This window comes from Paenibacillus sp. BC26, assembly GCF_900116125.1.
In the GTDB taxonomy this organism is placed as follows: Bacteria; Bacillota; Bacilli; order Paenibacillales; family Paenibacillaceae; genus Paenibacillus_Z; species Paenibacillus_Z lignilyticus.
Genome location: NZ_FPAD01000004.1, coordinates 230686 through 579876, shown reverse-complemented (window position 1 = coordinate 579876; position 349191 = coordinate 230686). Strand labels below are relative to the sequence as shown.

The window sequence follows — 349191 nt, the reverse complement described above, 5'->3', positions numbered from 1 at the left end:
ACCAATTTTACTGCGGAGCCGTGGTGTAGTGGCCCAACATGCCTGCCTGTCACGCAGGAGACCGCGGGTTCGAATCCCGTCGGCTCCGCCATTTTCATCAAAGTTCGGCTCGGTAGCTCAGTCGGTAGAGCAGAGGACTGAAAATCCTCGTGTCGGCGGTTCGATTCCGTTCCGAGCCACCATTTTTAAACTGCAAGTTCATATGCCGGTGTAGCTCAGTTGGTAGAGCAACTGACTTGTAATCAGTAGGTCGTGGGTTCGACTCCTATCGCCGGCACCATTATGGAGGATTAGTGAAGTGGCTAAACACGGCAGACTGTAAATCTGCTCTCCTTGAGTTCGGTGGTTCGAATCCATCATCCTCCACCATATTTTTTTCATGGCGATCGTGGCGAAGTGGTTAACGCACCGGTTTGTGGATCCGGCATTCGTGGGTTCAATTCCCATCGGTCGCCCCATTTTTAACGAAACCAAATGCTTCATGTTGGGGATTAGCCAAGCGGTAAGGCAACGGACTTTGACTCCGTCATCCCTAGGTTCGAATCCTAGATCCCCAGCCATTTTTGAGCCATTAGCTCAGTTGGTAGAGCACCTGACTTTTAATCAGGGTGTCGTAGGTTCGAGTCCTACATGGCTCACTTTATCTTGTTACGCGGTCATGGCGGAATTGGCAGACGCGCTAGATTCAGGTTCTAGTGTCAGCAATGACGTGGAGGTTCGAGTCCTCTTGACCGCACCATCATCTGCGGAAGTGGCTCAGCGGTAGAGCATCGCCTTGCCAAGGCGAGGGTCGCGGGTTCGATTCCCGTCTTCCGCTCCATCATGGCGCCATAGCCAAGTGGTAAGGCAGAGCTCTGCAAAAGCTTCACCCCCAGTTCGAATCTGGGTGGCGCCTTGTATGTTTGTTTTATGAATCACGGGATGTAGCTCAGCTTGGTAGAGCACCTGGTTTGGGACCAGGGGGTCGCATGTTCAAATCGTGTCATCCCGACCATATTTTCTGCGGGTGTAGTTCAATGGTAGAACTTTAGCCTTCCAAGCTAATAGCGTGGGTTCGATTCCCATCACCCGCTTACTTTTATAGAGAAAAACCTTTTGTCCCCTCGGGGATAAAAGGTTTTTTGTGTTTCGGGAAAACGGCCAAGTCGGCGCGATCGGGACCCATGACGTATTAATTGCGCAGGACGGCCTGTATCTGAGGTTCTGGCAAGTGCGCGTCCGCGCCGAGCGATGGCAGGTAAGCGCAGCGGCGAGTGCTGTCTTACAATAGATAGAAAAAAAGACACCTTAGAGGTGTCTTTTTTTCTAATCACTTGGCATTCACATCAGGCTGATGAATCCCAATGATGTTGCCTTCGGTATCGATATAATACCCCTGCCACGCCATGCCGGGCAGTGCGTATTTCGGTAATGCGATGGTGCCGCCGTGCTCTAGAATTTTGACTTCCGTCGCATCGTAGTCGCCGACTCCCATCGTGCAGGCAAATCCATTCACGGGCTGTCCCGGTTGAGGGGCAGCGCCATGGCGCTGCATTAAAGCGCCGTTGATTCCCATGGCATCAGCATCACCCGTCACGGCTCCAAAGTAGGGCATACCGGCAAAGCTGCTGTAGTCCTCAAATGTCCAACCGAATACTTCTCCATAAAACTTCTTAGCGCGTTCCATGTCGTCGACATGGATCTCGAAATGAATGACTCTTCCCATGATAACCTCCAATGATCTGGCTTCATTACTTGATTCTTGTAATAGGGTTTCCTTTCCTACTTGATCCATAACAAATGACAAAATAAAAAATAAAACCCGATCCATGAAGATCGGGTTCCAGGCGTAGTTAGCTGCTATAGCTGCCATGTTTCTTCTTGTAATGTCCATGGCCATAATTGGAATGATGCGGCGGGTAATGGCTGCCTTTCTTATAATCGCTGCTGCTGTGATGCTGGTGGCCGTAATGACCGTGTGAGCCGTAATGCTTGCGGCCAAGCAGGGAGCTGAAGAGGCGATTCAAAAGATGTCTCAACATACGTGTGGGACCTCCTATATAGAACTAATGTGGAAGCGCTTTAGACTTGTAAAATAATACGCAGTCCGGGTGCATCAGGTTTCGTTATAAATCGCCCAATTGCGAATCGATTAGAAACCGAGTGCCTCACGCGGCCGTAAGTGAAAGCAGGGAGGGATGCGGATGTTAGGTGCATGGTGGCGGGAACGGTGGCTCGATTGGCTGGATTATCCGCTCCGGGAGGGTTCGGTTTGGGCGGGCAGGTACCGAATTGAGCAGCTCCTGGGTACGGGCAGCTACGGTCAAGCCTATCGCTGTACGGATCTCAGAAGCGGAGCCGTTGTGCTGATGAAGCGAGGCAAGCCGAGCAAACGAAGCTTGGCCCGCGAGATGCTGGAGCGAGAGAGCGGGATTCTTCGAGGACTCCACCATCCGCAAATTCCGCGGTGGCTGGATTATGCCGCGCATGGCAGAGAAATGGGGCTCGTCATGGAGCTGGTTGAGGGATATAGCTTAGAGCACGCTGTAATGGGAAGCGAGAAGATATATAGTCAGCAGGAAGCTTTGCTCGTTATTCGGCAATTGCTGCATCCGGTACGGCACATGCATGATGCCGGGTATGTTCATCGGGATGTGCGGATCCCGAATGTTCTGGTTAGCGGCGATAAGCTGGTTATCATCGACGTTGGCTTAGCTTGCCGAATAGGCGATGAGACTGCTTATGAAAAGGATGAGTTGGGCGGCGGATTTGCGGACAGCTGGGGAGCCGTGAAGCAGCGGATGCGTGTGCCGGAACCGGCTAGCGACCTGTATGGTCTCGGCCATCTGTTCTTATTTCTCATGTATGCAGGTTACATGCCGCATGAAGGACAGGAGGAGCGAGGCTGGGAGGAAGAACTGAAGCTTGATCCCGCGGTACAAGACTTTGTACAAGGATTGCTGGAGAACAAATGGCAGTCGGCGGAAGCGTGCGAACAGGAACTAGAGCAGACATTGAAGTCGTTGGAAGGCTGAGCCAGCAGCGATTAAATACATGAACGAAATTGCTTAATCCTACCATTCCCTTCAATTGAGGGCCGGGTTAGGGTACAATCTATATATATTGGTTGAATTGTAAAGGGGTTTAGGTATGGATTTGCAAAAAGAAATGCTGCAGTTGAACGTGAATAATGCCATTAAAGGTTCGGTAAAGACCAGCTTGAAGGATATCCTCGGACAGTTGACCAAGGATAGGTTGAATTTCATTGCTGCCAATTGCGCGCTGTCGGGGCGCTCCAAGCTGAAGAAACAGGAGCTCGTAGAGGCGCTATGCGATAGAATTACAAGTGTGTCGAAACTATATTCGGCTTTCCTTACAGCTGAGCCGCAAGAATGGGATCTTGTGAACCGGCTTCTCAAAGTACCGTACATTCAGGATAATGCGGTCTATGCCGACGCTTACTTGTTTTTGATGGATAAAGGGTTGATATTCAGCTTCCTCGAAGGGGACAAGTTGTTCTTTGTTATGCCGGAAGAAGTCAAAGCCGCATACAACATGCTGGACAAGAACGCCTTCCAAAAACAACGCAAAGCAAATCAACTGGTGCTGCGATACATGGAAGCGGCGGCTAACTTGTATGGAATCATCCCAATGACTAAGCTCATTGCGATTATTAATGACCAGAACGGTATTAACATAACGGAGGAGAAGCTCTTGGATATTCGTTTATCTGTCTCCGATAAGGTGTTGACTTGGGATATTCAGCGTGGATTTCTATTTAGCGACAGCCTGGATGGAGAAGACTTAGACGATTACGAAGCGTTCTTGGAGAACGTGAAGGACAAGCCGTACTACATTCCTGCTAAGGAAGAACTGCTGCTATATGCGGATATTGATTATTTCGAGAAGACGCCTCAGCTGGAGGCGTTGAAGACCTACATCATGCAGGATTTAGGCAAAGTCGAGAAGCTGGCGGAGGCGCTCGTGGATGACATCCAGCTCGCATGTGCAATGGAAGAGCCGCTTAGCGTCATTATGGAAGAGTTCGATCAGCGCAAAATTCGCTTGAACAAGAAGCAGCTAAAGGAAGTTGCGCCGTTAATTATTAACGTGCATAACCATACGAGAATGTGGTCCAATCGCGGATTTACGCCAGATGAGTTAAGTCCGAAACGGGCACAGGATTCGAATGTGGTCCAGTTCCCGGCGGCATCCGCGAAAATCGGAAGAAACGAACCGTGCCCATGCGGCAGCGGGAAAAAACATAAAAAGTGCTGCCTGTAGGTTATGGAGATTCAACTCGAACGGCGAACGATTGACGTTCATGTCGCCTATGGGGCTGGTAAGAAGCTCGCGATTCAAATCGAGCCTTCGGGTTTCATTACGGTGAAGGCGCCTAATGGGACCAGCGACGAGATGATCATACATGCAGTGAAACAGCATGGGCAAGCGATTACGGCACAGCTCGATCGGATTGAGAAGTCTCGTGAAGCGCTGTCGTTGAAGGAGTATCAAGAACAGGGCAAGTTCCTCCATCTGGGCAAATACTGTTCGTTGAGCGACTTAATCGATGCAACGGCGCAGCATGAAGAAGAGCTTCGGCAGCGGTTGAAAAAGTTTTATTTTGCGAGCTGCAAGAAGGTTGTATCGGAACGTATTTCCGCCTATCAAAAACAGCTGAAAGTGGCGCCAAAGTCAATCGAGATTGTAGAGTCCAGCACCAAATGGGGAAGCTGCAGCTCGAAGAAACAGCTTACGTTTAACTATCGTCTTGCTATGGCTCCGATCGAAGTCATCGACTATGTCATTATTCATGAGTTATGCCACCTTTCGCATATGAATCATGATCGGTCGTTCTGGCGACTGGTCGGGAGTGTCATGCCGGACTACAAAGAGAAGGAAGCGTATCTGGCGCGGTATGGACAGGCTATGACGCTTTAATAAAAACCACATCCGAATACGGATGTGGTTTTTGCTTTATTTATGTACAAAAACGAGTATATTTCCACCGTCATTCCACTAAGTTTTAGTAGGACACTTTTGGCTGAGGGGATGATTAGGCGATGGCACGAATCATTTCAGTGATCAACTATAAAGGCGGGGTAGGCAAGACAACAGTCACATCTAATCTTGCAGCAGAATTGGCTAATAACGGTTTTAAAATATTGCTGGTTGATCTTGATCCGCAAACTAACTTAACATTCTCCTTTTTGAAAGTAGATGACTGGGAGCGGAATTACCAAGGAGAAACAATAAAAAAGTGGTTTGACGCCTTTATTGATAATGATCAAGAGTTTAATTTAGAGGATTTGCTCATTAAACCAGAACGCGTAAATAGAAGACTACAGGAGCTGGGAGCTAGCGGGAGCATAGATTTGATTTCCTCTCACATTGGATTAATAAACGTTGATCTTGAGCTAGGCGCAAAGTTATGGGGAGGTACTGAAAGGGCGAGTCGCCGAAACTTTCTAAAAGTACACTCCCGATTAAAAGATGGTCTTCGGCAAATAGAGACAAAGGATTACGACTACGTGCTAATCGATTGTCCCCCTAATTTCAATGTTGTAACCAAAACGGCTATCATCGCTAGTGACTTCTTGCTTGTACCTGCGAAACCGGACTTTTTATCGACAATCGGGATTGAACAACTTAATAAAAACGTAACCGAGTTAGTAGCTGAATATAATTCCAAAACAAAATATGAAGAAGTCCGGCAAGAGTTCAGTGTTGTTTCCCCTGTATTCGAAGGTGTAATCTTCACAATGGTCGGTGTTAGGGAAGGCCAGCCAATCAGAGCGCAGCAGCAATTTATTTCTCAGGTTCAAAGATCAAAGATCCCTGTGTTAGAAACGACGATCAGGGATAATAAAACATTTTATGCGGATGCTCCCGACTCTGGTATTCCGGTGGTACTTGAAGATATACACAATGGAACTTTTGAGCATGTGCGACAAGAACTGAGAGCGCTTGCTCGAGAAGTGATCGCCAGAGTTAAATCGTAAGGTGGAAGGGGAGTAAGCGGTGAAATCTTTTAAACATAATATGGCTAAAATCTATAGGTTATTTGCTCAGACATTGTCTGAAATGAGCGATGAAGAGTTCCATGATCTGCTGGAGGGAAAGGGAAAATTAAAGTTTGTGCCCGGAAATAAGGCGGTAAAAGAAAAGGTAGAAAAGGTTTCGAGCGCAGAAGTTGGTTACATTGTAGAGAAGCTCCTTATAGCGGATACAAGAGAAATGGCTAGAGAATATCTTGTGGAACAACATTTATCAAAGAACGATTTAATTAAACTAACGGTAGTATTGGATATTTTCGTTAATAAGAGTGATGGGAAAGACAAAATTATGGAGAAGATCGTTGAGTCAACGGTCGGTGCCAGAATACGATCCAAAGCGATTAAGGATACACAGATCAGAACGGGTCCTGCACGTAAAAACAATAATATAAAGGTTTGATTCCCTCTAAAAGTAAAACCCACATCCTTATAGATGTGGGTTTTATTTTGTCCAGGGTATTACAGATTCCAAATGCGATACAGAATAACCGCCGCTTCGGCGCGGGTGAGCGACGCGTGCGGTGCGAGGTTGCCGTTCTTGCCGTTAACAATGCCGGCTTTTACCAGAGCAGCGGCGCTGTCTTGCGCATAGCCGGAAATCGTAGCGGCGTCGGCATAAGCATCCAGAGAGCCGCCAATTCCGACGGGCTTGCCGGCAGCGGCCAGTGCACGTGCGGTCAGCACCATCATATCTTGGCGGGAGATCGTGCTGTCCGGCAGGAAGGTGTTATTTTCAAAACCGGTTGCGATTCCCAGTTCCTTAGCGATCACCAGCTCGCTGTAATAATAAGCGGATGGCTCGATATCGCCGAACATGGTGCCTTCTTTGCCCGTGCCATGCAATTCAAGCGCTCTTACGAGAAGAGCAATAAAGTCTGCTCGCTTGATGGAAGCTGCCGGAGAGAAGCTGTTCGCAGCTGTTCCTTTGATAATGCCGTGCGACGCCATAGCATCTACGGCTTGTTTGGCCCAAGGCACTTGCGCCAGGTCACCGAAGGTCTTGAATACGGAGCCTACCGCATAGGTGCTGAAGTGAGTCGTTTGGAAAACAACCGTTTGGCTTGCCGCATCATAGCGAGCATTCGGAACCTGTGTCGCGATACCTTTGCCGTCGATGTACCAAATGACGATATGATCCGGATTGCTAAGCTCTTCCGCTGTTGGCTTGTAAGGGATCGCAACCGACACAGGCGCAGCAGGATTGCTCCATGCAAGGACATTGCTGCCTGCTGCTAAGTTCAGATCGATAACCGGACGGTTGCCGATCAACTCGCGGGTAGCGGCATCCAAGCTGTCTGGTGAAACGTGGCTCAAACGAATCGATACTTGCTCTGCTTTGTCTGTCAAGTTGGACAGCATGTTGCTTGGAATTTGGATCGTTCCGTTCTCGGTCTTCACCGAAAGGACGAAGGCATCTTGACCTTTCAGACTTTGCGCAGGCAGCTGCACTTCATATGACGACGCGTTCGCTTGCTTCGGCAGCTCGATGACGACTTGTTTCTCGCCGTTAGCTGCCGGAGCGGCCAGTTCCAGCGCTTTCTTCAAGTTGTCGACGGAAATCGTGCCGATGGCTCGCCCGTTGTCTGTCTTCATTTCCGGCTCGATCGAAACGATGCCGTTCTTATTCTGAACGCTGTCCGTCGGAGCACCAACGTTGCTTCCGCCAATCGGATTGGTCGTACCAGTGGTAAGCGTAAGCACGCCATATACGGACGTGTCCATATAGCCGTTTCCGGTTGTATCGTTCCAGGCGGTAACGCTTTGGCGGGCGCCGTCTTTCGCGTCATTAATCTGTACGTCGAAACCGAGCTTCTTGCCGTCAACCGGCGTAACCGATGTCAACGGGATTTTCACTTCTACCGTGTAGTTGGTGCCGGAAACCTTCGTTGCGGATTCGAAACCTGCTGCAAGGCTTGTCGGGTTGAACGAGGTCTCATTGTCAAAGTTTACTCTGTACTGACCGTCATCATCTTGATAGAACGATGTCTTTGCATTGTTTTGGTCCAAGAAGATTTCGACGGAATCCTGCTCATAGTTGTTCACGCTTGCTTTGTCGAGCTGCGCGTCGCTAACCTGTACCAATACATACAGGTTCTGCTCATCCCAGAGCGCTTTGGCAACTCCGCTCGCTCCTTGCCAAGCCGTCTGGTACCGGTTGATCGGGATTTCCGGGGTCTGGCCCCAAATCGCGTCAACAGTGCCGTCGACTAGCGGCGCAGCAAATTTGGCCGTAGCTTGGTTGGCTTCCGCCAGCTCAGGCTGGTGTTCCTCCATGAATGCAGCCGGATCGCTTACGCCGTAATAAGCCGGTTTGGCCTGCAGGTTCTTATCGAACAACAGCGGGTTGGAAGCGGCTCTCCAGCTCGTATTGTCATCCATGCCCCAGAAGGTAACGCGTTCGATCGCAGCAGCATGGGCTTGGAAGATGTCGAACAGCTGCGCGTAGAGATAGCCTTGCGCATTGGCCAGCGGCTCGGAAAGCTGATAGTTGCTTCCGGCCTGAATATCGAGCTCGGTAACGCTGATTTCTACGCCTAATGAAATGAACTTCTCCAAGGACAGTTCGACATTGTCCGGGTTCGTGTTCACGCTATAGTGCGCCTGCATCCCGACGCCATCGATCAGCAGCTTGCCGGGGTGCGTCAGCGCATAGCGATCATTGATTTCTTTGACCATGTTGTAGATGGCCAGCGCTTTATTCTGATTATCTTCGTTGTAATCATTGTAATAGAGCTTGATGTCCCAAGCCGGATGCGCGTCCAGTACTTCTCTTGCTGCCAAGAACGCCTGCTCTACATAGTCCGTTCCGATCGCGTTATTCCATGGCGTTTGGCGCAATGACGCCTTCCAGTCTGCCGGATTGGAGGGGTTATCGTTCATCGCCTCATTAACGACATCCCATGAAATGACCTTGCTGCCGAAATGCTCCATGACCGTTTGGATATGGGTCTTCAAATTCGTGAGCGCTTCTTCGCGGCCCAGTGGAATCGTGTTGTTATCGCCATCCTTGGTCGTATTCAGCCACGCAGGCGATTGCTGATGCCATACGAGCACATGCCCGTGCATCTGCATCCCTTCAGCCAGCACTTTATCGACAAGCGCATCGGCCGCGGTAAAGGTGAAATTGCCCTTCGTAGGCTGAAGCGCATCGGGCTTCATTGCGTTGCCGGCTGTAACGACGTTGAAATGCTGCTTCAGCAGCTCAAGTCTAACGCCATCCAGATCCTCCGCCGAGATCGCGTTGCCGATTAGGAAATCGTCTTGGTAAGTGTCCTTAATCGGAGGCAGATCCTTCTGGATGGAAATCGGACCTGACCCTGTGCTTTCAAAGCTGATATCGTCGATATAGAAAGAAGCTGTTTTGTTAGCAGAGCTCTCTACATAGATAGTCAAGAACTCGCTGCTTACATTGTTGTAACGGTAGGTGCCTTCATACTTCACCCAGCCGTCGCTTGCGCTGATTGTTTTGCCTGCAAGCTGAACATAGTTGGCACTGCTTCCTTGGCCAACCTGCGTAGAGAGCTGAAGCTGCGAGCTTGCGGGAGAGATCAGCTTCACCCAGGCCGTAATTTTATATTCGGAGCCCTTATCTACATACTTCTCCACGCGCAAGGTCGGGCCATGCCACGAATCTGTTCGCCCTTCCACTTTCAAAGCGTAGGAACCTTCTTCGGAATGATTGGCCTCATTGGTGACGGTCAGCGTTTCCGTACCTGCGCGGCCTCCAAAGCCGCCTGCAGCTTGATCCTCAAAAGTAACGGTGTTGAAATCCAAAGCCGGAGGCCGCGGTTCTTCTACCTCAGGCTCTTCCGGAGCTGCTTTCTGGGTGATGAGGATATCGCCGACGTAGAACGGCACGCTTTTGCCGGATTCGTTCGATTGAACACGCAGACTTACATCCTTGCTCGTATCCACCGTAAACTCTTTCGTCAATGTGAAAGCGGCACCGGCGACTAAGTTAGCGCCAGCCAAGAAGCCGTAGCTGTTAACCGTCTGCAAATAGGCTTGCGAGCCGTCAGGCACAGCCGTATCCGGGTCCGCATAACCCTGCACGGTTACGGTGTAGGTTTTACCATTCTCCAGCCCAATTTCGCTGAATTTAAAATCTACCGCGTCCCAAGTATTCGCTCTGTTGCTTACGGACAGAGCTGCACCGTCGGCGTTGCCATCGAAGACTTTACCGGTAACAGGCGTCAAGCTCGCGCCTCCGGATTGCGTAGCAGCGCCTATACCGCTTGCAAAAGCTTCGTGGTATACCGTTTCGACGTCTGTCGCAGGTTTCTCCGCAGTGACGAGCACGTCACCGACGTAGAACGGCACGGCTTTGCCGGTTTCGTTCGATTGAACACGCAAGCTTGTATCTTTGCTCGTATCTACCGTAAACTCTTTCGTCAGCGTGAATGCGGCACCGGCGGCTAAGTTAGCGCCAGCCAAGAAGCCATAGCTGTTAACCGTCTGCAAATAGGCTTGCGCGCCATCAGGCACAGCCGTACCTGAGTCCACATAACCTTGCACGGTTACGGTGTAGGTTTTGCCGTTTTCCAGGCCGATGTCGCTGAATTTAAAATCTGCCGCATCCCAGGTGTTTGCTCTGTTGCTAACGGATAAAGCTGTTCCGTCGGCGTTACCGTCAAACACTTTGACTGTAACCTGCGTCAAGCTCGCACCGCCGGATTGCACAGCAGCACCTTTGCCGGCGGCAAAGTCTTCGTGATAAACAACGGTCGTCTCTGCCACCGCGGCTTGCACAGCCGGAGCCGAGAGACAGGAAGGAATAAGCAGCGCTGCGGCCAGCAAGAGCGAGAGTACTTGTTTGATTGTTCCGGTCATTTATTGCATCCCCCTGCGAAATCAATTTGGCGAATATAAATGAAGCGCTTACAATGGGAAGTGGATGGAGCCTCCTTTCCGTGCTTAAGCTTGATTATAGCCTGTGTTAAAAACATGGTTTACCAGAAGAAGTAAACAATCTATTGTACTAATTAAATATTAGAGCCGATTTGATGTAGTATAGAAGATAATGTAAGACTTCGAAGGAGGAGCATGGGATGGGAATCTTATCGAGGTTCAGAGACGTGATGAAAGCCAATATGCATGGTTTGTTGAGCCCTGCGAACGACCCGGAGAAGACGGTAAAGGCGTATATGCAAAGCTTACATAGCGATCTGGGTCAAGTGAAGGCGGAGACGGCGGCGGTACTGCTCGAGGAGAGCAGGGCTAAGCGGGATTTGGACGCATGCAATGCCGAGATTAAGAAGCTGCAGCGGTATGCGGAGAAGTCCGCGGAGTCCGATGAGGAGGCGAACGCGCTCAAATTTCTGGCGCTCAAATCGAAGCAGACCGAGAAATATGCGGAGCTGGAGGCTATGTACACCCAAGCTTCAGCGAAGGCGACGATGATGAAGCATATGCAGGATAAGCTTGTGTCCGACCTGGCACAGCTGGAGGCGCGGCATGCGGAGCTGAAAGGGAAGATGGCCGATGCCGACATTGCGCAGCGGCGAGCCGGCAGCGAAGCGGGCGCTGCCTTCAGCGAAATGGAACAGAAAGCCAATCAGGCGATGAACGAAGCGATGGCTCTTGCCGAGGTTAGAGCCGGCGCGCAGGAAGAGGATCTGGATGTATTGATCGCCCAGCTCGAGAAGAATGCAACAGCGGGTACGACTGCAGCGACTGTAAAGGCATCACCTGAAGATGAGCTCGCGGCAATTAAGGATAGATTAAAGTCGAGGTGAGCGAAATGACGGCGGTTATCGAGTATAAGTGTCCCAATTGCGGCAGCGGTATGGTGTTCGATGCAGGCACAGGTACGCTGTCTTGCCCCAGCTGCGGACGGCAGGATCAAGTTGACCAAATCCAGGATCCGCTGAAGAAGCAGGCGTTACCGTTAGAGGATGTGAAGGAGTATCACTGCAACAGCTGCGGAGCGGTCATCGTCACCGATCAGGAGACAAGCGCAACGACATGCAGCTTTTGCGGATCTGCCGTGGTGCTGAGCGATCGGTTGTCGGGGGATTTTGCCCCGGTGATGGTCATTCCCTTTACGATCTCGAAGGAAGCGGCAATGAAGGCGTTCAAGAAGTGGTGCAGGAACGGCCTGCTTACGCCAAAAGGGTTCATGACATCGGATCGAATCGCAGGGATGACAGGGATGTACGTCCCCTTCTGGCTCTACGACTTGAACAACGGGATCGAGGTTCACGGCCAGGGAACGAGGGTTAGAATCTATACACAAGGCGATTATAGGTATACAGAGACGCAGCATTTTAATATCTATCGTAAGATTCAGCTGAACTATGCGAGGCTGCCCATTGATGCATCGGAGAAAATGAACGATGAGCTGATGGATAAGCTGGAGCCGTTTCCTTACGATCAGTTGAAAGCTTTCAAGACACCGTATCTGGCCGGCTACAGGGCAGAGAAATACAGCTATAATGAGGAGCAGTTATTCCCGCGGGCTAAGGAGAAAACGAGCTCGTACATCGATGCTTATATTTCTTCAACGGTACAAGGGTATTCGAGCGTGATGTACACCGATAAGCAGATCGACACGACAGTGAAACAGGCGGATTATGTGCTGCTTCCCGTATGGATGATCAGGTACAGCCATAATCGGACGGAGTATACGTTCGCGATGAACGGCCAGACCGGGAAGGTCGTGGGCAAACCTCCGATCAGCAAGGCGAAAGTAACGGCTTGGTTCGCAGGCGTTTCTGCCCTTTCATTCGTGGGGTTAAAGATCGTTTCCTGGATGATGGGAGGCGGGTTCCTATGAGAAAACAGCCGAAGGCACTGCTAGTGCTGGTCATGTTTGCGATTGGCTTGATAGCCCTAGTGATGATGCTCGTCTTGCCCAAAGCAGCGGCGGCGGCAACGGAGACTAAGAAACTCATTTATGATCAGGCGCATTTGCTCAGCGAGCAAGAACAAGTTGAACTGAACGCGCTGGCGAACAAATACGGGGCTGACAGAGAAACGGACATCATCATCCTGACATCCGATAATACGGAGAACCGGGATGTGCAGCTGATGACGGAGGATTTCTACGACAATCAAGCGCCCGGGTATGATAAGCCTCACGGCAATGCTGTTATTTTGACCATGGATATGAACAATCGCCAGGTTTATTTGGCGGGTTTCGGCCAAACGGAAATCGAGCTCGACAGCGGCAGGCTGGATAAGATCCGAAACGCGATTTCGCCGGATCTAACGCAAGGCGATTACGTGCAGGCATTCACAAGCTATATCAAGATTTCGCACAGGTATATGAGCTTTAAGCCCGGCGTAAATCCCGATAATATCTTGTTCACCATCTGGTTTCAGCTGGGAGCTGCCCTAGTCATTGGAGGGATTGTCGTCAGCGTGATGGTGTATCGTTCAGGCGGCCGCATTACTGTGACTCGGGCTACTTATGAGGATGCAAGCACCTCCGGCGTATTGGAACATGCGGATCAGTTCATTCGGACGACGGTGACCAAAAGCAGAATTCCGAAGAACAAAGGCCGCGGTTCAGGCGGCGGTGGCGGGGGGACCAGCAGCGGCGGTCATTCCCATAGCGGAAGCAGAGGGTCTTTCTAGCGGCGAAGAAATCATATGGATTATAGAAGGGATGGGAAGCGAATGGGTCTTTTCGGGAATCAGTTCTCAAACGTTGTGGAGTGGGAAGAGTTCAGGGATGATATGATTTTCTGGAAGTGGAACAACCGGGAGATTAAGAAGGGGAGCAAGCTCATTATTCGCGCCGGCCAAGATGCTGTTTTTCTGAATAACGGCAAGGTCGAGGGGATATTCAAGGATGAAGGCTCCTTCCAGATCGATTCGGACATCATTCCCTTCTTATCTACGCTGAAAGGGTTCAAGTTCGGTTTCAACAGCGGCATGAGGGTAGAGGTTCTCTTCGTGAATACGAAGGAATTTACCGTGAGATGGGGCACCCAGAATCCGGTATTGATCCCGACTCCGCAGCTTCCTGGGGGGATGCCGATTCGCGCCAACGGGACGTTTATTTTCAAAGTGAGTGACTACATGGCGCTGATCGATAAGATTGCCGGGGTCAGACAAGATTACTTGGTCGAGGATGTCAAAATCCGAATTACTGCCGTACTGGATCAGCTGTTGATGAAGTGGATCAGTCGAGAGGGCAAGGAAATGTTTAATCTGCAGGCGAATGCATCGGACATTGCGAACGGGATCCGCGAAGATCTGGATATGCAGCTGATGGACATCGGAATCGCGATTACGGGCTTCCAAGTCATGAGCTTCAATTATCCGCAAGAGATTCAAGATATGATTACGAAGACGGCCTCCCATGAGATGATCGGCAATTTGCAGAAGTATCAGCAGGTGAGCATGACCGATGGCATTTCATCGGGTAAAGTGCAGGGCGGCGGCGCTGCCGCGGACATGGCCGGCATGATGATGGGCATGAATATGGCGGGCGAAATGCTGAAAAATATGAACCAAAACCAAAATCAGCAGGCTGGGACGGATAAGAGCGCGGACACTGCAGCGGTTCCCTCGTCCGCGGGAAGCAGCAAAAAGCCGAACTTCTGTCCGAATTGCGGGACTAAGAATGAAGGGGCCAACTTCTGCCCGAATTGCGGCCAGAAGCTGGGCTAGGATAAATCGGTAAAATTTAGATCATTTGTCCTATAACAAACAGGGATTTGATGGAAGGTGTCGAAAATGGATAGGTAATCCTACCCTACTCTACTGTGATTTGTTTTCGAGGATGGTTACACTCGGATTGGAAAGCGGAGATCGACAATGAAGTATGCCGGTAGAATCGTGATTACGACGGTTGTTGTGGCGATGATCGCGATGGCTCGCATTTATGGGAACGTGTATTACAATTTCCCGCTCTTCCAAATACCCTATTTTGGCGTGCCTGCGGTATTGATTTGTTGGTGGTTGGGCAGTCAATATGACAAAGTCCGATTTTACGCGGAGAAGGATGTACTGACCGAACTCTACAACAGGAGATTCGTCCTTCAGCAATTTCCACGCCTGCTTGCACGAATGGACAAAAGAAACGAAAGCTTGCGCGTGTATCTCATCGACGTCGATAATTTTAAACATATTAATGATACGTACGGACACGAAATGGGAGACCAAGTGCTCAAAGCGATTGCAACGATCTTATCCTCGCATACTACGAATAAAGAGATTATCGCTCGTTGGGCGGGGGATGAGTTCCTTATCATCTCTCCCTCTTCAGACGAAGACAGAAGAGGCGGGGATGCCTTGATGGTCCAAATTACGGACACGCTGAAGATCTTATCTAAAGCGTACAATATGGATGTTTCGGTTTCTATCGGCACTTCCGTGTATCCGAATGATGCCAAAGACTTGGACGATCTACTGAATGAAGCTGACCGCGAAATGTATGACATGAAGTCACGGCAAAAAGCCATGCTCGCTTTGTATCAAACCGTGTAGCCATACTATGGTAATGTGGAGCAAAGTCATGAAAAGGGGCGATGGAGATGGCAGCTGCTCAAAGTATCTTAGAGTGGACCTTGGTATCGGAGTGTCCGATTCCGCAGGATGTCAATGCACTGCTTGTGACGGGAGAAGTGGCGGTTACAGCATACAAAACCTTTCGCGATACAGCGATTTTCACCAACAAAAGGTTGATTGTCAGAGATGTGCAGGGTCTCACAGGCAAGAAGATCGAGATCTACTCGCTCCCTTATTCCTCGATTAATATGTGGTCCACGGAGAACGCCGGCGGGTTCCTCGACATCAATGCAGAGGTGGAGCTGTGGACACGGGCAGGCCATATCAAAGTGAAGCTGCAAAAGGGCGTAGATATTCGTAAGTTTGATATGTTAATCGCGAACGCGCTGTTGAAAGATTAAGCGTATCGCGTTTGGCTGTGACAGGAGGGAGTGCCGGATCGGGTGCTCTCTTTGTTATGTTTACTCACGCTGCCTGCGATTACTGAAATCGTAGCGATGCGAAAAAAGGGATTGGTTGGGGTTGCCCGAAATAAGTTCATAGATCCATACATCGATGCCATATATTCTACTTATAGCCATAAACCAAGACCTGGGGGGTAATGGAATGGGGATGATGATTATTGCTGTGCTGATGGGGGCGTGTGCTGCGGGGTTGATTTTGTTCCGTAGAAACACGATTCCCGTCGATCTTCATGATCCCCCATTGCAGCAGCGGAAGCTGTCCGTCATTATCCCGGCCAGGAATGAAGAGGGCAATTTGCCGCATCTGCTGCGTTCGCTTCGAGCCCAGACTTTAGAGGAAATCGAAATCATCGTCGTGGACGATCATTCCGAGGATCAGACGAAAGCGATTGCCGAGAGTTACGGAGTCAAAGTCATTGCGAGCCCCGAGCTGCCCTTGGGATGGACAGGTAAGAACTGGGCCGTGTGGAACGGTTACTTGCAGAGCACCGGCGAGTTGATCGCATTCCTGGATGCCGATGTCCGGCTCGCACCGGATGCGCTTCAAGCGCTCATTGCGGCGCGAGAGCAGGTTGGCGGGACCATCTCGGTCGTACCGTATCACCAGGCAGAGAAGCTCTATGAGAAATTAGCGCTGATTCCGAACCTCTTGGGCTTGTTTGCTTTTACATCGCCTATGGAACGGACGAATGGGACAAAAGGGTTATACGGGTCCTGTATCCTCACGACCAGAACGCATTATGACAAGGTGCAAGGACATGAGGCAGTTAAGGGTGAGCTGCTGGATGACTTGAATCTGGGCGCTAAGTTTATGGAAGCGGGCATTCCCGTCGCGAACTACATCGGATACGATAAGGTATCTTTCCGCATGTATCCCGGCGGCATACGCAGCGAGATCGAAGGCTTCAGCAAAGGGGCTGTGCTCAGTACAAGCAAGCTCAGTTTGCGTACTACGCTGCTCGTGGCGGTGTGGTTGATTGGATTGATTATGGTGGAGGCGACCCCGTTCTTCCTTGGAACCTCTTGGGGAATCCCGCTTGCGTTGGGGTACGTTCTTTATACCGTGCAAATTTATTATTTTGTCCGCTATACAGGCCGATTCGGCAAGTGGCTGCCGGCCGTTCATTTCTTGAGCACGGTATTTTTTCTGATGATCATGCTGTATTCCGTTTATCAGGTTGTTTTCTTTGGACGAGTGGCTTGGAAAGGTCGAAGCATTGATGTCGGAGCTCGGAGAAAATGATGATCATTCTATGGACGGTCCTATCTTACCTATCCGGATCGCTGATGTTCTCTTACTGGCTCGGCTTGATGGCAAAGCATAATTTAAAAGAGCATGGCGATGGCAACCCCGGAGCGCTGAATCTGTGGAGAGCGGCTGGTTATACGTACGGTTTGACGGGAATCTTACTTGATTTTCTGAAAGGGTACATCCCGCTATTCTGGCTTGTACAGACTAACGCGGTGACAGGCGCGGGGATCATTCTTCCGGCTGCCGCGGCGATTCTCGGCCATATCTTCTCGCCTTTCTTGCGCTTGCGGGGAGGCAAGGCGATTGCCGTCTCATTCGGCGTCTGGAGCGGGCTGACGGGCTTCGCGGCGTCGCTCGCTTATGCCATTATTCTGGCAGTGCTGCTATTGTCCGGCCGATTGCTAAGCAGAGGAAAGACGTCCACCTCGGAAGCGGATGCCTTTCAGGTCGTGCTTGGCATGCTGTTGCTGGTAATCTTCCTGTTCTTTGCGAGGTATTCCGGCGCAGTCCTTCTGCTGGGCATGATCAATTTTCTCTTGTTGGTGTATTCCCATCGAAGAGAGCTGCGCGTTGTCGTTCTCAAACGATAGGACTGATTGCCCGGCTGCGCATCGCCTTTCATTTCCTGTTTCTGGTTTAGGAATAAGTTCGATTTCGTGGTATAATGAAATATTGGATGAAACAGAAACGTGAGGTTACCTTATATGCAGGGGTTTAACGACTGGAATTTAAAAGTGAAGGAAACGTTCAATGCAACGAGCAACGAAGTTGTATTAACGGTTACGGAAGCCGGCAGTTTGCTGGGCCTCTCCAAGGATCATATGAAGGTTTACGTAGAGAAACATAAACTAACCAAGGTTCCGATCATGCGAAGCGTTCATCGCTACTTGCTCCTCAAGAGCGAAATCGATGAAATCGTCGCGCAGAAATAAGATTGAACCGGTCACTATATAGGCTCCATGAAAAGGTTTCTTTCGCTAATTAAGCGATAGTGTGGTATAGTTTGATTCACGTATTGGATATGAGACTTAATGTCACATACTGAAAAGGTGCGATGTTGCCTGCTTCGGTATGTGACTTTTTTTATGAAGGCTAACGAAGGGGATGACTTGCTCATGTATTTTTCACGGAAAAGACCCATTGAGGATTTGCCGAATGAACTGACAGCCATTTGGTCATGTACGAAGGAAGGCTGCAATGGTTGGATGAGGAACAGCTACTCGTTTGAGGATGTTCCGACATGCGCGCAATGTAAGTCTCCGATGATTAACAGTATGAAAGATCTCCCCATTCTACATAACTCCAGCTCCGAGCTGAAGACAGCATTGAAGAATGTAACGCCAAAGCCGTAATAATTGAAGCCGACCGCTGCTGGTCGGCTTTTTTCGTTGTGGATGGAAGAGGGATACTTATCCACCAATTTACATTATTAATGCAATCCGATACATAGTAAAATACAGATTACAAATAGAGCCTATGATGGTGTGGTGACAACAATGAACGGTACATTACTAGCGAAAATCCAAGAGTATATGAAGATGAAAAACTGGAATTATTCGGATATGGCTTCACAGGCCGACATACATATCAGCGAGGTTAGCCGGATCTTCAGCCAGAAGAAGGCACTTACGCCTACGCAATTGGATAAAATCACGGCAGCCATCGGATTGCCGCCGGGGAGCATGTACGCCCTTTATTTCGAAGAGTACTTTAGTGACAGCGAGCCCGTACATAAAAGCAGAAGCAGTCAGTTTCTCTACAATTGCATGCTGAACGGTCGGAATTTGGAAGCGAATCTCATGATTGGTTCAATATTGGAGGAGAATTCCAAATACTTGCGGAGCAAGCAAATGCTCAATATCTTCTCGGTGGCGGAGCGGTTGTTTCATGAAGGCAACGAGTCGGAGGCGCTCTTTCTCTACGAAGCGATTATAGAAAATTTTCCGGATCGATTCTCGAGCGAATTTGCGATTTGTTATTTCCGCCGATTCTTTATCCTTATTACGACGGAACGGGCGCAGCATGCGTTATCGACGCTTCTGGAATACATCCATTATTTGCCGGTAGATGTTCGAAGAGACGCGTTTCTATGGATTACCGTCTTCTATTACAGGCGCGAGGACTGGAAAGAAGTCAAATATTACGCGGAGAAACTAGAGAGCATCGCTTCTTACGGCAACCATCTGGGTTACGCGCTGATGTACAAAGGGTTCTCCTTAACGAGGCTCGGCGGAACACTGGATGAAGTGCTGGAGCAGATTGATCGCTACTCGGAAGTGAACAAGCAATTCAACGAATTTGCGGTCGGGAACCGGCATGCCGCCTATTTGGACTTTGGGATCTTGGATTATGCGGAAGAATATCTGGCATGGCTGATCGAGCGCGATGATCTCTATGTAGGTTTGCCGAGATTGCTCAGGACCTATGTTGAGTTAGACCGGTTGGAAGATGCCAAGGCTCTCGTCCAAAGGTACCGGCATATTATTGATGCGATATCCAAAGAGCGCGACACTTGGGTGAAGCAGAAGACGGTATTGGATTTTCAGTTTGCGTATTCGGCCTACCTAAGCAGGATCGGCTCCTACCATGAAGGAATCGATGTTCTGCTTGAGATCACGACAGAGGCGCTTACCCTCAAGAATACGCGTTTATTTAAGAAATGCATGTATTCGTACTGGGAGCTGCGGGACCGAACCACCACCGAACAGGACGAGAAATACCGCCAAATGCTATTATCGGATACGAACTAGCCCGAACTTAAATCCACAACCTCTGGGGATGTGGATTTTCTTTTGCCCACTTTCCATTTCCCTATATACAAAATTACGTATATATATTATGTTTTATATATACATTATGATTTTCATATACATATCAAGGAGAGGATGTTCCAATCATGAATCCGATTCGTCCAGCCGCAGTACCTTTAGTTACGGTAGATCCTTATTTCAGCGTATGGTCAACAGCTGACCGTTTAACCGATGATTTCACCCGCCATTGGACGGGGCAACGACATGCGATGACAGGGCTTATTCGAGTTGACGGGGTACCCTACCGCTTCGCAGGCCGCGTAGAGCCGAGAGCAGAGCGTTATTATACGGAGCCGCCGGCACTTACGCAAACCGGCCTTAAGGTGACGCCGCTCAGCACGATCTATACCTTCGAGGCAGCCGGCATCGAATTGACGGTTCGCTTCACGACGCCGTTGCTGCTGACGGATTTGGATGTGCTGTCGAGACCGGCATCCTATGCGGCGTTCGAGGTGAAATCCCTTGATGGACGCGGGCATGATGTGAGCGTGTATTTTGACGTTACGGGCGAATGGTGCGTGGATCAGACTTCGCAAGCCGTCGTTCCGGAGCTTGCCGATAACGATGAATTGCTTGTGATGAAGATCAGTCATGAGAAGCAAGACTATATGAATCGTTCCGGTGACGATCATCGCATCGATTGGGGTCACTTCTATTTAACCGCTCGGAAGTCGGAGCGCACGCATGCTTATCTGCATTCGGCGAATTTGCGCAAGCTCTTCGTGCGCAACGAGAAATTAACGAATGAACCGGCTGCTTCACCCCAAGTGGTTGCGGAAGGAAATCCGGTCATGGCACTTGTTTATGATCTGGGTGAGGTCGGCGCGTCGCCGGTATCCGAACTGGCCGTATTGGCTTATGACGACGTGTACGCCGTTACTTATTTCGGGGATCAGCTGCAGGCGTACTGGAAGAGAAACGGCCTAAGCACCGAAGCTATGATTGCGGCCGCCTTTGCTGAATACGACGAGTTAATCGAGCGCTGCGCCGCATTCGATCAGGAAATTGTGGCCGACGGAGTCAAGTCGGGCGGAGCGAAATACGCGGATCTTCTGGCGCTTTCTTACCGTCAGGCGATTGCGGCGCACAAGCTGGTAACCGATACGGACGGAGAGCTGCTGTTCCTGTCCAAGGAGTGCTACAGCAACGGCTGCATGGCAACCGTAGACGTGAGCTACCCTTCCGTTCCGTTGTTCCTGCTCTACAGCCCGGCACTGGTTGAGGCGATGATTCGTCCAATCATGAAATACACCCGAAGCGATGCGTGGCCGTTCGAATTCGCGCCGCATGATATCGGACAGTATCCGATCGGCAACGGCCAGGTGTACAGCGAGAACGCCAGAGAAGGACAAATGCCTGTCGAGGAATGCGGCAACATGCTGGTCATGGCTGCAGCGGTTTGTTTGGCCGGCGGTAACCAAGATTATATATTCAGCCAAATGGACGTTTTCACGGAATGGGCAGAGTACTTGCTGGAGCATGGTTTAGATCCGGAGAATCAGCTGTGCACGGATGATTTTGCCGGCCATCTGGCGCGTAATGCGAACCTATCGGTAAAAGCGATCATGGGCGTCGCGAGCTTCTCGATTCTGAAGAAGCTGCAGAACAAAGCCGATGAGGCAGCCCGCTACCGCAATGCAGCCAAGGAAATGGCGGATCAATGGGGAGCGCTCGCGGATGACGGCGATCACACGAAGCTTGCTTTCGGGCAAGAGGGCAGCTGGAGCTTGAAATACAATTTGATCTGGGATCAATTGTTCGGCACGGAGCTGTTTGATAAAGCGATGATTCAGAAAGAAGTTGCTTGGTATTCGAAACAAAGCAACAAGTACGGTACGCCGCTGGACAGCCGGGCAACTTATACGAAATCGGATTGGCTTGTATGGTCAGCGGCATTGGCTGAGGAACAAGCAACTTTCACGGCGTTGGTCGAACCGATCTGGCAAATGCTGAACGACACGGCGGACCGCGTGATGTTCTCCGACTGGACGGACACGTTGACGGCAAGAGCACTTAACTTCCAGCATCGCAGCGTAGTGGGCGGCATCTTCATGCGGGTGCTGAAGGACAAAGGAATCCTGAAGGCTTAATTCGCGGATATAAGGGAATATTGGTTGAGGGAGCCCGGGTGGCTCCCTCTCTCTATTTATTAAACGACAATCAGCCAACATAGGGGTGAAACCATAACGATGAGCAAAACCATACTTATAACAGGCGCTTCGGCAGGCATTGGGCTGGCAACCGCGCTTAAGTTTGCGCAAAACGGTTGGATCGTATATGCAGGCACGAGGCAGCTGGAGCGCGATCAAGAGCAGTATGCACGGTATGACAATCTCCATTTTCGGGAAATGGAGGTTACGGATCCGGATGCGATTCGTACCGTGATCGACGAAATCAAACGGGAGCAGAAGCAGCTCGATGTGTTGTTCTGCAATGCGGGCATCGGCTATTTGCGCGCGCTGGGGCAAGCGCCAATGCAGGAAATCGAGCATATCTTTGATACGAATGTGTTCGGTGTCATGCATACGATCCAAGCGGCGCTGCCCATGATGCAGAAGGCCGGCCACGGGCATATTATTGCGACGTCGAGCGTGGGCGGCTTGGTTGGTCAACCGATGAATGAAATCTATTGCGCGAGCAAGTTTGCGATAGAAGGCTTGTTCGAGAGCTTAGCCACCTATTACAAGCCTTTCTTCAATATTGATGTGACGCTGCTTGAGCCGGGCGCGATCGCCACGAATTTCACCCAATCGGTTCTGGGGCATGTGGCAAGTACAGGCGGCATTCTGGAGGATGAGTATAAGCCGATCATCGATCAATATACGAAATCGTTCTTAAGCCGAAACGCGGAGCCCCAGACCGCCGATGCCGTTGCGGAAGTGATGTGGGAGCTGGTAGCGATGGAAGAGAAGCCGCTGCGTATCCGCACCTCCGAGCGTGCCGAGCAGTTTGCCCACCATAAGACGCAGAACGATCCTACCGGACTGGACGGCGTGCGCGGCGTACGTAAGCTGCAGCTGGGGATTGAAGCTTGAGGCGTGAAGCCTACCAGTGACAGTGAAACGACCTTGCGAGGTCGTTTTTTGTTGTTTTGTGGGATAATTTGGGGAGTTTTGGCGGGATAATTGTGTTAGACTAGAATGTAAGCAATTACATAGGTCTGCAGGAGGAGTATACGTATCATGTTCTTAAGCATTAGAAGCCGGCTGGCAGTGAAGTTATCTGTTCTTATTTTGGCTACTCTCGTCATCCTGTCTACCGCCTTAATTTACTTGCAAGTCCAGAATACGAGGAAAGCAAGCGAAGAAGCGATTGGCAGCTTTGGCATGCACACGGCTGAGGCTTATGCGGGTCAATTCGATGTCAAGCAGTATGAAACCTATGCGCAAGATGCTAAGGAGAATGATCTCTATTGGCAAATTCGGGATAACATGAATGATTACCGCCAGCGGATCGGCGCTTTGTACGTATATACGATTCAAATTAACGACAAAGGAGAGCCGATCATTCTGGTCGATGGCCAGCCCAGAAATGACGACGATGCCTCTCCTATCGGCGAAGTGACGGATATGCCGAAGGACGCGATAGCGTTGGTATTAGAGGGCAAAGCGGCCAAATCCGGCGTTATTCGCAATCCCGATTATGGTACTTATATTTCTGCCTACGCGCCGCTTCGCAATGAATCAGGCACGGTAATCGGAGCCATTGGGATTGATACGGATATCTCGGTATCGACGACCATCTATAAGGAAGTATTGAAATCCAGTACGCCGTTATTTGTCATCATGGGCATTGTGCTTCTGCTTGTGTTTATATTCATAACGGTGTTCCTGTCCCGTGCATTGCGGCCGTTAAGAATTGTCGTAAGAGGGGCGGAAGCGATGGCCGGAGGAGATTTCGCCGCTGCGAAAGGTCATCTCGGCACGACGCGAGTGAACGCGACGGATGAAATCGGACAAGCGTTCGCGGCGATGAACAAAATGAGCGACAGACTTGGCGTGACCCTCGAAAATGTAGTGCGGGATATGCAGGTGACGACGCAGGATCTCATTCATTCCACGGATCAGTTTGGCTCAGAGGCGGGTCAACTGGTCGACTTGAACGAGCAGCTGGAGCTGTCCATTACGCTATTGGCGGATGGCGCGCAGCATCAGCGAATCGGAGCAGAGGAAAGCGCCAAGTCGATGGAGGAAATTACGTACGCGATTCAGCGCGTATCCGAGGCTTCCTCCCAAGTGTCGAGCGCCTCTGTAGAAGCGCTGGATTCCGCGGAGCAAGGCCGCAAATCCATCCACCAATTAAGAGCGCAAGTGGTTTCCATCTCCGATGTAGCCAGACAGACGAACGAATCCGTCTTAGCGCTGAATGCGTTTATGCATGAAATGGAACCGGTACTGGCTTCCATCTCAAGCATTGCGGATCAAACGAAGCTATTGGCGCTGAATGCCTCCATCGAGGCGGCAAGAGCCGGCGAGCATGGCTCCGGTTTTGCCATTGTAGCCGGTGAAGTGCGTAAGCTGGCAGAAGCATCCTTACTGTCCGCGAATCATATTACTTCGCTTCTAGGGCAAATTGCTCAGGAGTCGGCTCATATCGGCAAGCAAATGATGGAGGGCAGCGAAGAGATGAGCCGGAGCACGGAGCTCTCCGGTTATGTGGAAATGATGTTTGATCAGACGGTCGATCGGTTCCATCTGGTGAACAGTCAGATTCAGGAGATTTCCGCGGCGGCACAAGAGGTACTGGCCGGTTCGGAAGAGGTTGCGGCATCGGTAGAGCAAATCTCGCAGATCTCGAACACAGCGGCGGACAATACCGCGTTGATTCAGCGAATGTCTGCCGACCAACTGGCAGCGACCAAGCGAATTGCCGTTACGACGGAGCAGCTGAAGCTGCGAAGCTCCGGCCTTGAAGAAGCGATTGAGAAGTTTAAGCTATAAGAGAAACCGGCCTCTGCTGTAGCTGCAGAGGCCGGTTTTATTTTAGCTGACACTCATTAGAGATAGAGACCCGCCGTATACAGATCGGTGATGTTGACCGCAATCTCTTCGACCGAGCATTGGTGCTCGTCCCGAACGATTTCCCAGAGGTACATTTCATTCGTATAGAACCAGCCGCGTGCGATGAGCAGGTGGTTAAGATCGGTGCGTGCCAGTCCATGTGACTGGGAATAGGCGATATCGCTGGATATCCGCCCAATAAACTTCTCGCGGATGCCCTTCCACTTGTCGGAGATGACGGATGAGATGCCGATTGCTTGCTCGAAAACTTGCATCATATGACGCTCTGCCTCGGCCATTTTGAGAAAAGCCAGTGTTTGTTTGCGTATCGTGTGAACCGCTTCATCTCTCGTGGCCGGAACGAAGGAAATGGCGGCAATCTCATAAAATTGCTCCATAACATTCTCCATTAACACGCTTAACAAATCTTCTTTTCCCTGAAAATGAACATAAGCTGTTCCATATCCGATTTTGGCGGCAACAATCATCTGCGAAATGGTCGCTTTCTGGAAGCCTTCCTCCAGAAACACCTGCTTGGCGGCAACTAACAGCTTCTGCCTTGTCAGTGCGGAGCGCAAATGTCGTTTATCTGTCGTTCTCTCTGTGGCCATCGTTCTCCCCCTCCGTCCATACCCTTCTAGAATATAAGAAACGGCTGGAAATTGGAAGGTTCGTTCAGACGTCAACGCAGCGCGGCTGCTGACGATTTTGAACATATTGACACTATGTCATATTGATTGGTATGATCACCTCATCAAACGATTATTCTGTGATAAACGAGGGAGCAGCTATGGGAACAAATTCGTTTCAACCCACACTAGATTACGCTAAACAATTAGATGCGCTAGATAACCTTTCCCGGTTTCGCGAAGAGTTCTATGTGAAGCCTGATTCGATTTATATGGATGGAAATTCTTTGGGGCTTTTGTCGAAGCGGGCAGAGCGTACGCTGCTGGAATCGCTCGCCGACTGGAGAGAGCACGGGATTGACGGCTGGATGCAAGGCACTCATCCTTGGTTCACCTTATCGGAGAAGCTGGGCGAGATGAGCGCGGGACTCGTCGGCGCATCTCCGGAGGAAGTGATCGTGACCGGTTCGACGACGGTAAACCTGCATCAGCTGGTCGCTACGTTCTATGAGCCTCAAGGGGAACGCAATAAGATATTGGCGGATGAATTAACGTTCCCTTCCGATATTTATGCGCTTCAAAGTCAGCTTCGTATTCGCGGTTATGACCCGGATACGCATCTGATTCGAGTGAAAAGCCGCGATGGCCGCTTCTTGGAAGAGGAGGATATTATCGCGGCTATGACCGATGATATTGCGCTAATCGTACTGCCGACGGTTCTCTATCGCAGCGGACAGATTCTGGATATGAAGCTTTTGACAGAGGAAGCTCATAAGCGCGGCATTCTCATCGGTTTTGACGGCTGCCATTCGGTCGGAGCCATTCCTCATTCGTTCAGCGAGTGGGATGTTGATTTTGCTTACTGGTGCAATTATAAGCATCTTGGCGGGGGACCGGGCAGCGTCGGGGGACTCTACGTTAATCGGAAGCATTTCGGGAAGAACCCCGGCTTGGCGGGCTGGTTCGGCTCGAGAAAAGACAAACAATTCGATATGGAGCATACGTTGACGCCTGCGGAATCGGCAGGGGCTTATCAGATCGGAACGCCTCATGTGCTAAGCTTAGCGCCGCTGCTTGGCGCGCTGGAGATCTTCGCGGAAGCGGGCATTGCGAATATTCGGCAGAAGTCGCTTCATATTAATCAATATTTAATCGACCTAATCGAACATGAGCTGGGCGAATTCGGATTCTATATCGGCAGTCCGCGCGACGATGTTCGGCGTGGCGGTCATGTCAGCTTGGAGCATCCGGAGGCAGCACGAGTCTGCAAGTCATTGAAGCATAACGGCATCATTCCGGATTTCCGGGCACCTAATATTATTCGGCTTGCACCGGTTGCGCTGTATAACTCCTATTCCGAAGTATGGGAAGTCGTGCAGAAGCTGAAGAAAATCATGGTCGATAAGGAATATGAGCAGTTTAAGAATGAACGCGAAGTCGTTGCCTAACGAACATAGAGAGGGGCTATGCACCATGAACAACCATGAAGAGCAGCACGGCAGCGGGAAGCTGGAGAAGGATATTCAAACGGATTTCTCCAAATCGATGTCCTACGGGGACTATCTTCATCTTGATAAAATTTTGGAAAGTCAGCATAGATGCTCGGACCACCATGATGAAATGCTGTTTATTATCATTCATCAGGCGAGCGAGCTGTGGATGAAGCTCATCTTGCATGAAGTACAGGCGGCTACGCTGTCCATCCGCAATAACGATCTGGAGCCGTCCTTCAAAATGCTGGCGCGCGTGTCCAGAATCCAGCAGCAATTAATTCAGTCCTGGAGCGTGCTCTCGACGCTGACACCGGCAGAATATATGGGTTTCCGTGATGCGCTGGGTTCATCCTCCGGCTTCCAATCGCATCAGAATCGGTTGATCGAATTCGCTATGGGGAATAAGAATGTGCACACCTTGTCCGTGTTCAAGCATCAAACTGAGCTGTACGCGCAGATGCTGCAGGCGCTGAACGAACCCGGCCTCTACGATGCGGCGATTGGGGCGCTCGCAGCGCGCGGCTTGCCGATTGATCAAGAGGCGCTGGATCGGGATTGGTCGCAAAGCTATCAGCCGAATGCCAGTGTGGAAGAGGCTTGGCTGACCGTGTACCGCGATGTCGATCAATATTGGGATCTCTATGAGCTGGCAGAGAAGCTCGTGGATATCGGCAGCCAGCAGCAGTTCTGGCGATTTAACCATATGACGACCGTGGAACGGATTATCGGCAACAAGATGGGAACCGGCGGTTCGTCGGGCGTGAATTATTTGAAGCGGGCGCTGGATCAGCAGTTCTTCCCTGAGCTGTGGAGCATGCGCACCAAGCTGTAACCTTAAGCTAAGCGTCGAGGACGGAAAGCAGCAGGAAGGGGATGAACTAGATATGAGCAACTGGATAGATATTTCGCAGCCGCTGGATGAGAAGGTTGCCACTTGGCCCGGGGATACCCCCTTCTCCTACAAGGTGAGCTGGAGTAAAGAAGAGAGCGGCTCCGTCAATGTGGGGCAGATCGTGATGAGCATTCATACGGGGACGCATATCGATGCGCCGTTTCATTTTGACAACGAGGGTAAGCGGGTCAGCGATCTTGACCTTGATCTGTATATGGGTCGGGCGCGAGTTATTCATCTGCCTAATCCTGAATCGATTGGCGTGCAGGAGCTGACCGGCGTCCAACTGGATGGGGTAACGAGGCTGTTGATCCGAACGGATGCATGGAAGGACAGGCATGTGTTTCCGCAATCCATTCCGCCTATTGAACCGGAGCTCGCTGCTTATCTAGCAGGATACGGCGTCCGGCTGATCGGTCTGGATTTGCCATCCGTCGATCCGCTGGACAGCAAAGAATTACCTGCTCATCATAAGCTCGCCGGGCATGGCATTCACATTCTGGAAGGGCTTGTCCTAGACCATGTGGAACCGGGGGATTATGAACTAATCGCTCTGCCACTGCCATTGACCGAGGCGGATGGGAGTCCGGTTCGTGCGGTGCTTAGGCGATAATCGTTAATGTTGTTAAGGAACCAGAAACCGCATCCCGTTGGGGGTGCGGTTTCTTTATTAGCCGACGGATCTACTAGAGCAGGGTGTGCTTCTCTACGAGCAGCGGAGACATTTGCTTCCACACTTTGCGCATTAACTGCCGATCGGCCGCGGGTTGACCGGGCTCTGGCTGCTTTAGGGTCTGAGGGATCGGGAGCACCCGATAGCTCATGCCGCTTGGCGTTGCTATTTTGGTCGCCCATGTTGGGACGTAGGTAACTTCTTTCACGCGCACCTTGCCGCCATCGTCTTTGACAACGGTTAGTTGGGCTATGGCGCCGCATTTGGTGGCTGCGTTCTTATAGAGGCGCGTGGAGGCGAAGTTGCCAAGCGAGTAGATGGCGAATTTATCGTCTTTGGTATGAAAAGCGGGCTGAAGAACATGCGGGTGGTGGCCGAGTATGATATGCGCGCCGTTTGCGAGCAGCAGGTTCACGAGTTCACGCGATTGCTTGAGCGGCACATGGCGGCATTCTTTGCCGATATGCAGGCAGATGATGACGGCATCGACCTGCTCCGCGAGTCTGCGGGTATGTGCGGCGACTTTGCTGTAGGAGGCGGGAGTAACGGTGTTTACCCGCCATGCTTCGCCGGCAGGCAGGGCAATGTTGTTGGTACCTTTGGAATAGTTGGCGATGCCGACTTTCAGGCCTTTCACTTCGACGATGATATGGTTGTCGGCTCCGGGGTCGGAAGCGTAGGTGCCGGTATGCGCCAGGCCGTTGTCGTTAAGTACTTGAATGGTTCGGAGCAACCCCTTCTTGCCGCGGTCCATGCAGTGGTTGTTGGCCGTCGTTAAGACGTCGAACCCTGCGGACTTAAGGGCTGGAGCGAGCTCATCCGGACAGTTGAACATGGAGAAACCCGTGGCCGCATTCGCTCGCGTATAGGCAGTCTCCCTGCCGGCGAGCGGCGTTTCCAGATTGCCGATGACCAGGTCCGCTTGCTTGAGGTAAGGGGCAACCTTTTGGAATAGGGGCTCGAAAGCATATCGATCCCCCTGCTGTTTGGCAGACCGCAGAATCGGCCCAATCATCAAAATATCCCCGACAGCAGCGAGCTTAAATTCCATAGGAGGCCTCGCATCCTTTCCGCGCTTACAGCATAGGTGGTTCTCATTGTCATGGTATGTAGGTATTCGCTGTAACGAACCACACCGATCTTATTTGGGCGAAATGAGGCGGTTTGAAAATCTAACGAATCGTACAAGCCTTATTTGGTGGGAAACTGCCGTTTTCCACTCCAATTCGCTTAAAAAAGGCCTCCACGATTCGTTAGAAAAAATAAGCAGCTGTTTTCGCGTAAATAAGACCGGTAGGATTCGCTAGCGCGCCGCGGTGGTGGAAGTGTTGCTCTGGGAGCAACACAGTTCCGCGAGAAGTGCGGCGGTAAACGAGCGTTAGGAGCAGCTGCTGTACACGGTTAAAGGTTGGAATGCCAAGCCAAAAACCCACAACCGCCATTACGGCTGTGGGTTCGTCTAATAGAAACTAAAGCTTAACCGGCGCTTCGAGCCTCGCCGATTCCAATGCAGCAAGCGCGACTCTGGCGGATTTCAAGCCGTCTTCACCTGTGATCGGCACGGCAGAGCCGCTGCGAATCGAGCTGATGAAGGCGTCCACGAGACCTGCGTCCATATCGTCTCCCCAGTATAACCATTGCGCTTTCGATTCCTTATTGCTGTACAGGTCGTTCTTCTGCGCAAAGGAATCGATGCTGACGACGCCTTTCGTACCGATGATCTCCATCGTGACGTCGCCCCATGTCGGGAACGAGCGGGAGCGGGACCAGCTTGGGTCCAGCGATGCAATGACGCCATTGCCGAAGCGGACATGCACCATGCCGGCATCTTCGACTTCAAGCTCCGGATGGAACAAGGTAGCCGCCTCCGCATACACATCGACGACGTCGGATTGCACGAACCAGTTCATTAAGTCCATGACATGCACCGTATGGTCGAGCACGGCGCCGCCTCCGGAAGCAGATGGCACAACAAACCAATCGCCCGGCATAGAGCCGCGGTTCGTTCCTTTAATGGCCACAATCTCCCCGATATCGCCGCGGTCAATCGATTTCTTCGCTTCCACGACAGCGGGGATGTAGCGGCAAGGGAAGGCCGTCATAAGCTGAACGCCGTTCACGGCGCAAGCTTGAATCATAAGCTCCATCTCCTCCACGGAGATGCCGAGCGGTTTCTCGCACATAACATGTTTCTTAGCGGTTGCAGCGGCAAGCGTCAGATCAGCATGCTTCGCGTTCTCCGAGCAAATAATGACGGCATCGATGCCGGCAGCGAGCAGCTCCTGCAAGGATTCATAATGGCGGAAGCCATATTGTGCCGCGATTGCGTTCGCGCGGTCTTGATTATCGTCCCAGAAACCGGCGATGGTCACGTCGGAGCGACGGAGCAGCTCACCTGTATAGCTGTGGGCATGACCATGGGCGAAACTAAGCAAGCCAACCGAGATGGATCTGGTCGTCGTCATATTAGCGTGCCTCCCCGGTAGTCGATTGTAGGCGGATTAATTGTCCGGTAGCAGCGGATTCCAAGGCAGCCCGTGCAACCTCGACCGCTTTCTTCGCATCTTCAGCCGTCACGATCGGTTCAGCTCCACTGCGGATGCAGTCGATAAAGTGAGCCAGCTCGATAAAATACGGATCGCGATAGGACGGGCTTTGCGGCACCTGTACCGATTTCTCGGCTGCTGCTGCTTCCGTGCGGCGGACTTGCAGCGACTTGGAAGCGCTGCTGTCGTATTGGAGAACACCCGAAGTGCCGGCGAAATCCACGGCTGTCGTGAAAGCGCCCGGATATCCCCAATGAGCTTCTAGATGGACGATAGCGGAATGATTGTGGAACCGCAGTGTAACAAGCGCATAATCAAGGGAAGGCTCTGTCCGGTTAAGAGCATAAACCGATTTCACATCTCCGAAGAGGGAGCGCATGTAGTCGATATCGTGAATCATGAGATCCATGATTACGCCGCCGCTTGCTTCTTTATCCGCATACCAAGGCGAGTGTTCGCCCGGATGGGAGCCGACCCGTTTGGCGTGAGCGACGCCGACGGTGCCGATGGCTCCGGACCCAATACGCTTGCTCAGATCCACGTATTCAGGGAAGAAACGAACGACATGACCAACAAACAAGCGAACGCCTTTCGCACGGCAAGCTGCAATCATCTCATCCGCATCCTCGGCTGTAGGCGCGATCGGTTTCTCACAGATGACATGTTTGCCTAATGCAGCAACCTTCAGCACGTATTCCTTGTGGAAAGGAGTAGGCAAAGCAACCGAGACGACGTCCGCATCGACCGCGTCCATCATTTCCTCGAACGAGGTATAGTAAGCTGTTTCAAGAGAAGAAGCGACGCGTTCTGCGCGTTCTCCATCCATATCGCACACAGCGGCGAGCGTGACACCGGGCATCCGGCTGAATGCGGCGGCGTGTACGTATCCCATTGTGCCGCAACCCAATACTACGACTTTCATGAACATGCGCTCCTTTTCAAAATAATGGTAGTCCGAATTGGTTCACTGTCATTTTAGACGAAGTTCAGCCCATTGGATAGGGGGAATGGAACAGGAATAACCGGTGCGAGTGCTCCGAGCAGCTCGGGGGACCTACTCCGATCGCTTAAGTGAACGAATTTCCGGTATTCGAGTGAAATATTGCAATTTGTGCAACATTTAGAAGTGAAACGGCCTGTTTATTTGGAATTGTTGCAGATTATGCAACATTTGGGGCGTAAACGCTAGTTGAGGTGTCTGATCTCATATAAATGTTGCATTTCCTGCAACAATTGAAGGTTTTAGTGAGCATGGGGAAGGGAATGTTGCATATTGTGCAACATTCCTGTCTTGACTCTGACTTGGCGAGGATGGGCAACATAAGCAACATCCGAGTATGACTCAGCCGCCTCAAGAAGCATATTCCACGTGTTCTTGGGACGGTCTACTCGGTGCAACCGGCAAGGCCTTGGCGTAGCGTTCCATGAAAGCAACTCATGCGCCAAAGTTTATGGTCGGTGATTAATACAAAGTGAGGCTTCCTCGCAATCTACTATGAATTCTAGTGAATTTTTCCATGCTCCATGCTATCATTAGTTCATAAGAACCATGACTAGCGAGGTTATGAGATATGGCTGTAGAACTAAACGTGGCACATTGCCCCAACTGTGGAAGAGTGTTTCAGAAGAATCTGCGTAATCTATGTGCAGCATGTACAGCCGAGGAAGATGGACAAATTACTTCGATTGAGCAAGTGTTAAGGCGCAACCGTCAGCTTACCAATGAGCAATTAGCAGAACAGGCTTCTGTTCCTGTGCAGCAAATTCGCTCGTATATCCGAAAGGGAAAGCTTAAATTATTCGATTATCCGAAGTTATCTGATGCGTGTGATCTTTGTGCAGAGCCTACTCGCCAAGGGAAGCTCTGCGCGAAATGTGTCTCGAAACTAAAAGATGACATAATGCAGGATCGGGAGAAAGCCGTTCAGAAGAGAGAGCATGTTTTCTTATCGAAACATAGAAGATGATTGGTTTGCGGCGACCTTCGGTGGCCGCAGCATTCATCTCGGAGATTGGTTTGCGGCGACCTTCGGTGGCCGCAGCATTCATCTAACAGCTATAGCCCGCCCCATTCACGTAATGGGGCGGGCTGTTCTATCTCAACAGGTCCAGATAATTAGGCGGGAAGTTAGTTCGATCTGGCCCTTTCAGGTGTACGAGGCGGATGAGCTTTATGCTGGGCTCGGCGGAAACTTCGTACGTCATCAGATCTTCGCCGACAGAAATATGCGGCCCGACAGTCGGGTAGACATGAAGGGTGATGTGAAACCTGAACCCGCGAAATCCATTTACACGTTCAATATGCGTGACATCAACCATATAGGGATAGAGATCAGGCCCTGCAACGAGCTCCTTGGCATAAACCTCGGCAAGCTTAGCCGTCATATCAGGCAGAAGGAGCAGTACTAGCATGTCCTGCAGCTGCAGTTCTTTGGAATCTTGTATGGGTTTACTCGGAGCGTTAGTGGCAGCTTGAGAGTACGGTGTCTGCCCGAGCATCAACCCCACGAGTACCAATATGCTTAGTATGACTTTTTTTCTCATATCCGCTATTATCCCCAGCTAATCGTGCAACACTCGCATCGCTCACAAAAAAACCGACCTTAAGATAAGGTCGGTCTGATTTCCCTAGAAGGCCGCTCTCTGAAGTCTAACGGTTGCCAGTGCGCCTAAACTCCCCATTTTCGGCGTCCCGCAATTGTAACGGTTGCCAGAGGGGGTATTTCACGAATAAGGTAGGATTTTCGACTGTAATCGGACAATTAAGCTCACTGACAACCGTTAGCCGGAATACGAAGCAATAAAAGACCAAATAAGCGCTGTGACAACCGTTAGAGCACAAGCACAACACAGCGCTTCCGTCCCGGCAGAGGGAATGTATCTATCCGTTTACCGGTTGAGCGGAAAACTTAAGTTATGCCATCATCATTACGATATTTTCCGTTTCAAGCGATATTGTTTCCAGTGGAAGTACATGAAGCAGCCGAGGCAAAATCCGCTAAGCGCAAGCACAACGGCTACGGTGAGCATGCCAAGCGCAACATAAGCTACAGTCAGGAACCCGAGCGCATAGGCAACGAGTGCGACAACGAGGAATAGAATCGCCAGCAAATTGTTGAAGCGGAGCAGCTCGCGGCTCTCCGTCCGAGCGCTGACCGGGAATAACGGGGCGAACAGACGAACAAACGGATTATAGTTCACTCCATACGTGCGGCTAATCAGTTGGACGACCAGGGGAAGAGCCAATATCCACAGCTGCCCTGTACTAACACTAAGAATAACGCTAAGCAAAATGCCAAGCTGGTTGCCGCGAACACGGTGCAAAGGTACATCGTCTACGCACTCGTACGTAGGGAGAAGCGGTTGGTTACTCATCTCAAGGCCCTCCTTGTAAGTCGGATCACTATCCTCATTATACATCAAAACCTAGTTATCGGGTAGGATTAAATGGCTATTTTCCAAGTGATTTTTCTAAGACAGACCGTTATAATAAAAACTATGTCAATTCTATTAGGAGGCCGTAACGACCTAATGAATGTGAAATCTTTAGCTATTTGTTTGTATGTCATGGTGCTCTACTGGCTCTCGCTGCATGTTTCGTTCCTGGATACGTTGTTTTTTCCGACGATCGGCTCATTTAGCTTCCTGTTTCTCACACGCACGTATTCGATGTCGGAGCTCGGCAAGATTACCTTCGGGTCCGTAGTGTCGGCAATTATAGGTACGATTCTGTTCTACCTCTATCCAAGCTCACTCACTCTGTTTGTGAATGCCGTTATCATCATTTGGCTGATCCGCAAGTTCAATTGGAACGCACCGCCGATTGCTGCCATAGCGTTGATCCCATTCTTCTCGCATACCTCGCATTTATGGGCGATTCCGATATCGGTATGCGCTGCACTGGTTGGATTAATGGCTGCTCTTGTCTTGGCGGAGGTTCTGGAGCGTAAGTTCGGTCACCAATTATCAGTCATGTTCCGAAACAAACCGGCAGCGGTCGAATCCAGAGACATTGCCAGTTGATATGAATAGTTCGCGTAAGAAAGCCGGCCGCACCAGGTCGGCTCTTGTTTGTCGTAAAATTGACTCTCCCGTTAAGCGATAGGTACAATGAAGGTAGCGAACACGGACAGACAGGGTAAAGGAGTTTGATCATGGATTCATCCATCGGTTTAGTGCTGGAAGGCGGGGGCATGCGGGGCATCTATACGGCCGGCGTGCTCGACTATTTTACAGAACAGAACATGTACTTTCCCTATACGATCGGCGTCTCGGCCGGAGCCTGCATGGCGGCAAGTTACTTATCGAGACAGCTGGGCCGCAATCGCGAGGTCAATGTAGGTTGGGTCACGGATCCGCGCTATATCTCTTGGAAAAATTATTTCAGCAAAGGCGAGCTGTTCGGGATGGATTTTATTTTCGATGAGCTCCCGAACGTGATTGTTCCCTTCGATTATCAAGCTTTCGAAGCGAGTAAGGAGCAGTTCGTTATTGGTACGACCGATTGCGATACCGGGGAGACGATTTTCTATCACCGCGATGAACCCGGCTTCGATTTGCTGAAGATCATTCGCGCATCGAGCTCGCTTCCGTTTATCGCACCGATTGTGGAATATAACGGCCGCAACCTGCTGGATGGCGGGATCTCGGATCCGATTCCCCTTCGTAAAGCAGAGAGCGATGGCTTCAAGCGCAACGTAATCGTATTGACCCGAGATACGGGTTACCGCAAATCACACAACCGTTTCGGCTGGCTCGTACGACGGGCCTATAGGAAATACCCCGAGTTTGTTAAAGTCATGCTTCGCCGGCATGAAATCTACAATGATACGTTAGCTTATATTGACGAGCAGGAGCGTAAAGGCAATCTCTTCGTCATTCGGCCGCAGCAGAAGCTGACGGTAGGTCGGATGGAGCGCGATCCGGCTAAGCTGGACGCTCTGTATAAGGAAGGCTATGAAGACGCCAAACGGTTAATGCCGGTTATGAAAGCATGGATGCAGGCATAAGCTGAACGGTGCCGAAGCGGATATACATTGAAGGACCTCCAACTCGATACGGGATTGGAGGTCTTTTGGCATAGACAGGGTCAGGTGGAGGTGGGATAATAACGATTGGTATAGAGAGATGAGATGGAATAAGTGATAGGAGATAGACCCTTGATTAAAAATGATGCTGTACCTTCCTGGAAGAAGCTGAGCCTCTTTGCCCTGTCATGGCCGATTCTGGTGGATTCGGTTCTGCGTATGATGCTCGGGACTGCCGATGTCTTCATGCTCAGCCGGATCTCCGATAAAGTGGCGGGAGCTGTCGGATTTGCCAATGAAATTATTATGTTCTGTATTATGATGTTCGGATTCGTCGCGATTGGAACGAGCGTCGCGGTTACGCAGTACTTGGGGGCGGGGCAGAAAGCAACGGCCAGCCGTATCTCCGCGTTAGCCATCATGATGAATTTGATCTTCGGCGTTATTGTCAGCGTCATCGTTGTCTGCTTCAGCGAACCGGGCATGCGTCTGCTGCATCTTGACCCCTCGCAAATTGCGATAGCGAGTACCTATCTGAAGCTGATTGGCGGTTTTATATGGATTGAGGCGATGTCGTACGCGGTTTCGTCCATTATTCGTTCAAACGGCAATACACGGGACGTAATGTATGTGACGCTCGGCGTGAATTTGATTCATGTCGCGGGTAACTACCTGCTGATCTTCGGGAACCTTGGATTCCCGGAATGGGGCGTGACCGGCGCGGCTGTATCCACGATCGGCAGCCGAATTCTCGGCCTTATCGTATTGTTTATCCTCTTGTATCGCAAAACGCCGAGCCCCATCAGGCTCCGAGATTATATCTCCTTCGATAAGCTGTACATGAAGAAAATACTCGGAATCGGATTGCCGTCTGCCGGAGAGCATCTGGCCTGGCAGTCGCAGATGATGATGATTATGGGCTTTATCAATATCATTGGCCAACAGGCGCTCAGCGCCCATGTGTATGTCTACAATATCAGCGCCTACTTCATGGCGTTGTCGATGGCGATTGGCATGGGGACGGAAATTATCGTCGGGCATATGGTCGGGGCCGGCGAGAAGAAAGCCGCCTACTTCCGGCTGCTGCGAAGCTTGCGGATCAGCATTCTGCTGACAGCCGTAATCGTCGGCATCGCGGCGCTGTTCCGCTATCAGCTGGTCGGTCTGTTCACGGATGATCCGAAGGTCATCGCGGTCGGGGCGAGTATCCTCCTGCTCTCGATTATTTTGGAACCGGGCCGGGTGTTCAACATTGTCGTAATCAACTCGCTGCGCGCGGCTGGGGATGCGAAGTTCCCGGTCCTCATGGGAGTCTGCTCCATGTGGGGGATTTGCGTTCCGTTGTCCTACTACCTCGGCATTCATTTGGAGATGGGATTAATCGGCGTATGGATTTCATTCGCGGTGGACGAATGGGTGCGCGGATTGCTGATGCTGGCCAGATGGAAGAGCGGGGTTTGGACGAAGAAGGCAATTGTGAGCCGGGAGCATGTGCCCGCGCATTCGCTTGAAGCGTAATGAAATGAAATCCACAACCGGATGATGCGGTTGTGGATTTTTTGGTTTTCGGTGCTGACAAACGGCATGCACTGTCCTATGATGGGGGAGAATGAGTCGGATGTAGAGGAGAGGTGCAGGATGACGAAAACCATTTCGAGCGGTGTCACGCTGAATAATGGCGTTGTTATGCCATGGCTTGGACTCGGTGTATGGCAGGGCAGACCGGAAGATGGCGCGCATGTGGAGCATGCGGTGCGCACGGCGATTGAAGCGGGCTATCGAAGCATCGATACGGCAGCGGCATACCGTAATGAGCAAGGTGTCGGCCGAGCGGTCCGGGCGAGCGGGGTGTCAAGAGAAGAGATATTCGTCACGACCAAGGTGGATAACGCCAATCAAGGCTACGACGCTACGCTGAAGGCGTTCGATAAGTCGCTGGGCGAGCTCGGTATGGAGTACATCGACCTCTACCTGATCCACTGGCCGGTGAGTGCCCATTATATGGAAACATGGCGTGCGATGGAGAAGCTTTATGCCGAAGGCAAAGTAAAAGCAATCGGCGTCAGCAATTTTCAGATCAGGCATCTGGATACGCTGCTTGCAGCGTGCAGTGTGGTGCCAGCGGTCAACCAAGTGGAATATCATCCGCGCCTGACGCAGAAGGAACTGCAGGGCTACTGCAATGGCAAAGGGATTCAGCTCGTTGCTTGGAGCCCGCTAATGCTGGGCCGAGTGCTGGAAGAGCCGCTAGTACAGGAGCTGGCCGGGAAGTATGGGCGTACCGGTGCGCAGATCGTATTGCGCTGGGATTTACAGAACGGCGTGGTGACGATTCCGAAATCGGCAAAGGCGGAGCGGATCTACGAGAATGCCGATATCTTCGGCTTCGAATTGTCGGTGAACGACATGGAGCGACTGGATGCGCTGAACCGCAATGAACGCTCCGGCATGGACCCGGATAAGTTCGAGGAGCTGTGGGGGCTAAGAAAATAATGAAAAAGGAGCCGGGAAGTCCGAATGATCGGACCTCTCAGCTCCTATTGTTATGTCTTATGGCAAAATATTGCCTGCCGCGCGGTAGATGGCGTACCATTCTTCGCGTGTCAGGTGGACTTCGCTTGCTTTGATGCAATCGAGAATCCGTTCGATGTTCATCGTGCCTGTTACCGGCTGCATTTGTGCCGGATGGCGAAGCAGCCATGCAATTGCGATCGTAGTGTTGCTCACTTCATACTTAGCTGCGACTTCATCGATGACTTTGTTCAGCTCAGGGAACTTCTCGCTGCCGAGGAATACGCCTTCGAAGAAACCGTATTGGAATGGCGACCATGGCTGAATCGTAATGTCGTTCAGGCGGCAATAATCCAGAATGCTGCCGTCGCGGTTGATGGACGAATCGACCGTCATGTTAACGTTCACGCCGTTTGAGATCATGTTGGCATTCGTAATGCTCAGCTGCAGCTGGTTCGCAACAAGCGGCTGCTTCACTGCTTTTTTGAGCAGCTGAATTTGCATGGGATTCTGGTTGGATACGCCGAAATGGCGAACCTTGCCTGAGCGCTCCAGTTTATCGAATGCTTCTGCTACTTCATGCGGTTCAACCAGTGCATCCGGACGGTGCAGCAGCAGAATGTCGAGGTAATCGGTTCTAAGACGTTTCAAGATGGCATCTACAGAGTTAAGGATATGCTCTTTCGAGAAGTCGAATGTGCCGCTGCGAATGCCGCATTTGGATTGCAGGATGATTTTCTCCCGCACATCGTCACTCATATGTATGGCGTCCGCGAAGATTTCCTCGCACTTACCGCCTCCGTAAATATCGGCATGGTCAAAGAAGTTCGCCCCGTGTTCAAGCGAGGTTTGGACGAATCGTTCCGCCTCGGCTTTCTCTAGCCCATTAATGCGCATACACCCTACAGCAAGAACCGGCACCTCAAGGGAGCTGCTTCCGAGCTTCATCGTTCTCATTCGTTTCATCCTCCTAATTTGCGAATAGGTATAGTCCTACAGAAGATTGTGACATACAAGCATGCGAGATTCAAGCTCACCGGAATCGTCCGCAATGTCGATCGTGCAAAGTATACAAATTAATATTATATTAATTGTCGAATTTAGAAGGTTTTTTCCATATTATCTCGAAATGACAAGGAGGATATTTAAAAAATTAAAGCGGAGGCAACGCATGTCAAACCTGTTCAGTCAATTCGGAAGAAAAACCACGCTCTTACTGTTTGTCCTCGCCTTACTAAATCCCTTGTTTATTTGGGGGGATAGGCAAGGCATCGCTCATGCGGATGCCGCTAATCAAGGCGCAGAGCCGGCAGCTTCTCTTACTTTAAATGCCCCACTTACGGATTGGGAATACGATGAGAATGCCAACCTGATCTACGCCATCGCCAAGACGTCGAATAAACTCTACTTCATAGATGCGCAAACGCTTCAGATTAAGAAGGAACTCCTGGTAGGTTCCATGCCCAGTGATATTGTACGTTATAATAATGAGCTCTATGTCGCGCTCTCCGGCGCTACGGGCATCCAGGTTGTCGATCTCGTGACGCAGACGCTTGGCAGTCTTGTTGCAACGACCAAACAACCCGATCAGATAGCGGTTACCTCCGACAACCTATTCTACACGGATGTAAACGGAGGCTGGGATAATCCTTATATGCAAAATCGTACTAGCGGCACGATCACGAAGCTCGTCGGTAATTCGGTCATAGACGGGATCCTTGCCGTTAATGAGCAATCGCATATCTTATTTGTAGGAGATACCGGCTCAAGCGGATCTAAATTGTACGCAATCGACTATCTAACGAATCAGGTTGTGAGTGATGACACGTACGACGGCAATTATGGATTCGGTTTTCCTTATGAGAAAATCCTGTTCGACGGTTCCGATGTTTTCTATGGGGGCTCGAGATTGGATGGGGACAATCTTGCTATCATTCACGGCGCCTATCCTCGGTTTGGAAATTATTCCTATCTGGATTCTCAATTAACCGATGTAAAAGGGAACTATGTCATTACGCAGCAAGGGATCTATGATAAGGATCATTACCTTTGTCTCGTAAAATTTCCGTATGAAGCGGCTAAGGCGCTGATGGGGATGAACGGGCGTGTATTCTTGTTGGAAGGCTCTTCCTATGACGGCAAAACGATCAAAGCTTATGACTACAATTTAGAAGATGCTTCATTGCCGACTTTAGGCTTCGAACCCGGCGTTTGGGGCTCGCTCCAAAGCAACTATAAGATCGACAGCTGGGCAACGGATGAAAGCACACCGTATCTGTATGCGGTATCTTCCGAAACCAATGAACTCGCGGTTATTAACAAAGATGATTTCTCCTTAGTTGATAAGCGGTATATAGGTTCAAAGCCGGTACATATTGCTTTGAGAGACGGGAAGCTGTACATTGCGCTGCGGGGTGAAACCTACATTGGTGTACTGGACACCGAGGAGATCGATGCGGAGGTGCAGCGCATCCTTATACCTTCGAACCCGAATCAAGTCATGCCGGTTGGAACGAATAATATCTATTATTGGGGAACCGAAACCTTTACCACGTTTCATGTGACCGATGGCGTAACGGACCAACGCGTTCTCGAATCAGATTCTCCGAGTCTCGGCGAGGCCATGTATGTAGCTTCGGACAATTCGATCTATGCAGGCGGTGATTTCGATGTCTATAAGCTGGATGCAACTACGCGCAGCACGATTTCCAAACAGCGTGTCTCGGATTATTATTGTTCGGGCGCAATGATCGTGGATGGAGATAATATGTATTTCTGCGGTAAACGGATGAACAAAGACGACGTGAAGACTGTCTTAGGCACTTATCCTGAGCAGGTACTCCGTGCCTATGATGAACTTGTTTTCACCGCGAAAAATATTTATGACAGGGACACGTACGTTAAAAAGCTCGCTCTGCCATTTACTTTAACGAATGCTTACGTGGCGGAAGATGGAGCTTTGTACCTTTCTACCGCGAACCAATTGTACAAGTTTGCCGGTGTTGACGGGATCGAGGCGTATATCACGGCTTCCTTTACACCAAAGAATGTTACTTTTATCGATTTAGGTGACACGCCGGGGCAAATTTACGGCAAGCTTATGTTTCAACCTGCAGATGATGCAAGCTATGTTCAAGGGTATGAAGCCTATTTCTTGGACAGTGCCGGGAACAAGCTGACTCCGATCCATGCATACCCTGAACAAGTTTTTGATGATGGCTACATGTCGTACTCCGTCAGTACTACGGACGTTCCCGCACAAGCCAAATATATCGGGGTTTATGCTCGTTTGAGCTACGATTGGGTATCAACCACTCCGCCTGCAAAAACATTGCTTTGGGATGTGCCGGAATACTTTGTGCATACATTTACATTTGATGATCGCGACGCCGATCCTGCTAAAATTCGCGGAACTGTAAGCTTTACACCGGGTAAAGAGTATGCGGGTACGGTTTACAGGCTGTATTTCTTCGGCGAGGACGGAATCATAGGAGAACCGTTAACGCAATGGGCCGGAGGGAAGCAAACCTATTCGTCCGCGCTTCCCGAAACGGAGCTCCCTGCTGATGCTCTCGGATTAGCGCTTCTGGAAGAAAGCGAAGGCTACGAAGCGCCTGTGTATCAGTATCTGATTTTCGATGATTTCATTACGCCGGATATCAAGGTTAGCGACATTGTATTGACGAAATACCGTGTGCAATCGGATACCGTGCTGGTCAAGCAAGTAGCAGCCGGCGATGTCATTAACGTGTATCGGGAGGACGGAGCATTAATCGGAACCGGTAAAGTGCCGGCCGGCCAATCAACGATTTTGATTAGCTTAGGCAATATGGGCTCGCCCGGTCAGCATTTGATCGTAACCAGAACTATGGCGAATAAATTCGAAAGCAACGGGACGCTCGTTACTATTCCGGCAATCGTCGAAGACGGTGGTGGTGGCGGAGGCGGAGGCGGCGGTGGCATCATCATTCCACCGTTCTTTCCGAACCCGGGTTCCACGGATGACGGACTGGAAGCCAAGAACGATAAAGGTGTCGCAGTCGTCGATGTATCATCTGATCATATCGCCGATCAACTAAAGGACGACGCATTCAAGAACACAAATACGGTGGTTCTGAAAACGGCCAGCACGGAAGCTGAGGTTGCTTTTCAAATACCGGTAGATGGTGTTCAACAAATTTTGAGTCAGTCGGGCACTGCGCTTATCGATATTCAAACGCCTAAAGGGTCGTGGGTGATTGACGCCAAGACACTTCAAGAGGCAATCGGCAAGGACAAGAGCGGTCAGTCGCTTATCGTGACGATTAAGCAATCCAATGTGGCGGATACAACGGCTATGAAGGGGGCTCTTCCCGGAGGTGCTGAGCTATTGGGTACTCCGATGAGCTTTGAGGCCGTGGTTGTCGGAAGCGACGGGAAAAAGACGATTCTGGAAAGCTTCAGCCGCTATGTAAATCACAAGATTACGCTCAAAGCGGATAAGGTGAATGTGAACGAGCTTGCAGGACTAATGTTTGATCCGGAATCGGGCAAGTTTGTTCCTGTACCGGTTAAGTTCGAGTACAAGGATGGTGTTCTAACGGCATCCCTATACCGTAAGGGAAACTCCGTATATGCCATCGCAAATAAAAAAGTTTCCTTTAAGGATGTACCGTCGACCTCTCCTTACGGAAACAGTATTAAAGGATTAGCAAGCAAAACAGTAATTAACGGCTATCCGGACGGCACGTTTAAGCCGGACAACCAAGTCACTAGAGCAGAATTCGCGGTAATGCTCACCAAGTCGCTGGGCATTTCGGCCGCTAAATCGGCCCAGACGTCGAAATTCAAAGATGTGCCGGTTAATAGCTGGTATGCAGCATATGTGGAAGCGGCTGTAGGCTCGGGTATTATTGCGGGATTCGAGGATGGCAGCTTCAAACCAAATCAAACGATCACCCATCAAGAGATGGTTGCGATGCTCGTCAAGGCGATGCGCTCCGTTGGCTACTCCGAGACGAGCACGGAAGATAATCATGCTGCCGTTCCGGCAGATGTGCCTGCTTGGGCGTCGGACTACTTCGCGGAAGCCCAGCAGGCGAAATTAATTAACCGTACGAATGATTTGTTTCATTACACCACGGATGCGGCTTCGACAAGGAAAGATTGCGCGCTTCTGCTTAATCGATTGTTGAACGAAATTTTGTTCCCTTAAATAAATGAGAAAGCTCCGTCCGATTCCGGGCGGAGCTTTTGTTTCAGATCGGGCGAACGACTCACCGCTTATTCCATGCGCGCTTTATACTCGGCCGGCGTGTAATCGGTATGTTTCTTGAAGGATTTGCAGAAATGTGCCGCGTCGAAAAAACCGGTATCCATCGCGATATCGGTAATTTGCAGATGGGTGGTGCGTAACAGCCGTTTGGCTTGCTCAATGCGAATTTTCATCAAATACCGTCCAAGCGGAATGCCCGTCGCCCCTTTGAAAATATGATTCAGGTACCGTTCGTTCAGCGAATAGGTTGCGGCGATATCAGCCAATGAAATATCGGAGCCATAATTCTCGTTAAGCTCCTTAATGATTTCTCCAATCATCTGCTCATGCTTATTATGCTTGGGCTTCGTGCCATGATAAATATGAACGGCCCGGTAAATTTTCACCAGGATATGAATGAACAGATGTTTCAGCAGATGCGGGAATCGCTTGCCGGAGCGCAGCTCCGTAATAAGCGCGACAAAATCGTCCTCTAGTCCGGGTACCGCAAGCGGATGGGAATCACGGGCGATTGTCTTGTAAATCTGGCGCAGCCGTGTGTTTAACGCGTCGTCCTTAAACCAGAACGATAAGAAGAACACTCTGAAGCTGCCGTCATCACAGCTGCTCTTGCGAATCGTATCCGGCAGAAAAAGCAGATCGCCTTGCTTCACTTCGACCTTCGCTTGATCCTGACGAATCAAATTACTGCCTTGTATATAGTAGTTCAGCTCGAAGCTGTGGCCGACGCCATCCCAACCATGGCTCCGCCACAAGCCGTAGGAATGCAGGTCGAGGGAGGACCACTCCGAGTCGATAAGGGCAATGAGTTCTTCGAGTCCGGTAAGGAGATTATCGTTTGCTGCCAAAATTATCACCAACTTTTTTCTGACTTTTTTACAATTTCGATTCCATTATACAATACGCCTTGGATTCTGCAACGTATAATCAGGACATAAATCGAGTACAAGGAGTGATTCATATGTTGTTGAAATTGACTGAGCAAGAGAAGTTGACTGGTGTACCGGAGCAAGAAACAATCGAGGTAGCAATTGAGCAAATTCGCAAAAACGGATATATCGGATTTGAAAGCGTTTTGTCCAAGGAGCAAGTACAAGAGATTAAGGATGCATTCCTTCCGATCTTCAACGAATACATCGACAGATTCGGTTACAATACAGGTACGAACCGCGCACAGATGCATCTACCTTTTTTACAACCATTTGTAAATGATTACATGGTAGCAAACGCATTCGCGATGCCTGTTATCAACGCTGTTCTTGGCGAAGGCGTTCGTTGTACGTATCTGGCTTCGGATACAGCTTGCCCAGGTTCCGATTATCAAAACGTACACTCCGACGTGCCGCCGCTGTTCCCAACACTGGGTGTAGCGCTGCCGGCATACAGCTTGGTGATGAATATCCCGCTCGTGGATGTTCATGAAGAGAATGGACCGCTTGAAGTATGGCCGGGCGGAACTCACCTGGACCCTGAGAGCACAAAGCATACGTCCATCGACGGCGAAATGCTGCGCGCAGCCAAATCCATGTACTCGGAGAAAGTCTACATGCCTGCGGGTTCGGTTGTTATCCGCGACATTCGCATGTGGCACCGCGGTACGCCAAACCGTACGCAAGTGAACCGCACAAACATCGCATTGATCTATAACAACGACTGGTACGGTGCAGGCGGATCGATTCACGTTCCACAAGAAGCTTACGATCAAGCATCTCCGGCTGTGAAAAGCCTGTTCAGACACGAAAGAGTAGGCGCTTCTGTCAAAATGCCTTGGCAGTGGTAATCGCGACTTTGTAACCTATAGATGACAAAAAGAGACACCGAGAAATTCGGTGTCTCTTTGTTGATTAAGCGAGCAACTTTAAAATGACGACGGCTGGCTGTCATCCCAGAAGTTTTCGAGATACTGCTTCAATTCGGAGAAACCTTCCCTCCTGAGACCGTAGAATCGTTGCGTACCGGCGCGCCTTACAACAACAAGGCCAGCGCCTTCCAGTACTTTAAGATGCTGCGAAATAGCCGATGCCGAAACGGAAAAATGCGATGCGATGGCACTCGAGGGTAGTTCCTTGTCGCGGATGAAATATAAAATATCTCTGCGTCTAGGCTCCGCCAAGGCTTGAATGGTTGTATCAATCATGCCACTAATTTAGCACACGATTAATTAAGTGTACACTTAATTAATGAGGACTGTTGGAAAGGTGAAGTGTAGTAAGGTAGCTCCTAGCTGTATTGATCAGGTCATGAATTTAGCAGGCACTTAATAAAGTGTGTACTTAAATAATGAGGTTCGTTGGAAAGGTGTAGTGAGATAGCTCCTAGTTGTATCGATCAGGCCATTAATTTAGCAGGCACTTAATTAAGTGTGCACTTAAATAATGAGGCTGGTTGGAAAGGTAGTTGGGGCAGTTAGAGCAGTTAGAGCAGTGAGGTGGTTAGGATAGTTCATATGTGCCATCGGTTGTCATCCCAGAAGCGCTCGATACACTGCGGTGCCAAGGTTTCGCTCAGTTGAAGATGCTTGTATCAAATCAATGTTGTATCAATCGAGACATTAATTAAGCGTTCGCTTAATTAAGTTTCCGCTTAAATAAATGCTTGATTAATTAAGTGAACGCTTAATTAAGTAAACGCTACATATAACAAAGGGTTTATAGGAAGGTAGTTGGATGACAAGCGTCTCGTTGTGCGAGAAGCTATCCGTTAATTGGTTTCCACGGGTTAGAGCGGCGAATGATCGTCAGCGTGCCCCAAAGCATTAGGAGTGCCGTAACGGGATGGATGGCGGCGATTACGCGTGTATCCAAGTTGACGGAAATGTATTGGAAGATGATGCACGCATATAATAAGGCCGATAATACAGCGCTTCTCCAGCCCATGCGGCCTATGAGGGCGAATACGATCATCGCAATCGGAACAAACTCGAAGTAGTGGATGAAGGATTTGTGCATGGACCAATCGCCATTATCGAAGACAGCGAGACCGGCCAGAAACACTTGCGTGAATAACGAAATCCCGAACAGCCAGGCTAGTACATAATAAATGATTTTGGATAAACGGATCATGTCTGTTTCACCTCCTTTAATGGTTTGCGATAAGATCGCCGTTCGCCGCCGGGTTTCCATATCGATAAAATGTACATGACGATGAGCGAAACGGTTTGCACCGCAATGCCGATCCAAAGCAGCGAATGATTGACGGTAAAACCCGATGTTTGCCATGCGCCAAGTCCGGCTTGCGCTGTCGGTTCGATCCCCTTCAAAGTCCATTCATACAAACCGACGATGCCGACGCCGATGTACAGCAAGGTAAGCACTTCCTTGGCAATGATCCAGTTGTAGCGGAACAGCTTCCACGAAGTCATCACGGACAGCATGATGCCGGTGACGGTCACCCCAATGGTGGAGGCGCGAACGCTGCTTGAAGCAAGCAAGTGCATGATGGAGTAGCAAGCGTGCAGCACGGTACTATCGCTTGTTACGGAAGCAGTCAGCGCCAGAATGATAAAAACGGCCTGAACGCCAAGCATGATGGCAGCGAAAATAATATGCAGCAGCAGAAGTATTCTGCGTCCCTGCAAGGTTAGCTTTTTCAACGTAACGCAGCCCCTCTATTGGTTATAGGTTGAATCTGTAGCCGACACCCCAAACGGTCTCGACATACCGCGGCTTGGATGGATCGCGTTCGAGCTTCTCCCGCAGCTTGCTGATATGAACGGTGACTGTGGCATGATCGCCAAGCGCGTCCAGCCCCCAAATTCGCTCGAACAGTTCCTCTTTGCGGAAGACCCGATTCGGATTCGTGACGAGGAAGAGCAGCAGATCATACTCTTTGGCCGTGAAAAGCACTTCCTCATCGTTGACGTACACGCGGCGGGATTGCCGGTCGATGCGGATGTTATGCAGCTGCAGCTCATCCTTGCGCCACTCGCCGCTGCCCACAAGCCGGTCGTACCGTGCCAAATGCGCTTTCACCCGAGCTACCAGCTCGCCTAGCCCGAATGGCTTTAAGATATAATCGTCGGCTCCGAACCCGAATCCGCGGATTTTGTCCACTTCCTCTTTCTTCGCGGAGACGATCAGGATGGGGATATTGCTTGCTTCCCGAACGCGTCGGCACACCTCATAGCCATCCATGCGTGGCAGCATCAGGTCCAGCAGGATGAGATCATAGCCATCCCCTCGCAGCGCCATTTCCAGTCCAAGGTCGCCGCGGTCCGCGATGTCTGCGGTGAAGCCGCTTGCTTCCAGATAGTCCTTCTGCACCTCGGCGATGACAGGGTCATCCTCGATAATCAAGATTCGTTTTCGAGTTTGATTCATAGCGGCTCCTCGCTTTCTTCGGATGATAACTTTACTCGCTGTACGGCAGGGAGATGAAGAGTGATTGCCGTCCCTTCGCCCTCTTGGCTGTCGGCTTCAACCGTACCGCCATGCTCCTCGATAATTTGCTTCACAATCGCGAGTCCAAGCCCGCTGCTGCCCGCATCCGGACGGCGTGACGACTCTGCCCGATAGAACTGGTCGAACACATGGGGCAGCGCATCGGCCGGAATGCCGGACCCGTTATCCGAGATGATGATAGCTGCGGTGGCGTTGGACCCGGTGTTACCGGCTAGCCTCGCCGAGTTCGTGAAACTCGCCGCTCCGGTCGCCCCCGTCTGCTCGTCGCTGCTGAGCTCAATCGTCAGTACCCGCGGCGTTTTGTCCATATGTTTAATGCTGTTATTGACGACGTTAAAGATCGCCCGATGCAGCTTTTCGCGGTCTGCTCGAACGAGCAGCGGGTCGCCGCCTGCACCTGTTGCTGCCGCGTTGTTGCGGAACCGGATCTCGGCTCCGCTAAGCCGAGGGTCCAGCTTCAGCTCCTCGACGGTAAGGCTGAGGTACTCTGCGATGTCCAGCGTCTCGAACCGGAACGGCAGCTTCCCGATATCCAGCGTCGAGTAAAGCAGCAGCTCTTCGATCATCCGGTTCATATCGGTCGTTTTGCCGCCGATCATAGCGATGTATTTGTTCCGTTTCTCCTCCGTATCGGCAACCCCGCCGCGCAGGCAGTCGACGCAGCCTTGAATGGCTGTAATGGGCGTCTTCAGATCATGGGAAATGTTCGCAAGCAGCTCCTTGCGGCTCTGTTCCAGCTGCAGCTGCGCGTTAATCGAACTTTTCAACCGAATGCGCATCTCCTCGAAAGCCGATCCAAGCTGTCCGATTTCATCCTTGCGCTGCAAATTAACGGCATGGTCCAGCCGGCCTTCGCGGATCTGCCCCGCGGCATCACGCAGGGCATGCAGCGGCTTAATAATGCTGCGGGAGACGAAGAACGTGAGAACGCCGTTCGTGAGCACGAGTGCAAGAAGCAATGCCAGCAGCACGGTTGGGATAAATCGCTTGAAGAAGCTCGCGACCGGTTCCATATCGGATACGATAACGATTGAAGCGGATTTACCGTCAGGGCGCGAATAGTCAATTTGATCAAGGCTATTGCCGCTCGGCGGTCCCGTGTGATCATAGCGACGATGCACGTTGTCATCGTCGTTGTCGCCCCGCAATTGGGCGATAACTTCCTCGGCTGGGACCCCGGGAGATGCATAGGCCGGAGCTTCGGCCTTATCGACAAGGATGATCATGCCGGCGTCTACTTTGGCCAGCTCCGACTCCGTCGAAGCGAGGAAAGCAGGATCGCTGAGCAGCTTCGGATCATGCTGAGCCACGAACCGCAAACCGGAAGCGATCTCGCTGCGTCCGCTGAACAAGTCGCGGATATCGGCAAACGGCACATGACGACTAGGAAGGTCTGCTTGACCGGTTTGGGAAGTCATATCCTGCTTGAAGATATTCGCCGCTAAGGTAACCGTAATGCCAAGCAGCAGAACCGGAATAACTATCATCGCAATATAGGAGAAAAGCAGTTTCGTTCGGATGGACATGGCGTGGCAGCCTCCTTCCATTTCATTGTAGTATCTACCCGTAAATATTCCATAAACCAGTTCTAAAAAAAGTATAAACAATGCCCGGCAGCGAGCTGCGGGATTGCTTGGTGCCGGAGTCCGAGTAAAGGTAGCACAGATTCTGCTATACTGGAACGAGCAAATACAGAAACAGGTGAATCGCATGTTGGTCATTACACAGAATGAAGTCAAAGAACTGCTGACGATGCAGGATTGCATCGGCATTATGGAGGAAGTGCTGGCGGATCTGGCAACCGGACAAGCGGTACAATCCTTGCGGAGCGTTGTTCCCGTGCGCGGGGGCAATTTGATGGGGCTGATGCCTGCTTACTTGAAGCGGGAGGAGAAGGTCGGCGCAAAAATCATTACCGTATTCCCCGACAATCATGCCAAGCGATTGCCCTCGCATCAAGGGTTCGTATCGCTGTTCAATGCGGGTACGGGAGGGCTCGAAGCCATCGTGGACGGCAGGCAGATTACGGCCATCCGTACAGCGGCGGTCAGCGCGGTCGCGACGAAGCTGCTTGCGCGCGAAGCTGCGGCAACGCTCGCGGTGATCGGGACAGGGGAGCAGGCGCGCAGCCATATCGAAGCGATGCTGCTTGTACGGCCGATCCGGCGCATTACGATTTGGGGACCGAATCCGGCGCATGCGGCGCAGCTTAAGCTGGAAACCGAGCAGCGCTACGGAGAAGCCGGCATCATCGTTGAAGCGACGCCAACTGCGGAGCAGGCTGTGGCAGAGGCCGATATCATTTGTACCGTTACAGCGTCAACGACTCCTGTTGTCCAAGGCGAATGGATCCGAGCAGGCGCGCATGTCAACGCAGTAGGGGCATGCCGAGCGAAGGACAGGGAGTTGGATTCCGAGCTCGTGCGGCGTGCGGAGCTTTATGTCGATCGCAGGGAATCAGCCGTTAACGAAGCGGGCGATTATCTCATTCCGCTCGCGGAAGGCGTGATTACGGAAGCGCATATTCGAGGCGAGCTTGGCGAGCTGCTGACAGGCAGCAGGCAGGGGCGAGGCTCGGAACAAGCGATTACGCTGTTCAAAGCGCTTGGACTCGCGAGCGAGGATTTGGCGGCAGCCGGGTTTATTTTGAAAGAAGCCATTCGTTTACATAAAGGCACGCAAATTGACTTTTAGGAGAGGGAATTCAGCATGAATCAGCAACCAGAGGGACTATACCCTTTCCCGTTATCGGCGGAAGAAGAAGAACGGGCGAAGCAGCTTCACGAGCAGATCATCATCATTGACCTGCTGTTCCAGGGGCCGCTGTCGCCAAAGGCGATACCGGCGCAAGTTGCCGAACATCTGCAGGAACAATGCGAGCCCTATAAGGACCAACCGATGGAATACAGCATGATGCCGGCTAAACTCATTAAAGGCATGATCGCCCGCGGGGAGCTTGCGGAGTTCAAAGAGGAATGGTACCGTTCCGGCATTACGGCAGGCAACAGAGAGCTCGATCTGTCGAGCCCGGAGAGCGTCGTCGCGAGCATGGGCGAAGTGCAGCGCCAGTTCGATGCCGTGGAATGGCTCGATAAAGCGCTGACGGCCGGAGATATCCGCGAAGCAAAGCGCAGCGGCCGGAAAGCCGGCATCGTGACGGCGCAGGAGAACGATGGCCTGGGCAAAAACCTGGATTTGCTGGACACGCTTCATCATTTCGGCCTCCGAATTCTTCAACTGACGTACAACAATCAGAACTATGTGGCTTCGGGCTGTATGGAACAGGCGGACGGAGGCGTGAGCAAATTCGGCGCCCGTTTCATCGGCCGGATGAACGAGCTTGGCATTATCGTCGACACAAGCCACTGCGGCAAACAAACGACGCTTGATGCGTGCGGCATTTCCGTTCACCCGGTGATTGCTTCGCATACCGGAGCCGAAGCGATCTATGGCCATGCGCGCTGCAAAAGCGATGAGGAAATAAAGGCGATTGCCGCAACGGGCGGCGTTATCGGCGTGTTCGCCATGCCTTGGTTCGTACACGGCGATCCGAAGGATACGACGATGGAGCATGTGCTGGATCATATCGACTACATCGTGCGGCTCGTTGGCGTCGATCATGTCGGCATCGGAACCGACTGGCCGATGAGCGATGTGGAATGGGCGCTTGTCCATTTCAAAGAGCATGTGGCGCCGATGCTTGGTTTTGCCAAAGGAGACGGACCTTCCACGGAGACGGTGAAGGGGCTGGAGAAGTACAGCTATTTTATCAACTTTACGCGGGGGTTGATTGCAAGGGGTTATCGGAACGAAGAGATCGCGAAGATTATGGGCGGCAATTGGCTGCGTGTGTTTGAGCAGGTATGGGGATAGGGGGCAGCGAGATGAATATCAGCAAAATACTTCAAGAAGTAACGTTTAAGCTCTATTGTGCAGGTGTCTATGAGGGACGGATTCGATTTGCGGCGGACAAGGTCATGCACGCCAAGGTAGATGCCCGGCGGCGGACGCAAATGCAGGAAAATGTATTATCCGAGCAGGCACCCTACATGCTGCCCTTGCAGCGTATCCGGCAGTTCCTTGATCAGTACGAGGAAGCGGCTTGGAGCGGGGAAGAGGTTAAGCTCGCAAACGGAGATGTGTATCGCAAACATATACGCTATACCTCTAACGTGGAGGAACGTGAAGTAACTTCGCAAGTTTGGGCGCGGAGGCTGGACACGGCACTGGACGTGGTGACGGTGGATGGAGTCGTCATCGGCTTCGTGGCACCGAACCGGTACGGGATGGAAATCCTCGTTGCCGAAGGATATGAAGCGCTGACTCCGCTCGTTGTCTACGACTCGCCGATGTTATCGCAGGCACGGTATGGCATTCAGGAGCTGGGAACAGATTTAATCCCGATGCGGGACGGCGTTCGTCTTGCGACCGATGTGTATCTGCCTGAGGGCATCGAGCCCGGGACGAAACTGCCGACCATTCTGATCCGTACCTGCTATGACCGCCATATGAAGAAGGACCAGCTGAAACGCTGGGCGAACAAAGGCTATGCCGTCGTCAATCAGGATGTCCGCGGTCGGGCAGACTCCGAAGGGGAGCTCGTACCATTCTACTATGAGCGGGATGACAGCTCGGATACGATCGATTGGATTATTGCGCAGCCTTGGTCGGACGGTAACGTGGGGATGTGGGGAGCGTCGTACCTCGGTTATGTCGTGACGGCTGCTGCAACGAGCGGTCATCCGAACCTGAAGGCGGTCGTTAACGAGGTTAACGTAGGTTCGCCGTTCGTGGATACGGTGCGTAAGGGCGGCACCGTTTGCTCATGGCCGCTGCTCTGCTGGACGTTAGCGCAATCGGTGGGGACGCGGACGGATTTCAATATCTTCGCGGGCATCACGGTGAATCCGGAGAAGGCTGTCGATGCCAGGCCGATCCGCGACATTCCGCAGCAGATGATCGGACGAGCGTCCGGGCCTTGGGACTTGTGGAGCGAGCATCCGGAGTACGATGATTTCTGGCGGAACTGCACGTTCTCCGAGCGAGGCGATCAGGTCAAGGCGCCGATGTTCGTCATCTCCGGTTGGTACGATGGCGATAGTGCAGGCGTCTCGGAAACGTGGCGCATGCTGACAGAGCATGATGTGCCTAACCGCAAGCTGTGGCTAGGGCCATGGGAGCATGGACCTAACCGAGCACGGGATCTTATGGGCGTTAGTTTCAGCAACGATGCCGTCGTGTACGATTATGATGTGAACGTGCTTCGCTGGTTCGATCGGTTCCTTAAAGGCGTGAACAACGGCATCGATCAGGAGCCGAGAGCCGCTTATTATGTGGTCGGAACCAATGAATGGCGGACCTCCGAGGATTGGACGCCTGTTGAAGCGGAAGTGCGAAGCTTCTACCTGGGCAGCGGCGGCCGAGCGAATTCGAGTCTCGGTGACGGTGTACTGGGAGCCGCGCCTGCATCTGCGGCTCAGTCGGAGCCTGACTCGTATCTATACAATCCGGATGAACCTGTTGCGGACAGCGGGGAACGCGAGCCGGAGAACATGCGCAAGCATGAGCTGCGCAGCGATATCCTCGTTTACACCGGCGAAGCTTTGACGGAGGAGCTGACCGTTGCCGGCGAGTTATCCTGTGAGCTGTATGCGGCGAGCACCGGCGTCGATACGGACTGGGTGGTGACGCTGAGCGACGTGGACGAGAAGGGGAACTCCATCCGGCTGTCCAACTATATCGTGAGAGCCAAGTATCGCCATGGCTTCGATGAACCGGAGCTGCTTACGCCGGGCAAGGTGGAGAAGTATTCCATCTTCCTGCAAAATATCGCGCATACGTTCCAAGCGGGCCATCGCATTCGATTTACAATTACGTCTTCGAGCAAGCTCGTTGCATTCCCGAACACGAATACCGGCCTGAATCCCTACGACGATCCGCAGCCGATAATCGTGAAGCAGACGATTTACCATTCGGCTGAATATCCGAGCCGAGTGCTGCTGCCGGTGTTATAAAACCTACCCAGGGACCGAATTTGCCAGATGGCAGATTCGGTCCTTTTTTATGCCGAAACCGACAGTTGTTACAGGCTTGTGACCACGCATGGACCTGAAATGACAGTTTAGGCCATTTTTCCTAACTTTTTTTAAATAAATATCGGTTTTTGAAGGCGTTTTCACAATTTTGTGTAGAAATTTGTAAGGCTTCCATAGTATTTTTATACTAATAGATTAATTACGCATACCATCGGGTGTTCTAGAAACTAGGGGAATGGGGATCGATGTATGTTAAAAGAACAAATGAGATATTCTCGGCTCGCGAATTTAACGAAATTGATTAATACGAAGCTCGAGCTGCGTGAAGTGTTGGAGCATGTAACAACGGCGATTTCCGAGGAGATTGTACGCTGTAATTCGGTAGGCATCTACTTGCCTCAGGAGGACGGCACATTCCGGGGTTATGTCGGCAAGCCGAGCGTTATTAACGGCTGGACCATCGATATGCATGTCATCGATACCGAGATGGACCTGCTCGCCAAAGAAGTCATTGAAACGAAAAAAACGATCTATATCCCCGATACTTCCAAGGACACGCGTCCTGACCCGCGAGCGGTGCAAGGGTTTCAAATAAAGTCGCTGCTGGTACTCCCCATTTCGTTCGAGCAAGAATTGTTCGGTCTTGTATTTTTATTCGACTATGGGATTCCGATGAACTTGACCCATTCCGAAATTCAAACGGTTGAAGCTTATGTGAATATGGCGGCTGTTGCGATTCAGAACGCCAAGAACTTGACGCATAAAGAAAATCTTATTTCCGAGAAGCAGCTGCTCCTTGATGTGACACGCGATTTAGCCATGTGCTCGACGATGCAGGAGAGCCTGGACAGCTGTTTCTTCTACTTAGGCAAGGTGCTCGATAATTACAATATCGGCGTCCATCTCTTGGATCCGATTACGGAGAGCCATATTCGCCCGGCGAAGCTGAGCAAGAACAGCGACTGGACCGAAGAAGACTGGATCGAAGCCCATAGCAAAATCCGCATCGACGAGAGTAATGACCCCGTAATCCAAGAGGTCATCCGGACGAAGAAGGCTGTACTGATCCCGGATGTCTTCGCGGATGACCGGCCTAACCATGAAGTCTGCCGTAATTTCGGCATGAAGGGGATGCTGGTGCTGCCGATCGTCTCGATGGGCGAGGTGCTCGGCGTTATTCCGGTCGTCAATTTGGAGGAAGGCAGCTTTATCTTCTCGGAAGCGACGATTCAGCTGGGCCAGTCGATCGTCGATGCGACGGCTTCGACGTTATCGAACCTGCTCTACATGGAGAAGCAAGAAATCATTATCAAAGAGAGAACCTCCGAAGTGACGGTGAAGAACAAGGAGCTTGAACGCGTCGTTACGGAGCTGCGGCAGCTCAGCCGGGAGAAGGAGTTGATCCTCAACTCGGCCGGCGAGGGCATCTTCGGTTTGGATCTGGAGCGCAAGATTACATTCTGTAATCCGGCCGGCATTGCCATGTTAGGCTACGATTCGAGCCAAGAGCTAATCGGACAGGATTGCTGCATCATCGTGACCGGCCAGGATCCGCCGACCGGGATCGACGGCAATTGGAACCGGCATTATCAGGATGAGAAGTTTTGCAGAAAAGACAGCTCTGTCTTTCCGGTTGAATATGTGATCTCCTCCATTAGGGAAGGCGACGAAATCGTCGGGGAAGTGGTTACCTTCAAGGATATTACGCAGCGGAAACAGATGGAGGAAGAGATCAAATACCGTGCGTATTTCGACAGCTTGACCGATCTGCCTAACCGGCTTCTGCTGAAGGACAGGCTGAATCAAGGACTGACGCAGGCTCAAATCAACAATGAGAAACTGGCTGTGCTGTATCTGGATCTGGATCGCTTCAAGTTTATTAACGATTCCATGGGACACAGCTACGGCGACCTCTTGTTGCGCGATGTGGCGAAGCGGCTCAGCGACTGCGTGCCGAAGGGGGCGACAGTCTCGAGACAGGGCGGCGACGAGTTTACCATTTTCTTACCCAATATTAAGAACGAGAACGAAGTGCTGAAGGTTGTTCAGCTGGTGGTCGATTCCTTCACGGATCCGTTCCAACTGCTCGACAATGAGATCTACATGAAGGCGAGCATCGGCATCAGTCTCTACCCGGATAATGGCGATACGAGCGAAACCTTAATCAAGAACGCCGATACGGCGATGTACAAATCGAAAGAGATTTCGGGCAACAGCTACCATTTCTTCAGCGAGGGCATGGACACCCGAACGTTCGAACGCGTGAAGCTGGAGAACGATCTCTATAAAGCGCTGGATCAGAATGAGCTTGAAATCTATTACCAGCCGCAAATTAACTATAAAACGAAGCGGATCGTCGGTGTGGAAGCGCTGCTGAGATGGAATCATCCGAAGAGAGGCCTTATTGCGCCCGACCAGTTCATTCCGATTGCGGAAGAAACGGCATTGATCGTACCGATTGGCGAATGGGTGCTTAGAGAGGCATGCAGGCAGTTAAAGGAATGGCAGAACCAGGGGTATCCGCTGTTCCGGATGTCGGTCAATTTGTCGGTTCGTCAGTTCGAACAGAACAATCTGTTCTCGATGATCAATAACGTACTCAGGGAAGTAGGCTTGTCTCCCGAGCACTTGGAGCTGGAGCTCACCGAGAACTTGATTATCAAGAATCGGGAATTGACGCTGAAAACGATGAAGGAGCTCAAAGGCCTTGGCATCAAGATTGCCATCGACGACTTCGGAACGGGGTATTCGTCGCTCGGCTACTTGAAGAGCCTGCCGATCGATACGCTTAAGATCGACAAATCGTTCATGCAGGATATCACCAATGACGATGACAATGCGGCGATTACGAACATCATCATTACGCTGGCACAGAACTTGAACTTAAGCGTTATTGCCGAAGGCGTCGAAACCGAGCAGCATGCCCAATTCTTATTTGCCCGTGACTGTTACTTAATGCAAGGTTACTACTTCAGTCGCCCTATGAAGGCGCAAGATATTGCAGAACAATTTCTTCGTATCTAAAGCTATAGGGGGCTGGAAGCATGAGAGCAGCAGGGGCGGTACTGGCATTTTTAAAGGAAAATGGGGTAAAACATCTATTCGGGATTCCGGCAGGCTCCGTTAACGCGTTCTTCGATGAGTTATATGACATGCCGGAAATCGAACCCATCGTGACAAAGCATGAAGGGGCAGCCTCGTATATGGCCGCGGCCTATGCCAAATACACCGGTCAGTTGAGCGTAGCCATCGGCTGCAGCGGACCGGGCGCAACGAATTTGGTGACGGGCGCGGCTAACGCGATGCGCGAGCATCTGCCCGTTCTGTTTATAACCGGGGCTGTACCCGTCAACACGATGGGGCTGAATGCTTCGCAGGAGCTCGATGTCGCTCCGGTATTTCGTCCCGTGACCAAGTATAGCGTCTTGGTCACGGAAGCGAAGGATCTGCTTCGCGAAGTCGCCAGAGCCTGCCAAATCGCCATCTCCGGCGTGCCTGGCCCTGTTCATATTGCGATTCCAATAGACGTTCAACACGCGGATATCGGCAACCCCATCCTTCCGCCCCTGCTCCCGCGCAAACCGATGATTCCGCTGCTTACTACGATAGAGAGGGCGGCAAAAGCCCTCTGGAAGAGGCAGAAAGGCTGCATCTTTGTCGGACAAGGCGTACGGGGCTCGGTAGACTCCTTGATTGAGCTGGCGGAGCTGCTGGCATGGCCGATCGTTACAACTCCGCAGGCCAAAGGCTATATTCCGGAAAACCACCCTTTGTATGTCGGGGTGTTTGGATTCGCAGGTCATGAAGCGGCATCGGCCTTAATTGCCGAGGATGACGGCGGAGCGTTGTTAATCGTGGGCTCCAGCTTAGGCGAGACCGCTACGAACAACTATAATGCCAATCTGACTAAAGGCCGCTACACGGTACAGTTGGATTTTGACGAGACTGTTTTCAATCGAAAATACAGTATTGATCTGCCGGTTCTTGGCGACATCCATTTGAGTTTGCTGATGTTGATCGAAGAGCTTAGAGCGCTTGGGGCTTCGAGCCAGAGGGGGAAAGTTGACGTAGCAAGCATGCGGCATCGGCCGCTGCAAGATGCAGCCGAAGACTTTAACACCCGTAATGTGCTGCTGAACATTCAAGAATGCCTCCCATCGGATATGCGCTACACGGTGGATATCGGGGAGTTCATGTCCTATGTCATTCATTACATGAAGGTGCTGGATTGGGATTCGTACAATATCAATGTCCATTTTGGGGCAATGGGAACGGGGATAGCATCGGCGATCGGCTCCAAATTGGCGGAACCGGATCGTCCGGTGGCATGCATTACGGGAGACGGCTGTTTCTTCATGCACGGCATGGAAATTCTGACAGCCAAAGAACTGGGCTTGCCGATCTTGTTTATCGTGATTAACAATGCCCGGCTGGGTATGGTGTATCACGGACATTCGCTGCAATTTAAGCGGACCCACCCTTCCTTCGAGCAAGAAGCCGTCAGTATCGCGGGAATGGCTGCCGCGATGGGGATACCGAGCTACCGCATTAACGGGATGGATGATATCCGTTCTGAGCTTATTGAGCCGTTAACGTCATTAAAGGGGCCGGCGATTCTGGAGGTGGCCCTGAAGGACAACAGCACTCCCCCGATGGGGGATCGCGTTAAGTTTCTCTCGTCCTTCGGCAAATAGCCGGGCTGTCGTTAGAGGCGAGCGGAGACGGTTCGGATGGCTGACATCACCGCCTTCATCGTTTGACCTTTAAAGGCATCCGGAACAGGTTCGCCGCGGGGACTTGTGTACGAGCATATTCCGGATTCCGCATCGCAAGTGAAACCCTGGTCGGTCAAGGCTTCCAGCAGCTCCTGCGGCAGTTGAGCGGTGCCGGTATGCTCCGCGTAATAGGTGGTGGGATAGATGCTCACGCCTACGTCATCGGTTCCGGTGTGGACGACGAACAAGTCCCATTCATGCCGGAGCATCCATTGCCCTTTGGAATAGAGGGAGATTCGAGCCTGCTCCAGTGCAGATAAGGCATCCAGATTAATCGCAAAATTTTCATTGATCACTCTGCGTACTTCCGGGCCTGTCACAGAACCGGCGGCCTGCTGAAGAAAAGCATCCAGGACTTCTCGCGGCAAAGGCGATACCTGCAGGGTTTCGAGATCGAAGTTGAATATGCCCTGGATGATTGCGATGAGTTCAGAGCTGCTGATTCCCTCCTTGCAAGCGTCAAGAAGCTTGTCCATTTGTGCGGTTTTGGTCATCTGATTGCCGAACCTCCGTTACCGTTGGAATAGTTCTTTCTAACTATGTATTCGGCAATTCAAGGGTAGAAATAAAGGCCGCCTCGAACGCGACCAATGATAAGTAAAGCTAAGCCGATAATTCGGCTTAGCTTTTTTTGTTGTTGACGGCTGAAATGAAAGATGTTAAATTTATTTTACACAATTAAATTGCATACAATTAAACGGCGAGGGAGAGAATAAACATGGAAACATTATATACGGCAATCGCAACAGTAGAGGGTGGACGCAATGGCAGAATCACATCATCCGACGGTGTGCTTAATCTGGATCTGCGCATGCCCAAGTCACTTGGCGGCAACGGTGAAGAAGGTACCAATCCGGAGCAGCTGTTCGCAGCGGGCTACTCGGCATGCTTTGACAGTGCATTGAACTTGGTGGCGCGTTCGCAGAAGGTGCAGCATGCCGGCACAGACGTCACTGCTCACGTCGGCATCGGCAAAGATGCGGAAGGCGGATTCGAGCTGGCTGTTCAGCTTCACGTCAACATCGACGGCGTAGATCAGCACACGGCGGAAGAGCTGGTCAAAGCGGCCAAAGGCGTATGTCCGTACTCCAAAGCAACGCGCGGAAATATCGAAACGAAGCTTGTTGTAAATGGACAGCATGTAGGCTGACGCTTCGATTGTACTTGTGCCATTCCCAAAAAAATGCTATAAAAAAGAGAGTGTTTAGCACTCCGAAAGCTAGAGTGCTAATGACATGACTGCGACATTTTTTGGGAGGGTATCGACTAATGATCAAGCAAGAGTTTAAGGCAGAGTCCAAGCGACTGCTCGAAATGATGATTAATTCCATCTACACGCAGCGAGAAATCTTCTTGCGGGAGCTGATCTCGAATGCGAGTGATGCCATCGATAAGATTTATTACAAGGCACTAACGGATGATAACCTGGTATTTAATCAGGCTGATTATTACGTGAAAGTGACTGCCGATAAAGAAGCGCGTACATTGACGATCACCGATACCGGCATCGGGATGACGCAAGAAGAGCTGGAGAACAATCTTGGCGTTATCGCGAAGAGCGGCTCGCTCGCATTCAAGAAAGACAATGAAAGCAAGGACGGCCACAACATTATCGGCCAATTCGGCGTTGGCTTCTATGCGGCGTTCATGGTTGCGGACCGTGTGACGGTAACAAGCCGGGCACTCGGCAGCGACGATGCGTTCAAGTGGGAATCCGAAGGCGCGGACGGCTACACGATCGTGCCAAGCGAGAAGGCGACTGTCGGCACAGAAATCGTGTTGCACATCAAGCCGAACACAGAAGACGACAATTACGATGAGTTCCTTGAGGAATACCGTCTCCGCTCCGTCATCAAGAAGTACTCGGACTTCATTCGTTATCCGATTAAGATGGATGTGAAGGGTCAGCGTCCGAAAGCGGGCAGCGAAGGCGAAGAAGAGGCTGAGCTGGAATCGTATGTGGAAGAGCAAACCGTGAACAGCATGGTGCCGATCTGGCGCAAGAACAAGAGCGAACTCACTGCAGCGGATTACGAGCAGTTCTACAATGAGAAGCGTTACGGCTTCGATAAGCCGCTGAAGCATCTCCATATTAGCGCGGACGGCGCGGTCGTGTACCAAGCGATTCTGTACATTCCGGAGAGCACGCCATTCGATTATTACACGAAGGAATACGAGAAAGGGCTTGAGCTCTATTCCAACGGCGTTCTGATCATGAACAAATGCGCGGATTTGCTTCCGGACTACTTCAGCTTCGTCAAAGGGATGGTCGATTCCGAGGATCTGTCGTTGAACATTTCCCGCGAGATGCTGCAGCATGACCGTCAGCTGACGCTGATCGCGAAGAACATCAAGAACAAGATCAAGAGCCAGCTGCAAAGCCTGCAGAAGGACGAGCGCGACAAATACGAAACGTTCTACAAAGCATTCGGACGCCAGCTGAAATTCGGCGTTTACAGCGACTACGGCATGAACAAGGACACGCTGCAGGATCTGCTGCTGTTCTACTCCTCCAAGGAGAAGAAGCTGGTTTCGCTGGATGAATACGTATCGAGAATGCCTGAAGACCAGAAGTTCATCTATTACGCGGCAGGTGATTCCATCGAGCGTATCGAGAAGCTTCCGGCGATCGAGCTTGTTTCGGACAAAGGCTATGAAATTCTCTACTTCACCGACGATATCGATGAGTTCGCGATCAAGACGATCATGAGCTACAAAGAAAATCAGTTCAAGTCCGTCTCGAGCGGCGATCTAGGTATCGAGTCGGATGCAGATAAGGATGGGCAGGATGCGGAAGAGAGCGGCAGCAAAGAGCTGTTCGAGCAAATGCAAACGATCCTTAGCGGCAAAGTAATCAAGGTTAAAGCGTCGAAGCGCTTGAAGAGCCATCCGGTGTGCCTCTCCAGCGAAGGCGAAGTCTCCATTGAGATGGAGAAAATCTTGAAGGCGATGCCGAACAACCAAGACGTGCAAGCGGAGAAGGTGCTTGAGATCAACGTCAATCATCCGGTATTCCAATCGCTGAAGGAAGCGGCTGACAAGGATGCGGAGAAGCTGAACCTGTATACGCAGCTGCTTTACAACCAAGCGCTGCTGATTGAAGGTTTGCCGATCCAAGATCCGGTTGCTTTTACAAACGCGATTTGCAAAGTCATGGTATAGAAAATGAAGAGAGACCTCATTGCGAGGTCTCTTTTTTCATGTTAGTTAGTTCGCAGCAGCTTGTTCGATTCTCACCGCGTTGGCGGGTGCATCCCATGTGACATGGGCGCCAAGCGTCTCCGATAGGAGACGAAGCGGGACGAACACGCTGTCGTTTACGAAGACCGGTTTCTCGGACGCAGGCACGATGCTGCCGTTAAGCGTTGTTTTCCCGGTGACGGAATTCAGCACAATCGTAGACGTGGCATTCTTCGCAATGACGGATCGAGTCGGAATATCCCAACGAACCTCCACCCCCATTTGCTGAAAAACACCTCGAATCGGCACATAGGCTGAGTTATGAAGCAGCAGGGGCGGCATGGTCAACTCGGTTTCGTTGTCGTTGAGGTAGACGGCAATCGGCTTTCGCACGGATTGAGGCGTCGTGATCTCCGTATCCAATACGCCAAGCCCGGTCTGCCCATATTGGTTAGCTCCCCACGACATGACATGGCCATCTTGCAAGCGCACGAGATGATTGCGACCGGAAGAGGCAATCGATACGGCGTCCTTGATGCCTGGCACTTGAACGGCATGAGGAATGCCGTGGTGATCCACTGTCCAAGTCCACACGGTTCCGTCTGATTTAACGGCAGCGTCCATACTGATGGATACGATATCGGTCAGCCCCGGTACTTGGAAGGGCGTCAACATCGGTCGTTCCGGCTGATACCAGGCTTGATTGGTCCACATCCATACCGTACCGTCAGCGCGCAGCGCGGTTCCATAGAATTGATCAATATCGATGGCTTTATATTCGCCGCTCCCCTTGACCAAGGAAGGCTTGCGAAGGACATCCGATTTTCCCCCGCCGCCGTAAGCTTCCAGTCCCCATACCCAAATTTCGCCACCGTTACCCAGCGCTGCGGACGTGTACATTCCGGCCGCGATCGAGACGATGGATGGCAGATTTTCGATCTTTACGGGCTTTAAGGCATTTTGACGGGAATCGTTGCCGAGTTGTCCCTTCTCATTCCCGCCGAAGCCCCACACGGTTCCGTCGTTACGCAGCGCAAGACTGTGGTTGTCGCCTGCAGAAACCATGATTATATCGGACAACCCGTTCACTGCGATGGGTGATGTGGTAATTGCGGTCGTTTGTTTGCCATTTCCGAGCTGCCCGTGTTCATTGCCCCCGACCGACCAGACAGAGCCGTCATCCTTCAGAAACAGCGCATGCCGATAGCCGCCGGAAACCTTGTTCACATGGTCCAAATGTAATTGCATAGGCGTATAAGCGGGGGTAGTAGCCCCATTACCGATCGAAGCGGTGCCGCCTCCCCATGCCCAGACGCTGCCGTCTGTCCGAACCGCATAGGAACTATGCTCGCCCGAGTCCATTTGCGTGATAGCCGTGAGAAGCTTGTCTTCCGCGTTTCCCTCAGCAGCTGCTGCCATAGTAGGGATTGATAGTGATATACCAAGCAATGCCCCTATGATTGCTCGTCTGGGCGATCGCCGGTTGCTCTTCATTGTCATTGAAGCACACTCCTCCTGAAATTCGTTAACCCTTTGACGCAGCTAACGGACCGGAAGTTTCAGGCGGCTTGCCTATAAGCATAAAAAAGCGATCTTCCCCCGGGTCATTTAACCGAGAAAAGATCGCTGTTATTCTTGCGCCGACCAGCTGGCCTTAGCTATTGAAGCGTATTTGTGGTACCGTATGGGAACTGACTTGAGTAGCCGTTGAATTGTTGATAGGCTTCGTCGAGCTTCGTCTGCTCTTCGGCTTCCAGCTTGTAATGGCCCTTGCGGAACATCAGCTCGAAGATCTCATGCTGGCACTGATGCGTCTCCGTCAGCACCGTCATGATATCTTGATGGAGCGCGACATGACTGGCTTCATTGGCTGCGATGCTGAAGCTGTCGCCTAAATATTTCTCCGTCGCCAAGATGTCGTTGATGCGGTCGCGGTCGGTTAATTCCGGGCCTTTGACCTGCGGTTCGTAGGGCGGTTTCGGATTTTGGATCGTATTTTGATTATTCGGGCTCACGATCGGAATGCCTCCTTTCTAATGTTGGGGAACGTTCTTCATTCCCTCTGTATTGTTGTTCTGCAGGTGCTTGAGCAGCAGGTTATAGTGGCGTTCGTGCATCTTGCCCGCTTTATCAATCGCTTGGCCGATTTCGGGATCCGAACATTCTCGGGCAAAATGACTGCATTTCTTCATGGCCAGTAGTAGCCAGGACAATTGGTCTTTCAAATAAGACGCATCTTTGGTCGTAATGACTTTGGGCGGCGCCGGCATGATACCGGGCTGCTGCTGGGTGGATTCCGTTTGCTGCACGTGAAATGACCTCCTTTACGTATTCCCGTTTAGCTTGCGCAATTCCGTCAAAATAACTCCGAATCGCAGCGATTCACTTTTATTGCCATGGTAACATGTAACGATTTTAAGCTTCTCTTAAGATTCGGCTTCTATAGTGTTGGGATGTGATGCGAAACGTGGAGCTGCGGCGCGGAAGCCGTGACTTAACATACAGAAGCCGTGACTTAACATACAGAACATACAACAAAAGGGGTGCAGTACAAATGGATAACAACTTAGAAACGAATACGCCGAAGAGACAAACATCCTATCGAGTGAACCGAACTAAGAAACGTTGGCAGAGGACGGTTAAACAGCTGTCTGTCTTGCTCCTAGTGGCCGTGTTAGGCGGCAGCGGTTGGTTCTACCTGACGCCTTCGGGCTCGGACGTGCGCTATATGCTGGCGGATACGCTCATTACGAGCCAGCATCGTTATTTGGCGAAATATTTGATCGGACAAGCTGAGCTCGATAACCGTGTTGCGGCTTATAACGAGCAGTTTGATGCGATGGCGCAGGTCAAAGACAATCACAATGTCAATTTGGCCTCACATCCTGAGGGGACCGTGAAGATTGAGCCGATTTCGCGCAAAGGCTTCAAAGGGTATTTGATGTATGTGCATGATCCGAAAATGATCCGTGTCGTCACGACCAGCATTGTCGGTTCAGGTGAGCGCGTGGAGAGCATGGTGAAGCGGACAGGTGCGATTGCCGGCGTGAACGGCGGTGCGTTTGATGATCCGAACTGGAACGGGAATGGGTTTAAGCCGGCCGGTATCGTCATGTCCGGAGGAAAAGTACTGTATAAAGGCAACGGCATGAACGCGAAAGTAAATGTCGTCGGTATCGACCGCAACGGTCTCATGGTGGCGGGCCGTTATTCGCCTAAGCAGCTTTTGTCCATGGGCGTATCGGATGCGGTTACGTTCCAGCCGAAATTTATCGTGAACGGCAAAGGCCTCATTAAGAGCGAGGCAGACGGTTGGGGAATCGCCCCGCGTACTTGTATGGCACAGTTGAAGGATGGCACGATCGTATTCGTCGTGATCGACGGCCGTCAGCCGGGCTATTCGGTCGGCGCAACGTTGTATGATGTGCAGAAAATTTTGCTTGAGAAGGGTGCCGTAACGGCAGCGAATTTGGATGGCGGTTCATCCACGGTTATGGTGAAGGATGACGAGGTTGTCAATAAACCTTCAAGTAAATATGGCGCGCGTTATTTGCCAACGGCTTTTCTTGTGTTTGATCATCCTGAGGATGTAAAGGTGCCGAATATTTGGGCGGGCATCGATATGAATAACTTCGACTCTTCGAAGAAACGTACGCAGCAGCAGGTCTCATAAGTAACTTTCCGTAGAAGCCTCTTGTCCACTTTGGTGTGGACATGGAGGCTTTTTCTTATGGGGAGGAGGCGCTGTTTGGAGGATAAATCCCAGTTTGCGCGCACATAGTATAAGGTGTTGAATGGATGAACAGGAGGAACGAATGTGGTTGTAGTATGGCGCTGCTGGGCGGTTCTGCTGTGCATTTGCATGTTATGCGGGTTTCAGCTGCCGAAGAAAGACCGTTACTTTTATGAAAGCCGGGGGGACATTATATGGGAGGTGCCGCTCAATGAGAAGAAGATTGCGCTGACCTTCGATGATGGTCCTTATCCGGAAATGACGAATGACATTCTGGATCTGCTCAAGCTGTACAATGCCAAAGCGACTTTCTTCGTACTGGGTTACCGTGTCAAACAATTTCCGGAGCTGATTAAGCGGGAAATCGCGGAAGGGCATGAAGTTGCCAATCATACATATAGCCATGCTTTTCTGACGAAGGGTACCGCGCTCGCGACGATTCAGAACGAGATTAAGCAAACCGAGGATTCGCTGATCGAGCTAACCGGGAAGAAGCCGCATTTGTTCCGTCCGCCAGGCGGCTTCTATAGTGATCAGACCATCCAAGTCGCACGCAAGCTCGGCTACACGACAGTGCTCTGGTCCTGGCACCAGGATACCGCCGATTGGCGCAGTCCGGGCGTGAATTATATTGTGCGCAAGGTGCTGAAGAATGCACGGAACGGCGACATTGTTCTGCTCCATGACTATATCCCGGGCTCCATCCACACGGTGAAGGCGCTGCGTATTATTCTGCCTGAGCTTGCGCGGCGAGGGTTCACGTTTGTCACGGTATCGGAGCTGATTGAAGAGAAAACAAATGCGTATCCGTGACATGTAGGTGGACGGTCGGCGTGGTCATCACACAACGCATGTTAGCCGTAGCGGTAAACGGATGAGTGCACAAAACATAAACGTAAACTCATGCGGCCTACTGCCGCATATCATCGTAACAGCAATTCAAACGCATGAGCGGCCTAAGACAAACGTACCTTTGAGGTGGGTGAGCGGTTTTGGAAACCAAGACGGTAAGGGAAACGCGATGCTTCAAAGTATCGCGGGTGTTCCCGACGGATGTAAACAATCACGACACGTTGTTTGGCGGGAAGCTGATGTCATATATTGACGACATCGCTTCGATCTCCGTCTCGAAACTGTGCCGAGCTGCGGCGGTGACAGCCTCGACGGATTCCGTCGATTTCTTGCAGCCGATTCGCCCGACGGACTCGGTATCGCTGGAATCGTTTATCACGTGGACGGGAACGAGCTCGATGGAGGTCTTCGTGAAAGTCATCCGCGAAGACCTTCGCAGCGGCGATCGCAAAATCGCAGCGACCGCTTTCCTCACCTTCGTAGCGCTCGACGAAAACAACCGTCCAACAGGCGTTCCGCAGATCGTGCCGGAGACGGAAGAGGAGAAGAAGCTGCACGAAACCGCCGAGCGCCGCGCCGAAATGCGCAAACACCGCAGAGAAGAAAGCAAGAAGTTTGCAGATTACTTGCTGACAAAATATCCGTGGGAGTAGCGCATGAGGAGGACACTTCGGATGGTGTGACACATCGCTGAAGGGTCGCTCCCACAGCCACACTTCGGCAAAACGCGGCGAAGTGATACAAAAGAGTAGCTCTGAGAGCCACACATCCGCCGAAACGCGGCGTAGTGTCACCAAGAGTAGCTCCCAGAGCCACACATCCACCGGAATGCGGCGAAGTATCACCAAGAGTAGCTCTCAGGGCAACACATTCGCCGAAACGCGGCGAAGTGTCACGAAGAGTAGCCCCGAGGGCAACACATTCGCCGAAACGCGGCGAAGTGTCACGAAGAGTAGCCCCGAGAGCAACACATTCGCCGAAACGCGGCGAAGTGTCACGAAGAGTAGCCCCTAGAGCAACATCTGCCGAAACCAGGCGGGCATGGTGGTGGACTTTAAACTAATGAAGCTCTCTGAGGGATCTACATATTTGATAATAGCTGAAATTCCGCGAATGTAGCTCTCTGGGTGATCTACATTCGCGGATATTGCCGGTTTTCAACTAATGTAGATCCCTGGGTACCCTTCATGCGCGCATATCGCTCAATTCCGACGCAAGTAGATCCCTAGTTACCGTTCTTTCGCTTCTTTCGCACTAACCGCGTAACTCCCACGAAAGTGGCCCTCTAGCTCCCCTTCATTCACTCTTCTTACTCGACATACGTTGGAAGGCTGCTGCTTCGAGCAAGCAACAGCGTGCGAATTACCGCCTAATACCTCAAACTCATTGCGGAAATGAGTGAAACGTTTCGCAATTCCGCCTCATTATTCCATTTTTAATGCCGATTTTCCTTGCGAAATCAGCCCGCGAACAAGCAATCTTAATTTTGGTCACTATCATATAAGAAATGATCCGTATAATTTGTGAAAGCGCTTCATGTATAGTGGGGATATAGAAATGAAGGAGGCAGACGGATGACGGAGACACACGCGATCTTCGCAGGAAAGCTCGTTCATAAGCGAAGCGTTGAAGAAGCTTCCGGTCTTTTGAAACGTTTCTACTTAGTGGAGAAACAAGTGATGCGAACACTGGGCGGCGCACTGATCAAAGTGGCCAACTGGGAGTTAAATAAAGATTTACCTTATCATTTCTGGCAGGATTCGCTGCGTGCGGACGCACTGCGTACCCGCATTATGGAGCTCCGTTACCCGCGCAGGGACGTGGAAGCGAACCATGATCCGAAGCTCGTCCAATTCCTGTCGATGCTCATCCGCGCTCAAGATGATGCGGAGCTGCTCGCCGGCATCTACGATGTGGTGAAGCAGGAGCTGATGGAGCAGTACCGGCTCTACGTGGAGCAGGCCGATCCTGTCAACGATGCGCCGACGCTGGAGTTTATGGCACGCTTTCCCGAGCAGATTCAGCAGCAGCTCGATTACGTGCATGACGTAAGAGATAACATCATGCCGCAAAGTGACGCATCGGAATGGCGGAATGTGATTCGTTCTTATCTGACAGGAATCGGTGGCATTGTTGGAAACGCTGTCACGCCGGAACAGGAAGCGGCGGCAGCCGAAGCCGAGCAGTGGATCCTCCGCGAAAGAGCGGAATACGTCATGCCGCGCAAGGCAGCACGGGATCCGCGCTTTATTCCGGCACCAAGCTCGGTACCGCCTAAGAGCGCGGAATCGCCGATTGAAATTCAAGTGCTGACGGCGATCTACCACATCACGGAGATCTGGGCAGCGGAAGCGCCGGGCTTGGCGATCTGGAAGTGGGATGACATGCCGTGGGAGTTCTACCTTGACCTTGCTCGCTGGGCATACGATGAGACAAGACACGTCAAGATGGGCGAACAGCGACTGAAGGATTGGGGCTTTGAAATCGGCATCGACGTGCCGGTCTACGAAGAAACCTACGCATCGCAAGCACGGAATGGCGGCGATGAGCTTGACCTGATGGCACTGCTGCATCGTTTTGAAATCGACGGTCCGGCCAATCGCGAGAAAGCGAAGCAGCAATTCGAGAGCTTCGGCGATCTCCAAACTTCAACTCATATCGATTACGACTGGGCAGATGAAGCCATTCACCTGAAATACGGTCACAAATGGCTGCTGTACAAATTCGATAACGACTACGAGAAGATGCAGGAAGTGATGGAGGTCACGCTGGCCCGTTACTATCAATACGTGGAGGATGTCCACAAAGTATGGGATTACGAACCGTTCCAATCCCGTATCGCAACGAAAATGATCGAGATCGAGAGGGAGTACAATGAGCAGCAATCGCGTAACCATTCAAGCAACGGGTGAAGCGTTTGAAGTAGGGAATCGAGAATTCATCTTAGATGCTGCGATTCGCCAACAAGCGAAAATCCCTTATTCCTGCCGAAACGGTACATGCCGCACATGCATCAGTACCGTAATCGAAGGGAATGTGCAGCAGCATGATATCGAGGATTGCCTGATCTCGCCAAGCGAGCTTGCCGCGAATCAACGATTGGTTTGTCTGTCTACCGCAACAGGTGAGGTTGTCATCGAACCGCTACGCAAATTGCCTAGGAGGTGAGGGCCGGGTTCGAACGTTCATGAGTCGGAGTTAATCAGCAATTGGCAATAGGGGAGTTTGGAATTAGCGAGTTTGCACCATTACATCAAGCAAACAGGGGGATTTTTAGAATGAAAAAGAACTACTGGGTTAAGCTGGCATCTCTTTCACTGTGTCTTTCGTTATCGCTATCGCTCGCAGCTTGCGGCAACAACAATAATGAAGGTTCGTCAGATTCAAATGAAACCGCTGACATCTCCAAATTGTTAGATCCGAACTCGGAGCCGAAAGATCCGGGCAAATATTCACCGGCTATCGAAGTCACAACGGTTCATACGAACAACGGCATTCTGCAAAACATGCCGAAAGACATTACCATTGAAAACAACATCTACACCAAGACTTGGGAAGAGAAGCTTGGCATCAAGCTGAAATATAACTGGACGTCACCAGGCGAGCAAGCCGAAGAGAAGATGAACCTGATGATCGCAAGCGGCGACTTGCCCGACTTCTTCTACGTAACGCCGTCCCAATTTGAAAAGCTTGCTTCGACAGGCCAATTGGAAGATATCACGAAAGTCGTTCAAGACTATGCTTCCAAATACACGAAACAGTATTTGACGGGCGACTACTTGGGATTGCTTGAAGGCGTAACGAAGAATGGCAAAATCTACGGTTTGCCTAACGGTATGACTTACCATGACCAAGGCAACATGCTTTGGATCCGCGAAGACAACTTGAAGAAAGCCGGTCTTGAAGCGCCTAAGACAGTTGCTGATCTGGACAAAATTCTTGAAGCGTTCAAGAAGAACGACTACGACGGCACAGGCGGCGAGAAATACCCGATTCCGCTGGCAGACGCAAGCATGGATTCCGTTAACTGGGGTATCGGCGGCGCATTCTTCAACATGTTCCATTCGTATCCGGACATTTGGGTGAAGAACAGCAAAGGCGAGCTCGAGCACGGGATGTTCGGTTCGGAAACACGCGAAAATACGCGTGCTGCGCTTCTGAAGCTGCAAGAGTACTACAAGAAAGGCTATATCCACCCAGACTTCGCATCGCTTGACAGCGCGAAATACAATGAGCAAATCGTTAACGCGCAATCGTTCGTCGCTTTCGGCGGACTGTGGGATGCTTGGTGGCCGCTTAACCTGGAACTTGAGAAAAACCCGAATGCGAAATGGGAGCCGGTAGGCATTCCGTCCGTAGACGACAAACCGGGTAAATCTTCGGTTACGGCAGCGACTGTACTTGGTGTCAATGTAGCGAAGAAAGGCGTTAAACACCCTGAGGCGCTTGTAACAATGGCGAACCTGTTCCATGATTTGAACAACAATCCGGAAACGATGCAGTTCGGCAAATACAACACGGATCCAACAACGAATGCAGGTATCTTCCAACTGTACTCGATGCCAATCTACAACCCATCGTTCAACTATCAAGCATTCCTTGACATTAGCGATGCGTTCAAAACAGGCTCGACTGATAAGCTGTCCGAAGCATACAAACTGTTCTATGATCAATCCAAATCGTATGCAGATAAGAATGATGCTGCCGGATTCCCGTCCTACCTGTCCTACACGGATAAAGGCTCCCTGGCTGTCGTAGATCAGTACATCAAGGAAAAAAGATTCGCGATGAACGAGTACACAGCTATGCCGACGCAAGAAATGCTCGATAATGCGCCAATCATCAAAAAAGCATGGGATGTTATGTTCCTGAACGTAGTGAAGGGTGCAGACATCAGCGAGTATGACGAGTTCTTGAAGCAGTACGATTCCATGTATGCTTCCGCTGTAAATCCGGTTGTGAACAAATGGTTTGAAGCGAAGAACAAAGAAAGCGTTCAAGAGTGGTTTGAGAAGAAATAAGGAATTGGAGTAGGCATGCAGAGTTCGGGTGGCAAGTACATCCGACTCTGCATCTATTCTTAGCCTTAAATTTAGTCATCGTAAGGGGCGAGCTTATGAACGCTTTCAAAATTCCGAAGAAGCAGCTGGCGCTGTATCTCATGCTGATTCTCCCGGTCATAGTCGTATTTATTTATTCCTATCTCCCGATGTTCGGGGTTGTTATGGCCTTCCAGAAATATGAGCCAACGCAAGGGTTCTTCGGCTCCAAGTGGGTCGGCTTGGATCATTTCAGGCGTCTGATGCAAATTCCCGATGTAAAGCAAGTTGTTGCGAACACGCTCTTTATCGCAACGATGAAAATCATCGTTGAAACGTTTGCGGCTATTGCGGTTGCCATTCTTCTAAATGAAATTGTATCTAAAGTGTTCAAACGTACCGTGCAAACCATTGTTTATTTTCCTTACTTCCTTTCGTGGGTTATCCTCGGCGGTATTTTCCGGGATATGCTCTCTCGTGATGGTTTAATTAATGTGATGCTTGGCAAAATGGGCTTTGACCCGATTATTTTCCTGGAAAAAGCTTCATGGTTTCCTTACATTCTTGTAGCTACTGAGACATGGCAAATAACCGGCTTCGGTACGATTGTATATCTAGCAGCGATTACGACAATCGATCCGACGCTTTACGAAGCGTCTGTTATGGACGGCGCCAGCCGCTGGAGACAAACGCTGAATATTACACTACCGGGCATGAAATCGACGATTGTTCTTATGGGTACTCTAAGCCTTGGCTACATTCTCAATGCCGGTTTTGAACAGGTACTTATGCTTTACTCCTCGGCTGTCTACTCGACAGGCGATGTTATCGATACATGGGTCTATCGGATGGGGATTCAGCAGGCTCAATATTCGTTAGGTGCTGCGATCGGCTTGTTCCGTTCCGTGGTCAGCCTAATACTGATTGTTGCATCGTACTATCTGGCCCGCAAAATATCGGATCATCGCATTTTCTAGAGTCTGGAGGGGAATCTAAATGGTAGATCGTTCGTTAGGCAGACGTATATTTTTGAACTTGAACGGCTTGTTGTTCATTCTGTTTTCACTTGCCTGTCTCATTCCAATGCTTCACGTCCTTGCGATTTCATTCAGCAAGAGCAGCGCGGTAACGGCCGGCGAGGTTACGTTTTGGCCGGTACAGTTCTCATTGAAGTCGTATGAATATATTTTGAGCAACTCCGAATTCTGGACGGCGATGTTCGTCTCCGTTAAACGCGTGTTCCTCGGCGTGGCAATCAGCATGTTCCTTACGGTGCTGGCGGCTTATCCGCTTTCCAAGAGCCAAGCGAACTTTAAGCATCAGTCGTTCTTTGCCTGGTATTTTGTCGTGACGATGCTGTTCTCGGGCGGTCTTATTCCGACCTTTATGATCGTAAAGAACACTCATCTGTACGGCACGATCTGGTCGCTCGTTATTCCCGGTGCGATCTCGGTATTCAACGTGCTGCTCCTCTCCAACTTCTTCCGCAATATTCCGAAAGATATCGAAGAGTCGGCGTACATGGACGGCGCGGGACACTTCCGTATTCTCGGCACGCTGTATCTCGCGCTATCGATGCCGATTATTGCAACGCTGATCGTCTTCTCGGCGGTTGGACACTGGAATGCGTGGTTTGACGGATTGATTTATTTGAAAAGCCAGAAGGATTATCCGCTGCAGTCTTACTTGCAGACGATTCTCGTGGAATCGAACAGCAGGCTGCTTACGAAAGCCCAAGCGCAGCTCATGAACAAAGTATCGAACCGTACGATCCAGGCGTCGCAAGTGTTTATCGCTTCGCTGCCGATACTGCTCGTCTATCCGTTCATGCAGAAATATTTCGTATCCGGCATGATGGTCGGCGCGGTAAAAGAATAGGTTTAGCAACGAAAGAAGCCGACCCCCTTGGGGTCGGCTTCTTTTTGATTGCTCGGTATTAGTGGTTATCCCTCTTCGTCGGGAGCTGAGCATCGCCGAATTGGCGGGGCGTCATGTTCGTATGCTTCTTAAATACTTTAAAGAAATGCCGCTGGCTCTCGAAGCCGGTCTGCATCGCGACCTCGCTAAGCGGCAGGGAAGGGCGCGAGATAAGCAGCTCCTTGGCTTTGATGACTCTAAGCTGCTGAATATAGGCGAGCACATTCATGCCGGTTTCTTTCTTGAACAGATGGCTCACGTAGTTAGGGTGCAGGCCGACATGCTCGGCAACGGAGGTGAGAGAGAGATCCCTCACGTAATTCGCCTCAATAAAGTCGAGAATTTGCCTGCTGGCTTCCGGCTTCTCCACATAGTCGTGGTCGGCGCCTTCTGTGAAGGTCTCCTGCTCCTGCTCTTGCTCTTGCTCTTCGGCCTCATGTTTCATTTGTTCAGCGAGTGCGGCTTGACCGAGCCGGGTGAGCAGCTCTTCGAGCTGGTCATCATCGATAGGCTTGAGCAGATAGTCGATGACCTGCAGCCGCAGCGCATCCCGCGCATAAGAGAAATCATCATAGCCGGACAGAATGATGAATCGGCTGCACAATCCTTCGCTCTTAGCGGTTTGGATGAGCTCCAGCCCGTTTATCTCCGGCATGTTGATATCGGTCATGACCAGATCAGCCCCATGCTGCCGCAGCGTCTCCAGTGCTTCCGCGGCGCTCGAGGCGCCCGTGATGTCCGTGAAGGGCGTATGGAATTGTTTGATTTTGCGCAGCAACCCCCGCAGGATCGGCGCTTCATCTTCAACGATGAGGAGCTTCAACGGCATTTCCCTCCTTCGGCATGGATAATGTAATCGTAGTGCCTTCCCCGGGCTCGCTTGCGATCGTAAGCCCATAGGCGGGTCCGAAATGGCTGATCATTCGCTCGTGAACATTCATCACGCCGATGCCGCCCTGCTCCTGCTCAGGCTCCGGCATACTCACGATGCCATCAAGCTTCTGACGAAGCATCTCAAGCCGTTCCGGCGTAATACCGGCCCCATCATCTTGGATGCGTACCAAGGCTAATGGTCCTTCGCTATATAAGCGGATGCGCAGCGTCCCTGTGCCGCGCTTCTTGGATATGCCGTGCACGATGGCGTTCTCCACCAGCGGTTGAATGATAAATCGCGGACAGGCGATGCGTAGCAGGCTTTCATCTTCCACTTCGATTTCGTATTGAAGCCGCTCTTCCATCCGCACCTTATAAATTTGCAGATAGCTGCGAATGTGCGAGAGCTCGTCCCGCAGCACGACGTACTGGCTCTTGGACAAGCTGTAACGGATCGACTGCCCGAGTGCATAGATCATTTTGGCTACGTCGGGGCTGTCGCTTTCCTCGGCCGCCATTCGGATGGCCTCCAGCCCGTTGTAGATAAAATGAGGGTTGATCTGGGCTTGCAGCGCCAGATAGGCCGCTTCCTTCTGCCGCAGCTGCGAAATATCCACCTTGCTCATCAGCTCGTCGTTGCGATCGATCATTTTATTGTAGGAAGAGACGAGGAAGGCGATCTCGTCGCTGTCCTGCTCTTCTTTATATTTGGCCAGCAGGTTGCCCCGCATATGCTTGCCGAGCTTCACGATACGCTGTACGACAGTGGAGACGGTAAAGAAATAGGCGCAAGAGAGGATGAGCAGCAAGGCGCTAATCATCAGCAAGTAGAATTGTACGGAATTTTGCGTTTTCTGGAAAAGCTCGCTTGTCGGCGTCACGGTCAAGATCGTGGAAGACAGCCGCGGCACATAGAAGCTGTTCATCATCAGGAGCCCCAGCTCCGAATCCATGTACTGCAGGGATTTGGACTTCTGCACGGCCGAGTAGATCCGTATCTTGTCTGGACTGGAGAGCGGCAGCTTGGCCGACAATGCCACGATTTCGGTATGGGTGATGCCCTTTCTCGGATTGCTGTCTTCGGCCATGTAGTAGTGCAGCGGCGTGCCTTTGACGTCCGAGGAGTGGAACATGCTGGAGAGGAACGTGTATTTCAGCCTGATTTCCATAAGTCCGATCGCCCGGGAGAAGTCCTCGTTGTACAGCTTCTTGTAATAGATCATTTGCAGCGCGGAAGGTGTAGACATTTCCTGCAGCCAATAGCCTTCCCCGACCTTCAAGCCGGTGGCTCGAGACGGGATGCTGCCATCGCTGTCCACGATGCTTGTCCCCATGTTGCGCACATTGGGGTCTGATTTATAGATCCGGATTTGATCGATGTAGAATGAATTGCTTTTATAGAAGGAAAAAAGCGGCACGAGCTCTTTCAGATAGACATTGACCTGCTCGGACTCCGTTTTGTACTTGCCGGACAGCAGGCCGCTCAGCACCTTATTCGTTTGGAAGATATCATGGATCATCTCGATCTGATTCATGTTCATCGTTAGAGATGAACCGAACTGCTGGATGAAGTATTCGCGGTTATTGGCAAAATCCTTCAGCGCATTATTGTGAATCTGTTTATAGTACAGCAGCCCGATACAAATGGTGGGCAGCAGAATGATGACGACATAGCCGATAATCATTTTTTTAACGATGCCGATTCGAAGTTTACGCAGCTTCAGTCTGTTCACCTTCTTCTGATGTAAGCGTGATCTTTCAATTATAATTCACTTGCCGTGTAATATACTACATGGCGTAGGCATTTAATATCATTCAATATTCATGCTATGATGGAAGCAGCACTGCCAGCATCCGGGAGAGGGGGCCATTGCAAGTTGAACAAGCTAATGAAAGCCGTTTCTTTCGTTATGGCAGCATCCTTAGTATTAGCCGGCTGCGTGGGCGGTAACGCCAACAAAGCGGGGAATGTCGGCAGCAATGAGGCGAATCCCGAAACGGTTGATTATTTCAAACTTCCGGAGCCGGTGGAAATGAGTGTTATTAAATCGGTTGGCCCCGGCCTGAAGTTAAAGTCCGGCGAGACGATTGAAGATAATGAATATACGAATTACGTGTTTAACAAAACCAATATAAAGACCAAGGTGCTGTGGGATGCGTCCTCAACCGATTTCGATCAGAAAATGCAGCTGGCGATCGCGAACAACGAAATTCCGGACGCGATGATCGTGGATGAGAAGACCTTCCGCGCCATGGCCGCAGCGGATCAGCTTGAGGATCTGACGGCGGTTTACAAGCGATATGCTTCGCCTCAAATAAAGGATTTCTATAAGTCGACGGAAGACAAGGCGCTGGAGAAAGCGACCTACGACGGCAAGCTGATGGCAATACCGAGCGTGGCGATTCAAGCGGACGCGCCGTCCATTCTGTGGCTTCGCCAAGACTGGCTGGATAAGGTGAATCTCAAGGCGCCGAAGACAATCGATGAGCTGAAGCAGGTATTGCATGCATTCATCGAGAAGGACCCGGACGGCAATGGACAAGCGGACACGATCGGACTAACGGGGAATAGTTTTCAGCTTGCCACGGAAGGCGGCGGCATTCATGATTTCAAAGGGATCTTTAACGCCTTTCATTCCTATCCGATGATCTGGATCAAGGATGAGAATGGCGAAGTGGTATACGGCTCCACGACGTTTGGCATGAAGCAGGCGCTAAGCGCGATTCACGAAATGTATGCGGAAGGCTTGATTGATAAGGAGTTTGCGCTGCGCAAAAATCCGGACGACCTTGTCTTGAACGGCAAAGCGGGCGCCTTCTTCGGCCCATGGTGGGTGCCTTGGGCACTGATCGATTCGCTGAAGCATAATCCCAAGGCGAATTGGAAGCCGTTCATGATTGAGGATGCGAAAGGCCAATATAATATTGCGAGCGTGCCGGTCAGCAACTTCTTCCTCGTCGTTCGGAAAGGCTACGCGCATCCGGAAGCGGCGGTTGTCTATTCGAACATGCGCGTGCAGGCGGAGCGTACGCCGGATGAGCAGGCGATTAAGCTGGACCCGGGCCATGGCCTGTGGCCGCTGCTGATGACAGTCGACTATGCCGATGCGGCAACGCGCAAGCACGATCTGCTGCTCGATGCGTTGGCCGGCAAAGTGAAGAAGGAAGAGATGGACGGCGAAATGCAGCTGGTCTACGAGCAAGAGCTGCGCGACCGTAAGAATCCAAGAAAGAATCCGGACGATTGGGCTGCGCCTGCAGCATATTTGCTGGGAGCGGGCATACTGAAGCTACCGATGAACGTGACCGACCCGGTGTATTCGGCGATGACGAAGACGATGGAGTCGCGCTGGGCGAATTTGCAGAAGATGGAGACCGAAACCTTCTACAAGATCGTGCTTGGCGATGAGCCGATAAACGCGTTCGACCAGTTCGTAAAGGATTGGAAGGAGCAAGGCGGCGACAAAATCGTCGAGGAAGTGAAGGAGGAACTGAAGAAGTAAGCAGCTTGTTCCTCTTCACGATTGGCCATAGTGGCTGACAACCGGTGGTATTTCGGATTAACGATTGATAGAGCAACCGTTTTCGGGTTATAATAACGTATTCCGTGCCCGCGCACGAAGCTTGGGACTGGTTATAATTATTCGTATGGGAGTGAACATTAATGGCAACAAGAATTTACCTGATTGGCGCAGGCTTCATCGCCCGCACGCACGCAGAAGCGGCTTATAAATTTTATGGTGAAACACCTACGGACATCGAACTGAAGGTAGCGGATCCGAATCCGAAAGCGCTGGCTAGCTTTGTTGAGCAATTCCCGCATGCGGTTACGTTCAGCGATATGAAGGATATGCTGGCAGAAGAAGCACAAGAGCATGATGTCGTTGTTGTATGTACACCGCCATTCACGCATTTCGAGCTTTCCAGCTATGCACTGAAATCGGGACGGCATGTCCTATGCGAGAAGCCTCTTGTTATGAACGCTTCCGAAGCCGATGAGCTGTCGAAGCTGGCGAAGGATCTGGGCAAGCTGTTCGGCGACTGCAGCGACCGCTTTATCGGCCTTCCTAAGACCGAGCAAGTCAAAGCGATTGTCGCTTCCGGCCAACTGGGCGAAATCTACAAAGTGAGCTTCATTCATCGCGATCAACGCGGAAGAGCAGGCATCGAGTACCAACCGGAGAGCCGTTGGTTCTTGAACAGCAAGCTTTGCGGCGGCGGCATTCTGACGGACTGGGGTCCGTACGACTTCACTGTGCTTGCGGATATTCTTAAGCCATCGGCTGTAGATGTCTTAGGCGGCTGGATCAGCAAGCCGGTAACAGGCGCAGATCCGCAGGATGTCGTTTACGACGTGGAGCATAACTCCGGCGCTTTGATGCGTTATCATGCACAAGGCCAAGACCGTCCTGTGCTTGTGCAGTATGAGCGTTCTTCCTGTACGCATGGCGAGGCTTATTCCCTGGTTGAGATCGAGGGTACGCTTGGCGCAGTGAAATTCTCGCCATACTTCGGCGGCGACGCAGTCGTACACCGTTTCGATGAGCAAGGCTCCGTTGCAGAGAAAGAAACGCAAGTTCCTAATGATAATGCATACGGCTTCATGGATGCGCCGCTCTACTTCTTCGTAGAACGCGTGCTGGGTCGCGACTCGGCAGCTCTTCTGAACGAAGATGCGGTATTTAACTTCAAATGTATCCAAGCGGTATATGAGAGCGCGGCTTCCGGTAACATTCAATCCGTTAAACGCGGCTAGGTTGTGAAGGGATAGACGGTTTTCTCTAAAAAGCGATCATTTACGGCTATATTGCCAGTAAGTGGTCGCTTTTTTGCCTTATTTGCCCGCGCACAGTGATTAATAAATGAAGTATAATGGGTAAAATTAAAGTTTAACGATGGCTTATCGAAATAAGTATTGTAATTCCGAGTATTCCGATGTATGATTACGAATATCAAATATATACTCTTCATAGAGATACTTGGAGGATGAGAGAATGCGCAGCAAGAGAAGTTTACCCGTCGTGATTGTTCTAGCCCTACTTACCCTGGTAATCAGTGCATGCTCCGGAGGCACTTCGAACAATTCGAATTCGAACACGGCTTCGAATAACGCACCGGCCAATAATACACAAGCGTCTGACAATGCGGGTACCGACGCATCGCAGCCGAAGGATGGCGGCAGCCTCATTATTGCTGTAGCAGCTGATCCGATCATCCTTAACCCGAACTATGCAAGCGACCGTGTCAGCCTAACCATTGACCAAGCGTTGTATGCTCCGCTGTTCCAAATCAATAACGGCAAGAAAACATTCTATCTTGCAGAGAGCTTGACGCCATCTGCCGATAACCTAACTTATACATTAAAGCTGAAGAGCGGCCTGACTTGGCACGATGGCGAGAAGCTGACTGCCGATGACGTTGTCTTCACATTCAATAAGATTCTGGAAGAGAAACAAAACAGCTTCCTGCGCGGCAACCTGATTATTGGCGGCAAGCCAATCGAAGCGGTTAAAGTGGATGATACTACAGTTGACTTCAAGCTTCCGAGCGTTAGCCCGGCATTCGAAGCAACCTTGGTACAAATCACGCCGATTCCGAAGCACATCTTCGAGAACGAAGCGGATATTGAGAAAAGCACGAAGAATGCAGCGCCAATCGGTTCCGGTGCATTCAAATTCAAAGAATACAAAACAGGCGAGTACCTGACGCTTGATCGATTCGATAACTATTTTGGCGGCAAACCGCATCTGGATTCCATTACGTACCGTGTTGCTAAGGATACGAATGCAGCGAACCTAGCTCTGCAAAGCGGCGAGATCAACGTGAAATACTTGGATCCGCAAGACGTAGCGACAATTGATGCTACTGGCAATTTCGAAATTAAGCCTTATAGCGAAGGTCGTCTGTCTTACCTGAACTTCAATGCAAACAGCGATACTGGCATCCTGAAGAAGAAAGAAGTTCGTCAAGCACTGTCTTATGCGCTAAACCGTGAAGAACTCATTCAAGCGGCTTACTCCTCTGCTGATTATGCAGAACAGGCTCATTCGATCCTGACGCCGGATACCCTTTACCACACGAATGACGTTGCTTCATTTGACAATGATACAGCGAAAGCGAAAGAGCTGTTGAAAGCGGCTGGCGTTAAAGAAGGACAGAAGCTGCGTTTCATCGTGTCGAGCGGCAACAAAGTTCAAGAGTCGGTTTCCCTATACGTGCAACAGAAGCTTAAAGAAGTCGGTCTTAATGTAGAACTTCAAAATATGGATGCATCGGCTTTCGGCGATAAGGCTTACGATCCGAAGGCAGCTGATTTCGAATTCTTCGTTGGTGGTTACATTATGGGTTCTGACCCTGATGCGTACAGCATCTTGTACGCGACAGGTGCTGACTATAACACGACACATTACTCGAATGCGGAAGTAGACGGCTTGTGGAAACAAGGCGCTGCGGAAGGCGATACTGCAAAACGCGGTGAAGTGTACAAGAAGATTCAAGAAATCGTTGCGGATGATGCTCCTCTCTTCCCGATCGGTTACACGAAAACAATCGTTGCCATGGACAAACGCTATGGCGGCATTGACGAAGCGGTTCTGAAACCAGTCGTAATCTTCGAAGACCCGTCCAAACTATATTTGAAATAAGAACGTTCAAAAAATAAGCTGGATCGTTCCAGCTTATTTTTTGCTACTTGAAAGCAAGGAGAATCCAGCATGAGACAGCTCATCGCCAAACGATTATTGCAGACCATCCCGATGCTCTTCTTCGTCTCGGTTGTCTGCTTTGCTATGATTAAGATGGCTCCGGGCGATCCGGTGCTTTCCTTTGTTACACCCGCCATGCATGCTGACGATATTGAGCGGATTCGGCACAATATGGGGCTTGATCAGCCTGCGATTGTGCAGTATTGGGAATGGCTGAAATCCTGCCTTACAGGCAATTTGGGTTATTCCCTCATTAATCATCAGCCTGTGACGGAGCAAATCTTGGATCGTCTGCCTGCAACAGCGGGGCTGATGGGTGCCGCGATTGGATTGGCGGTATTGCTTTCGATCCCGCTTGGGCTGCTTGCAGGCGCATACCGCAACAAATGGGTGGACAAGCTGATTAATTTCCTCTCTTATATCGGTATTTCCGTGCCGCTGTTTTGGCTTGCTATTTTGTTTATCTATTTCTTCGCGGTTAAGCTGCACTGGCTGCCCAGCATGGGAATGCGGACAATCGGTACGAACTCTGCTTGGGATGTTTTCAAGCATGGCATTCTGCCTTGTCTCGTGTTGGCGTTTGGATTCATGCCCGGTTATGTACGCTACATCCGTTCGAGTACGATTGGTCAATTAAAAGAAGACTATGTGCAAATTCAATTTGCATTCGGTTCCACTCGAATGAAGATTCTATATCGCCATGTCATGAAGCATGTGCTGCTGCCTGTCATTACGCTGCTTGGGCTGTCCATGGCAGATTTGGTAGCGGGCGCTATTGTGACGGAAACGATATTTTCCTGGCCGGGTATCGGATCACTGGGCATGACAGCCGCGAGGGGAATGGATTATCCCGTTATTATGGGCATAACGCTGTTCTCATCCGTGATGCTGATACTGGGGAATTTGGCCGCGGATCTGCTGTACGGCATTGCCGATCCGAGAATCAAACAGACGAGGTGACTTCATGAATCGCACCAAATGGCGCAATGTTAGAATCGAGCTACTGTCGAATAAATTTGGGATCGCGGCCGTCGCCATTTTGGCGGTGCTGACGATTGGCGCCATTCTGGCGTTTCTATCCTCGCAGGATCCCAATCAATTGAATGTCTTGGAGCGGTTGAAGAAGCCGAGCTCGGCCCACTGGTTCGGGACGGATGACTTCGGTCGCGATTATTTTACAAGGGCGCTGTTCGGCGGTCGCGTATCGCTGATGGTTGGTTTCGCGTCCATGATCTTGGCAACGGGGATCGGCGTCACCATCGGGGTGATTAGCGGCTACTTCGGCGGCAAGCTGGATAATGTCCTGATGCGGGGCGTAGAGGTGATCATGTCGATTCCTTCATTCTTAGTTCTGCTCTTGCTCAGCATTTTCTTGAAGCCGAATGTCGGCAGCATCATCCTTATTATTGCTTTATTAATGTGGATGAATATCGCGCGGATCATTAGGGCGGAGACGATGACGGTGAAAGAGCGCGAATTCGTTCTGTATGCCAAAGCTTCGGGACAGAGCGCCATCGGCATTATTATTCGGCATATTCTGCCGAACCTGATGCCCGTCATTATCGTAGGCGCGACGAATACGATCGGCAATGCCATCATGATGGAGTCGTCCCTGAGCTTTCTCGGCTTTGGGGTGCAGCCGCCCAGCGCGACATGGGGCAGCATGCTCAACAATGCACAGGGTTATATCGCGCAAGCGCCTTACTTGGCGGTGTTTCCAGGACTATTCATACTACTGACGGTTCTTAGCTTCAACGTGCTGGGCGATATTTTGCGCGTCGGATTTGAACCGAAGCTCACTCGGAGATAACCGGTGAACAGCAGGCACAAGGGAGTGAGTCACAGATGACAAAACGGTTACTGACCGCCACGGACCTTAAGGTTTCTTTCTTCACCCGCGAAGGGGAGAATCAAGCTGTCCGCGGCGTCAGCTTTCATATTGATGCAGGGGAGACTGTCGGAATCGTCGGCGAATCCGGCAGCGGCAAGAGCGTAACGGCGAAGGCGTTGATGGGACTTATTCCGCCGCCGGGCAAGGTGCTTCAAGGGGATATCACGTTTGACGGGAAGTCGATCGCCAAGCTAACGGATAAAGAATGGCGCAAGCTGCGCGGCAATCGGATCGCGATGGTGTTCCAGGACCCGATGACGGCGCTCAATCCCGTGCAGCGGATCGGCGATCAGATGGCGGAGGTTATCCAGCGGCATCGCGGCTTGAAGCCGAAGGCGGCGACCGCCGAGGCGATCGAAATGCTGCGGCAGGTCGGCATTACGGAGCCGGAGCGGCGCGTGCGCCAATACCCGCATGAGTTCAGCGGCGGTATGCGCCAGCGGGTTATGATTGCGATGGCGCTGTCCTGCCAGCCGGAGCTGCTCATTGCCGATGAGCCGACGACGGCGCTCGACGTGACGATCCAAGCGCAAATTCTGGATCTGCTCAAGGAGCTGAAGGAGCGCTCCCAGACGGCAGTCGCGCTCATTACGCATGATTTGGGCGTAGTGGCGCAGGTGTGCAGCCGCGTTGTCGTCATGTACGGCGGCATGGTGATGGAGGAAGGGCCGGTAGAGCAAATCTTCTACAATCCGCAGCATCCTTATACGCAAGGATTGCTTCGTTCCTTGCCGAAGCCGGACAAAGGCTCCAAGGAAAGGCTGGTCCCGATCGACGGCACGCCGCCGAATCTATTGGACCCGCCGCCGGGCTGCCCGTTCATGGAGCGCTGTCCGCATGCCATGTCCAAGTGCGCAGCGCTGCCGCCGGTCACTGAGGTGTCGCCGGGGCATCGTTCGCTGTGCTGGTTAACGGTTGAGAAGGAGGGCGGCAACCATGAGTGAACGGCGCGATGATTTGCTTGTCGAAGTGCGGGGACTCAAGAAGCATTTCACCAAGAGTACGGATGTATGGGGGAGACCGACCGAGGTGCTGAAGGCCGTAGACGGTGTCAGTTTCGGCATCAAACGCGGGGAAACGTTCGGCCTTGTCGGCGAGTCCGGCAGCGGCAAGTCGACCGTCGGCCGGTGCTTGCTTCGGCTTTATGACTATACGGCGGGCGAGGTTCATTTTGACGGCCATGAGCTGTCATCGCTTGGCGAGCGGCAGTTAAAGCCGTTCCGCCGCCGTATCCAATCGATTTTCCAGGATCCGTATTCCTCGCTTAATCCCGGCATGAACGTGCTGGAGTTAATTGGGGAACCTATGGATATTCACGGGCTGCATCGCGGTGCGGAGCGTAAGGATGCCGTGGCTGCGCTGCTCGAGCGGGTTGGATTGAAGCGGGAGCATCTGCTTCGTTATCCCCACGAGTTCAGCGGCGGTCAGCGCCAGCGGATCTCGATTGCGAGGGCGTTGTCGGTGCGGCCGGATTTTGTCGTATGTGACGAGCCGATCTCGGCATTGGACGTATCTGTTCAGGCACAAGTCATTAACATGCTGGAGGATTTGCAGCAGGAGTTTGGTTTAACTTATCTCTTCATTGCGCATGACTTGTCGATGGTACGGCATATTTCGGACCGGATCGGCGTGATGTACGGCGGCCGTTTGGTGGAAGTGGCGTCAAGCGAGGAGCTGTACGAGAATCCGCTGCATCCTTATACGAAGGCACTGCTTTCTTCGATTCCGGTACCGGACCCGCGCGCGGTTAGCGAGCGAGTGATCTGGACGAAGGATGCCGGAGCGGTTGTGCCGGAGTTGCGGGAAGTTAGCCCGGGACATTTTGTGGCGTTGGAGTAGGATTGATGATGGATCGAGCATAGAGCAGGGAGGAAAACATGATGGCAGCAGAAGGAACGGAACGGGTGAAGTTGTCCCAATGGGATGCGATGCTGATCGAGTCGCTGCGTGTACTGGGCTGGTCGGACGAGGAGCTGATTCGCCGTACGCAGCAAGGCGACCTGCCGAAGGATGACACCAGCATCTATGAGTTTAACTATGAGGAGCTGGCGGCTTTCGCTGCCAAAGAACCGGCAACGTTCGAAGCGGCGGTACGCTCCGGCTACCAGATCAAGTATAATACCATTCGCGGGATTCGCAGCTGGATTGCCATTGCATTCGCTCAGGAGCCTGAGCTTGTGCTGGAGGAAGGTCGCGAAGCGGTGATCGCTACGCTGACGCCGGCTGAGAAGGCGCGTCTGGATGAGGTGTTGTCGCATGGCTGGACGATTCTCGATGGTGACGGTGAGGCAGCAGTGGGAGCAGGAGCTGGAGCGGCTGTTTATCAGATCGTGCCGCAGGCTTAGGCTTAGATTATAGAGAGCGATGAAAAACCGTCCCCAAATTGCACTTTGTGCCTTTGGGGACGGTTTTTTTGCGTTTAAGGGAGGGGGGCGAGGAAGTGATTCAGAATAGTGCGCAGCATCCCCTCTGGGGGGCCGCCTTTCCCATTTCCGATCGGATGGTGTGGCTCTAACGAATCCTAGAGGGCTTATTCGGGCCAAATGGGCGGGTTAGAAATTCTAACGAATCGTAGCGGTCTTATTTGGTATAAAAACGCCCATTCCTACTCCAATTTCCCAAAATAAGGTTTATACGATTCGTTAATTTTATTTAGGGCTATTTTCGCCAAAATAAGACCTCTACGATTCGTTAGCTGCATACGACCAGGGCCAATGTTGCAATAAGGGGCAACGGTTGGATCCGGAGCAGGTGCTCCAGCGATTTTGCCTCAAGCTTGAGTTGCTCCTGGAGCCACACATTCGCAGAAATCGCCAACTAACTGCGCAAGTGTCGCTCTAGGAGCAACACATTCGCAGAAATCGCCAACTAAATGCGCAAGTGTAGCTCTGAGAGCACCACATGAGAAAAAAACGCGGACTAACTGCCTAAGTGTAGCTCTAGAAGAAACACATGAGCAGAAAAAGCCAGTTAGCAGTAGAAGTGTAGCTCTGGGAGCCACACATGAGCAGAAAAAGCCAACTAAATGCGCAAGTGTAGCTCTGAGAGCACCACATGAGAAAAAAACGCGGACTAACTGCCGAAGTGTAGCCCCAGGAGCCACACATGAGTAGAAAAAGCCAGTTAGCAGTAGAAGTGTAGCTCTGGGAGCCACACATGAGCAGAAAAAGCCAGTTAGCAGTAGAAGTGTAGCTCTGGGAGCCACACATGAGCAGAAAACGCTAGTTAACAGTAGAAGTGTAGCTCTAGAAGCCACATATGAGCAGAGATCGCCAACTAACTGCCTAAGTGTAGCTCAGGGAGCAACACATGCACTAAAATCGACGACTTTACCAGGCGCATTAAGGCAGCGCCTCCGGGCGCATGTAGCGGTCGCGGAATACCGATGGCGTGACGCCTTCGGCGAGTCGGAAGCGCTCGATGTAGTAGCTTGGCTTCGAGAAGCCTGCTTCAAGGGCGATTTGCTTCACGGGCTTGGACGTTGTGATCAGCATCTGCTTCGACAGCTCGATGCGCTGCATATTCAAATACGTTAGCGGTGGCATACCCATCTGCATATGGAACGTCCGGCTGAAATAAGCCGGGCTTATTCCGCATTGATCGGCCAGCTTCTGCAGCGGCAAATCCTTGGCGCAGTTCATGCGCATGAACTCGGCGGCGCGCCTGATGGCATGCACCAGGCCGGGCTCGCTTGGCGCGTTCAAGTCCACGGTGTTAAGCAGAATTTCGAGCAGGATCTCATACGATAAAGCTGCATACCGAGGCACGCAGGCCATGTCGTTCTTGCCTGCTGCTTCCCAGAGCTCCTCCATAAGCGCGATTAGCCGCGTATTTTCTTCAAACGAGAAAGCCCAGACATCGCCGATCCGCTTATCGCCGATCAAATCCCGGATCCCTTCCCCGCTCAAGTAAATCCACCATACTTCCCACGGATCATCCGCGTTGGTTCCGAAATGCTGATACTGATCCTCGGCATAGACGAATCCCATCCCGGGCTTCAGCTCAACGGAGCCGACACTCGTCCGCAGCCACCCGCTGCCTCGCACGACAAAGTGGATATTGTAGTAATTCTCTGCATAACGCATGCCGTTCACGAAATGGTTCGGCTCATCGAAGATATGTCCGACGCCAATCGGGTAGGTAGGGAAACGGTTGAAATCAGGTTTGGCTAAAAAGTGAGCCTCGTACATCTTCATCAGCTCCGCAAAAAGTTGGTATGTAAATCGCAAAAAGCAGGTATCCGATTCACGATAATAATAGTATATATTGAGTTTATGGAAGACGGAATAACAAAATCATCATACTTCTTAAGTGGAAGGACGCTGAGGCATGGAGTATACGACATTTGGGCGAACGGGATTGAAGGTATCCAAGCTTGGCCTTGGAGGGGCGCCGATCGGAGGCGATTTCAAGGATGTGGATGAAGCGGAAATCGAGCGCGTCATTCATGAATCGCTGGATCTGGGCATTAATTTCATCGATACGGCTCCGTTATACGGAGGCGGATTATCGGAAGAACGATTCGGCCGGGCGCTTGTCGGCGGGAGACGCGAGAAGATTGTACTCGCCACGAAAGCGGCGCGCTTCGATAAGGATTACGATTACGCGGGCATTATGAACTCCGTCGAAGAAAGTCTAAAGCGCTTACAGACGGATTATATCGATCTGCTTCAGCTCCATGATGTGGAGAAGAAACCGTATGACGTCATTATCAACGAAGCCATTCCGGCGATGCAGAAGCTGCGGGAGGAAGGCAAAATTCGTTTCCTCGGCGTCACGACGCGCAACCTGGATTTGCTGAAACGCTATATGGAGACCGATGTGTTCGATTCCATTCAGTTCTACGCCCGTTATATGCTGCTTGATTATTCCGCTGCCAAAGAGATCATTCCGCTCGCCAAAGCCAAGAACATTGCGGTTATTAACGGCAGTGTGCTGGGCATGGGACTGCTGGCGGATGCGCCTGCGAAGTTTCTGAATGAAGAACTGACCAGCGAAGCAGCCAGGCGCATGGAGAGTTTAGCATTCCTGCGACGCACGGAGCCCAAAGGGCTGGTTGAACCGGGGATGCGATTCAGTCTGCAAAATCCCGATATCCATGTCACGCTGACCGGCACCGCTTCGAGCCGCTCGCTGCGCGCCAATATCTCCTATTGTGACGGCCAAGGCTTGGCGCCGGAGGATCACGGCCGAGTGATGCGTCTGTTCGCAGACAGCCCGTCCTTATTTGCCTAATCCGCAACTAATTAACCATCTAAAGGAGCGTTTACGACCATGACCTATATTGTGAAAAACACCCATACGATCAGCGATGAATTGTTGGAGGAATTGAAGCTTGTCAGCGTAAGCACGGCTTCCCATACCCTTGTTGAGATGGGGTATCGCAACGCTTATATGCAAGGGATAATGCCATTAAGCTTTCCCGAAGGTCAGGAGAGCGCGGTAGGCCGCGCGGTAACCTTGCGTTTCGTTCCACTGCGCGAGGACCTCGTGAAGCAGCAGTATGATACATTGCCGGAATCGCCGCACCGGGTTGCGTTGGAGTCAATTACACAGAATGATATTCTCGTTATCGATACCGGCAGCCATATGGAAACCGGCGTTATCGGCGATATTTTCACGCGTCGTCTTCGTTACCTAGGTGGTCAAGCCATCATTGTGGATGGTTGCATTCGCGATTTGCAGCGGGTAAAAGCAGTGAATTTCCCCGTGCTGGCCAGAGGCGTTCACGGCGGCGCGATTCCGCGGTCGCTGATGTCCGTCGGTTTCAATGAACCGATTCGCTGCGGCGGGGTGTCCGTTGTGCCGGGCGATATTATCCTGGTAGACCGCGATGGGGCTGTTGCCATTCCGCCGCAATGCGTGGAGGATATCGTGAAGATTGCCAGAGCGCATGATGAGCTGGAAGAGCGCTGGATCAAGATGAAGCTGGACGAAGGCGCGTCCCTGCACACGCATTACCCGCCAAACGCAGAAGCGAGGATTGAATTCGAGAACTGGAAGAAGGAGAATGGCTATGCTTAAACTGCAGGCTAATCTTGCTTTCTATGAGCCGCCGAAGTGGGCGTTGCTGGAGCGCCAGCTCATCAATCTGATGAACGACGCGGTAGAGCCGTTATTGGAACGCTATATCCGTCCTGACGGCACGATTCTGTGGCCAACGACCGATACCCATACCGGCATCGATGCGTTGGACGACATGTACGAGAGCTTTTTCAATTGGCCGTTGTTCTATATCTTGGGCGGTCATGAGAAGTTCAAGACGTTATCTAAGAAGGAATTCGACGCGATTACGGCGCAATTCGCGCGTTACGATTCCGGTACCGGCCACAAAATGGTCGAGAAGGAATATGAGCAGGGCTATGACTGGTTTCACCAAGGCGAAGGATACACGATGTTTTACCATATGGGGTTAATGGATCCGAATGATCCGGTTATCAAAGAGCGCGCGAAGCGGTTTGCCGGACTCTTCCTCAACGAAGACCCGGAAGCGATCAACTATGACCCGGAGCACCGCATCATTCCATATCCGCATTCCGGCAGCAAAGGCGCGACGGACCGCAATTTCAAGACTCATTTTAGCGGCTGGTATTATATCGATTGGATGAGGCATTACGGGCTTCATTTCCAAGACGTGCCCGGCGTAACTACGTTGGATGATCTGAAGCATGACGAGGGTGCAATGGCGATGGGCAAGGCGATTGTCGAACGTGCCTCGCGCGGCGATATTCCGCTGAATTTGCTGGCCACCAGTATGGTGACGAATGCGTACTTGCATACGGGCGATCCGAAGTACAAAGCGTGGGTAAAAGAATACGTGGACGCTTGGATCGACAGAGCGAAGCAGAACGGCGGTCTGATTCCGGACAATGTCGGCTTGAACGGAATCATCGGGGAGCATAACGGCGGCAAGTGGTACGGCGGCTGGTATGGCTGGACTTGGCCGCATGGCTGGGTAAGCATTGGCCAAGGCGTTGGCGTTGCAGCGCAAAACGCGCTCCTCCTGGAACGCGATCCTGCCTATATGGAGTTTCTGCGCTCGCAGCTCACCATCATGAACGATAAGGCGATCGTCGGGGAGGATGGCACCCGCTATTTGCCTAATAAATTCGGCGATCCGGGTTGGTATGAATACACAACCTCGAATATTATTCTTGATGACGATGGGAAGACGGTGACATGGAAGGATCACGCCTTCGAGTTCACCACCATCGAGCCGTTCTATCCGACGCATCTCTGGTACATGTCGATGGAAGAAGCCGATCATACGCTGCTCAAGTCGCTGCGCAATTATGCGAAACCGGATTACAATCAAATTCGTTATTTCCGGAACAAGGACCAAGCCGGACATGATTATTGCTGGGTTTCCTATCTGGAAGGGGAATATCCGAGCTATCCGGAAGAAATCTTGAACTATAATTTGACTCAAATTTATCAGCGCCTCAGCTTCATGCGCACAGATACGGAAGATCCGGCGGGTTACCGGGATGATTACTTGCAAATTCGCAATACCGTGACGCTCGAAGGTTTGCTGCAGCTTACGCTCGGTGCGCCGTCTCCGCTGTATAACGGCGGTCTGCTGCAGGCGAGGCTTCGCTATTACGATGCAGATGCCAAACGGCCGGGTTTGCCTGCCGATGTGGCGGCGCTTGTCGAGAAGCTGGAAGCGGATCGGACGACGGTGAAGCTGGTCAATCTTCACCCGACGGAGTCCCGCAGCGTCATCTTGCAAGCAGGCGCATTCGGCGAGCATCAGTTCACGGATGTGACGTACACGGTATTTGGAGCCGCTGTGAACGATGGCAGCCAGCTGAGCGCATCCACGACGATGGAGAAGCTGCCGAGCGGATTGTTTAATCCGCAATCGGCAACAGCGACTGCGGAGGTCAACGACAAATGGTTGCAAGTGACGATTGAGCCGGGCAGCCATACGACGCTTGAGCTTGGCATGACTCGTTTCGTAAATGATCCTTCCTACCAGGAGCCTTGGAGTGAATAACATGTCTAATGAAATCGAACGGATCATCTGGATATCCGCCATTAAACCGGGCATGGAGGAAGCATTCCTGACCGAGCTGGCAGGCGCGGATGCTGCATTGAAGAAGCGCTTGAAACAGCAAGGCGTGGAAACCTGCAGCGTGTTCCGCGAAGGGCGTTATCTCTTCACGTACTTGGAGCAGCTGCAAGGCGGCAATGGCGACAGTGCCGGCAGTCAAGTCGAACGCGTCCGCTTATGGGCTGCGGACGAGAAACTGTCAGCGTTGCTGGAAACGTGGCCGAGTATCGGCGGAGCCGGAGGCAGCTTGGAGCTGCGGATGAACGATATTTTTCACGACGATCTTCCGCAGCCCGACGTGCCATGGCGGCATCCGGACTACCGGCCAACGCAGCGGGTCGGCAGTCTGTCGAGGCTGAAGCCGGACCAATACGCCAGCTACGTGTTCTTGCATTATCAGCTGCAGGAGGAGAAACCGAGGCTGTTCAACAAGTACTATATAATCGGCAGCTTAGGCGAATATATCTTCTCTTATCAGGAGCTTCCGGCGATTGTGGAGCCACCTCGCAAGGGGCTGCTTTCAACAAAAGAGACGCCGCCGGATTGGGGCGTGGCGATGGAGCCGCATTTTGAGCCGTGGACGGATAAACCGGAAGCGGAGAGGCTTTGGTGCGTGATGGAAGAGCTGTTCTATATGGGCCGAGGAGAATAGCGCAACTGAAAGCTGAAAAAACCTTACCTAGCCTGGAGGTGCGAACCGCCAAGGCTGGTAAGGCTTTTTTGTTTGCACTTATAGAGCTGGCGGATAAAATCTAACGGTTGTCGGCGCGGCTATTTCATGCAAAAAAATCAACCTTTTTGAAAATGTAACGGTTGTGATAGAGCTTATTTGCAGCAAATGGATCGATTTCTAGTGGAAATCGTTCAAATAGACTCGCTGGCAACCGTTAGAAAATAAAAAAGGGCGAATTTAGGCTGAATAGCCACTGTTTCAACCGTTAGAGTTGGACTGCACTGCTTAAGCCGACTGCTTATCGAATAAGTTGAACATCCTGTTGTAGATCAACGCAGAGAGCGCGGCAAGAACGGCCAATAGCGTAAACGTCCACGTAAAGCCAATCCAGCTGGTCAGCGGAATGGTGAGCGGCGAGAGCGTCCGTCCGAGCGTGTAGCGCAAGCTGGCGGCGGCAAAATATTGTCCTCGCATCTCTTCCGGCGCGAGCCTTGCGATAAATGCTTGCTGCGGTCCTGCCGACATCAGCTCAGCCAAGGTGAAGATGGCAATTGCGAGCGTGAACCCCCAGAAGGTGGACATGAGGCCGAACATCTGAATGCCAACGGCATAGAGCAACGCGCCCCCGATAAAGATATAGCGATCGCGGAAGCCGACAATCCATTTGGTCACCAGTACGGTGAAGAGAGCAACGAGCAGTCCGTTCTCCGATACGATCAGGCCAAACAGTTGCTGGCCGGTCACTTCCAGATGCCAGTCCTTAAACGAGAAGATCGTTGCTTGCTGAATGGTTTCCTTCAAGAAGACCGGAAACAAGAGGTCCAGCTGCATGAACGTTTGCGAGAGCAGCACGCCGGCAATGGTGAAGAGCAAGAAGACACGATCAGTCGCGATAACCTTGTAGTCCCGCAGCTGTACAGTGACGGAGCGGTACCACGGATCACCGGCATTGGAGCGTTTGCGTTCGGCAAGTTTCTCCGGCAGCGTCTCCTGCAGGCGGTAGTTCATGAAGAGCGCGAGCAGCATGCAGATAATGGCCGCTATAACCAGCACGGTATAAGGATTGTCTTCATAGAGGATCGATCCGAGCAGGGGGCCGACAACGACAGCCATATTGGCTGCCGTATAGAAGATAGCGAAGACGCTCGCCTGATCTTTCTCCTCGACCACATCGGCCACCATCGCTTGACTGGCCGGCCAGTATAAGGCGCCGAAGAAGCTCGCCATCGTAAAGCCGGTGAAGCCGAGAATCGGCATCGACAGCCAAGGGGATGCGGCCGCGGCGAATAATCCATAACCGACTGCTTGTCCATAGGCGGCGAACACCATCATGCGCTTGCGTCCGAAACGGTCCGCACAGTAGCCGCCGAGTAAATTCGCAAATACGGATAATAACTGCGACACAACGAGGAGAATCCCGGTCCAGCCTTTGCCGAACTCGCGGGTGAAATAGATGGAGAGGAACGGAAAGAAGGTCCAGAAAATAACGTTAAAAGCAGCTTCTCCGCCGAGGCGGATTTTTAAATTTGAATCCCAATCTCTGATTTTCATGGTGTGTAAATCCCTCTGGTTCTAAGTGTTTAACCATCATACACCTTCTATTCATGTTGAAACAACAAGAAATGGCTGTCATAATTGAGCGAACAGTACAAATGACCAGAGGTGTCTATGTCCAGCGATACGTCTTATACGACCGAAGAAATAGCCAAGCTGCTCAAAATATCCAAGCTCACCGTCTACGATCTCATCAAGAAAGGGGAGCTCCCTTCTTACCGAGTAGGGAAGCAGATCCGCGTGGAGGCTTCCGCTCTCGACGTGTATAAGCATCGGGCAAAAGGAGCGGCTGCGCCCGGTCAAGGAGCCTCGCAGCAGCAGGGGATTACGTCGTCTTCGACCGCCCAGCTGCCGAACGTGCCAATACCCCATGCAGCTTCAGAACGCTCGCTTGTCATCACCGGCCATGATATCAGCCTGGATTTGCTGAGCAAGCACATCGAGAAGCAAGTGCCCGGCTTCCGGCCGCTTCGTTCATTCGTCGGCAGTATGGACAGCTTGATCTCCATGTACAAAGGCGAATCGGACATCGTGAGCACCCATTTGCTCGATGGCGACACAGGCACTTATAATTTGCCCTATATTCGGAAGCTGCTTGTCGGCAAGCCGGTCGTTGTTGTGCACTTACTCGCTCGTACGGCGGGTTTCTTTGTAAAGCAGGGGAATCCGAAACAGATGCTGACTTGGGCGGATTTGAGCCAGCCGGGGCTTCGCATCGTCAATCGCGAGCAGGGCTCAGGCGCGCGCGTACTGCTCGATGAACAGCTCAGGCTGCACCGGATTTCCGCGCAGCAGCTTGATGGCTATCATGATGAAGAGCACAGCCATCTGGCGATAGCCGGCAAAATCGCCTCTGGAGAAGCCGATGTCGGTATTGGCATCCAGCAGGCAGCGAATATCGTCGGAGGCGTCGATTTCGTGCCGCTCTTACAGGAGCGCTACGATCTGGTCATGCTGAAACGGCCGGATAATCTGCGGTGGATTGAAGCCGTCGTGCAGATTCTGCAATCCGATGCTTATCAGAATGAACTGCGGAGCATCCGCGGCTATGATTTGCGGGAGAGCGGACGAGTCCTGCTCGATATGTGACTTTGAAGCGAAGAAGAAGAAGCCCCTCGCGGCGCGTGTAACATGCGTACGCCTGAGGGGCTTCTTGCTATGCCAAAAATCCCCTTCACCCGCGATGCACGCTAGGCCAAGGGGATTCTTGAATCAGTAATCCTCTTTCGTTAATCGGTTAACGATCAGGAGCATGATAAAGGAGAGCACCACCATGGAGCCGGCCCATGCCCATGCCATGCGCATACTGCCTCCGTCCATCGCAACATAGATGGCGGTAGGAATGGTCTGCGTTCTGCCCGGAATATTCCCGGCAATCATGAGGGTGGCTCCGAATTCGCCGAGCCCGCGCGCGAAGCCCAGAATATAGCCGGTCGTCACGGAACGAAACGCAAGCGGAAGCGTAATGTAGCGAAAGACCTGCCACTCGGACGCGCCGTACACCCTTGCCGAATTTTCCAGTGAGCGGTCTATTCCCTCGAAGCCGGCTTTCATTGTACGATAAGCTAGCGGAAACGCAACAACCACGGCAGCGATGACCGCGGCTTCCCATGTGAAAATAATCGGACCGCCGAACAGCTTCTCGTAGAGCTTGCCGGGCCAGCTTCTCCGTCCGAAGATTACGAGCAGGATGAAGCCGATGACCGTTGGCGGCAGCACTAGCGGAAGCATCAGAATCGCATCGACGATGCTCTTGCCGAAGAAACGCATGCGGGCCATCCGCCAAGCAATGAAGACGGATAACACCAGCATGATGACGCTGGCGATCAGCGATACTTGGATGGAAAGCGATATGGGCTCAAAAAAGGTTGGCCAATCCATTGTTCATCATCCTGACTTAGGGCAGCATAAAACCGTATTTGACGAATATAGCATCAGCTTTGCTGCCTTGTAAATACGCATAGAACGCAGCGGCTTCTTTCAGATGCTTCGTATCTTTCACGATACCGGCCGGATAAAGAATCGGCTTATGGACGCCCGGAATAATACGAAGAGCCACTTTTACTTTCTTGGAAGTGAGCGCATCTGTCTTGTATACGAAACCGGCATCAACATTCCCGGTCTCTACGTAAGTCAGCACTTGGCGAACATCCTTGGCGTAAACGAGTTTGGATTGCAGGGAATCCCATGCTTTGCGAGTAGTTAACGTTTCTTTCGCATATTGGCCGGCCGGAACGGACTCCGGTTGACCGATCGCGATCGTTTCAATATCTTTATCCGCTAATTGTTTAACGGTAGTAAATGCTTTCTTGCTATCGGTCGGAACTACCATAACGAGCTCATTCTTCAGCAGCAGCGAGCTGCGGTCGATCAGCTTCGCATCGCTCAGTGCATCCATTTGCTTCTGGCCTGCGGAGAGGAACAAGTCAGCCGGAGCGCCTTGCTCGATTTGCTTCTGCAGCGTACCGGACGAACCAAGGTTAAACACCAAGTCAATCGTAGGATGGCTGGCTTCATAACCTTTCTCGATCTCAGCGAGGCTGTCTTTCAAGCTTGCGGCAGCGGAAACAAGCAGCTCCGTTTTCTTCGAAGCCGCGATCGCAGGTTGTGCCGTTGCGGCAAGCAGAGCCATGGGCAGGGCGATGCTCAGCATTATTTTCGCAGTGCCTTTCATCATAAAATAAGAACACTCCATTCATCGTCTATGAAATCATCTATGTGATGTATCGTAACATAGTAGACTACCGATTTGAATCTCTATTTTATAATTAGTGATATTTAGTATGGTTTAGTTATAAATAGTATGTGGCTAATCTGAAATATCGGGAGAAGGATCCTAGTGAACAGACATAAGAGTCGAAAACTGCTTATTATTGGCGTTGGTTTTATTTTTGCCATCATGTCCTTTACCATTGGCGTGAATCAGCTGCTTACCTTTAAGAAAGCAACCGTTGTTTTTGCCTCCGGCAGCGAGTCGGAGGTTCAAATTCCGGTGCTCTGCTATCATTCGATTACGGATAAGAAAACGGGAGAGTATGTGGTCAGTCCGGCTCACCTCGAGGAACAGATGCGGTGGCTGCACGAACAAGGCTATCGGAGCATCAATCTGAGTCAGTTTGAGCTGTTAATGAAAGGAAAATTGCCAAACGACGGACGAAACGTGCTGATCACGTTCGATGACGGCTATAAGGATAACTATACGAATGCGTATCCGATCTTGAACAAATTTGGCTATGTCGCCGTGGAGTTTCTGGTTACCAACTGGGTTGGCGGGCCCGACTATATGAATTGGAGCGAGGTTGATCAGCTAAGCGGCAAGGGCTGGGACTTGATGTCGCATACGCGGACACATCCGTATTTGCCTCTCCACACGACGAAAGGGCAAATGGACGAGATCGCAGGTTCCAAGGCACAGCTTGAGAAGCATTTGTCCAAACCGGTTCATGTTATTGCGTATCCGTATGGATTGCGAAGCTTTGAGACCGTAAAGATCGTGAAGGACAGCGGGTACGATTACGCGTTTACGTTCGATGACGGCATGACTACCTCATTGCAAAATCCATATCTGCTCAAACGGCTGTTTATCTCGGGGGAGATGGATTTGCCCGCATTTAAGCAGAAGATGGAACCGGATCGTGAAAGCTGATCGTATCCATCAAAAAAAGAACCTTCAATGCCACTGCAGCAGTGGGTTTGGAGGTTCTTTTGCATGTGCGTGTTATTCGGTTGTGTATCCTTGAAAGAATTGTCCGCTCTCCAGCTGATGGACGAACTGTTGGAGCCATTCATAGTAACGGACGGCATGCTTTAATTTATGGAGGTCCTTCAGGCATAACATCCGCTCTTCCTCCGAGGTGTCAAGCTCGAGGATCATCTCCGATAAGGAAGGGAACACTTCGTCGATAGCGCTGCGCATGACGTCGATTTCCCGTTGCAGCTTCGCTGCGAAGAACTGCTGAAAGGCTTTGAAGAAATCCGTTTCGACTTCATAGAGCTCTTTACGGTCAGCCTTCTCTTCCAGCTTGACCATCATTTTGGAATCGATTAAAGCACGAACGGCATAGCTCATGTTGCTCTTGCTCATATTCATGCTGGCTTGCATCTCTTCTTGCGTCATTGGCCGATCCTCGAAGAGCATAATGCCGTAGAGCTGTCCGAAGGAATAATTAACGCCGTACAAGTCCATCGTTTTGGCAATGGCATCAATGACCTTCATGCGAAACTGCTCGCGCGGCGACACCGGTTCTTTCAGTTTCCCCGAAGTGACTTTCTTCACGTTCTCCGCCTCCGCCTCCGAATGTACAAGGGTTCCGTGAAATTATACCAAACCGATAGGGGAAACGAAATAACCTCCCTCATTTTGTTCAATAATTATTGAATTTATGTTAAGTATTAAGGTAAAACGCTGATATTCCATAAAAAATAAATATTTTTTGAACAAAAATGAATTGATGACAGTGCATGATATGAGTATAGTGATAAAGAAGGGAGAGGACGACTTGAATCATTTGATAGCAGCAGGTGTTAGTTATCCGATTGATGCTATTTTATTTGATAAAGACGGAACACTGATCGATTTCATCTTCACTTGGGGCAAATGGAGCGAGCATATGCTGGAAGCTTTCGCTAACCAGCTTGAGGCAAAGCAATTGCCGCCGATGCAGCCGGATATCGCAACCCTGTGGGGGACGCGCCATGCTCCGAACGGGGAAATCATCGACTACGATCGCAATGGTCCGCTTGCCATGGGCACGATTGATGATCTGGTTGCCGTGCTCGCCTGGCAAGGTTATCTGGCCGGTATGTCCTGGGCCGAGGCGAAGCTCGCAGTGGAGCAGTGCCGTCAGTTTGCGGATGAGCAGCTTAACGCGGCGCGAGCAGCTAAAGCGCTTCCCGGCGTCATTCCGTTCCTGGAGCAATGCCGCGGGAATGGACTTACGCTCGCCGTCGTAACCGCAGATGAGACAGACGCTGCCGTCAAGCAATTGGAGTGGCTGGGGCTCACGTCTTATTTTGCAACCTGTATCGGTACGGATCAGATGGAACGGGGCAAGCCGTTTCCGGATATGGTGGAGCTGGCCTGTTCGAGGCTGTCGCTCTCTCCTTCGCGGGTGGCTGTCATTGGGGATACCAACGGCGATATGAAGATGGCCAAATTGGCCGGAGCGGCAGTTGCCATCGGTATTGCGGCTGACGCCGGCGTTGAATCCTTGGCGAAACTGCCCGATGCGGATGCCATCATCTTCACTATGTCTGAACTGGAACTGCGTAAACAGCTATGATGAAAGGTGAGAGCACCGTGGGTTGGATCCTATTAGCGATTGCGATCGCCTTCGAGCTGACCGGTACGATTTCGATGAAATTATCCGAAAGCTTCACGAAGCTGATTCCTTCCATCGTTATGTTTGTCTGCTATGCAGCAAGTTTTACGTTAATTAATTACGCGCTTGGTTATTTGCAGGTTAGCGTTGTATATGCCGTTTGGTCGGGCGTCGGAATCGTGCTGATTACGATTGCCGGGTATTTTATTTTCAACGAGAAACTGCCGCCGATCTCTTTCTTATGGATTGGTTTGATCCTTGTTGGCGTTATCGGATTGCAGATGAGTAGTAAGGGGCATTGAAACCGATTTATATAGGGGGGATCTTAAACGTATATGGAAACGAAACGAAACCAAGAGCGGTTGGAGCAGCCTTTGCTCTCCTTCCAAGTCATTACGGACACGCATATTAACAATGATCCGGCGCATGAGCATAATCGAAATTTGGAGCGTGTGCTGGCCGATATTGCGGCCAATGGCGAAGGCAGCTGCGGCATCATGCATGCAGGGGATTTGACGGATAACGGATTTATCGAGGAGTATGAGGAATTTTACCGGATTTGGAATGCGAGCAAAGAATCTCTTCCGAAGCTGTATGTGACGAGCGGCAATCATGATATTGGCGATGAATGGCGGCACCACATGGAGCTCTTCTTAGGCCAAACCGGCATGACCGGCATGTATCATGACCATTGGATCGATGGATATCACTTTATCTTCCTCGGTACGGAAGAGGGGATCGGTCTGTTCTGTACCTTATCGGAGACGCAGCTTGCTTGGCTGGATCAGAAGCTTGGGGAAGAGGCTTCACCGGATAAGCCGGTGTTTGTATTCTTGCATCAGCCGCTGAAGGATACTGTGGCAGGCTCGCTGGAAGCACAGCACTGGTACGGCGTCACGCAGGACGCGGAGCTCAAGGCGGTGCTGGCCAAGCATCGCCAAGCGATCATGTTCACCGGCCACACGCACTGGGAGCTGGATGCGCCGCATACTTTCTTCGACGGAGGCGGGCAGCTGCCGGCCATGTTTAATGCCGCTTCGACTGCGTACCTATGGACGGATGAGGATGAGCATAAGGACGGCAGCCAGGGATATTATGTCGAGGTGTATGCCGACCGTGTACTCGTGATCGGAAGGGATTTCGAACGAGGCGAATGGGTGGAAGGCGCGCAATTTCAAGTGAATTATCCGGTCTCATCTTAATTTGGATCAGGGCACCCGTGCGGGTGTCCTATTTTATTGTTGTCTTTCTGTCGTTGCGGTTGTATTATTTTACCAAGTTAATTGGCGGGAGGACGCTGCGAATGGCCTTGTATAAGCAACGCTTGCAGACCGAAATCAGGAAACCGATCTCAATCGGCTATCAGCTCTTTCTGCCCTCGGCTTATGACGAGCAAGAGGAGAAGGACTGGCCGCTGATCGTGTTTCTTCATGGCATTAATCGTCGCGGCGAGGACCTGAGCGCGCTCGATGGATATGGGCTGCCGGCGATTGCGGAGAGCCGCGGCATCTTCAAATTCGTCGTTGCGGCCCCGCAGTGCGGAACGCATTCGTTCTGGCCGATCGAGCGCGACGGCGTGATGGCGATGATCGATCATCTCGTTGCGAGCTGCCGGATCGACGAGCGGCGCATTTATTTAACCGGGTTTAGCATGGGCGGCAACGGCGCATGGGATCTGGCGGCACGTTATCCCGAGCGCTTCGCGGCGGTGGCTCCGCTCTCCGGCTGGTACCAGCCCGAGGCTGCTGCCTTGCTGAAGGACGTCCCGATCTGGGCCTTCCACGGCGAAGACGACGATGTCGTGCCGGTTAGCGGTTCGCGCGATATGGTGCAGGCGCTCCAAGCGATCGGCGGCAATATTGCCTTCACGAGCTACCCGAGGCTGAAGCATTCGATCATGAGCGAAACGTACCGGAATACGGAGCTGTACCAATGGTTTTTGCGGCATGAACGTAGGGAGAACCCAGCTGATTAATGGCTGGGTTTTCCTGTTTGTTGTAATAGGATTACATAGTATGAAATTTACTGACATGCTATTTTTAGGGAGTTCTTATATATCCTAGAAAAGAGGAAGATGTGCTTTGAATAAGAAGCTAATCCAGGGACTAATCGCTTTCTTGATTCTCGCTCTCTTTACGGTTCAACCGCTGTTCGCAGCCGCTAAAACAACGAAGATTAAAGTGACATTCGTTAGTGCATCTTTAGTCGAGAACAATCATGTGGGGAATGAATGGTGGTCAGGTGGCTCCGTTAACGGTAAGGAACTCGGGGAAGGTCAATCGACAACGCTGAGCTTGAAGCCGACGGATACCGTTAAGATAGTGGCCGAAGCGCAGGAACAGGATAAGTATCCGGATAATGGTGAAGCTGCTGCTTCAATTAAGGTTTCTTCCATTACCAAAGCAATCACGAAGACGCTGACGGTCTCCATTGTTGAGAATCGCGGGCGCTACTCCGGGAATACGGCAAAATGGAAGTTTGTTTTCAAAGTCGAGAAAGTAAACTAATACGAACATGGAAGGAACCCGGCCGGCGGTCGGGTTCTTTTTGCGTTCAGCGAAAGCGGTCGGTATGCAACCTTCTGCGCAGGGTGAGCGTCTGGGCGAAATGCAACCTTCAGCTCAGGGTAATCGTCTGTTGAAGTGAAGGGGGAGCTCGATTGAATAGAACTAGGACCAGTATGATTTTGATTGCGCTGATTGCGCTGGGGTGTGCATTCTATGAAGGATTCCTTCTGGGCTCGAAGCAGAACAAGGCAGCAGAGGTTATAGTCCAAGAAGCAATCGCTTCAAGATGGATCAAAGGGGATAAACCTCCATTGCCGAAGATTGTGATTGATGGGGAAGCGATACCTGTAAAATTGAGCGCCTACTCGTGGTGCGGCTCATCCGCTGGAGATTCAGCGACCTGCACAAGTGTGGATGCATCCATTCCGGAAGTGGAACCCGTCGTCGTCAAAGGCGGTGCATTAATCGAACAAGTCCCGCCGCAGGGGATTAAAGAGTTCACGCTGACGAATACAAATAAAGATTTTAACGGTGACTCATACAACGTACCCACCGCGAAAGGGATATACCTTTATCACATCCACTGCGAGTGGTTCCTGGACCAAGGGCAAGCTAAGTATTATTTCGCGGTTGAGGTGATATAGAGCGAAAAAGGCGTCCCGGATGGGTCGCCTTTGTTGTTTGCAGCTAATTTGCTGGGGAGGGTGGAAGGTAGCACAATGGAATAGAAGTCAGCATGTAGCCGATTGACGATGTCATTGCAAAAGTAAATCAGCAGCATCTCACTCTAACTAGCCAATCGGCGATGCCCCCGCAACAAGCATTTCACTCTAACGAATCCTAGAGGGCTTATTTGAGTGGAATAACTGCTTTTGAAAATCTAACGAATCCTACAGGTCTTATTTGGGGGATTACTGCTCAATATCGCTCCAATTTCCCCAAATAAGGCTCCTACGATTCGTTAGAATTATTGAGGCGCTAATTTAGCGTAAATAAGGCTTCTACGATTCGTTAGAATTTTTGAAACGCGAATTCACCGAGGTGATAATCCGGTATGGTATGAGGGTGTAGCATCAATGCCGACACATTCGCGCAAACGACAAAAAGGCTTTCTCAAAAGCCGCCTGCTGCGGCAATTTTGAGAAAGCCTATTATCGCGAACCTGCTACCCGACCATCCAATCGCGACGCAGGGTGAACAGGTCCTTCAGCGCGTCGGTCGACAGCTCGGTGATCCAGCCCTCGGAGCTGGTGATGACGTTGTCGCTCAGCTGCTGCTTGCTCTCGAGCATTTCATCGATGCGTTCCTCCAGCGTGCCGAGCGAGATGAACTTATGCACCTGCACATCGCGCGTCTGGCCCATCCGGTAAGCCCGGTCGGTGGCCTGGTTCTCCACGGCGGGATTCCACCACCTGTCAAAATGGAACACATGGTTCGCCGCCGTCAAATTCAGCCCGACACCTCCCGCTTTGATGGACAACACGAACACATTCGGCTGTTCCGCAGCCGGCAGCGTCTGCGACTGGAACTGCTCGATCATCCGGTCGCGGCCCGTCTTGGACGTTCCGCCGTGCAGATAGAGCACCGGCTCCTGCAACTCCTGCCCCAGCACCTGCTGCAGCATTTGCCCCATTCCAATATACTGCGTGAAAATCAAACAGCGCTCGCCTTCCTCGCGCAGCTCCCTTACCATCGCCAGCAATCGCTCAAACTTAGCCGAGCGGCCGATTAAGGGCTCCGTTGCCAACAACCCATCATCGTCCGGCTCCGGAATTGGCTCTTTCGTGAGCAGCATCGGGTGATCACACAGCTGCTTGAGCTGGGTAAGCGCAGCAAGTATGGCACCTTTGCGTTCGATGCCCTCCAGCGACTGCATCTTCTCCATCAGCTGATTAACCGTCTGATCATAGAGCGCGCCTTGCTCCGCGGTGAGATTGATGTAGGTTTTCATCTCGTTCTTATCCGGCAGATCGAGCTGAATCGCAGGATCCTTCTTCTTCCGGCGAAGCATGAACGGCTTGACCAGCTTCTGCAAATCCTGCGTGCGTTCCTCATCGCGCGCCTTCTCAATGGCTTGGCTGAACTGTTCGTTGAAGGCGCGCGAGCTGCCGAGATAACCCGGATTGATAAAATCATAGATCGACCATAGCTCGGACAGTCGATTCTCAATCGGCGTACCGGTCAGCGCAATGCGGTGACGGGCAGGGAAGCTGCGGACGGCCACGGATTGTTTGGTTCCGGCGTTCTTAATGTTCTGGGCCTCGTCCAGGCAGATGGCTGACCAGTGCAACCCGCTGATCGTGTCTTGATCCAGCGCCGCTGTCGCAAACGAGGTGAGCACAAGATCGGCTTCCTTCGCCTCCGCGAGGAAAGCTTCACCGCTCTGCCGCCTGCTTCCGTAATGAAGCATGATGCGCAGCGAAGGTGCGAAACGCTTGAGCTCCTTCTGCCAGTTGCCGAGCACGGAGGTCGGACAAATAAGCAGAGACGGCACCGCCCCAGCGCTTCCGCCATCGCCATGTTCAGCCAACTCCTTCACATGCAGAAGGTACGTGATGAACTGCACGGTTTTGCCAAGTCCCATATCGTCGGCGAGGCAAGCCCCGAGTCCGAAGCGGCGCAGGAAGGCGAGCCATGCAAAACCATCCCGCTGATAGCTGCGCAGCTCCGCCTGCAAATCAGCAGGCACCGGAACTGAAGGCCATTCCGTCTGCTGCGTGAGCTGCGCCATGAGCTTGGTCAGATGCTCATTGAGCTCGACCTCAAGGTGAATACGGCCTGGATCTGCCTCGCCGCCGGCACCATCCCTATCGGCCGATCCGTCACCCGCACCGTCCGCGCCGTTCCCAAGCAAATGCAGCTGCATAATATCTTGAAAAGACAAGCCGCTGCTGCGATCCACGCTTGCCATCGCCTTGCGAATTTGCGCGAGAAGCACGGGGTCCAGCGGCACCCAGCGGCCCCGGAAGCGGACGAGCCGTTCGCCGCGGGCAACCAGCTCCGCGAATTCTGCCTCGGTCAGATCGGTATCCCCGATCGCAATCCGCCAGTCGAAATCAACGAGCGAATCAAGCCCGAACAGCGAACCGCCGCCGCTGGTTCGATCGCCGCCGGCGCCGGGGCGAACCTTCGCCCGCAGTCGCGGCTTCTTGCGGCTGGCTGCTTCCCACCAGGCGGGAAGCAGCACTTGCCAGCCCGCTGCGAGAAGCCGCTGGCTGCCCTCGGTCAAGAACTGCCATGCGGCATCATCGGTCAGCGGGCAGTTCAGGACATCGTCGTCGCCGCCGGCAAGCCGTTCCGCAGGCAAGCTTGCCTGCAGATGCGTCAGCCAAGCGGACGAACGCTCCCGCACATGCGGCGTCCACGAGGTCGGCCACGAGCCCAGCGCCGAACCGTCCCTCGTCAGCCGCAGCGGGACAAGAAGCGAAGGCTCGCGTTTATCTTGCAGCACGAGCGCAAGCTGCCAGTCCTCTTCGCCTTCTTCCGGCTCAAGCAGCTGCAGCAAGGGCCGGAACGGCGACGTATCGGCCTTCCAGCCGGCCGCGACCAGCCAGGCTTGCGCATCCATGCCGGCGACGGCCGATGCACGATCCTTCGCGAAGAGCATCGGGAAGTCGCGGCGCAGATCGGCGGCGGTTTCTTCCGTGCCATAATAACGCGCGAAGACGGCCCCCGAGAACGCGGCGCGCAAGCCGGCGAAGAAAGCATCATCCTCGCTTTCTCCACCCGCACCCGCACTTTCACCGGCTTCGGCCAGCAGTCCATGCTGCCGAAGCAATCCAACCGCCTCGGCATCCAGCTGCGCCTCGTCCCAGATCCACTGCAGCTTGCCGCTCCGATAAGCGTCGAAGCTCGGCGCGAATTTTCGCTCCTTCAAACACGCAGCGAGAATAGGGGCGAGCGCTATCAGCGTGGCCGCGTCATTTTCCCAAGTCCACTCCAAATGCTCCAGCAGTCGGCGTTCGCCAAAGAAAGGAATGACATGCTCCGAAGGGAGCACGACAAACTCCATGTCCCGGACCTTCTCAATCTCGAGCTCCGTTCCGTAGAAGGAGGGCTCATGCCATGCGAATAACCGATGCTTCACATAGACGCCGGTCACAAGGAAGCCGGGTACCGTACCGTGAATGAGCGCATCGCCATGCGAAGTCAAGCTGACTTGAATTGAAAGGGTCTCCGTGTATGCGCTCATGACAGCAGTCCTCCCTTCCGAAGCTCTTCTTGCAGCGCGCGAAGGCGGCTGTGGCGAGCGGTAAACGCGCTGATGAAGACGTCCCAGCGCGCGTCCTGCTTGGTTTTCTTATAGAGCTTATTCAGACGTTTCAACAGTTTCACCGCAGCCTTATAGCTGTCTCTGTTCTTCAGCAGAACATAGCGTTCAACAGCTTGATGGTAGAAAGGAAGCAGCAGCTCAGGCGCATCTTTCTCGATGGGCTTCAATACGCCAACCTTAAACTCGAGCGGCTCTTTACCCGAGCTGATTTGAAAATCCATCCATTGCTGCCATCTACCGTAGGACAGCAATGCATCCTCGTAGAGATGGCGGGAATAGGGGAGCATGGCGCCAAGCGTCGCCCACATCCGCGGCTCGGCATCTTGAACATGCGTCAGCGCAGTCTCCCAATAGCCGCCATAGGAATTGAAGTCATCGCTGCGATAACGGCTTAGCATCGGACCGACCTGCTCCAGCCAGCTCACGAGCCTTGGCCATGCCTCAGCCTGTACGAGCGCTTCTAATAACGGATCCACTTGCCCCGGCTGCAGAGACGCTCGTTTGCCTTCTGCTTTGAGCAGCGCCCAAGCGTCCTCGTCCCGGTGCAGCTCGAAGAACAGCAAACATTGCGCCAGCATCCAAGGCACGCGGGACAGATGCTGCCCATGCACATCCTCGGCCTGCTGCAGCTCGGTCAATTCATCTTGCACCAGCTCGGTGCCGCCGTCCAGGTTCGGCCGGATCCGCTTCATCCAATACACCTGATACAGCTTGGCAAAACAGTTCAAGCTGCGGTCTTCCCTCAGCATATGCGCCCGCAAATAAGCCAGCGTTTCCTTCACGCGCGGCCAGTAGTCAGACTCCGGGCCAATCGGCAGCGGTTCAGCGAGGCAGCGAAGCGCAGATTCGAGCAGCTCATCCATCGCAAGCTGCGTATGATACCCCATGAAATGGCCGGAATGGCGCCAATCCTCCTGGGCTGGCTTCACCAGCTTTTCCAGCACAAACAAATAAGCATGCAGGTTAAACAGCTGCTCCGGCACCAAGGTGAGAGGCGGCTTCATGCTGTGGATGCCCGCAAGCATTTCCTTCGCTTCCTGCAAGAAGCGGGGGCTGTGGTTGAAAGGGCCTAACGTCCTGCCAAACCGCGAGTGCCACTCGGCAATGCTCAGCGCGGTGAGCTCATCCGCACTAAGTGCTGCGGGGCGAGCTGCCACTTGAGCCTTAGCACCAACCTTAGCCCCCTTAGCAGCCGTATTCGCACTCGCAACCGCCGCCGAGCGAGCATTCACAATGGCATGCACGGAACGCCCTTGCATAGCGGCGTAATAGAGCAGCACGGCAATCACATGCTTACAGCCGCGCGATTTAACGGGACAAGAGCATTCGCTGTCCCGAACATGTTGGAGATTCAGAATCACATCGTACATTTCGGAGCCGTCCACGGCAGCTTCTACTATCGTAGGTTCAGTCATGATGGCGGTGTGAACCCGGTCCTGCTTATAATATTGAAAGCCTCGTTTGATCGTGAGGTCGTCGAAATGGGTACCCACCTGCGCGACGAGCGCGGTCCAAGCGGCGTCATCGATGGAGAAAGGGAGTTTCATCGTCATAATTGGCGTCTCCTGCACGTAAATTCATAAACTGCATTCTATTATATCAGGTTTCGATTCACACAAAGGCGAACAGAGGCTATATTCCTTTAAAAGAAATAGACACATTCAAAAACCCGAACAATCCACATGCGATTGGATTAATAGTTCGCTTCTAACCATCGAAAATCGCATATTTTCATTGACAGCGCCAGCTAATAGCATTAACCTAGTAAAGGATTTACCCAATTAAACAATAAGCAATCGTTCGTATATCCTCAACAATATGGTTTGAGGGTTTCTACAAGGAGCCAAAGAATCCTAACTACGAGCATAGGGGTACGTGTATCTATGACCCTCCCTATGCTTGCAGGTTAGGTTTTTTTTATTTGGGGGAAGCTAGGTCAACAAGGTTTACAGGAGGCGCTGCAAGACATGGACAAACTGTTTAAGCTGCAAGAACGCGGAACCACCGTGTCAACGGAAGTCATGGCGGGGATCACTACTTTTCTGACGATGGTTTATATCGTTATCGTAAACCCGGGTATTCTGAGCGAAGCGGGCATGGATTTCCATGGCGTATTCATCGCTACGGTGCTGGCCAGTATCGTCGCGACGTTAATTATGGGCGTATTCTCGAATTATCCGATCGTCATTGCGCCGGGTATGGGGTTAAACGCTTATTTTGCATTCAGTGTTGTAGGGGGAAGCGGGATATCGTGGCAGGTTGCGCTGGGAGCTGTGTTTGTCGCGGGCGTTCTGTTCGTGCTGCTGTCGCTTACTTCGTTCCGTTACGCGCTGCTGGATGCGATTCCTACAAGTTTGAAGCATGCCATCACGGCGGGAATCGGCTTGTTCATTACATTCATCGGCTTGCAAAATGCGAAAATCATCGTGGACTCTCCGGCAACGCTGCTGACGCTCGGCGATCTCTCTGCACCGATGACGCTGCTTACTATAGTTGGCCTTGTTATTTCTCTTATTCTAATGGCTTACCGCGTACGCGGGTTTCTGTTTATAGGCATGATCCTTACAGCCATCATTGCGTTGATAACCGGACAGATGCACTTCCCCGATGCCATTGTTTCGATGCCGAGCGGACTGTCTGCAACAGCTTTCCAGCTGGATATTGGCAGTGTGTTTACGAAAGGACTCTATTCGGTCATCTTCACCTTCCTGCTGATCACGTTGTTCGATACAACAGGCACCATGCTGGGTGTGGCCGAGCAGGCCAATTTGTTAAAAGATAATAAATTCCCCCGTTCCCAAGGGGCATTGCTGGCTGATGCTGCCGGTACAACGGTCGGCGCACTGCTTGGAACGAGTCCGACCTCTGCTTATATCGAATCCAGCGCAGGCGTTGCGATCGGCGGCAGAACGGGCCTTACGGCTGTAGTCGTTAGCATCCTGCTGGCAGTCACCTTATTCTTCTCGCCGGTTGTATCCGTGCTCGCCGGCATTCCGGCCATTACGGCGCCCGCGCTGATCATCGTTGGTTTCTTAATGCTGAATGTGCTGCGCAAAATCGAATGGAATGACATCGAGGAAGCATTCCCCGCATTCCTCATCGTCGTCCTTATGCCACTGACGTATAGCATCGCAACAGGCATCGGCGTTGGCTTTATCGTCTATCCGATTCTGAAGCTGGTGCGCGGCAAGCGCAAGGACGTGCACCCGATTTTCTATTTGTTTGCGGTACTGTTCTTTATTCAACTCGCATTTTTCAATCATTAAAAAAGTTTGAAAAGTATGAGTGAAACTTTTGTGGGATACCACTTGTATTCTAGAAAAGATCTAACATTTTCTTGCTATACTGACAAAGCAGCAAACAAATGTAACCGCCACAGGGGATTGGAGTCAGTCAGCATGAATAGAGTCGTTGGATTGGGAGAATGGGTTTGTTCAGGCAACCAAGTAGAGACTATCACAACCTTCTCCCTATCCACCTGTGTGGCGGTTACAGCTTACTGCCCGGTAAAGAAAGTAGCGGGCTTAATTCATATTGTGCTTCCGCAGCCGCTTTCCGCGAAGGACGAGGTCAGACGGCCGGGCCATTTTGCCACAACGGGCGTTCCATTACTTATTCGCAAGATGGTGGAGCAGTTTGGCTGCCGCAAGCACAACCTGATAATCCAGCTGTTCGGAGGCGCACAGCCGAAGAAGCGGGATTATTTCCGGATTGGAAGCCGCAACTTGGAGCAAGTGCAGCTCATGCTGCAGCGTATGAATATAGAGCCAACTAAGGCAGAAGTCGGCGGGCATGTAAGTCGTACGCTAATTATGAGTGTCAAGACAGGCGAGATTAAACTCTCGACGTTACCTCTCAGTTCGTAAGAAGAGTACACGATTACCGACATGACATCTAGAGGAAATTCACCATTGTTGTCGAATGAGGACTGATAACCTATCAAGCAGGTGCGCAGACATGACGACTTGGACCGGTACGACCACAATCATAGGTACATTTGCAGCGGCTCTCTTATGGGGCCGCTTCTATTACGTTCGGATGCGCAGAGCGGGAGCGCAGTTCAAGGCGCTTCAGTTGGAATATGCGACTTTGCTGCGCGAGCAGCAGGGGATTACGTTCAAAATAAAGAAGATCGACGGCCGGTATTGTTACACGATGGCTGACGGTCAACTGTTCTATAGGCTCGGGCTGACGCAAGCGGACATCGGCAAGACGATGGAGGATATCTTCCCGGAGAGCATGCATGCTTATATTAGAAGCATTTATGACCGGGCATGGGCAGGCGAACAGTTTCAATATGAATCCGAGCTAAAGGGATATACCTATCTGAACAGTGTCATGCCCATTAAGAAAGAAGGCCGAACGGTGGAAGTCATCATCGTTGGCAGCGACATTACCGAGCGGAAGAAAGCAGAGAAGGACACGCAAGAGAGTGAAGACCGCTATCGCCGCTTAGTGGATTTGTCTCCTGATGCGATTATGGTGATCGGGAACAGTAAGCTTGTACTGGCCAATCAGAAGGCCGTACAATATTTGGGTGACGGCAGTCTCGAGAAGTTAATGGAGCGTCCGCTTCCGACGATCGTGCATCCGGATTATTTGACCAGAGCAAGCAAGCATGTCCAGCAAGTGCTCGAGAGAAGGGATGTCCTGCGGCCTTTCGAGAGCGTCTATTTGCGCTTGGATGGGCAGCCGTTTGATGTCGAAGTGACGGCATCCTGGATGCAATATAACGGCGAGTCTGCCGTTATGGTTATTTTCCGGGACATCACGCAGCGCAAGCTGGAGAAACGGCAATTGCAGGAATCGAATAAGCTGCTTTCTCAGCTGGCCCATGTCGACGGATTGACGGGCATCGCCAACCGCAGGTTTTTTGACGATATGTTCGATAAAGAATGGGAGCTGGCCGTTCAGGGGGAGCTTCCGTTGTCGGTTATCCTTTGCGACATCGACTATTTTAAAGCGTATAATGATAGCTACGGGCATCAAGAAGGGGATACCTGCTTGCGGCAGGTGGCCGGTGTACTGAACCGTTTACCGCTGGCGAACGGCGGTTTGGTCGCGCGTTATGGCGGAGAGGAATTTATTATTCTGCTGCCGGAGACGAACCTGGAAGATGCGGCGGCGATCGGCGGCATGCTGGGCGACAGCATGATGAAGCTGGCGATTCCGCACCGTGCTTCCCGCGTCAGCAGCTCGGTTACGATTAGTGTAGGCGTGGCAGCAATAACGCCGACAGCCTGGGCAGATAAAGAAGTGCTCGTTCGTCATGCGGACACGGCGCTCTATGAAGCGAAGCAGCAGGGACGGAATCAAATGAAAGTCTATGGCAGTGAATCTATGGTTAAAGAAGGTGTGTAGGTGGCGAAGCAGAAGTTTTATGTCGTTTGGGTAGGGAGAAAGCCGGGCGTATACAGCAATTGGAGTGAGTGCCAGGCTCAAACAAGCGGGTTTGACGATGCGAAATTCAAGTCCTATGAAACAAGGGCTGCGGCCGACGAAGCCTATCAAGGCGGCTGGAAGAAGCACTGGGGACAAGGCGGCGGAAGCGCCGGAAGCAGCTCCGGGCAGAGCTTTAAACGAAAGAGCGCCGCAGCGGAAGCGGGAAGCGAAGAGATCGATTACAACAGCATCTCCGTAGACGTGGGAACGAACGGTAATCCCGGACCCGTGGAATATAAAGGCGTGGATACGCAAACAGGCGAAGTGATCTTCGCCGTAGGCCCGATATCCAAAGGCACGAACAATCTCGGAGAGTTTCTCGCCATTGTGCATGGACTGGCTTATTTAAAGAAGCTTGGCAGCAATAAGACGGTGTACAGCGATTCGATGAATGCACTCAAATGGGTGAGGCAGAAGGAAGTATCCTCGACGCTTGTCAGGGATGCGTCAACGGCAGAAATATGGGGCATGGTAGACCGTGCCGTCAAGTGGCTGCAAACCAATACGTATTCGAATAAAGTGCTGAAGTGGCAGACGAAGCAGTGGGGCGAAATTAAAGCGGATTACGGGCGTAAATAAGCGTCCGTTCTACGCTGAATACAGGTAGATGAACGGAGCAGGCATATGGCTTTTCAAGAGATTACCGAACAGGAATGGCTGGGAGAACCCAAAGCGGAGAAGGAGCGGGAAGCGATCTACTTCTTCACGCCTCTCTGCGGGACATGCAAGCTGGGGCTGCGAATGCTCGAAATCGCGGCAGCGGCCGGCAGCACAACGCCGATTAGGACGATGAATATCAATTTCTCGCCGACTCTGCGAGACGGATGGCGAATTACAAGCGTGCCTTGTCTGGTCCTTCTGGAGGGCGGAGAACCGGTCCGTTTCGAATACGCCATGAGGTCTGTCGATGACCTGTATCGACTGCTTAAGTAACGTTCCTTTCTTCATAGAAAGGGGCGTTTTTTTCATTTTTTTTGAGAAAAAATAGAAATCTAACAGTTACTAAATAACTTTACTAACGACTGTGTGGTACATTAGTATCAGATTAGTCCAAAAGCACGATTTATGGTGAAATTTGTCGAAAATACCGCTTTACTATCATACTAGAAGCTGATTGAGGAGGCGGGGTTTGTTGAAGGCGAATTTCAAGCCCTTTCTGTTTATATTATTATGCTCTACCTTGCTGGTCGCCGGAATCAGCTTCTTCTCATACTCGCAGTCCAAGTCCATTCTGAAAGAGAAGATGACGCTCTCGACGCAGCAGATGGTGATGCAGTCTGTCGATAAATTGAACCTCATGTTACGGAGTTACGAGGACCTGACCTATAACTTTATTACAGACAACGTGATCTTAGCCAACTTGGCCGAGTACAGCAGCGACCGCAGCGGCCAGCTGGATCGCTATACCGCTGCGAATGCCATCAAAACAACCATTGCAGTCCGTTTCTTCAGCAAAGGCGAAATTACGGCCGTTCACCTCTTGCCTCAGGATTCCAAACTGAAAGCCATTACGACGAATCCCCCTGATGTACCCAGCATCGATTACATACATTCAGACTGGTATAAACAAGCACTGGCCGGAGGCAGGACAACATGGCATGAAACGAAGAGTACGGGCTACATGTCCGGCTTGTCGTCGTTTGCGATCAGCCGCAGTTTGACGCTGAGCTCCGGACAACGCTATCTGCTTATGGTCGAAATCAGTACTCATGTGCTGAACGATACGCTGTCCGAGAGACAGCTCGGCGACAGCGGCGAGATCGTACTGCTGGATGGCGGCAATCATCTGCTAAGCCCGGCTCATGGTGCAACTGAAGGACAGGTTTACTCGATTCCTTCTCTGAACCAGGCCAATATCGACAAAGATGCATCCTTATCGACGATCGACACCGCTACGATCAAGGTGAACGGTAAAAAGCAGCTCATTGTCGCAGGCAGGCTGTCCGTCGCGTATTGGAAGGTAGAGGCAGTCATTCCGGTCTCGGAGCTGGTGAAGGATACAAGTAAAATTCGCAATACAACGCTCGCAAGTGTGATTATCATCGCGATCGTGACGTATTTGCTCAATTATTTGTACCAACGCAGGCGAAGTGATGCCAGAATCCGCTATATGGCCTATCATGACCATCTGACGGACTTAGCGAATCGCAAGCTGTTTAACGAGCTCTTGGAGAAGGAGATCGGCATTGCCAAGCAGCAGGGGCAGCGTTTTGCCGTATTGTTTATCGATTTAGACCGACTCAAGATTATTAACGATACGTTCGGACATGGCGCTGGCGATAAGCTGCTTGTCGATATTTCGGGCAAGCTGAAGCGGCAGCTCGATAAAGCCTTTACCATTGCGCGATTTGGCGGAGATGAGTTTCTCGTGCTGATGCCTCAAATCGGCGATTATGACGAGGTTGAAACGGTTATTTATGAAATCGCGGCGCTTATCCAGCAGCCTATCTATTATCAGGATAAAGAATTGTTCGTTTCCGCCAGCATCGGCGTTAGTATTTATCCGCTGCATGGCGAGGACGGACAGTCGCTCATCAAGAATGCGGATATGGCCATGTACAGCGTCAAGGAAAGCGGGCGCAGCAGCCACAGGTTTTACGATGCCGCGATGGATAAGAAGTCGTACGGCAACCTGTCGCTGGAGCGGGATTTGCGCAAGGCGCTGGAGAGAGAGCAGCTGCTGCTGATGTATCAGCCGCAATTTGAACTCGCAACCGGGCGAATCGCCGGCGTCGAGGCACTGGTCAGGTGGAGACATCATGAGCATGGGCTCATTTCACCGGCTGAATTCATCCCGATTGCCGAGGATTCCCGCCTAATCATTCCGATAGGTGAGTGGATTCTATATACAGCCTGCAAGCAGAATAAGGCATGGCAGGATGCCGGATTGCCCGCGGTGCAGGTTTCCGTCAACTTATCCATTCATCAATTCCAGAACAACGGCATTATTGAAACAGTATCGAACATCTTGCGGCAGACCGGTCTCGAACCTCAGTATCTGGAGCTTGAAATTACGGAATCTATAGCGATGCAGGATGTCGAGAAGGTCATTCTTACGCTGCAGGGGCTGTCCGAGCTGGGCGTCAAAATATCCATCGATGATTTTGGAACAGGCTACTCTTCACTCAGTTATTTGAAGAACTTCCCCATTCATCGACTCAAGGTGGACAAGTCCTTCTTGGACGATATGATCGAGAACCCGAAGGAACGTGCGATTGTCGGAGCCATTATCGTCATGTCGCACAGCTTGAATTTGAGCGTAACCGCCGAAGGCGTCGAGACGATGGAGCAAGTGAAGCTGCTCAGCGAACTGAATTGCGATGATGTTCAGGGATACATATTCAGCAGCCCTCTCTCGCCGGAGGACTGCGCGAGTCGTCTAGTCGAAAATGTCAGTTATGCAGGCAGGAGGCCATAGCTATGGGAGTACATCCTATTAGAAAGCTGCGTCCGTTTGTTTTCGCATTCATGATGTTGACCGTGGCCGCAGGCTGCAGCGTCAAGAACAATTCGAATTCGAAAGATGCGAGTCTCATGAGCGAGCCGGTACAAGCGAATACGCCATCGGAGAAGGTTACCCTTAAGATGATGGAGAGTTTGACGAACCCGCAGCGAACGGGCATTCTGAAAGAACAGCTTGCGGCGTTCGAGGCGGAGAACCCGCTGATTCATGTGGAACTGATCTCGCCGCCATTCGACCAAGCGGACGAGACGATTCGAACGATGCTCGCTGCCAAACAAGATCTGGACGTGATCGAGGTACGGGATGTCAATATTGCCGATTATGTGAGTAAACAGTATATCGATCCCTTGGATACATATGCAGCGAATTGGAAGGATTTCTCGACCGTGGCGGATATTCCGCTGAATGTGGGCAGCGTGGAGGGACAAATTTATTTTCTGGCCAATGGCTTGTATGAACGGCAGCTCTATTACCGCAAGGATTGGTTCGACAGTCAGAAGCTGAAGCCGCCGACAACGTGGCAGGAGCTGTATGAGACGGCGGTGAAGCTGACCGATCGCAGCAAGAACCGTTACGGATTCTCCTTCCGCGGAGCGAAGGGAGCCAATTCGATCTTTGATACGATGATTCGGACGTACAACGGCGATCAGTTGGATCAGGATGACGGCGCCTTCCGCAAGGACGGCTCGAGTGCGTATTCGTCGCCTGAAGCGGAGCAGGCACTTTCGTTGTTTGCCTTGCTCTATAAGAACGCCTCGCCGGAGGAATCCTTGTATTTTGGTTTTGAAGAGCAGGTTAATGCATTCACCTCGGGTCAGACGGCGATGCTGCTTCAAGATTCGGATGTCATCCAGACGCTTCAGGCCAAAATGCCGCCGGACACTTGGGCTACGGCTCCGATGCCCACAGGTCCGAACGGGAAAGCGTTAATTACAGTCGGAGCGGCAGGCTGGGGAATTCCCGCACAATCGCTGCACAAGGAAGAGGCGTGGAAGCTGATTGCGTATCTGTCGAGCCCGGAGCAAAACATCTCCTTCGGCAAACGGTACGGATTGGTGCCGATTCATACGACTGCTGCTACGGATCCTTTTTTTATGACCGGACCTTATCAGCCTTTAATCGAGATGACCAATGATCCCGATAAATATAGGTACTATCGACTGCCGATCCAGTATCCAAGCTACTTGGAATGGGAGAAACGATCCACCAAAGCGGAGCAGCAGATGCTCCTCGGGGAAGCAACGGTGAAGGAAACACTGAAGGCGTGGGACGCCTTTTGGAAAGAACAGAAGGCACTCATGCATCGTTAATAACAGCAGGTCCGCCATTTGGGTGGACTTGCTTTTTTTTACAAAAAAACGTTGACAGTTTGTCCCAAGCGGGAGTAGCATAGGTGCCATGTTACAAACAGTAAACCGTTTTCATTCTAACGTAGGGAGTGTACAGCGACTTGTATAACTTTAATGGTTTGGATTTGGGAATTGGAAACTTAGCGAGACTGTCGAACGCCGTAACAAGATCGATCAGCCCGGAAAACTTTACGGGTGAGCCGGGTAAGGGCGGCATGGCCGCTGAAGGTACAGGTGCAAACTGCGCGCGTGACTTGGGTGTAGGCTGGAAGGTATCGCCGTCGGTCCAAATTGCAGCAGGAGAAACGCTTACGATGGGTGAAATTGCCGGACCCGGTGCGATTCAACATATTTGGCTTACCTGTCATCCCGGTTCGTGGCGCAACTTGATTTTCCGCATTTATTGGGACAATGAAGAGACGCCTTCCGTGGAAGTGCCTGTCGGCGATTTCTTCTGTAATGGCTGGCAAGAGCGCTGCAATGTAAATTCGTTCCCGGTTGCGGTCAACCCGGCCGGCGGTATGAACAGCTATTGGCAAATGCCATTCCGCGGTTCGGCACGCCTTACGATGGAGAATACGTCTACATCCGAGAATGCTGTATTGTACTATCAAATCGACTACACCCTTACGGAAGTGCCGGAGGATATGGCGTATTTCCATGCTCAGTGGAGAAGAAGCAATCCGGTCGCTTACAAGGATGTTCATACCCTAATTGACGGCGTTAAAGGTAAAGGCCATTACGTGGGCACTTATCTTGCGTGGCAAGTCAACAATACCGGCTGGTGGGGCGAAGGCGAAATCAAGTTCTTCATGGACGGGGACAGCGAGTACCCGACGATCTGCGGAACAGGTACGGAGGATTATTTCGGCGGCGCTTGGAACTGGGAGCATCCGCAGGGCCAATATGGCGTGTACTCCACGCCGTTCCTCGGGATGCACCAAGTCATTAAGCCGGATGGCCTCTATCGCAGCCAACAGCGTTTCGGAATGTACCGCTGGCATGTGCAGGATCCGATTCGCTTCGAATCCGAGCTGCGCGTGACGATTCAAGATTTGGGCTGGCGATCCGGCGGCCGCTACCTGCCTCAGCAAAGCGATATCGCTTCGACGACCTTCTGGTATCAAGCGGAACCGCATGCGCCGTTCCCGACTTTGCCGGATAACGATGAGCGGGAAGTTATCTAATTAATGTGTTGCATAGGTTGAAGCCGGCTCAAGATGAGTCGGCTTCTTTTCTGTGCTATGATAATGACAACCTAAACATTGGAAAAGCAGGTGGTATCCCTATGCCTTCGCGTAAGTTCGCCGGGTTATGGAAATGGATCGCGCTAACAGCCGTCTATGCAGTCTTGATGGCTGTATATGTCTGGTTTACATCGCCGAATAATGTACCGGCTGCCTACGTCGGAACCGCTGGCGATCCGGCGACATTCTTCAGCGCGGAACAATTGAAAGACAGCGCAGTGTTAAACGCGATGCGCAATTGGATTTTCTTCATCAGCGGACCATGGGAATGGCTCATTTACTTGTTTCTGCTCTTCGGCGGTCTTGCTCGTTATTGGCGGGATGCACTGGAGCGCCGCGGGCTGCCGCTTGTTGTACGTTTTCCGCTTTTCGTGCTGCTTGTGGACGCGGCATCGTTTCTGCTTTATTTGCCGCTTCGCGTGCTGGGCTACAGCTTGTCGAAGTCGTACGGCATTACGACGCAGCCCGTGCCGGGGTGGATCCGGGATAAGCTGGTTGCCTTCGGTGTCGGCTATGTGACGCTGCTTGCCGTCTCTGCGGTTGCGTTCTGGATTCTCTCGCGCAAGGGCAGATGGTGGCTCAAGCTGTGGCTGATCTCGGTGCCGTTCACGGTGTTTATGATGTACGTGCAGCCGGTCGTCATTGATCCGCTGTACAATCATTTTACGGAGCTGTCTGATCCGCAGCTGGAGCAACGGATACTGGAGCTCGCTGCCAAAGCAGATATCCCGGCTGATCGCGTATATGAGGCGGATATGTCCACCAAGACAAACGCGATCAACGCTTATGTGTCCGGAATCGGCTCCTCGCTGCGCATCGTACTCTGGGACACGACGCTCAAGCAGCTGACCGAGCAGGAGATTCTGCTCATAATGGCGCATGAGATGGGACACTATGTGATGCACCACTTGGAGTGGAGCGCGCTCGGTGCCGTCGGTTCGTCGCTTGTGGTTATTGTAGTGGGCGGCTGGATCTATACATGGAGCATTCGCCGGTACGGGGAGCGTTTCGGCATTCGCAGCCGCTCCGATATGACGGCATTGCCGCTCTTGCTGCTGATTATCGCGGTTCTGTCCTTCGCTTCGCTGCCGGTTAGCAATTTCGTGTCGCGGGGGGCGGAATCCGCAGCCGATGCGTATGCGATGGATTTGCTCGGCAGCGCGGACGGCTCGGTCTCGATGCAGCAGAAGACCGCGGTTATTACGCTAAGCGATATAAACCCGCCGCCGCTGGTGCACTGGTTCCGGGATACGCATCCGAGCGACCTGGAGCGGATTGCCGCGGCTATGAAATTCGAACGCGAGCATAAAGGGGAAAGCACGCATGAGTAATCCTCCTGTTGCAAAAGGAGAGATCTCGCTTTATCTGCTTAGCGGTCTGGCGACTGCGCCGCAATTCATGGAGAGCTTTCGCGCGGCGCTGCATGCTATACTGACTCGAGAAGGCTACGAGGTATGTGCTTCACAGCTGCTCTTCCCGTATGGGGATTGGAGCCGGAACGTTATCCCGCAGCTCTGGGAGATCGGGCGTGATATGCGGCTTAGCCCCCAGGGGGCTAAGCGCTCTATCGGCGGGAGGCGAGTCGTCGCGGACATTCAGGCCGGCCGGCTTCGCCGCGGGCAGCATGGAGGCCGGACGATTCTGATCGGCCACAGCGGCGGCGGCGTTGCCGCCGTGCAAGCCGCGAAGCTTCTGCTTGAGCAGGAGGGCGGCGCGCCGAGCCCGGTTGTGATGATTGGCTCGCCGCGATGCCGCATTGCGGAAGAGCTGCGGCAGTCGGTGTTGTTCGTTCACGCCACCGCGGAGTCGGAATTGGCTAGCGATCGAGCGGTGGATACGATCAGCCGGCTGGGCACCTTCGGCGGCTGGGCTCGCGGGCGGCGCGGCTTCCTGCCGGTATGGCAGCCGGATAAGCATGGGCCGGCCGGAGCCTGCGGCGTACCGATTATTGGCAAACATGCGGATTACTTTCGAGAGCATGCCCCGTATACGAATCGGATGGGCTTGTCGAACCAGTGGCTGACGCTGCAGGCGGTATGGGGCTGGCTTAGCGGAATCATCTAGAACAAAGTCTTGCTGTTCTTTGGTAATTTTGCTATTTTGCATAATAGACAAACTAATTATGGTGACACAACGACTGGGAGGAACTGGGGATCATGCTTATTGGAGCGGTGGAAGCCGGCGGCACGAAATTTGTTTGCGGGATCGGTAATGAGAAAGGCGAAATTCTGGATCGGGTAAGCTTCCCGACCGAGCAGCCGGAGAAGACGCTGGCGAACGTGATCGCGTATTTCGGCGAGAAAGAAGTAGAAGCAATCGGGATCGGCTCGTTCGGTCCGATTAACATTGATCCGGCCAGCCCGTTATACGGCTATGTGACGACAACGCCGAAGCCGGGCTGGGGCAACTATCCGTTCCTGCCGGAGCTGCGCAAGGTGTTCGACGTTCCGTTTGGCTGGGATACCGATGTAAACGCAGCTGCACTGGGCGAAGCCACTTGGGGCGCGGCTGCCGGACTGGACAGCTGCCTGTATTACACGATCGGTACCGGTGTCGGTGTCGGCGTCTATGCGGAAGGCAAGCTGGTGCATGGTTTGGTTCATCCGGAGGGCGGACATGTGCTCACGCGTCGCCATCCGGAAGATACGTACGAAGGCTTCTGCCCGTATCATGGCGATTGCTTGGAAGGGATGGCCGCAGGTCCTGCGCTTGAGGGCCGTTGGAAAGTGAAGGGCAGCGAGCTTGCGCCGGAGCATCCGGCTTGGGCGATGGAGGCTTTCTATATCGGTCAGGCTGTGTCGAGCGCGGTCCTGCTCATGTCGCCGAAGCGCATTATTCTGGGCGGCGGCGTTATGCACCAGGAGCATCTCTTCCCGCTGATCCGTGAAGAGGTACGCAAGAACCTGAACGGTTACGTCAGCGCGGAAGCCTTGCTGGGCGGCATCGACGAGTACATCGTGCCACCGGGCCTTGGCGACAACGCCGGCTTGAGCGGCGCGTTGGCACTTGGCCTGCGCGCGCTGGGCGCGAAATAAATAAAAAACGAGCCACGGTGTGGCTCGTTTTTTATTTTAGGAAGAACGATTGTCACACGGCGCATTCCAACTCTTGTGGCAATTTCATCGCGCACACGTCGCATTCCAATTCTAACGGTTGTGACAGAGGCTATTCTGCCTAAATAGTCTCTATTTATTTTCTAACGGTTGCCAGTGAGCTTATTTGATCGTTTTCCACGGGAAATCGACCCATTTGCTGCAAATAACGCCTGTCACAACCGTTAGCGTTTCAAATAGGCTTATTTTCATCAAATAGCCACGCTGGCAACCGTTAAAGTTCGGTTCATCAAGCATAGACAATAAAGTGGCTGCCCTAGACTATCTCGGCAGCTGACCGATGAGAGCTTCGGCTTCAAGAAGCGGTCGAAGGGACCGGTTCCAAGAACCCCGGTCCGGTAAACGAATAAAAAAAGAGGCCCATAACGGCCTCTTTTTTTGTGCAGCTCTATCCGCGAAGCGAAGCGAGAGATTGTTCATGTCTGTGAAACGGAGCTCGATACAATTCCGCTTTCTTTCCGCTACTCGGTCAGCGAGCGCACATAGCGCAGCGCGGTGCCGGAGAGCTCTTCCCACTGATCGGCGTGGTCTGGCGGGACCTGGATCCAGCCCTTCATCGCTTTGCCGGGGGACGGCTCGAATGTCCCCGCGCCTTCGAGAGCTGCAGCGCCGTTGTCCGCCGGCAGCTTAAAGACCATGTTGCCACGGTGGAACATGGCAAAGGCTTTCTTATTGATTTTCAAACATTTGGCGCCGAACATGCTGCCCTTCACGACCTCATCGCTCATGACCAGTTGATCGCCGATTTCGTTATACAACTGCTCATAGTGCGACATACTCGTTCCTCCTACTCCTCACGGACAAGCGGTTTCCCGCTGAAATTGCGGACTTCAATCGTAAGCTGCGGCGGTGCCGTGATGCGATACCGAAGCTCGCCGTCCTCGATGCGCCATTCCAGTTCAACAAGCCCTTCCGGCGTCGGCAGTTTCCCGCTGCACCATTGCAGCGACGTGTCCGTGAAGGCGATCGACAGCTTGTTCTGCTTCAGATCGAGCGACTCGATGCCAAGCGCATCGCGGTACAAACTGCGAACGACATGGGAGGCGAAGCCGTGGTTGCAGCTGGCCGTCGTCCGGTTATGCTCCCAGAGCGTCCCGGTTTGCTCCGCCATGCGGCCGAAGAAAGCCTTAATCTCCTCCAGCAGCTGTGTGGAGGCACCTAGCTGCGATAACAGCTCCATGCGCAAATAATAACCGATAAACGCATTGGCAGGATGAATCTCGCTGATATCCGCGATTGTCGGTTCATCCGCACCGCGGCTTGGGCTGAAATCATGAACAAGGCTCGCGTACCACTCGCGCTGTTCCTCAGGATCCGCGATCCCGAAGAAGGCTGCGTAGTATTGGCACACTTCGGTGCGGTTGTCGGTCATTTCGATTTCGTCGTCCGCATTCTCAATCGCTTGGTCAATAAAGAACTCCCCATCGAACGAGAATTCCCGGATGACTTGTTTGAGTGCAGCGCCTTGCGCGAGATAGTCCGAGTTCGTATATAATCTTCCTGCCGCTTCTAAAGCTCCGGCATAGAGCATGTTGGAAGGGAAATTAATGCCGCTAACAAAGCTGTTTGCCTTCGACCATTCGATGAACACCCAGCTCTCCAAATTCTCCAGCAGTCCAAATTCATTATGGAAGCCTTCAAAATAACGCAGCAGCGCATCCACTCGCGGCTGCAAAGATCGGATTAGCGTCTCATCCCCGCCGCGGAAACGGAATTCTTCCAGCTGGATAATGAACCACAGCGACCAGTTGGGAATGAATTCGCCATTGCAATGATCTGCGGGATAACACATAGGCAGCATGCCCTCCGGCAGAGGAGCGAAGAGCTCCGGCAGCGCGAAGTTTTCGAGGAAATTGTGTTCAATGATGGAGTGACCGGTCAAATCGGCTTCCACACGGGCGGTGAAGAAGCTGTCGCACAACCAGCCTGCTCGTTCGCGAGAAGGGCAGTCCATGAAAAGATCTACGGCATTCTGGCGGAACGACTCCCGCGCAGCTTCAAAGATCTTACTCAGCGCCTCATCGGAACTGTTGAACTCGGCACGATCCGTATCTGGATTTGCGTATTCTCGCAAGGAGCAGCCAGAGAGGAGACAGTCACCCTCCAGAACTACGATTTTCATATATTTCAGCGTATACGGTTCAATCGACTCAAATGCATAAGCGCCTGGCTCACAAGTCAGATAGATGATATTCGAGCATTCCAGCCGCAGATGGTCGACATCGCCATTCGTGAGAATCTCATCGAATGTAATCGCAATGCGCGAGACACGCGAACAAGAGAATTGAATGCCGATAAACCCGGATAGATTGCGGTCAAAAGCAAAAATCGATGTGTCGTGTGTGCCAAACGCAAGCGGTTTTCCTTCATACGCCTCTGCAGCGGTTTCGCTCCGCAAGCTCGTTTCGAACTCGCCCAGCTCATCGGTAGGCAGGAGCGCAAGCTCGCCAAGCTCGAAGCCTTTAAACAACGGCCCAATTCCGGTCAACGCACGATCTCGCCAAGGGGTACCGGCATTTGAGCGTTGCGCAACCGTGCCGGAGGCAGCAATTGCAGCCGGAGCTTTCACCGCGAAGTCGGGATAACTTACCCGCCGCGGCAGAAGCTTTTTCTCTTCCACAGCATCCCAAGCCGCAGGAGAAGCGGGGAACGAATCCATATTCGTACGCCACTCATGGACAGGTGCAGCCAATTGATAGGCCTCCATAAAAGCACGCTGGAAGCTGTACCTCTGCACCTTCTGCACACGTTCCGGAAGCACGAACACGTCGAAGCCTCGCGCCGGATCGCCTGTTGCAGCCGTGACAACGCCATTAATCTCAACCTCTGCCTGGACGAAAGAAGGCTGATCAAGCGTATAGAAGCTGTTCACATTGTAGCCGGCTACTTCAACGGCGACGATGTTCAAGCCTTCTTGTATAACATTCGGGGAGAGCTCCCACTCATCCACGCGGTAATAGCCATGCGGTCCTGCCGCCGGGCCATGTCCGCAAAAATGGCCATTCACATAGACGCGATAACGGGAGGAAGCCGTGACTCTAACAATTCGGCGTTCAGCTCCATGAGTAGTCCCTTGAAACCGAGCTCTGAAGCCGCCGGTACAATTCATTTCCTTCTCTAACCCTTTCGGCCAAATGGGCCGTGCGTATTGAAACATATGAAATCCTACCTCCCGGAATGGTTTATATTCTGATTCGCGCCGCCACAGCTGGACCTAATAATGAGCTCCGAGGGGATGACGATATTCTGAGCGCTGCGTTCTTTCTTGCGGGTGAGCAGTTTATAGAGAAGCCTTGCGCCTTCCTTGCCGACCTCGTACAGGTCTGTCGTCACCGATGAAATGCCATGCTTCTCGGCGAGCTCGGAATTCTCGAAGCTGATGAGCGCCAGATCATTGGGGATGGAGATCCCATGCGCCTTGGCATACTCGCATACCCCGACAGCTTGAGTGTCCCGACCGGATACGATGGCAGTCGGCGGCTCCTTCAGGCTTAGAAAAGCATCCGTGGCGCGGAAGCCGCTTTCTTCATACTCGTCACCGATAAACAGATACTCCTCGCGGTACCGAATTCCCGCCTCTTCAAGTGCATCGCGATAGCCTTCCAGCCGATCCTCGCAGACGAGATACTCCAGCGGACCCGGGCTGATGAAGGCGATTCTCGTATGCCCGAGCGCAAGCATATGCTGCACGTTGCGATAGGCGATATCGTAATTATCGACGTCGACGGAGTTGACCTGATTCTTCAGTCCGTTGCTGCCAATGATGACGACGGGAAAATGATGCTCGAGCAGCTCCTCGATAACCGAGGAATCGTGGCTGGGCAGGCAGATGAGCAGCCCGTCCATGGCACGCTCGCGCATCAGCTTGATAAGCTTGGGTGTCTTGGCTTTATGGCCGAGATTATCCCAGGAGATAAGCAGATTGTAATCCTTCTGATCCAGAATCTCGCCGATGCCTTGCAGCAGATGGGTAAACACGCTGTTGCCTGCAAAGGAGAAGAAGCCGGAAGCAGGCTGAGGGGTAAATAAGCAAATATTGTTCGTCCTGCGCGTGACAAGGCCGCGGGCAGCCGAGTTCGGCTGATAGTTCAGCCGTTTGATGACCTCGAAGATGCGTTCCTTCGTTTCGGGTGCGACAGGGGCGGTCCCGTTAAAGGCGAAAGAAACGGTGGAAATCGATACGCCGGCTTCTCGCGCAATATCTTTGATCGTGACGCTGCGGTCTGATTTTTTCATCGCTCGCACCTTCTAAAAACGTTTTATAGGGGTAACGTAGCATACCGATCTGAGAGCGTCAATATATGGAATTTGTTACGCGGAATAAGGGGAAAGCAGAGGGACAAGCCGCTTTACGCGCGACGGCATGGCTGCTGAAGGACCTGTTCAGCGGCATTGAATAATCTCAGTGGTCTAGCTAGCGATAGGTGCAGGGACAAGCGCTGTCGCTCTCCCACTCCCGACCGCCTAAGTTCGCTCTAACGAATCTCAGAGGTCTTATTTCAACCCAATGAGCGAGTTTGAAAATCTAACGAAAACGGCCTCGAGCTGGATCGAATCCGAAGTCGGCCTTTGGCGTATGGTGGGAAGGTTGGCTGGCGCGAGACGCTCAATTAAAACGTTTTACACCTCGCAAGCGCGACATGATTTCATAATTGCCAGGGTATACTCAGTACTGCATACTGGTAAAGAGTACCTTGGGAGGAGGAGATGGATTTTGAACCGAATTGCGCAAACCGTTCCATATGGCTATGAGCCGCCTAAAGAGCAGCTGAAAGGAACCATGATCGTGTACGATTCTTTCCAGCGCATGTCGAACGAGAGTCTTGCTTTTGTGGTGGAAACGGCGGAGAAGCTTCGTTTTGCGAAGTTGGTGCTGTATCCGCTGCATGAAGAGACCATCAGGCGAATGACGAAGGAAACGGTACTTCCTTATTACAAAAGATTGGATCGGCTGCATGATTGGAAGCGTGAGCTTGAAGCCGGGCATGAAGCCGGCAGAATCGGAAGCGGCGGGCTAACGATAATCATAGAGGGGCTGGAAGGGAAACGGAAGAAATATACGCCGATCGAGGCAGCGCTGCGCCATCTGGCAGAGTCCTACCCATCGCCTTACTTCTTGTATGTCACCCCGGAGACGGCAAATCTGTTCGCCTCTTACTCTTCTTTCGAGGAATGGATCGTTAAATTAAGACTGCTGCTGGCCTCCAAACCCTCCAAAGCGCTGCATCCCAAGCTGGAGCAGTATCGTCATCGCTGGAACGTCGCAGGCGAATAACAACATGCAAACAAGCCCCGGCACTTAATAAAGTGATCGAGGGCTTTTTTCGATTTAGTCAGGAATCGGTTGCAGGTGGGGCTGATTGTTAGAGGGTTAGGCGGCTTTCGAAGGAGAAAGGGGCTTGTTCGTATTGCGGTCCGCGATGATGCGGAGTTCTTGAAGCAAGACGTTCAGTTCGTTGCGCAGATCGCTCAGTTCTTTGCTGCAGCGGGCTTGAAGCTTGTTTAACTCGCGGTCCGACAGTTGATTTTGTTTCACTTGGTAGATCAGTTTGTTGGTCATCGTATCACTTTCGCTCAACCTTGTAGTATAGATGATGCCGGAATTCAAAGACGCGGACATGGTGCAGCTCCTTCGTGGCTTATTTGAGCCCAGTATAGCAACGAATGATTAGAGGAAGATGTGAGAATTGTAAAAGCAATGTTAGAATTTGGTCCTATGTCCTGCAACTGGCCGCGTCGTTCACTCGTCAGAGGAAGAAGAGATATGGAATTGGCAATGTTGGGTAATCAAGCCTATGAGGTGATGGAGATGGAAAGAGGAAAAAGATTGGCGATGCTGGCGATTGCTGTACTGCTGGGGACATCTTTATTGGTGCCGGCGGGCTATAACGGTGCTGCACAGGCGGCTGCGCCGGAACCGGAAGCCTCGGCAACTTGCAGAACCGATGATCACGGACTGAATGTAAAGGCGATGACGGATACGGACGCTCCCCATATCCAAGCGATTCAGTTCTTAGGCGCCACTACCGGACGTGCTGCAGGGAACGGCTTCATGATCGGCACATCGGATGGCGGTTGCCACTGGCAAGCGATCTATAACACGGGCAAGCTGAGCTTCAGCCAGATGGAGTTCTTGACCAACTCGGTCGGCTATGTGCTGGCGAGGACGAGCGCAACGAAGCAGAACACGCTGCTGAAAACGACAAATGGCGGCTCCGACTACACGTGGGTGCCGACAGGGCAGTATGGGTTTGAACGGATTGATTTTCTGAATGAGCAAGTGGGTTATGGATTTACGCGCGCGTTCACGTTCAAGACTGCGAATGGCGGCAAGACATGGACGAAGGTGACGACACCGCCGAACTCGCGCTATGTGCATTTCATAACGGAGGATAAAGGCTGGGTTATTACGGTGCTGGCTGCAGGCGGGTATGAGGTGAAACGGACGATTGACGGCGGTCGCCACTGGACCGATTCGCTCAAGGTAAAAGCAACCGTTAATTATGGCGGAGCCATCTATGGCACGGACAGCTCGGATATCTGGGTGATGCTGTACGGCGATTCCGGGATGTCGCAGACGTCCTACTCGCTGTTCCATACCACGGATGCAGGTGCTCACTGGAAGCAAGTAATCTCGCATCCTACTGCGGGAGGCGGACCGGCGCCGGGACCGGCAGCCCCTGCGGGCACGCTTAACGGACCGGCGGGAAGACCGACGGATATGGCGGTAATCGGGCGCAAAGCGGCATTCCTGGTTGCCGGAAGCGGTGCGCTGGATACGCTGCAATTCGGCCGATCGCTTGATGATGGCCGGACATGGAGCAATCTGCCGATAGCCGTGCCCGGGTATGAAGCGAAGCTTTCGTTCCTATCCCCGGCAACCGGCTACTTGGCGGTAACGAGCCTTTCGAAGTCCGGCGTTTACCGGACGTCCGATGGCGGGAAGACGTGGACGAAACGATTTTCGCTGCCGGAACCTCGTTAAATGATGGTATAATGGTGGTAAAAAAGGCGGTGAACGAGCGCGATGATTCACCACGAGGGCGTTCATCATGTGAGCTTGATCGTGACCGATATCGAGCGGGCGAAGGCATTTTATCAGAATGTGATCGGCTTGCGGGAGATCCAGCGGCCGGCGTTTGATTTTGAAGGGGCTTGGTATGCCGTTGGCGACGGCGGTCAGCAGCTGCATCTGCTCGTGCATGAAGGCGAGACGAAGCGCACCGGCGGGATTGATACGCGAGATGGCCATTTTGCCATTCGCGTGGCCGACTTCGACGAAACGATCCGGTGGCTGGACCAATGCGGCATTCCGCATCGTCACAACCGCAACAGCATCACGGGTTTCTCTCAGATCTTCCTGCTCGACCCCGATCATAATGTGATCGAGCTCAATGCCGCACGGCATGATTCTTAAGTAGAAAAAAGACCGAGTCCGAACGCGTAACCGTTACGCGGGGGAGTCGGTCTTTTTTTGTGCTGCGATGCTATCCTTCGATCATGAGCAGCTCCTGAATTTCTTCAGCGGTGAGGGCAGAGAGCGCCTCTTGGCCGGGCTGGATCACTTCGTCGATCAGGTTCTTCTTGCGCTGCTGCAGCTCGTACATTTTGTCCTCGACGGTGCCTTCGGAGACCAGGCGAATGACTTGGACGACCTTCTTCTGACCGATGCGATGCGCGCGGTCGGCGGCTTGCTGCTCAACAGCGGGGTTCCACCAGAGATCGTAGAGAATGACCGTGTCTGCCCCGGTGAGGTTAAGCCCCGTTCCGCCGGCTTTAAGCGAGATGAGGAACAAATCCCGCTCGCCGTCGTTGAATCGGCTGCTCAGTTCGGCGCGTTCCGAAGAAGGCGTGCTGCCATCCAAGTAGAAATGGGGGATTTCGCGACGGTTCAATTCCAGCTTGATGATCTTCAGCATCTCCACGAACTGCGAGAATACGAGCAGCCGCTTGCCCGCCTCCCGGCATTCGTCGATAAGCTCCAGCAGCTGCTCAAGCTTGGCCGAACTGCCCGAATAGTCCTCGATGAACAAGGCGGGGTGACAGCATAACTGGCGCAGCCGGGTGAGACCGGCCAAGATGCGGATCCGATTCTTATGCAGCGTATCCTTGTTCAGATGCTTCAGCGTCTCCTCGCGTAGCTTGGCGAGATAGGCCGCATACAGCTTCTTCTGCTCCGGCAGCAGCTTCGACACCTGCGTGGACTCGATCTTCTCCGGCAGCTCCTTCAGCACGTCGGTCTTCACGCGGCGCAGCAAGAACGGACGCGAGCGCTTCGCGACGACTTCGCGCGGCAGATCGCCGAAGGCGCGCCTTGCCGGGAAGAGCTCGGGGCATACGGCATCGAAAATCGACCATAGATCCTCCAGCCGATTCTCGACCGGCGTCCCCGTTAGCGCAAAGCGATGCCGCGCTTGAAGCAGCTTGACGCTTTGCGCTGTCTGAGTCGTGTAATTCTTGAATGCTTGCGCCTCGTCGAGTATCAGCGTATGGAAGGACATGCCCGCATAAGCTTCGATATCCCGGCGGAGCAGCGGATAGGACGTAATCAAGACATCAAGGGTCGAATCCCTCCGAAGGATAGCGTCCCGTTCTTGTTTCGTGCCGTCAACAATCGCTACGCGAAGGTTAGGCGCGAATTTACGCAGCTCATTGCGCCAATTGTAGGTGATGGAAGCGGGAGCGACGATCAGTGCAGGCAGCCGTTCTTCGCGAATATCCGGAAGGAACGATTGCAGGAATGCGATAGCCTGTACGGTCTTGCCAAGCCCCATATCGTCAGCAAGAATGCCGCCGAACCCATACTGGGCTAAGGTCCGCATCCATTGATAGCCATAGCTTTGATAGTCGCGCAGCACGCCGGCCATTCCTTCGGGCAGCTCGAAATCCAGGTTATCGGGATTTCGCAGGTTCTCGAGCAGCTGTCGGAGCGGTTTATCGATCTTGACCGAGCTGCCTTGCCTCGGCGTATCCATTAGATGCAGACCGCGGAAGAGCGGGATGGAAATGCCGGAATCGCGCAGATCCTTCAGCGTGAAACGGGCTTCGTTAATCATGCGAATGATTTCCTGCATGGCCTCCGTCTCAAGCGGCATGAGAGCGCCGGTCGCCAAGCGGTGATATTTTCGCTTCTCCTCGATCGATTTGAGCAGCTTGCGAATTTCGGCCTCGGGTATTCCCTCGATATCGAATTTGAAATCCAGCCAATTCGTCCGTTCGTTGAACTGGACTTTCACGATCGGCGGCACGCTGCCCGTATGGATGCGCGTCCGCACAGCCGAGGTGGCATGTACCGTCAGCAGCTTCTCAAGCTGCGGCACGACATGATAGAGGAAGTGATATTCGCTGTCTTCGTCGCCTAAGAAGTAGCCTGCTTCCGTCTTGGCGAATGACGCTTCTTCCATCAGCGTGAGGATTTGGCGCTCCTGCTCGCCATCGCGCACGAGAATCGGCCCGTTCGTGCGGACCTCGCTCTCCGACTCCAGCGGATTGATGATCAGGTCGCCATAGTGAAATTCCAGCGCGGCCAATAGTCTGTCCCGGACGCGGTCGAGGAACAGCTTGGCCTTAAGCGGCCGATGGGTGATACGGCGCGACACTTCCTCCGCGATATGGACCGTGCCCAGCTTCAGCAGCTCCGGTACGACGCGCTCCATGAAGGGCTCGATTTGGTCCGGCAAAATCGGGATATACGGCAATGAGGACCGCTCTTGCAGCTGCTGCAGCTCTGCCAGTCGGCGGCAAGCCGCAGGCGGCAGCTCGATCAGTCTGCCTTCAGCGAGAACAAGACCGTAAGCTTCGATAACGACCAGCTGGTCCAAGCCTTGTGCATGAATGTGGTAGCTGCCTCGCTCGCGATCTTGTTCTCCTCGTTCGTTAAGCTGCTGAAGATCGAAAGTCAGCGGAGGAAGCTGTTCCTCGGAAATAGCAATGGCTGGATAAACGGTATTGCCTTGTTCGAGTAACGTCGAAGGCGCGCTGAGCAGCGTAGCGAGAAGAGACTTCCAAGCACCGGGCGGAATCGGAAGCATGCGCTGCCCGCTGAGCGGAGCCGCATGCATGGCGTAGACGCTCGATGTTTCTTGGTATAAGCGTTCCTGCTGCAGCACCGCGATCAACTGCCGGATCACCTCGAAGTCTTCCGGCAGGAAGCTGTGCAGCAGCGGATCATAGAGGAACGATTTGGCTATCGCACAAGGCTCGCCGAGTTCGATGCGGCGGAGAAACTCCCGAATTTGCTGTACGATTACCGGCCGCTTCGTTCCGACCTTGAGCTCGATGCCGAGCAGCAGCTTGCCGCCGCTGTACGTGAACGGCTTGCAGACGAAGGTGACGGCAAGCGGTTCGCGGGAATCGAACCGTGTTTGGGCACCGCGAAACGACTTTTTCGTGTTGGCCGGTGCGAACATGGAGAGCAGCTCGCGGGCAAGCTCGCCGCTTTGCTTCGCCTTGTCGGCGAGGGAGGCGGAATCGGAAGCAGGGCTGCTGCCGGCTTGTCCGGTTTGTCCGCCCATCGGAGTGCGGCCGCTTTGCTGTGCATCGTACAAGAGCAATAGGACGGCCGCGACATGGGAGCAATACTTGTCATAGGAAGATAAGGAAGGGCAGGTACATTTGGCGGCAACGTCGCCATCGTCATCGAAACGGAGGCTCACCTCGAACGTTTCCTGCAGCTTCACAGTCGCCTCGCATCGCGCGGCGTCCGGATCATAATAGGTAACCGCTACTTTCCTACTGCGGAAAGCGGATTCCCCTTTCTTATAAGAAAGCTGTCCGCACATGGATAAGATGGCGGACTGCGTCAGATGGTAGCTCATGTGCGGTATTCCTTTCCTTTGTGCCCTATTGGGGAAGGTCTGCTAATGAAGCTCTATCAGCATCATAACCGTTTTGATTACGGCAGCACCAGTTTATTGCAATAAAAAAGAGCTCAAATCCGGATGTTTGCTGCCAGCCGGATCTCAGCTCTTCATTGTTTTACGATTTGTTTTTACGACTCGTCTTGCAGTTGTTCAAGCGCCCATTCCGCCCAGCTCAGATCAGACTGGATGGAGAACCGTCCTCGCTGCATCAGCAGCCGCATGCCCCGTGACGGAGCGGGTTCTTTGGTGGAATAGATTTCGATTTTGCGGTCCAGCCAGTGCAGCCTGTCGCGGCAGTAATTGACGCGCAGCTCCAGCTGGCGCTTAATGTCAGCCGGATTGCCTTGGTCCATGGCGAAGATTTTGAGCGTCAGCTCGTCGCGTGTCACCGGTTCGTTCGCAGGTACAGACAGCCAAGCGCGAAGCGCGTCCCGTCCCGTATCGGTGATCGAGTACACTTTCTTATCCGGCTTGTCCGTTTGGGTGACGAGCACGTGCCGAACGTAGCCATCGTTCTCCATTTGGGAAAGGAGCGGGTAGATTTGGCTGTGTTTGGCCGGCCAACAGGACTGGATCTTCAGCATCAGATCATAACCCGAATCCGGTGAATAAGAGAGAAAACTAAGAAGTCCATACGCAAGGGTGTTCATAGGCAGTCCCTTTCCATACGTAAGTTTTGACATATCGCTGGGAGTGGTATATGATTGTCATTGGTTTTGATTATATGTAAATACCGACATATATGCAACCGGCGCCGGGAGAGGTGCTTGTTCGAGATGATGCTCCGGTATTGAGGGGGAAATGAAGTTGACTGATCAGGAGCAGCAGGACAAAGTGAAGTTTTGGCCGATTATGACGGCGATCTTTGTCGGCTCTTTTTTGTGTGTTTTGGCATCCAGTACGATTAATATTGCGCTGCCGATTTTGCAGGACCATTTTCATACAACGCTAAGCTCCATTCAATGGACGCTGACCGGCTTTATGCTGGCGATGGGCACGCTTGCCCCGATCGTCGGTTATTTGGGAGAAAAATTCAGTTATAAGCGGCTTTATTTATTCGCGCTTATCGGATTCGTAGTAGCATCCGTGCTGTGCGCCGCATCGTGGGATGAATATTCGCTTATCGCTTTCCGGGTTATGCAGGGCGCATTCAGCGGTTTGATTTTGCCGGCATCGATGGCGATTATCTATCAAGTGGTTCCGCGCGAGAAACAAGCGATGGCGATTGCGCTGTGGTCGCTTGCCGCGATGATGGCTCCGGCAATCGGACCGACATTCAGCGGCTGGCTGCTGGAGAACTTTGCGTGGCAGTGGCTGTTCTTGATGAACATTCCGATCGGCTTGATTTCGATCGTGCTGGTGTTTGCTTTTATTCCTTACTATCGTCTCAGCGTGCCGAAGAGCTTCGATGGCATAGGATTTGTTACCGTCCTTGTCAGCAGTTCCTCGCTACTGCTCGCGCTTGGTCAAGGTCACAACTGGGGCTGGGATTCGGGCCGGATTATTTCGCTTCTCGTCGTAGGGGGCATTACGCTCGTGCTGTTTATTTGGCGGGAGCTTACGACCGATACGCCGCTGCTTGATCTGCGCGTATTTAAGAACGGACGTTATTCGTTGAACTTAATTATTACCATCGTTCTGACGATCAGCTTGTACTCCGGTACGTTCCTGACGCCGATCTTCCTGCAGCGCATTCAGCATGTATCCGCGATGGATACAGGGCTGATCTTGCTTCCGGCCTCACTCGCTATGGCTCTTATTATGCCCGTTGTGGGCAAATTGTATGGTAAAATCGGACCGCGCTGGCTGATGGCGATCGGAATTCCGCTGCTTGCGCTCGGTACGCTGACGCTGAGCTGGCTGAGTATCGACGTGTCTCACTCCTACATCCTCTGGTGGATGACGGTTCGTAACCTGGGTATCGCGATGGTTATGATGCCTGCGAGCAACGCGGCGATGGAGCAAATCCCGCGCCATCTGGTTGGTCACGCATCGTCGATCTCCAACTGGACGCGTAACGTATTCGGTTCCTTCGCGATTGCGATCTTCACCACGCTGCTTGCATCGCGTTCCGTTCAACACGGTACCGACCTGGCGATGGCCGGCGATACGAACGAGCTTCACATCGCCAACATGGCGTTCACGATGAGTGTCAACGACGTGTATCTGTTGGCTACATTGATTGCTGCCGTTGCCTTCCCGCTTGCGCTGTTCGTCGGCAAAGCGAAGCAGCCGAAGGTTGCTGTCGTGGAAGAACGCCAATCGGCGTAAATGGTTGAAAATGAACCTCCCCATTGTCTGATGAGACGATGGGGAGGTTTTTTTGCGCGTGTGGGGACGTGGAGAAGTAGGGGCTATGGTGCTGCAAGGTTGGTGGATGCACGATGCCTGCGGACCTGATGGATTTCTTCGATGATGCTGTACGGCTGGTGTCGGCGCGGGTGCTCTAGCGAAATCACAGAGGTCTTACTGGGGGCCGAGTTCGACGTTTCGGGATTCCGAAATCCGAATTCCGGATTCCGGATTCTAACGAATCCAGGAGGTCTTATTTGCCCCGTTTTGATCGCAAAAAAATTCTAACGAATCGTACAGGTCTTATTTAGTTAAATCATGGCATCAAACGGCCTTTTTGGACTAAATAAGACCTCTGTGATTCGTTAGAATTTATTAGCCGCCATTTGAGGCCAAATAAGACCTCCACGATTCGTTAGAATTCTCGAGATGCAACTTTGTGGCAGCATTCAGCTCAGCCGATTGGTTGGCGTGAACATTAGGGGCTCGACATGCAGCATTCAGCTCAGCTGATTGGTTTGCGTGAACATTAGGGGCTCGACTTGCAGCATTCAGCTCAGCTGACTGGTTGGAGAGAACAATTGGGGTTGGACATGCAGCATTCATGCGCTTAGTTTGCGGATGGCGCAAATGGCGGGATTTTGGATGCTGAAATATGGTATGGTGAGTAGAGTAAATGCGAGCTGATTGCAGCGAATAGATGGTGGCGGGAAGATGAGTCGGAGGGGGACAAGCGATATGCGATTTGCCATCTGCCGAACTTATGGCCCACTTCATCTTAAAGTAGGAAGCGGCAGCTCCGGCGGCCCACGAGAATCCAAATGAAAGAAGGTACAAATCAATGAACAACCTGACCAAATTTCGAATCGCCAGACCGGCGCATGAGCTGTTCGAAGCTTTCGCGGACCCTGCGAAAATCGGCAACTTCTGGTTCTCATCCAGCTCGGAGCGATGGGAGAAAGGCAAGTCGGTTACGCTGATTTACAAGGAGTACAATGCCGAGGTGGGCATTACGCTGCTCGAAGTTGAGGCGGATAAGCGAATCGTTTTTCAATGGGCCGGCGAGGAGAATATTGTCACCATCACCTTGGAAGAGCAGCCTGACGAGAGTACGATTATTGCCATTAACGAAGAGGGGTTTCAAGAGAATGATCCCGAGCTGCTCGGCAAAATCGTAGACAACAAAGAAGGCTGGGTGTTTGTGCTGTCGTGCTTGAAAGGGTACTTGGAGTTCGGCGTGACGGCGCTTCGGACAGGCATTGTTAAATAAATCCGCCAGGCAAAGGCAGTTCGGATTGGGACAGAGCAAGCTGTTCTCATCGGAGCTGCCTTTTTCTGTGCCTTCCGCAGATCAGCGATACCGCGAGCGGAACTCCTTCGGACGAGCCCCGGTGTGCTTGCTGAAGCAGCGGACGAAATAGGGGAAGGTTTGGAAGCCGGTTTCTTCGGCGATTTTGCCAATGGGCTCGCCGGTGTGAATGAGCAGCTGCTTCGCTTGCTCGATGCGGTAGCGGGTGAGGTAGTCCTGCGGCGTGCAGCCGAATGCTTTCTTCATGCAGAGCGCGATATAGTTGGCGTGAAAATGCAGATGCTCCGACAGTTCCTTGTAGCGGAGCTGTTCCCGGTAGCGGCGTCGCAAAAACGCGGCAGCCTCGTCCGCCAGCGCTAGCTGTGGATCCTTGGCGGCGGTGTTGCTCTCCTCTTGCAGCTGAAGCAGCAGCTCCTGGATCAGTGCTTGCTGGCGGAAGCGTGCCGCCGCCGTGACCTCGGACCGCAGCTCAAGCAGCTGCTGCAGCCGCTCATAGAAGCTCTCGCGCGTATGGAGCTCGCCGCGCCGCGGAATATGGAACACGAACGACTCGATTTGCATGTAGGGTTCCGTGCCGGACGGAAGCATATACGGCTCCCGTTCCGTTACCTCGCTCCAAGTCCCCAGCGTCTGAAAATGGAGCCAATAGAAGTGCGTCTCTTCCTTGCACGGCAGGGCCGTCCGATGAGAGCGATCGGGCCGCAGAATGGCGAAATGCCCGGCCGGGACGGATAACGGCAGCCCATCCTCTTCCAGATACAGACAGCCGCGCGTCACCGCGAGCAGATCAAACACGCCGATGCTGGAGCGGTTCGGATGCCGGCCTTCGGCGGGATACGTATCCTCGCCGGACGTAATGTAGTGCGGCATGGGCGGAGAAGTGAATCGGAACATTGGCGGGCAGCTCCTTTGATGCGGAATTCCTTTTATCATAAGGGTTTGACGAAGGATATGCCATATTCACCATGTTGTAATCGGACAAAAACCGGTTGTTATACGCTATCGGCGTATCCTGCCAGGTCATGTTATATTCGGTTCATATCATTCTATTATTGCTGAAAGGGAGACGATTGAACGTATGGAGATCACGAAGAACAAGCTGACCGCTACCGCGTTTCAAGCGCTGCCGCTGGGCGCGATCAAGCCTGCCGGATGGCTTCGGAACCAGCTGCGCATACAAGCCGACGGATTGACCGGACATTTGGAAGAGCATTGGGGCGATGTCGGTCCGGATAACGGCTGGATTGGCGGACAAGGCGAGAGCTGGGAGCGAGGTCCTTATTATTTGGACGGTCTGCTGCCGCTCGCTTACTTGCTGGAGGATGAGAAGCTGATAGCCAAAGCGCAGCGCTGGGTGGAATGGTCGCTCGCCAGCCAAGGGGAGGACGGCAACTTCGGCCCGCGCGGAACGATTCAATCGGTGAATAACGACATTAACAAGAAGCATGACTGGTGGCATTACATGATCATGCTCAAGGTGATGACGCAATACGCGGAAGTGACGGGGGATGACCGCGTCGTTCCGTTCTTGACCCGATACTTCCGATACGTGCACAGTCATATCGCATCTAACCCGCTTGAGGGGTGGGCGAAGGCGCGTGGCGCGGAGATGGTGCTGTGCGTGCAGTGGCTGTATAAAGAGACAGGAGACGCGTTCCTGCTGGAGCTTGCGGACACGGTGGCCGAGCAGACGCTCGATTGGACAGATGTTTTCCATGATTTCCCCTACTGGCGCAAAGTAGAGGAGTGGGATTGGAGCACGCATGTCGTTAACGTGGCTATGGGGATCAAAACACCTGCCATCCGTTTTGAGCTGAGCGGCGCAGAGGTTGAGCTTGCGGCGGTACATCGCGGCATTGACAGCCTGATGACGTATCATGGGCAAGCGCATGGCATGTTCTCCGGTGACGAATGGTTGTCCGGTACGAGCCCAAGTCAAGGCGTCGAGCTGTGCGCCGTGGTCGAATATATGTATTCGATGGAGCATCTGACGCGCGTGTTTGGCGAAGGACGGTTCGGCGATATTTTGGAAAAGGTGGCGTTCAACGCGCTCCCTGCGGCAATCTCGAAAGACTGGACATCGCATCAATACGATCAGCAGGTGAACCAAATCGTCTGCAACGTGGCTCCGCGGGCTTGGAGCAACGGCCCGGATGCGAACTTGTTTGGTCTGGAACCGCATTTCGGCTGCTGCACATCGAATATGCATCAAGGCTGGCCGAAGTTTACGTCGCATCTGTGGATGGGGGACGGGAACGGCGGCTTGGCGGCTGTGTCGTATGCGCCGAGCGTGGTGAACGCGACGGTCGGAAGCGGTGCGACGACGACAGCGGCGACGGTTACCGTGAGCGGGGAGTATCCGTTCCGCGATATGGTTCACATCACCGTGGCGCTGGATCGTCCAAGTGAAACCTTCGCCCTTTCTATGCGGATTCCGGCGTGGTGCGCTTCCCCTGTTTTGTCGGTTAACGGGGCTAACGTTTCGCTTAACGTCGTTAATGGCTATGCACGTGTGGAACGCGAGTGGAGCGATGGCGATGTGCTGACGCTAAGCCTGCCGATGGCCGTTACAACGACATCACGCAATTTGTACGCCATTAGCGTTGAACGCGGCCCTCTTGTCTACGCCTTGCCCATTCAGGAAAACTGGCAGCTGTTGACGAAGCGGGCGATGTTTCACGACTGGGAGGTTTACCCGGGCTCGCCTTGGAAATACGGCCTGCTGGCAGACAACGACTACGCGGTCAGCGAGAGTGAGGTTCCGTATCAGCCGTTCGACGCGGAGCATGCGCCGGTGCGATTGAAGGCAGCCGGGCAGCTGGTGCGCGAGTGGAAAATGGAAGGCAATAACGCAGGGACGCCGCCGATCTATCCGAAGGTCGAAGGTCAGGAGATCGCGGAATTAACGCTTGTCCCTTACGGCAGCGCGCGTCTGCGAATTGGCGAGTTCCCGCTGATCGGAGAACGCGAGAAGGCGTGGAAGAAGCGGGTATAATCGAAGTGGCGTGAACAGATAAAGTGGCTGAAACGGGGAGTGCTCCGTTCAGCCGCTTTTTTGCTTTTCTATCATGATGGTAGGGAGGAAAGTGTTACACAAGCTGCAACACTTTCCATGCAAAAGAGGCTTTCTTATAGAAAATGCTGCACGTGATGCAACTTTTTCGCGCAAAAAAGCCGTTTGAAAGCCAATGCCCTTGGAAATGTTGCATAATACGCAGCATTCCATTAGATCTTACCGACCAATGCGCACTATCCTCACCGAATGCGGACAAGCGCGTGCTGCAGCACGTTGTTGCCGGTCTGTGGCGTTAGCGGTTCTTGGCTGAGGCCGAACACGTTGAGAATGACGTTGCGATTCGCTGTGCTGCGGCTGATGCGCACCTCGTATTTATACTGGACGCTCGATACGTCCGCGTATATGAAATTCGATGTGCCCGGAGCAAGGGATACGAAGCATTTTGTCGTGTTGCACGGCGTTAGCGTGAGCGCGACCGGCAGGCCGCTTGACCAGTCGAATACTTGGACTGTCATTCGCAAGGCGTTTGCATACCCGAGGTTGACCAGGTCAACGAGGGCGAAGTTGGTACCTGGATTCCGGCGCAGAATTCCCGTCGAGAAAACCGCTCTGCTATAACTGCTGCGTACGCTTCCTTTGGTACCGGTGCCGCCGCTGCTGTTGCTGCTGCGGACTTTTCGGCTGCTTTTGACGACTTTACTGCTTTTCCTCATCATCGACATTCTCCTATCCCCTACTCTCTCATGCCTATCGCTGCTAGTTGCTATACTCCTGTTAATAGATGCCGAGCATGAAGAAAGGGTACGGGTTTCTGCCCGCCTTGAAATAAAAGTGCATGAAATGAATGGAAACGTCCACAATATAAGGGGCTGACCATCCAGACCATACCGGCTTCAGAGAAGGAGAAGAATAACAATGCGGATGAAAAAACAATTGCTAAGCCTGACGCTCGTGTGTGTGCTGCTTGGGCTATGGCTGGCTCCCTTAAGTGCATCAGCTGCCAATCAGGACCATCATGCCCATCAAATGCGCTATACACAGTCGATGGTGAATCTGAATAAGGAACTCCGTAAGCTGTGGGGGGACCATGTTTACTGGACAAGAGCCTACATCGTGAGTGCGATCGAGGGGGTGGCAGACCGCGATAAAGTATTGGAGCGACTGCTTCGTAACCAACAGGATCTCGGTAACGCGATTAAGCCGTACTATGGCGAGAAGGCCGGGAATAAGCTGGCTGAGCTGCTGAGGGAGCATATCCTGATCGCCGGTCAAGTGCTTGAAGCGGCGAAAACCGGCAATCAGGCAGACCTGGAGAAGTACAATCAAGCATGGTACCGGAACGCCGATGACATTGCGAAGTTCCTAAGCGGCGCTAACCCCAACTGGACGCACAAAGAAATCAAGAGCATGATGGATCGACATTTGCAGCTGATTACGGTTGCGGTGACCGCGAGGCTGAAGAAAGATTATAACGGCGATATTGCCGCTTTCGATGCGGGATTGACGCATATGTTAATGTTTGCGGATATTCTCTCGCAGGGAATCATTGCCCAGTTCCCTGATAAGTTCAAATAACCAGCTTGATTACTGCCAAGAGGCCGCCGGATTCGTTCGGTGGCCTTTTTGCATGCCGCGAGCAGGTTCAGCAAGAATCATCAAGAATATAGAATGGAGCCGCGTTACAATGAGAACAGCAAAGGAAGAGGAGGTCCTGCATTCGAATGAGGGAAGATTACCTGCTGCAAATTCAAAAGACGATCGATTACGTGGAAGCGCATATGGAAGAGGAGCTGTCTTTATCGCGGCTGGCGCAGGTTGCGAGGCTGTCCGACTTTCATTTTCACCGGGTTTTTCTGTCCATGGCAGGAGATACCGTGATGGAATACGTGCGTAAGCGCCGTTTGGCGTTATCGGCTTGGCAGGTAGCTAATTCGGATACAAGACTGCTCGACATTGCGCTTAACTTCGGCTTTCAGAATCATGAAACGTTCACCCGCGCCTTCAAGCGCATGTTCGAGATGACGCCGGCTGAGTACCGCAAGCAGGGAATCAAGCCGCCGGCCTACTCGAAGCTAAATGTGCTGCAGCGCAAATACAATCCTTATTTGGGAGGCATTCGCATGAATTATCGGATTGAAACAAAACCGGCGTACAAGGTCATCGGCTACGAGCTTACTACATCCACAATTAATGGCGAAAATCAACGTCAAATTCCGGCCTACTGGCAGGAGTATCTGAAGAATGGCTGGTCGGGCCGTATTCCGAACCGCATTCACAAGGACAGCCCAATCGAGCTCGGCATCTGCCACAGTTTCGATATGGCGAGCGGAAGCTTCAAGTACCTGATCGGCATGGAAGCAGAGGGCTTCGACAACGTGCCGGAGGATCTCGTTTGCCGCGAGTTCGGTGCTGCCGAATATGCGGTGTTTACGACACCTAAGGTGCCTATCGAGCAATTTTCGAACTCGATTCAAAGTACATGGGGCGCGGTATTCGGCGAATGGTTCCCGCATTCCGGTTATGAGCATTCCGGTGCAGCGGAGTTCGAGCTGTATGATTATCGCTGCCACCCGGATCAAGAGCTGGTGGAGATGGACATCTACGTCCCGGTGAAACGCAAAGAAGCGTAAGCTTCAACCTATAGCTAAGAAAAGGTACAGCCGATTATCGATCGGCTGTACCTTTCTCATTTCAGGTTGCCCGAGAAAGTCTCGACTGCCATTTTTTTATCTATGCTTCATGAAAGCAACTCTAACGGTTGTCAGCGCGGCTAATTCATAATAATAAGACTTCTTACAACGCTAACGGTTGTGACAGCCGCTATTTGCAGCATATTGGTCGATTCCCAGTGGAAAACGTTCAAATAAGCTCGCTGGCAACCGTTAGCCTTTATAAAGGGTGAATTTAGGCCATATAGCCGCTGTCGCAACCGTTAGAGGTGGCATGCAACAAACCTTGCGCTCGTCGCGGAATCACAGAACATAGATGCAGTGCCGGAAGCTGAAAAACCGGCTTTGTCTCAATCGCGGGTTTCTCGATACGCTGAAAAGGTACAGCCGACTTATCGGCTGTACCTTTTCTTATTGCTCCGGGCAGGCGAATTTTGCGCGATACGAGGATGCAAGATTCACCAACTTCTCTTTTTTCAACTGAGCAGGGTTCTGAGAAAATGGTGTAGTGCCCTGCTTGGGGAGGAAAAAGGTGTACTGCCCGAAAAAATCCCGTTGAGTACGGGAAGTCCCGCGTTTATCCTAAGTCTACAAGATAGAGGTAAGGAGAGAGCGGGTTGAGTCCATTTTCAATTGAAGGAAATACGTTTGTAGTAGAAGGCAAGCCTGTCCGCCTTCTGTCCGGGGCCATGCATTATTTCCGGATTGTCCCTCAGTACTGGCAAGACCGTTTACTGAAGTTGAAAGCTTGCGGACTAAATACGGTAGAGACGTACGTTCCCTGGAATGTTCATGAGCCGAATGAAGGGCAATTCTGTTTCGAAGGAATAGCCGATGTGTTCGCTTTTATCGAGCTTGCGGGCAGCCTCGGCTTGCACGTCATCGTTCGTCCGAGTCCATATATTTGTGCGGAATGGGAATTCGGCGGGCTCCCGGCATGGCTGCTGGCGGATTCCGATATGCAGCTGAGATGCAGCTATCCGCCCTATCTCGATAAGGTTGATGCTTATTATGATGCACTCATTCCGCGGTTGAAGCCGCTTCTCTGCACCAATGGCGGACCCGTTATCGCGGTGCAGATCGAGAATGAATATGGCAGCTACGGCAATGACCCCAACTACCTGGAGTATTTGCAGCAGGCGCTGCTGAAACGCGGAATCGATGTCCCGCTGTTTACCTCCGATGGACCCACCGATGCGCTGCTGCAAGGCGGATCCGTTCCAGGCGTGCTGTCGACGGTCAATTTTGGCTCCAATCCGGCCTCTTCCTTTGACAAGCTGAAGGAATATCAGCCGGATTCGCCGCTCATGTGCATGGAGTACTGGAATGGATGGTTTGACCATTGGGGCAAACCGCATCATACGCGCGATGCTGCAGATGCGGCGGCTGTGCTGGATGAAATGCTGGCAGTCGGCGCTTCCGTCAATTTCTATATGTTCCATGGCGGCACGAATTTCGGGTTCTACAATGGCGCAAACTGCCAGGAGCCTAATCTCTACGAGCCGACAATCACGAGCTACGACTATGATTCGCCGCTGGATGAAACCGGCGCGCCAACGGCTAAGTATTATGCGGTGCGCGAAGTCATTGCCAAGTATGAAGAGCTAGGTCCGCTGGAGCTTCCTCCTGCCATCCCCCGCCGCGCATACGGGCAAGTTGAATTGACGGAGCAGGCAGCGTTATGGGAGCAGCTCGACGTGCTGTCGGCACCGGTGCAATCCGTTACACCGCTTCCGATGGAGAAAGTCGGCCAGAATTTTGGCTTTATTCTATATTCGACGCACATTTCAGGACCGCGTCCTTCAGAGCAGCTCTATCTGCAAGAGGTGCGCGACCGGGCTTTAGTCTTCGTCGACGGCGAATTCAAAGGCGTGATCGAACGATCGCAGACGCCGCAATCGCTGGCAATCGAAGTGCCGGCCGGAGGCGCAAGGCTGGATATTCTCGTTGAGAATATGGGCAGAATCAACTATGGCCCTTACCTAAGGGATCGCAAAGGAATCACGGAAGGGGTCCGACTGGGGTTCCAATTTCTCTTCAATTGGACGATTCGGCCGATTTCGTTGGAAGACGTATCGAAGCTGGATTTTGCTAACAACAGCTCGAGATCGGATGGGCCAAGTTTCTATAAAGGCTCCTTCCATGTGCTAGAAGCCCAAGCAGATACGTTCCTGGATATGCAGGGCTGGACGAAAGGCGTCGTCTTCATCAACGGCTTTAATTTGGGACGTTACTGGAGCAAAGGTCCACAGCAAACGCTTTATGTACCTGCGCCTCTGCTGCGTGAAGGCCACAATGAAATTACCGTATTCGAGCTTCATGGCGCATCACCAACAACGACGGTTACACTCACGGATACGCCGATACTACATCACCAGCCACAGCAAACCGAAAAGTAGGGAATTAGAAAATACAGAAAAGAAGGTGAATCGCTTGTCCACTTCACTCAAAATGCCGCAATCGATCCAAGCAATTCTGGCCCTGGCGGAGACAGAGCTGGCTGCGCATCCGAAGCTGCTTCATATGTTCAAGCAATGCTTCCCGAACACATTGGAAACGACCACACGCCTGATGGATGATGGGACCTCGTTCGTGTTTACCGGCGATATCCCGGCCATGTGGCTGCGGGATTCCAGTGCACAGGTCAGACCTTATATTCAACTGGCTTCGGAGGATCCGGAGCTTCGCCGCATCATCGAAGGGCTGTTGAAGCGTCAATTCCAGTGCATCCTCATCGATCCGTACGCGAATGCCTTCAACGAAGAGGCCAATGACAATCGGTACGAGAACGACATTACGGAATTGCCTGCGCCCAGCCCATGGGTATGGGAGCGTAAATACGAGATCGATTCTTTGTGTTATCCGATTCAAATCAGTTACTTGTACTGGAAACAGACTGGCAGCACGGCTGCATTCGACGAGACGTTCAAGCAGGCAGCGGCACTTATTCTGCAGCTGTGGCGCACGGAGCAGAAGCACGTGGAGGAGTCGCCGTACCGTTTCACACGCCTATCCGGCCCGCCAAGCGATACGATCCACAACAACGGAATGGGCGCGCCGGTCAGCTACACAGGCATGACGTGGTCCGGTTTCCGGCCTAGCGATGATGCTTGTGCCTATGGCTATTTGGTTCCCGCTAACATGTTCGCGAGCGTGGTGTTAGGCTACTTGGCTGAGATCGCAAGCGAAGTGCTGGGCGATGCGTCGATGCAGAGCGAAGCGCTTGCGCTGCAGGAAGAGATCGACGTTGGCATTCACGATTTCGGTATCTGCAAGCACCCGGTTTACGGGGATATATTCGCCTATGAAACCGATGGGCAGGGCAATTACACGCTGATGGATGATGCGAACGTGCCAAGCCTGCTGTCCATTCCTTATCTGGGCTACGCAGCCAAGGATGATCCGATTTACCTGAACACGCGCCGTTTCATTCTGAGCAAGGACAACCCGTACTACTACGAAGGCAGCGTTGCGAAAGGGATCGGAAGCCCGCATACGCCGCCGCGTTATATTTGGCACATCAGCTTGGTCATGCAAGCCCTCACCTCGACCGACGATCAGGAAATCGCGGAGATCGTGAAGCTGCTGATCGCTACGGATGGAGACACCGGCTTTATGCACGAAGGCTTCAGCGTGGATGATCCGACGCAGTTCACGAGATCGTGGTTTGCTTGGGCAAACACCTTGTTCGGCGAGCTGATTCTGAAGCTGATCCACGAGAAGAAGATTGGAGCCATGCTCGCGTAAGCAGCGAAGCATCGTTAACTATTAAGGAGGCTAACAACATGAGTGAAACCGTACATGAAGTGGAAAATGGCGTTCATAATTATAGCAGCGAATCCGAGTGGGTCAAACCAACGGACCCGGTAACCTTGGAACGTCTGGAATGGTTCCAGGATCAGAAGCTCGCCTTGATGATGCATTGGGGTCCCTATTCCCAGATCGGCATGGTGGAGTCGTGGACGCTTAGCGATGAAGACGGCGACTGGGCGCGTAATGACGTCGATTGGACAGACGACTATGAAGAGATGAAACGCGAGTACTTCGCGCTGAATAAGACCTTCAATCCGATTCGCTTCGAGCCGGAGAAATGGGCGGAAGTAGCTGCTGAAGGCGGCTTCAAATATTTGATCTTCACAACTAAGCATCACGATGGCTTCTGCATGTGGGATACGCATACGACGGACTACCGCATTACGGGCAAGGAGACGCCTTTCCATGCGCATCGCTATGCGGATATTTGCAAGAATGTATTCGATGCCTTCCGCGATAAAGGACTTGCGATCGCGACGTATTTCTCCAAAGCGGACTGGAATACGCCGTATTATTGGGCACCGGGCATGGAGAGAGGCCGTCATATGTGGCGCGGACCTTCTTACAATCCGGCGGAGCATCCTTCGATGTGGGAGAAATTCGTCCAGTTCACGCATGAGCAAATTATGGAGCTGATGACGCGTTATGGCCGCATCGACATCCTGTGGCTCGATGCCGGCTGGGTACGAGATGGCGGCAAGGTGAACCAAGATATTCGTCTTGGCGAAGTGGTTGAGCGCGCACGCCAGACTTCCCAGCCATGGCTGCTGTCGGCTGACCGTACAGTAGGCGGCGCTTATGAGAACTACGTGACACCGGAGCAAACGATCCCGGATCGTCCGCTGCATGTGCCTTGGGAGAGCTGCATCACCATTGGTACCTCGTTCTCGTTCGGCTTCGAGGACAAGTACAAGTCTGCTCGCCAATTGGTTCATATCTTGATGGAGGTCGTAGCTAAAGGCGGCAACCTGGCGCTAAACGTCGGACCTCAGCCTGACGGCAGATTGCCTAAAGGCGCGGTGAAGAGCATGAAGGACCTCGGCGCTTGGATGAAAGTGTTTGGCGAAGCGGTCTACGGCACGCGGATTTGCGCGCCATACTACACGGGCGATTGTGCGTTTACTCGTAAAGGCGACACGGTTTACTGCACTTATTTATATGCAAACGAGAATTCGCCGGTATCCGGACAAATCCGCATTCCGTATACGGAAGCAGTTACGGGCATCGAGCTCGTGGATACGGGAGAATCTGTCTTCTACACGCGGGACCAAGAGGGCATTATCGTGCATCTTCCGGAGAGCCAGCTGAACGGAGCAGCTCCGATCGCGCATGTTTTCCGCATGGCTACGAAGTAATTCGCGCGGCTGCTAATCTAGCAAATTTGGCAAGGAGACATAAATTAGTGTAGAATAAAGTGTATTTTTTTAAAGAGACGACACGGGAAACATAAGATAAAGGGGGATGGACATGAACAGCAACTGGTTCCGTAAATTACTTTTATCTTATCTTCCCGTGTTTTTTGTTGTTGTCACGATATTATTTGTTGTTTTCTTCCAAACGCTTAACGAACAGAATCGCAAAGAAGCGATTAAGGCCAATGAGTTTCTCGCCCAGCAGGTTGTAAGGTTCACGGACAACTCGCTCAAGACGCTGGATTATCGGATACTGCGAGACACGCTTTCGACTGCGGAGCTGCGGAAATTCTTCAATGCGAAGAGCGAAGACGTGTACATTAATATGCAAGCTAACACGCTCATGGATGATTGGAAGCTTAATTACTCCATCATCGATTCCGCGTATCTCATCCGGTTAAAGGATGATTTCGTTGTGGGCGACGGATCGGGTATTACTTCGGACTTTGTGGACAAGCCCTTTATAGAGCCATACATAGAGCAGAAGCTGGCACCAGGAAAATGGACGGGAAAACGAAGCTACAAACCCTATACAGCGGAGAAAGCCAAGGATGTTATCACGCTTGTGCAGGATTATCCGCATTTCACGACGGAGAAAAAAGGGTATATCGTCGTCAATGTCAGCTTGTCCAAACTGAAAGCCTCGGTTACGCCCATGTACAATCCGAATCTGACCTTCGTTCGCATCAGCGATAAACTGGGCAGCAGCCTTATGGATGACAGCACGGTAAGCGAAGGAAACCGAACGGTGCTTTCCCATTACGTGTCTCCGTATACAGGCTGGGAAGTCGAGAGCGGTCCGGCTGATTCCGGTCTGTCGCGGCTTGTCCTCAATTTCTATAGTATTTGGGTCATCATTGCCATCGTTGCGGTTCTCTTAGGCGTCATTTGGGTCGTCCACGTGACGAGGCGCAACTATAAACCGATCAGCCAATTGGTTTCCCTGATTCGTACAAGCGCGTTAATCAAGCCGGAGGATGGCAAGACCGGCGACAACGAATTCGGGTTTATCCGCGGTGCGCTTGAGCATCTGATGGAGGAAACGACGAAGACCAGAGAACAGAACAAAGAAACGGTTATTTTGAAGAAAAAGCATCGCTTCAATGAGGCCATTGAAGGACGCGTGCCGATTCGAGAAACGGAATGGCAGGCGGATTTGCTTACGTATCATGTCGATCCGGCCGGTTCGAGGGCGTTCGTGTATGTGCTTGAAATCGACCGATATCAACAGTTTATCGAGACCTATCATCACCAGGATCAATCCATCCTCAAATTCGTCATAACCAGCGTTATGCAGGAAATGTCCGCGCTAAGCGGGGCAAGTGTCTGGGCCGAGTGGATTGTGGACAGCAAGTTAGCCGCCATCGTGTGGGTGCCGGATGAAGCGGATGCGAACGCGCAGAGCGTACACATCGGCGAGCAAATCGTGGAATGGGTGCGGGGCAATTTGAGCTTTACGGTGACCATCGGCGCCGGCGCAATCGCGAGCAGTCTCGAAGGGATTCGAAGTTCGTACGAACTTGCGGGCAACCTGCTGCAGTACAAGGCGGTGCTTGGAACGGGAAGAATGCTTCAACCTTCGGAGCTCGATGCGTCAAAGTTCCGTGTCCACGATTATTTTGGCACCATTCACTCCCTATCCCAGGCAATCAGGCTTGCTGAGAGCGGATGGAAGAAACATCTGGACGAGCTGTTCGATCAAATCCAAGATTCCATCTCCTCGCGCAAGGAAATCGAGAGTTTCCTGCAATTCCTTCACCAGCAGCTTAGCCGCGTATTCGTGGAGCTGTCCAAGGATTATCGCAATGTGTGGAAAGATGCCGGCGCGGAGCTCGTTGAACTGGGCAGAAGCTGGGAGACGGCAGCCGAACTGAAGCAGGGCTGCAGGCAAATCTTCGAAGCCGCGACGGATCGCTTGCAAGCGCTCAAGGATTCCCAGCGGACGCGGGCCGTAATCGGCGACATTCGCGCTTATATCGAAGAGCATTATGCCAATCCGGAGCTCTCGCTTGATCATCTAAGCGACAAGTTCAACATTCATGCGAAGAACATCAGTAAGCTGTTCAAAGAAGAGTCGGGTGGGAATTTTGTGGATTTCTTAATCGGACTGCGAATGGATAAAGCCAAACAGCTGCTGCTCAGTACCGATATATCGTTACAGGAAATCAGCGTGCAGGTCGGCTACTTCAACTACAACTCATTCAACCGTGCGTTCAAGAACGTTGCGGGATTTTCTCCAAGTGATTATCGCAAGCAGCAGAAATGATGGGCATTCTATAACCTTGGGTCAAGCCGGCAGCACCGGCGGACACCAAGGTTTTTTTGCGCTTCACATCGTGGTGTAAGGTATCGACTGCACGATATTCGGCGGTTTTCGGGGGCGAAAAAGGACAAGTGTAGAAAATCGAGGAGTTCTCTTAATTCCCGGTGCTGAACGATCACCTAATGCACACCCCGCGAAAATAGTGGTATCGCGGAATCTTACGAATTGCCGGTGTTGTCCTCGGCAGGCTAGAATCGAGCTACCGAATACGACACTGAATTAAGGGGTAATGCGGATGGCGCAGACATGGAGCAAAATGAAGCGGAGTTGGGAGCTATACCTGCTTGTCCTTCTACCGGTACTTTATCTTATCATCTTCAAATATATACCGATGTTTGGAGTCATTATCGCGTTTAAAGATTTTAACGTCATTAAAGGGATCCTGGGCAGTCCGTGGGTCGGGTTTAAACACTTTGATAATTTGTTTAGCTCGCCGAACTTTCCCATCCTTATTAAGAACACGCTGATCATCAGTTTCTACTCGCTCTTGGCAGGATTCCCGATACCGATTCTGCTGGCGCTGGCACTAAACGAAATTCGGACAGGCTTCTTTAAACGGTCGGTTCAAATGATCACTTACGCGCCTCACTTTATTTCGACGGTTATTATGGTATCGATCATTATTCTGATGCTTTCCCCGCATGTTGGGGTAATTGACAGAGTCTTGTCCTTCTTGGGATGGGAGTCCATTAACTTCATGGGTGAGCCCAAACTATTCAAATCGATTTATGTATGGTCCGGCGTATGGCAGGAAATGGGTTATGCGTCCATTATCTATATCGCGGCATTGGCCAGTGTCGATCCTTCGCTCTATGAAGCGGCACGTATGGATGGCGCATCGCGATTCAAGAAAATCATTCATATCGATTTACCGTCGCTACTTCCGATTACGATTACGCTGCTCATTCTAAGTTTGGGCAACGTTATGGCGGTCGGCTTTGAAAAAATCTTCTTAATGCAAAATTCGCTGAACTTGAGCACGTCCGAGGTTATCTCGACTTATGTGTATAAGGTCGGTTTGCTCGGTGCGAACTTCAGCTTCTCCTCGGCGGTTGGATTATTCAACTCCGTCATTAACTTGATTCTGCTTGTCGGTGTAAACGCAGTTGCACGCAGAGTTTCACAAAACAGCTTGTGGTAGAAAGGCGGCCGTCTATGTTAATCAAACAAAAAATCAGAGAACCCTTCGGCGACCGCGTTTTGCTGATCTCTCTTTATCTCTTGCTTGCAGCGATTACACTGACCGTGCTTTATCCGCTGCTCTATATTTTCAGTTCATCGCTCAGCTCGCCGGATGCCGTCGTTTCAGGCAAAGTGTGGCTGTACCCGGTCGACTTCTCGTTCAGAGCCTATAAGTCGATTTTCCAAAGCTCGCAGCTGATGACAGGCTATTATAACAGCTTTATTTATACGATTTTCGGAACGCTGATTAACGTCGCCTTTACCGTGCTCATGGCCTTCCCGCTGTCGCAGCGGACGATGCCGGGCCGCAAATACATCATGATTCTCATGATGGTCACGTTATTTTTTAGCGGCGGACTCATACCAACGTATTTGCTGGTAAAAAATTTACACATGCTGGATACGCGGTGGGCGCTATGGCTCCCCGGAGCATTCTCGATTTTCCAAGTTATCATTGCCAGAACCTTCTTCCAATCTTCGATTCCGTCGGAGCTGCAAGAAGCTTCCCAAATGGACGGCTGCCGAGATCTCCGTTACTTGTGGAGCATCGTATTGCCATTGTCCAAACCGGTACTGGCCGTTATGACGCTGATGTATGCGGTAGGCCACTGGAATGCGTACTTTGATGCCCTGATCTACTTGAGATCGGAACATCTTTTCCCGCTGCAATATGTCCTTCGCAACATGCTGATTCTTAACGCAGCTGATCCGGCGATGCTGGCGAATACCGCGCAGAGCCTTCGGGACAAGGGCTTCGAGCAGGTGCTGAAATATGCGCTGATCGTCGTAGCCTGCGTGCCTGTTCTCATCATGTATCCTTTCGTGCAAAAGCATTTCGTCAAAGGTGTTATGGTTGGTTCCTTAAAGGGCTAGCTTCAGCAATAGCGTGAACTAATGGTGGAGGTGGGGCAACGACATCATCGATCTGGCTTAAGCGTGTTGGCAATCAGGGGGAACTGCTCGGGAAGTTCGAGCAGCTGCAACGAAACAATTCATTCTAGGAGGAGTTCGTTTTGAAAAAGTCCATCTGGGTATCACTCATGATCGTATTGATCAGCAGTATCGTTCTTTCCGCATGTGGCAGCAACAACAAAGAGAATGCCGGTGCAGGCAATGAAACAAAAGGTAACAACGCAGCTACTGAAGCGTCAGGACCTATCAATATCGGATTTTTCGCGCCGCAAGGCAAAGCACCGCTTGAGGACAATGAGTACACGAAGCTTGTGGAAGAGAAATTCAATGTCAAAATCAAGTGGGATGTCGCTCCTACCGATGCACTTGTAGACCGTAGACAGCTGCTGCTTGCAAGCGGCGACTATCCGGAAGTGTTCCTGGAAGCGAAATTCACGACCGGCGACTTGATGACATACGGCAAGCAAGGCGTGCTGATTCCGCTTAACGATCTCATTGACAAATATGCGCCGAATTTGAAGGCGATGATGGAGAAGAAGCCTTACCTGAAAGAAGCGATGACCGCTCCGGACGGCAACATTTACGGCATTGCACGCTTGAATGAATGTTACCACTGTACACATGCACAGAAGTTCTGGATGAACAAGGCTTGGCTGGATAAGCTGGGACTTGCAGTTCCTACAACGACTGACGAGCTGTATACAGCTCTTAAAGCTTTCAAAACGCAAGATCCGAACGGCAACGGCAAGGCGGATGAAATTCCATTGACAGGCGCTCCAAACAAATCCGTTTGGAACGGCAATATCGATTCCTATCTGATGAATTCATTTATTTATAACGATAATGATAAGTATTTAACGGTCACAGATGGTAAAGTAGACTTTGCAGCGAACAAGCCGGAGTGGAAAGAAGGCTTGGCCTATATGCACAAGCTGTACACCGAAGGTTTGATCGACAAAGCATCGTTCACGCAGAATGATCAAGCGGTTGGCCAGCTTGGCCAACGTGAAGGCGATGAGATTGTAGGTTCCATCACGACTGCGCTTGTCAGCTACCTGGTTAAAGCTTATGAAGATACGGATGAGCGTCAGAAGCACTGGGTTATCGTACCACCGGTAAAAGGACCGAGCGGTGTTCAGCTTGCGGGTACGTCGCAAGGTATCAGCGAGTTCCCGATGGCGATTACGAACAAAGCATCTGAAGCACAGCAAATCGCCGCAATCAAAATTATCGACTACGCATACAGCGAAGAAGGCGCACTGTTCAGCGAATACGGCGCTAAAGAAGGCATCGGCTGGAAGACAGCGGAAGCAGGCGAACTTAACATTACCGGTCAACCTGCGAAGTACAGCTTCTCCGGACTGCAGCCTGTAGACGAGAATGTGGTTCGTAACGATAGCTGGTCGCTTCTTGGACCTAAAGATCTGTCGAAGGAATTCCGCGATTTGTTCGCGACAGCTCAAGACCCGCTGACAGCTGCAGGTTATGAGAAACGTCTTGCAGATGCAACAGCGGCCTACGATGCATATGCACCGAAGGAAACTTATCCGTCCGGTGCTTATGTGAAAGCAGAAGATACGGATACAATCGCTCAATTGGCAACTTCCATCAAGGATTATGTCAATTCGAACATGGCACAATTCATCATCGGCGACAAGGACCTTGAGAAAGATTGGGATGGCTACGTGAAAGGGTTCGACGGCTTGAACCTGCCGCAATACATCCAAATTTATCAATCCGCGATTGAAAAGAAATAAATCAAACAACAAGGAAGTATTCCTTCGGGCGTACTTCCTTGTGTTTTCTTGTAGGGACAGAAGGAGGAAGGTACTATGCGATACAAAGACGCTTCGCTTACAGTCTCTGAACGGGTAAGTGATTTGCTGGCACACATGACAGTTGAAGAGAAGATCGGTCAGATGACGCAGCCATTCGGGTGGAAAACGTACCATAAGAAGGCCGATGGCACGATCGAGCTGGATGCCGACTTTCAGGAACAGGTTAAGAAAGGTGGCATCGGCTCGCTCTACGGCACGCTTCGCGCGGATCCGTGGACAGAGGTAACGCTTGAGAACGGACTTTCGCCGGAGCAAGGCGCGCGCGCGGTTAATGAAATCCAGCGCTTCGCCATGGAACAGTCCAGACTCGGCATTCCGATTCTGTTTGGCGAAGAGTGCTCGCACGGTCATATGGCGATTGGCGCTACCGTATTTCCGGTTCCGCTTCTGATCGGAAGCGCATGGAATGTGGAGCTGTACCGCGAGATGTGCCGAGCCGTAGCGCTCGAAACCCGCAGCCAAGGCGGGGCCGCTACTTATTCGCCGGTGCTCGACGTCGTACGCGATCCGCGCTGGGGCAGAACCGAGGAGTGCTTCGGGGAAGACCCGTTCATGATCGGGGAGCTGGCGGTTGCGGCTGTACAGGGATTGCAAGGGGAGCGGCTTGATGGAGAAGGAAGCTTGATCGCTACGTTGAAGCATTTTGTCGGCTATGGCGCCTCAGAGGGAGGGCGCAATGCCGGACCTGCGCATATGGGGAAACGAGAACTGCACGAAGTCGACTTACTGCCGTTTCGTAAAGGCGTCGAAGCCGGTGCGAAGTCGATCATGCCGGCTTATAACGAGATCGACGGCGTGCCTTGCACGTCGAATGCCGAACTGCTGCAGCAAGTGCTCCGCGAAGAATGGGGCTTTGACGGGTTCGTCATTACCGATTGCGGAGCGATCAATATGCTGGCTTGGGGACATGATGTCGCGGAGAACGGCGAAGACGCTTCGGCGATCTCGCTCAAGGCGGGCATCGACATGGAGATGTCGGGGGCGATGTTCGCCGGTCATCTTCATGACGCGCTGCGCAGCGGCTTAATTGAAGAAGCGGATCTCGATGTGGCCGTTGGGCGGATTTTGAAAGCCAAGTTCGAGCTCGGATTGTTTGATCGCGCTTATGTTGATCCGGCTGCGGCCGCGCGGATTATCGGTTGTCCGGAGCATGCGGAGCTGGCGCGCGAGGTCGCTCGCCAAGGCATCATCCTGCTGAAGAACGAAGGCGCGGCATTGCCTTTATCGAAGGCTGGCAGTGGGAAAATCGCCGTGATCGGTCCCAATGCCGATCACATCTATAATCAGCTTGGCGATTACACGTCTCCGCAGCCGCGCGAGAAGATCGTTACGCTGCTTGACGGCATTAAGGCAGCGCTCGGCGAAGAAGCGACGGACCGTGTGCTCTACGCCCCGGGTTGTAGAATTCAAGGCGATTCCAAGGAAGGCTTCGCTTCCGCCCTGGCTTGCGCGGAGCAAGCCGATGTAGTCGTATTGGCGCTTGGCGGCTCCAGTGCGCGGGACTTCGGCGAAGGGACTATCGATTTGCGTACAGGCGCGTCCGTTGTATCCGACCTAGCTTGGAGCGATATGGAATGCGGCGAGGGGATCGACCGCACCGGACTACACTTGATGGGCGTACAGCTTACGCTGGCGCAGGAAATTCATAAATTGGGCAAGAAACTCGTTGTTGTTTATATTAACGGCCGTCCGATTGTAGAACCGTGGATCGACGAGCATGCCGATGCTATTCTTGAAGCCTGGTACCCCGGGCAAGAAGGCGGCGCAGCGCTTGCCGATATTCTGTTCGGCGACGTGAATCCGTCCGGCCGACTGACGATATCGGTGCCGAAGCATGTCGGCCAGCTTCCGGTCTACTATAACGGCAAACGCAGCCGGGGCAAGCGGTATTTGGAAATGGATGCAAAGCCGCGTTATCCGTTTGGCTACGGGCTCAGCTACACGACGTTTGAATATAGCGAGCTAGCCGTATTCCCAGAGGTGATCGCGACGGACGGGAAGGCAGTCGTTACCGTAGATGTGTCGAATACCGGCGAGGTTGCAGGAACGGAGGTCGTTCAGCTCTATATCTCCGATAAAGTAAGCTCCATTACTCGACCGGCGAAGGAATTGAAAGGCTTCGAACGTGTGACGCTTGAGCCGGGAGAAACCAAAACCGTAAGCTTCATCGTAGGCAAGGAGCATCTGCAAATGCTGGATGTGAACCTGAAGCCGTTTGTGGAAGCAGGGGAATTCCTGATGATGATCGGAAGAAATGCGGAAGACGTAATCAGCACATCCTTGCATGTGCGAAGTGAGGTGTAGGAGATGTATCGCATTCATCGTTTTATTCGCAACTTGTCGGAGCGCCAATGGGCAGAGGCTTCGACCTTGCTGGACTGGGAGATGAGAAAGGTTCGCTACGGCTTGCCGGGCGAATATGAGACGCTGCCGGGCGGGGAGCCAACGATCCTGAAGGACACGCGTTTGGACGGGAAGCACGGCATTACTTATTTTCTGAAGAAGCAAATCTCGATTCCTTCGCATTGGGAGGACGGCACGGCCGGTTTGACGATGAGCGGCGGCGGCGAAGGCCTGCTGCGCGTGAACGGCGCGTCTTACCAAGGCTTGGATCGCAATCATGACTTCGTTCCGCTCTACTTGAAAGGCGCGGGACGTGAGCCGCTTCTTGAGATCGAGCTGTTCGATCCGATTCCGGAGCCGGTTGATCCGCTGAACAACCAAGCGCCGGTTGTTTCGCCGGTCACGAATTATGAAGTGAAGCTGGTTCGCGTCAACAAGGCGGCGCAGAGCTTGCTCTACAGCGTTCAAGCCGTATATGAAACGATGCGAATGCTGCCGGAGCAGGACTACAACCGCCAGCAGATGATGGACGCGCTGTATGGGACGATGAATGAGGCGGAGCAATTGCCGGAGGATAGCTGGCATAGCCCGGAGCCGGTCGCTGCCATTGAGCAGGGGCTTCGTGACCGGATCGGCGAACGGTTCCCGGCAAGTCAGGCGCAAGGTAAGATGCATATGGTCGGCCAGTCCCATATCGACATTGCTTGGCTGTGGCCTGTTCGGGAGACGGTGCGCAAAGCGAGCCGTACGTTCTCGACGATGACGTCGCTGATGGAGGAATACCCGGAGTTTATCTATTCGCAAAGCCAGCCGCTTCTGTACGCGTTTGTGAAAGAGCATGATCCGGCCCTCTATGCGAAAATCAAACAAGCCGTGGCGGACGACCGCTGGGAGCTTGTCGGCGGGATGTGGGTCGAGCCGGATCTCAACATTCCAAGCGGGGAGTCGCTAGTTCGTCAAATGCTGTACGGACAGCTCTTCTACCGCGACGAGTTCAACAAGAGCTCGGCAATCGAATGGCTGCCGGATACGTTCGGCTATTGCGCTTCACTGCCTCAGCTGCTGAAGCTGGCAGGGGTCGATTACTTCATGACGACCAAGCTGAACTGGAACGATACGAACAAATTCCCGCATGAGCTGTTCCGCTGGGTCGGCATCGACGGGACTGCCATTGTCTCTTATTTGAACCACGGGATTAACGAGCATACGAGACCGAAAGACGTGGAGGAGCACTGGAGAGAGTATCGTCAGAAAGATAAGCTGAATGAGCTGATGCTGCTGTACGGACATGGCGACGGAGGCGGCGGGGTGACGCGCGAAATGATCGAGTTTGCGAAGCGCGGCTCGCTAATGCCGGGTCTTCCGGCAAGCAATTTCAGCACGGCGGCTGCTTTCTTCGAATCCGTGGAGGAAGTCTCGCACACCTTGCCGGAGTGGCATGGGGACTTGTATCTGGAGCTGCATCGCGGCACCTTGACGACGCATGGCCGCAATAAGAGAAGCAACCGTAAAGCGGAGGTGCTGTACCGCGAAGCGGAGATTTGGAGCTCGCTGGCCCATGCCTATACGGGTGTTGAGGGTAATACGGATGCACTTGCCGAAGGCTGGAAGCTGATGATGCTCAACCAGTTCCATGACATTATTCCGGGAACCGCGATTACGGAAACGTATGTCACGTCAGCTGCGGAATACGAGCGAATCTTTGCGCTCGGCAACCAAGGGCTCTCGCAAGCGATGCAGACAGTTGCCGGAGCGATTGGCGCGGTCGGCGAAGGAACGCCGTACGCCGTGTTCAATAGTCTTGGTTGGAAGCGCGATGAAACGGTAGAGCTGGAAGTGGATTCACATCAAGCCGGCGTCTGCGCGTTTGATGAAGCGGGCAATCGCCTGCCATGTGATCAGGTAGAGCTGGCAGACGGCAAGTTCCGGTTGTCGATTGCCGTCTCCGCCATCCCGGCATTCGGCTACAAAACGATCTGGCTGCGGGAGTCCGCAGGTGCCGAAGCGAAGCAACGTCAAGTGAGCGCGGTTGGTAATGCTGCTTCTCTGGACGAGTGGGAAACGGTCCATTATAAGCTGGCATTCAATGAGTGCGGGGAAATCGTCCGTTGGTTCGACAAAGCGGCGAACCGCGAACTGCTGCCTAAGGGTGCGAAGGCGAATGAACTGCAGTTCTTCCACGACAGACCGCTGTACTGGGATGCGTGGGATATCGATCCTAAATTCGAGCAGTTCAGAGCCGGCGAAGCGGAGCTGATTTCGAAGCAGCTGGTGCTCTCCGGTGAGGCGCTTGATGTCATTCGTTTCGAGTGGCGGCTGGGCGAATCCGTGATTTCGCAGGACCTGATGCTGTACCATCATCAGAAGCGGGTTGATTTCAAGACGCGCGTACAGTGGAACGAGAGCCATAAATTGCTGAAGGTTGCTTTCCCTGTGGACGTTCTGTCTACGAAAGCAACGTATGAAATTCCGTTTGGCGCCATGGAGCGCCCGACCCATCGCAACACGAGCTGGGAGCAGGCGCAATTCGAAGTCTGCGGCCATCGCTGGGCAGATTTATCGGAGGGCGGCTACGGCGTCAGCCTGCTGAACGATTGCAAATACGGCTACGACGTGAAAGACGGCGTGCTGCGCCTGTCCTTGCTTCGCGCTCCGAAATGGCCGGATAATACCGCCGATCTGGGCGAGCATGAGTTCACGTATTCCTTGTTCCCGCATGAACAGGACTGGCGCCAGGCGGAGGTTGTGCGCAGAGCGGCGGAACTGAACCATCCGGCGATTGCCCTTCGTCTCCCGGAGTACAGCGGATCGGCAAATGCCTTGCCGGCATCGTACTCCATGCTGCAGCTGGACAGCCGCACGGTGCTGCTGGATACCGTCAAACCGGAAGAGCGCGGTGCAGGAACGATTCTCCGTTTCTACGAATCGACGGGGAGCCGCGATCAAGTGAAGGTACAGCTGCCGGCAGGCACGAAGCGGGCGAGCATCGTCAACCTGCTTGAGGATGAGCTGGAACCGTGCACGATCGGTGCGGACGGCGTGCTTACGTTGGCGTTTAAGCCGTACGAGATTCAAACGGTTCGATTCGAGTAACAAATAAGAGCTAAGAGCTGCCCCATTGCGGGGCAGCTCTTCTTTGTAGAGATACCTAACGGCGACTTTTATATCATGTTCTACATCGCCGCGGTCATGAGCGCCTGTTCGGTTGCATCCCTTTTTGCTTGTTGAATCTTTAACGGTTGTCAGCGCGTCTATTTCATGAAAAGATCGATTATTATAACTCTAACGGTTGCGAGCGTCGTTATCCGCTGTAAATGGTTGATTTCTATCGGGAAACGTCCCAATAAGCGCCGTGGCAACCGTAAGAAAATAAAAATGGGCTTTTTAGGCCAAATAACCACTCTGACAACCGTTACAGGTCGGAAGTTGGTGCTTATGCATTTTCAAAAAACGACGCAAGAAAGAGCTGTCCCAATGTGGGACAGCTCTTCTCTGTTTAGGGAACGGTTGGTATGCAAGAATAATCATTATGGGGCTGAGCTGTTGGCCTAACTGCTGGTTTGGTCTGCTGGTTTGCTGCAAACCTGCTGCAGTCCTACTCTTCCGTTCTGCTCATCTACTTGCATGTTGCCTTTTGTGCTGCAACATTTCTTCTAAAGTTGACGCCGTGCAGAGGAAATGTTGCTTGGTTTGCAACAAATTCCTCTCCAATCGCCTCTTGGCCGCCAATTCGTGTTAAAATGTTGCCTTTTACGCAACATTTAGTCATTTTGAACACGCAGCTGGCTGAAATGTTGCATTTTCTGCAACTTTGGTGATGTTCCATAAGCAAAGCAGCCCAACAGATCATCCCTGCTCAGCACTGCCCGTAATGCTACCTTCTGCGAATTTCGAAGAACTCGCAGGCGTTGCGGTCGTGGTAGGCGACATCGCTGACGCTGGATTGGCTGACGACGGTCGTGTCGTCGAAGCGGATGATGATGCCGCCGGAATCGACGATGTGGTCGTCTTTATAGACGCGAAGCTTGTATTGGCGCTCCATCGCCTCGGTGAAATCGTCATCCGTCAGGAGACGGCGGTACAAGGCCATGATTAGCCCTCCTTCCTCAGCTCAGCTTCCCGTACTCGTACTAGAGATTGCGCTCGAAGTGGTATTCCATATCTCCGGCCATTGCGGCAGGCGAATCGCCCGTAACACGGAAATCATGGCTGTGCAGCAGCTCGAAATCCCCGAAATCAACCTGCTTATAGAACTCGAAGCAAGGGAACCCGTCATGACTGCCCTTCGCTACGACTTGGCCCGTTTCTTCGCGAACGGTCACGCGGAGTTCATAATCGACGGCCGGAGCAGCCGGGCGAAGGGGATTAGCGGCAGTCGCTTTCATGATGAAGGAAACCGATGAAGCGTCCCAAGTTTCATCCGAGACGGTCACGCCATCGGCAGATGCTTTGCCTTGCTTAAACTCCGATATGCCTTCCGGCTTAGTCACGCGCAGCGTAGTAGTGCCGGTATCCGCGAACGCGAACAGCTTGCGTTTCACGAAATCAACGACAACCTCTTGCTCCACGCGAGATCGCCCCGTATGCACGGCATGAGGCGTGAACTCCCGCGCATCACCCGCGTATTCATGGATCAGGCCGGTTTCGGGTTCGGTCATCGCAGGGAGCCACTGCAAGCCGCCGATAAATACACTGCCTCGTATTTTCACAATTGCTACCATTTGTAGATTTTTCCTCGCTTTCGGCATTTGCTCCGCTTATTTTAGCATAGAAATGACCCTGATCCCGCAGCTTATCCGAAAAATTCACATAACTTCCAGCGTTCCGGGATACAGTAACCTCTGTATGGTTCCAATATGCAGCAGGCAACATGCGAGAAGAAAGTGGTGAACATCGAACAACATGTACAAACGAAACCGTCTTCGCCCACAAGCTTGGCTTTCTCTGTTGGCGTCGCTTGTCCTCATGCTATCCGTTGCAGGAACGGCGATGGCATCGGACTCGATCGGCGCGCCGGGAGGCCCCTTTCATTTTGGATTCAAGAAGAGCGTCGGCGGCTCGCTGCCCTCGATTAGAGAAGAAGGCTTTCAGCCGATTCTGGAGGAGCATGGGGCGATCTTCCTTGGCGATACGAAACAAAGAGAGCTGTATCTGACCTTCGATAACGGCTACGAGAACGGCTACACAAGCCGAATCCTGGATGTATTGAAGGAGAAAGGCGTACCGGCGATCTTCTTCGTAACCGGTCATTATGTCAAGGACAAGCCCGATCTGGTGAAACGGATGGCGGCCGATGGCCATCTGATTGGCAACCACTCCTGGAGCCACCCGGATATGAGCGTCATTCCAAGCACCCAGATCCAAACGGAGCTTGCCAAAGTGAAGACGGCCGTAACGGAGCTGACCGGGCAGCAGGAGATGCAGTATCTTCGTCCGCCGCGGGGGATTTTCAACAGTCGGGTGCTTGCCGTCAGCAAGGAGCAGGGGTATACGAGTGTGTTCTGGTCGGTCGCCTATAGGGATTGGGAGCCCAATGCCCAGCGCGGCTGGCGTTACGCCTACGATAACGTGATGAAGCAGCTTCACCCGGGAGCGGTCATTCTGCTGCACAGTGTGTCCAAAGACAACACGGAAGCTCTCCCTCAAATCATCGATGCGGCAAGGCAGCAAGGCTACACCTTTAAGCCCCTTAATGAGCTGGAGACCAAGAGTTATTAACCCTATAAAAGAAGACGAACGTGAAGAGAGGTGTGCGAAGCAGGCACCTCTTTTTTATTTGTCGACAAACGGAGGGAATTATCGAAATATGTCGAATATTGGATAGTAATATCCAATCCAGCGGACAGCAGGAAGGTGAGCATCAATGATAAAAGATTTGGTTGTTAACGCAGCATTCATGACCATGATCACTTTCTTCTCCAGCAGGCTGTTTGCCGCCAATCGAAAATATAGCAAGTGGAAAGAAATCCTCAAATTAGGCATCGTACAAGGGATTCTCGGCTGCATTCTGGTCTACTACGGCGTTCGGCTCAGCGATAGCATCGTCATCGATTTACGCTATGTTCCGGTTTTGATGGCGACTTATTTCGGAGGATTCTGGGCTGCGGCGATAGCCGGAGCATTAGTCATTCTCTATCGAATGACGGTGTCGCCGTTTGGGATCGGCACCATTACGGCGCTCGTGACGATGCTGGTATATGTAGGCGGGGTCGGATTCATTATGCTGCGCGTCCGAAGCCTCCTCCGCCAGTGGGCGTATGCCACCCTGTTCAGCGGAATTGCCTTCTTGATTATCGGTACGCAGATGATTCAAATCCCGGTGAACATCCTGTTGATTCTCAGCACGGCGAATACGCTGGGCTGTTACGCGATGATTTATTTCCGCTCTTATCTTATCCGTGCAAGCGAGCTCGAGCAGAAGAATCTCCGCGCAAGCGAAGAGCTGCATCGGCTGCTGCACCTTCAATCCGGGATGACGGCGAAGATCATTCGCGACAGCCACGGGGATTATCGCTATTCCTTAATCGAAGGACAGCTGCTGCTCAAACAAGGCTGGATTGGCGGCGAGATAACGGGCAAGCGGCCCAATGATTTGGCGGGGCTGAGCCAAGAGCATGTTGAGCTGGTCTCGGCCATCTACGATCGGGCATTCAAAGGCGAAGAAGTCAGGTACGAGTCCGGGTTTAACGGATTTCGGACGTTTAACATCGTGCAGCCGATCTTTAAGGACGGACAAGTCACGGAGATCATTCTCTCCAGCACCGATATTACGAATTGGAAGCAAGCGGAAGATGAGCTGCGCGAGAGCGAAGAGCGTTACCGCACCATCGTGGAGAATTCGAACGATATCTTCATCGCGTTCAATGGGGACGGGACGATTCTGTCGGTTAACGCGAAGCTGGCCCGGCTGCTGGACCTGAATATGGAGGGAATCGAGGGCAAACGGCTCACGGATCTGGTCCGTATCGGCAAAGAGGAAGAGTGGGAGCGGTATTTCCGCGAAGGGGTGGAGACGAAAGAGATGCAGCGCTTCGAGCTGGATCTTAACTTCGAGGGCCAATCCCCGCGAAGCTTCTCCGTCACGATTCTGCCAATGACCGTGAAAGGGAAGATACGGATCAAGGTCACCTTCCATGACTTGACCGACTGGAAGCTCAAACGCGAAGCCGACGGGGCGAACAAAGCGAAGAGCCAGTTCCTGGCGCAGATGAGCCATGAGATTCGAACGCCGATCAATGCGATTCAGGGGCTTAATTATTTGCTGCAGAAGACGGAGCTCTCGGACAGGCAGAAGGACTATGTCAACAAATCGATTCTATCGACGAGAAGCTTGCTCAATATTATCGATGACATTCTTGATTTCTCCAAAATCGAAGCGAACAAGATCGTGCTCGAGCAGATTGCTTTTGACCTGTACGAGGTGATTCATGATCTCTCCAATATCGTGGCGGTTAAAGCCTACGAGAAGGAGCTGAAGCTGCACTTTGCGATCGATCACCGGGTGCCGCAAATGCTGAGCGGTGATCCGCTTCGCTTGAAGCAAGTGCTGCTTAACCTCGTTAACAATGCGGTGAAATTTACGCATCAAGGGGAAGTCGCGATTGCCATTGATTTTGTGAAAAGCGATGCGCATGAGGTTACGCTTCATTTTGCGGTGAAAGATACCGGGATTGGCATTAGTAGCGAGCAACAGAAGAAGCTGTTCCATAACTTCACGCAGGCGGACATGTCGACGACGCGGCGATACGGCGGGACGGGACTGGGACTTGTCATCAGCCAGAAATTCGTCGAGCTGATGAACGGTAAGCTTGAGGTGGAAAGCACGCCCGGCGTAGGCAGCTGCTTCTCCTTCAAGGCGGAATTCAGAAGTTCGGATGCACCGGTTATGCGGCAGGGGCTGGAGCTGGATATGAAGTTTCTGCGCGTGCTGCTCATTTGCGATAATGCGGAGATGCAGCAGGTGCTGCGCAATCAGCTGGAGCAGTTTAAGTTTATCGTCAGCCTGGCTGCGTCGGAGCAAGAAGCGATCTATACCATTTCGATGCATAACCGATATGACTTGATCATGGTGGATTGGAAGCTGCGGGCCGGAGATGCGGTGCAGCTTGCGGAGTGGATCAAACGAGATATGCCCGACAAATCGCAGGCTATTGTGCTTACGAGCGCCTACCACGAGATGGAGCTGCAGAAGGGAGTGCCATCTCCGGCGATCGAGAAGGTGTTCTTCTATCCCATTAGCCAGTCGCATCTGTTCGATGAAGTGATTTCGCTGATGAAGCCGCAAGCCGGCGGGAAGCCGCCCGAAACGGATAATGCGGAGCTTGCGGAGAAATATGCGCTGCTTCGCGGTGCTTCCGTGCTGCTGGTGGAGGATAATGCGATCAATCAGCTTGTTGCGATGGAGCTGCTCAAGGGAATGGGCATGCTCATCGATGTCGTAGATAACGGCGAAGAAGCGGTGAACCGCGTGCGCGGCAAACGATACGATGTGATTTTGATGGATTTGCAGATGCCGGTAATGGATGGATACCATTCAACAAGGCTTATCCGGCAGATAGAGCATGCGAAGCAAACGCCGATTATTGCGATGACCGCGGATGCGATGAAAGGCGTGCAGGAAGAAGTGCTTGAAGCCGGCATGGACTATTATTTGACCAAACCGTTCGATCCGGCTCTGATCTACACGGTGCTGCTGCAATCTCTACAGAAAATCGCTTAGCAAGCTGTAGAAACCGGGAATAATTCAGCACTATGGATGAGCTGCGGATGATATACTTTGTTGTATAGCCGGTCATTAAACTGAGCGAGGTGAGTAAGGAATGAGTATAGCAAAGCAAGCAGATACTTCCCGCTTAGAGCAGCCCTACTCGGAGCAGCAGCTTGGCCTAACGGAGCTTACGCCTTCCTATCGGGTGGATCTTCGCCCGCACAAAGATAAGGCATACGAGCGGTTTATCCGGGTGAATACGGTGAAGGATTGGTCGCAGCTGACCTGGGAGCGGGTAGGCAAACCTTACGAGGTGCGGACGATGTCGGAAGCCCGCAAGCAGTGGGAGCAGGAGCATGAGAAGGCGATGGATGCGAAGACGTCGTGGACGTATTTTAACAAAGCCTTTCATGAGTGGTTCGACAAGGATATCCCGAAAGAGATCAGCGGAGAGCAATCTGCTTTTCTGAAGAGTCTCGCAACGTTCAAGCCATCGGAAATCCGCGCGGCCTTGGGCGATGTAGCCCGCATTCATCTATGGAATTACGTGCACCGCATTCAAGACGGCGTCTGGGATCCGCGCGGTAAACGGTCTTTGTTTGAAGGACTGAATGTCACGCGTCCGCGCATTCTGTTTCTCGGTGCAGCGGAGGGCTATGAGGCGATGCAGCTTGCGGCGCTCTATCCGGGAGCCGAAGTGGTGATGGTCGACTATGACGCGTATTGCAAAACCGTTCGTCACGGCGAATTTCCCGATTCGTATCCGTTTCTTGGGTCCAGTTCATCTACAGGCGGGGCGAAAGTATACTACAAGCCTGATTTCAATATCGAATACGTGGTCGATGATGTTCGCAATCTATCGTTTGGCAAATCGTTTGATATCGTGCTTTCGGTCGGCTTGCTGGAGCATTTCCCGGATACCTACAAACCGGAGGTTGTCGATTGGCACCGCAGATTCCTCAAAGACGGCGGCTATGCGATCTTCACCACACCGCGCAACCAATGGAAAAGCAGGCTGTTCTACGTCATTATGGCCGATATTATGAATCACACCTATCGCGAGCTGATGACGGTGGAGCAGATGGGACTCTATATTTATGAAAATGGCTTTGACATCATCCGCCATGGCTATATCAAGGCGCACAATGCGGTCATTGCCCAGGTGCGCTAAGGCGCAAGCTTCTTTGGTACAGTTTCGTGTAAGCACTTACAATCGGGGGCCGGCTTCGTCCGGCTGACCGGGAGAGCAGGGATATCATGGCTTCCTTTGAGCAATTGTTGAAACGGCAGCAAGCCTGGTTTCAAACGGGCGAAAGCCGAGGGTATGCGTTTCGAATGGCGCAGCTGCGGAAATTGAAACAAGCCGTGGTGGAGCGTGAAGCTGCGATTATCACGGCGCTCCACACGGATTTAAATAAAAGCGAGCATGAAGCGTACACGCTTGAAATCGGTCCTTTCTATACCGAGATCAACTTCGCGATGAAACATCTGAAGAAATGGATGAAGCCGAAGCGGGTGAAGACGCCGTCCACGCATCTGGGCAGCCGAGGGTATGTCATGCCGGAGCCGCTCGGTTCATCGCTCATCATCGCCCCTTGGAATTATCCTTTTAATCTCACGTTAGTTCCGCTTATCGGCGCTATCGCCGCAGGCAACACCGCTGTATTGAAACCCTCCGAGCTGTCGCAGGCAACGACATCGTTAATAGCAGCTATAGTCACTGAGAGCTTCAAGCCGGAGTATATTGCCGTTGTCGAAGGCGGGGTTGAGGCGAGCCGGGCATTGCTGGAGCTGCCTTTCGATCATATTTTCTTCACCGGCGGCGTTGAGGTTGGCAAGTCGGTGATGGCTGCGGCCGCGAAACATCTGACGCCTGTTACCTTGGAGCTCGGAGGCAAGTCGCCGTGCATTGTGCATCATGATGCGTCTATTGCGCTTGCGGCCAGACGGATTGCCTTCGGCAAGTTTCTCAATAGCGGGCAGACCTGCCTCGCGCCTGACTACTTGCTGGTGCATCACAGCGTGAAGGATGAACTGCTGGCCGCAATCCATCAATCGGTGACGGCATTCTATGGCGAAGCGCCTTTGGAGCACCCGGACTATGGCGCGATCGTCACTCGCCGCCACTATGATCGGCTTCGCGCGTTCCTTGCGGATGGCACGGCTGCCATCGGCGGCGGGACGGATGACAAGAAGCTTCGCATCGCCCCGACCGTGCTTGAAGATGTGGCGTGGGATTCCCCCATTATGCAGGAAGAGATCTTCGGGCCGATCCTGCCGGTGTTCACTTATGATGACCCGCGCGAGGTGGTAGCGATAGTGAATGCGCGGCCCAAGCCGCTGGCGCTGTATATCTTCAGCAAGGATCAGGCGGTGCAGCAGCTGATGACGGGCAATATCTCCTTCGGCGGCGGCTGCATTAACGATACGCTTCTGCATATCGGAACTCCGTATCTGCCATTTGGCGGAGTAGGCCACAGCGGAACGGGCAGTTATCACGGCGAGCAAAGCTTCCGTACGTTCTCGCATATGAAGAGCGTGCTGAAGCAGACAACGGCGTTTGATTTTCCGTTCCGCTACCCGTCCGCCAAGAACGGGCTCAAGTTTATTCGGATGCTAATGAAGCCTTAGGCGAAGAGGATGTGCAGACGATGTCGGATACCTATGCTTATTACAAAACGGTGTTTGAAGGCGTGCCGAAGCCGTTTGCATTCGTAGATTTGGATATGCTGGATCGCAACATCGCGGCGATCGCGCGGGCGGCGGGAAGCAAGAAGGTGCGGATTGCGAGCAAATCGATCCGCTGCCTTGAGGTCATGCGGCGCATTCTGGCCAGCAGTCCGGTTTATCAAGGGATCATGTGCTACACCGCCGATGAAGCGGCGATGCTCGTGCGCGAAGGCTTCGACGACCTGCTGCTTGGCTATCCGCAGTGGCAGCCGGATCGGATTGCCGAACTGGTTAGGTCCATCGGCGAGGGACGCTCGATTACGTTTATGGTCGACTGTGCCGAGCATGTGCGGCAGATTGAGCGCATCGCCGCAGAGCAGGGAGTCGTCGTGCCGTTATGTCTGGATATCGACATGTCGGCCGATTATCTGGGCTTGCATTTCGGCGTCTGGCGTTCTCCGTTAATGAGCTGGGAGCAAGCGCGCCCCGTTGCGGAGCTTATCGCCGCTTCGGCGTGGCTGAAGCTGGACGGCATTATGGGCTACGAGGCGCAGGTTGCCGGTCTTGGCGATAATGTGCCGGGCAAGCAGTTGAAGAACAGCGTGATCCGCTGGTTGAAGAAACGTTCGATTGCCGAGGTAGCAAAGCGGCGCCGCGAAGTCGTGGAAGGTCTTGAAGCGATGGGTATTGCGAAGCTTCGCTTCGTGAATGCCGGCGGTACCGGCAGCATGGACAGCTCGCGTCTGGAGGCGTGCGTGACCGAGATAACGGCAGGCTCGGGGTTCTATGCGCCAGGTTTGTTTGACGCGTATACCGGGTTTCGTTACGAACCTGCGGCAGGGTTTGCGGTGGAGATTGTCCGCCGTCCGAGGCCCGATATCGTCACCTGTATGGGAGGCGGTTATACAGCCTCCGGGGCGATAGGGATCGAGAAGCAGGCGCAGGTGTATTTGCCGGCTGGGCTGGAGCTGTTTCCGCTTGAGGGAGCAGGCGAGGTGCAGACCCCACTGCGCGTGAAGAACGGGCTGTCGCTGTCGCTTGGCGATCCGGTCTTCTTCCGCCATGCCAAAGCAGGCGAGCTGTGCGAGCGTTTCTTGCATCTTGTTGCGGTATCCAATGGGCAAATCGTCGGTGAATATGCAACCTATCGCGGAATGGGGGCTTGTTTTCTATGAATGGACATGCGGCAATGCGCGTAGCATGGTCGAATTGGTCAGGCTCCGTACAGGCTACTCCGAGTATGGTTCTGTATCCCGAATCCATAGAAGAGGTCGTCGACATTGTACGGTTGTGCAGGCGTGAGGGGAGGAAACTCCGGGTTGTCGGAACGGGGCATTCGTTTACGCCGATTGCAGCTTCGGGTGACGTGCTTGTTTCCCTGGACCGGATGCAAGGGTTAGTTGAAGTCGATGCTGCGGCAGAGACCGCCACGGTCTGGGCCGGTACGAAGCTGAAACTGCTGGGTGAGTTGCTGTTTCAGCAAGGCTTGGCGCAGGAGAATCTTGGCGATATCGACGTCCAATCGATCGCCGGCGCTATCAGCACCGGCACGCATGGCACGGGTCGGGAGTTCGGCAATATCGCGACGCAGGTAATTGGACTGACGTTTGTAACCGGGGGCGGCGAGGTTGTCGAGTGTTCGCCGGAGTCCCATCCGGAGACGTTTCGGGGCATGCAAGTATCGCTGGGCGCACTCGGCGTATTGGTACAGGTGAAGCTGAGACTCCGTTCTGCCTTCAAAATGCGCTACGAGAGCAAGCGGACGCAGCTGACGGCATGTTTGACACAGCTGACTTCGCTTGCCGACTCGCATCGTCATTTCGAGATGTATTGGTTTCCCTATGCCGAATCGTGTCAGCTCAAAATCATGAATGAAACGACCGAGCCTGTCACTCCGCGGCGAGTGGGCGATTATATCAGCGATGTAGTGCTGGAGAATGGCGTATTCGGTCTGCTGTCCGGCATGTGCCGACGGGTGCCGAAGCTGTGCAGACCCATAAGCCGGTTCTCTGCGGCGCAATTTCCCCTGTTTAGCAAGGTGGCGTACAGCCATCGTCTGTTCGCGACGAAGCGGCTCGTGCGCTTCAATGAGATGGAATACAATCTGCCCGCGGAGGCGATGCCCGCTGTCATTGCAGAGATGCGCGCGGTGATGGAAGAAGAGCGGTTCGCGGTTCATTTTCCGATTGAGTGCCGTTATGCCAAAGGGGATGACATCTGGCTGAGCCCCGCCTATGGCCGGGATTCAGCTTATATTGCCGTACATATGTATAAGGGGATGCCGTACGGGGCTTATTTTGCGGCGATGGAGAAGATCTTCCTGCGACACGGAGGGCGGCCGCATTGGGGCAAAATGCACTCCCTTCGCGCCTCGCAGCTGCAGGAGCTGTATCCGATGTGGGGCGCCTTCGTCCGTCTGCGGGAGCAGTATGATCCGGATGGCATTCTGTTGAATCCGTATTTGGAGAAGCTGTTCGGGGTTCCGGAGCTGTCGTTATGATCGGGGATAATGGCTTGAAGCAAAAGCAAGAGCATGAGCAGGGGGCTTCGCGCTGGTCCGTTATCGCTGCTTATGCGGGCGTGGTAGCGGTCACGCAGCTGCTCTGGGTGACGTTTACGCCGATTACGACGGCTGCCTCCGAACAGTGGGGGGTATCCGTAGATGCCGTCGGGTGGCTGTCGCTCGTTTTTCCGCTAGTCTATGTGCTGTTGTCGATTCCGTTTGGCTTGGCATCGGATCGCAGCTTCCGCGGCGCGCTCACTTGGGGAGCCGGACTTACCGTGGCCGGCGCGTTGCTCCGCATCGTGCCCGGGTATGAATACGCGCTTGCCGGACAGTTCATCATCGCCGTCGGTCAGCCGCTTGTGCTCAATGCGGTAAACAAAATGGCGGTGCTCTATGCAGCACCGCCAAAACGTCCAATTGCCATTGCAGCCGGCACGGCCAGCTTGTTTGTCGGCATCATGATCTCCAATGTGACGGTGCCTTTTCTGCTGGAATGGGGCGGAATGCCTGCCGTTCTGTGGACGCAGGCGATTATGGGTACAGCCGCTTGCCTCGTGCTGATGGTTACTCTTCGCAAGCCTCCCCTGTACGAAGGGGCGACGGATGCAGAGCCCGCACCGGCGCTGCGCACCTTACGGGCGCTTTGGTCGAAGCCGTGGGTTCGATTATTCAGCTTGCTCCTGTTTGCAGGTTTCGGTATTTTCATTACGCTGGCGACTTGGCTTGAAGTATTGGCGGATGCAATCGGCTATGATTCGGTGCAGGTCGGAACAGGCTTAGGACTCATGACAGCGGCTGGGATTATCGGGGCGGCGGTATTGCCGGACTTCGCAATGCGCGGGAATCGTGCACGAAACGTGCTTGTGCTGTCACTCGCGGTTAGCGCGGTACTGCTCGTATTCCTTGCGGCAGGCATGCCTGCCTGGCTGTTTATGACGCTGCTGGCTTTAGCCGGTCTGCTGCTGCTGGCTGACTTGCCCATTGTGCTGTCTTTTGCCGAAGCCAAAGCGGAGCCGCGCACTGCCGGTGCTGTTACGGGGCTGCTGCTCTTGTTCGGCAATCTGGGCGGCATCGTGCTGTCCCTGCTTGTGCAGCTGCTGCTGGACGAACGCGTTCTGGCTATCGGCGCGCTCGCGGTCGTGACGGTCGTCATCGTACCCTTTGCCCTTCAATTTCCGGGGAAATCAAAACCACACAAATAATGAGCGAAACAACCCGCGTTTGCGCGCAGGCGACGGGACAGCGACAGGCGATTCGATGGCTGCTGCGGTTTCGGCGGCGTATGCAGGTATGCTCAAGGGCGGGATCGGCTGCTTGGCATATTCGATGGCTGCGCTCAGGTGATCAATCATCTTGCGCAGCTCCTCCAGCTCGGAGCGATGCTGCAAAATTTGCGCAGCGACAACCTCGTCGGCTTTCTGCTCCAGCCTGCGCTCCACCTGTACCAAGCGGCAGTGAATCTCGGAGTTATACGTTTCCGATGCTGCAGCTACTTGCTCATTGTTGCCGAATAGCAGGGAATGCGAAGCCTCTACGGCTGAAACCAATGGGTGTTCCGGCTGCTGCTCGGGTTCCGGTAACACGATCATATCCATCGTTTCGCCGCGTTCGAGCGATTCTTTGATATAAGCGAGCATCGACAGGTCACGGGACGAGAATACATAATGGCCGAATCGATCCTTTTGAAAATAATGAGGGAAGTGGGAAGCCCAGCGTTTGACCGTGGTTTGACTGACGTTCAACGACTCAGCCGCATCCTTGCTCTTGACTAGTTCCAATCCTATCACTCCGTTCGGGTGGAATGCATAGGTAATTCGCGGTTCGGAAACCACTCCCTGCAAGGGCGACAAAGGAAGTGCTCATTCGCTAAACAAAGTGGTTTTACGCGCCATCTCGCGCTTTCGCGGCGGTTGCCGTTCGTCAAGTTTCCCGTTGCATTCGGCAAGCTTGCGCAAGAGGCGAAACCTCGAAACTTGTGCTCGCATATGGCGAGCGAGAGGAAGAGGATCCCTGGGTGATCTACATTGCCGCACGTGTCCCAACCAATCACCCATAAAACAAAAAAGCCGAGAGCTCAACCGGCTCTCAGCCATCCAATCCTACATGCAATCCCACATGCTATCCCACATGCAATCCGCCTACCTAGCCGCCCTACCTACTTTCCGCCGCTTCCGAAGCTGTTCACGTCGATAAACGGCGTCGCTCCGCCGGTCACGTTTGGCAGGCTGCCGTCCCATTTGTCCACGGCCATTTCCTGCACCTCGATTTGCTTCAGCTGAATCAGCTCCGGCGTCACCTCTTGCTTCTTCAGCTTCAGAGATTCCGCTTCGGCCTGCGCCTGCGCGATCTTCTGCTTCGCCTCGATTTGCACCCTTTTGAGGTCGTTCTCGGCCTTCAACGCCTGCTGCTGCGCAACCTGCTTCGCTTCGATCGACGCGTTGAACGCATCGGAAAACTTGAAGTTCACGATATTAATGTCGGCCACGATTAAATTATACTTCGCGAGCCGCGTCGTTAGGTGCTCCCGGACTTCGCCGGCGACGACGTCGCGTTTGGCGATCAGATCTTCCGCGGGATAACGTGCGGTCACTTCTTTAACGATTTCCTGAATGGCCGGGTTCACGATAACGTTGTCGAACGAGCCGCCGACGTTATTCATTAGCTTATACGCAGCCGCTTTGTCGACGGAATAGTTAACGGCCACATGCGTCGAGACCGGCTGCAAATCCTTCGAAGACGCGCTCGTATCGGTCTCCGCCTTGGTCACCTGCACGTTCACCTGAATGATGCTTTGCACGAACGGGATCTTCATGTGAATGCCCGGCGACAGTATGTTATCATTTAATTTGCCGAACGTTTTGTACAAGCCGACATTGCCGTACTGGACCGTCTGAAAACCGTTAAAGGCGACGATGACGCCGACGACGATCAACAGACTGAATAGAATGTAAGGCTTCAAGTTCACTTTTTTCACCGGATTCGGTTCAACGACATGCATGGACGACCCCTCCTCATAAATAGCTATGCGCATTTTAAGGGATACATACGAGGTTGCATGGAAAAAGGTTCCTAAACGTAACGTAAAAGGAGATGACGCGAAAATGGAACATACAGCGCAAGAAGCGGCAGAGTGGATGGTACAGGAGCTGAAGTCGGCAGGCATGCTGCGTCAGGAGCAGGCGGTCGCGCATATTAAGGCGCATTTCGGGGAGCGGTTTATTTACGTCAATGAGAACGGCAACGAATCGATCGACAAGGAAGTCAAGAAAGCATTCAAAAAGCTGCACGGCGGGCGCGCAGCTTGGGAGCGGGACGGGTTTTTCTGGGGCTGGGTATAAAGGTGAAGCGAGCTGACACAGGCTACACGGTGTAGTCGATTTTGCCGTCGGCCCAGATGATGAGCTGTTTGGCTGCCGCGTCATATTCGACAAGGCCGTGTGTAGAATAGTACCAAGTCTTTTGATCAACGGCGCCATCCGCGACGAGAAAGATATTGAGCTCGTCATTATGCCGGCAAATCGGTGCGCCGATGGACTCATCCACGGCATCAATGCAGAGCTTCCAGCCTTCCCGGCCCTCTGCAGGCGCGACGGAGAATGGGAGCCCATGCTTCTTCGAATCGAGAAATAATCGGCCGCCAACGGTGTGGCGAATGTACAAATGATCCAATGGAATCCCTCCTTGACAAAGCTAACTATAACACACATACTTACATAAAGTAAGTGAGTAAAAATGAAACCATGAGGAGTGTTCTGGAGCATGATCGCAATCTATCCGGCAGCATCGAGGCATTCTGGGGACTTGGGATGGCTACAGTTTAATTTTAGTTTTTCATTTGCAGATTATTACGATCCGGACAATTTGAATTTTGGTCCGCTGCGCGTATTTAATGAGGATTATATTCAGCCAAGCAAAGGATTCGGCACGCATCCGCACCGGGATATGGAGATCGTGACGGTTGTGATGAAGGGCGAATTGGCGCATGAGGACAATACGGGCGGCAAAGAGATTTTAAGATCGGGCGAGGTACAGCGGATGACAGCGGGAACGGGCATTTTGCACTCCGAGGTCAATTCTTCGGACACCGAAGTAGCTAACCTGCTGCAGATGTGGTTCCTCCCTGAAGCCAAAGGGCTTACGCCGTCTTACGAGCAAAAGGCGTTCGATTCGGCTGCGATGAAGAACGCGCTGCTTCCCATTGTCTCGAAGCGTCTTCAGAGCGAAACGATCACATCGATTCACCAGGATCTCACCATTTATCTCTCCCGCCTGGAAGCGGGGAACAGCGTTCCGTTCGAGCAGGATGCCGCACGCAAAATCTTCCTGTTCGTGATGGAAGGTGAAGTGACGTTAAATGGGGAGCATCATTTGAGCCGAAGCGACTCCGCGCGCATTACCGATCTCGAGGAGCTTGTTATTGCCAGCGCGAATGGCGGGCAATTCATGCTCATCGATTTGCCATAAATCTGTCCGGTCCACGCATAAGCAGGGCTGTTGCCGTTAACAATGAGAGTACACCTGAAATCTAGCAATGGAGGGACTCTCGTGAATTATAAACCGGCGCAACTAGACGGACAGTTACTGGCGCAGCTGCAGCAATTCGAATCGGATTTGCGTAAGCAGACAAGCAGCAATATCGTGTTAATCGCCTATCAAACTACTGCTGAGGAAGCAGATAACGGAGCAGCGGCAGGCGGGAAGTAAGTGAGGTAGAAGAAGAGCACCGACCCTAGTGGTCGGTGCTCTTCTTATGTTGTTTTGATGGATAGTATTGAATGGGACTTTTTTCCTGCAATATGTTTGTGACTTTTGGAGGACATCGGCTTCCGGCTGTCGAAAATTACTAAAAGATGTCACTAAACTGTTCGGGTAGGAGAGCCGGTATGAAATTAATTTCGGGAAACGCGTTTGGGCAAACCTTTCGCAAATTTGGCGAGGACAAGGAAGAGTATACGAAGGTGCTTTTCCTCTTTATTTATTTGTTTGCGGTTTCATCGGCCTCAACGGTTGGCAGAACGGCGGCGGATGCGTTGTTTCTATCCCGTTTTGGCGCCTCGCAGCTTTCCTTTATGTATGTGCCGCAGTCGGCGGCTCTGCTGTTAATCGGACTGCTGTTTCAGCGATTCAGTCCGCGGTTTCGGATGGATCATCTGCTGAAGCTGCTCATTCCGCTAATTTCAGGGCTGGTGCTATTATCGCGGTTTGGCGTAGGCATGGATTTCAGCTGGGTATACCCGGTTATCTATGTTGGCTATGATGTGTTCAACTTCCTTATGATTGTCTGTTTCTGGCAGTTTGCGGCTTCCGTTCTGGATCAGCGCAAGGTGAAACGGACCATCGGGCTTGTCGGCAGCGGCGGGCTTATGGGCGGAATTATAAGCGGTTTCGGTCTCAAGCTGGTTGTTCCGTTAGTGGGGACGGCTAATTTGATTTGCTTCTATGCCGCACTTCAGCTGCTTGCGCTTGTGGCGGTTATCCGGTTATTGAAGCTCGCAGGGAAAGGGTCGGACCTATTCACGTCCGTTAAGCCTCAGCGTAAGCAGGCCGGCGGCAGCGGGGTCAAGAAGAAGGATAGCGGAGGCCTGTTCCGCAACGTCCCCCATCTCAAATATATAGCGATCATGTCGGCAGCGCTCGTGATTACACTAACGTTGATCGACTATCAGTTTAAGGTTATTTTGCGCGGTACGCTTCAGGATGAGGCATTGGCCGGATTTATGGGAAGCTTTTATGGATTTTCCGGATTGCTGGCATTGTTTATTCAGCTGTTTGTCGCTGGGAAGCTGCTCACCCGTTTCGGTGTCATGACGGCTATATTGGTATTCCCGATAGCGCTGTTCACCGGAAGCCTCGGCGTATTGATGATGCCGGTGCTGGCGATGGTTGTGATCGTAAAAGGGAGCGACAAGGTGCTTGGCGATACGATTTATTCTTCTGTCAGCCAGCTCGTCATGTTTCCGATTCCGCCGGAGTGGCGCAACTCGGCGAAGAGCTTCCTGGATGGCGTCGTTCGCAACGGTGCCAAAGGAATTGCCGCCGTCAGCTTGATTTTGCTGTCTCAGCTGCTGACGACGCAGCAGTTCAGCTATGTGATTTTGACGCTGCTATGCGTCTGTATTGTAGCGGCGGTGAAGGTAAAAGGGGCTTACCTGGAGGCGCTTCTGTCTACCTTGAAGACCAGGGGGCATGACCTGCATGAGGGGCAGCTGGATCTGATGGATCCTGCCAGCTTGCGGGTACTGACGGATACGCTTGTGCAGCCGGATAAAGTGCAGGTCCTGTATGCGCTGAAGATTTTGCAGGATATCGACGGCTTTGACCTTATGCCGCATCTGGAAGGCTTGCTCCGCCATCCCTCGCAAGAGGTTTGCGTAGAGGCGCTTCGCTACATGGAACGCAAGCAGCCTGCCGGTCAAGAAGAAGTGCTGCTGGTGCTCATTGGGGAAGGGCATAGCCGCGTTCGTGCGGCTGCCATTCTTGCACTTGCCGCTTATGCGAAGGATGAGCATTTAGATGCTATTACGGCGCGGCTTAGCGAAGAGGATATGGATGTGAAGTCGGCGGCCATTGCCGGGTTGATTAAGTATTACGGCATAGAAGGGATGTTCCGCGCCGTCGGTACGTTGAAGGAGCTGATGGAGAGCTCCCGCGAGGATGAACGTACATCGATGGCGATTTTGTTCGGCCAGATCGGTATTCGGGAATTCTACAAACCGCTTATTCCGCTGCTTCGCGATGAGGCGCCGCAGGTTCGAAAATTTGCCGTGCAGTCCGCTGCCGTGCTGCAGGTGCCGGAGCTTGTTCCGCATATCGTGCCGATGCTGCAGCATAACGAGACGAGGGAGGCCGCGGTGGATACGCTGGCCGCTTATGATGAGCGAGAAATTCTCAAGCTGCTCGTCACGTATTTTGATGTGGATTCCGTATTGCTGCATTTGCCGAAAGTGTTTGAACGCATCGGCGGGCAGCAGGCTTTCGACTTGCTGTTTCAACGTTACGAACCGGCTAATTTCGAGATGCGAGATAAGCTGCTGGAAGCGATGACCCGGATGCGCAAAGGCGTGCAGCAAGTGGATGCCAAAGGGTTCGAGGCGAACATCTTGCTCGAGCTTGAACTGTACGGAAGGTTTACGTCGTACCAAGGGGATCTGATCGCGGTTGAAGGTTATGAGGAAGTGGCGGAGGCGGTCGAGCAGGTCCGTTCGGCGATGATTAAGCGAATATTCCTGCTGCTCGGTTTTATCTATGAGGCCAAAACCATCCAAGCCGTCTATGCCAACTGGACCGAAGGCGGTGCTCGCCAACAGGCAAACGCGGCAGAAATTATCGACCAGCTGGTGCAGGGGAACCTGCGGATGGAGCTGGCGAAGCTGATGTCGGCTTCCCGCACCGTGACGGCGAATGTCGTGAAGAACGAGGCGGCGCTTGATCTGGACTGGATGAACGATCAGGGCGATGAATGGCTCTGCCAAGTGATTCAGTTTGCTTCGCGGAGTAAGGTGGATGCAGCGGCTCCGGGTCGCCATTCCGTAGATGAGACATGGCTAAGCGAGCAGATGGAACGAATCGCGATGTTGAAAAATGTATCTTTATTCGACGGGTTGTCCGCTCGGGAGTTGTCGCTGATTGCCATGCGCATGGAGAGGGTGACCTATTCGAAGGGAGCTACCGTATTTCAGGTGAATGATCCCGGTGATGCGCTCTATCTCATTCAAAGCGGGCGAACCGGAATTTACCGCGGAACTGACAAGCTCAATGAACGTGCTGCCGGAGAGTGTTTCGGACAGACCGCCATATTGACGCGGCGATTGCGCACAGCTACTGTTAGGGCGGAAGAGGATCTCGTATTGTGGCGGCTCGATTCCTCGAGCTTCTACGATGTCATCTTTGACCGTACAGGCATCGCCCTGGAAATGATGAAGCTGCTCTCGAGGCGTCTGCGCTCGAAACTGGCACAGAAATCGGCGGTTGGCGCGATTCCTGCGGATGAGCATCATGCGGAAGTTGCGGCAGCTTCGGAAGTCGCTGCAGGCGGGGCAGCCACGGAATCTTCGCAAGAGGAGCACGGCATGGCGAACGATATTATTTTGCGCCGGGTGCTGATCTTGCAAAAGATCGACCTGTTTGCCCGTTTATCCCAAGAGGATGTCATCGCCCTCGCGCAGCTGGTCGAGGAAGTGGAGTACGCTGCGGGTGAATCGATCTGCCGGGTTGATGATTACGGCGATACGTTGTACGGTATTATAGAGGGAAGCGTTCGTGTACATAAAGGCAGCGAAACCTTCGCGACGCTTGGAGAAGGCGAATGCTTCGGCGAAATGGCCGTCATCGACAGCGGACTTCGTTCCGCGGACTGCACGGCATCGAGCCGGGCGGTTCTGCTTCAACTGCACCGTGACCAAGTGTTCACGCTCTGCTTCCAGAACATCGGCGTGCTGCGAAGCATGATGCAGGTACTTGCAGACAGGCTTCGCGGGATGCTGTAAGCTGAAGGTGGAAGCGGAATGCAAGAAGCGGGGAGCGGAATGCTGAGTGCTGAAGCTAAAGAACTGCGGAGCTCGATGTGGGAAAGCTGAAAACCGAAAACTGAATACTGGAAAGTTTGCATCTAGATGATGAATGCCGGAGACCGGAATGTTGGAGATGGAGAGCGGAAGCCGAGGTCGGCGGTTCGCGCCGTTTAAGTGTAAGAGGGAGTGAAGGTTTGAAGTGAAACGCATCATGCAATTCATTATCTTAATAAGCGGCTTAGCTGTATTGCTTGCCGCATGTGGCGGCAAGAGCGAAACACCGTTAACGTTCATCGAGAATGTCGGCTCGACTGACTTGAGCGCGGAGAAAAGCGGGGACGACGTAAAGTTTGGCATTACCGAGAAGGAGCTCGTTACCGTATTAGGGAAACCGCAGCGCACGCTCAACAATGGACGAACATTTCTGTTCATGTACGAGGAATACCAGTATACTTCGCTCGAAAATGTCGTCCTGGCGTACTCGCTCGGCCCCAAAGTCGCTACGGCTAAAGGCGTAAAACTGGGCGATACCCAAGAGAGCGCGCAAAAGCTGTACGGAGACAGCTATTATACGCGCGGGAATTCGATCGGCTACATCGATAAACAAAACCGCGTGGCGCTGGAGTTCGAGTTAAAGGACGACCGAATCGCGGCTATCTCGGTGTCGGCACTAGCGATGTATGAGTAAAGGGAAGGACAGCTCGGGATTGTGGAGCTGTCCTTTTTTTGCGTTCATTTCGTTGAAAGCGAGCAAATCCCCACCCATACCTCGAGCTGGACGCTGAGAGTGCAGAAATCGAACTCTCAGCCACAATACTACCCCCAATCCCCACGCGCTGGAAGCTGAGAGTGCTGAAAACGAACTCTCATCGCCAAAACCACCCGAAAAGAAGCTGAGAGTTCCAAAAGCGAACTCTCAGCAACCAAACTAACTCAAATTCCCGCGCGCTGGAAGCTGAGAGTGCTGAAACTGAACTCTCAATAGTCGAAACCACCCCAAAACAGCAGCTGAGAGTTCCAAAACCGGACTCTCAGCTACCAATCTACCCCTAATCATCGCCGCTGGAAGCTGAGAGTGCTGAAAACGAACTCTCATCGTCTAAACCACCACGAAATGGAGCTGAGAGTAGGAAAATCCGACGCTCAGCTCGAAAACCACACCTAAATGAAACTGAGAGTCGGGAAACACGACTCTCAATAGTAAACCAACCCCAAATTAACCCTCTAGAGACGCTGAGAGTAGGGAAATCCGATGCTCAAATCCAAATTCAGACCGAAATAAGTCTGAGAGTCGGAAAACCCGACTCTCAATGTACAACCTAACTAATCCGAACCCGGGGGATGATTTATTGGGGCCGACACCATTCAGCCGGCCACCGAGTGGCTATCCGCGCCACATGTCTAAGGCAGCATCCCGCAAGCCGCCATCGCCATCACCCTCGCGCTACCGCCCTCGGCGATCTCCGCGCCTAGCCGCCCCTCCCCCACGCGCCGCCCCCTCGGCCCAAGCCGCCAAGCGGCCCCATAAAAAAAGCCGCCCCACATAACCGGGGGCGGCCAACTTTCAACATCTAAACCAGGTCCACATAAAGCGGACCATACGTCTCTTCCTTGCCTCCGGCGACGAGCTTCATCTCCAACATGTCGCCGTCCGCCAGCGGACCAACGCCGGCCGGTGTGCCGGTGTAGATGACATCGCCTGCGCCAAGACCCATGTTGGTGCCGATGAAGTCGATCAGCTGCTGTAGCGGGAAGATCATGTCCTGCGGACAGCCGGCTTGCACCGTCTCCTCGTTCTTAAGCAGGCTAAAGGTTAACTGCGTGAAATCCTCCACGCCGGTGAACGGCGTGAACGGACTCAGCACCGCGGAACCGACGAAGCCTTTCGCGAGCAGCCAAGGGTGGCGCTTCTCCTTCAGCTTCGACTGCACATCGCGCGCGGTGAGGTCGATGCCGAGGGCGATGCCGTCCACAAGCTCCTCAGCCTTCATACCCGGGCGGTAGCTTGCACCGATGCGCACGACAACCTCCAGCTCATAATGGATTTCGCCTATGGTGCCCGGCAGTTCAAGCTTGCCCACAGCGGGATGAAGTGCATGTGTGGGCTTGGAGAAGATCATCGGCTCCTCCGGTACATCGTTGCCGAGCTCTTTGGCATGAAGGGCATAATTGCGTCCAACGCAATAAATATTGCGGATTGATTCCATGAATAACTTCCTTTCGCATTAGGGTAATGGTACTGCACAACAGGGTTTTAACGCTATTAACATCATAGCACGATTGCTGCATTTTCAATAAGCTCGGAACTCGTCCAAGCACTCGTTATCCTCATAAGAGAACTCGTCCAAGCACTCGTTACTCTCATTGGGGAACTCGTCTGAGCACTCGTTACCCTCATTATGAAACTCGCCACAGGCGCTCATATCCTTTTGCACTTGGCCGCCACATGCACTCATATCCTGCTGCTCTTGGCCGCCGAAGGCGCTGATATCCCTTTTCACAGGTGTAGTAAAGTTCATTTTTTTAAACACAACCTTGAAAAAGCAAACCTCACTCCTTGATTTCGCGCATTGTTGCAGATGCCTCTGTGCATGATAATAAGCGTATATCAACCCGAGGGGGAATAGAGAACATGGCAAGCAAAACATTGAAAACAACTGCAATCGCGTTGTCGGCAGCAGCTTTGCTGCTTGGCGCAACAGCTTGTGGTAACAAAGCCAACAACACAGCTGATAATACGAATACAGGTACAAATGCCGGTACAAATGCAGGCGGCAACAAAGGTGACGAGAAAGTAACGATCACGTTCCAGAACATCTACCCGGATCCCGAAACGCCTTCCTACAAAATGCTTCACTCCATTGTCGATCAATACCAGAAGGATCACCCGAACGTAACGATCGAGCTGGATACGCTCAACACGGACCAACAGAAGCTGAAGCTTAAAACGCAAGCCGCTTCCAAAGAAGTGCCGGACATCACAATCGTGAATCCATCCGCACAAATGAAGCCTTTCGTAGACGCCGGCCTCTTCGCTCCGCTGAACGACATGCTGGATCAGAACGGCCTGAAAGATACATTCCAAAAAGGTCTTCTCGACTACTATAGCTTCGACAACAACGTATACGCACTGCCTGACGGCAACAACATCGAAGTTGTTTACTACAACAAAGATCTGTTCGCGCAAGCTGGCATCACTGAAGTGCCTACAACGTACGAGCAATTCATCGATGACGTGAAGAAATTGAAAGCAAAAAACATCACGCCAATCGCAATCGGTGAAAAAGACTCCTGGACAGGTTCGTTCTTGTTTATGAACGTATTGCTTCGCACAAACGGCGGCCCTGGCTTCCTGCAAGACGTGCAAGACGGCAAGAAAACATTCAACGATCCTGCATTCGTAGACGCAGTATCCAAAATGCAAGACCTGATCCAAGCAAAAGCATTCAACGAAGGCGCAACTTCCGTTGACTACAACACAGGCGGTAACCTCTTCAAAACAGGTAAAGCGGCTATGATGATCATGGGTACTTGGGAAACTGGCGCAATTGATGCTTCCTCCGTTGGCGGCAAAGTCGGCGCATTCAAATTCCCTACAGTTGGCGGCAAAGGCGATCCAGACCAATTCATGCTAGCTCCGGGTTCCGCATTCGCAATCTCGGCTAACAGCGAACACCTGCAAGCTACTAAAGATTTCTTGAACTACTTCATGCTGAACATGCCTAAGAAACAGTTCGAGCTGAAAAACGCAGTAGGTAGCGGTCAAATCATTGAAGGCGACTTCAAAGCAGCCGGCTACTCCGACCTTGCAATCAGCGTACTTGATCTGTTCAAAGGCGTTAAAGGCGGCGACCTGGCATTCGATAACACAATGAAACCGGCTATCGCACAAGCTCACCTTAGCAGCATCCAAAACATGTTCGTTCAAAAGGTTGACCCTGCGGCAGTAGCTCAGGAGCACCAAGCAGCATTTGACGCGAACAAATAAGAATCACAATAGCTAGTCGTTTGCGGGTGGAGGCATTCTTAGCGGCTTCCACCCGTTTACGACTTTATTCAATCCATTACGATCAGGAGGCAACCCCAGTGAATGTTTTAAAAGTCCCGGCCCGTACTATTGCAGTTTTCGTCCTGCCGTGTCTGCTTCTCTATATCTGCCTCGTGTTCGTTCCGATCGTCGTTTCGGTTTACGACAGCTTGCTGGATTGGGACAGCATCAACAAGGCGAAATTTATCGGGCTCGATAACTTTAAAACGATCCTGACCGAAGATACCAACTTCTGGCCATCCGTTCGCCGCACATTGATGTACTCGGTATTTTCCATGTTGGAAATTCCGATCTGTCTCTTTATCGCAGCACTGATGAATCGTTACGTGCGTAAAGCAAACACGTTGGTTTCGCTATACTTTGTACCTGTAATTCTGTCTGTTGTTATCATTGGTCAGCTTTGGAAAACAATCTATAACCCAACTGAAATGGGCGGTATGCTTAACGGCGTTCTGACCGCGATCGGACTGGAAAGCTGGACGCGCAGCTGGCTCACAGAGCCGAAAGTCGCGATGTACTGTTTGTATTTTGTATCGCTATGGCAATACTTCGGTTACCATTTGCTCATTCAATACACCGGTGTACAGAACATTTCGAGTGAAATTTATGAAGCGGCCAAAATCGACGGCGCGGAAGGCTTCAAATCCGACTGGTACATTACGTATCCGATGGCGATTCCGATCTTCAAAATCTCAATCATTCTTGCGTTTATCGGCTCCTTGCAAGCCTTCGACCTTGTTTGGGTTATGACAGGCGGCGGTCCCGCACATGCAACGGATACCATTTCGATGCATATGTACAACATGTCGTTCCTATCGCTCAAATACGGATACGGAAGTGCACTCGCTACAATCCTTGTAATGATTTGCTTAATCTTTACGGTCGTCATCAATTTCGTCTTCAAAAAAGTCGAAGCGAAATATAGCTAGAAGGGAGAACTACGATCATGGCAAGTATTAAAAAAGGGCTCGTGTATCTGCTTCTCTCGATCCTTGTCGTCACGCAAATTTACCCATTGCTCTGGCTTGTGTTGTACTCGCTCAAAACGAACGAGCAAATTCTCGGCGGACATTTCTTTTCCCTGCCGACCACGCCGCAATGGGGTAACTATAAAGCCGCTTATACTAGCGGTCATTACTTGAAATACTTGAGCAACAGCCTTATCGTGACTTCGATCACGCTGATATGCGTTATCGTGCTAAGCTCCATGGTGGCTTATGCGATCTCGCGCTTCAAATGGAAGTACGGACCGCTCGTTACGCTGATCTTCTTGCTCGGGATGATGATTCCGATGCAAGCAACGCTTCTGCCGCTTATGGTTATTTTCAGCAACTTGGATATTCTGAACACGCGTTTGTCGCTCATCCTGCCGTACATCGCGTTCTCGACGCCGATCGCCGTCTTTATCCTTAGCGGATTCATGCGCGGTATCCCGGCTGAGATCGAAGAGTCGGCCTTTATGGACGGAGCAAGCGTATACCGGATCTTCCGCAGCATCATTTTGCCGATATCGGTTCCGCCGATTATGACAGTTGTTATCCTGACGTTCATCACGATTTGGAACGAGTACATCATGGCTGCGACATTTATCTCTGCGGAGAAGTTGAAAACTCTTCCTTTCGGCATATATAATTTCGTTAGCCAGTACAACGCCAATTTTGGTGCAATCGGTGCATACCTTGTACTTGGCGCCTTGCCGGTCATGCTCGTTTACTTTGTCCTTTCCGAGAAAATCACGAAGGGCATGGTAGCCGGAGCGGTGAAAGGGTAAGGAATGGGTTCATGAGAGGCGGAAAGGCCAGTGTCACGCGGATTTCATTCGATTCAATACCGATTATTCGTGCTGTTCCTGATCAGTATGTCTGCAATCTTACTGATCGTCAGCATTCTGTACTATAACCGAACGACGGTGCAATTTCATGAGAAGGTCAGCGGCTTATCCAAGCAGAACGTTTCGCAGACGGTAGGTTTTTTTGACCTTCTTCTGAAAGGCTATGACAGTCTGTCCAAATCCGTCATCGGCAATAATGATTTGGCTCGCATTTTGAGCAATCCTGTAGTCGACAGCCCTGCTGTCGATTATTTTAATGAGCGGAATATTACGAATATCCTCGGCGCCGCCTTCCTGTCGCAGGAAGATATTATCGGGATTCATGTATTAACGGATAAAGGGAAAGTGTATAACTATGGCAACTACGCCAATGTTGTGGACCCGAACTATACGAAGACCGATTGGTACAAGAAAATCAAAGCCTCTACCGGCAGCATGGTATGGCTCGGCGTGTTTGAACACTCCATTATCGATCAGGTGGAGAACCGCTCCGTGTTTGCTTTTGGCCGGCCGATCTATGATCTGAACAATCATAAGCAGGTAGGCATTGAGCTATTCGAAACAAGTCCGAGGGCGATTATTGCGGCTATGGAAAATTTGAAGCTTGGCGCGCATAGCCAGGTTTTTTTGATGTCTGGTGAGGGGAAAGTCATCTCGACGACCTCCATCACTTGGGATGAACCATGGCTGGCGAGCTTGGAGCGCCCGATTGATGGGATTCCGGTGGTTATGGAGAAAGATGATCAGCTAATCGTATCTTCGAAGCTTCCTTATGCGGATTGGACGGTGCTCAGCGTGACGCCGGATAAGGATCTGAATGTGGAGCTGGCGGAGACGCAGCGGTTTCTGCTTCTGGTTGGCGCTGCGCTCGTGCTCGTTGCGACGCTCATTGCGACGATTTTCTCACGGACGATATCTTCGCCGCTGAAGCGGTTGATCTCCGAGATGAAGCAGGTCGAAATCGGTAATTTTCGCGGCTCGCTGAACGTGACCTCATATCAAGAAATTAATATCTTGGTCGCTTCCTTTAATCAGATGGTGAATCAGATCGCCGAGCTCATTGAACGGGTGAAGATCTCCTCGGTCAGCGAGAAGAATGCGGAGCTGAAGGCGCTGCAATCGCAGGTGAATCCCCATTTTCTCTATAACACGCTCGATATGATCTACTGGATGCTCGATGAGAAAGGCCATGACCGGCTGGGCGAAGTGGTGCTGTCTCTATCGCGGCTGTTCCGTTACAGCAGTTATTGGGATGAGAATGCGGTCAGTTTGCGGGAGGAAATCGAGCAGACCGAGCATTATCTGACGATTATTGTGACACGGCTGGAAGGGCGCCTAACCGTGGATATCGATGTAGGGGAGCCGTGGCTGAACATCCCATTGCCCAAAATGACGCTGCAGCCCATTATCGAAAATGCGGTGAAATACGGCTTGGAGCCGCTGGTTGATCGGTGTGGATCGCTGCGCGTCTACGCGGAAGCGGATGAACGCCAGCTGCGCATTATCGTGCAGGATAACGGTGCAGGGATAGATGAGGCTGCGCTGACAAGGTTAAATGCATCGCTGCTGAATCCGGAGGCGGACGATGAGGCTGAACGCGAAGAGCATGAGGAAGTCCGGCATGAAGGCGGCATCGGTCTTGTGAACCTGCAGCGACGGATCCGCCATATGTATGGAGAAGTGTACGGCGTTGAACTGAGGAGTGTGCTGAACGAAGGGACAACGGCGATTATTACGGTGCCGCTTCTGCCCCCGGCCAAGGAAGGAGGAAATGCCCATGGCAGTTAATATTCTCATCGCGGATGATGAAAACGTCATACGTGAGGGTGTGAAACGGACGATTAAGCGGGCTTTTCCCGACTATTCCATCCATTTGGCGGCTTCGGCAGAGGAAGCGGTAAAGATCATGGACATCCAGCCGATTGATATTGTGCTGACGGATATCCTTATGCCCGGCATCGATGGCTTGGAGTTTATGAAAATGTCGCGCCGCAAGTATCCCCATGCCAAATGGGTCGTCATTTCCGCGCATTCCGAGTTCTCGTACGCCCAGAAGGCGGTTCGACTCGGTGCGCGCGATTACTTGCTTAAGCCAATCGGCAAGACGCGTCTTGTCGAGCTGATGGCGCAGCTGGCGGATGAGGCGAAGCAGGAGTCTGCGATTTCGAAGGAAAGCGAACTGTTGAAGACGAACCTGAAGTATTTGCGGGAAGCGGTCTTTCAGCGGCTGGCGTCAGGGCTCGATATCGGCAATATGGACATCGGCGAGCTCATCGATCGGTACCCGGAATTTCGCTTGATCATGGTGCGCATTGAAGAGGCGGTTAAGAACGTACAGCTGGAGCATTTTATTATCGAAAATGTGCTGTCTGAGCTGATCGATCGGCATGGACAGGGGTTTGTCGTCAACTTCGACCGTCAGAGCTTGCTGGGACTCGTGCAGTTGGAGGATAACCGGACGGAAGGGGATCTGCTGCAGGAGCTGCGCACGCATCTCAGCCATTATCTGAAGGTGCCGTTTCATATTACCTATTCGGATATGATTCGCGAATTTACTCGGATCCCGGATGAGGTGCGTCGTCTGCGGCAGTCGTCGGTGACGACGGCGGGCGATCGCCAAGAGGGCGGGGATAAGGCAATCGAGGTAGCCTTGCAATATTTGAAGGCGCATTATAACGAGGAGCTATCGCTTGAGAAAGTAGCGTCGGTCGTGTTCTTGAACCCGATCTACTTCAGCCAGCTGTTCAAGCAGAAGACGGGGCAGGGGTACAAGGACTATGTCATCAGTCTGCGCATCGAGCAGGCGAGAGAACTGCTGCTGCAGCCTGGCCTCAAGCTGGCCGAAATCGCCGAGCGAATCGGCTACGCGGATGTACGCCACTTCACGCAGGTGTTCCGCAGGAAGATGAACGTAACGCCGACGGAGTACCGCCAGCAGCTTATGGCGGAGCGGTAGCGGGGGCAGGGGCGCGGTAGGCATGGGATTATGCTGAAGCAGGTTTCAAGTAGATCTCCCGGTGGGCTTCAAGTAATAGCTAAGGGCTGAGTGATCGTCGTATGCGATCTCTCAGCCCTTTTTGTTCGTCGTTGTTCCTACTGGGAGTACAGTACCGATGTTGCTTATAAATCAATATTCCGCCGCAAGGGGAGATTGATGAGGAAGGAAGGAGGTTAATGCTCCTCATCGTCGTCCACGGCAACCCCCAGCTGGCGGTTCTTCTCCTTGAAGCGCGAGTTGTGCGAGGAGACGTAGGCCGTCTTGTCGGCGGCCGGGTCGAGATAGGTTTTAACGCTGTTGGTGGCGTTAACGGCATCGGTGAACGTGCCTGCGATCAGATGCACTTTGCTGTCGTGCATGACGAAATCGCCTGCTGCGAAGACGCCGGGCAGATTCGTCTCCATCTTGCTGCTGACATGGGCGTTCCAGTCCCCCATCTCAATGCCCCAATCCCGGATACCGCCAAAGTTGTAACGCAGGCCATGGTTCACGATGACCGCATCCACGCTCAGCTCGTCCACCTCACCCGTTTCCATATGGGAAATCGTTACGCGGTCGATAGCGTTTCCGTTGCTGCTGTGCAGCGCCTGTACGGCGTATGGCGTCCGAACGGATGCGGATGATTGCCTCATCTGCGTCACGTTGCGCTCATGGCCGCCGAATTTATCCCGCCGATGCACGACGGTCAGGCTTGCCGCAATCGGCTCGATCATGTTGGCCCAGTCGACCGCAGAGTCGCCGCCGCCGGAGATGAGCACATGTTTGCCGCGGAACTCCTCCAGCGACTGCACCGTGTAATGCAGGTTCGTCACCTCGAAACGGTCCGCGCCTTCGATCTCAAGCTTAGCCAGCTCCAGGATGCCGTAGCCGATCGCAAGCACGACCGAACGTGTCCGGTGCTGCTCCCCTGAAGCGGCGGTAAGCAGGATCGTATCGTCTGCCTGCCGCTCCATCCCGATAATATGCTGACCGAGCACGACAGTCGGCTCGAAGGTCATCGCTTGCGTCACCAGCTGCTCAATTAAATTGGCGCCAAGCGTAGGCGTGAGACCGCCAACATCCCATATCATTTTCTCCGGATAGATGAGAATACGTCCGCCAAGCTCCTCACGTGCTTCGATCAGCTTCGTCTTCATCTCCCGCATGCCGCTATAGAAAGCGGTGTAGAGGCCGGCCGGGCCGCCTCCGATAATGGTTACATCGAATAATTCCAGTTGGTTGTTCATTATGCGTGCCTACTTTCTTCTACTATAATCAAGTCTGTTTACCGCTGCTCGTAACGTAATGAAGAGTGGTTAACAACTAACAAAGCCCATGAAATCATATCTGATACTGATAATCATTATCATCATAAATATCATACAACGAAAGTAGGAGAAATCATATGAACAAAATGTTAAATCCTGTTGTTCCTCAAATAAATAACAAAAAAGACCTAGCAGAGAGTCCTATGACATCTCTGCTCGGTCTTTGTCTATAACAATTACGCTTGTGGGAAAAACTGCGGCAAATAGTCCTTGTTGGCTTCGAGCATCTCATCCAACAGCTTAATGGCGACTTCCACGCTCGGTACAAGCGGGTGATGAACCATCGCTTGAAGCGCGATATCGCGGCTGCCGGTGACAGCTGCTTCTATTGTAAGCTGCTCGTAGGTTTTAACGGCATGAATTAATCCTTTCACATGCAGAGGCACATTCGTCAGCGGCAGTGGCAGCGGGCCTGTCTTCGTCACGACACAGTTGACTTCGATGGATGCGCTGTCCGGCAGGAAGTCGATCGTTCCGTTGTTAGCGACGTTAAGGGTTTGAATATCGTTCTTGCCGTTATAGAGCGACTTCATGAGATTAACGGCAGCCTCGGAATAGTAAGCGCCGCCGCGCTGCTCGAGCTGCTTCGGTTTCTCGCTCAGCTCAGGATCCGCGTATAACTGGAACAGCTCGTCTTCTACGCGTTTCACTACTGCTGCACGGTTGCCGTCCTTTTTGAAGGATTCTTGCTGTTCGGCCAGCATCTCGTCCGTCATATAGAAATACTTCAGATAATAGGAAGGCAGTGCGCCCAGCGAGCGAAGGAAATCCGGATTCCAGCCCGTTTGGGGGACGTTCTTGCCGCTGAAGCCTTCCGTATTGTTCAGCAGCTCGGGAAGCTTATCTTCGCCGTTAACGTCTACGCGGGTGACCCAGTGCAGGTGGTTTAAGCCGACGAACTCGGTGTAAATGTGCTCAGGCGCCGTGTCGTATGCGGTAGTCAGCCATTTGGTCAGGCCGATCGGTGCATTGCATAGGCCGACGCTGCGTACGTTGGAATGGGTGTGGATGGCTTCCGTTACGATACCCGCAGGGTTCGTGAAGTTGAGCAGCCACGCTTGAGGTGCCAGTTCCTCGATGTCTCGGCAGATGTCCAACAATACGGGAATTGTCCGCAATGCTTTCATCATGCCGCCCGGGCCGGTCGTTTCCTGCCCAATTACGCCGTATTTCAGCGGAATGGACTCATCTCTGCCGCGCGCCTCGAGCATGCCGACGCGCATCTGCGTGCTGATGAAATCAGCCCCTTTGATCGCCGTGCGGCGGTCTGTCGTCAGATGGACCTCGATCGGAAGGCCGGAGCGCTCCACCATACGTTTGGCTAAATTGCCGACAATGTTTAGCTTATGAAGCCCTGCCTCAATATCGACGAGCCACAGCTCGCGTACCGGAAGCTCCTGATGAAACCGAATAAACCCTTCAACCAGCTCAGGGGTATACGAAGAACCGCCCCCAATAACAACAACTTTCAATCCGTCTGCCATTCCGGTCACATCCTATTCCAAATAATAAGTTATGATGCTTTATCGTTTGATATCATCGAATTCGCCAAGCGCGCGCATACGGTCATAAACATCCTGTTCAATCGTTAAGCCATCTGCTTCCATGGCAGACCATACAGCGCCGAAGACCGGATCGACTGTCAACGTAACGAGCGTAGCCGACGGTGCCGCGGCCGATACAAGCTCTTCAAGTGGCCCGCGAATCCAGCCGCCGCGGTCCCCGCGGGTCAGCAGACTGCCTGCGAGCACCACATCGAAGGTCTCGCCTGTCATCCCAAGACGGCGAGCAACGGCGACTACCGACTTGCCCAGCTCCGTCCCTTGATGGTGAAGGATAGCAATCGCTGCTTCATCCCCAAGCGCCGCTGCTTCGAATAGCAGCTTCGTGACATCAATCGGCACTTTCTTATCATGATCGAGGAAATCGTGAAACATCGTCTCTACATCGGGATATCCCAGGAATCGAAGCACCAAATCAGTGAGCAGCGTTGGTTTCTCTCGACCGTCCCAGGCACGGATAACGGTACGAAACGCCTCGATGTTCAAGGAGCCGCCTCCACCGAAGTCGCCATGCATGTATTCGAAGCCGCCGCATTGGAGATGGACGCCTTCCCTGTTGCGGCCGGCGCAGTTGGTGCCGGTGCCGCAAATGACCGAAATCCCATAGGCACGATCTGTTCCCGCGCGAAGGCCGATCATCGTATCGCAATTGATCGAATAGCGAGGCAGGCCGATCGCGCTCACAATCGGATGCAGGATGCGATAATCCGCTTCCCGGTCAGCGCCTGCAAGACCGAAATAAGCATGCTGTATATCCTCGCGGTTGAGTCCGGCTTGCGTTAGTGCCGCGGATACGGCTTCCGCCAAATGGAGAGCGGCACCTTCGGCATCAAGCTGATGATTGCCGTTCCCGCTTTGACCTTTGCCAAGCACATTGCCGTGTTCGTCGGTGAGCAAGGCGTGCGTTTTGGTGCCGCCGCCGTCGATGCCCAAATAATAAGCCATTAGTGCCACTCCTGTCTGAATAGGCTTTCCATAGTAACGTTTGAAATCAAATAAGTATGATCCGGTTAGCCGTGCTTCTTGACGGCTCCGGTGGATTGGCGAAGCACGAGCTCAGGGTCGATCCGCTGATTGGCTGCGCGCTTCATCGATCCGTCGATTCGCTTGAGCAGCACTTCAGTAGCGGCTGCTCCGATACGGTCAGCCGGCTGCCGTATCGTCGTCAAGAGGGGGCGCAGCAGCGAGGCGACCTGTTGATCGTCATAGCCGATAACGGATACTTCATCCGGAACGCGGATACCGGCCTCCATAAAGGCATTGATGACTCCGATGGCGATATAATCATCGCCGGCGAAGACGGCGCCCGGAAGCTGCCGCTCTTCAATCCACCGCCTAGCCGTTTGATAGCCGAACTCAGCCGAGTACTCACCGGAAACCAGCTCGAACGGCTGGAGGCCGGCTTCTTGGAGCGCTTCCATGAAGCCGTTGCGACGTTCACTGGTACTTCTGAACATTTCGCTGCCGCTGAGATGCGCAATGGATGTATGTCCAAGCCCAATCAGATGTTTGGCCGCGGTGTAACCGCCCTTGTAATTGTTCACTGTAATCGAGTAGGTATCGTTCTCCGGCTTCTGGTTATCGATAAGGACGTAAGGAATATTCCGTCGTTTCATTTCAATAATATAATGGTCTTCTTCAATCGGTGAGAGCAGAATGATGCCGTCCACGCGATCCTCTTGAATCAGGTAGTGACTCTCCTCCTGACTGATGCTCTTCGTCACGGCGACAGCGAGGAAGTAGCCCTGCTCAGCCAGAATGCCGTTAATCTCATTCACGATTTCATCGAAGAATGAATCCTGCATGGTGGTCATGATGAGACCGATGATGCCGGTCTTGCCTCGGGCGAGGCTGCGAGCTGCCGCACTTGGGCGGTAATCGAGCTCCTTCATCACCTCAAGCACCTTCTGTCTGTTCTTCTCACGCACAGATCCTGCGCCGTTAAGCACGCGGGATACCGTGACAACCGAGAGGCCCGACTTCTTGGCGACATCGAAAATACTTACCTTCATGCGCATGCATTCTCCTTCGGCGAGAAAAGTTAAAGCGGTTATACTTTTATCCAAAAAAATATAGGATCAAAACCCAATATAAACTATTTTATTCGGATCAAAAGTTAAAGTGCTTTAACTTTCGTTTCTTTTCTTATTGTAGAGGAGACACATTGATTTTTCAAGCTTAATTTCCGCTTCGTTCTTGTACAAGCCTTCGCAAAAAGCATATAATAAATCCAAAATTAGCCTCGGGGAGTGTTTGACGTGAGTGTCAGCTACAAGAACTGTCAAAGCTGCGGCATGCCTATAGCTAAAGGCGATAAAAACGGCACGGAAGCCGGCGGAGCGAAGAGCTTCAAGTATTGCATCCACTGTTACGCAGATGGCAAATTCACTTTGCCTGATCTAACGGCAGAAGGCATGAAGGCACATGTGAAGGGCAAGCTCGCCGACATGGGTTTTCCGAAGTTTACGACAGGGTTCTTCACGCGCGGCATTCATAAGCTGGAGCGCTGGAAGAGCTGACGAGCGCAAGCGGCTGTGGCAGAGGAAGAGACGGACCTCGGGTCTTGTCTCTTTTTTGTTGGATTCACGACTGTTTTTGCAACTGATTCGTATGAAGTGGTATGGTGTAAAGAAGCACTAGTAGGAGGAAGAACATGGCGAACGATTTGAGAAAAAATAAACATATTGCCAATATATCGCTGGGTGTCATGGCGACGGGTTTCGCAGCTACGCTGCCTTTCGGCGGCGCGGGGCTCAGCTTGCTGCATGTCGGCTTCGAGGCCGGCGTCATCGGGGGGCTCGCGGATTGGTTTGCGGTGACGGCGCTGTTTCGCCATCCGCTGCGCATTCCGATTCCGCATACGGCTCTGTTACCTCGCAATCGCAAGAAAATGTCGGATGGCATCGTGCGCGTGCTGGAAGATCGGCTGCTGGCCAAAGAGAGCATGATCGAGAAGCTGCAGCAGATCGAGCTTGCGAAGCAGCTGCTGCCGGCCCTTCGGCAGGCGGCTCATTCGGCTGTACACAGCGAGCGCCTACCGCATCTGCTCGAGGGAGCGCTGCGCGCGATCGAGCTGGAGAAGCTCGTCCCTGTTCTCTCGGGGGAAATTCGCTCCGCGGTGGAGCGAATCGATCTGGAAGCAGCGCTACGCGGCTTCCTGCGAAACGCGGTGGAGAATGGCGTAGACGAGCGCTTGCTTGATCTGCTGCTGGAGCGCGCGGAAGAGTGGGCGAGCACGGAAGGGATGCGCCGCGAGCTGGGCAATGCGGCGATGCAGCTCGTGAAAGGGCTCAATCTGGGCGGACTGATGCAATTTGCGGTCAACGCGTTCATCGGTTATCTGGATGAGGATCGACTGGGTACGATGCTGCAATCCTTTATTTTGACGAAGATCCATGAGCTCAAGGTACAAGGCACCGACCGGCGCGCCGTTATAATGAAGCATCTGCATCAAGGGCTGGAGATGTTGATCTCGCGGTTGGCCGAAACCGGACAGCTCGATGCGCTGCGCGACGAGCTGCTCGCTTCCTTTGATCTGGATGGCGAGATGACGCGGTTGTTCGAATCTCTGCGCGAGAAAGGCATCGCATTCCTTCACTCGGAGGATTTTGCAGCCAAGGTCTGGCCGATGCTGGAGAGCCTGCTCGATCGCTTGGAGGAGAACCAAGGTTTGGTCCAGGATGCCGAGCAATGGCTGAAAGGGCAAATCGCCGGACTCATTGAACGCAATCACACGAAGATCGGCTCGTTCGTGAAGGAGAATCTCGATCGACTCGACAATGATCAGCTCGTGGAGTTAATTGAAGACAAAGTGGGGCAGGACTTGCAATGGATTCGGGTCAATGGCGCCGTTTGCGGCTTCCTGATCGGGCTGCTGCTGCGGTTAATTGAAATGGGCTTCGGTTATAACTAGCGGGAAGCAGCGGGCAGTCCGTTCTATTTCGCCTTATTTGCGAGAAACGGCAAATTAGTGAGGTAGAGGGAGACTGCTTGCGATCGACTCCATTGTAAGCGTTATATTCGCGCCAGTTGGCTGGAAATGAGAACGAAACCGTTTGCGGCATTCCTTTACAAAAGACATGCGCAGGCGTAACATACGATTCATGCTTAATCTTCTGCTATAGCGCTGAATTTCTGAACAGAAATCGGGGGAACCACTCATCTGGGGTGAATCTTGAAGAACAGACCGTTTGGTCGATGCTTTAAGTAGGGCGACTCTCACGCCCGAATCCGTCAGCTAACCTCGAAAGCGTATAAGAGAGGCAACGATTGTTCGTGCAATAGACACTTTGATGATAACTTGTGCCTAGAAGCCGCGAGAGGCGTTCCTCTGTGTTAAAGAGGCAATTCCCTGCAGGCTTCTTTTTTGTGCTGTTTATTAGGTAAGGATGGACACAAAGAAGAATAAGTTTGCGAAGATTATGTAAGTTTAAAGATGTAGAAAGGAAGGCGAAGTTGTCATGGCTGGTTACCGCCGCAAAACCCCTGAAGAAATGCTCTTATCCATCTCCAAAATTCATCGCGGCCGTCTTAAAATTTATGTTGGTGCTGTGAGCGGCTCAGGTAAAACCTATCATATGCTGCGTGAAGGGCAAGCGCTTAAGCAGCAAGGCATTGAGGTTGTCATCTGCGCAGTATCGACGATGCGCCGGCCTGAAACGGTGGAGCAGCTTGCTGATTTGGAACGGATCCCGAGCATTCATTGGTATAAGGGGGACGTGGAGAAGAAGGATCTTAATTTGGATGCCATTCTGGAACGGAATCCGGAGGTGCTGCTCGTTGACGGACTCGCGCACGAGAATCGTCCGGAAGCGAAATTTCCGACGCGTCTGGAGGACATCCAGTTTCTTCTGAGTCACGGTATCAGTATCATTACAACCGTGAATGTATACGAACTCGAAGGGGTAACCGAGCTTGCGCAGAAATTGACAGGCATCACAGCGGAATGTACGGTGTCAGCGGATCTGCTTGAATTGGCGGACGAGGTGCGGTTAATCGATGCTTCGCCGGAAACGATTCTGTCACGCCTGAATGAAGGGCGTCTAAACAATATTAAAGATCCCGGGCTGCTCAAGCGCGGGAACCTTGGCAAGCTCAGAGAGATTGCCCTGCGGCTGATGGCCGAGGGCGTGAACGAGTCTCTGGAGAAATACCGCGAGGAGCAGGGCTTCATCGGGCCGTCCGGCGCTACGGAACGCATCTTGGTAGCGGCCCAGTATCACTGGAACGGTTCCATCTATATCCGGCGCGGGCAGCAAATTGCGAAGCGTCTTAGCGGCGACCTGGAGGTTGTCGTCTTCCTGGATTCGAGCCAGGAGCCTACGAAGGAAAGAGAAGATTTCAAACGTTCCATTCTGAAGCTGACCGAGAAGGTGGATGCCGGCTTTAGAGAGATTTTGGTCAATAATAGAAGACAAATCCCGCGCGCGCTCATTAAATACGCGATGCTGATTAATGCGACCCGCATCGTTATGGGGCATTCCAAGCAGACGCGCGCACAGGAGATTGCCCAGGGCTCTATCGCGGGCAGCGTGCTGAAACAGATGCGCAACATTGACGTTTTCTTCATGGCGGACAGAGCCGAGCATGAGGGAGAGCGGGTATTGCCAACGAAACGGGCGACGCCGAAGATGACCGCCGAGCCGTACCGGAGGCTGAGTGCGCAAGAGGTAGAGAAGAAGATCGAGCGGATTCGCCGCGGTAAATTCAAGGTTTATGTCGGCGCGGCGCCGGGAGCGGGCAAGTCTTATATGATGCTTCGCGAGGGCAACGATTTGCTTCGCAAAGAAATCGATGTGGTGGTTGGCCTTATGGAGACGCATGACCGTGCGGAAACGCAGGATCAGGCCGGCCGTCTTGAAGTGGTGCCTCGTCTGACCATTGACGGCGATGGCCAGGTTTACTCGGAGATGGACGTGGACGCGATTATTGCGCGCAATCCCGAAGTTGTGCTCATCGATGAGCTGGCCCACACCAATGCGCCGAGCTGCCGGAACAAGCGGCGGTACGAGGACGTGCAGGAGATTTTGAATGCCGGCATATCGGTCATTGCGACAATGAACGTCCACCATCTGGAAAGCCTGAAGGATGCGGTGGAGCAGATTACGGGGACGGCCGTGAAGGAGACGGTTCCGGACATGATGCTGCGCCTCGCCGATGAGGTTGAGTTGATCGATGTGGCGCCTGACACACTGCAGCAGCGGATGCGGGAAGGTCATATCTATAAAATGTGCGACGTTGAGGACGCGCTCTGCGGCTTCTTCAAGACAGGTAATCTGATTGCGCTGCGCGAGCTTGCTCTGCGGGAGATCGCTGACGACGTCGATGAACGTCTGGAATCGTGGGAACGCAACGGCTCGCTGCGCGGCCCGTGGCGCCGTCATGAATCCATCTTCGTTGCGGTAACGGTGAACAAGAAAGCGGAGCGGCTCATTCGCCGCGGCTTCCGGATTGCGCATCGGCTCAAAGCGGATTGGCATGTTCATTACGTGCAAACGGATGCGGTGCCGGGCGAAGAGGAGCGGATTGAAGAGCTTCAGGAGCTGACGGCGCGCCTAGGCGGAACGTTCGAGGTCGAGCGCAACGTCTCGCGTAATGATGTCCCTGCCGCTTTGCTGGCAAAGGCGAATGTGCTGAAAAGCACGCAAATGGTACTCGGTCAGTCCGGTCAGGGCTTCTGGAGCAAGCTGCGCAATAAATGCGTGGTCGACACCATTTTGCGTGAAGGAAGGCACATGGATGTGCTTGTTGTAGCGGATTTTAATCCAAACATCGAAATCGGAGAAGAATAGATTCAGGGGTTTGGGTAAACATTTATTCATGACCGTGGATATCCATTTAATATGGTAATATGTGAGATTACCTAACAATTTAAAAATTTAAATTGAAACCACCCTCTTTTCTTGATAGAATCTTTAGTGTATTAAAGATAACTGGTAGGGGGAAGCAGAATGAAAAAGTGGTATATTATAGCTATTCTTACATTAGTGACAGCAGTAATTCTCTCTGGTTGTGGCGCGAAGACCAACAATAACACAAACACAGGCAGCGAAGCAGGCAACAGCAGTGAAGATACAACGTACAAATTTGCAACAGATGCAGCTTATGCTCCAATGGAATATATGGACAAAGACAAAATCACGGGCTTCGATATCGAGTTCCTTGAGGCTGTTATGGCTGAAGCCGGCGTGAAGTATGAAGTGGACAACACGGGCTGGGACGGCATGCTGGAAGGCGTGAAGCAAGGCACGGAATATCACGCGGGTGTCTCCAGTATTTCGATTACCGATGACCGCAAACAAACGTACGACTACTCGATGCCGTATTTTGAATCCATCAACGTGATCATGGTGAAGGAAGGCAGCGACATTAAGAGCGCCCTTGACCTGAAAGACAAGAAAGTTGCGGTTCAAAGCGGTACGACAGCGGATACGCTTATGACGAAGATCATGGGTAACAGCAACACGGATTTGAAGAAGTTCGACAGCAATGCAGTAGCTTTGCTTGAGCTTGATCAAGGCGGCGCAGATGCGGTTGTTGCCGATATCGCGATCGTTCGTGATTACATCAAGAATAACCCGGACAAGAAATACGTTGAAATTTCGGATACAACAAACTTTACGCCGGAGTATTACGGCATTCTGTATCCGAAAGGCAGCGATTTGAAAGCGAAGCTGGATCCGGCGATCAAAACGATCATCGAAAACGGCAAATATGCAGAAGTGTATAAAAAATGGTTCGGCGAAGAGCCGAATACGGCTAATCTGCTAAACGCGAAGTAATAGGGACGCGAAGGGCATGCGTTATTGGCGCATGTCCTTTGTTCTTGTCAGCAGTAAAGGTAATCGTATTCGCTGTAGCTTAGGCTAATCATCGGTGTAGAGAAGACGAAAGGGCGAATTAGGATGGATTTTAGATTTGATATTATTTGGGATTACGCGCCGCTTCTATTGAAGGGGACGATGTACACAATCTTAATTTCTTTATCGGGTATTCTGCTTGGTTCAATTCTGGGTTTGATCGTTAGCTTCGGCAAAATGTCGAGTCGCTGGTTCTTGCGGTGGCCGATGCAGTCTTACATCAACTTTTTCCGCGGAACTCCGTTGCTCGTGCAGATTTATATCGTGCACTTCGGTCTTATTCCGCTCGTTTACGGTAAAACGAATGCGATTATCGCCGCGATTACCGCCTTATCCTTGAACGCAGCAGCCTACACGGCTGAAATATACAGGGCTGGTATTCAGTCCATCGACAAAGGTCAGACAGAAGCGGCCAAGTCGCTTGGGATGACCCATGCGCAAACGATGCGTTTCATCGTGCTTCCGCAGGCGATCAAACGAATGATTCCGGCTTTCGGCAATGAATTTATCGTCCTCGTGAAGGACTCCTCACTGGTTGCGCTTATTACGGCGCCTGAGATTATGTATTGGAGCAACGTCATGAAAGGGCAGTACATCCGTGTATGGGAGCCGTACCTGACTGCCGCATTCATCTACTTCATTCTTACTTACTCATTAAGCAAGCTGCTCAATGCATTGGAAAGGAAAGTGTAATGCACATGAGTCCAATCATTCAAGTTACCGGGTTGTCTAAGGCGTTCGGCTCGAACGTCGTGCTCAAAGATATTAATGTCGACATCAACAGCCAAGAGGTTGTCGTTGTCATTGGCCCTTCCGGATCAGGCAAATCGACGTTTCTGCGTTGCCTTAACCTGTTGGAAGAGCCGACAGGCGGCAACATTGTAATCGAAGGCCAATCGCTTATGGACAAGAATACGAGCATTACAAGTATTCGTACCGAGGTTGGCATGGTGTTTCAACAGTTCAATCTGTTCCCGCATCTGAAGGTGCTGGATAATATTACGCTGGGCCCCGTTCAAATTCGCAAATGGCCGGCTCAGAAAGCACGCGCCAAGGCGATGGAGCTTCTCGAGAAGGTAGGCTTGGCCGACAAAGCAAACGCATATCCGGCTTCGCTCTCCGGCGGTCAATCCCAGCGCGTCGCGATTGCGCGCGCACTCGCGATGGAGCCGAAGATCATGCTCTTCGACGAGCCGACATCGGCGCTCGACCCGGAGATGGTCGGCGAGGTGCTTGCCGTCATGAAGCAGCTGGCGAAAGAAGGCATGACGATGGTCGTCGTCACGCATGAGATGGGTTTCGCCCGCGAAGTAGGCGACCGCGTCATCTTCATGGAGCAAGGCTACATCGTCGAGCAGGGCACGCCGGCGCAGATCTTCGAACGTCCGCAGCAGGAACGGACGAAGGCGTTCTTGTCGAAGGTGCTGTAAGAGACGGAAGAATGAGTGGCTGTAGTAGGAGATTATCGTTTGCATGTCGAACCATGTAACTATGACTACACTAACGAAAGAAACCAACAAATCGGATTCACTTCCATATGGCTTATTGACGGCCTACCTCTGGGTAGGTGCGTTCTGCGCAGGGTACTTCTTTGAAGTACCCTTTTTGTCGTTAAATGCGCTGCTCTTTATTGGTTTGGCTTTTTGTATTTGGCGTTCCGTGCCGCTGCGGGTGACGATGCTTCATGGTTGGTTGCTGCTGCTCATTGGCTGCTATTGGCTATCCTGCATCTATGCGGTCGATTTGGAAGGGGCGATCCTGGAAGCAGGGCGAATGTCGAGCTTATTGCCAGTAGCTTTGATGTTTGCTTCACTGTCTATAGGCAAACGAGATGCGCTTATGAGGCAATGGGCTTGGCTTGGTGCTTTCCTAACGGTATGGGGACTTGCGTTTGGATTATTTCGAGAAGGACGGTTGGAGTCGACATTTGGCTATGCCAATGTGCTGGCAATCATACTCTTATCTGGAATGGGACTGGGATGGCGTGCTTATTTACAAGGGAAAGGGAAACGATATATTGCGCTTATCGCGGTCCAAGGTATCGGATTGTTTCTTACTCAGTCGCGTGCGGTATTGCTGCTGTTTCTGCTCTTTGCCGCCATTGAAGCGGTGCGGTATTGGCTTCGAGCTGATCGTAAGCAGAATAGAGGCCGGGCTGCTGCCTTGGTGGGGCTTGGGTTGCTGGTTCTATTCGTGGCCATTGCTGCGGCTGGCCTACGATATACGAGCCGAGTCATGAACATAAGCTGGGGGACAGCTGAATTTGAGCTTCGCCGGATCTATTGGAGTGACAGCTGGCAGCTGATCAAGCAGCATTGGCTGCTTGGTTACGGAGGTGGCGGCTGGGCAATCGTTCATCCTCCGGGTTATTTCGTAAAGTACGTCCATCAATTCTATTTGCAATTGTGGCTCGATGTAGGTCTACTGGGTTTGCTGGCTTTTGTTGGATTGGTAGTGCTTGTCCTGCGCTCAGGGTTACGTGGTGGATCCCAAACTACGTTAAGACTATTCTTGATTATCGTTATATTGCTGCATATTGCATTCGATATTGAATTTGCATTTCCGCTGTGCTTCGGACTGTTTGTAATGTTTGGCGCTGAAATGCTGCCGGAACATGAAGGGAAGCGAATCGCTGGGCGTGGCGTGCGCAATGCAATTCTTTTGCTCTGCCTGCTTCTAGCGGTCGGCTTCAGTTGGAGTGCGGTCGGATATAGCTTGAAGTCACAAGGTGTAAAAGCATCTTCGACTCCTGCAGTGGACAAGCTGGAACGAGCTTCATCGGCTCTTGAAAAGGCAGGAGTATTACTGCCCTGGGCACATTCAGTGCATTATGAGCTGGCTAAAGCATATGTCAATTACGTTAATGAGACTAAAGACCGCAACTTCATAGAAGCGGCCGGCCGAGAAATAGATCTAGCGAATCGGATGCTTCCCGGGTACTCGGTCTATCAGCGGATGCAGAAGTCTCTTTTTTCTACACAAAATCTTAAAAAATGGGAACGTTGATCTATTTAATTGTTGAAATATGGTAGGTTGTCTCTTAATATGGGAAGGTATACATCTACTAGGGGGAATAAATGTTGAAACGATCCATTATGCGCAGAATAAGCATCGCTGTGTTGAGCTGCTTACTGCTCACTATTTGCATGCCGGTTTTGGCTTATGCAGCCAGCTTCATCAAGATTGATTATGACGCATCTACCGGAAATGTTTCCGGCGAGATTTATTCGGACTCCGATACGGTCGGATTGTCGCTAAGTGAGAATGGAGAATTTCTCGACATCGCAGATAAGGTGAACATAACGCCAGGTTCATACTTGGTACGTGACAATGTTTACGTTCGTGACGATGTGTACTCGTATCGAATTCATGGCAATATCGGAACGGGGCATACTCTGGATAAAATATCGGTGTATGAGGGACCGGATCTTTCGAAGGTAACCGAGTTGACGCCATCCGTAAGGGATGATGTCTATTATTCGGCTGAGAAGAATGATGCTCCGCCTGTGCCGGAGATCCATGGCGGATTTGATTACTGGTATGAATCCGGTAAGACGAATGTATCCTTTACATGGTACGCTCCGATAATATTTGATCTGGACCACTTTAATGTATATATGGACGGAGTCAAAATAGGTGAATCGACAAGCGCCTACTACGAGGTGCTGCAGCTAGAGCCGCTAAGCGTACATAGTTTTGAAGTTTCGATGGTAGATACTAAGGGTCAAGAATCGCAGAAGAGTAAGCCCTACAAACTGCGTATTCAAAGCTACTTTAACCACCTCGAATTTATGAACGAAAAACCAAAGGGTTATACGTTGCAGGCCGGGGACTCCCTTGTAACGCTCAATCCGATTGATAAAGATTCAGAATCTATTTATACGAATGATGCAACTGAATCTTATTTGACTGTCTTGCTTGGACAAGCATCGACGGGCAAAGCTTCCGTACCGTTTACGTTGAATCAAGAACATCTGTCGGCATCCGATTTCGAGTTGGTTGATAGTCAGAATAACAGTCTTCCTATTAGTACTCTGAATATTTACCCCATAGATGGAAACTATTATTTAGCCGTTGAAATCGACGGAGGATGGGATTTCTCGGAGACGTATACATTGCGAATGGCTGACTCCATCGATGGCGATGAAATCAGCTTGCCAGATGCGAATTCTAACTCTCTATTGATGGCTGCTTATCTGACCGATAACAGTTTCTCTGATTTAACACAAGTGTTCTTCAGTGACTACAAGACGGACTTGGTTGTAGGCGATCCCACACTTATCCCAAATCCGGCCCCTGTGCTTAAACCGGGATATGGGTATTGGCACAATGAGGAAGGGACTCATTTAGACATTAATTGGGAAGATGAGAACGCGGTGAATGTCGATCATTATAATATTTATCAAAATGGGGTAAAAGTTGGCGAATCCTCGACTTTGTCCTATACCTTCAATCAAATTAAACCGCTTAGTATTCAAAGTTTCGAGGTTACCGCGGTAAATCGCGCAGGTATCGAATCCGAGAAGAGCAAACCTTATAAACTTCGTGTACCTAGCCCGTACAACAGGCTTGATTTTATTAACGAAAAGCCGAAGGGCTATACCATGAAGGCCGGAGACGTTCTTGTCACATTCAATCCAATCGATAAATCGGCTGATAGTATGTATTCAGACGATGCTACTCAATCCTATTTTATGGTTCATCTTGGCGGAGTGCACGCATATGTCAATGGAGAGTGGAGTACCGTTCCATTCACTTTAAATCGAGCTCATCTGACAGCAGCGGATTTTCAATTGGTTGATAGTCAAGGAAAACAAATGCCAATCCGCGGTATGAACGTCAATGGGGAAGACGAGCCTTACCTGTCATTTACAATTGATAGCGGATTAGATTTTTCTGAAACGTACACCCTGCAGCTGTCCAGCTCTATTTACGGAGATGAAATCAAACTGCCGGATACGGTTACGAATTCGATGTTAATGTCCGCCTATCTATCCGATAATGATTATGACAATGGTACCAATATCACTTTCGGAGATATCGACTCTGAGCTGGTGTTGACCGATGGATCAGATGTAACGGCACCGGCAAAACCGACCGCCCTGGAAGGACTGGCAGGCGATAAGTCGATTACGGTATCGTGGGCTGCGAATTCAGAGGAAGATTTGAATAACTATAAGATTTATCTGGATGGTAAATTCTTCGCACAAAGACCGGCAGGTACGACAAGTTATACCTTAACCGGATTGGAGAATTTCAGGTCCTATAATGTCAGTGTCTCTGCAGTTGATCATGCGGGCAATGAATCGCCTCAAGCTTCTATCACATCTATGCCTGAAGGATCCCCGGCGATACCGGTTTTTGAGAATCAATATGGCTTTTCATATGATGGCGGAGAGACGAGCTTGTCAATTCAGTGGTTAAATGTAGGAGCGGCAATTGGACTGGATCATTTCAATGTGTATCAGAATGGTAAAAAAATAGGTGAAACCACGCAAAAGATATTTTTTATTCATAATCTTGCACCGCTTAGCCTCCAAAGCTTTGAGGTTACAGCAGTAGGTACGAACGGAATGGAATCGGACAAGAGTGATGCATTTAAGATTCGAATTCCGAGTGTGTTTAACAGCATTGGTTTTATTAACAGCAAACCTAAGGGCTACAAGCTGAAAGCGGGGGATACTCTCGCTACGTTTAATCCAATCAGTAAATCGGCTGAAACCATTTATACGGACGATGCTACTACTTCCTTTTTGAGTATTGGACTTAACGGTGTGAGTTCTTTAAATGCAGGTGAGCGTATTACGATTCCTTTTACCTTGAATAAAGAACACATATCGGCATCCGACTTTGAGTTGGTTGATAGCCATGGCACCGAATATCCAATAAGCAGCGTGGAAATTTTCGGTGAGGAAGATTATCACTTGTATTTCATAATCGATAGCGGATTGGATTTCTCTGAGACCTATAAGCTTCGGATGACGGATTCTATTGATGGGGATGAAATTCGTCTGCCTGATACCATTTCGAATGCGATGGAAATGTCTGCTAATCTTACAGACAACGATCATGAGGAACTGTTCACGTTCGTGAATTTCGCAGATGCCCGATATGATCTTGTTGTGGGTAATGAAGCACCTTTAAAACCGACGGGACTGGAAAGTGTTTCCGGCGACGGCAATGTAACCGTGTCCTGGACGGCGAATACGGAAGCAGACTTGGCCGGATATAACGTATATCGAGACGGCACGTTGGTGACGGCAAGCCCGATCACAGCGACAAGTCTCAAGCTTAACGAGTTGGAAAATGGCAAGACGTATCAAATCAAGGTTACTGCAGTAGATACGGCAGGCAATGAGTCGGAGCAAGCTGCAGTCAGCGCTACGCCACACGATCAAACAGCACCAAAGAAACCGACAGGATTGCAAGCTTCTGAAGGTGACGGCAATGTAACCGTGTCCTGGACAGCGAATACGGAAGCAGACTTGGCCGGATATAACGTATATCGGGACGGCACGTTGGTGACGGCAAGCCCAATCACAGCGACAAGTCTTAAGCTTAACGATTTGGAAAATGGCAAAGCATATCAAATCAAGGTTGCTGCAGTAGATAAAGCCGGCAATGAGTCGGAGCAAGCTACAGTAAGCGCAACACCACACGTAAACATTATAATTGGTGGGGGCGGAGGCATTATTATGCCGTCCACTCCTGAAGTACCGGGTACCACAGTAGTAGCTCCAGGCGATCTTAAGAAAGATGGAGATAAAGTAATTGTCGAGCTTGGAAAAGATGACTCAGGTGTACTACTTCCGGCAAGCGCCGATGCATATACCGGCGCAAGCGAAATTACGGTTGGAAATGCTACGGTGTCTGCAGTGATTCCGAATGAGTTGATTACGGAGCTGCAAGGATTGATTCCTGCAGATGCATTGAAGGATGCACAAATCTCGTTCTCCTTCGAGAAAGCGTCGGAAGACACTGTTAAATCCGCGCTTAATGGCAGTGGCGGAACTTCGAATGCCAATGTGAAACTAGCGGGAGATGTTTTTGAATTCACGCTCTCCATCAAAACCAAGGATGGCAAAGAAGTGAAACTGTCCCAATTCGATGCTCCGATTACGCTGAAGTTGAAAGTAGCTGATGGTGCAAAGACCGACCTGCTTGGCGTGTACTACATCGGCGACGATGGTAAGCTGGAGTATGTCGGCGGTAAATTGGTAGATGGCTTCTTGGTAGCGGATGTAAGCCACTTCAGTAAATACGCGGTTCTGGAATTTAAGAAAACCTACAGCGATATTAGCGCAACCCACTGGGCAGCGGATGCTATTGCGAAGCTTTCCGCAGAGCACGTGGTAGAAGGCGTAACCGATTCGTTGTTTGGACCGACGAAAGAAGTAACTCGCGCTGAGTTTGCAGCTTTCTTGGCACGCAAGCTGAACCTTAAAGCGAGTGGAAAGAATAAGTTCAGCGACGTAGCAAGCGGCAAATGGTACGAAGATGAAGTGACGGCAGCAGCTGAAGCGGGAATTGTGCAAGGGCGTACTGCTACTACATTTGCGCCGGATGCAAAAGTAACGCGTGAAGAGATGGTCGTCATGCTGATGAAAGCATACGAGATCATCTCCGGCGAGAAAGCGGACGCTCAGTCGGCCGATGCGGCGTTTGCGGATCAGAGCTCCATCAGCGCATGGGCTGCAAATGCAGTAAATGCAGCATCCAGCCTTGGTATGGTCCAAGGTCGCGAACAGAATATGTTCCTACCGAAAGGTTACGCAACTCGCGCAGAAGCGGCGCTTCTGATCGCGAAACTGTAATTGCATTGCAGGAAGCAAGAAGCACCGTTCCGATTAAGGATTGGTGGTCCGTTTATAGAGAAACCCACGTTATCCATAACGTGGGTTTCTCCTTGTTGTCGGTACAAAATTCGAGCTTCGGCCATATGTAACGGTTGTTACAGCGGCTATTTCCCATCAAAAGTCCGTTTTTATTCTCTAACGGTTGCCACCGAGCCTATATGGGCATTTTCGTATCAAATTTGACCATTTTGCTTGATAGAACGGCTGTCACAACCGTTACAATCTTAAAAGCGGTTTTTCTTATGAAATAGGCTCGCTGGCAACCGTTACAATTTGTCTTAAACAAAAAATGGCTGCCCGAGAGGGGATTTCTCTTCTCGAGCAGCCATTTCTTTATTAGAACGCCCAGTTACCGTTGCGGAACAGCGTTTCTTTCGTGCCGTCGACGCGTTCGCCTTCGATGTTCAACTCTGCGGAGCCGATCATGAAGTCGACGTGGACTAGGCTGTTGTTGAGGCCGTTCGCGACTTGCTCGTCCTCGGACATCGTTTTTCCGCCTTCAATACAGAAAGCATAGGCTTTGCCGATTGCCAAGTGACAGGAAGCATTCTCGTCAAACAGCGTGTTGTAGAACACAAGGTTCGTATCCGAGATCGGGGAACGATGCGGAACCAGGGCGACTTCGCCGAGGTAAGCGGCGCCATCGTCGGTAGCGACAAGGTTCTTAAGGACTTCAAGCCCTTCTTCGGCTTGCACGTCAATGATTTGACCATCCTTGAACGTCAGAGAGAAGTCCTTGATCAGGTTGCCGCCGTAGCTAAGCGGCTTCGTGCTGGACACCGTGCCATTCACGCCGCCTCTTAGCGGAGCCGTGAAGACTTCCTCTGTCGGCATGTTCGCTACGAAGATATCGCCCTTCGCGTTCTCGCTGCCCGCGCTGATCCAGATATGGCCCGGAGCCAGCTCGATCGTAAGATCGGTTCCCGGCGCCGTATAGTGCAGCTTGCGGAATTTCTTCTCGTTTAAGTGGGATGCTTTCGTATCCAGCACTTCAATGTGCGATTTCCATGCCGCGACCGGATCTTCTTCGTTCATGCGGGTTGCGGCGAAGATGGCATCCCAGAGCGCATCCTCTTGGCGGTCCGGTTCTACATCCGGGAACACTTTAGCCGCCCAATCCGGGGATGGAACGGCAACGATGGACCAGCTGACTTTGTCGGACATGGTGTAGCTTCTCCATGACTTCAGCGCGATGCCTGCCGCTTTGTTCGCATTGGCGATCCGCTCGGGCTTCGTGCCTTTCAGCAGATCCGGGTTAGGTGCGATGATGCTGAGGAATGCCGCGTTATCGGCAGCCATCTGCTCCCAGCCCTTCGCGCGCCACTCCGGATATTCCGTAAAGGCTTCGTCTGGGGCAAGCTCGTATTTGGTGCGAGTGACGACATCGTCATTCCACTCCACGTGCACGTTTTTGGCGCCGACTTCATAAGCTTTCTTCACGACAAGACGCACGAATGGCGCGCATGACAGGGATGTAGAAATCACTAGGGTTTGGCCGGGCTGTACGTTTACGCCGACCTCAACAGCAAGAGCTGCGTAACGCTCGAGTTTCTCTTGAAAATTAGGCAATAGACTCACTCCTACAAGACAGAATAAATTTATTCTAACATATAAGCCTAGCTTTTCCCTAAGGGGGGAATTTTGCGGGGGGTAGAGGGGGTGGAATCCTCAACTTTGCTTGCAGGGGCAGGCTGCGTAGGGTGTATACTATAGAGATTAAAGGAGGTGCGTCATGACGCCATTTACGCAACAAGTCATTGCAGTTATCGCGAATATCCCATCAGGCACGGTCATGACGTACGGTCAGATCGCGGCACAGGCCGGCAGCCCCAGAGGGGCGAGGCAAGTGGTACGTATTCTTCATTCCATGAGCGAGAAGCATGGATTGCCGTGGCACCGCGTCATTAACGGTAAAGGCGAAATCGCCATCGGCGACGGTGAAGGGCGCTATATGCAGCGTGTACTGCTTGAGGGTGAAGGCGTGTACGTGAGTCCCGCCGGCACGATCGATTTGGGGGAATACCGGTTTGAGCCCGAACCCAATTATTAAGAAATAGAAAGAAGGATTACAGGTTGCCCAGACTCATCTATGTCGCGCTTCTGCTGTTAAGTCTCATTTGGGGCGGTTCATTTTATTTTATTAAACAATTGCTGCATGACTTTGGCCCGTGGTCGATCGCGTTTCTGCGTTCATCCTGCGGACTGGTTGTCGTGCTGCTCATTATGCTGATTTTCAAGAAATCATTTGCTTTCCGGAGCCTGCCGTGGCCGGCGATGTTCATCATGGCACTAATCAATACGGCGCTGCCTTGGACGCTGATCGGATTCAGCGAGCAGCATCTGACGAGCAGCATGGCTTCGATCTTGAATGCGATGACGCCGGTGTGGACGATTATCGTGGGCATTCTCTTCTTCCGGAGCAAATCGCATTACATGCAGTGGGTCGGTATCGGCGTAGCCACAATCGGACTGGTGATTCTGCTCGGCATTCGGCCGGGCGCGCTGCTATCGGTCAATGGTATCGGCTTGATCGGCATGCTGACCGCAACATTCTGTTATGCAGTGGGTTCGCAATTGTCCAAAAGGCTGTCCGTTCGAGGCTGCTCGATGTACCAAATTACATACGGGACGCTGCTTAGCAGTACGATTGTCAGCGGCACGCTCGCATTCTCCACAGAATCCATTACGCTGCCAAACGTGACCGATATGAGCAATGTTTCGCATATTATCGGGCTTGGGATATTTGGTTCCGGTTTTGCCTACATCCTGTTCTACTATATGGTCGAGAAAGGCAGCGCTGAATTCGCCTCGATGGTTACGTATTTGGTACCCTCGACCGCATTAATCTGGGGTTCGGTCCTGTTGAACGAAGCAATCAAGTGGAACATGCTCGCAGGGCTTGTCATTATCCTCTTCGGCGTCTTCCTGGCAAGCCGGAAGCCAAGGCGCGAGGCAGCGTTAAAGCCGCGAAGTGTTCATTGAGCAAGAAGCGTAACGAAGATAGGTGAAAACGATAGACCCGACTTGGCTGTCCATTTTGCGAGCAGCTCGAAGGCGGGTTTGCTTTTGGCAGGAAATATCCGGTTTGGGGCAAATTACGATAAGGATGCATGATGCTATGTTGGTGTATTCATATAGTAAGAGGTACAATTAAATTAGTCATTTTTGGAAGAATGGATAAAGGGGGCAATAACTTGTCTTTCGTGACACGGCTTCAATGGTTTTTTAAACTCAGATGGATGCATTACACGCTTGCCATCAGCTTGATGACGGTGGTCAGCTTGTTAACGACGGTTCCGCCGAAAATGATCGGGAACACCATTGACCGCATTCGCGAGCATACGCTGACGGCTTCTCAGCTGAGCAGCACGGTGCTGCTGCTGGTTAGTCTCTCATTGCTCTTATATGTGCTCGTATATATTTGGATCACGACCTTGTTCGGCAACTCGGTGCTGATCGAGAAGCTGCTCCGCGGACGGTTTCTGGCGCATCTGACACGCATGACGCCGTCGTTCTTCCATCGTAACAATACCGGTCAGCTTATGGCGCTGGCGACCAACGATATTCTGGCTATCGGCAACACGGCCGGCTATGGGGTTATGACGCTCGTGAATACGCTCGTTGGCGCATCGGTCGTCATTATTACGATGATCTCGCTGATCGACTACAAGCTTATGTTAGCGGCATTGATTCCGCTGCCACTGTTGGCCGTCGTGATCAACAAGCTCGGACAGCGAGTGCGGGTTCGGTTCATGGCGGCTCAGGATGCTTTTGGCAAAATGAACAATCATGCGCTGGAATCGATCTCGGGTATCCGAGTAGTTCGTTCCTACGTGCAGGAGAAACATGATCTGACGGCCTTTGACCAAGTGACGACGGAGGTCATGGATCGCAACCGTGAAGTATCGATTCTGAATGCGATGTTTCAGCCGCTGATCTCCCTCATTGTAGGTGTCAGTTACTCCATTGGCATTGGGTATGGCAGCTATCTGGTGTTTCATGATGAGATTACGCTGGGACAGTTAATCTCCTTTAATATTTATTTAGGGATGTTAATTTGGCCGATGATTTCCTTCGGTGAGTTTATCAACGTTCTTCAGCGGGGGAGTGCTTCCGCCGATCGGTTGGAGCAAGCATTCAAACAGGAGCCGGATCTTGCGGATGCGGCATCACCGGTAGCGGTGACTGTCCCGACGACAATTGAGATGAAGGGGCTCACGTTTACTTATCCGACGGCGAATCAGCCTAGTTTGCGCGAGATATCGTTCACGCTTGAGCGAGGGCAGACGCTTGGCATCGTCGGCCGTACGGGGAGCGGGAAGAGCACGCTGCTGAAGCAGCTGCTCAGACAATACCCGCTTGATGAGAAGCAGCTGCTCATTTCGGGGATTCCTGTTGAGCAGATCGCCATCGATCAAGTGAAACGCTGGATCGCTTATGTGCCGCAGGAGCATCTGCTGCTCTCGAAGTCGATCAGCGATAATATCGCGCTTGGCAAACCTCAGGCTTCGGAAGCCGAGATTGCAAAAGCGGTCGAGATGGCCTCCTTCACCTCGGATATCGCCACGATGCCGGAAGGACTGGGCACGATTGTCGGCGAGAACGGCGTCATGCTCTCCGGCGGACAGAAGCAGCGGCTCGCCATCGCGAGGGCACTGCTCGTGGATTCGGAGATTTTGCTGCTGGATGATGCCTTGTCAGCGGTGGATGCCAGAACGGAAAGCCGCATCCTCCATAACATCCGTCAGGAGCGGGCAGGCAAGACGACCTTTATCGCCACACACCGTTTATCCGCCGTCAGCCATGCGGACTGGATTTTGGTTCTCGATGATGGCCGGATCGTGGAAGAAGGCACGCATGAAGAGCTCATGCATTTCGGCGGCTGGTACAGGCAGCAATGGGACCGGCAGCAGATGGAAGCGAGTTTGGAAGACTAGTGATAAACAGCCTAATCAGCGGCTGGTGTGAGCTAGGTCTGTCAATACAAGGGGCGTAATCTGCGGCTGGTGTGAGCTAGGTCTGTCAATACAAGGGGCGTAATCTGCGCCTGGAGTGAGCTAGGTCTGTCGATACTAGGGGAATAATCAGTGGCCGGCATGAGCTAGGTCTGTCGAAAACAGGGCGGCCAAGCCCAGCTTGATCGCCAACAAATCAGCCCGCTTACGGGCATCCGAATTCAGGAGGTAGCTATGAATCCATCGACGACGAGAAGGCTTCTCGGCTATGCGCTCGTCTACAAATACCGCATTGTTGCGGCGCTGCTCATCCTTTGCTGCGCGGTCGGCGCCGAGCTCGGCGGACCGTATATTACCAAGACCATCATCGACAAGCATCTATCGATTGATGAACGAGATATCGGCGCAGTGCTTAGGCTGCTGGGCCTCTACATGGGGCTTCTGCTCACGGCGAGCGTATGTAACTTTACGCAGTCTTACCTGCTGCAAGCGACAGCGCTGCGCATTATCAAGAACATGAGGATTGACTTGATGCGGCATATCGGACGTATTCCGCTGAAGTATTTTGATAACACCCCGATTGGTCAGGTCGTCTCACGGATTGCGAACGATACGGAGGCTGTGCGAGATCTGTTTATGAGCTTCATGGCCACGTTCGTTGTCAGTCTTGTGCAGCTGGCGGGGATTTACACAGCACTGTTTATACTGGATGCGCGGCTGGCGTTGTACGCTCTCCTGCTGCCGCCATTGTTCGTTGTGATCATGTATGTGCATTTGAAATACTCGAAGGTCTTCATTACCATCATGCGCGCCAGGCTGAGTGATATGAACGCAATGATTAATGAATCGATCGTCGTCATGCCGATCATTCAAGCGTTTCGCAGGGAAAAGGTGACGATCGAGGAATTCGAGGTGCTGAACGAGGATCGTTATGTGAATCAAGTGAAGCAGTTTCGGGTGTTCTCTCTGTCTTCCCGTAATATCGTAGGTACCATCGGCAGTTTGGTGACGGCTTATGTGGTGTGGTATTTCGGAAGAGAGTCGCTGCAGACGGCGATTTCCTTCGGGGTGTTCTACGCATTTATCGATTACATGGGCCGGATCTTCCAGCCGATTATCGGGATATTCGATCAGCTGACCAATGCGCAGCGTGCTTTTGTATCGGCGGAGAAGGTGTTCGCGATCATGGACATCGAAGGCAAGGAAGTTGAAGATACGGCAGGCGTTAACCGTCCGGAAGGCGTCGTGAAATTCAACAACGTGACCTTTGCTTATAAGGAAGGCGAGAATGTGCTGAAGGGCATCTCGTTTGAAGCGCGCAGAGGCGAGACGGTTGCGCTTGTCGGCCACACCGGCTCAGGCAAAAGCTCCATCATGAACCTGCTGCTCGGCTTCTATGAGCCGCAGCAGGGTGTTATCACCATCGATGGACGCGATATAAGCAGCTTCTCGAAGCAGGCTTTGCGCAAGCATATGGGCATCGTGCTGCAGGATCCGTTCTTGTTCGCAGGCGATATCAAGTTCAACGTCAGCTTATACAACAAGGACATTAGCATCGACCGCGTGAAGGATGCGCTGCGCGAAGTCGGAGCCGCTCCGTTCATCGAGCAGCTGCCCGGCGGCTATGATGAACAGGTCGTTGAACGCGGAAGCACGCTGTCATCCGGGCAGCGGCAGCTGATCTCGTTTGCTCGGGCGCTGGCGTTCGACCCTTCCATTCTGATCTTGGATGAGGCGACGGCCAGCATCGACAGCGAAACGGAAGGATTGATCCAGCAGGCGCTGAAGGTTGTCAGCGAAGGGCGCACAACGCTCGTGATCGCGCACCGTCTCTCGACGATCCGCGAGGCGGATCAGATTCTCGTGCTGCACCGCGGCGAGATCGTGGAGCGTGGCAATCACCGCGAGCTGATGGCGCTGCAGGGTAGATACTTTAAGATGTATCAGCTGCAAACGGGCGAGCAGGCATCGGCTGCAGCTGATGTCCCCGCGGGAACGGACATTGCCGCGGGTGCTGCGGCAACAAGTAAGAGCATGTAACCTGAGGACGGTTTCAAAAGTGTGCAGGACGACTTTTGAAACCGTCCTTTTTTGATTTTGGCTGGTGCGGTTTGGGAGTGAGCAATTGTTGCATCAACTGCAACAAATTGGCCATGAAGAGGGTCGTAAAGTAACTGATGTTGCTGGAAATGCAACATTTCTGAGCGAAGGGGCTCCAAGCAGGTATAGTGAACGGAAAGAGTTGCACTTTGCGCATCATTTCCAACAATAGAGTGGAAAGTGGCAAGAAATGTTGCACAAAGCGCATCATTCTTGAGGCTGTGCCACTATGGTGGGTGACCGCCGGCCCCCGGTCGGCATATCTCCATTCAGAGAGGCTTACTTCTTCCGGCTATATCGTACGGATGGTCGTTTCATCTGCCTCGTTTTCCATGTACAATAGGCGTTATATGGGAATGTTTGTTTCCCGGGGAACAGGAGGTGGCACGCGTTGAAGGAAATTGTACGGCCGGATGGAACGCTGGATGATCGACGAATCTGGAGAAGAGATGTTCTCTATACCGGCACGAATGGCAAGTGTGTGGAGCGCGTCTATGTGTCGCCCGATGACAGTTATATTTTCAAGCCGTTAACGAATGAGAGTCAGCTTGGGCAAGAGGCCTGGGTGTATGAACATATATTGAAGGGGATGTCTTTCCCTGTTATTTATCCGCAGCTGTTGGCGGGATCGGGGCTTGCGGCTAGTGAAAGCAGCTGGCAGCTGTTCGAAGATCTGGGGCCTCTTGAACACAAATTCGAAGAGGACGCCGCGCTTGAACTCATCGCGCATGTGGCGTGGTGGCATGCCTTGCGTGCGGAACACCTGCAGCAGCAACGGCTCATTGGGCCGAAGCCATTCATCGAGGATATTGCGATGCAGGTGATGGATCGCCGCAATGAGCTGCTGGATGCTCTCGCGACTAGGTTCGAAGATGCGGAGTCAGTCCTTCATCAACTGGAGCCGCTGATGCAATCGGAATCCATTGTTCAATACTGGGCAAGAAACGTGATTTCGCACGGCGACCTGCACCTGGGCAACTACGCACGGGTGAAGGGGGCTGTCAGCGTGCTCGATTGGGAGCATGCGCATCTAAACAGCCGCTACTGGGACCTGTATCACTTGATCGATTCCACGCATCCCGTGTTCCCGAAAGCCATGACTTCAGAGCTGCGCGAAGAGCTGTTGAATCGATACTTGCTGCATAGTGCGAATCATGGAATCAAGCTGGATGCAGATTCATTCAAGCGGGGCTATTACTTATTCACGGCGCTGTTCTCGCTATGGATGGTGCTGTTGATCGATGGCGATCTGCGGCGTCTCGCAGGCGTTGACGGCAAATGGTCCATCAAACAGCTGCAGGAGCAGTTGAAGGAAACGTTGGACAATCTCGAGCAATGCATCGATAGGCTAATTACGCAATCATAATCCCATAAAGTAGGAGTGGCTCGTAAATGACGAACAATAATCGTTCACGGCGGATTGCGCTGGTGACCGGCGCAAGCGGCGGTATGGGACGGGCAACGGCCGCGCTGCTTGCGGCGGAGCACGGCATGAAGGTATTTCTGCTCGCGCGCAATCGGGAGAAAGGGCAGGCGGCAGTAGACTATGTGAACCGCAAATCCGGTCGCGAGGATGCGGAGCTGCTGCTGTGCGACCTGGCTTCCTTCGCGAGCATCCGAGAGGCCGCGGCGGAACTGGCAAGCCGGACAAGCCGGCTCGATGTGCTGGTTAACAACGCGGGCATCATCACGCTGAAGCGGGAAGAAACGGCAGAGGGCTTCGAGCGGCAGCTAGGCGTAAACCATCTGGGGCATTTTCTGCTGACGGGACTGCTGCTGCCGCTTCTGCGCCAGAGCCAATCGGGGCGAATCGTCAACGTATCCTCCGGTGCACATAAGATCGGTACGATGGACTATGCGGATCCGGGGATGACGAAGAGCTTCACGGTATGGCGCGCCTACAGTCGCTCGAAGATCGCGAATATCTGGTTCACGAAGGAGCTTGCGCGCAAGTTAAGCGGAACCGGCATTCCGGTATATGCGCTGCATCCGGGAGTCGTGTCGACCGATATCGGGGTGAACCGGAACACGGGGTTTGGCGGTCTTGTTCATAAGCTGATGCGGCCGTTCTTCCTGACGGCGGAGCAGGGTTCGGCGACAGCCGTGTTTCTGGCGAGTGCGGCGGAAACGGAGATTGGCGGCAAGTCCGGTGATTATTTCTACAAGCTGAAGCCTCTTGCGGTTTCGAACCTGGCGGCATCGGATGAAGAGGCCGGCCGATTCTGGGCATGGAGCGAGCAAGCGACGGGGTTCACCTATTCAACTTAATAAAGGGGAGCGGAGCATGGGGACGATACAATCGATTCAATATCCTTGGATGGCGGATGGAGCGACAATTGGGGTTACGGCGCCTTCGTCCGGTGTGGATCCGGCGGCACACGGGCTGTTGGAGCAGGTTAGCGAACGACTTGGAGCGAGAGGCTTCATCGTTAAGTACGGAGCGACCACCTATACGCAAAATAAAGCGAAATCCGCTCCTGCAGCCGTGCGAGCACAAGAGTTTAATACGATGATACAAGACACCGGAGTCGATCTGATCATTCCGCCTTGGGGCGGCGAATTGTTAATTGAGATGGTCGATCAGGTAGACTTTGATCATCTGCCGGCCAAATGGGTGCTGGGGTATTCCGATCTAAGCGTGCTGCTGCTTGCCATCACGCTCAAGACGGGAATCGCCACGGCGCATGGCACGAATATTGTAGACCTCAGAGGAGAAGCGCCGGATGAGACGACGGCAATGTGGCAGACCGTTCTCTCCACCAAGGCCGGCGAATCCTGTGTGCAGCGGTCCTCGCTGCATTATCAGAAGGACTGGGTGAACGACAATCCGAACGTGTTCAACCTGACGGAACCGACCTATTGGCGCAAAGTGCTGCCAAGCGGCGAGATTGAATCACCCGGCGGCGAGAGCGATGGGCGGTTCAGCGGCAAAACAGTCATGCGAGGAAGAATGCTTGCGGGCTGCATCGATGTCGTTCGGCATCTGATCGGCACGCCGTACGGTGATGTTCGGCAGTTCAGAGAGCAATACATCCCCGGGGAGCCGGTCGTGTGGGTGCTCGAGAATTGCGAGCTGAACACGGCGGATGTGCGCCGCTCGCTGGTTCAGATGAAGCTGGCGGGCTGGTTCGAGAACTGCTCCGGCATTCTGTTCGGACGCAGTCCTGCCAACAAGCCGGTAGAGAACTACACCATTGATGACGTGTATAGCGATTTGGCCGCTGAGCTCGGGCTGCCAATTATCGTCGATATCGATTGCGGACATGTACCGCCGCAGATTACGTTGATTAATGGCGCTTATGCGGAAATCGAAGTGGAAGCGGGCAAAGGGACGGTTAAGCAATCTTTTGTATAGGAAGACGAGCAGTGGGGAAGCTACCGAACAACATTCAGTGTGAGGAAGCTTCGGAAGGAGTAAGTTGGGATGTTTAAAGGCAAGAGGATCTACTATGTGCTGGGTGCAGTGCTCGTGCTGCTTCTGCTCAATACTTTCATGGGCACGCGCAACAGCTCAACCGTGGAGGAAGTGCTCAATAAGGGCCATATCAAGAAGGTGCAGCTCCTGTACCAAACGGAAGTAAATCAGGATACGTTGGCGTTCTACTTGAGCGTGCCGGAGGAACAGGCGGTAAGTGCAACCAAGGACCTTGCGGTAACCGATATGGGATACGGATTATTGAAGAAAAATATGTTTGGCAAGTGGGTAACCAAGCAGTCGGCCGAGTATGGCAGCATTAAAGCCTACCTCGCGGATGACGGGTTTACCGGCGAAATCGCACTGTTACCGACGATGCTCTATGGCGTTATCAGCGATGATCGCATCGGGTCCATAAACGTTACCTTTCAGGATGGAGATAACCAGGTGCTGACGAAAGCGACAATCGTAGACACCCAACCCCTCCGACTCTGGTATGCGCTGGCGGATGAGCGGATTGCGGATCGAGAACTTACAATGGAAGCTGCCGGTCAGGATGGCAAGGCTATAGCGACGAAGAAGGTTTCTTTTCAATAAAGGAGTCCGGTGGGAGGGCGCTTGGGTTTGCAGGGATATAACGTGTTGATGATCTACAGCGAGAACGAGGAACGGCTGCTCATGTGCAAACGACTGAAAGAACCGTATAAGGGATTAAGCAATTTGGTAGGCGGCAAAATCGAACCCGGCGAATCGGGGTTAGAAGCGGCTTATCGCGAGCTGGCGGAAGAAACCGGCATCTCTGCGGAGGATGTCAGTTTGCATCATGTCATGGACTTCACCTATTATCTGCAGGATTGTTACGTGGAGGTTTATGCGGGCAAATTGAAGCGTGATGTCGAAGTCGCAGGCGATGAGAATGAACTTTATTGGTCGGAGCTGCATCATGATTTCTTCGACATGTCGCTCTATGCCGGCGAAGGCAATATCGGGCACATGCTGGAGCAGGTTAAGATGAGCAAGGTTCTTGCGATGGATGAGCAATAATAAACGCCCTTTACTAGTCCCGCTAAGCAGCGGCCGAGTAAAGGGCGTTTTTGATCCAATGTTTTAGTCCGCAGAGCCTTCCAGCCCGGCAGCTTCGGCCACGATCTCATAAGACCGCAGACGCGCGGCATGATCATAGATTTGAGAAGTAACGATGAGTTCGTCGACCATCGTTTCGCTCAAAATTTCACGCAGGCGAGCGGCCACGGTTGCTTTGTTGCCGGTAATCGCATACTTGAATTTAGACTGCAGCGCATCCCGCTCATGCGACATCCACAGCTCATCCATGTTGTCGATCGGCGGCTTCAACTTGCCCGGACGGCCGCGAATGAGGCTGAGGAATTGCTGCTGCTGCGAAGTCGAAAGGAAGCTTGCTTCCTCATCGGTATCGGCGGCAACGATGTTGATGCCGATCATGACATATGGCTTCGCGAGCGCCTCGGATGGGCGGAAGCTGCTGCGATAGAGATGGATGGCCGGCATGAGATATTCCGGCGCAAAATGGCTCGCGAACGAGAACGGCAAGCCAAGCTCGCCGGCCAGCTTCGCGCTGAAGCCGCTTGAACCGAGCAGCCAGATCGGCACATCCAAGCCTTCGCCCGGAGTTGCGCGGACAGGCCTAAAGGCATCTGCCGGCGGATGGAAGTAGGCGCGCAGCTCGGCAAGCAGCTCCGGGAACTCCTGCCCGTTCGAAGCCAGATCGCGGCGAAGCGCGCGAGCCGTCGTCTGGTCGGAGCCGGGTGCGCGGCCAAGGCCAAGGTCGATGCGGCCCGGGTACATCGACTCCAGCGTGCCGAATTGCTCGGCAATGACAAGCGGCGAATGGTTCGGCAGCATGATGCCGCCGGAGCCGACGCGAATTCGCTTCGTGCCGCCGGCAACGTAGCCGATGACGACCGAGGTGGCAGAGCTTGCGATGCCCGCCATGTTATGATGCTCGGCAAGCCAATAGCGGTTGTAGCCAAGCCGCTCGGCGTGGCGCGCGAGGTCCAGCGTATTGCGGAACGCATCCGCCGGCGTGCCGACATCGGTAACCGATGCTAAGTCTAAGACAGACAGAGGAACTTTTATGGAATCAGTCATTGTTAACATGACCTCCTGTTTCTTCGTAATTTGTGTGCGTGGTGCGTCGTTGATCTCTTTATTATGGAACATCCTCGGAGTTTATTCAAGCTGCTAACTTATTACAAGTTAATAACGATTATACATCAATGGGTCGGGGAGGTAATTGGCGATATGTGGAGAATTATGTAGGATACGCCTCCTGATCCAGTCATCCATGCCTGCCCATCATAGGTGGAGCGTTTCCTGCCTGATAGAAGCAACTACTATGCCGGGGGTGGCAATGCTGCTGAATATCCTGAAACGTATCGCTTCGCTGTCTATTTTGCCCAAGCTTGTCCTCACTTTCCTTGTTACACTTACACCGCTCTACATTATCAGCTGGAAAATGAACGAAACCGGCTCCTCCCACGTCCAGAAAGAAATCACAGACTCCCTTGTATCGCGGACCTCCTTATATATGAACATGCTGGAATTCGATATCGACAGCGCCATTCGGCAGCTGCAGGAATATGTCAATGACGATGATTTGCTTAAACTGTCCTCCTCCTCCGAGGTGATGTCGGAAATCGAGAAGATGCAGGCGCAGCTTCGGCTCAAGAGCCGTCTGGATGCCCTTCAGAAATCCAGTAAGTTCGTGAATAATGCCATTGCCTTCATCCCCGCCATGAACCGTACCGTGTCTGCGAATGCCAACGTCATCGGAAACTTTGATGAAGCGCAGTTCGTCGCCCTGAGCAAGTCGACGAATCGGTTCGAGTCTCCTTTTCTTTTGTGGAAGGATCGGATCTTCATTAGTATTCCATATCCCGACCCGGCTATCTCAAGCCGAAGAAGTCCGGTCTTCCTCCTTGCCATTGAAATTTCGCGGCCTGAATTAAGCAAGGTGCTGCAGGAGTTTACGAATGAAGGCGGGCATACGGCGCTCGTTGGGAACAAGCAGCCATTTCTCATTACCGGCGGTTCCGACGCAGTGGACGAAGAACTCATTCATGATTTTCAGCACGAGGAAGCAGCGACGGAAGAAGGCAAGCTGCAGTCGGTGGAATGGAAGGACGAGTCGTATCTCGTGGTCTCCAACCATTCTTCGCGGCTCGACATGACCTTGCTCATGTATGTGCCTGCGAACAAAGTGAATGCATCGCTGCAGGTCTACCGATTCTGGTTCTACGTGCTCTCTGCCATGTCGGTCTTCCTGGTGCTGCTGTTCTCCTACAGTATTTACCTCATTATTCATCAACCGTTAAAACGGCTCGTCCGGTCATTCCGGCGCATCGAGCAAGGGCAGTTCAATCTGGAGGTCCATTATCCGCTGCAGGATGAGTTCGGTTATCTGTACGGACAGTTTAACGGCATGGTGAAGCAGCTTGATGTGCTTGTCCATGAAGTGTATGAGCAGCGGTACCTGGCCCGTCTGGCAGAGCTGCGTCATTTGCAGTCGCAGATCAATCCGCATTTTCTGTACAACAGCTACTTTATTCTGTACCGGATGGCACAGCAGCGGGATCATGATAACGTTATTTATTTCACGAAGCATTTGGGTGAATATTTTCAATACATTACGCGCGACGGCTCGGATGAGGTGCCGCTCGCAAGCGAGATTCATCATGCCCGTACGTATGCGGAAATTCAATCGATCCGTTTCTCGGAGCGGATTATGGTGGAGTTTGAAGAGGTGCCTGAGGAGCTGCGCGCGTTCCCGGTTCCTCGCCTCATCGTTCAGCCGATCATCGAGAACGCTTATAACCATGGCCTGGAGCATAAGCGAAGGAATGGTTTAATAACAGTCGGGTTCAGCACGAAACCCGGAGCGATCGAGATTTCCATAACCGACAACGGGGAAAACATGGATGAGGAGAAGCTGCGCGAGCTGCAATTAAGCTTGCTCGACAAAGCGCAGCCTACAGAGCATACCGGTCTGCTTAATGTCCACCGGCGCATTATTATCAAGTACGGGGGCGGCGGTTTGACGCTCAGTTTGGGGGAGGAACGAGGCCTCAAAGTGACGATGACGATTCCGAGGGAGGCGGGTACGAAGGATGAACCGCTTATTGATTGTGGATGATGAGAGATTCACGGTGGACGGCCTCTATGAAATGATCGAGGACACGCCGGGTTTGGAGCTGGACATCTATCGCGCGTATTCCCCGGAGGAAGCGCTCGAGTGGCTGACGCGGACGAAGATTGACATCGTGCTTAGCGATGTGCGAATGCCGGGCATGACCGGACTTGAGCTCCAGCAGCGGATTGTGGCGCAGTGGCCGCGCTGCAAGGTTATTTTCCTCACCGGCATTCATAACCTGGAAACTGCCCAGCTTGCCATTCGGACAGGTTCCATTGACTATATTCTCAAAACCGAAGGCGACGAGGCGATCATTCGCAGCATTCGCAAGGCGATTGATAGTCTGGCCGCAGAGTCGCAGAGCCAGCAATTTATGCTGCAGGCCAAAGACCAATTGAGCCGCGCGCTGCCCTTGCTGCACCGAGATTGGCTGATGGCTGTGCTGGAGTCGAATGCGGCGCAGCCTGCGGTGACGGAAGAGAAGCTGCAGGAGCTGCATATTCCGCTGCGCGGCGATGCGCCGGTCATTGCGCTCATCGGACGGATCGACCGCTGGGGCGAAGGCAGCTATCACGACCGAGCTTTAATGCTCTATGCCGTCCAAAATATTGCCGCGGAGTACTATGCGCCGTTAGCCGTATTCACCGCGAGCACGGATATGCACCACTTTGTTTGCCTCCTGCAGCCTTCGGCGGAAACCGGCGAGCAAAGCGAGACTTGGCGCGACACTGTCAGCTTCGTACAGGGCACGATGGAATCGATCCAGCAAACCTGCGATCGACTGCTTCACCTGCCTGTATCGCTTATTTGCGGCGCACAGACCGAGGATTGGGAGCAGCTGCCGCGCGTATACGAGCAGATGAAGAAAAGGCTGGTCGTCGGACTCGGTACACGGGATCGGATGCTGCTGATCTTAGATCAGCGTGAGGAGGGAATCGCTCCTGAGGCTGCCCTGCCGCCGCTGCGAACAATTACGCTGCAGCTGGAGCGTCTGCTGGAGGATGGTACCGAAGAGGCTTTCGCTGAAGCGATTAAGAGCTATACCGCGCTGCCTACTCAATATGCCGAATATGCGCTTGTCTACTATGCCATTGCCAATCTCCTGCTCAGTCAACTGACGCAGGGTGGCGAAGGCCGCATGGAAACCGCAATTATGGATGGACTGATGAACCTCTCCGCCCATCAATCGCGCGAGGCTGCGCTGAGGTACTTGCTTCAGACGACATCCACAATCTATGCAAGGCGCAAATCCATCCAGCATGAACGGACTCACCAGCTGATTGCGCGGCTGCATCAATATATACGGGGGAATTTGGCCGGCGATCTGTCGCTTACGAGCTTATCCGAGATTGTCTACCTTAACCCTGCCTACCTGTCGGTTCTCTATAAACAGCAGACAGGTACGAACCTGTCCGAATACATCGCCGAGCTGCGTCTGGAGAAGGCGAAAGAGCTGTTAACTGCGACCCCGCTCAAAATTCACGAGATTGCCGACAAGGTCGGTTTCGAGACCTCGGGTTATTTTATCCGCTTCTTCAAGAAACGGATTCAGCTCACTCCGCAGGAATATCGGGCAAGGGAATAACAGTCTGCGCCGAAGGGGGCAGGTTTTCAGAATTTCAGGCGCCTGTCCCCGCTTCTGTGCGATTACCTATATAGGAGACCACGAATCTATAGATTGTTCCATAGTGAAGCAAACTGCCGTCATTCTATACTGAAGGAGTAGGAAGCTTGCAAAATAAAAGGGAGGTTAGGGGAATGCGAAAGCCATTCAAATGGACTGCGGTTCTGCTTATGACTTTTATTTTTGTTTTTGTAACCGCTTGCAGCTCGGGGAATAACAACAACAACAAGAATACTTCCGATTCCACAGGGAATGAACAAACCAATACATCGACGAATACGGCAGATACGGGCAACAATACGAATGCCAATACGAATGAGCCTGCACCTGCGGCAGAGCCTGATCCGTTCTTCGGCAAGTATGATCCGCCGATCAACATTACGAGCGTACGTGTCATCAATGATACGTTCAAGTTCATGGAAGGTCAGACGATCGACAATAACATGTGGACGCAAGCGCTCCAAGAGAAGCTTGGCATTACCGTGAAATACGACTGGGTTGTCAGCGGCGATCAGCCGGGCGGCCAAGGCGAGCAGAAGATGAACGTGTCCATCGCTTCGGGCGACTTGCCGGCGCTCATTCCGGTAAACGCCAAGCAGCTTAAGCAGCTGCAGGAAGCGGATGAGCTTGAAGATCTGACCGCGATTTATGAGAAATACGCATCGCCTTTCCTAAAGGAAATTCTCAATCAAGACGGACCGGCTGCACTTGCTTCCGCCACATTTGGCGGCAAGCTGATGGCGATCCCGAACACCGGCTCTTCCATGGATGGAGCGGGTATGATCTGGATTCGCAAGGATTGGCTCGACAAGCTTGGCTTGCAGCCGCCGCAATCGATGACTGATGTGCTTGCCATCTCCGAAGCATTCACGAAGCAGGATCCGGACGGAAACGGTAAGGCGGACTCGTACGGCATCGCGATGAACAAAGACCTGTACGGCGGCTTCGCTGATATCACAGGCCTCTTGAACAGCTACCACGCCTATCCGAAAACATGGATCAAAGACGCAAGCGGCAATCTTGTCTATGGCAGCATTCAGCCTGAGATGAAGACTGCGCTGGCGGTTCTGCAAGAGCTTTACAAGAAGGGCCAGATTGACAAAGAGTTCGGCGTTAAAGACGGCGGTAAAGAGGCGGAATTGACGACTTCGAACAAAATCGGCATGCAGTTCGGCCAAATGTGGAATCCGCTGTGGCCGCTCGTAGACAATAAGAAAACGGATCCGAATGCGCAGTGGCAGTCCTATCCGCTCGTCTCTGCAGATGATCAACCGGTTACGCCGCAAGTCGGCTTCTCTGTCGGCCAATATTTTGTCGTCAAGAAGGGTGCCGAACATCCGGAAGCGCTGCTGAAAATGATCAATCTGTTCGTTGAAACAGGCTGGGGCGAAACGACAACGCCTGAGAATTACGCGAAATATTTTACGGGCGATGGCTTCGAGAAATTCAAAAACATGCCGTTCCAAGCATGGCCGGCTCGTAAAAACCTGGATATCTACCTCCATGTAACGGCTGCGCTGGACAGCAAAGATACCTCTGCCCTTAATCCGGAAGAGAAGGATAACCATGATAAAATCGCTTCTTGGCTGGACGGATCGAGCAAAGAACCGCTGAACTGGGCGTATGAGCGCATCTTCGGCAAAGAAGGCTCGTTCAAAGTCATTGATCAATACGTCAACGGCAAAGCGCTCAAGCTGACGGAGTTCTACGGTGCTCCAACGCCTGCCATGGTTGAGAAAGAGTCGAACCTGCAGAAGAGAGAGCTGGAAACGTTCACGAAGATCATCATGGGCGATTCGATCGATACGTTCGATAAATTCGTTGAAGAGTGGAAGAAACTCGGCGGCGATGAAATTACGCAAGAAGTCAACGATTGGGCGAAGAATAAGTAAGCTCGTGCAGGGTGCATGAGGGTAAGCTGGGCGGGGGAAGCGACGTCTTCCCCCGTTTTTTGACTAAGCAGGGCAGGGAGGGAACGCTTTGTTGCGGAAAAATTGGAGTGGAACGCTTCCGCTGCACTTGATGATTTTGCCGGGTCTCATCCTTATACTGATTTACAGCTACGGTCCAATGTTAGGACTTGTCATTGCGTTCGAGAAGTTCAAGCCCGCCATAGGCGTGATTAATTCCAAATGGGTTGGATTCGATAACTTCCGCTACGTGATGGAAATGCCGGAGTCCAAGCAGATTGTTTGGAATACGATTCTCATCGCCATTATGAAAATCATTGCTGGCCTGATCGCGCCGATCGTTACTGCACTGCTGCTGAACGAGGTACGTAAGGAAGTATTCAAACGCGGCATCCAGACGGTTGTTTATTTGCCTCACTTTCTGTCGTGGATCATTCTCGGCGGGATTCTCATCGATATTTTGTCGCCGACGAGCGGGATTGTCAATCAAGTGCTGGGGTGGGTCGGCATCGAGCCGATTTATTTTCTCGGGGATAATAACTGGTTTCGTTATGTGCTGGTTGCCACGGATACCTGGAAGGAGTTCGGCTTTAATACGATCGTCTATTTAGCGGCATTAACGAGTATTAATCCAACCTTATACGAAGCGGCGATCGTCGATGGCGCGGGCAGATGGAAGCAGACGCTGCATGTGACGCTGCCGGGGATGGCGCCGATTATTATTCTGTTAATGACCTTAAGCTTAGGAAATGTGCTGAACGCCGGGTTTGATCAGGTGTTTAATTTATATAGCCCGCAGGTGTATGAGACAGGGGATATCATCGATACCTTCGTCTATCGGATCGGCTTGATCGATGCGCAGTACGGGGTTGCGACGGCGGTAGGCGTGTTTAGATCGGTTGTCTCGCTTCTCAGCATATCGTTGTCCTACTATTTGGCTTATCGATTCGCCAATTATCGTATTTTCTGATGAGAGGAGAGGGCGGGAGTGCTGGAGTATTACACGTTTAGCCGCAGAATGTTTCTATCCTTTAACTACGTCTTTCTTGCCTGTCTCGGTATATTATGTATTTTGCCAATCATACATGTCCTGGCGATTTCGTTCAGTTCAAGCGCGGCCGCCCAGGCCGGTTACGTCAAGCTGTGGCCTGTGCAGTTCTCGTTAAGCTCCTATGAATACGTGCTGCATAAGCCGGCGTTCTTCAAATCCATTCTCGTTACCTTGAAGCGGGTCGGACTCGGTATTCCGGTCAACATGCTGCTTACGGTGCTGATTGCCTATCCGCTTGCGAAGGAAGCGAAGAAATTTCCGATGCGGACGTTCTATGCTTGGGTGTTCGTCATTACGATTCTATTCAGCGGCGGTCTGATCCCGCTCTATATGACGATCAAATACACGGGCATTATGGACAGTATCTGGGCGATGATCCTGCCCGGCGCCGTACCGGTGTTCAACGTGATTCTGCTGCTGAACTTCTTCCGCGGCCTACCGAAGGAGCTGGAAGAAGCGGCGTTCATGGATGGCGCGGGTCACTGGACGACCTTGTGGCGGATCTTCCTTCCGCTGTCGCTGCCGGCGCTGGCGACGATTACGCTGTTCGCCACGGTTAACCATTGGAATTCCTGGTTTGACGGGCTGATCTTCATGAACTCGCCGGATCACTATCCGCTGCAAAGCTACTTGCAGACGGTCGTGATCAACCGGGATCTGACGCTGATGTCCTCGGCGGACATGAAGTCGCTTACCGAGGTGAACGACCGGACCGCCAAGGCGGCGCAGATCTTCCTCGGCGCGCTGCCGATCCTGATGGTGTATCCGTTTCTGCAGCGGTTCTTTATGAAAGGCATCGTGCTTGGAAGCGTGAAGGAATAGCGTGGGTGAGATGCTTGGCTCTAGACCGCCGATCGATCGTATGTGTCGGCGGTCTTTTTGCTGTTCATGTAGGAGGTGAGGTGCTTTGCTGAAAGTATCACGCTATCGCCGCCTATGTATGCTGAGAGTTGAGAAATGCGACTCTCAGCATTTAAATGGCCGCGAAATTGCGCCGAGAGTTGGGAAATCCGACTTTCAGCGTAGAATGCGCCTCCGTTTCGCCGGCTAAGTAAGCTGAGAGTCGGAAAATGCGACTCTCAGCATCAAATGGTCGCAAAAATGCGCCGAGAGTCGGAAAACGCGACTCTCAGCAACCAAAAGATCGCAAAAATACGCCGAGAGTCGGGAAATCCGATTCTCAGCCCGGAAAGCGCAGCCGTTTCGCCGGCTAAATAAGCTGAGAGTCGGAAAACGCGACTCTCAGTATCCAAATGGTCGCAAAAATGCGCCGAGAGTCGGGAAATCCGACTTTCAGCGTAGAATGCGCCTCCGTTTCGCCGGCTAAGTAAGCTGAGAGTCGGAAAATGAGACTCTCAGCATTCAAGTGGTTGCAAAAATGCGCCGAGAGTCGGGAAATCCGACTCTCAGCCCGGAAAGCGCCGCCGTTTCGCCGCCTACGGATGCTGAGAGTCGGAAAACGCGACTCTCAGTATCCAAATGGTCGCGAAATTGCGCCGAGAGTCGGAAAACGCGACTCTCAGCAACCAAAAGGTCGCAAAAATGCGCCGAGAGTCGGGAAATCCGATTCTCAGCCCGGAAAGCGCCGCCGTTTCGCCGGCTAAATAAGCTGAGAGTCGGAAAACGCGACTCTCAGCAACCAAAAGGTCGCAAAATTGCGCCGAGAGTCGGGAAATCCGATTCTCAGTCCGGAAAGCGCCGCCGTTTCGCCGGCTAAGTAAGCTGAGAGTCGGAAAATGCGACTCAGCAACCACAAGGTCGCGAAATTGCGCCGAGAGTGGGGAAATCCGACTTTCAGCGCAGAATGCGCCTCCGTTTCGCCGGCTAAGTAAGCTGAGAGTCGGGAAATGCGACTCTCAGCAACCAAAAGGTCGCGAAATTGCGCCGAGAGTCGGGAAATCCGACTTTCAGTCCGGAAAGCGCAGCCGTTTCGCCGGCTAAGTAAGCTGAGAGTCGGAAAATGCGACTCAGCAACCAAAAGGTCGCGAAATTGCGCCGAGAGTGGGGAAATCCGACTTTCAGCGCAGAATGCGCCTCCGTTTCGCCGGCTAAGTAAGCTGAGAGTCGGAAAATGCGACTCTCAGCAACCAAAAGGTCGCGAAAATGCGCCGAGAGTCGGGAAATCCGACTTTCAGCGCAGAATGCGCCTCCGTTTGGCCGGCTAAATAAGCTGAGAGTCGGAAAACGCGACTCTCAGCGTCCAAAATGCTCGCTTCTCTCCCGCCCACGCAAAAAGTCGAGCACCCCGCGCGACGCTTCATGAAGGAATTAGCTGCAATGACAGCTAATTATATCCATGAGCAAGGTGTCATTTTACATGGAAAGGGGATGGGCGACATACCTTCATTTTTCTCGCGTCATACGACGGAACATTTCATCGCTTACTCCAACTCGCATATAGCGGTGCTCGCTATAATGGTAGTGTTGGCGCTTCTCCTGTTCGGGTATAAATACAGTATCAGGCTGCAAGCATCTGCCAGGACGATGATCCGATATGTTATTCTGCTGGGACTGCTTGTCCCTCAGCTTGTCCTCTACTACTGGTATGCGGACCAGGGACTGTGGGATATCCAATATACGCTGCCGCTCGAGCTATGCAGTATTTCGCAATTGCTCGCTATAATCATGCTAATCACACGAAGTCGACTCTTGTATCAAATCGTCTTCTTCGCCGGAATTGGCGGGGCGCTGCAGGCGATGCTGACACCGGATCTGGATTATCCGTTCCCGCATTTCCGTTACTTTCACTTCTTCGTAGTTCATATCGCGATTATCCTCGCACCGCTGTATATGACCTGGATTGAAGGCTATCGGCCAACCTGGAAGTCGATCGGGATTACGATGATTTTTCTAAATGTCCTCCTCGTCGTTGTGGGAGGGACGGATTACTTGCTGGATGCCAACTATATGTTCCTTCGGCACAAGCCGGAAGGGGCGTCCTTGCTCGATTTGTTGGGACCGTATCCATACTACTTGGCTGTGGAAGAGATCATTGCGCTGCTCATATTCACGCTGATGTATCTGCCGTTTGTTAGGTGGAAAAGGAAGTGATGTTGGTGCCCCGTTTCACACTAACGAATCCTACAGGTCTTATTCGCGCGAAATTAGTCATTTAATAATTCTAACGAATCGTAGGAGCCTTATTGTGGCGAATTGTAACGAAACAAGTGCTTTTGACACCGAATAAGACCTCTGGGATTCGTTAAAATTTCAAAACCCGTTATTTGGTTGAAATAAGGCTTCTAGTATTCGTTAGCATGCGTGCGTGTGTGAAGTATGGGGAGAGGGGGTCTCAAACCTAATAATTGGCTTATACAATTCTAATAGTTATCTGAAACTCTACTGCTATGATCAGATTAGCTAATACATAAGAGGGAGAGGATTAGATGACAACCATCAGCAAGGAAGTCCAGTCACTTGTAAATCAGCTTCATCTGTCGGACAATGAAATCGCGGAGAAGTTTCAGTTTACGCAGTTTGGTCAGCAATTGACGCTTGAAGAGTCGAAACGGTTTATTGCCTTTCTCAAACAAGAATTAGTGGTGGCTTCAACCTAATCGGCAATATACATAGATGACATATAACCGGACTCCCCGCAAAGTAGATCGTTATCTACCGGCGGGGAGTTCTTTTTGTCCTTGTCCATCACAGCGAAGTCGATATATCATTCCATCTTGGCAAATCGCATATATCATGATATATTGGTATAAAATAAGCTCGAACCGAACCGTCGTCGGTTAAGGCGGTGGAGCAATTGTGATTTCATGGAGGTTCAACTATGTCGAACGAGTCTGCATCCAAACCGATGTATGAGAAGATATTCGAAACACTTCGCGATCAAATTATAGAACGGAAATACGAGGTTGGCGACCGGGTGCCTTCGGAGAAAGAGCTTGGCGATGAGCATGGTGTCAGCCGCATTACGAGCAAGAAGGCGCTGGAGCTGTTGGCGAGCGAAGGGTATATTATTCGCCAGCCGGGACGCGGTTCCTTCGTAGCCGAGTCACAGGAAAAGGCAGCAGCTAAGCCGGCAAGCGGTGCAGTCCATCTTCAGCAGACGACGCCGCGCAATACGGGTGGCAAGCTGCTGATCGGGCTTGTCATTACCGATTTTGCCGACAGCTACGGCACGGGGCTTATCTATGGAATGGAAGAGGCATCCCGCGAGAATGACAGTTACTTGGTATTGCGTCGCTCCTTCGGCATCCCCTCTTATGAGGAAGAAGCCATCCAAGGCTTGCTGGAGCTTGGCGTAGACGGACTTATTATTTTCCCGGCGCAAGGGGAATATTTCAATGCGGAGATATTGAAGCTTGCTATCATGAAGTTTCCGTTCGTACTCATCGACCGCCATCTGAAAGGCATATCTGCCGGTTCGATCAGCACCGACAATGTGAAGGCCGCCATCAAAGGCACCAATTATCTCTTCGAGCTCGGCCACAAATCCATTGCCTTCCTGACGCCTCCGCCAAGGGATACAACGGCAATCGAGGATCGGATCGAGGGCTTCATTCAAGCGCATGCGGAGAAGGGCATCATGGTTGACCGCGAGCTGTGGATTGATGATATTATGTCGGCGCTGCCGCAGGGCAACGCGGAAGAAAACCGCATTCGGGATATTGAGAAAATCATTGCCCGCCTGCGCCAATACCCGCAAATTACGGCGATCTTCGCAACCGAATATAACATTGCGCAGCTTGCGCTTCGCGCTGCCAGCGAGATGGGGCTGTCGGTTCCCGGAGATATCTCCGTCATTTGTTTTGACAGCCCGGAGATAAACGGCGGCTTCCCGCTGACCCATCTGCAGCAGAATCAGTTCGGCATGGGGAAAACCGCCTATGAGAATGTGCTTAAGCTGCGCGAAGGTTACACGCCGCCTAATCGAACACTGCTGGAGGCTACGCTGATTCAGGGAGATTCTACAGGTCCGGCAAGATCAAGAACAAGATAACCAGCTTCATCATGGCCCCTCTATGAAACATGATAGCCTATGAATGATATCAACTATCGTTCATAGGCTTTTTCTATTAATATACCATTTAAATTATATAGTATAACAACATTAATTAAATGTTATACATATTTATATTGACATACTAGTTGTATGCCAATATAATGAAAAATGTAAGCGGTTCATAAATGGAATATCAACCGCGGTTTCGAGGGCTGCAGCCCTTGGCGGCAATCAGAAGCACATAAAAAGGGAGGCAGTTATAGTGAAAAAGTGGATCTCTTTAACGGCACTTGCAGCGGTAGTTGTCGGGGCGGCATCCGGATGCGGAAGCAATAGCAACGACAATACGAATGCCACTAACAGCGCATCGGCAACCAACAGCTCGAATTCAGCTTCATCGGAACCGGTTGAACTTACATTTTGGGGCGATTGGGGCGGCGAAGGGCAAAAGCAGTTTGAAACCATGGTAGACGCCTTCAACAAAGCGCAAGACAAGATTCGCGTCAAGTATGTCCTGCAGCAAGATATGATTACGAAATTTCTAACGGCTGCTACTTCAGGCGGCTCCCCGGATATCCTGTTCTGGGACAGATGGAGAACCTCCCTATACGCACCGAAGAACGTCCTTCACCCGGTAGATGAGTTTATGGCGAAGGACGGCCTTAGCAAGGATGATTTCTACGGTGAAGCGCTGAAAGAGCTCTCGTTCCAAGATAAATTATATGGCCTGCCGCTCACTGTGGATGCACGCGCACTCTTCTATAACAAGAAGCTGCTCGCCGATGCGGGAATCAATCAACCGCCGGCTACATGGGATGAGCTGGAGCAGGCTGCTATCAAGACAACCAAGTGGAACGGCAATAAGCTGGAAGTAGCGGGCTTCTCCCTTGGCGACAACGGATTGTTCAACATGTACTTGCAGCAAGCAGGCGGTCAGATGCTGAGCGAAGACGGCACGAAAACCAACTTTAACAACGATCAAGGCAAAGCTGTTCTGCAATACTGGGATCGCCTGCTAAACACCGATAAAGTATATAAAGTCGGCTTCGAGCAAGGGCTTGGCGAAGGAACGGATGCATTCGTAACCGGCAAGCTGGCGATGCAATATACAGGTCCGTGGATGCTGAGCACGTATAAGAAATACGGCAAAGACCTCGACTTCGGAATTGCGCCTCCGCCGACAGGACCTAATGGGGACAAAGGCAGCGTAATGGGCGGCTTCGGTCTTGTCATTCCGGAGGGTTCGAAGCACCAAGCGGAAGCATGGGAATTCATCAAATGGTGGACGGCAAACAAAGACAATGCACTGCTGTGGGCCAAAACAAGTCTGAACATTCCGGGCTACAAGCCGGCGCTCGAAGATCCGTTCTTCAAGGACGATCCGTTCTGGAAGCCGTTCCTGGATACGCTTGAATTCGCGAAGATCCGTCCGACGCACGCAGGCTACTCGGTCATGGAAGGCGATGCGCTGACACCGAACCTGCAATTGTTCCAACAATCGAAGCAAAGCCTTGAGGATACGCTCAAGAAAGCACAGCAGCGCGGCGACCAGCTGCTATCGGATAACGCTGTTGTAAAATAAGCAAGCTTATAGGTCTTGCGAGAAGGGAGGGGGAGATACCTCCCTTCTCTGCACCTTAAGCTGTCATTACGCGCTGCAAGCGGAAGGAGGAACCGGCAACCATGGCTTCCATAGGCAAACTGAATCGGCATCAGGCGAGAACGGCGTACCTCTTCATTACCCCGACGATGCTGTTGTTTCTGGCATTTACGGTCATTCCGGTCGTAATGGCCCTCTATTTGAGCTTTACCAACTATGATGTCGTCAGCCGGATGGACTTTGTCGGCATCGACAATTATAAGCGGCTGGTGGACGATGTGCTGTTCTGGCAAACGTTCAAGAATGTGTGTTATTACGCCGTTATCTTTATCCCCTTAAATATTCTGATTTCGCTCTTGCTCGCGCTGCTCCTGAACTTCAAACGGTTTGGCGTGAAGCTGTTTCGCACCATGAACTATTTGCCAACCTTAACGTCCGCAGTCGCTGCGGCTACGGTTTGGATTTGGCTGCTCCACCCGGAGTTCGGTCTCATCAACAACATTCTCAGTTACTTCGGCATTCTTGGACCGGCATGGCTGGCCCAGACGGAAACGGCGATGTTCTCCATTATTATGGTAACGCTGTGGCAGAGCGTCGGCTCCAACATGGTCATCTATATCGCAGGTCTGCAAGGCGTACCGGATTACTTGTATGAATCGGCGAAGCTGGACGGGGCAACGGCATTCGACCGCTTCCGCTTCATCACATGGCCGCAGCTTCGTCCGACCACGTTCCTCGTCAGCACCATGTCCATCATCGGAGCGCTGCAGCTGTTCGATCAAGCCTTCGTGCTTACGCAAGGCGGTCCCGGCAACGTGACCAAGACACCGGTCTACTTGATATATCAGCAAGGATTCAATCAATTGCAGATGGGCTATGCCTCGGCGCAAGCCTTCATCCTGGCTATCGCCATTCTAATCTTCTCGTTCATCAATATGCGAGTTAACAAATCCGAAGAGTCGATCGTGTAAGGAGGGGCGCAAGCATGGCGCAGCAGCAAGTTATCAACCGCCTCGCCCCGAATCAAGGGCCGGGCACAATCAACGCCTATTCCGTTCGCAAAGCGGTAGGAACGGTGTTGTTCTACATCGTGACCGTTACGATCTCCGTCATGATGTTTCTGCCTTTCTTCTGGAGCCTCATCACCTCGTTCAAACCAAGCGATGAGATCTTCTCCATGCCGATCAAGTGGATTCCATCCACGCTTACGCTGGAACATTACAGGAGCGCGTTTACGACCGTTCCGTTCGGATTGTATTTCTGGAACTCCTTCCTTCTGGCTGCTGCCGGGGTGCTGGCGAACTTGTTCTTCGGCTCCATCAGCGGTTACGCCTTTGCGAAGCTGAACTTTAAATTAAGCAAGCCGCTCTTCCGCATATTGCTGGCGGCCATGATGATTCCTGGCATTGTGACGATGATTCCAAGCTTCTACGTGCTGAAGCATTTCCCGTTGATTGGCGGCAATGACCTGCTCGGAGGAGGCGGCAACGGGTTTCTGAATTCATTTTGGGGCATTATTTTGCCAGGCGCTTCGGGGTCGTTTGCCGTATTCTTCATGCGGCAGTTCTTCCTGACGCTGCCTTCGGACATGATGGAGATGGCGCGGATCGAAGGGTGCAAGGAGTTCCGCATCTTCTGGAACATCTACCTGCCGCTGACGAAGCCGGCGCTTGCGACGCTGTCGATCTTCACTTTCCAAGCCGGCTGGAACAGCTTCTTGTGGCCGATGATCATTCTGAATGATCCCGAGAAAGCGACGGTGCAGATGGGGCTTCAAGCGTTCTCCTACAACCATCAGACCGATTTCGGGCCGATGATGGCCGGCGCGCTCATTGCTGTCCTGCCGATACTGGTGCTGTTCTTACTGCTGCAGAAATATTTTGTCCAAGGCATTGCCTTTAGCGGCGTTAAAGGTTAGGGGAGTGAATGGAATGAAACGTATGAAACCCAGCGCACTCCTTATAACCGCAGCGGCAATCCTTGTTATTGCCGGTCTGGTGGTAGCTTGGCGGCTCGGCGCGGGAACCGCTTTGACGGGAGGCGGCTCAGCCTCCGTATGGAATGAGCGGGCAGACCTGGCGCAGCAGGAGCTGGAGGAATCATTTTGGGATGAGAAGCGGGGCTTGTTCAACAATGCGGCTCCTTGCATCGCGCAGCTGTGTACGGATCCGTTTAACTATTGGTGGCTCGCGCACGCAGTAGATGTTCTGGTAGATGGCTATGAACGGACTGAGGACACGAAATATAAGGAGCAGCTGGGCAAGCTGTACCAGGGGCTTCTTGACCGCAACGCCGGGGTCTTCATTAACGATTATTATGACGACATGGAATGGATGGCGCTCGCATGGCTGAGGGCTTATGACGCGACCGAGGACGAACGGTACAAGCAGGCGGCGCTTGCGCTGTGGCAGGAAATCCAGACCGGCTGGAACGATGAAATGGGCGGCGGGATTGCTTGGCGCAAAGAGCAGCTGGATTACAAGAACACGCCGGCCAATGCGCCTGCGGTCATATTGGCGGCACGTATATACGAACATACGCAGGATGCGGCTGATCTGGCTTGGGCGAAGAAGCTGTACGACTGGCAGAAGCGGACGCTTGTCGATCCGGCAACAGGGCTTGTCTGGGATGGCATTAACCGTCAAGGCGACGGCGTCGTCGATAAGGATTGGAAATTCACCTATGGACAAGGCGTCTATATCGGCGCGGGGGTGGAGCTGTATCGCATCACGAAGGAGCCGTCGTATCTGGACGATGCGCGCAAGACGGCCGCTAATTTGAAGCAGGACTTCTTGTCGCCGGCAACCGGGATGCTGCCCTCCGAGGGCGATGGGGATGGCGGGTTATTCAAAGGCGTGCTCGTTCGCTACATCGGCGAATTAATCGAATTGGACCCGTCGGAGAAGGAACTCAGCGAGATGCTGCTCACGAATGCGGATAGCTTATGGGAATACGGCAAAGGGAAAGACGACGTACTGTTCAGCAACTCTTGGGCGCAAACGCCGGACACGGTCGTACAGCTGAGTACACAGTTAAGTGCGGTCATGCTGCTCGAGCAGGCGGCACGGATAGAGAAACAATAACTTCGGATTAGCGGGAGAGTGATGGCCATGACATGGGAAAATCGTGCGGAAGAGGCGCAGCAGGCGCTGTCAGACTTATTTTGGAACCCTGCTATTCGGTTGTTTGATATTGAAATTCCTTGCCCCGATGGGGCTTGTAATACGATCTTTCATTACTGGTGGATGGCTCATGCGGTAGATGCGCTGGTTGACGGCTATGAGCGGACGCAGGATGCGAAGTATGCGCTGCTGCTCGAGGAAATCTACGAGGGGCTGCTGACGCGCAATGGCGGTGCGTTCCCGAATGAGCTGTACGACGACATGGAGTGGATGGCAATCGCTTGGCTGCGCGCGTATAAGGCACTGGGCGTGGAGAAGTATAAAGCGGCGGCACTGCTGCTATGGGAAGATATTCAGACCGGCTGGAACGACCATATGGGCGGCGGAATCGCTTGGCAGAAGTCGCAGCTGGATTACAAGAATACGCCAGCTAATGGACCGGCGGCGATTCTTGCGGCACGTTTATATAAGCAATTCGGACGCGATGAGGACCTGCAGTGGGCCGAGAAGATTTACAGCTGGCTGAAGCACAATCTCGTAAACCCGGACAACGGCTTCGTATGGGACGGGATGAATCGGGAAGGCGACGGCGCGATCGATAAGGAATGGAAGTTTACGTACTGCCAAGGTGTGTTCATTGGCGCTGCGGTGGAGTTGTTCCGGATCACGGGAGAGCAAGCTTACCTTGAGGATGCGATGCGTACTGCGGCTGCTTCCGAGAAGGAACTGATTGAGGCCGGTAGCGGGCTGCTTCCGGATGAGCAGGACGGTGACGGCGGACTGTTCAAAGGCATTCTCGTACGCTATTTAGGCGAGCTTGCGAAGGAAGTGCCTTCGTCGTTCGGCGCCGCGCTGCCGCTGCTGGTGCGCAACGCTGCATCGCTCTGGGAGCATGGCCGCGATGAGAACCGCTGCGTGTTTAATACGGACTGGAGCTCGAAGCCTGCGGAGCGGGTTACGTTGAGCACGCAGCTTAGCGGAATTATGCTCCTGGAGCAGCTGGCTGTACTGGAGCAGCTGGGCGATCGTGAGGCCGTAATCAACGAGGCCATCTAGGTAGTTGAACGGGGTGCAAAATTCCGCTGTGCTAGGAAACGAAATCCAGTATAATGGATGTCAAAAGACTAGCATGGGAGTGTGTGCATGAATTATTCCGGAAGTTTGCCTGTATTGAATGCCATGGAACCGATTGTGGAGGCTGTATTGGAGGAGCATTACGTGAAGACCGGTATCCTCAAGTGTGGCTGTGACCGATGCAAGCTGGATATTCTGCTCTTATCACTCAACCATCTTCCTACACATTACACTTCCTCTCAAGAGGGAGAGGCTTATATTAAAGCCCACTATTTGAATCCGCAGCAGCAGTCCGATGTATTGCGCGAGATCACGGAAGCGGTCAAGGTGATCGAGTTAAAACCGAAACATAATTAATGTGGCGGCCATCCGTTCTTCATGAGCGGGTGGCTTTCTGTTTAGGATCGGCTTTTGCGAAGAGGCGGCAAACTATGGCAAGATAGAGACATACGGCTATCAAAGGAGTGGAAGGTATGCGTCATGTGCTGGTATTGGGCGGTACGCGTTTTTTTGGGAAGAAGCTGGTGGAACGTCTGTTGAAAGCGGGAGATCAGGTTACGATCGTAACCCGAGGCGCGCAGGAGCATCCATTCGGTGATCGCGTGCAGCATCTGCAGGTGGATCGGACGAATGCGGAGGCGCTGGCGTCCGCGATCGGAGAGGCTCGTTTCGATGTCGTATATGACAACATCTGTTATAAGCCGAAGGAGGCTGAAGAGGCGGTTGAGCTGTTCGCAGACCGCGCGGGTAAATATATTGTAACCTCGACGTTAAGCGTATATCCGTTCGGGGAGCCGCGGAAGTCGGAATCGTTCTTTGATTCGTCGACGTATGCAATTCCGCAGCCCTATCCTGCGGAAATCAACTATGGAGAAGGCAAGCGGTTGGTCGAAGCGGTTTTCTTCCAGCAGGCAGCGTTCCCCGTCGCAGCAGTCCGTTTCCCGATCGTGCTCGGAGACGACGATTACACAAGACGGCTGCACTTTCATGTAGAGCATGTGCAGCAGGAGCTGCCGATTGGCATTCCGAATGCCGATGCGGTCATGTCCTTCATCGATGCGGAGGAAGCGGCAGCATTCCTGGACTGGCTGGGTCGCAACACGGAGACCGGCCCGTTCAATGCGTGCTCACGCGGGGAGATTTCACCGGGCGGCATCGTGGCATGGATTGAGAAGGCGACGGGTAAGCAGGCTTATGTGGCGCTGGAAAGCGATGAGCAGCACAGCTCGCCGTTTGGCGTACCGGAGCCGTGGTATATGGATACGGCTAAGGCTGAAGCAGCCGGCTACAAGTTCCGCGAGCTTCAGGACTGGATGCCGCCGCTGATTGAGCGTATCGCACAGGAGAAGAAGTAAATCATGATGATGGCTGCCGAGCGTCGCGGGATTGCGATGTTCGGCAGCTTTTTCTATTCATGCAGGGGCTCATATTAGTTGGGAAAACCGCCCATACTACTTCGGAACACGAAGGAGTAGATGGAGGGTATATGACAAAGAGTCGAATGAAATATACAAGCCGAGCGGCAGGAAGCCGGCTGTTGACTGCGCTGTTCACGGTTGTGATTGGTGCTTCGCTTATCGGGATGAATGGGACTATCGTGCGGGCGGCGGAACCGGAGCAGGAGCAGGAACAGGTGCAGGCACAAGAGCAGGCACAAGAGCAGGTGCAGGAGCAGGCGCCGGTGCCGGCGCAGGAGAAACCGCCGCTGACGGCTGCGTTTGTGCGCGGCGGCGCGTTGTGGGTGAAGGTAGTCGACGATGAGAAACAGCTTACGCAAGCGGAGCATGTTGTTTCGCCGAAGTGGTCTTACGACGGGAAATGGCTTGCCTATGCCGCCGGGGAGCAATCCAATGAGCTGTGGATGCTGGAGGTTTCGACAGGCGCGAAACATCTGGTTGCCGCGAACGGCGGCCGCAATTACAAATGGTCGCCGAATCGACTGCTGCTGGCATTCGAGGAGGAGCAGCGGCTCTATGTGGTAGATCAGCAGGAAGCGACAAAGCCGGTGGATGTGAGCTCGTCGATCGGGAATATGAGCAGTTATGCTTGGCGGCCGGACGGTGCCGGTTTCGTGGTTTCGACGCAAGGAACATTTAACGGCCAGACGCCCGTGCGCATTATGCAGCTTGCGATGCAGCCGGATATGACCGGAGCAGGCTCCGTGCAAGCGAAGCAGTTGTATGTGCTGCCATCGCAGCTAAATGAATTGCCTGTCGTCGGAACAAGCGTGTTCAAGTGGTCGGCCAGCGGCAAATGGATGGCTTTCCTTGCTATTCCGACCGCATCCCTCTCAGCCGACAGCAACACCTTATGTGTGCTGGCAGCAGACGGATCCGTATTCAAGCCGGTTGATCAGATGGTGAACCATGCCAATTGGATCCAATGGTCTCCGCAAGGCGACGAGCTGGCATATATCGGTGGGATTGGCAGAGAAGCCACGACCAACAAACAGCTGCGCGTGACGAGAGTTCCGGATATTCAGCCGAGAAATGACTTTACGCCGGCAGGCTTTGTCGATCAGGACTTCACGTGGCGCAGTCCGGTGGATATCGTCGTTTCCCGGGCAAAGGCGAGCGAAGGAACGGACAGCTCGGGGAAGCGGCCTTATCCTTACCTGGTGAGCGTGAAATTGGATGGGGAACGGCAGAAACGGATCACGAAGAGCGCTGAGGGGTACGGGGATTTTGGCCCGGTATCGCTCGGAACGGACGGACTTGGCTGGGTGAGATCGAACCGCAGCATGGCCAATGTGCTCGTTGCTCCTCCCGGTCAAGGCGAGAACAAGGCGGTGCAATGGATCGAGAACATCGATATCGGTACTAATTACTATGAGCAATGGAATTGGAATTCAGTGCTGAAATTTTTTGGTAAATAGTGAGTCTGAATATGCACGAAATAGCCCCGAAATCCATGATTTTGACTTTGGGGCTATTTCGTATGTCCGAACTAAGTTTTCGTACATCTTCCTTTAAGCAAAAGAAATGACATTCCTTCCATAATTTAAATAGAACTTGGAAGAAACTAAATGAATGATTTTCGGGTATCTACCTTTATAGTAGAAGTGTGTATGTAGTCGGCAAGTTACTTAAGACCTATAATTCCGTCAGATTTTCTTAACATAGAGGTGAGCGACATGCGAATCATACTTTTATCCGGGGGGTCAGGGAAGCGATTATGGCCCTTGTCCAATGATTACCGCTCGAAGCAGTTTATCAAGGTCATGGCTGCCCAGGATTACTCGGAGGTTGTTCAAACGTCGATGATTCAGCGCGTTTGGGCGAAGCTGAAGGAGCATGGCCTTGCTCAATATGCAGTCATAGCTGCAAGCAAAGCGCAACAAGAGATCATTCAATCTCAAATCGGGCACGAGGTTCCGCTTGTTCTCGAGCCGAGCCGCAAGGATACTTTTCCCGCGATTTGCTTGGCATCCAGCTTCTTAAGCAGCGAAATGAAGGTCGATGCCGACGAAGTCATTGTGGTGATGCCGGTCGATGTCGATGCGGATGACAGTTTTTTCGCCTCCATCAAGCAATTAGCTATTCAATTTAACGATACCGTGGGTAATCTTGGATTAATGGGGTTAAAGCCAACGCAACCCTCCGAGAAATTCGGTTACATCCTCGCTGGCGCTGTACACGAACAATCCGAGCTGCTTCAGATCGATAGATTCGTAGAGAAACCCTCCGCCGAAGAAGCTGCCGCGCTGATTAATCAAGGGGCCCTTTGGAATTGCGGCGTATTTGCTTTTCGATTGCAGTATATGCTGGACTTGCTGAAGGCAGGGTCATGGCCGGCCGATTACGGGAGTCTTCAGCTTCAATATGCTGATTTGCCGTCGATCAGCTTCGATTATCAGGTTGTTGAACGGGAACGCAATATACTCGTGTATCCGTATGACGGACAATGGAGCGACTTGGGGACATGGGACGAGTGGACCGAAACGATGCCGCAGCATTTGAATGGGAAAGGCATCATCAGTGACGACAGCGTAAACACCTATATTATTAACGAGCTGCAAATTCCGGTCGTCGTGATGGGGATCACGGATGCGATCGTTGCCGCTAGTCCGGACGGAATCTTGGTGATTGACCGGGCATCCAGTCCAAGGCTAAAGGATCTCGTACAGCCCCTTTCCATGCGCCCGATGTACGAAGAGACGGAATATGGCTGGTATCGCGTCATCGACGAGGAGCATCAGCCCGATGGCCGTCAGATCGTAACGAAACGCGTTCATATATGGGCAGGTAAACAGATCAGTTATCACAAGCACGAGTTCCGAGATGAAATATGGACGTTTATCGGCGGAACGGCGGAGGTTCTGGTCAACGAACGGCGTTTACATGCGAAAGCCGGCGATGTGATCCACATCCCGGCAGGTTCCAAACATGCGATAAAAGCTATAGATCCCGTTAACCTCATAGAGGTTCAAATCGGAGATCATATCAGCGAATCCGATATTTGCCGGTATGAATACGATTGGGATGAACGGAAGTAGGCAAGGAAAGGATGACCGCAAGCATGCAGGCTATAAGACTCGGAGACGCCCTCTTGAAGGAGGGTTTAATTACAGAAGCCGAATTACAGGCAGCCGTCGACTACCAAACTAAATTCGGCGGTCGAATCGGCGATATTATTGCGGAGTTATTCCATCTCGATCGCGAGCTCATTCAATGGGTAACCAAGAAGATCGCTTCCAAAGGACGGCTCGGGGAAATGCTCGTGCAGACTGGAGAAATTACGCAGGAGCAGCTCGACGGCGCGCTTGCCTTTCAGCAAAAAAGCGGCGGCGTTCTGGGCGATATTCTGCTGTCCTTAAGATATATTGAGCCGGACCGGCTGTACAGAGCCATCGCGACGCAGAACCAAGTAGGGCGCATTGGGACCGAATTCTCGATCGAGCAAGAGATGAAGCTTCCCGAGACGACGGCCAGAGCTTATAACGCCATTATTATTAACAACGACAAGAACCGGCTGCTGGTAGCCGTAGGTTCAATTCTAACGGCGGAACAGTTAGCGGAGCTCGAACAGCATCTCGGACAAGCGGTTGAGCAAGTGCTGGCTACCCGCGAAGAAATGGAGTTTTTCTGGAAGGCCGCCTATGAGCAGGAGCTCATGGATGAAAGCACGACGAAGCTCATGCTCGCGCAGCCCGAGAATTCAGCCCACATTACGATCATGGCATCCCAGTGGTTCATGTTCGGGATTACCGCCGCGATTCTGGTCGGCGGGTTGCTGTGGGATTGGCTGTGGACGCTGATCATTGCCAATATCGTCATTCAAATCGCTTATATCGGGATGTCCGTTTTCAAATACACCATTATATTATTCGGCATGAAGCAGTCCTCGCAGCTTCGCTTTACGCCGCAACAGGTAGATGAGATTGATGAACGAACGCTTCCCGTCTATACGATACTGGTTCCCATGTATAAGGAGAGCGCCGTTATCCCTCAACTTCTTCAAAATATCGAAGGCTTGGATTATCCGAAAGCCAAGCTCGACGTCAGACTTCTGATCGAGGAAGACGATACGGAAGCGCAGGACATGCTCAAAGCGATGAATTTACCGGCTTATTATACGGTTCTTGTCGTGCCGCACAGCCTTCCGAAAACCAAACCGAAAGCTTGTAACTACGGGCTGATTCGGGCATACGGGGAATACGTGGTCATCTACGATGCGGAAGACAGGCCCGACCCTGACCAGCTTAAGAAAGTCCACCTGGCTTTCCAGCAAGAACCCGAGAACTGCTGCTGTATCCAGGCGAAGCTGAACTATTTCAACAGTGAGCAAAATATTTTAACCCGATGGTTTACGCATGAGTACAGCATGTGGTTCGAGTTGCTGCTGCCGGGCGTCATGCAATTGGACATTCCGATTCCGCTCGGAGGGACCTCGAATCACTTTAAGATGAGCGTGCTCAAGAAGTTGAATGCTTGGGATCCGTACAACGTGACCGAGGACGCGGATTTGGGGGTTCGGCTCTACAAGGAAGGCTATAAGACGGCGATCGTCGATTCTCACACTTGGGAAGAGGCCAACAGCCGTTTAGGAAACTGGATTCGTCAACGCTCGCGATGGATCAAGGGCTATATGCAAACATGGCTTGTTCATATGCGAAACCCGATCAAGCTATGGAGAGAAATCGGCACCAAAGGATTTATCGGATTCCAAGTCATGATCCTGGCGACGCCGATGCTTCCGTTATTGAATCCTATTTTCTGGCTGATGCTTGTCATTTGGTACTTGGGCAAGGTGGACGCGATCTCGTTGTTCTTCCCGGGTCCGATTTATTATTTGGCCGCAATTGAACTGTTCTTAGGGAATTTCCTCTTTGTCTACAGCAATACGATGGGCGTTTATCGCATTACCGAACAGCTGCGGAACAAAAACAAATCGGTATTCTCGTTTGGAAACGTCAAATATACGCTGCTCACGCCGATCTATTGGATCCTCATTAGCGTCGCAGCCGTCAAAGCGGGCATTCAACTCATTACCAACCCTTTTTACTGGGAGAAAACAACGCATGGACACGCACCTGCGAACGCAAATGAAAAGATCGGTGCATAGTCGCTGCTTACCTTATAGATGGAGGCTCGCGAAGTATAATGATCAGTCATTCTCCTCAACAAAGTAGAGCAGACAAGCTGCTCGCTTGGAGCTTGTTCTCCTTCATAAGCCTGGCCGCGTTCGCGGTCGGTTTCTATATCAGCTACACGCAGGGGTACATGCATTCCGATTCCGTCAGTCGGGTCGCGAATGCCTTCTATGTTCTCTATAGTCGGAATCCCCATCTTGGTGCGATCGGTTTCGTCTGGACTCCGCTGCCAAGCTTATTGGATCTTATCGTTCTGCTGCTCTATCCCTTGTTTCCGGCTCTTGCGTCCCACGCGCTTGCTGCGGTCGTCGTCAGCAGCATCTTCTCCGGATTAGCTGCCATGCTGCTGTACAAGACGGGAATCCGGTACGGTTTGCCAAAGTGGTTAACGCTGAGCATCGTGATCTTGTATTCCTTGAACCCGTTTATCTTCTTGTTCGGCGTAAATGGCTTAAGCGACTCGCCTTATTTATATTTCCTGCTGTATGCCATGATTCAGTTTACGGATTGGATGGAGCGGAGGGACTCGACCGGTCTGGTGAAAGCAGGCTTTGCTTTAGCGCTCGCCTTCTGGACGCGATATGAAGCGGTGCCGGTCGGATTTGCGATGGCTTGCGCGGTATTCGTAGTCATCTGGTTTATATTCGGTCATGCGCATCCGGAGGAATCAAGGAAACTCCGATATAAGCAGAAGTACCATCATATCGAAGCGACTTGGATTCTCCTGCTGCTTCCTGCCGTATTCTCGGGTCTCATTTGGATTTTCTTTAACTATACGATCATGCACAATCCGTTCTATTTCTTGAACTCGGAATATTCGAATGTCGCGCAGTCCGAATCCTTAAAGGATGATGCGAACTTTGAGAAAATATTCAATAGCCCGATCCTTGCGCTATTGCTCTGCATGAAGAAAACAGCGTGGTTCTCTGCCCCGCTAATCGGTGTAATCTTACTTAGAATGATGAACAAGCGACTCTTCAAGTGGGACATCGTCGTGCTTCTTCTCGTCTTTTGCTCGATTCCCGCGCTGCAGTTTCTATTGCTTCTGAACTCTTCTTCGTTTGCGTGGTTCCGTTACTTCATGTACGTGTATCCGATAACGGTAGCCTGGTTGCCTTACGAGTTAAGCAAAGTGAAAATAAACATCCGGAATTGCGCGGTAGTGCTGACCAGCCTTGTCGTGACCGTTGGTCTGCTGACCTATGCGTTGACGAATCCGCTCATTGCGCCGGATGAGAATACGTTCCTTACGTACAAGCAGGGCAGGCATATCAAGAGCATTGAATTGGATCGTTCGGTGGCCAAATGGCTGGATGAGAACTTGCAAAAGGATACGATCCTGACCGACAGCGCCGCATCGTTCATGATCATCGTGAACAGCAAATATCCGAAACGGTTCATGATTACGAGCGATTACGATTTTAGAGATGCCGTTTCGGATCCGAAGGGAAATGGTGTCGATTATATCTTGATTCCCCGGCTGCCCGTGTACAGTACGATTAACAAAACCTATCCGAACTTATTTGAGCATGGCAGCGAGTTTGCCACGTTCTATAAAAGCTTTGAAGATCCGATGCATCGTTATGAATGGCGATTATATAAGGTGGTAAAGGGGGAACAAACAATTGAAGGACATTGAAATCTCGGTCGTGATCCCCGTCTATAACGAAGCGGTTCATATCGCCGGTTCGCTTCGAACCGTCGCGGAACAATTGCAGAAGACGACTTCTTCTTTCGAAATCATCGTGATTGATGACGGCTCCCGGGACGAGACGTGGAGCAGGCTGTCATCTCTCGGTCAACAATTGCCCGAGCTGTACTCTTATAGGCTAAGCCGCAACTTCGGCAAAGAATACGCGCTATGCGCCGGCTTGGATCAAGCCAGAGGAAGAGCCGTCATTATCATGGACTCGGATATGCAGCACCCTCCGAGCCTGCTGTCTCAGATGATCCATTTGTGGAGGAACGAAGGGAAACAAATCGTCGAATGCGTCAAAGTGAATCGCGGCAAAGAACGATTCGATAAAGCGCTTGGCGCATCGCTCTTCTACAGCTTATTGAATCGATTATCCGGCATGGACTTGCGCGGCGCCTCCGATTTCAAACTGCTCGATCGCAGAATCGTAGATGCGTGGAAGCTTATGCCTGAGCGAAACATGTTCTTCCGAGGGATGACGGCGTGGGTCGGGTTTGAACGCGCGCAAATTCCCTTCGAGGTGCCGGAGCGGGTCGGGGGGGATAGCCAGTGGAGCCTATTTAGCCTCATTAAACTTGCGGTACAAGCCATCGTTGCCTTCTCATCCATCCCGTTGCGGGTCGTGAACTTATTCGGTGTGATCTTCTTGGTTGGTTCCGCCCTCTTGGGCATTCAAACGTTGGTCCGTTATTTCATGGGAACGGCCGTAAGCGGATTTACGACCGTTATTCTGCTCCTTCTCTTTACGGGTAGTCTCATCTTAATCTCGCTTGGTATAATAGGAGAATATATGGCGTCGATCTATATGGAAGTCAAGGGCAGACCTCGCTATTTCATCCGTGAATCCGCCTATGGAGCAGCCTCGAAAGAGACGTTAGATTATCGTGCGGAAGCGGCCGCGAGCATTGAGGAAACATGAAACTTAAGATTATGATCAAGTACGGCGTTGTTGGCCTTATTGGAACGGCTCTACACTTTATGCTGCTTATTGCATTGGTCGAGCGTTTTCAATTCCATCCGGCGCTGGCATCGGCAATCGGCTTTATCGTGGTATTAGCGGTATCTTATTATTTGAATCGGAAGTGGACGTTCTCCTCTGTCGGAACTTCCGAATTGCGCTCGATCATCAAGTATACGGTCGTGTCCGTAAGCGGGTTAATGTTAAATACCGGCATCATGTATGTCGCGGTGGAGGGACTGCACTTGCGCTATACCGTCGGCCAGCTGCTGGTCACGGTCGTCATTCCTCTGTTTAACTTTGTCCTGAATTATTATTGGACGTTCCGCAGCGACGACACGGCAACCGTATCGTTGAAGAGAACCCAATAGAACAGAATGGAGCGGTTATTGGCATGATCGTGAATGAGCAAATTAAAGCCTCCGAGGTGCTGTTAACGGGGTTAAATGGCGAGTCGCTGGGCGTCGTCTCCCGAGAGGAAGCGCTGGCGCTCGCAAGAGAGCATAAGGTTGATCTGGTCTGCACGTCTCTGATGAGCAGTCCTCCGCCTTGCACGCTCATTAGCCGCGGCGCAGCCAAGGAATCCGCGGCTGCGGCGAAACGCGAGGAGCGGAAGAAGGATCAGCCGCTTAAAGCGAAGGAAATTCGGCTGACGCCGCACATCGAAGAGCATGATTACGACACGAAGCTGCGCCAGTGCGAGAAGCTGCTCGCTGCCGGCAATGCGGTTGATCTAGTCGTTCGCATCCAAGGCAAGGAAGGACCTAAGGCGAAGGAGCTGCTTGAGGAGCTGTTAAAGGACCTTTCCGGAAGCGGGAAGAAGGAAACCGGCATTCAGCTCAGCGGCAAACAAGCGGCGGTACGCGTGCTGCCGCTGTAATAAACAAAGAGGCATCCGTTCTGAGGACGGGTGTTTTTTTGTTTTTGCTTCATGAATATCACTGTAACGGTTGGCAGCGTGGCTATTTGATGACAATCAGCCTTTTTGGAATCCTAACGGTTGTGACAGACGTTATTTGCTGCGAATGGGTCGATTCCTACTGGAAAACGTTCAAATAAGCTCGCTGGCAACCGTTAGCCATTAAAAGGGGGCTATTTAGGCCGAATAACCGCTGTCACAACCGTTAGAGTCGGTAGGCAATAAAGCACGAGAAAAAGGCCCAGGTCAGGCGCGAAGCACCTCACTTGGGCCGATTAATCTTAAGCTAGAACGAATGTCCGTCTGAATGGTTGGAGTAGCGCTGGTCATCGTCATTATCCGCGCCGTCGAAGGCATGTTGGACGTTGTCGACGATTTCTTCAATGGCATGGCTGATCATGTCCAGAGGACTGGTGTCCTGATGGTCTAGCGGCGTATTGATGCCTGCCGCCGTGTTGGAGGTTCGGTTGTATACTTCATTGTCTTGGTACTGATCTCGGTTACGCATGGCTTTGGCCCACCTTTGCTTGGAGGATACGTGTCTGTCACAATTCACTCCTATTGTGCCCGGCCATTCCGAATTACAACCAAAATAAGAAACAAGTTCCAGCGCGCGGCCAAACATAGGCAATCCGGCCTTTCGGCAGGAAGTCCGATCAACGAAGGGCAATGTCATGGAAGCGGTTATGGACCGTCTCCCGCATGAACTGCTTGATCAGCGTAATCGCTTCTTGCTCGCGGTCCCGCGCTTCCCGAAGCAGAGAGACTAGGCGGTTCGCATGTGAATAGACGGCGGCACTGCTGCCGGAAATTGAAGCATCGCTAACATCAGCAGTATCACCGCCGCATTCGCATGCCAATTCCTCTAACAGCTGCTCGAAAATCTCGCTTACTCTGCCATAACAAGCTGCGATCGGCTGGCAGCTGGGCCAGATGAACCCGAGCGCGTCCGTATACGCGGCAATATCCTGTTTGGCTGCGGCATATGTCCGAATGACCGCGATCGCTTCCGCCGGATCGTATTCGCCATGCCCCAGCACCTCAATCAGAGCGTTGTATGCCTGCTCGCCGCAGGCATATTCGCTTGCAGGAAGCAGGGCATCATGCGATTCCCAGTAGTGGATCGCTTGCATGAGCGACTCCCGGTACACCTCGTGCGGATCAAGCGCGATGTGATTTTCGATGAGTTGATAATACCAGTAAGGGGAGTTGCCGCTTCGACCGAAATCCGCATAGGGCAGTCGACTTAGCTCTCTATTCTCGTCCGAGTCCGAGCCATCCGCATACAGCAGAACCTGTGCGCCATCATCGTACCCGGCGGCGATGACGAAGGCATCCTTCCAGAAGATCGCGCCTGTGCCGCGATCGATCGTCTCTTTAATAACCCGAAGGGCATGCTTCTGATATAAAGGGAATGCATGATCAAAGTTGAAGCCCGCGTGCTGAGAGCTGGTCATGCCAATGAAATCGGCAGCGAGAAAATGCTCCGCCAGCCAGTTGTAAGCGGTAGTGGAAGGAGCGGCCAGCCTGCGATGGACAATAAACCGAAATCCCATCGAGGTCATGCCTGCCAGCATCGATTTGGATTGGGTGAAGAAACCTTGATGAACGAGTACAGCGTGCATCGCATCGATATAGGAATGCGATTGCCGTGAGAGCTGTAAACGTGCAAGTCTTATCGGCGTCATGAGCGGCGACACCTCCTCTATAAATTAGCGCGGCGTGGCAACGCCCCACCTTCGAATCGTTGATCGGCTCAAATCGGGATAGCGCTCCGAGATCGCGCGGAATGCCGTAATGGCACGCTCCTCCAGCACTTCAGCTTGGTGCAGCAAATCACACAAGCCATCACGCCTCATAGGATCAATTTGCCTGCCCTTAACGCCATCCTCCATGATGCAGGTTTTCATGCCGGGAACTAGCTGAAGCAGTTCCTCGTATGCGGCAACGGCTTCCTCCAGCCCGCTAAACGTCCCTGAGACATCACGCAGATAAGAGGCGATTTCTTCTCGCGTGTACATATAGTCATCCATGATGTATACGGCTCCGCCTTCATCATAATCTCCGCTTTGCAGTCCATTCCGCAGAAAGGTGTAAGCGAGCTTCCCGGAAGCGATATCGGTATTCGGCAATGTTTTGTATGGTGTGTCCCAGTCGTGAATGGCGAGCCGAAGCGACTCCAGCACCATATCCGGAAGAGGAGGCGCAAGCCGCTCGCCGAAAATCTGACAGTACCAGAAGCCGGTGAAGTTTAAGCCGAGATTATCGTACAGCACGATTTTATAGTCGGAGGAGTGTCCGTCTTGGACGTAGAATACGGCATCCTCATCGTCGTAGCCGCAGATGACGCCAAACTCCGGAATCCAGTAGATGACCCCGAGCCCGTCATCAAGCGATTGTTTGACCCATTTGACAGCATCCTGCTGGTAATAAGAGAAGGTGGGATGCCGGGTGCGGCCCGCATCCCAAACCGTATAGAGGCCGAGATTGCGAATAGCCGGGGAATGCTCGTCGCCCCATTGCCCATAAGCGGATACCGATAATGGCAGCAGCCGCTCATGGACCGTGAATTTAAAGGCCATGCCGGTGAGGCCGGCAAGCTTGTATTTAGGGCCTTCAAACAACCCCGCTGCCGATAATATCGCATACAGGCTGTCGATGTACGATTTGGATTGCCGCTTCATGGTGATGCCATCCAGCAATACGCGTGTCATGGTTTCGCTGTGCCTCCTTCTCCTAACCGTTCCAGTGTGCGCCTGCAAAGGGCATCAAGCTGTTCTCGAAGCCATCGCGGTGCGAGCAGCGCCTCCCATGCGGACCCCATCAAATGGTGCAGGAACGATTCGATTTCATGAAATTCGACTGTATATAGGGCTTGTTCAGGCGTGGAGGAGCGTATGCGGTACCCTTGCCACGAATCGGGCGAAGCAAGGGGCTGGGCCAGCTTCACTTGGGCTGTGTAAGGCTTGCGCTGCGGCGATCCGGCCGCAGAAGATCCGCCTGCTCCCCATTCCAGCAGCTCCGCATCCATGGGCTCGAACCTTGCAGACGTCACATCCAAACTGCTGATGCCATCAAGCCGCAATAAGCGCTGCTTGTCAGCTTCTTCGCAATAAGCAATTACATAATCGCTATTGTATTGACTCATCAGCTTGAGCGGGCGTATGGACAACTGCTGCAGACTCGATTCATCCCTATAGGCGACCTGGACGACCAAATGCTGCCCGATCGCATAAGATAGCCGCTCAAAGCTGTGAATAAGCTGCGGATTGGTTTCGAAGATCGGCAGCCGCTGTCCCGGCTCCTCGGTCTCCTCCTCCGAGAAGCGTTCAAGCAAATGCGCGACGCGATTAACCGATGCCGCATTGTCGTAATTGTACTGGCGGTAACGGTAGGCTAAATATTTTAACACCTTCTTCTCCTCGTCGGTCATATAGAGCAAGGGAAGCGCGTATGTTTTATTCTCGTAGCAATATCCGCGGTATTTAGCTACATAAAGCAAGGGGGCTGAGAGCGAGTAGGTCAAATACTCGATATCGCGCTGCGCCTGGCGCTTCGAGATTTCGAATTGCTGAGCCAGCTGCGTGCTGCTCGGGTACTTGCCATCTCTGATCTGACTATCGAACCACCTGATTCGGTGCATGTTGCTCAAGTCGTACCCTCCTTTAATTCAACGTGCATGCTGCATCTGTATGTATTACATCATCCGGAGCCTTCGACTGACAAGCACTTGTTTGCGTTCCAACTAGGCGCCCGTTCCCCTGATCGGAGAACGGGCAGCTCGCTAGCCGGTAATGCGGTCCACGGTTTCTTGCGGTGAATGGATGCAACGTTTGCACACTTTTACGGTAGATCCGTCTGATTTAGCGCGAGGATAAAGCAGTTTGATGCGTGTTCTGCTGCAGACCGGACAAGTGCCGCGGCCGCGAGACGGTAGGCTCCACAGCGCACGCCCGCGTTTTGTTTTTGCCACTGGTAATGACCCTCTTTCGAAAGCTGAAGTGAATACAGGATTAAGTATAAAATAGCTGGTGCGACATAAAATGTCGTATCAGGATTGAGTGCAAGTTTTGCCTTGTTCAACTGCTGTGGTATAATCACAGCAAATATTACCGTTTCCCGGAGGCGATTATGCTCAGTTTTGACCAGAAGCTTTCGATTTTGGAGTCCTTTCCTGAGCTCAAGCGGAAGGACGTGTCACTCGGCCGTGTGAATTATCAGTATGACGAAAGTTTGTACGATAAGAAAAATGTGGCGTTCCACCTGCACCCGAATGGGAATGGGTTCGTGTATGCCGGACATTTGCGTGGCTATGATACGGATGAGAAGGGGTTTGTGAACATCCGCGGCTATGAAGCCGATGCGTTCCGTCAATTGGTAGAGGAGTCGATTCGTTCCTTATCCTACCGTGCGCCGGAGCCGACTTCGAAGCGTGCCAAGGCTGCTGCTGCCCCGCGCGGCGAGGTGCAAGCCTCGACTTGGTTCGGACCTGAGAAGCAGTCGCTTACGCTGAAGCATGAGGATGATCTGTGGTACGTCTATGCCGGACCAAACCTCGAAATGGTGCTCGAAACCTATGAAGAAGCTGAACAATATTTGCAGGAGGAAGGCTTCTTCCTGTTATAATTGTCGCAAAGAGAACCGTCAGCCGTGGTTGCTGGCGGTTTTTTGTTTTTGTGAAGTGTTTCTATTTACTATTTACATCGAGGAAGTCAGTCGACTACGATCAAGGTAAAGGAAATGGGGGAGATTCGATGTCGTCGTCAACGATACGCGCGATTGTGTTTGATTTCGATGGTACGCTGGTGGATACGGAATCCTGCGCTTATGATGCGTTTTGCCGGATTTACGAGGAGCATGGCCATGTGCTGCAGCTGGAGAGATGGGCACTCTGCGTAGGAACAATAGGCGGACCTTATGATCCGTATAATGATCTGCAAGAGCTTACGGGGAAGACCCTCGATAGAGCTGCGCTTAAGGAGCGTTTCGAAGTTCTGCATGACGAAGCGCTTCGTGAAGCGAGGCTCCGCTTCGGTGTTCTGGCGCTTCTGGAAGAAGCGAAGCAGCTTGGGCTGCGGATCGGTCTTGCATCGAGCTCCGATCGGGGATGGATCGACAGACATCTGAAGGAGCAAGGCATCGCCGATTATTTCGAGGCAATTCATACAAGAGACGATGTCGAGCTTGTGAAGCCCGATCCGGCGCTGTACCGATTGGCCGTCGAAGCGCTCGGCGTACAGCCGTTTGAAGCGGTTGCGGTGGAGGATTCGCTGAACGGACTGAAGGCGGCTAAGGCTGCAGGGCTAAGGGCGATCGCGGTGCCGAATCCGATCACCTCGCACATGGACTTATCTCAGGCGGATGTTCTGATTGAGGGCTATGAGGATCAGACATTGGCGGGGCTGCTTGCGCGGCTCCAAGCAGTGGAAGCTGAATAGCGTTGCAAGGTTGCATGAGAGCCTTCCCATCCGGGGAAGGCTCTTTGGCTTGGTTGCTCTAGAAAGCCACTTCCCGAAGTCTAACGGTTGCCAGTGCGCCTAATTTCCCATTTGTAGGCGTTTCACAACTGTAACGGTTGCCAGAGGGGCTATTTCGCGATTTAGGCAGGGTTTCCGCTCGTAATAGGCCAAATAAGCTCTCCGGCAACCGTTAGAGAAAATATAAAGCAAAATCAGACCAAATAAGCGCTTAGACAACCGTTAGAACATAGCACCTCCGCCCCGGCAGGGGGAATTGCATCTTTCCAATCGCCAGGCTTCTGTAAACATGGGCAATAGAGCAGAAGTTCAGTAGGTTTCTCGCCAATCTGAGAGCCTTCCCAACCGGGGAAGGCTCTTTCTGTTTTTCCTTCTTCACGTGTGCTTCTACAGCATATTAAAAACAATTAAAATATGTATTAAAATAATTATTGAAATATATAGAAGGCCAAACTATAATGAAGAAGTTGATAGCGCTTTCTAACAAGAAACGGATTGATTATCACTGGGCCATTGGTTACAGGCAGCAGACATCACACAGGGGGTAACACTATGAAAAGAAAGTTGAAGCAAAGCTTGGTTGTATCGCTTTCCATCGCGACGACAATTGCATGTGCGCAATTTGTATCAGCGGACAAGTCTTCCGCGGAAGTGATTCCGTCATGGGCATCTTCTGAAATTAGCACATGGAAGACGCTCGGGCTGATCAAAGGCAATGATGACGGCACCATTAGTCCTAACCGTGCCGTTACGAAATCCGAGTTCGTTACGATGCTGAACCGGGTGTTTAACCTCTCCAAAGAAAGCAACCGCACATTCAGTGATGTTCCTGCTTCCGCTTGGTACGCATCCGAAATTGCCAAAGCACACGCAGCAGGCATTATTACCGGAGATACAAGCGGCAAGATGGCCCCGCTAGAGAATCTCTCCAGAGAGAAAGCAGCACTTATTCTAAGCCGATTATTCGAAGTTTCGACCACTTCCGGGGCTTCCGGATTTAAAGATGACAATCAAGTTTCGCAATGGGCGAAAGATGCCGTACATGCGATGAAAGCTGCCGGCTACATAGCGGGTACTCCGGAAGGACTGTTCCAACCGGGCAAAGAGCTGACGCGCGCCGAAGCGATTAAGATGATTAACAATATTATGGGCACGCTGGTAGCGGATGCGGACAAGCATTCGAATATTACCGGGAAAAACCTGGTTGTAAACATGGCCGGCGGCACGTTGTCCGGCGTTACGTTATCCGGCAATTTGTACATCACGCCGGGTGTTGGCGAAGGAAACCTGACCATCGAGAACTCCAAGATTGCGGGCACGATTTACGTACTTGGCGGCGGTGTGCATAGTGTCGAGCTTAACGATACGCAAACAGGCAGCATCGTGATTAATAAAGAAGACACCGCGGTTCGCGTGGTATTGAACGGTACTTCATCGACGGATGGCATTAGCGTTCTCTCCGATGCTCGTTTAGAGAACACGACCGGCACAGCACCTAATGTTACGGTTGCCGCAGGCTCTGACAACAACGTTGCGCTGGCGGGTAAATTCGGCGATGTGACGGTCATTTCGGATACCAACGTTGGCATGGAATCCGGATCGGTTACGAAGCTCTCCATTGCGAATACGGCAGCGGGCAGTACTGTAACGCTTGGCGCTGGCACGTCGGTTGGGAAGTTGAACGTTGACGGTGCTGCTGAAGTGAAAGGTACAGGCAAGATTGCTGAAGCAACCATTAATGTTAACGGCGTTAAGCTTGAAACAGCTCCGGACAAAGTAACGGTTAAAGCGGACAGCGCAACAATTGGCGGTAAAGAAGTCAAAGGCGGCACGGGATCTGTTGAAGGTGGCAGCGGCGGTGGCATTATTGGCGGCGGCGGTTCCGGCGATGCGGACATGAAGCAATTTACTTACAACTATGTGACGACGAATTTTGCGGATAATGGCCCTCGGGGTTATGTGAAGCTCTATCTCCAGCTGATGCAGGACCCGACCTATGACAAAACGGCGAATCCGGCGGCTAATGCGCTACCAGATTTAGTGAATGCCGGAAACTACGTAAACGCGGATCTGGATATTAAGCCATCGATTTTTGCCGCACTTCGCGGAGTCAACACATCGGTTCTGAAAGAAGCAAGAGATTACTTATGGATCGGAACGGATTCCGGCGTTACCCGGGTAGATCTGGCTACGAATGACATGGTCTCCTACACGAAGGAGAGCGGCGATCTGGCGGATAACAAAGTACTGCTGCTGGTTGACGATGGAAATTCAGGGGTTTATGCAGTTACGGTAGACGGCGTTTCACACATCATGGAGTAGAAGAGGGGGAAGTTAGACATGTCCAAACTTATGAAACGTTCTAAAGTTCTTTCCGGCGTGCTCGCCGCATCGATGCTAATATCGCTGCCGGTTGGCAATGTCTTCGCAGCTAGTGCACCTGCGCCAACAGTAAACTATTCACCGGTGCAACTCCAAGCTTATCCGACTAAACAGGTTGTGTACTACAAGGTAGGATCGACTTCTATTCCATCGGATATTACTTGGGTGACTACTAAGACTGATCTTGTGTTCATTCCATCCGGCAATCAGGCAGATGTCACCTGCGCGATCAAGGATGCGGACGGCGTGTTTTGGATCGGAACGCAGAATGGTCTGCAACGCGTTGATTTTACGGAAAAAGATGCGCGCGACGTTGTGCAATACATGGCCGGAGTTCGTTACCTTTATGGCGGCGACGATAACGTAACTGGCCTTGCAAGCGATGGCACAGGCGGGGTTTGGGTTAGAAACGCACTGGGCGTTACCCATATCACGATGCCGAAGAAGACGCTGCAAGAGAAATCGGCCATTTATGAGAAAATCACAGGCGACGTTCACACCAGACGCGGCATGGTTACGGGTACGAATGTTACGTTCACGGAAACAGACGGCAGCAAGAAATATATAGACTATAACTCTCCATCAGGCAAATTCACCTCGACTCCGTCAACCAGCGATAACGACGGTCTGTGGACAGCGATGTATGCCATGGGTGAAATCTTCCGTTATCAAACGTTGAAGGCGGAGTATGCACATCCAACTGTAGCGCAGCAAGCTGAAATCAATGTGGCAAAAGCCGCGGCGCTGAAAGCGACAAAAGCAGTATTGCTGTTAGATTATGTATCGGGACGCGGCAATGGTTTCCCTGCTCGTTCGTACATGCTGACGAGTGAAGCCGGTGCGCAGACTACGGACGGAACAGATTACGGCTATCAAAGCACGAATGGCTTCTGGTTCCACTCCGTTATGGATGGCTCCGCGAACCCGAATGCCATTGTTCCAAGCATGATTCAAGAAGGAAAAACGCCGATCGGTTATTCCGTCGTTCGCGTGACGAAGGATGCGATGACGAAGAAAGGCGATGCGCTCTTCCCATCCGGCGGGCATGATGTATTGAATTACAATGGCGTCGGTTTGAGCCCGGATTCAATCGCTGCGCTAAATGCCGCAAGAGTGGGTCAACCGCAGCTTGGCGCAGATCTGAAGACACTCGTTGACACTTATGACGAAGGTGAAACGGAAATCCCTGTCTACCAAGTCATGCCTGTTATTACGCAAAAGGCATTGACTGACAACGCTGCCGGCAAAACGGTATCGGAAGATAAAACGACAACAGCAGCAAACAAACCGTTGTTCCAATTGACAGTGCCGATTTATGAGAAAATCCCGCAATTCTTCAACGACTTGTTCCCGGCATCGGCTATTGCGCAAGACGGCTATATCGATCAGAACCAGATCGTATACAAAGCAGATACGTCTTCCGATGAAGTAGACGGTCACTATGCTCTCTTCATGACGGCATACAAATATTTGTGTGACGACGAGAGCGATGCGGATCTCGCTGAATTGAAAGATTATATTGCTGAAGCAACGGACCGTATGACGAATCTAATCATCGAGAACGAACATTACTACATTAAAGACGCGACCGGTAAATCGACGCAATGGTCGAGATGGTCGTCCAAATACTTTAACGACAGCCTAGCGGTTATGGAAGGTCAACAGTTGTGGGCAGCAAACGTAGGCGTGGACGGCGACGGCAACGATGCGCTTTCTTACGGCTATGAAGATGGTCCGTTGAATGCACTTGAGGTTATGGCTGCACTCAAGACTGCAGCTTATGTAACGGCAGAGAAGTACCCGGAAGATGCAGCTAAATATGAGGCTGCGTACGACAAGTCCTTCGATGGCGATTACAGCAAGGAAGATGAGTTTGATAACGGTAAAGGCTATATGGCGATGGCACTGGATTACATCAAGCGCCGTATCGTACGCCAAGCTACCTCCGCTTATGACATTCTTGGTCAGAAGGTAGCAACAAGCGAGCAAGTAGCTTCGGTAGATCGTTACGGCGATGCCGAAGGCTCACCTGAATTTTCCAATATCAACGCAACTATTCACAATGACTGGACGCAATATATCAACTATTCCGACGAGGAGCTTGGCTGGTTCCCGGTTTATCAGTTGGTTGTTCTGGAACAAGATCAGACAAGACGCGCTCAAATCGTAGCTTCCTTCGATCAATGGTTCGAGAACGAGGTGCGTGAAGAGAATCCGTTCTACACGTTCTTGTATCAACTTGCGCATCCGGAGAAATCGGACGTGGATTTGGACTCTGCTGTTAGATTCCTCTACCGTATGCCGGAATATCGATTCGTCTTCACCGCGCGGTATGATCGTCAGGATGTTTTCTTCATCGAGCCGGGCAATCGTGAAACGAAAGCGAACAATCAGACGAACTACGCGCTTCCTACGGATGAGCGCAGAATTACGAAGGACAACAGTAACCCATTCTTTGTTGAAACACCTTACACAGCTAATGCTAACTTCAATTACAACTCCAATAACATGGAAGACGCAACGCCGTTCACCCTGCCTTACTGGCTCGGCCGCTACTATGGCATGATCAAAGAAGCTCAAAACTAAGACAAGCTAGAAAGACCCGGCCATCGAAGGGGATCCACATGATCCCCTTCTCCATGGCTATGGCAGGAGAGAAATAGGATGGAGAATCGAAAGCGGTTTCTGGGTATTGATGGTGGCGGAACGCGTACGACGGCAATCGTTTCCGATGAGTCGGGGCATATTCTGGCCGGCGCTGTCGGCCATTCCATTAATTATTATTCTGTAGGCATGGATCAAGCCCGTGCGAACTGCGCGGCGATCATGAAGGAATTGCAAGTCGAGTATGGATTTGCGGAATACGATGCTGCTTTTATCGGCATGTCCGCGCTCGATCAAGAAGCAAGCGAGGAAGCGACGTTAGCATTCGCATCACCGATTATTCAAGCCAAATCGATTTACATGCACAGCGATTCTTACATCGCGCTGATGGCTGGCACGCTTGGAAGCCCGGGAGGACTTATTATCAGCGGTACCGGTTCCATGGCCATTGCGATGCAGCAGAATGGCGAGCTAAGTGTTGTCGGCGGCTGGGGATATTTGCTGGGTGATCAGGGTAGCGCGCATGACATCGCCATGAATGGCATCAAAGCCGCAATTGCCGGGTATGAGCAGTTCGGTGAGGAAACATACTTATCTCAACAGGTATTGGATTACTTTGCTATCTCCCATATGCGTGAATTAATCGAGGTGTATTACAATCCCCGCATGGAACGCCATCTGGTAGCAGGATTTGCTACGGAAGTGGCCAAATGCGCGGAGCAAGGCGATAAGGTTGCGATGCAAGTGATCGATCAAGCCGTTTGTGACTTAGAGAAGCACGCGGAAATGTTGGTTAAAAAGCTGGGTAACTTCGAGGGTGTCAAGATCGGCGTGTACGGTGGCGTTTTTCAACACAACCGCTATATATATGAACAGCTTAAAGGCAAAATCGAGTTGAAGCATAACCATGTGAAGGTGGATTTACTGGGCTTCCCTCCGGAGATTGGAGCAATCATTTGCTGCTTTCAGCGTACGGGAACTTCGCTCACGGAAGATATTTTACAACAATTAAGTACGACTTATCCGCGGCGTTCAACCGCATCGGCATAAATCAGGGAGAGGGGAATTACGGTGACGGCAGCATTACGATACTTTGCACAGCTGGAAGAGCTCCTTGCTACGGTCATGGACCGAGAAATCCATGCGATTCGTGAGGCGGCCGGCAAGATCGCTCATGCCCTTATGAATGGGGGGCGGCTGCATCTCTTCGGCACGGGACATTCGCATATGATCGCGGAGGAGCTGTTTTATCGCGCCGGGGGCTTGGCCAATGTGAACCCGATCTTCCTGGAAGGACTCATGCTGCATGCCAATGCGCTGCAAAGCACGGAGCTCGAGCGGCTGCCGGGGCTGGCGCGAATCGTATTTGATCAGCAGCAGACATGCGAAGGAGACGTACTTATCATCGCATCGAATTCGGGACGCAATGCGGTTAATATCGAGATGGCTCTGATTGCCCGCGAACGGGGACTGCACGTTGTTGCATTGACAAGTCTGAAGCACTCCGCTTCTGCAACGTCCAGACACAGCAGCGGTAAGCTGCTTTACCAAGTATGCGATACCGTCATTGATAATCACGGCATAATCGGGGATGCAAGCATTGCAGTCGACGGCTTCCCGCGCAGGGTTGCGCCAACCTCGACGGCAATCGGCGCTGCAATCGTCAATGCCATCGTGGCTGAGACGGTTGAGCTTATGGTAAAAGGCGGTTCGATGCCGGAGGTGTTTGCGAGCAGCAACGCGGATGGCGGAGACAGCATCAACCAAAGCCTGGTGCACAAGTACAGAGGGGTGATTCGAGCGCTATGAAGCTGAGTCTGCCGACAGTGTGTTTGACGGTGCAAGAAGCGGCTGTGGGAAGTGTTTCCAGCAGCGTCATTCAGAAGTGGTGCGGGATAAACGACAGTGAATACCGGGTTACCAGTAAGCCGGCTGCAGCTGGCGAGATTCGCATCGCGACGATTGCCACGCAAAGCGAACGTTACACCTATATCCGAGAGACAGGGATGCTCTCCGATGAAATCTTTCAATTAGACATTCGTCCCGAGGACAGTGGCGGCCACTACGTCGAGATCACTCACTCGGGAGAACGCTCTCTATGGTTCGCGCTCAACAAGCTGAGAAGGCTTGTGCAAGAGCAGCTTTTGTCCGAAGGCATCATCTACGATTATCCATGCTTTGCAATGCGCGGCATTATTGAAGGTTTCTACGGAAAACCGTGGGAGGCAGAGGAGCAGCAAGCGATGCTGCGATTTATTTCTGCTTCAGGGATGAACACCTACTTCTATGGCCCAAAGGACGATAGCTATCACCGAGCCAAATGGCGCGATGAATATGACGCTGCCTCTTATGCGCGATTGAAGCTGCTGTTCGAAGAGGCAAATCGACTTTATCTCGATTTCTATTATTGTATCGGACCCGGCTTGTCGATGCGCTACTCAAGCGGTGAAGATCGGGCCGCATTGATTGCCAAGCTCAAACAGATCCACGGTCTGGGCGTGCGGAAATTCGGTTTGCTGTTCGATGATATTCCGGGTGAATTGCAGCATGCTGAGGATCGCAACGTCTATGAGGATCTCGTAGCCGCACATATTCAAGTGACGCAGCAGGTATATGCAGAGCTCAAAGCATATGATCCCGCCATTCAGCTGGTCGTTTGCCCAACACAATACCATGGCAAGGGCAATGAGTACTACGTGTCTAAGCTGGGTCAGAACCTGGACCCGGGCATCGATATGTTCTGGACGGGACGGTACATCTGCTCGCGTGAAATTACGCTGCTTGAGGCAGCAGCTTTCGTGCAGAGCACGCACCATAAACCGCTATATTGGGACAACTATCCCGTGAACGACGTGGAAATGAAAAATGAAATGCATATCGGGCCTTATCGTGAACGCGACCCGCATTTGTACCGCTTTACCAGAGGCGTGATCGCGAATTGCATGGAGTATGCGGAAAGCTCGAAATTCGCAATTGCCACCGTCGCGGATTACCTCTGGAACCCGATTGGCTATGAACCGGAGAGCAGCTGGAAGCGGGCGGTGCTGCGCATCGTCGGCGAGAGGGATTATAAGCCGTTTCTCGCTTTTGCCGATAACGTGCTTTACTCCTGCTTGTATCTGCGCAACGCGCCGAAGCTTAATGAAGCGATCGAACAGTTTCTGTTCACCTTCGACTTCGGTAACCGGGAAGAAGCGCTAGAGAAGCTTGGAGCCGTTTTCTCCGAGATGGAAGCGGCGGCAGCGCATCTGCAGCGCGGTATAGACAATAGAGCTGTCTATACGGAGATGAGCCGCTGGCTTGCGAAGTACGAGAAAGGCTGTCAGCTGCTGCAAACCGCCTGGCATTGCTTGAACCGTTCCAAATCGGAAGATGGGGTTTCATTCGATCTTCAGTACAAAGCTTTCAAGTCGGACCCAACCTATGTATTCGGCGATATTATCGATATGTTCGCAGATAAAGTTTTTGAAGAAATCAAGGGGTAACTATTATACGGGGGTGTGTCAAAGATGAAAAAAATGATGATGACGTTAAGTGCGGCAATGCTTGTTCTGTCCGGTGCGGCAGGCTGTGGGAATGCAAACGATAAAGGAACGAGCGGCAATGAAGCCGCTAATGCTGCCGGCACAGAAGAATTCACCCTTCGCATTGCCATGGGTTCTCCGGGCGAGAAGCTGATCGCAGTCTGGAACGAGCTTAAAGACCAGTATGAGGCGGCGCATCCGAATATCACGGTTGACCTGAACTTCCAAGACGATGATATGTATCAAACGATTGGACTGCCGAACCTGCTGAACAGCGATAATGCGCCGGATATTTATTTTGAATGGGCAGGTCAGCGCCTCAAGATGCGCAATGACGAAGGCTACGCGGCGGATTTGACGGAAGCCGTCCAGCAGGATGGCCTGAAGGATCGTTTCGTGCCATCGGATTATAACGGCATGACGATCGATGACAAGGTGTATATGATTCCGAGTAATGCAGACGTGACGAACATCATTTGGTACAACAAGGATATCTTCAGCAGCTTGAAGCTGACGCCGCCTAAAACGTGGGACGAGTTCATCGAGGTATCCAAGAAAATTCAAGCAGCCGACATTACGCCGATTGCCGTAGGCAACAAGGATCTGTGGGCGGGCGGCAACTGGATGGCGCACATCATTTCGCGCGTAGTAGGCGAGCAAGCCTATGCCGATGCCATGACGCTGAACAAGCCGTTCAATTCTCCTGAGTTTGTGAAGGCACTGAACTACATTAAGGAGCTTCGCGACGGCGAGCTCGTGAATAAAAGCGCCAATGCGATTGCCGATAATGAAGCGGATACGCTATTCATGAACGGACAAGCCGCGATGCATCCGATCGGGAGCTGGTTCGTATCGACCGCGCTGGAAGAAGCGCCGGATTTCGACTATGACTTCTTTAACCTTCCTTCCATGCCGGGCGGTGCCGGAGACCAATCCAGCGTACTCGGCGTAGCAACAGGCTACATGATTAATAAGAAGACCGAGCATCTGCAAGCTGCGATTGATTTCATGAAGCTCTACGTTTCTCCGGAAGCTTCCGCGAAGCTGCTTGAGAACGGGGTGACGCCGATGGCGAAGGGCTCCGTAGATCCTTCGAAGACCGACGCGCTAACAGTGAAGCTGAACGACTTGCTGAAGAACGCGACCTCGCTGGTATCGCCGCCGGATACGGGCTATAACCTGGAGATCGCCGATGCGCTCAATTCCGCAACCTCTCAAGTATTGGGCGGCGACAACACGCCGGAAGCGGCACTCGCAGAGGTAGACAAAAAAATTGCACATTTAAAGACGGATAAAAAGTAAGCTGAATAACTCTTCGCCAAAATGTGGGATGCACTCGGGAATCGCGCCTAAGCGAGAAACGATGCATCCCTTTAATCAAACGAAACTCGAAATGAGGTTGCGGAATTTGAATAAGAAATGGCGTATCGCTCCGTATCTGTTTATCGCTCCCGCTGTACTGATGTTCGCCTTTGCGGTGCTCATCCCGATTGTTCTGACGTTCTCATTCAGCTTCTTTAAGTGGAAAGGTTATGGCAGCATGACCTTCACCGGTTTCGACAACTACGTCCGTGCTTTTCAAGATCATATCTATGTAATGTCTTACGTGCACATCTTTGAGTACATTCTACTGACTATCCTGCTTGAGATCGTGGTCGGACTTGCTCTTGCCGGACTGATTACGATGAATTTCCGCGGAACCGGACTGTTCCGGGTTGCTTTCTTCACGCCGATGATGCTGCCCATGGTCATCGTGTCGTATCTGTGGGCTTTCGTCTATAATGCGGATTTCGGATTGGTCAACTCGCTGCTTCATTCGATAGGTTTGGATAGCTGGCAGCATGTATGGCTCGGAGAGAAGCAGACGGCGATGATTGCCGTTTCCGTCGTATCCGGCTGGGTGTCCGCAGGGTTCTACATGACGATCTTCTATGCCGGGATCCAGCGCATTCCGAAGGAAGTCTATGAGGCGGCACATTTGGATGGCGCTAATGAATGGCAAGTTTTCTTCCGCATCAAGATTCCGATGATAATGGATCTGGTGGAAGTGGGCCTCCTGCTCTGTATCTTGGGCGGCTTCCAGGCGTTTGACTTGTTCTACGTGATGACGAACGGCGGACCGAACAATAAAACCGAAATCGTTACGACTTACTTGGTAAAAGTAGTATTCAAGAACGGCGATGTCGGTTATGGCTCCGCACTGGCTGTCCTGATGACCATCGTCATTACGCTGATCGGAATTCTGTTCAATAAGTTGAAGCCAAAGGATGCAGGCAAGCTGGAATATTAGGCGTAAAAAGGAGATTGTTCCATGAGTGCAACTATATATAAGAGCAAACCAAGCGTTGTAAATAAAGTATTCGCGACCGGCTATTATATCGCCATGACTGTATTATCGGTGCTGTTCTTCTATCCGATGTACTGGATGATCATTTCGTCCTTCAAGTCCAACAGGCAGATCTTCTCCTCCCCGTTCTCATTTCCGAAGAAGATTGATCTGAATAACTGGGTGCAGGCATGGAAGGTCGGCAAAATGAGCATTTACGCGCTGAACAGCGTGATTACGACTTCGATTACGGTCGTCGTCATTCTCATTTTCGCCGCACTGGCTGCCTTCGCATTCAGCAAGCTGGAGTTTAGGGGCAGCAGGCTGCTGCTGGCGATGTTCGTGCTCGGGCTGTTCATGCCGCTGCAGTCGTACTTCATTGCGCAAAACTATATTTTCGAATATTTGAATCTGAAGGACACGCGTCTTGCCCTTATTATTCCTTATGTTGCAATGGGCTTGCCGCTTGCCGTGTTCCTGCTTAAGGCCCATAACGATTCGCTGCCGAAGGAATTGCTGGAGTCCTCCCGTATGGACGGCGCTACCGACTTTACGATTTTCTCGCGTGTCATGCTGCCGCTTATGATGCCGGGATTGTCGAGCGTGGCGATTTTCTCGGCGCTTAATTCTTGGAACGAGTTTCTGCTGGCGCTCTTATATATTCAGAACGAGAAACTAAAAACGATCCCGACCGGATTGCTTGCGTTCTCATCCCGTTATATGACAAACTATCATTTACTGTTCTCGGCCCTCTCGATTGTGACCATTCCAATGATCGTGGTGTATGTGCTGTTCCATCGCCACATCGTAAGCGGGTTAACGGAAGGTTCACTCAAGTAGCATGTAGTGGTAGAATATAGGATATTGGAATGTAAACATTGATTATTTAACCGATTGAGAGTGTGGTCCTATTGAAGAAGCAGTTGGTTAATATTAACTCGGTCAAAATTCAGAACCGTAAGCTTGTATTTGAGGAACTCATTCATAGCGATATTACAACTCGTCTGGAGCTTGCGCGCAAGACAAACCTAAGCGCCGCGACGGTTTCCTCGATTGTGGAGGATTTCGTGAATGTCGGGATCACCGATGAAACGAAGGATGAGAAAAGCACGGTGGGCAGGAAACCGAACCTGCTTAGATTCTCGCCCAATCAGAAGCAGATGCTCATCATCGACTTTACATCGATTCATTTTCATTATGTCATTAAAGATTTATCGCTCGTTACATTAAGTTCTTATTCGTACACGTATCAAAACGAGCTGACGTATATTCAAAATATCGAGCAGTTTTGTAAAGACATTCTTAGCACGATTGAGCAGCTGCAGACGGAGAATGAGCTGATTGGAATCGGTGTCTCCACTCCCGGGCCGTACAATCAAGAGAAGGATATGGTTGTGAACTGTCTCATACCGGCATTTGGCGAAGTGAACCTGCATCAGGTGCTCTCGAGATATCTGCCGGAGTTTCCGATTATTATCGACCACGATGTGAAGCTGGCTGCGATGGCCGAGCTGCAGCGGGTGCCGGAATCGGCCTCTAAATCGATTTTCTTTATTTATTTGGGCGAGGGTGTCGGCGGGGCAAGCGCGGCTTGGAACGAAATCTCGGAAGGGGCAAACCACCTTGCCGGTGAAATCGGACAGATCGTCATTGCGCATGGAAGCGGGCAAAACCTGGAGCAAATGATTTCGTGGAATGAGTTCGTTCGACGTATTACAGAGAAGGATGCGCTTGCAGGTATATCCCAGCAGAAAAGCTATGTAGAACGTTTCCAAGACGGAGATCCCATTGTTGCCGAGGAATTGATCCGTGTGGCAGACTGCCTGGCAACGGCATTCAACAATATCGCATGGTTGTTCGACCCGCATATGATTATTATCGCAGGGCAGTACAATGTGTTCGGAGAACCGTTCATGGCATTAATATCGGAGCGGCTTAAAGATAGGCTGCATAAGGACATATACGATAGTCTGAAACTGACGTTCTCCAACTATGAGGAGAAGAGCACGCTCGTCGGAGCGGCGATTGCCGTGAGAGATCGCTGGATCGACAATCTATAAGAGTGAAGGGAACAGAAGCCAGCATGAGAACAGCGATAATTCTGGCGGCCGGAGCGGGTACGAAAATGTGGCCCTTCGCCGAAATTCGGCCAAAGGCGATGATTCCGGTTGCAACGAAACCGCTCATCGCGCATCAAGTGGAGTCACTCAAGGCGCTCGGATATAGTAAAGTCATCATCGTTGGGGGCAAACTGCACGGCCAGATACGCAATTACTTCCGGGAGCACGGTCCAAGCGTCTCCTCGAAGCAGGGAATGGACATTATCGTCGTTACGGACGAGAAGGCGCAAGGAACGGCCACCTCATTATGCGCTGCCCGCAGCGCTTGCGCGGATGAAGATATACTCGTCTTGTATGGTGACACGCTGGTGGATCAGGCGGATCTGGAACGGCTCGCCGCTTCGTTCGAGCAGCGATCCGGAACCGAAGCTGCCGCTGCGCTGGTACATCCGCTGGGTCAAGAGCCTTCCTCAGACTGGATATGCTGCAGGCTGGAGGACGGCAACGTCGAGCATATTATGGGACATCCGCGCGATGACTATAGCCACCGCTTCTGTGCATTTGCATTCAGCAAGGATTTCTGGGCTTATGCAAGCACCAACTCCGGTTTGTTTACAAGCGTACAGGTCGGCATGATGCCACCGCTTGAGGGACATTTGGAAATGTCGTTGCTGGATTGCATGAATGACGGTTATGCGGTCCGTGCAGTGGAGACAATCGGTGAATTTGTTGATCTGGACAAGCCTTGGCATATTCTGCTTGCCAATGAAATCGTGGCTCGCCGAGAGTGCGCGAAGCTGACCGGCCATGTGTTGGCTGAAGGCGCCTCGATTGATCCAAGTGCTTCTATAGAAGGATTCGTGAAGCTTGGTGTAGGCAGCAAAATCGGTCGTAATGTCATTATCGAAGGCAGCGTAATTGTTGGCGATCATACGACAATCGAGAATGGCGCGATACTGAAGGGCAGCCATATGATCGGCAATGATACGTACATCGGCAATTATTGTTTTCTTTCCGAGGGCACGACTGTGGGGAGTCACTGCGTGGTAAATCATTGCGCAGAGCTCGACGGCGTAATCTTCGATACGGTGTACTTGTATCATTACATGGAATTTTACGGTGTCATTGGCACCTCTACCGATCTTGGTGCAGCAACCGTTTGCGGCACGCTGCGTTTTGACGATGGGAGCACCTCGCATCGTATCAAAGGACGAAGGGAAACACCTCGCGAGCACAGCAATGCGATTTATTTAGGCGACTTCGTCCGCACCGGCGTTAATGCGATTCTGATGCCCGGCGTGAAGGTTGGGGTCTACAGTGTCGTTGGCTCCGGCGTTATCCTGGAGGAAGATGTGCCGAACCGCAGCCTGCTCTATGTGAAGCAGGATCTCGTGCGCAAAGAGTGGGGTCCATCTAAATACGGCTGGTAGATAAGAAAAGAACCTGACGACGGCTTGCGCCGAAATCAGGTTCTTTTTATTTATAGTGCCGCTTATTCCGTTGGCAGCTTTCTGCGCAGCTGTTCCATTTGCTCATTGATCAATGCATCTTTAGCCGGTGCGCCAGCGGCTGTACCAGCCGTTGTTGTAGGCGCGCCGTATGAATCGCCATAACCTGCGCCGTATGGTTGGCGGGACATGGCCACTTGGGCTTCCCATTGCGCGATTTTCTCTTCGATCCGCTGGAAGCCGCGGGAAGCGGATCCGCCTTCGAGGCTGGATCGGCCGACGCTGAAGCTCGGCATGCCGGAGCGGGACTTCGCTGCTGTTTGCTGAATGCGTGCCAGCAGCTCTTCACGTTTCTTGAGCAGCAGCGGCAGTTCTGCGCGGGCTTTCTCTAGCCGCTGTGTCAATTCAGCGATCGTAAGCTTCGCTTTCTCGATCCACTGCGTATATTCTTGCACCTTCTCGGTATAATGCAGCTTCGCGGTCAATGCCTCGCGCGCCGTTGCTTCATTGCCGGCTCTCATGGCGTCGAGTGCCTTAGCTTCGCTGTGTTCTGCCATGACAGCAGCTTCATTAGCTTGCTGTTGCAGTCCTTTTACCATCGCTTCTTGCTTGAACAGCTCCTGCTGTGCAGTCGCGATCTCCTCTTGCATGCCGCGTACGTATTGGTTAAGCATCATTGCCGGATCTTCCAGCTTATCGAGCAATTCGTTAGCAGCTGCTTGTGTAAGGTTGAAAATGCGGTTTAACAATCCCATTGTTGAACATCTCCTAGTTTTGGTTTTTGTAATGACTAACTGGCTTAATGACGGTGTGCAGTTCGTTTATTAATTAAACGTGGAAGCGAAAGTGGCTGTCCGGGGACAAGACCTCGAATGGCGCTTTCGGTACAAGCAAGCTTGCGATAATGTAGACAAGCAGCGTAGTACCGAGGCTAAATACGCCGGATACGATCAGAACAAGTCGGATGATGGTCGGGTCAACGCCGAGCCAATCGCCAATACCGCCGGATAGACCGGTCAATTTGCGGTTCAAAGTGGAGCGGTAAAGCTTCTTCATGTGAAACATCTCCTTTAGGTTTGTGTAGTTGTCGTGGATAATGGATTGCCGTCTATTGTGAAGGTATTTGCTGGCTTAAGGGGTTAACGTTCAACTCATATCCTTAGTTTAAAATAGGACGGCCTTCCTCGAAACGGTCTGGCGGCTGTTCTTGATGCTGGCCTTAAGTCGGGGGCCGCCTCCGACCTTAGGCGGCCGGGAACGACAAATAAGCACTCCGTATCCAGCTCGGTGTAATGCCGAAGCTGTAATCAGAGTGCTCATAATCACCACTAGGTCGCCACCGCAGCGATGCTAAGGCAGCAGTTTAACGACATTAAAATTATCTTCGATTAACAACCAGTTCTGCGGGAAGCTAAGACCGAGCTTCCAATAACTAATGCCGCGCAAATTAAGTTGTTTAAGCAGATTGAATTTCGCTTGAATAGATCGGGCATCCTCAAACCATACCTTATGCTCTTTGCCATTCGCGTCCCAATAAGTGAAGTGCGGCGCTTGAGCGGTATAGTCGTATAAGATTTGAGCGTTGAATTGTCTCGCGAGGGCAATGGCCGCTTGCGGACTGAGGGCTCTGGCATAGGCGCCGCCGGCCACATAGGGCAGTGTCCAATCATAGCCGTACAAGTTCTGTCCCATGACGATTTTGTTCGCCGGGATTTCCGTGAGGGCGTATTCCAGCACCGTTCGAACCGGGCCGATCGGAGAGACGGGCATAGGCGGCCCGCCGCTGTAGCCCCACTCATAGGTCATGATAATGATGAAGTCAGCGATCTCCCCGTGAGCTTTATAATCATGGGCGGAATACCAAGCGCCTTGTTGGGATGCGCTTGTTTTGGGAGCGAGCGCCGTGGACATGGTGAGTCCGGCCTTGTGGATCGGTACGACAGCTTTGCGCAGAAACTGATTGTAGGCTTCCTTGTCTTCCGGACGGAGATGCTCCAGGTCGAAGTGGATGTCCTTATAATTCAGACGTTTCGCTGTTTCAAGAATGTTGGCAATCAGCTTATTCTGCAGTGCCGCATCGTTCAGAATGAGCTGGCCGAGCTCCGCGCTGAACTGATCGCCTTCCAAATTGGTGATCGTCATCATCATCGCTGTGCGGTTACGCCGCGCGATGGATTCGAGATCGCCGAGCGGAGGCAAGGCAAGTGTAGCGTCGCGCTGGATGCGGAAGCTGGATGGTGCCAGATAGGTCAGATGCGGGGCTGCATTACGTGCTGCCTCCGTCAACGCGGGGGAGACCGTCGTCCCTCGCGTATCAATATAAGCGTTGATTACAGCGTTGCGTCTCGGAATTGGTGGAATATAGAGGCGATGGCCGACCTGCAGCGTACTGTTGATCCCGATGTCGTTAATGGAAGCGAGCTTGGCCGCCGTAGTGCCGAATTTGCCGGCGATAGTCGTTAGTGTATCCCCGGGAAGCACCCAGTAATATTGTCCGACAATCGGAATGACCAGTGCCTGTCCGATAACCAATGTATCGTTAGGCGAAATCTCATTAGCGGAAGTAATATCCGAAACGGGTATCCCATACGCCTGTGACAGTCGGTAAAGCGTCTGCCCCGCCTGCACGACATGAATTTGCATTGTTTACCCTCCTCAAGTTCAACTTTAAGAAAGCAGAAGCCGGAACTCACCTCTTACAATGCTATTCCGTTCCAATGCCGCACATGTCAGGGCCGAAACCGTTATTTGGTCGGAATTTCGGCATTGGTTGCTCGGATGATTTCGGAAATACGCGTTTCGAAAGCGCCGACTCGCTGTTTCTGCTCCACAATCGTGCGTGAAATGGATACGAGCGTGGTCAGCGATTGGAGCGTACCTTCATGGGAGTTTGCTTTTATCGTTTCATTTAAGGTTTTGACGACCGGTGAGATGTTCTTCTTCGTGCCGGCAATGACCGATTGTACCGATGTAATCTGGCTGCGCAAAGGATCCGTTTCGGCGAGCTTGGCGCGCAAATGCTTGATGGTAGCGGCTGTGGAAGCCTTTGCGGACTTAAGCATCTCTTCTTTGACGCGAATTTCCGTACGGGCAAGCTGGGTGGAGGGCTTGAGCAGATCCGCTTGAATCTGGAGTAAGGCAGCCAACTGCTTCAGCTTGAGGAATTTGGCATCTTTAATTTGGGTATTCAGCGAGGTGTACATAGCAAACAGCGGTTTATAGCGTTCTTTGGTCTGAGCTACGTCCTGCGTAAGCTTGCTGATCTTCGCGGCATCAATCTGGCTGATGCGCGCGCGGATAGCGGTCATTGCATTGCCGTTGTAGTAGTGAAGGGAAGCGATCGCCGTATCCAGCGAATCCTCCCTCTGCTGAAGAGTCGTTAAGCTCAGCAATTGAGCAGTGAGATTCTGCCTCATGGCATAACTGCCGGCTTCGGTTATTTGCTTCGATAGCTTGCTCTGGGCAGATTCGGTCAGTTTCACGGATGATGCGGAGACGCTGGCTGGCATGGAGAGCAATAGTGCGAGCAGAGCAAGTAGTACGGCTGAAATCGGCTTTCTCATCATAGAATGTAACATAGCGATAAGCTCCTCCTTGGACGGGTTCCCCTTGTAAACGCAAAAACACCCGCAAGAAAGGCATGATCGCCTTTGCTTACGGGTGCTTCCAACGTAAGAGAACTTATTTTGTTTATTTTGTAAAATGTATCCCATCCGCCGGAAAAAGTCAATCGGTTTGTGAAGTCGACGATTGCTGGATTTTACTGGTTTAAGCTATAATGAAATAACAGATTCCAAGCCTGAAGTATTCGCCCTGCTACACCCCGAACGGATAAGACCAATCCAAGAGTTCAGGAGGCTGTGACGATGAGTGAACAGAAGGATCGTGAGCTGATTTTCGTATTTACGGGACCGGACGGCTCCGGACGCAAGACAGTTGCCGACAGTGTAGGCACAACACTCGGTATTACCAAGGTAATCTCGTATGCGACACGCAGACCACGTTCGGGAGAAGTGAACGGTCAGGATTATCACTTCATCACCCCTGAACTGTATGATCAATTCGATGCCGACGGCGATTTTATTGAAAGCGTTACCGTCAATGGGAACCGCTACGGTTTACGGGGCAAAGACATTGCGTACAGCCTGAAGAAGGGCGGCAGCATCTATTTGATCTTGAATCACGAAGGTGCCCATGCGCTGAAGGATATGTATGGTGAGCGGGTAGTGCGGCTGTTCATTTATGCAGATCGGCGAACCGTTCAGGAGAGGCAAGCGCAAGAAGGAATAGACCCCGACATTATCAAATCCAATCTGGATCAATATGAAACAGCAATTCTCTACCAGCCGCGGTGCGAGCACGCTTTCGAGAATTACGATCTTGCGCATACCGTGTTTGAAATTTCCAATACGCTGGAGAGTTATCTGGAACGTAATTTGGAAGAGCGCGACTAACGATAGGATGCTTAAATAAAACCCGCCCCTTTCGGAGAAAGGGCGGGTTTTCGTTTGTTCGTCAGTAGGTTACCCCATTCGGGAACGATAGGTCGTCGGTGCCGTATCCGTCAGCTTCTTGAACAGGCGAGAAAAGTAGAACATGTCCGAATAGCCCAGGAGCGACGCGATTTCCATGACGGTTTTGTCGGTGTTGAGGAGCAGCTTCTTGGCTTCGGCTACTTTGAGCCGGTGAACAAATTCGCCAAGCGGATAGCCCGTATAGTCATGCACGATTCGTCGTAAAGTCGGAATCGAGATATGATGTCTTGCCGCGAGCGCCGTGCTGTCGAGCGGCTGATAGACCGTGCCGGCCAAGTCGTCCAGCAGGTTATGCACGAATAAGGCGCGGCTGCTTGTCTGCGTCTGATTGAAGCGCAGCGACATGTCGAAGAGCAGCGATTCCAGCGCGAGCGCGGCCCGATCTTGATTGGCGGGAACGGCGCTGTCCATGAGCTGGAAGATGAGCTCGATTTTGCTCAGGAAGCTCTCGTCGGTTCCGACGAATTTCACGAGCTCCGGGTGCTCGTACCAGTTCGCAAGCCATTCTTCAATGCGCTCGCCTTCGAGTGCAAAATAATACTCGTCCCAGTAGCCGTCCGTCTCCGGACCGTATTGAAACACCGCGCCGGGGTACAAGCAGAAGAGCGATCCGGCTTCGACGATTTGCCGTTCTTCTGAATCGGTTTGGTAGTAACCTCGTCCTGCTCCGATATATACGAATGACCAACGATCGAATTCGGCGTTTTCCCGTCTGGACGTGCGTCCGGGCAAATGGCCGGCATTCGTAATCATCAGCGATTTCACGCGCAGCTTCTTCACATCAACCATGCAGTCGAACAGGCGCATTGGTAACGGACTGATCATATTGTCCATGTAGGTTGGCATGGTGTGCATTCTCCCATCCTTCATAACAAGGTAAACTCATTATAACGAAAACGATTACAGAAGGGAAAGGTTGATCAAATCATGACAACAGCTGAAAAGAAACTCAATATAGGTGTAATTGGTGCAGGTTCGATTTCGGGTGCGCATCTGGGAGCTTACGCGGCTAATAAGGATGCTGTCCTTGTGGCGATTTGCGATAAGAATGAAGAGCGCGCTCAAGCAGCGGCGGACAAGTATGGCGCTTCTAAGATTTATACCGATTATCGCGAGCTGCTTGCCGATCCCGGCATCGATGCCGTAAGCATCTGTACTTGGAATAACACCCATGCTGAAATTACGATTGCTGCGTTGGAAGCGGGCAAACATGTATTGTGCGAGAAGCCGCTTTGCAAAACAGTCGCAGAAGCGGAACGGGTACAAGCGGCAGTTGAAGCAACGGGCAAATTGCTGCAGGTCGGTTTTGTGCGTCGTTATGCTTCGAGCATTGAGGTTCTGAAACGTTTTATCGATGCCGGCGATCTTGGCGAAATTTATTATGCCAAAGCAACCTGCCTGCGCAGACTCGGCAATCCGGGCGGCTGGTTCTCCGATATCGAGCGCTCCGGCGGCGGTCCGCTGATCGATCTTGGCGTTCATATTATCGATATTTGCTGGTACCTCATGGGCAAACCGAAGGTGAAGTCGGTCAGCGGCAATACGTACCGCAAGCTCGGCAACCGTTCGCATATTAAGAATCTGGGCTTCTATAAAGCCGCGGATTACGATGCAGAGAAGAACGATGTGGAAGATCTGGCGAATGCCGTTATCCGCTTCGAGAACGGCGCTTCCTTGATGGTCGATGTCAGCTTCACGCTGCATGCGCAGAAGGATGAACTGTCTGTGAAGCTATTCGGCGAGCAAGGCGGAGCTGAAGTGGAGCCGGCGCTTATTATTATGGGCGAGAAGCACGACACGATCGTGAATATGACGCCGCAGGTCGATCACTCTACATTTGATTTTAACGATGCGTTCGGACGCGAAATCGGGCATTTCATCAACAGCTGCCTCGGCCGTACAGAGACACTCAGCCCTGTTCAAGATGGCGTGGAAGTGACACGCATGCTGTGCGCGATCTATGAGTCGGCGGCAAAAGGGACCGAAATTCATTTTTAATCAGAAGGGTTGATTGAAGCGATGACGATTCATTTATCCAATAAAATAGGCGTTATCGTGGACAGCTTCGGTATTGGCGTCCGCGACGGATTGTTGAAGGCAAAAGAAGTTGGCGCGGAAGGCGTGCAAATCTATGCGGTATCCGGCGAGATGGATCCTGCCAATATGGATGCAAACGCTAGACGCGAGATGCGCTCGCTTATCGACGGATTGGGGCTGGATATCTCCGCACTTTGCGGCGATTTGGGCGGACATGGTTTCCAAGATGCTGTAGCCAATCCGCAGAAAGTCGAGCAGTCCAAGCGTATTCTCGATCTGGCTGTCGAGCTCGGCACCAACATCGTGACGACTCATATCGGTATCGTGCCGGATGATAAGAACGGCGCGATCTATGCGGCGATGCAGCAGGCTTGCGAGGAGCTTGGCCAATATGCGAAGAGTTTGAATGCATATTTCGCAATCGAGACAGGCCCGGAACCTGCTGCGCATCTGAAGAGCTTCCTGGATACGCTTAGCACGAACGGCGTTTCCGTCAACTTCGACCCTGCGAATATGGTCATGGTGACAGGCGATGATCCGGTCCAAGGCGTGATTACGCTGAAGGATTATATCGTGCATACCCATGTGAAGGATGGCAAACGACTGCGTGTTGTCGATCCGCGCCAAGTGTACGGCTTCCTTGGTTATCAGAAAATGACGCACGAGCATATTGCGGAGATGGCTGCCGGCGGATTGGATTTCGAAGAGCTTCCGCTTGGTGAAGGCGCTGTCGATTTTGACGCTTATTTTGCTGCCCTGCAGTCCATTGGTTATACAGGCTATTTGACCATCGAACGCGAAGTCGGCGCGAAGCCGGAGCTGGATATTCGCAGAGCGGTCGAGTTTATTAAACAGTACCGCTAAGGTGCTGAATGGAGGATATATAAGATGAAAATCGCGGTTAGTGTATGGAGCTGCCATAAATATTTGTACGACGGTTCTTGGCAAAACGCCGACTTTATCGATTACGCGGCTTCGGTTGGCGCGCAAGGCGTCGAGCTGCTCAGCGTGTTCTGGAATAAGGAGAGCGACGTGCCTGCGGTTCACGATGCTTTGGCTCGTACGGGCATTAAGCTGGCGTGTTTCGGAGCTTGCAATGATTTTGTGAAAACGACGGCTGAAGAGCGTGAGGTACAGCTGCAGGATATCATCTTGGCTGTCGATATGGCCGTCGAGTTCGGCGCAGAGGTCGTTCGCGTGTTTGCGGGCGATCGCAAGGAAGGCATCAGCTACGAGCAAGCTAAAGGCTGGATCGTGGAAGGGCTGGCTAAAGGGGCTGCTTATGCAGAGAGCAAAGGCGTTGTGCTTTGCTTGGAGAACCACGGCATCTTCGCAGGGAAATCGGAGCAGGTGCAGGATATCATCACCTTGGTTGGTTCGCCGGCGCTGCGCAGCACCTTCGACATGGGCAATTTCTTGCTCGTCGACGATGTGCCGGCGCAAGCGTTCGAAGCGCTGCATCCGCTGATTCGTCACGTGCATGCTAAGGACTTCGCGCGCGTGGGCGAAGATCAGAAGGAAGGCGTGCTGCGCGCGCTTAGCGGCCAGCCGTTCGTTGGCACCGTGCCGACCGAGGGCGACGTTGGCGTCGCTTCGATCGTCAGCAAGCTGGCGGGCGTTGGCTACGACGGCTGGATGAGCGTCGAGTACGAAGGTCTGGAAGAGCAGAAGAGCGGCACAGCCAGAGCGGTAGAGAAGCTGGCGGAAGCGGTCGAAGCTGCTTCTGTGAAGTAATAGGGAGCTCCGGGTTACCATGCGAGGAAGTGCATGGTGGCTTGGGGCTCTTTTGTTTGTTTTGGCTGGGCGTGTGAACCCCGCACCCCGCACCCCATAATACCGCCAACTGCCAACTGCCATATGCCAACCGCCAACTTGTTATTCAAACTAACCGTTTCCGGTCTGTGATTGCGGCTATTCCGCTCCTGCAGCTTAATTAGCTTCTGCCAGGAGCTGAGAGTCGGAAAATCCGACTCTCAGCTCAAAAACAGCGTGAAAAAGCAGCTGAGAGTAGGGAAATCCGCTTCTCAGCATGCAATTTATCTAACTAACGCCCTGTTCGGAAGCTGAAAGTCGGAAAAACCGACTCTCAACACGAAAACAACACGAAAAAGCAGCTGAGAGTAGGAAAATCCGCTTCTCAGCATGCAATTCCTCCAGTTAGCCTCCTGTTTGGTGGCTGAGAATTAGAAAACCCGGCGCTCAATACTAATACAGGTTGAAAAGGTAGCTGAGTGTGGGAGTGAGTAGCACTAGGAGCAACACATCGGCGGTAAAGTGGCAGAGTTGGTGGAAGAGTAGCACTAGGAGCAACACATCGGCGGTAAAGTGGCAGAATTGGTGAAAGAGTAGCACTAGGAGCAACACATCGGCGGTAAAGTGACTGAAACAGTGGAAGAGTAGCACTAGGAGCAACACATTTTCGGTAAAGTGACGGAAACGGTGGAAGAGTAGCGCTAGGAGCAACACATCGGCGGTAAAGTGGCAGAAACAGTGGAAGAGTAGCACTAGGAGCAACACATCGGCGAGAAAGAAGCAGAATTGGTGAAAGAGTAGCACTAGGAGCAACACATTGGCGGTAAAGTGACGGAAACGGTGGAAGAGTAGCTTTAGGAGCAACACATCGGCGGTAAAGTGGCAGAAACAGTGGAAGAGTAGCTCTAGGAGCAACATATAGGCGAGAAAGAAGCAGAATTGGTGGAAGAGTAGCTCTAGGAGCAACACATCGGCGAGAAAGTGGCGGAAACGGTGGAAGAGTAGCACTAGGAGCAACACATAATCAAACAAACAGAAGCAGCAAATGATGCCGCCCCGCTGCTTGGACTCACTCTACGACCTTGAGGATCGTAGCGTAGCTGCACTCGCCTTCCGTCCATTTTCCACCCGCGACGAAAATGTATTGGCCGGGTTCGGAGGGAAGGAGGAACTTGCCGTCTTGTTTCGTTAATGGCGTGAAATTCTGATTAACCCAAAGACCGCCCCAGGTTTCCGTAGGCTCCGGTCCGCTGTGAAAAGAAACCGTTACTGCTGATCCGGAATTAACGATGTAAACCTTCGAATCCCGCACCAGCATATCGGGAGTCGGAGCGTCTGCGATTGCATTTTTCCATTGGTAGGAGCCTTTGATGAGCGGAATTTCCACTTGATCGACGATAATGTAGGCATTCGGCGGTTCAGTCGAATTCGCTTCCGACATCGATGAACCTCCTCTTGAGCAGCCGATACTAAACAATGAAACGAGCAGCAGGCAAACGACCAGCAAAACCCACCTATTCTTCATCACTCTCACCTCTATCCCTTTGACGCACAATCCTTTCTTATTGTTGCCAGCACGATGTCAGCGCAATAAAAAAGCCGTAACTCCCGCGCAGTTCAACATCGCTGCAGGTAGTTACGGCTAATTTACTATTAGTTAATCAGCTTTGCCTCACGCAGTAAGTTGTAAATGACACTTGCTGCGGTTTCGCGAGTGACGGCTACAGATGGTTGGAAGTGGGCTTCGCCATTCAGGTCGATGCCCTTCATCAGACCGCTGTTCGTCACGAGTTCAATACTATCCGATGCATACGCAGCGATATCGGCTTCATCGTGATACGCAGTATGCGGAGGAAGCGTTGGAGCGGGTACTTGAAGCAGCTTCAGCGCGCGAGCGAGAATGACCGTTAAATCCTGTCTGCTTATTGGAGCATTCGGCTTGTACTGTCCTTGACTGTCGCCTTTAACCAATCCAGCCTCAACGGCAGCGGTTACTCCATTGGCATACCACGCATCCTGAGGCACATCGGCAAAAGCAGACTTCGCGTCAGACGATTGCAGGCCAAGCGCGCGAGCGAGCATGACGGCGAATTCGGCACGCGTCACTTGCTGCTTCGGCGCGAAGGTTGTAGGCGTTGTGCCATTGAGCAGGAACGTATCCGCGAGGGTTTGAATGGCCGATTGGGCCCAGGAGTACTTAATATCCGCGAATGCTGTGTTTCGGAAGGCTGCAGCATAAGTGGATAGACCAGGGCGGCTTACTACAACCGTAACCGTGCCATCTGAATGGGTTTCAGAGGCGGCCGGAGTAGGGAAGTAGCTGCCAATCTCCTCGAATAATACACCAAGTCGATCGACAGCACTGCTGCCAGTCACGGTAAAGCTGCGTTTAATCAACGTTGTAATCGGCACCGCGAGTGGCGTAGATCCTTTATCCGTTACAGTATCCACCTCGAAGGAGATCGGCGTTCCTACAATTACAGCACCGGGATACTCCTTCTTGAAGGTATCCGCAGCCGCTCCATCTGCTGCAATTGTTACACGAATGGATGCATCAGCAGGTAGATTCGCGAACAGGGATGTAGGAAGTGCAATCGACGATGCCCCTGTTGTCAAAATAACCGTGCTGCCGCCAGCTGCGCCAGCCAACAGCTTCAATTGAGCAGGTGTCAGCTCCAGCACTGCCTGCTGCTTCTCATCCACACTTACTTTCAGGACGAGTGCCGCAGGTGCAGGAGAAGCTTCATTTAACGCTTTCTTCAGCTCATCATCCGTAACGAGTACTTTCACGGATGATCCCGTTTGAGTAGTGGAACTACTGAGGAAGGAGGCATGTTGTCCTTGCTCCAACAGTTTCGCGATCGTTGGACTATCATTTGGGATAGTCGGGGTGCTAGGAATAAAATACCCTCCGCCACTGCTTCCTCCGCCGATTCCCGCAAGAGTAACAGTTACCGTTCTACTGGTCTTCACATCTGGCATGATCTCAGAGGCAATCGTGACGGTCAAATTTACTGTTGTCGTGGAGCTAGGTTGTGCTTTAAGAACACCTGCATCATCAATTAGCGAAGGCACACTGCTCTTCGTAACATGGTAGGTAACACCTTCTTTTACCGGAAACGTCAGTACAGCTTGATCAAGGACGGTCTTGTTCGAAATCGTAGCTGCAAAATCCTCCGCAGCCGCTTGAACGAGAGCTCCATAGGAGTGAACGGCAAAGGTTGTAACAGAGGTGTAGGCATAATGGTTACCGTCCTTATCCAGGAGTGGCTGTCCATCCTCGCCTAACACCAGTGCTGATACTTCCAAACGGTAAGTGCCGTCAGCAAGCTCGCCGGTGATCGGCTTGCCGTTCTCATCCAATAGGATATCGCCACCCTTGTCATCCAGAGTCTTGTAAGTGGCGGTCAGCGCCGGCGTGAATTCATAGATATCCGGATCGATAGGAAACAAGTTCTCTTCTTCATCTGAATTGGTGTACCTACCCAAAATTCCAATAAATTGATCATCAAGATTATAGACATTTACATCCACTTGATAAGTATCTGGAGCTCGTAAATCAAAGCTTAACTTCATTGACTCTGGCACACCGTCAATGCCCTCAAAGGGAGGTGAAATCACCTTAGAAGAAAGCTCGAGATCTTGCACACCATACCAGTTATCAGGTTTTTGCTCTCCCACATGTACCACAAAAGGAAGATGCAAGGCAGGAAATTCAGGGTGTTCAACGTTCTCAAGCACCACTTCGCCTTCATAAATCCCCTCGGCAGCATCCGCATGAGGTGCAAGGGTGAGTGCAAAAGGCGTCGAAGAATTAGCTGACGCGTTCACCACTCCGTCCGTTAATCCTGTCAACTGAACATCAATAGCACTTGGATCTGGCGTATCGAGATACGAGTCCACTTCGTGCATCTTAATTGAAGCATGATAAGACACGTCCTCATCCGAGCTGTTCTTCAGCTGCAGCTGTTCAGTTGCGGCCGCGGCACCTGCTTGCATCAAGCCAAAGCTAGCAGAATCACCGTAGTTTGTTACTTGAACCGGCTGAAGGTTCTTGTCATAGATCGTCAGCTCGTCAATCGTCTGCAGCAAAGCAGGCGTTTCAATCGCATGCGCGACATTAACACGACCTGCGCCTTGCGTGTACACATCATACTGCACGCCATCCTGATCGTAGAGCGTATCTGCCGTGTTAGCTAGTGCAGCACGTACGTCGAAAGGACTCCAATCCGGATGCTCTTGCAGCAACAGCAGCGCAAGTCCTGCGACGTGAGGCGTTGCCATGCTTGTCCCTGAGATGCGGTTGTACGCTTCCTCATAGGAAGCTTCCGGATCATATTTGGCATATTCCGGCCATGTAGACATAATACTATTGCCCGGTGCGGCAAAATCCGGCTTTATCCCATACACACCATCGGAGTTCGGACCTCTGGAGCTAAAAGACACCATGTGGTCACCGCTTGCCATCGCACTTTCAAATCCGCTGAATGTCAGCGTAAGCGCTGTATCCGGAGTATCGAGAACAGCCTGTGCAAAAGCGCGACCCTCTGCTCCAGACATATCGTAGGTTTGGATGAAATCGAAGCTGTCTCCAAGGAAGCCAAGCTCTCCGATAAATCCATCGCGACTATTGCCGTCACCATCAGTAATAGATGCCGAGAGGTCAGCTTCAGCAGGCTTACCCGCCTTGGCATTGCCATTAAAAATAACGGCTGCTTTGGCGCCGTGACTCTTGGCAATAGCGATTTTGTCCACGAATGCAAGTGTGCCTCGGGAAATCACAACTATTTTACCTTCTACATTCTTGCCATTATAATCTCCATCAGCACCAAGGCCGACATATACCGCATCCAGCGGCGCCGCGCCAAGGGTTTCTTCGAAATTTTCTTCGGCTGTCCGCCAGCCCATGGCATGCAGCTCGTAGGAAGTGCTGCTTAACGAGCTTACAGCGTCTGCAGCAAAACGGCTTCCAGGGCTGTCCGCAGCACCGACGGAGATGCCCAGTTGCGAGCTTGCCGGCGTTCCCATCGTGTAATAGCCATAATCACCGGCGTTGCCGTTGGCAATAACAACAACGGTTCCGGCCAGTACGGCATTATTGACGGCAATCGCATCCGGCGAGTTCGGATCCAAGTCGCCATCGGCCCCCAGAGACAAGTTGATGACGTCCATGCCGTCCTTAACAGCCCGTTCGATACCGTCAATGACGGTTGCGCTTGAACCGGAGGCATTACCGCTGGCATCCGCGGAGAGTACTTTATAGACATACAGATCGGATTCGTACGCGATCCCCTTCTGCACAACACTTGAGGTTGTATTGGCAGCTCTGCCGACTATCGTGCCGGACACATGAGTCCCATGGTCCGATACTGCTAACCCTGGACCGTAATCTTCATAAGGATCGTCGTCCCCGTTGGCGGAGTCATAACCGCCTTTATAAGCTCCGGCTAAATCCGGATGCAAATAGTCTACACCCGTGTCGATGACGCCGACTTTGAGTCCTTTGCCGGAAAGGCCTTTCGCCCAAGCGGCATCAGCGCCGATTTGATGGATCGGGTTGATATCGTATGGCGTTTCTTCTTCAGTTGCAGCTGGCTCCACAACCGGAATGCTCGTATACGTGCGATTCTCGTAAATGGATAGCACGCCCGGCAGCTTGGCCAGCTGTGGAATTTGATTGGCAGGAACGGATACTTCGAGACCGTTCAATACGGTGTTAAAGCGGTAGTTAACTTTGAGAGTAATGCCTTTGCTAAGCGCCGTGTTGATAAGGCCGGTTTGTTCAGCGCGAAGCGAGCTTTCCGACGATTCGGCTGCCAGCGAGCTGATTCCTGACTTTGCAGCGTATTGGCCTGCGGCTGTAGGTTGACTGCTAAGCTGAACGATTACACGAGTGACTTCGGATGAGGCAGTATGCAAATTAGGTGAGATAAAAGCAGGCTTAGGGCTGGTTGACTTAGGTGAGAGGGTAGCTGGCAAATTTCCTAACTGGCCGGTAATGTGGAAAAGGTTGGAGGTGTTGGGTGAGGGCGTTACCGATTGTGCAGATGCGACCTGTTGTAAGAGTAGAGTGGCGAGAAGTGTACTGCACAAGCTGACTGAGGTCGTTTTGATCAGTCTTTTTAATGACAAATAGCGTCTCTCCTTCGCAATCTTTTTTTATACAAACGGGATCGTATAAAATTCTAGCACTACTCCGGTAGGGTTCCTATTCAATTTTTCCTAAATTGTAGTAGATTAAGAGAATGAGCTAAATACACTGATGAACGGAGTTTGTTGAGCGTGCAAAGAGAAGCGCTGGGCAGCTATATATCGAACCTGCACATGCATATATCGGAGGCGGCATTCTTTACCTGCACCTCAAGCTGGTACCATATGGATGTGTTATCGGATTTCAATCGACTCTATTATTTTCTGGGGGATGGGGGACATGTTCGGATTGGCGACGAGGAGCTGTACCCGAAGCGCGGCCAGCTAGTCGTTCTGCCTGCCGGAACGATGCTGTCGGTACGTACGCTGGAAGATCGGGTGTTCAGTAAATTCTTTTGCCACTTCCATGCAAAAGCAGGCGATCGGGAGCTCTTTCAGCTGCTGGAGACGCCAAGCTGCGTCGATGTTCCGGACCAAGAGGCGACATCGGAGCGGTTCGGCGAGCTTGTGCGCCACTACCGGGAGACGGGGCTCACCTCGATGCTTCGGGCCAAACTGCTTCTGCAGGAGCTGCTATGCGAGTTTCTGGAGCAGGGAGACGAAGCGCGCCTGCGGCAATCGGAGGCTGGCGGGTCACTGGATAAAGTCAGTCAGGTGCTGGCCTATTTGGAGCATCATCTGGCCGATGATGTGCGGCTGGATCAGCTGGCGGAGCTTGTCCATTTTCACCCGAACTACTTCATACGCGTGTTTAAGTCGGTAACCGGCTGCTCTCCGATTCAATATTTGAACCAGCGACGGATGGAGAAAGCGAAGCAGTGGATGCAGTCGACGGACATGTCCGTCTCCGAAGCGGCAGAGCGGATTGGCAGCACGTTATATCAATTCTCCAAAATGTTCAAGCAGCACACAGGCGTCAGTCCAAGCGATTACCGTAAAGTCATTCGCGAGCAGCCCCAGCAGCAGCACCAGTAACAGCAGTAACAGAGCGTTAACGGAGCAGAAAAGCCCTCTACGATCGCCGAGTCGGCGACAGTGGAGGGCTTATTGTTGCTAGGAATAATCGCTCACTTCGCTGCCAACCTGATTCCAAGCGGTTCCGAACGGTCGATAGGTCCCGGACTTCGAGAGAGGCTGATGGCGCTTCGGCAAACGATAGGTCGCAGACTCGCACCGTACTAATTCTTTGCGCTCGCCGCAGACCATAATGCCCGTGTCGTTGAACAAGTTATCCGCAAGCTGGTATGCATCATCGGCCCGGTATGAAATGACGATGCCTCTGCGCTCCCTGCCGGACAGATTCACAGGCGAGCCGTGCAGCGTCAGGCAATGGTGAATGCTAATGCCTCCCGCCTTCGGCGTGATCTGCACGGTCTGATCCGCTGCATTCTCCCAATACTGCGTCTCCTGGCAGCCGGCGACAAAATAACCATCCATCGAGTGATCAAGCAGCCCGAGCTTGTGGCTTCCTTTGACCATTTGCATGCATCCGTTCTCCGGCGTCGCATCATCCAGCATAATCATGACCGACAGCAAATCCGTGTTCGTATGCGGGTAGAAAGCAAAATCCTGATGCCACGGGAATTCGCCAAGCCCCTTGGCAGGCGGCTTCGTAGCCAGCTTCGAATGCTGAATTTGAATGTCCGGCCCGAGCAGCGGGAGGATTTTGGATACGATGGCAGGATGTCTTGCCAAATCCAGCAGCGCCGGATGCATCGTCGTTAAGCCGAGCAGATGAACCGTTTCTTGCTTGTACATCGATTGCGAGCGATGGGATACAACGGCATCACTTGCACAAATCGTCCGGTAAAGCTCGACCTCTCCCGCCTTAAGCGCATCGTCGAACACCAGAAACCCATCCTCCCAATACTGCCGCACCTCTTCTTCAGTAAGTCCGTCACGCCATGCACTCATGTCCGCTGCACTCCTTCTCAATACTATTAAGTGGATGTATAATGAGCTTCGAATACAATAAATGTAAACGGAAAACGCGGGTCACAGCGATAATCAAACGGTTCTTTTGTAGCATCAAACGGTTATTTGGAGAGGCGGGCCGAGCATGCATTGCCAATTCGACTTTTTGTTCTATGCCACACATAAGCAGGGCACGTACGTGGACTTGCATAAGCATAATTGCTATGAGCTTGTTTATTATGTCAGCGGCACCGGCATGATGAATTTGAACGGCGAATGGTACCCGTACAGCGCCAATACGATTACGTTAACGAGACCGGATCATCTGCATGATGAGCGGCATGATACGGAGACGGAAGTCATTTTTATCGGATTTACGTATGATGATTACCCGATTCCGCTTGCCAACGGCATCTATATCGACGATGCGAATCAGACGCTGTTGACGCTGCTGCTGCAGATGAAGCATGAGATGTTGGAGAAGAAGCCGCTGTTCAGCGTGAAACTCGATGTTCTCACGCAGCTCGTTGTCATTGAATTGGAACGCACGGGCAAAAGAGTATCTGCGCTGCCGGACAGCGAGAAGCTGCTGCATGCCAGGCTGTACATCGACGAGAATTACAGCCAGAAGCTGAACATGCCGCAATTGGCGCAAATCTCCGGCTACAGCTATGATTACTTCCGGCATTTGTTCAAGCGCAATACAGGGCTCTCGCCGGTGCAATATTTGATCCAGCGGCGCGTCAATCAAGCGAAGCTGGAGCTCGCCAATACGGACAAGAAGCTGGCCGCAATCGCGATGGATTGCGGGTTCTCCACTACGTCGCAGTTCAGCAAATTATTCAGGGAGCTAACCGGCGAACAGCCTGTCGGTTATCGGAGACGGACGAAGAGCCTTGCCGCGCAAGAAGCCATCCGATGATAAAAAGCCCTCTATTCCGCCGATTAGCGAAACTGAGGGCTTCTTTCAATATGGAGAGCTAGATGCCCATCCGAGTCAGCGCACCTTCGAAGGACACATCGACAGTGTCGTCGCCGGTTACATAACGCCACAATTTGGCCCGCTGCATATGATCGAGGCGGTCTTCGTTGCCCTGCCAGCGCTGATACCCCTGCTGGATAATACGAGAGACTTCCGGATCGCGATAGCCTTCGAGATTGAACAGACCGCGCTGCTCTTGCCCCGGACGCAGGCGAAGCTTGAAGACGTAACGGGTCTTGTCCGTATAGTTCGGCTGCGCGCAGTGCCAGATGCCGTGATGGAGAATGGCGAGCGAACCGGCTTTGCCTGCGAGCTGCCGTTGACCGGTAATGTTTTTGTACCGGGCGAGACTGAAGGTGTTGATCTTGCGCAAATGGGAGCCGGGCAGAATTAGTGTCGGTCCCATCTCCGGCGGAGCATCATGGGAGAAATAGAACAACTGGATATCGAAGGCATGCGGGCGGACATCAATGATGGAATCGCCGTGCCAATCCTGCGCGATCGGGTAGTTTGCAGGAACGATGTGTTGAAAAGAGTGGTCATATACAGGCTCTAGTCCGACCAAGCTTTGAATAATTCCCTGTACCTCGGGCAGTTCGAAAACGCTGCGTATATGCTTGGATTCCTTCCAGAACATATGGCCCTGGCTGTGCTGGATTTGCTCCTTATAAACCAACTCGTTCAGATGCTGGGGAATGAAGGCATCCAGCAGCAGAAATCCGTCGGTGACGAACTTAGCCATTTGCGCGGCCGTGAGCAGATGCTTCGGTTCTGCCGGTGTCATGTTCAAGCTACTCATGTACGGGCACCTTCCTCTCAAGTACATATTCGTAAGGCAGATGGCCGGTGTCATGCTCCTGGCCTGCGGGATAGTGAGGCAGCGAAGGGACTTGAATGACATTCCAGCCATCTCTCATGGCGTGAAGAACGGATTTGTAAGGCGGTTCATTGGAGTCGCCGGTATTCATGGGCAGTGCATCCTCAGGCGCTGCGCCGTCGTACAGGGACCAAGCGATCGTGGGGGATTTTAAATCAGGCGTAGTCAAATTCAGAAACAAGATTTGCTGTCTCATGGCAACCAAAGGTGACGCCTCCTTCAATGGGATCGTGCTCTGATTTCATTGTATGGATTCGCGGGTGCGCTGAGGATATGCAGAATTAAGAACGATTTGTGCAATATTAATAAGGATTGGAAAAGATGCTTTTCAAATCAAGATAAATTGTTTAAAATAATATTGTATAAAATATAATCGAGGTGACGTGGCATGAACGTGTACGACTTCAAGGTGCAAACGGTCAGAGGCGAAGAGAAATCGTTGTCCGATTATCGCGGCCAGGTACTGCTTATCGTAAATACAGCGACCAAATGCGGGCTGGCGCCTCAGTTCAAAGAGCTGCAGCGTCTGCATGAAACGTATAAGGATGCGGGACTTACCGTGCTGGGTTTCCCATGCAATCAGTTCCAGAATCAAGAGCCGGTGAAGAACAGCGACATGGAAGAGACGTGCCAGATCAATTTTGGCGTCACGTTCCCGCTGCTTGGCAAAATCGATGTGAACGGGCCAAACGCCGACCCGTTATATAAGTACTTGAAGAAGGAAGCATCGGGTCTGTTCGGCTCGGGCATCAAGTGGAATTTCACGAAGTTTCTGGTGGATGCGGAAGGGCGCGTCGTGAAGCGGTACTCCCCGACGACCAAACCGCTGAAGTTTGAGGCGCATATTAAGAAGCTGCTGGAGCAGGCGAAGTCCAAAACGCTGGTTCACTAATACAACAGCAAAAAAGCGAGGGGCGTATTAACGCTCCTCGCTTTCGTTTTGTTCATCCACGATTCGATGACCGTGCGTATACACATTCATTTCGTTGCCACGAATGAACCCGACGCATGTAATGCCCAGGTCCTCCGCGAGCTTGAGCGCGAGGTCGGTCGGCGCCGACTTCGAGAGCAGAATGCCTACGCCGATTTTGGCCGCCTTCAATACGACCTCGGAGGAGAGTCGACCGCTGAAGGCGATGATTTTATCGGTAATCGCAATGCGCTGCTGCAAGGAAAAGCCGAACAGCTTATCGAGCGCATTGTGGCGGCCAATATCGGTCCGTACGGCAAGCAGCTCCGTGGCGGTGCAGAGTGCTGCATTGTGCACGCCGCCGGTCAGCTTGAACTCGCCGGAGCTATTTTGCAATAAGCGTATAAGTGCGCTGCACTGGACCGGCGAGATCGTCATGCGGCTCATCGACGTGCGTGCGGTACGGGCATCGTTATGAAAATAAAACTGGCGGCTCTTCCCGCAGCATGAGCCGATGAATCGTTTGGAGACCTCATCTTTACTTGTCGAGTGCTTGTTAAAGAGCTCGACGTAGACGAATCCGCGCTCCTCGTCAATACGAAGCGATTCGATCTCCGCCGCTTGCCTAATGACCCCTTCAGAGGCCAAGAAGCCGATGATCATTTCCTCCAGATCGGTAGGTGAACAGACGATGGTGGCGAATTCCTCGCCATCAAGCCGCACCGTCAGCGGATACTCCGTTGCGATGTCGTCCTCCTGCAGGGAGGCCGCACCGCCGCTGTATTTGCGAATGCGCCATTTGGCTGTTATGCTCGGCAGCATTTTTCATTCCTCCCTGTTGGTTTGTTCCGGCTCAAGACTAATCCTCGTCCGCTATTTCCTGATCCAGCTCCGCGATGCGTTTCTCCACGTACCTGGTGTCCTTCAGCGCATGATACGTTTCCGCTCGCTCCATCACGACTGCTGTATTGTACTCCGGTATCCCGGCAAAAGGTTCATACACCTTCTTCGGCAGCAGCGGGTTGCACTCCGGCCAATAGAGCTCAAGGTTGCCGGCAGCGATGTCGGCGAACTTCGCTCTGCCATGGAAGCTGCCGCAGCTGTTGTAGAGAACGACCGCCTCACCTTCCGTAATGCCATGTTTCGCCGCATCGTTCTTGCTCACCAGAACATCGTACCGATCTGCCGCGTTGAACGGATCTTTGTTGCTGTAGATCATGGAGTTGAACTGCTTGCCGCGGCGGGACGTGATATAGAAATGGCCTTCCGGCTTGCGGAGCTCCGGCAGTTCCACCGGGATGAGCTGTCCGCGGCCGTCCTTCGTCGGGCAAACGCCGTCCTCGCACAGCCAAGCGCCGCCCCACTGGAACACATCGCCTCTGTTCTTGAGGTGCTGAACGCCATCGTAATTCGGGGAGGCTTTGGCGATTTCCGCGCGCAGGGCATGCGCGTCCTTGAACTGCACAAGCGAAGCGCGCTTCGGATCTACGCGCGCGGCAAGATCGCAATAGATCTGCCACTCCGTGCGGGCTTCCTCGATGCGAGGACCCGCGATCTCCGGCGAGAAATACACCATCCGCTCCGTTGAGGTGGAGGTGCCGCCGCCAGGCTGCTCGTAGCGTGTCATCGCCGGAAGGACGATAACGGCTTCTTCCGCATCAGCCAGCGTGGAGGTGTTGAGCACGATATCCTGATGGACGCGGATTTGGATAGACTCCAAGCATTGGCGGACAAAATCCGGCTCCGGCATCGTCTCCAGGAAGTTGCCGCCGGACGTATAGAACAGCTTCAGCTTCCGCTCATGATCTTCGGGAAGCAGCGCATTCTCCAGCGTGACACCGACGATGTCGCCTTGCCACGCGGGCAGCTTAAAGCCCCAGACCTCCTCGACGCGAGGGATGTCCTGTCCTTTAAATTCGCCCCCCGGCAAGCTGAAGGGGTCGGCGCCCATCTCGCCGGAGCCCTGTACGCCGCTGTGTCCGCGGATCGGCATCAGGCCGCAATATTCGCGGCCCAGAAAACCGCGAAGCAGCGCAAGATTGGCCACCTGCGAAATGTTGTCCGTGCCGAAGCGGTGCTGCGTCAGTCCCATGCTCCAGACGAATACGCCGGACTTCGAGGCCGCCAGCAGCTCAGCGAATTCCTCCATCCGCTGACGCGAGATACCGGAGGAACGCTCCAGCTGCGCCCAGTCTTGGCTCTTGACGTGCTGCCGCAGCTCCTCGTAGCCGTTCACATGCTCGCGGACGAATTTGCGGTCGATGGCTGAGCCGGGCTTTTCCATCTCCATGGCGAACCAATGCTTCATCACGCCGTGCATGAAGGCGATATCGCCGCCGATGTTGACTTGATAGAAGTCGTCGGCCAGCTTGGTGCCAAACAGCGCAGATTCCGCAATGGAAGGGACCCAGTACCCGTCCATGGCTGGTTCGCGATAAGGATTAATGACGATAATCTTCGTTCCTTTGCGTTTGGCCGCGTACATATATTTGGTCGATACCGGCTGATTGTTAGCGGCAACGCTGCCCCAGAAGACGAGCACATCGGTGCCGATCCAATCCTTGTAGTTGCAGCTCGATGCGCCAATTCCCACGGAACGCTTCAGTGCCGTTTTGGAAGGGGAGTGGCAGATGCGCGAAGCATTGTCGATATTGTTCGTTCCCAGGAAACGCGCGACCTTGGCGGCAGCGTAGTAAGACTCGTTCGTAATGCCGCGAGCCGTTAAGTAGAATGCCAATTGCTTCGGATCGATTTGGCGGATTCGTTCCGCAATCATGTCGAGCGCGGCATCCCAGGACAAGCGGCTGAACTTGCGCTCGCCTTTGCGTCTGATGAGCGGATAAGGCAGCCGGCCCAGCTTGCGCAGCTCGGTGCTGTCCATTTTGCGCAGCTCGTCAATGTCGGCGTGCAGCACATTTGGCTTGATCGCCGGCATCGTGTTGAGCCGCAGAAGATTGAGTCTGGTCGTGCACACATGCGGACCGGCTAGGGTCTGATCGTAGAGACCGGAAACGCCCAGCGCGCAGCCGTCGCAGACGCCTTGGGTCAGGATCCGCATCGCATACGGCAGATTATCTCGGTTGTCGGCCATTACTTTGATTGTATCGCGAATATGCTTCGGTTTTACTTTGCCGAGTCCGAACGGGACTTTGCTTACCCATAGCTTCGGATCGGGTTTGCCCGGGAGCTTGATTGGCCCGGAATGTTTGGTATTACCCATTAGGGATGGCCTCCTTCTATAATGTTGGGGAATAAAAAAACCGCGCAGAGCCCGACATTTTCTTTTCCAAGAAAAATCGTCTCTTCGCGGTTAGTCTCTTGCAGGTTCGCTGCTAAGCGCCAACGCCTATCGTTAACGGCTGCTGCCGAATTTGCGTTCGATGTCTTGATCGAATACAAATACGGACATGCCGAAATCTTTGTCAATATCGATATCTACATATAACTCCAGAAACCGTGCGCCAAGCAGCTGCTCCATCTCCGTAGGGGGATGGTTGCGGTAAATGTCCTTTACCCACTGCGTTCTCGCTTCGCGCAGCATTTGTTTACCGTCGCTCGCCGAAGCAATAAACTTCTCGACCGGCGACAAATTGCCGTCCATCTCGCAAATGGCCCAATGCTTGCAGAAAGTCGTCGAGATGCGGCTCGGGCCTTTGCCCATATGCCGCTTGCGGAACGCTTTGACCAAATTGCTGAACTCCGCTTCCGTTTGATTCATAGTTATCCCTCTTTTATCCGCAAAATCGGTGGCAGGATCGCTGCTCCGTGCCGAGCGGAACCTGCTATCATCTTAGCAAGAAAGCGTACCCATGGCAATGACGATATGGCTTAGCATGCGTTTCGGAGGCAGTTATGGTACTCTTTTCTCATATAGACAGCCTTAAGGGGGAAAAGGATTCATGAATACATTGTCATACGGACTGCTTGGCATGCTGGCGCGCAAGCCGTGTACGGGGTATGAGCTGACAAAGATGCTCAAATTATTCTGGCAGGCCAAGCACAGCCAAATCTATCCGCTGTTAGCTATGCTGGAGCAGGAGAAGCTGGTAACCTGCGAGTTGATCGGGCAGACGGGGAAGCCGGACAAGAAGCTGTACACCATCACAGAGGATGGAGCTGCAGCGCTGCGGATCTGGATCGACGACGCACCGGCAGGGGAGAGCATCGAGCGCGACGAGTTTCTGTTGAAAGTCTATGCGATCGGCCTGGTGGAACCAGCCATTGCGCTTCGTTTGTTTCAAGAACGGACAGCGGCGCTCTTGGAGCGATTGCAGCGAGTGGAGGCGGAACTCGAGATCATGCAGGCTGACCCGACAATCGTGAAGGATTCAACGTCCAAACAATTCGGCCGTTACCTGCTATACCGCCGCAAAGTGGGTTTATTGAGGGAAGAGCTATCCTGGATCGAATGGGCGACTCCGCTTATTAATGTAAACGTGGAAGTGTGAGGGGGAGGGTTCATCGCCGACGGCACCCTCGCGGTGAGCTGAGAGTGCGAAAAAGGAACTCTTAGCGTCGAAACCACCCTGAAAACAGTCTGTGAGTGCCGAAATGGAACTCTCAGACTCCAAACTAACCAATCCTTCCCCTCACGGGGCGCCGAGAGTGCGGAAGTGGAACTTTCAGCGCCAAAACCACTCTGAAAAAAAGTCTGAGAGTGCCGAAATGGAACGCTCAGCCACCAAACTAACCAATCCTATTCCTCGCGTGGCGCTGAGTGTGCGGAAGTGGAACTTTCAGCGCCTGAAATAAGTCTGAGAGTAGCGAAATGGAACTCTCAGATGCCAAACTAACCAATCCTCCTCCTTGCGGGAAGGTGAGAGTAGGAAAACCCGACTCTCACCACCCAAACCACCACAAAAAAAGACTGAGCGACGGAAAATCCGACTCTCAGCCTCAACCAACCTATATCTCTACCCGATTACCGTAAGTTCCTTCGGGAACGTCGTCAGCACCAGGGCGCCGCCTTCCGTCACGAGGACGTCGTCCTCGATGCGGACGCCGCCGACGCCCGGCACGTAGATGCCCGGCTCGATCGTGAAGACCATGCCGCTGCGCAGCACGTCCTGGTTCTGCCCATGCACGGATGGATACTCGTGCACGTCCATCCCAAGCCCGTGGCCTAGCCGGTGCATGAAGTACGTCCCGTAGCCGGCCGACTCAATATGCTCGCGGGCAGCGCGGTCGAGACTCGCCAGCGTAGCACCGGGGCGCGTGGCTTCGATGCCGCGCAGGTTCGCCTCCAGCACCGTGTTATAGATCTTCGTTTGCTCCTCCGAGATGTCGCCAACCGCGAACGTCCGCGTAATGTCCGATGCATACCCATCCGCATAGACGCCAAGATCAAACAACAACAGCTCGCCCTCGCGCACCACGCGCGACCCGGGCACGCCATGCGGCAGAGCAGAGTTCTCGCCGGCCAGCACCATCGTCGAGAAGGAAGGACCGCTCGCGCCGAGCTTCTTCATCTGGTACTCCAGCTCGGCCACGAGCTCGATTTCGCTAACGCCCGGCTTCACTTGGGCAATACCCGCACGCAGCACGTCCTCAATAATGCGGACGGCATGCTTCATGCGCACGACTTCGTCCGGCGTCTTAATGACGCGCATTTCACGGAGCGGCTCGTCGATATCCGCGTAGACGCTCGCGCCAACGGCCCGACTGATCGCCTCGAAACGACTGACCGTCATATAGTCCTTCTCCAGCCCAAGCGACTGAACGCCCGCGGGCATAAGCTTAGTTAACACCTCATACGGATTGTCGGTGTCCGTATGCGTATGGATGCTCGTCACGGACGATGCGGCTTGCGCTGCTTCCAGATCAAGGGCCGGCACGATCAGCAGCGGCTCCGCCTGCCGAGGAATCAACAAGCCAAGAAACCGCTCATGCGGGTCAGTGGCAAAACCGGTCAAGTAATAGACATGCTTCGGCATGGTGATAAGTACGGCGTCAATGGCATGCTGATCCATGTAAGCAACCAGCTGCTCAATGCGGTTATTCATAGCATTAATCGTCCTTTCTTTATCTTCATCTTAATCATCTGTATCCTCATCTTTATCTGCATCTTCATCATTTTCTTCATCTTCTAAGGATAGTAGATGATCGCATCATACCGGACGATGTCTTCACCGGGATTATGGTACAAATGGGGCTGATCCGCCGCGTAGCGAACAGCGCTGCCGGGACCTACCGTATAGGAAGTGTTCTGGATCTCGACGATAAGCGTCCCGGTAGAGACAAGAATATATTCTTCCACGCCGGGGCTGTGCGCCTCGGATTCATGCGTGCATCCGGCATCCATTTCGACGGAGTAGACCTCGAACTTCTTCGTCGGCTCGAACGGAAACATCGGATAGACGCGATAGTGTCCGTCTGCTTCGAGCAGCGGGTCCAAGTCTTCTTTTGTAATGACGGCAACCTCAGAGGGAGGCTCCTCAATTAACGTGGTAAAAGAAAGCCGAAGCCCATTGGCAATCTTCCAAATAATCGAGATGGTCGGGCTCGTCTCCCCGCGTTCAATCTGTCCGAGCATCGCTTTGCTGACGCCGGTCAGCTCGGCGACCTTGTCCAGGCTGAGCCCTCTCGTTTGACGGATCATTTTCAAATTCCGCCCCAGTTTGATATGAATCTGCTCCATTACAAGCCTCCTGCTTCGCTCTCCTAATTAGCTTATTGTAGCCCAATCGTGCTTAAAAGTCGAAATCCATCTGTGCGCTATAGCATACAAAACTATTGTGCGTCATAACATACATATGTATAATATAAGCAAATGGATGCCAAAACCAATTGAGATGGGGATGCCGACTATGTCCAGTACATCATTGACCGCTTATTTGCAGCGCAACTTGGAAGAAATGAAGAAGAACGGCTTATTTAACGAGATTAACGTCCTGCAAGGCGGCAATGGTCCGCTTATTCATATTAACAACCGAGAACTGATCAATCTTTCCTCCAACAACTACTTGGGGCTGGCAGGCGATGAAAGGCTTATTCAAGCAGCAGAGCTTGCCCTTCGCAAATACGGCGTAGGCGCCGGTGCCGTGCGTACGATCAACGGAACGATGGACATTCACGAAGAATTAGAGACGAAATTAGCGCGTTTCAAACAAACGGAGGCCGCTATAGCGTACCAATCCGGTTTCAACTGTAATATGGCAGCGATTTCAGCGGTAATGGAGGCGGGGGATGCGATTCTCTCCGACGAACTCAACCATGCGTCTATTATTGACGGCTGCCGGTTGACCAAAGCGAAGGTTATCCGTTTTAAGCATTCCGATATGGAAGATCTGGAGAAGCAGGCGAAGGATGCAAGGGAGTCCGGTCAATATAACAAAATCATGGTGATCACAGACGGTGTGTTCTCGATGGACGGAGACATTGCGAAGCTTCCGGAAATTGTCGAGATTGCGGAACGCTATGACCTCATCACTTATGTCGATGACGCGCACGGCTCAGGCGTACTTGGCAAAGGGGCAGGTACGGTAAAACATTTCGGGTTGTCCGATCGGGTTGATTTTCAAATCGGTACGTTGTCCAAAGCGATCGGTGTCGTCGGCGGATACGTGGCCGGCAAACGCGAGTTGATTGAGTGGCTGAAAGTAAGAAGCCGTCCGTTCCTATTCTCAACTGCGACACCGCCTGCAATCGCCGCAGCATGCAGCGCCGCACTGGATATTTTATCCGACAGCGCGGAATTGCAGGAGAAGCTGTGGAGCAATGCCGCGTATTTCCGCAATGGCTTGCAGCAGCTCGGTTTCGATACCGGTCATACCGAAACGCCGATCATTCCGTGCATTATTGGAGACGAAGTGAAAACCCAGCAGTTCAGCAAGGCGCTGTTTGAAGCGGGTGTATATGCCAAAGCGATCGTATTCCCGACCGTTCCGAAAGGTGCGGGCCGAGTCCGCAACATGCCAACGGCAGCACATACGACCGAGATGCTCGATCTGGCGCTCGCCATCTATGAGAATGTGAAGAAGCAACTCGGCGTGTAGAGACAGCTCACCTTAAGATTCGGAGGCGAAACGGATATGAAGAAGATACTAGTAACCGGTTCATCGGGCCAAATCGGCAGTGAGCTTGTCGCCGCGCTGCGCGCCCGTTATGGAGAAGATCAAGTTATTGCAACCGATATTAAACCAAGCCAATCACCGACAGCAGCGGCCGGACCGTTCGAACTGCTCGATGTGAACAATCGCCAAGACTTCCTCGATATCGCGCGAAAATATAACATCGATACCGTGATCCATCTCGCCGCTCTTCTGTCGGCGACAGCGGAGGCAAACCCGCTGTTTGCCTGGGAGTTGAACATGGGCGGACTTTTGAATGCGCTTGAAGTAGCGCGCGAGCTGAAATGCCAATTCTTTACCCCCAGCTCGATCGGTGTATTTGGACCGGATTCGCCGAAGGATCTCACGCCGCAGCTGACCATTCAGCGTCCGATCACCATGTATGGCATTAACAAAGTAGCCGGCGAGCTGCTGTGCGACTATTATTATCGCAAATTCGGCGTCGATACGCGTGGACTGCGATTCCCAGGTTTGATTTCTTACCTAACGCCGCCGGGCGGCGGAACGACCGATTATGCGGTAGCGATGTTCTTCGAAGCGATCCGCTGCGGCGAATACAGCTCTTATATTGATAAGGGTACATTCATGGATATGATGTACATGCCTGATGCGATCGAAGCGATCATCCAGCTGATGGAGGCGGATTCCGCTAAGCTGATCCACCGTAACGCCTACAATGTTTCTGCGATGAGCATAGATCCGGAGCTGCTGGCTGCCGAAATCAGAAAGCTGCTGCCGTCGTTCAAGCTTACGTATCAGCTCGATCCGATAAGAGAGCAAATCGCCCAGAGCTGGCCGAATTCCCTCGATACGTCTGCAGCACGGAACGAGTGGGGCTTCAAGCCGCGCTATACGCTGGAGGCGATGGCACAAGATATGCTGTTCCAGATTGCCGCCCGCAATCCGGGATCAAGCAGTGATTCACCCCTAAGCAGCATTATGAAAGTTTCCTAAACGGATACGATTGCAGCCGCTATTTAAAAACGTTCCCAAACCGTTACGACAACGGCTAGGGAACGTTTTTTGTATCTTCACTTAGAAACCGAGACCGGATATCGCAAAATCGTCCGAAGCGACGCCTCCGCCGTCTTCCGGAAGTCAGACAAATAAATCTCATGATGCTTCCCGCTGATTGCAAGACCTTGCTCCTCTATGTATGCATACATAATCGCAAGGGTTTCCGGCTCTCTGCTGAACGGGCCGACATGAAGCATTTGCACGCATGTCCCTTCCGAGAGCTGGCCGAAGCTGACACGATCCACCGGCATATGAGGCTTCTTCTTCATCGCGGTTTGCAGTCCCTCTTCGGCAATAGCCGCCGTTACATAGTCCGGCTGACGAATGAGCAGCGACCACTGCCACAGCTCGCGCGGCGTTTCGAGCGGATCCAGACTCATGTCTTCCACCCACCACTGACCTTCCAGCTTAGCAACCGTAAAGTCTTGCTCCGCTTGCTTGCACAGCGCTTTAATGCTGTACGCCGCTGTATACATCGCTTCAATCGCAGCCTTAAAAGCGTCGCTCTCCGGGGAGCCGGAGCCGGTAATTTGCAAATAGGGCAGGTCCGGCAATGTAATCAGCTCGGGCTTCTTGCGCGCGCCATAATAGGTTTTGTCTGTTTTCGTTAAGTCGAGCTTATCCAATTGAAATGCCTCCCGGACTTCTTAGTGTGCTTGTCAAAGTCTCTCTAGTATACGTTACATTGCTGACAAAGGCAGTCAGTGAATTGGAATTTTTTAGTGTAAGCCGTGCGTAAGATAGCTGTAAGTGACAGCGTGGTATTATACATCTTGTTCCATACATAGTTGAGTTTTTCCAATAAACCATACAAGAGGTGAGTTAAAAATGAAATGGCTAGTACTCATCCACGTCATGTCAGCCATCATTGGGGTAGGCCCAACGTTCTTCATCCACACGCTATTTGGCAAGAAAGACAGTGTCGGCGAATTGCGAAGCGCGTTCAAGCTCGGCAGTAAATTGGAGCTGTTTCCGAAGATTGGCGGCTCGCTCGCCGTCATTACGGGTCTAATTCTCGTATTTGCGGACGGATGGGAGTTCGTCAGCTTCTGGATTCTGGCCTCGCTTGCGCTCTATATCGCGATTCAAGTGCTGGTAATCGGCTTTGCCGCGCCGGTAACGAAGCAGCTCGGCGTGGAGATCGAGAATTCGAAGTCGCTAAGCGCAGATCAAGTGGTTCCGGACAATCAGGTTCGATTGCTGAACAAAGCCAATAAGCTCTATTACGGAGCGACGGCGATGGGGACGCTGCTCTTTATTTTCATGGTGCTGAAGCCGTTTTATTAGAAAACGGCGGGGTTATCCGTTTTCGGTTTGTCTGAGCCTGAGCGGTTTCTTTAACGGTTGCCAGCGTGGCTATCTCCTGAAATAACCCCCTTATAAAAATCTAACGGTTGTGAGCATGCTTATTCGCTGCATAAAGGTTGATTTTCATCGAATAATGGCCCAATAAGTTCGCTCGCAACCGTAAGAAAATAAAAATGGACTTTTGGGGCCGTATAGCCGCTGGCACAACCGTTACAGGTTCTATGATGGCTTTCGTGTGATGACCTGATCGGTGCTCCAAACGCGGAGCGCCGATTATTTTTTTGTTGTATTTCAACCCTAAATCCGTCAAACTGTTGGCAATGGAAACTTACGGGAATGGGGCTCGACTAACGAATGAAGCAAGATCGCAAATGGATTTATTACCTCGGCCTGGTGCTGGTTGCCGCGATTTGGGGAGCTAATTTTGGCGTATCACGGAAAGCGATGGAGACCTTCGATCCGATTCTCTTCGCTTTTCTGCGTTTCTCCATCGCGACGCCGTTCTTCTTCCTCTTGCTTTACCTGAAGGAAGGCAGCGTTGGAGTACCGATCAAGGTGGCGTTGCAGCTGGCGGCCATCGGCTTGGTAGGCGTAACGGGGCTGGAAATTGCAGTGATGTATTCGATCAAATATACGACGCTCGCTAACGCCTCGCTGTTGAACGTGGCACCATGGCCGATTTTTGCGGCATTGCTTGGACCGTTGTTTATGCGGGAGCGGATGTCGGCTCGTCTGATCGTTGGCGGAGTTGCGGCCATGGCAGGAGTTTGCTTAGTTATTCTGGGCGGATCGGAGGGCTTTGACCTCTCCTCGAATAATATGGTCGGCAATATGCTTGCACTTGGGGTTAGCATCATCGGGGCTTTGTTCAACCTCGCATGTATGCCGCTGATGAGAACGTACTCGGCTTTGCGCGTCAGCACCTGGTACATCGCCTTCGGCATGCTGTTTATGTTCCCGTTCACGTTAGGTTCGTGGAGCAAAGTGGAATGGAGCTCGTTAACGTCAAGCTCGTATACGGCTATCGCCTATAATGTACTGATTTGCACATTATTCTCGTTCGTGGTGTGGAATGCGAGCATGTTCAAGATCGGCGCAACGCGTGCGAATTTCTTCCGGTATGTCGTGCCGGCGGCAGCGGTTGCGGCCGGGTATTTCTTCTTCAGCGAGCAAATCAGCGGCTGGCAGTTCGGAGGTACGGTGTTCATGGTTGCGGGGCTGGTGTGGATTAGCTTGGAGAAGAGAGCGAACGCGGTCCCGGTCGGTTAAAATAGCTCTTAAAAATTGGACGACCCCCGCTTCATATAGAAGCGAGGGTCTTTTTTTGGTTTGAAGAGACGTACAACGCGCCATGTGCGGCGTCATTCGTTCCTTCTTGTATGTTCACTATGTGCAGGCGTCGTAACTTGCGCCGCAAAATATGATAAGCGTAACCGCTAATGTCTTCCTACTTTCAATTAAAAAACTTGCACGAAAGCAACGAAAGCCCTAACCTCTCTAACGTCCTTGCGGTTCCTCGACCGCGCCAGTGTGAATCCGTGTTCCTTAAAGCAGCCGTGAATAAAAGGAATTTGAATGTGGTGATCTGAAGGGTAATCACAACGAATACGAGGAAAAAACCAGAGGTTACACTTGATACAACTCCTGATTATACACACAAGCGGACTGGAAATCAAGTTCCATTCATTTCTTTTCTTTGGAAACTTCAACGATATGACATTTGTCATGCGAAACAGATTACATTCATGCATGTCGGATGCAGAAGCAATTCGGTACACTAAGGACATCAAAGAAAGCGAATCGAGGAGTGAGTGATCATGAAAGCTGCAATACAGCTAACCGGAGTCAGCAAGGTGTATAAAGATAAAACGGCCGTCAACGATTTGACGTTATCCATCGCGGAGGGAACCGTCGTGGCGTTGCTCGGTCCGAACGGTGCGGGCAAAACCACAACCGTATCCATGATACTCGGCATGCACAAGCCGACGAAAGGCACGGTGAAGCTGCTTGGCGGCGATCCCCGCGATCAGCAGGTGAGGGACCGAATCGGCGCGATGCTGCAGGATGTCAGCGTAATCGACGGCCTAAAGGTAGGCGAGAGCATTGAATTGTTCCGCAGCTACTATAAGAAGCCGCTGCCGCTCGATTACCTATTGAAGGTCTCCAACCTGGTAGAAGAGAAGAATAAATTCGCAACCGCGCTGTCGGGCGGGCAGCAGAGAAGGCTTGGATTCGCGCTGGCGCTTGCCGGCGATCCGGATGTTATTTTTCTCGATGAACCGACTGTGGGAATGGATGTCACTTCGCGCCAGCTGTTCTGGGATACGGTCAAAGCGATGGCAGGGAAGGGAAAAACGATTGTATTGACCACGCACTATCTGGACGAAGCCGACAGTGTTGCAGACCGCATTATCGTAATTAATAACGGGAAACTAATCGCCGATGGTACGCCAAGCGAGATTAAAGCCGAGACGACGGGACGTGTGATCTCTTTCATCGCAGGCGACAGCGTAACAACCGAATCCTTGCTTGCGCTTCCGGATGTGACGGATGTGGAATGGAGCGGTCGAAAAGTGAAGCTGTACAGCTCCGACACGGACCGGCTTATTATAGCGTTGGTTGAGAAACGTTTTGATATGCGCGACATTGAAATTCAAACCGGCGGGCTCGAAGATGCGTTCCAAGCGCTTGTACAACAGACGTCGAATTAACGAAATAACACCTGAAGGATCAGGATAAACTAATGGGAGTGAATGATAATGAATGGAACGATGATTAAGGCGACCCTTGCCCAGTGTAAGGCGGAGCTGCTGCGTACGGTTCGCAATAAACGGTTTTTTATTTTCTCCATCGTCATGCCGATTATTTTCTATTTCCTGTTCTCCAACATCGTTGGCGACAATAAGGTTGTCGGCGGCGTGGACTGGTCAGCCTATTATCTCATGTCGATGACTTGCTATGGCATCATCGGAGCCAGCTTCTCGACCTACAGCATCCGATTGGCACGTGAGCGCTCGCAGGGTTGGATCCGCATGTTGCGCATTACGCCGCTGCCGTCATGGGCCTATATCGTATCGAAAATCGCATCACAAGCCATTATCAATCTCTTCATCGTCGTGATGATGTTCCTGATTGGCGGTATTACGAAAGGTATCGACTTGCCTGCTTCGACCTGGATCGCCAGCGGAGCATGGATCTGGCTTGGCGGGATGTCGTTTATGACGCTTGGCACCTTGTTCGGCACGATGCGCAATCCGGATGCCGTACAGGTATTGAGCACGGTTGCTTATATGGGTTTATCCGTTGTGGGCGGTCTGTGGATGCCGTATGAAACGATGTCTTCCACGATGCAGAAGGTTGCCGAGGTAACACCGACGTACCGATTGGGGCAGGGAGCTTGGAACATTATCGGCGGCCAAGGCTTGGATTGGTCGGGAATCGGCATCTTAGCGATTTACGTAGTCGTTCTGATGGTGGTATCATCGTGGATAATGAAAAAGCAGGAAGCGGTGTAACTGCATGCCCAAAATGATGAGGCGGCCTCCCGTAGGTCCGCCTGTCTTGTTCGCCATGATATGGTTAGTTTATCTTGTGTTTCCGCTTTATCATTTATTCAATCAGACGCCGGCCAGAGCCGCGATGGGATTGACGGCGGTTGTTGTCTTTATCGCGATTTACATTTACAGCTACTGTTACGAGCGGGGGCGTCTCTTGTGCATACTGGGGATGCTTCTTATCATTGGTGTGTTCTGTTTCAGCGATGAGGCTTCCCTGTACATGGCATTCTACCCGGCACCAATTATCGGCATGCTGACAAGCCGCAAGCAGCTGACCATTGCGTTTGGCGGACTCGTGGCCTTGTTTGCGTCGACTATGTGGTATTGGAAGCTGTATGACGACACCGATGCGCTGCTGCAGTTTCTTCCGGCGATGATTGTCATCATTGTTATTCCGTTTGCTCTGGTATTTGGCCGAAGGTCAAGAGAGCTGCGCCAGAAACTGATCCTTGCGAACGAAGAAATTTCGCGGTTGTCCAAGAATGAAGAGCGTCAGCGTATTTCGCGGGATCTCCATGATACGCTTGGACACACCCTCTCGCTGATTACGCTGAAGAGTGAGCTAGCGGAGAAGCTGATTCTTAAGCAACCTGAGCGAGCTGTGCAGGAAGTGCGAGATATTCAAGCAACCTCGCGTGCGGCGCTTCGTCAGGTGCGGGAGCTGGTATCGGGGATGAACGCCGTCAAGCTGCGCGACGAGGTCGATCAGGCGAAGAAGATCTTAGCAGCGGCGGGAATCGTGCTGGAGCGGAAGGGGAGCGACTTTGATCGGGAGCTGCCGTCGCCGCTGCTCGATAATATTCTGGGGATGTGCCTGCGGGAATCGGTGACGAACATCGTCAAGCACAGTCGCGCGCGGGTATGTACCGTTCGGCTGGAAGGGGAGCCGGGCAAGCTGAAGCTGATTGTGGCGGACGATGGAATCGGAGTCAGCAAGAGCAGTGAAGCCGCAGAATCCCGGCCGTTCGAAACAGGCGGCGGACTGGCAGGCGGCAATGGTTTGCGCGGGATGCGAGAGCGGCTCAAACTAATCGACGGCGATCTGGCCTTGGAGTCGGTAGGCAGAGGCACGATGCTGACGTTTACGGTTCCGCTGGTAGAGAAGTCACCGGCGAAAGAAGGAGGAAGATAAGCTGTGAAGATCGTAGTGGCGGAAGATCAAGGTATGCTTCGCGGCGCGCTGAGCGCTTTGCTGGATTTAGAAGACGATTTCGAAGTCATCGGCCAGGCGGAGAATGGCAAACAAGCGCTGGATATGATCTGCGCGCTGTCTCCCGATCTCTGCGTCATGGACATCGAGATGCCGGAGATGAGCGGCCTGGATGTAGCCGAGAAGCTGAAGGAGCTGCGCCATCCGTGCCGGGTAGTCATCTTGACGACGTTCTCCCGCTCGGGGTATTTCCAACGGGCGATGAAGGCCGGAGCGCGCGGATTTCTGCTCAAGGATTCTCCGATCGACGAGCTTGGCGCAGCCCTGCGCACCGTGTCGCAAGGCGGCCGCGCAGTTAGTCCGGAGTTGGCGCTATCGTTCTGGGAGACGGAGAATCCGCTCACGGAGCGGGAGCAGGAGGTGCTGCGGCTTGCGGCTGCAGGCCTGACTGCCAGCGACATCGCGGGGCAGCTGTTCCTCTCCGCGGGCACGATTCGGAATTACTTGTCCGAAGCGATCCAGAAGCTTGAAGCGAAGAACCGCATCGATGCGATTGGAATCGCGGAGAAGAATGGGTGGATCTAGGAATCGCTCAACGCTAAAGTAGATCTCTAGGTGATCTACTTTTTCTTATATCCTCGATTTCCCGCTTAAGTAGATCTCTAGGTGATCTACTTTTTCTTATATCCCCAATTTCCCGCTTAAGTAGATCTCTAGGTGATCTACTTTCTCTCATATCCCCAATTTCCCGCTGATGTGGATGCCTACGTAAGCTGCTTCATAGCTGTTGAGCAGAACGCATTACCTCTCATAGACACCAAACCAGCATTGTACGCAGTAGAGCGGAATCAGATACCTCTCATAAGCACCAAACCACCATTGCACGCAGAAGAGCGGAATCCATTACCTCTCATAAGCACCAAACCACCATTACACGCAGGAAGAGCGGAATCCATTACCTCTCATAAGCACCAAACCACCATTACATGCAGGAAGAGCGGAATCCATTACCTCTCATAGGTGCCAAACCACCATTGCACGCAGAAGAGCGGTACCTAGTACCTTTCTTCGAACCGATCCCCATTAGAAAAAAGGCTGTTTCTATCATCTTAACGATGACAGAAACAGCCCCTTAGCAAAATCTACTGTGAATTAAATCTTACCCCAGGCGCATCTAGGCCTCGGTCTCTCCGGCATCTTCCTCCGTCTTCGCCACGGTGAAGTAGAACTCGACGCCGCTGCCATGGTTGCGCACGCCGAACGTGCTGCCATGAAGCAGCAAAATATGCTTCACAATGGCAAGCCCGATTCCGGTCCCGCCAAGCTCGCGGCTGCGGGAGTGGTCGGTGCGGTAAAACTGCTCCCAGATGCGCTTCAGCTCCGCTTCCGGAATCGCTTCGCCTTCATTCCAGAGCGAGAGCAGCCAGCGATCCGGCTCCTCGACAATGCGCAGCTCGATTGCTCGGCCTTGCGAGGTATGGCGGATGGCGTTGCTCATGAGGTTCGCAAGCACCTGCTCCAGCCGGAAACGGTCGCCGTACGCCGTCATCTCGGCAGGCTCATCCGGCAACAGTACGTTCAACGCGATCGCCTTACGTTCCAGCGGCTCCGCGTGCCGCTGCATGAAAGCATTCGCGCATGCGCGCAGATCGAAGCTGCCGCTCACGAGCCGATATTTGCCGGATTCCAGCTGCGCCAGGTCCAGCATATCGTTGACGAGACCCGACATCCGGCTTGTCTCGTCCATAATGACGCCGAGATACTGCTCGCGCTTCTCGGCGCCTCCGATGCCATCGCGCAAGCCTTCGGCATACCCGCTGATGAGACTGATCGGCGTCTTAAGTTCATGGGAAACCCCTGCAACGAATTCGCGCCGCATCGCCTCCAGCTGCTTTTCTTTCTCGAACTCTTCCTTGAGCTGCACATTCGCCGCTTGGAGCTCGCCGAGCGCATGCTGCAGATTATCCGAGAGAAAATCAAACGTCTGCGACAGGCTCCCGATCTCATCATTCCGCTTGATGCCGCTCTTCACCGAGAAATCCAGCTTCGAGAGGCGAAGCGCAACCTGATTGAGCTTGCGCAGAGGCTTCGTTATCATGCCGGAGTAGAGGAAGGACAGCAGCAGGATGAGCACAACCGCAAGCCCGTAGAAATACAGATAAAAGTCTTTAATCACCATCCCGGCATCGCTGACCGGCTGCAGCGAAGAGACGGCAAACAGCACTTGGCGAGTGCCGTCCACAGGCGGCAGCGCAGCGGCGGCAATGAGTTGGTTATTGCCGGTATTCATCGGGCCAAAGCCTTTACTGCGATAGACGACGGTTTCGCCTCTGTCGAACACCTGGTCTACCTTGACCGGATCTTGCAGCCATTGGACGACGCCTGTCATCAAATTGTCCACTTGCTCTTGCGAGACCGGATTTTGAATCATCCGCATGACATCGCCGTTTAGTTGGTCGATGCTGATAAAGATGCGCTTCTGCTGCTGACCGGCACCGATCGCGATCGCCTTGATTCCCTCATCGTCAAACTCGAATTTGGCCGTCAACGCGAAATACCTGCTCTCGAAGGGGGAGAAATAAAGCGGCAATCCCGTTCCCCCGGAGGTCATTTCTCCGGCAATTCCCGCCGGTAGCGGCATCCGGAAATCCCCGATAAATCGCTCGAATGTTGCCCCGCTGCCATCTTCAGCAGGAGCAGACTCCTTCGTCGAGCCTGATTCCGGCCCTTCCCCCGGCTCAGGGACCGGCACCGCTGTATTCGTCCCCGGTTTCCCCGCGTCGGTTCCCGAGGGAGGTTTGTCTCCCACCACGACATACTTGTCCCGAAGATCCGTAAATTCGCGCTTGATGGCTTTGATTTTCTGCCGCTCGTAATAGCTCTCGAAGAAGAACAGCTGCAGCAGCATAATGAGGGTGATAAATGCGATAAACACAATGGTCGTGACGGTAAACAGCTTAAACGCAACGCTCCGCCCGCGCTTCATCGTTTCACCTTGAACTGATAACCGTTGCCGCGCACGGTACAGATCAGCTCCGCCTTGCTGCCGAGCTTCTGCCGCAGACGCTTAATATGGGTATCGACCGTTCGCGCATCGCCGAAATAATCGAAGCCCCAGACATGATTCAGCAGCATGTCCCGCGTTAATACGATGTTTCGGTTGCGATACATATACAGCAGCAAATCGTATTCCTTCGGCGACAATGTCAGCTCCTCGCCATCGACCTTCACCTCGTGTGAAGCCTCCTTGATCATCAGCCCATCCAGCGCAATCACGCCGGCGCCGGCATCCGAACCGTCCCCGGCCGACGAAGCTGCAGCTGAAGCCGCGGCCAAGAGCTCTGCTCGTTTCAGCAGCGCTTTGACCTTCGCGGTCAGCTCCTTCGGGCTGAACGGTTTCGTCATGTAATCATCCGCGCCCAGATCATAGCCAAGAAGCTTGTCATCCTCGGCTGACCGAGCCGTCAGCATAATAATCATCACATCGGACCGTTCGCGAATGGAACGACAGACGCTGTAGCCGTCCAGCTTCGGCATCATAATGTCCAAAATGACGAGCGCAACCGGTTCTGCCGCGAACCGGAGCAGCGCTTCCTCGCCGTTCCCTGCCTCGATAACCGTAATATTTTCCCCGTGCAAGTAATCGACAATAAGCTGCCGCATCAGGGGCTCATCCTCGACAAGCAGTACATTTCCGTTCACAATACCGTTTCCTCCTTCGTTGTCACACAGCTGTCACATCGCGCTTTTACAGTTACAAGTGAGAAGAAACGGTACACCGTTCTTTGGCTCAGGCGCGTTGCAGCAAAGGATCCCGAAATCGATTTTCTGCCCGCCTGAAGCACATTCATTCGCTCCCACTATCGTATAGGAGGTTGTTATGAAATTCAATCGCTTGCTGCAGCGAGATAGCAGTGCGGCGGTCGTGTTCCTTCTGCCGAGTCTGATCGGCTTTGGATTGTTCTTCCTCATACCGTTTGCGGCAGGATGCTACTATTCGCTGGTGGACAGTCCGGTGAACGGCGGCTTCGTCGGCCTCTCCAATTATGCGGAGCTGCTGGAGAGCAGCTCATTTCGCAAGGCGGCGTCGAACACCGCGTTATTCACGGCCGTGAGCGTGCCGCTGCTGATGGTCATTTCGCTTCTGCTGGCGCTGCTGCTCATGCGAGATGTGTTTGCCCGAAACTGGCTGCGGACGTTCTATGTGATGCCGCTTGTCGTTCCGGTCGCGTCGATCGTCATGTTATGGCAAATTCTGTTCGACAGCAACGGATTCCTGAACGCCTATTTGCACGAGCATGGGCTGGCCACGAAGGACTGGATGGGCTCGGGGACCGCGAGAGCCGTCGTATTGCTGGTGTATCTGTGGAAGAACACGGGCTACAACATGGTGCTCTATCTGGCAGGTTTGCAAAATATCCCGGAGGATTACTACGAAGCCGCATCGGTGGAAGGCGCGGGACGGTGGTGGAAGCTGCGCAATATTACGCTGGTGTACTTAACGCCGACGGCTTTCTTCGTCTTCATCATGTCCGTTGTCGGCTCGTTCAAAGTGTTTCGCGAGACGTACCTCATAGCTGGGGAATACCCCCATGAAAGCATCTACATGCTGCAGCATTACATGAACAATATGTTCTTATCCCTGGACTACCAGAAGCTGACCTCTGCCGCATACATAATGGCACTTGCGATCACGGTGTTTGTGGCGGTCGTATTCCGGCTGGAGCGGGTGCTAAGGGGGCGGATGGAATGAGGGATAAGCCACGCATGATGGCCAAAATCATCCTTACACTCATGCTCGGCCTAATCGCCGCCGGCATGCTGTTCCCGCTTGTATTCACCATCAGCAACTCCTTCATGTCGGAGGATGAGATTACGGCTGCCTATGGGATATTGTCGCCGAGCCGGGAGGATGAAGACTCCGGCGGTCCGTCCGATTCAAAGGCGGATCAGTTCGCCGTGCTGAAGCTGATTCCGGATAAAGTGACGCTGAAGCAATACGGGGAAGTGCTTTTTAGAAAACCGCAGTTTCTGTCCATGTTCTGGAATGCGGTCGTGATGACGGTGCCGATTATTGCGGGGCAGACCGTCGTAGCGTCGCTGGCGGCTTATGCGCTTGGCAAGCTGCATTTCGCCGGACGGGACAAGCTGTTCTTCCTCTATCTCATTACGATGCTGATGCCGTTCCAAGTGACGCTCGTGCCGAATTACATCGTAGCGGATCGGCTTGGGCTGTTGGGGGATTTCGGTGCCATTATATGGCCCGGCATCTTCGCGGCGTTCGGCGTGTTTCTATTGCGTCAATTTATGCTGCAAATTCCCGGTGCTTATGTGGAAGCAGGCAAAATGGACGGGGCAGGTCATGCGCAGCTGTTCTTCCGCATCGTGCTGCCGATGTGCAGACCCGGACTCGCGGCGCTGGTGATCCTGCTCTTCATCGACAACTGGAACATGGTCGAGCAGCCGCTCATCATGCTGACGGAGGCAATCAAACAACCGCTCTCGGTTTATCTGTCCCGGGTTCGGGAAGGGGAACAGGGCATTGCTTTTGCCGCTTCCGCGCTGTATATGGCGCCGATGCTGTTTATTTTCCTTTATGGCGAAAATGATCTGATTGCCGGCATTCAGCTCTCCGGGCTGAAAGGCTAGCAGCACTATTCATCAAACAAACTTGTAGGAGTGAAGAGGATGTCCACGATGCTGGACGATAACCGGTTGAAGCGGCGTAAACGGCTGATGGGAGTCGTGCTGCTGCTCTTCTTCGGCGGACTTGCCGTGCTTACGTTCTTCTCCAATACAATTGCCGGACTTGCGCTGCCTAAGGTAGCGGTGACCGAGCCGACCTTCGGCCAGCTGGAACGCACCATCTCCGGCGAAGGCGAGCTCGAAGCGAAGAAGACCGAAGAGCTCTACGCAGAGGGCGATGGCAATGTGACCGCGATTCTTGTGGGAGAAGGAGATGCCGTGAAGAAAGGACAGCGGCTGATTACTTACGACACGACAGAGGCTAAGCGCAATCTGGAGGATGAAGAAACGCGTTATGCACAGGCGAAGCTGCGCATGGAGAAACAGAAGGAACAGATTATCGACGCCCTGCGGCAAGATAATGAGGCAGGGGTTCGCGACCTGAAGCGTGATCTGCAAATTGCGGAATATGATCTGGCTATCCAGCAGCGCAAGCTGGAAACGCTGCGCGATTCGCTGAAGAAAGCGAGCGCCGTTCTGGCGCCATTCAGCGGAATTGTAACAAAGCTGGAAGTTACGGAAGGGCTGCCATCGTCACGTGGACAGGCCGTTGTAATTCTTGCTGATGTGAGCAGCGGGCTGCTCTTTACATTCACCGACGATGCTGACGATGCAGATAAGCTGCGCATCGGGGAGACGGTGTCCTTATCGGCGTACATAGGCGAGAAACGGAAAGTAGTGAAAGGGACTGTCGAAGACATCGAAGATGCCGATAGCGGCAGTTCACCCGAGAGCACAGGCGATTCGGGGGAGCGGAAGGAGATCACAATCAAGCTTACCGGACAGGGGCTCCAGCTGGGCAATCAAGCGAAGATATCGGTGAAGAAGACCGGACGGATTGGCGGTATTATTCTTGCGACCGATTCGGTGCAGCGAGGCAGCGACGGGTATTACGTATGGATTGTGAAGGAGAAGAAGGGGCCGCTTGGGAGTGTGTATACAGCCGAGAAAGCTGCGGTCTCAATCGGGGATTCGGATGAGACGAACACCGAAATTACAGACGGCTTGGGACCGGAGGAGAAAGTCATTGAAGAAACGAGCGAGCCGCTTAATGAAGGTCAGCGCGTTCGAGTGAACTAATACTATGAATCTTTAGGAGTGTTAACGATGAAGTCGACGAAGAAGCTAAGAACGATCCAAACCGGCTGTGTCAGTCTCGCGCTGATGACGGCACTTGCTGCGTGTTCAAGCGGCAACAACGGGAATGCCGAGTCGGGGCAGCCAACAGCCGCCAAAACCAAGGATGGGAAAACCATCGTAACGGTGTCTGTCCTGGAGAATGACCGATTCCTGCAAACGGCGGAGAAAGAGTTCGAAAAGGCACATCCGGATATCGATATCCAGGTAAATGCTTTGGTCGCCACGCCGGATACCGGAGGAATGGTCAAGAAGACGATGGGAGCAGACGAGGACTCGGCGGATAAGGAGAAATTCGTTAACACCATTAATACGGAGCTGATGTCAGGCAAAGGCGCTGATCTTATCGCCGTACAGGATCTGCCTTTCAACAAATATGCGGAGAAAGGGCTGCTTGCGGATCTTCGTCCATTGATGGAGGAAGATAAGTCCTATAACAGCCAAGATTATTATGAAGGCCTGATGGAGGCAGTCACGAGCGGTGGGAAGCAGGCTGCTTTACCGGTGAAATTTTCGCTCGATGTGATGTTAGGGGATGCGGCGGAGCTCACTGCCGCAGGCGTAAAGCTCGATGACAGCAAGTGGACGTGGAAGGAATTCACGGACATTGCCCATAAGCTCGCGAAAGACGAAGACGGTGACGGCAAGCCGGACCGCTACACCTTGTCAGGTATGCCCAAGGAGCAGCTGCTTAAGCTGATGGTGGAGTCGAGTTATGAACATTTTGTCGATGCGGCAGGGAAGAAAGCATCGTTTGATACCGGGGATTTTGCAGCGCTGCTGGAGAATTTGAAGGGCTTGTATGACGATGGTTTGGTTAGCGAGGGAAGACCGGGGCCTGGGCAGCAAATGTTCGGCCATATGGATCTGATGATGCCAATGGACATGATCATGCTCCCGGAGATGATGTTCCAAGGGAAAGGCGAAGTGTTTCAAACCCCATCAGGCGGCGAAGCTAAGGGAATGACGTTCGGAAGCGAACTGATGCTTGGGCTGAACGCGAAGTCAGGTGCGAAGCAGGAAGCTTGGGAGTTCATGAAATACTTGCTCTCCGCGGAGATGCAGGGGACGCCGGGCATGATGGGCTTCTCGGTGCGCAAGGATATGACGGCCAAGCAGGTTGAAGAGTCGAAGAAAATGTTCGAGAGCGGCAATATCAAGCTCGCCGGCCCCGACGGCGAAATCACGCCTCCTGCGATTACGGATGAAGATATCAAGACGATTGTGGACACCATTCCGCGGATCAAGCGGTTCGTCGAGGTAGACGGCGCGATTGTGACGATGGTGAAAGAAGAGGCGGAGGCATTCCTGGAAGGACGTCAATCCGCGGAGGAAGCAGCCAAGAAACTTCAGAATCGGGCCACGATTTATTTGAACGAATAACAGTACGGGCAAGGGAATGTAAACACCTTCGGGAAGCGGCCGCTGCTGCACTTCGAGGGTGTTTTTTATTGTCAGTTCGTCGCGCCCGCGCCAGGGCCTGAAAGTCGGAAAACTCGACTCTCAGCATTCCCCCTCGTTTCGCAACTCCCCCTCGAAGGTTAAACATATAGTAAAAACGACTAATATCCATAAAATTGTAAATGATAGACAAATTTTGTGATAAGCTAGTAGGAACTAGATTGCTAGATTTGCGAATAGCAGGGGGATCACGAGAAGCATGAGAACGAAGAAGTGGATCACAATCGCACTCATCGTCGCCGCCATCGGCACGACAGCGAGCCAGCTGGGAACGGCGCCGACACGAGCAAATGCCGCAACAGCAGCAGTAACCGGTTCACCGAGCGAGTGGGCAAAACAAGAAATCCAAGATGCGATTTCGAGCGGACTCATCCCATATGGATTAACGAACAGCTATCGATTGGCGTTGACGCGGCAGGAATTTTGCGAGATGGCCGTGCAGCTCTATGAAGTGCTGACCGACACGAAACCGGCGGATCCGAAGCAGAATCCGTTTCGGGATACAAACAACCCCCGCATCGGCCAAGCCTACGAGCTGGGCATTATTAAAGGGACAAGCCCCAACACCTTCTCCCCCAAGGCGAATGTAACGCGGGAGCAGCTCGCGCTGATGCTCTATAACACGCTGGCTAAAGCCGGCTTCCAAACGAAGCTCCAAGAGGGAAAAGGGACACCGCCTAAATTCGCGGACGACAAGCAGCTCGCCCAGTGGTCGCGCGATGCGATCGGCATGCTGGCCGGCAACGGCATCATGAAAGGCAATGTGAGCGGCACTCAACTGCGTTTTCAACCGCGCGTGACGACGACACGGGAGCAAGCAATCGTGCTGGTATACCGGATTTTCTCGCGGTTCGGGACGTATTTTGTGAATGATGAGGAAGATCTCCTGAGAGCAGCCAAACAATCGCTTCCGGTGATCATTAAGAACGAACAGATGCAGGAAATCGACACAAGGGCGAGAGCAGTCCTAGCGGAGATCATCCGTCCGGGTTTGACCGAATATGAACGCGAGCTTGCAATTCATGATTATATTTTGCAGCATACCGCCTATGATTATGAGAATTACAAGAATGATACCGTTCCGCCGGAATCCTACTCCGTGTATGGGGTGCTGATGAATGGCATCGCGGTCTGCCAAGGTTACGCGGGGACGGCAGATTTGCTGTTAAGCATGGCGGGCATTGAATCGCATATCGTCATCGGTACGGCAGACGGCGGCAGCCATGCGTGGAACAAAGTGAAGATCGACGGCGCGTATTACAACCTCGATGTAACATGGGACGATCCCGTTCCGGATGTGGCGGGGCGATTGAACTACGGCTACTTCAACGTGACGGACGAAGCGCTTCGCGAGGATCATGCCTGGAAGGACACCCTTCCGCAAGCTACAGCCAATACGTTTAACTATTATGTCATTAACGGTCTCACCGTGAACGATCAAGCGGAGTTCGAAGCGAGAATTAGCAGCGCCGTAGAGGCGCGCTTGACCTCCGTCACCATTAAACGCACGTATAAGGACGAGCAAGGACCGAGCGGCTGGGAAGCGCTGCTGAGAAACTATGGCGATTCTCTCGCATCCTATTCCTATACGATGGATAACAGCGGCGTGGTAAGCTTCAAGTTCAAGTACCGTTAATGCTACAATGAAGACAAAAATACGGACGGAGCCTCATGATCCATGATTCGAATTGTTGCCGTTACGAATGATCACCATATCAAGCAGCTGAACAAGCTGGAAGATTTAAACCAAATCGCACATTTAAAATGGTACTGGGTCGATTTCTGCGAGCCGACGGGAGAAGAAGCGAAGCTGCTGGATGATTATTTTCATTTTCACCCGCTGGCGATTGAAGATTGTCTCCTTTATTTGCAGCGTCCCAAAATGGACCATTACGACGATGTGCATTTCTTCGTGCTTCACGCGATCCACGAGCAGACGCTTGAGGCTTCGGAGGTGGATGTATTTGTCGGTCCGAATTTCTTGGTGACCTACCATCAGCTGCCGCTCCATGAGGTCGATCGTGCTTGGGATAAAATCATCCGCAAACCGCATACGGAAGCGCATGGCAACCTGCATGCCGCATATACGGTGATGGATGAGCTGGTGGATCAATATTTTCCGGCGCTGCAGGCAATCGAGGATCAGCTGCTGGAGATCGAAACAGGCGGCACCGATCAAGGATTCAGGACGGACCTGAGCCAGGTGTTCGAAATTCGAAACAAGCTGCTCCGATTGCGCAAAACCATCGTTCCCATGCGGGACCTGCTCTACCGTATCCTCAATACGCAGCGGATCGAAGCGTTAAAACATTACCAATTGTTCTTCACCGATATTTACGATCATCTGCTGAAGCTCTCGGAGATGGTGGATTCGAATCGCGATATGACGTCGGATCTGCGCGATCACTATATGTCGCTGAACGCCAATCGGATGAATTCCATTATGAAAACATTGACGGTCATTACGGTGATTTTCATGCCGTTAACTTTTATTGCCGGCATTTATGGCATGAACTTCTCCAATATGCCCGAGCTCGGTTGGCATGCCGGCTATTATATGGTGCTGGTGTTTATGGTGCTGCTTGCTGCTGGCATGTTTGCATGGTTTAAGTTCAAGGGCTGGTTTGAATAGAGAAATTATCCTTAGGGAACGGTAAGGAATACGACTCAACCCTAAGGAGGCGACAGGAATAATGGCAAGAAGAAGTCGGAGAAAACATCTGGTACCCGGCGCTGATGCTCAGATGAGCGCATTTAAGGCGGAAGTGATGCGGCGGGAAGGTTATGTCGTGAATCCGAGCAGACCTGACGATGTGAAATATGAAGTAGCCAAATCACTCGGCATTCCGCTGGAGCACGGTTACAACGGCCAACTATCGACGGAGTCGGCAGGTCAAATCGGCGGACAGATCGGCGGAGCGATGGTCAAAGAGCTTGTGCGCATGGCGCAGGAGAAGCTGGCACGCCAGAATACCGAGCATTGATGAAGGTCATCAATTATTTATGCGCTTAACGAAACCATCGGCGGATCGCTGGTGGTTTTTTGCTGTTTTCCGAATGGTTTTTAGTTATTTTTCAGAAACGATTCATACTGTTTTCATCTTCGTCGGTTATGCTGGAGGTAACATGCTGAGTAGGATGGGGGATTGGACGATGCCTGCCGCAATACTGGTCATCGAAGACGATTATTATATACAAGAGCTCATTGCTGAGTTTCTACGGGCACAACAATATGAGGTGGATGTAGCAGGGGACGGACTGGAAGGCTGGGAAAAATTTCAGCAGTCGTCGTATGACCTCGTCATATTAGACTTGATGCTGCCTTCCATGCACGGCTACGAGATATGCCGCAATATTCGCGAGCGCTCCGAAACGCCGGTCATCGTACTGACGGCTCTTAGCGAAGAGAAGGATCAGCTGCGCGCCTTTGAGGAAGAAGCGGATGATTATGTGACGAAGCCGTTTTCTTTTCACGTCTTGATGAAGCGGGTGGAGGCTGTCCTTCGGCGCACGCGCAGCGGGCAGTCCGGGGAGCAGCTGTTTGACGGAAGATTAAGGCTGGATGCCGATGCGTACAAAATCTTCGTCGATGGCAAGCTCATCGATACGACGACGAAGGAATTCGATATCCTGCACACGCTCGTACATAACGCCGGAAGGATAATGACACGTGATATGCTGCTGGACAAAGTATGGGGTTACGACTACTACGGCGACTCCCGCATCGTCGATGCTCATATTAAGAATATCCGCAAGAAGCTCGGGATCTCCGTCATTCGTACGGTAAAAGGGGTCGGCTACTCGCTGGAGTCTGAGCTGGCGTTGGTGGAAGGATGATCCGGCGCAAGGGGATACGGTTTAAAATCTTCATGGTTACGGCTGCGCTGCTGGTCGTATCCGCGCTTCTCATCTACTTGACTCTCTACTTCATGCTGCCGGGTTATTATAAGAACATCAAGCAATCCCGGCTCGAAAGCAGCTTCAGCGAACTGGTGAAACAGATCGACGGCGTGAGTGCGGCCGATGCCATTCCGCTTATGGCGAAGTTTGGTCAAGAGCATAATGCGGCGCTCATGATCCGCGATAAGGAGGGGCAGGGGTATTATATCCCGCCGAGTTATCGGGGCATGAACGGCTGGCTGTCCCGTAATGCGAGTTACCTCGGTATGCGAAAGCAGCTTGAAGCGGGTCGGGTGATCGATGGCCGTGAGATTGCGAAAGGGCCCGGCGACGGTAATGGCGGCGGCCCGAACATGCAAATGCTGAGCGTCGATAAGACGATTAAATTCGCAGAAAGCGATGATCCTTATACGCTGTCCGTGGATGCTCCGCTGCAGCCGATCGGGGAAGCGGCGGATGTCATCTTGCTGTTCCTGCCCTACATGCTGATCCCGATTCTCCTTATTGCAGTGGGTGGTGCGCTCATCTATTCAAGGTTAATCGCGCGGCCCCTTCTCTCGCTTAACCGAGTGGCAAAGCGGCTGGCCAAACTCGACTTCTCTGTAACGAAGCCTGCGCTGAACACGAAGGATGAGCTGGGTGAGCTGTCGTTTAGCCTCAGCAAATTGGCGGTTAATTTGCAGCTGACGATGGGGGAGCTGCAGGATGCCAACGCGCAGCTCAAGAGCGATATCGAGCAGGAACGTGAGCAGGAAGCGAAACGGCGGGAATTTGTGGCGACGATTTCGCATGAGCTCAAGACGCCGATAACGGCGGTCAGCGGTCAATTGGAGGCGATGATTGCTAACGTGGGCTCCTACCGCGATCGGGACAGATATTTGCGCCAATCGTATACGATTATGCAGGATATGGATAAGCTTGTGCACGAGATCCTGGAGCTGTCGAAGCTGGAAAGCCGGGATTTCCGTCCGCTGATGCGCAAGGTGGATCTAACCGAATTGGTACGGGAATCGATGAATAATATGAGCTACTTGGCAGATGTCAAACATATGCAGCTAGAGGTCGAGCTGCCGGAGGAAGCGATGATTACGGCCGATGAGCGGCTCATGTCGAAGGCTGTGGCGAACATCATCACCAATGCCGTTCAATATTCCGGCGATGCGGAGCGGGTCGTTGTTCGGTTATCCGAGGAGTATTGCGCAGCAGATGAGGGGAGCGAGCTGCAGGTGAAGTCGCTGCATCCGTGGTACAGGCTGGAGGTGCTGAACACCGGCGTGCAGGTGGAGGAGTCGAAGCTGCCGCGATTGTTCGAGCCGTTCTACCGGGCGGAGCAGTCGCGCAGCCGCTCCACCGGCGGCAGCGGACTGGGTCTCTATATTGTCAGCAAAGTACTGGATGCTCACGGCGCTGAATATAGCATCGCCAATACGGCTGAAGGCGTACGCTTCAGCGTAAGGGTGCAGGGAGCGGCTTGAGCCATAGTAGGAACAGGGGAACCGGACATTAGATTCTGTCGCGAACGACAGCTAATGTCCGGTTTTTGAGTTGTTCGATTTCAGCGATAAGGGAAGTGCGTTTCGCAGCGTAATGGGCTTTTATCCCTTCATCCTTCAGTGCGGCTAAATTGATCTCCACCGTTAAGAGCGCGGATTGCGCAGCGGCTTCAAGGAGTAAAGCGCCGATACCGAGATCAGAGATGACATGCGCATTCGTGCAGGAAGCGATGCTTAGTGTAGACAGCAGCGCCGCTCTGCACACCTCCATCAGTCGGAGCGGAGCTTCGATGGCGGCAATGGTCGCGTTATGGAGCGCCTCTTGGCGAACAGCCTTTTCTGACTCATTCTGTTTAGGCAGCTTCAGTGCATGCATATAACCGTCGAAGGCTGAAATGTCCTCGGCGAGCAGCGATTCACACGCGGCGGAAAGCCGGTGCATCTCGTTCAATGCAGCGTTAACTTGAAGCCGTGCATCGGCGTACTTCTCTCCCTGCGAGAGATGGGCCGCCATTGCGGTCATGGCTGTGCCGAGGGCTGCGGCAAGGGCAGCGGCGCTTCCGCCGCCCGGAGTGGGGTCGGCGCTGGCCGCCTTCTCTAAGAAGCGGCGGATGGAATCATCCCATGATACTGTAGTCATCGTCACGCATCTCCTTTCATCGACGTTTGGATATCCATGGCTTTCATCAGATTGCGAAACAGAATCGCGGTCGTTAAGGTGCCGACTCCGCCGGGAACCGGTGAGACAGCAGCGGCCGCGTCGCTCAGATCCGAAGCGGCATCGCCGGTAATCGAACCGTCCGCAAGCTCGTTAATGCCTGCGTCGATGATGATTAAGCCCGGATGCACCATATCCTTTGTAATCATATCCGGTTTGCCAACCGCCACGATGGCGATTTCCGCATGTTTCAGCTGAGCAGCCAGATCCGGCGTCCTGGAATGGCAGACAGTCACGGTTGCATGCTCCCGTTGAAGGAGATGAAACAGCGGAAGGCCGACGGTCTGACCCCTGCCGACTAAAGCCACGTTGCGACCCTCTAGTTTGTACCCGTAATGCTTGAGTAACCCGATGCAGGCCTGCGGCGTTGCGGGATAAAGTCCCGTGTCATTGCCCGTGTAAACGGCTAGCTTATTAGATGGAGTGACGCCGTCGATATCTTTGGCAGGGGCGATGCAAGCTTCAATTGCAGCTGCCGATAGATGCGCGGGCAATGGCAGCTCCAGCATAATGCCATGAACGTCTTCATCCTCGTTAAGCGCAGCGATGACGCGCTTCAATTCCTCTTCCGAAACATCGTTCGCGAACGTATGGAGCTGAAACGAGATACCCAGCTTCTCGGCAATCTTCTGCTTGGAGCGCGCATAGTAAGCCGAGGCAGGATCGCCTTCGACCAGTAGTGTCGCCAGAGACGGCTGTTTTCCATTCTTCTTCCATTCCTCAACGCGGAGCGCTATTTCCGAATACACGAGCTCAGCCGCTTCTTTCGCCTTTAGAATAAGGGCCATTAGAGATCCTCTCCTTCATCCTGAATGTACGATCGATAAGAAACGAAAAAAAGCATTCGCAGACAGGCCGGTCCTCAGACATGGCCAGTCGCAAATACTTCTCCCCAGGCGAACGGTGTGATTCGATCCGCATGCTCCCTCGTGGTTCATTCCACTGATTTCGCCAGTTGCATGCAGCATTATTTTCCTAGAGTGTAGCACGAGGAGGTGCCTTTGAACAGGGCTGTGCTATAATGTTGCTGATTCTTGGGAAACTGCGAAAGGAGCAACGCGCTTGTGCTGACAAACTGGCTGTATCCCCATTGGCTGCGAAATCAAGTCATTCGCAACAAAATTATCGCGATCTATATTCCGCTGATCATTGTGCCGCTCCTTGTGCTGGGCTTTGCGTCCAATACCATCTATACGAATGCGATTGTAGACAAGACGATCAGCAATGTGAGCGACAACTCCTCGCTGATCATTACGCGCATGAATGGTATTCTCACGAATGCGGAAAGCTGCGCCAATATACTGACGATCAACTTAAACCGCGTCATTCAAGACCATAACAAAGGCGAAATCAGCCGGGAGCGTTCGCTGCTGCTGTCGACCTTGATTACCAATCAGCTTAGCTTCGCGCTGCTTGTTTTTCCGGATGTGGAGAGCGCTGCATTCATTGATACTTATGGCACGATCTATGGCACATCGGCTGCGATTGAGAACGCCGGCGCGCCTCAGCCGGAGACGCTTCTGCAGACCCCGATGATGAAGCGCATTCGCGAAACGACCGGCCAGAACATCTGGTTTCCGATGGACAAAAGAAGCTATCTGACGCTCGGAGCGGACGAGCCTGTTCTTACGGTGGGCAAGAAAATCAATAACATCTACACCGGCCAGGAGCTTGGGCTGCTGGTGCTTAATGTGAAGGAACAATCGCTTTCGGCGATTTACAATAACATCGGCAACGATCAAAGCGGCAGCTACATGCTGACCGATCAAGCAGGCACGATCGTCTCTTCTACGCATAAGGAGCAGCTGCTCAAGCCCGTGGAAGACAAGGCGCTTAGACAGTGGATCAATCAGACAAACAGCGGTTCGACAATCGATCGTTTCCTAGGGGAGAAGCTGCTTGTCATCAGCTCGGAAATGCCTAAATTCGGCTGGAAGCTGATCTCCATGGAACCGTTTAATGCGTTGACGGCGGATAATCGCAAAATTACGGCGCTCATCATGACCATCGGCTTCTTCTGTTTCTTGTTCGCGCTGATGGGCGCGGGTATTCTAAATCGGCTCATCGCCAGGCCCATCGTACTGTTGACCAAGTATATGAAGCTGGTGAAAGAAGGGAATCTTACCATTCAGCTGCCGGTCAAATCGAACGACGAGCTGGGCCTGCTCGCATCCGGCTTTAATACGATGCTTACGCGCATTAATTTGCTTCTCGATAATGTGCGATTCGAACAGAAGAAGAAGCGGGAGTACGAGCTGGCCCTGATTCAATCCCAAATCAAGCCTCATTTCTTGTACAATACGCTCGACGTGATCTATACGCTCTCGGAGATAGGGCGGGTCAAGGATGTGCAGCGCACAACCAAATCGCTGGCCGATTATTACCGCATCGTCTTAAGCCAAGGGAAAGAGGCGATTCCTCTTCAGGATGAACTGCAGGGGCTGCGCGATTATTTGGCCATTCAACGGATCCGCTATGCCGATGTGTTCGATTACCAAATCGATGTCCAGCCGGAAGTGCTCTCTTGCACCGTGTTAAAACTGACGCTGCAGCCGCTCGTGGAGAATGCCATCTATCATGGGCTGAAGACAAAAGGGACGTTCGGCCACCTCATCGTGACAGGCGGCATCGAAGGTCAGGATTTGCTGCTTACCGTTAAGGACGACGGAGTCGGCATTCCGCCGGAAAGGCTGGAGACGTTGTTGCGGCCAAGCGTTGATTCAACGAACACACCCGCCGCAGTGCTGTCTGCTGCCGGAAATACCGGCAGTTCGTTCGGGATGCGCAGCGTGGACAGCCGGATTAAACTGTATTTTGGAGAAGGGTACGGACTGACGCTAATCAGTGAGCCCGGCGTGGGAACAGAGATTCAAGTACGATTGCCTATGGAACAGCATGAGGAAACAGGAGGCGGCAGGCATGTTGAATTTACTGATCGCAGATGATGAGTCTATATTCCGTGAGTATTTACGCACGGTGCTGGACTGGGAGCTGTACGGCTACCGGATCATTGGGGAAGCGAAGAATGGGCTGGAAGCGCTCGAGATCGCGCAGCAGACAACGCCGGATATTGCGCTTGTCGATATTACGATGCCATTTATGGACGGGCTGGAGCTTGCGCAGCGGTTGAAAGAAGACTACCCCGGCATCAGCATTGTACTGATCACGGGTCATAATGAATTCGACTATGCAAGGCGCGCGCTCAAGCTCGGCGTCGAAGATTATATCTTAAAGCCCTTTTCCAAGGATGAGCTGACGCTTACGCTGCTGAAGCTGCAGGAGCATCACCGCAAACAGAGAGAAGAGCAGTCGACGCATTTGAAGAATCTGCAGCTCATGAAGGAGAGCGTGCTGAACCGGCTGGTCAGCGGAGAATTGGCGGAGCATGAGGACGTGCTTCTGCAGCAGCTCAGCTCTTACCAGCTGCAGCTGGATGCCGAGGCTTATGCGGTGGCATGCATTGAGATCGATGAGATCGATCGCAAGTGGGGCGAGGTAAGCGAACGGCTGCTGTGGAAATATGCCGTGACCAACATTCTTGCGGAAGCGATGGAAGATTCCGGAGGGAAGCCCGTTATCTTCAATGGACCGGAAGGGCGCATCATCTGTCTGTACGGTTTGCCGCATGGCACAGGCACCTCGAACACAGGCTCGCAAGCCCAGGCCGAGCTTCCGAAGCTGGAGCCGTTCGAGAAGCTGTGCATGCTGATCAAACGCTATTTGAAATTAACGATCACCATCGGGGTTGGCCAAATTTACAGCGGGATTGGAGGCATCCGCTGCTCATACGAAGAAGCGCTCACGGCGCTTCAGAATAAGTTCGTGCTCGGCAATGATCGCGTCATCGCTTTCGGGCAGCATATCTCGAAGGAAGGAACAGGCGTGCAATATCCGCCGGAGCTTGGCGATGAGCTGCAACTGCTGCTTCGCGCGCAAGATGATGTGAGAATCGATGCTAAGCTAAGTGAGCTGTTCCGGCACATCCGGGAGCAGAAGCTGTCTATCGACTATACTTATGTGATTTGCATGAGCCTCGTATCGGTCTGTCTCGGTTATGTCAGCGAAGCAGGCCAGCCTATCGAGGATTGCTTCGGCGAGCATTTCTTCCCGTATCACGAGATCCGCGAGCTAGCTTCCATAGACGAAGCGGAGCGGTGGATGAAGGAGCTGTTCACCAAGGCCGTCCACTATACGAGGCGATACAAGAAAACAAGATCGTCCATCATCGCGCAGGCGGCAAAAGCTTTCATCGAGGAGCAATACGGCGATGCCGAGCTTGGGGTAGAGAAGGTAGCGCAGCATGTATTCATCAACGCCAGCTACCTGCGCGCCGTGTTTAAGAAAGAGAACGGGATGACCGTCACGGATTACATCACGCATATTCGGATGAATAAAGCGAAGGAGCTGCTCGGAGCAGGCAACCGCAAGCTGTCGGACATTGCGGAGAGCATCGGATACAGCGACGGCAGCTACTTCAGCAAGAGCTTCAAGAAGTTCTTCGGCTGGTCGCCGAGCGAATACGAGAATCGGATAAAAGGGAATGAAACGATGCGCGGATAATACAAAACGCCATCGTTTTTTCCATTATCGGGGGAGAAACGGCATTTTATAATGAGAAACGTAAGGGAAGCACACAGTAATAGGGGAGGGTATTAAAGATGAAAAAATGGACACTAATGCTTATTTCAGCTGTGATGGTAACTGGTTTGGCGGCTTGCGGCTCGAATAACGACACAGAGAAAAACGCGAACACGGGCAGCACCAACAAGCCGGCCGAAGAAGGCACGAACGCTCCGGCAGAGAATACGGAGCCGGTGAAGCTGCGGATTTACGCGCAATATGCGGATGACGATACGAAGAAGCCTTACGATTATGCGGTTGCCGAGCTCAAGAAAGAAATGCCGAATGTGGAGCTGGAGCTCGACGTACAGGCGCAAGATGATGGACAGAAGCTCAAAACTTATGCAGCTACAGGCAATCTGCCGGATATTTTCCAAGCGGGTCTGGACATTATCAATACATTGAAGAAATCGGGCAACATTCTGGAGCTTGACCAATATGCCGACAAGTTCGGTTTCAAAGACAAAATGCAGCCGAGCGCGATGAACACGCTCGTTACGGAAGACGGCCACATCTATGCCTTCCCTTATGCCGGCAATGAGCTGGCGCTGATGTTCTACAACAAAGAGCTCTTCGAGAAAAACAACGTGAAGGTACCTACTACTTACGACGAGCTGATGACGGCGGTCAAAGCGTTCAACGAGAAAGGCATCACGCCGCTCTCCCTATTCGCGAAAGAGAAATGGCCGACAGTAGCCCTGTTCGATATGTTCGCGACTCGCACGGAGCCGGCCGGCATTACGAAGCTGGACAAAGGCGAGGCGAAAGCAAGCGACCCGGCGTTCAAGCAAGCGGCGGAGCAAATCGTTACGCTTGTACGTGCGGGCTTGCTGCCGAAAGGCGCAACGAACCTCAACTACGACCAAGCGGCAGCGCTGTTCCATGAAGGAAAAGCGGCGATGTTCGTCAACGGTCAGTGGGAAATCGATGCTTCGACCAAAGCGCTTGGCGACAAGCTGGCTTACATGTATATCCCGGCAGCAGATGCAGCGGCCTATGAAAGCGCGAAGCTGAACTTCAGCGGCGGCGGCGGTCCCGGCGGCTATGCGGTCAGCTCGGCAACGAAGGATCCTGAGCTTGCGGCGAAAGTAGCGGCGTTCATCGCGGAGAAATATGCGGAGTACAAATACACCGAGCGCGGTACGCCGATCGTGGCAACGAAGGTCGATAAAGCGATCATCAATAAATTCCCGCCAACGATGGAGCAGCTGGCCAAAGATATCCCTAGCATGAAAACAACCTCGTTCGCATGGGGATTGAGCAATCCGAAGTTTAAAGCAGCCATTGAGGATGCATCGCAAAATCTAATGACAGGCAACTATACGGCCGAGCAGTTCGTGCAGGATGTAGACAGTGCAATTGAGGCTTCGAAGTAAGGCGGACGTTTGAAGTATGTAGGACGAAACATGAAGCATGAAGCGTGAAGCACCGTCCGATAGCGGTGCGGCGCGTAAGCTAACCGGAAAAACCCATGCCGGCTTCCCGGTATGGGTTTTTCTTCTCTATAGGTTTGATTTCATAACAAAGGAAGTGGCGGCATGAGAAAATACCTGGGCAACAAGACGGCAATTCTACTGTTTATTTTACCGGCCCTTTTACTATATACCATCGTTGTGTTCTATCCGGTCGTGCAGGTCTTCTATCGCAGCTTGCTGGATTGGGATGGGTTGACCGAAGGGAAGTTCATCTTCCTCGACAACTATACGCGACTGTTCCATGACCGCATCTTCAGAACTTCCGTGTATAACGGCGCGGTGTTCGCGGCAGTCATTGCGGTTGTGCAAATCGTAATCGGCACGCTGCTTGCCTTCGCCGTAGCGGAAATCGCCATGCGCGGCCGTAAATTCGTGCGGATCAGCGTATTTATTCCCGTCGTGCTGTCCATCACGGTCGTGTGCCAGCTGTGGCTTGCGATGTATAACGGCGAGTATGGCTTGCTGAATAAGCTGTTTGAGGCGCTTGGCCTTTCGTACCGCCAGGATTGGCTGACGGATGAGAAGACGGCAATCTTCGCGCTCGCAGCCGTTAATGCTTGGCAGTACATGGGGTATCACTTCGCACTGCTGCTGGCGGCGGTCAAATCGGTTCCGGAACATTACATGGAAGCGGCACGGATCGACGGGGCCAACAAGCTGCAGGCCCATGCCCGCATTACGATTCCGCTGCTTTCCGAAACTTATAAGTTCTGCTTGGTGCTGGCGCTCACGGGCGGCTTGAATGCTTTTGCAAACATGTTCATTATGACCGGCGGCGGCCCGGGTACGACTACGTATACGCTAACCTACATGATGTATCGCTCGGCGTTCCGAGTTGGCGAGTTCGGTTACGGCAGCGCCTCGGCGGCGTTTCTCGTCATGGAATGTTTGGTCATTACGCTGCTGATTAACCGGCTTATCGCGCGCGATCCCATCGTATACTAGGAAGGAGATGCCATCTATGAGAATGTTTAAACTGAAGCACCCCGTGTCCAATTTGATGATATGGCTCTATGCCTTGCTCTCTATCTATCCGTTATTCTGGATGATCGCGTATTCGCTCAAAGACAACAATGAAATCTTCGTCACCAATCCGTTTGGATTTCCGACGCATTTCCGGTTCGAGAACTATGCAACGGCTTGGAAAAGCTTCAATGTGCCGCAGTATTTTACGAATAGCGTCATCGTATCGATAGCTACAGTCGTCGGAAGTCTGTCGCTTGCGGTGCTGTTCGCCTATGCGGTGGCGCGCATGAAATGGCGGCTTAGCGGCGCAGCCAGAGTCTATATGACGATCGGCATGTTTGTGCCGGTGCAGGTCATTATGATTCCGCTCGCGATTCTGATGCGCGATTTTCATCTGGCGAACTCCTATGCGACGCTGATTGTGCCGTATATCGCGTTCAATCTTTCTTTTGCCACCTTGGTGTTCTATGGCTTCTTCCGCAGTATCCCGGTTGAGCTCGAAGAATCGGCTTGCATCGACGGAGCATCGATCTATCGGGCGTTCTTCAGCATTATGGTGCCGATCATACGGCCTGCGGTTGCGACGATGATTATTTTCGTATTTCTCGCCGCGTGGAATGAATTTCCTATTGCGCTTATACTGATAACTAAAGAGTCTTTGAAAACATTGCCGCTTGGTTTACTCTTCTTCCAAGGTCAATTCACGACAGACTGGGGTGCGATGGGCGCGGCGATGACGATTGCCAGCTTGCCGACATTGCTGATGTATATGCTCTTTAGCGAGCAGGTGGAAAATGCGCTTACGGTCGGTTCGGCGGTTAAGGGGTAACGGTTCCATTTTCGGATGTACGGTAAAGGAGGAATGAACGGCATGGGCGAATCTTTCTCGGTGGAGCACCGGGCTGCGCGTCTAGAGCGAATGTCATCGGAGCTGCTCGATGTGCTTATCATCGGGGGTGGCATAACCGGGGCCGGGATTGCATGGGATGCGTCGCGGCGCGGTCTTCGGACAGGTCTTGTGGAGATGGGCGATTTTGCGCAAGGTACGAGCAGCCGCTCGACCAAGCTGGTGCATGGCGGGCTGCGGTATTTGAAACAAGGTGAAGTCAAATTGGTTGCCGAGGTAGGTCGCGAACGGGCGCTGCTGCATAAGCATGCGCCTCATGTCGTGACGCCGACGCCGATGCTGATGCCGGTCTATAAAGGCGGCACCTACGGTTATTTGGCTTCTTCCATTGGGTTATATATTTATGACAGACTTGCGGGCGTTAAACGCGCGGAGCGGCGCAAAATGTACCGGCGTGAGCAAACGGAAGCGCTGGAGCCGCTGCTGAAGCGGGAGGGGCTGCGCGGTTCGGGCTACTATTACGAGTATCGGACCGACGATGCGCGGCTCACGCTTGAGGTGATGAAGACGGCGCATCGGCATGGCGCGGAGATTGTGAATTATGCCAAAGTCGAAGAGATGCTGTATCGAGACGGCGTAGTATGCGGCGCTCGAATTGCGGATATGCGCAGCGGCAGGCATTATGACGTTTATGCGCGGAAGATTGTGAATGCGGCAGGGCCTTGGGTCGATCATGTGCGCAGGCTGGACGGCGAGGTAACGGGCAAAAGGCTGCTGCTGACAAAAGGGGTACATTTGGTTGTGGACAGTAAACGGCTGCCGGTGCAGCAGGCGGTTTACATCGACGTACCGGATGGCCGGATGATCTTCATCATCCCGCGGGACGGCAAAACCTATATCGGGACGACGGATACGTTCTATCACGGCGATCCCGGTTCCGTTGTGACGACGCGCGCCGACCGCGATTATTTGCTCCATGCGGCCAATGCGGCTTTCCCCGAGGCGAAGCTGAAGGCGGCGGATGTGGAATCCTGCTGGGCAGGAGTTCGCCCGCTCATTCACGAAGATGGAAAGAGCCCTTCGGAAATTTCCCGGAAGGACGAAATGTTCATTTCGGAGAAGGGACTCATTACGATCGCGGGCGGCAAGCTGACAGGCTTCCGCAAAATGGCCGAGAAGGTCGTGGATCTCGTCGCGGATGAGATTAAGCGCGGGACCGGCCGTAAGTTCGGCCGGTGCACGACAGGAGATGAGATGCTCTCCGGCGGCGATTATGGCGGATATCCTTCGTTCGACGAGCTGCAGAAGGAACTGCTAAGCCAAGGCTTGAAGCTGGGTGTGCCGCAGGAGGATTTGAAGATCTGGGTTGCGAGGTATGGCAGCAATGCCGCACATCTATTGGCGCGTTATGCCGCGCTCAGGGAAACGGAGAGCGGGAACTCAGGCGTTGCTGCGGGAGCTGCCGGCGGAGTTGCGAGCGCAGGGCAGACGGGAACCGGTTCGAATGGCGCAAGTGCAGGTGCGGGGGCTTCTGCGAAGGGGCCGGCGGCCAAAGCGGTGGCTGGGCGCATTACGGTATCGGTTGGCTCTACCGGCGCGGCCGGAGCTTCGGCTTCCGGGCAGGCTGCTACCGTGCACGCAGGTACAGGTGCAGGTGCAGGTGCATCTGCTGCTGCGAATTGGGATCGCGCCTTACGGGCGGAGCTCGACTACGCGATCGAGGAAGAGATGACTTGCAGTGCGGTCGATTTCTTGCTGCGGCGGACGAGTATGATTTTATTTGACCGCAAACGAGCGGAAACGCTGGTACAGCCTGTCCTCCACTTGATGGGGCAGCGCTTCGGCTGGAATGACGCGCAGTGCAAGGCAGAATTGGCCCGCGTGCAAGCGGAGCTTAAAGCTGTGACGGAATTTCCCGAATTCGTGCAGGAATAGGTTGAATAGGCTTGTAACGGGGAGCGAAGACGATGGAACGCTATATATTAGCTTTGGACGAGGGGACGACCTCCTGCCGGGCGATCCTGTTCGATGAGCAAGGTCGCGCAGCGGGATCGGCGCAACAGGAGTTCGCTTCTATATTCCCGCAGGCTGGTTGGGTGGAACAGGATGCGAATGAGATTTGGCGGAAGCAGCTGCAGGTGATGCGCGATGCGGCGGCAGGCGTTGGCGTGGAGCAGATTCGCGCGATCGGAATTACGAACCAGCGCGAAACGCTGGTGGTCTGGGACGCGCAAACCGGCGAGCCGCTTCATCCCGCGATCGTATGGCAGTGCCGCCGGACGAGCGCGCTGTGCGAAACGCTGAAAGCCGATGGTTGGGAGGACGAGGTGCGCGCGCGGACCGGCTTGCTGCTCGATCCGTATTTCTCCGGCACGAAGCTGAAGTGGCTGCTCGATGCGGTGCCGGGTCTTCGCGAGCAGGCGGAGCAGAGGCGCGCGCTGGCGGGAACGATCGACAGCTGGCTGATTTGGAAGCTGACTGAAGGTGCCGTTCATGCTACGGATGTGTCCAATGCGTCGCGGACAATGCTGTATAACATTCATACGCTGGAATGGGATGCCGACATCTTGGCGAAGCTCGGTATTCCCGCTGCAATGCTGCCCGAGGTGAAGCCGTCCAGCGGCATATTCGGGTATACGCGATTGCTTGGCGATGCAACCGGGGGCGGTGCGGCAGGCTCGCAAGCGGCGGGGATCCCGATCGCAGGCGTTGCGGGCGACCAGCAAGCGGCGCTGTTCGGGCAGGGCTGCTTCGATACCGGCATGGCGAAGAATACGTACGGGACGGGCTGCTTCCTGCTCAAGAATACGGGCGACGCGCCGGTAGCATCGGCGAAAGGACTGCTCACGACGATTGCGTGGCAGATTGACGGCCGCACTACGTACGCGCTTGAAGGCAGCGTGTTCACGGCAGGCTCCGTCATGCAGTGGCTGCGCGACGGGCTCGGTCTGATTGCGCATGCATCGGACAGCGAAGCGCTGGCCGCTTCGGTCGCGGATACGCTTGGCGTCTACTTCGTGCCGGCGTTTACCGGGCTTGGCACGCCGTATTGGAACGCGGATGCGCGCGGCATGATCACCGGACTTACCCGCGGGGCCACTTCGGCTCATCTGGTGCGCGCGGCGCTCGAGTCGATCGCGTATCAGACGGCGGATGTGCTGAACACGATGACCGAAGAATCGGGGCTGCCGCTGCGGGAGCTGCGCGTCGACGGGGGAGCGGTGGCGAACGGCCTGCTCATGCAGTTCCAAGCCGATCTGCTCGGCGTATCCGTAATCAGGCCGGTGCTGCTTGAAACGACTGCGCTTGGCGCCGCGTATTTGGCCGGTCTCGGCGTCGGATTCTGGAGCGGCGTTGATGAGCTGCGCGGATTGTGGGCGCTGGATCGTACCTTCGAGCCGGAGCTGGATGAAGCGTGGCGCGATGGCGTGTACGGGGGCTGGAAGAAAGCCGTCGGTTACCAGCTGTAGCTGTAGGCTTGCCTCTGCTGAAGCTCGGTTGCTAGAAAATAATTCGGCCTGTGACCTGCAGTTCCAATAGGAACTTGCAGACTCACAGGCCGAATTTCATTTTTGGCTAATTTTCCTGGATGTCGCCCGTATTTGTAATGACACATTTCACATTGATTTCCGGTATGAGCTGGGGGTAATACGTTTCGCGCCATAGCTTGAGCTTGGAGAAGGCCAGCTTGTTCCGGAAAATTTCACCCGTACCCAGCGAATCCGCTTTGCTGGCTTGCAGCTTCTTGAATAACTGCTTGTACCGGATCTCCATTGACTCCGATAACGCGTTTTCAATTTGCTGCTCGGACATGTTGCCGTTGTTCTCAAGCAGATGCAGCGACAGCTTCAAGCGCATGTTCAGCACGGGCTTTCCGTCCCGCCAAGACGTGCGAAGTCGATTATCGCAATTGACGATGGACACGCTGGCTTGATGGGCGGTTTCGACTACGGAGCCTTGGAACAGCTCGTCGTATAAGTTCACGAGAAGCGATTGCTCCTGCGAAATTTCGCCCACCATTTTTTCCTTCGACATGATGGCCGAACCAACGAATTCCATCATGGTCGATTTGCCCGATTGCAGAATCGGAATCGTGACATCCTGCGTATCCGAGTGGATGGCGCCGAAGGTTTCCCAGAGATAGGCAAGATTGATTTCGGGGCTCCAGCCGGCGTTCTTATTGAAAAAATTCATTAAGGCGCTTCCGTCAGTCTGGATGGATTTTCCGGTATGATTGAGAAATTGCTCTATATTTTGCGAGGTGATGGCCACAAGCGCTTTCGTCGGCATATGCTGGCTTCGTATCATATAAGCCATTTCGTCCCGGATGCCGTCTATGGCGACTTTGCGGTCGAACAAAACCAGCTGCAGATGCATGAAGTCGATGCCGGCTTCGATGTTGGTATCGATTTGGGTCAGAGCCTTGCTAATTGTGTCGGCCTCATCGTAATGCACCTTGGATATGAGCTTTCGGCCATACGGAAGCGGAACTTGAATAAAAACCCGATATTTCTTTGCCTCCCCGTAAGAGATGCCCATAACGATAGGAAGCATGCGATGGTTGACATCCTTGATGTCCCAGCAGGCGGTTAAGGAGAGCATGCAGAGGAGCAACAAAACAGCTGTACGTGCCCGGCGCATCATTCAGTCAAAACCCGCTTTCCCTCCTGAGCGGCAACCGATCTTCCCCGTAAGAAGACGGCGATCGGAATGACCGCGTAAATCAACAGGCGGAACCACGTATCGGCGGCAAAGACCCGGATGTAATCGTTCCAGCTTGGAATGATGAAGCTGATCAAGAAGGTAATGAGGCTAAGCGAAATCCGGATGTAGGTCTCGCGCCAAGCCGGAATGAGCTTGCGAATCAGGAGCGCGGAAGACCACAGAGAGAACGAACTGAGCGTCATGACGAATGCAAGCAGCGCAACGGCGTAAAACAGCGAAATCCGGTTGAACACCGTCCATGTAATATTAACGGAGTCGAAGCTGGTCATGAGCGGGAAATTCATAATCTTCGCCGCATTGAGGCCATAAATGACGATTGGAACATACAGGACGACAACGTGCAGCAACGATATCAAGACGAAGCTGATTAAGATTGGCCTTATCTTCACCTTGCACACGGGAGGCAGCATGCCTAGAAGCAGGAACGGACAGATCGAGAACAGCGTGATTAAAAAGGTGCTGTTCGACAAAAAGTCCATACTTGGATTGATAAGCGGGTAAACGCGCACGAATTTGGCATTTTGAAAGCATGCGAATATGGCGAATAACAGCACGGGAAAGTTAATTAACGTGAGTAGGGTGCTGCCTCTCATAATGCCCTGCGGTCCGATGGATGCTCCGAAGAACATAAGCAGGCAGAGCACAGCCAAGATGACGTGAAGCGGTGAGCTCGAGATAAATACGATAATCATCAGTTCGGCAAAATAACGCAGCGCCAATATCGGAATAAGCATAATGAACCCGGATAGCGGCACGATCAACGCGGCGCTAATCCATTTACCAAGGGGCAGAAACAGGTCGCCATAATCTTTGTTCCCGGCTTTGCGGAGCCCCAGCAGAAGCAGGAGAAGCAAAAACAGTTCGATTCCCATGCTCAAGCATACGGGCTCCCAATGGCCGTATTCGGTCGTTTCCAGCATCGAACGCGTAAAGGCGGCAAACAGGATGCTGCAGTGGGCGGCTAAAAAGAATATAGGAGCAGTCATAGTGGCGACCCATCGATGCATCAATTGCGACACTTCTTTCTTAGAGTCATTGTTCTTGCTTCTTTCGCAGAGAGAAAATCCATGAACGGAACGCCGAACCGCTCCAGGCTGCACACGTAGTAGCAGATGGCGATAAAGCCGACGAATAAGCCGAAGATCCCGAATATGCCCGAAAGGATAACGACCCCTGACCGCAGCAGCCGCACGATCAGCGTATTCAAGTAATTTGGAAAAGCAAAATGAGCCGTCACCGAGGCTGCAAGCACGATGATGACGAGGTTGCTTACGAGCTTTGCGTCGACGATGGCCTGGCCGAGAATAATGCCGCCGATCAAGCAGTTCGTCGATGCGATGGTTTTGGGCAGGCGCTGCGTCGCTTCGATGATGATTTCGCTGATGATCAGAAGCAGCAGCATCTCGAGAAACGTCGGCAGCGGGATGCCGATCCGGCTCTCCGCGATGGATAGAGCGAGCTCGATCCGCAGCGTCTCGGGATTAACGGATACAAGAGCTACATACAGCGCTGGTATCAGCAGGGCGATCAGAATGCTGAGCAAGCGCAAGCCGCGCAGGAGCAGCATGATGGGTATAGGAAATTGTCGGTCCCATTCCAAGGCAATGAAATCGCTGAATATCAAGGGAAGCACGTACGCGGTCGGCTCACCGTCAATCAGCAGAAGGACTCTGCCCTGCATCATGGACGCGACGGCTTGTCCGGGCAGCTCCGTTTTATGATATGGAGATAACAAATGATAGCGGCTTTGGCCGAAGATGCGGATGAGGTCCTGTCCGTTCCGGACGTCTTGCTTCGAAGCTTTCTTCAAGGCGTTCTTGACGGTTTCGAGCAAATCCCGATCCACGTCTTCCGACAGATACACCAAGGCAGCTTGCTTCTGAGCCACGCCATGGAAGTGAAGAATCTCGATCTGGAGCTCGGTTGAATCGATCGTTCTGCGCAGAATGCCCATGTTGGTGGTTAAGGGCTCCATGAAGGCGATCGCTGATGAGAAGGGGAGGAACTCGTTTTCCGCTTTATCAATGGCACGTTCGAGCTGCTTGAGCTTTCCTTGAAAACTGAATGCCTGATTTGCCGTCGCGTCGATCAAGACGACCTTCCCTTGCAGCAAAAGATCCATATCGGCCGGAGTCCAGGCTTGCCCTATTAAGCGCGCGCAGATTTCCTCGAAGCCGGAATCCGCTCCGATGCCGCAGTTCGAGATAAACGAAATGGTTTCCTCCCAACTCACAAGGGATTCGTAGCCGGCGATCCGCAGTGTGATCGATCCCACTTGGAGCTGATCGATTCTTAAGTCGTGCTGGGTTTTTGTTTGCTTTTGCAGCGTTTCGACATAGGCTTCCATTGCTACACCTCTCGAAGTATTTTTTTCCAAGCGGAGGAAAAATATGCACCGGGTCGAATGTATTACGGCATATGCAGCTATCAAAGGAGGAACAATCCGTGGAACGTTCGATACCGCAGCTTCTGGTCAGTCTTGATGGCAAAGAAATCGATTCGGCAGGGGAATGGAAGGAGCGGCGCAGGCCCGAATTGCTTGAGCTATTCGCTGAGCATGTTTACGGCAGGCAGCCGGTAAGTCGGCCGCAATGGATGATCTTCGCCGCTGCAGCGCAAGAGCTGTGCTTAGATGGCAAGGCCGTCCGCAAGAACATCGATATTCATTTTGTCGGAGATGGCGAAGGAGAAAGCGGAGGCCAAGGCCGCATTCGCTTAACCTTGTATGTTCCTGCCGATACGGGTGGGGCTGAGAAGAAACGGTGGCCCGTGTTTCTGCTCCTTGATCACGGCAGGCTGTCGGCGGTGCGGGAAGGGGAATCGCCTTCCACGCCTTTCTGGCCGGTGGAGCAAATTATCGACAGCGGGTATGGCACGGCGATGATTGCCGCCGAGGACATCGATCCCGACGCGCATGACGGTTTCCGTAACGGGGTGCACGGGTTGTTTGATCCGAATGATCGGCCTCGCGCCGGAGATGCATGGGGCACGATCTCCGCATGGGCATGGGGGCTTAGCCGCGCCATGGACTATTTGGAGACGGATCCGGACGTCGATTCGGCCCGGGTTGCCGTCATCGGCCATTCCCGCGGGGGCAAAACCGCGCTTTGGGCCGGCGCGCTCGACGAGCGCTTCGCCATGGTCGTCAGCAATGAATCGGGCTGTACCGGCGCGGCTATTTCGAGAGGGAAGGTTGGGGAGCGGGTTCATCAGATCAATACCGCATTCCCGCACTGGTTCGCGGATAATTACAAGCGCTATAACGAGCGCGAAGAAGAGCTGCCGGTTGACCAGCACATGCTGCTCGCTATGATAGCACCGCGGCTGTTGTATGTATCAAGCGCCGCGGAGGATGAGTGGGCTGATCCGGCTTCGGAGTATTTATCCCTTCAGCTGGCTGAGCCCGCTTACCGGCTGCATGGCTTGGGCGGCTTGGCAGCTGCGCCGTTTCCGGAGCTGGATTCGCCGCTTCATGCCGAGCGCTGCGGGTACCATATCCGGGCAGGCCGGCATGATTTGAACGAAGTGGATTGGACCTATGTACTTGCTTTTGCAGAGGGACGTTTGTAATGTGAAAAGACCCGTAAGAGACGGCTGCGCACGGTGTGCGCAGTGGCTCTTACGGGTCTTTTGTCGATTAGGTTCAGCCTACAGCTTAATCCGGATTACATTCCAAGAAGCTTTACCAAGCGCGGCTTGGACCGTGCTGCCTTCGACAATGGCGCTCCCTTGCGAGTGAGGCGTCACGCGATTCGGCGCATCCAGTGTGTTGGCTGCCTTCAAGTCATCGCACGCCATGACGATATGCTCCAGGATGCGGAAGGTGCCGAAGCTGCGCAGATCGATTTCGAGCGGCAGCGCTTCGCTTAAGTGACGGTTCACCGCGAATACCGTAACTTCGCCTGCTTCGGCATTGTGTACGGCCACGGCGTCAAGGTACGGTACGTCGGTGTAATCTTTGGCATCGTACTTCGGCGATTGGATCAGCGGAACGAGCACCGTGCCTCGTCCGAATACGCTTGCGTGCATGTAAGGATAATAGATGGTTTGCTTCCATGCGCCGCCGCCGTTTGCTGTCATGATCGGGGCGATGACATTGACGAGCTGTGCGAGGCAGGCCATTTTGACGCGGTCGGCTCGTTTCAGCATACTGATCAGCATGCTGCCGACCAGCAAGGCGTCCTCGTGATTATAGACATCCTCCAGCTGAGGCGGCGCGACGGACCATGGCTCGATCCGGGAATCGGCCTCATTGGAATGGTACCAAACGTTCCATTCGTCAAAGGAGAGGTTCATCCGCTTCTTGCTGCGTTTCGTCGCCTGGACATAGTCGCAGGTGGAAATAACCGTGTTGATAAAAGAGTCCATGCCCATCGATTGCGCCAGGAAGTTGGACGTATCCTTGTCGCGGTTGCCGTAGTACTGGTGCAAGGAAATATAGTCGACCTCGTTATAGCAAAGGTCGAGCACGGTGCGCTCCCACTCTGGGAACGTGGCCATCGTGAGATTCGAGCTGCCGCAGGCAACCAGCTCGATCGAAGGATCGACCCACTTCATTACCTTCGCGCTCTCGGCTGCGATTCGGCCGTATTCAGCCGCGGTCTTCGCGCCGATCTGCCACGGTCCGTCCATTTCGTTGCCCAGGCACCAGGTCTTGATTTGATGCGGCTGTTTGTAGCCATGCGAAATACGAAGATCGCTTAATTGTGTGCCGGACGGATGGTTGGCGTACTCGACCAGCTGACGGGCTTCATTCGGACCGCGCGTACCGAGATTGATGGCCATCATAGGCGCTGTGTTCGCCTTGCGGCACCAATCGACGAATTCATTCAGGCCGAACAAGTTCGGTTCGATCGTCCGCCAAGCCAGCTCCAGTCTTTTCGGGCGAAGCTCCACAGGACCGACGCCGTCCTCCCAGTTATAGCCGGAAACGAAGTTCCCGCCCGGATAACGAACGATCGGCACGTCTATCCCTTTGACCAGCTCCAACACATCACCGCGAAATCCTTGCTCATCGGCGCTCGGATGTCCCGGCTCGTAGATGCCTCCGTAAACGGCCCGGCCCAGATGTTCGACAAAAGAACCGAAAACCCGCTTATCCACCTCGCCAATCGTAAAATCCTTTTCGATAATCATTTTTGCTTTCAGCGACATGCGATGTTCACCCCTGCATTCATTAAATTGGATTAATAAAAACATTAATAAGTTAATAATATAATGATTGCTATATCGCTAATTAAACCTTAACCTAGGCTTACAGTGCAAGCTTTTCTTTTGATGCAAATTGAATTAATATATTTGTTAATTGAAGGATGGGAAGGGAATCGTGAATCGAATGATACGGGCAAATTTGGACCGCAAATGGCTGCCGCTGTATGAGGCGCTGGCGAGCGAGGTGAGACTGCATATATTGGAGCTGCTGGCGGTGCAGCCGATGAATATTAAGGAGTTGGCCGCGGCGCTCGGGTTGAGCAGTGCGATCGTGACGATGCATGCGAGAAAGCTGGAAGCGGGCGGTTTAATCGAGACGATGCTGGTAAGGCGAGGGGGCGGCACGCATAAGATCTGTTCGCTTGCTGCCGGGCATGTGGAGATTCTGATCCCCAAGACGGCTGAGCCGAAAAGGGAGTTTCAAGAAGTATCGATTCCGGTCGGCCATTATACCGGCTTCGAGATTCATCCTACGTGTGGACTGGCGACTTCGGAGCATATCATTGGGCAGTACGACGATCCGCGCTTCTTCATGGAGCCGGAACGCATGCATGCCCAAATCCTCTGGTTCGGCAAAGGGTATGTGGAGTACCGCATCCCCAATTATGTGCTCCAGGGACAGACGCTGGAGGAAATTGAGATTTCGCTTGAAATCGGCTCGGAGGCGCCCGGCGTTCGAGCGGACTGGCCGTCGGATATTCATTTTTATTTGAATGACACGCTGCTTGGCGTATGGACCAGCCCCGGCGATTCCGGCGAGGGACGAGGCAAGCTGACGCCGGCTTGGTGGACCGTCAACCAATATGGCTGGCTCAAAATCATCCGCGTAACAAGCAGTGGCACCTACCTCGACGGCCAACGCTTGTCGGACGTGAAGCTGCAGGATATTGTCCGAACGCGCAATGATTGGCTGCTCCGATTGGCGGTACCCGAAGATGCCGAGCATGTCGGCGGTTTGACCATCTACGGCGAGGGCTTCGGTAACTACAATCAATCGATCGTATTTCGAACCTACCGCAGTTTGGGGCATTAGTATTAGTGTGTTCTAGCAGCTAGATAATGAGGGTGAAAATGTGCAAAAAGTGGTAGGCGGTTCAGGGTCGGTCGAAGCACGATACGTGGGTAGATATTATTATCCGGTCACCTCTCATGAGGATGAGGTGGACTTGTGTGGGATGGAAATGCGCTCGTTATTCGGTTGTGAGCCAAATCTAGGTTGTGTGATTAGCGATAAAAATATAAATCCGGGCAGAAGTCCTTTTATCCGTGGAAAGCTGGCCGTTCAGCTTCTGGCCGATGAACCTGCCGGCATTGCCGCGCAGGTTGCCGATGCTGTCCGGCTTGAAGGCGATACGTTCAAGGTCATCTTTGTCGGTGGCGGCGATGAGCGCGAGTCGTTCGATTTCGACCGCCAGCGGGCCATTGAGAAGGAGATCGGCTGGCAGATCGTTGGCACAGCGGAGATGCGGCGGCCGGATCGGTTATTTGGCGTAGCCTATGCGGAGGGGCGCTACCTGTTCGGGGAGTATGAGAAAAGCGAGGCGCTGTGGCTAAAGTATAACGACAAGCCTCAGCCGTATTCCACCGCGCTAAGCACGCGCGTAGCCCGGGCGGTTGTCAATATGGCTGCGCCGACAACGGATGAGCGCGTCATTGATCCTTGCTGCGGGATCGGCACGGTTATCATCGAAGCGTTGTCGATGGGCATCTCCATCGTCGGCTTCGATAATAATCCGCTGGCGCTGAAGGGAGCCCGTATTAATCTGGCGCACTTCGGCATGCCGGACGTGGTCAAGCTGGCGGATATGACGACGCTGGAACCGAGTGAGTTTGCTTTGGCAGCGGATGAAGGCGAAGCGTCGGTCGGCAGGCGAACCTTCGATTCGGCGATCCTCGATCTGCCTTACAACCTGTGCTCGAAGCTGCCATCAGCCGAGCGATTGGCTATGCTCCGCAGTGCGGGCCGCTTGGCAGAACGCGTCATCATCGTCACGACGGAGCTCATCGACGACGACATCGCGGAAGCCGGCTTCATCATCACCGACCGCTGCATCGTCCGCAAAGGCAGGTTCGAGCGACAAGTAATCGCCTGCTGCGGGCAATAGCTCGGACGGGTTACGATGCAAGGGCGGTTGTCGAAGTAATTATTGAGAGTGGCGGGAGCTAGTGCTGATTAGTAAAGAGTGGCTCTCAGAGCAACACATGGTGTGGAAGATGAAAAAGTAGCTCCGAGGGCAACACATAGGTGTGGAGAATGGTGTGTTTAGAGAAAGAGTAGTTCCGAGGGCAACACATGGTGTGGAGAATGGTGTGTTTAGAGAAAGAGTAGCTCTGAGGGCAACACATAGGCGGGGAAATGGTGAGTATAGAGAAAGAGTAGCTCCTAGGGCAACACATAGGCGGGGAAATGGTGAGTTTAGAGAAAGAGTAGCTCCCTGAGCAACACATGGTGTGGGAAATGGTGAGTTTAGAGAAAGAGTAGCTCCGAGGGCAACACATAGGCGGGGAAATGGTGAGTTTAGAGAAAGAGTAGCTCCCTGAGCAACACATGGTGTGGAAAATGGTGAGTTTAGAGAAAAAGTAGCTCCGAGGGCAACACATGGTGTGGAAAATGGTGAGTTTAGAGTAGCTAATAATTACAAGAAGACCACCCAGAGGTCTACATGGAGGCCGAGGCGGCCTTGAATTCCGTGATAGAAGCTCGCCTAGAGGTCTACATGGAAACTGGGGAGAACGACGGGTGAAGCAGGTACAGCTAAGTTAGTCCAGTGTGGCCCTTTGAGCAACATTAAGGTGGTTATGAGAGGTAGCAGTTACCGCTCATGCGCCGCAAATGGTGGATATTAGCCAAAGAGAGGTACCAGTTACCGCTCATGCGCCGCAAATGGTGGTTATTAGCCAAAGAGAGGTACGAGTTACCGCTCATATGACGCAGATGGTGGATATCGGCAAAAGAGAGGTAGCAGTTGCCGCTCATGCGCCGCAGATGGTGGATATTAGCTAAAGAGAGGTAGCAGTTACCGCTCATGCGCCGCAAATGGTGGATATTAGCTAAAGAGAGGTACGAGTTACCGCTCATGCGCCGTAAATGGTGAATATCAGCTAAAGAGAGGTACGTAGTACCGCTCTTTAGCCCGGCACCCCGGCAGCACGGGGCGAGCCAACCAGCCGGCTAGCCACCAAGAAGAAGGGCCAAACATCCTATGGATGTTTGGCCCTTCTTCGCTCATGCCGTTCCTTATCCGCTGTACCCGATCTTCAGCAGCAGCTCCATCTTCCCGCCGGCCTCCAGCATCGGGAGCTCTTCCCTGCTGACGAGCTCGCCGTTCAGCGCCATCCATGGTTCGACGCAGACGAACGGGGATCCGTTCACTTGCCACAGCACCACGTACTTGAATGCATCGCTGTAAGACAATGCAATGGTTCCACGGCCATCGGGGCCGGGGAAGGTAATGGAACGCGCAGCAGCATCAAGCAAAGCGACGGATTCTTTCAAGCCATCAAGTGAGATCACGCCGTCGATGGATTTAACCTCATTGTCGTTATAATCCAAATAACGCGTCGCATCCGTTCCATACACCAAGTCCTTCGACTCGGAGCGGAAGTACGGGTGGAATCCCGCGTAGAACGGCATCGCGGAGTCCGACAGGTTGCTGTACGTCTGGCGGATTTGCAGCTCGCCTTCAACAAGCGCGTAGGTAAACAACAGCTCGAACTGCCATGGATACTCGGCCAGCGTACTTTCGCTGCTGCGTAAACGTACCGTTACAGACGCTTCTCCGGCATCGGAGTCGGCAACAACTTCCCAAGCACGATTCCGTGCGACACCGTGATTACGCATCGAATAAACCGTGCCATTCCATTCATATTGCCCGCCGGGCAGCTGACCGCAGATCGGGAAAAGAATCGGATTACCGCCGCGGATATTCGCCTCCGGATCAAGGTAGGTCGCTTTATCAAGATAGAACAGCTCCTCGCCGCCCAGCATGCAGCTGGTTGCAATCGCACCTCGCTCAGGACAGATCGTAACCGAAGCATTCGTGACGGAATCCGTCAACGTGTATATTGTATATGTTCCATCGTGATGTGAGTTCACTTCATAGCGGTTCTGACTCATGTTGGAAGCCTCCCAAGTATGGTTTTATGCGAACAAGCATACCATATTGCGGCAGTGGACAAAAACCCGGCGACGGTTCCAATGGGCGAACAACTATTTTTCAAACGCTATATTGCATAAATGAATAGTGAGCGATATACTATAGCAGCAGGCACATTTTTTTTGACCAGCTATTCTACAATGATGAATACTTAACGATATGGTATAGGAGCGTTGACTATGAATGTACAGTTTAAGAAAGGCGTGCTCGATTTGTGCGTTCTTGCGTTAACTGCTTGGGAGGACCGATATGGGTACGAGCTTGCGGTCACCATGTCCGCGAAGTTCGAGGTCGCCGTCGGCAGTGTGTATCCGCTGCTCAGCCGCTTGACGCAGGAGGGTTATTTTTCAACCTATCTCAAGGAATCATCAGAAGGACCGCCGCGAAAATATTACAAGCTCACGCCCAAAGGGCATACGCATCTCATGGGACTAATCAGTGAATGGCGGACATTCTCCGTCGCAGTAGATGAATTGATTAAGGAAGGTGTCGAACGATGATCAGAGAGCAGTATTTGGGACAGCTATGGGAGCTGCTTTCTCCCGTACCGGAGCCGCTTCGCAGGGAATGGATGTACGATTATGAAGAGCATTTTCGCATGGCGGCCGAGCATGGACGTTCGGAAGTGGAAGCTGCCAACGAGCTTGGCGACCCGCGGTTGATTGCGAAGGAGCTGATGCTCAATTATCGCGTCGATCAGGCGTCGAATAAGAGCGGAAGCATCACACTGGTATCACGGGCGGTACTCGCTGCAGTCAGCTTAGGATTCTTCAATCTCGTTTTCGTGCTGGGACCCTATGTCGCGCTGCTGGGAGTACTTGTTGCGATATGGGCGACAGCCATTGCTGTCGGGCTTTCCTCAGTTATGGCGATCTATGAAGGCGCATATGGCGGCGGAATCACGCTTCTGCAAGGCACCTTCCTCTCCATGGTGCTGATTGCGCTCGGAATGCTGATAGGTGCAGGCGCGCACTGGTTGACGCGAGCTTTTGCCAAGATGACTTTAAGTTATTTGAAATTTAATTCCAGAGTGATAAGGGTGAAAAAAGGATGAGAAATTGGATCGTTGTCGCGTTGATATTGCTCGTGGTCGGTTTGATCGGCGCCTTCGGCACGTTCCGTAAAGACGGAGCGCTCTCCTTCGGAACGGAGAAGGTAGCCCAAGAGCAGACAGTAGCCGGAGAGGGCATTGAAGAGGTGGAGATTCATACCGGCAGCTTGGATCTGACTGTCGTTCCGAGCTCCAATAATGAGGTGAAAGCAGAGCTCACAGGCCGTGCCAGCAAGAAATACCGGGATAAACTGAAGCTGCAGCTTGAGAAAGATGGGCATGTCCTTCGGGTATCCGTGGAGGACGGAGTCGGCTTTACAATTGGCATCAACATTCGCAATTTGGACCTGCGGCTGGAACTGCCGGAGCAGCAGTATCGGAAGCTGATGCTTGATGCAGGCAGCGGGGATATTGATATTGCGCAGCTGAATGCGGATCATATTAATCTGCATTCGGGTTCAGGGGATATGACGCTCAAGAAGCTGAATTCGCAATCCATCGAAGCTAAGATCGGCAGCGGCAACATGAGTTTTGCTGATGTTACGGCAGCGGATCTCATCGCCGTGGATGCAGGCTCAGGCAATGTATCTACGGAAGGCGTAAAGGCGAAGAAGATTACGGTTGATGTCGGCAGCGGCGATGTCGAGTTAGAAGATGCTGTCGCAGAGCTTCAGATCGAAACAAACAGCGGCGATATCGACTTGATTCTGAAAGCACTCGAACAGCCTGTCGAGCTGGAGACCGGCAGCGGTGACGTATCCATCCTGACCGACGAACAGCCGGCATCGGCTCGCATTACGTTCAGTCATGGTTCCGGCGACCTCGACAATGAATGGGATGGAGGAGAGCAATCGACGGACAAGGATGATCGCGACGTACTGCTCTTCGGCAGTGGATCCATTCCGCTGCATATTCATACAGGATCGGGCGATTTAACGGTTGGCGCTAAGTAAACATCTAATAGGGTTCCTTTTGCTTATTTGAGCAAGCGGGGGCCCTATTTTCTTTGTTTCCGCGGAATTTCAGTTTTAATGTCGAAAAACCGATATTCTGAAAGAAGGATAATAGACCTATTAGGCAGAAGACATATCCTAGTACTTCCCAGCATAAACTTCGTTGTTTATGAACAGGGGGAGATGTGAATGGTAGAATCGCCGGATTTGCCGCTGCTGCCCTATCGCGTGATTGGTGGGGTAAAATGCTTTGAATTGTTCGCAGGTGTGGTTCAGCAGGAGCTTCTGCCAGGAGTATTTATGCAAGGTTATGGATATAACGGGTCTATTCCGGGGCCGACCATCGTCGTGGAGCCGGGGGATTTCGTGCAAATTCGGGTCATCAACAACTTGCCGGAGCCGACGAGTGTTCATTGGCATGGGCTTGACGTGCCGAACGCGATGGATGGCGTACCGCCGTTCGAGCCTTCGCCGCTCATACAGCCGGGATACGGATTTGATTACCGGTTTCGGATTATTAATCCGCCCGGCACCCATATGTATCACAGCCATTATGAATCCATACGGCAAGAAATGATGGGACTTGGCGGGCTGTTCATTATTCGAAATCGACAGGAGAAGCAAGTCACCAGAGACTTTGCCTATATGCTTCAGGAATTTCATTTGAACGGCCTTCCCAAAGGCGAGCTTCAGCCGGGTATCTATGCCGTCGATCCTATGTCGGACGGATTTAATTTCTTTACGATGAATGGACGCTGCTTTCCGAATACTTCTCCGCTTCATGTGCGATTGAGGGACTGCGTTCGGATTCGACTGGCTAATTTGGGGATGCAAGGGCATCCCATGCATCTTCATGGCGTGCAGATGCTGGAGACCGCTTATGACGGTAATGAAGTACCGCCGTGGAACCGACTTCGCAAAAGCACGGTATTCGTCGCGCCGGGCGAGACGCGAGATATTCAGTTCGACGCATGGAATCCGGGCCGCTGGCCGTTTCATTGCCATATCCCGCATCATACCTCGAATAATTTTACACTGCCGGCCGGTGGGATGTTTACGACCATTCAAGTCGGCGACTGAGTTGCGTTACCTTGAGAGGCAGAACTAAGAGAAGGAGCTTAAACCCATGCAGATGAAAGAAAAATCCGCGATCGGACCGATTCTGGGCGTCCTCCTGCCGATTTTATTTTTTGAAGGGCTGCGCTCTTCGAAAACACTGGATATTTCCGTCGAGGCGCCTGAGGGACATTTTCAAATTGTAACGCTTGTGGCTGCGCTGGCTATCGTGGCTGCGATTGCCGTTGGTATTGCCGGACACCGTCTGCGGAATATTAAAGTAGGGTTCATGTCACTTGCGTATGTATCGCTGGCCGGCATATTCGTCTTACATGGGCTGACTACGCCGGGATTCATCATTCATGCCGGGCATCTGCCGAGTGTGTTGGCACAGCTTAGCGTATTGGTTACCTCCGTGTGGCTGTTCTTGTCATCCGTATCCACGGATCGATTTATTATTAAACAGCTCTCCAAAATACGAATGTGGCTCATTCCGGCGTGGCTGATACTGCTAGGCTTCATTTTCTTACTGGCCTTGGAGCAGCCGCATCTCATAGATGAAATACCGCTTAATATAGATCCATACAAATGGATCGCCTCGTCGATTACTTGTATAACTTGCGTGTGGACGATGTATCGCTATTGGCAATCGTACAGAAATGCGGGATTTCCGCTGCAGCGCGCCATTGTCTATAGCGTCGGGCTCATTATCGCGGCACAATATATCATTGTTATGGGCACGTCTTGGAAACTGAGCTGGTGGCTCTATCATGTATTGCTATTATTCTCTATGGTTATCATGCTGGTGGGGCTGCTCCGGCAGTATTTCTCGCAAGGCTCCTTCAGTAACTCGTTGAAAGTACTGTTTCAATCCGATCCGCGTGCTTGGCTGGAAGCATGCAAGACGCCAAGCGTTCAAGCGCTTATTATGGCAACGGAGGCGCGCGATGCCTATACAGCCGGTCATAATAATCGCGTAGCGTTGTATGCGCTCCGGCTTGGCGAGGAGATGGATCTCAATAAGCATCAGCTGCGTGCTATTGCGCAAGGCGGCGTGGTGCATGACGTTGGGAAATTGAGAGTGCCGGATGCCATCTTGAACAAAGCAGGGAAGCTTACGCCGGAGGAACGGCTTGTTATCGAACGGCATCCGGTTTCCGGTTATGATATGTGCAAGCGGCTCGGGTTTCTGAAAGACGAGCTGTCGGTCATCCGGTCTCACCATGAGAAATGGGATGGAACCGGGTATCCGGATCGGCTGAGCGGCGAGAACATCCCGCTGCTGGCGCGTATTACGGCGATCGCGGACGTCTATGATGCGCTGACCTCTTCACGCTCTTACCGCCAGGCAATGACGCATGAGGAAGCGATGAACATTATCATCCAAGGCAGCGGAGCTCATTTCGATCCGGCCTGCGTCAAAGCATGGCGGCGTCTGGCTGCTGCGGATGCGAAATTTTTCGAAGAGATCGCGGCAAACAGCCGCAGCTTGAAGCTCGTACATAAAGCGGCGCAATAATGCGAATAAGAGGAGATCCTTAGGCGGGATCTCCTTTTTCATGCTGCCCGTGATAGTCTCGGCTGCTGCTTTGTTGTCTATGCTCGATGAACGAAACTGTAACGGTTGCCAGCGTGGCTATTTCGTGGAAATATGCCTTTTTTAAAAGCTAACGGTTGTGACAGAGGTTATTTGCAGCAGATTGGTCGATTCCCAGTGGGAAATGCTCAATAAGCTCGTTGGCAACCCTTAGAAAATGAAATGGGTCTATATAAGCCAAATAGCCACTGTCACAACCGTTAGAGTTGGGAAGCGACTCCGCCTACGATCATCGGGGAATTAATGTGCCGCGACGGAAGCTCAAAACACAGAAAAGCGGAGATCCCATGGATCTCCGCTTTTGAGTATTAAGGCCAAATATCTTGCGGCGTCACGTTTAGCTTGGATGCGATGAGCATCGCGGTTTGCCGCTGCGGCTTGCCGATCTTGCCATTGCGAAGCTTCGAAATCGTTTGCAGCGATATCCCGGTTTCAATGGATAGCTGCTGAGCCGACATATAACTGCGCGCCATCAGCACTTTTAACGTCACGGAAGGGTCGATAGCCTCCGAAATCGTCTGGACATCCGTCACGATAAAACCGAAGTGCTTCAATACACCATCGCCGCTATAGAAGGGGCGGAAAGTGATATGCAGCTCCAGCTGGGCGGTGTTGGCGGCCAGCTTGGTTTGTACGACAATGCGGTCCATCCGATTGTGGAGAGCTGCTTGCTCCAGTGCGTAGAAAAGTCGTTCGCGATCATGGTTATTGAAGAATTCATGCAGAGATTCTTGTTCAATGCGGAAGAGGCGGCCATACAGAGGCGCGGAATCATGCTGATAATAACGCTCGATGACATAACGATCGTTTAATATGCCGGAGAACATGACTTTCTTCGAGCTGCTCATCGTGTCGATCCAGGTCTTGGCCGTAATATCTTCGGCTGTGAGCAGGTAAGCCGGTTCTTCCGTATCCTTAACGGCTTCCCAGGTGAGGAGCAGACGCTGCGGCTCATCGGGTTTAAGCCGATCCAACAGTACAGTTTCAGAACTAATGGAGGTGAGCAGATTGTTATTGTTCCAAGCCGAAAACAGTCTGCTTGGCGGCAAGCCCGCCAGTTCTGCTTCAGAGCAGCCTACAAGATTGGAGAAGGCCTTGTTTGCTCTGTTAAACCGTATGTCGTCACCCCGTCCTACAACAACAGCTAATGGCGTTCGTATGGTATGAAATATAGCGGTCAATAGTGTCACTTTGGCTATCCCTCGCAATCGGCTTTGGCTGTTGAGTGCATCTACAATCTATCGAATGTAAACGCAATCCATTCGTCGTTTATAGAACAGTATAAGAGTGGAAAACTGAATTATCAACTGATTATTTATAAGTAATTATGATTATTTATGAATTTTTTTATTATTCGGTCTACCCAATATCATCCATGCAGCTCTTGCAATGCTACATTTACCAACAAAAATGCAAATTCGGGAACTTTCCAAATGAAGCATTTTCACTCATAATAATACATAGACTTGCATCATTGTATTTACATCGAGAGGGCGAATTGGAATGCAAAATTGTACCATTAATGAATGTGACAAACCGGTGAAGGCGAAGAACATGTGCTCCATGCATCATCAGCGCTGGCGCAGACACGGAGATCCGGTCGTGACCAAGGTCCGTCAATCCGCAGAGTCGACCCTGTGCAAGTGGGTGAAATGCCAGAAGTCGTCGGTCAGTAAAGGATACTGCTCCAAACATTACTACATTCATCGTGTGCAAGTATTGCAAATGCAGACAAACTCCTAGGCTTTATCGCACATGAAACGCTATCCTGATCTATGAAGCTATTTCCACTCAAGGTATAATAGGGAAAATGACTACCTTGTTCCTTACTGGAGGGCTTTAGAATGGGAAGTTTCTCATTGCGAACCAAAGTTCTTGTCCTTATCCTCGTTGTGACCTCTGGCGCTCTGACAATTGTCGGCTACGGCAATTACTCAGCGGCCCAGCATACCATTATGGAAGCGCTTATCGAGAAGGCCAATACGAAGGTTCAAAATACGGCAACCAATTTGTCTTCTTGGATCGATACCCGCCGAGCAGAGGTAGAAGTGATGAGCCGAACCGACCAGGTTCGCTTCGGTGCGAATTTTGAACGAGAAGCTTACTTCTGGAATGAGACGCGCAGAACGGGTTCGCCGTTCGAGACGATCGGTTACGCCGATCCAAGCGGTAAAGCGCTGCTGAGCGACGGAAGAATCATCGAATTAGCGAATGATCCCTCCTTTCCTATAGCCATGAGCGGTCGTGTCGTCGTGACGGATCCGATGACAAACGGCAGCACGAAGAGCAAAATCATTGTAATCCAAGTTCCGGTATACGGGACGACCAACGAGGTTATTGGCATTATTTACGCCTCCTTGCTCGCGGAACGTATGTACAGTGAACATTTAAATATTCGGGTTGGGACCACCGACAGATTATTCATGTATAACGATAAGGCGGAAATCATCGAAGCGCCTAAGGAGAGCGGGCTGCTTGACTTGTCTTCGAAATCGATACTGTCCGAAGAGCTGCCATTCCAGCCGGCTGCGCTGGATATGCTCGTTAATGATAAGGGTTATTTTGAGCTGGATGGGCAATCCGGCTCCTCCATTTTATTTTTCTCCGCTGTAAAAGGAACGTCTTGGCATATTGGATTAAACGTATCCCTATCCGAAATCAGGCAGCCGCTGGAAGCCATTAAGTGGCGTTCGGTTCTCTCTATTGTCATTGCGGAGGCCATGCTTACCATTCTCTTCTTCTTGTTCTCCGATCATATTATCAGACGGATTAAACGCGTAATCAACGTGACGGAAGCGGCCGCTGCCGGTCGATTCGACGTGAATAACGTACTGGATGACAGCGGGGATGAGATCTCGCAGCTGTCGCATTCGGTCAACGAAATGAAGGTGCAGCTGAGCGGGATGTTCGGCCGCATGGATGCGATGATTAACCAGAACCAATTCGCTTTCATTGTGCTTGACGATCAATATCGCGTTACCTACTTCAGTAAGGCGGCTGAGCTGATGCTGGGGTACAAGGCGGAAGAGGTTATTAATAAAGCGACGGGATTGCTGTTTATTGATCCGGCGGATATTCAGCGGGAGGCTGAGCGGCTGTCCGGTCGTCACGGTTACCCGGTCCCGGCTGATATTACGGTTTTCGAAATGCTTCGATCGGAGCGCTTCTCCTATGAACGGGAGTGGAATTATCTGCGTAAAGACGGAACCAGCTTCCCGGTTGCCCACAGCTCGAATGGGATGAGGGACCGAGAGGGCCGGTTTATCGGAGTGGCTGCGATTGCCCGCGATATTACGATGCAGAAGCAAGCCGAGAAGGCACGAAACAGACAGTTCAAGGTGATGGGGGCTGCGAAGGACCTGATCGCGATGTTCGATGATCAAGGCCGCCTGCTCTATATTAATGCAGCGGGGCGCACGCTCCTTGGCATCCATAAATCCTATAATGACAATGATGAAATGCCGATGCGCACCATTGGCGAGCTGCTGCAGGGCATCGAGGATGCCCAAGCATACGGCTACCAAGAGGACGAGGTGCTGCTGAGGACGGTTCAAGGGGAGTTTATTCCGGTTTCCAAGATCCTTGTCGTTCACCGTGACGATGAGACGGGTGAAACTTTCTATTCCTGTATTGCACGCGATATCTCGGAGCATAAACGGGTACAGTTCGAGCTTGAGCACGCAAGGCGCGAGGCGGAGAGCGCCAACTTGGCCAAGAGCCATTTCTTAGCGCAAATCAGCCACGAGATCCGAACTCCGCTGGCAGGCATCATCGGTTTAACCGGACTGCTGCAGAAGACGGAGCTGACGTCCTTGCAGCTTGATTACCTGCATAAGACGCGGGATTCCTCCGAAGCGCTGCTTTCGATTATTAATGATATTTTGGACTTTGCGAAAGTCGAGGCCGGCAAGATCGAGCTGAACGAAATGCCCTTTGACCCGTACAGCATGATCCATAAGCTGACGGAGCTGCTGAGCATGTTCGTAGGCGGCAAGGAACGATTTCAATTCATTATCGATACGCCGAGTGACTTGCCGGAGCAATTGATCGGAGACTGGCTGCGAATCGAGCAGGTGCTGCTGAACTTATGCGTGAATGCGATCAAATTCACGGAGCATGGGCATGTCAAGCTGCAGGTGCAATTGCATCCGCGCGGGCGTTTAGAGAAGAATGTGCGCCTTGCTTTCCTCGTGGAGGATACGGGAATCGGCATGACGGAGGAGCAGCTTTCCAAGCTGTTTAAACCGTTTGTCCAAGCCGATGCCGCCACGAATCGCAAATACGGCGGAACGGGCCTTGGCCTTGTCATTGTGAAGCGTTTGGTGGAACTGATGGGCGGCACGATTCAAGTGAAGAGTGAGATCGGCAAAGGCAGTCAGTTTACCTTTACGATTGAGCTTCCTGTAGCGGAGGAGCGCCAACAAGGCCGATTCATGTTGGGACAAGGCGGGGAGTATTCCGTCTGGGTTGTCGAGGACTATGAGCTGCTGAGTCAGCGAATATGCGTTGGACTCGAAGACTGCGGGGTGACGCCAATTACACTCACTTCATGGAAAACGGCTCAGGAGAGGCTGCTTCGTTCAGGTATCGGTGTTCGGCCTTTTGCGTTGCTGCTTGATTTTGAAATGCCCGATATGTACGGGGAAGAAACATGGCACAACATGCATGAAACGGCAAGGGATGCCGGGGTTAAAACGATTGCGCTCACGACGGCATACGGCCGCGAAGAGCTTCTGAAGCTGCCGGAAGAGAAACGTCCGGATACCATTCTTGTGAAGCCGGCCACTCGGGTAAGTCTCTATCAATCGCTATTGACGTTGTTTGAGCATACAGAGCGGGTTGTGACGGCGGCTAATGCCGAGGTGGCTGCTGCCGTTGTCGAGAAGCCGAAGCGGCCAAGCGGGGCAATTCTGCTTGCCGAGGATAATGATATCAATCAGCTCGTTGCAGTGGAACAGCTGCGCGAATGGGGATTTACCGTGGATGTGGCGGAGACAGGTACCGAAGTGCTGCGCAAGCTAACCTCCAGACGCTATGATCTCATACTTATGGACATCCATATGCCGGAAATGGACGGCGATGAGGCGGCGCGGATTATTCGTCTGGACTCGAAGTACGATCGGCTGCCGATAGTGGCGCTTACGGCGAATATTATGCAGGAAGACCATGACCGGTATATGCAGCTGGGCATGAATGATGTGCTGACGAAGCCGATTCCTCCGGATGCACTGCTGCAGATCATATCGAAGTGGATTCGATACGGAGGGGAACTGCGTGTCGAGCCGACCAAGTCGAAGTCCAGAGACCGTGATGCCGTTGGTGCTGTTTACGTGCCCGTGCAATCGCTTGATGACGAATGGCTGCACAAGGGGATACCGGGCCTGCAGCTGGAAGAAGCGCTGCAGCGGGTGAATGGGAAGCGAGATATTTTGAACCATATGTTAAAGCTGTTTGTGAAGGATTACGTAAGTTTCGACGAGCGGCTGCATGAAGCGCTGACGAACGGGGATTTCACGTTGGCCCGCCGGATGGCGCATACGCTCAAAGGAGTTGCGGGTAATTTGTCGGCAGTCAAGCTGGCCAAAGCCGCGCAGGAGCTCGAGCAGCTGCTCAAAGTGCCGGAAGAATTACTGGAAATCGAGACGGTGTACAAAGCCGCCGCAGAAGTGAATGAGGTTCTGAGAGAGCTTGTTTCTCATTTGTCAGAGTTGACAGAATTCGACAATATAACCTAACAAAATTCTAACAATCTATTGTTGGGTTGATCTTCCTATTGTATATTAGTAGTAAGAAGATTAGTCGATTCATGAATCCCTTCATGAGGTGAGAAACATGTACAAAATACTGGTTATCGAAGATGATGTGATGATGAGCGATATGCTGTCCATGTACATGTCTGAAGAGGGCTACGAAATTAAACAAGCTGCTACCGGCGGGCTCGGATTAAAGCTGCTGGAACAGTTCGAGCCGGACGTCGTTCTACTCGATCTCATGCTGCCTGACTGGGATGGTACAGAGCTGTGCCTCCAAATACGCCAACACTCCTCGGTTCCCATTATGATTGTTTCTATGAAATCTGAAGTGTCTGAACGCGTCCAAGCACTGCGTGCAGGCGCAGACGATTACTTATGCAAGCCCTTCTCCATGCACGAACTGAGCGCTCGCGTTGAAGCGCTCATTCGCCGAGCGAAGCTGATGCAATCGGCGGTTGCGGAAGGGGCACTTCAATCCGAGAACGACAATGAGAAAGCAGAGACGACAATCAGGCTGGATTCGGAGCGGCGATTGCTGCTCGTACGCGGTACGCTTGTCGAAACGACCTTCTCTGAGTTTGAGCTGATGAAGCTCTTCCTTACACATCCCGGAAAAGTATTCAGCCGAGAAGATCTAATTAATGCGATTCGAGGGTTTGACTCCTTTGTTACGGACCGAGCAATCGATGTACATATCGTGAATCTACGACGCAAACTAGAGAAGAACCCGAAGGAGCCGCACTATATCCGTACCGTCTGGGGAGTCGGGTATAAGTATGTGACTGAGGTGGAATCGGTTCATTAACAATTCGAACCTGTTGCGGTTATTGGCAACAGGTTCGAATTAACAATGCAAAAAGCAGCGCATCATTGAAGCGCTGCTTTTTTCATGAAACAAACCATATAATGACAGAAATAACAGAAGCTCTGTGCCGGGGCACGAAACTCATGCGGCAGAGCGCTTTTTTATGCGTTTTTTTAGCTAAAATTAATGCAGTAACCTTACATAGCTACTTTATTCCTACTGTTTTTATGTGATAATTTACCTAGTAGAGCAATGTTGGAATTAGGTCGGAAGGACGGGTGATTGGAGATGGAAGTCAGGGATCCATTCTCTCAGCGGGCTGCTTCGCAGCGCCGTGGGAATGTGCCTGCTGATCAGGTATATGATTCGCTAACAGGCTTGCCGGGACGGAAGGCTGCATTTGCGATGTTGGCAAGAGCAGTTTCCTTGGCAAGAAGCTGCAATAGAGGCGTGCTTACGGCGCTAGTAGATATGGATCGCTTTTATCTCATCAATGAAACCAGAGGGACGGCCTTCGGCGACGAGGCGCTTCGTCAAATGGCCAATCGTCTGTGCGAGCTTACGCATTGGTCGGGCTCGGTGTTTCGGCTAATCGGCAATACATTCCTCTTATTCCGACTCGTGAAAATGGACGATGCGCCAATTGAATCGGACAAGCTCATCGAGGAGCTAAAGAAGACGGCGGAAGATTGGCTGGAGGTCCGCGGACAGAACCTGCAGCCATTCTGCAGTATCGGTGTAAGCAGCTACCCTGCAGACGGCGAGACGGCAGAGCGGCTTGTTCGTCATGCCGAAACGGCGCTTCAGCAAGCGAAGGCTGCAGGCGGTAACCAGGTTGTCATTTATGCGGAGGACGGTGCTGCGCAGATCCTACGCACTGAAGCTATCAGAATCGCGCTGCGTACCGTCCTGCAGAGCGACGAGCTGTCGCTCTATTATCAACCTCTATACGAGGTGCATGGGCGATTGAGAGGCTTTGAAGCGCTTCTGCGCTGGCAGCATCCGCAGCTGGGTTTAATCATGCCGGAGGAATTTGTTCCGCTTGCCGAACTGAACGGCCAAATCGTGGACATCGGCGAATGGGTCATCCGCGAGGCATGCGGGATGCTGAACAGAACCGGCGCCAGAGGACTGACGAACATGATCATATCGGTGAATCTATCGCCGAACCAGCTTGTTTCGCCGGATTTCGTCGGGTCTTTGCAGCGCATACTTGAAGATACAGCGACGTCGACAGCAGGCTTGGAAATTGAAATTACCGAGAGAAGCATGATCGATTGCGGTGAGAAGGCTTGCGCGGTTCTGGGCCAGCTAAGAGATTTAGGCATCCGCATTGCATTGGATGACTTCGGTATCGGATATGCTTCATTGACTTATTTAAGGAAATTGCCGCTGCACACGTTGAAGCTTGAAACTTCGTATATCAGGCATATTTGCGATCAGCATGCGGACAGCGCTATCGTAAAGGCGTTGATCGCACTTATGCATGAGCTGGGTCTTGAGGTTGTAGCGGAAGGCGTTGAGCACGAGGGACAGCTGGAGCTGTTGAAGCAATGGGGCTGCGACTTCTATCAAGGGTACCTGCTCGGCATGCCGATGCAGGAGGAAGCGATCGGTACGCATCTCCTTCAGCTGCAGTCCGTGTAATAAAATAAAAGGGCAGTCTGCACGAGCGCACATTCGAGTTGTCGAATATACGCCATCGTGTATGGACTGCCCTTTTCGCTATGATGTATGCAAGCCGGAGGGGGAGTCCGTTAGCACACTTCCAGATATAGCTTTGTACCGTCGCTGTATTGTAAAATAGCGACGTCACGAATCATTTCAACCGACTTGATTCGTTTCCACTTCTTACGGAAATCAAAGTTGTATTCCATTTCCAACAATTTATTATGCAGGAGCTCCATATAGGAAAGTTGCTCGGATGGGTAGTGGACTGGAACGGAACGATTTTTGAAGGTAATGACCTTTGTCATTGGGAATGCGCCTCCGTTTACTTTAATAACCTCATTGTAAACAAAATCTTTTAGTCGCTTATAAAATCGAAATGAGACTTTTGTTTGATTTACTCAACCTTTTCTAACAAATTACAACAAATTTCGGCATGCTGAGCAGGGGGTAATGGTATTATTTGCGAAGAGGTACAATATTAATCCACCCATGTGTCATTCCACCAAATATAGGGTAATAACCAACAATCGGAAGGCAGGGGGATCACGTTTTGACTAATGCAAAAGCATTGTTCGCCAATATCAGTTTGCTCATCGCGCTCGCGTATTTGTTTGATTTGGGGTATAGATACCTTTTTCAATACGCGTCGAACCGTGTCAAATATGGTCTAACGATTGCGATGTTCATAATCGGCGGTTGGTGTGCGATGGCATTCGGACCGCGGATGGGCGATTTGCACTTACTCGATCTGCGCATAGCGCCGCTTATCATTGCAGTGCTCGTATTCCCGTCCCCGCTCGTCATCGCGCTGATCGGCGTCGGCATCGGCTTCGGGCGGTTATTTCTCGACTTTGATGAAGCGGCTATAGCAGGGTTCCTGAACATGGCAATCGTCGGACTCGTAAGTGCTTGGTTAAGCAACTGGCTGAAATGGAAGCCGTGGCGATTCGTTTGGAAAAGTACGGCCACCTTACTTGTAGTAAATGTAGTGTATGCCTTAATTGTGACCGTGACGCTGCTTCATCTGGATCTCATGAGTGTGCGTACGTACTGGCTGGAGTTCGGCATCTACGCGCTGCCGCTGCGACTCTTGTTATGTGCGCTGCTGATTTTTATCATTCGCGATTTCCAGAAGGAGCAGCAGCGGGTCGACGAGCTGCGAACCATGAATATGCTGCTGCGCAGACAGACGCGCGAGCTGCGGGAGGCTAAGCGCGAGGTCGAAGAAAAGGCGCGCGAGCTGATGCTGGCGAGTAAATACAAATCCGAATTTCTGGCGAACATGTCGCATGAGCTGAAGACGCCGCTAAACAGTATTATTTTGCTGTCACAGTTAATGCAGGAAGAGGATACGGATCGGTATAGT

288 protein-coding genes, 12 tRNA genes and 3 riboswitches (1 of these 303 only partly in view) are annotated in these 349191 nt (G+C 52.4%); of the genes, 219 read left to right on the top strand and 81 right to left on the bottom strand.

The window, feature by feature from the left end:
* The first annotated feature begins 14 nt into the window (after positions 1-14).
* From BM412_RS26115 to BM412_RS32255, 13 genes are all read left to right on the top strand, one after another.
* A tRNA-Asp gene (locus tag BM412_RS26115) sits at positions 15-91 on the top strand.
* 15 nt (positions 92-106) lie between these two features.
* Positions 107-182: transfer RNA gene (locus BM412_RS26110), tRNA-Phe, on the top strand.
* A 22-nt stretch (positions 183-204) separates the two neighbouring features.
* Positions 205-280, top strand: a tRNA-Thr gene (locus tag BM412_RS26105).
* A gap of 4 nt (positions 281-284) precedes the next feature.
* A tRNA-Tyr gene (locus BM412_RS26100) sits at positions 285-369 on the top strand.
* A gap of 13 nt (positions 370-382) precedes the next feature.
* Positions 383-458, top strand: a tRNA-His gene (locus BM412_RS26095).
* A 27-nt stretch (positions 459-485) separates the two neighbouring features.
* Positions 486-560, top strand: a tRNA-Gln gene (locus BM412_RS26090).
* 5 nt (positions 561-565) lie between these two features.
* Positions 566-638: transfer RNA gene (locus BM412_RS26085), tRNA-Lys, on the top strand.
* Positions 639-652: 14 nt separating this feature from the next.
* Positions 653-739, top strand: a tRNA-Leu gene (locus tag BM412_RS26080).
* 6 nt (positions 740-745) lie between these two features.
* Positions 746-820 (top strand) — tRNA-Gly (locus BM412_RS26075).
* A 4-nt stretch (positions 821-824) separates the two neighbouring features.
* Positions 825-895, top strand: a tRNA-Cys gene (locus BM412_RS26070).
* A 22-nt stretch (positions 896-917) separates the two neighbouring features.
* Positions 918-994: transfer RNA gene (locus BM412_RS26065), tRNA-Pro, on the top strand.
* Between the two features lie 8 nt (positions 995-1002).
* Positions 1003-1073 (top strand) — tRNA-Gly (locus BM412_RS26060).
* 50 nt (positions 1074-1123) lie between these two features.
* Entirely contained in the window at positions 1124-1270 is a 147-nt protein-coding gene (locus BM412_RS32255) for a hypothetical protein (protein WP_177246100.1), read from the top strand.
* A gap of 39 nt (positions 1271-1309) precedes the next feature.
* On the opposite strand, the gene BM412_RS26055 is transcribed toward BM412_RS32255, so the two are convergent.
* Both BM412_RS26055 and BM412_RS26050 read right to left on the bottom strand, forming a co-directional pair.
* A complete protein-coding gene (locus BM412_RS26055) occupies positions 1310-1705 on the bottom strand; it encodes a VOC family protein (RefSeq protein ID WP_091224612.1) in 396 nt (131 codons plus the stop codon).
* Between the two features lie 127 nt (positions 1706-1832).
* Positions 1833-2021: a hypothetical protein gene (locus BM412_RS26050; RefSeq protein WP_091224611.1), complete on the bottom strand. Its 189-nt coding sequence runs from the start codon at positions 2019-2021 to the stop codon at positions 1833-1835.
* Positions 2022-2183: 162 nt separating this feature from the next.
* Between BM412_RS26050 and BM412_RS26045 the strand changes: the two genes are divergently transcribed.
* The 5 genes from BM412_RS26045 (at position 2184) to BM412_RS26025 (ending at position 6435) form a co-directional block, all read left to right on the top strand.
* Complete coding sequence (locus tag BM412_RS26045; RefSeq protein ID WP_256256598.1) at positions 2184-3014, top strand: serine/threonine protein kinase; 831 nt, start codon at positions 2184-2186, stop codon at positions 3012-3014.
* Positions 3015-3129: 115 nt separating this feature from the next.
* On the top strand, positions 3130-4263 hold the full coding sequence (locus tag BM412_RS26040) for a YecA family protein (RefSeq protein ID WP_091224609.1): 1134 nt from the start codon (positions 3130-3132) through the stop codon (positions 4261-4263).
* 3 nt (positions 4264-4266) lie between these two features.
* Positions 4267-4920 carry a M48 family metallopeptidase gene (locus tag BM412_RS26035; protein WP_091224608.1) on the top strand — a complete coding sequence of 218 codons (654 nt, stop codon included), beginning with the start codon at positions 4267-4269 and terminating at the stop codon, positions 4918-4920.
* 122 nt (positions 4921-5042) lie between these two features.
* Entirely contained in the window at positions 5043-5981 is a 939-nt protein-coding gene (locus tag BM412_RS26030; RefSeq protein WP_091224607.1) for a ParA family protein, read from the top strand.
* 40 nt (positions 5982-6021) lie between these two features.
* Complete coding sequence (locus BM412_RS26025) at positions 6022-6435, top strand: hypothetical protein (protein ID WP_143111707.1); 414 nt, start codon at positions 6022-6024, stop codon at positions 6433-6435.
* 59 nt (positions 6436-6494) lie between these two features.
* Here the strand turns inward: BM412_RS26025 and BM412_RS26020 are convergent, their stop codons facing one another.
* Positions 6495-10865, bottom strand: coding sequence for an endo-1,4-beta-xylanase (locus tag BM412_RS26020; RefSeq protein WP_091224605.1), 4371 nt, complete (start codon positions 10863-10865; stop codon positions 6495-6497).
* Positions 10866-11083: 218 nt separating this feature from the next.
* Here BM412_RS26020 and BM412_RS26015 point away from each other — a divergent pair, with 218 nt between their 5' ends.
* From BM412_RS26015 to BM412_RS25950, 14 genes are all read left to right on the top strand, one after another.
* A complete protein-coding gene (locus BM412_RS26015; protein WP_091224604.1) occupies positions 11084-11770 on the top strand; it encodes a PspA/IM30 family protein in 687 nt (228 codons plus the stop codon).
* Positions 11771-11775: 5 nt separating this feature from the next.
* Entirely contained in the window at positions 11776-12810 is a 1035-nt protein-coding gene (locus BM412_RS26010; RefSeq protein ID WP_091224603.1) for a TFIIB-type zinc ribbon-containing protein, read from the top strand.
* Positions 12807-13613, top strand: a complete 807-nt coding sequence (locus BM412_RS26005) for a TPM domain-containing protein (RefSeq protein ID WP_091224602.1) — start codon at positions 12807-12809, stop codon at positions 13611-13613. Before BM412_RS26010 ends, BM412_RS26005 begins: the two co-directional genes overlap by 4 nt.
* 42 nt (positions 13614-13655) lie before the next feature.
* A complete protein-coding gene (locus tag BM412_RS26000) occupies positions 13656-14654 on the top strand; it encodes an SPFH domain-containing protein (protein WP_091224601.1) in 999 nt (332 codons plus the stop codon).
* Between the two features lie 147 nt (positions 14655-14801).
* Positions 14802-15473, top strand: coding sequence for a GGDEF domain-containing protein (locus BM412_RS25995; protein ID WP_091224600.1), 672 nt, complete (start codon positions 14802-14804; stop codon positions 15471-15473).
* A gap of 47 nt (positions 15474-15520) precedes the next feature.
* The gene (locus BM412_RS25990) at positions 15521-15895 is read left to right on the top strand and encodes a PH domain-containing protein (RefSeq protein ID WP_091224599.1); all 375 of its coding nucleotides are present in this window, start codon (positions 15521-15523) and stop codon (positions 15893-15895) included.
* 205 nt (positions 15896-16100) lie between these two features.
* On the top strand, positions 16101-17201 hold the full coding sequence (locus BM412_RS25985; RefSeq protein WP_091224598.1) for a glycosyltransferase family 2 protein: 1101 nt from the start codon (positions 16101-16103) through the stop codon (positions 17199-17201).
* A complete protein-coding gene (locus BM412_RS25980) occupies positions 17198-17800 on the top strand; it encodes a glycerol-3-phosphate acyltransferase (RefSeq protein ID WP_256256597.1) in 603 nt (200 codons plus the stop codon). The genes BM412_RS25985 and BM412_RS25980 overlap by 4 nt, the downstream gene beginning before the upstream one ends.
* Positions 17801-17914: 114 nt before the next feature.
* Positions 17915-18142, top strand: coding sequence for a MerR family transcriptional regulator (locus BM412_RS25975; protein ID WP_091224597.1), 228 nt, complete (start codon positions 17915-17917; stop codon positions 18140-18142).
* A 153-nt stretch (positions 18143-18295) separates the two neighbouring features.
* Positions 18296-18562: a cold-shock protein gene (locus BM412_RS25970; RefSeq protein ID WP_371264859.1), complete on the top strand. Its 267-nt coding sequence runs from the start codon at positions 18296-18298 to the stop codon at positions 18560-18562.
* Positions 18563-18742: 180 nt separating this feature from the next.
* Entirely contained in the window at positions 18743-19960 is a 1218-nt protein-coding gene (locus BM412_RS25965; protein WP_177246099.1) for a hypothetical protein, read from the top strand.
* Between the two features lie 146 nt (positions 19961-20106).
* Positions 20107-22110 carry a glutaminase family protein gene (locus BM412_RS25960; protein WP_091224594.1) on the top strand — a complete coding sequence of 668 codons (2004 nt, stop codon included), beginning with the start codon at positions 20107-20109 and terminating at the stop codon, positions 22108-22110.
* A gap of 99 nt (positions 22111-22209) precedes the next feature.
* Positions 22210-23055 carry an SDR family oxidoreductase gene (locus BM412_RS25955; RefSeq protein WP_091224593.1) on the top strand — a complete coding sequence of 282 codons (846 nt, stop codon included), beginning with the start codon at positions 22210-22212 and terminating at the stop codon, positions 23053-23055.
* Between the two features lie 147 nt (positions 23056-23202).
* Positions 23203-24960: a methyl-accepting chemotaxis protein gene (locus BM412_RS25950; protein ID WP_091224592.1), complete on the top strand. Its 1758-nt coding sequence runs from the start codon at positions 23203-23205 to the stop codon at positions 24958-24960.
* Between the two features lie 56 nt (positions 24961-25016).
* On the opposite strand, the gene BM412_RS25945 is transcribed toward BM412_RS25950, so the two are convergent.
* Positions 25017-25631, bottom strand: a complete 615-nt coding sequence (locus BM412_RS25945) for a TetR/AcrR family transcriptional regulator (RefSeq protein WP_091224591.1) — start codon at positions 25629-25631, stop codon at positions 25017-25019.
* Between the two features lie 179 nt (positions 25632-25810).
* On the opposite strand from BM412_RS25945, the gene kynU reads away from it, so the two are divergent.
* From kynU to kynB, 3 genes are read left to right on the top strand one after another with little or no spacing between them, the layout of a single operon-like run.
* Positions 25811-27097, top strand: coding sequence for a kynureninase (kynU, locus tag BM412_RS25940; protein WP_091224590.1), 1287 nt, complete (start codon positions 25811-25813; stop codon positions 27095-27097).
* A 25-nt stretch (positions 27098-27122) separates the two neighbouring features.
* Positions 27123-27974, top strand: a complete 852-nt coding sequence (gene kynA, locus BM412_RS25935) for a tryptophan 2,3-dioxygenase (RefSeq protein ID WP_091224589.1) — start codon at positions 27123-27125, stop codon at positions 27972-27974.
* 52 nt (positions 27975-28026) lie between these two features.
* On the top strand, positions 28027-28647 hold the full coding sequence (gene kynB / locus BM412_RS25930) for an arylformamidase (protein ID WP_091224588.1): 621 nt from the start codon (positions 28027-28029) through the stop codon (positions 28645-28647).
* A 73-nt stretch (positions 28648-28720) separates the two neighbouring features.
* Here kynB and BM412_RS25925 read toward each other — a convergent pair whose 3' ends face one another.
* The 3 genes from BM412_RS25925 to BM412_RS25915 form a co-directional block, all read right to left on the bottom strand.
* Entirely contained in the window at positions 28721-29758 is a 1038-nt protein-coding gene (locus tag BM412_RS25925) for a CapA family protein (RefSeq protein WP_091224587.1), read from the bottom strand.
* 418 nt (positions 29759-30176) lie between these two features.
* Positions 30177-31172 carry a Gfo/Idh/MocA family protein gene (locus tag BM412_RS25920; protein WP_091224586.1) on the bottom strand — a complete coding sequence of 332 codons (996 nt, stop codon included), beginning with the start codon at positions 31170-31172 and terminating at the stop codon, positions 30177-30179.
* Position 31173: 1 nt separating this feature from the next.
* Positions 31174-32175, bottom strand: a complete 1002-nt coding sequence (locus tag BM412_RS25915; RefSeq protein WP_091224585.1) for a Gfo/Idh/MocA family protein — start codon at positions 32173-32175, stop codon at positions 31174-31176.
* A 649-nt stretch (positions 32176-32824) separates the two neighbouring features.
* Here BM412_RS25915 and BM412_RS32365 point away from each other — a divergent pair.
* A complete protein-coding gene (locus BM412_RS32365; RefSeq protein WP_091224584.1) occupies positions 32825-33220 on the top strand; it encodes a hypothetical protein in 396 nt (131 codons plus the stop codon).
* 127 nt (positions 33221-33347) lie between these two features.
* On the opposite strand, the gene BM412_RS25905 is transcribed toward BM412_RS32365, so the two are convergent.
* Positions 33348-33752 carry a DUF3888 domain-containing protein gene (locus tag BM412_RS25905; protein WP_091224652.1) on the bottom strand — a complete coding sequence of 135 codons (405 nt, stop codon included), beginning with the start codon at positions 33750-33752 and terminating at the stop codon, positions 33348-33350.
* A gap of 429 nt (positions 33753-34181) precedes the next feature.
* Complete coding sequence (locus BM412_RS25900; RefSeq protein WP_091224583.1) at positions 34182-34628, bottom strand: DUF4395 domain-containing protein; 447 nt, start codon at positions 34626-34628, stop codon at positions 34182-34184.
* Positions 34629-34784: 156 nt separating this feature from the next.
* Between BM412_RS25900 and BM412_RS25895 the strand changes: the two genes are divergently transcribed.
* The 4 genes from BM412_RS25895 to BM412_RS25880 all read left to right on the top strand — a co-directional run bounded on the left by BM412_RS25895 (position 34785) and on the right by BM412_RS25880 (position 38773).
* On the top strand, positions 34785-35276 hold the full coding sequence (locus tag BM412_RS25895; RefSeq protein ID WP_177246098.1) for an HPP family protein: 492 nt from the start codon (positions 34785-34787) through the stop codon (positions 35274-35276).
* Positions 35277-35407: 131 nt separating this feature from the next.
* Positions 35408-36262, top strand: a complete 855-nt coding sequence (locus BM412_RS25890; protein ID WP_091224581.1) for a patatin-like phospholipase family protein — start codon at positions 35408-35410, stop codon at positions 36260-36262.
* 150 nt (positions 36263-36412) lie between these two features.
* The gene (locus BM412_RS25885) at positions 36413-37798 is read left to right on the top strand and encodes an MATE family efflux transporter (protein ID WP_371264858.1); all 1386 of its coding nucleotides are present in this window, start codon (positions 36413-36415) and stop codon (positions 37796-37798) included.
* Between the two features lie 120 nt (positions 37799-37918).
* Positions 37919-38773, top strand: a complete 855-nt coding sequence (locus BM412_RS25880; RefSeq protein ID WP_091224580.1) for an aldo/keto reductase — start codon at positions 37919-37921, stop codon at positions 38771-38773.
* A gap of 57 nt (positions 38774-38830) precedes the next feature.
* Here BM412_RS25880 and BM412_RS25875 read toward each other — a convergent pair whose 3' ends face one another.
* Positions 38831-39748 carry an aldo/keto reductase gene (locus BM412_RS25875; protein WP_091224579.1) on the bottom strand — a complete coding sequence of 306 codons (918 nt, stop codon included), beginning with the start codon at positions 39746-39748 and terminating at the stop codon, positions 38831-38833.
* Positions 39749-39962: 214 nt separating this feature from the next.
* On the opposite strand from BM412_RS25875, the gene BM412_RS25870 reads away from it, so the two are divergent.
* Complete coding sequence (locus BM412_RS25870; RefSeq protein ID WP_177246097.1) at positions 39963-43985, top strand: S-layer homology domain-containing protein; 4023 nt, start codon at positions 39963-39965, stop codon at positions 43983-43985.
* A 68-nt stretch (positions 43986-44053) separates the two neighbouring features.
* Here the strand turns inward: BM412_RS25870 and BM412_RS25865 are convergent, their stop codons facing one another.
* The gene (locus BM412_RS25865; protein WP_218163188.1) at positions 44054-44902 is read right to left on the bottom strand and encodes an AraC family transcriptional regulator; all 849 of its coding nucleotides are present in this window, start codon (positions 44900-44902) and stop codon (positions 44054-44056) included.
* Between the two features lie 104 nt (positions 44903-45006).
* Here BM412_RS25865 and BM412_RS25860 point away from each other — a divergent pair, with 104 nt between their 5' ends.
* Positions 45007-45825, top strand: a complete 819-nt coding sequence (locus BM412_RS25860) for a phytanoyl-CoA dioxygenase family protein (protein WP_091224576.1) — start codon at positions 45007-45009, stop codon at positions 45823-45825.
* Positions 45826-45903: 78 nt separating this feature from the next.
* On the opposite strand, the gene BM412_RS25855 is transcribed toward BM412_RS25860, so the two are convergent.
* The 5 genes from BM412_RS25855 to BM412_RS31975 all read right to left on the bottom strand — a co-directional run bounded on the left by BM412_RS25855 (position 45904) and on the right by BM412_RS31975 (position 49971).
* Positions 45904-46182, bottom strand: coding sequence for an ArsR/SmtB family transcription factor (locus BM412_RS25855; RefSeq protein ID WP_091224575.1), 279 nt, complete (start codon positions 46180-46182; stop codon positions 45904-45906).
* 556 nt (positions 46183-46738) lie between these two features.
* On the bottom strand, positions 46739-47107 hold the full coding sequence (locus BM412_RS25850; protein WP_091224574.1) for a DUF6220 domain-containing protein: 369 nt from the start codon (positions 47105-47107) through the stop codon (positions 46739-46741).
* Entirely contained in the window at positions 47104-47637 is a 534-nt protein-coding gene (locus BM412_RS25845) for a hypothetical protein (RefSeq protein ID WP_091224573.1), read from the bottom strand. The genes BM412_RS25850 and BM412_RS25845 overlap by 4 nt, the downstream gene beginning before the upstream one ends.
* A 22-nt stretch (positions 47638-47659) precedes the next feature.
* Complete coding sequence (locus BM412_RS25840; RefSeq protein WP_091224572.1) at positions 47660-48364, bottom strand: response regulator transcription factor; 705 nt, start codon at positions 48362-48364, stop codon at positions 47660-47662.
* Positions 48361-49971, bottom strand: a complete 1611-nt coding sequence (locus BM412_RS31975; protein WP_177246095.1) for a sensor histidine kinase — start codon at positions 49969-49971, stop codon at positions 48361-48363. Before BM412_RS31975 ends, BM412_RS25840 begins: the two co-directional genes overlap by 4 nt.
* 184 nt (positions 49972-50155) lie before the next feature.
* Here BM412_RS31975 and BM412_RS25825 point away from each other — a divergent pair, with 184 nt between their 5' ends.
* From BM412_RS25825 to BM412_RS25805, 5 genes are all read left to right on the top strand, one after another.
* The gene (locus tag BM412_RS25825) at positions 50156-51139 is read left to right on the top strand and encodes an ornithine cyclodeaminase family protein (protein WP_091224571.1); all 984 of its coding nucleotides are present in this window, start codon (positions 50156-50158) and stop codon (positions 51137-51139) included.
* 15 nt (positions 51140-51154) lie between these two features.
* Positions 51155-52318 carry a dipeptidase gene (locus tag BM412_RS25820; protein ID WP_091224570.1) on the top strand — a complete coding sequence of 388 codons (1164 nt, stop codon included), beginning with the start codon at positions 51155-51157 and terminating at the stop codon, positions 52316-52318.
* Between the two features lie 11 nt (positions 52319-52329).
* Positions 52330-54459, top strand: a complete 2130-nt coding sequence (locus BM412_RS25815) for a CocE/NonD family hydrolase (protein ID WP_177246094.1) — start codon at positions 52330-52332, stop codon at positions 54457-54459.
* Positions 54460-54729: 270 nt separating this feature from the next.
* The gene (locus BM412_RS25810) at positions 54730-57504 is read left to right on the top strand and encodes a bifunctional diguanylate cyclase/phosphodiesterase (RefSeq protein WP_091224568.1); all 2775 of its coding nucleotides are present in this window, start codon (positions 54730-54732) and stop codon (positions 57502-57504) included.
* 20 nt (positions 57505-57524) lie between these two features.
* Entirely contained in the window at positions 57525-59174 is a 1650-nt protein-coding gene (locus BM412_RS25805; RefSeq protein WP_091224567.1) for a thiamine pyrophosphate-binding protein, read from the top strand.
* An 11-nt stretch (positions 59175-59185) separates the two neighbouring features.
* Here BM412_RS25805 and BM412_RS25800 read toward each other — a convergent pair whose 3' ends face one another.
* The gene (locus tag BM412_RS25800; RefSeq protein WP_091224566.1) at positions 59186-59749 is read right to left on the bottom strand and encodes a hypothetical protein; all 564 of its coding nucleotides are present in this window, start codon (positions 59747-59749) and stop codon (positions 59186-59188) included.
* Between the two features lie 224 nt (positions 59750-59973).
* Here BM412_RS25800 and BM412_RS25795 point away from each other — a divergent pair, with 224 nt between their 5' ends.
* A complete protein-coding gene (locus BM412_RS25795) occupies positions 59974-60405 on the top strand; it encodes an organic hydroperoxide resistance protein (protein ID WP_091224565.1) in 432 nt (143 codons plus the stop codon).
* A 119-nt stretch (positions 60406-60524) separates the two neighbouring features.
* Positions 60525-62417 carry a molecular chaperone HtpG gene (htpG, locus tag BM412_RS25790; protein WP_091224564.1) on the top strand — a complete coding sequence of 631 codons (1893 nt, stop codon included), beginning with the start codon at positions 60525-60527 and terminating at the stop codon, positions 62415-62417.
* 45 nt (positions 62418-62462) lie between these two features.
* Here htpG and BM412_RS25785 read toward each other — a convergent pair whose 3' ends face one another.
* The 3 genes from BM412_RS25785 to BM412_RS25775 all read right to left on the bottom strand — a co-directional run bounded on the left by BM412_RS25785 (position 62463) and on the right by BM412_RS25775 (position 64705).
* Positions 62463-63854, bottom strand: a complete 1392-nt coding sequence (locus tag BM412_RS25785) for an RCC1 domain-containing protein (RefSeq protein WP_177246093.1) — start codon at positions 63852-63854, stop codon at positions 62463-62465.
* A 239-nt stretch (positions 63855-64093) separates the two neighbouring features.
* Positions 64094-64453 carry a spore coat protein gene (locus BM412_RS25780; protein WP_091224562.1) on the bottom strand — a complete coding sequence of 120 codons (360 nt, stop codon included), beginning with the start codon at positions 64451-64453 and terminating at the stop codon, positions 64094-64096.
* A 15-nt stretch (positions 64454-64468) separates the two neighbouring features.
* On the bottom strand, positions 64469-64705 hold the full coding sequence (locus BM412_RS25775; protein WP_091224649.1) for a hypothetical protein: 237 nt from the start codon (positions 64703-64705) through the stop codon (positions 64469-64471).
* 284 nt (positions 64706-64989) lie between these two features.
* Here BM412_RS25775 and BM412_RS25770 point away from each other — a divergent pair, with 284 nt between their 5' ends.
* The 8 genes from BM412_RS25770 (at position 64990) to BM412_RS25735 (ending at position 73937) form a co-directional block, all read left to right on the top strand.
* Positions 64990-66108: a phosphodiester glycosidase family protein gene (locus BM412_RS25770; RefSeq protein WP_091224561.1), complete on the top strand. Its 1119-nt coding sequence runs from the start codon at positions 64990-64992 to the stop codon at positions 66106-66108.
* Between the two features lie 144 nt (positions 66109-66252).
* On the top strand, positions 66253-66981 hold the full coding sequence (locus tag BM412_RS25765; RefSeq protein WP_256256596.1) for a polysaccharide deacetylase family protein: 729 nt from the start codon (positions 66253-66255) through the stop codon (positions 66979-66981).
* A gap of 179 nt (positions 66982-67160) precedes the next feature.
* Positions 67161-67673 (top strand): acyl-CoA thioesterase, encoded by a 513-nt coding sequence (locus BM412_RS25760; RefSeq protein ID WP_091224560.1) that lies wholly within the window; start codon positions 67161-67163, stop codon positions 67671-67673.
* 921 nt (positions 67674-68594) lie between these two features.
* Complete coding sequence (locus BM412_RS25755) at positions 68595-69932, top strand: DUF455 family protein (RefSeq protein ID WP_091224559.1); 1338 nt, start codon at positions 68595-68597, stop codon at positions 69930-69932.
* Complete coding sequence (locus BM412_RS25750; protein WP_091224558.1) at positions 69895-70188, top strand: 2Fe-2S iron-sulfur cluster-binding protein; 294 nt, start codon at positions 69895-69897, stop codon at positions 70186-70188. Before BM412_RS25755 ends, BM412_RS25750 begins: the two co-directional genes overlap by 38 nt.
* Before the next feature lie 110 nt (positions 70189-70298).
* The gene (locus BM412_RS25745; protein WP_091224557.1) at positions 70299-72041 is read left to right on the top strand and encodes a type 2 periplasmic-binding domain-containing protein; all 1743 of its coding nucleotides are present in this window, start codon (positions 70299-70301) and stop codon (positions 72039-72041) included.
* Positions 72042-72136: 95 nt separating this feature from the next.
* Complete coding sequence (locus BM412_RS25740) at positions 72137-73036, top strand: ABC transporter permease (protein ID WP_091224556.1); 900 nt, start codon at positions 72137-72139, stop codon at positions 73034-73036.
* 19 nt (positions 73037-73055) lie between these two features.
* Positions 73056-73937, top strand: a complete 882-nt coding sequence (locus BM412_RS25735) for a carbohydrate ABC transporter permease (protein ID WP_091224555.1) — start codon at positions 73056-73058, stop codon at positions 73935-73937.
* A gap of 58 nt (positions 73938-73995) precedes the next feature.
* Here BM412_RS25735 and BM412_RS25730 read toward each other — a convergent pair whose 3' ends face one another.
* Positions 73996-74799 (bottom strand): response regulator transcription factor, encoded by an 804-nt coding sequence (locus BM412_RS25730; RefSeq protein ID WP_256256593.1) that lies wholly within the window; start codon positions 74797-74799, stop codon positions 73996-73998.
* Complete coding sequence (locus BM412_RS25725; RefSeq protein ID WP_091224553.1) at positions 74780-76582, bottom strand: sensor histidine kinase; 1803 nt, start codon at positions 76580-76582, stop codon at positions 74780-74782. Before BM412_RS25725 ends, BM412_RS25730 begins: the two co-directional genes overlap by 20 nt.
* A 144-nt stretch (positions 76583-76726) precedes the next feature.
* Here BM412_RS25725 and BM412_RS25720 point away from each other — a divergent pair, with 144 nt between their 5' ends.
* The 8 genes from BM412_RS25720 to BM412_RS25685 all read left to right on the top strand — a co-directional run bounded on the left by BM412_RS25720 (position 76727) and on the right by BM412_RS25685 (position 85789).
* On the top strand, positions 76727-78352 hold the full coding sequence (locus BM412_RS25720; protein WP_177246091.1) for an extracellular solute-binding protein: 1626 nt from the start codon (positions 76727-76729) through the stop codon (positions 78350-78352).
* Positions 78353-78513: 161 nt separating this feature from the next.
* Positions 78514-79605, top strand: coding sequence for a Gfo/Idh/MocA family protein (locus BM412_RS25715; RefSeq protein ID WP_091224551.1), 1092 nt, complete (start codon positions 78514-78516; stop codon positions 79603-79605).
* Between the two features lie 238 nt (positions 79606-79843).
* Positions 79844-81493: an ABC transporter substrate-binding protein gene (locus tag BM412_RS25710; RefSeq protein ID WP_091224550.1), complete on the top strand. Its 1650-nt coding sequence runs from the start codon at positions 79844-79846 to the stop codon at positions 81491-81493.
* Positions 81494-81562: 69 nt separating this feature from the next.
* On the top strand, positions 81563-82513 hold the full coding sequence (locus tag BM412_RS25705) for an ABC transporter permease (protein WP_091224549.1): 951 nt from the start codon (positions 81563-81565) through the stop codon (positions 82511-82513).
* Between the two features lie 4 nt (positions 82514-82517).
* A complete protein-coding gene (locus BM412_RS25700; RefSeq protein WP_091224548.1) occupies positions 82518-83363 on the top strand; it encodes an ABC transporter permease in 846 nt (281 codons plus the stop codon).
* A gap of 35 nt (positions 83364-83398) precedes the next feature.
* Entirely contained in the window at positions 83399-84388 is a 990-nt protein-coding gene (locus tag BM412_RS25695; RefSeq protein WP_091224547.1) for an ABC transporter ATP-binding protein, read from the top strand.
* Entirely contained in the window at positions 84381-85283 is a 903-nt protein-coding gene (locus BM412_RS25690; RefSeq protein ID WP_091224546.1) for an ABC transporter ATP-binding protein, read from the top strand. The genes BM412_RS25695 and BM412_RS25690 overlap by 8 nt, the downstream gene beginning before the upstream one ends.
* A gap of 41 nt (positions 85284-85324) precedes the next feature.
* Complete coding sequence (locus BM412_RS25685; RefSeq protein ID WP_091224545.1) at positions 85325-85789, top strand: hypothetical protein; 465 nt, start codon at positions 85325-85327, stop codon at positions 85787-85789.
* 996 nt (positions 85790-86785) lie between these two features.
* Here BM412_RS25685 and BM412_RS25680 read toward each other — a convergent pair.
* Positions 86786-87634 (bottom strand): helix-turn-helix transcriptional regulator, encoded by an 849-nt coding sequence (locus tag BM412_RS25680; RefSeq protein WP_177246090.1) that lies wholly within the window; start codon positions 87632-87634, stop codon positions 86786-86788.
* Between the two features lie 139 nt (positions 87635-87773).
* Here BM412_RS25680 and BM412_RS25675 point away from each other — a divergent pair, with 139 nt between their 5' ends.
* The 4 genes from BM412_RS25675 to BM412_RS25660 are packed head-to-tail and all read left to right on the top strand — an operon-like array spanning position 87774 to position 92152.
* The gene (locus BM412_RS25675) at positions 87774-88679 is read left to right on the top strand and encodes an aldo/keto reductase (RefSeq protein WP_091224543.1); all 906 of its coding nucleotides are present in this window, start codon (positions 87774-87776) and stop codon (positions 88677-88679) included.
* 39 nt (positions 88680-88718) lie between these two features.
* Positions 88719-89468 (top strand): RraA family protein, encoded by a 750-nt coding sequence (locus tag BM412_RS25670; protein ID WP_091224542.1) that lies wholly within the window; start codon positions 88719-88721, stop codon positions 89466-89468.
* Positions 89455-91443 carry a DUF8034 domain-containing protein gene (locus tag BM412_RS25665; RefSeq protein ID WP_218163186.1) on the top strand — a complete coding sequence of 663 codons (1989 nt, stop codon included), beginning with the start codon at positions 89455-89457 and terminating at the stop codon, positions 91441-91443. Before BM412_RS25670 ends, BM412_RS25665 begins: the two co-directional genes overlap by 14 nt.
* Position 91444: 1 nt before the next feature.
* Positions 91445-92152: a hypothetical protein gene (locus BM412_RS25660; protein ID WP_091224540.1), complete on the top strand. Its 708-nt coding sequence runs from the start codon at positions 91445-91447 to the stop codon at positions 92150-92152.
* A 306-nt stretch (positions 92153-92458) separates the two neighbouring features.
* Here BM412_RS25660 and BM412_RS25655 read toward each other — a convergent pair whose 3' ends face one another.
* Complete coding sequence (locus BM412_RS25655; protein ID WP_091224539.1) at positions 92459-93724, bottom strand: MDR family MFS transporter; 1266 nt, start codon at positions 93722-93724, stop codon at positions 92459-92461.
* Between the two features lie 117 nt (positions 93725-93841).
* Between BM412_RS25655 and BM412_RS25650 the strand changes: the two genes are divergently transcribed.
* Positions 93842-94816, top strand: coding sequence for a substrate-binding domain-containing protein (locus BM412_RS25650; RefSeq protein ID WP_091224538.1), 975 nt, complete (start codon positions 93842-93844; stop codon positions 94814-94816).
* A gap of 123 nt (positions 94817-94939) precedes the next feature.
* On the opposite strand, the gene modB is transcribed toward BM412_RS25650, so the two are convergent.
* Both modB and modA read right to left on the bottom strand, forming a co-directional pair.
* Positions 94940-95608 carry a molybdate ABC transporter permease subunit gene (gene modB / locus BM412_RS25645; protein ID WP_091224537.1) on the bottom strand — a complete coding sequence of 223 codons (669 nt, stop codon included), beginning with the start codon at positions 95606-95608 and terminating at the stop codon, positions 94940-94942.
* Positions 95609-95624: 16 nt separating this feature from the next.
* Positions 95625-96404, bottom strand: a complete 780-nt coding sequence (modA, locus tag BM412_RS25640; protein ID WP_091224536.1) for a molybdate ABC transporter substrate-binding protein — start codon at positions 96402-96404, stop codon at positions 95625-95627.
* A 162-nt stretch (positions 96405-96566) separates the two neighbouring features.
* Between modA and BM412_RS25635 the strand changes: the two genes are divergently transcribed.
* Entirely contained in the window at positions 96567-97373 is an 807-nt protein-coding gene (locus BM412_RS25635) for a polysaccharide deacetylase family protein (protein ID WP_091224535.1), read from the top strand.
* A 72-nt stretch (positions 97374-97445) separates the two neighbouring features.
* Here BM412_RS25635 and BM412_RS25630 read toward each other — a convergent pair whose 3' ends face one another.
* Positions 97446-98003 carry a GbsR/MarR family transcriptional regulator gene (locus BM412_RS25630; RefSeq protein WP_091224534.1) on the bottom strand — a complete coding sequence of 186 codons (558 nt, stop codon included), beginning with the start codon at positions 98001-98003 and terminating at the stop codon, positions 97446-97448.
* 190 nt (positions 98004-98193) lie between these two features.
* On the opposite strand from BM412_RS25630, the gene BM412_RS25625 reads away from it, so the two are divergent.
* From BM412_RS25625 to BM412_RS25600, 6 genes are all read left to right on the top strand, one after another.
* Positions 98194-99009 (top strand): HAD family hydrolase, encoded by an 816-nt coding sequence (locus tag BM412_RS25625; protein ID WP_177246089.1) that lies wholly within the window; start codon positions 98194-98196, stop codon positions 99007-99009.
* Positions 99009-99350 carry a DMT family transporter gene (locus BM412_RS25620; protein WP_091224647.1) on the top strand — a complete coding sequence of 114 codons (342 nt, stop codon included), beginning with the start codon at positions 99009-99011 and terminating at the stop codon, positions 99348-99350. The genes BM412_RS25625 and BM412_RS25620 overlap by 1 nt, the downstream gene beginning before the upstream one ends.
* A 33-nt stretch (positions 99351-99383) precedes the next feature.
* Positions 99384-100250: a metallophosphoesterase family protein gene (locus BM412_RS25615; RefSeq protein ID WP_091224532.1), complete on the top strand. Its 867-nt coding sequence runs from the start codon at positions 99384-99386 to the stop codon at positions 100248-100250.
* Between the two features lie 107 nt (positions 100251-100357).
* A complete protein-coding gene (locus BM412_RS25610; RefSeq protein WP_177246088.1) occupies positions 100358-101023 on the top strand; it encodes a carboxylesterase family protein in 666 nt (221 codons plus the stop codon).
* Positions 101024-101129: 106 nt separating this feature from the next.
* The gene (locus BM412_RS25605; protein ID WP_218163185.1) at positions 101130-101555 is read left to right on the top strand and encodes a hypothetical protein; all 426 of its coding nucleotides are present in this window, start codon (positions 101130-101132) and stop codon (positions 101553-101555) included.
* Between the two features lie 152 nt (positions 101556-101707).
* Positions 101708-102199, top strand: coding sequence for a hypothetical protein (locus BM412_RS25600; RefSeq protein WP_143111703.1), 492 nt, complete (start codon positions 101708-101710; stop codon positions 102197-102199).
* Between the two features lie 521 nt (positions 102200-102720).
* On the opposite strand, the gene BM412_RS25595 is transcribed toward BM412_RS25600, so the two are convergent.
* Both BM412_RS25595 and BM412_RS25590 read right to left on the bottom strand, forming a co-directional pair.
* Complete coding sequence (locus BM412_RS25595; RefSeq protein ID WP_091224529.1) at positions 102721-105747, bottom strand: DEAD/DEAH box helicase; 3027 nt, start codon at positions 105745-105747, stop codon at positions 102721-102723.
* Positions 105744-107381, bottom strand: a complete 1638-nt coding sequence (locus tag BM412_RS25590) for an SWIM zinc finger family protein (RefSeq protein ID WP_091224528.1) — start codon at positions 107379-107381, stop codon at positions 105744-105746. The genes BM412_RS25595 and BM412_RS25590 overlap by 4 nt, the downstream gene beginning before the upstream one ends.
* Before the next feature lie 227 nt (positions 107382-107608).
* Positions 107609-107708, top strand: a riboswitch (purine riboswitch).
* 87 nt (positions 107709-107795) lie between these two features.
* Here BM412_RS25590 and BM412_RS25585 point away from each other — a divergent pair.
* The 11 genes from BM412_RS25585 to BM412_RS25535 all read left to right on the top strand — a co-directional run bounded on the left by BM412_RS25585 (position 107796) and on the right by BM412_RS25535 (position 120364).
* Entirely contained in the window at positions 107796-109094 is a 1299-nt protein-coding gene (locus tag BM412_RS25585) for an NCS2 family permease (protein WP_091224527.1), read from the top strand.
* 132 nt (positions 109095-109226) lie between these two features.
* Positions 109227-109694: a chemotaxis protein CheD gene (locus BM412_RS25580; RefSeq protein ID WP_177246087.1), complete on the top strand. Its 468-nt coding sequence runs from the start codon at positions 109227-109229 to the stop codon at positions 109692-109694.
* A gap of 91 nt (positions 109695-109785) precedes the next feature.
* Positions 109786-111189: a sensor domain-containing diguanylate cyclase gene (locus BM412_RS25575; RefSeq protein WP_177246086.1), complete on the top strand. Its 1404-nt coding sequence runs from the start codon at positions 109786-109788 to the stop codon at positions 111187-111189.
* A complete protein-coding gene (gene rnhA / locus BM412_RS25570) occupies positions 111190-111849 on the top strand; it encodes a ribonuclease H (protein WP_091224524.1) in 660 nt (219 codons plus the stop codon).
* Positions 111850-111894: 45 nt separating this feature from the next.
* Positions 111895-112203, top strand: coding sequence for a thioredoxin family protein (locus BM412_RS25565; protein ID WP_091224523.1), 309 nt, complete (start codon positions 111895-111897; stop codon positions 112201-112203).
* A 199-nt stretch (positions 112204-112402) separates the two neighbouring features.
* Complete coding sequence (locus BM412_RS25560; RefSeq protein ID WP_091224522.1) at positions 112403-114688, top strand: bifunctional diguanylate cyclase/phosphodiesterase; 2286 nt, start codon at positions 112403-112405, stop codon at positions 114686-114688.
* Positions 114689-114690: 2 nt separating this feature from the next.
* Complete coding sequence (locus BM412_RS25555) at positions 114691-116043, top strand: ABC transporter substrate-binding protein (protein WP_091224521.1); 1353 nt, start codon at positions 114691-114693, stop codon at positions 116041-116043.
* 140 nt (positions 116044-116183) lie between these two features.
* Positions 116184-117269: a glycoside hydrolase family 172 protein gene (locus BM412_RS25550; RefSeq protein WP_091224520.1), complete on the top strand. Its 1086-nt coding sequence runs from the start codon at positions 116184-116186 to the stop codon at positions 117267-117269.
* Between the two features lie 101 nt (positions 117270-117370).
* Positions 117371-118660: a M48 family metallopeptidase gene (locus BM412_RS25545; RefSeq protein WP_091224519.1), complete on the top strand. Its 1290-nt coding sequence runs from the start codon at positions 117371-117373 to the stop codon at positions 118658-118660.
* Positions 118653-119393 (top strand): alpha/beta hydrolase family protein, encoded by a 741-nt coding sequence (locus tag BM412_RS25540; protein WP_091224517.1) that lies wholly within the window; start codon positions 118653-118655, stop codon positions 119391-119393. Before BM412_RS25545 ends, BM412_RS25540 begins: the two co-directional genes overlap by 8 nt.
* Positions 119394-119485: 92 nt before the next feature.
* On the top strand, positions 119486-120364 hold the full coding sequence (locus BM412_RS25535; protein ID WP_091224515.1) for an ROK family protein: 879 nt from the start codon (positions 119486-119488) through the stop codon (positions 120362-120364).
* Positions 120365-120903: 539 nt separating this feature from the next.
* Here the strand turns inward: BM412_RS25535 and BM412_RS25530 are convergent.
* From BM412_RS25530 to BM412_RS25520, 3 genes are read right to left on the bottom strand one after another with little or no spacing between them, the layout of a single operon-like run.
* The gene (locus BM412_RS25530; RefSeq protein WP_091224514.1) at positions 120904-121218 is read right to left on the bottom strand and encodes a TfoX/Sxy family protein; all 315 of its coding nucleotides are present in this window, start codon (positions 121216-121218) and stop codon (positions 120904-120906) included.
* Positions 121219-121229: 11 nt separating this feature from the next.
* On the bottom strand, positions 121230-123599 hold the full coding sequence (locus BM412_RS25525; RefSeq protein WP_091224512.1) for an alpha-L-rhamnosidase-related protein: 2370 nt from the start codon (positions 123597-123599) through the stop codon (positions 121230-121232).
* A gap of 8 nt (positions 123600-123607) precedes the next feature.
* Positions 123608-124678: a LacI family DNA-binding transcriptional regulator gene (locus BM412_RS25520; RefSeq protein WP_091224510.1), complete on the bottom strand. Its 1071-nt coding sequence runs from the start codon at positions 124676-124678 to the stop codon at positions 123608-123610.
* A 478-nt stretch (positions 124679-125156) separates the two neighbouring features.
* Here BM412_RS25520 and BM412_RS25515 point away from each other — a divergent pair, with 478 nt between their 5' ends.
* Entirely contained in the window at positions 125157-125717 is a 561-nt protein-coding gene (locus tag BM412_RS25515; RefSeq protein ID WP_091224508.1) for a hypothetical protein, read from the top strand.
* Positions 125718-125813: 96 nt separating this feature from the next.
* Here BM412_RS25515 and BM412_RS25510 read toward each other — a convergent pair whose 3' ends face one another.
* Positions 125814-126062 (bottom strand): hypothetical protein, encoded by a 249-nt coding sequence (locus tag BM412_RS25510; protein WP_091224507.1) that lies wholly within the window; start codon positions 126060-126062, stop codon positions 125814-125816.
* 144 nt (positions 126063-126206) lie between these two features.
* Between BM412_RS25510 and BM412_RS25505 the strand changes: the two genes are divergently transcribed.
* Positions 126207-127427, top strand: a complete 1221-nt coding sequence (locus BM412_RS25505; RefSeq protein WP_091224505.1) for a WD40/YVTN/BNR-like repeat-containing protein — start codon at positions 126207-126209, stop codon at positions 127425-127427.
* Positions 127428-127469: 42 nt separating this feature from the next.
* A complete protein-coding gene (locus BM412_RS25500) occupies positions 127470-127859 on the top strand; it encodes a VOC family protein (protein WP_091224504.1) in 390 nt (129 codons plus the stop codon).
* Between the two features lie 70 nt (positions 127860-127929).
* On the opposite strand, the gene BM412_RS25495 is transcribed toward BM412_RS25500, so the two are convergent.
* A complete protein-coding gene (locus tag BM412_RS25495) occupies positions 127930-131259 on the bottom strand; it encodes a DEAD/DEAH box helicase (protein ID WP_091224502.1) in 3330 nt (1109 codons plus the stop codon).
* A 173-nt stretch (positions 131260-131432) separates the two neighbouring features.
* The gene (locus BM412_RS25490) at positions 131433-131987 is read right to left on the bottom strand and encodes a PadR family transcriptional regulator (RefSeq protein WP_143111702.1); all 555 of its coding nucleotides are present in this window, start codon (positions 131985-131987) and stop codon (positions 131433-131435) included.
* Positions 131988-132111: 124 nt separating this feature from the next.
* On the opposite strand from BM412_RS25490, the gene BM412_RS25485 reads away from it, so the two are divergent.
* Together BM412_RS25485 and BM412_RS25480 are read left to right on the top strand one after the other, a co-directional pair.
* Entirely contained in the window at positions 132112-133575 is a 1464-nt protein-coding gene (locus BM412_RS25485) for a DHA2 family efflux MFS transporter permease subunit (protein WP_256256591.1), read from the top strand.
* 862 nt (positions 133576-134437) lie between these two features.
* Positions 134438-134866: an SRPBCC family protein gene (locus BM412_RS25480; RefSeq protein WP_091224497.1), complete on the top strand. Its 429-nt coding sequence runs from the start codon at positions 134438-134440 to the stop codon at positions 134864-134866.
* Between the two features lie 81 nt (positions 134867-134947).
* On the opposite strand, the gene BM412_RS25475 is transcribed toward BM412_RS25480, so the two are convergent.
* Positions 134948-135799: a helix-turn-helix transcriptional regulator gene (locus tag BM412_RS25475; protein ID WP_091224495.1), complete on the bottom strand. Its 852-nt coding sequence runs from the start codon at positions 135797-135799 to the stop codon at positions 134948-134950.
* 184 nt (positions 135800-135983) lie between these two features.
* Here BM412_RS25475 and BM412_RS25470 point away from each other — a divergent pair, with 184 nt between their 5' ends.
* Positions 135984-137900, top strand: coding sequence for a beta-L-arabinofuranosidase domain-containing protein (locus BM412_RS25470; protein WP_091224493.1), 1917 nt, complete (start codon positions 135984-135986; stop codon positions 137898-137900).
* Positions 137901-138160: 260 nt separating this feature from the next.
* Here the strand turns inward: BM412_RS25470 and BM412_RS25465 are convergent, their stop codons facing one another.
* Positions 138161-138634 (bottom strand): hypothetical protein, encoded by a 474-nt coding sequence (locus BM412_RS25465; protein WP_256256590.1) that lies wholly within the window; start codon positions 138632-138634, stop codon positions 138161-138163.
* Between the two features lie 202 nt (positions 138635-138836).
* Between BM412_RS25465 and BM412_RS25460 the strand changes: the two genes are divergently transcribed.
* From BM412_RS25460 to BM412_RS25410, 11 genes are all read left to right on the top strand, one after another.
* Positions 138837-139496, top strand: a complete 660-nt coding sequence (locus tag BM412_RS25460) for a glycosyltransferase (protein ID WP_218163184.1) — start codon at positions 138837-138839, stop codon at positions 139494-139496.
* A 146-nt stretch (positions 139497-139642) separates the two neighbouring features.
* Entirely contained in the window at positions 139643-140551 is a 909-nt protein-coding gene (locus tag BM412_RS25455) for an AraC family transcriptional regulator (RefSeq protein ID WP_091224491.1), read from the top strand.
* Positions 140552-141207: 656 nt separating this feature from the next.
* A complete protein-coding gene (locus BM412_RS25450; protein ID WP_091224490.1) occupies positions 141208-142989 on the top strand; it encodes a glycoside hydrolase family 35 protein in 1782 nt (593 codons plus the stop codon).
* A gap of 52 nt (positions 142990-143041) precedes the next feature.
* Positions 143042-144337 carry a glycoside hydrolase family 125 protein gene (locus BM412_RS25445; RefSeq protein ID WP_091224643.1) on the top strand — a complete coding sequence of 432 codons (1296 nt, stop codon included), beginning with the start codon at positions 143042-143044 and terminating at the stop codon, positions 144335-144337.
* Positions 144338-144375: 38 nt separating this feature from the next.
* A complete protein-coding gene (locus BM412_RS25440) occupies positions 144376-145758 on the top strand; it encodes an alpha-L-fucosidase (RefSeq protein ID WP_091224488.1) in 1383 nt (460 codons plus the stop codon).
* A 112-nt stretch (positions 145759-145870) separates the two neighbouring features.
* Positions 145871-148081, top strand: coding sequence for a helix-turn-helix domain-containing protein (locus tag BM412_RS25435; RefSeq protein ID WP_177246085.1), 2211 nt, complete (start codon positions 145871-145873; stop codon positions 148079-148081).
* A 292-nt stretch (positions 148082-148373) separates the two neighbouring features.
* Positions 148374-149279: an ABC transporter permease gene (locus BM412_RS25430; RefSeq protein WP_338044917.1), complete on the top strand. Its 906-nt coding sequence runs from the start codon at positions 148374-148376 to the stop codon at positions 149277-149279.
* 14 nt (positions 149280-149293) lie between these two features.
* A complete protein-coding gene (locus BM412_RS25425; RefSeq protein ID WP_091224482.1) occupies positions 149294-150193 on the top strand; it encodes a carbohydrate ABC transporter permease in 900 nt (299 codons plus the stop codon).
* 140 nt (positions 150194-150333) lie between these two features.
* Entirely contained in the window at positions 150334-151989 is a 1656-nt protein-coding gene (locus BM412_RS25420; protein ID WP_256256589.1) for a type 2 periplasmic-binding domain-containing protein, read from the top strand.
* A 75-nt stretch (positions 151990-152064) separates the two neighbouring features.
* Positions 152065-154374: a glycoside hydrolase family 3 N-terminal domain-containing protein gene (locus BM412_RS25415; protein WP_091224480.1), complete on the top strand. Its 2310-nt coding sequence runs from the start codon at positions 152065-152067 to the stop codon at positions 154372-154374.
* Positions 154375-154377: 3 nt separating this feature from the next.
* On the top strand, positions 154378-157506 hold the full coding sequence (locus tag BM412_RS25410; RefSeq protein WP_091224478.1) for an alpha-mannosidase: 3129 nt from the start codon (positions 154378-154380) through the stop codon (positions 157504-157506).
* Positions 157507-158287: 781 nt separating this feature from the next.
* On the opposite strand, the gene BM412_RS25405 is transcribed toward BM412_RS25410, so the two are convergent.
* Positions 158288-158503: a hypothetical protein gene (locus BM412_RS25405; protein WP_091224476.1), complete on the bottom strand. Its 216-nt coding sequence runs from the start codon at positions 158501-158503 to the stop codon at positions 158288-158290.
* 40 nt (positions 158504-158543) lie between these two features.
* Positions 158544-159134, bottom strand: coding sequence for a DUF3238 domain-containing protein (locus tag BM412_RS25400; protein WP_091224474.1), 591 nt, complete (start codon positions 159132-159134; stop codon positions 158544-158546).
* A gap of 181 nt (positions 159135-159315) precedes the next feature.
* Between BM412_RS25400 and pdaA the strand changes: the two genes are divergently transcribed.
* From pdaA to BM412_RS25365, 7 genes are all read left to right on the top strand, one after another.
* The gene (gene pdaA, locus BM412_RS25395) at positions 159316-160131 is read left to right on the top strand and encodes a delta-lactam-biosynthetic de-N-acetylase (protein WP_091224472.1); all 816 of its coding nucleotides are present in this window, start codon (positions 159316-159318) and stop codon (positions 160129-160131) included.
* A 145-nt stretch (positions 160132-160276) separates the two neighbouring features.
* Positions 160277-163132: a response regulator gene (locus BM412_RS25390; protein WP_091224469.1), complete on the top strand. Its 2856-nt coding sequence runs from the start codon at positions 160277-160279 to the stop codon at positions 163130-163132.
* Between the two features lie 100 nt (positions 163133-163232).
* Complete coding sequence (locus BM412_RS25385; RefSeq protein WP_091224468.1) at positions 163233-164291, top strand: class I SAM-dependent methyltransferase; 1059 nt, start codon at positions 163233-163235, stop codon at positions 164289-164291.
* An 86-nt stretch (positions 164292-164377) separates the two neighbouring features.
* Positions 164378-165751: an aldehyde dehydrogenase gene (locus BM412_RS25380; RefSeq protein ID WP_091224466.1), complete on the top strand. Its 1374-nt coding sequence runs from the start codon at positions 164378-164380 to the stop codon at positions 165749-165751.
* 20 nt (positions 165752-165771) lie between these two features.
* Positions 165772-166965 carry an amino acid deaminase/aldolase gene (locus BM412_RS25375; protein WP_091224464.1) on the top strand — a complete coding sequence of 398 codons (1194 nt, stop codon included), beginning with the start codon at positions 165772-165774 and terminating at the stop codon, positions 166963-166965.
* Positions 166962-168290, top strand: coding sequence for a D-arabinono-1,4-lactone oxidase (locus BM412_RS25370; RefSeq protein WP_256256586.1), 1329 nt, complete (start codon positions 166962-166964; stop codon positions 168288-168290). The genes BM412_RS25375 and BM412_RS25370 overlap by 4 nt, the downstream gene beginning before the upstream one ends.
* Positions 168287-169498 (top strand): MFS transporter, encoded by a 1212-nt coding sequence (locus BM412_RS25365; protein WP_091224462.1) that lies wholly within the window; start codon positions 168287-168289, stop codon positions 169496-169498. The genes BM412_RS25370 and BM412_RS25365 overlap by 4 nt, the downstream gene beginning before the upstream one ends.
* Here the strand turns inward: BM412_RS25365 and BM412_RS25360 are convergent.
* Both BM412_RS25360 and BM412_RS25355 read right to left on the bottom strand, forming a co-directional pair.
* Positions 169481-170074 (bottom strand): MerR family transcriptional regulator, encoded by a 594-nt coding sequence (locus tag BM412_RS25360; protein ID WP_177246084.1) that lies wholly within the window; start codon positions 170072-170074, stop codon positions 169481-169483. The two genes, BM412_RS25365 and BM412_RS25360, sit on opposite strands and share 18 nt — an antisense overlap.
* A gap of 377 nt (positions 170075-170451) precedes the next feature.
* Positions 170452-171294, bottom strand: a complete 843-nt coding sequence (locus BM412_RS25355) for a prohibitin family protein (RefSeq protein WP_091224458.1) — start codon at positions 171292-171294, stop codon at positions 170452-170454.
* Positions 171295-171397: 103 nt separating this feature from the next.
* Here BM412_RS25355 and BM412_RS25350 point away from each other — a divergent pair, with 103 nt between their 5' ends.
* Positions 171398-171634: a DUF6953 family protein gene (locus BM412_RS25350; RefSeq protein WP_091224456.1), complete on the top strand. Its 237-nt coding sequence runs from the start codon at positions 171398-171400 to the stop codon at positions 171632-171634.
* 22 nt (positions 171635-171656) lie between these two features.
* On the opposite strand, the gene BM412_RS25345 is transcribed toward BM412_RS25350, so the two are convergent.
* Positions 171657-171965 (bottom strand): hypothetical protein, encoded by a 309-nt coding sequence (locus tag BM412_RS25345; RefSeq protein ID WP_091224453.1) that lies wholly within the window; start codon positions 171963-171965, stop codon positions 171657-171659.
* A gap of 90 nt (positions 171966-172055) precedes the next feature.
* On the opposite strand from BM412_RS25345, the gene BM412_RS25340 reads away from it, so the two are divergent.
* The 4 genes from BM412_RS25340 (at position 172056) to BM412_RS25330 (ending at position 177494) form a co-directional block, all read left to right on the top strand.
* On the top strand, positions 172056-172760 hold the full coding sequence (locus tag BM412_RS25340; protein ID WP_091224451.1) for a pirin family protein: 705 nt from the start codon (positions 172056-172058) through the stop codon (positions 172758-172760).
* Between the two features lie 81 nt (positions 172761-172841).
* Positions 172842-173000, top strand: a complete 159-nt coding sequence (locus BM412_RS31970; protein ID WP_240548289.1) for a hypothetical protein — start codon at positions 172842-172844, stop codon at positions 172998-173000.
* 179 nt (positions 173001-173179) lie between these two features.
* Positions 173180-176782, top strand: a complete 3603-nt coding sequence (locus BM412_RS25335; RefSeq protein WP_177246083.1) for an Npt1/Npt2 family nucleotide transporter — start codon at positions 173180-173182, stop codon at positions 176780-176782.
* Positions 176783-177005: 223 nt separating this feature from the next.
* Positions 177006-177494: a hypothetical protein gene (locus BM412_RS25330; protein ID WP_091224445.1), complete on the top strand. Its 489-nt coding sequence runs from the start codon at positions 177006-177008 to the stop codon at positions 177492-177494.
* A gap of 883 nt (positions 177495-178377) precedes the next feature.
* Here BM412_RS25330 and BM412_RS25325 read toward each other — a convergent pair.
* On the bottom strand, positions 178378-179013 hold the full coding sequence (locus tag BM412_RS25325; RefSeq protein ID WP_091224443.1) for a fumarylacetoacetate hydrolase family protein: 636 nt from the start codon (positions 179011-179013) through the stop codon (positions 178378-178380).
* A 425-nt stretch (positions 179014-179438) separates the two neighbouring features.
* Between BM412_RS25325 and BM412_RS25315 the strand changes: the two genes are divergently transcribed.
* The 5 genes from BM412_RS25315 (at position 179439) to BM412_RS25295 (ending at position 185641) form a co-directional block, all read left to right on the top strand.
* Positions 179439-180794 (top strand): extracellular solute-binding protein, encoded by a 1356-nt coding sequence (locus tag BM412_RS25315; protein ID WP_091224439.1) that lies wholly within the window; start codon positions 179439-179441, stop codon positions 180792-180794.
* Between the two features lie 98 nt (positions 180795-180892).
* Positions 180893-181783 carry a carbohydrate ABC transporter permease gene (locus BM412_RS25310; RefSeq protein WP_091224437.1) on the top strand — a complete coding sequence of 297 codons (891 nt, stop codon included), beginning with the start codon at positions 180893-180895 and terminating at the stop codon, positions 181781-181783.
* 17 nt (positions 181784-181800) lie between these two features.
* Positions 181801-182625: a carbohydrate ABC transporter permease gene (locus BM412_RS25305; RefSeq protein ID WP_091224435.1), complete on the top strand. Its 825-nt coding sequence runs from the start codon at positions 181801-181803 to the stop codon at positions 182623-182625.
* Between the two features lie 30 nt (positions 182626-182655).
* The gene (locus tag BM412_RS25300) at positions 182656-184473 is read left to right on the top strand and encodes a sensor histidine kinase (protein ID WP_091224433.1); all 1818 of its coding nucleotides are present in this window, start codon (positions 182656-182658) and stop codon (positions 184471-184473) included.
* Positions 184463-185641, top strand: a complete 1179-nt coding sequence (locus BM412_RS25295) for a response regulator (RefSeq protein ID WP_091224431.1) — start codon at positions 184463-184465, stop codon at positions 185639-185641. The genes BM412_RS25300 and BM412_RS25295 overlap by 11 nt, the downstream gene beginning before the upstream one ends.
* Before the next feature lie 215 nt (positions 185642-185856).
* Here the strand turns inward: BM412_RS25295 and BM412_RS25290 are convergent, their stop codons facing one another.
* From BM412_RS25290 to BM412_RS25275, 4 genes are all read right to left on the bottom strand, one after another.
* On the bottom strand, positions 185857-186909 hold the full coding sequence (locus tag BM412_RS25290; RefSeq protein WP_091224430.1) for an NAD(P)/FAD-dependent oxidoreductase: 1053 nt from the start codon (positions 186907-186909) through the stop codon (positions 185857-185859).
* Between the two features lie 257 nt (positions 186910-187166).
* The gene (locus BM412_RS25285; protein ID WP_091224428.1) at positions 187167-188474 is read right to left on the bottom strand and encodes a 6-phospho-beta-glucosidase; all 1308 of its coding nucleotides are present in this window, start codon (positions 188472-188474) and stop codon (positions 187167-187169) included.
* 39 nt (positions 188475-188513) lie between these two features.
* Complete coding sequence (locus BM412_RS25280; RefSeq protein WP_091224426.1) at positions 188514-189497, bottom strand: N-acetylglucosamine kinase; 984 nt, start codon at positions 189495-189497, stop codon at positions 188514-188516.
* Between the two features lie 65 nt (positions 189498-189562).
* Complete coding sequence (locus tag BM412_RS25275) at positions 189563-190564, bottom strand: LacI family DNA-binding transcriptional regulator (protein ID WP_091224424.1); 1002 nt, start codon at positions 190562-190564, stop codon at positions 189563-189565.
* Between the two features lie 246 nt (positions 190565-190810).
* On the opposite strand from BM412_RS25275, the gene BM412_RS25270 reads away from it, so the two are divergent.
* The 8 genes from BM412_RS25270 to BM412_RS25235 all read left to right on the top strand — a co-directional run bounded on the left by BM412_RS25270 (position 190811) and on the right by BM412_RS25235 (position 204225).
* On the top strand, positions 190811-191071 hold the full coding sequence (locus tag BM412_RS25270) for a zinc ribbon domain-containing protein (RefSeq protein WP_256256584.1): 261 nt from the start codon (positions 190811-190813) through the stop codon (positions 191069-191071).
* 134 nt (positions 191072-191205) lie between these two features.
* Positions 191206-192465, top strand: coding sequence for a DUF445 domain-containing protein (locus tag BM412_RS25265; RefSeq protein ID WP_091224422.1), 1260 nt, complete (start codon positions 191206-191208; stop codon positions 192463-192465).
* A 201-nt stretch (positions 192466-192666) separates the two neighbouring features.
* Positions 192667-192819: riboswitch (cyclic di-AMP (ydaO/yuaA leader) on the top strand.
* Positions 192820-193012: 193 nt separating this feature from the next.
* The gene (locus tag BM412_RS25260; protein ID WP_091224420.1) at positions 193013-195343 is read left to right on the top strand and encodes a histidine kinase; all 2331 of its coding nucleotides are present in this window, start codon (positions 193013-193015) and stop codon (positions 195341-195343) included.
* A 159-nt stretch (positions 195344-195502) separates the two neighbouring features.
* The gene (locus BM412_RS25255) at positions 195503-196333 is read left to right on the top strand and encodes a basic amino acid ABC transporter substrate-binding protein (RefSeq protein WP_091224418.1); all 831 of its coding nucleotides are present in this window, start codon (positions 195503-195505) and stop codon (positions 196331-196333) included.
* A 123-nt stretch (positions 196334-196456) separates the two neighbouring features.
* Entirely contained in the window at positions 196457-197104 is a 648-nt protein-coding gene (locus tag BM412_RS25250; protein ID WP_091224416.1) for an amino acid ABC transporter permease, read from the top strand.
* 14 nt (positions 197105-197118) lie between these two features.
* Complete coding sequence (locus BM412_RS25245; protein ID WP_091224639.1) at positions 197119-197841, top strand: amino acid ABC transporter ATP-binding protein; 723 nt, start codon at positions 197119-197121, stop codon at positions 197839-197841.
* 43 nt (positions 197842-197884) lie between these two features.
* A complete protein-coding gene (locus tag BM412_RS25240; RefSeq protein WP_091224414.1) occupies positions 197885-199417 on the top strand; it encodes an O-antigen ligase family protein in 1533 nt (510 codons plus the stop codon).
* A 74-nt stretch (positions 199418-199491) separates the two neighbouring features.
* Positions 199492-204225, top strand: a complete 4734-nt coding sequence (locus tag BM412_RS25235; RefSeq protein WP_218163183.1) for an S-layer homology domain-containing protein — start codon at positions 199492-199494, stop codon at positions 204223-204225.
* 378 nt (positions 204226-204603) lie between these two features.
* Here the strand turns inward: BM412_RS25235 and BM412_RS25230 are convergent, their stop codons facing one another.
* Positions 204604-205836: an aminopeptidase gene (locus BM412_RS25230; RefSeq protein WP_091224410.1), complete on the bottom strand. Its 1233-nt coding sequence runs from the start codon at positions 205834-205836 to the stop codon at positions 204604-204606.
* 163 nt (positions 205837-205999) lie between these two features.
* Between BM412_RS25230 and BM412_RS25225 the strand changes: the two genes are divergently transcribed.
* From BM412_RS25225 to BM412_RS25185, 9 genes are all read left to right on the top strand, one after another.
* Entirely contained in the window at positions 206000-206317 is a 318-nt protein-coding gene (locus BM412_RS25225; RefSeq protein WP_091224408.1) for an MGMT family protein, read from the top strand.
* A gap of 23 nt (positions 206318-206340) precedes the next feature.
* On the top strand, positions 206341-207249 hold the full coding sequence (locus tag BM412_RS25220; protein WP_091224405.1) for a DMT family transporter: 909 nt from the start codon (positions 206341-206343) through the stop codon (positions 207247-207249).
* Positions 207250-207461: 212 nt separating this feature from the next.
* Positions 207462-209204, top strand: coding sequence for an ABC transporter ATP-binding protein (locus BM412_RS25215; RefSeq protein ID WP_091224638.1), 1743 nt, complete (start codon positions 207462-207464; stop codon positions 209202-209204).
* 252 nt (positions 209205-209456) lie between these two features.
* Positions 209457-211262: an ABC transporter ATP-binding protein gene (locus BM412_RS25210; protein WP_091224403.1), complete on the top strand. Its 1806-nt coding sequence runs from the start codon at positions 209457-209459 to the stop codon at positions 211260-211262.
* 451 nt (positions 211263-211713) lie between these two features.
* The gene (locus BM412_RS25205) at positions 211714-212688 is read left to right on the top strand and encodes a phosphotransferase (RefSeq protein WP_091224401.1); all 975 of its coding nucleotides are present in this window, start codon (positions 211714-211716) and stop codon (positions 212686-212688) included.
* A 26-nt stretch (positions 212689-212714) separates the two neighbouring features.
* Positions 212715-213590 (top strand): SDR family oxidoreductase, encoded by an 876-nt coding sequence (locus BM412_RS25200; protein WP_091224399.1) that lies wholly within the window; start codon positions 212715-212717, stop codon positions 213588-213590.
* A gap of 16 nt (positions 213591-213606) precedes the next feature.
* Positions 213607-214677 (top strand): S66 family peptidase, encoded by a 1071-nt coding sequence (locus BM412_RS25195; protein ID WP_091224397.1) that lies wholly within the window; start codon positions 213607-213609, stop codon positions 214675-214677.
* A gap of 69 nt (positions 214678-214746) precedes the next feature.
* On the top strand, positions 214747-215334 hold the full coding sequence (locus tag BM412_RS25190) for a hypothetical protein (protein WP_091224395.1): 588 nt from the start codon (positions 214747-214749) through the stop codon (positions 215332-215334).
* A gap of 27 nt (positions 215335-215361) precedes the next feature.
* Positions 215362-215781, top strand: a complete 420-nt coding sequence (locus BM412_RS25185) for an NUDIX hydrolase (protein WP_091224393.1) — start codon at positions 215362-215364, stop codon at positions 215779-215781.
* 63 nt (positions 215782-215844) lie between these two features.
* Here BM412_RS25185 and BM412_RS25180 read toward each other — a convergent pair whose 3' ends face one another.
* The gene (locus BM412_RS25180; RefSeq protein ID WP_091224392.1) at positions 215845-216864 is read right to left on the bottom strand and encodes an LLM class flavin-dependent oxidoreductase; all 1020 of its coding nucleotides are present in this window, start codon (positions 216862-216864) and stop codon (positions 215845-215847) included.
* A 262-nt stretch (positions 216865-217126) separates the two neighbouring features.
* Between BM412_RS25180 and BM412_RS25175 the strand changes: the two genes are divergently transcribed.
* The 22 genes from BM412_RS25175 to infC all read left to right on the top strand — a co-directional run bounded on the left by BM412_RS25175 (position 217127) and on the right by infC (position 244366).
* Positions 217127-218908 carry a sensor histidine kinase gene (locus BM412_RS25175; protein WP_177246082.1) on the top strand — a complete coding sequence of 594 codons (1782 nt, stop codon included), beginning with the start codon at positions 217127-217129 and terminating at the stop codon, positions 218906-218908.
* Positions 218883-220490, top strand: a complete 1608-nt coding sequence (locus tag BM412_RS25170) for a response regulator (protein WP_091224388.1) — start codon at positions 218883-218885, stop codon at positions 220488-220490. The genes BM412_RS25175 and BM412_RS25170 overlap by 26 nt, the downstream gene beginning before the upstream one ends.
* A 173-nt stretch (positions 220491-220663) precedes the next feature.
* Positions 220664-222421: an extracellular solute-binding protein gene (locus BM412_RS25165; RefSeq protein ID WP_177246081.1), complete on the top strand. Its 1758-nt coding sequence runs from the start codon at positions 220664-220666 to the stop codon at positions 222419-222421.
* Between the two features lie 130 nt (positions 222422-222551).
* Positions 222552-223409: an ABC transporter permease gene (locus tag BM412_RS25160; protein WP_091224637.1), complete on the top strand. Its 858-nt coding sequence runs from the start codon at positions 222552-222554 to the stop codon at positions 223407-223409.
* A gap of 18 nt (positions 223410-223427) precedes the next feature.
* Positions 223428-224312: a carbohydrate ABC transporter permease gene (locus BM412_RS25155; RefSeq protein ID WP_091224384.1), complete on the top strand. Its 885-nt coding sequence runs from the start codon at positions 223428-223430 to the stop codon at positions 224310-224312.
* A gap of 1455 nt (positions 224313-225767) precedes the next feature.
* Positions 225768-226541 (top strand): YwaF family protein, encoded by a 774-nt coding sequence (locus BM412_RS25150; protein WP_256256583.1) that lies wholly within the window; start codon positions 225768-225770, stop codon positions 226539-226541.
* Positions 226542-226876: 335 nt separating this feature from the next.
* On the top strand, positions 226877-227047 hold the full coding sequence (locus BM412_RS32250) for a hypothetical protein (protein ID WP_177246080.1): 171 nt from the start codon (positions 226877-226879) through the stop codon (positions 227045-227047).
* 221 nt (positions 227048-227268) lie between these two features.
* Positions 227269-228441 carry a GntR family transcriptional regulator gene (locus tag BM412_RS25145; protein WP_091224380.1) on the top strand — a complete coding sequence of 391 codons (1173 nt, stop codon included), beginning with the start codon at positions 227269-227271 and terminating at the stop codon, positions 228439-228441.
* A gap of 265 nt (positions 228442-228706) precedes the next feature.
* Positions 228707-230026: an ABC transporter substrate-binding protein gene (locus BM412_RS25140; protein ID WP_091224378.1), complete on the top strand. Its 1320-nt coding sequence runs from the start codon at positions 228707-228709 to the stop codon at positions 230024-230026.
* A 101-nt stretch (positions 230027-230127) separates the two neighbouring features.
* Positions 230128-231015 (top strand): carbohydrate ABC transporter permease, encoded by an 888-nt coding sequence (locus tag BM412_RS25135; RefSeq protein ID WP_091224376.1) that lies wholly within the window; start codon positions 230128-230130, stop codon positions 231013-231015.
* A 68-nt stretch (positions 231016-231083) separates the two neighbouring features.
* Positions 231084-231962 (top strand): carbohydrate ABC transporter permease, encoded by an 879-nt coding sequence (locus tag BM412_RS25130; protein WP_371264861.1) that lies wholly within the window; start codon positions 231084-231086, stop codon positions 231960-231962.
* 13 nt (positions 231963-231975) lie between these two features.
* Entirely contained in the window at positions 231976-233127 is a 1152-nt protein-coding gene (locus tag BM412_RS32680; RefSeq protein WP_256256582.1) for a glycoside hydrolase family 76 protein, read from the top strand.
* Between the two features lie 27 nt (positions 233128-233154).
* Entirely contained in the window at positions 233155-234222 is a 1068-nt protein-coding gene (locus tag BM412_RS32675) for a glycoside hydrolase family 76 protein (RefSeq protein WP_256256581.1), read from the top strand.
* A gap of 87 nt (positions 234223-234309) precedes the next feature.
* Positions 234310-234597 (top strand): late competence development ComFB family protein, encoded by a 288-nt coding sequence (locus BM412_RS25120; protein ID WP_091224372.1) that lies wholly within the window; start codon positions 234310-234312, stop codon positions 234595-234597.
* 116 nt (positions 234598-234713) lie between these two features.
* Positions 234714-235595, top strand: a complete 882-nt coding sequence (locus BM412_RS25115; RefSeq protein WP_091224370.1) for an NAD-dependent epimerase/dehydratase family protein — start codon at positions 234714-234716, stop codon at positions 235593-235595.
* A gap of 146 nt (positions 235596-235741) precedes the next feature.
* Positions 235742-237115, top strand: coding sequence for a TolB-like translocation protein (locus BM412_RS25105; protein WP_177246079.1), 1374 nt, complete (start codon positions 235742-235744; stop codon positions 237113-237115).
* 258 nt (positions 237116-237373) lie between these two features.
* Positions 237374-238735 carry a sugar phosphate nucleotidyltransferase gene (locus BM412_RS25100; RefSeq protein ID WP_091224363.1) on the top strand — a complete coding sequence of 454 codons (1362 nt, stop codon included), beginning with the start codon at positions 237374-237376 and terminating at the stop codon, positions 238733-238735.
* Between the two features lie 23 nt (positions 238736-238758).
* Positions 238759-240804 (top strand): cyclic di-GMP-binding domain-containing protein, MshE-related, encoded by a 2046-nt coding sequence (locus BM412_RS25095; RefSeq protein ID WP_256256580.1) that lies wholly within the window; start codon positions 238759-238761, stop codon positions 240802-240804.
* A gap of 38 nt (positions 240805-240842) precedes the next feature.
* A complete protein-coding gene (locus BM412_RS25090; RefSeq protein WP_091224360.1) occupies positions 240843-242471 on the top strand; it encodes an ArnT family glycosyltransferase in 1629 nt (542 codons plus the stop codon).
* Entirely contained in the window at positions 242458-243447 is a 990-nt protein-coding gene (locus tag BM412_RS25085; RefSeq protein WP_091224358.1) for a glycosyltransferase family 2 protein, read from the top strand. The genes BM412_RS25090 and BM412_RS25085 overlap by 14 nt, the downstream gene beginning before the upstream one ends.
* The gene (locus tag BM412_RS25080; protein WP_091224356.1) at positions 243444-243857 is read left to right on the top strand and encodes a GtrA family protein; all 414 of its coding nucleotides are present in this window, start codon (positions 243444-243446) and stop codon (positions 243855-243857) included. Before BM412_RS25085 ends, BM412_RS25080 begins: the two co-directional genes overlap by 4 nt.
* A gap of 23 nt (positions 243858-243880) precedes the next feature.
* Positions 243881-244366, top strand: a complete 486-nt coding sequence (gene infC, locus BM412_RS25075; protein ID WP_177246078.1) for a translation initiation factor IF-3 — start codon at positions 243881-243883, stop codon at positions 244364-244366.
* Positions 244367-244691: 325 nt separating this feature from the next.
* Here infC and BM412_RS25070 read toward each other — a convergent pair whose 3' ends face one another.
* The 5 genes from BM412_RS25070 to BM412_RS25050 form a co-directional block, all read right to left on the bottom strand.
* Entirely contained in the window at positions 244692-244913 is a 222-nt protein-coding gene (locus BM412_RS25070) for a hypothetical protein (protein ID WP_091224354.1), read from the bottom strand.
* A 148-nt stretch (positions 244914-245061) separates the two neighbouring features.
* Positions 245062-246093: a hypothetical protein gene (locus tag BM412_RS25065; RefSeq protein ID WP_091224352.1), complete on the bottom strand. Its 1032-nt coding sequence runs from the start codon at positions 246091-246093 to the stop codon at positions 245062-245064.
* Between the two features lie 24 nt (positions 246094-246117).
* The gene (locus tag BM412_RS25060; protein ID WP_091224350.1) at positions 246118-247119 is read right to left on the bottom strand and encodes a hypothetical protein; all 1002 of its coding nucleotides are present in this window, start codon (positions 247117-247119) and stop codon (positions 246118-246120) included.
* On the bottom strand, positions 247116-248048 hold the full coding sequence (locus BM412_RS25055) for a helix-turn-helix transcriptional regulator (protein WP_256256602.1): 933 nt from the start codon (positions 248046-248048) through the stop codon (positions 247116-247118). Before BM412_RS25055 ends, BM412_RS25060 begins: the two co-directional genes overlap by 4 nt.
* A gap of 141 nt (positions 248049-248189) precedes the next feature.
* Positions 248190-248378: a hypothetical protein gene (locus tag BM412_RS25050; protein ID WP_091224346.1), complete on the bottom strand. Its 189-nt coding sequence runs from the start codon at positions 248376-248378 to the stop codon at positions 248190-248192.
* 158 nt (positions 248379-248536) lie between these two features.
* On the opposite strand from BM412_RS25050, the gene BM412_RS25045 reads away from it, so the two are divergent.
* The 12 genes from BM412_RS25045 (at position 248537) to BM412_RS24990 (ending at position 264208) form a co-directional block, all read left to right on the top strand.
* Entirely contained in the window at positions 248537-249031 is a 495-nt protein-coding gene (locus tag BM412_RS25045; protein ID WP_091224344.1) for a hypothetical protein, read from the top strand.
* A 128-nt stretch (positions 249032-249159) separates the two neighbouring features.
* Positions 249160-249843 (top strand): HAD family hydrolase, encoded by a 684-nt coding sequence (locus tag BM412_RS25040; RefSeq protein WP_091224342.1) that lies wholly within the window; start codon positions 249160-249162, stop codon positions 249841-249843.
* A 591-nt stretch (positions 249844-250434) separates the two neighbouring features.
* Entirely contained in the window at positions 250435-252204 is a 1770-nt protein-coding gene (locus tag BM412_RS25035; RefSeq protein WP_091224340.1) for an S-layer homology domain-containing protein, read from the top strand.
* A 30-nt stretch (positions 252205-252234) separates the two neighbouring features.
* The gene (locus BM412_RS25030) at positions 252235-254850 is read left to right on the top strand and encodes a hypothetical protein (RefSeq protein ID WP_177246077.1); all 2616 of its coding nucleotides are present in this window, start codon (positions 252235-252237) and stop codon (positions 254848-254850) included.
* 78 nt (positions 254851-254928) lie between these two features.
* Positions 254929-255918: a BadF/BadG/BcrA/BcrD ATPase family protein gene (locus tag BM412_RS25025; protein WP_091224336.1), complete on the top strand. Its 990-nt coding sequence runs from the start codon at positions 254929-254931 to the stop codon at positions 255916-255918.
* Between the two features lie 21 nt (positions 255919-255939).
* Positions 255940-256677 carry an SIS domain-containing protein gene (locus BM412_RS25020; RefSeq protein ID WP_091224334.1) on the top strand — a complete coding sequence of 246 codons (738 nt, stop codon included), beginning with the start codon at positions 255940-255942 and terminating at the stop codon, positions 256675-256677.
* Entirely contained in the window at positions 256674-258353 is a 1680-nt protein-coding gene (locus BM412_RS25015; protein ID WP_091224332.1) for a protein O-GlcNAcase, read from the top strand. Before BM412_RS25020 ends, BM412_RS25015 begins: the two co-directional genes overlap by 4 nt.
* A 24-nt stretch (positions 258354-258377) precedes the next feature.
* Positions 258378-259694 (top strand): ABC transporter substrate-binding protein, encoded by a 1317-nt coding sequence (locus BM412_RS25010; protein ID WP_091224330.1) that lies wholly within the window; start codon positions 258378-258380, stop codon positions 259692-259694.
* 106 nt (positions 259695-259800) lie between these two features.
* The gene (locus BM412_RS25005; protein WP_218163182.1) at positions 259801-260682 is read left to right on the top strand and encodes a carbohydrate ABC transporter permease; all 882 of its coding nucleotides are present in this window, start codon (positions 259801-259803) and stop codon (positions 260680-260682) included.
* 21 nt (positions 260683-260703) lie between these two features.
* Entirely contained in the window at positions 260704-261558 is an 855-nt protein-coding gene (locus tag BM412_RS25000) for a carbohydrate ABC transporter permease (RefSeq protein ID WP_091224328.1), read from the top strand.
* A 71-nt stretch (positions 261559-261629) separates the two neighbouring features.
* Positions 261630-262778 (top strand): ROK family protein, encoded by a 1149-nt coding sequence (locus BM412_RS24995; protein ID WP_091224326.1) that lies wholly within the window; start codon positions 261630-261632, stop codon positions 262776-262778.
* A gap of 23 nt (positions 262779-262801) precedes the next feature.
* Positions 262802-264208, top strand: coding sequence for an NTP transferase domain-containing protein (locus BM412_RS24990; protein WP_091224324.1), 1407 nt, complete (start codon positions 262802-262804; stop codon positions 264206-264208).
* Between the two features lie 62 nt (positions 264209-264270).
* Here BM412_RS24990 and BM412_RS24985 read toward each other — a convergent pair whose 3' ends face one another.
* The 4 genes from BM412_RS24985 to BM412_RS24970 all read right to left on the bottom strand — a co-directional run bounded on the left by BM412_RS24985 (position 264271) and on the right by BM412_RS24970 (position 267804).
* The gene (locus tag BM412_RS24985; protein WP_091224322.1) at positions 264271-264981 is read right to left on the bottom strand and encodes a PspA/IM30 family protein; all 711 of its coding nucleotides are present in this window, start codon (positions 264979-264981) and stop codon (positions 264271-264273) included.
* Positions 264982-265054: 73 nt separating this feature from the next.
* Complete coding sequence (locus BM412_RS24980) at positions 265055-265282, bottom strand: PspC domain-containing protein (protein WP_091224319.1); 228 nt, start codon at positions 265280-265282, stop codon at positions 265055-265057.
* 294 nt (positions 265283-265576) lie between these two features.
* A complete protein-coding gene (locus BM412_RS24975; protein WP_091224317.1) occupies positions 265577-266869 on the bottom strand; it encodes a glycoside hydrolase family 18 protein in 1293 nt (430 codons plus the stop codon).
* Positions 266870-266970: 101 nt separating this feature from the next.
* On the bottom strand, positions 266971-267804 hold the full coding sequence (locus tag BM412_RS24970) for a hypothetical protein (protein WP_091224315.1): 834 nt from the start codon (positions 267802-267804) through the stop codon (positions 266971-266973).
* Positions 267805-268092: 288 nt separating this feature from the next.
* Between BM412_RS24970 and BM412_RS24965 the strand changes: the two genes are divergently transcribed.
* Positions 268093-268680, top strand: a complete 588-nt coding sequence (locus BM412_RS24965) for a guanylate kinase (protein ID WP_091224313.1) — start codon at positions 268093-268095, stop codon at positions 268678-268680.
* Between the two features lie 69 nt (positions 268681-268749).
* On the opposite strand, the gene BM412_RS24960 is transcribed toward BM412_RS24965, so the two are convergent.
* Positions 268750-269607 (bottom strand): helix-turn-helix domain-containing protein, encoded by an 858-nt coding sequence (locus tag BM412_RS24960; RefSeq protein WP_091224311.1) that lies wholly within the window; start codon positions 269605-269607, stop codon positions 268750-268752.
* Between the two features lie 81 nt (positions 269608-269688).
* On the opposite strand from BM412_RS24960, the gene BM412_RS24955 reads away from it, so the two are divergent.
* From BM412_RS24955 to BM412_RS24945, 3 genes are read left to right on the top strand one after another with little or no spacing between them, the layout of a single operon-like run.
* Positions 269689-270759, top strand: a complete 1071-nt coding sequence (locus tag BM412_RS24955) for a Gfo/Idh/MocA family protein (RefSeq protein WP_091224309.1) — start codon at positions 269689-269691, stop codon at positions 270757-270759.
* 21 nt (positions 270760-270780) lie between these two features.
* Positions 270781-271662, top strand: coding sequence for a sugar phosphate isomerase/epimerase family protein (locus BM412_RS24950; protein WP_091224307.1), 882 nt, complete (start codon positions 270781-270783; stop codon positions 271660-271662).
* A 24-nt stretch (positions 271663-271686) separates the two neighbouring features.
* Positions 271687-272532 carry a sugar phosphate isomerase/epimerase family protein gene (locus BM412_RS24945; protein WP_091224305.1) on the top strand — a complete coding sequence of 282 codons (846 nt, stop codon included), beginning with the start codon at positions 271687-271689 and terminating at the stop codon, positions 272530-272532.
* 1087 nt (positions 272533-273619) lie between these two features.
* On the opposite strand, the gene BM412_RS24935 is transcribed toward BM412_RS24945, so the two are convergent.
* Positions 273620-274075 carry a hypothetical protein gene (locus BM412_RS24935; RefSeq protein ID WP_143111699.1) on the bottom strand — a complete coding sequence of 152 codons (456 nt, stop codon included), beginning with the start codon at positions 274073-274075 and terminating at the stop codon, positions 273620-273622.
* 128 nt (positions 274076-274203) lie between these two features.
* Entirely contained in the window at positions 274204-278469 is a 4266-nt protein-coding gene (locus BM412_RS24930) for a S8 family serine peptidase (RefSeq protein ID WP_256256579.1), read from the bottom strand.
* Positions 278470-278832: 363 nt separating this feature from the next.
* On the opposite strand from BM412_RS24930, the gene BM412_RS24925 reads away from it, so the two are divergent.
* A complete protein-coding gene (locus BM412_RS24925; protein WP_091224296.1) occupies positions 278833-279675 on the top strand; it encodes a helix-turn-helix domain-containing protein in 843 nt (280 codons plus the stop codon).
* 78 nt (positions 279676-279753) lie between these two features.
* Here the strand turns inward: BM412_RS24925 and BM412_RS24920 are convergent, their stop codons facing one another.
* Complete coding sequence (locus BM412_RS24920; RefSeq protein ID WP_091224294.1) at positions 279754-280614, bottom strand: phytanoyl-CoA dioxygenase family protein; 861 nt, start codon at positions 280612-280614, stop codon at positions 279754-279756.
* Between the two features lie 145 nt (positions 280615-280759).
* Between BM412_RS24920 and BM412_RS24915 the strand changes: the two genes are divergently transcribed.
* Complete coding sequence (locus BM412_RS24915; protein ID WP_091224292.1) at positions 280760-281536, top strand: helix-turn-helix transcriptional regulator; 777 nt, start codon at positions 280760-280762, stop codon at positions 281534-281536.
* A gap of 58 nt (positions 281537-281594) precedes the next feature.
* On the opposite strand, the gene BM412_RS24910 is transcribed toward BM412_RS24915, so the two are convergent.
* Positions 281595-282395 (bottom strand): phytanoyl-CoA dioxygenase family protein, encoded by an 801-nt coding sequence (locus BM412_RS24910; protein WP_177246075.1) that lies wholly within the window; start codon positions 282393-282395, stop codon positions 281595-281597.
* On the bottom strand, positions 282388-282678 hold the full coding sequence (locus BM412_RS31965) for a hypothetical protein (protein ID WP_143111697.1): 291 nt from the start codon (positions 282676-282678) through the stop codon (positions 282388-282390). The genes BM412_RS24910 and BM412_RS31965 overlap by 8 nt, the downstream gene beginning before the upstream one ends.
* Before the next feature lie 183 nt (positions 282679-282861).
* Here BM412_RS31965 and BM412_RS24905 point away from each other — a divergent pair, with 183 nt between their 5' ends.
* Complete coding sequence (locus tag BM412_RS24905; protein WP_091224288.1) at positions 282862-283365, top strand: glutathione peroxidase; 504 nt, start codon at positions 282862-282864, stop codon at positions 283363-283365.
* A gap of 27 nt (positions 283366-283392) precedes the next feature.
* Here the strand turns inward: BM412_RS24905 and fdhD are convergent, their stop codons facing one another.
* The 3 genes from fdhD to BM412_RS24890 form a co-directional block, all read right to left on the bottom strand.
* Positions 283393-284205, bottom strand: coding sequence for a formate dehydrogenase accessory sulfurtransferase FdhD (fdhD, locus tag BM412_RS24900; protein ID WP_091224286.1), 813 nt, complete (start codon positions 284203-284205; stop codon positions 283393-283395).
* Positions 284206-284242: 37 nt separating this feature from the next.
* Positions 284243-286603, bottom strand: coding sequence for an FdhF/YdeP family oxidoreductase (locus BM412_RS24895; RefSeq protein WP_091224284.1), 2361 nt, complete (start codon positions 286601-286603; stop codon positions 284243-284245).
* 132 nt (positions 286604-286735) lie between these two features.
* Positions 286736-287101 (bottom strand): Na-translocating system protein MpsC family protein, encoded by a 366-nt coding sequence (locus tag BM412_RS24890; protein ID WP_091224282.1) that lies wholly within the window; start codon positions 287099-287101, stop codon positions 286736-286738.
* A 181-nt stretch (positions 287102-287282) separates the two neighbouring features.
* Between BM412_RS24890 and BM412_RS24885 the strand changes: the two genes are divergently transcribed.
* Entirely contained in the window at positions 287283-287831 is a 549-nt protein-coding gene (locus BM412_RS24885) for a PadR family transcriptional regulator (RefSeq protein WP_091224281.1), read from the top strand.
* Between the two features lie 465 nt (positions 287832-288296).
* Here BM412_RS24885 and BM412_RS24880 read toward each other — a convergent pair whose 3' ends face one another.
* Positions 288297-289385 (bottom strand): M24 family metallopeptidase, encoded by a 1089-nt coding sequence (locus tag BM412_RS24880; protein WP_091224279.1) that lies wholly within the window; start codon positions 289383-289385, stop codon positions 288297-288299.
* Between the two features lie 83 nt (positions 289386-289468).
* Complete coding sequence (locus tag BM412_RS24875; RefSeq protein ID WP_091224277.1) at positions 289469-290020, bottom strand: helix-turn-helix domain-containing protein; 552 nt, start codon at positions 290018-290020, stop codon at positions 289469-289471.
* Positions 290021-290189: 169 nt separating this feature from the next.
* Here BM412_RS24875 and BM412_RS24870 point away from each other — a divergent pair, with 169 nt between their 5' ends.
* Both BM412_RS24870 and BM412_RS24865 read left to right on the top strand, forming a co-directional pair.
* Positions 290190-291377 (top strand): glycine C-acetyltransferase, encoded by a 1188-nt coding sequence (locus tag BM412_RS24870; RefSeq protein WP_091224275.1) that lies wholly within the window; start codon positions 290190-290192, stop codon positions 291375-291377.
* A 36-nt stretch (positions 291378-291413) separates the two neighbouring features.
* On the top strand, positions 291414-292406 hold the full coding sequence (locus BM412_RS24865; RefSeq protein ID WP_091224273.1) for an NAD-dependent epimerase/dehydratase family protein: 993 nt from the start codon (positions 291414-291416) through the stop codon (positions 292404-292406).
* 77 nt (positions 292407-292483) lie between these two features.
* On the opposite strand, the gene BM412_RS24860 is transcribed toward BM412_RS24865, so the two are convergent.
* Positions 292484-293095, bottom strand: coding sequence for a GyrI-like domain-containing protein (locus tag BM412_RS24860; protein WP_091224271.1), 612 nt, complete (start codon positions 293093-293095; stop codon positions 292484-292486).
* 202 nt (positions 293096-293297) lie between these two features.
* On the opposite strand from BM412_RS24860, the gene BM412_RS24855 reads away from it, so the two are divergent.
* The 6 genes from BM412_RS24855 to BM412_RS24830 all read left to right on the top strand — a co-directional run bounded on the left by BM412_RS24855 (position 293298) and on the right by BM412_RS24830 (position 299069).
* The gene (locus BM412_RS24855; RefSeq protein ID WP_091224269.1) at positions 293298-293756 is read left to right on the top strand and encodes a DUF2269 family protein; all 459 of its coding nucleotides are present in this window, start codon (positions 293298-293300) and stop codon (positions 293754-293756) included.
* Positions 293757-294131: 375 nt separating this feature from the next.
* Entirely contained in the window at positions 294132-295046 is a 915-nt protein-coding gene (locus tag BM412_RS24850) for a DMT family transporter (protein ID WP_091224267.1), read from the top strand.
* 548 nt (positions 295047-295594) lie between these two features.
* Complete coding sequence (locus BM412_RS24845) at positions 295595-296488, top strand: ABC transporter ATP-binding protein (protein ID WP_091224265.1); 894 nt, start codon at positions 295595-295597, stop codon at positions 296486-296488.
* A gap of 48 nt (positions 296489-296536) precedes the next feature.
* Entirely contained in the window at positions 296537-297292 is a 756-nt protein-coding gene (locus BM412_RS24840) for an ABC transporter permease (protein WP_091224263.1), read from the top strand.
* Positions 297293-297296: 4 nt separating this feature from the next.
* Complete coding sequence (locus BM412_RS24835) at positions 297297-298466, top strand: sensor histidine kinase (protein WP_091224261.1); 1170 nt, start codon at positions 297297-297299, stop codon at positions 298464-298466.
* A 3-nt stretch (positions 298467-298469) separates the two neighbouring features.
* Positions 298470-299069, top strand: a complete 600-nt coding sequence (locus BM412_RS24830) for a response regulator transcription factor (RefSeq protein ID WP_091224259.1) — start codon at positions 298470-298472, stop codon at positions 299067-299069.
* Between the two features lie 589 nt (positions 299070-299658).
* Here BM412_RS24830 and BM412_RS24825 read toward each other — a convergent pair.
* On the bottom strand, positions 299659-301470 hold the full coding sequence (locus BM412_RS24825; RefSeq protein WP_091224257.1) for a sensor histidine kinase: 1812 nt from the start codon (positions 301468-301470) through the stop codon (positions 299659-299661).
* Positions 301467-302186 carry a response regulator transcription factor gene (locus tag BM412_RS24820; RefSeq protein ID WP_091224255.1) on the bottom strand — a complete coding sequence of 240 codons (720 nt, stop codon included), beginning with the start codon at positions 302184-302186 and terminating at the stop codon, positions 301467-301469. The genes BM412_RS24825 and BM412_RS24820 overlap by 4 nt, the downstream gene beginning before the upstream one ends.
* Positions 302187-302364: 178 nt before the next feature.
* Between BM412_RS24820 and BM412_RS24815 the strand changes: the two genes are divergently transcribed.
* From BM412_RS24815 to BM412_RS24775, 9 genes are all read left to right on the top strand, one after another.
* Entirely contained in the window at positions 302365-303237 is an 873-nt protein-coding gene (locus BM412_RS24815) for a carbohydrate ABC transporter permease (protein ID WP_091224253.1), read from the top strand.
* Positions 303234-304133, top strand: a complete 900-nt coding sequence (locus BM412_RS24810; RefSeq protein WP_091224251.1) for a carbohydrate ABC transporter permease — start codon at positions 303234-303236, stop codon at positions 304131-304133. The genes BM412_RS24815 and BM412_RS24810 overlap by 4 nt, the downstream gene beginning before the upstream one ends.
* Before the next feature lie 39 nt (positions 304134-304172).
* Positions 304173-305309 (top strand): efflux RND transporter periplasmic adaptor subunit, encoded by a 1137-nt coding sequence (locus tag BM412_RS24805; RefSeq protein WP_091224249.1) that lies wholly within the window; start codon positions 304173-304175, stop codon positions 305307-305309.
* Between the two features lie 27 nt (positions 305310-305336).
* Positions 305337-306749 carry an ABC transporter substrate-binding protein gene (locus BM412_RS24800; protein WP_091224246.1) on the top strand — a complete coding sequence of 471 codons (1413 nt, stop codon included), beginning with the start codon at positions 305337-305339 and terminating at the stop codon, positions 306747-306749.
* Positions 306750-307026: 277 nt separating this feature from the next.
* Positions 307027-308463, top strand: a complete 1437-nt coding sequence (locus BM412_RS24795; protein WP_091224245.1) for an S-layer homology domain-containing protein — start codon at positions 307027-307029, stop codon at positions 308461-308463.
* A gap of 42 nt (positions 308464-308505) precedes the next feature.
* Positions 308506-309459 (top strand): magnesium/cobalt transporter CorA, encoded by a 954-nt coding sequence (gene corA, locus BM412_RS24790; RefSeq protein WP_091224243.1) that lies wholly within the window; start codon positions 308506-308508, stop codon positions 309457-309459.
* Positions 309460-309520: 61 nt separating this feature from the next.
* Entirely contained in the window at positions 309521-309811 is a 291-nt protein-coding gene (locus BM412_RS24785; RefSeq protein ID WP_091224241.1) for a small, acid-soluble spore protein, alpha/beta type, read from the top strand.
* Positions 309812-309980: 169 nt separating this feature from the next.
* A complete protein-coding gene (locus BM412_RS24780; RefSeq protein ID WP_091224633.1) occupies positions 309981-310664 on the top strand; it encodes a response regulator transcription factor in 684 nt (227 codons plus the stop codon).
* Positions 310661-312202 (top strand): sensor histidine kinase, encoded by a 1542-nt coding sequence (locus tag BM412_RS24775; protein ID WP_256256577.1) that lies wholly within the window; start codon positions 310661-310663, stop codon positions 312200-312202. Before BM412_RS24780 ends, BM412_RS24775 begins: the two co-directional genes overlap by 4 nt.
* A 28-nt stretch (positions 312203-312230) precedes the next feature.
* Here BM412_RS24775 and BM412_RS24770 read toward each other — a convergent pair whose 3' ends face one another.
* Together BM412_RS24770 and BM412_RS24765 are read right to left on the bottom strand one after the other, a co-directional pair.
* Positions 312231-312860: a cyclodeaminase/cyclohydrolase family protein gene (locus BM412_RS24770; RefSeq protein ID WP_091224239.1), complete on the bottom strand. Its 630-nt coding sequence runs from the start codon at positions 312858-312860 to the stop codon at positions 312231-312233.
* 2 nt (positions 312861-312862) lie between these two features.
* Positions 312863-313726 (bottom strand): bifunctional 5,10-methylenetetrahydrofolate dehydrogenase/5,10-methenyltetrahydrofolate cyclohydrolase, encoded by an 864-nt coding sequence (locus tag BM412_RS24765; RefSeq protein ID WP_091224237.1) that lies wholly within the window; start codon positions 313724-313726, stop codon positions 312863-312865.
* A gap of 95 nt (positions 313727-313821) precedes the next feature.
* Positions 313822-313907, bottom strand: a riboswitch (ZMP/ZTP riboswitch).
* A 95-nt stretch (positions 313908-314002) separates the two neighbouring features.
* On the opposite strand from BM412_RS24765, the gene BM412_RS24760 reads away from it, so the two are divergent.
* The 8 genes from BM412_RS24760 (at position 314003) to glpK (ending at position 324316) form a co-directional block, all read left to right on the top strand.
* Positions 314003-315883 carry a sensor histidine kinase gene (locus BM412_RS24760; RefSeq protein WP_177246074.1) on the top strand — a complete coding sequence of 627 codons (1881 nt, stop codon included), beginning with the start codon at positions 314003-314005 and terminating at the stop codon, positions 315881-315883.
* Positions 315858-317498 (top strand): response regulator, encoded by a 1641-nt coding sequence (locus tag BM412_RS24755; RefSeq protein WP_177246073.1) that lies wholly within the window; start codon positions 315858-315860, stop codon positions 317496-317498. Before BM412_RS24760 ends, BM412_RS24755 begins: the two co-directional genes overlap by 26 nt.
* Before the next feature lie 98 nt (positions 317499-317596).
* Entirely contained in the window at positions 317597-318934 is a 1338-nt protein-coding gene (locus tag BM412_RS24750; protein WP_091224231.1) for an ABC transporter substrate-binding protein, read from the top strand.
* A 37-nt stretch (positions 318935-318971) separates the two neighbouring features.
* Positions 318972-319100, top strand: a complete 129-nt coding sequence (locus BM412_RS32670) for a hypothetical protein (protein WP_256256576.1) — start codon at positions 318972-318974, stop codon at positions 319098-319100.
* The gene (locus BM412_RS24745; protein ID WP_091224230.1) at positions 319097-319978 is read left to right on the top strand and encodes a carbohydrate ABC transporter permease; all 882 of its coding nucleotides are present in this window, start codon (positions 319097-319099) and stop codon (positions 319976-319978) included. The genes BM412_RS32670 and BM412_RS24745 overlap by 4 nt, the downstream gene beginning before the upstream one ends.
* Before the next feature lie 16 nt (positions 319979-319994).
* Positions 319995-320828 (top strand): carbohydrate ABC transporter permease, encoded by an 834-nt coding sequence (locus BM412_RS24740; RefSeq protein ID WP_256256575.1) that lies wholly within the window; start codon positions 319995-319997, stop codon positions 320826-320828.
* Positions 320829-320870: 42 nt separating this feature from the next.
* Positions 320871-322781: a glycerol-3-phosphate dehydrogenase/oxidase gene (locus BM412_RS24735; RefSeq protein WP_305728726.1), complete on the top strand. Its 1911-nt coding sequence runs from the start codon at positions 320871-320873 to the stop codon at positions 322779-322781.
* Positions 322782-322813: 32 nt separating this feature from the next.
* Positions 322814-324316 (top strand): glycerol kinase GlpK, encoded by a 1503-nt coding sequence (gene glpK, locus BM412_RS24725; RefSeq protein WP_091224226.1) that lies wholly within the window; start codon positions 322814-322816, stop codon positions 324314-324316.
* Positions 324317-324422: 106 nt separating this feature from the next.
* On the opposite strand, the gene BM412_RS24720 is transcribed toward glpK, so the two are convergent.
* From BM412_RS24720 to BM412_RS24710, 3 genes are read right to left on the bottom strand one after another with little or no spacing between them, the layout of a single operon-like run.
* The gene (locus BM412_RS24720) at positions 324423-325490 is read right to left on the bottom strand and encodes a Ger(x)C family spore germination protein (protein WP_091224224.1); all 1068 of its coding nucleotides are present in this window, start codon (positions 325488-325490) and stop codon (positions 324423-324425) included.
* Entirely contained in the window at positions 325487-326578 is a 1092-nt protein-coding gene (locus tag BM412_RS24715) for a GerAB/ArcD/ProY family transporter (RefSeq protein WP_091224222.1), read from the bottom strand. Before BM412_RS24715 ends, BM412_RS24720 begins: the two co-directional genes overlap by 4 nt.
* Positions 326578-327918 carry a spore germination protein gene (locus tag BM412_RS24710; protein ID WP_091224221.1) on the bottom strand — a complete coding sequence of 447 codons (1341 nt, stop codon included), beginning with the start codon at positions 327916-327918 and terminating at the stop codon, positions 326578-326580. The genes BM412_RS24715 and BM412_RS24710 overlap by 1 nt, the downstream gene beginning before the upstream one ends.
* Before the next feature lie 98 nt (positions 327919-328016).
* On the opposite strand from BM412_RS24710, the gene BM412_RS24705 reads away from it, so the two are divergent.
* Positions 328017-329141, top strand: coding sequence for an alpha/beta hydrolase family protein (locus BM412_RS24705; RefSeq protein ID WP_256256574.1), 1125 nt, complete (start codon positions 328017-328019; stop codon positions 329139-329141).
* 78 nt (positions 329142-329219) lie between these two features.
* Here the strand turns inward: BM412_RS24705 and BM412_RS24700 are convergent, their stop codons facing one another.
* Positions 329220-330725, bottom strand: a complete 1506-nt coding sequence (locus tag BM412_RS24700) for an arabinosylfuranosidase ArfA (protein WP_091224216.1) — start codon at positions 330723-330725, stop codon at positions 329220-329222.
* Positions 330726-330906: 181 nt separating this feature from the next.
* On the opposite strand from BM412_RS24700, the gene BM412_RS24695 reads away from it, so the two are divergent.
* Both BM412_RS24695 and BM412_RS24690 read left to right on the top strand, forming a co-directional pair.
* Positions 330907-331815 (top strand): ArsR/SmtB family transcription factor, encoded by a 909-nt coding sequence (locus BM412_RS24695; protein ID WP_091224214.1) that lies wholly within the window; start codon positions 330907-330909, stop codon positions 331813-331815.
* 187 nt (positions 331816-332002) lie between these two features.
* Positions 332003-332887: a TRM11 family SAM-dependent methyltransferase gene (locus tag BM412_RS24690; protein ID WP_256256573.1), complete on the top strand. Its 885-nt coding sequence runs from the start codon at positions 332003-332005 to the stop codon at positions 332885-332887.
* Positions 332888-334020: 1133 nt separating this feature from the next.
* Here BM412_RS24690 and BM412_RS24685 read toward each other — a convergent pair.
* A complete protein-coding gene (locus tag BM412_RS24685; RefSeq protein WP_091224210.1) occupies positions 334021-334899 on the bottom strand; it encodes an aldose epimerase family protein in 879 nt (292 codons plus the stop codon).
* 219 nt (positions 334900-335118) lie between these two features.
* On the opposite strand from BM412_RS24685, the gene BM412_RS24680 reads away from it, so the two are divergent.
* The 5 genes from BM412_RS24680 (at position 335119) to BM412_RS24660 (ending at position 339518) form a co-directional block, all read left to right on the top strand.
* A complete protein-coding gene (locus BM412_RS24680) occupies positions 335119-335439 on the top strand; it encodes a PadR family transcriptional regulator (RefSeq protein ID WP_091224208.1) in 321 nt (106 codons plus the stop codon).
* Positions 335436-335993: an HAAS signaling domain-containing protein gene (locus BM412_RS24675; protein ID WP_091224206.1), complete on the top strand. Its 558-nt coding sequence runs from the start codon at positions 335436-335438 to the stop codon at positions 335991-335993. Before BM412_RS24680 ends, BM412_RS24675 begins: the two co-directional genes overlap by 4 nt.
* On the top strand, positions 335990-336943 hold the full coding sequence (locus BM412_RS24670) for a DUF4097 family beta strand repeat-containing protein (RefSeq protein WP_091224204.1): 954 nt from the start codon (positions 335990-335992) through the stop codon (positions 336941-336943). Before BM412_RS24675 ends, BM412_RS24670 begins: the two co-directional genes overlap by 4 nt.
* Before the next feature lie 189 nt (positions 336944-337132).
* On the top strand, positions 337133-338023 hold the full coding sequence (locus tag BM412_RS24665; protein ID WP_091224202.1) for a multicopper oxidase family protein: 891 nt from the start codon (positions 337133-337135) through the stop codon (positions 338021-338023).
* A gap of 46 nt (positions 338024-338069) precedes the next feature.
* Complete coding sequence (locus BM412_RS24660; RefSeq protein ID WP_091224200.1) at positions 338070-339518, top strand: HD-GYP domain-containing protein; 1449 nt, start codon at positions 338070-338072, stop codon at positions 339516-339518.
* Between the two features lie 386 nt (positions 339519-339904).
* On the opposite strand, the gene BM412_RS24655 is transcribed toward BM412_RS24660, so the two are convergent.
* Positions 339905-340777 carry a helix-turn-helix domain-containing protein gene (locus tag BM412_RS24655; RefSeq protein WP_143111695.1) on the bottom strand — a complete coding sequence of 291 codons (873 nt, stop codon included), beginning with the start codon at positions 340775-340777 and terminating at the stop codon, positions 339905-339907.
* Positions 340778-341099: 322 nt separating this feature from the next.
* Between BM412_RS24655 and BM412_RS24650 the strand changes: the two genes are divergently transcribed.
* The 4 genes from BM412_RS24650 to BM412_RS24635 all read left to right on the top strand — a co-directional run bounded on the left by BM412_RS24650 (position 341100) and on the right by BM412_RS24635 (position 347801).
* Positions 341100-341339: a hypothetical protein gene (locus tag BM412_RS24650; RefSeq protein ID WP_091224196.1), complete on the top strand. Its 240-nt coding sequence runs from the start codon at positions 341100-341102 to the stop codon at positions 341337-341339.
* A gap of 101 nt (positions 341340-341440) precedes the next feature.
* A complete protein-coding gene (locus tag BM412_RS24645; RefSeq protein ID WP_091224194.1) occupies positions 341441-345331 on the top strand; it encodes a response regulator in 3891 nt (1296 codons plus the stop codon).
* Between the two features lie 97 nt (positions 345332-345428).
* Positions 345429-346154 carry a response regulator transcription factor gene (locus BM412_RS24640; RefSeq protein ID WP_091224192.1) on the top strand — a complete coding sequence of 242 codons (726 nt, stop codon included), beginning with the start codon at positions 345429-345431 and terminating at the stop codon, positions 346152-346154.
* 288 nt (positions 346155-346442) lie between these two features.
* Positions 346443-347801, top strand: coding sequence for a putative bifunctional diguanylate cyclase/phosphodiesterase (locus tag BM412_RS24635; protein WP_143111694.1), 1359 nt, complete (start codon positions 346443-346445; stop codon positions 347799-347801).
* Positions 347802-347911: 110 nt separating this feature from the next.
* On the opposite strand, the gene BM412_RS24630 is transcribed toward BM412_RS24635, so the two are convergent.
* On the bottom strand, positions 347912-348130 hold the full coding sequence (locus tag BM412_RS24630; protein ID WP_091224188.1) for a hypothetical protein: 219 nt from the start codon (positions 348128-348130) through the stop codon (positions 347912-347914).
* 245 nt (positions 348131-348375) lie between these two features.
* On the opposite strand from BM412_RS24630, the gene BM412_RS24625 reads away from it, so the two are divergent.
* Positions 348376-349191 carry the 5' portion of a sensor histidine kinase gene (locus BM412_RS24625; protein ID WP_091224186.1) on the top strand. It continues 702 nt past the right edge of the window, so the window shows 816 of its 1518 coding nt (coding positions 1-816); its start codon is at positions 348376-348378; its stop codon lies off the right edge, out of view.

What these genes read in the sequence shown, in the direction of transcription:
- BM412_RS26055 (WP_091224612.1), bottom strand. Translation starts at nt 1,705, where the DNA reads ATGGGAAGAGTCATTCATTTCGAGATCCATGTCGACGACATGGAACGC.
- BM412_RS26050 (WP_091224611.1), bottom strand. Translation starts at nt 2,021, where the DNA reads ATGTTGAGACATCTTTTGAATCGCCTCTTCAGCTCCCTGCTTGGCCGC.
- BM412_RS26045 (WP_256256598.1), top strand. Translation starts at nt 2,184, where the DNA reads ATGTTAGGTGCATGGTGGCGGGAACGGTGGCTCGATTGGCTGGATTAT.
- BM412_RS26040 (WP_091224609.1), top strand. Translation starts at nt 3,130, where the DNA reads ATGGATTTGCAAAAAGAAATGCTGCAGTTGAACGTGAATAATGCCATT.
- BM412_RS26035 (WP_091224608.1), top strand. Translation starts at nt 4,267, where the DNA reads ATGGAGATTCAACTCGAACGGCGAACGATTGACGTTCATGTCGCCTAT.
- BM412_RS26030 (WP_091224607.1), top strand. Translation starts at nt 5,043, where the DNA reads ATGGCACGAATCATTTCAGTGATCAACTATAAAGGCGGGGTAGGCAAG.
- BM412_RS26025 (WP_143111707.1), top strand. Translation starts at nt 6,022, where the DNA reads ATGGCTAAAATCTATAGGTTATTTGCTCAGACATTGTCTGAAATGAGC.
- BM412_RS26020 (WP_091224605.1), bottom strand. Translation starts at nt 10,865, where the DNA reads ATGACCGGAACAATCAAACAAGTACTCTCGCTCTTGCTGGCCGCAGCG.
- BM412_RS26015 (WP_091224604.1), top strand. Translation starts at nt 11,084, where the DNA reads ATGGGAATCTTATCGAGGTTCAGAGACGTGATGAAAGCCAATATGCAT.
- BM412_RS26010 (WP_091224603.1), top strand. Translation starts at nt 11,776, where the DNA reads ATGACGGCGGTTATCGAGTATAAGTGTCCCAATTGCGGCAGCGGTATG.
- BM412_RS26005 (WP_091224602.1), top strand. Translation starts at nt 12,807, where the DNA reads ATGAGAAAACAGCCGAAGGCACTGCTAGTGCTGGTCATGTTTGCGATT.
- BM412_RS26000 (WP_091224601.1), top strand. Translation starts at nt 13,656, where the DNA reads ATGGGTCTTTTCGGGAATCAGTTCTCAAACGTTGTGGAGTGGGAAGAG.
- BM412_RS25995 (WP_091224600.1), top strand. Translation starts at nt 14,802, where the DNA reads ATGAAGTATGCCGGTAGAATCGTGATTACGACGGTTGTTGTGGCGATG.
- BM412_RS25990 (WP_091224599.1), top strand. Translation starts at nt 15,521, where the DNA reads ATGGCAGCTGCTCAAAGTATCTTAGAGTGGACCTTGGTATCGGAGTGT.
- BM412_RS25985 (WP_091224598.1), top strand. Translation starts at nt 16,101, where the DNA reads ATGGGGATGATGATTATTGCTGTGCTGATGGGGGCGTGTGCTGCGGGG.
- BM412_RS25980 (WP_256256597.1), top strand. Translation starts at nt 17,198, where the DNA reads ATGATGATCATTCTATGGACGGTCCTATCTTACCTATCCGGATCGCTG.
- BM412_RS25975 (WP_091224597.1), top strand. Translation starts at nt 17,915, where the DNA reads ATGCAGGGGTTTAACGACTGGAATTTAAAAGTGAAGGAAACGTTCAAT.
- BM412_RS25970 (WP_371264859.1), top strand. Translation starts at nt 18,296, where the DNA reads ATGAAGGCTAACGAAGGGGATGACTTGCTCATGTATTTTTCACGGAAA.
- BM412_RS25965 (WP_177246099.1), top strand. Translation starts at nt 18,743, where the DNA reads ATGAAGATGAAAAACTGGAATTATTCGGATATGGCTTCACAGGCCGAC.
- BM412_RS25960 (WP_091224594.1), top strand. Translation starts at nt 20,107, where the DNA reads ATGAATCCGATTCGTCCAGCCGCAGTACCTTTAGTTACGGTAGATCCT.
- BM412_RS25955 (WP_091224593.1), top strand. Translation starts at nt 22,210, where the DNA reads ATGAGCAAAACCATACTTATAACAGGCGCTTCGGCAGGCATTGGGCTG.
- BM412_RS25950 (WP_091224592.1), top strand. Translation starts at nt 23,203, where the DNA reads ATGTTCTTAAGCATTAGAAGCCGGCTGGCAGTGAAGTTATCTGTTCTT.
- BM412_RS25945 (WP_091224591.1), bottom strand. Translation starts at nt 25,631, where the DNA reads ATGGCCACAGAGAGAACGACAGATAAACGACATTTGCGCTCCGCACTG.
- kynU (WP_091224590.1), top strand. Translation starts at nt 25,811, where the DNA reads ATGGGAACAAATTCGTTTCAACCCACACTAGATTACGCTAAACAATTA.
- kynA (WP_091224589.1), top strand. Translation starts at nt 27,123, where the DNA reads ATGAACAACCATGAAGAGCAGCACGGCAGCGGGAAGCTGGAGAAGGAT.
- kynB (WP_091224588.1), top strand. Translation starts at nt 28,027, where the DNA reads ATGAGCAACTGGATAGATATTTCGCAGCCGCTGGATGAGAAGGTTGCC.
- BM412_RS25925 (WP_091224587.1), bottom strand. Translation starts at nt 29,758, where the DNA reads ATGGAATTTAAGCTCGCTGCTGTCGGGGATATTTTGATGATTGGGCCG.
- BM412_RS25920 (WP_091224586.1), bottom strand. Translation starts at nt 31,172, where the DNA reads ATGACGACGACCAGATCCATCTCGGTTGGCTTGCTTAGTTTCGCCCAT.
- BM412_RS25915 (WP_091224585.1), bottom strand. Translation starts at nt 32,175, where the DNA reads ATGAAAGTCGTAGTATTGGGTTGCGGCACAATGGGATACGTACACGCC.
- BM412_RS32365 (WP_091224584.1), top strand. Translation starts at nt 32,825, where the DNA reads ATGGCTGTAGAACTAAACGTGGCACATTGCCCCAACTGTGGAAGAGTG.
- BM412_RS25905 (WP_091224652.1), bottom strand. Translation starts at nt 33,752, where the DNA reads ATGCTCGGGCAGACACCGTACTCTCAAGCTGCCACTAACGCTCCGAGT.
- BM412_RS25900 (WP_091224583.1), bottom strand. Translation starts at nt 34,628, where the DNA reads ATGAGTAACCAACCGCTTCTCCCTACGTACGAGTGCGTAGACGATGTA.
- BM412_RS25895 (WP_177246098.1), top strand. Translation starts at nt 34,785, where the DNA reads ATGAATGTGAAATCTTTAGCTATTTGTTTGTATGTCATGGTGCTCTAC.
- BM412_RS25890 (WP_091224581.1), top strand. Translation starts at nt 35,408, where the DNA reads ATGGATTCATCCATCGGTTTAGTGCTGGAAGGCGGGGGCATGCGGGGC.
- BM412_RS25880 (WP_091224580.1), top strand. Translation starts at nt 37,919, where the DNA reads ATGACGAAAACCATTTCGAGCGGTGTCACGCTGAATAATGGCGTTGTT.
- BM412_RS25875 (WP_091224579.1), bottom strand. Translation starts at nt 39,748, where the DNA reads ATGAGAACGATGAAGCTCGGAAGCAGCTCCCTTGAGGTGCCGGTTCTT.
- BM412_RS25870 (WP_177246097.1), top strand. Translation starts at nt 39,963, where the DNA reads ATGTCAAACCTGTTCAGTCAATTCGGAAGAAAAACCACGCTCTTACTG.
- BM412_RS25860 (WP_091224576.1), top strand. Translation starts at nt 45,007, where the DNA reads ATGTTGTTGAAATTGACTGAGCAAGAGAAGTTGACTGGTGTACCGGAG.
- BM412_RS25855 (WP_091224575.1), bottom strand. Translation starts at nt 46,182, where the DNA reads ATGATTGATACAACCATTCAAGCCTTGGCGGAGCCTAGACGCAGAGAT.
- BM412_RS25850 (WP_091224574.1), bottom strand. Translation starts at nt 47,107, where the DNA reads ATGATCCGTTTATCCAAAATCATTTATTATGTACTAGCCTGGCTGTTC.
- BM412_RS25840 (WP_091224572.1), bottom strand. Translation starts at nt 48,364, where the DNA reads ATGAATCAAACTCGAAAACGAATCTTGATTATCGAGGATGACCCTGTC.
- BM412_RS31975 (WP_177246095.1), bottom strand. Translation starts at nt 49,971, where the DNA reads ATGTCCATCCGAACGAAACTGCTTTTCTCCTATATTGCGATGATAGTT.
- BM412_RS25825 (WP_091224571.1), top strand. Translation starts at nt 50,156, where the DNA reads ATGTTGGTCATTACACAGAATGAAGTCAAAGAACTGCTGACGATGCAG.
- BM412_RS25820 (WP_091224570.1), top strand. Translation starts at nt 51,155, where the DNA reads ATGAATCAGCAACCAGAGGGACTATACCCTTTCCCGTTATCGGCGGAA.
- BM412_RS25815 (WP_177246094.1), top strand. Translation starts at nt 52,330, where the DNA reads ATGAATATCAGCAAAATACTTCAAGAAGTAACGTTTAAGCTCTATTGT.
- BM412_RS25810 (WP_091224568.1), top strand. Translation starts at nt 54,730, where the DNA reads ATGTTAAAAGAACAAATGAGATATTCTCGGCTCGCGAATTTAACGAAA.
- BM412_RS25805 (WP_091224567.1), top strand. Translation starts at nt 57,525, where the DNA reads ATGAGAGCAGCAGGGGCGGTACTGGCATTTTTAAAGGAAAATGGGGTA.
- BM412_RS25800 (WP_091224566.1), bottom strand. Translation starts at nt 59,749, where the DNA reads ATGACCAAAACCGCACAAATGGACAAGCTTCTTGACGCTTGCAAGGAG.
- BM412_RS25795 (WP_091224565.1), top strand. Translation starts at nt 59,974, where the DNA reads ATGGAAACATTATATACGGCAATCGCAACAGTAGAGGGTGGACGCAAT.
- htpG (WP_091224564.1), top strand. Translation starts at nt 60,525, where the DNA reads ATGATCAAGCAAGAGTTTAAGGCAGAGTCCAAGCGACTGCTCGAAATG.
- BM412_RS25785 (WP_177246093.1), bottom strand. Translation starts at nt 63,854, where the DNA reads ATGGCAGCAGCTGCTGAGGGAAACGCGGAAGACAAGCTTCTCACGGCT.
- BM412_RS25775 (WP_091224649.1), bottom strand. Translation starts at nt 64,705, where the DNA reads ATGCCGGCGCCGCCCAAAGTCATTACGACCAAAGATGCGTCTTATTTG.
- BM412_RS25770 (WP_091224561.1), top strand. Translation starts at nt 64,990, where the DNA reads ATGGATAACAACTTAGAAACGAATACGCCGAAGAGACAAACATCCTAT.
- BM412_RS25755 (WP_091224559.1), top strand. Translation starts at nt 68,595, where the DNA reads ATGACGGAGACACACGCGATCTTCGCAGGAAAGCTCGTTCATAAGCGA.
- BM412_RS25750 (WP_091224558.1), top strand. Translation starts at nt 69,895, where the DNA reads ATGAGCAGCAATCGCGTAACCATTCAAGCAACGGGTGAAGCGTTTGAA.
- BM412_RS25745 (WP_091224557.1), top strand. Translation starts at nt 70,299, where the DNA reads ATGAAAAAGAACTACTGGGTTAAGCTGGCATCTCTTTCACTGTGTCTT.
- BM412_RS25740 (WP_091224556.1), top strand. Translation starts at nt 72,137, where the DNA reads ATGAACGCTTTCAAAATTCCGAAGAAGCAGCTGGCGCTGTATCTCATG.
- BM412_RS25735 (WP_091224555.1), top strand. Translation starts at nt 73,056, where the DNA reads ATGGTAGATCGTTCGTTAGGCAGACGTATATTTTTGAACTTGAACGGC.
- BM412_RS25715 (WP_091224551.1), top strand. Translation starts at nt 78,514, where the DNA reads ATGGCAACAAGAATTTACCTGATTGGCGCAGGCTTCATCGCCCGCACG.
- BM412_RS25710 (WP_091224550.1), top strand. Translation starts at nt 79,844, where the DNA reads ATGCGCAGCAAGAGAAGTTTACCCGTCGTGATTGTTCTAGCCCTACTT.
- BM412_RS25705 (WP_091224549.1), top strand. Translation starts at nt 81,563, where the DNA reads ATGAGACAGCTCATCGCCAAACGATTATTGCAGACCATCCCGATGCTC.
- BM412_RS25700 (WP_091224548.1), top strand. Translation starts at nt 82,518, where the DNA reads ATGAATCGCACCAAATGGCGCAATGTTAGAATCGAGCTACTGTCGAAT.
- BM412_RS25695 (WP_091224547.1), top strand. Translation starts at nt 83,399, where the DNA reads ATGACAAAACGGTTACTGACCGCCACGGACCTTAAGGTTTCTTTCTTC.
- BM412_RS25690 (WP_091224546.1), top strand. Translation starts at nt 84,381, where the DNA reads ATGAGTGAACGGCGCGATGATTTGCTTGTCGAAGTGCGGGGACTCAAG.
- BM412_RS25685 (WP_091224545.1), top strand. Translation starts at nt 85,325, where the DNA reads ATGGCAGCAGAAGGAACGGAACGGGTGAAGTTGTCCCAATGGGATGCG.
- BM412_RS25680 (WP_177246090.1), bottom strand. Translation starts at nt 87,634, where the DNA reads ATGTACGAGGCTCACTTTTTAGCCAAACCTGATTTCAACCGTTTCCCT.
- BM412_RS25675 (WP_091224543.1), top strand. Translation starts at nt 87,774, where the DNA reads ATGGAGTATACGACATTTGGGCGAACGGGATTGAAGGTATCCAAGCTT.
- BM412_RS25670 (WP_091224542.1), top strand. Translation starts at nt 88,719, where the DNA reads ATGACCTATATTGTGAAAAACACCCATACGATCAGCGATGAATTGTTG.
- BM412_RS25665 (WP_218163186.1), top strand. Translation starts at nt 89,455, where the DNA reads ATGGCTATGCTTAAACTGCAGGCTAATCTTGCTTTCTATGAGCCGCCG.
- BM412_RS25660 (WP_091224540.1), top strand. Translation starts at nt 91,445, where the DNA reads ATGTCTAATGAAATCGAACGGATCATCTGGATATCCGCCATTAAACCG.
- BM412_RS25655 (WP_091224539.1), bottom strand. Translation starts at nt 93,724, where the DNA reads ATGAAAATCAGAGATTGGGATTCAAATTTAAAAATCCGCCTCGGCGGA.
- BM412_RS25650 (WP_091224538.1), top strand. Translation starts at nt 93,842, where the DNA reads ATGTCCAGCGATACGTCTTATACGACCGAAGAAATAGCCAAGCTGCTC.
- modB (WP_091224537.1), bottom strand. Translation starts at nt 95,608, where the DNA reads ATGGATTGGCCAACCTTTTTTGAGCCCATATCGCTTTCCATCCAAGTA.
- modA (WP_091224536.1), bottom strand. Translation starts at nt 96,404, where the DNA reads ATGATGAAAGGCACTGCGAAAATAATGCTGAGCATCGCCCTGCCCATG.
- BM412_RS25625 (WP_177246089.1), top strand. Translation starts at nt 98,194, where the DNA reads ATGAGTATAGTGATAAAGAAGGGAGAGGACGACTTGAATCATTTGATA.
- BM412_RS25620 (WP_091224647.1), top strand. Translation starts at nt 99,009, where the DNA reads ATGAAAGGTGAGAGCACCGTGGGTTGGATCCTATTAGCGATTGCGATC.
- BM412_RS25615 (WP_091224532.1), top strand. Translation starts at nt 99,384, where the DNA reads ATGGAAACGAAACGAAACCAAGAGCGGTTGGAGCAGCCTTTGCTCTCC.
- BM412_RS25595 (WP_091224529.1), bottom strand. Translation starts at nt 105,747, where the DNA reads ATGAGCGCATACACGGAGACCCTTTCAATTCAAGTCAGCTTGACTTCG.
- BM412_RS25590 (WP_091224528.1), bottom strand. Translation starts at nt 107,381, where the DNA reads ATGACGATGAAACTCCCTTTCTCCATCGATGACGCCGCTTGGACCGCG.
- BM412_RS25585 (WP_091224527.1), top strand. Translation starts at nt 107,796, where the DNA reads ATGGACAAACTGTTTAAGCTGCAAGAACGCGGAACCACCGTGTCAACG.
- BM412_RS25580 (WP_177246087.1), top strand. Translation starts at nt 109,227, where the DNA reads ATGAATAGAGTCGTTGGATTGGGAGAATGGGTTTGTTCAGGCAACCAA.
- BM412_RS25575 (WP_177246086.1), top strand. Translation starts at nt 109,786, where the DNA reads ATGACGACTTGGACCGGTACGACCACAATCATAGGTACATTTGCAGCG.
- BM412_RS25565 (WP_091224523.1), top strand. Translation starts at nt 111,895, where the DNA reads ATGGCTTTTCAAGAGATTACCGAACAGGAATGGCTGGGAGAACCCAAA.
- BM412_RS25555 (WP_091224521.1), top strand. Translation starts at nt 114,691, where the DNA reads ATGGGAGTACATCCTATTAGAAAGCTGCGTCCGTTTGTTTTCGCATTC.
- BM412_RS25545 (WP_091224519.1), top strand. Translation starts at nt 117,371, where the DNA reads ATGCCTTCGCGTAAGTTCGCCGGGTTATGGAAATGGATCGCGCTAACA.
- BM412_RS25540 (WP_091224517.1), top strand. Translation starts at nt 118,653, where the DNA reads ATGAGTAATCCTCCTGTTGCAAAAGGAGAGATCTCGCTTTATCTGCTT.
- BM412_RS25535 (WP_091224515.1), top strand. Translation starts at nt 119,486, where the DNA reads ATGCTTATTGGAGCGGTGGAAGCCGGCGGCACGAAATTTGTTTGCGGG.
- BM412_RS25530 (WP_091224514.1), bottom strand. Translation starts at nt 121,218, where the DNA reads ATGTCGCACTATGAGCAGTTGTATAACGAAATCGGCGATCAACTGGTC.
- BM412_RS25525 (WP_091224512.1), bottom strand. Translation starts at nt 123,599, where the DNA reads ATGTTTCAATACGCACGGCCCATTTGGCCGAAAGGGTTAGAGAAGGAA.
- BM412_RS25520 (WP_091224510.1), bottom strand. Translation starts at nt 124,678, where the DNA reads ATGAAAAAATCAGACCGCAGCGTCACGATCAAAGATATTGCGCGAGAA.
- BM412_RS25510 (WP_091224507.1), bottom strand. Translation starts at nt 126,062, where the DNA reads ATGTCCGCGTCTTTGAATTCCGGCATCATCTATACTACAAGGTTGAGC.
- BM412_RS25505 (WP_091224505.1), top strand. Translation starts at nt 126,207, where the DNA reads ATGGAATTGGCAATGTTGGGTAATCAAGCCTATGAGGTGATGGAGATG.
- BM412_RS25500 (WP_091224504.1), top strand. Translation starts at nt 127,470, where the DNA reads ATGATTCACCACGAGGGCGTTCATCATGTGAGCTTGATCGTGACCGAT.
- BM412_RS25495 (WP_091224502.1), bottom strand. Translation starts at nt 131,259, where the DNA reads ATGAGCTACCATCTGACGCAGTCCGCCATCTTATCCATGTGCGGACAG.
- BM412_RS25490 (WP_143111702.1), bottom strand. Translation starts at nt 131,987, where the DNA reads ATGTCAAAACTTACGTATGGAAAGGGACTGCCTATGAACACCCTTGCG.
- BM412_RS25480 (WP_091224497.1), top strand. Translation starts at nt 134,438, where the DNA reads ATGAACAACCTGACCAAATTTCGAATCGCCAGACCGGCGCATGAGCTG.
- BM412_RS25475 (WP_091224495.1), bottom strand. Translation starts at nt 135,799, where the DNA reads ATGTTCCGATTCACTTCTCCGCCCATGCCGCACTACATTACGTCCGGC.
- BM412_RS25470 (WP_091224493.1), top strand. Translation starts at nt 135,984, where the DNA reads ATGGAGATCACGAAGAACAAGCTGACCGCTACCGCGTTTCAAGCGCTG.
- BM412_RS25465 (WP_256256590.1), bottom strand. Translation starts at nt 138,634, where the DNA reads ATGAGGAAAAGCAGTAAAGTCGTCAAAAGCAGCCGAAAAGTCCGCAGC.
- BM412_RS25460 (WP_218163184.1), top strand. Translation starts at nt 138,837, where the DNA reads ATGCGGATGAAAAAACAATTGCTAAGCCTGACGCTCGTGTGTGTGCTG.
- BM412_RS25455 (WP_091224491.1), top strand. Translation starts at nt 139,643, where the DNA reads ATGAGGGAAGATTACCTGCTGCAAATTCAAAAGACGATCGATTACGTG.
- BM412_RS25445 (WP_091224643.1), top strand. Translation starts at nt 143,042, where the DNA reads ATGCCGCAATCGATCCAAGCAATTCTGGCCCTGGCGGAGACAGAGCTG.
- BM412_RS25440 (WP_091224488.1), top strand. Translation starts at nt 144,376, where the DNA reads ATGAGTGAAACCGTACATGAAGTGGAAAATGGCGTTCATAATTATAGC.
- BM412_RS25435 (WP_177246085.1), top strand. Translation starts at nt 145,871, where the DNA reads ATGAACAGCAACTGGTTCCGTAAATTACTTTTATCTTATCTTCCCGTG.
- BM412_RS25430 (WP_338044917.1), top strand. Translation starts at nt 148,374, where the DNA reads ATGGCGCAGACATGGAGCAAAATGAAGCGGAGTTGGGAGCTATACCTG.
- BM412_RS25425 (WP_091224482.1), top strand. Translation starts at nt 149,294, where the DNA reads ATGTTAATCAAACAAAAAATCAGAGAACCCTTCGGCGACCGCGTTTTG.
- BM412_RS25415 (WP_091224480.1), top strand. Translation starts at nt 152,065, where the DNA reads ATGCGATACAAAGACGCTTCGCTTACAGTCTCTGAACGGGTAAGTGAT.
- BM412_RS25410 (WP_091224478.1), top strand. Translation starts at nt 154,378, where the DNA reads ATGTATCGCATTCATCGTTTTATTCGCAACTTGTCGGAGCGCCAATGG.
- BM412_RS25405 (WP_091224476.1), bottom strand. Translation starts at nt 158,503, where the DNA reads ATGGCCTTGTACCGCCGTCTCCTGACGGATGACGATTTCACCGAGGCG.
- BM412_RS25400 (WP_091224474.1), bottom strand. Translation starts at nt 159,134, where the DNA reads ATGGTAGCAATTGTGAAAATACGAGGCAGTGTATTTATCGGCGGCTTG.
- pdaA (WP_091224472.1), top strand. Translation starts at nt 159,316, where the DNA reads ATGTACAAACGAAACCGTCTTCGCCCACAAGCTTGGCTTTCTCTGTTG.
- BM412_RS25390 (WP_091224469.1), top strand. Translation starts at nt 160,277, where the DNA reads ATGATAAAAGATTTGGTTGTTAACGCAGCATTCATGACCATGATCACT.
- BM412_RS25385 (WP_091224468.1), top strand. Translation starts at nt 163,233, where the DNA reads ATGAGTATAGCAAAGCAAGCAGATACTTCCCGCTTAGAGCAGCCCTAC.
- BM412_RS25380 (WP_091224466.1), top strand. Translation starts at nt 164,378, where the DNA reads ATGGCTTCCTTTGAGCAATTGTTGAAACGGCAGCAAGCCTGGTTTCAA.
- BM412_RS25375 (WP_091224464.1), top strand. Translation starts at nt 165,772, where the DNA reads ATGTCGGATACCTATGCTTATTACAAAACGGTGTTTGAAGGCGTGCCG.
- BM412_RS25370 (WP_256256586.1), top strand. Translation starts at nt 166,962, where the DNA reads ATGAATGGACATGCGGCAATGCGCGTAGCATGGTCGAATTGGTCAGGC.
- BM412_RS25365 (WP_091224462.1), top strand. Translation starts at nt 168,287, where the DNA reads ATGATCGGGGATAATGGCTTGAAGCAAAAGCAAGAGCATGAGCAGGGG.
- BM412_RS25355 (WP_091224458.1), bottom strand. Translation starts at nt 171,294, where the DNA reads ATGCATGTCGTTGAACCGAATCCGGTGAAAAAAGTGAACTTGAAGCCT.
- BM412_RS25350 (WP_091224456.1), top strand. Translation starts at nt 171,398, where the DNA reads ATGGAACATACAGCGCAAGAAGCGGCAGAGTGGATGGTACAGGAGCTG.
- BM412_RS25340 (WP_091224451.1), top strand. Translation starts at nt 172,056, where the DNA reads ATGATCGCAATCTATCCGGCAGCATCGAGGCATTCTGGGGACTTGGGA.
- BM412_RS25335 (WP_177246083.1), top strand. Translation starts at nt 173,180, where the DNA reads ATGAAATTAATTTCGGGAAACGCGTTTGGGCAAACCTTTCGCAAATTT.
- BM412_RS25325 (WP_091224443.1), bottom strand. Translation starts at nt 179,013, where the DNA reads ATGGAATCAATCCGCAATATTTATTGCGTTGGACGCAATTATGCCCTT.
- BM412_RS25315 (WP_091224439.1), top strand. Translation starts at nt 179,439, where the DNA reads ATGGCAAGCAAAACATTGAAAACAACTGCAATCGCGTTGTCGGCAGCA.
- BM412_RS25305 (WP_091224435.1), top strand. Translation starts at nt 181,801, where the DNA reads ATGGCAAGTATTAAAAAAGGGCTCGTGTATCTGCTTCTCTCGATCCTT.
- BM412_RS25295 (WP_091224431.1), top strand. Translation starts at nt 184,463, where the DNA reads ATGGCAGTTAATATTCTCATCGCGGATGATGAAAACGTCATACGTGAG.
- BM412_RS25290 (WP_091224430.1), bottom strand. Translation starts at nt 186,909, where the DNA reads ATGAACAACCAACTGGAATTATTCGATGTAACCATTATCGGAGGCGGC.
- BM412_RS25285 (WP_091224428.1), bottom strand. Translation starts at nt 188,474, where the DNA reads ATGGCAGACGGATTGAAAGTTGTTGTTATTGGGGGCGGTTCTTCGTAT.
- BM412_RS25280 (WP_091224426.1), bottom strand. Translation starts at nt 189,497, where the DNA reads ATGGCTTATTATTTGGGCATCGACGGCGGCGGCACCAAAACGCACGCC.
- BM412_RS25275 (WP_091224424.1), bottom strand. Translation starts at nt 190,564, where the DNA reads ATGAAGGTAAGTATTTTCGATGTCGCCAAGAAGTCGGGCCTCTCGGTT.
- BM412_RS25265 (WP_091224422.1), top strand. Translation starts at nt 191,206, where the DNA reads ATGGCGAACGATTTGAGAAAAAATAAACATATTGCCAATATATCGCTG.
- BM412_RS25260 (WP_091224420.1), top strand. Translation starts at nt 193,013, where the DNA reads ATGGCTGGTTACCGCCGCAAAACCCCTGAAGAAATGCTCTTATCCATC.
- BM412_RS25255 (WP_091224418.1), top strand. Translation starts at nt 195,503, where the DNA reads ATGAAAAAGTGGTATATTATAGCTATTCTTACATTAGTGACAGCAGTA.
- BM412_RS25250 (WP_091224416.1), top strand. Translation starts at nt 196,457, where the DNA reads ATGGATTTTAGATTTGATATTATTTGGGATTACGCGCCGCTTCTATTG.
- BM412_RS25240 (WP_091224414.1), top strand. Translation starts at nt 197,885, where the DNA reads ATGTCGAACCATGTAACTATGACTACACTAACGAAAGAAACCAACAAA.
- BM412_RS25225 (WP_091224408.1), top strand. Translation starts at nt 206,000, where the DNA reads ATGACGCCATTTACGCAACAAGTCATTGCAGTTATCGCGAATATCCCA.
- BM412_RS25210 (WP_091224403.1), top strand. Translation starts at nt 209,457, where the DNA reads ATGAATCCATCGACGACGAGAAGGCTTCTCGGCTATGCGCTCGTCTAC.
- BM412_RS25200 (WP_091224399.1), top strand. Translation starts at nt 212,715, where the DNA reads ATGACGAACAATAATCGTTCACGGCGGATTGCGCTGGTGACCGGCGCA.
- BM412_RS25195 (WP_091224397.1), top strand. Translation starts at nt 213,607, where the DNA reads ATGGGGACGATACAATCGATTCAATATCCTTGGATGGCGGATGGAGCG.
- BM412_RS25190 (WP_091224395.1), top strand. Translation starts at nt 214,747, where the DNA reads ATGTTTAAAGGCAAGAGGATCTACTATGTGCTGGGTGCAGTGCTCGTG.
- BM412_RS25180 (WP_091224392.1), bottom strand. Translation starts at nt 216,864, where the DNA reads ATGACTGATTCCATAAAAGTTCCTCTGTCTGTCTTAGACTTAGCATCG.
- BM412_RS25175 (WP_177246082.1), top strand. Translation starts at nt 217,127, where the DNA reads ATGCTGCTGAATATCCTGAAACGTATCGCTTCGCTGTCTATTTTGCCC.
- BM412_RS25170 (WP_091224388.1), top strand. Translation starts at nt 218,883, where the DNA reads ATGAACCGCTTATTGATTGTGGATGATGAGAGATTCACGGTGGACGGC.
- BM412_RS25165 (WP_177246081.1), top strand. Translation starts at nt 220,664, where the DNA reads ATGCGAAAGCCATTCAAATGGACTGCGGTTCTGCTTATGACTTTTATT.
- BM412_RS25160 (WP_091224637.1), top strand. Translation starts at nt 222,552, where the DNA reads ATGATTTTGCCGGGTCTCATCCTTATACTGATTTACAGCTACGGTCCA.
- BM412_RS25150 (WP_256256583.1), top strand. Translation starts at nt 225,768, where the DNA reads ATGACAGCTAATTATATCCATGAGCAAGGTGTCATTTTACATGGAAAG.
- BM412_RS32250 (WP_177246080.1), top strand. Translation starts at nt 226,877, where the DNA reads ATGACAACCATCAGCAAGGAAGTCCAGTCACTTGTAAATCAGCTTCAT.
- BM412_RS25145 (WP_091224380.1), top strand. Translation starts at nt 227,269, where the DNA reads ATGTCGAACGAGTCTGCATCCAAACCGATGTATGAGAAGATATTCGAA.
- BM412_RS25135 (WP_091224376.1), top strand. Translation starts at nt 230,128, where the DNA reads ATGGCTTCCATAGGCAAACTGAATCGGCATCAGGCGAGAACGGCGTAC.
- BM412_RS32680 (WP_256256582.1), top strand. Translation starts at nt 231,976, where the DNA reads ATGAAACGTATGAAACCCAGCGCACTCCTTATAACCGCAGCGGCAATC.
- BM412_RS32675 (WP_256256581.1), top strand. Translation starts at nt 233,155, where the DNA reads ATGACATGGGAAAATCGTGCGGAAGAGGCGCAGCAGGCGCTGTCAGAC.
- BM412_RS25120 (WP_091224372.1), top strand. Translation starts at nt 234,310, where the DNA reads ATGAATTATTCCGGAAGTTTGCCTGTATTGAATGCCATGGAACCGATT.
- BM412_RS25115 (WP_091224370.1), top strand. Translation starts at nt 234,714, where the DNA reads ATGCGTCATGTGCTGGTATTGGGCGGTACGCGTTTTTTTGGGAAGAAG.
- BM412_RS25105 (WP_177246079.1), top strand. Translation starts at nt 235,742, where the DNA reads ATGAAATATACAAGCCGAGCGGCAGGAAGCCGGCTGTTGACTGCGCTG.
- BM412_RS25100 (WP_091224363.1), top strand. Translation starts at nt 237,374, where the DNA reads ATGCGAATCATACTTTTATCCGGGGGGTCAGGGAAGCGATTATGGCCC.
- BM412_RS25095 (WP_256256580.1), top strand. Translation starts at nt 238,759, where the DNA reads ATGCAGGCTATAAGACTCGGAGACGCCCTCTTGAAGGAGGGTTTAATT.
- BM412_RS25090 (WP_091224360.1), top strand. Translation starts at nt 240,843, where the DNA reads ATGATCAGTCATTCTCCTCAACAAAGTAGAGCAGACAAGCTGCTCGCT.
- BM412_RS25080 (WP_091224356.1), top strand. Translation starts at nt 243,444, where the DNA reads ATGAAACTTAAGATTATGATCAAGTACGGCGTTGTTGGCCTTATTGGA.
- infC (WP_177246078.1), top strand. Translation starts at nt 243,881, where the DNA reads ATGATCGTGAATGAGCAAATTAAAGCCTCCGAGGTGCTGTTAACGGGG.
- BM412_RS25070 (WP_091224354.1), bottom strand. Translation starts at nt 244,913, where the DNA reads ATGCGTAACCGAGATCAGTACCAAGACAATGAAGTATACAACCGAACC.
- BM412_RS25065 (WP_091224352.1), bottom strand. Translation starts at nt 246,093, where the DNA reads ATGACGCCGATAAGACTTGCACGTTTACAGCTCTCACGGCAATCGCAT.
- BM412_RS25060 (WP_091224350.1), bottom strand. Translation starts at nt 247,119, where the DNA reads ATGACACGCGTATTGCTGGATGGCATCACCATGAAGCGGCAATCCAAA.
- BM412_RS25055 (WP_256256602.1), bottom strand. Translation starts at nt 248,048, where the DNA reads ATGCACCGAATCAGGTGGTTCGATAGTCAGATCAGAGATGGCAAGTAC.
- BM412_RS25045 (WP_091224344.1), top strand. Translation starts at nt 248,537, where the DNA reads ATGCTCAGTTTTGACCAGAAGCTTTCGATTTTGGAGTCCTTTCCTGAG.
- BM412_RS25040 (WP_091224342.1), top strand. Translation starts at nt 249,160, where the DNA reads ATGTCGTCGTCAACGATACGCGCGATTGTGTTTGATTTCGATGGTACG.
- BM412_RS25035 (WP_091224340.1), top strand. Translation starts at nt 250,435, where the DNA reads ATGAAAAGAAAGTTGAAGCAAAGCTTGGTTGTATCGCTTTCCATCGCG.
- BM412_RS25030 (WP_177246077.1), top strand. Translation starts at nt 252,235, where the DNA reads ATGAAACGTTCTAAAGTTCTTTCCGGCGTGCTCGCCGCATCGATGCTA.
- BM412_RS25025 (WP_091224336.1), top strand. Translation starts at nt 254,929, where the DNA reads ATGGAGAATCGAAAGCGGTTTCTGGGTATTGATGGTGGCGGAACGCGT.
- BM412_RS25015 (WP_091224332.1), top strand. Translation starts at nt 256,674, where the DNA reads ATGAAGCTGAGTCTGCCGACAGTGTGTTTGACGGTGCAAGAAGCGGCT.
- BM412_RS25010 (WP_091224330.1), top strand. Translation starts at nt 258,378, where the DNA reads ATGAAAAAAATGATGATGACGTTAAGTGCGGCAATGCTTGTTCTGTCC.
- BM412_RS25000 (WP_091224328.1), top strand. Translation starts at nt 260,704, where the DNA reads ATGAGTGCAACTATATATAAGAGCAAACCAAGCGTTGTAAATAAAGTA.
- BM412_RS24990 (WP_091224324.1), top strand. Translation starts at nt 262,802, where the DNA reads ATGAGAACAGCGATAATTCTGGCGGCCGGAGCGGGTACGAAAATGTGG.
- BM412_RS24985 (WP_091224322.1), bottom strand. Translation starts at nt 264,981, where the DNA reads ATGGGATTGTTAAACCGCATTTTCAACCTTACACAAGCAGCTGCTAAC.
- BM412_RS24980 (WP_091224319.1), bottom strand. Translation starts at nt 265,282, where the DNA reads ATGAAGAAGCTTTACCGCTCCACTTTGAACCGCAAATTGACCGGTCTA.
- BM412_RS24975 (WP_091224317.1), bottom strand. Translation starts at nt 266,869, where the DNA reads ATGCAAATTCATGTCGTGCAGGCGGGGCAGACGCTTTACCGACTGTCA.
- BM412_RS24970 (WP_091224315.1), bottom strand. Translation starts at nt 267,804, where the DNA reads ATGTTACATTCTATGATGAGAAAGCCGATTTCAGCCGTACTACTTGCT.
- BM412_RS24965 (WP_091224313.1), top strand. Translation starts at nt 268,093, where the DNA reads ATGAGTGAACAGAAGGATCGTGAGCTGATTTTCGTATTTACGGGACCG.
- BM412_RS24960 (WP_091224311.1), bottom strand. Translation starts at nt 269,607, where the DNA reads ATGCCAACCTACATGGACAATATGATCAGTCCGTTACCAATGCGCCTG.
- BM412_RS24955 (WP_091224309.1), top strand. Translation starts at nt 269,689, where the DNA reads ATGACAACAGCTGAAAAGAAACTCAATATAGGTGTAATTGGTGCAGGT.
- BM412_RS24950 (WP_091224307.1), top strand. Translation starts at nt 270,781, where the DNA reads ATGACGATTCATTTATCCAATAAAATAGGCGTTATCGTGGACAGCTTC.
- BM412_RS24945 (WP_091224305.1), top strand. Translation starts at nt 271,687, where the DNA reads ATGAAAATCGCGGTTAGTGTATGGAGCTGCCATAAATATTTGTACGAC.
- BM412_RS24935 (WP_143111699.1), bottom strand. Translation starts at nt 274,075, where the DNA reads ATGAAGAATAGGTGGGTTTTGCTGGTCGTTTGCCTGCTGCTCGTTTCA.
- BM412_RS24920 (WP_091224294.1), bottom strand. Translation starts at nt 280,614, where the DNA reads ATGAGTGCATGGCGTGACGGACTTACTGAAGAAGAGGTGCGGCAGTAT.
- BM412_RS24915 (WP_091224292.1), top strand. Translation starts at nt 280,760, where the DNA reads ATGCATTGCCAATTCGACTTTTTGTTCTATGCCACACATAAGCAGGGC.
- BM412_RS24910 (WP_177246075.1), bottom strand. Translation starts at nt 282,395, where the DNA reads ATGAGTAGCTTGAACATGACACCGGCAGAACCGAAGCATCTGCTCACG.
- BM412_RS24905 (WP_091224288.1), top strand. Translation starts at nt 282,862, where the DNA reads ATGAACGTGTACGACTTCAAGGTGCAAACGGTCAGAGGCGAAGAGAAA.
- fdhD (WP_091224286.1), bottom strand. Translation starts at nt 284,205, where the DNA reads ATGCTGCCGAGCATAACAGCCAAATGGCGCATTCGCAAATACAGCGGC.
- BM412_RS24895 (WP_091224284.1), bottom strand. Translation starts at nt 286,603, where the DNA reads ATGGGTAATACCAAACATTCCGGGCCAATCAAGCTCCCGGGCAAACCC.
- BM412_RS24890 (WP_091224282.1), bottom strand. Translation starts at nt 287,101, where the DNA reads ATGAATCAAACGGAAGCGGAGTTCAGCAATTTGGTCAAAGCGTTCCGC.
- BM412_RS24885 (WP_091224281.1), top strand. Translation starts at nt 287,283, where the DNA reads ATGAATACATTGTCATACGGACTGCTTGGCATGCTGGCGCGCAAGCCG.
- BM412_RS24880 (WP_091224279.1), bottom strand. Translation starts at nt 289,385, where the DNA reads ATGAATAACCGCATTGAGCAGCTGGTTGCTTACATGGATCAGCATGCC.
- BM412_RS24875 (WP_091224277.1), bottom strand. Translation starts at nt 290,020, where the DNA reads ATGGAGCAGATTCATATCAAACTGGGGCGGAATTTGAAAATGATCCGT.
- BM412_RS24870 (WP_091224275.1), top strand. Translation starts at nt 290,190, where the DNA reads ATGTCCAGTACATCATTGACCGCTTATTTGCAGCGCAACTTGGAAGAA.
- BM412_RS24865 (WP_091224273.1), top strand. Translation starts at nt 291,414, where the DNA reads ATGAAGAAGATACTAGTAACCGGTTCATCGGGCCAAATCGGCAGTGAG.
- BM412_RS24855 (WP_091224269.1), top strand. Translation starts at nt 293,298, where the DNA reads ATGAAATGGCTAGTACTCATCCACGTCATGTCAGCCATCATTGGGGTA.
- BM412_RS24850 (WP_091224267.1), top strand. Translation starts at nt 294,132, where the DNA reads ATGAAGCAAGATCGCAAATGGATTTATTACCTCGGCCTGGTGCTGGTT.
- BM412_RS24845 (WP_091224265.1), top strand. Translation starts at nt 295,595, where the DNA reads ATGAAAGCTGCAATACAGCTAACCGGAGTCAGCAAGGTGTATAAAGAT.
- BM412_RS24840 (WP_091224263.1), top strand. Translation starts at nt 296,537, where the DNA reads ATGAATGGAACGATGATTAAGGCGACCCTTGCCCAGTGTAAGGCGGAG.
- BM412_RS24835 (WP_091224261.1), top strand. Translation starts at nt 297,297, where the DNA reads ATGCCCAAAATGATGAGGCGGCCTCCCGTAGGTCCGCCTGTCTTGTTC.
- BM412_RS24825 (WP_091224257.1), bottom strand. Translation starts at nt 301,470, where the DNA reads ATGAAGCGCGGGCGGAGCGTTGCGTTTAAGCTGTTTACCGTCACGACC.
- BM412_RS24815 (WP_091224253.1), top strand. Translation starts at nt 302,365, where the DNA reads ATGAAATTCAATCGCTTGCTGCAGCGAGATAGCAGTGCGGCGGTCGTG.
- BM412_RS24810 (WP_091224251.1), top strand. Translation starts at nt 303,234, where the DNA reads ATGAGGGATAAGCCACGCATGATGGCCAAAATCATCCTTACACTCATG.
- BM412_RS24805 (WP_091224249.1), top strand. Translation starts at nt 304,173, where the DNA reads ATGTCCACGATGCTGGACGATAACCGGTTGAAGCGGCGTAAACGGCTG.
- BM412_RS24800 (WP_091224246.1), top strand. Translation starts at nt 305,337, where the DNA reads ATGAAGTCGACGAAGAAGCTAAGAACGATCCAAACCGGCTGTGTCAGT.
- BM412_RS24795 (WP_091224245.1), top strand. Translation starts at nt 307,027, where the DNA reads ATGAGAACGAAGAAGTGGATCACAATCGCACTCATCGTCGCCGCCATC.
- corA (WP_091224243.1), top strand. Translation starts at nt 308,506, where the DNA reads ATGATTCGAATTGTTGCCGTTACGAATGATCACCATATCAAGCAGCTG.
- BM412_RS24785 (WP_091224241.1), top strand. Translation starts at nt 309,521, where the DNA reads ATGGCAAGAAGAAGTCGGAGAAAACATCTGGTACCCGGCGCTGATGCT.
- BM412_RS24780 (WP_091224633.1), top strand. Translation starts at nt 309,981, where the DNA reads ATGCCTGCCGCAATACTGGTCATCGAAGACGATTATTATATACAAGAG.
- BM412_RS24775 (WP_256256577.1), top strand. Translation starts at nt 310,661, where the DNA reads ATGATCCGGCGCAAGGGGATACGGTTTAAAATCTTCATGGTTACGGCT.
- BM412_RS24770 (WP_091224239.1), bottom strand. Translation starts at nt 312,860, where the DNA reads ATGACTACAGTATCATGGGATGATTCCATCCGCCGCTTCTTAGAGAAG.
- BM412_RS24765 (WP_091224237.1), bottom strand. Translation starts at nt 313,726, where the DNA reads ATGGCCCTTATTCTAAAGGCGAAAGAAGCGGCTGAGCTCGTGTATTCG.
- BM412_RS24755 (WP_177246073.1), top strand. Translation starts at nt 315,858, where the DNA reads ATGTTGAATTTACTGATCGCAGATGATGAGTCTATATTCCGTGAGTAT.
- BM412_RS24750 (WP_091224231.1), top strand. Translation starts at nt 317,597, where the DNA reads ATGAAAAAATGGACACTAATGCTTATTTCAGCTGTGATGGTAACTGGT.
- BM412_RS32670 (WP_256256576.1), top strand. Translation starts at nt 318,972, where the DNA reads ATGAAGCGTGAAGCACCGTCCGATAGCGGTGCGGCGCGTAAGCTAACC.
- BM412_RS24745 (WP_091224230.1), top strand. Translation starts at nt 319,097, where the DNA reads ATGAGAAAATACCTGGGCAACAAGACGGCAATTCTACTGTTTATTTTA.
- BM412_RS24740 (WP_256256575.1), top strand. Translation starts at nt 319,995, where the DNA reads ATGAGAATGTTTAAACTGAAGCACCCCGTGTCCAATTTGATGATATGG.
- BM412_RS24735 (WP_305728726.1), top strand. Translation starts at nt 320,871, where the DNA reads ATGGGCGAATCTTTCTCGGTGGAGCACCGGGCTGCGCGTCTAGAGCGA.
- glpK (WP_091224226.1), top strand. Translation starts at nt 322,814, where the DNA reads ATGGAACGCTATATATTAGCTTTGGACGAGGGGACGACCTCCTGCCGG.
- BM412_RS24720 (WP_091224224.1), bottom strand. Translation starts at nt 325,490, where the DNA reads ATGATGCGCCGGGCACGTACAGCTGTTTTGTTGCTCCTCTGCATGCTC.
- BM412_RS24715 (WP_091224222.1), bottom strand. Translation starts at nt 326,578, where the DNA reads ATGCATCGATGGGTCGCCACTATGACTGCTCCTATATTCTTTTTAGCC.
- BM412_RS24710 (WP_091224221.1), bottom strand. Translation starts at nt 327,918, where the DNA reads ATGGAAGCCTATGTCGAAACGCTGCAAAAGCAAACAAAAACCCAGCAC.
- BM412_RS24700 (WP_091224216.1), bottom strand. Translation starts at nt 330,725, where the DNA reads ATGTCGCTGAAAGCAAAAATGATTATCGAAAAGGATTTTACGATTGGC.
- BM412_RS24695 (WP_091224214.1), top strand. Translation starts at nt 330,907, where the DNA reads ATGATACGGGCAAATTTGGACCGCAAATGGCTGCCGCTGTATGAGGCG.
- BM412_RS24685 (WP_091224210.1), bottom strand. Translation starts at nt 334,899, where the DNA reads ATGAGTCAGAACCGCTATGAAGTGAACTCACATCACGATGGAACATAT.
- BM412_RS24680 (WP_091224208.1), top strand. Translation starts at nt 335,119, where the DNA reads ATGAATGTACAGTTTAAGAAAGGCGTGCTCGATTTGTGCGTTCTTGCG.
- BM412_RS24675 (WP_091224206.1), top strand. Translation starts at nt 335,436, where the DNA reads ATGATCAGAGAGCAGTATTTGGGACAGCTATGGGAGCTGCTTTCTCCC.
- BM412_RS24670 (WP_091224204.1), top strand. Translation starts at nt 335,990, where the DNA reads ATGAGAAATTGGATCGTTGTCGCGTTGATATTGCTCGTGGTCGGTTTG.
- BM412_RS24665 (WP_091224202.1), top strand. Translation starts at nt 337,133, where the DNA reads ATGGTAGAATCGCCGGATTTGCCGCTGCTGCCCTATCGCGTGATTGGT.
- BM412_RS24660 (WP_091224200.1), top strand. Translation starts at nt 338,070, where the DNA reads ATGCAGATGAAAGAAAAATCCGCGATCGGACCGATTCTGGGCGTCCTC.
- BM412_RS24650 (WP_091224196.1), top strand. Translation starts at nt 341,100, where the DNA reads ATGCAAAATTGTACCATTAATGAATGTGACAAACCGGTGAAGGCGAAG.
- BM412_RS24645 (WP_091224194.1), top strand. Translation starts at nt 341,441, where the DNA reads ATGGGAAGTTTCTCATTGCGAACCAAAGTTCTTGTCCTTATCCTCGTT.
- BM412_RS24640 (WP_091224192.1), top strand. Translation starts at nt 345,429, where the DNA reads ATGTACAAAATACTGGTTATCGAAGATGATGTGATGATGAGCGATATG.
- BM412_RS24635 (WP_143111694.1), top strand. Translation starts at nt 346,443, where the DNA reads ATGGAAGTCAGGGATCCATTCTCTCAGCGGGCTGCTTCGCAGCGCCGT.
- BM412_RS24630 (WP_091224188.1), bottom strand. Translation starts at nt 348,130, where the DNA reads ATGACAAAGGTCATTACCTTCAAAAATCGTTCCGTTCCAGTCCACTAC.